This is a genomic window from Amycolatopsis sp. lyj-23 (genome assembly GCF_046549135.1).
Lineage (GTDB): Bacteria > Actinomycetota > Actinomycetes > Mycobacteriales > Pseudonocardiaceae > Amycolatopsis.
Genome location: NZ_JAJPWN010000002.1, coordinates 287,781 through 708,558, shown reverse-complemented (window position 1 = coordinate 708,558; position 420,778 = coordinate 287,781). Strand labels below are relative to the sequence as shown.

Annotated in this window: 338 protein-coding genes and 5 pseudogenes (1 of these 343 running past the window's edge); 186 read left to right on the top strand and 157 right to left on the bottom strand. The window is 72.9% G+C overall.

Annotated features, from left to right (window positions below):
* Positions 1-305: transposase (locus tag ACLJPY_RS05935; protein ID WP_410586995.1), on the top strand; the 305-nt coding region annotated here is incomplete at its 5' end.
* Entirely contained in the window at positions 188-760 is a 573-nt protein-coding gene (locus tag ACLJPY_RS05930) for a LysE/ArgO family amino acid transporter (RefSeq protein ID WP_410586994.1), read from the top strand. The genes ACLJPY_RS05935 and ACLJPY_RS05930, both read left to right, overlap by 118 nt.
* 15 nt (positions 761-775) lie before the next feature.
* On the opposite strand, the gene ACLJPY_RS05925 is transcribed toward ACLJPY_RS05930, so the two are convergent.
* The 8 genes from ACLJPY_RS05925 to ACLJPY_RS05890 form a co-directional block, all read right to left on the bottom strand.
* A complete protein-coding gene (locus ACLJPY_RS05925; RefSeq protein ID WP_410586993.1) occupies positions 776-1,255 on the bottom strand; it encodes a methylated-DNA--[protein]-cysteine S-methyltransferase in 480 nt (159 codons plus the stop codon).
* Positions 1,252-1,626, bottom strand: a complete 375-nt coding sequence (locus ACLJPY_RS05920; RefSeq protein ID WP_410586992.1) for a hypothetical protein — start codon at positions 1,624-1,626, stop codon at positions 1,252-1,254. The genes ACLJPY_RS05925 and ACLJPY_RS05920 overlap by 4 nt, the downstream gene beginning before the upstream one ends.
* Complete coding sequence (locus ACLJPY_RS05915; RefSeq protein WP_410586991.1) at positions 1,623-2,336, bottom strand: 2OG-Fe(II) oxygenase; 714 nt, start codon at positions 2,334-2,336, stop codon at positions 1,623-1,625. Before ACLJPY_RS05915 ends, ACLJPY_RS05920 begins: the two co-directional genes overlap by 4 nt.
* 99 nt (positions 2,337-2,435) lie before the next feature.
* Positions 2,436-3,032 carry a methylated-DNA--[protein]-cysteine S-methyltransferase gene (locus tag ACLJPY_RS05910; RefSeq protein WP_410586990.1) on the bottom strand — a complete coding sequence of 199 codons (597 nt, stop codon included), beginning with the start codon at positions 3,030-3,032 and terminating at the stop codon, positions 2,436-2,438.
* Positions 3,029-3,505 (bottom strand): RNA polymerase sigma factor, encoded by a 477-nt coding sequence (locus tag ACLJPY_RS05905; RefSeq protein WP_410586989.1) that lies wholly within the window; start codon positions 3,503-3,505, stop codon positions 3,029-3,031. Before ACLJPY_RS05905 ends, ACLJPY_RS05910 begins: the two co-directional genes overlap by 4 nt.
* 35 nt (positions 3,506-3,540) lie before the next feature.
* Positions 3,541-4,305 (bottom strand): putative protein N(5)-glutamine methyltransferase, encoded by a 765-nt coding sequence (locus tag ACLJPY_RS05900; protein WP_410586988.1) that lies wholly within the window; start codon positions 4,303-4,305, stop codon positions 3,541-3,543.
* 13 nt (positions 4,306-4,318) lie between these two features.
* On the bottom strand, positions 4,319-4,825 hold the full coding sequence (locus ACLJPY_RS05895) for a L,D-transpeptidase (protein WP_410586987.1): 507 nt from the start codon (positions 4,823-4,825) through the stop codon (positions 4,319-4,321).
* A 101-nt stretch (positions 4,826-4,926) separates the two neighbouring features.
* A complete protein-coding gene (locus ACLJPY_RS05890) occupies positions 4,927-6,291 on the bottom strand; it encodes an APC family permease (RefSeq protein WP_410586986.1) in 1,365 nt (454 codons plus the stop codon).
* A gap of 169 nt (positions 6,292-6,460) precedes the next feature.
* Here ACLJPY_RS05890 and ACLJPY_RS05885 point away from each other — a divergent pair, with 169 nt between their 5' ends.
* From ACLJPY_RS05885 to ACLJPY_RS05865, 5 genes are all read left to right on the top strand, one after another.
* Positions 6,461-6,955: an Lrp/AsnC family transcriptional regulator gene (locus tag ACLJPY_RS05885; protein ID WP_410587013.1), complete on the top strand. Its 495-nt coding sequence runs from the start codon at positions 6,461-6,463 to the stop codon at positions 6,953-6,955.
* 117 nt (positions 6,956-7,072) lie between these two features.
* Positions 7,073-8,422 carry an aspartate aminotransferase family protein gene (locus ACLJPY_RS05880; RefSeq protein ID WP_410586985.1) on the top strand — a complete coding sequence of 450 codons (1,350 nt, stop codon included), beginning with the start codon at positions 7,073-7,075 and terminating at the stop codon, positions 8,420-8,422.
* Positions 8,423-8,816: 394 nt separating this feature from the next.
* On the top strand, positions 8,817-10,022 hold the full coding sequence (locus ACLJPY_RS05875; RefSeq protein WP_410586984.1) for a cytochrome P450: 1,206 nt from the start codon (positions 8,817-8,819) through the stop codon (positions 10,020-10,022).
* Positions 10,023-10,053: 31 nt separating this feature from the next.
* Positions 10,054-10,443, top strand: coding sequence for a hypothetical protein (locus ACLJPY_RS05870; RefSeq protein ID WP_410586983.1), 390 nt, complete (start codon positions 10,054-10,056; stop codon positions 10,441-10,443).
* Positions 10,444-10,447: 4 nt separating this feature from the next.
* The gene (locus ACLJPY_RS05865) at positions 10,448-11,101 is read left to right on the top strand and encodes a LuxR C-terminal-related transcriptional regulator (RefSeq protein WP_410586982.1); all 654 of its coding nucleotides are present in this window, start codon (positions 10,448-10,450) and stop codon (positions 11,099-11,101) included.
* A gap of 23 nt (positions 11,102-11,124) precedes the next feature.
* On the opposite strand, the gene ACLJPY_RS05860 is transcribed toward ACLJPY_RS05865, so the two are convergent.
* From ACLJPY_RS05860 to ACLJPY_RS05845, 4 genes are all read right to left on the bottom strand, one after another.
* A complete protein-coding gene (locus tag ACLJPY_RS05860) occupies positions 11,125-11,460 on the bottom strand; it encodes a hypothetical protein (protein ID WP_410586981.1) in 336 nt (111 codons plus the stop codon).
* Between the two features lie 15 nt (positions 11,461-11,475).
* Positions 11,476-12,834 carry a protein kinase domain-containing protein gene (locus ACLJPY_RS05855; protein WP_410586980.1) on the bottom strand — a complete coding sequence of 453 codons (1,359 nt, stop codon included), beginning with the start codon at positions 12,832-12,834 and terminating at the stop codon, positions 11,476-11,478.
* A 137-nt stretch (positions 12,835-12,971) separates the two neighbouring features.
* Positions 12,972-13,427 (bottom strand): HNH endonuclease, encoded by a 456-nt coding sequence (locus tag ACLJPY_RS05850; RefSeq protein WP_410586979.1) that lies wholly within the window; start codon positions 13,425-13,427, stop codon positions 12,972-12,974.
* Between the two features lie 94 nt (positions 13,428-13,521).
* A complete protein-coding gene (locus ACLJPY_RS05845) occupies positions 13,522-14,460 on the bottom strand; it encodes an alpha/beta hydrolase family esterase (protein ID WP_410586978.1) in 939 nt (312 codons plus the stop codon).
* A 154-nt stretch (positions 14,461-14,614) separates the two neighbouring features.
* Between ACLJPY_RS05845 and htpG the strand changes: the two genes are divergently transcribed.
* On the top strand, positions 14,615-16,510 hold the full coding sequence (gene htpG / locus ACLJPY_RS05840) for a molecular chaperone HtpG (protein WP_410586977.1): 1,896 nt from the start codon (positions 14,615-14,617) through the stop codon (positions 16,508-16,510).
* 123 nt (positions 16,511-16,633) lie between these two features.
* Here the strand turns inward: htpG and ACLJPY_RS05835 are convergent, their stop codons facing one another.
* From ACLJPY_RS05835 to ACLJPY_RS05810, 6 genes are all read right to left on the bottom strand, one after another.
* Positions 16,634-18,067: a glycoside hydrolase family 76 protein gene (locus ACLJPY_RS05835; RefSeq protein WP_410586976.1), complete on the bottom strand. Its 1,434-nt coding sequence runs from the start codon at positions 18,065-18,067 to the stop codon at positions 16,634-16,636.
* 93 nt (positions 18,068-18,160) lie between these two features.
* Positions 18,161-18,790: a cupredoxin family copper-binding protein gene (locus ACLJPY_RS05830; RefSeq protein ID WP_410586975.1), complete on the bottom strand. Its 630-nt coding sequence runs from the start codon at positions 18,788-18,790 to the stop codon at positions 18,161-18,163.
* A complete protein-coding gene (locus tag ACLJPY_RS05825) occupies positions 18,787-19,239 on the bottom strand; it encodes a hypothetical protein (protein ID WP_410586974.1) in 453 nt (150 codons plus the stop codon). Before ACLJPY_RS05825 ends, ACLJPY_RS05830 begins: the two co-directional genes overlap by 4 nt.
* A 55-nt stretch (positions 19,240-19,294) precedes the next feature.
* Positions 19,295-20,263 carry a plastocyanin/azurin family copper-binding protein gene (locus tag ACLJPY_RS05820; protein WP_410586973.1) on the bottom strand — a complete coding sequence of 323 codons (969 nt, stop codon included), beginning with the start codon at positions 20,261-20,263 and terminating at the stop codon, positions 19,295-19,297.
* Between the two features lie 23 nt (positions 20,264-20,286).
* Entirely contained in the window at positions 20,287-21,195 is a 909-nt protein-coding gene (locus ACLJPY_RS05815) for a CopD family protein (protein WP_410586972.1), read from the bottom strand.
* 4 nt (positions 21,196-21,199) lie between these two features.
* Positions 21,200-21,811, bottom strand: a complete 612-nt coding sequence (locus ACLJPY_RS05810) for a hypothetical protein (RefSeq protein ID WP_410586971.1) — start codon at positions 21,809-21,811, stop codon at positions 21,200-21,202.
* Positions 21,812-22,194: 383 nt separating this feature from the next.
* On the opposite strand from ACLJPY_RS05810, the gene ACLJPY_RS05805 reads away from it, so the two are divergent.
* The 4 genes from ACLJPY_RS05805 to ACLJPY_RS05790 all read left to right on the top strand — a co-directional run bounded on the left by ACLJPY_RS05805 (position 22,195) and on the right by ACLJPY_RS05790 (position 24,295).
* Entirely contained in the window at positions 22,195-22,728 is a 534-nt protein-coding gene (locus ACLJPY_RS05805; RefSeq protein WP_410586970.1) for a copper resistance protein CopC, read from the top strand.
* Positions 22,729-22,757: 29 nt separating this feature from the next.
* Positions 22,758-23,096, top strand: coding sequence for a hypothetical protein (locus ACLJPY_RS05800; RefSeq protein ID WP_410586969.1), 339 nt, complete (start codon positions 22,758-22,760; stop codon positions 23,094-23,096).
* Positions 23,097-23,100: 4 nt separating this feature from the next.
* Positions 23,101-23,751: a phosphoribosyltransferase gene (locus tag ACLJPY_RS05795; protein ID WP_410586968.1), complete on the top strand. Its 651-nt coding sequence runs from the start codon at positions 23,101-23,103 to the stop codon at positions 23,749-23,751.
* Positions 23,752-23,872: 121 nt separating this feature from the next.
* On the top strand, positions 23,873-24,295 hold the full coding sequence (locus tag ACLJPY_RS05790; RefSeq protein WP_410586967.1) for a DUF6292 family protein: 423 nt from the start codon (positions 23,873-23,875) through the stop codon (positions 24,293-24,295).
* Position 24,296: 1 nt separating this feature from the next.
* On the opposite strand, the gene ACLJPY_RS05785 is transcribed toward ACLJPY_RS05790, so the two are convergent.
* From ACLJPY_RS05785 to ACLJPY_RS05765, 5 genes are all read right to left on the bottom strand, one after another.
* Positions 24,297-24,659, bottom strand: a complete 363-nt coding sequence (locus ACLJPY_RS05785) for a VOC family protein (protein ID WP_410586966.1) — start codon at positions 24,657-24,659, stop codon at positions 24,297-24,299.
* Complete coding sequence (locus ACLJPY_RS05780) at positions 24,656-25,087, bottom strand: hypothetical protein (protein ID WP_410586965.1); 432 nt, start codon at positions 25,085-25,087, stop codon at positions 24,656-24,658. Before ACLJPY_RS05780 ends, ACLJPY_RS05785 begins: the two co-directional genes overlap by 4 nt.
* Positions 25,084-25,251: a hypothetical protein gene (locus ACLJPY_RS05775; protein ID WP_410586964.1), complete on the bottom strand. Its 168-nt coding sequence runs from the start codon at positions 25,249-25,251 to the stop codon at positions 25,084-25,086. The genes ACLJPY_RS05780 and ACLJPY_RS05775 overlap by 4 nt, the downstream gene beginning before the upstream one ends.
* A gap of 53 nt (positions 25,252-25,304) precedes the next feature.
* Entirely contained in the window at positions 25,305-25,748 is a 444-nt protein-coding gene (locus ACLJPY_RS05770; protein ID WP_410586963.1) for a DUF4383 domain-containing protein, read from the bottom strand.
* Positions 25,749-25,899: 151 nt separating this feature from the next.
* Positions 25,900-26,724, bottom strand: coding sequence for an SDR family oxidoreductase (locus ACLJPY_RS05765; RefSeq protein WP_410586962.1), 825 nt, complete (start codon positions 26,722-26,724; stop codon positions 25,900-25,902).
* Between the two features lie 264 nt (positions 26,725-26,988).
* Between ACLJPY_RS05765 and ACLJPY_RS05760 the strand changes: the two genes are divergently transcribed.
* Positions 26,989-27,177: a DUF2795 domain-containing protein gene (locus ACLJPY_RS05760; protein ID WP_410586961.1), complete on the top strand. Its 189-nt coding sequence runs from the start codon at positions 26,989-26,991 to the stop codon at positions 27,175-27,177.
* Between the two features lie 34 nt (positions 27,178-27,211).
* Here the strand turns inward: ACLJPY_RS05760 and ACLJPY_RS05755 are convergent, their stop codons facing one another.
* The gene (locus ACLJPY_RS05755; protein WP_410586960.1) at positions 27,212-28,252 is read right to left on the bottom strand and encodes a glycosyltransferase family 9 protein; all 1,041 of its coding nucleotides are present in this window, start codon (positions 28,250-28,252) and stop codon (positions 27,212-27,214) included.
* The gene (locus tag ACLJPY_RS05750) at positions 28,249-29,727 is read right to left on the bottom strand and encodes an HAD-IIIA family hydrolase (RefSeq protein ID WP_410586959.1); all 1,479 of its coding nucleotides are present in this window, start codon (positions 29,725-29,727) and stop codon (positions 28,249-28,251) included. Before ACLJPY_RS05750 ends, ACLJPY_RS05755 begins: the two co-directional genes overlap by 4 nt.
* A gap of 90 nt (positions 29,728-29,817) precedes the next feature.
* Between ACLJPY_RS05750 and ACLJPY_RS05745 the strand changes: the two genes are divergently transcribed.
* Both ACLJPY_RS05745 and ACLJPY_RS05740 read left to right on the top strand, forming a co-directional pair.
* Positions 29,818-31,167, top strand: a complete 1,350-nt coding sequence (locus ACLJPY_RS05745) for an aldehyde dehydrogenase family protein (RefSeq protein ID WP_410586958.1) — start codon at positions 29,818-29,820, stop codon at positions 31,165-31,167.
* Positions 31,164-32,471 carry an FUSC family protein gene (locus ACLJPY_RS05740; protein WP_410586957.1) on the top strand — a complete coding sequence of 436 codons (1,308 nt, stop codon included), beginning with the start codon at positions 31,164-31,166 and terminating at the stop codon, positions 32,469-32,471. Before ACLJPY_RS05745 ends, ACLJPY_RS05740 begins: the two co-directional genes overlap by 4 nt.
* 3 nt (positions 32,472-32,474) lie before the next feature.
* Here ACLJPY_RS05740 and ACLJPY_RS05735 read toward each other — a convergent pair whose 3' ends face one another.
* From ACLJPY_RS05735 to ACLJPY_RS05695, 9 genes are all read right to left on the bottom strand, one after another.
* Entirely contained in the window at positions 32,475-32,654 is a 180-nt protein-coding gene (locus ACLJPY_RS05735) for a hypothetical protein (protein ID WP_410586956.1), read from the bottom strand.
* A gap of 94 nt (positions 32,655-32,748) precedes the next feature.
* Entirely contained in the window at positions 32,749-33,354 is a 606-nt protein-coding gene (locus ACLJPY_RS05730) for a flavodoxin family protein (RefSeq protein ID WP_410586955.1), read from the bottom strand.
* Positions 33,351-34,661: a UDP-glucose dehydrogenase family protein gene (locus ACLJPY_RS05725; protein WP_410586954.1), complete on the bottom strand. Its 1,311-nt coding sequence runs from the start codon at positions 34,659-34,661 to the stop codon at positions 33,351-33,353. Before ACLJPY_RS05725 ends, ACLJPY_RS05730 begins: the two co-directional genes overlap by 4 nt.
* Positions 34,654-35,604, bottom strand: coding sequence for a glycosyltransferase family 9 protein (locus ACLJPY_RS05720; RefSeq protein ID WP_410586953.1), 951 nt, complete (start codon positions 35,602-35,604; stop codon positions 34,654-34,656). The genes ACLJPY_RS05725 and ACLJPY_RS05720 overlap by 8 nt, the downstream gene beginning before the upstream one ends.
* Positions 35,595-36,281, bottom strand: a complete 687-nt coding sequence (locus ACLJPY_RS05715; RefSeq protein WP_410586952.1) for an SDR family oxidoreductase — start codon at positions 36,279-36,281, stop codon at positions 35,595-35,597. The genes ACLJPY_RS05720 and ACLJPY_RS05715 overlap by 10 nt, the downstream gene beginning before the upstream one ends.
* A gap of 26 nt (positions 36,282-36,307) precedes the next feature.
* Positions 36,308-37,675: a PfkB family carbohydrate kinase gene (locus tag ACLJPY_RS05710; protein ID WP_410586951.1), complete on the bottom strand. Its 1,368-nt coding sequence runs from the start codon at positions 37,673-37,675 to the stop codon at positions 36,308-36,310.
* Entirely contained in the window at positions 37,672-38,232 is a 561-nt protein-coding gene (locus ACLJPY_RS05705; RefSeq protein WP_410587012.1) for an SIS domain-containing protein, read from the bottom strand. The genes ACLJPY_RS05710 and ACLJPY_RS05705 overlap by 4 nt, the downstream gene beginning before the upstream one ends.
* Positions 38,232-39,905, bottom strand: coding sequence for a carbamoyltransferase (locus ACLJPY_RS05700; RefSeq protein ID WP_410586950.1), 1,674 nt, complete (start codon positions 39,903-39,905; stop codon positions 38,232-38,234). The genes ACLJPY_RS05705 and ACLJPY_RS05700 overlap by 1 nt, the downstream gene beginning before the upstream one ends.
* A gap of 112 nt (positions 39,906-40,017) precedes the next feature.
* Positions 40,018-40,983, bottom strand: a complete 966-nt coding sequence (locus ACLJPY_RS05695; RefSeq protein WP_410586949.1) for a UDP-glucuronic acid decarboxylase family protein — start codon at positions 40,981-40,983, stop codon at positions 40,018-40,020.
* 73 nt (positions 40,984-41,056) lie between these two features.
* Between ACLJPY_RS05695 and ACLJPY_RS05690 the strand changes: the two genes are divergently transcribed.
* Genes ACLJPY_RS05690 through ACLJPY_RS05680 form a run of 3 tightly spaced genes read left to right on the top strand, consistent with a single transcriptional unit; the run spans position 41,057 to position 43,646 of the window.
* Complete coding sequence (locus tag ACLJPY_RS05690; protein WP_410586948.1) at positions 41,057-41,914, top strand: polysaccharide pyruvyl transferase family protein; 858 nt, start codon at positions 41,057-41,059, stop codon at positions 41,912-41,914.
* A complete protein-coding gene (locus ACLJPY_RS05685) occupies positions 41,911-42,777 on the top strand; it encodes a glycosyltransferase family 2 protein (RefSeq protein WP_410586947.1) in 867 nt (288 codons plus the stop codon). The genes ACLJPY_RS05690 and ACLJPY_RS05685 overlap by 4 nt, the downstream gene beginning before the upstream one ends.
* Positions 42,756-43,646, top strand: a complete 891-nt coding sequence (locus ACLJPY_RS05680; RefSeq protein ID WP_410586946.1) for a glycosyltransferase family 2 protein — start codon at positions 42,756-42,758, stop codon at positions 43,644-43,646. Before ACLJPY_RS05685 ends, ACLJPY_RS05680 begins: the two co-directional genes overlap by 22 nt.
* 224 nt (positions 43,647-43,870) lie before the next feature.
* On the opposite strand, the gene ACLJPY_RS05675 is transcribed toward ACLJPY_RS05680, so the two are convergent.
* Together ACLJPY_RS05675 and ACLJPY_RS05670 are read right to left on the bottom strand one after the other, a co-directional pair.
* The gene (locus ACLJPY_RS05675; protein WP_410586945.1) at positions 43,871-45,079 is read right to left on the bottom strand and encodes a glycosyltransferase family 4 protein; all 1,209 of its coding nucleotides are present in this window, start codon (positions 45,077-45,079) and stop codon (positions 43,871-43,873) included.
* A gap of 23 nt (positions 45,080-45,102) precedes the next feature.
* Positions 45,103-46,044 (bottom strand): glycosyltransferase, encoded by a 942-nt coding sequence (locus tag ACLJPY_RS05670; protein ID WP_410586944.1) that lies wholly within the window; start codon positions 46,042-46,044, stop codon positions 45,103-45,105.
* A gap of 93 nt (positions 46,045-46,137) precedes the next feature.
* Between ACLJPY_RS05670 and ACLJPY_RS05665 the strand changes: the two genes are divergently transcribed.
* The 6 genes from ACLJPY_RS05665 (at position 46,138) to ACLJPY_RS05640 (ending at position 53,770) form a co-directional block, all read left to right on the top strand.
* Positions 46,138-46,752 carry a DUF47 domain-containing protein gene (locus tag ACLJPY_RS05665; protein ID WP_410586943.1) on the top strand — a complete coding sequence of 205 codons (615 nt, stop codon included), beginning with the start codon at positions 46,138-46,140 and terminating at the stop codon, positions 46,750-46,752.
* Positions 46,753-47,748, top strand: coding sequence for an anion permease (locus ACLJPY_RS05660; RefSeq protein WP_410586942.1), 996 nt, complete (start codon positions 46,753-46,755; stop codon positions 47,746-47,748).
* A gap of 73 nt (positions 47,749-47,821) precedes the next feature.
* Positions 47,822-49,006 (top strand): zinc-dependent alcohol dehydrogenase, encoded by a 1,185-nt coding sequence (locus tag ACLJPY_RS05655; protein WP_410586941.1) that lies wholly within the window; start codon positions 47,822-47,824, stop codon positions 49,004-49,006.
* Positions 49,007-49,027: 21 nt separating this feature from the next.
* Positions 49,028-51,052, top strand: a complete 2,025-nt coding sequence (locus ACLJPY_RS05650; RefSeq protein WP_410586940.1) for a CocE/NonD family hydrolase — start codon at positions 49,028-49,030, stop codon at positions 51,050-51,052.
* A gap of 34 nt (positions 51,053-51,086) precedes the next feature.
* Positions 51,087-52,160, top strand: coding sequence for an NAD-dependent epimerase/dehydratase family protein (locus tag ACLJPY_RS05645; RefSeq protein WP_410586939.1), 1,074 nt, complete (start codon positions 51,087-51,089; stop codon positions 52,158-52,160).
* Positions 52,161-52,177: 17 nt separating this feature from the next.
* Positions 52,178-53,770: a phytoene desaturase family protein gene (locus ACLJPY_RS05640; RefSeq protein WP_410586938.1), complete on the top strand. Its 1,593-nt coding sequence runs from the start codon at positions 52,178-52,180 to the stop codon at positions 53,768-53,770.
* 183 nt (positions 53,771-53,953) lie between these two features.
* Here the strand turns inward: ACLJPY_RS05640 and ACLJPY_RS05635 are convergent, their stop codons facing one another.
* Positions 53,954-54,421 carry an SRPBCC family protein gene (locus ACLJPY_RS05635; RefSeq protein ID WP_410586937.1) on the bottom strand — a complete coding sequence of 156 codons (468 nt, stop codon included), beginning with the start codon at positions 54,419-54,421 and terminating at the stop codon, positions 53,954-53,956.
* An 83-nt stretch (positions 54,422-54,504) separates the two neighbouring features.
* Between ACLJPY_RS05635 and ACLJPY_RS05630 the strand changes: the two genes are divergently transcribed.
* Positions 54,505-55,488: a YihY/virulence factor BrkB family protein gene (locus ACLJPY_RS05630; RefSeq protein WP_410586936.1), complete on the top strand. Its 984-nt coding sequence runs from the start codon at positions 54,505-54,507 to the stop codon at positions 55,486-55,488.
* Positions 55,489-55,492: 4 nt separating this feature from the next.
* Positions 55,493-55,873 carry a VOC family protein gene (locus ACLJPY_RS05625; RefSeq protein WP_410586935.1) on the top strand — a complete coding sequence of 127 codons (381 nt, stop codon included), beginning with the start codon at positions 55,493-55,495 and terminating at the stop codon, positions 55,871-55,873.
* A gap of 286 nt (positions 55,874-56,159) precedes the next feature.
* On the opposite strand, the gene ACLJPY_RS05620 is transcribed toward ACLJPY_RS05625, so the two are convergent.
* Together ACLJPY_RS05620 and ACLJPY_RS05615 are read right to left on the bottom strand one after the other, a co-directional pair.
* Entirely contained in the window at positions 56,160-56,495 is a 336-nt protein-coding gene (locus tag ACLJPY_RS05620; RefSeq protein ID WP_410586934.1) for a hypothetical protein, read from the bottom strand.
* Between the two features lie 83 nt (positions 56,496-56,578).
* A complete protein-coding gene (locus ACLJPY_RS05615; RefSeq protein WP_410586933.1) occupies positions 56,579-57,592 on the bottom strand; it encodes a DNA topoisomerase IB in 1,014 nt (337 codons plus the stop codon).
* A 92-nt stretch (positions 57,593-57,684) separates the two neighbouring features.
* Between ACLJPY_RS05615 and ACLJPY_RS05610 the strand changes: the two genes are divergently transcribed.
* Entirely contained in the window at positions 57,685-58,479 is a 795-nt protein-coding gene (locus ACLJPY_RS05610; protein ID WP_410586932.1) for an SDR family NAD(P)-dependent oxidoreductase, read from the top strand.
* The gene (locus ACLJPY_RS05605) at positions 58,476-59,000 is read left to right on the top strand and encodes a DUF1360 domain-containing protein (protein WP_410586931.1); all 525 of its coding nucleotides are present in this window, start codon (positions 58,476-58,478) and stop codon (positions 58,998-59,000) included. The genes ACLJPY_RS05610 and ACLJPY_RS05605 overlap by 4 nt, the downstream gene beginning before the upstream one ends.
* Positions 59,001-59,034: 34 nt before the next feature.
* On the opposite strand, the gene ACLJPY_RS05600 is transcribed toward ACLJPY_RS05605, so the two are convergent.
* Entirely contained in the window at positions 59,035-60,537 is a 1,503-nt protein-coding gene (locus ACLJPY_RS05600; RefSeq protein ID WP_410586930.1) for an FAD-dependent oxidoreductase, read from the bottom strand.
* An 84-nt stretch (positions 60,538-60,621) separates the two neighbouring features.
* Between ACLJPY_RS05600 and ACLJPY_RS05595 the strand changes: the two genes are divergently transcribed.
* Positions 60,622-61,896 (top strand): acetyl-CoA carboxylase biotin carboxylase subunit family protein, encoded by a 1,275-nt coding sequence (locus ACLJPY_RS05595; protein WP_410586929.1) that lies wholly within the window; start codon positions 60,622-60,624, stop codon positions 61,894-61,896.
* Positions 61,897-61,951: 55 nt separating this feature from the next.
* On the opposite strand, the gene ACLJPY_RS05590 is transcribed toward ACLJPY_RS05595, so the two are convergent.
* Complete coding sequence (locus ACLJPY_RS05590) at positions 61,952-62,116, bottom strand: hypothetical protein (RefSeq protein ID WP_014467084.1); 165 nt, start codon at positions 62,114-62,116, stop codon at positions 61,952-61,954.
* Positions 62,117-62,271: 155 nt separating this feature from the next.
* Here ACLJPY_RS05590 and ACLJPY_RS05585 point away from each other — a divergent pair, with 155 nt between their 5' ends.
* Entirely contained in the window at positions 62,272-62,991 is a 720-nt protein-coding gene (locus ACLJPY_RS05585) for a methyltransferase (protein WP_410586928.1), read from the top strand.
* Positions 62,978-63,190 carry a CDGSH iron-sulfur domain-containing protein gene (locus ACLJPY_RS05580; RefSeq protein ID WP_410586927.1) on the top strand — a complete coding sequence of 71 codons (213 nt, stop codon included), beginning with the start codon at positions 62,978-62,980 and terminating at the stop codon, positions 63,188-63,190. The genes ACLJPY_RS05585 and ACLJPY_RS05580 overlap by 14 nt, the downstream gene beginning before the upstream one ends.
* Positions 63,191-63,236: 46 nt before the next feature.
* Here the strand turns inward: ACLJPY_RS05580 and ACLJPY_RS05575 are convergent, their stop codons facing one another.
* On the bottom strand, positions 63,237-64,232 hold the full coding sequence (locus ACLJPY_RS05575; protein ID WP_410586926.1) for an iron-containing redox enzyme family protein: 996 nt from the start codon (positions 64,230-64,232) through the stop codon (positions 63,237-63,239).
* 8 nt (positions 64,233-64,240) lie between these two features.
* Positions 64,241-65,374: a glutamate--cysteine ligase gene (locus tag ACLJPY_RS05570; protein WP_410586925.1), complete on the bottom strand. Its 1,134-nt coding sequence runs from the start codon at positions 65,372-65,374 to the stop codon at positions 64,241-64,243.
* Positions 65,375-65,480: 106 nt separating this feature from the next.
* On the opposite strand from ACLJPY_RS05570, the gene ACLJPY_RS05565 reads away from it, so the two are divergent.
* The gene (locus ACLJPY_RS05565) at positions 65,481-65,876 is read left to right on the top strand and encodes an STAS domain-containing protein (RefSeq protein ID WP_410586924.1); all 396 of its coding nucleotides are present in this window, start codon (positions 65,481-65,483) and stop codon (positions 65,874-65,876) included.
* Here the strand turns inward: ACLJPY_RS05565 and ACLJPY_RS05560 are convergent.
* The gene (locus tag ACLJPY_RS05560) at positions 65,873-66,967 is read right to left on the bottom strand and encodes a glutamate--cysteine ligase (RefSeq protein WP_410586923.1); all 1,095 of its coding nucleotides are present in this window, start codon (positions 66,965-66,967) and stop codon (positions 65,873-65,875) included. The genes ACLJPY_RS05565 and ACLJPY_RS05560 overlap by 4 nt on opposite strands.
* Positions 66,968-67,116: 149 nt before the next feature.
* Here ACLJPY_RS05560 and ACLJPY_RS05555 point away from each other — a divergent pair, with 149 nt between their 5' ends.
* The gene (locus ACLJPY_RS05555; protein WP_364247404.1) at positions 67,117-67,596 is read left to right on the top strand and encodes a hemerythrin domain-containing protein; all 480 of its coding nucleotides are present in this window, start codon (positions 67,117-67,119) and stop codon (positions 67,594-67,596) included.
* Positions 67,597-67,649: 53 nt separating this feature from the next.
* On the opposite strand, the gene ACLJPY_RS05550 is transcribed toward ACLJPY_RS05555, so the two are convergent.
* The gene (locus tag ACLJPY_RS05550; RefSeq protein WP_410586922.1) at positions 67,650-69,110 is read right to left on the bottom strand and encodes an aminotransferase class I/II-fold pyridoxal phosphate-dependent enzyme; all 1,461 of its coding nucleotides are present in this window, start codon (positions 69,108-69,110) and stop codon (positions 67,650-67,652) included.
* Between the two features lie 46 nt (positions 69,111-69,156).
* Between ACLJPY_RS05550 and ACLJPY_RS05545 the strand changes: the two genes are divergently transcribed.
* On the top strand, positions 69,157-70,377 hold the full coding sequence (locus ACLJPY_RS05545; RefSeq protein ID WP_410586921.1) for an amidohydrolase: 1,221 nt from the start codon (positions 69,157-69,159) through the stop codon (positions 70,375-70,377).
* Positions 70,378-70,419: 42 nt separating this feature from the next.
* Here ACLJPY_RS05545 and ACLJPY_RS05540 read toward each other — a convergent pair whose 3' ends face one another.
* The 7 genes from ACLJPY_RS05540 to ACLJPY_RS05510 form a co-directional block, all read right to left on the bottom strand.
* Complete coding sequence (locus ACLJPY_RS05540; RefSeq protein WP_410586920.1) at positions 70,420-71,316, bottom strand: TauD/TfdA dioxygenase family protein; 897 nt, start codon at positions 71,314-71,316, stop codon at positions 70,420-70,422.
* Positions 71,313-72,626, bottom strand: coding sequence for an LLM class flavin-dependent oxidoreductase (locus ACLJPY_RS05535; protein ID WP_410586919.1), 1,314 nt, complete (start codon positions 72,624-72,626; stop codon positions 71,313-71,315). Before ACLJPY_RS05535 ends, ACLJPY_RS05540 begins: the two co-directional genes overlap by 4 nt.
* Positions 72,623-73,465, bottom strand: coding sequence for an ABC transporter permease (locus ACLJPY_RS05530; protein ID WP_410586918.1), 843 nt, complete (start codon positions 73,463-73,465; stop codon positions 72,623-72,625). The genes ACLJPY_RS05535 and ACLJPY_RS05530 overlap by 4 nt, the downstream gene beginning before the upstream one ends.
* Positions 73,462-74,235: an ABC transporter ATP-binding protein gene (locus tag ACLJPY_RS05525; protein WP_410586917.1), complete on the bottom strand. Its 774-nt coding sequence runs from the start codon at positions 74,233-74,235 to the stop codon at positions 73,462-73,464. Before ACLJPY_RS05525 ends, ACLJPY_RS05530 begins: the two co-directional genes overlap by 4 nt.
* Positions 74,232-75,251 (bottom strand): ABC transporter substrate-binding protein, encoded by a 1,020-nt coding sequence (locus tag ACLJPY_RS05520; protein ID WP_410586916.1) that lies wholly within the window; start codon positions 75,249-75,251, stop codon positions 74,232-74,234. Before ACLJPY_RS05520 ends, ACLJPY_RS05525 begins: the two co-directional genes overlap by 4 nt.
* Positions 75,252-75,353: 102 nt before the next feature.
* Positions 75,354-76,571, bottom strand: a complete 1,218-nt coding sequence (locus ACLJPY_RS05515; RefSeq protein WP_410587011.1) for an ROK family transcriptional regulator — start codon at positions 76,569-76,571, stop codon at positions 75,354-75,356.
* A gap of 98 nt (positions 76,572-76,669) precedes the next feature.
* Positions 76,670-77,638 carry a helix-turn-helix transcriptional regulator gene (locus ACLJPY_RS05510; protein WP_410586915.1) on the bottom strand — a complete coding sequence of 323 codons (969 nt, stop codon included), beginning with the start codon at positions 77,636-77,638 and terminating at the stop codon, positions 76,670-76,672.
* 53 nt (positions 77,639-77,691) lie between these two features.
* Between ACLJPY_RS05510 and ACLJPY_RS05505 the strand changes: the two genes are divergently transcribed.
* The 3 genes from ACLJPY_RS05505 to ACLJPY_RS05495 are packed head-to-tail and all read left to right on the top strand — an operon-like array spanning position 77,692 to position 83,143.
* A complete protein-coding gene (locus ACLJPY_RS05505) occupies positions 77,692-78,828 on the top strand; it encodes an epoxide hydrolase family protein (protein ID WP_410587010.1) in 1,137 nt (378 codons plus the stop codon).
* A 60-nt stretch (positions 78,829-78,888) separates the two neighbouring features.
* Positions 78,889-81,888: an ATP-binding protein gene (locus ACLJPY_RS05500; RefSeq protein ID WP_410586914.1), complete on the top strand. Its 3,000-nt coding sequence runs from the start codon at positions 78,889-78,891 to the stop codon at positions 81,886-81,888.
* A gap of 31 nt (positions 81,889-81,919) precedes the next feature.
* Complete coding sequence (locus ACLJPY_RS05495; protein WP_410586913.1) at positions 81,920-83,143, top strand: FAD-dependent monooxygenase; 1,224 nt, start codon at positions 81,920-81,922, stop codon at positions 83,141-83,143.
* Here ACLJPY_RS05495 and ACLJPY_RS05490 read toward each other — a convergent pair.
* Entirely contained in the window at positions 83,112-83,432 is a 321-nt protein-coding gene (locus tag ACLJPY_RS05490) for a DUF3140 domain-containing protein (protein WP_410587009.1), read from the bottom strand. The two genes, ACLJPY_RS05495 and ACLJPY_RS05490, sit on opposite strands and share 32 nt — an antisense overlap.
* Before the next feature lie 432 nt (positions 83,433-83,864).
* Positions 83,865-84,032, bottom strand: a pseudogene (locus ACLJPY_RS05485) (class I SAM-dependent methyltransferase); the annotation flags it as partial.
* 246 nt (positions 84,033-84,278) lie between these two features.
* On the opposite strand from ACLJPY_RS05485, the gene ACLJPY_RS05480 reads away from it, so the two are divergent.
* From ACLJPY_RS05480 to ACLJPY_RS05465, 4 genes are all read left to right on the top strand, one after another.
* Positions 84,279-84,488, top strand: coding sequence for a DUF2945 domain-containing protein (locus ACLJPY_RS05480; protein WP_410586912.1), 210 nt, complete (start codon positions 84,279-84,281; stop codon positions 84,486-84,488).
* Between the two features lie 309 nt (positions 84,489-84,797).
* Entirely contained in the window at positions 84,798-85,232 is a 435-nt protein-coding gene (locus ACLJPY_RS05475; protein WP_410586911.1) for an XRE family transcriptional regulator, read from the top strand.
* Between the two features lie 32 nt (positions 85,233-85,264).
* Positions 85,265-85,843 carry a hypothetical protein gene (locus ACLJPY_RS05470; protein ID WP_410586910.1) on the top strand — a complete coding sequence of 193 codons (579 nt, stop codon included), beginning with the start codon at positions 85,265-85,267 and terminating at the stop codon, positions 85,841-85,843.
* A gap of 9 nt (positions 85,844-85,852) precedes the next feature.
* The gene (locus ACLJPY_RS05465; protein WP_410586909.1) at positions 85,853-86,932 is read left to right on the top strand and encodes a hypothetical protein; all 1,080 of its coding nucleotides are present in this window, start codon (positions 85,853-85,855) and stop codon (positions 86,930-86,932) included.
* Positions 86,933-87,230: 298 nt separating this feature from the next.
* On the opposite strand, the gene ACLJPY_RS05460 is transcribed toward ACLJPY_RS05465, so the two are convergent.
* Positions 87,231-87,743: a 2'-5' RNA ligase family protein gene (locus tag ACLJPY_RS05460; RefSeq protein WP_410586908.1), complete on the bottom strand. Its 513-nt coding sequence runs from the start codon at positions 87,741-87,743 to the stop codon at positions 87,231-87,233.
* 16 nt (positions 87,744-87,759) lie between these two features.
* The gene (locus ACLJPY_RS05455) at positions 87,760-88,179 is read right to left on the bottom strand and encodes a hypothetical protein (protein ID WP_410586907.1); all 420 of its coding nucleotides are present in this window, start codon (positions 88,177-88,179) and stop codon (positions 87,760-87,762) included.
* Positions 88,180-88,333: 154 nt separating this feature from the next.
* On the opposite strand from ACLJPY_RS05455, the pseudogene dinB reads away from it, so the two are divergent.
* Positions 88,334-89,523: pseudogene (gene dinB, locus ACLJPY_RS05450) on the top strand (DNA polymerase IV).
* Positions 89,524-89,526: 3 nt separating this feature from the next.
* On the opposite strand, the gene ACLJPY_RS05445 reads toward dinB, so the two are convergent.
* Complete coding sequence (locus tag ACLJPY_RS05445) at positions 89,527-90,408, bottom strand: class I SAM-dependent methyltransferase (RefSeq protein ID WP_410586906.1); 882 nt, start codon at positions 90,406-90,408, stop codon at positions 89,527-89,529.
* A 217-nt stretch (positions 90,409-90,625) separates the two neighbouring features.
* On the opposite strand from ACLJPY_RS05445, the gene ACLJPY_RS05440 reads away from it, so the two are divergent.
* Complete coding sequence (locus ACLJPY_RS05440; RefSeq protein ID WP_410586905.1) at positions 90,626-91,036, top strand: histone-like nucleoid-structuring protein Lsr2; 411 nt, start codon at positions 90,626-90,628, stop codon at positions 91,034-91,036.
* Positions 91,037-91,434: 398 nt separating this feature from the next.
* On the opposite strand, the gene ACLJPY_RS05435 is transcribed toward ACLJPY_RS05440, so the two are convergent.
* The 3 genes from ACLJPY_RS05435 to ACLJPY_RS05425 all read right to left on the bottom strand — a co-directional run bounded on the left by ACLJPY_RS05435 (position 91,435) and on the right by ACLJPY_RS05425 (position 96,935).
* The gene (locus ACLJPY_RS05435; RefSeq protein ID WP_410586904.1) at positions 91,435-92,154 is read right to left on the bottom strand and encodes a GntR family transcriptional regulator; all 720 of its coding nucleotides are present in this window, start codon (positions 92,152-92,154) and stop codon (positions 91,435-91,437) included.
* Positions 92,155-92,355: 201 nt separating this feature from the next.
* Positions 92,356-92,646, bottom strand: coding sequence for a barstar family protein (locus ACLJPY_RS05430; protein ID WP_410586903.1), 291 nt, complete (start codon positions 92,644-92,646; stop codon positions 92,356-92,358).
* 2 nt (positions 92,647-92,648) lie between these two features.
* The gene (locus ACLJPY_RS05425) at positions 92,649-96,935 is read right to left on the bottom strand and encodes a polymorphic toxin-type HINT domain-containing protein (RefSeq protein WP_410586902.1); all 4,287 of its coding nucleotides are present in this window, start codon (positions 96,933-96,935) and stop codon (positions 92,649-92,651) included.
* A gap of 196 nt (positions 96,936-97,131) precedes the next feature.
* On the opposite strand from ACLJPY_RS05425, the gene ACLJPY_RS05420 reads away from it, so the two are divergent.
* From ACLJPY_RS05420 to ACLJPY_RS05375, 10 genes are all read left to right on the top strand, one after another.
* The gene (locus ACLJPY_RS05420) at positions 97,132-97,944 is read left to right on the top strand and encodes a hydroxypyruvate isomerase family protein (protein ID WP_410586901.1); all 813 of its coding nucleotides are present in this window, start codon (positions 97,132-97,134) and stop codon (positions 97,942-97,944) included.
* On the top strand, positions 97,941-98,828 hold the full coding sequence (locus ACLJPY_RS05415; RefSeq protein WP_410586900.1) for a 2-hydroxy-3-oxopropionate reductase: 888 nt from the start codon (positions 97,941-97,943) through the stop codon (positions 98,826-98,828). Before ACLJPY_RS05420 ends, ACLJPY_RS05415 begins: the two co-directional genes overlap by 4 nt.
* A 1-nt stretch (position 98,829) precedes the next feature.
* On the top strand, positions 98,830-100,518 hold the full coding sequence (gcl, locus tag ACLJPY_RS05410; RefSeq protein WP_410586899.1) for a glyoxylate carboligase: 1,689 nt from the start codon (positions 98,830-98,832) through the stop codon (positions 100,516-100,518).
* Between the two features lie 196 nt (positions 100,519-100,714).
* Positions 100,715-101,584: an FAD binding domain-containing protein gene (locus ACLJPY_RS05405; protein ID WP_410586898.1), complete on the top strand. Its 870-nt coding sequence runs from the start codon at positions 100,715-100,717 to the stop codon at positions 101,582-101,584.
* Positions 101,575-102,045 (top strand): (2Fe-2S)-binding protein, encoded by a 471-nt coding sequence (locus tag ACLJPY_RS05400; RefSeq protein ID WP_410586897.1) that lies wholly within the window; start codon positions 101,575-101,577, stop codon positions 102,043-102,045. The genes ACLJPY_RS05405 and ACLJPY_RS05400 overlap by 10 nt, the downstream gene beginning before the upstream one ends.
* The gene (gene pucD / locus ACLJPY_RS05395) at positions 102,042-104,333 is read left to right on the top strand and encodes a xanthine dehydrogenase subunit D (protein ID WP_410586896.1); all 2,292 of its coding nucleotides are present in this window, start codon (positions 102,042-102,044) and stop codon (positions 104,331-104,333) included. The genes ACLJPY_RS05400 and pucD overlap by 4 nt, the downstream gene beginning before the upstream one ends.
* Before the next feature lies 1 nt (position 104,334).
* Positions 104,335-104,880: a nucleoside deaminase gene (locus ACLJPY_RS05390; RefSeq protein ID WP_410586895.1), complete on the top strand. Its 546-nt coding sequence runs from the start codon at positions 104,335-104,337 to the stop codon at positions 104,878-104,880.
* 110 nt (positions 104,881-104,990) lie between these two features.
* On the top strand, positions 104,991-106,436 hold the full coding sequence (locus ACLJPY_RS05385; protein ID WP_410586894.1) for an NCS2 family permease: 1,446 nt from the start codon (positions 104,991-104,993) through the stop codon (positions 106,434-106,436).
* Between the two features lie 10 nt (positions 106,437-106,446).
* Positions 106,447-106,824 carry a gamma-glutamylcyclotransferase gene (locus ACLJPY_RS05380; RefSeq protein ID WP_360270310.1) on the top strand — a complete coding sequence of 126 codons (378 nt, stop codon included), beginning with the start codon at positions 106,447-106,449 and terminating at the stop codon, positions 106,822-106,824.
* Complete coding sequence (locus ACLJPY_RS05375) at positions 106,821-107,921, top strand: glycerate kinase (protein WP_410586893.1); 1,101 nt, start codon at positions 106,821-106,823, stop codon at positions 107,919-107,921. The genes ACLJPY_RS05380 and ACLJPY_RS05375 overlap by 4 nt, the downstream gene beginning before the upstream one ends.
* On the opposite strand, the gene ACLJPY_RS05370 is transcribed toward ACLJPY_RS05375, so the two are convergent.
* Positions 107,900-108,895, bottom strand: a complete 996-nt coding sequence (locus ACLJPY_RS05370) for an aldo/keto reductase (RefSeq protein WP_410586892.1) — start codon at positions 108,893-108,895, stop codon at positions 107,900-107,902. The genes ACLJPY_RS05375 and ACLJPY_RS05370 overlap by 22 nt on opposite strands.
* 88 nt (positions 108,896-108,983) lie before the next feature.
* Here ACLJPY_RS05370 and ACLJPY_RS05365 point away from each other — a divergent pair, with 88 nt between their 5' ends.
* Together ACLJPY_RS05365 and ACLJPY_RS05360 are read left to right on the top strand one after the other, a co-directional pair.
* Positions 108,984-109,679, top strand: a complete 696-nt coding sequence (locus tag ACLJPY_RS05365; RefSeq protein WP_410587008.1) for a TetR/AcrR family transcriptional regulator — start codon at positions 108,984-108,986, stop codon at positions 109,677-109,679.
* A 414-nt stretch (positions 109,680-110,093) separates the two neighbouring features.
* Entirely contained in the window at positions 110,094-112,307 is a 2,214-nt protein-coding gene (locus ACLJPY_RS05360; protein WP_410586891.1) for a glycoside hydrolase family 15 protein, read from the top strand.
* Positions 112,308-112,353: 46 nt separating this feature from the next.
* Here the strand turns inward: ACLJPY_RS05360 and ACLJPY_RS05355 are convergent, their stop codons facing one another.
* Together ACLJPY_RS05355 and ACLJPY_RS05350 are read right to left on the bottom strand one after the other, a co-directional pair.
* Entirely contained in the window at positions 112,354-113,223 is an 870-nt protein-coding gene (locus ACLJPY_RS05355; protein WP_410586890.1) for a hypothetical protein, read from the bottom strand.
* The gene (locus ACLJPY_RS05350; protein WP_410586889.1) at positions 113,220-114,221 is read right to left on the bottom strand and encodes an SPFH domain-containing protein; all 1,002 of its coding nucleotides are present in this window, start codon (positions 114,219-114,221) and stop codon (positions 113,220-113,222) included. Before ACLJPY_RS05350 ends, ACLJPY_RS05355 begins: the two co-directional genes overlap by 4 nt.
* A gap of 78 nt (positions 114,222-114,299) precedes the next feature.
* On the opposite strand from ACLJPY_RS05350, the gene ACLJPY_RS05345 reads away from it, so the two are divergent.
* Entirely contained in the window at positions 114,300-114,977 is a 678-nt protein-coding gene (locus ACLJPY_RS05345) for an NUDIX hydrolase (RefSeq protein ID WP_410586888.1), read from the top strand.
* A gap of 271 nt (positions 114,978-115,248) precedes the next feature.
* Here the strand turns inward: ACLJPY_RS05345 and ACLJPY_RS05340 are convergent, their stop codons facing one another.
* Positions 115,249-116,394, bottom strand: coding sequence for an FAD-dependent monooxygenase (locus tag ACLJPY_RS05340; RefSeq protein ID WP_410586887.1), 1,146 nt, complete (start codon positions 116,392-116,394; stop codon positions 115,249-115,251).
* Between the two features lie 88 nt (positions 116,395-116,482).
* Between ACLJPY_RS05340 and ACLJPY_RS05335 the strand changes: the two genes are divergently transcribed.
* Positions 116,483-117,235 (top strand): TetR family transcriptional regulator, encoded by a 753-nt coding sequence (locus tag ACLJPY_RS05335; RefSeq protein WP_410586886.1) that lies wholly within the window; start codon positions 116,483-116,485, stop codon positions 117,233-117,235.
* A gap of 9 nt (positions 117,236-117,244) precedes the next feature.
* On the opposite strand, the gene ACLJPY_RS05330 is transcribed toward ACLJPY_RS05335, so the two are convergent.
* The 3 genes from ACLJPY_RS05330 to ACLJPY_RS05320 all read right to left on the bottom strand — a co-directional run bounded on the left by ACLJPY_RS05330 (position 117,245) and on the right by ACLJPY_RS05320 (position 122,257).
* Positions 117,245-119,572, bottom strand: a complete 2,328-nt coding sequence (locus ACLJPY_RS05330) for a glycoside hydrolase family 2 TIM barrel-domain containing protein (protein WP_410586885.1) — start codon at positions 119,570-119,572, stop codon at positions 117,245-117,247.
* 97 nt (positions 119,573-119,669) lie between these two features.
* Positions 119,670-120,671 carry a LacI family DNA-binding transcriptional regulator gene (locus tag ACLJPY_RS05325; RefSeq protein WP_410586884.1) on the bottom strand — a complete coding sequence of 334 codons (1,002 nt, stop codon included), beginning with the start codon at positions 120,669-120,671 and terminating at the stop codon, positions 119,670-119,672.
* A gap of 194 nt (positions 120,672-120,865) precedes the next feature.
* Entirely contained in the window at positions 120,866-122,257 is a 1,392-nt protein-coding gene (locus tag ACLJPY_RS05320) for an amino acid permease (RefSeq protein ID WP_410586883.1), read from the bottom strand.
* Positions 122,258-122,382: 125 nt separating this feature from the next.
* Here ACLJPY_RS05320 and ACLJPY_RS05315 point away from each other — a divergent pair, with 125 nt between their 5' ends.
* Positions 122,383-123,288, top strand: coding sequence for a glutaminase (locus tag ACLJPY_RS05315; RefSeq protein ID WP_410586882.1), 906 nt, complete (start codon positions 122,383-122,385; stop codon positions 123,286-123,288).
* Position 123,289: 1 nt separating this feature from the next.
* Here the strand turns inward: ACLJPY_RS05315 and ACLJPY_RS05310 are convergent, their stop codons facing one another.
* Both ACLJPY_RS05310 and ACLJPY_RS05305 read right to left on the bottom strand, forming a co-directional pair.
* A complete protein-coding gene (locus tag ACLJPY_RS05310; protein ID WP_410586881.1) occupies positions 123,290-123,916 on the bottom strand; it encodes a transcriptional regulator in 627 nt (208 codons plus the stop codon).
* Positions 123,913-125,022, bottom strand: coding sequence for a threonine synthase (locus ACLJPY_RS05305; RefSeq protein WP_410586880.1), 1,110 nt, complete (start codon positions 125,020-125,022; stop codon positions 123,913-123,915). The genes ACLJPY_RS05310 and ACLJPY_RS05305 overlap by 4 nt, the downstream gene beginning before the upstream one ends.
* A gap of 763 nt (positions 125,023-125,785) precedes the next feature.
* On the opposite strand from ACLJPY_RS05305, the gene ACLJPY_RS05300 reads away from it, so the two are divergent.
* The 8 genes and pseudogenes from ACLJPY_RS05300 (at position 125,786) to ACLJPY_RS05265 (ending at position 142,501) form a co-directional block, all read left to right on the top strand.
* Positions 125,786-132,583, top strand: a complete 6,798-nt coding sequence (locus ACLJPY_RS05300) for an SDR family NAD(P)-dependent oxidoreductase (RefSeq protein ID WP_410586879.1) — start codon at positions 125,786-125,788, stop codon at positions 132,581-132,583.
* 5 nt (positions 132,584-132,588) lie between these two features.
* Complete coding sequence (locus ACLJPY_RS05295) at positions 132,589-136,872, top strand: beta-ketoacyl synthase N-terminal-like domain-containing protein (protein ID WP_410586878.1); 4,284 nt, start codon at positions 132,589-132,591, stop codon at positions 136,870-136,872.
* Positions 136,869-137,174, top strand: a complete 306-nt coding sequence (locus tag ACLJPY_RS05290) for an acyl carrier protein (RefSeq protein WP_410586877.1) — start codon at positions 136,869-136,871, stop codon at positions 137,172-137,174. Before ACLJPY_RS05295 ends, ACLJPY_RS05290 begins: the two co-directional genes overlap by 4 nt.
* Positions 137,171-137,977, top strand: a complete 807-nt coding sequence (locus tag ACLJPY_RS05285) for an alpha/beta fold hydrolase (RefSeq protein ID WP_410586876.1) — start codon at positions 137,171-137,173, stop codon at positions 137,975-137,977. Before ACLJPY_RS05290 ends, ACLJPY_RS05285 begins: the two co-directional genes overlap by 4 nt.
* A complete protein-coding gene (locus ACLJPY_RS05280; RefSeq protein WP_410586875.1) occupies positions 137,977-139,143 on the top strand; it encodes a glycosyltransferase in 1,167 nt (388 codons plus the stop codon). Before ACLJPY_RS05285 ends, ACLJPY_RS05280 begins: the two co-directional genes overlap by 1 nt.
* A gap of 44 nt (positions 139,144-139,187) precedes the next feature.
* Entirely contained in the window at positions 139,188-139,640 is a 453-nt protein-coding gene (locus tag ACLJPY_RS05275) for a GNAT family N-acetyltransferase (protein ID WP_410586874.1), read from the top strand.
* Between the two features lie 26 nt (positions 139,641-139,666).
* Positions 139,667-140,408, top strand: a pseudogene (locus ACLJPY_RS05270) (SDR family NAD(P)-dependent oxidoreductase).
* Between the two features lie 62 nt (positions 140,409-140,470).
* Positions 140,471-142,501, top strand: coding sequence for a DHA2 family efflux MFS transporter permease subunit (locus ACLJPY_RS05265; protein ID WP_410586873.1), 2,031 nt, complete (start codon positions 140,471-140,473; stop codon positions 142,499-142,501).
* Positions 142,502-142,614: 113 nt separating this feature from the next.
* On the opposite strand, the gene ACLJPY_RS05260 is transcribed toward ACLJPY_RS05265, so the two are convergent.
* Positions 142,615-143,451: a PHP domain-containing protein gene (locus tag ACLJPY_RS05260; protein ID WP_410586872.1), complete on the bottom strand. Its 837-nt coding sequence runs from the start codon at positions 143,449-143,451 to the stop codon at positions 142,615-142,617.
* Between the two features lie 40 nt (positions 143,452-143,491).
* On the opposite strand from ACLJPY_RS05260, the gene ligD reads away from it, so the two are divergent.
* Entirely contained in the window at positions 143,492-144,436 is a 945-nt protein-coding gene (ligD, locus tag ACLJPY_RS05255; protein WP_410586871.1) for a non-homologous end-joining DNA ligase, read from the top strand.
* A gap of 154 nt (positions 144,437-144,590) precedes the next feature.
* On the opposite strand, the gene ACLJPY_RS05250 is transcribed toward ligD, so the two are convergent.
* Positions 144,591-145,787, bottom strand: a complete 1,197-nt coding sequence (locus ACLJPY_RS05250; protein ID WP_410586870.1) for a thiolase family protein — start codon at positions 145,785-145,787, stop codon at positions 144,591-144,593.
* Positions 145,788-145,918: 131 nt separating this feature from the next.
* Here ACLJPY_RS05250 and ACLJPY_RS05245 point away from each other — a divergent pair, with 131 nt between their 5' ends.
* From ACLJPY_RS05245 to ACLJPY_RS05230, 4 genes are all read left to right on the top strand, one after another.
* Entirely contained in the window at positions 145,919-146,359 is a 441-nt protein-coding gene (locus ACLJPY_RS05245) for a winged helix-turn-helix transcriptional regulator (RefSeq protein ID WP_410586869.1), read from the top strand.
* A 204-nt stretch (positions 146,360-146,563) separates the two neighbouring features.
* The gene (locus ACLJPY_RS05240) at positions 146,564-150,154 is read left to right on the top strand and encodes a discoidin domain-containing protein (protein ID WP_410586868.1); all 3,591 of its coding nucleotides are present in this window, start codon (positions 146,564-146,566) and stop codon (positions 150,152-150,154) included.
* A gap of 58 nt (positions 150,155-150,212) precedes the next feature.
* Entirely contained in the window at positions 150,213-150,977 is a 765-nt protein-coding gene (locus ACLJPY_RS05235) for an SDR family oxidoreductase (RefSeq protein WP_410586867.1), read from the top strand.
* Positions 150,978-151,153: 176 nt separating this feature from the next.
* Positions 151,154-151,822 (top strand): HAD family hydrolase, encoded by a 669-nt coding sequence (locus ACLJPY_RS05230; RefSeq protein ID WP_410586866.1) that lies wholly within the window; start codon positions 151,154-151,156, stop codon positions 151,820-151,822.
* Between the two features lie 6 nt (positions 151,823-151,828).
* On the opposite strand, the gene ACLJPY_RS05225 is transcribed toward ACLJPY_RS05230, so the two are convergent.
* Complete coding sequence (locus ACLJPY_RS05225; protein WP_410586865.1) at positions 151,829-151,993, bottom strand: hypothetical protein; 165 nt, start codon at positions 151,991-151,993, stop codon at positions 151,829-151,831.
* Between the two features lie 242 nt (positions 151,994-152,235).
* Here ACLJPY_RS05225 and ACLJPY_RS05220 point away from each other — a divergent pair, with 242 nt between their 5' ends.
* On the top strand, positions 152,236-152,685 hold the full coding sequence (locus ACLJPY_RS05220; RefSeq protein WP_410586864.1) for a GNAT family N-acetyltransferase: 450 nt from the start codon (positions 152,236-152,238) through the stop codon (positions 152,683-152,685).
* A gap of 13 nt (positions 152,686-152,698) precedes the next feature.
* Here the strand turns inward: ACLJPY_RS05220 and ACLJPY_RS05215 are convergent, their stop codons facing one another.
* Positions 152,699-153,874, bottom strand: coding sequence for a CaiB/BaiF CoA transferase family protein (locus ACLJPY_RS05215; protein WP_410586863.1), 1,176 nt, complete (start codon positions 153,872-153,874; stop codon positions 152,699-152,701).
* Positions 153,875-154,263: 389 nt separating this feature from the next.
* On the opposite strand from ACLJPY_RS05215, the gene ACLJPY_RS05210 reads away from it, so the two are divergent.
* The 6 genes from ACLJPY_RS05210 (at position 154,264) to ACLJPY_RS05185 (ending at position 159,265) form a co-directional block, all read left to right on the top strand.
* A complete protein-coding gene (locus ACLJPY_RS05210; protein ID WP_410586862.1) occupies positions 154,264-154,671 on the top strand; it encodes a pyridoxamine 5'-phosphate oxidase family protein in 408 nt (135 codons plus the stop codon).
* A 94-nt stretch (positions 154,672-154,765) separates the two neighbouring features.
* Positions 154,766-155,905, top strand: a complete 1,140-nt coding sequence (locus tag ACLJPY_RS05205) for a serine hydrolase domain-containing protein (protein WP_410586861.1) — start codon at positions 154,766-154,768, stop codon at positions 155,903-155,905.
* A 98-nt stretch (positions 155,906-156,003) separates the two neighbouring features.
* Positions 156,004-156,483 (top strand): carboxymuconolactone decarboxylase family protein, encoded by a 480-nt coding sequence (locus ACLJPY_RS05200; protein WP_410586860.1) that lies wholly within the window; start codon positions 156,004-156,006, stop codon positions 156,481-156,483.
* Positions 156,484-156,515: 32 nt separating this feature from the next.
* On the top strand, positions 156,516-156,953 hold the full coding sequence (locus ACLJPY_RS05195) for a DoxX family protein (protein ID WP_410586859.1): 438 nt from the start codon (positions 156,516-156,518) through the stop codon (positions 156,951-156,953).
* A 108-nt stretch (positions 156,954-157,061) separates the two neighbouring features.
* Positions 157,062-158,384 carry a M20/M25/M40 family metallo-hydrolase gene (locus tag ACLJPY_RS05190; RefSeq protein ID WP_410586858.1) on the top strand — a complete coding sequence of 441 codons (1,323 nt, stop codon included), beginning with the start codon at positions 157,062-157,064 and terminating at the stop codon, positions 158,382-158,384.
* Positions 158,384-159,265, top strand: a complete 882-nt coding sequence (locus ACLJPY_RS05185) for an alpha/beta fold hydrolase (RefSeq protein WP_410586857.1) — start codon at positions 158,384-158,386, stop codon at positions 159,263-159,265. Before ACLJPY_RS05190 ends, ACLJPY_RS05185 begins: the two co-directional genes overlap by 1 nt.
* Before the next feature lies 1 nt (position 159,266).
* On the opposite strand, the gene ACLJPY_RS05180 is transcribed toward ACLJPY_RS05185, so the two are convergent.
* Positions 159,267-159,950, bottom strand: a complete 684-nt coding sequence (locus ACLJPY_RS05180; protein ID WP_410586856.1) for a methyltransferase domain-containing protein — start codon at positions 159,948-159,950, stop codon at positions 159,267-159,269.
* A gap of 28 nt (positions 159,951-159,978) precedes the next feature.
* Here ACLJPY_RS05180 and ACLJPY_RS05175 point away from each other — a divergent pair, with 28 nt between their 5' ends.
* From ACLJPY_RS05175 to ACLJPY_RS05165, 3 genes are read left to right on the top strand one after another with little or no spacing between them, the layout of a single operon-like run.
* On the top strand, positions 159,979-160,356 hold the full coding sequence (locus ACLJPY_RS05175; protein ID WP_410586855.1) for a MerR family transcriptional regulator: 378 nt from the start codon (positions 159,979-159,981) through the stop codon (positions 160,354-160,356).
* A 31-nt stretch (positions 160,357-160,387) separates the two neighbouring features.
* A complete protein-coding gene (locus ACLJPY_RS05170; protein WP_410586854.1) occupies positions 160,388-160,975 on the top strand; it encodes an ArsR/SmtB family transcription factor in 588 nt (195 codons plus the stop codon).
* Between the two features lies 1 nt (position 160,976).
* Positions 160,977-161,705: an SRPBCC family protein gene (locus ACLJPY_RS05165; RefSeq protein ID WP_410586853.1), complete on the top strand. Its 729-nt coding sequence runs from the start codon at positions 160,977-160,979 to the stop codon at positions 161,703-161,705.
* On the opposite strand, the gene ACLJPY_RS05160 is transcribed toward ACLJPY_RS05165, so the two are convergent.
* The 3 genes from ACLJPY_RS05160 to ACLJPY_RS05150 all read right to left on the bottom strand — a co-directional run bounded on the left by ACLJPY_RS05160 (position 161,702) and on the right by ACLJPY_RS05150 (position 164,003).
* Positions 161,702-161,926, bottom strand: coding sequence for a DUF5703 family protein (locus tag ACLJPY_RS05160; RefSeq protein ID WP_354826159.1), 225 nt, complete (start codon positions 161,924-161,926; stop codon positions 161,702-161,704). The two genes, ACLJPY_RS05165 and ACLJPY_RS05160, sit on opposite strands and share 4 nt — an antisense overlap.
* Positions 161,923-162,936 carry a YncE family protein gene (locus ACLJPY_RS05155; protein WP_410587007.1) on the bottom strand — a complete coding sequence of 338 codons (1,014 nt, stop codon included), beginning with the start codon at positions 162,934-162,936 and terminating at the stop codon, positions 161,923-161,925. Before ACLJPY_RS05155 ends, ACLJPY_RS05160 begins: the two co-directional genes overlap by 4 nt.
* A 98-nt stretch (positions 162,937-163,034) precedes the next feature.
* On the bottom strand, positions 163,035-164,003 hold the full coding sequence (locus ACLJPY_RS05150) for an aldo/keto reductase (RefSeq protein WP_410586852.1): 969 nt from the start codon (positions 164,001-164,003) through the stop codon (positions 163,035-163,037).
* Positions 164,004-164,089: 86 nt separating this feature from the next.
* Here ACLJPY_RS05150 and ACLJPY_RS05145 point away from each other — a divergent pair, with 86 nt between their 5' ends.
* From ACLJPY_RS05145 to ACLJPY_RS05130, 4 genes are all read left to right on the top strand, one after another.
* Positions 164,090-165,127, top strand: a complete 1,038-nt coding sequence (locus ACLJPY_RS05145; protein WP_410586851.1) for an LLM class F420-dependent oxidoreductase — start codon at positions 164,090-164,092, stop codon at positions 165,125-165,127.
* A gap of 1 nt (position 165,128) precedes the next feature.
* Positions 165,129-165,971: an undecaprenyl-diphosphate phosphatase gene (locus ACLJPY_RS05140; RefSeq protein ID WP_410586850.1), complete on the top strand. Its 843-nt coding sequence runs from the start codon at positions 165,129-165,131 to the stop codon at positions 165,969-165,971.
* Between the two features lie 48 nt (positions 165,972-166,019).
* Positions 166,020-166,736 (top strand): histidine phosphatase family protein, encoded by a 717-nt coding sequence (locus ACLJPY_RS05135; protein ID WP_410586849.1) that lies wholly within the window; start codon positions 166,020-166,022, stop codon positions 166,734-166,736.
* 97 nt (positions 166,737-166,833) lie between these two features.
* Positions 166,834-168,888 carry a M3 family metallopeptidase gene (locus ACLJPY_RS05130; protein WP_410586848.1) on the top strand — a complete coding sequence of 685 codons (2,055 nt, stop codon included), beginning with the start codon at positions 166,834-166,836 and terminating at the stop codon, positions 168,886-168,888.
* Between the two features lie 99 nt (positions 168,889-168,987).
* Here ACLJPY_RS05130 and ACLJPY_RS05125 read toward each other — a convergent pair whose 3' ends face one another.
* The 3 genes from ACLJPY_RS05125 to ACLJPY_RS05115 form a co-directional block, all read right to left on the bottom strand.
* Positions 168,988-169,668 carry an SGNH/GDSL hydrolase family protein gene (locus tag ACLJPY_RS05125; RefSeq protein ID WP_410586847.1) on the bottom strand — a complete coding sequence of 227 codons (681 nt, stop codon included), beginning with the start codon at positions 169,666-169,668 and terminating at the stop codon, positions 168,988-168,990.
* A 79-nt stretch (positions 169,669-169,747) separates the two neighbouring features.
* Positions 169,748-170,347 carry a ClpP family protease gene (locus tag ACLJPY_RS05120; protein WP_410586846.1) on the bottom strand — a complete coding sequence of 200 codons (600 nt, stop codon included), beginning with the start codon at positions 170,345-170,347 and terminating at the stop codon, positions 169,748-169,750.
* Between the two features lie 129 nt (positions 170,348-170,476).
* Positions 170,477-171,463 carry a malate dehydrogenase gene (locus tag ACLJPY_RS05115; protein WP_410586845.1) on the bottom strand — a complete coding sequence of 329 codons (987 nt, stop codon included), beginning with the start codon at positions 171,461-171,463 and terminating at the stop codon, positions 170,477-170,479.
* A gap of 432 nt (positions 171,464-171,895) precedes the next feature.
* On the opposite strand from ACLJPY_RS05115, the gene ACLJPY_RS05110 reads away from it, so the two are divergent.
* Positions 171,896-172,525: a DUF4360 domain-containing protein gene (locus tag ACLJPY_RS05110; RefSeq protein ID WP_410586844.1), complete on the top strand. Its 630-nt coding sequence runs from the start codon at positions 171,896-171,898 to the stop codon at positions 172,523-172,525.
* A gap of 62 nt (positions 172,526-172,587) precedes the next feature.
* Here the strand turns inward: ACLJPY_RS05110 and ACLJPY_RS05105 are convergent, their stop codons facing one another.
* The 4 genes from ACLJPY_RS05105 to ACLJPY_RS05090 all read right to left on the bottom strand — a co-directional run bounded on the left by ACLJPY_RS05105 (position 172,588) and on the right by ACLJPY_RS05090 (position 183,138).
* Positions 172,588-174,672: an FUSC family protein gene (locus ACLJPY_RS05105; protein ID WP_410586843.1), complete on the bottom strand. Its 2,085-nt coding sequence runs from the start codon at positions 174,670-174,672 to the stop codon at positions 172,588-172,590.
* Positions 174,669-177,794, bottom strand: coding sequence for a GH92 family glycosyl hydrolase (locus ACLJPY_RS05100; protein WP_410586842.1), 3,126 nt, complete (start codon positions 177,792-177,794; stop codon positions 174,669-174,671). Before ACLJPY_RS05100 ends, ACLJPY_RS05105 begins: the two co-directional genes overlap by 4 nt.
* A 226-nt stretch (positions 177,795-178,020) precedes the next feature.
* Positions 178,021-182,331 carry a GH92 family glycosyl hydrolase gene (locus tag ACLJPY_RS05095; protein WP_410586841.1) on the bottom strand — a complete coding sequence of 1,437 codons (4,311 nt, stop codon included), beginning with the start codon at positions 182,329-182,331 and terminating at the stop codon, positions 178,021-178,023.
* Positions 182,332-182,676: 345 nt separating this feature from the next.
* On the bottom strand, positions 182,677-183,138 hold the full coding sequence (locus tag ACLJPY_RS05090) for an ester cyclase (RefSeq protein WP_410586840.1): 462 nt from the start codon (positions 183,136-183,138) through the stop codon (positions 182,677-182,679).
* 180 nt (positions 183,139-183,318) lie between these two features.
* Here ACLJPY_RS05090 and ACLJPY_RS05085 point away from each other — a divergent pair, with 180 nt between their 5' ends.
* A complete protein-coding gene (locus ACLJPY_RS05085; protein ID WP_410586839.1) occupies positions 183,319-183,906 on the top strand; it encodes a TetR/AcrR family transcriptional regulator in 588 nt (195 codons plus the stop codon).
* A gap of 32 nt (positions 183,907-183,938) precedes the next feature.
* Complete coding sequence (locus ACLJPY_RS05080; protein WP_410586838.1) at positions 183,939-184,751, top strand: class I SAM-dependent methyltransferase; 813 nt, start codon at positions 183,939-183,941, stop codon at positions 184,749-184,751.
* Here ACLJPY_RS05080 and ACLJPY_RS05075 read toward each other — a convergent pair.
* Positions 184,741-185,424 carry a helix-turn-helix domain-containing protein gene (locus ACLJPY_RS05075; protein ID WP_410586837.1) on the bottom strand — a complete coding sequence of 228 codons (684 nt, stop codon included), beginning with the start codon at positions 185,422-185,424 and terminating at the stop codon, positions 184,741-184,743. The genes ACLJPY_RS05080 and ACLJPY_RS05075 overlap by 11 nt on opposite strands.
* A 133-nt stretch (positions 185,425-185,557) precedes the next feature.
* Here ACLJPY_RS05075 and ACLJPY_RS05070 point away from each other — a divergent pair, with 133 nt between their 5' ends.
* Together ACLJPY_RS05070 and ACLJPY_RS05065 are read left to right on the top strand one after the other, a co-directional pair.
* Positions 185,558-186,523 carry a zinc-binding dehydrogenase gene (locus ACLJPY_RS05070; RefSeq protein WP_410586836.1) on the top strand — a complete coding sequence of 322 codons (966 nt, stop codon included), beginning with the start codon at positions 185,558-185,560 and terminating at the stop codon, positions 186,521-186,523.
* Between the two features lie 24 nt (positions 186,524-186,547).
* A complete protein-coding gene (locus tag ACLJPY_RS05065; RefSeq protein WP_410586835.1) occupies positions 186,548-187,267 on the top strand; it encodes a dienelactone hydrolase family protein in 720 nt (239 codons plus the stop codon).
* Here the strand turns inward: ACLJPY_RS05065 and ACLJPY_RS05060 are convergent.
* Together ACLJPY_RS05060 and ACLJPY_RS05055 are read right to left on the bottom strand one after the other, a co-directional pair.
* Positions 187,264-188,571: a M20/M25/M40 family metallo-hydrolase gene (locus ACLJPY_RS05060; protein WP_410586834.1), complete on the bottom strand. Its 1,308-nt coding sequence runs from the start codon at positions 188,569-188,571 to the stop codon at positions 187,264-187,266. The genes ACLJPY_RS05065 and ACLJPY_RS05060 overlap by 4 nt on opposite strands.
* Positions 188,564-189,391 carry a M55 family metallopeptidase gene (locus ACLJPY_RS05055; RefSeq protein WP_410586833.1) on the bottom strand — a complete coding sequence of 276 codons (828 nt, stop codon included), beginning with the start codon at positions 189,389-189,391 and terminating at the stop codon, positions 188,564-188,566. Before ACLJPY_RS05055 ends, ACLJPY_RS05060 begins: the two co-directional genes overlap by 8 nt.
* Positions 189,392-189,572: 181 nt before the next feature.
* Here ACLJPY_RS05055 and ACLJPY_RS05050 point away from each other — a divergent pair, with 181 nt between their 5' ends.
* Genes ACLJPY_RS05050 through mptB form a run of 5 tightly spaced genes read left to right on the top strand, consistent with a single transcriptional unit; the run spans position 189,573 to position 196,556 of the window.
* On the top strand, positions 189,573-191,405 hold the full coding sequence (locus ACLJPY_RS05050) for an ABC transporter substrate-binding protein (RefSeq protein ID WP_410586832.1): 1,833 nt from the start codon (positions 189,573-189,575) through the stop codon (positions 191,403-191,405).
* A gap of 3 nt (positions 191,406-191,408) precedes the next feature.
* Positions 191,409-192,434 carry an ABC transporter permease gene (locus ACLJPY_RS05045; RefSeq protein ID WP_410586831.1) on the top strand — a complete coding sequence of 342 codons (1,026 nt, stop codon included), beginning with the start codon at positions 191,409-191,411 and terminating at the stop codon, positions 192,432-192,434.
* Complete coding sequence (locus ACLJPY_RS05040) at positions 192,431-193,327, top strand: ABC transporter permease (RefSeq protein WP_410586830.1); 897 nt, start codon at positions 192,431-192,433, stop codon at positions 193,325-193,327. The genes ACLJPY_RS05045 and ACLJPY_RS05040 overlap by 4 nt, the downstream gene beginning before the upstream one ends.
* Entirely contained in the window at positions 193,324-194,973 is a 1,650-nt protein-coding gene (gene nikE, locus ACLJPY_RS05035; protein ID WP_410586829.1) for a nickel ABC transporter ATP-binding protein NikE, read from the top strand. The genes ACLJPY_RS05040 and nikE overlap by 4 nt, the downstream gene beginning before the upstream one ends.
* Before the next feature lie 47 nt (positions 194,974-195,020).
* Positions 195,021-196,556 (top strand): polyprenol phosphomannose-dependent alpha 1,6 mannosyltransferase MptB, encoded by a 1,536-nt coding sequence (gene mptB / locus ACLJPY_RS05030; protein WP_410586828.1) that lies wholly within the window; start codon positions 195,021-195,023, stop codon positions 196,554-196,556.
* A gap of 174 nt (positions 196,557-196,730) precedes the next feature.
* On the opposite strand, the gene ACLJPY_RS05025 is transcribed toward mptB, so the two are convergent.
* The 4 genes from ACLJPY_RS05025 to ACLJPY_RS05010 form a co-directional block, all read right to left on the bottom strand.
* Entirely contained in the window at positions 196,731-197,009 is a 279-nt protein-coding gene (locus ACLJPY_RS05025) for a hypothetical protein (RefSeq protein WP_410586827.1), read from the bottom strand.
* Positions 197,010-197,174: 165 nt separating this feature from the next.
* The gene (locus tag ACLJPY_RS05020) at positions 197,175-197,594 is read right to left on the bottom strand and encodes a TIGR03668 family PPOX class F420-dependent oxidoreductase (protein ID WP_410586826.1); all 420 of its coding nucleotides are present in this window, start codon (positions 197,592-197,594) and stop codon (positions 197,175-197,177) included.
* Positions 197,591-198,490 (bottom strand): LD-carboxypeptidase, encoded by a 900-nt coding sequence (locus tag ACLJPY_RS05015; RefSeq protein ID WP_410586825.1) that lies wholly within the window; start codon positions 198,488-198,490, stop codon positions 197,591-197,593. The genes ACLJPY_RS05020 and ACLJPY_RS05015 overlap by 4 nt, the downstream gene beginning before the upstream one ends.
* Positions 198,487-200,406 carry a prolyl oligopeptidase family serine peptidase gene (locus ACLJPY_RS05010; protein WP_410586824.1) on the bottom strand — a complete coding sequence of 640 codons (1,920 nt, stop codon included), beginning with the start codon at positions 200,404-200,406 and terminating at the stop codon, positions 198,487-198,489. Before ACLJPY_RS05010 ends, ACLJPY_RS05015 begins: the two co-directional genes overlap by 4 nt.
* Before the next feature lie 77 nt (positions 200,407-200,483).
* Here ACLJPY_RS05010 and ACLJPY_RS05005 point away from each other — a divergent pair, with 77 nt between their 5' ends.
* The 7 genes from ACLJPY_RS05005 (at position 200,484) to ACLJPY_RS04975 (ending at position 206,052) form a co-directional block, all read left to right on the top strand.
* Complete coding sequence (locus tag ACLJPY_RS05005; RefSeq protein WP_410586823.1) at positions 200,484-201,059, top strand: DUF3090 domain-containing protein; 576 nt, start codon at positions 200,484-200,486, stop codon at positions 201,057-201,059.
* Between the two features lie 2 nt (positions 201,060-201,061).
* The gene (locus ACLJPY_RS05000; protein ID WP_410586822.1) at positions 201,062-201,859 is read left to right on the top strand and encodes an SCO1664 family protein; all 798 of its coding nucleotides are present in this window, start codon (positions 201,062-201,064) and stop codon (positions 201,857-201,859) included.
* A complete protein-coding gene (locus ACLJPY_RS04995) occupies positions 201,844-202,731 on the top strand; it encodes an aminoglycoside phosphotransferase family protein (protein WP_410586821.1) in 888 nt (295 codons plus the stop codon). The genes ACLJPY_RS05000 and ACLJPY_RS04995 overlap by 16 nt, the downstream gene beginning before the upstream one ends.
* Positions 202,732-202,782: 51 nt before the next feature.
* Positions 202,783-203,598, top strand: a complete 816-nt coding sequence (locus tag ACLJPY_RS04990; protein ID WP_410586820.1) for a DUF3097 domain-containing protein — start codon at positions 202,783-202,785, stop codon at positions 203,596-203,598.
* 84 nt (positions 203,599-203,682) lie between these two features.
* On the top strand, positions 203,683-204,117 hold the full coding sequence (locus ACLJPY_RS04985) for an NfeD family protein (protein WP_410586819.1): 435 nt from the start codon (positions 203,683-203,685) through the stop codon (positions 204,115-204,117).
* Complete coding sequence (locus ACLJPY_RS04980) at positions 204,114-204,602, top strand: SPFH domain-containing protein (protein ID WP_410586818.1); 489 nt, start codon at positions 204,114-204,116, stop codon at positions 204,600-204,602. Before ACLJPY_RS04985 ends, ACLJPY_RS04980 begins: the two co-directional genes overlap by 4 nt.
* 88 nt (positions 204,603-204,690) lie before the next feature.
* On the top strand, positions 204,691-206,052 hold the full coding sequence (locus tag ACLJPY_RS04975) for an SPFH domain-containing protein (protein ID WP_410587006.1): 1,362 nt from the start codon (positions 204,691-204,693) through the stop codon (positions 206,050-206,052).
* A gap of 51 nt (positions 206,053-206,103) precedes the next feature.
* On the opposite strand, the gene ACLJPY_RS04970 is transcribed toward ACLJPY_RS04975, so the two are convergent.
* Complete coding sequence (locus ACLJPY_RS04970; protein WP_410586817.1) at positions 206,104-207,441, bottom strand: MFS transporter; 1,338 nt, start codon at positions 207,439-207,441, stop codon at positions 206,104-206,106.
* A 150-nt stretch (positions 207,442-207,591) separates the two neighbouring features.
* On the opposite strand from ACLJPY_RS04970, the gene ACLJPY_RS04965 reads away from it, so the two are divergent.
* The 7 genes from ACLJPY_RS04965 to ACLJPY_RS04935 all read left to right on the top strand — a co-directional run bounded on the left by ACLJPY_RS04965 (position 207,592) and on the right by ACLJPY_RS04935 (position 212,047).
* A complete protein-coding gene (locus ACLJPY_RS04965; protein ID WP_410586816.1) occupies positions 207,592-207,909 on the top strand; it encodes a hypothetical protein in 318 nt (105 codons plus the stop codon).
* 40 nt (positions 207,910-207,949) lie between these two features.
* Positions 207,950-208,573, top strand: coding sequence for a TetR family transcriptional regulator (locus ACLJPY_RS04960; protein WP_410586815.1), 624 nt, complete (start codon positions 207,950-207,952; stop codon positions 208,571-208,573).
* Between the two features lie 68 nt (positions 208,574-208,641).
* The gene (locus ACLJPY_RS04955; protein ID WP_410586814.1) at positions 208,642-210,177 is read left to right on the top strand and encodes an FAD-dependent monooxygenase; all 1,536 of its coding nucleotides are present in this window, start codon (positions 208,642-208,644) and stop codon (positions 210,175-210,177) included.
* A 26-nt stretch (positions 210,178-210,203) separates the two neighbouring features.
* Entirely contained in the window at positions 210,204-210,590 is a 387-nt protein-coding gene (locus ACLJPY_RS04950; protein WP_410586813.1) for a VOC family protein, read from the top strand.
* Entirely contained in the window at positions 210,590-210,910 is a 321-nt protein-coding gene (locus ACLJPY_RS04945; protein ID WP_410586812.1) for a metalloregulator ArsR/SmtB family transcription factor, read from the top strand. The genes ACLJPY_RS04950 and ACLJPY_RS04945 overlap by 1 nt, the downstream gene beginning before the upstream one ends.
* Positions 210,907-211,353 carry an SRPBCC family protein gene (locus ACLJPY_RS04940; protein ID WP_410586811.1) on the top strand — a complete coding sequence of 149 codons (447 nt, stop codon included), beginning with the start codon at positions 210,907-210,909 and terminating at the stop codon, positions 211,351-211,353. The genes ACLJPY_RS04945 and ACLJPY_RS04940 overlap by 4 nt, the downstream gene beginning before the upstream one ends.
* An 85-nt stretch (positions 211,354-211,438) precedes the next feature.
* Positions 211,439-212,047: a TetR/AcrR family transcriptional regulator gene (locus tag ACLJPY_RS04935; protein WP_410586810.1), complete on the top strand. Its 609-nt coding sequence runs from the start codon at positions 211,439-211,441 to the stop codon at positions 212,045-212,047.
* Here the strand turns inward: ACLJPY_RS04935 and ACLJPY_RS04930 are convergent.
* Entirely contained in the window at positions 212,027-212,803 is a 777-nt protein-coding gene (locus ACLJPY_RS04930) for an SGNH/GDSL hydrolase family protein (protein WP_410586809.1), read from the bottom strand. The two genes, ACLJPY_RS04935 and ACLJPY_RS04930, sit on opposite strands and share 21 nt — an antisense overlap.
* A gap of 136 nt (positions 212,804-212,939) precedes the next feature.
* Here ACLJPY_RS04930 and ACLJPY_RS04925 point away from each other — a divergent pair, with 136 nt between their 5' ends.
* The 6 genes from ACLJPY_RS04925 (at position 212,940) to ACLJPY_RS04900 (ending at position 217,214) form a co-directional block, all read left to right on the top strand.
* A complete protein-coding gene (locus ACLJPY_RS04925) occupies positions 212,940-214,850 on the top strand; it encodes a S8 family serine peptidase (protein WP_410586808.1) in 1,911 nt (636 codons plus the stop codon).
* Between the two features lie 8 nt (positions 214,851-214,858).
* Positions 214,859-215,038, top strand: a complete 180-nt coding sequence (locus ACLJPY_RS04920; protein WP_410586807.1) for a hypothetical protein — start codon at positions 214,859-214,861, stop codon at positions 215,036-215,038.
* The gene (locus ACLJPY_RS04915) at positions 215,035-215,220 is read left to right on the top strand and encodes a hypothetical protein (RefSeq protein WP_410586806.1); all 186 of its coding nucleotides are present in this window, start codon (positions 215,035-215,037) and stop codon (positions 215,218-215,220) included. Before ACLJPY_RS04920 ends, ACLJPY_RS04915 begins: the two co-directional genes overlap by 4 nt.
* A gap of 17 nt (positions 215,221-215,237) precedes the next feature.
* A complete protein-coding gene (locus ACLJPY_RS04910; protein WP_410586805.1) occupies positions 215,238-215,477 on the top strand; it encodes a hypothetical protein in 240 nt (79 codons plus the stop codon).
* Between the two features lie 266 nt (positions 215,478-215,743).
* On the top strand, positions 215,744-216,478 hold the full coding sequence (locus ACLJPY_RS04905; RefSeq protein WP_410586804.1) for a glycoside hydrolase domain-containing protein: 735 nt from the start codon (positions 215,744-215,746) through the stop codon (positions 216,476-216,478).
* A 76-nt stretch (positions 216,479-216,554) separates the two neighbouring features.
* On the top strand, positions 216,555-217,214 hold the full coding sequence (locus tag ACLJPY_RS04900; protein ID WP_410586803.1) for a class I SAM-dependent methyltransferase: 660 nt from the start codon (positions 216,555-216,557) through the stop codon (positions 217,212-217,214).
* Here the strand turns inward: ACLJPY_RS04900 and ACLJPY_RS04895 are convergent.
* Complete coding sequence (locus tag ACLJPY_RS04895; protein WP_410586802.1) at positions 217,204-217,713, bottom strand: CGNR zinc finger domain-containing protein; 510 nt, start codon at positions 217,711-217,713, stop codon at positions 217,204-217,206. The two genes, ACLJPY_RS04900 and ACLJPY_RS04895, sit on opposite strands and share 11 nt — an antisense overlap.
* A gap of 25 nt (positions 217,714-217,738) precedes the next feature.
* Between ACLJPY_RS04895 and ACLJPY_RS04890 the strand changes: the two genes are divergently transcribed.
* Positions 217,739-217,903, top strand: a complete 165-nt coding sequence (locus tag ACLJPY_RS04890) for a hypothetical protein (protein ID WP_410586801.1) — start codon at positions 217,739-217,741, stop codon at positions 217,901-217,903.
* Positions 217,904-217,912: 9 nt separating this feature from the next.
* Here ACLJPY_RS04890 and ACLJPY_RS04885 read toward each other — a convergent pair whose 3' ends face one another.
* The gene (locus ACLJPY_RS04885; protein ID WP_410586800.1) at positions 217,913-218,947 is read right to left on the bottom strand and encodes a site-specific integrase; all 1,035 of its coding nucleotides are present in this window, start codon (positions 218,945-218,947) and stop codon (positions 217,913-217,915) included.
* 98 nt (positions 218,948-219,045) lie between these two features.
* Between ACLJPY_RS04885 and ACLJPY_RS04880 the strand changes: the two genes are divergently transcribed.
* The 5 genes from ACLJPY_RS04880 (at position 219,046) to ACLJPY_RS04860 (ending at position 222,615) form a co-directional block, all read left to right on the top strand.
* Positions 219,046-219,390 carry a YciI family protein gene (locus tag ACLJPY_RS04880; protein WP_410586799.1) on the top strand — a complete coding sequence of 115 codons (345 nt, stop codon included), beginning with the start codon at positions 219,046-219,048 and terminating at the stop codon, positions 219,388-219,390.
* Entirely contained in the window at positions 219,387-220,577 is a 1,191-nt protein-coding gene (locus tag ACLJPY_RS04875; protein ID WP_410586798.1) for an RNA polymerase sigma factor, read from the top strand. The genes ACLJPY_RS04880 and ACLJPY_RS04875 overlap by 4 nt, the downstream gene beginning before the upstream one ends.
* Before the next feature lie 179 nt (positions 220,578-220,756).
* A complete protein-coding gene (locus ACLJPY_RS04870; RefSeq protein WP_410586797.1) occupies positions 220,757-221,830 on the top strand; it encodes a hypothetical protein in 1,074 nt (357 codons plus the stop codon).
* Positions 221,831-221,839: 9 nt separating this feature from the next.
* Positions 221,840-222,187: an ArsR/SmtB family transcription factor gene (locus ACLJPY_RS04865; RefSeq protein ID WP_410586796.1), complete on the top strand. Its 348-nt coding sequence runs from the start codon at positions 221,840-221,842 to the stop codon at positions 222,185-222,187.
* Entirely contained in the window at positions 222,184-222,615 is a 432-nt protein-coding gene (locus ACLJPY_RS04860) for an SRPBCC family protein (RefSeq protein WP_410586795.1), read from the top strand. The genes ACLJPY_RS04865 and ACLJPY_RS04860 overlap by 4 nt, the downstream gene beginning before the upstream one ends.
* A 3-nt stretch (positions 222,616-222,618) precedes the next feature.
* On the opposite strand, the gene ACLJPY_RS04855 is transcribed toward ACLJPY_RS04860, so the two are convergent.
* Positions 222,619-223,551 carry an AraC family transcriptional regulator gene (locus tag ACLJPY_RS04855; protein ID WP_410586794.1) on the bottom strand — a complete coding sequence of 311 codons (933 nt, stop codon included), beginning with the start codon at positions 223,549-223,551 and terminating at the stop codon, positions 222,619-222,621.
* 134 nt (positions 223,552-223,685) lie between these two features.
* Here ACLJPY_RS04855 and ACLJPY_RS04850 point away from each other — a divergent pair, with 134 nt between their 5' ends.
* Positions 223,686-224,138: a DUF1772 domain-containing protein gene (locus ACLJPY_RS04850; RefSeq protein WP_410586793.1), complete on the top strand. Its 453-nt coding sequence runs from the start codon at positions 223,686-223,688 to the stop codon at positions 224,136-224,138.
* Here ACLJPY_RS04850 and ACLJPY_RS04845 read toward each other — a convergent pair.
* The 5 genes from ACLJPY_RS04845 to ACLJPY_RS04825 are packed head-to-tail and all read right to left on the bottom strand — an operon-like array spanning position 224,135 to position 228,083.
* A complete protein-coding gene (locus tag ACLJPY_RS04845) occupies positions 224,135-224,620 on the bottom strand; it encodes an AraC family transcriptional regulator (protein ID WP_410586792.1) in 486 nt (161 codons plus the stop codon). The two genes, ACLJPY_RS04850 and ACLJPY_RS04845, sit on opposite strands and share 4 nt — an antisense overlap.
* The gene (locus ACLJPY_RS04840) at positions 224,620-224,955 is read right to left on the bottom strand and encodes a YciI family protein (protein ID WP_410586791.1); all 336 of its coding nucleotides are present in this window, start codon (positions 224,953-224,955) and stop codon (positions 224,620-224,622) included. The genes ACLJPY_RS04845 and ACLJPY_RS04840 overlap by 1 nt, the downstream gene beginning before the upstream one ends.
* Before the next feature lies 1 nt (position 224,956).
* Positions 224,957-225,721 (bottom strand): alpha/beta fold hydrolase, encoded by a 765-nt coding sequence (locus tag ACLJPY_RS04835; RefSeq protein ID WP_410586790.1) that lies wholly within the window; start codon positions 225,719-225,721, stop codon positions 224,957-224,959.
* A complete protein-coding gene (locus ACLJPY_RS04830; protein ID WP_410586789.1) occupies positions 225,718-226,992 on the bottom strand; it encodes an RNA polymerase sigma factor in 1,275 nt (424 codons plus the stop codon). Before ACLJPY_RS04830 ends, ACLJPY_RS04835 begins: the two co-directional genes overlap by 4 nt.
* Before the next feature lie 20 nt (positions 226,993-227,012).
* Positions 227,013-228,083: a TetR/AcrR family transcriptional regulator gene (locus ACLJPY_RS04825; protein ID WP_410586788.1), complete on the bottom strand. Its 1,071-nt coding sequence runs from the start codon at positions 228,081-228,083 to the stop codon at positions 227,013-227,015.
* Positions 228,084-228,169: 86 nt separating this feature from the next.
* Between ACLJPY_RS04825 and ACLJPY_RS04820 the strand changes: the two genes are divergently transcribed.
* Positions 228,170-229,345 (top strand): cytochrome P450 family protein, encoded by a 1,176-nt coding sequence (locus ACLJPY_RS04820; protein ID WP_410586787.1) that lies wholly within the window; start codon positions 228,170-228,172, stop codon positions 229,343-229,345.
* On the opposite strand, the gene ACLJPY_RS04815 is transcribed toward ACLJPY_RS04820, so the two are convergent.
* A complete protein-coding gene (locus ACLJPY_RS04815) occupies positions 229,328-230,104 on the bottom strand; it encodes a TetR/AcrR family transcriptional regulator (RefSeq protein WP_410586786.1) in 777 nt (258 codons plus the stop codon). The two genes, ACLJPY_RS04820 and ACLJPY_RS04815, sit on opposite strands and share 18 nt — an antisense overlap.
* Positions 230,105-230,181: 77 nt before the next feature.
* On the opposite strand from ACLJPY_RS04815, the gene ACLJPY_RS04810 reads away from it, so the two are divergent.
* From ACLJPY_RS04810 to ACLJPY_RS04795, 4 genes are read left to right on the top strand one after another with little or no spacing between them, the layout of a single operon-like run.
* A complete protein-coding gene (locus tag ACLJPY_RS04810) occupies positions 230,182-231,123 on the top strand; it encodes an ATP-binding cassette domain-containing protein (RefSeq protein WP_410586785.1) in 942 nt (313 codons plus the stop codon).
* Positions 231,120-231,902: an ABC transporter permease gene (locus ACLJPY_RS04805; protein WP_410586784.1), complete on the top strand. Its 783-nt coding sequence runs from the start codon at positions 231,120-231,122 to the stop codon at positions 231,900-231,902. The genes ACLJPY_RS04810 and ACLJPY_RS04805 overlap by 4 nt, the downstream gene beginning before the upstream one ends.
* Positions 231,903-231,946: 44 nt before the next feature.
* On the top strand, positions 231,947-234,448 hold the full coding sequence (locus tag ACLJPY_RS04800; RefSeq protein ID WP_410586783.1) for a DEAD/DEAH box helicase: 2,502 nt from the start codon (positions 231,947-231,949) through the stop codon (positions 234,446-234,448).
* Positions 234,445-235,512: an SWIM zinc finger family protein gene (locus ACLJPY_RS04795; RefSeq protein WP_410586782.1), complete on the top strand. Its 1,068-nt coding sequence runs from the start codon at positions 234,445-234,447 to the stop codon at positions 235,510-235,512. Before ACLJPY_RS04800 ends, ACLJPY_RS04795 begins: the two co-directional genes overlap by 4 nt.
* A gap of 383 nt (positions 235,513-235,895) precedes the next feature.
* Here ACLJPY_RS04795 and ACLJPY_RS04790 read toward each other — a convergent pair whose 3' ends face one another.
* Positions 235,896-237,107, bottom strand: coding sequence for an FAD-dependent monooxygenase (locus ACLJPY_RS04790; protein WP_410586781.1), 1,212 nt, complete (start codon positions 237,105-237,107; stop codon positions 235,896-235,898).
* A 77-nt stretch (positions 237,108-237,184) separates the two neighbouring features.
* Between ACLJPY_RS04790 and ACLJPY_RS04785 the strand changes: the two genes are divergently transcribed.
* Both ACLJPY_RS04785 and ACLJPY_RS04780 read left to right on the top strand, forming a co-directional pair.
* Positions 237,185-237,718: a TetR/AcrR family transcriptional regulator gene (locus ACLJPY_RS04785; protein ID WP_410586780.1), complete on the top strand. Its 534-nt coding sequence runs from the start codon at positions 237,185-237,187 to the stop codon at positions 237,716-237,718.
* A gap of 84 nt (positions 237,719-237,802) precedes the next feature.
* Positions 237,803-238,297: a pyridoxamine 5'-phosphate oxidase family protein gene (locus tag ACLJPY_RS04780; protein WP_410586779.1), complete on the top strand. Its 495-nt coding sequence runs from the start codon at positions 237,803-237,805 to the stop codon at positions 238,295-238,297.
* Positions 238,298-238,723: 426 nt separating this feature from the next.
* Here ACLJPY_RS04780 and ACLJPY_RS04775 read toward each other — a convergent pair whose 3' ends face one another.
* The 3 genes from ACLJPY_RS04775 to ACLJPY_RS04765 are packed head-to-tail and all read right to left on the bottom strand — an operon-like array spanning position 238,724 to position 241,526.
* Positions 238,724-240,346: an acyl-CoA dehydrogenase family protein gene (locus ACLJPY_RS04775; protein ID WP_410586778.1), complete on the bottom strand. Its 1,623-nt coding sequence runs from the start codon at positions 240,344-240,346 to the stop codon at positions 238,724-238,726.
* Positions 240,330-240,935, bottom strand: a complete 606-nt coding sequence (locus ACLJPY_RS04770; protein ID WP_410586777.1) for a TetR/AcrR family transcriptional regulator — start codon at positions 240,933-240,935, stop codon at positions 240,330-240,332. The genes ACLJPY_RS04775 and ACLJPY_RS04770 overlap by 17 nt, the downstream gene beginning before the upstream one ends.
* A 33-nt stretch (positions 240,936-240,968) precedes the next feature.
* Complete coding sequence (locus tag ACLJPY_RS04765; RefSeq protein ID WP_410586776.1) at positions 240,969-241,526, bottom strand: helix-turn-helix domain-containing protein; 558 nt, start codon at positions 241,524-241,526, stop codon at positions 240,969-240,971.
* A gap of 43 nt (positions 241,527-241,569) precedes the next feature.
* Between ACLJPY_RS04765 and ACLJPY_RS04760 the strand changes: the two genes are divergently transcribed.
* From ACLJPY_RS04760 to ACLJPY_RS04740, 5 genes are all read left to right on the top strand, one after another.
* Entirely contained in the window at positions 241,570-242,085 is a 516-nt protein-coding gene (locus ACLJPY_RS04760) for a GNAT family N-acetyltransferase (RefSeq protein WP_410586775.1), read from the top strand.
* A gap of 32 nt (positions 242,086-242,117) precedes the next feature.
* Positions 242,118-242,564 carry an SRPBCC domain-containing protein gene (locus ACLJPY_RS04755; RefSeq protein WP_410586774.1) on the top strand — a complete coding sequence of 149 codons (447 nt, stop codon included), beginning with the start codon at positions 242,118-242,120 and terminating at the stop codon, positions 242,562-242,564.
* Positions 242,561-242,929 carry an ArsR/SmtB family transcription factor gene (locus ACLJPY_RS04750; protein ID WP_410586773.1) on the top strand — a complete coding sequence of 123 codons (369 nt, stop codon included), beginning with the start codon at positions 242,561-242,563 and terminating at the stop codon, positions 242,927-242,929. The genes ACLJPY_RS04755 and ACLJPY_RS04750 overlap by 4 nt, the downstream gene beginning before the upstream one ends.
* Before the next feature lie 2 nt (positions 242,930-242,931).
* On the top strand, positions 242,932-243,372 hold the full coding sequence (locus tag ACLJPY_RS04745; protein ID WP_410586772.1) for an SRPBCC family protein: 441 nt from the start codon (positions 242,932-242,934) through the stop codon (positions 243,370-243,372).
* A 545-nt stretch (positions 243,373-243,917) separates the two neighbouring features.
* Positions 243,918-244,898, top strand: coding sequence for a tyrosine-type recombinase/integrase (locus ACLJPY_RS04740; RefSeq protein ID WP_410586771.1), 981 nt, complete (start codon positions 243,918-243,920; stop codon positions 244,896-244,898).
* A 236-nt stretch (positions 244,899-245,134) separates the two neighbouring features.
* Here the strand turns inward: ACLJPY_RS04740 and ACLJPY_RS04735 are convergent, their stop codons facing one another.
* Entirely contained in the window at positions 245,135-245,506 is a 372-nt protein-coding gene (locus tag ACLJPY_RS04735) for a hypothetical protein (RefSeq protein WP_410586770.1), read from the bottom strand.
* 66 nt (positions 245,507-245,572) lie between these two features.
* On the opposite strand from ACLJPY_RS04735, the gene ACLJPY_RS04730 reads away from it, so the two are divergent.
* Positions 245,573-246,364, top strand: a complete 792-nt coding sequence (locus tag ACLJPY_RS04730; RefSeq protein ID WP_410586769.1) for a glycerophosphodiester phosphodiesterase — start codon at positions 245,573-245,575, stop codon at positions 246,362-246,364.
* A gap of 3 nt (positions 246,365-246,367) precedes the next feature.
* Here the strand turns inward: ACLJPY_RS04730 and ACLJPY_RS04725 are convergent, their stop codons facing one another.
* Complete coding sequence (locus tag ACLJPY_RS04725; RefSeq protein WP_410586768.1) at positions 246,368-247,036, bottom strand: transglycosylase family protein; 669 nt, start codon at positions 247,034-247,036, stop codon at positions 246,368-246,370.
* A gap of 245 nt (positions 247,037-247,281) precedes the next feature.
* Here ACLJPY_RS04725 and ACLJPY_RS04720 point away from each other — a divergent pair, with 245 nt between their 5' ends.
* From ACLJPY_RS04720 to ACLJPY_RS04710, 3 genes are all read left to right on the top strand, one after another.
* The gene (locus ACLJPY_RS04720) at positions 247,282-248,682 is read left to right on the top strand and encodes an MFS transporter (RefSeq protein WP_410586767.1); all 1,401 of its coding nucleotides are present in this window, start codon (positions 247,282-247,284) and stop codon (positions 248,680-248,682) included.
* A gap of 21 nt (positions 248,683-248,703) precedes the next feature.
* Positions 248,704-249,465 carry a thymidine kinase gene (locus ACLJPY_RS04715; RefSeq protein ID WP_410586766.1) on the top strand — a complete coding sequence of 254 codons (762 nt, stop codon included), beginning with the start codon at positions 248,704-248,706 and terminating at the stop codon, positions 249,463-249,465.
* Positions 249,466-249,691: 226 nt separating this feature from the next.
* A complete protein-coding gene (locus ACLJPY_RS04710; protein ID WP_003081521.1) occupies positions 249,692-250,039 on the top strand; it encodes an RNA polymerase-binding protein RbpA in 348 nt (115 codons plus the stop codon).
* Positions 250,040-250,339: 300 nt separating this feature from the next.
* On the opposite strand, the gene ACLJPY_RS04705 is transcribed toward ACLJPY_RS04710, so the two are convergent.
* Positions 250,340-250,948 (bottom strand): NUDIX domain-containing protein, encoded by a 609-nt coding sequence (locus ACLJPY_RS04705; RefSeq protein ID WP_410586765.1) that lies wholly within the window; start codon positions 250,946-250,948, stop codon positions 250,340-250,342.
* A gap of 48 nt (positions 250,949-250,996) precedes the next feature.
* On the opposite strand from ACLJPY_RS04705, the gene ACLJPY_RS04700 reads away from it, so the two are divergent.
* Complete coding sequence (locus ACLJPY_RS04700; RefSeq protein WP_410586764.1) at positions 250,997-251,746, top strand: DeoR/GlpR family DNA-binding transcription regulator; 750 nt, start codon at positions 250,997-250,999, stop codon at positions 251,744-251,746.
* Here ACLJPY_RS04700 and ACLJPY_RS04695 read toward each other — a convergent pair.
* Positions 251,679-252,482, bottom strand: a complete 804-nt coding sequence (locus ACLJPY_RS04695) for a PIG-L deacetylase family protein (protein WP_410586763.1) — start codon at positions 252,480-252,482, stop codon at positions 251,679-251,681. The genes ACLJPY_RS04700 and ACLJPY_RS04695 overlap by 68 nt on opposite strands.
* A 26-nt stretch (positions 252,483-252,508) precedes the next feature.
* On the opposite strand from ACLJPY_RS04695, the gene ACLJPY_RS04690 reads away from it, so the two are divergent.
* Positions 252,509-253,261, top strand: a complete 753-nt coding sequence (locus ACLJPY_RS04690; protein ID WP_410586762.1) for a class I SAM-dependent methyltransferase — start codon at positions 252,509-252,511, stop codon at positions 253,259-253,261.
* On the opposite strand, the gene ACLJPY_RS04685 is transcribed toward ACLJPY_RS04690, so the two are convergent.
* From ACLJPY_RS04685 to ACLJPY_RS04675, 3 genes are read right to left on the bottom strand one after another with little or no spacing between them, the layout of a single operon-like run.
* Positions 253,248-254,015, bottom strand: coding sequence for a polyprenol monophosphomannose synthase (locus ACLJPY_RS04685; RefSeq protein WP_410586761.1), 768 nt, complete (start codon positions 254,013-254,015; stop codon positions 253,248-253,250). The two genes, ACLJPY_RS04690 and ACLJPY_RS04685, sit on opposite strands and share 14 nt — an antisense overlap.
* A 26-nt stretch (positions 254,016-254,041) precedes the next feature.
* Entirely contained in the window at positions 254,042-255,652 is a 1,611-nt protein-coding gene (gene lnt, locus ACLJPY_RS04680; RefSeq protein WP_410586760.1) for an apolipoprotein N-acyltransferase, read from the bottom strand.
* Between the two features lie 11 nt (positions 255,653-255,663).
* On the bottom strand, positions 255,664-257,259 hold the full coding sequence (locus tag ACLJPY_RS04675) for an amidohydrolase (RefSeq protein WP_410586759.1): 1,596 nt from the start codon (positions 257,257-257,259) through the stop codon (positions 255,664-255,666).
* 119 nt (positions 257,260-257,378) lie between these two features.
* Here ACLJPY_RS04675 and ACLJPY_RS04670 point away from each other — a divergent pair, with 119 nt between their 5' ends.
* On the top strand, positions 257,379-258,767 hold the full coding sequence (locus ACLJPY_RS04670; RefSeq protein WP_410586758.1) for a KamA family radical SAM protein: 1,389 nt from the start codon (positions 257,379-257,381) through the stop codon (positions 258,765-258,767).
* A gap of 207 nt (positions 258,768-258,974) precedes the next feature.
* Here ACLJPY_RS04670 and ACLJPY_RS04665 read toward each other — a convergent pair whose 3' ends face one another.
* On the bottom strand, positions 258,975-260,225 hold the full coding sequence (locus ACLJPY_RS04665) for an MFS transporter (protein WP_410586757.1): 1,251 nt from the start codon (positions 260,223-260,225) through the stop codon (positions 258,975-258,977).
* A 150-nt stretch (positions 260,226-260,375) separates the two neighbouring features.
* On the opposite strand from ACLJPY_RS04665, the gene ACLJPY_RS04660 reads away from it, so the two are divergent.
* From ACLJPY_RS04660 to ACLJPY_RS04650, 3 genes are read left to right on the top strand one after another with little or no spacing between them, the layout of a single operon-like run.
* Positions 260,376-261,368 carry a TauD/TfdA family dioxygenase gene (locus ACLJPY_RS04660; RefSeq protein ID WP_410586756.1) on the top strand — a complete coding sequence of 331 codons (993 nt, stop codon included), beginning with the start codon at positions 260,376-260,378 and terminating at the stop codon, positions 261,366-261,368.
* 43 nt (positions 261,369-261,411) lie between these two features.
* Positions 261,412-263,322, top strand: a complete 1,911-nt coding sequence (locus ACLJPY_RS04655) for an amino acid adenylation domain-containing protein (protein ID WP_410586755.1) — start codon at positions 261,412-261,414, stop codon at positions 263,320-263,322.
* Positions 263,319-263,567, top strand: coding sequence for an acyl carrier protein (locus ACLJPY_RS04650; protein ID WP_410586754.1), 249 nt, complete (start codon positions 263,319-263,321; stop codon positions 263,565-263,567). The genes ACLJPY_RS04655 and ACLJPY_RS04650 overlap by 4 nt, the downstream gene beginning before the upstream one ends.
* A gap of 39 nt (positions 263,568-263,606) precedes the next feature.
* On the opposite strand, the pseudogene ACLJPY_RS04645 reads toward ACLJPY_RS04650, so the two are convergent.
* The 10 genes and pseudogenes from ACLJPY_RS04645 to ACLJPY_RS04600 all read right to left on the bottom strand — a co-directional run.
* A pseudogene (locus ACLJPY_RS04645) lies at positions 263,607-263,735 on the bottom strand (IS630 family transposase); the annotation flags it as partial.
* Positions 263,736-263,849: 114 nt separating this feature from the next.
* Positions 263,850-263,945: pseudogene (locus tag ACLJPY_RS04640) on the bottom strand (hypothetical protein); the annotation flags it as partial.
* Positions 263,946-264,018: 73 nt separating this feature from the next.
* Positions 264,019-265,728, bottom strand: a complete 1,710-nt coding sequence (locus ACLJPY_RS04635) for a beta-ketoacyl synthase N-terminal-like domain-containing protein (protein WP_410586753.1) — start codon at positions 265,726-265,728, stop codon at positions 264,019-264,021.
* A complete protein-coding gene (locus tag ACLJPY_RS04630; RefSeq protein WP_410586752.1) occupies positions 265,725-266,483 on the bottom strand; it encodes an enoyl-CoA hydratase-related protein in 759 nt (252 codons plus the stop codon). Before ACLJPY_RS04630 ends, ACLJPY_RS04635 begins: the two co-directional genes overlap by 4 nt.
* Complete coding sequence (locus tag ACLJPY_RS04625; protein ID WP_410586751.1) at positions 266,480-267,256, bottom strand: enoyl-CoA hydratase/isomerase family protein; 777 nt, start codon at positions 267,254-267,256, stop codon at positions 266,480-266,482. Before ACLJPY_RS04625 ends, ACLJPY_RS04630 begins: the two co-directional genes overlap by 4 nt.
* The gene (locus ACLJPY_RS04620) at positions 267,247-268,485 is read right to left on the bottom strand and encodes a hydroxymethylglutaryl-CoA synthase family protein (protein WP_410586750.1); all 1,239 of its coding nucleotides are present in this window, start codon (positions 268,483-268,485) and stop codon (positions 267,247-267,249) included. The genes ACLJPY_RS04625 and ACLJPY_RS04620 overlap by 10 nt, the downstream gene beginning before the upstream one ends.
* On the bottom strand, positions 268,482-268,727 hold the full coding sequence (locus tag ACLJPY_RS04615) for an acyl carrier protein (protein WP_410586749.1): 246 nt from the start codon (positions 268,725-268,727) through the stop codon (positions 268,482-268,484). The genes ACLJPY_RS04620 and ACLJPY_RS04615 overlap by 4 nt, the downstream gene beginning before the upstream one ends.
* Positions 268,724-269,668: an LnmK family bifunctional acyltransferase/decarboxylase gene (locus ACLJPY_RS04610; RefSeq protein WP_410586748.1), complete on the bottom strand. Its 945-nt coding sequence runs from the start codon at positions 269,666-269,668 to the stop codon at positions 268,724-268,726. Before ACLJPY_RS04610 ends, ACLJPY_RS04615 begins: the two co-directional genes overlap by 4 nt.
* On the bottom strand, positions 269,665-269,937 hold the full coding sequence (locus tag ACLJPY_RS04605) for an acyl carrier protein (protein ID WP_410586747.1): 273 nt from the start codon (positions 269,935-269,937) through the stop codon (positions 269,665-269,667). Before ACLJPY_RS04605 ends, ACLJPY_RS04610 begins: the two co-directional genes overlap by 4 nt.
* Before the next feature lie 16 nt (positions 269,938-269,953).
* Entirely contained in the window at positions 269,954-270,805 is an 852-nt protein-coding gene (locus ACLJPY_RS04600; protein ID WP_410586746.1) for a phytanoyl-CoA dioxygenase family protein, read from the bottom strand.
* Positions 270,806-271,031: 226 nt separating this feature from the next.
* Between ACLJPY_RS04600 and ACLJPY_RS04595 the strand changes: the two genes are divergently transcribed.
* The 8 genes from ACLJPY_RS04595 to ACLJPY_RS04560 all read left to right on the top strand — a co-directional run bounded on the left by ACLJPY_RS04595 (position 271,032) and on the right by ACLJPY_RS04560 (position 285,662).
* The gene (locus ACLJPY_RS04595) at positions 271,032-272,951 is read left to right on the top strand and encodes a methylaspartate mutase subunit E (RefSeq protein WP_410586745.1); all 1,920 of its coding nucleotides are present in this window, start codon (positions 271,032-271,034) and stop codon (positions 272,949-272,951) included.
* Between the two features lie 122 nt (positions 272,952-273,073).
* On the top strand, positions 273,074-279,337 hold the full coding sequence (locus ACLJPY_RS04590) for an amino acid adenylation domain-containing protein (protein WP_410586744.1): 6,264 nt from the start codon (positions 273,074-273,076) through the stop codon (positions 279,335-279,337).
* Positions 279,334-280,704: a condensation domain-containing protein gene (locus tag ACLJPY_RS04585; protein WP_410586743.1), complete on the top strand. Its 1,371-nt coding sequence runs from the start codon at positions 279,334-279,336 to the stop codon at positions 280,702-280,704. Before ACLJPY_RS04590 ends, ACLJPY_RS04585 begins: the two co-directional genes overlap by 4 nt.
* A 17-nt stretch (positions 280,705-280,721) precedes the next feature.
* Positions 280,722-281,738: a class I SAM-dependent methyltransferase gene (locus tag ACLJPY_RS04580; RefSeq protein ID WP_410586742.1), complete on the top strand. Its 1,017-nt coding sequence runs from the start codon at positions 280,722-280,724 to the stop codon at positions 281,736-281,738.
* A 21-nt stretch (positions 281,739-281,759) separates the two neighbouring features.
* Entirely contained in the window at positions 281,760-282,527 is a 768-nt protein-coding gene (locus ACLJPY_RS04575) for a thioesterase II family protein (protein WP_410586741.1), read from the top strand.
* Positions 282,524-283,651: a branched-chain amino acid aminotransferase gene (locus tag ACLJPY_RS04570; protein WP_410586740.1), complete on the top strand. Its 1,128-nt coding sequence runs from the start codon at positions 282,524-282,526 to the stop codon at positions 283,649-283,651. Before ACLJPY_RS04575 ends, ACLJPY_RS04570 begins: the two co-directional genes overlap by 4 nt.
* Positions 283,648-284,883 carry a cytochrome P450 gene (locus ACLJPY_RS04565; RefSeq protein WP_410586739.1) on the top strand — a complete coding sequence of 412 codons (1,236 nt, stop codon included), beginning with the start codon at positions 283,648-283,650 and terminating at the stop codon, positions 284,881-284,883. Before ACLJPY_RS04570 ends, ACLJPY_RS04565 begins: the two co-directional genes overlap by 4 nt.
* Positions 284,880-285,662, top strand: coding sequence for an enoyl-CoA hydratase/isomerase family protein (locus ACLJPY_RS04560; RefSeq protein WP_410586738.1), 783 nt, complete (start codon positions 284,880-284,882; stop codon positions 285,660-285,662). Before ACLJPY_RS04565 ends, ACLJPY_RS04560 begins: the two co-directional genes overlap by 4 nt.
* Positions 285,663-285,670: 8 nt before the next feature.
* On the opposite strand, the gene ACLJPY_RS04555 is transcribed toward ACLJPY_RS04560, so the two are convergent.
* From ACLJPY_RS04555 to ACLJPY_RS04540, 4 genes are all read right to left on the bottom strand, one after another.
* On the bottom strand, positions 285,671-286,636 hold the full coding sequence (locus ACLJPY_RS04555; RefSeq protein WP_410586737.1) for a beta-ketoacyl-ACP synthase 3: 966 nt from the start codon (positions 286,634-286,636) through the stop codon (positions 285,671-285,673).
* Entirely contained in the window at positions 286,633-286,911 is a 279-nt protein-coding gene (locus ACLJPY_RS04550; protein ID WP_410586736.1) for a DUF977 family protein, read from the bottom strand. The genes ACLJPY_RS04555 and ACLJPY_RS04550 overlap by 4 nt, the downstream gene beginning before the upstream one ends.
* 73 nt (positions 286,912-286,984) lie before the next feature.
* Complete coding sequence (locus ACLJPY_RS04545; RefSeq protein WP_410586735.1) at positions 286,985-287,800, bottom strand: AfsR/SARP family transcriptional regulator; 816 nt, start codon at positions 287,798-287,800, stop codon at positions 286,985-286,987.
* A complete protein-coding gene (locus tag ACLJPY_RS04540) occupies positions 287,797-289,365 on the bottom strand; it encodes a phenylalanine aminomutase (D-beta-phenylalanine forming) (protein ID WP_410586734.1) in 1,569 nt (522 codons plus the stop codon). Before ACLJPY_RS04540 ends, ACLJPY_RS04545 begins: the two co-directional genes overlap by 4 nt.
* A 352-nt stretch (positions 289,366-289,717) precedes the next feature.
* Between ACLJPY_RS04540 and uppS the strand changes: the two genes are divergently transcribed.
* The gene (uppS, locus tag ACLJPY_RS04535; protein WP_410587005.1) at positions 289,718-290,503 is read left to right on the top strand and encodes a polyprenyl diphosphate synthase; all 786 of its coding nucleotides are present in this window, start codon (positions 289,718-289,720) and stop codon (positions 290,501-290,503) included.
* Positions 290,504-290,584: 81 nt separating this feature from the next.
* Here the strand turns inward: uppS and ACLJPY_RS04530 are convergent, their stop codons facing one another.
* Positions 290,585-293,053, bottom strand: coding sequence for an ABC transporter permease (locus ACLJPY_RS04530; protein WP_410586733.1), 2,469 nt, complete (start codon positions 293,051-293,053; stop codon positions 290,585-290,587).
* Positions 293,054-293,058: 5 nt separating this feature from the next.
* Entirely contained in the window at positions 293,059-293,817 is a 759-nt protein-coding gene (locus ACLJPY_RS04525) for an ABC transporter ATP-binding protein (protein WP_410586732.1), read from the bottom strand.
* Positions 293,818-294,032: 215 nt separating this feature from the next.
* Between ACLJPY_RS04525 and ACLJPY_RS04520 the strand changes: the two genes are divergently transcribed.
* From ACLJPY_RS04520 to ACLJPY_RS04505, 4 genes are all read left to right on the top strand, one after another.
* Complete coding sequence (locus ACLJPY_RS04520; protein WP_410586731.1) at positions 294,033-294,203, top strand: hypothetical protein; 171 nt, start codon at positions 294,033-294,035, stop codon at positions 294,201-294,203.
* A gap of 94 nt (positions 294,204-294,297) precedes the next feature.
* Entirely contained in the window at positions 294,298-297,501 is a 3,204-nt protein-coding gene (locus ACLJPY_RS04515) for a type 2 lanthipeptide synthetase LanM family protein (protein WP_410586730.1), read from the top strand.
* Positions 297,498-298,118 (top strand): flavoprotein, encoded by a 621-nt coding sequence (locus ACLJPY_RS04510; RefSeq protein WP_410586729.1) that lies wholly within the window; start codon positions 297,498-297,500, stop codon positions 298,116-298,118. Before ACLJPY_RS04515 ends, ACLJPY_RS04510 begins: the two co-directional genes overlap by 4 nt.
* Complete coding sequence (locus ACLJPY_RS04505; RefSeq protein ID WP_410586728.1) at positions 298,115-299,158, top strand: sulfotransferase family protein; 1,044 nt, start codon at positions 298,115-298,117, stop codon at positions 299,156-299,158. Before ACLJPY_RS04510 ends, ACLJPY_RS04505 begins: the two co-directional genes overlap by 4 nt.
* A 700-nt stretch (positions 299,159-299,858) precedes the next feature.
* Here the strand turns inward: ACLJPY_RS04505 and ACLJPY_RS04500 are convergent.
* Entirely contained in the window at positions 299,859-300,698 is an 840-nt protein-coding gene (locus ACLJPY_RS04500; RefSeq protein WP_410586727.1) for an AfsR/SARP family transcriptional regulator, read from the bottom strand.
* Between the two features lie 144 nt (positions 300,699-300,842).
* The gene (locus tag ACLJPY_RS04495; RefSeq protein ID WP_410586726.1) at positions 300,843-301,880 is read right to left on the bottom strand and encodes a ParB N-terminal domain-containing protein; all 1,038 of its coding nucleotides are present in this window, start codon (positions 301,878-301,880) and stop codon (positions 300,843-300,845) included.
* A 512-nt stretch (positions 301,881-302,392) separates the two neighbouring features.
* Here ACLJPY_RS04495 and ACLJPY_RS04490 point away from each other — a divergent pair.
* Positions 302,393-303,760 carry a hypothetical protein gene (locus ACLJPY_RS04490; protein ID WP_410586725.1) on the top strand — a complete coding sequence of 456 codons (1,368 nt, stop codon included), beginning with the start codon at positions 302,393-302,395 and terminating at the stop codon, positions 303,758-303,760.
* Between the two features lie 11 nt (positions 303,761-303,771).
* Here ACLJPY_RS04490 and cysC read toward each other — a convergent pair whose 3' ends face one another.
* Positions 303,772-304,371: an adenylyl-sulfate kinase gene (gene cysC, locus ACLJPY_RS04485; RefSeq protein ID WP_410586724.1), complete on the bottom strand. Its 600-nt coding sequence runs from the start codon at positions 304,369-304,371 to the stop codon at positions 303,772-303,774.
* 151 nt (positions 304,372-304,522) lie between these two features.
* Between cysC and ACLJPY_RS04480 the strand changes: the two genes are divergently transcribed.
* Positions 304,523-305,359, top strand: a complete 837-nt coding sequence (locus ACLJPY_RS04480; RefSeq protein ID WP_410586723.1) for an alpha/beta hydrolase family protein — start codon at positions 304,523-304,525, stop codon at positions 305,357-305,359.
* Here the strand turns inward: ACLJPY_RS04480 and ACLJPY_RS04475 are convergent.
* The 3 genes from ACLJPY_RS04475 to ACLJPY_RS04465 are packed head-to-tail and all read right to left on the bottom strand — an operon-like array spanning position 305,323 to position 307,244.
* Positions 305,323-306,174 carry a hypothetical protein gene (locus ACLJPY_RS04475; protein ID WP_410586722.1) on the bottom strand — a complete coding sequence of 284 codons (852 nt, stop codon included), beginning with the start codon at positions 306,172-306,174 and terminating at the stop codon, positions 305,323-305,325. The two genes, ACLJPY_RS04480 and ACLJPY_RS04475, sit on opposite strands and share 37 nt — an antisense overlap.
* A gap of 3 nt (positions 306,175-306,177) precedes the next feature.
* Positions 306,178-306,948 carry a hypothetical protein gene (locus ACLJPY_RS04470; protein ID WP_410586721.1) on the bottom strand — a complete coding sequence of 257 codons (771 nt, stop codon included), beginning with the start codon at positions 306,946-306,948 and terminating at the stop codon, positions 306,178-306,180.
* Complete coding sequence (locus tag ACLJPY_RS04465) at positions 306,945-307,244, bottom strand: PadR family transcriptional regulator (protein WP_410586720.1); 300 nt, start codon at positions 307,242-307,244, stop codon at positions 306,945-306,947. The genes ACLJPY_RS04470 and ACLJPY_RS04465 overlap by 4 nt, the downstream gene beginning before the upstream one ends.
* 71 nt (positions 307,245-307,315) lie before the next feature.
* Between ACLJPY_RS04465 and ACLJPY_RS04460 the strand changes: the two genes are divergently transcribed.
* Genes ACLJPY_RS04460 through ACLJPY_RS04450 form a run of 3 tightly spaced genes read left to right on the top strand, consistent with a single transcriptional unit; the run spans position 307,316 to position 309,978 of the window.
* Positions 307,316-308,227 carry an ABC transporter ATP-binding protein gene (locus ACLJPY_RS04460; protein ID WP_410586719.1) on the top strand — a complete coding sequence of 304 codons (912 nt, stop codon included), beginning with the start codon at positions 307,316-307,318 and terminating at the stop codon, positions 308,225-308,227.
* Entirely contained in the window at positions 308,224-308,916 is a 693-nt protein-coding gene (locus ACLJPY_RS04455) for a hypothetical protein (RefSeq protein ID WP_410586718.1), read from the top strand. The genes ACLJPY_RS04460 and ACLJPY_RS04455 overlap by 4 nt, the downstream gene beginning before the upstream one ends.
* Positions 308,917-308,928: 12 nt before the next feature.
* A complete protein-coding gene (locus tag ACLJPY_RS04450; protein ID WP_410586717.1) occupies positions 308,929-309,978 on the top strand; it encodes a hypothetical protein in 1,050 nt (349 codons plus the stop codon).
* On the opposite strand, the gene ACLJPY_RS04445 is transcribed toward ACLJPY_RS04450, so the two are convergent.
* Positions 309,970-310,842: an oxygenase MpaB family protein gene (locus ACLJPY_RS04445; RefSeq protein WP_410586716.1), complete on the bottom strand. Its 873-nt coding sequence runs from the start codon at positions 310,840-310,842 to the stop codon at positions 309,970-309,972. The two genes, ACLJPY_RS04450 and ACLJPY_RS04445, sit on opposite strands and share 9 nt — an antisense overlap.
* Before the next feature lie 185 nt (positions 310,843-311,027).
* Between ACLJPY_RS04445 and ACLJPY_RS04440 the strand changes: the two genes are divergently transcribed.
* Positions 311,028-312,017, top strand: coding sequence for an aspartyl/asparaginyl beta-hydroxylase domain-containing protein (locus tag ACLJPY_RS04440; RefSeq protein ID WP_410586715.1), 990 nt, complete (start codon positions 311,028-311,030; stop codon positions 312,015-312,017).
* Positions 312,018-312,094: 77 nt separating this feature from the next.
* Here the strand turns inward: ACLJPY_RS04440 and ACLJPY_RS04435 are convergent, their stop codons facing one another.
* The 12 genes from ACLJPY_RS04435 to ACLJPY_RS04380 are packed head-to-tail and all read right to left on the bottom strand — an operon-like array spanning position 312,095 to position 341,363.
* Positions 312,095-312,883, bottom strand: a complete 789-nt coding sequence (locus ACLJPY_RS04435) for an ABC transporter permease (protein ID WP_410586714.1) — start codon at positions 312,881-312,883, stop codon at positions 312,095-312,097.
* Positions 312,880-313,842: an ATP-binding cassette domain-containing protein gene (locus ACLJPY_RS04430; protein WP_410586713.1), complete on the bottom strand. Its 963-nt coding sequence runs from the start codon at positions 313,840-313,842 to the stop codon at positions 312,880-312,882. Before ACLJPY_RS04430 ends, ACLJPY_RS04435 begins: the two co-directional genes overlap by 4 nt.
* Positions 313,839-322,469 (bottom strand): amino acid adenylation domain-containing protein, encoded by an 8,631-nt coding sequence (locus ACLJPY_RS04425; protein WP_410586712.1) that lies wholly within the window; start codon positions 322,467-322,469, stop codon positions 313,839-313,841. Before ACLJPY_RS04425 ends, ACLJPY_RS04430 begins: the two co-directional genes overlap by 4 nt.
* 3 nt (positions 322,470-322,472) lie before the next feature.
* Positions 322,473-325,730 carry a non-ribosomal peptide synthetase gene (locus ACLJPY_RS04420; RefSeq protein ID WP_410586711.1) on the bottom strand — a complete coding sequence of 1,086 codons (3,258 nt, stop codon included), beginning with the start codon at positions 325,728-325,730 and terminating at the stop codon, positions 322,473-322,475.
* Positions 325,727-326,737, bottom strand: coding sequence for a 2,3-diaminopropionate biosynthesis protein SbnB (sbnB, locus tag ACLJPY_RS04415; protein ID WP_410586710.1), 1,011 nt, complete (start codon positions 326,735-326,737; stop codon positions 325,727-325,729). The genes ACLJPY_RS04420 and sbnB overlap by 4 nt, the downstream gene beginning before the upstream one ends.
* Before the next feature lie 12 nt (positions 326,738-326,749).
* Positions 326,750-327,724 carry a 2,3-diaminopropionate biosynthesis protein SbnA gene (gene sbnA / locus ACLJPY_RS04410; protein WP_410586709.1) on the bottom strand — a complete coding sequence of 325 codons (975 nt, stop codon included), beginning with the start codon at positions 327,722-327,724 and terminating at the stop codon, positions 326,750-326,752.
* Complete coding sequence (locus tag ACLJPY_RS04405) at positions 327,721-328,056, bottom strand: hypothetical protein (RefSeq protein WP_410586708.1); 336 nt, start codon at positions 328,054-328,056, stop codon at positions 327,721-327,723. The genes sbnA and ACLJPY_RS04405 overlap by 4 nt, the downstream gene beginning before the upstream one ends.
* Positions 328,049-328,357 carry a hypothetical protein gene (locus tag ACLJPY_RS04400; RefSeq protein ID WP_410586707.1) on the bottom strand — a complete coding sequence of 103 codons (309 nt, stop codon included), beginning with the start codon at positions 328,355-328,357 and terminating at the stop codon, positions 328,049-328,051. Before ACLJPY_RS04400 ends, ACLJPY_RS04405 begins: the two co-directional genes overlap by 8 nt.
* Positions 328,354-328,581: an MbtH family protein gene (locus ACLJPY_RS04395; protein ID WP_410586706.1), complete on the bottom strand. Its 228-nt coding sequence runs from the start codon at positions 328,579-328,581 to the stop codon at positions 328,354-328,356. The genes ACLJPY_RS04400 and ACLJPY_RS04395 overlap by 4 nt, the downstream gene beginning before the upstream one ends.
* A gap of 19 nt (positions 328,582-328,600) precedes the next feature.
* Positions 328,601-329,383, bottom strand: a complete 783-nt coding sequence (locus ACLJPY_RS04390; protein WP_410586705.1) for a tryptophan 2,3-dioxygenase family protein — start codon at positions 329,381-329,383, stop codon at positions 328,601-328,603.
* Positions 329,380-340,272, bottom strand: coding sequence for an amino acid adenylation domain-containing protein (locus tag ACLJPY_RS04385; protein ID WP_410586704.1), 10,893 nt, complete (start codon positions 340,270-340,272; stop codon positions 329,380-329,382). The genes ACLJPY_RS04390 and ACLJPY_RS04385 overlap by 4 nt, the downstream gene beginning before the upstream one ends.
* On the bottom strand, positions 340,269-341,363 hold the full coding sequence (locus ACLJPY_RS04380; RefSeq protein ID WP_410586703.1) for a cytochrome P450: 1,095 nt from the start codon (positions 341,361-341,363) through the stop codon (positions 340,269-340,271). Before ACLJPY_RS04380 ends, ACLJPY_RS04385 begins: the two co-directional genes overlap by 4 nt.
* 494 nt (positions 341,364-341,857) lie before the next feature.
* Between ACLJPY_RS04380 and ACLJPY_RS04375 the strand changes: the two genes are divergently transcribed.
* The 6 genes from ACLJPY_RS04375 to ACLJPY_RS04350 are packed head-to-tail and all read left to right on the top strand — an operon-like array spanning position 341,858 to position 379,138.
* Complete coding sequence (locus ACLJPY_RS04375; protein ID WP_410586702.1) at positions 341,858-352,480, top strand: amino acid adenylation domain-containing protein; 10,623 nt, start codon at positions 341,858-341,860, stop codon at positions 352,478-352,480.
* The gene (locus ACLJPY_RS04370; protein ID WP_410586701.1) at positions 352,477-353,514 is read left to right on the top strand and encodes a TauD/TfdA family dioxygenase; all 1,038 of its coding nucleotides are present in this window, start codon (positions 352,477-352,479) and stop codon (positions 353,512-353,514) included. Before ACLJPY_RS04375 ends, ACLJPY_RS04370 begins: the two co-directional genes overlap by 4 nt.
* 7 nt (positions 353,515-353,521) lie before the next feature.
* Positions 353,522-357,871 (top strand): amino acid adenylation domain-containing protein, encoded by a 4,350-nt coding sequence (locus ACLJPY_RS04365; protein WP_410586700.1) that lies wholly within the window; start codon positions 353,522-353,524, stop codon positions 357,869-357,871.
* Positions 357,868-370,119, top strand: a complete 12,252-nt coding sequence (locus ACLJPY_RS04360) for an amino acid adenylation domain-containing protein (RefSeq protein WP_410586699.1) — start codon at positions 357,868-357,870, stop codon at positions 370,117-370,119. The genes ACLJPY_RS04365 and ACLJPY_RS04360 overlap by 4 nt, the downstream gene beginning before the upstream one ends.
* Before the next feature lie 26 nt (positions 370,120-370,145).
* Positions 370,146-374,747: an amino acid adenylation domain-containing protein gene (locus ACLJPY_RS04355; RefSeq protein ID WP_410586698.1), complete on the top strand. Its 4,602-nt coding sequence runs from the start codon at positions 370,146-370,148 to the stop codon at positions 374,745-374,747.
* Entirely contained in the window at positions 374,744-379,138 is a 4,395-nt protein-coding gene (locus tag ACLJPY_RS04350) for an amino acid adenylation domain-containing protein (protein ID WP_410586697.1), read from the top strand. The genes ACLJPY_RS04355 and ACLJPY_RS04350 overlap by 4 nt, the downstream gene beginning before the upstream one ends.
* A 45-nt stretch (positions 379,139-379,183) precedes the next feature.
* Here ACLJPY_RS04350 and ACLJPY_RS04345 read toward each other — a convergent pair whose 3' ends face one another.
* Both ACLJPY_RS04345 and ACLJPY_RS04340 read right to left on the bottom strand, forming a co-directional pair.
* A complete protein-coding gene (locus ACLJPY_RS04345) occupies positions 379,184-379,468 on the bottom strand; it encodes a hypothetical protein (protein ID WP_410586696.1) in 285 nt (94 codons plus the stop codon).
* 565 nt (positions 379,469-380,033) lie between these two features.
* Positions 380,034-384,299 (bottom strand): amino acid adenylation domain-containing protein, encoded by a 4,266-nt coding sequence (locus tag ACLJPY_RS04340; RefSeq protein WP_410587004.1) that lies wholly within the window; start codon positions 384,297-384,299, stop codon positions 380,034-380,036.
* Between the two features lie 127 nt (positions 384,300-384,426).
* Here ACLJPY_RS04340 and ACLJPY_RS04335 point away from each other — a divergent pair, with 127 nt between their 5' ends.
* The 13 genes from ACLJPY_RS04335 to ACLJPY_RS04275 all read left to right on the top strand — a co-directional run bounded on the left by ACLJPY_RS04335 (position 384,427) and on the right by ACLJPY_RS04275 (position 408,479).
* Complete coding sequence (locus ACLJPY_RS04335) at positions 384,427-388,989, top strand: amino acid adenylation domain-containing protein (protein WP_410586695.1); 4,563 nt, start codon at positions 384,427-384,429, stop codon at positions 388,987-388,989.
* The gene (locus ACLJPY_RS04330; RefSeq protein ID WP_410586694.1) at positions 388,986-395,261 is read left to right on the top strand and encodes an amino acid adenylation domain-containing protein; all 6,276 of its coding nucleotides are present in this window, start codon (positions 388,986-388,988) and stop codon (positions 395,259-395,261) included. Before ACLJPY_RS04335 ends, ACLJPY_RS04330 begins: the two co-directional genes overlap by 4 nt.
* A gap of 30 nt (positions 395,262-395,291) precedes the next feature.
* Entirely contained in the window at positions 395,292-395,519 is a 228-nt protein-coding gene (locus ACLJPY_RS04325; protein WP_410586693.1) for an MbtH family protein, read from the top strand.
* Positions 395,520-395,534: 15 nt separating this feature from the next.
* Complete coding sequence (locus tag ACLJPY_RS04320; protein ID WP_410586692.1) at positions 395,535-396,524, top strand: TauD/TfdA family dioxygenase; 990 nt, start codon at positions 395,535-395,537, stop codon at positions 396,522-396,524.
* Positions 396,521-397,519: a class I SAM-dependent methyltransferase gene (locus tag ACLJPY_RS04315; RefSeq protein WP_410586691.1), complete on the top strand. Its 999-nt coding sequence runs from the start codon at positions 396,521-396,523 to the stop codon at positions 397,517-397,519. Before ACLJPY_RS04320 ends, ACLJPY_RS04315 begins: the two co-directional genes overlap by 4 nt.
* Complete coding sequence (locus ACLJPY_RS04310) at positions 397,516-398,799, top strand: MFS transporter (protein WP_410586690.1); 1,284 nt, start codon at positions 397,516-397,518, stop codon at positions 398,797-398,799. Before ACLJPY_RS04315 ends, ACLJPY_RS04310 begins: the two co-directional genes overlap by 4 nt.
* Positions 398,792-400,582 (top strand): non-ribosomal peptide synthetase, encoded by a 1,791-nt coding sequence (locus tag ACLJPY_RS04305; protein WP_410586689.1) that lies wholly within the window; start codon positions 398,792-398,794, stop codon positions 400,580-400,582. The genes ACLJPY_RS04310 and ACLJPY_RS04305 overlap by 8 nt, the downstream gene beginning before the upstream one ends.
* Positions 400,579-402,492 (top strand): B12-binding domain-containing radical SAM protein, encoded by a 1,914-nt coding sequence (locus ACLJPY_RS04300; protein WP_410586688.1) that lies wholly within the window; start codon positions 400,579-400,581, stop codon positions 402,490-402,492. The genes ACLJPY_RS04305 and ACLJPY_RS04300 overlap by 4 nt, the downstream gene beginning before the upstream one ends.
* A complete protein-coding gene (locus tag ACLJPY_RS04295; RefSeq protein WP_410586687.1) occupies positions 402,482-403,615 on the top strand; it encodes an acyl-CoA dehydrogenase family protein in 1,134 nt (377 codons plus the stop codon). Before ACLJPY_RS04300 ends, ACLJPY_RS04295 begins: the two co-directional genes overlap by 11 nt.
* A 31-nt stretch (positions 403,616-403,646) precedes the next feature.
* Positions 403,647-404,432, top strand: a complete 786-nt coding sequence (locus ACLJPY_RS04290; RefSeq protein ID WP_410586686.1) for a thioesterase II family protein — start codon at positions 403,647-403,649, stop codon at positions 404,430-404,432.
* Positions 404,429-405,421 carry an ornithine cyclodeaminase family protein gene (locus ACLJPY_RS04285; protein ID WP_410586685.1) on the top strand — a complete coding sequence of 331 codons (993 nt, stop codon included), beginning with the start codon at positions 404,429-404,431 and terminating at the stop codon, positions 405,419-405,421. Before ACLJPY_RS04290 ends, ACLJPY_RS04285 begins: the two co-directional genes overlap by 4 nt.
* Positions 405,418-407,775 carry a condensation domain-containing protein gene (locus ACLJPY_RS04280; protein ID WP_410586684.1) on the top strand — a complete coding sequence of 786 codons (2,358 nt, stop codon included), beginning with the start codon at positions 405,418-405,420 and terminating at the stop codon, positions 407,773-407,775. Before ACLJPY_RS04285 ends, ACLJPY_RS04280 begins: the two co-directional genes overlap by 4 nt.
* 404 nt (positions 407,776-408,179) lie before the next feature.
* On the top strand, positions 408,180-408,479 hold the full coding sequence (locus ACLJPY_RS04275) for a hypothetical protein (RefSeq protein WP_410586683.1): 300 nt from the start codon (positions 408,180-408,182) through the stop codon (positions 408,477-408,479).
* 384 nt (positions 408,480-408,863) lie between these two features.
* Here the strand turns inward: ACLJPY_RS04275 and ACLJPY_RS04270 are convergent, their stop codons facing one another.
* Positions 408,864-409,559 (bottom strand): hypothetical protein, encoded by a 696-nt coding sequence (locus tag ACLJPY_RS04270; protein WP_410586682.1) that lies wholly within the window; start codon positions 409,557-409,559, stop codon positions 408,864-408,866.
* The gene (locus ACLJPY_RS04265) at positions 409,556-409,708 is read right to left on the bottom strand and encodes a hypothetical protein (RefSeq protein WP_410586681.1); all 153 of its coding nucleotides are present in this window, start codon (positions 409,706-409,708) and stop codon (positions 409,556-409,558) included. Before ACLJPY_RS04265 ends, ACLJPY_RS04270 begins: the two co-directional genes overlap by 4 nt.
* Before the next feature lie 301 nt (positions 409,709-410,009).
* On the opposite strand from ACLJPY_RS04265, the gene ACLJPY_RS04260 reads away from it, so the two are divergent.
* Complete coding sequence (locus tag ACLJPY_RS04260) at positions 410,010-411,107, top strand: sodium:calcium antiporter (protein ID WP_410586680.1); 1,098 nt, start codon at positions 410,010-410,012, stop codon at positions 411,105-411,107.
* A 223-nt stretch (positions 411,108-411,330) separates the two neighbouring features.
* Here ACLJPY_RS04260 and ACLJPY_RS04255 read toward each other — a convergent pair whose 3' ends face one another.
* Positions 411,331-411,639: a S26 family signal peptidase gene (locus ACLJPY_RS04255; RefSeq protein WP_410586679.1), complete on the bottom strand. Its 309-nt coding sequence runs from the start codon at positions 411,637-411,639 to the stop codon at positions 411,331-411,333.
* Between the two features lie 286 nt (positions 411,640-411,925).
* Between ACLJPY_RS04255 and ACLJPY_RS04250 the strand changes: the two genes are divergently transcribed.
* The 3 genes from ACLJPY_RS04250 to ACLJPY_RS04240 all read left to right on the top strand — a co-directional run bounded on the left by ACLJPY_RS04250 (position 411,926) and on the right by ACLJPY_RS04240 (position 415,953).
* Complete coding sequence (locus ACLJPY_RS04250; RefSeq protein ID WP_410586678.1) at positions 411,926-413,560, top strand: LuxR C-terminal-related transcriptional regulator; 1,635 nt, start codon at positions 411,926-411,928, stop codon at positions 413,558-413,560.
* Between the two features lie 85 nt (positions 413,561-413,645).
* Positions 413,646-414,281 (top strand): class I SAM-dependent methyltransferase, encoded by a 636-nt coding sequence (locus tag ACLJPY_RS04245; protein ID WP_410586677.1) that lies wholly within the window; start codon positions 413,646-413,648, stop codon positions 414,279-414,281.
* 103 nt (positions 414,282-414,384) lie between these two features.
* Complete coding sequence (locus ACLJPY_RS04240; protein WP_410586676.1) at positions 414,385-415,953, top strand: amidase; 1,569 nt, start codon at positions 414,385-414,387, stop codon at positions 415,951-415,953.
* 10 nt (positions 415,954-415,963) lie between these two features.
* Here the strand turns inward: ACLJPY_RS04240 and ACLJPY_RS04235 are convergent, their stop codons facing one another.
* The 3 genes from ACLJPY_RS04235 to ACLJPY_RS04225 all read right to left on the bottom strand — a co-directional run.
* Positions 415,964-418,624, bottom strand: coding sequence for a lectin (locus ACLJPY_RS04235; protein ID WP_410586675.1), 2,661 nt, complete (start codon positions 418,622-418,624; stop codon positions 415,964-415,966).
* A gap of 232 nt (positions 418,625-418,856) precedes the next feature.
* Positions 418,857-420,011 carry a S1 family peptidase gene (locus tag ACLJPY_RS04230; RefSeq protein ID WP_410586674.1) on the bottom strand — a complete coding sequence of 385 codons (1,155 nt, stop codon included), beginning with the start codon at positions 420,009-420,011 and terminating at the stop codon, positions 418,857-418,859.
* A 508-nt stretch (positions 420,012-420,519) separates the two neighbouring features.
* Positions 420,520-420,778: the 3' portion of an SAM-dependent methyltransferase gene (locus tag ACLJPY_RS04225; RefSeq protein WP_410586673.1), read on the bottom strand. Its footprint extends 554 nt past the window's final position; 259 of the gene's 813 nt are visible here — the last part of the coding sequence; its start codon lies off the right edge, out of view — the gene reads right to left on this strand; it ends in the stop codon at positions 420,520-420,522.

Sequence of the window (420,778 nt, the reverse complement as noted above, 5' to 3'; positions counted from 1 at the left end):
CAGATCGTGTCTTGGCGGACAAGGCCTACAGTTCCCGCGCCAACCGGGCCTACCTGCGGCGGCGCGGGATCGCCTGCACGATTCCCCAGCCTTCTGATCAGATCCGGCATCGCCGCAACCGCGGCCAGGCTGGGGGTCGGCCACCCGCCTTCGACCCGCAGATCTACAAGCAACGGCACGCGGTCGAGTGCGGCATCAACAGGCTCAAACGCAACCGCGCCGTCGCCACACGGTTCGACAAACTCGCGGTCCGCTACGAGGCCACCGTGCACATCGCAGCGATCAACGAGTGGCTACGCCATTGAAACAGGCTCTAGGGGTCAGCGGGATCGGGGCCGTGCTGCAGCGGTGGCCGACCGCCATCGCGGTCATCGCCGTCGGCGGTGGGCTGTTCCTGCTCGGCTACGGCGTGCTCGCCGCCTGGCGCGCGTTCCGGCCGTCGGTCATGATCATCGGCGAGGACCGCACGCCGCTGCGGAAGGCCGTGCTCGCCTGCGTGGCCTTCACCTGGCTGAACCCGCACGTGTACCTCGACACGGTCTTGTTGCTCGGCTCGGTCGCGGTCGCCCACGGCGACGGGCGCTGGCTCTTCGGCCTCGGCGCCGCGATCGCCAGCGCCGTCTGGTTCAGCGCGCTCGGGTTCGGCGCCAAGCGCCTCGCCGGGCTGTTCGCGAAGCCGATGGCGTGGCGCGTCCTGGACGTCGTGATCGCCGTGACGATGGCCGGGCTCGGCACGGCCCTGCTGCTCGGCCGGGTCTGATCCACATTGGCCTGATCACCACAGGGTCGAGTCGCGCGGCCGCTCCAGGTCCAGGAGGAACTCCTTCCGTTTCAGGCCGCCGGCGTAGCCGGTCAGCTTGCCGTTCTTGCCGACGACGCGGTGGCACGCCACCAGGATGCTGAGCGGGTTCCGGCCGACCGCCGCCCCGACCTCGTGCGGCAGGCCGCCGACCGCCCGGGCCAACTCGCCGTACGTCGCCGTGGCGCCATAGGGGATCTTCGCGATCTCAGTCCACACGGCGCGGTCGAAATCGGGACCGGCCGCCTGCGTCGGGACGTCGAACTCGGTGCGTTGGCCGGCGAAGTACTCCGCCAGCTGCCGGACGGCCTCCGGGAACGCCGTGTCGTCGCGCTCGCCGAACGCCGTACGGTCCGGCCGGGTCCAGTGGTTCGGGAAGTACAGCCCGGTCACGAAGGCGTCGGCGCCGACCACGGTCAGCGGGCCGATCGGGGAATCCAGTACGGCGTGTTTCATCGGTTCTCCCAAGTGGTGCCGTCCGCGCGGGCGCCGCGCAGGCCGGGGAGCGGGAAGCCGGCCAGCGCCGCGGTCGCGAACGTCCGATGCGGACTCCACGACGTCGACAGCTGCAGCCGCCGGGCCATGCCCGCCCAGCCCGCCGGAGTGGCGCTGACGACCCACGCGTCCGGCTCCGGCGCGGCGAAGCGACGGGCCTGGCGCAGCCACGACGCCGCTGTCTCGGGCCAGGTCACCGTCGCCAGCACCAGGCCGCCCCACGCCGCGGCGATCTGCTCGCCGTCCGCCCGCGAGGACGCATCCGTGCCGATCACGATGTGCCGCGCCCGGTCCAGCAAACCGAGCAGCGCCCGCAGTTCGAGGCCGGTCATGTCGCGTCGTGGAACACGAGGCCGAGCGTGTGCCGCCGGCCCGAACGGACCGCCGAGACGCCGTGGCGCACCGGGGCCGCCGACCAGCCGCGGGCCGAGCGGACCGGCCTGTCCCGGGTGGTGAACACCAGGCCGTGGCCCCGCGGGATGAGCGTCGCGGTGCCGCGGGACTGGGCGCGCGGCCGCTGCTCCACCAGGAGGAACTCCCCGCCGGTGTGGTCGGTGCCCGGCTCGTTGAGGTTGATCACGACCTGCAGCGGGAACACCTTGTCGCCGTAGAGGTCGCGGTGCAGTGCGTTCCAGCCGCCCGGTTCGTAGCGCAGCAGGATCGGGGTGGGCCGCCGCTGCCCCGCGGCGTGGCAGACCGCCAGCCACTCGTCCAAAGTGGACGGCCACTCCGCCGCGCGGCCCAGCCGGGCGGACCAGTCCCGCGCGATCGGCAGCAGCCGCGGGTAGAGCGCCTGCCGCAACCGCTGCACCGGTTCCGGGAACGGCGAAGCGAAGTAGTGGTAGTCACCGTGGTCCCCGAACCGGTGCCGGCGCAGGTTGACCGTCGCCCGGAAGTGCGACGGCTCGTCCCACAACGCGACCAGCTGTGCGCACTCCGCCGGGGTGAGCAACTGCGGCAGGAGCGCGCAGCCGTAGTCGTCGACCTCCGCGGCCACCGCGGCCCAGTCGGCCGCGGCGACGCGCTCTTCGAACGTGGTCATGCCGCCCTGCCTTTCGGGGTGCGCCCGGTTTCCGGGACGATCGGGGTGTGCAGGCGGGATCGACCACCGCGCCTGCGCTACGGCTGCTTGACGACAACATCAGGCCGCCTCCATCGTCAGCAGGACCCGCTTGGCTTCTTCCCCGCCGGCGTACTGCCCGTACGACCCGTCGGACCGGACGACCCGGTGGCACGGCACCACCACCGGCAAGGGGTTGAGCGCGCACGCGGTGCCGACCGCGCGGACCGCCTTCGGGCTGCCGGCCGCCGCCGCGACCTGCGCGTAGCTTTCGGTGCGGCCGTAGGCGATCTCGGGCAGGTGGTCCAGCACCGCCCGGCGGAACCCCCGCGCCAGCCGGAAGTCCAGCGGAACGTCGAAGGTGTGCCGCTCGCCGCCGAAGTACTCGCCGAGCTGCCGGGCCACCGGCTCCAGGCGGGCCGGGGCGCGCAGGATCCGCGGGCTGATGGCCGCCGCCAGCTCGGCCAGCACGGCGTCGTGGTCCTGGCGGTCGAAGGCCACCTTCACCAGGCCCTCCTCGGTGGCCGCCAGCAGCAACGGCCCGACCGGGGAGTCGACCGTGTCGTAGGCGACGTCCAGCAGCCCCTCGCGGGAAGCGTCGGCGACGAGCCGCTCGTGCATCACGCGCGGGTCGAGCAGGACCTCGTTCGCCAACTGGCTGAAGATGATGTCCGTCATGAGTGCGCTCCTTCCAGCGGGTAGAGGGCTCGCAGCGCTTTGACGCCGTCGGCGGCCGCCCGGCGCGCGGCGTCGGCGGTGCCGCCGGTGATGTCGGCGATCTCGCGGTACGGCAGCCCGGCCAGGTAGTGGTAGGCGACGGCGAGGCGTTGCTTGTCCGGCAACCTCGCCAGCGCGTCCCACAGGTCGCCGTGCCACGCCTCCGCGCGGCCGGGCCGGTCCGGGAGCTCGCCGACCGGGACCGGGCGGCGAGCCTGCGCCCGGGTGACGTCGACGGCCTTGCGGTGCGCGATCGTGACGAGCCACGCCTGGACGTTGGCGTCGGCGGGCAGCTCCGGGTAGGCCTTCAACGCCGCCAGGAAGGTTTCCGACCAGGCGTCTTCGGCGTCGGCCGGCCCGAGCACGGCCCGGCAGACCCGGAGGACCATCGGCCCGTGCTCGGCGACGACTTGCTCGAACGGTGTCACGATCACACTGGGAAGACGTCCGGGAGGCCCGGAACGTGAGGTCATGTTTTCGCGGTGCCGGTGACGACCGTCGCGCCCAGGTCGTCGCACGAGTGCACCCGCGCCGACAACCCCGCCGTGGCAAGGACTTCCGCGAGCGCCGGCGCCTGCCGTTCGCTCGATTCGATCAGCAGGGTCCCGCCCGGCGCGAGCCAGCCGGGCGCGCCCGCGGCGACGCGGCGGGCGAGGTCCAGGCCGTCCGCGCCGCCGTCGAGCGCCACCAGCGGCTCGTGCAGGCGCGCCTCCGGCGGCATCGTCGCAACGGCGTCCGAAGGGACGTACGGCACGTTGGCCAGCAGGACGTCGACGCGGCCGCGCAGGGACGCCGGCAGCGCGTCGTAAAGATCACCCTGGTGGACGTGGGCGTCCGGGAGGTTCAGCCGGGCGCACTCGACGGCGGCCGGTTCGACGTCGGCGGCGTGCAGCTCACGCGGCGGTGAGGCGGCGGCGAACGCGGCACCCAGCGCCCCCGAGCCGCAGCACAGGTCGACCACCACCGGGTCCGGGGGAGCGAGCGACACGGCCACGTCGACCAGGAAACCCGTGCGGTGGCGCGGCACGAAGACGCCCGGCCGCACGGTGACGCGCAGGCCGTGGAACTCCGCCCAGCCCAGCAGGTGTTCCAGCGGCAGCCCGGCGACCCGGCGTTCGACGAGCGCGTCGAGCTCCGCGGGGGTCGTGGCCGCCGCGACGAGGAGATCGGCCTCGTCTTCGGCGAACACGCAGCCCGCGGCGCGCAGCCGGGAGACGACGGTGGGAGTGTCCAACAGGGAACGAAGCCTACAAGACCTGCACCGCGTCACCGACGTTCAGCCCGTCGAAGAACGCCGCCGAGTCGGCTTCGCTCAGGTGGACGCAGCCGTGCGACGGCGCGTCGAGCGGCCCGGCGTGGAAAGCGATGCCGCCGGCGGCGAAGAACACCGAGTTGGGCATGTCGGTGCCGTACTGGCTGCTGCGGTGCTCGCGGTCCTTCCACACGACGTGGAACGCCCCGGCCGGCGTCGCCTGGTCGGGTGGCCCGAACCCCGCCGGGACCGGACCGTGGACCACCCGGCCGTCGCGGAGCAGCCAGGCCAGCCGCTGCGCCAGGCTCACGCAAGCCCCGGTCGTGACGGCGCACGGTGGCGCGGGCGGGGGCGTGGTGGTCGCCGACGTGGCCGGGCTCGCCGAGGTGGTGGTCAGCGGCACCGGCTCGGCGAGCGGACTCGGTGTCGTCGTTCGCGGCGCCGAGCAAGCCGCCGTGACCAGCACCGCACCCAACAGGGTGACCACCCCGGTTCTGTGCATCCGCCATCCCCTCGCCCGAGTTCCTGCCGGGGGTCGATACGGGTGAACGGCCCCGGGGGTTGAGCGCGCGAGGGTTACCCCGGACGGGCGACGCCGAACCGTTATTCCGGCACCGTCACGACCCAGCGTCCGGGGCGGCGGCGCAGGTAGGCCCACCAGTACAGCGCCGACACGACGAGGACACCGGCGGTGATGGCGAGGTCGAGTGCGCTCTGCTCGACCAGCACGTAGGCCAGCGCGGCGACGGCCACCGCGGGCACGAGCGGCCAGGCCGGCATCCGCCAGACGTGCGGCTTGCGGTGCGCGGCCCGGCGCGCGGCCAGGGCTGCGGCCGCGACGCTGAGGTAGAGCGCGACGACGGCGACCCCGGTGACGCCGCTGAGCGTGTCCACGGGCACGAAGCAGAGGACGGCCTCGGACGACCCGGTCACCAGCGTCGCGACCCACGGCGAGCCGAACCGCTCGCTCACCACGCTCATCGCGTGGTTGACCGGCGTCGGCCAGGCCTGGTCGCGGGCCGAAGCGAACAGCACCCGCGAGTTCTGGATGACCATGACGATCACCGCGTTGACGATCGCCGCCGCGATGCACAGGCTGATCGCGGCCCCGGCGGCGCTGCCGCTCCAGCCGGTGACCAGCGCGGTCAGGTCGACGCCGGCGAGCGCGGCGGTGTCGGGCACGGCCAAGGTGATCGCCACGACCGGCACGAGGATGACGACGGCGCTGATCCCGAGCGTCCAGAACACCGTCCGCGCGACGGTCCGCCGCGGCTCGCGCATCTCCTCGGCGAGGTAGACCGCGGTGCTGAAGCCCTGCACCACGAACAACGCGACGGCGAGCCCGGCGACGACGGCGATCAGCCCGATCCCGCCGGTGCCGAGGCTCGGCTTGACGAGCACGGCCGGGCTCTGCGTCGCGTGCGTGAACCCTAGCAAGGAGACGACGAAGATCGCGACCAGCTCGATGACCAGGAAGATCCCGGTGATCCAGGCGTTCGAGCGCAGGTTCAGCAGCCCCATCACGGTGCCGGCGAGCATGACGAGCGCCCCGGCGACCGACGGGCTGACGTGGACGACCGCGGCGAGGTAGTCCGCGACCCCGATCGCGATGATCGGGGGCACCACGAGGATGACGACGAACGACAGCACGAACGTCAGCCAGCCGGCGAACCGGTTCGCCACCGTCGTCACCATCGCGTACTCGCCGCCCGCGCTCGGCACCAGCGTGCCGAGTTCCGAGTAGCAGAAGGCGATCCCGACGCAGAGCAGCACCGCGAGGGCGATGGCGAGCGCGGTGCCGGTGCCGAGGTCGGCGAACAGCGGGGGCACCAGGACGAACAGCGACGACGCCGGGGTCACGCAGCTGAGCGTGAGCAGGGTGCCGCCGCCGACACCGATGGAGCGCGTGAGGGTCTTCTTCGCCGGGGCGGGCGTGGCGGCGTCGGGCGGGGCGGGAGTGCGGGGCATGGGCGTTCCCTCCGGCCGGGAGCAAGGTGCGACGGATGGAACAGCACCGATTAGGTGTTGTCAACGCCGTGGAGACGACCGATTTCGTTGTCTGAAGGCGATAGATGATTCGGATTTAGTCACTCATCGTCACGGCGTGGGCGGTTGCCTGCGCCGGTTCGCGTCGGGGATGATCCGGGGCGTGAGCAGCCAGGACACGACCGGCCGGCCCGCCCCGCCGGTGCTCGACGACATCTCGCGGCAGATCATCGCGCAGCTGCAGGAGGACGGGCGGCGCGCGTACGCGACCATCGGCAAGGCGGTCGGCCTGTCCGAGGCGGCGGTCCGGCAGCGGGTGCAGCGGCTGTCCGACTCCGGCGTCATCCAGATCGTCGCCGTCTCGGATCCCTTGCAGGTCGGGCTGTTCCGGCAGGCGATGATCGCGATCACCGTCGACGGCCCGCTGGAGCCGGTCGGCGACGCACTGGCCGAAATGGACGAAATCGCGTACGTCATCCTCTGCGCCGGGCGCTACGACCTGCTCTGCGAGGCCGTCTGCGCCGACGACGAGGCACTGCTCCAGCTGATCTCGACGCGGATCCGCGCGCTGCCGGGTGTCCGGCACGCGGAGGCGATGGTCTACCTCAAGCTGCGGAAACAGACGTACCAGTGGGGCACTCGCTGACCGTGACGACTAAATCCGAAGCTGTCGGCGCCTTCGAGATCATGAAATAGTCGTCGAAGTTCGTCTGGACGACTGAAACGCTTGCGTTCGGGCTTCGGCACGTGCGATAACCGGGGTATGACCACCACCGCGCCCCGCCACCTGTGGATGCACTTCACCCGCCACTCCGCTTACGACGAGACCGACGTCCCGGTGATCGTGCGCGGCGAAGGCCCGTACATCTGGGACTCCCGCGGGAAGCGCTACTTGGACGGGCTCGCCGGGCTGTTCGCGGTGCAGGTCGGCCACGGCCGCGAGGAACTCGCCGAGGCCGCGGCGCGGCAGACGAAGCAGCTGGCGTACTTCCCGCTGTGGGGGCACGCGCACCCGACGGCGATCGAGCTGGCCTCGCGGCTCGCGGCCGCGGCTCCGGGCGACCTCGACCGCGTGTTCTTCACGGTGAGCGGCGGCGAGTCGGTCGAGACGGCGTGGAAGCTGGCGAAACAGTACTTCAAGCTCGTCGGAAAACCGGGCAAGCACAAGGTGATCAGCCGCGCGCTGGCCTACCACGGGACGTCGCAGGGCGCACTGTCGATCACCGGCATCCCGGGCGCGAAGGCGGACTTCGAGCCGCTGGTGCCGAGCACCCTGCGGGTGCCGAACACGAACTTCTACCGCGCGCCCGTGCACGCCAGCGACTACGAGGCGTACGGCCGGTGGGCCGCCGACCAGATCGAGCAGGCGATCGAGTTCGAGGGCGCGGACACGGTCGCGGCGGTGTTCCTCGAGCCGGTGCAGAACACCGGCGGCTGCTTCGTGCCGCCGCCCGGCTACTTCGCGCGGGTCCGCGAGATCTGCGACCGGCACGACGTGCTGCTCGTGTCCGACGAGGTGATCTGCGCGTTCGGCCGGTTGGGGTACGACTTCGCGGCCAAGCGGTACGGCTACCAGCCGGACATCATCACGACGGCGAAGGGCTTGACGTCCGGTTATGCGCCGTTGGGTGCGGTGCTGGCTTCGGAGCGGCTGATGGAGCCGTTCAAGCACGGCGCGACGACGTTCATGCACGGGTCGACCTACGGCGGGCACCCGGTGTCGTGCGCGGTGGCGCTGGCGAACCTCGATCTGATGGCCCGCGAGGACCTGTACGGGCACGTGCTGGCGCGGGAAACGGCGTTCCGGTCCACTTTGGACCGTCTGCTGGACCTGCCGATCGTGGGGGACGTGCGCGGAGCGGGGTTCTTCTACGGCATCGAGCTGGTGAAGGACAAGGCGACCAAGGAAACCTTCACGGCGGAGGAGTCGGAGCGGGTGCTGCGGGGATTCCTGTCGGATGCGCTTTTCGAGGCCGGGTTGTACTGCCGGGCCGATGATCGGGCCGAGCCGGTTGTCCAGCTGTCGCCGCCGTTGGTTTGTGACCAGGCTCAGTTCGACGAGATGGAGGGGATTCTGCGGGACACGCTGACGCAGGCTTGGAAGCTGTTGTAGGGGGCGCGGGTTTGCGGCGTGGTCGGCCCGCGGACGCTCGGGTCCGCGGCGAGGTCGGCCGGCGCGGCTTGGGTTCGCGGCGAAATCCCCGCAGGCGCGCGGTTCGCGGGGTGCTCGGCTCGGAGTCAGCTCCGATTCAGCCGCTGATTCCGTCCGGGCGGCGAACCCGGTCGCCGTGGCGGGGCCGGCCTCCGGCCCCCGGTTTCCACGATACCGGCAGGCACCGACGATTCCGGTGCTTCGGGCGGCGGTGCTGGCCCGATCGGGCGGGGAATTCCGGATTCCCGGCCCGGGGGCGGGGTTCCTGAGTACCGTGGATCGCGGGGGACCGGGGGAGCGGCCGTGACCGGCCCGCCGTGTCCGCGCCTGTCGGCCGCGCCCGGGAGGAGTACCCATGACCGCCAGTACCGCCCCGCGTCTGCCCTTCGACCGGCCGAACGTCCTGGAGATCGCGCCGCTCTTCGAAGTGCTGCGGCGGGAGGGGCCCGTTGTCGCCGTGACCACCCCGGTCGGGGATCCGGCCTGGCTCGTCACCGGGTTCGAGCAGGTGCGCGCCGCCTTCACCGATCCGCGGTTCGGGCGCTCGCACCCCGCGCCGGAGGAGGCGTCGGCGCTCTCGGACGCCGCCCTGCTCAGCCGTCCGCAGGGTGACCACGAGACCGAGCACGCCGAGCACGCGCGGATGCGGCGGCTGCTCGTGCCCGCGTTCTCCGCCAACCGGATCCGCCGGCTGGCCGGCCGCGTGCAGGAGTTCGCCGACCGCTGCTTCGACGACATGGAGCGCGCCGGTCGCGGTGGCGGTCCGGTGGACCTGCACGAACACCTGTCGTTCCCGCTGCCGGTGCTGGTAATCTGCGAGCTGCTGGGCGTCCCGTTCGAAGACCACGAGACGTTCCGGGTGCTGTCGGACCGGATGGGCCGGATGGACATCGGCGCCGGTGCCGACGCCGCGCTCGAGGAGTTCGCCGCCTACATGAGCCGGCTCGCCGACCGGAAGCGGCGCGAGCCCGGGCAGGACGTCGTCTCGGACCTCGTGCGCGCGCAGGCCGACGACCCGGCCTTCGGCGACGACGACGTCGCCCGGCTCGCCGCCGGCCTGCTGTTCGCCGGGCACGAGACGACCTCCAACCGGATCGACCTCGGCGCCCTCTACCTGCTCACCGACCTCGCCCGCCGGGACGCGCTGGCCGCGGACCCGGAACGCCGGATCCACGGCTTCGTCGAGGAGATCCTGCGGCTGTCCGCGCCGGGCGGGCTCGGCATCCTGCGGTACGCCCACGACGACGTCGAGCTCGGCGGCGTGCGGATCGCGCGGGGTGACGCGGTCGTCCTGTCGCTCGCCGCGGCCAACCGGGACGAGACCGTGTTCCCCGCCCCGGACGCGTTCGACCCCGACCGGAAGCCGAACTCGCACGTCGCGTTCGCCTACGGCGGCTTCTTCTGCATCGGCGCCAGCCTGGCCCGCACCGAGCTGCGCGTGGTCTTCGGGTCGCTGTTCCGGCGGTTCCCCGGGATGCGCTTGGCCGTCGGCGTGGATGAACTCGAAATCCGGACCAACCGTGTCACCGGGGGAGTGGACCGCGTGCCGGTCCTCTGGTAGACCATCGGCGGTCGGGAGCGGAGGAAAAGACGTGACGTTGTGGGACAAGCTCGGGATGGACGACAAGCTCATCAAGGTGCTGAAGGAGATCCCGCCGGGCCCCGACGCCGAGGAGTTCGGCCGGGCCTACGTCACGATCCACCAGCTGGCGGTCGAGCTCGACCAGCGGTTCCCCGAGGTGCGCAAGCAGCTGGACGTGCCGCTGGGCGGCGGCGCGACCCGGCACGCCGGTCTGGTCGAGCTGCTCGGCAAGGAGCTGGTCGACAAGATCAAGCGCTACGGCGACGTCTACCCGATCGAAGCCGCGCAGCTGTCTTCGGTGCGGTTCCGCGAGGTGCGGCTCCGCGGCCCGGGCGGGCGGGACCTGGTCGGCGCGTCGAAGACCGACCTGCCGTTGATCCGCCTGCGACCCCGGGACTGAGGCGGTGCTCGCGCCGTCGCCGGTCCGGGTGCTGGTGGCCGAGCGTGATCCGGCGGTGCGCGCCCGCCTGAGCACGTTCCTCGACGAGGCGGACGGCATCGAGCTCGTCGGCGCGGCGCCCGACGCGACGGCGGCCCGGGTCACCCTGCGCCGGCGGCTGCCGGACGTCCTGCTCCTCGACCTGCGCCTGAACTGGCCGGACGCACTGACCCGCCGCCCGGCGGTGGTGGCACTGGCGACGTTCGACTCGGACGCAGGCATCCTCCGCGCCCTCCGCGACGGCGCCGCCGGGTTCCTGCTGCGGTCGGCCCGCCGGCAGGACCTGGTCAAGGTGGTCCGCTTGGCCGCGGACGGCCACGTGGTCCTGTCCCCGGACGCCTCCCGCCGCCTGGTCTCGGCCGCGACCCGCCTGTCGGGCCCGCGAGATGAGCACTTGGCGGCGGTGGACCGCCTTTCGGCCCGGGAGACCGAGGTGCTGACGGCGGTGGGCGCCGCGCTGACGAACGCGGAGATCGCCGCGCGGCTGGACCTGCCGGAGCCCGTGGTGCGGGAGCACGTCGCCCGGGTGGTGCGGAAGCTCGGGTGTGCACACCGGACCGCGGCGGGACTGCTGGCGTACGAGCGCGGGTTGTGCCGCCCGGGACAAGGCGGAGGCTGAGACCGCTCGTTCGGAGCGGGCACCTACTTCTTGCGAGCCGCCTCGACGGCTTCGAGGAATTCCTTGACGCGGGCACGCTTGCCGTATTCGTACCGGAAGACGTTGCCCGGCAGCTTGTCGGCGAACAGCGGCACGTTCTCGACGACGGCGGTGGGTGCGTCCGGGGCTTCGAACACGACCTCACCCAGCTTCCACGCGGTCGCCTCCCGGTGCCGGACGGCCGTGATCTTCGCGACCGGGAACTTGTGGTCGGCCCGGTCGGGGACGATCGCCAGGCTCTTGGTGTCGATCCTGAGCGTGACGGTCCGGCCGTCGAAGCGGATCGATCTGCGCCTGGCGTCCACGCGCGCGGTGCTCACGGAGCCTCCCGGTGGTCACAGCGTCCGGCAGGTGAGCGCCGGACGGGCGTCGGCACTTCCGTTCTGCGTCAAGGCGATCAGGCCGAACGTCGTCGTCGCGTCCGCGTCGAGCTTCGCGTTCCAGGCGGCGTTTTCGACCGTCACCGTGGAACCATCGACCGTGAAGGTGCCGTTCCACAAGCCGCTGATGCGGTGACCGGCGGGCAGCTGCCAGCGGACGCGCCAGCCGGACAGGCCCGCGCGGCGGTCGTTGCGCACCGTCACCTGGACCTGGTAGCCGCCGGGCCAGGAGTTCGTCACCTCGTAGCGGGCGGCGCAGCCCAGGTCGGCCGGGGTCGTCGGCGTCGGGCTCGGGCTCGTCGGCGCCGCGGGAACGGTCGAGACGGGGGCAGCCACGGGCGTGCCGTCCGGGACGATCACCGTGCCGATCACGACGCCGACGGCCAGCAGGAGCGCGCCCGCGGCGGCCGCCAGGACGAGCCGGCGCCGCGGACGGCGGACGCGCAGCAGCCGGGTCCCGGCCCGGGGCCGCGGGCGGGGTGGTGGCAACGGGCGGCCGCCGGCGACCGCTTCGAACAGCTCCTGGACCTCCGCCATGGCCGGGCGCGCTTCGGGATCCCGCTGCAGCATGCGGGTGAGCACCTCGGTGAGCGGTCCCTCGTGCCGCGGCGGGACGATCTCCCCCTTCGCGATGCGCAGCAGGAGCGTGATCGCGTTGTCGTCGTTGCCGAACGGCGGAGCGCCTTCGAGCGCGCGGTAGAGCGTCGCCCCGAGGGAGAAGACGTCGGCCGGGAAACCCGCTTCGCGGCCGCCCGCGACTTCGGGCGCCAGGTAGGCCGGCGTGCCCGCGATGAACCCGCCGCCGGTCACGGTGCCTTCGCCGGTGGCCCGGGAAATGCCGAAGTCGGCGATCTTGGCGACGCCGGATTCGCCGATCAGGACGTTGGCGGGGGTGACGTCGCGGTGCACGACGCCTTCGGCGTGCGCGGCGGCCAGGGCCGACGCGATCGGCGCGCCGATGCGCGCGACCTCCTCGGCCGGGAGGGCTTCCCGGTCCAGCAGGATCTCGGCGAGACTGCGCGAGGGCAGGTACTCCATGACGAGGTAGGGGCCGCCGGGCGCGTCGACGACGTCGTGCACGGTGATCGCGTGCGGGTGCCGCAGACGCGCGGTCAGCCGCGCTTCGCGCAGCGCGCGCCGGCTCGCCTGCTCACCGGCGGCCGGCCCGATGGCGGCGTCGTCGTCCAGCTGCTTCACCGCGACGACCCGGTCGAGCCGCTCGTCACGCGCGCGCCAGACGACGCCCATCGACCCCTGGCCGATCCGCTCGGCCAGCCGGTAGCGCCCGGCGATCAGCTCTCCTGCGTCGGTCACGGCGACCTCCCCGGCCTTCCCCAGAGCGCCGTTCCCCAGCGCAGCCTTCCGCAGAGCACACGGATCACACGGATGGGGGTGGCGATCGGTTCGAGCCTAACGGCCTGCCCGCCGGCGTGCCGACGGACAGGCCGGGTTCAGGCGCCGAGCCGGTGCAGCTGGTCCCACGCCGGGACGTACGGCGTGAAGCGCAGCTTCATCCCCGCCTCGCCCGGCAGCTTGCGCGCGTTGCAGCTGCGGGCCGTGCCCCCGCACGCGGCGACCGTGTTGAGCCAATCGGTCCGGGCGCCGCCGCGGCTCAGCGGTGTCACGTGGTCGATCGTGGTCGCGCGCTGCCCGCAGTAGGCGCAGCGGTACCCGTCACGGACCAGCACACCGCGCCGGGACCAGCGCGGTGGCTGCGTATATCGCCACTTCATGACGACGTACCGCAGCAACCGCACGATCTTCGGGCGCGGGAACAGCCCGTAGGCGAGGCCCTCCTCGGCCTCGTGGATCTCCGCGACGTGGCGCACGAGCATGCGGATCGCGTGCGGGACCGAAACGGTCTGCAGCGGCTCGTAGCCGGCGTTCAGGACGAGCACCTTCACCATTCACTCCGATTCGACGACGGGAACGCGGGAAGCGCGGCTTCCCGCTTTGCCGCGAATCATCGTCGCCGAGCGTCCTGACCTGCGTCAATCTGTTTCACCGCAGGGGATGCGCGCGGAAGAACCGCCAGATGACCGGCGTCGCGTCGATCACCGTGGGTGTCGCGGAATCGTTGTTCGGCCGGGTGCTCGGCCAGACGTGCCCGGCGCCTTCGACGCGGTAGTGCTCGAGGGCGCCCCGCCGGTCGCAGCCGAGCCACTTCTCGGCGACGACCCCGGCGACCGGCGTCCACGACACCGGGTCGGGGCGGCAACCATCCCTTGTGGACCAGGCCGCCAGCCAGTCCGGGATGGCGGGCAGCCCCTTCGCCGGGTTGCCCTCGTAGGGGATCGTCGTGTCGGCCGTGCCGTGGAAGTCGAGGACCGGCACCGGACGGCTCGGCCGGCAGGCGCCGCCCTGCGGGTAGAAGGCGCCGGACACGGGCGCGAACGCGGCGATCCGGCCGGCCAGGCGGCAGGCCAGCACACCGACGAAGCCGCCGCCGTTGGACTTCCCGGCGGCGAAGATCCGGCCGGCGTCGACGCACAGCGTGCGCTGCAGGGCGGTCAGCAGGTCGCTGGTGAACAGGACGTCGTCCGCGGCGGCCGAGTAGGGCGCCCCGGTCCACGCGGACTCGCCGTCGGTCCCGATCAGGCCCTGCGGGTAGACCGCGATCGCGTCGAACGCCGAGAAGCCGGAGAGCTCCTCCTGGTACTGGGACGTCCGCTTGTGCCCGGGGAAGGACAGGACGAGCGGGTACGGCCGGTGCGGGTCGTAGCGCGCGGGCAGGTGGACGGTGTACTCGCGGTCGAGGCCGCCCGACGTGACGTGCCGGGTGGTCGTCACGCCGGCCGGGAAGCCCGCGGGACGGCCGCAGCCGGTGGTGCGGACGGGGTGGTCGGCGACGCCGTCCGCGGCGGCGGGCGCGGCGAAAGCGGTGGTCAGGGCGCCGGCCGCGGCGAACGCGGCCGCCAGCCGGGTGAAGCGTCCGGGCACTCGATCCTCCTTGATCGGCAGCGGGGCGTGGCCAGCATCACACCGGGAGCCGGGCGACCCCAGATTGCGTTCATAAAGTGCGCGGTGAGAACTGTCGGACCCGCTCGGTAGGATCGACCCAACGACGGCCGCCGGACACGCGAAAGGAATGGAAGTGACTGCCCCGATCGAGACGCTGGAGTTCCAGTCGGAAGCGCGTCAGCTGCTCCAGCTGATGATCCATTCGATCTATTCGAACAAGGACACGTTCCTGCGGGAACTCGTGTCCAACGCCTCCGACGCCCTCGACAAGCTGCGGCTGGAGTCGTACCGCGACAAGGACCTCGAGGCGGACACCTCCGACCTGCACATCACGATCGAGACCGATCCCGAGGCGCGGACCCTGACCGTGCGGGACAACGGCATCGGGATGACGCGTGACGAGGTCGTCGCCCTGATCGGGACGATCGCCAAGTCCGGCACCGCCGACTTCCTGACCAAGCTGAAGGAAGCGAAGGACGCGGCGGCGTCGCAGGACCTGATCGGGCAGTTCGGCGTCGGGTTCTACGCGAGCTTCATGGTCGCGGACAAGGTCACCCTCGTGACGCGCCGCGCGGGCACCGCCGAGGGCGTCCGCTGGGAGTCCACCGGCGAAGGCACGTACACGATCCAGCCGGTCGAGGACGCGCCGCAGGGCACCGCGGTCACGCTGCACCTCAAGCCCGAGGACACCGAAGACCACCTCTACGACTACACGTCCGCGGCGAAGATCCGCGAAATCGTCAAGCGGTACTCCGACTTCATCACCTGGCCCATCCGGATGAAGAGCGAGGGCGAGGGCGCGGAGGCCGAGACCGTCAACTCGATGAAGGCGCTGTGGGCGCGGTCGTCGAGCGAGGTCAGCGAGGACGAGTACCACGAGTTCTACAAGCACGTCAGCCACGACTGGCAGGACCCGCTGGAAACGATCCGGCTGCAGGCCGAGGGGACGTTCGAGTACCAGGCGCTGCTGTTCCTGCCCTCGCACGCGCCGATGGACCTGTTCCTGCGGGAGCGCAAGCGCGGCGTGCAGCTGTACGTCAAGCGCGTCTTCATCATGGACGACTGCGAGTCGCTGGTCCCCGAGTACCTGCGGTTCGTCAAGGGCGTCGTCGATGCGCAGGACCTCTCCCTGAACGTCTCGCGGGAGATCCTGCAGCAGGACCGGCAGATCCAGCTGATCCGCCGTCGCTTGGTGAAGAAGGTGCTCTCGACGGTCAAGACCATGATGACCGCCGACGCCGAGAAGTACGCGACGTTCTGGCGCGAGTTCGGCCGGGCGGTCAAGGAAGGCCTGCTCGACGACTTCGAGAACCGCGAAGCGATCCTCGAGATCTCGTCGTTCGCTTCGACGCACGACGCCGAGAAGCCGACGTCGCTGCGCGAGTACGTCGAGCGGATGAAGGACGGCCAGCAGCACATCTACTACATGACCGGCGAATCCCGCTCGGCGATCGAGAACTCGCCGCACATGGAAGCCTTCCGCGCCAAGGGCTTCGAGGTGCTGGTGCTGACCGACCCGATCGACGAGATGTGGGTCGACGCGGTGCCCGGCTTCGACGGGAAGCAGTTCCAGTCCATCGCCAAGGGCCAGGTCGACCTGGAGTCGGAAGAGGACAAGAAGGCCACCGAGGTCGCCCGCGAGCAGCAGAACAAGGACTTCGAGGGCCTGCTGACGTGGATGGGCACCGCGCTGGGCGAGACGGTCAAGGAGGTACGCCTCTCGTCGCGGCTGACGACGTCGCCGGCCTGCATCGTCGGGGACACCCACGACCTGACCCCGACGCTGGAGAAGATGTACCGCGCGATGGGGCAGGAGCTGCCGCCGATCAAGCGCATCCTCGAGCTCAACCCGGAGCACGCGCTGGTGACCGGGCTGCGCGAGGCGCACGGTTCGCGGCCGGACGACCAGGGTCTGGCCGAGACAGCCGAGCTGCTCTACGGCATGGCGCTGCTGGCGGAGGGCGGCGAACTGGCCGACCCGTCGCGGTTCATCAAGCTGCTGGCCGGCCGGCTGGAGAAGACGCTCTGACGCGTGACTGAGCCCGGACCTCGCGTGCTCGGGCCCGTGACTCGCGTGATCGAAGCCGGAACTCGCCGGTTCCGGCTTCGATCACGCGAGATCCGGCGCTGATCACGCGGGATCCGGCTTCCGTCACGGGGCCGCGTTCATCAGGTCCAGGGCGCTTTGCTGGCGGGCCGCATCGGCCTGGTCGAACGGGCCGGCCCAGAGCAGGCCGTAGGCCTCCGCGCTGTTCCGGTCGTTTGCGTACGCCGAGTTCGCCTGTCGCTGCAGGTACGCCGTGTACGGGCGGTCCGACAGTGCCGCGTTCAGCACGGCCAGGTCCCGCGCGTACACGCCCTTGAACGTCGGGCCGTCCGCGCCGCCGCCGCCGGCCGCCTCGCCCGAGTCGCGGAGGATGCCGCCGGGGTTCAGCGACCCGTTCGTCGTCGACGCGTTCGCCATCGCGCGGGCCTTCGTCAGCAGGCTCGCGTCGCCCGTGGCGCGGTAGAGCTCGGTCAGGGCCGCCAAGGGAACGCCCTGGTTGTACGACCAGACCGCCTGGCCGTTGTTCGCGCACGTCGAGGTGGTCAGGCCGTCGTTGACGAGGTTCGAGCCGTTGATCATCCCGCTTCCGGCGAACCAGGTCCAGCCCGCCCGGGCCCGCGCCAGGTACGCGGTGTCACCCGCGATCCGGTTGTGCAGGGCCGCGTTCAGCTGGACGTACAGCGAGTTCGGGATGGCGTTCTTGTAGGTCCGGCTCGTGCTCCACCAGACCCCGCCGCCGCAGACGCCGTCCCAGTAGGCGTACATGTGGTCGGCGTCGGCGCGGGCGGTGTTCAGGTAGCGGCTGTCACCGGTCAGGTCGTACGCGTCCACCCACGCCAGACCCCACCAGCCGGTGTCGTCGAGGTAGTCGTTGCGGAAGCTGCCGCCCTGGGCCGCCAGGTTCTTCGTGTACATCGTGTCGATCGCGTAGCGGTAGCTGCCCATGCCGCTGATGCGGACGTTGTCGATGATCGCGGTCAGGGCGTTGGCCGAATTCCACCACCCGGTCGTGTCGAAGAGGCCGGTGTTGAGGTTGTAGCGCTCCATCAGCGCCGTGGCGGCCGCGGTCCGGCGGTCCCAGGCGTTCCACGTCGGGCGGGCCCAGCCGGTGCACGCGATGGTGCCCGACCCCGCCGGCTGCCCGCACGCGCGCAGGAGCCCGACGCCCTCGTTCGCCCAGTCGTCGGCGTTGTACATCAGGGTGCGCCAGCCGGTCGCGCCCGACGGCGTCACCGTGTCGCCGAGTTTGCTGCCCGACGCCCACGTGCGCCCGGCGTCGAACGAGCGGTCCAGCCAGACGTGGTCGCCGGCCGCACCGCCGGTGATCGACGCCCAGCCCATGTCGTCGCCGTCGTCGAGGTGCAGGGAAATCCGGCGGCCGCCGACGCCGGCCGAGGCGCCTTCGCGATCGCCGGGCGACGACGCGGGATCCCGCGCGTCGCAGTACTTGTCGCAGATCGTCGCCACCGGCGTGGCGGCCGAGGCCGGGGTGGGGGTGGCCGCCAGGACGACGGTCAGCAGGGGAGCCAGGAAGTTCATCCGTCACCTTCCGCGCTGAAGGGCGATGCTCCCATTCTGCGGTGCCGATGTTATTGGTCCAGTCCTTTTCCGGACAGGTTCCCGGACAGGAATTCACACGCGGCGCGAGCTCAGCAGGAGCAGGCACAGCACCGCAATCCCGGTCACGAGGCCGGCCACCAGCAGCATCGGGTCCAGGGTCGCCGGGGTGACCGCCGCGGTCGCCTGCGGGACCGCGGGCTGCGGTGCGGGAACGGGCGCGCCGGAGGTGACGGCCGGCGCGGACGTGGCCGGAGATGTGGTGGCGGGGCTGGTGTTGGTCGCCGGCACCGCCGCGGCCGCCGTCCGCGACGCCGTGGCCCGAGCGGCCGTGCTCGCCGGCGCCGGGGGCGCCTGGGGCGCTGTCGTGGGCGCGGGCAGCACCGTCACGGCGGCCCGCATGTCCGGGTGCACCGAGCAGTAGTACTGGTACGTGCCCGGCTGCCGGAACGTGTAGCTCCAGCTCTGCCCGGCCGACAGCTGCGGGCTGCGGAACGCGACCGGGGCGCTCGTCGTGACGACGTCGTGCGGTGCTTCGTCGTGCTGCACCCAGGTGACCGTGTCGCCGACGCGCACGGTCAGCGCGGCGGGGGAGAACGCGTAACCTTGCATCATGACCTGCTGCGTCGCCGCGGCCGCCGGGCCCGCGAACGGCAGGCTCAGCACCAGCAGCGCACCGGCGACGGCCAGGGCGGCGCGCCTCATCGGACGAACTCGATCGCGACCTCGACGCGCAGCCGTCGCCGGGCCAGCAGCCGCGCCGGCCACCTTCCGCCCGCCGGTTTCCGGCGGCTCGGGAGGACGACTCCGGCGGCCCAGACGACGACACCGCCGGGGTCCCGGTGCCGGACGTCGCCGCGCAGGCGCACGGCCCGCCCCGCCACGTGGCCTTCGACGACGAACGGATCCTCCTCGACGTGGTCGGCGGTGAAGGTGAGTTCCTCGCCGCGGAACGCCCGGCCGAGGAACGGGAGCGAGGTCCGCACCGAGCCGGGGTCCAGGGTGATCGTCAGCCCGGAGCCGGGCGTCCAGTGCCCGCCGGTCGCGGTCAGGCGGCCGCGGACCAGCGGCGGGCGTGGGGAAACCTCGATGACGCAGCGGTCGCGGCGCAGGGCGTAGCCGGCCGGGGCGGGCTGCAGGGCGGTGTCGGGCATGGGGATGGCCTCCGGGGAAGGGGGCGGGTGACCCGGCCGGGTCACCCGCCCCGGATCAGCAGCTCGCCTGGTTCAGCAGCGGCGTGAGCACGTTCTCGAGCCACACCGTGTGCGTCTTGATGTACTGGTCGAGGTTCAGCAGGTCGGTCACCTGCTGCCCGAGCGACTCCTCCAGGTGCGCGCTCTTGATGTGCGCGACGATCGGCGCGAGCGTGTCGGTGACGACCTGGCTCGCCGATCCGTCGAACGCCGGGGCGAGCACGGTCTCCAGCCACACCGTGTGGGTCTTGACGTACTGGTCCAGGTTGAGGATGTCCTGCACCTGCTGAGCGGGCGAAGTCTCCAGGTGCGCGGTCCTGATGTGGTCGAGGATCGGCTGCAGGACCGCCTTCGGCACGCAGGAGCCACCCGCCGGAGTGGACGGCGCCGGCATCGAGTGGCTCGGTGCCGAGGTCGGCGCGGACGTAGGGGTCGACGACGGCGGGGCGCTGGTCGGTGCCGTGCCGGTCACGGTCACCGCGGCCTTCATGTCCGGGTGGATCGAGCAGTAGTACGAGTACTTGCCCGCCTTGGTGAAGGTGTGGCTGAACGTCTGGCCGGTCTGCAGGGTCGGCGAGGTGAACTTCTCCGGGCCGTCGGTGACCACGATGTTGTGCGGCGCGGTGTCGTGGTTGGTCCACGTCACCGTGTCGCCGACGGTGATCGTCAGGTCGGCCGGCGAGAACTTGTACCCCATGGCCTCGACCGATTTGCCGGACGGCGCCGCGGCCGGAGCGGCCCCGCCGGCCTGTTGCTGCACGAGTCCCTGGTACAGCGGGACGGCGAGCGGGCTCTGCCGGGCCAGCGCGGTGAGGTCGACGTTCGCGGCCTGGCTCGGCGCCGCCTGCTCGGTCCGGCCGCCGCGCAGCGTGGCGAGGCTGAACAACGCCGTCGCCAGTGCGAGGATCGCCACGGCGACCGGCCAGCCGCGCCGTCGCCGCACCACCTCCGGCTGCTCGGGGGCGGTGGGGGTGGGGTTGTCCATCGAGGACTCCTTTCGCAGTGCGATCAGCGGCCGGGGCTGGCCGTGACGAGGAAGCTCGCCGCGAGGAGGACCACGAGCACGAGCGTGGTCTCGGCGGCGACGGAATGGACGAAGGGGCGGACGGTGCCGGCGTCGCCGCGCAGGACGACGGCGAAGTCGAGGCGGCGGCCCACCCAGCGGCGGCTGAACTGCGCGGCCAGCAGCACGACGGCGAGCACGGCCAGCTTGACCAGCAGCGTCCGCCCGTAGGCCGTGCCGAACACCCGGCCGACGCTGCCGGCGGTCTGCCAGGCCAGCACCACGCCCGCGGCGACCACGACGGCCACCGACGTCATCGCCAGCTTGGAGTAGCGGGGGATGACCGAGGCGAGCTCCGCCGGATCACGGCGGGCCAGGACGCCGAACAACAGCACGGCCAGACCGCCGATCCACGCCGAAGCGCCCGCGAGGTGCGCGAAGTCGGCCAGCTGCGTCAGCCACGGCCGGGTGCTCTCCACCGCGTGTCCGGTGAGGCCGGTCGTGCGGAGCAGGCCGAGCAGGACCGCCCCGGCACCGGCCCGCCAGGGCAGCGCGGTGGCCGCGTCCCGGCCGCGTTGCAGCAGCCACGCCAGCACCACCCCGCCGAGCAGCCACAACAGCGCCCTGGCGAACCAGATCCGGCCGAACTGGCTGTCCAGCGCCTGGCTGAGCAGATCCCAGGCCAGGAAGTCGGCCGCGGGGCGTTGCGCGGCCCACGCCGCTTGCAGGCCGAGCCCGGCGAGCGTGCCGAGCAGGCCGAGGACCCAGCCGGTCACCAGCACCGACCGTGCACCGCGGTGGCCGGCGCCCGCGGGCCAGAGCACGGCCAGGAACAGCAGGCCGCCGGCGAACAACGTGAGACCGGCGTAGTCGGTGGTGCGGGCCAGGACGTATAACGCCTTGACGGGTTCCACGGCCTCACCGTCCACTGGGGACAGTCGTGGCCGGCACCATCGCGGGTTCGAGATCGCCGCTGGTGGTGCGGCAGTAGCCGAGGACGAGCGCGCCGGCCCCGCCCGGCCCGGTCACGCCGAGCCCGGTGGTGACGGCGCCGAGCAGGGGAAGGCCGCCGACGGTGTCCAGGACCTGCTGGGGCAGACCGGGTCGGCACGCCGGCACGTCGGTTCCGGGCGGCGGTGGCACCGGCGTCGACCCGGGCGGCGACGGGGACGGCGGAGGCGAAGTGCCGGGGTCCGGGAACGCCGGGCCCGGCATCGCCGGTACGCCGACGTCGCCGGGTATGGACGGCACCGAAGGCATCGCCGCCACCGGGGCGGCCGGCTGGTCGCCCACCGGCAGCGCGGGCAGCGGGGACGCCGGACCGCCCGTGGGCGGCTGGCCGGCCGGAAGCGGTTGCACACCCGTGGTTTCCGGTGTCGCGGGGTGCCCGCCGTCCGCGACCGCGGGCGGGGTCGCCGCGGCGGTGCCCGGGCGCAGGCCGATGCCGGACGCGTAGCCGACGACGATCACGACCGCGCCGGCCAGGCTCGCGGCGATGACGTGGTCACGGCGCAGGACGGGGTCTCGCACGGTTTCGTCCTCCAAAGAACGGGAATGTGCTCCGGCGAAGGGTTTCGCGGGCAATTCCGGGGAGAGCGGGAAAGAACGGGATGTGGGAGCAATAAACCAGCCGGCGCGTTACGTGGAGTGATGTTCACGTGAAGGCCGGGTAAAGTCCGGCGGCTATTTGGCGGCGCGATCCGGTGAGGAGCTCGACCGAAAAGCCCGATCTGCTGGGCCGTTCGGGTGACTGGACGCGCGGACCATCGGAGCAGTGGTCCGATTTGCCGGATTGTCCGGGTGGGGCGGTGAGAATTGGTTAACACAGCCGTTTCACGGTCTTCCGTGGTGGCGCCGGAATCCGTCGTTACGGTTCGCGGGATCGCTCCGAATTCCCGAGAAGGCGAGGAACCATGACTTCCCGCTGGTCTTTCCCGGTCCGGATCGCCGCCGCGCTGGCGGCCGCCGCCGGCACGGTCCTGCTCGGTGCGCCGCCGGCGGCCGCGCACAGCGTTCTGGTGTCCAGTTCGCCGGCCGCCGGCGCGTCGGTCGCCGCGGGCCCGGCCGAAGCGGTGCTCGAGTTCAACGAGCCGGTGGAGAACCGGTTCACCGAACTTTCGGTGCTCGGCCCCGACGGCGCTTCGCACTGGGAAGCCGGTCCGGTGTCCGTTGTGGACGCCCGGGTTTCCGCACCGCTGCGTCCACTCGGGCCGGCCGGCACCTACGCCATCCGCTACCGCGTCACGTCGGCCGACGGCCACCCGGTGTCCGGGACCGTGGTGTTCCGGCTCACCGTGGCGGGTCCGGGTGCGGCGCTGCCGGCCGTGGCGGCGGTGGCGCCCCCGGGTGACGAGCCGGTGCCCCTGTGGCCGTGGATCACCGGGGGTGCCGTCCTGCTCGGCACCGGCTTCGCGGTGGCCCGGCGCCTGAGCCGCGTGGATGCTTGAGGCCGCGGCCGCGCGGGTATCCCGCGCCCATGACGAATCTCGACGACACCACGACCGCGAAGCTCGACGAATTCGTGCTCGCCCGGCTCGCGGAGGACGAAGAGCGCGTCCGGGCGGGGGAGCTGCCGCTGATCGACGAGGCCGAACGGCGCGGGCGGCTGCGCATCATGTACGCCGATGACGGCGACGGGCTGATCCTCGCCGGCGGGCCGGTCGAGGCGATGGAGGACCGGCACCCGGTGCCGTTCGCCGAAAAGGCCGAGTTCCTGCGCCGGGAAATCCGCGACGCCCACGACGACCTCTCCGTCAAGCTCATCGCGTCCGTGTACGAAGCCCACCCCGACTGGCGCGACGAGTGGCGCCCGTGACCTGATGCCCGCGCGGGACGTCCGTCCGCGGATCTTCGCCGACCGCGAGGACGGCGGCCGGCGGCTCGCGCGCGAGCTGCGGCGCCGGGCCTGGGCCGACCCCGTCGTGCTCGGGCTCGCCCGCGGCGGGGTGCCGGTGGCCGCCGTCGTCGCGCGGTGGCTCAGTGCCGAACTGGACGTCGCCGTCGCCCGCAAGATCGGCGCACCCGCCCAGCGCGAGTACGGCGTCGGTGCGGTCACGCCGGAAGGGCCGGCGATCTACGACCAGGCCGGCCTGCGGGCGCTGAAGCTGACGCCCGCTCAGCTGGCGCGCGCCGAGACGCGGGAGCGGGCCGAAGCCCGCCGCCGGGTCGAGCGCTACCGCGCCGGGCGGGTCCCCTCGAACCTCACCGGCCGTGACGTCGTCCTGGTGGACGACGGGCTCGCGACCGGCGTCACCGCGACGGCGGCGTTGCGCGACCTGCGCGCGGCCCGTCCGCGGACGCTCGTCTTCGCGGCACCGGTCGCCGCGCCGGGCGCCGCCGTCCGGCTGCGCCGGGAAGCCGACGACGTGGTGTGTGTGGCGGAACCGCCGGAGTTCCGCGCGGTCGGCCAGTGGTACGCCGATTTCCGCCAGTTGGGTGACGAGGACGTCTTGGCCCTGCTCACGCCGTGACCGTGGGGAATCCACACCGGACCGCTGGTGACGCGCTGCTCCACCCGGGGTGCCCCGGGTTGACCGGGTGGGTGACGGGGTATCACCCGATGGTGGCACCGACCGAAGAGGCGGTAGCGGGATGAGCGAACGGGACGGGCTCGGCGCGGCGGCGCGCGGCCTGCGGCAGTACCTGCTGGCGGTCGCGGCGAAGCTGAACGCTCCCGCGTGGTTCTGCGAGGTGGACGTCCCCGCCGGCGCGTACGTCGCACTGGAGCGGCGGCTCGCGCGGTTCCCCGGCCACGAAACGGCCCTGCTGTGGGACGAACGCGACGGCTGGGCGGCCGCGGTCGAGTCGGCGGGCGGCGACGACGTGATCGTGCTGGCTTACCTGGGGGAGGACGTCCTGCCCCCGCCGGAAACGGTGGTGGCCTTCGTGACCGCCCTGTACGGCGAGAAGTACCCCGGCCGCCCGGACCCCCCGGACTTCCGCAGACCCGGCACGGCGGACGGCTTCGACGAACGCTTGGCCGCCTACGCCGGCGACCCCGTCGGCCAGCCGTGATTCACCGGGGCGGCAGGACGCAGAATTCGTTGCCCTCCGGGTCGGCGAGGACGATCCACGGGTCGTCTTCCGGGTCGTCGAGGACCTTCGCCCCCAGCACCACCAGGCGTTCCACCTCCGACCGCTGATCCCGGCCCACCGGCGTCAGATCCAGGTGCAGCCGGTTCTTGCCGGACTTCTCCTCCGGCACCGGCTGGAACAACAACGCCGGGCCGGTCGCGAAGTCGAGCTGGTGGTACGTGAGCCCGTGGGAGTCGGTCCACGTGCGGGTTTCCGCCGCTCCCATGGCGGCGGCCCAGAACTCGGCCAGCAGCCGGGGCCGGTGGCAGTCCACCGCCACGGCCAGGATGCGGGCCGCCGTCATGCGGCCGCCACGAGGCGGTTGACGGCTTCGGCGACCAGGTCCGGCTCGGACACCGTCACCGTCAGCCCGGGGTGGCGGACCAATCCCCACGGGTCCAGGCCGCGAACCGGTTCGTGGAACCGCAAGCACACCCCGCCCTGCGTCGTCGTGCCGAACGTCAAGCCGTGGTCGGCGAGGGAGAGCCGGACGCCGAAGACCCGCCACGCGCGGTACGGGCCCGTCGCTTCCGCTCCGGCCAGGTTGCTCACCGGAGTCTCGACGAGCCACGGCCCGAAGCGCACGCGCAGGCCGGTGGCGTCCAGTTCCAGGCCCGCCCGCGGGCCCAACGCCTTCCGCAGCCACGGGGAACCGACGGCGAAGTCCGCGTGCAGCCGGTAGTGCACGACGACGGCGGGTTCACCCGCCGCCGCCGCTTCACTCGTGGTCATGCGCCGCCGCCCAGTGGCGGGACTTCGGGTTCGTCGTCGGCCGGGAGCTCGGGGTCCCGCCAGTCCTCGGCGTGGGACGGGCCGTTGCCCTGCAGGGCCCCGCGCAGCTCGGCCTTCTGCGCGTCGTCTTCGCGTGGTGAGTGCTGATCGCTTCCGCGTTGCATGAGAACCTCCTCGGCACCGGCTACCCGGTGTCCCGGCGGCGAAACGGCCGGGCTCAGCGGGCGCGCGCGGCCCGGCGGTTGACCGCTCGGGCCCCGGCGATCCCGAGCGCCAGCGCGGCCGCCGCGGTCAGGCCGTGCAGCCAGTTGTCCGCCCAGTTCAGGTTGATCGGGTCCTCGGGGTTGACGATCGCGGTGGCGAGGATGCCGTAGGCGGTCATCCCGGTGAAGCCGACGAAGACCACCCAGCAGTAGATGATCGCGCCCGCGCGGCGGGTCGCGGCGAGCAGCCCGAGCACCCCGACGGCGGTGTGGACGAGGTTGAGCAGCGGGGTCACGCTGAAGATCCAGACGGCCCGGCTCGTCTCGTGGCCGACCGCGGCGGTCTCCGGTGTCAGGAACCCGGCGATGCCCAGGACGAGGTACAGCAGCCCGAGGACGGCGACGACCGGCCGGAGCCAGGACGCTCCCGCCCGGGGGCGGTTTTCGGCGGACGACATGGGGGTCTCCTTCCCTCCGCGGCCGGATACCCCGCCACGCGTGCGGAAAACGGACAAGTGGAAGGGGCCGGACGACGGGCTGGGGGTTCCGCCGTCCGGCCCACGGCCGGGGTCCGCGCCGGTCCCTGCAGCCGGACGCGGGCCCCTGGTCTCAAGGGGAACGCCAGTCGTGCTCGCGGTAGGCGGTCCCGTGTTGCGCGCCCATCAGCAGGAGCCCGCCGTCGACGACGAGCGACGTGCCGGTGATGTAGCCCGCCGCCGGGGTCGCCAGGAAAGCGACCGCGGCCGCTACTTCGGCGGCGTGGCCGGGGCGGCCGAGCGGGATGCCGGGCCGGTCCTGCTCGCGCGGGTCGGCGTCGGCCTGGCCCGTCATCGGCGTCGAAATCTCCCCGGGCGCGACCGAGTTGACGGTGATGCCGTGCTGGGCCAGTTCCAGGGCGAGCACCTGGGTCAGCGCGCCCGCGCCGGCCTTCGCGGCGCAGTAGGGCGCGGCACCGACCCGCGGGACGTGCTCGTGGACGCTGGTGATGGTGATGATCCGGCCGCCGCGCCCGGCGTCGATCATGTATCGCGCGGCCCGTTGCGAAAGCAGGAAGACGCCGTCGAGGTCGACGTCGATGACCTGGCGCCACTTCTGGTAGTCCAGGTCTACGGCGAGCTCGCTGCTGCCGGTGCCGGAGCAGTTGACCAGGACGTCGATCCCGCCGAGGTCTTCGGCGAACGCGTCGATGACGTCGGCGGCGCCGGGCAGCTCGGTCAGGTCGAGCTGCCGGACGTGCGCGGTGACCCCGTGCGACCGGGCCTCGGCGGCGGTTTCCGCCGCGCCTTCGGCGTCGGAGTGGTAGGTGATGCCGACGTCGAGACCGCCGCCGGCGAGGGCGGCCGCGACCGCGCGGCCGATGCCGGAGTCGGCGCCGGTGACGACGGCGCGCCGCGGCGAAGCGGCTTCGGCGGGCAAAGGCGCCGGGAGCGACACGGGCTTCTCCTTTCGTTCCGGGGCGGCTACCACCCGCTCCGGGGACTAAACGCGACCGCCGCCGCTGCCGGTCCACGCGGTGAAGAAACGACGCTGCCCGCCGAAGAGCTGCTGCCCGACGGCACGCTGAGCGCCACCGGGATCTGCCAGGACGCCGCGGTCCGCCGGCTTCACCCGGCGGGGGAGGAGCCCGTGCCGTCCTGAGCGTGTGCCGGCGGCCGGGCCGGGTAACCGCGGCGTTCCCCGAACGGAAGGAGCACTCCCGTGAGCAAGCCGAACCCGATCGAACTGCAGAAGTACCTCTCCGGTGTCGACTACCCGGCGAGCCGTGACGATCTGGTGCAGGCGGCCGAAAAGAACGGCGCCGACTCGGACACTTTGGACGTCGTGCGCGGCCTGCCGGACCGCACCTACGAGGGCCCGAGCGGCGTCAGCAAGGAGATCGGCGGCTGACCTGCGCGGTGGCCCGGGCGGCTTCCGCCCGGGCCTAACGCGCCGTCGCGCTCTCGGGTGCCACCGCGAGGGGCTGCGCGAGGGCCGTCACCGCGCGGCAGACGTCGGCCGGGTCGATCGTGTCGAGGCACGGGTGGCCCGGAACCGGGCAGACCCGCGCGCGCGTGGCGCGGCAGGGCGCCTGCTGGTCGCCGAGCACCACCGTGGGGACGCCGTAGGGCGCCCACCGCTCCTGGGGCACGACCGGTGCGAACAGCGACACCACCGGCGTGCCCGCGGCCGCCGCCAGGTGGGCCGGGCCCGTGTTGGGCGCCACCACGACCTGCGCGCCGGACAGCACCGCCGCCAGTTCCGCCAGTGACGTCCGGCCGCCGAGGTCGACCGCGGTCGTCCCGGCCACCTCCTGGGTCAGCGCGCGTTCCGCGGGCGCGCCGGTCACGAGCACCCGGTGCCCGTCCGCGGCGAGTGCCCGTACCGTCTCGCGGGTCCACGCGGCCGACGGCTGACGGGCCGGCACCGACGCCGCGGGGTGCACCACGACGTAGGCGCCGCCGCCGGTCAGCCGGCCGACGTCCGGCAATGGGCGCCGCAGCGCCAGGGCGCCGTGGTCGTCCGGCGGCAGCGGGAACCCGGCCGCCTCGGCGAGCGACAGCATGCGGACCGGCTCCGGCGGATCGCCGTCGACGCGGTGGCGCAGGTCGAGCAGGCTGCCCGGGTAGTCCTCCGAGATCGCCCCGATCCACGGCACGCCGGCTTGGCGCAGCAGCAGGGCCAGCGGCAACGGGGACTGGTGGAACGACGTCAGGATCAACGCCCGGTCGAACGCCTGCGAACGGATCCGCGCCACGAATTCGCCGGTGTCCTCGGCGGTCACCGGCGGCGGCTCGGGGTCGATCCAGGGCGCGGTCCAGGTGAGCAGGCCGCTCACGCCCGGCAGGAGCTCGCCCGCGGCCCGGCCGTGCGGCCCGGTCAGCAGCGTCACCTCCGCCCCGGACGCGGCGACCGCGCGGACGCAGGGTCCGGCGAGCAGGACGTCGCCGAGGTTGTCCTGGCGGGCGACGAGCACCCGGGTCATCCGGCGACCCCGGCGAGGCGCAGGGCTTCGGACAGGTCCCGGGCGACGGCGGCGTGCCGGCGGGCCCGCGCGATCTCCGGCTCGAGGGTGCGGTGCGTCGGCACCAGCACCGCGCGTGCGCCGGCCGCGAGCGCGGCGTCGACGTCGGCGCCGGTGTCGCCGATGACCACGCAGGACGCGGGATCGACGCCGAGTTCCCCGGCGGCCCTGAGCACCATGCCCGGGGCCGGTTTGCGGCACGCGCAGCCGTCGCCGTCGTCGTGGACGCAGACCTGCCAGGTGCCGAACGGGCCGAAGAGCTCTTGGACGCGGGCGTTGACCGCGTCGAGCTGCTCCGGCGTGATCAGTCCTTTCGCGACACCGGACTGGTTGCTCACCACGCCGACCGGGATCCCGCGCTCCCGCAGCCCGCGGACGAGCTCGACCGCGCCGGGCACCGGGCGGACGCCGTCCGGGTCGTTCAGGTACGGGACGTCGACGATCAGCGTGTCGTCGCGGTCGAACAGCACCGCCACCGGCGGGCGGGGCCGGCGGGCCGCGATCTCCCCGCGCAGCCGGTGGTAGCAGGCGGCCGGCGGGATCAGGGCGCTGGTGACGACCATGCGCGCCACCTCGCCGGGCGTCCGTGGGCCCGGCACGATCCGGCGGGTGGCGAACTCCGCCGTCAGCCCGGCCCACACGCCGGCCGCGAGCAGCGCCTTGCCGCGCCGGCGCAGCAGCGGCAGCGCGAGCGCGGCCAGACCGGCCACTGTGGACAGTGCGTGCAGGCCGAGCCTGCCGGGCCCGGCGCCGGTGCGCTGCCGCCAGAGCACGCCGTGCTTGGCGCGCATCAACGCGTTGTCGGCGTTGCCGCGCTGGGCCTTGAGGCTGTAGAAGAACCCGGCCCGCCGGGCGGGGTGGGTGGTCAGCCGTTCGCCCTGGTCGATCCGGTGGCCGGCTTCGGCGACGCGCAGCGCGAGGTCGGAGTCTTCGCGGAAGGCACGGGGGAACCGTTCGTCGAAGCCGCCCGCTTCGACGAGCGCGCTGCGGCGGTACGCCATGTCGGCGGTGATCCACCGCGCGTTTTCGAGGCCCGCCGTGCCGCGCTCGTCGTCCGCGGGCCGCCGGTCGCCAGGCAGCGGGACGGTGATCCGGCCCTGGGAGGCAGCCACTTCCGGCGGCAGCGAGCCGAGATCGCGCTCGAGCTGCCGCGCCCAGTCGGGGGCCAGCACGACGTCGTCGTCGACGAAGGCGATCCACTCGCTCTTCGCGGTGCGCCAGCCGAGGTTCCGCGCCGCCGCGGGGCCGCGCCCGCCGGAGCGGAGGACGCGGACGCCATCGGGGACGTCCAGATCGGACCCGCCGGGGCGGTCGTCGACGACGAGGACCTCCGCCGGCCGCGGGTCCGGCCCGCGGAGCAGGGTGTCGAGCAGTGGCCGAAGCGTCTCCCGGCCCGTCGTGGGGATCACCACGGTGTAGTCGAGCGAAGCAGTCACCGGAACCGGGTACCCGGGGCGGTGGCGGGCAAACGGCGTGTCGAAGCGGCCGCACCCGGGTAACCGCCGGGCGACGAGAAGGAGGTGCGGATGACCGCGGGGACGATCGAAATCCGGAACCCGGCCGACGGCAGCGTGGTGGGCACTGTGCCGACCGCGGGCGAAGACGAGATCGACGCCGCGCTCGCGCTGGCCCGCCGGACCCGGACGCAGTGGGCCCGGACCCCGGCCGCCGAACGCGGAGCGCTGTTGCACACCGCCGCCGAACGGCTGCGGGCTAACGCCGACGAGCTGGCGAAGGCGAACGAAGCGGAAACGGGCAAGCCGCGGGAGGAAGCCCTCGGCGGTGTCCTCGCCGGGGCCGGCACGCTGGCCCAGTACGCCGAACTCGGGCCGGTCCACCGCGGCCGCAGCCTGCTCGGGAACGTCGGCGCGACGGACCTGATGGTGCCCGAACCGCACGGTGTCGTCGTGGCGCTCACGCCGTGGAACGACCCGGTTGCGGTCGCCTGCGGTCTGTTGGGGGCCGCACTGGCGACCGGCAACACGGTGGTGCACAAGCCGAGCGAGCGCGCGCCGCACACCGGCCAGTTGCTCGGTGAACTGCTCGGCGACGTCTTCCCGGAGGGGGTGCTGCAGACCCTGCACGGCGACGGCGGCGTCGGCGCGATCCTCGCGATGCACTCGGGCGTCGACGTCATCGCCCACGTCGGCAGCACGGCCACCGGCCGGTCGATCGCCGCGAGCGCCGCCGCGACCGGGGCGAAGACGTTGCTGGAGAACGGCGGCAACGACCCGCTGGTGGTCGACGAGGACGTCGACCCGGCGTGGGCGGCCGGCCAGGCGGCGCTGGGTGCGTTCGCCAACTCGGGGCAGATCTGCGTGGCCGTCGAACGGATCTACGTGTGTTCCGCGGTCGCCGAGCCGTTCCTGGCCGCGCTGGTGAAGGAGGCCGAGTCGCGGACGCTGGCCCCGCTGGTGGACCGGCGGCACCGCGAGCACGTGCACGCCCACGTGGCGGACGCGCTCTCCCGCGGGGCCCGGCTGTTGACGGGCGGCGCCATCCCGGACGGCCCGGGCGCGCACTACCCGGCGACGGTGCTCACCGACTGCGCGCCCGACCTGCGGGTGATGACCGAGGAGACGTTCGGCCCGGTGGCGCCGGTCCGGGTGGTGGAGAGCTTCGACGAGGGGCTCGCCGAAGCGGCGAAGGGCGAATACGGGCTGGCCGCGACGGTGCTGACGGCTTCGATGGCGCACGCCCAGCGGGCGTGGCGCGAGCTGCCGGCGGGCACGGTGAAGGTGAACAACGTGTTCGGCGGCGCCCCAGGCGGGGCGGCGCACCCCCGCGGCCGCAGCGGCAACGGGTACGGCTACGGGCCGGAGCTGCTCGACGAGATGACGCAGACGAAGCTCGTGCACATCGCCCCGCCCGCATGAGTGAAGGGCAGCGGAGACGGGGTGAGCCCCGGCCGGGTGCGCCGGGGGAAGCCGATCGGCGCTCCGGGGCGCTCTCCGAGGAGAGTGCGCCGGAGCGCCGGGCCGAAAGCGAGACCGCGCGGTCCGGCGGCGGGTCGGCGGCGGGGGATGGGCAGGACGGTGCTTCGGCAGGTCGGTTCGCCCGCCTGCTGCGGCCGCGGCCTCTCGACCCTTCCTCCACCGAAGAAGAACGCAGCGACCGCACCCCGTTCGGCTGGATCGCGCGCGCCGTCCGCGTGCCCGGGCGGGAACGGCGGGTTCTCGTCCAGAGCGCCAAAGCCACCCTCGCCGCGACCGTCGCCTGGTTGCTCGCCACCCTCGTCCTCCGGCTCCCGCAACCCTTCCTCGCTCCCTACGCCGCCGTCTTCCTCGTCGAAGCCACCGTCTACCGGTCGCTGCGGGGGTGGCTCCAGCAGGTCGGCTCGGTGGCTTCGGGGGTGCTGCTCGCCGCCGTTGCCGGGCAGCTCATCCCGTGGCAGGCCGTCGCGCTGGCCGGTGTCGTCTTCGTGGGCCTGCTCGCCGGCAGCTGGCGGCGCTTCGGCGAGGCCGGCGTCTGGGTCGGTGTCACCGGCATGCTCGTGATCTCCTACGGCACCGCCCGCGAACCGGTCCTGCTCGGTGACCGCCTCCTGGAAACGGCGCTGGGTGCGGCGATCGGTGTCGCGGTCAACACGCTGATCTTCCCGCCGCTCTACGGCGAACGGCTCGCCGCGGCCGCCGGGCGGCTCGGGAAGGCGTTGGCCGAGCTCCTCGAGTCGCTGTCCGACGTGATCCGGCGCGACGAGCCGCCGGACGACCTCGACGACCTGCTGTCCCAGGAACAGGACACCCGCAGCCAGGTGCTGGCCGCCGAGGAGGCCGTCGGCCTGACGCGGGAAGGGCGGATGCTGAACCTCCGCCGCGGGCGCCCGGCCGCCGGGGCCCACCACGAACGTCCGCTTCGGACGCTCATCGGGCTCTGGCCCGCCGTCTCGCCGCTGATCGCGGCGGTGCGGACGACGGCCCGCGGCCGCGAGCACCCGTTCGAGTACCCCTGGCCGGACGCGCGCGAGGCGCTGGCCGACCTGGTGCACCACCTGGCCGGGGCCGTGCAGGCGGTGGCGGTGGCCGGCGAGCCCGTCGAACTGGACGAGTGCCGGGCCCTGCTGGAAAAGCTCGAAACGCGGCTGGTGACCGCCGAGGAGGACGGCGTCCCGGCCCGGCTCGGCCTCGGCACGATGACGCTGCCCGCCCGGCTGCTGCTGGAGCAGCTGGAAAAGCGGTGAGGACTACGGCACCGCGATCGCTGCGGCTTCCGAACGGTGCCGGCGGCACGCGGTGCACACCAGCGTCTGGCCCAGCAGAGCGCCGTCGCCGGACACCAGCCGCGCGACGTGCAACGCCGGCAGGCCGCACTCCTCGCACGGGATGGGCTTGCTGTCGCGGCTGATCACGACTCGGTTCGGCATGGGAGCCCCCTGACGAGGTTCGAAGGTGCCGACCGACTACCCCGTGGCGTGGGCCACACTCGTCTGGCGCAGTGATGTCACTCGAACGGACTAGTCACTGGGCCGGGTACTGCTGCTCCCGGAGCAGGTTGGCCAGGTGGACGGCGTTGCGGACCAGGGTCGCGTTCGTCGAGGCCACGGCCTCGGGCGTCTCGTCGAGGTCCTGGTAGTCGCCACCTTGCATCGCTTCGCCGTTCCAGTAGGTCGCGCCCTGCGCCGGCACCGTGAAGCCGACGTCGTTCAGCGCCTGGAACAGGTCCGCGATGATCTTGTGGGCGCCGTCTTCGTTGCCGACGACCGCGGCCACGCCGACCTTGCCGAACATCGCCGGGCGGCCTTCGGAGTCGGTTTCGGACAGCTCGGCGTCGAGTCGTTCCAGGACGCGCTGGGCGACGCTCGACATGTGGCCGACCCAGGTCGGGGTGGCGATCAGCAGCACGTCGGCGGCGGCGATCTTCCGCCGGATGTCCGGCCACGCGTCCCCGTTGCCCATGTCGGCCTCGACGCCCGGGCGGACGTCGTGGTCGACCACCCGCACCAGCTCGGCGGTCGCGCCGCGTTCGGCGAAGAGGTCGAGCAGCTGACGCGCGATCAGGTCGCTGCTCGACTTCGCCGGCGAGGGCTTGAGCGTGCAGGTCAGCGCGAGGACGCGCAGGGTCATGACTGCCTCCGGGATTGGGTGCCGACGCCGATGTGGGCGAACCCCGCTTCGGCGAGGGCGTCGGGATCGAGCAGGTTGCGCGTGTCGACGACGACCGCCCGGTCGGCGGACGCGGCCAGCCGGGCCCAGTCGAGGTCGCGGAACTCGGGCCACTCGGTCAGCACGACGATCGCGGCGGCGTCCTTGGCCACCAGGTACGGGTCGTCGACGACCTGGACCGGGCTCGTCCCGGGCACGCACGCGACGGCGGGGTCGTGCGCGGTCAGCTCGGCACCCGCGCGGGCGAGCTCCGCCGCCACGGCGAGCGCGGGGGAGTCGCGCAGGTCGCCGGTCCCCGCCTTGAAGGCCAGGCCCAGCAGGCCGATGCGGGCCCCGGCCAGCGACCCGGCGGGCGAGCCGGTGACGGCCTGCCGCACGGCCCGCACCACGCGGGCGCGCTGGCGGGCGTTGACCCGGACCGCGTCGCGCAGGATGCCGAAGTCGACGCCCGCCGACTCGGCCGCGTGCAGCAGGGCCGAGGTGTCCTTCGGCAGGCACGAACCGCCCCAGCCGGGGCCGGGCGCGAGGAACTCCGGCCCGATCCGCGCGTCGAGGCCCATCGTGCGCGAGACCTCGCGGACGTCCGCACCGAACCGCTCGCACAGTTCGGCGAGGACGTTCACGTAGGACAGTTTCACGGCGAGGAACGCGTTGCTCGCGTACTTCGCCAGTTCGGCGCTGGCCGAGTCGGTCGCCACCACCGGGGCGCCGGTCGGCTCGTACAGCCGCGCGACCCGCTGCGCCGCCGGCGAATCCGCCGGGTCGGTGCCGACGACCACCCGGTCCGGGTGCAGGAAGTCCTCGACGGCGTGGCTTTCGCGGAGGAACTCCGGGTTGGCCACCACCGGCAGGTCGTCGCGGCCGAGCAGGCGGGGCAGCCGCGCCGCGGTGCCGACCGGCACCGTGGACTTGGTGACCACCACGCAGCCGGGCCGCAGCAGCCGCCCGAGCTGCGGCACGACCTGCTCGAGCACGCCGAGGTCGGGGCGCCCGTCCTCGCCGGGCGGCGTGGGCAGGCACAGGAAGACGAGGTCCGCGCCGTAGAGCTCCGCCTGGGCGGTGGTGAAGGTGAGCGTCCGGTCGCCGAGGGCCTGGCCGACGAGGTCGGCCAGCGCGGGTTCGGCGATGGCCACCACCCCCCGGTTCAGCTCGTCCACTTTGGACTCGTCGGCGTCCACGCAGGTGACCCGGTGCCCGAGCCGGGCGAAGCAGGCGGCACTGGTCAGCCCGACGTAGCCCGCGCCGACGATCCCGATGTGCTCAGCCATGCGCCACCCGCATTTCGAAGGCCGATCGCGTCGCGGCGAGCACGCGCTCTTCGCCGAGCAGCAGGAGCCCGCCGTCGGGCTCTTCGCCGTGCGGGTCGCCGACGTTGCCGGCCCACAGCACCACGTGCTGCCGCGCCGACGGCGGCGGGCCCCACAGCCGGGGCGGCGTCGGGCCGAACAGCAGCACCGACGGCGTGCCGAACGCCGTCGCGAGGTGCCCGACGCCGGTGTCGCCGCAGACGACGAGCGCCGCCCCGGCCACCAGCGCGGCCAGTTCCGCCAATCCGGTGCGCCCGGCCAGCACGGCGTCCTCGCCGAGCCCGGCCGCTTCGGCGATCGAGGCCGCCAGATCCCGTTCGGCGGCGCTGCCGGTGAGCACGACGCGGTGCCCGGACGCGGCCAGGTCCCGCACCACGGTCGCGAACCGCTCGGGCGGCCAGCGCCGGGCCGGGAACGCCGCGCCCGGGTGCACCACGACGGCGTCCGGCGCCGGGCTCGGGCCGGGCGGCACGGGCAGGTGCAGGTCCGAGCGGTCGGCCTCCAGGTGGTGGTACTCGACGAGCCGGCACCAGCGGTCGACCTCGTGCACGTCGTCGCGCCACTCGAGCCCGGCCACGTCGGGGAAGTCAGGGTGGCGGTGGGTCAGCAGCTCGGCGGGGTCGGTGGCCAGCAGGTCGTGGACGCTCTCCGGGCCGCGGCCGTGCAGGTTCACCGCGAGCCGCGGCGGCGCGCCCGGCCAGGTGAGCTCCCCGAGCGCGGGCGTCGGCAGGAGCTCGTCGACGGCGTCGATGAGCTCCACCAGATCGCGCAGCTGCTCGGGCGCGGCCAGCACCAGCCGGTCGCCCGGGTACGCCGTCCGCAGGGCGCGCAGCGCGGGGACGGCCGTCAGCAGGTCCCCGACGCCGAGCGCGCGCAGCACGAGGATCGCGGCACTCACGGCCACGACCCCTCCTCGGAGGCGCACACGACCAGTTCGCGGACCTCGGCGCCCGGCGGCTGCTGCAGCGCGAACACCACGGTGTTCGCGACGTGCTCGGGCTGGTTGAGCTTCGCGTCCGGCGGCGGCTTGTACTGGTCGGTGCGGTCGTCGAAGAAGTGCGTCCACATCCCGCCGGGGATGAGCAGCGTGACACCGACGCGCCCGGCCAGCTCGGCGGCGAGCGCCCGGGTGAAGCCGACGACGCCGAACTTCGAGGCGCAGTAGGCGGTCGCGTCGCTGACCGCCTTGATGCCGAGGGTGGAGGCCACGGTGACGACGGTGCCGTGCGAGCGTTCCAGGTAGGGGAGCGCGGCGCGGATCACCGCGGCCGTGCCGAACAGGTTCACCTTCACCACCCGTTCCCAGTCCTGTGTGGACACTTCGCCGAGTGGCCCGCAGGCGTCGGTGCCGGCGGCGGTGAAGACGCCGTCCAGGCCGCCCGCGCGGTCGGCGAGTTCGCGCACCGCCGCCTCGGTGGCGGCGGTGTCGGTCAGGTCGGCTTCCACGTATTCGGCCGGGTCCTGCGGCCGGACGCGGTCGAGGACGTACGGGGTACCGCCCGCTTTGCGGACGGCGTCGACGGTGGCGGCGCCGAGTCCGGACGCGCCACCGGTGATCAGGACGTTGCCGAGGGGTCGCATCGCACTCCTTCGAAAGTTCGGAGGGGTCAAGCACTGGCCGCCGCGGCGACCAGGCGGGACGTCGAGTAGCCGGGCACGGTCGGGACGAGCACGACTTCACCGCCGTGCCGCTCGACCACCTCCCGTTCGGGCAGGTCCGCTTCCGCGTAGTCGCCGCCCTTGACCCAGACGTCCGGGCGCAGCTTCGCCAGGACGGCGGTGGGTGACGGCTCGTCGAAGACGGCGACGGCGTCCACGAAGGACAGAGCGGTGAGGAGCCGGGCGCGGTCGCGGTCCCGGACGAGCGGTCGGCCGGGCCCCTTGAGGGCCCGCACCGAAGCGTCGGAATTGAGGCAGACGACGAGGGCGTCGCCGAGGGCGCGGGCCTGCCGCAGCAGGCTGACGTGCCCGGGGTGCAGCAGGTCGAAGCAGCCGCCGGTGGCGATCAGGCGGCCGCCGGTCTCGCGGATCCGGTCGGCCAGGCCGAAGGCATCGGTCGCCGGCTGCGGATCGGGCACCGGGCCGTCGTTCGTGGACAACGCGGTCGCACCGCCCGCGGCGACGAACCGGGCGGCCGCCTCGACCGCCGTCACCACGGCTTCGGTGGTGTCCGCGCCGCCGAGCAGGGCGGCGGTCGCCGCGGCGGCGAACCGGTCGCCCGCACCGCAGGTGTCGGGCGCGGTGTGGCCCGGCGTCCGGGCCGCCGCGGGGATCGGGACGGTCGTCTCGCCGAGGCCGTCGGAAAGCACGGCGCCCCGGGCGCCGACGGTCACCGCGACCGCGTCGGCGTGCCAGTGCCCGCGCAGCAGCTTGGCGAGCTCGGCCGGTTCGTCGTGCCCGGCCAGTACCGCGCGCGCTTCGGCGAGGTTCGGGGTGACGAGCCGGGTGCCGGGCACCGGCTGCGCGCCGCGGGGGTGCGGGTCCCACACGACCGGGATCCGCTCGGCCACCTCCCGCAGCAGCCGCCGGACGTCGGCGTTGCGCGTCAGGCCGCGCCCGTAGTCGGCCACGAGGATCGCGCCGGCCTCTTCCAGCACTTCGTGCACCCGGGCGGGCAGCGGGTCGGCGGTCGCCGTGCCGTCGCCGGAATCCAGGCGCAGCAAGGACTGCCCGCCCGCGCGGACGCGGGTCTTGCACACCGTGGTGCCGCGCAGGGGCAGCGGCAGCACGGTGACGTCCGGCTCCAGCAAGCCGGTGAGCGCGTGGCCGCCCTCGTCGTCGCCGATCGGCGTGACCAGGACGACTTCGGCTGCCGATCGCGCCGCCAGCAGCGCGGCCAGGCCGGCCCCGCCGGGGCGTCGCCGCCGGGTCGTCAGGTCGACCACCGGCACCGGCGCCTCGGGGCACAGCCGTTCGGCGGTGCCTTCGGCGTCGACGTCCAGCAGCGTGTCGCCCAGGACGACCAGCGGCTTCACGCGGTCACCCCGAGCGCGTCGTCGAGCGCCGCGCAGAGGCCGTGCACCAGCGCCAGGTGCATCTCCTGCACGGTCGCGACGGTGGGCGCTTCGACCGTCACGGCGTCGTCGCACAGGGCGGCGAGCGGGTTGGGAGCGGGGCCGGTCAGCGCCCACGTCGTCACGCCCAGCTCGTGCGCGGCCTTGGCCGCGGCGACGACGTTCTGGCTGGACCCGCTGGTGGACAGGCAGACGAGGACGTCGCCCGGACGCCCGTGCGCACGCACCTGGCGGGCGAAGACCTCGTGGTCGCCGTAGTCGTTGACGATGGCCGTGGTCGCGGAGGTGTCCGCGTGCAGGGCGATGGCCGAAAGCGGCTGCCGTTCGTGGCGGTAGCGGCCGACGAGCTCGCCGGTCAGGTGCTGCGCTTCGGCGGCGCTGCCGCCGTTGCCGCAGGCGAGCAATCGGCCGCCGGCCTCGAACACCCCGGCGAGGTGCCGGCCCCACGCGGTTATCTTGGGGGCGGATTCGCGGGTCCGGCTGGCGGCTTCGGCCAACGCGGCGAGATGGGCTTCCATCACGGCACCTCCTTCTCCTCCGGCGACGCCGCGCCGGTCCGGGTGGGGCGGGCACGCCGGAGCACGAACGGTCCCAGCGCGAGCAGGTCGATCGGGGCCGAGCCGAAGCACTCCAACGCGTCTCGGGGCGAGTCGACCATCGGGCGGCCCGCGGTGTTGAGGCTGGTGTTGATGACGACGGGCAGGCCGGTCCGCCGCTCGAAGGCGGCGAGCATCCGGGCCAGCACCGGGTTTTCGCGCTCCTCGACGGTCTGCACGCGGGCGGTGCCGTCGACGTGCGTGACGGCCGGGATGCGGTCACGCCAGGCTTCGGCGACGTCGTGCACGAACAGCATGTACGGGCTGGGCAGCGGGCCGCGGGTGAAGATCTCGGCCGCCCGCTCGGCCCGCACCATCGGCGCCACCGGGCGGAACTGCTCGCGGCCCTTGACGTCGTTGAGGCGCTCGAGGTTCGCCTTGCGGCCGGGGTGGGCCAGCAGCGACCGGTGCCCGAGGGCCCGCGGCCCGAACTCGGCCCGGCCTTGGAACCACGCGATGACTTCGTCGTTCGCCAGCGCTTCGGCGACGGTCTCGGCGAGGTCGTCGGGTCGTTCGTACGGCAGCTTCGCCTTGTCGAGGATTTCTTCGAGTTCGTCGTCGGTCCACCCGCGACCGAGACCGGCGTCGCCCATCGGCGCACCGCGTTCCCCGGCTTCGGCGGCCAGCTGCAGCGCCGCGCCGAGCGCGGTGCCCGCGTCGCCGGCGGCCGGTTGCACCCAGATCCGGTCGAACGGGCCTTCGGCGTGCAGCCGCGTGTTGGCCACGCAGTTGAGCGCGATCCCGCCCGCGAGCGCCAGGTCGCGCTGGCCGGTGGCGTCGTGCAGCCAGTCCGTCAGCTCCAGCAGGATGTCTTCGAGGACTTTCTGGACACTGGCCGCGAGATCCGCGTGACGCCGGGTGAGCTCCTCGCCGGCTTCGCGCCGCGGGGCCAGCGAAGCCAGGTCGACACCGGCGGCGCGGAACCCGCCGTCCCCGGTGACGTGCACGTGTTCGCAGAGTTCGTCGAGGAACTCCGGCTTGCCGTAGGAGGCCAGCGCCATGACCTTGTACTCGTCGCTGGACCGGGCGAAGCCGAGGTGCTCGGTGAGGTCTTCGTAGAGCAGGCCGAGCGAGTGCGGCAGCTTCTGGGCCGCCAGCTCCTTGAACCGCCCGTCGCGGTACTCCCCGGCCAGGTAGGACGTGCTTTCGCCGCGGCCGTCGGCGACGAGCGCGGCGCAGTCGCCGAACGGCGCGGCGAGCGCGGCCGACGCGGCGTGCGCGACGTGGTGGCGGACGAACTTGACGATCCCCGGGTCGAGCCCGGGCAAGGCGGACTTCAGGAACAGCGGCGCTCGCTTCGCGAACTCCGTCCGCAGCTCCTCACCGCTCGGGTCGTGGCCGGCCAGCCCGGGCTCGACCAGCGCGGGGTCGTAGGAATACCCGACGGCGTCGAGGTCTTCGGCGGACAATCCCGCCTGGGCCAGGCACCAGGCGGCGGCCTGGGCGGGCTGTTCCCACGTGGAGAACGGCACGGCCTGCTTGCCGTGCTTGCGGCGGCTGAACCGTTCTTCTTCCGCCGCGGCGACGATCTCTCCGTCCACCACCAGCGCTGCGGCCGGGTCGTGGAAGACGGCGTTGATCCCGAGTATGCGCATCGACCTGCCTCTGGCGTTTCGGTGCGGACTCGTGAGGCCCGCTCTCGCCTATAGCGCTACCCGGCGAAGTCGTTGATAAACGATTGCGCGCAAAAGCCCTGGGCGTCGCTACTCAGCGCGACGGCGCTCGCCGGAACCACGCCGCTGTGCGACGGAGACCGTCGTCGGCGTCGACCTTCGGTTCCCAGCCGAGGACGTCACGGGCGAGGGAGATGTCCGGGCAGCGGCGCTGCGGGTCGTCGACCACCGCGTCGACGAGTTCGATCGGGGAGCGGGAGCCGGTGATGTCCTTGATCCGCTGGGCCACTTGGCGCACGGTGAGTTCGTACGGGTTGCCGATGTTGACCGGCCCCGGGTGGCCGGACCGCGCCAGGGCCAGCAGGCCGCGCACGGTGTCCTCCACGTAGCAGATGGACCGCGTCTGCGCACCGGTGCCGGTGACGGTGATCGGCTCGTTCTTGAGCGCCTGGTCCAGGAAGGCCGGGATCATCCGGCCGTCGTGGGCGCGCATGCCGGGGCCGTAGGTGTTGAAGATCCGCGCGATGCCCGTGTCCACGCCGTGTTCGCGCCGGTAGGCCGAGGTCAGCGCTTCGGCGTAGCGCTTGGCTTCGTCGTACACGCTGCGCGGCCCGATCGGGTTGACGTTGCCCCAGTACCCTTCCCGCTGCGGGTGTTCCAGGGGATCGCCGTAGACCTCGCTGGTCGAGGCGAGCACGAACCGGGCGCCGTCGCGGCGGGCCAGCTCGAGGGCGTTCTCGGTGCCGTACGAGCCCGCACGCAGCGTTTCCAGCGGCAGCGCCAGGTAGTCGCGCGGCGATGCGGCCGACGCGAGGTGGAAGACGACGCCGGCTTCGCAGTTCAGCGGCATCGGCTGGGTGACGTCGTGGCGCACGAACCGGAACCGCTCGTGGCGGCGCAGGTGCTCCAGGGTGTCCGCCGAGGACGTCGCGAGGTTGTCCACGGCGATCACTTCGATGTCCTCTTCGAGCAGCAGCTCGCACAGGTGCGCGCCGACGAAGCCGGCACCGCCGGTCACCACCGCACGCTCGAACTGCCTGGTCACTCCCGGATCCGTCATGTCGTGGCGGCTACCCGGCCCCGGTGGCCGCAAAACCGTGTAATGGGCGGGAGAGCGGGTAAGCGCTCGTACCATGCGAGTTCTGCTCACCGGTTGGGCCAGTTTTCTGCACGGGGAAGCAACGGCGGGTGACGTCCTGAGCCTGCGCGCGGCCGAAACGGCGCTGGCGGAGGCGGGGATCGACCACCGGGTCGCGTGGAGCCCCGGCTTCCGCCCCGGCACCCTGCACCTGCCCGACGCGCCCCCCGGCGACTACACGCACGTGGTGTTCGTCTGCGGCCCGGTCCACGGACCGCAGGTGCGTTCGCTGCACGAGCGGTACGCCTCCTGCCGCCGGATCGCGGTGGGAGTGTCCGTTCCGGACGCCGAAGACCCGGCGGTCACCGGCTTCCACCGCGTCTTCCCGCGCGACGACGGCGCCACCGCCGAACTCGACCTGGCCCTCGGCGCCTCGGTGTCACCCACACCGGTGCTCGGCGTGGTCCTGGCGCCGCATCAGCCGGAATACGGCGGCGCGGGCCGGCACGGCGACGTCCACGAGGCACTGACGTCCTGGCTCGCCGGGCTGGACTGCGCGCGAGTGCCGCTGGACACGCGGCTCGCGCACGAGGACTGGCAGCGGTGCGCGACGCCGGACCAGTTCGCCGCGCTGGTGTCCAAAATGGACTTGGTGGTGACGACCCGCCTGCACGGGCTGGTGTTCGGGCTCAAGGCCGGGGTGCCGGTGCTCGCCGTGGACCCGGTGGCGGGCGGCGGGAAGGTGAGTGCGCAGGGCGAAGCGCTGGGCTGGCCGGTGGTGGCCGCCGAGGAAGCGGCCGACACCGCGCTGCTGGACGCCCGCCTGAAGTGGTGCCTGACGGCGCCGGTGCGCCCGCCCGCGCACCCGGCCTCCCTAAACGCGCTGGTGGACGAACTCGTGGGGGCGCGGTGAGCGCGCGCACGACCGTCGTCATCGCGACCCGCAACCGGGCCGGCGAGCTGGCGCGCACCCTCCGTCAACTGTCCTCTTTGGACCCGCAGCCGCCGGTCGTCGTGCTGGACAACGCGTCCGAGGACGACACGGCCGCGGTCGCCGGGCAGCACGCGAACGTGCGCGTGATCCGCCTGCCGCAGAACCTCGGCGCCGCCGCCCGCACCCTCGGCGTCATCGCGGCCGACACGCCGTACATCGCCTTCAGCGACGACGATTCGTGGTGGGCGCCGGACGCGCTGGCCGAGGCGGAGCGGATCTTCGACGAGCACCCGCGGACCGGCCTGCTGGCCGCGCGGACCCTCGTCGGCCCGGAGTGCCGGGACGACCCGGTGACCCCCGAAATGGAGCGCAGCCCGCTCGGCCACCCGGCCGGCGCGCCGGGGCCGCTGGTGCTCGGCTTCCTGGCCTGCTCCGCGATCGTGCGCCGAACGGCATACCTACAGGTGGGCGGGTTCAGCCCGCTGCTCCACTTCGGAGCGGAAGAGCAGCTGCTCGCCTACGACCTGGCCGCCCGCGACTGGGAGGTCTGCTACGTCGGGCACCTGCGGGCCCACCACCACCCGTCCCGGTCGCGGCCGCCGTCGTCGTGGCGCCGCCGGGCCGAACTGCGCAACCGGCTGCTCATCGCCGTGCTGCGCCGCCCGCCCCGCGTGTGCCGGCGCGAGGTGGCCCGGACGCTCGTGCAGGCGCCCGGCGCCGTCCTCGGTGCGGTCCCGCGCCTGCCGCGGGCGCTGAGCTCGCGGCGCGTCCTCCCCGCCCACGTCGAACACCAGGCCCGGACTTTGGAAAGGACCGCCGAATGGCGCGAATCTCGGTCGTGATCATCACCTGCAACCGCCGCGAGCAGTTGCGGGAAACCCTGGCGCACATGACGTCGCTGCCGGACGCCGCGCCGGTCTTCGTCGCGGACAACGGGTCCGCGGACGGCACGGCCGACATGGTCGCCCGGGAGTTCCCCGGCGTCCGGTTGTTCCGGCTGGCGGAAAACCTCGGTGCAGTGGCGCGCAACGTCGCCGTCGAAGAGGTGACGACCCCGTACGTGGCCTTCTGCGACGACGACACGACGTGGCAGCCCGGCGCGCTGACCCGCGCCGCCGACCTGCTGGACGCCCACCCGGGGCTCGGCTCGGTGACCGGACGCTGCCTGGTCGAGCCGGGCCTGGCCGAGGACCCGATCACGCCGGAGCTGCGCGACTCGCCGGTGCCCGGGCCGGACTGGCTCCCGGGGCCGGCGCTCCTGGGCATCATGGCGGGCCTGACGGCGGTGCGGGTCAGCGCGTTCCGCGAGGTCGGCGGCTTTTCGACGCGGATGTGGCTCGGGGGCGAGGAGGAGCTGTTCGCCCTCGACCTCGCCGCGCGCGGCTGGTGGATGTGCTGGGCCGAGGACGTGGTGATCCACCACGCCCCGTCGAAGCTGCGCGACCCGCGCCACCGCCGCCGGCTGGGCATCCGCAACACGATGTGGACGCTCCTGCTGCGCCGCCCCTGGCCGGCGGTCTTCCGCCGCGGCCGTGACGTCCTGCGCACGGCCCCGCGCGACGCCGCCACCGCGGCGGCCCTGCTGGACGTGGCCCGCGGCCTCCCGTGGGTGCTCCGGGACCGCCGGGTGGTCCCGGACCACGTCGAGCACGGCTTGCGCCTGCTGGAAGCACCCCAGCGCGCCTCGAAAGCCCGCCGCTACGTGGGCTGACCCCCAAGGGTCGGCCTGCGTACCTGAAGGGTCGGCCTGCGTACCTGAAGGGTCGGCCTGCGTACCTGAAGGGTCGGCCTGCGTACCTGAAGGGTCGGCCTGCGTACCTGAAGGGTTGGCCTGCGTACCTGGAGGGTCGGTTGGTTAACCGACCCTCTGGGTACGCAAGCCGACCCTCTGGGTACGCGGGCCGACTGCCCAGGTACGCGGACCGACCCCTGCGGTCAGCGGGCCTCGGCGGTGACCGCGGCCTCCGGGACCAGCTTGTGGTAGGCGCGCAGCGTGTCGGCGGCGACGCGGTCCCACGAGTAGCGGGCCACCGCGCGGTCGCGACCCGCGGTGCCGTAGGCGTGGCACAGGGCCGGGTCGTCGATCAGCCGCCGCGCCCGGGACGCCAGCTCCTTGGGCTGGTGCGGGCGGACCAGCAGCCCGGTGACGCCGTCGACGACGGTGTCGGTCAGGCCGCCCACCGCGGCCGCCACCACCGGCACGCCGCACGCCATCGCCTCCAGCGGCACGATGCCGAACGGCTCGTACCACGGCGTGCACACCACGGCGTCGGCCGAGCGCAGCAGGGCCGGCATGGCCTCGCGGGACACCTGGCCGGGCCAGCGGACGCGGTCGCCGACGCCGAGGCGCTCGGCCAGCTGCCGGAGCCGGCCGGCCTCCGGGTCCTGCGACAGCCTGCCGCGCTCCGGGCCACCGGCGATGACGAGCTCGGTGTCCGGCAGCTGGGCGAGGGCGGTGATCGCGATGTCGAAGCCCTTGCGCGGGACCAGCCGGCCGACGGTGACCAGCCGGTGCGGCAGCCGGCGGCGGGCGACCGGCCCGTCGGGGGAGAAGCGGCCGAGGTCGACACCGCACGGCACGATCGAGATCCGCGACCGCGGCACGCCGAGGCGGGACAGCTCGAAGACCTCGTCGGAGCAGGTGGCGATCACGCGCCCGGCCTGGCGGCCGATGATCCGCTCCAGCCGGGTGCGGTCGGCCGGGCTGGTGTCCTTGTCGCCCTGGTAGCGCTTCTTGACGACCCCCAGCGCGTGGAACGTCTGGGCGACCGGGGTGCCGGTCGCGCTCGCCGCGAGCGAGGTGGCGAGGCCGGACATCCAGAAGTGCGCGTGCGCCACGTCCGGCCGCTCCATCGCCCACTGGTCGCGCAGGAAGCTGCCGAAGTCGCCCATGTAGGGCAGGAGGTTGTCCTTCGGCTCCTTGCGCGCCGGCCCGGCCGGCACGTGCACGACGCGGTAACCCTGCGGCGTCCGCACCTCCCTCGGCTCGTCGCGGCTTTCCCGGCGCGTGTAGACGGTGACGTCGTGGCCGGCGCGCACCATGGCGGCCGACAGCTCGGCGACGTGCACGTTCTGGCCGCCGGCGTCGGCTTCGCCCAGCGCGGCGAGGGGGTTGGCGTGCTCGGACACCATCGCGATCTTCATCGGTGAGGCGTTCCCTTCACAGGTCAGCGGGCCGTCTCGGCGAGGAGGTGGTCCCAAGCGGTCAGGAAGGCGTCCAGCCCGTAGTGCTTCAGGGCGTGTTCGCGGGCGTTCTTGCCGGCGAGCGCGGCGAAGTCCGGCTCGTGCAGCAGCTCGCGGAAGCCCCGCGCCAGGACGGAGACGTCGGTGGAGAGCACGCCCGCGTCGTCCGGCACCGCCTCGACCGCCTCGGTCGAGGCGAAGACGACGACCGGCATCGCCAGGTGCATGGCCTCCAAAAGGGACAGTCCCAGCGACGTCCACCGGGCCGTGTGCAGGTAGACGCGGCGGCGGGCGATCTCGTCGTGCAGCTTCGGCGCCGGGACGTCGCCCAGGCCCCGCAGGGGCTCGGTGAGCTCTTCGGTCCCCATGCCGAACACGTCGACGGGGGCCGCCTCGGCGAGCGTGCCGAGCAGGTCGGAGCCGGTGACGCGGCGGCGCCGCACCGGTTCGTTGATCATCGACACGCCGGCGGCGAGCTCGCCGGTGTACCGCGGTCCGGGGTCCGGGATGCCGTGCGGCACCACGGTCACCGGGGCGCGGCCGCAGTCCCACATCGCCGCGTTGAAGTGCGTCACGTGCGCGACGGTGATGTCGGACCGGCCGGCGAGCGGGTGCTCGCTGGCCGCGGCGTACGGCCGGGGCGCGTTGTGTTCCACGTAGACGGCCGGCACGCCGAGGCGGGCGGCCAGGTCCAGCTCCTCCGGGCGTTGCAGCACGACGACGTCGGGCTCGGCCTCGGCCAGCCGGTCGAGCGGGACCTCGGTGACGGAGGGCCAGTCCCGCCCCGCCTTGCCGAGCCCCCAGGGCGCACCCTCGGGTGACACCGGCAGGAAGTAGTCGTGCCGCCCGCGGACGAAAGCCTCGGTCCACGAGCCGTGCACGTGCCAGAGCAGTACTCTCAGGCGCCGGGATCCGGGATCGGTCATGACTCCTGGTTTCCCGGAGATCGGCTGTTAAACGTACGGCCGGACGGGGTACTCGGCCCCGGACGGGCGTGCGCGACGAAGGGACGTCCACCCATGCGGTTCACCCCCCGCGGCACCAGGTTCTTCGACCTGCTCGCCGACGCGGCGAAGAACCTGGTCACCGCGACCGCACTGCTCAGGGAGCTCGTGGCCGCCGAGCCGGCCGAGCGCGAGCCGCTCGCGAAGCGCCTGCACGAAGTCGAGCACCAGGGCGACGAGCTGACGCACACGATCATGGTGGAGCTCAACAGTTCGTTCGTGACACCGTTCGACCGCGAAGACATCCAGGCCCTCGCGGCCAAGATCGACGACGTACTGGACTTCATGGACACCGCGGCGGACCTGGCCGTCCTCTACCGGATCGGCGCGTTCCCGCCGGGGACCGACGTCCTGGTCCGCGTGCTCTGCCGGTGCGCCGAGCTGACGGCCTCGTCGATGCCGGGACTGGCCAAGGTCGGCGACCTGGAGCCGTTCTGGATCGAGATCAACGAGCTGGAGAACGAGGCCGACCGCGTCTACCGGCGGGTACTGGCCCACCTGTTCGAGCCGGGCGGGGACGCCCTCGAGGTGCTGAAGACCAAGGAGGTTGTCGAGCAGTTCGAGCTGGCGGCCGACGCGTTCGAGCACCTGGCCGACGTGGTGCAGACCATCGCCGTCAAGGAGTCCTGAGTGACGGGCACCGCCGCCCTGGTCACCGTGATCGTGCTGACGCTCGTCTTCGACTACACCAACGGCTTCCACGACGCGGCCAACGCCATCGCCAGCGCGGTGTCGACCCGGGCGCTGACCCTGCGCGCCGCCCTCGTGCTGGCGGCGGTGATGAACCTGGCGGGCGCGCTGCTGTCCACCGGCATCGCCGCGACGGTGGCCAAGGGGATCATCGACGTCCCGGCCGGCCCGGACGCGCTCACCGTGGTCTTCGCGGCGCTGTTCGGCGCGATCACCTGGAACCTGATCACCTGGTACTTCGGGCTCCCGTCGTCGTCTTCGCACTCGCTGATCGGCGGGATGGTCGGCGCCGCGCTGGCCGCCGCGAGCACCGTGCACTGGGCCGGGATCGCCGAGAAGGTGCTGATCCCGATGGTGGCCTCGCCCCTGCTCGGCCTCGGCCTCGGCTACCTCGCGATGGTCGCCGCGCTCTGGTTGCTGCGCCGGGCGAACCCGCACCGCAGCGGCCGGGTGTTCCGCCGGTTCCAGCTCCTCTCCGCCTCGGCGCTCGCGCTCGGCCACGGCCTGCAGGACGCCCAGAAGGGCATGGGCGTGATCGTGCTGGCGCTGGTGGCGGCCGGGCAGCAGTCGACGTTCGCCGTGCCGTTGTGGGTGACCCTGCTGTGCGCCGCGGCCTTGTCGCTGGGCACCTATTCGGGTGGTCTGCGGATCATGCGCACGCTCGGCAGGCGCGTCTTCCCGCTCGACCCGCCGCACGGGTTCGTCGCGGAATCGGTCGCCTCCTCGGTGTTGTACGTGACGGCGTTCGCGGTGAAAGCGCCGATCTCGACGACGCACGTGATCACGGCGGCGATCATGGGCGTCGGCGCGACCCGGCGGCTGTCGGCGGTGCGGTGGGGCATTGCGCGCGACATCGTGCTCGGCTGGGTGCTGACGTTCCCGGCCGCGGCGATCGTGGCGGCGGCCGTGTACCTGGTGGCCGATCTGCTCACCTGACCCGGGCGGGTTTGCCCGTCGCCGCCCGCGGGAAGCCGAGGCGCAGACCCAGCCCGCGCGGAGAAGGAGAGTCATGAAGGCAGTGACCTGGCACGGCAAGCGCGACGTCCGCGTCGAGGAGGTGCCGGATCCGAAGATCGAGGAAGCCACGGACGCGGTGGTGCGGATCACCTCGACCGGGATCTGCGGCTCCGACCTGCACCTCTACGAGGTGCTCGGCGCGTTCATGACCGAGGGCGACATCCTCGGTCACGAGCCGATGGGTGTGGTCGAGGAGGTCGGCCCGGAGGTCACGAACCTCAAGCCGGGCGACCGCGTGGTGATCCCGTTCAACATCTCCTGCGGCCACTGCTGGATGTGCGAGCGCGGCCTGCAGTCGCAGTGCGAGACGACCCAGGTCCGCGAGCAGGGCAAGGGCGCGGCGCTGTTGGGCTACACGAAGCTCTACGGCCAGGTCCCCGGCGGCCAGGCCGAGTTCCTGCGCGTGCCGCAGGCGCACTACGGCCCGATCAAGGTCCCGGACGGCCCGCCGGACGAGCGGTTCGTCTACCTCTCCGACGTCGTCCCGACCGCCTGGCAGGCCGTCGAGTACGCGAACGTCCCGGACGGCGGCACGGTCGTCGTCTTCGGCCTCGGGCCGATCGGGCAGATGTGCTGCCGGATCGCGCGGCACCGCGGTGCCGGCCAGGTGATCGGCGTCGACCTGGTGCCCGAGCGCCTCGCCCGGGCCCGCGAACACGGCGCCACCGCGCTCGACACGCGTGACCACAAGGAAATCGGCGAGTCCATCCGCCAGCTGACGAACGGCCGCGGTGCGGACTCGGTGATCGACGCCGTCGGCATGGAGGCGCACGGCGCCCCGGTCGGCAAGCTCGCGCACACCCTCGTCGGGCTGCTGCCGCAGCCGCTGGGCGAGAAGATCACCGAGAAGGCCGGGATCGACCGGCTCAGCGTGCTCTACGCCGCCATCGACAGCGTCCGCCGCGGCGGCACGATCTCGCTGTCGGGCGTCTACGGCGGGATGGTCGACCCGATCCCGATGATGGAGCTGTTCGACAAGCAGGTCCAGCTGCGGATGGGCCAGGCGAACGTCCGGCACTGGCTCGACGACATCATGCCGGTGCTCAGCGCCGACGGCGACCCGCTCGGTGTCGAGGGCTTCGCCACCCACAAGCTGCCGCTGGAAGACGCGCCGCGCGCGTACGAGATCTTCCAGAAGAAGCTGGACGGCGCCCAGAAGATCCTGCTGCAGCCGTAACCCCGGGGAGGGAACCGACTCTTGCGAGCCGTCACCTCGCTGCCGCACGAAATCACCGAGGAAGACCACGTCCGGATCCCGGTGTCCGACGGGACCGTGCTGTCCGCCCGCATCTGGCGGCCGGTCTCGTCGGACACCGGCCCGGTGCCGGCGATCCTCGAGTACATCCCCTACCGCAAGCGGGACCTCACGGCGCCGCGCGACTCCATCCACCACCCCTACCTCGCCGGGCACGGGTACGCCTGCGTGCGCGTGGACATCCGTGGCACCGGCGAGTCCGAAGGCGTCCTGGAAGACGAGTACCTCGAACGCGAGCAGCTCGACGCCGAGGAAGTCCTCGAATGGATCGCGGCTCAGCCGTGGTGCACCGGCGACACGGGGATGATGGGGATCTCCTGGGGTGCGTTCGCCGCGCTGCAGGTCGCGGCGCGGAAACCGCCGAGCCTGCGTGCGATCGTGATCTCGTCCTTCACCGACGACCGCTTCGCCGACGACATGCACTACATGGGCGGCTGCCTGCTGTCGGACAACGTCGCCGAATCCGGCACGATGTTCTCCTACGCGACACTGCCGCCGGACCCGGCCGTCGTCGGCGAGCGGTGGCGCGAAATGTGGCGGGAGCGTCTGGACGGCTGCAGCCTGTGGATCGGCAACTGGCTCGGTCACCAGCGCCGCGACGGCTACTGGCGGCACGCTTCGGTGTCCGAGAACTACAGCGACGTCCAGGTTCCCGTGTTCGCCTCCAGCGGCTGGGCGGACGGCTACTCCAACGCCGTGACCCGGCTGCTGGCCCACCTCGACGTGCCGCGGCGGGGGCTGATCGGACCGTGGTCGCACAAGTACCCGCACCTCGGCGAGCCGGGGCCGGCCGTCGGCTACCTGCAGGAAGTCGTCAAGTGGTGGGACCACTGGCTGCGCGGGGACGAGAACGGCGTCATGGACGGGCCGATGCTGTGCACGTGGATGCAGGAGAGCGTACCGCCGTCGACGTCCTACGAAGACCGGCCGGGCCGCTGGGTCGGGGAGGCCACCTGGCCCTCGCCGCACGTCGAGCCGGCCGTCCTGCCGCTCGCCCGGCACCGCCTCGGCCGGCCGGGGGAGAGCTTCGGCGACGAGGCGCTGACGTGGTCGTCGCCGTTGTCCGTCGGGCAGTTCGCCGGGAAGTGGGCGTCCTACAGCGCCCCGCCGGACCTGCCCTACGACCAGCGCGAGGAGGACGGCGGATCGCTCGTGTTCGACTCCGACGTGCTCACCGAACGCTGCGAGATCCTCGGCGCACCGAAGGTGCGGCTCGAGGTTTCGGCCGACCGGCCGGTGGCGATGGTCGCGGTGCGCCTCTCCGACGTCGCGCCGGACGGGCGGGCCACCCGCGTCACGTACGGGCTGTTGAACCTGACCCACCGCGACGGCCACGACGAGCCGGCGCCGATGGTGCCCTGTGAGCGCTGCGGCGTCGAGATCGAAATGAACACCGCGGCCCAGGCTTTCCCGGCGGGGCACCGGATCCGGCTGTCGATCTCCACTTCGTACTGGCCGCTGGCGTGGCCGCCGCCGGAGCCCGTGCTGCTGACTGTCCACACCGGACACAGTGCGCTGGAGCTCCCGGTGCGCCCGGTCGCCGAGCCGGACGAGCTGCCGCGGGAGCCGTTCGGCGAACCCGAAGGGGCACCGCCGACCCCGGTCACCCAGGTCGTGCCGGGAGAGCAGCGCTGGCGCGTGTCGCGTGACCTCGTCGGGTACGAGTCCGAGCTGGAGGTCGTGAAGGACGACGGCACCCGGCGCTTCGAGGAAGCGGACCTGGAGATCAGCCGGGACGTCCGCGAGCGCTACCGCTGGGTCGCCGACGACTTCTGCTCACCGGTCGCGGAGACCGAGTGGGTGGTGACCTTCGCCCGCGGTGACTGGGTGGCGCGCAGCGAGACCCGGACCCGGGTGTCGTGCACCGGAACGGAGTTCGTCGTCGACGCCCAGCTCGACGCCTACGAGGGGGCGCGGCGGATCGTGTCCCGCAACTGGCACGAGCGGATTCCGCGTGACCTGGTCTGAGTTTCACTTTCGCGACCCGGGGTAAGCCTTCCGGGTGCGGATCGTGATCACCGGGGCCACCGGCAACGTCGGAACGGCGCTGCTGGCCGCCCTCGACCCCGTCCACGACGTCGTCGGCCTGGCGCGCCGGCTGCCCGACACGACCGTCGAGCCGTACCGCCGGGCGGGCTGGCGCGCCGTAGATGTTGGTCTGCCCGGGGCGGAGGAGGAGCTGGCGGAGGTGTTCGCCGGCGCGGACGCCGTCGTGCACCTGGCGTGGGCGATTTCGCCGGTGCGGGGCGACCCGCCGATGTGGCGCACCAACGACCACGGCACCCGGCACGTGCTCGCCGCGGCCGCGGCCGCGGCCGTGTCGCACGTGGTCGTCGCTTCGTCGGTGGCCGCCTACGGGCCGGCGCCCCGCTGGGAGAAGGTGCCCGAGGACTGGCCGTGCGACGGCATCGCGGGCAGCGCCTACAGCCGCGGCAAGGCCGCCCTGGAGAGCCTGCTGGACCGGTTCGAGGCGAAGTACCCGCAGGTCAGGCTGGCGCGGGTCCGGCCGTGCGCGATCGTGCACCGCGCCGCGGCGGGGGAGTTCGCGCGGTGGCTGCTGGGTCCGGCGGTGCCCGCCCACCTCGTCGGCGGGAGCCGGCTGCCGGTTCCGCTGTGGACGGATCTGCGGGCGCAGGTGGTGCACACCACCGACGTCGCCGACGCGATCCGGCTCATCCTCGACCAGGGTTTCACCGGGGCGGTCAACCTGGCGGCCCCGGAGGTGCTCGACGCCGACGCGCTGGCCGGCGTCCTCGGGGGCGCCCGCGTCCCGGTGCCGAAGCCGGTGGTGCAGCTGGCGGCCCGGGCGGCGTGGCTGGGCGGCGTGCTGCCGCTGCACCCGGGCTGGCTGGAGCTGGCCGACCGCGCGGCGCTGGGGGACACGACCCTGGCGGAGACCGCGCTGGGCTGGCAACCTCGGTATGACGCCGCGGCCGCACTCGCCGACCTGGTTACCGGGTTCCGGGCGGGCGCGGGCGCGGCGAGCCCGCCCCTGGCCCCGCCGCGCCGCGACGGGGTCCTGGCCCGGCTCCGCTCCCTCACCCGGATCGGGCCGAGCCACCAGTCCCAAGCCTGACCAGCCGGGAGGCCCGAGTGAGTACGGAAGCCGTCGACGCGGTGGTGATCGGCGCCGGGCACAACGGCCTGGTGGCAGCGAACCTCCTGGCCGACGCGGGCTGGTCGGTGCTGGTCCTGGAGGCGACCGACCACGTCGGTGGCGCGGTGCGGACCGCCGAGGTCACCGAGCCGGGCTTCCGCAACGACCTGTTCAGCGCCTTCTACCCGATGAGCGCGGTGTCCCCGGTGATCCGCGGGCTGCGGCTCGAGGAGCACGGCCTGCGCTGGCGGCACGCGCCGGAAGTGCTGGCGCACGTGTTGCCCGACGACCGCTGCGCGGTGCTTTCCCGTGACATCGACCGCACGGCGGCCTCGGCCGACGAGTTCGCCCCGGGCGACGGCGACGCGTGGCGGCAGCTGTTCGAGCAGTGGCGTGAAATCCGGGAGCCGCTGCTGAACGCGCTGTTCACGCCGTTCCCGCCGGTCCGCCCGGCGCTCAAGCTGCTGCGCCGCACGGGAACCGCAGACGCCTTGCGGCTGGCGCGCATGCTGACGCTGCCGGCGCGCCGCTTCGGCGACGAGCTGTTCACCGGCGAAGGCGCGAAGCTGCTGCTGGCCGGGAACGCCGCGCACAGCGACCTTTCCGTGGACAACGCCGGCAGCGCGGTGTTCGGCTGGCTGCTCGCGATGATCGGCCAGGACGAGGGGTTCCCGGTGCCCGAAGGCGGAGCGGGCGAACTGGCTGCGGCGCTCGTCCGGCGGCTGGAGTCCCGCGGCGGCCGCGTCCACTGTGGACGTCCGGTGCGTTCGGTGCTCGTCGGCGGCGGCCGGGCGCTCGGCGTCCGGGACGCGGCCGGCGACCCGGTGCGGGCGCGCAAGGCCGTGCTCGCCGACGTTCCCGCGCCCGTGCTGTACCGCGACCTGGTGGGGGAGGAGTGGCTGCCGTCCCGGCTGGTCTCCGACCTCGCGAAGTTCGAATGGGACAGCGCGACGGTGAAGGTGGACTGGGCGCTGTCGGGCCCGATCCCGTGGACGGCCGAGGCCGCGCGCGGCGCCGGCACGATCCACCTCGGCGCGGACCTCGACGGGCTCTCGGCGTTCGGCGGCGAGCTGGCCCGCGGGCGCACCCCGCGCCGTCCGTTCCTGCTGCTGGGCCAGATGACGACGAGCGACCCGACCCGGTCCCCGGCGGGCACGGAAGCGGCGTGGGCGTACACGCACGTCCCGCGCGGCACGACGGACAACCGGGCGGCGCTGGAGCGGCGGGTCAAGCGGATCGAGGAGACGGTCGAGGCGAACGCGCCGGGGTTCACGGGCTTGATCAAGGCCCGGTACGTCCAGGGGCCGGTGGAGCTGGAGGGCCACAACCCGGGCCTGGTGGGCGGCGCGATCAACGCGGGCACGACGGCCATCCACCAGCAGCTGTTCTTCCGCCCGGTGCCCAGCACGGGCCGCGCGGACACCCCGGTGGACCGCCTCTACCTGGCGGGCGCATCGGCCCACCCGGGCGGAGCGGTCCACGGCGGCCCGGGAGCCAACGCGGCCCGCGCGGCGATGGCCCGAGCGGGAGCGCTGGGTGGCGGTTACGCGGCGGTGATCAAGGCGGCCCACCGGGCGATCTACGGCTGAGGCCCGCACCGCGGTTCGGCTTTGCGTGGTCGTTCGGCGCCCGCATCGGACGGTGCGGGGGAGGCCGGGCGCTGCTGAGCGGCGATGCTCGCGCCTCGGGATGGCTCACCGGAGGCTGGATCTGCGATCGCCTCTCCTGGTCGGGTCGTGCGATCTGAGCCTGCCTCCCCGCCACGCGAGCTGCTACGGGCGAGGGCGGCCCTGCTCGCTGCGGGCGTGCTTCCCGGTCGCGAGGTCGGCCAGCCGGGCCAGGGACTCGTTGTTGCGCGGCTTGACGATGAGCGCCAGCAGCGACTCCGGGAGCACCTTGCCCGGGCCGCGGACGACGTGCTCGGTCATCCGGACGAGCGTCTGCCCCTCGCCGTGGGGGACCAGCGTCAAGCCGACCGCCGCCGCGCCCAGGGGCCAGCCGTGGGCCTCCAGGGACAGGGACAGGCCCGGCTCGACCGCCCGGACCACCGTCACGTCCTGGATGTGGATCGGCCACGGGCCCACGCTGTGGTGGATCCGCGACCCGACGGCGGGCCAGTCGCCGTCGACGTCTCGGATGTGCGAACTGCCCACCACCCAGCCGGCGTACAGCCAGCCGTCGGCGAGCACCGCGAACACGGCCTCGGGTGGTACGTCGATCACGCGGCTGACCTCGGGCACGGTTTCCTCCTGCTTCGGGTGACGAACCAGGCATACCCACTCCCGGACCGGGGTATGCCCGCCGGAACCGAGCAGGAGGTGCGATGGTGGCCAGAGGCGGAAAAGAACCCGAAGGACCGGGCGAGCTGTCGAAGCAGTCGTGGGGTGCGGCGCTCAAACGAACATTCAAGCAATTCAACCGGGACAACCTGACCGACTGGGCGGCCGCGCTCACCTACTACGGCGTCCTGTCGCTGTTCCCGGGCATCATCGTGCTCACCGCGATCCTGGGCCTGCTCGGCCCGGACAAGATCCAGACGGTGATCGACAACGTCAACCAGCTCGTCCCGGGCCAGGGCAAGGACATCATCGTCGGCGCGATCAAGGAGCTGGCGGGCTCGCGGAGCCTGGCCGGCCCACTGGCGATCGTGGGCCTGCTGGGCGCGCTGTGGTCGGCGTCGGGCTACATCGGCGCGTTCATGCGGGCGTCGAACGCGATCTACGGCATGCCGGAGGGGCGGCCGGTGTGGAAGACGATCCCGCTGCGGATCGCGCTGACGATCGGGATCGTGGTGCTGCTGGCGGCGTGCGCGCTGGGCGTCGTGGCGACGGGTTCGGTGGCGCACAAGCTCGGCGACCTGATCGGCCTCGGCTCGACGGGCGTGCTGGTGTGGGAGATCGCGAAGTGGCCGGTGATCGCGCTGCTCGTCAGCTTGGCGTTCGCGTTGCTGTACTGGGTGGGCCCGAACGTGCGGCTGCCGGGGTTCAAGTGGCTGACGCCGGGCGGGCTGCTGGCCGTGGTGCTGTGGGTGCTGGCGTCGGCCGGGTTCGCGCTGTACGTGGCGAACTTCGGTTCGTACAACAAGACCTACGGTTCGCTGGCCGGGGTGATCGCGTTCCTTGTATGGTTGTGGATCTCCAACCTCGCGATCCTGCTGGGGGCCGAGCTGGACGCGGAGCTGGCCCGCGGTCGCACGATCGAGGCGGGCCACGCGGACGACCAGGAAGAGCCGTTCCTGCCGCCGCGGGACACGAAGGCGATGGACAAGGACGAGGCCGCGGCGGTGACCGAGGCGGAACGGAAGTGAGCGGATGGCCTGCCGGATCACCGAACTGGTGCTGGACTGCCACGACCCCGACCGGCTGGCGGAGTTCTGGTGCGCGGTCCTCGGCTACGAGGTGGTCGGCCACGAGCCGGACGGCCTGGCCCTCGGCCCGGCGGGCGCGGCCTTCGGCGAGGGAGCGGTGACGCTGATCCTGGCCCGCACGGACCACCCCCGCCGCGGCAAGCTCCCGCTGCACATCGACGTGAGCCCGGCGGGAACGGACCAGGAGACCGAACTGGCCCGCTTGACGGAACTGGGCGCCCGCCCGGCGGACGTGGGCCAGACGGGCGAGGAGTCCTGGGTGGTCCTGCAGGACCCGGAGGGCAACGAGTTCTGCCTGCTGCGCAAGGACGTGGGCGCGGCTTGAGGGAGATCCGCGCGCCAGGGGAGGGGCGCGCGGATCGGGTGGGTGCGCTTGGGGGCGAGGTGCGGCCGGTCGGGTCGTAGTGCCTGGGGCGGTGGAATCGCACGGGGTTCGGCCGACCTCGGCCTGAAGTTGGTTGCCTTCGCGCTGCTCGGGGCCGCGGCTGCACCGGGGCTCGGTTCGCCACCTTGGCTTGGGTTCGCTGCTCCAGCCCACGGCTCCCAGCTCCGCCCGCTGCTTCGTTCTGCCGTACCCCGGCCCCCGCCCCGGAGAGAGCCCCGAACCCGCCTCAGCCGTCCCCAGCCGCGCAGCGCCGCCACTGCACCCGGCCCTCGGCCCGGTCAGCGTGCCAAACCGGCGTCGCCTCCGTTTCCCACGTCGGCACCAACCGGTCCGTCGCCACGCGCCCCCGGGCCACCCGGCCGAACAACTCCACGCCGTCCGTCCGCCGGGCCGCGGGGATCCACGCCGGGAACCGCGCGGCCGGCAGCTTCCGTTCGATCCACTCCCGCGCCGAGCCCTCGCTCCCGTGGTCGGACTCGACGATGCTCGACACCACGCCGTCGCCGCCCACCGTGAGGGCGATCGACGCGCGCCAGCGCACCGGGGCTGCTTCGGATGTCATCCTCCCCAGGTTCCCCGAAGTACGCGGCCGCGGGCCAGTACACGTTCGGATGGATCCGCGCTCACTCACCGTGCCTCCCAACGTCACGACGCGTTCAACAGCCGCGCGCACGCCCGCTCCAGCACCGCCCGGGCGTCGTCGCCGTCCAGCCGTGCGGCGCGCTTCAGGGCCGGGGCGATCGTGCGCTCGTTGCGGTACGCCTCCACCAGCCGGGGGTCCACATAGGACGACCGGCAGACCGCCGGGGTGTTGCCCAGCGCCGTCGAGACCTCCTTCATCACCGCCGCCTCCGCGCGCTTGCGGGCCGTTTCCGACGTCGGGGGGTCCGCCGCGGCGAACGCGGCCGCCGCGAGCACCGTCGCGTTCCACGTCCGCATGTCCTTCGCCGTGCAGTCCTCGCCCGCCAGCTCCTTGAACCGCTCGTTGATGTCGGCCGCGTGCACCTCGTGCCACGTGTCGCCCTCGCGGTAGACGAGCAGCCGGTCGCTGCCGGACCGGCTGCGCAGGAGCGCCTTCATCACCGCCGCGAGCTCCGCGTCGCAGATGGCCACCTCGCGGTTCAGGCCACCCTTGGCGATGTAGCAGAACCGGCACTCGTCGCCGCGGACGGCCACGTGCTCACGCAGCAGCGTCGCGGCGCCGTGGGTGCCGTTCTCCTCTGCGTACTCCTCGCCGCCGGTGCGGAAGATGCCCCGGTCGAGCATGCGCAGGGCCGCCGCCAGGACCCGCTTGCGCGTGAGGCCGCGACCGGCCAGGTCCGCCGCGACCGAGTCGCGCCACTGCGGCAGCCGGCGGGCCATCTGCAGGACGCGGTCGTGCTTCTCCTCGTCGCGGTCCCGCCGCCACTGCTCGTGGTAGAGGTACTGGCGCCGCCCGGCGTCGTCGGTCCCGACCGCCTGGACGTGCCCGTTCGGGTACGGGGAGATCCACACCTTCTTCCAGGCCGGCGGGATGACCAGCCCCTTGATCCGGTCGAGGAGCTCGGGGTCGGTCACGGGCGAGCCGTCGGGCATGGCATAGGAGAACCCGCGGCCGCGGCGGATCCGCCTGATGCCCGGGCCGCGCAGGTCACTGCGCCGGAGTCTGGTGCGTCCCACCGCCGCGAAATACCCACCCGGCGTACCGGGAAACCATGATTGCCGTCCGCGGCGGCGGGTAGCCGACGGCACAAGCACCGGAAGGAGTACGGATGACCACCGCAACCAGGCCGCTGGCCGTCGTCACCGGCGCGTCGAGCGGGATCGGGCTGGAGCTGGCCAAGCAGTTCGCCCGGCACGACTTCGACGTCCTGCTGGCCGCCGAGGACGCCGAACTCGCCGCGGCCGCCGACGAGGTCCGCGCGTGCGGCGCGCAGGTCGAGGCGGTCCGCACCGACCTCGCCGCCCCGGAGGGGGTCGAAGAGCTGGTCCGCCACCTCGCCGACCGGCCGGTGGAGGCACTGGCGGTCAACGCCGGGGTCGGCATCAACGGCGAGTTCGCCGGGGACACCCGGCTGGAGGACCAGCTGACGGTCGTCGACCTCAACGTCCGCTCGGCCGTGCACCTGACCAAGCGCGTCGTGCCCGGCATGGTCGGCCGCGGCCGCGGCCGGGTGCTGTTCACCTCGTCGATCGCCGGCACCTCGCCCGCGCCCTACCAGGCCGTTTACGCCGCTTCGAAGGCGTTCCTGACGTCGTTCTCCGAGGGTCTGCGGGCCGAGGTGAAGGACAAGGGCGTCACCGTGACCGCGATGCTGCCCGGCCCGGTCGACACGGAGTTCTTCGAGCGCGCCGACATGACCGACACCAAGCTCGCCGCCGGCGACAAGGACACGCCGGCCGAGATCGCGGAGGCCGGCTTCGAAGCCCTGATGGCCGGGAAGGACAAGATCGTCCCCGGCGCGGCGAAGAGCAAGCTCCAGGCGGCCGGCTCCCGCTTCCTCCCGGACGAGGTCAAGGCGAAACAACAGGGCAAGATGATGAAGCCCGGATCGGCGGATGGATGAGCGTCATCGAGGACGTCACCGAGAAGGCGAAGCACGTTCAACGCAGCTACGCCGGTGACGAGGACCGGCCGCTGGCCGGCTACCTCGGCGCGATGGGCGCCTACGGGGCGCTGGTGGGCGGCCTCACCGTGCTCGGCCGCGCGCTCGGGGCACGGCTGCCGGACCGGTTCGGTGCCGGCGACACGGCCCTGCTGGGTGCGGCGACGTTCAAGGCCAGCCGCATGCTGGGGAAGGCGGCCGTCACCAGCCCCCTGCGGGCCCCGTTCACCCGCTACGAGGAGTCCGCGGGCGCGACCGAGCTGAACGAGTCCGTCCCGGGCAAGGGGCACGTCGAACACGCGGTCGGCGAGCTGCTGTCTTGCCCGTTCTGCCTGAACGTCTGGGTCGGCACCGGCCTGACCGCCGGTCTGATGATGGCACCGCGGGCGACCCGGCTGGCGGCCACCGTGCTGACCGCCGTGGGCCTGGCGGACGCCCTGCACCTGCTCTACGACGCCGGCAAGAAGCTGGCCTCGGGTTAGCCGGGCGGGCCGGCGGGGGAGGTCCTCCGCCGGCTCACTCCGGGCCGCGGCGCAGCGGCCGGACCGCCGGGCCCTGCACCACTTCGCCGTCGACGCCGAACCGCGAGCCGTGGCACGGGCAGTCCCACGTCTTTTCGGCGTCGTTGAACGAAACCAGGCACCCCAGGTGCGTGCAGTGCGCGCCGACGGTGTGCAGTTTCCCGGCTTCGTCGCGGTGGGCGGCGACCAGCTCGCCGCCGACGCGCACCACCTCGGCTTGGCCGGGCCGCAGGTCGTCGAGCTTCTCCGACCGCCACAGCGCGGCCACGTGGTCGCCGACGAGGTACTTCGCCACGGTCAGGTTGTCCTGGGCCACTTCGAGCACGGACCGCGCGTCGAAGCGGTTGGGGTCGAACAGGTCCGCGGCCGGGTGCGGCTCGCCGAGGATCCGCGCGGCCAGCACGTGGCCCGCGGCGGTGCCGCCGGTCATGCCCCACTGGCCGAACCCGGTCGCCACCCACAGGTTCTTCGTCCCGGGCAGGTAACGGCCGACGTAGGGCAGCAGGTCGGGCGTGGACATGTCGTGCGCGGACCACCGGTGGGTCACGCGGTGCAGGCCCGCGTGCGCGTCCGCCCACTCCGCGAGCCGCCGGTAGCGGCGCTCGACGTTGACGTGCGCGCCCACCCGGTAGTGCTCGCCGCCGGCGATCACCATCGGGGTGCCGCCTTCGGTGTACCCGCGCACGGAGTGGTGCGTGTCGGCGTCGAGGAACATGCCCGCCGGCGCGGTGTTCCCGGCGGCCGGGCCCGCGACGACGAGGTCGCGCACCGGGTCCAGCCGGGCGAAGTACAGGCCGCGGTCGAGCACGGGGTAGTGGGTCGCGACGACGATCTCGTCCGCCACGAGGTCGCCGCGGGACGTGCGCACGGTCTGCCCGTTGACCGCGGTCGCCCGGGCGTGCTCGACGATGGTGCCGCCCGCCCGCTCGAGTTCGGCGGCCAGGCCGAGCAGCCACCGGCGCGGGTGGAAGTGCGCCTGCCCGGTGGTCAGCACGGCGCCGAGCGCGGGCACGGTCAGGGGGACGTCTTCGGTGAAGGACGCCGGCAGGCCGGCCGCGGCGGCGGCGTCGGCCTCCTGCCTGAGGGAATCGACGGTGCTTTCCTGCGTCGTGTAGACGTAGCTGTCCGCGCGGGTGAACCCGCAGTCGATGCCGAGTTCGGCCGCGGTGGCGGCGATCCACTCACCGGCCGCCGCCTGGGCACCGGCGTAGACCCTCGCGGCGTCTTCGCCGTGCCGCGAGGTCATATCCGCGTACTTCGCCCCGTGCTGGGCGCTGACCTTCGCGGTCGTGTGGCCGGACACCCCGGCCGCGACCCGCTCCGCTTCCAGCACCACGACCGAACGGCCGGCGCGGGCGAGCAGCAGGGCGGTGGTGAGCCCCGCGATGCCCGCGCCGAGCACCGCGACGTCGGCGGACTCCGGCACCGGCACGCCGGTGCGGTCCGGCGCGGGGGCGGTCTCGACCCACAGGGAAAGCGGTTCGGGCAGAGCTGTCATGCCTGAGGATGCCCGCCGACCGCCGGGTCAAACGGGCCATCCGGCCCCGTTTCGGCTGTTCGGGGCGTCGGGTAGCCCACCGGTATGAGTACCGACATCTTCGTGATCGGCTTGGACGAGGAGAACCACCGGGTCCTGGACCGCCTCCCGTGGGCCGCCGGCTACCGGTTCCACGGCGTGCTGACCCCCGAAGAGCTGCAACACGGCGAAATCGACTTCGAAGCGCTCTTGGAGACGGCCCAGCAGGAACTGGACGCCTTCGACGGCGAAATCGGCGCGATCGTCAGCTACTGGGACTTCCCCGCCGCGACCCTGGTGCCCATGCTGTGCGCCCGCTACGGGCTGCCCAGCGTGTCGCTGGAGGCGGTGCTGAAGTGCGAGCACAAGTACTGGAGCCGGCTGGAGCAGAGAAAGGCGATCGACGAGCTGCCGAACTTCGGCGTCGTCGACCTCGAGGCCCGCCACCCCGCGCCGCCGGCGGGCGTCGGGTACCCGATGTGGCTCAAGCCGGTCAAGTCGTTCTCTTCGGAACTCGCCTTCAAGGCCGAGAACGACGCCCAGTTCGCCCACGCCGTCGCGAAGATCCGCGCCGGCGTGGGCCGGGTGGGCGAGCCGTTCGGTTACGTGCTGGACCAGGTCGAGCTCCCGCCGGAGATCGCCCGCGTGGGCGGCGCCGCGTGCCTGGCCGAAGAGGCGCTGCACGGCGTCCAGGCGGCCATCGAGGGGTACGTGTACCAGGGCGAGGTCACCGTCTACGGCGCCCTCGACTCGGTCGACTACCCGGACAGCTCGTCGTTCCTGCGCCACCAGTACCCCTCGCAGCTGGGGGAGGAGCCCGTCCGGCGCATGCGGGACGTCGCCGAACGGGTGATGAAGCAGATCGAGTTCGACAACGGCACCTTCAGCATCGAGTTCTTCTGCGACCCCGAATCCGGCCAGGTGTGCCTGCTGGAGATCAACCCGCGGCACTCGCAGTCGCACGCCGAGCTGTTCGAGTTCGTCGACGGTGTCGCCAACCACGAGATCATGGTGCGCCTCGGGCTGGGCCAGGACCCCACCCGCCGTCCCCGCAAAGGCACCTACCAGATCGCCGGCAAGTGGTACCTGCGCCGCTTCGAGGACGGCGTCGTGACGCGGGTGCCGACGCCGGAGGAGATCGCTGCGGTGGAGAAGCGCGTCGACGGCACGCAGATCAAGGTCGTTCCGGAGGCCGGGCAGCGGCTTTCGGACCTGCCGGAGCAGGACAGCTACAGCTTCGAACTGGCTCAGCTGTTCGTGGCGGGCCACACCGAGCACGAGATGGTGCAGAAGTACCAGGCGTGCGTGGACGCGCTGTCGTTCGAATTCGCCGAGGCGTGACGAAGCGGGGGTCGCGTTCGGACAGTCCGGACGCGACCCCCGCTCGCGGTTCCGCTCAGCCCGACTGCGGGTCGCTGTCGTCGTGCTCGTCGCCGCTCGACGTGCCCTGCTCGCCGCGGAGGGTCTCGCGCTGGGCCTCCGGCGTGTCGCCGTGCGGGTCGTCGCCGCGGGGGCCCTCGGCGGGGTCGGTCGGGTGCTGCGTGCGCTCTTCGGATGTCATACTCGTCCCTCCTTCACGGTCCTTCTACGACGGTTACCCCGCCGCGCGCGGCTCAACCGCGGGGGTTTGCCGCGGTGATCGCCGGGTAAGCCCGATTTCGACGCGGTTGTCACCGGCGATGGTCCCGGAACCGCGGCGAGGTGAAGGAGACCCAGATGACCACGTCGGCGGAACCCGTCCGCCCGGGCCCCTTGGCCGCCCGGTCCGTCGTCCACGAGCCCGTGCCCGCCGCCCCGCGGATGCTGCGGCTGCCCGGCGTCTACCGCCCGCAGGAGGACACCGCCCTGCTCGCGTCGGCGATCGCCGAGCTGGCGATCCCGCCCGGGGCGCGCGCCCTCGACCTGTGCACCGGCACCGGCGCGCAGGCGATCACGCTGGCCCGGCGCGGCGCGGGAACCGTGGTGGCGGTGGACCTTTCGCGCCGGGCGCTGGCCTCGGCGCGGCTGAACGCGCTGGTCCGGCAGCTCGCCGTGCGCCCGTGCCGCGGCGGTCTCGCCCGTGCGCTGCGCGAAGGCCCGTTCGACGTCGTCGTCGCCAATCCGCCGTACGTGCCGTCCCCGGCACCGACGGTCCGCACCACCCGGGGCTGGGACGCGGGCCCGGACGGCCGGGCCCTGCTGGACCCGCTGTGCGTCGCCGCCGGCACGCTGCTTCGCCCGGGGGGCACGATGCTGCTCGTCCAGTCGGCACTGGCCGATGTGGACAAGTCGCGGGAACTGCTGGCGGACCGGGGACTGCGGGTTTCGGTGGTCCGCCGCGCCCGGATCCCGTTCGGACCGGTCCTATCCGGACGGACGGAGTTCCTGGAGTCGGCGGGGCTGATCGAGCCGGGTCAGCGGGTGGAAGAGCTGGTGGTGCTCCGTGCCGACCGCTGAGCGTGGTCCCCGCCGGGTGACGGTGGTCCCCGGCGGCCCGGTCCTGGTGGAGGGGCCGGTCGAACTGTGCACGCCCGACGGCGAGCTCGTGCGGTCGGACCGGTTCGTGGTGGCGGTGTGCGCGTGCCGGCGGAGCAAGCGGTTCCCGTTCTGCGACACCAGCCACCGCAAGCGCGTCCGCACGCAGGCGAACGACTGACTGAACGCCGATCGGCCTCCCGGTGCGCCGGGAGGCCGTCCGCACGTCAGGGCCGCAGTGAGGACTTCCCGGCCTGCCAGCTGCTCAGCAGCTGCTCGCCGAAGCGGCCCTCCAGGAATTCGGTCGCCTGGATGCCGAACACGACGTCGGCGGCCAGCTCGGGCTCCTGGTCCAGCAGATCACCCAGCACGTCGTGGCGCATGATCTGCTCGTGGACCGCGTCCGCCTCGATGTGTTCGGTGTAGAAGAACCGGCACGCTTCCGGCGCGTCCAGGCGCTGCAGGGCCTGGTCCATCCGCTGGGCCGACGGTGCCGTGGTGATCTCCGCGGCCGCGAAGTGCCCGCACAGCGCGCCGCGCAGCGAACGGTGCAGGCCGAACAGCGACATCATGTTGACCACGGCCAGCATCGCGGCCGGGACCCGGTCGATGAGTTCGAGGTAGCCGTCGGGCAACCCGGCCGCCCGCAGCAGGTCCGCGTACAGACGCGCGTGCACCAGCTCCGCGCGGCCGCCGCCGAACTCGTCGAACTCCACGGCCACCAGCGCGGCCTTGGCGCGCCCGCGCAGCCGGGGGATCACCCACGCGTGTGGATCGGCCTCCTTGTGGTGGTAGACCGAACGGTGCGTGAAGTACTCGCGCACGTGCGTCCAGTCGCCGTGGTCGCGCAGGAAGTGCGAAACCCCTTCGACGTCGATCGGCTCGACGAGCAGGGCGTCGAGTTCGGTCGTGACGTCGTCGCCGCCGGCCACGTTCTCGCGCAGGGCGGCCAGGAACCGCGCCTCCAGCGCGCCGCGCAGGCGCAGCAGCTCCGGGTCCCACTCCCAGTCGGGGGACACGCCCGGCAGGCCCTGGTAGTGCAGTTCGTAGCACAGGTGCAGGGCCAGCTGGAGGTCGTCGCCGAGCGGGTCGGCGTCCGCGAGGCCGTCGAAGTCCAGGTCCGCCTTCGGGTGCGCACGCAGCAGCGTGGACAGCACCGACTCCGAGAGCGGGCCCCGGGCGGCCGGCAGGGTGGCCACCCGGGCAGTGGTGGAAGTCGTCATGATCCCGGCTACCCGGTCAGCAGCGTTCCATGCGCCGCGGGCACCGTCGCCGCCGTGAGCCACCGCACCGCGGCGGCCGTCTCGTGGTCGGCGACCGCCCGCTGCTGCGCCGCCCCGGTCCCGCCGGTCCGCACCGCCTCGACGAGCTTCCGCACCTCCGCCAGGTCACCGCTGTCCTCCAATGGATCTCTCACGTGCGCCACCAGCTCGTCGACGAGGGTCCACGCGGGCCGCCGCGCCTCGGCGGCGGCGTCCACCAGCTGCCCGCCGAGGCCGTGGCGCGCCGCGGACCACACGGCCGCCGCCGCCACCTGCGGGGACAGCGGCGCGGCCTCCCGGCCTTCGGCGAGGTCGGCCAGCGCCCGCTGCACCAGCGCCCGGCTCAGCAGGGCCTGCAGCACGGCGTGGTCGACGGTCAGTGCGGTGTCGGCGACCCGGAACTCGACCGTCGGGAAGCGGCCGGACGGCCGGGCCAGCCAGAACGTCTGGTCCGGGTCGACCAGCGCACCGCAGTCGACGAGCGTTTCGATCGCGCGGCGGTACTCGGCGTGCCCGCGCAGGTGGGGTGCGACGCCGGAGCCGGGGAAGCGGGACTGCAGGACCATCCGCCAGCTGTCGTAACCGGTGTCCCGCCCGTGGTCGAACGGCGAATTGGCCGACAGCGCCAGCAGCGTGGGCAGCCACCGGCCGAGGTGGTTGACGACGGCGACCGCCGTGTCGGGATCGGGCACCGCGACGTGGACGTGGCACCCGCAGGCTTCGTAGTCGGCGACGATCGCGCCGTAGGCGGCGTCGATTTCGGCGTAGCGGCCGGTGCTCGCGGGCGGCGGCGCGGCCGGGCCGGGCCCGACCGGTGTGCCGGTGGCCAGCAGCGCACAGTCTTCGGCCGCGGCGGCCCCGGCCAGCACCCGGCGCGCGGCGGTCAGCTGGTGGCGGAGCTCGCCGGCCGTGGTGCAGACGCCGGTGACGGCCTCGACCTGCGTGAGGCGCAGTTCGCGGGTCGCCCGGACGCCGTCGGGCAGGGGACCGTGGTGGCGGTACCGGGCGAGCACCGGTTCCGCGCACGGCGACACGTGCCCGGTGCGGGGGTTCACGAGGAGGAACTCCTCTTCGACACCCATCGTGGGCGGGCCGTCGGACATGGGCGGGCTCCTTCCGGACCGGCTGGGGTTACCCGCTCTCGCCGCGAAAATGCCCCCGGGGCCGGGGCTTGTTTCGCCGTGCGCCCGCTGCGGGTACTTCGGGCAGATGACAACTCACGAGCCGGTGCGGGTCACCGAGGTCGTTCCCCCGGCCACGCGACGGCTGCCCGCACCGCGTGCCCCGGCCGACGGCGAACTGCGGAGCCAGATCCGTTGCCAGAGCCCGGACGCGGTGGTGGTGGAGGTCGCCGGCGAAGTGGACCTGTGCACGGTGGCCCGGCTGGCGTCCATCATGGACGAACACGTCCGTGCCCGCCCCGGCGTCCTGCGGATCGACCTCGGCCAGGTCCGGTTCTTCGGTGCCGCGGGCATCCGCGTGCTGCTGCGGGCCCGGCGGCACGCCGCGGCCGCCGGCGTCCACCTGGTCGTCGACCCCGGCGGTTCGCGGGCGGCGGTCCGGGCGCTCGACCTGCTCGAGCGCCTCGACGGCTCCGCGCGTTAGTCGCCGGTCAGCAGGTCGACGACGTCCTCGGCCCGGTTCCGTTCCGCGAACCGGGCGCGTTGCCGGTCGGCGCCGCCGCCTTCGGCCGCCAGCCGGGCCGTCCGCTCGCGCGCGAACTCCAGGTCGCCGGCCGCTTCCAGCGCGGAGGCCGTCAGGTCGACCAGGTCGTCCAGAACCGCCTTCGTCGGCTCCGGGTCCCCGGTCTTCGGGTGCGGGCAGGAGCCGGTCACGCCTTCCTTCGACGCCCGCCAGAGCTGCCCACGCAGCACCTCGTTCGACAGCTGGGGTGCGGGCGAGCCGTCGGCCAGTGCGGTGGCGACCAGGCCGCGAGCCAGCACGCCCAGCAACACCGCGTCCTCCGGCGTCGCGGCGACGTCGGCGATGCGGAACTCCAGCGTCGGCTGGTTGTCCGACAGCCGGACGTCCCAGTAGATCATCCCGCGGTCGAGGATCGAGCCCGCGCGCAGCCAGCCGTCGACGATGCTTTCGTACTCGTCGAGCGACGCGAACCGCGGCGGCGGCCCGGCCGACGGCCACCGGCTCCACTGCTGGTAGCGCCAGCTGCAGTAGCCGGTGTCGTAGCCGTCGGAGACGGCCGAGTTCGCGGTGATCGTGAGCAGCGCGGGCAGCCACGGCCGGATCCAGTTCAGCACCTGGACGCCGGTTTCCTTGTCCGGGATCGCGACGTGCACGTGGCAGCCGCACGTCAGCGACGTCCGCGCGGTGGCGCCGAAGTGCTCGGCCATCCGCTCGTAGCGCGGGTTCGGCGTGATGACGGGCGGGTTCTCCTCGAACAGCAGCGGGGACGCGGCGGGCAGCACGCGGAACCCGCGCCGCCGGGCGGCCGCGTCGAGGTCTCCGCGCAGGCCGCGCAGCTGGCGCAGGGCTTCGGTGTGGGTGCGGCAGACATCGGTGGCCGCCTCGGCCTGGTGGCGCGTGAGTTCGTGCTGCAGCTCGCCTTGCTCGTCGCCGGCGGCTTCCGCCGCGTCGACGACGTCGTCGCCGGCCTGGGACAGGTGGCCGCGGCGGTCGACGACGAAGAACTCCTCTTCGATGCCGAACGTCAGCACGTCGCCCGTGGGTTGGTTCACCGGTGTTCTCCTGGGGGTCGGGAACCGCATGGATACCCGTGCGGCGGTGCGGGCAAACGCGTTTCTCCGCGCGCGGAGCGGGTATCCGGAGTGTCATCGAGCTACGTCCAGGTCGCCCTGCGAGACCTGGCCACCCCCGGAGGACATGGATGTCGACCGACGCGATCGTGCTGCTGAAGAACGACCACAAGACCGTGGAGAAGCTGTTCAAGCAATTCGAGAAGGCGGGGGAGGACGCGTACGACGAGAAGCGCCGGATCGCCGATTCGATCATCGAAGAGCTGACCGTCCACGCCTACATCGAAGAAGAGATCTTCTACCCGGCGGCGCGGGAAGCCGTGCCCGAGACCAAGGACCACGTCCTGGAAAGCGTGGAGGAGCACCACGTCGTCGTGTGGATGCTCTCGGAGCTGCTCGGCATGGACCCGAAGGAGGAGACCTTCGACGCGAAGGTCACCGTCCTCACCGAGAACGTCCGCCACCACGTCGAAGAGGAAGAGGACGAGTGGTTCCCCGAGGTCCGCTCGGCGATGGGCCGCAAGCAGCTGCAGGAACTGGGGCAGCGGATGATCGACGCCCGCTCGAAGGCGCCCAAGAACCCGCTCGAACTCAAGAGCGCCAAGGCCTGAGCACCCGGACTCCGCGAAGGGGGCACTTTCACGTGAAAGTGCCCCCTTCGGCGTCACTGCTTCGCGACGACCCGGATGGACTCGAGCTCGGAGTCGGCCGGGTCCGGCAGCAGCATGCCGGCCTCGAGGCCGCTGCGCAGGTAGTCGAGCATCGGCCGGGTGAGCACCTCGCCGGGCAGCACGCCGGGCGCGCCCGGCGGGTACGGCGTGATCATCTCCGCCGCGATCCGGCCCGCCGCCTCGGCGACCGGGACCTGTTCGACCGGGCCGAAGAACGCGTCGCGCGGCAGCATCGCCGTCTCCAGCTCCATGTCCTGCGGCGACGGCAGGTCCACCCTCGGCGGCTTTTCGAACGAGGGCGCGGCCTTCACGAGTGCGTCGATCGCGTCGACCAGCGTGCCCGCCGTCTCCTCGTCGTCGGAGTGGGTGAACTGGGCCACGATCCGGCGGTGGTCGGCCAGGCCGACGGTGACGCGCTGGTGCTCGCGCAGCCAGTCGGCCGCCTGGTAGCCGCTGATGCCCAGCGCGTCGAGGTCGAGCACGACCTTCAGCGGGTCGACCGAATCGGCGAGCTCCGGGCCGAGGAACTCGTCGTGCATAACCGTCACGCCCAGCTCGCCCAGCCGGCCGCGCACCGACTTCACGAGCGTCAGCGCACCTTCCAGGAGTTCCTTGCCCTGTTCGGCCATCTGGCGGCGCCAGCCGTCGAGGGCCGCGTAGACCAGGCAGCTCGCGCTGGTCGTGCCCAGCAGGTCCTCGCGTGCTTTGAGGACCTTCGGGTCGACGCGGTCGCCCTGCAGGTGGAAGACCGAGCTCTGCTCGACCGCGGCCCCCATCTTGTGCACGCTCGTGACGCAGACGTCGGCGCCGACGTTCATGCCCCACGGCGGCAGGCCGTCGTGGAACGGCAGGTGCGCGCCCCACGCCTCGTCGACGATCAGCGGGAGGTCGTGCTGGTGGCACCACTCGGTGATCGCCGCCAGGTCACCGCCCGTGCCGTAGTCGGTCGGGGTCACCACGAGGGCGCCCTTGACGTCGGGGTCCCGCTCGTAGGCCTCGGCGAACTCGCGGACGCCCGGCGGGTGGCTCAGGTGCCGCTCGGCGTCCCAGTGCGGCCGCACCCAGACCGGCCGGACGCCGCTGACGATCAGCCCGGAGATGACCGACTTGTGGACGTGCCGCGGCACCAGCAGCTTCTCGTGCGGCCCGGCGACGGCCAGCATCGCGCTCTTCACCGACAGGGAGCTGCCGCACGTGGAGAAGAACGTGTGCTCGGCGCCGACGGCGTCGGCCATCAGCTCCTGGGCGCTGGAGAGCACCCCGTGGCGCATCAGCCGGTCGTCGAGGCCGTTGAGGGAAATCACGTCGGACTCGAACACGCCAGCGCCGACGACTTCGAGCACCCGCGGATCCACGCCGCGGCCCTGCTTGTGGCCGGGCGCGTTGTACGGGACGTAACCGGTGCGGTGGTAGTCGCGCAGCGCCTCGAGTACTGGTGCTTTGCTGTGGTCCATGGCGCCGGAGTAGCCGGAGCGCGCCCGCGGGAAACACCTCGGTGGCATGACCGTCCGCGGTTGGGGTATCCCGGAGGGCATGGAGTGGCACGAGGAGCTGCACGAGCGGGCCGACGAGCGCATCGAGCACCTGGACGAGCGGCTGTGGGCCGTCGCGACCGCGCTGCACGAGCGGCCGGAACTGTCCTATGAGGAGCACGCGGCCGCCGAACGGCTCACCGGGGAACTGGCCGCGGACGGCTTCGAGGTCGAGACCGGGGTCGCCGGGCTCCCCACGGCGTTCGTCGCGCGGGCCGGGCGGGGCCGGCCCTGCGTCGCGCTGCTGCTGGAGTACGACGCCCTGCCGGGCCTGGGGCACGCCTGCGGGCACAACCTGATCGCCGCGGCGGGCCTGGGCGCCGCGCTGGCCGCCAAGGAAGTCCTGGGCGAGGAGCGGGGCTCGCTGCTCGCCGTGGGCACGCCGGCCGAGGAGCGCGGCGGCGGGAAGGTCGCGATGGCGGAGGCGGGCGTGTTCGACGACGTCGACGCGGCCCTGATGATCCACCCCGGCGTCCACTCGTGGTCGTGGGCGCCGCTGACCGCGCAGGTGGAGGTGAAGGTGACGGTCCACGGCCGGGCGGCGCACCCGACCGGCGACCCGGAACACGGCATCGACGCCCTCGCCGGCCTGATCCAGGCGTTCGGCGCGGTCTCCGCCCTGCGCCAGCGGCTGGCGCCCGGCTCGCACGTCCAGGGCATCATCACCCACGGCGGCGAGGCGACGAACATCGTCCCGGACCGGGCCGAAGGCCGCTTCGGGCTCCGCGCGCTGACGACGGACGCACTGGACCGCCTGGTCGAGGACGTGACGACGTGCGCGCAGGGGGCGGCGCTGGCGACCGGGGCGAAGGTCGACGTCGAACGCCTCGGCCGGGGGTACGCGCACTTCCGCGACAACCCGGTGCTGTCGGAGCGGTTCACCGAGCACCTGGCGGCGTGCGGCATCCACGCGACACCGCCGGCGCCCGGGGTCTTCCTGGGGTCGTCGGACATCGGTGACGTCAGCGTCCGCGTCCCGGCGATCCACCCGTTCGTGGCCATCACGGCGGAGGAGATGTCGGACCACACACCGGAGTTCGCCGAGGCGGCGGCCGGCCCGCGGGGCCGGGCGGCCATGCTGGCTTCGGCGGCGGCACTGGCGCGGACGGTGATCGACCTGCGGACGCACCCGGCGCTGGTCAGCCGCGCGTGGGACTGCTTCCGGGACCAGGCGCGGAACCGGCGGTGAGCCGGTGCGGGTGCCGGAGCGGTCTCCGGCACCCGCGTCACCTCAGGCGACCGGCGTGTAGTGCGACGCGTCCCCTTCGAGCGACTCGCTCGGCCGCCCGTCGATGCCAGCGGGGATGTCGCCGGCGACGGTGACGCGGTTGAGGCGCCGGGGCAGGCCGTCGTAGTTGTCGATCGCGTAGTGCTGGGTGATCCGGTTGTCGAACAGCACCAGCTGGTCCGGCTCCCAGGCCACCCGCACGATGTTCTCCGGCCGCGTGACGTAGGACTGCAGCAGCCGCAGCAGATCGCGGGACTCGCTCACCGAAAGACCCTCGATCCGCTGGGCGAACCCGCCGATGAACAGGCCGCGCTCACCGGTCACCGGGTGCACCCGCACGACCGGGTGCACGGTCCGGTACTTCCGCGAGACGAACTGCGCGCGCCGCGCCTGCTCCTTCTCGTCCACCGTCTCCGGCGGCTGGACGTAGTCGTAGTCGTTGGTGTGCACCGCGCGCAGCGTGTCGGCGAACGCCCGCAGCGGTTCCGGCAGGTCGCGGTAGGCCGCGGCGGCGTTGGCGATCAGCGTCTCCCCGCCGTAGGGCGGCACCACGAGGCTGCGCAGCGTGCTGGCCTTCGGCGGGTTGAGGACGAAGGTGACGTCGGTGTGCCAGTGGTTGGCGCGGCCCTGCTCGCTGTCGACGGGCAGGATCGTCGGCGCGCCTTCGACCGCAGGCACGGTCGGGTGGGCCTTGGTCAGCTCGCCGAAGTGCGCCGCGAACCGCTGCTGGCCCTCGTCGTCGAGCCGGACGTTCCGGAACACCAGTGCCTTGTGCTCGTGCAGGGCGTCGGTCAGGAACGCCACCTGCGTCGCGTCGAGGTCCCCGGCCGGGTCGAAGCCGACGATCTCGGCGCCGATCCTCCCGGTGAGCTTGCGGACGTCGGTGCCGATGGTGGTCATGCGGGCTCCTTCACTCGGTTGCGGTTCACGGGCCGCGCGAGGCCGTAGTGCTCGCGCAAGGTGGGGCCGGAGTACTCGGTGCGGAACAGCCCGCGCCGCTGCAGCTCCGGGACGACGAGGTCGACGAAGTCGTCGAGCCCGCCGGGCAGGGTCGGCGGCATGACGTTGAAGCCGTCGGCGGCGCCGCCGCGGAACCACGCCTCCAGTTCGTCGGCGACCTGGACCGGCGTCCCGGCGAAGACGCGGTGCCCGCGGCCGCCGGCCAGCCGTTCGAGCAGCTGCCGGATGGTCAGGTCCTCCCGCCGGGCCAGGCCGACGACCAGGTCGAACCGGCTCTGGCCGCCCTCGGTGAAGCTGCCGACGTCGGGCAGTGGCCCGTCCAGCGGGTAGCCGGTGACGTCGTGGTCGAGCATCTTCGACAGCTGCCGCAGCCCGTAGTCCGGCGTGATCAGCGCGTTCAGCTCGGCCTCGCGTTCGCGCGCCTCGGCTTCGGTGCGGCCGAGGATCGGCGAGATCCCCGGCAGGATCTTGAGTTCGTCCGGCGTGCGGCCGTACTTGGTGAGCCGGCCCTTGACGTCGTCGTAGAACGCCTTGCCTTCGGCATAGGTCTGCTGCGCGGTGAACACGGCCTCGGCGTGCCGGGCCGCGTACTCCTTGCCGGTTTCGGACGACCCGGCCTGCACGAGCAGCGGGTAGCCCTGCACCGGGCGTTCGATGTTGAGCGGTCCCTGCACCCGGAAGTGGGGCCCGTCGTGCTCGACCGCGCGGATCCGGCCAGTGTCGGCGTAGACCCCGGTGGCCCGGTCGACGACCGCGGCGTCGTCGTCCCAGCTGTCCCAGAGCTTCTTGACGACGTCGACGAACTCCTCGGCCCGGTCGTAGCGCGCGTCGTGCGACGGGCGCTTGGCCAGGTTGAAGTTGCGGGCCTCGTCGATGCCGGCGGAGGTGACGATGTTCCAGCCCGCGCGGCCGCCGGAGAGGTGGTCGAGCGAGGCGAACTTGCGGGCCAGGTGGTAGGGCTCGTTGTAGGTCGTCGACGCCGTCGCGATCAGTCCGATGTGGACTGTGGACGCGGCGAGCGCGGACAACAGCGTCAGCGGTTCGAAGTGGCTGTGGGAGTTGTGCCTGACGTTGCCCCACAGCGCGACGCCGTCGGCGAGGAAGATCGAGTCGAGCTTGCCGCGCTCGGCGGTCCGCGCGACGTCGACGTAGTGCTGCAGCGTCCGCGCCCGGTGCGGGTCGGTCGACGGGTGCCGCCACGCGGCTTCGTGGTGGCCGTTCGGCATCACGAACGCGTTGAGGTGCATCATGGTTTCTCCTTGGGCCGCCAGGTCGAAAACCGCCGTTCGAGGCCGACGAAGCCGGCGTTGACGAGCACGCCGAGCAGCGAGACCGCGATGATCCCGGCGTACATCTGCTGGATCTGGAAGTTCACCTGGCTCGTGTTGATGAGGTAGCCGAGCCCGGCTTTCGCGCCGACCATCTCCGCGGCCACCAGCACCAGGATCGAATAGGACGCCGCCATCCGGATGCCGGTGAACACCGTCGGCACCGCCGAGGGCAGGATCACCTTCCGGAACAGCCGCGGGCTGGACAGCCCCAGCGAGCGGGCCGCCTTGACCAGGAGCGGGTCCACGGTGTTGACCCCGGCGATCGTGTTGAGCAGCACCGGCCACACGCAGGCGTAGACCACGAGGCTGACCTTCGACAGCTCGCCGATGCCCAGCAGCAGCGTGAACACCGGCAGCAGGGCCAGCGCGGCGGTGTTGCGGGCGAGCTCCAGCAGCGGCTGCAGGAACCGCGCGACCGGCCGGTACCAGCCGATCAGCAATCCGAGCGGCACCGCCACGGCCACGGCCACGGCGAACCCGGCGGCGGAGCGCCCGACGCTGGCCAGCAGGTGGTCGGCGAGCTCGCCGTCGAGCACCAGCTGCCACAGCGCCTGCAGGTCTTCCGAGAGCGGCGGCAGGAACGTCCGCGTGCCCTCGTCGAGCACGAACCGGGGGACCAGCTCCCAGAGCAGCGCGAACAGCACGACCGCGGCGGACGCGTGCACCGCGCGGGTGAGCCGCTTCCGCCAGCGCGGCGGGCGGGCCGGCGGGGTCGTGGGTCCGATGTGGACGGTCGGTGCGTCGAGGGTGGTGGTCATCGGGCCGCGCTCCGTTCGTGTTCGGCCGCCTTGCGAACCTCGTCGTGCAGCAGTTCCCACAGCTGGTGGCGCTGCCGCCCGAACGCCGCGCCGGAGCGCACGTCACCGGCGCGGTCGCCGAGGTCGACGTCGACGACGGCCTTGAGCCGCCCGGGCCGGGACGTCAGCACCGCGACCTGCTGTCCCAGGTAGACGGCCTCGTCGATGCCGTGGGTGATGAACACGATCGTCTTGCCGGTGCGGCGCCAGATCCGCAGCAGCTCCTCCTGCAGCTGCTCGCGGGTCTGCGCGTCGAGCGCGGCGAACGGCTCGTCCATCAGCAGCACGGCCGGGTCGTAGGCGAGGCTGCGGGCGATCGCCACGCGCTGCTTCATCCCGCCGGACAGCTCGTGCGGGTAGCGGTCCTCGAAGCCGGACAGCCCGACCAGGGCGAGGTATTCGCGGGCCCGGTCGGCGCGCTGCCGCTTCCCGAGCGGGCCGCCTTCGAGCCCGAACTCGACGTTGGCGCGCGCGGTGCGCCACGGGAACAGCGCGTATTGCTGGAAGACGACCCCGCGGTCCAGGCCGGGGCCGCGCACCGGCGTGCCGTCGATGAGCACTTCGCCCGACGTCGGCGTGGTCAGCCCGCCCAGCAGGTCGAGCAGCGTCGACTTGCCCGAGCCGCTCGGGCCGACCAGGGACAGGAACGTGCCGTCGGTGATGTCGAGGGAGACGTCGTCGAGCGCGGTCAGTTCGCCGAACGTCTTGGTCACCGAGCGGATGGCGATCACTTGGTCACCGCCGGCGCGCCGTCGCGGTAGGGGTTGAACTCGTTGGTGTAGAGCTTGGCCGTGTCGATCCGGTCGTGCTTGAGGTAGCCCTCCTGCTTCAGCCACGGCTCCCACCGCGTGTAGTCCGCGTCGGAGATGAGGCCGCCGCGGGTGATGCCGACGCTCTTCCAGTACTTGAGCGTGTCGGTGTTTTCGTTGCGCCCGCGGGCTTTGATGATCTTCGTGAAGCGCGCGATCACTTCGTCGCGCGGAGTCGTGCGCTCCCACTCGACCGCCCGCGCCACGGCGGAGACGAAGACCTTGGTGGTCTCCGGGTACTTCTTGATGAAGTCCGTGCGCAGGACGTACGGCCCGCCGTTGTAGGGGCCGAACGCGCCGACGTCGGTGAACAGCGGGCGGACACCACCGGCGGCGACGGCGTGGTCCTGCAGGATGCCCTGCAGCGCGGCGACGTCGAGCTGGCCGTTGCGCAGCGCCTGTTCGGCGTTCACCGGCGGGATCACGACGAGCTGCACCTGCTTGATCTCGTCGTCGGACAGGCCCTGGCCCTTCAGCCACGTGTCGAGTGCGGCCTCGAGGTTCGCGCCGGCGGTGTTGACGCCGACCTTCTTGCCGATCAGGTCGCGGGCGGTCCGGATCGGGCTGTCCTGCCTGGTGTAGTAGCCGATGAAGGACTTGTCGTCGGACCCGTAGTAGTTGACGACCGCCTTGACCGGGGCGCCGGCCTCGACCAGTTTGACGACCGCGCCGGTGAAGGCGCCGCCGAAGTCGGTCTGGTCGGTGGCCGCCGACTGGATGTCCTGCGGGCCGCTGATCGTGTTGCCGACCCACTTGAGCTTGATCGGGCCGAAGTAGCCCAGGTCTTCGGCGAGTTCGGGCAGCGTGACGGCGTTGGCGCTGCCCTGGTAGCGCAGTTCCAGCTTCTCCGGTTGCCCGGGCGCACCGGTGGCCGTCGCCGAAGCGCAGCCGGCCAGCAGGACGAGGGCGGCGGCGAACAGGGGCAGGGTTTTCTTCACGGTGGTTTCGTCCGTTCCGGGAGTCGGTGGGGATGGCAGCAATTCTTCGCAGCACCCGGACGGACGGTCAATTTTGCGAGTTCGTGAAATAACTCCGCCGCTTCACGAAGCGTGCGGCCACCGCGTGAGGAGCGGACCGAGCGGGTCTTCGTAGAGGACGTCCAGGAGCACCGCGCCGCCGGCGGTGGCCAGCTCGGTGCCCGGGAAGCTCGTGCCCACAACGCTTTCCGCCGCGTCGGGGCACCGGGACCGGTCGCGGACCTCGTCCCGGATGATGGGAAGGCAGCCGGGCACCCCGGCTACACTGCGGTCGACCACCACGAGCACGGCCGGGTTGAGGACGTCGAGCAGAAGGGCCGCCGCCTGGCCGATGAGCCGGGCGCGCTCGTGGCACATCGCCACGGCCGCGGAATTGCCGCGGGTGGCGAGCGCGAGCAATTCCGGAAAATCCGGCTGCGCGATGAGCCCGTTTTCCGCGGCTTTCCGTGCGAGCGTTGCTTCGGAGACGGCCGCTTCCAGGCAGCCGGTGCGCCCGCACCGGCACGGTTCGGTGCTGCCGTCGACCCGCAGGTGCGCGACGGTCCCCGCGGCCGAGCGCGGCCCGTGGTGCACTCCTTCGCCGGTGGCGAACGCGGCGTCGACGACGTTGCCGGTGAACAGCTGCACGACGCTGTCGCGGGCCCGCCGGTGCCCGAAGAGCCGTTCGGCGTGCACCAGCGCCCGTGCGTGCCCGTCGACTTCCACGGCCAGCCCGGTGCTGCCGGCCAGCAGGTCGCGGACGCCGACGTTCCGCCAGTCCAGCAGCGGGTGTTCGACCACGGTGCCGGACTCCCGGTCGACCCAGCCGCCGGTGGCGACGCCGAGGCCGAGCGGCTCGCGGTCCGGCGCGTGCCCGAGCAGGAGGTCGTCGAAGATTTCGGCGGCGCGGGCCAGCAGGTCCTCCGCGGCCAGCCCGTCGTGCGGTTCTTCGTGCTGCACCAGCACTTTCCCGCGCAGGTCGAGCAGAGCGACGGTGGCGTGGTGCACGGCGATGTGCAGGGCGCCGGCGACGTACCGCCCGGTGTCGAGGTCGACCGGCACGTGTGGCCGTCCGACACTCTTGCGTGGCTCCGCTTCGGGGAGCTCGCGCAGCAGCCCGAGCCGGCTCAGTTCGGCGGTGTGGCCGGTGACCGCGGCGGCGGACAGGCCGGTCCGCCGCGCGATGGTGCTGCGCGCGATCGGGCCGTCGTCGAGCACCGCCCGCAGGACGGCGCTGGCACTGGCGCTGCGCCGGAACCCGCGCGCGTCCGTCCTCTGTGGACTTCCCGCCCGGCTGGTCACCGCCCGATCGTGGCAGACGAACCGGCGTGGGCCCAGCGTGCCCAGGATGCGGGCTCGGCGCATCCCCACAGGGGAACAAGAAGACGTCGCCGGGGCGATCATCCGGGAGCCGGTGGACTCCCGGCGTTGGCGGCCCGCAGGAACCGTTCGCCCTGCTTCGCCAGCGCGTCGGCGAGCTCCGGCGCGTCGAGCACCTCGAAGTCCACGTCGAGCAGGCCGAGGTACAGCGCGAGCGCCGGCGCGTGGTCGGACCCGACCTCGGCGACGCAGCGGTCCGGGCCCTCGGGGGTCACGCCGACCGCGACCGGCAGCCGGGCCCGCACGTGCTCGACCGGCGCGTGCAGCCGCACCCGGGCGTGGAACCGCCACGTCGCCGCACCCGCACTGCGCTGGACGTACTGCACGACGTCACCCTCCGGCGGCTCACGCGGGGTGAAGCGCGGGCCGTTGGGCACCTTCGGCGTCAGCCGGTCGACGCGGAAGGTGCGCCAGTCGTCCCGGGCGGTGTCCCAGGCGACCAGGTACCAGCGCCGTCCCCAGCTGACCAGCCGGTGCGGCTCCACGTCCCGGCGGCTCGGTGTGCCCTGGTGGCTCGTGTAGCCGAACCGCAGCCGTTCGCTCGCCCGGATGGCCGTCGCGATGGCGGTGAGCACGTCCGCGTCGACGGCGGGACCGGCGCCGGGGACCGTGACCGTCGCCGCCTGCAGCGCCCGCACCCGGTGCCGCAGCCGCGACGGCAGCACCTGCTCCAGTTTGGCCAGCGCACGCACCGACGTCTCGCCGATACCGGGGACGCCCGCCGCCGTGCGCAGCCCGACCGCGACGGCCACGGCTTCGTCGTCGTCCAGCAGCAGCGGCGGGAGCTGGGCGCCCGCGCCGAGCCGGTAGCCGCCCAGGACGCCGGGCGCGGCTTCGACGGGGTAGCCGAGTTCCCGCAGCTTGCCGACGTCGCTGCGGACGGTGCGCGCGGTGACGCCGAGCCGGCCGGCCAGGTCGGCGCCGGTCCAGTCACGCCGCGTTTCGAGCAGCGACAGCAGCCGCAGGAGGCGGGCGGAGGTCTGCAACACCGTCGAAGGGTCGCACGGAACGCGGAAGAAAGTCTTCCGCAATGGCTCTTAGCGTGCTGCCCATGACGAACGAGATCCATCCCTTCCGCATCGACATCCCGCAGGCCGAGCTGGCCGACTTGCACCAGCGCCTGGCCTCGGCCCGGTTCGCCGACCCGGTGCCCGGCGACGAGCCGGACCGGTCCCGCGGCATCCCGGCGGCCGAGGTCCGAGCGCTGGCCGAGTACTGGCGCGACGGCTTCGACTGGCGCCCCCACGAGGCAGCGCTCAACGCGTTTCCGCAGTTCACGACCGTGATCGACGGCCAGACCGTCCACTTCCTGCACGTCCGCTCCGCGCAGGCCGACGCGGTGCCGCTGCTGCTCACCCACGGCTACCCGAGCTCGGTCGTCGAGTTCCTCGACGTCATCGGCCCGCTGACCGAGCCGGGCCCGGACGCGTTCCACGTCGTCGTCCCGTCGGTGCCCGGGTTCGGGTTCTCGACGCCGTTGAGCGGCCCGGGCTGGGAGCTGGCCCGCACGGCCGGCGCGTTCGCCGAGCTGATGACCCGGCTCGGCTACGACCGGTTCGCCGCCCAGGGCGGCGACCTCGGCGCGGGCGTCACCGGGCGCCTCGGGGCGGTGTACCCGGACCGGGTGCTCGGCACCCACGTCAACAGCGACCGCGGCACCATCGCGCTGGCCGGGGAACAGCTGCCGCTGCCGGAGGGCCTGTCCGCGGCGGAACAGTCCGAACTGGACGCCGCCCGCGAGGCGTGGCGGGCCGGCCGCGGCTACCTGGACCTCCAGTCGCACACGCCCGAGACGATCGCGGCCGCGCTCACCGACTCGCCGGTGGGGCAGCTGGCCTGGATCGCGGAGAAGTTCGAGGCGTGGTCCGGCGCGGGCGGCATCGACCGCGACCGGCTGCTGACCACCGCGAGCCTGTACTGGTTCACCCGCAGCGGCGCGACCGCGGCCCGGTTCCTGTACGAGGCCGCCCACTCCGCCCACGGCTGGCTGGCGTCGTCGGACGTCCCGGCGGGCTGGGCGGTGTTCAACACCTCGCCGCTGGTCCGGCGGATCATGGACCCGGAGGAGAAGATCGCGCACTGGTCGGACTTCGCTTCCGGCGGCCACTTCGCGGCGATGGAGGAACCGGGGCTGCTCGTGGCCGACATCCGCGCGTTCTTCCGCGGGCTGCGGTCGTAACCCTCGGCGCTGACCCCGTTTGCCCCTCACGACCCGGGCGCGTGGGCCAGAATCGGCGGCGTGCAGTTCGCCATCCTCGGGCCGGTCGAAGCCCGCCGTCCCGACGGGACCCCGGTCGCCGTCGGCGGCCCCCAGCTGCGGGGTCTGCTCGCCTTGCTCGCCCTCGACGCCGGGCGCTTCGTCGGCGCCGAACGGCTCATCGACGGCCTGCACGGCGAGCAGCCGCCCGAGGGCGCCGCCGAAGCCCTGCAGTCGCAGGTCTCGCGGTTGCGGCGGCGGCTGCGGGACGGCGGCGCGCCCGACGGTCTCGTCGAATTCACCCCGGCCGGGTACCGGCTGGCCGTCGACCCCCAGGACGTCGACGTCCACCGCTTCGAACGGCTCACCGCGCAAGCGCGGGAAACCCCCGATCCGGCGGCGAAACTGGCGCTGTTCACCGAAGCGCTCGCGCTGTGGCGGGGGCCCGCGCTCGACGGGCTCGCCGACCCGCCGCGCGCGGCCCGGCTGGCGGAACTGCGGCTCGCCGCGACCGAGGACCGCGTCGAAGCCGCGCTCGCGCTCGGCCACCACGAGCGGCTCGTCGCCGGACTGCGGGAGCTCGCGGCCGAGCACCCGCTCCGCGAACGCCTCACCGCCCAGCTCGTCCGGGCCCTGCACGGCAGCGGCCGGTCCGCCGAAGCCCTCGCGGTGTTCGCCGGGATCCGGGCCCGTCTGGCCGACGAACTCGGCGCCGACCCGTCGCCGGAGCTCGCGGCCGCCCACCTCGCCGTCCTCCAGGCCGCGGCGCCCGCGCCGGCGCGCTGGGTGCCCGTGCCGCTCACCGCGTTCGTCGGCCGCGCCGAACTCGACCGGCTCACCGCGGCACTGGACGGCGCCCGGCTCGTCACGCTCACCGGGCCGGGCGGCGCCGGCAAGACGCGCCTCGCCGTCGAAGCCGCGGCCCGGGCGGCGGGTGAGGTCTGCTTCGTCGAGCTCGCGACGACCACCGACGTTCCGCGTGCCGTCCTGGCCGCACTGGGCCTGCGGGAACAGGGGGTGCTGGCCCCGGGCGCGGCCGCGGATCCGGCCGACCGCCTCGCGGCCGGACTGGCCGACCGGCCGCTGCTGTTGGTCCTCGACAACTGCGAACACGTCGTCGCCGAGGCCGCGCGGCTGACGCGGCGCCTGCTGGGGGAGTGCCCCGGCCTGCGCGTGCTGGCCACCAGCCGGGAGGCGCTCGGCCTGACCGGCGAGACGCTGGTGCCGGTCGGCGCGTTGCCCGCCGACGCCGCGGAGCGCCTGTTCACCGACCGGGCCGCGGCCGTCGCTCCCGGCGAAGCACCCGCTCCGGGCGCGGTCACCCGCATCTGCGCCGCCCTCGACGGCCTCCCGCTGGCCATCGAGCTCGCCGCCGCCCGGCTGCGGTCGCTGTCGGCGGACGACGTCGCCGCCCGCCTGGGCGACCGGTTCGCGCTGCTTTCGCGGGGCGACCGGACCGCGGAGCCGCGGCACCGGACGCTGCGCGGCGTCGTCGAGTGGAGCTGGGACCTCCTCGACCCCGGCGAACAGCTGCTGGCGGGCCGGTTCGCGGTGTTCGCCGGTGGTGCGCGGCCGGCCGCGGTCGAACGCGTCTGCGGGGTCCCCGAAGCCGGGCTCACCGGGCTGGTCGAGAAGTCCTTCGTCGAGTTCACCGGCGGCCGGTACCGGATGCTGGAAACGATCCGCGCGTTCTGCGCCGGGCAGGGCGACGACCGGCGGGCGGCGCACGCGCGGTACTTCCTGGACTTCGCCTCGGCCCTCGAGCCGAAGCTGCGCGGCGCCGACCAGCTGACGGCACTGGCCGAGCTGACCGCCGAACACGCCGAACTGCAGGCGGCCCTGCGCTGGAGCGCCACCGAAGACCCCGCGACCGCGTTGCGGCTCATCGCCGCGCTGTCCTGGTACTGGTGGCTGCGCGGCCTGCGCAGCGAGGCGACGCCGGTCGCGGACACCGTGCTCGCCGCCGTCGGCCCCGAGCCGCCGCCTGGACTGGCCGAGGAGTACGTCCTGTGCGTGATCCAGGCGTCGGCCACCGACGTCGAGATCGAGCCCATCCTGCGGCGGCTCGACGGGCCGCTGCGGTACCCGTACCTCTTCCTGCTGTGGGCGTTTTCCCCGCGCACCAAGGCCAAGGAAGGCGAGCGGCTGGCCGCGCTGATCGGTCCCGACGCGTGGTCCCGGGCGTTCGCGCGCATCGGCGACGGCCTCGGCGCGCAGTACGGCGGCCGGATCGCCGAAGCCGAAGCGCACTTCTCGGCGGCCCTCGAGGCGTTCCGCGCCCTGGGCGACCGCTGGGGCGAGGCGAGCGCGCTGGAGAAGCTCGCGGAGTTCGCCGACTGGCGCGGCGACCACGCGCGGTTCCGCGAGCTGATGGACGAGGCCGTGCGGCTGGCCGGGGAGCTCGGCGCGGTCGAAGACGCCGCCGACCTGCTCTGCCGCCGCGCCGACGGCGTCCTTCGGCAAGGAGACGCCGAAGCCGCGAAAGCCGACTACGAAGCCGCCGCCGAGCAGGCGCGCGCGGCCGGGACCCCGGTGACGCTCGCCCGGGCCCGCGGCGGGCTGGGGGAGATCGCCCGGCGCGCGGGCGATCTGACCGCGGCCCGGCGCTGGTACGCCTCGGCCCTGAGCCTGGCCGCCGACCCGGTTACCGGCGGCGAGACGCGGATCCGCGTCCACACCGGGTTCGGCTGGACCGCGGCCGCCGAGGGCCGCCTGGCCGAGGCGACCGAGCTGCACCAGGAGGCGCTCGCCACGGCGCTGGAACACACGAACCTGCCCGGCGCGGCGCAGGCCGTCGAAGGGCTGGCCGGGGTGCTCGCCGCGCGGGAGGAGCACGAGCGGGCGGCGTTCCTCCTCGGCGTCGCGGTCGGGCTGCGCGGTGCGCCGGTGACCGGGGACGCCGACATCGACGGCGTGGCGGACCTCATCCGGGCGCGCCTCGGCGCCGAGGCCTACCGCACGGCGTTCGAGCGCGGCCGGGAGGCGCCGCCCGAGCAGGCGGTCCGGGAGGCCGGTCAGCGGCGGTTCGCGCTCGGTTCGTGAACGGTCAGCGGCAGCGCCGATCGTTCACGGCATGACGAAGCACATCCTGATCTCCGGCGCCAGCATCGCCGGCCCCGCCCTCGCCTGGTGGCTGCACCACCACGGCTTCCACACGACCGTCGTCGAGCGCGCCCCGAGCCTGCGCGAAGGCGGGTACAAGGTCGACATCCGCGGGGTCGCGGTCGACGTCGTCCGCCGGATGGGCCTGCTGGAGCAGGTGCACGCGTCGAGCACCGACATGCGCGGCGCGGCGTTCGTCGACAAGCGCGGCAAGGAGCTGGCCACCCTCGACGCGGACACGTTCGGCTTCCGCCACGGCGACGAAACGGAGATCCTGCGCGGCGACCTGGCCCGGATCCTCTACGACGCCACACGTTCGACCACCGAGTACGTGTTCGGCGACTGGATCACCGGGCTCGACCAGCGTCCCGACGGCGTCGAGGTGACGTTCGCCCACGGCGAGCCCCGCCGGTTCGACCTGGTGGTCGGCGCCGACGGCCTGCACTCCGGCGTCCGCGCACTGGCGTTCGGCCCGGAGGAGGACTACCTGCGCCGGTTCGACGCCTACATCTCGATTTCGACGGTGCCGAACAAGTTCGAGCTGGACCGCTGGGAACTGCTGCACTCGGCGGCGCCCGGCCGGATGGTGAACGTCTACAGCACCGCGCGGGCGGCCGACGCGAAGGCGGCGTTCTGGTTCACCGCACCTCCGCTGACCTACGACCGCCGGGACGTCGACGGCCAGAAGGACCTGGTGGCGGACCGGTTCGCGGATCTGGGCTGGGAGGTCCCGGAACTGCTGGCGGCGATGCGCGAGGCGGACGACTTCTACTTCGACCCGGTGTGCCAGATCGTCATGGACCGCCTGTCGACCGGCCGCGTGGTCCTGCTCGGCGACGCGGGCTACTGCGCGTCGCCGGCGTCGGGCCAGGGAACCAGCCTGGCCTTGGCGGGTGCGTACGTCCTGGCCGGCGAGCTGGCGTCGAGCTTCCCGGAGGCGCTGCCCCGGTACGAAGCGGCGATGCGGCCGTTCATCGAGAAGAACCAGGCGCTGGCGAAGACGGCGTTGCGCGGCATCATCCCGCAGTCCCGGGCGTTCGCGTGGTTCAACACCCGGATGATCCGCCTGATGCCGTACCTCCCGGGCCGCAACCGCGTGCTGGAGCAGATGTCCCGCCCGATCCGCGAAGCGGCGAACGCGTTGGAACTGCGGGAGTACGGCGTCAGTGCAGGGGATCGTGCCCCCAGTTCATGAGCGAGTGCCGCCAGGTGGTGTCCTTTACGTCCCCCGACGGCCGCTGGGCGAGGTGCCGGTGCACGTACCCGACGACCTTGCGCATGTGGGCCAGGTCGTCGCCGGACAGGTCGTCCTTCTTCTTCCCGAGGATCTCGACGATGCGCCGGCCGGACTGGTGCCCGATGGATTCGCTGTCCTTGTGCTGCCCGGCGGCCTTCGACTCGTCGGTCTTGAGCCAGTCGTCGAGCTGCTTGGCGGTCATGTTGACGCTGGTTCCGAATTCGCGGCGGGTCTCTTCGTCGTCCATCCGGGACGAGTACCCGCCGCGGCTGCGCAGCACGCAGGTCAGCATCGGAAGGGTGAACTCGCCGTCCGCGGTCGCGGGCTCGGCGGCGAGGAAGGCCCGGATCCGGCCGAGCGTGTCCGCTCGCTCCCGCGGCGGCATGACCAGCACGCCCGCCCGGGTGGCGAGGGCCGCCACCAGGGAGTCGGCGGTGCGGCGCTGCTCGTGCGGGAATTCGGCCCGCTCCGGTGCCGCGAGCCGGGTGGCCCAGGGCGCCCGGGCCGTTTCGGCGCGCCAGCCGGCGGGCGTGTCCCGCGGGCCGATCACCGCGCTTCCCGCGGCGCGCGCCAGCCCGGCCACCCAGCCGGCCCGGTCGTCCACGACGTTCCACAGCCCGGCCAGGATGCCGCCGGCGGCCAGGACCCGGGCGATCTCGGGCCCCGCGACGGCCGGGGCGAACCAGTGCAGAGCGTTGCCGGCCAGCACCGCGTCGACCGACGCGTCCGGCAGCGGGATCGCCTCGGCGCTGCCCGCTCGCGCCCGGACCTGCGGCAGCGTCCGGCGCAGCTCGGCCAGCATGGCCGGATCGGGTTCGACCGCGGTCACGTCGAACCCGAGGGCCACCAGCGTGGCGGTGAGCTTGCCGGTGCCGGCGCCGAGGTCGAGCACCCGCGGGCCGGGTGCCGGGTCCAGCGCCCAGCGCACCGCGGCGGGCGCGTAGCCCGGGCGGTGTTCGGCGTAGGCGGCCGCCGCCCCGCCGAACGACGAAGCGTGCCGGAGCCGCTCGGTCCGCTCCACGCCGTCACCCTATCGGCCGGGATGCTGCTCGAGCACGGTGCTGAGCCGACGGATCCGGGGTACCCCGGTGCCATGACCAAAGAATTCAAGAAGGGCGACCGCGTCCGGTGGGACGCCGGCAACCAGAGCTCCGTCGGCACGGTCGAGGAGAAGATCACCAAGGACACCCACGCGGGCAAGCGGGACGTCAAGGCGTCCCCCGAGGAGCCCCAGTACCTCGTCCGCAGCGAGAAGTCCGGCAAGACCGCCGTTCACCACCCGGACAAGCTGCACAAGGCCTGACGCTCGTCCTCGGCCGGCTCCTCGCGCGATCGCCCCGCCGGCGGTGCGGCGTTTTGGCCGGCCGTTCCTGCGCGAACCGTTGCTGCCGCGGCAAAGAGCTCGAACGGGGCGGCGCGGCGGGAGGATGGGCGCGTGGCCACCCCCAGCGGCCACGTGAGTCACCCGCGGCCGCAGCGCCACCCCGGGCCGGTGTCACGTTTCCGAAACACCGGACGAGCGTATCGTAGTCTTTCCGGCACAGGATGTGTCAAGTTTTCGGAACGGCTACGCTGACCGGTGTCACGTTTCCATGGCTGCGGGTGGTGTGTGGTGAGCGAAGAGCGCAGTTTCGCCGAACGGCTGGCGCACCTGATCGCGACCGTGCACCCGCCGGACCGCAAGCCGTACTCCTACCGGGAGATCGCGCACGGCGTCGCCGAGCACACCGGCGTGACCATGTCGGCGACCCACGTGCAGCAGCTCGCCGTCGGCGCGCGCAAGGACCCGAAGCGGTCGCACATCCAGGCGCTCGCCCAGTTCTTCGGCGTTCCGGTCACCTACTTCTTCGACGACGAGGTCGCCGGCCAGGTCGACCGGCAGGTCGAAGACGTCATCGCGTGGCGGGACAGCGAGGCGCGGACCCTGGCCCAGCGGGCGATGCGGCTCTCGCCGCGCGACCGGGAAACCGTCACGGCGCTGCTGGACCAGCTCGGCAGCTACGACGACGCCCGCCGCCGTGCGGGCCGCCGCCGGAAACCGGAGTGACCGCCGCCGGCTCGGCTACGATGAGCTGGTCCGTGAGCGCGCCCCGGTGCACCCGGCTGGCGCCCGGTGAGCGGGGAGGACCCATCGACGAGCGCGACCTGCCGGCCCTCCGCGACCGGGCGCGCGAGCGCGTGCGCACGGTGCTCGCCGCCGTCCCGGTGCCGCGGCCGTGGTCGATGAACGCCTGGGTCGACGGCCTCGAAGCCTGGCGCGGCCGCGAGATCGACCTCGTCCCGATCGCGTACCGGCCCGGTCAGCCGTCGGGCGCGTGGCAGGCGCGCGCCGGCTACGACCTGATCGCCTTCACCGAGCACACGTCGGCGCTGCACCAGGACCACATCATCGCCCACGAGCTGGCCCACATGCTGTGCGCGCACACCGGCACCTGTCTGGTGTCGGACGCCGAGGCCGCCGAGCTCGCCCCGGACCTGACCCCGCGGGCGTTGTCGCACCTGCTGACCCGGATCACGACGGACACCGACGAGTACGAGGCGGAACTGATCGCCGTCCTGCTGATGAGCGCGGCGACGAGCGAGCCGCCCGCCGTTCAGCCGGGTGCATCCGGCCGTGCGGCGGAGCAGGCTAGGCGGCTCGCGGCGCTCCTGGGATAGTCGCGTTCCGTGATCGACATACTTTTCGTCGGCGTCGGGCTCTTCGCGCTGTTCGCCGGGATCTGGCGGGCGGTCCGCGCACGCCGCACCGGCGCGGGCGCGGGCCTGGCTGTGTCGCTGATCGCGCTCGGCGCGGCGTTCTGCTTCCTGGCCAACCGGGCGCAGCAGGTGGAGAGCGAGCTGTACCCGAGCCTCGGCCGGCTCCTGTCGAACCTGGCGACGATGGTCGCGGCCTACGGCATCGGCCTGACGGTCGCGGAGATCAGCGGCACCCGCGACCGCGGCCGCCGCACCCGCCTGGTCGCGCTCGGCGTGGCGCTGGCGGTGCTGGTGGTGACGTTCTTCAGCACGTCGGACCTGCCCCGCGGCGTCGGCGTGTTCGACGAGCTGTACCGCACCCACCCGACGCTGGTGGTCTACGTGTTCACGTACACGGTGTACCTCGGCTTCGCGGTCCTGGACATCGGAATCGTGGCGGCGGTGACGATCCGCGCGAGCGGCGGCGCGTTGCGCGCGGGGCTCGCGCTGTTGCTGCTGGCGTCGGCGTTCGCGCTCGCTTACCTGGCCGGGAAGGTCGTCGGAACGCTCCACGCGCTGCAGGCCGACCAGCCGGTCAAGACGTTGTGCCGGGGGCCGTTCTCGACGTTGTCCTGCACACTGGACGTCGGTTTTCCGGCGGTGTCGGTGCTGCTGATCGTGGTCGGTCTGACAATTCCGGCGGTCCCGGGCATGGTGGCCGCCCGCCGCGACGCCCGGACGTTGCGCCTGCTGCGGCCGTTGCGCGCCGACCTGACGCGCCGGTTCCCGGAGATCGCCCGCATCGACGCGGCGGGCTCGTCTCGCCGTGAGCGCCTGCTGGCGGCGATGAGCGAGACCAACGACGGGTTGATCCTCGCGGGCGTGACTCCGGAATTGGCGCCCCCGGCGGCGGCGCGGCTGGTTCGCGACCTTCCGGACGAGCCGGCGGAGACGGAGCCGCCCACCGCGGCAGCGGAGCCGTTCGCCGCGGACGTGGCCCGGCTTCGAGCGATCGCCCGCGCGTACCGGGATCTGGAGGGCGCCACGGCGGCCGAAGCCACCGGCCTCTGAGCAACGGTGAAGCCCCTCCGCTTCTTGAGTCGAACCAAAAGTGTAGTGACTACGGAGATGGAGTGAGGCCAGAGCTTTAGCGGCACCACCCTTGTAGCCGCCTCAAGAGTGTAGCCACTACAAAAGTTGTGTGGCGTCAAAGCCGCAACTGCACCAACTTGTAGCCGCCGCGAAGGTGTAGTCACTTCAGGGGTTGCGTGGGTGCGGACCTGCAGCCGCACCAGTCCTGCAACCCCTCGAAGGTGGATCGGCTGCGAAAGTGTAGCGACTACGCAACTGCACCCAATCCACCGACCGCTCACCCGCCGAACGGTGCCTCGAGCCGCCGTTCCCAGCCGCGGTCGGTGAGCGCCACCAACTGCAGTGCCGTCGCGCGATCGGTGAGCGGCAACAGCGGCCGCACCTCCTGGGCCACTCGCTGGAGCGTCTCCTCGGCCCCACCCATCGCAACCGTCAGGTGCGCAACCGGCCGCGGCCCGAACCGCCCCCCGTACGGCAGCACCTCCGGCCACCGCGCACAGACCGCATCGGCCACCGCCTGCAGGCCCGGAGTCGCGAGCGCCACGAAACCGGGCGTCACCAGCAACTCCGTCAGCCGAACCTCCGGAGCGGAAAACCCCGCCGCCAACGAACGAACCTCCGCCAGAACCTCCTCGGTCAGGGAGCTGTCCGGCAGGAACGGGTACAACGCCGTCACGTGCGCAGGCAAACCGGGACGGACGAGAGCGGGATCGACCCGCCGCGCCGCAGTCAACACCGGCTCGGCGGCGGGCAGCAGGATCAGCAGCGCGGTCGTTCCGGGTGCGGGCACCCCGGCATCATCCCAGTCAGGCGACGGCGGCCTCCGGGAACCGCCCCGAGCGGGCCAGGGCCAGGCTCCGCCGGCACAGCTCCACCAGCTCCAGGTTGGCCCGGCTCCGCGGCATCGTCCCGCACAGCCCGCACCGGATGGTCACCTCGCCGGCCAGCTCGTCCACCGCGACCAGCGCCTGGTGATCGCAGCGACGGCACCACCGGTACCCGACCGCCGGGTTCGTGTGCACCGGCGATGCGACGCAGTCGTGCAGCCAGCGGCGGTGCGTCCGGCAGGTGACGCGGTCGGTCGGATCCAGTCCGCCGGCGTCCTCGATGCGGTCTTCTCGCGCCAGCGTCGCCGCCAGGAGCGGCTGCCGCGGCGCCGCGGGCTGGTCCCGCGGGCTTGGTGCGGCCCACGCGTGGTGGTCGCCGCATCGGCACTTCTCCGTCATGTCGCCCCCAGGGGTCGGGTCGTTCGTCGCCCGAGTGTGAGCTCGGCAACAGAACGCCGACAACCGGAAAAGGGCGCACTTTCGACCGGCGGGCGGTCACCCGCGGTAGGCGGATGGGCGGACTTCGGCGCACCGGTATGCGAACATGTGTTCTATGACCGATGAGGGGCCCATCCTGCACGCCGACCTCGATTCGTTCTACGCCTCGGTCGAACAGCGCGACGATCCGGCGCTGAAGGGACGGCCCGTGATCGTCGGCGGCGGGGTGGTCCTAGCGGCGAGTTACGAGGCCAAGGCCTACGGCGTGCGCACGGCGATGGGCGGCGCGCAGGCTCGGCGACTCTGCCCGGACGCGGTCGTCGTGCGGCCGCGGATGTCGGCGTACCTGGCCGCCAGCCGCGCGGTCTTCGAGGTCTTCCACGACACGACACCGTGGGTGGAAGGCATCTCGATCGACGAAGCGTTCCTGGACGTCGGGGGGTTGACCAGGATCGGCGGGCGGCCGAGCCGGATCGCCGAACGGCTGCGCGCCGCCGTCGCCGAGCGGGCGGGGCTGCCGATCACCGTCGGGGTGGCGCGGACGAAGTTCCTGGCGAAGGTGGCCAGCCGCGTCGCCAAGCCCGACGGCCTGCTCGTCGTCCCGCACGACGGCGAGCTCGAGTTCCTGCACCCGCTGCCGGTTTCGGCGCTCTGGGGCGTCGGCAAGGTCACCGGGAAAAGCTGCGGGCGCGCGGGATCACCACCGTGGGCCAGCTGGCCGCGTCCGAGCACGTCGACCTGGTCGGCATGCTCGGCCGCGCCGCCGGCGCGCACCTGCACGACCTGGCGCACAACGAAGACCCGCGCCGCGTCGAAGTCGGGCGGCGACGGCGCTCGATCGGCGCCCAGCGGGCCCTCGGGCGCAGCAGGCGGACCCCGGCCGAACTCGACGTCGTGCTGGTGGCCCTGATCGACCGGATCGCCCGCCGGTTGCGAGCCGCCCGCCGCGTCTGCCGGACCGTGACGATCCGCCTGCGCTTCGCGGACTTCTCCCGCGCCACCCGCTCGCACACGCTGTCCGACCCGACCGCCGGCACCGGCGTGCTGCTCGCCGCGGCGCGGGACCTGCTCGTCGCCGCGCTGCCGCTGATCGCCGACCGCGGCATCACCCTGCTGGGTGCCGCGCTGTCCAACCTGGCGGACGACAACCCCTTCCAGCCGGCCCTGCCGTTCGAGACGCAGCGGGCGACCGAGCTCGACACCGCCCTGGACGCCGTGCGGGACCGGTTCGGGAAGGCCGCGGTCACCCGGGCGGTGCTGCTCGGCCGGCCGGACGACCTGGAAATGCCGATGTTGCCGGACTGACGATCAGCCTGTCCGGTGCGGAAGGCGCGCGTGCGCCAGCGCCGAGAGCGCGGCCGGTCGCAGCGCGTCTGTGCGTTGCCAGAGCTCCGCAGCGATGCTGTGCTGCTGCCCGGCCTGCTCGACGACCTCGAAACCCGCGTCGCGCAGGAGCGTGGCGAGCGCCGCGGGGGAGAGGAACGTGTGCCACGGCTCACCCTGCCCGGCGACGACCGGCCCGACGGCTTCGGCGTAGGCGTTGCCGGCCGCGTCCCGCAGTTCCGGGGGCAGCAGGTGATCGGTCACGATTTCCGATCCCGGCGCCAATCCGCCCAGATCCCGCAATGTGGCGGCAATCGCCGCCGGCGTCAGGTACACGGTGACACCGAGCCAGCTGACGAACACGGGGCGAACCGGGTCCAGTCCACACTGGACGAGCCGTTCCCGCGGCTGTTCGGCTTCGAAGTCGACCGGGACGAAGGTGACCGAAGGGGGTTCGGCGACGCCGGCGCGGGCCAGCAGTTCCCGTTTGGCCGCCTGAGTCGCCGGGTGGTCGACCTCGAACACGCGGAATCGTCCGGGCGGAGTCCGATACGCGAACGAATCGAGCCCGGCGCCCAGAATCACATACTGGTCTATACCGGAATTGCGGCGCAGCAGGCGCGCCTCGGTGAACCGGCTCCGGCACACTGCTTCGGCGCGGGCGCCGGCCAGGACGGGATGCTCGCCGTGGAGCCGGTGATAAGCCAGGAGTTCCTCGGCGCGCTCGCCGAGGAAGCGCTCTGCGAGGGGATCGGAGAAGATGACCGGCGCGGCGTCGACCAGCAAATGTGCCGCTCGCGCGGCTGCGGCCGTGAAGGCCGTGCGGCTGACGCCGGGAGCATTAGCAGGAAAGTCGGCGGAGTTCATGGCGTCACGGTACCGATTCGATTTCGAGCATATCACAAAATAGAATATTCGACAAGGCGGCGAGCATTTCGGCTCGGTTGCGGTCACCCTGGACGCGGGCGAGCCGCTCGCCCGAGCGGCCATTGTGGACGCTTGTGGGTGTCGCGCGTGCCGGGCATGATTCGACAGGTTAGGGTCTGTCCGACCGTGTTCTGGAGAAGATGAGGAACGACGAATCATGGCGCAACGGGTACAGGTCCAGATGGTGGACGACCTCGACGGCAGCGAGGCTTCGCAGACCGTCCCCTTCAGCCTCGACGGGGTGACGTACGAGATCGACCTGTCCGAGGAGAACGCCTCCGCGCTCCGGGACGAACTGGCTCGCTACGTCGCCGCCGCGCGGCGCATCGGCGGCCGCAAGGTCCGCCTCGCGACCGGCCAGTCGCTGTCCGGGCCGTCCGGCTCGGGCACCGACCGCGAGCGCAACCGGCAGATCCGCGAGTGGGCGCAGGCGAACGGCTACGAGGTCGCCGAGCGCGGCCGCCTGTCCAGCGAGATCATCGCCGGCTTCGAGGCCGACCAGGCCGCGGCGGCCGAACCGGCCGACGCCAAGCCGGCCCGCAAGCGAGCGACCCGCAAGAAGTCTTGAAAGCTGTGCCGGTGCCGGCGGAGCCACGGCTTCGCCGGCCGGCCGCTTGAGCGTTTCGAGGTGGCTTTCGGTATCTCTCCGGTGTCTCACCGTCACGCATCCGGTTCGATGTGGACGGCCGGGGCGGTCCCAGTGCCGCCGAACGGGCCGCGCGCCATCCCGTGGGCGGCGAAAGCTTGTCCGAGGACGGCCCGGATGGCCAGACTGTCAGTGCTCCGCGCGGCCGGTACCGCGGTGGAGCACCGGTCCGGTGGCCGCCTCCTCCCTCGATGGCCACCGGGCCGCCTCCCATCGTCCGCGTGAGGGCCGTTTCGGCGCGTTGTACGCACAGCGGGAACCCCACGCCGGTGTTCATCGGGTACTCGGCCGTCGACGGCACATCGACTCCGGCGGCGGTTCTAGCCGTTGGTTTCGTGGTAGGCCTGGCGAGTCCGCTCGGTGTGTTTGGCCATGATCCGCTCCGCCGCCTCGGCGTCGCCGTCGGAGATCGCGTGGATCAGCTCGTCGTGCTCGTCCCACGCGTCCCGCCCGCGGGGCCGGGCGACCGGCGTGTAGTACCAGCGGACCCGGCGGTCGACCAGGCCGATCAGCTCCGCCAGCACGGCGTTGCCTGACAGCTCGGTGAGGAACCCGTGGAGCGCGGCGTTGGCCGCGATCAGGCTCTCGGTGTCCTCCGCGTGCAGGGCCTGAACCCCGGCCTGCTGCAGCTCCCAGAGCCGCCGGACATCCTCCGCTTTCGCGTTGCCGGCGGCGAGCTTGGCCGCGTGCGTCTCCAGCACGCTGCGGACGCTCAGCAGCTGGTCGGCTTCCTCGTCGCTCGGCAGGTGGACGAACGCGCCCTGCGCCGGACGGAGGTCGACCCAGCCTTCGCTCTGCAGCCGTTGCAGGGCTTCGCGGACGGGTTGCCGGCTCACGCCGAGGTACTCGGCGAGGTCCGCCTCGACCAGGTGCTGGCCGGGCTCGAGGGTGCGGTTGACGATCAGCTCGGCGAGGGCCTCGTAGACGACCTGGCGCAGGGGAGCGGGCCGTTCGACGCGCTTGCCGGGAGTCGAGCTGAGCGAGCTCTTGGCGGTGCGGCGGCCGGTCGGGCCGCGGCCGGGCAGCGGGGAAGCGGGCACGGGGCACCTCGAAGAGCAGTGGAAGCGGCAGATCGATCTTCAGGATACAGGTTTGGTATACAGAATCCCGAGGGCTCACCCGGTCGGGCGTCTGGACATCAAGATTGCGCCTCGGCCGAGAAGTCTACTGTGGACGTTCAGACCGTTCGCTATCACTCCAAGTGAGAAGCCCCCGCCGACTCAGGTCGGCGGGGGCTCGTTTCACTCGAACCGCACGGTGAAGCGTTCGTCCGGCGGGTTCTTCGCATCATCGTCCATGACGTCTGTCAGCAGCTTCTTGATCTGCCCGTACAGCTCGGCGCCGAGGTGCTCCCGGCTGGCTCCCGAGTTCTCCCAGACCAGCTCGACCGGGCGCTCGACGTCCCGGTAGAGCCGATCCCACAGAGCGTTCAGGTTGTTCCGGTAGTACGGCCCGAAGTCCAGCTGCCGCTTCAGCTGATCATGAACGTCCTTTTCGGACTTGACGGCCTTCCCGTCGATGACGACCCGCATGATCACTTCCAGTTCGGCAGCCGGTAGAAGGAACCCAGCTCGTAGTGGTCGAACGTAACATAGGCCAGCCCGTCGTTGGAGTACAGCAGCCGGTAGCCCGGCTGCTTGGCCCGGGTCATGGCGGAATCGAGGCCCACGTCGGCTTCGTACCAGATCCGGCCCGGGGCCTCCGGCACGAGGGCGGGCACGTTCCGGAACACGTCTCCGCCGATCTGCGCGCCGGGGATGAAGTTGTTGAGCGCCTTGCCCGCCTTCCATCCGGCCGCTTCCGCCACCGCCTTGGTGACGTAGTTGGACGGCAGCTTCCCGCTCAGCTTGAGGCTGTCGACCAGCGGGTTGGCCAGCTCCGCGACGCCAAGGCTCGTCCCGAGCGCGATGCACGTCGAGTTGTGCACCAGTACCGGCACGCCGTCGACCACGACGTAGTACGAGTGCAGCTCGTCCACCGTCAGGTTCCGGACCCGCTGCTCCTCGGTGCGCTCCGAAACCCCGTCCACGGCGACCGTGCTGCCGTCCGGCTGCCGCAGCAGGTCACCCGTGGCGAGGCTGTCCGCGTTCACCCAGGCGTGCCGGTTGGTGACCCAGAACGGGTGATGGCCCGTCGCGGTCAGGACCGTCCCGTGCAGGCGGATGTCGACCAGGTGCTTGAGCCCGCCACTGGCGATCCGGTCGGTGACCGGCTCCGGGTGGGTGGTTCCGGTGTCCGGGTCGGTCGCGACGACCGTTTCGCCGACGGCCACGTCCTCGATCGCCCGGCGTGATCCGTCTCCCATCAGCACCTGCGTGCCGGGTAGGAAACTGTTGCAGTCGGCCAGTTCCTTCGCGACCTTCTGCTCCAGGTTGGCCAGCCCGTTGCGGATCGCCGTGGAGCTCAGGAACTCCTCGGTGCTCAGAGCCCCGAGGCGGGAGGCCAGGAACGAGTCGGAGGCGATGCCGGCGAGGAAGTCCGCACCGATCGTCAGCCCGATCCCCGCGCCCGCGGCTTCGGCCAGGAACCCGGCCTCCGCACCGACGAGCGCGCCGATCAGCGGGGCGGCGCAGACCTCGGCGCAGAAGATGCCCGCTCCGACGACCACCGCGCCCGCCACGACGGTGCCCGCGATGGACCACCAGCGCTCCGAGTCGGCTTCGTCCTGCGCCTTCTGCTTGGCCTCCGCGATCGCCGAGTTGATCTTGTAGGTCAGGCTCGGGTCGTAGGCGCCCTTGAGGCAGTCGCCGAAGACCTGCTCGCTGTACTGCTTGAGCTGGTTGCAGACCGCGACGTTCCGCTCGGACTCGCCCTTCGGGTCGGCGATCATCCGCTGGGCGCGCGCCACGCAGTCGTCGCGGTCCGGCCCGGCGGGCACGCTCTCGCACGTCTTGTTGACGTCGTCGGAGAACTTCTTCTTCGCGGCGTCGATCTCCTGGGTGGCCCGGCTGATCGCCGCGTCCCGCGCGCTGTTGGCCGCGTCGACGGCGGCCTGGGCGTCCTTGCCGGCGTCGACGGCGTCCTGGTACGCCTCGTGCGCCGCGACCATGGCGCTCTGCGCGTAGCTGTTCGCCAGGTTGGCCGAGTGCCGCGCCGCGGTCGCCGACCGGGTGGCCTTGACCGCCGACTGCGACGCCCGTGCTGCCGCCTGCTTGGCCGCATCAGCCGAGCGGGCCGCTTCCCGGGCCGAGTCCTGCGCCTGCTGCGCCGACTGCCGGGCCTGCTCCGCGTAGGTGCCCGCGTCGGTGGCGAACCCCTTGGCACGGTTGGCGTAGTCGGCGGCCTCCGCGGCGGCCTTGCGGGCCGTCGCGGCCACGGACTGGGCCGTCGCCGCGTTTTCCGACGCCTTCGCCGCGACCGAGGTGGCCTGCGCGACCAGCCCGGCGACGACCGCGTTGTGCACGGCCGACTCCCGGTCGTGGCGGGCCGCCACGTACTGCCCGTTCAGCCGGTACTGGCGGACGATGTCGGGCGAACCGGCCAGCGCGGCCTGGGCGAGCAGCCGCGCCTCCGGTCCGGTCGCGGTGTTGGCGATCAGCTGGTTGAGCGCGATCCGGTCGTCCTTCTCCCGGGCGATGTTCTGCCCGGTGTCGAGGAACTGCCGGTACGCGGCCACGGTGCCGGCGTCGAGGGCCTTCTGCGCCTCGGCGACGACGACGGCGTTGCTTTCGGCGCGCGCGGCGGCTTGCACCTGGTTGACCTGCAGCCGCAGGTCATTGCCCTCGCTCGGGTAGTCCGGCGAGGCGAGGAACCGCTTGACGTCGGCGTCGCTGCCCGCCAGGGCCCGCTCGCCGGCGGCCTTCTTGTCCGGGACGGCGTCGTCGATCTGCTCGCGCACCGTCTCCCGGTCGTCCAGCGACGCCGCCTGGCCGACGCCGGCCTTGGCGAACTCGCGGGCCTCGGCGTCGGAGCCGGTCAGCGCGGTCTGGGCCGCGGCCTGCGTCCAGGGACCGCCGGTGGTCAGCAGGCGCAGGGCCACCTTGCGGCCGTCGACGGCGGCCAGCGCCGGGTCGGTGCCCGGCGCGGCCGCCTCGGCCAGCAGCCGGTTCGTCTCGGCGTCGCGCTGCACCTCCTGCGCCGCGTTCCACTTCCGGGTCAGGCCCAGGTGGTCCTGGACGTCGAGGGCCTGCTGGGCGGCTTCGGTGGCCTGGTCCGCCTGCAGGCTCGTGCGGTCGGCGTCCGCCTTGCGCGCGGCGGTGTAGATCCGCTGGGCCTGGTTGGCGGAGTCGACCGCGATCTGCGCGGCCGCGCTCGCCGAGTTGGCGTGCTGGGTGGCGAGTTCGGCGGCTCGCGCGGAATCCACCGCGTGCTGGGCCGCGTCGTCGGCCGCCGCGGCGGCGAGGGCGGCGTCGGTCGCCGCCCGCTGGGCGAGCGTGCGGGCCTGGTCCGCCGCGCTGGCGGCCTCGTCGGCGTAGGCGCGGGCGGACGCGGCCGCCCGGTTCGCGAGGTTGGCCTGCCGCCGCGACGCCGCAGCGGCGGCTTCGGCCTTGCTCGCGTCGATCCCGGCCGCCTTGGCCCACTTCACCGACTGCTGCGCCGCGTCCGCCGACTTCGTCGCGTTCTGCCCGGCCGAGTCGGCCGCGTTGATGGCGTCGCGCGCGTGCCCCAGCGAGGTCTTCGCCAGGTCGATGGCGGTGACGGCGTCCTGGGCGCTCTTGGACGCGGCCGAGGCGTCGATGGCGGCTTTCGCGGCGTCGCCGGCCTTTCCGCGGTCGACACGCGCAGCGGCCGCAAAACCCCAGGCGGTGCTGGAGGCGCGTCCGGCCTTGGCGGCGGCCGCGGCGGCGCGGGTGGCGGCACTCGCGGCGACCCGGGCGGCGGCCGAGGCCGCGTTGGCGGCGCCGATCGCCGTCACCGCGGCGCTCGCGGCCCGGTTCGCGGCGTCGGCGGCCCGGTTGGCCGCGTCCGCCGCGCCCTGGGCGTTGTCCTTGGCCGCCTCGGCGGCGGCCGCGGCGAGCTCGCTCGCCTGCCGGGCCAGGTCGGCTTCCTTGAGCGCGGTGTCGGCGGAGTCCTTGGCGGCCTGGGTTTCCTCGGCGGCCTGCTGCCCGGCGATCTTCGCCGCGTCGGCCAGCTGCTGGACCGACGACGTCTCCTGGTCGCGCGCTTCGGCGACTTCCCATTCGCGGGCGATGAACAGCCGGAGCGCTTCGGTCGTCTCCGCGTCGAGCGCGGTCTGTGCGGCGGCCTTCACTTCGGGGCCGCCCGCGGCCATGATCTGGTTGACCCGGATCCGCAGGTCGGTGGCTTCCGCCCGCACCGACGTCGTGGTCAGGAACGTCTTGAGCGCCTGCGGTGTCTGGGCGTCCAGTGCCTTCTGCGCGGCGGCCCGGACCTGCGGTCCGCCCGCGGCCATGATCTGGTCGACCCGGATCCGCAGGTCGGTGTCCGACGCGGAACTCCAGCCCGTGTCGAGGAAAGCCCGCAGCGACCCGGTGTCGGTGGCGTCGAGCGCGCGCTGGGCGGCGGCCTTCACCGTCGGGCCGCCGGCGGCCAGGATCTGGTTCACCGCCAAGCGGTCGTCCACCCCGGCGAGCCGGCCCACCTGCTGCGTCAGGAACGCGTCGACGTCGGCGTCCGTGCCGGTCAGGGCCTGCTCGGCCGCCAGCTTGACCTGCGACCCGGCGCTGCGCCAGATCATCAGCACCTTGGCCCGCGGGCTCAGGCTCACGTCGGCGGGCTCGTCCGGATCGGTGTCGGCCAGTGCGGCGGCCGACTGCATCGTCAAAGCGGCCACCAGCGTCAGGACGAGCCCGCCGCGCAGCAGCCTTCGTTGTTTCCTCAGTGGAATCCCCCCACTCGTCGCGGTCCGCGAATCGGACATCGCCGCCTGAATATCGCCGGACGTCGCCGGGGGTTACCGCGTTCGGTCGTGGGAAGGATCACCGCGGCCCCCGCCCTTCGGGGGTAGCGGACGGACCGGGCGCCCGGTTGGCCCGCGGCCGTTGACCTCGCCGCAGCTCAGCAGCTATTCTCGATATGCGAAAGAAAAATTCCGTATAGCGAAATTCGAGGTCGCGATGCCTGAAGAGGGGCACTCCCTGCCGTACGTCGCCAACCTGTCGATCCTGTTCAAGGAGGTGCCGCTGCTCGAGCGGGCCGCCGCCGCGCGGGAGGCCGGGTTCACCGACGTCGAGTACTGGTGGCCGTTCGACACCGCGGTTCCTCCGCGCGACGAAGTCGACGCCTTCGTGCGGAGCCTCGACGGGGTTCGGTTGCGGGGGCTGAACTTCTACGCCGGGGACATGGCCGCGGGGGAGCGGGGCCTGGTGAGCTGGCTCGGCCGCGAGACCGAGTTCGCCGACAGCCTCGTCGTCGCGCTCGGGATCGCCGAACGCACCGGCTGCCGCAGCTTCAACGCGTTGTACGGCAACCGGCTCGACGGCGAGGACCCCGCCAAGCAGGACGACCTGGCCCGGGCGCACCTGGACAAGGCCGCCGACGCCGCCGCGCGGATCGGCGCGCAGCTGGTCCTCGAGCCGCTTTCCGGAGCCGAGCGCTATCCGCTCAAGACCGCCGCGGACGCCGTGTCCGTGCTCGACGACCTCGGGCGCGACAACGTGCGGCTGCTGGCCGACCTCTACCACCTGGCAGTCAACGGGGACGACCTGGACGCACTCGCGACGACGCACCTCGCCCGGATCGGGCACGTGCAGATCGCCGACGCGCCCGGCCGGCACCAGCCCGGCACCGGCTCCCTGGACATCGACGGGCACCTCGCGCGGCTGCAGCACGCGGGGTACGCGGGGTTCGTCGGGATCGAGTACGTCCCGGAACCCGACACCGCCACGTCGCTGGACTGGCTGCCGATCACCCGAAGGGGACGAGCATGAAACTGGGATTCATCGGACTGGGCGTGATGGGCGCCCCGATGGCCGCGCACCTGGTCGCGGCCGGGCACGACGTCAGCGGCTACGACGTCAGCCGAGTCGCGGGCGAGAAGCTCGAGGCCGCCGGCGGGCGGGCCGCGGACGGCGTCGCCGACGCAGTGGCCGGTGCGGACGTCGTGATCACGATGCTGCCGAACCACCCGCAGGTCGAGGCGGTCGTGCTGGCCGCGGGCGGGGTCCTGGACACCGCCGGGCCGGGGACGCTGCTGATCGACATGAGCACCATCCGGCCGGAGACGTCGATCGCCGTCGCGGAAGCCGCGCGGGACAAGGGGATCCGCGTGCTCGACGCGCCCGTCTCGGGTGGGCAGGCCGGCGCGGAACAGGCGTCACTGTCCATCATGGTCGGTGGGGCCGACGACGACTTCGAGGCGGCCAGGCCGATCCTCGACGCGCTCGGCAAGACCATCGTGCACGTGGGCCCGCACGGTGCCGGCCAGGTCGTCAAGGCCGCCAACCAGCTCGTCGTCGGCGGCACCTACGGCCTGATCGCGGAAGCGGTCGTGCTGCTCGAAGCGTCCGGAGTGGACGCGGCCACCGGCCTCGACGTGCTCGCCGGCGGCCTGGCGGGCAGCCGGATCCTCGAGCTCAAGCGCAAGTCCATGGTGGACCGGCAGTTCGCGCCCGGCTTCCGGATCGACCTGCACCACAAGGACATGGGGATCGCGCTCGCCGCCGCCCGGCAGGCCGACGTCGCGCTCCCGCTCACCGGGCTGGTCGCCCAGCTCGTCGCCGCCGGCCGTGCCATGGGGTACGGCTCCCTGGACCACTCGGCCTTGCTCAAGGTCGTCGAACAGTTGTCGGGCCGCGTCCCGGCGGAGGTGTGACATGCCCAGAATCCCCGCGATGCAGGCGGTCGTCGACGTCCTGGAGAGCGAAGGCGTCGACACCGTCTTCGGCTGCCCCGGCGCCGCGATCCTCCCGCTGTATAACGCCCTACAAGGCCGGGCGATCGAGCACCTGATCGTCCGCCACGAAGAGGGCGCGACGCACATGGCCGACGGCTGGGCCAGGACGAACGGCAACGTCGGCGTGGCCATCGGCACGTCCGGGCCGGCCGGGACGAACATGATCACCGGGCTCTACACCGCGCACGCGGACTCGATCCCGATCATCTGCATCACCGGCCAGGCGGCGACGGACAAACTGCACCAGGAGGCGTTCCAAGCGGTCGACATCGTCGAGATCGCCAAACCGGTGACGAAGTGGGCGGTGCAGGTCAAGGAGGCCGCGCAGCTGCCGTGGATCTTGCGCGAGGCGTTCCGGGTCGCCCGGTCCGGCCGGCCCGGCCCGGTGCTGATCGACCTGCCGATCGACGTCCAGAAGCAGGACATCGAATGGGACTCGTCGATCGACTCACCGCTGCCGGTCACCGCGGTGAAGCCCGCGCCCGCGCGGGTCGAACGGGCCCTGGACATGCTGCTGGCCGCCGAACGCCCGCTCATCCTCGCCGGCGGCGGGGTCGTCCTCGGCGAGGCGAGCGAGCGGCTGCGGGCCGCGGCCGAACGGCTCGACGTCGCGGTCCAGGTCACGCTGATGGGCAAGGGCAGCTTCCCCGAAGACCACGAGCTGTTCGCCGGGATGGCCGGCATCCAGACGTCCCAGCGCTGGGCCAACGCCGCCTTCCTGGAGGCCGATCTGGTGCTGGCGCTGGGCGCCCGGTTCGGTGACCGCCACACCGGCGAGCTGTCGGTGTACCGCGGGGACCGCAAGTTCGTCCACGTCGACATCGAGCCGACGCAGCTGGGCAAGGTGTTCGGCCCCGACCTCGGCATCGTCTCCGACACCGGGGAGTTCCTCGACGCGCTGCTCGCCGCACTCGAGCGGCGCGAACCGAAGCCGCGGCGGGAGTGGGTCGCCCGGATCGGGGAGCTCAAGACGGCGCTGCCGCGGCGGGACGACTTCGACAGCCTGCCGATCAAGGCGCCGCGGGTGTTCAGGGAGATCAACGAAACCTTCGGCGAGGACACCTACTTCGTCACCGCGATCGGGCTGTACCAGATCTGGTCGGGCCAGTTCCAGCGGGCGCACAAGCCGCGGCACTACCAGGTGTGCGGCCAGGCCGGCCCGCTCGGCTGGGAGATCCCGGCCGCGATCGGCGTCAAGAAGGCCCGGCCGGACGCCGAGGTCGTCGGCGTGGTCGGCGACTACTCGTTCCAGTTCCTGGTCGAGGAGCTGGCGGTGGCCGCCCAGTACGACGTCGGGTTCGTGCTGATCATGCTCAACAACGAGTACCTCGGCCTGATCCGCCAGGCCGAGACCGGGTACGACATGAACTTCGAGGTCGACATCCACTACGACGCGAACGGCACGGACAACGTCAAGATCATGGAGGCCTACGGCTGCTCGGGCACGCGCGTGCACGAGCCGGGCGAGATCCGCACGTCCCTGGAGTGGGCGCGCAAGGAGGCCGAGCGCACCAGCCGGCCGGTCCTGGTGGAGATCATGATCGAGCGTGAGGGCAACGCCGCCATGGGGGCGGCCCTGGACGCCGTCAAGGAGTTCGAGCCCGCGTAACACCCCGCGTCCGACCAAGGCCGCCGCACGAAATCCGGCCTCGTGCGGCGGCCTTGGCGTGCCCGCGGCGCGGTCGTTGGAGAAAAGTACAAACGCGGGCCGGAAATTCACCCGGTTTTCGGGGGTTCAGCCGTGGTCCGGGCCACACGGCAGCGTGTGTACTTCTTGCCGAAGCAGCCCCGAAAGGACGTCCACAGTGGAATTCCTCCGACCCGCCTCGCTGGCCGACGCGCTCGCCGCGAAGGCCGCGAACCCCGGTGCGGTCCCGATCGCCGGCGGCACGGACGTGATGGTCGAGCTCAACTTCGACCACCGCCGCCCGGAGTCGCTCCTCGACCTCGGGCGCGTGCCCGAGCTGCACGGACACGGCACCGACGGCGGCCGGATCCGGATCGGCGCGGCCGTGTCCTACGCCCGGATCATCGCCGAGCTCGGTACGCAGCTACCCGGCCTGGCGATGGCCGCGCGGACCGTGGGGTCACCGCAGATCCGCAACCGCGGTTCCGTCGGCGGCAATCTGGGCGCGGCGTCGCCCGCGGGCGATTCGCACCCGGCGTTGCTCGCGGCCGGCGCCGAGGTCGAGATCGCCTCGGTCCGCGGTACCCGGGTCGTCGCCGCGGAGGACTTCTACACCGGCGTCAAGCGGAACGTCCTGGCGCCGGACGAGCTGATCACGGCCGTGCTGCTGAAGCCGGCCACCGGACCGCAGCAGTTCAGCAAGATCGGCACGCGCAACGCGATGGTGATCGCCGTCGCCGCCTTCGGGCTGGCGCTGCACCCCGCCGAAAAACGCGTCGGTACCGGCATCGGCTCGGCCGCGCCCACCCCGCGGCGGGCCGTCGAGGCCGAGGAGTTCCTGGCCGGCGAGTTGGACTGGGAGTCGCGCCGGCCGGTGACCGACTCGGTCAAACGCCGCTTCGGCGACCTGGTCGCCGCGGCCGCCGCGCCGATCGACGACGTCCGCGGCAGCGCCGCCTATCGACGTCATGCCCTGGGGGTCATGGCGCGCCGGACGCTGACCTGGGCGTGGACCGAATACTCCGAAGGGAGCGCGAAGTGCGCGTGAACGTCACTGTCAACGGCGAACACCGCCGCGCGGACAACGTCTGGGAAGGCGAAAGCCTCCTGTACGTCCTGCGCGAGCGGCTCGGCCTGCCGGGCTCGAAGAACGCCTGTGAGCAGGGTGAATGCGGCTCGTGCACGGTCTACCTCGACGGCGTCCCGGCGTGCGCGTGCCTGGTCGCGGCGGGACAGGCCGAGGGCCGCGAGGTCGTCACGGTCGAAGGACTGGCCGATGGCGAGGTCCTCGATCCGGTGCAGGAGGCGTTCGTCGAGCGCGGCGCCGTCCAGTGCGGGTTCTGCACGCCCGGCCTGCTGGTCGCCGCGCACGACCTGATCGAGCGCGTCCCGGACCCCAGCGACGTCGAGATCCGCGAGGCGCTGGCCGGGAACCTCTGCCGCTGCACCGGCTACGAGAAGATCCTCGGCGCCGTCCGCGACGCCGCCGCGAAGAAGGCCGTCCGATGAGCGCGCCGGCCCGTTCCCCGCAGGAGCTGCACGACACGATCGCCGGCGGCATCGGCGAAAGCCCGCTGCGCCCGGACGGCACGCTCAAGGTCCGCGGCGAGTTCGCCTACTCCTCGGACCTGTGGCACGAGGACATGCTGTGGGGCGCCACCCTGCGCAGCCCGCACCCGCACGCGCGGATCGTGCGCCTCGACGTCTCCCGCGCGCTGGCCCGGCCGGGGGTGCACGCGGTGCTGACGCACGAGGACGTGCCGGGGGAGAACGTCTACGGCCTCAAGTACCAGGACACGCCGGCGCTGGCCGCGGACCTGGTCCGCTACCAGGGCGAACCGGTCGCGATCCTGGCCGCCGACCACCCGGAGACCGCCCGGCAGGCGCTCAAGGAGATCGTCGTCGAGTACGACGTCCTCGAGCCGGTCACCGACCCCGAGCGCGCCGCGCACGACGACACGCTGCCGAAGCTGCACCCGGGCGGGAACCTGGTCCGCCACCAGCGGATCGTCAAGGGCGATCCGGCGGCCACGGCGGACGTGGTCGTGTCCGGTGTGTACGAGATCGGCATGCAGGACCAGGCGTTCCTCGGTCCCGAATCGGGGCTCGCGGTCCCGGCGGAGGACGGCGGCGTCGACCTCTACCTGGCGACCCAGTGGCTGCACGTCGACCAGCGGCAGACGGCGAAGGCGCTCGGCCTGCCGCTGGAGAAGGTGCGCCTGACGCTGTCCGGGGTCGGCGGGGCGTTCGGCGGCCGCGAGGACCTGTCCATGCAGATCCACTCGTGCATGCTGGCCCTGCGCACCGGGCGGCCGGTGAAGATGAGCTACAACCGCCTGGAGTCGTTCTTCGGACACGTGCACCGCCACCCGGCGAAGATGTACTACGAGCACGGGGCGACGAAGGACGGCAAGCTCGTCTACGTCCGCGCGAAGCTGTACTTCGACGGCGGCGCGTACGCGTCGAAGACCCCGGTCGTGGTCGGCAACGGCACCACGCTCAGCGTCGGCCCGTACGACGTCCCGAACGCCCACATCGAGGGCTGGGGTGTCTACACCAACAACCCGACCTGCGGCGCGATGCGCGGTCTCGGCGCGGTGCAGCCGACCTACGCCTACGAGTCCCAAATGGACAAGCTGGCGTCCGCTTTGGACATGGACCCGGCGGAACTGCGCATCCGCAACGCGTTGAGCGAAGGGTCCACTGTGGTCACCGGTCAGGTGGTCGACTTCCCGGCGCCGGTGGCCGAGCTGGTGCAGCGGGTCCGCGACCTGCCGCTGCCACCCTCGCGCGGCGAGCACGTCGACATCCGCGAGCTGCCCGGCGGCGCGTCCAACACCACGCACGGTGAAGGTGTCGTGCGCGGTGTCGGCTACGGCGTCACGATCAAGAACATCTCCTACGCCGAAGGGCTCGACGACTACTCGACCGCCCGGGTCCGCCTGGAGGTGCTCGGTGGTGAGCCGGTGGCGATGGTCCACACGGCCGCCGCGGAAGTCGGACAGGGCCTGGTGACGTTGCAGCAGCAGATCGCCCGCACGGAGCTGGGCGTGCCGCGGGTGACCGTGCACCCGGCCGACACGAGCGTCGGCGACGCGGGCTCCAGTTCGGCGTCCCGCCAGACCTATGTCACCGGCGGGGCGGTCCGCAACGCGTGCCGTGCGGTCGCGGAGGCCGTCTACGCGCGGCTCGGGGTGCCTGCCGAGGGCATGTCCCTGGTGGGCGGCAAGGTCGTCGCGGCCGACGGCGAAGTCGTCGCCGACCTGGCCGAGCTGCTGGGGGAGACCGCGATCGAGGAGACCCGCGAGTTCCACCACCGCCCCACCTACCCGCTCCACCCGGAGACCGGCCAGGGGGACGCCCACGTCCAGTACGGGTTCTCCGCCCACCGCGCGGTGGTCGACGTCGACCTGGACCTCGGCCTGGTCAAGGTCGTCCAGCTCGACTGCGCCCAGGACGTCGGCAAGGCGATGAACCCCGACGCCGTCGTCGCCCAGATCCAGGGCGGCTCGGCGCAGGGCCTCGGCCTCGCCGTCATGGAGGAGATCCTGGTCCAGGACGGCAAGGTGCGGAACCCGTCGTTCACCGACTACCTCATCCCGACCATCCTCGACGTGCCGCCGATGCGCCTCGAGGTCCTCGAACGACCCGACCCGCACGCGCCCTACGGCGTCCGCGGCGTCGGCGAACCGCCCACGATCTCCGCCACGCCGGCGATCGCCAACGCCATCCGCGCGGCCACCGGCCTCGAGCTGCCGCGCGTCCCGATCCGCCCCGAACACATCACAGGAGCCTGAGATGACCACCGCGACACCCCGGGGCTCCGCCCCGGGCCGGGGGCTCCGTCACCCGGACCCCCGCAAAGACACGGGGATTTCCGCCGAGACCGAATGGCTCGACCAGGCCGTCCGCATCGCGGAGACCAACGTCGCGAACGGCGGCGGCCCGTTCGGCGCACTGATCATGAAGGACGGCGAGGTCGTCGCGACCGGCGTCAACCGCGTCACCGCCAACCTCGACCCGACCGCGCACGCCGAGGTCGTCGCTATCCGCGCGGCCTGCCAGGCGCTCGGCACGTTCAAACTGGACGGCTGCGTGCTCGTCTCCAGCTGCGAGCCGTGCCCGATGTGCCTGTCCTCGGCGCTCTGGGCGCGGGTGGCCAAGGTCGTCTACGCCGCGGACCGCGACGACGCGGCCAAGGCCGGTTTCGACGACCGCGCCTTTTACGAACTGTTCGACCGTCCCCGCGACACCTGGACGGTCCCCGTCACGAGACTGTCCGCAAAGGACGGTTTCGCGCCCTTCGCGGCTTGGCTCGACAAGGCCGACCGCACCGACTACTGACCCACAAGGCCAGCTGACCGGAGCACAACCCCATCGAACGTCCCGCTCGCCCAGGCACGGCGCTGTGCCTCGGCCTGGCCGAGCGCCCCCCACCGGCAAGGGCAGGACGCATGACCCAGACCGAAGTCCCCACCACCGTAGTCGACGACGTACCCGGACAACGCCGATCGCTGCTCGACAGGCTGTTCGAGCTGCGGGCCCGGCAGAGCACGATAGGCCGTGAAGTCCGCGGCGGCGTCACGACGTTCGTCGCGATGGCCTACATCGTTCTGCTCAACCCGCTCATCCTCGGCGCCTCCGCCGACATCACCGGCGCGCGGCTCTCCGCCGCGCAGGTGACCACCGCGACCGCGCTGGCCGCTGCCGTGATGACCGTCCTCATGGGACTCGTCGGCAACGCGCCCCTCGCGCTGGCCGCCGGGCTCGGCATCAACGGCATCGTCGCCTTCCAGATGGCGCCGTCGATGACCTGGGCGCAGGCGTTCGGGCTGGTCGTGCTCGAAGGCGTCTGCATCGTGCTGATGGCCGTCAGCGGCGTCCGCGAGCGGATCATGAACGCCATCCCGCGGCCGCTCAAGACGGCGATCACCGTCGGGATCGGGCTCTACATCGCGCTCGTCGGCCTGGTCAGCGCCGGGTTCGTGACCCGGGTGCCGGACTCCGCGCAGACGACGGTCCCGGTGCGCCTCGGGGCGGGCGGGCACCTGCACGGGTGGCCGATCGTCGTGTTCTGCGTCGGTCTGCTGCTGATGATCGTGCTGGTGGCCCGCAAGGTGCCGGGCGCGGTGCTGATCAGCATCGGCGTGGCCACCGCGTTCGCCGTCGTGCTGCACCAGGTGTTCGGCGTCGGCGGCTGGGGGCTCACCACGCCCGCGCTGCCGGACCACGTCGTCGCGGCGCCGGACTTCGGCCTCTTCGGGCACATCGATCTGTTCGGCGGCTTCGCCTCGGCGGGCGCGCTCGCGGCCACGGTCTTCCTGTTCACGCTCGTGCTGTCCGGCTTCTTCGACGCCATGGGCACGATCACCAGCGTCTCCGACGAAGCGGGGCTGTCGAAGAACGGCAAGGTCCCGCGGATGGGCCGCATCCTGCTGGTCGACGGCGCGGGGGCGATCGCCGGCGGCGTCGCGGGCTCGTCGCCGAACACGGTGTTCCTCGAGTCCGCGGCCGGCGTCGGCGAAGGGGCGCGGACCGGGCTGGCCAGCGTCGTCACCGGGCTGCTGTTCGCCGGGACGCTGCTGTTCACGCCGCTCGCCGGGGTTGTCCCGGCCCAGGCCGCCGCGCCCGCCCTGGTCGTCATCGGCGGCATGATGGTGGCGCAGTGCCGGACCATCCCGTGGCACGACCCGGACTACACGATCCCGGTGTTCCTGACCGCCGCGCTGATCCCGTTCACCTACTCGATCACCAACGGCGTCGGCGCCGGCCTGATCGCCTTCGTGCTGATCAAGGTCGGCCGCGGCAAGTGGCGCGAGGCCGGCTGGCTGCTTTCGCTGCTGGCGCTGGTGTTCGCGGTGTACTTCGCCATCGACGGTGTCGAAACCCTCTTCCGGTAAGGAGATCCCCGTGGCCCTGATGTTCTTCAACGGCGGCGCCATGCGCGGCGAACCGCTGCACCACCTCCTGGACGGCTCGCCGTTCGTGGCCGTGACCGACACCGCGCCGAAGTACCGGTTCTACGCCGTCGGGGACCAGTGCCCGGCGCTGTACCCGGTGTCGCACGGCGGCGCGGCGGTGACCGGCGAGGTCTACGACGTCTCGCTGGACGCACTGCGGGACAAGGTGCTCCCGGCCGAGCCGCACGAGCTGGAGCTCGGCGTGGTGGAGCTGGCCGACGGCAGTTCGGCGTTCGCGATGCTGCTGCGCCGGCCGTACACCTCGCACGTCGCCCTGCGGGACATCACCGAGATCGGCGACTGGCGGGCCTTCAAGGCGAGCGCGTGAAGGTCCTGGTCGCGCCGGACAAGTTCAAGGGGTCGCTGACCGCGGCGGAGGTGGCGTCGGCGGTGGCTGCCGGCCTCGCCGACGCCCACCCCGGCCTCGTGGTGCGGGAACTCCCGGTGGCCGACGGCGGCGACGGCACGGTCGCCGCCGCCGTCGCCGCCGGGTTCCGCCGCGTCGAGGTCCCGGCCCGCGGCCCGACGGGCGTTCCGGTGACGGCGTCCTACGCGGTCCGCGGCGACACCGCGGTCGTCGAGCTGGCCGAGGCATCCGGGCTGCACCGCCTGCCCGGGCCGCCGCAGCCGCTCACCGCGACCAGCGCCGGCACCGGCGACGTCATCGCGGCCGCGGTGCGGGCGGGCTGCCGCCGGATCGTGCTCGGCGTGGGCGGCAGCGCGGGCACGGACGGCGGCGCCGGCATGCTGGCCGCGCTGGGCGCCCGGCTGCTGGACGACACCGGACGCGAGCTGCCCTTCGGCGGTGCGGCTCTCGCGCGGCTCGCTTCACTGGACTTGTCCGGCCTGTCCGAGGTGGACATCGAGCTGGCGAGTGATGTGGACAATCCGCTGTACGGCCCGTGCGGAGCCGCCGCCGTCTACGGCCCGCAGAAAGGCGCGACAGCCGCCGACGTCGAGACGCTGGACGCCGCCCTGCGGCACTGGGCGTCGATCGCCGGACCGGAGTTCGCTTCCCGGCCGGGTGCCGGGGCGGCCGGGGGAGTGGGCTTCGCGGCGATGGCCGTGCTCGGTGCCCGGCTGCGCCCCGGCATCGAGCTGCTGCTGGAGTTGCTCGGGTTCGACGCGGCCCTGGCCGGGGCGTCGCTGGTCATCACCGGCGAGGGCTCACTCGACGAGCAGACCTTGTCGGGCAAGGCCCCGGCCGGAGTGGCCCGCGCCGCGGCGGCCCGGGGCATCCCGTGCATCGCGGTGTCCGGGCGCTGCCGGCTCACCTCCGGTCAGCTGGCGGAGGCGGGGATTTCGGCGGCGTACGCGTTGACGGACCTGGAGCCGGACCCGGCGCGGTGCATGGCGGAGGCGGCGCCGCTGCTGCGCCGCCTCGCCCGCCGCGTCGCGCTGGACTACTTCTCGCTGTCCAGGTGATCGAGCTGGGCGGCGGCATACCGGCCACCCGCCGCCGCGCCGGCGGGTACGGCCGCCTCGATCTCCGCCAGGTCGGCGTCGGTGAGCTCGACGTCCGCGGTCCCGAGTGACTCGGCCAGCCGGGTCCGGGTGCGCGCGCCGACGAGCGGGACGATGTCGTCGCCCTGGGCGGCGACCCAGGCGATGGCGAGCTGCGCGGTGGTGACGCCCTTGGCGGCGGCGATCTTGCCCAGCGCTTCGGTCAGCGCGAGGTTGCGGTCGAGGTTGTCGCCTTGGAACCGCGGGCTGTGGCCGCGGAAATCACCGGCGGCCAGCTCGCGCGACGGCGTCCAGTGACCGCTGAGGAGACCGCGCGAGAGGACGCCGTAGGCGGTGACACCGATGCCGAGCGCGCGGGCCGTCGGCAGGATGTCCGTTTCGATGCCGCGCGAGAGCAGCGAATACTCGATCTGCAGGTCCGAGATCGGGTGGACGGCGGCGGCCCGGCGCAGGGTCCCGGCTCCGACCTCGGACAGCCCGATGTGCCGGACGTACCCCGCGCGCACGAGCTCGGCCAGCGCGCCGACCTGGTCTTCGATCGGCACGGCCGGGTCGAGCCGGGCGGGCCGGTAGATGTCGACGTGGTCGGTGCCGAGCCGGCGCAGGCTGTAGGCGAGGAAGTTCTTGACGGCCTCGGGACGGCTGTCGTAGCCGAGCCAGCTGCCGTCCGGCCCGCGCAGGGCGCCGAACTTGACGCTGATGACGACCTGCTCCCGCGCCCGGCCGCGCAGCGCATCGCGCAGCAGCAGTTCGTTGTGCCCCATGCCGTAGAAGTCCCCGGTGTCGAGCAGGGTGACCCCTTCGTCCAGGGCGGCGTGGATGGTGGCGACGGACTCGGTCTCGTCGGCGGGGCCGTAGAGATCGGACATGCCCATCAGCCCGAGACCGAGGGCGCTGACGGCCGGACCGGTCCGGCCGAGGGTGCGGGTACGCATGAAACTCTCCCGTGTTTCCGTTGATACTACGATCAAGATATCATCGATACCGAACACACGCTACCGGCAAGTTGTTATCATCGAAACCATGGCAACGAAGACGGCAGAGGACACTCGCGCGCGAATCCTCGAAGCGGCGGCAGCGCTGCTGGCGGCCGAGGGCCGCGACGGCCTCTCGACGCGCGCGGTGAGCGCGGCGGCGGGCGTCCAGCCGCCGGCGTTGTACCGCCTCTTCGGCGACAAGGACGGCCTCCTCGACGCGGTGGCGGCGTACGGCTTCGACGAGTACCTGAAGAGCAAGCGCGCACTGGGATCGACGGGCGACGCGGTGGAGGACCTCCGCCGAGGCTGGGACCTGCACATCGAGTTCGGCTTGTCCCGCCCGGAGTTCTACGTACTGATGTACGGCGACGCCCGCCCCGGCCACACGTCCCCGGCGGCACGCGAAGCGGAGACGATGTTGCGAAGCATCGTCGAGCGAGTGGCGGCGGCGGGCAGGCTGCGGGTGGGCGTCGAGCGAGCGGCCCGCTTGGTGCACGCAACGGGCGTGGGCGTGGTGCTGGCCCTGATCGCAACACCGGAGCAGGACCGAGACCCGCAGTTGTCGCCAACAGCCCGCGAGACGGTGTTGACCCGAATCCTGACGGAAAGCGAAAAGGCAGGGGGATCGGACCTGCCGCAGCGGGCAATCGCCCTACGAGCAGGCCTGCGGGAGGCCACAGCGCTCACCGAGGCCGAGCGAGTCCTGCTGGCAGAGTGGCTGGACCGAATCGCCAACGCGTAGACAGGCAAGCGCCCCGCCAACGGCAAGCCGGGCCTCCCGGCAGCCCGCCAACGGGAAGCCGAACCTCCGGCAGAAGCACCAACTGAAAGCCGAACCGCCCCGGCAGAGCACGAACCAGAAGCCGAACACTCCGGCAGCCTCCTAACCAGACTGCAACCCAGACCCCCCGCAACCCCGATCCGAAGCCAGAACACGGCCGGCGGCACCGGGTCAAGGCACGCTTTCCCGCCTTGACGCGGTGCCGTCGGCCGTAGTCACAATCCGGGCTTCGGGGTTGCGAAGACGCAAACCCACCACGCCATCCGGTAGAAGACTGAATCGATCCAGCCCAACCGGACATTGCGTGTCACCCCAACACGACTCAATATGTTGCGACCAACAACATATCCACGACAACGCCGTCGGAGGGTCCGAATGATCAGGTGGAAACCCTGCACAGCAGCAGCAATCCTCCTAGCCGCACTCTTCCCCCAACCAGCCCAGGCCACTGGAACGGCAACGGACTGCTGCGGCAGCGGAGCCTCCTGGACGACGGGCAACAAATCAGCCCTCGGCACCTCCACGACCACAACCAGCCCGGTCTGGTTCACCGTCGCCAACGGAGTCACCTCGGAAGTCTTCTACCCGAGAGCCGACGTCCCGAACATGCAGGACATGCAGTACGTGATCACGGACGGCGCAACGTTCGTGGACCTGGAACGAGACGCCACCACCCACGTCGTGACGATGCCCGACGAGAAGGCCCTCCAGTACACGATCACCAACACGGCGAAGAGCGGCAAGTACCGGATCACCACCGACTACGTCACCGACCCCGGCCGCCCGACTCTCGTCACGAACTCCCGCTTCCAGTCCCTCGACGGCGGCACCTACCGCCTGTACCTCCTGGCCAACCCCTCGATGGCCGGCGGCGGAGCGAACGACAACGCCTGGTGGGACGGCACCGGACTCCTCGCCAGTGGCACCGAAACGCTCTTCGGCGGCACGAGCACCACGGTCGTCTCCGCACTGCGCGTCTCCACCGGCTTCACCGCCCACGACAACGGCTACTCGGGCGCGGCCAGCGACTGCCTGACCGACCTCCGCGCCGACAAGGTGCTCAACAACCAGTTCGACACGATCTCCGGCACCGGCAACGTGGTCCAGTGCGGCCAGATCCCGGTCGGCACGGACACGACGTTCACCGTGGCACTCGGCTACGGAACCACCGCGTCGGCGGCCACGGCGAACGCGAGCGGCTCGCTGAGCAGCGGCTTTTCGTCGATCGCCACGTCCTACCGCAGCGGCTGGAACTCCTACGTGGGCAGCCTGAAGCCCGCGCCCGCCAGCGTTTCCGGCGACACGCAACGCCGGCGCGCCTACTACGTCGCCGCCATGGCGCTGAAGACCGCCGAAGACAAGCAGCACCCGGGGGCGAGCGTCGCGGGGCTCGCGACCCCCTGGGGTGACTACACCAACGGCGACCACCTCAACGACGGCTACCACCGCGTCTGGGGCCGTGACCTCTACCAGCAGGCGACCGGTCTCCTCGCCGCGGGCGACAGCGCACAGGCCAAGCGGATGGCCCAGTTCCTCTGGAGCGCCCAGTGGATCGGCAGCCCCACGGCCGGCGACGGCACGACGTACCCGGCGGGGTCGTTCCCGCGCTACAGCCCGGTTTCCGGGGTCGCGGGCGCGAGCGCCCAGCAGCTCGGCTGCTGCGAACAGCTCGACCAGGACGCCGACGCGATCCTGCTGGCCTGGCTGACCGGCGTCACCGACGCCTCGACCTACGCCAAGGTCAAGACGACGGCGAACCACATCGTCGCGACGGGTCCGGACACCACCGAGCGGTGGGAGGAGCAGTACGGCAAGTCGCCGTCCTCGGTGGCCGCGGAGATCGCCGGGCTGATCGCGGCGGGCGCGATCGCGCGGGCCAACGGCGACACCGGGAGCGCGGCGTCGTGGGAGTCGACCGCGGACTCCTGGCGCAACTCCCTGGCCGGCTGGACCGTGACGACGTCCGGCTACTGGGGCGGCCACACCTACTACGAACGCCTCGACCGGTCCGGCAACCCGAACGACACCGCGACGATCTGCTTCGACGAAGGCTGCTTCTACGAGCACGACGTCACCGACTTCGGGTTCCTCGACCTGGTGCGGCTCGGCATCCGCCCGGCGGGCGACCCGACTATCGCCGGCTCGGTCGCGCCGACGGCCGCGGCGTCGGACGGCAACTCGGCGGTGCAGGTGACGCTGCCGAACGGCGACGTCTACTTCCACCGCTACCCGCACGACAACTACGGCGAAAGCACCGCGAGCTGCAGCGGCTGGCCCGCCGGTGGCAGTCAGCGGTTCGGGCGGCTGTGGCCGGTGCTGTCCGGGGAACGCGGCGAGTACGAGCTGGCCAACGGCCGCTCGGCGGCGGTCTACCTGAAGTCCATGGCGGACTCGGCCAACGACGGGTACTTCGTGCCCGAACAGGTCTGGGACCGCGCCGACGCCGGCTGCTTCGGCCTCGGCCGCCCGACCGGGAGCGCCGGGCCGCTGATGTGGGCCGAGGGCCAGTACCTGCGGCTCGCGCAGAGCATGGACGCCGGCTACGACCTCGACACGCCGTCGATCGTCAAAACCCGCTACGGCAGCTGAAGAAACCGCCGGCCCGGCACGCCCCCTCGGTGTGCCGGACCGGTGGTCAGCGCACCAGGCGGACGGTTTTCGCCGCGGGGGCGAAGGTCGCCGTCTGGCCGCGGGTGAGGGCGACCGTGTCGGCTTCGAGGCCGTCGCCGAAGGCGACCAGTCGGTCGGACTCGACCTCGACGGTCAGCGGCGCCTGCGTCAAATCCCCTTCGGTGCAGGTGGTTCCGGTCGTCGGCGACGGCCACGCTTCGCGCACGAACCAGACCAGCCGGGCCTCGCCGGGCGCGGGCAGACGCAGCGCGCTGCCGCGTTCGCGCCACACCGACCCGCACCAGCCCGTGGCGCCGGTGCCCGTCCCGACGAGGATCCCCGACGACGCCTGGCGTTCGGCCCGCCCGCCACCGACCCCCAGCCGGTAGCGGGCCGTCTGGTGCCCGGGGTGCCCGAGATAGATCTCGTTGAGCGCGAACAGCCGCTGGCCGTCGTCCGCGGTGAGCTCGGCCATCGTGCGGTGCTCGACGTTGCCGGTGGCGCGCACCAGGTCCGCGGCCGCCGCCGGCGGGTGGCGCACGAGCACCCCGGGTGCGCCCGGCGCGATCCCGATCACCGGCTGGCCGTCGAGGTACTTGGCCACGTTGGCGATCAGGCCGTCCTGCCCGACCACCACGACGACGTCCTCGGGCGTGAAGAGGAACCGGTCGAGGTCCGCGCGTTCGACCTCGCCGCGGCGCCAGTCGAGCGGGATCGCCGCCGACACCGCGGCCAGCGCCGCGCGCACGGCGGCGTCGGCCGCGGTCACCTCGGCCAGGTCGCGGCCGCGGGTGCGGAGGAAGAACTCGGCCTGGCCGCGGGTGCCGTGGCGGGCGACGAGTTCGGCCAGCTCGGTGCGGCGGTGGACGAGCACGACCCGCGGCGCCAGGCTCACGAGCGCACCCCCAGCTTCGTCAGCAGCGGCGTGAGCAGATCCGGCGTCAGGACCAGGCTCTCGATCTGCGGCAGGTTCCCCGCCAGCTCCTTGAGCGCCAGCCCGGTCAGCACGCTCTCGGGCAGGTCGCGGTAGGCCGCAAGCCGGGCCGCCTCGCCCGCCGCTTCCGCTTCGCCGAGTGCCCGCTTGCCCTCGGCCTTCACCTGCGTCAGCCGCTCCTCGCGCGAAGCCTGCGCCTCCGTCTCGATGCGGTTCGCCGCCGCCGCCTCTTCGGCCTGGCGGCGGGCGTTCGCGCCGCGCTGGGCGAGCAGCTGCTCCTCGCGGCGGGCCAGCTCGATCTGGTTCTGCAGCTCGTTTTCGCTGATCGCGCGTTCGCGTTCAACGGCGAGCGCCCGGCGCTCGAAGGTCGCGCGGTCGGCCTCCTGCTGCACCTTCTCCCGCGCGGTCGTCTGGAGTGCCTTCTCGACCTCCGGCTCGGCCCGGATCGCGACGACGCGGACGTCGATCACCGCGGAACCGGTCTGCGCGAGCCGCGTGTCCTCCTCGGCCAGGCCCGCGCGGATCCGGTCGCGGACCGCCCGGACGCCGTCGACGAGCGCGGTGGCCAGGGGAGTGCGGGTCAGCACCTCGACCGCGTACTGCTGGACGTTTTCGGTGAGCAGCCCGCTGATCTGCGCCAGTGGGTCGCTTCTCCAGCGGCCGGTGTCCGGGTCGATGGAGAAGTCGATGCGCTGCGCGGCCAGTGCCGGGTCCTCGATCCGGAAGGTCAGGGCGAGCTGGACGGTGACGTCCTGGAAGTCGGCCGTGCGGGCGTGGAACAGCAGCGGCAGCTCGCGGTCGTCGACCGGGACTTCCGAGACGACCGCGGTGAGCGGCCGGTACCAGAACGACAGCCCGACGCCGTCGTGCGCGAGCTTGCCGCGGCGGTAGTGGCGGATGTGGACGGTCGGGGCGCCGCGCAGGTGCCGGAACCCGAAGCGGCGGTCGATGTCGGCCATGGAGTCCTCCTCTTATCGTCGGCGTGACGATATGGGGTGGACTGGTTAATCGTCAAGCTGACGATTAGGGTGGGTGGCATGGGTCACCCACCGTTCGCCGTCACCGTGGACCTCGTCGTGCTCACCCTGACCGGCGACGAGCTGTGCGCGCTGCTGGTGCGCCGCGGCGTCGAGCCGTACCTGGGGGAGTGGGCGCTGCCGGGCGGGTTCGTCCGGGAGGACGAGGACCTGGCGGACGCGGCGCGCCGCGAACTGGCGGAGGAGACGGGCCTGGCGCCGGGGGCCGTCCACATCGAACAGCTGGCGGGCTACGGCGCCCCGGACCGCGACCCGCGGATGCGGGTGGTGACGGTGGCGTACCTGGCGCTGGCCCCGGACCTCCCGGTGCCCCGCGCGGGCACGGACGCGGCGGAGGCCCGCTGGGCACCGGTCCGGGCGTTGCGGACCGAGCGCCTGGCGTTCGACCACGACCGCATCCTCGCCGACGGCGTCGAGCGCGCCCGCGCGAAACTGGAGTATTCCCCGCTGGCGACGGCGTTCTGCGCCCCGGAGTTCACCGTGGCGGAGCTGCGCCGGGTGTACGAACTGGTGTGGGACACGCGGCTGGACCCGCGCAATTTCCACCGCAAGGTGACGGGCGCGGAGGGTCTTTTGGAGCCCACGGGCCGGACAACCACCCGAGACGGCGGCCGCCCGGCCCGCTTGTACCGGCGCGGCACGGCGGAGGTGTTGTACCCACCGATGCTGCGCAGCTGACGGCTCTGGCTGGTGGCGGGTACCTGGGTTGCGGCCGGTCGGGCTGACCGGCTCGGCCGGTGGTGCCGGTCTTGGCTGCGGGGTCGGCTCGCCGCCCAGGCGCAGTCGTTGCGGCGCCGGTGATGCCGGGCGTTTCCGTTCGACGCCGGCCCGGCCCGGCCCGGCCCGGCTCGCGCCGCCGCGGCACAGCTATTGCGGCGCCGCCGCTGCCCGGCGTTCCTCACCAGCTCGATCCGGGCCGAACGCCGCCGGTGAGCGGCCCGGCCTCCGCCTACGCCGCTCGGGCCGGAACCCACCGCCGGGCCGCCGAGACCAGTGGCAGCAGGCGCGTGCCGAAGTTGCGGGCCGCCAGGCCGCCCCGGGTGGCCGGGATCAGGAGCGCCGCCGCCGTCGGGACCGCTCGCTGTTTCGGCTCCACCAGCTTCCGGTGCGCCGTCTCGTACCGGAGGAACGCCGCGGCCGGGTCGTCCGGGGTCCGGCCGAGCTCCTCCGCCAGCGTGTACGCGCCCGCCATCGCCAGCGACGAGCCGTCGCCGAAGAGGGACACGCACGAGGCCGCGTCGCCCGTCAGTGCGATGCGGCCCGTGCTCCAGCGGTCCATGCGGACCCGGCTCACCGAGTCGAAGTACAGGTCGTCCGCCGTGCGCACCTGGTCCAGCAACGGCGGAACCAGCCAGCCCGCGCCCGCGTAGGTCTCGGTCAGCAGGCGCCGGTGCAGTGCCGTGTCGCGGTGGTCGAAGCCCGGCAGCGCGGCGCCGCGGAACATGAACGCCGCGATGCCGTGCCCGCGCGACGGGTGCACCGCCACCGCGCGGCCGGGCGAGTTGTACATCTCGATCGCCGCCGGGTCGGGCGGCGGCCCGGTCAGCGGCAGCGTCGCGATGTAGACGCCCATGTGCTCGACGAACGCCTGCTCCGGGCCGAACGCGAGCCGCCGTACCGCCGAATGCAGCCCGTCCGCGCCCAGCACCAGGTCGAACCGCCGCGGGGCACCCCGCTCGAACGTGACGTCGACGCCGCCGGCGTCTTCGCGCAGCTCGGTGACGGAGTCTCCGAACACGAACTCGGCGTGCTCGTGCGCCGCGTCGTGAAGGATCGCCGCAAGGTCGGTGCGGGGGAGTTCGATGTCGCCGTCCGCGCCGAACAGCCGCATCGGGATCCGGCCGGTGCGCCGGCCCGCGTCGTCGACGAAGATCAGCGCCTCGGCGCTCGTGCTCGCTTCACGCAGCTTCGCGGTGACGCCCATCCGCTCCGCGACGCGCGCCGCCGGCCCGCGGACGTCCACCGGGCTCCCGCTCGAGCGCAGCCCGGCGGCGCGTTCGACGACGGTGGGCCGGAAGCCGGCGCGGCCCAGCCAGTACGCCAGAGTCGGCCCGGCTACGCCGGCACCGGAGATCAATACGGTTCGTTCGGTCATCAAATGCCCCCATCTCGGTCCTGACCATCGGTCAGTCGCGACGGTACGCTCCTGTCCGTCGGTCAGGCAACCGGGCTACGCTCGGAAGATGACGGACGACACCCGGGCGAAGATCCTGCGCGCGGCGCTGGCGGAGTTTTCGGCGCGCGGCTTCCACGAGACGTCGGTGCGGGAGCTGGCCGAACGCGTCGGCGTGACGAAGACGGCGGTGCTGTACCACTTCCCGGGCAAGGCGGACATCGTCGCGGCGCTGGCCGAGCCGATGCTGGCCGACTTCGAAGCCGCGCTGGCCGCGGCGGCGAAGGCGGCCGACGTCCGCCGGGCGGCCCTCGAAGGACTCCTGGAAGTGTGGTTGACCCACCGGTACCTGCTCCGGATGAACCTGCGCGACCTGGGCCTGACCGCGTCGGCGGCGGTGTTCGAGCGGTTCCGCAACGGGATGCTGAAGGCGAACGCGCTGGTCGCGGGCCCGGACGCGGATTTCGCGGCGCGGGTCCGCGCAGCGCAGGCGATCGCGATGCTCAGCGACCCGGTGGTCCTGTTCGCGGAGGCGCCGGAAACCGAGTTGCGAGCAGCGATCCTCGACGGCGTGCAGCGGCTGGTCACGGCAACGAGCGAAGAGCCGGCCAACACTCAGCGGCCGCCCGACGCGTCGAGCGAAGAGCGGCGCAAAGGCCGTCGAGGGCGGCCGCCCGCCATGAGCGCCGAGACCGTCTCGGCCGCCCGGCGTCTCTACGAAGCCGGGCGTGCTCCCGCCGACATCGCGGCCGAGCTCGGTGTCTCCCGGGCCACCGTCTACCGCCACCTCTCCATTAATGAGACGACTTCTGAGACTTTTTGAGACACGAGGTCAAATCAAGGCCCGGAACCACAGCGTGAACTCCGTCTTCTGCGGCACCAGCCGGTACTGCGGCAGCACGCCGGGCCCGCACGACGCCGTTCCCAGCCCGTGCTGGGCGACGTCCAGCGTCAGGTGCACCACCTCGTCCGGCACCAGCTCATCCGGGTGCCGCGCCGCCTCCAGTGCCGCCGCGGTCCAGCGGCGGGCCGTGAAGTCGAAGACCGGCTCGCCGTCCACGCGGATGCCCGCACCGTCCGGGGCCGTCAGGCGCGCCCAGCGGACCGCCGTGCGGTTGCCGTTCTCCTGCGGGAACACGTATGGCGTCTGCAGTCCGTCGACGCTGCGGGAGAACCGGCCGATCCGCGCCGCCTGGCGGCTGTCCGGGTACGCCTCGCCGGGGCCGCCGCCGAACCACTCGGCCGAGCCGAGCGCGCCCGGGACCGCCATCGTCAGGCCGAGCCGGGGGAGCGTGCCGGGGAACTCGCCGTCCGGGGTCACCGAAACCCGCAGCCGGAGGCGGTCCCCGAACGCCGTCCACGTGTAGTCGGCGAACAGCCCGAACGGCTGCGCCGGCGGGGCGACGCGCGTGCGCACCACCAGTTCCTCGCCGTCCGCGTCGACCGTGATCACCCGGTGCTGCAGCCGGTGCAGCCCGGCCTCCCGCCACTGCTCGGCGGCCGGTGGTCCCGCGAACGTGCCGCGGTCGTTGTCGGTCGTCGCCCGCCAGACGTCGAGGCGCGGCCCGCGCACCGCGTGGCCGCCGAGCGCGGTCAGGACACCCGTCGCCGGGTCGAACTCGCCGGCGCCGAGCACCAATCGTCCGCCGGTGCGGAACACCGGGCCGCGGGGTGGCAGCGGTGCCGCGGCCGGCGCGGCCGACACCGCCAGCTGCCCCCAGCCGACGACGTGCCCGGCCGGCGCCCAGGCGGTCGCCGACGTCAGCGACGCCGACACGGTCAGCCACGACTCGCCGCTCGTCGTGGGCAGATCGGGGAGCGGGACCGTGGTGCTCTGTCCTGATTGGACCCTGGGAACGGCGAGAAGACCTTGAGCGACCGCGATTCCTTCGTCCTCCAGGGTCCAGGTGAACGTCAGGTGCGCCGTGCTCACGAAGTCGTAGTGGTTGCTGACCCGGATCCCGGCCGGATCGGCGGCGATCCGGACCGGTTCGGCGACCTTCGCGAACTCCAGCAGCCCCGGCGACGGCGTCCGGTCGGGGAAGACCAGGCCGTCGATGACGAAGTTGCCGTCGTGGATCGGCTCGCCGAAGTCCCCGCCGTAGGCGAAGTGCCCGCCGTCGGCGATGCCGTGGTCGATCCACTCCCAGAGGAACCCGCCCTGGCAGTTCGGGTAGCGCTCGAACAGCTCCCGGTACTCCAGCAGCCCGCCCGGGCCGTTGCCCATCGCGTGCCCGTACTCGCACAGCAGGAACGGCAGGTCGCGACGCCGCGTGTTGTCGTCCTCCCGGCGGCCGATGCGCTCGACGTCCTCGTGCGAGGCGTACATCCGGCTGTGCACGTCGACGTAGGCGCAGTCGTGGTCGCCTTCGTAGTGCACCGGCCGCGTCGGGTCGCGGTGGTGCACCCACTCCGCCATCCGCGCGAGGTTCTCGCCGGTGTGGCTTTCGTTGCCCAGCGACCAGAGGATGACGCTGGGCCGGTTCTTGTCGCGCTCGACCGTGCGCCGCATCCGGTCGAGGTAGGCCTCGGCCCACCTCGGGTCGCCGCTCGGGTTGCCGGCCCAGCCCAGCGGCTCGAAGCCGTGGGTCTCCAGGTCGCACTCGTCGATCACCCAGAGGCCGTGGGTGTCGCACAGCTCGAGGAACGCCGGATCGGGCGGGTAGTGGCTGGTCCGGACGGCGTTGACGTTGTGCCGCTTCATCAGCAGGACGTCGGCCAGCGCCGTCTCCGGCGACACCACGCGCCCGGTGCGCGGGTCGTGCTCGTGGCGGTTCACCCCGCGCAGCATCAGCGGACGGCCGTTGACCTTCAGCTGCCCGCCTTCGACGGTCACCGTCCGGAACCCGAACCGCAGCCGGTGGTCCCCGGCCGGGTTCTCCGACGGCACGTGCGGCGGGTCGACCGGGAACGGGTACCGCACGTTCGTGTAGGCGGGCCGGCCGTGGCCGTGCAGCTGCCACAGCGACGGCACCGGCAGCTCGTCCCACGCCGAGTCGTCGAACCGCTCGGCCTCGATCCCCGCCGGGGCGGCCGCGAGGCTCGGTGACAGCCGGAAGCGCCAGGTGCCGTTCAACGACAGTGCGGGTGCGTCGGAGGTGAAGGCCGCGCGCGGCGGGAGCGAGCCCCGGCCGGGGCCGGGGTCTTCCAGGTACGACATCGGGTCCCTTCCGCGCTCGCCACGTCCGAGAACGTTCCCGTGAACGTTCACGGACTGCTCCGCAGTCTGCGGCGCGGCGGAACCGGGTGTCAAGCGATCAGGCGGATTCGCGCAGGTGGAGGCGGGCGCGGACGATCAGCTCGGCGGGCTCGAGCGGCGTCTCGCCGGTGACCAGCCGGGCCGCCTGCTCGACGGCCAGTGCGCCGACCGCCCGCGTGTCGATCGCGACGCTCGAGAGCTCCGGCTCGACGAGGGTGCCGAGGGCGAGCCCGTCGAACCCGACCACGGCGAGGTCGGCGGGCACGCGCAGGCCGAACCGGCGGGCCTCGCGCAGGGCGCCGATGGCCATCACGTCGTTGAAGGCGAACAGGGCGGTGACGTCCGGGTGGGCGGTGAACAGGGCGGCCAGCGCCGCGCTCCCGCCGTCGACGCTCTGCGCGCCCGCTCCGATCCAGCCGGGCTGCACGGAGACCCCGCACTCGGCGGCGGCCCGCAGGAACCACCGGCGGCGGACGCTCGGGACGGGGTGGCCGTCGAGCATGCCGATCCGCCGGTGCCCGCGCGAGACGAGGTGGGCGACGGCCTCGCGCACGCCGTCCTCGCCGTCGATCCCGATGCCGCTGAAGCGCGGGGTGCGCGGCTCGCGGCCGATCAGCACCACCGGGATGCCCGCGGTGAGGCGCTCGAGGTCGTCCTCGGACCGGCCGAAGTAGCCGGTGACCGCGTCGACCTGGGTGCCGATCACCCGCAGGGTGGCGAGTTCCTGCTCGGGGTCGTCGGCGGTGTCGTGGACGACGACGTGCCAGCCGCGGGCCCGGGCCGCCGCCAGCGCACCGGAGGCGACCTCGGTGAAGAAGGGGTTGAGCAGGTCCGGCACGACCAGGCCGATCGTGGTGGTGTCCGGCCGCACCAAGCCCCGGGCGAAGCGGCTGGGCCGGTACCCGAGCGTCCGTGCGGCGTCGAGGACGCGCTGTTTGGTCGAGCCGTCGATCTCGCCCTTGTCGTTCAGCGCCCGCGACACCGTCTGCCGGGAGACCCCGGCCGAGCGGGCGACGTCGTGGATCGTCACCCGCCGGGGTTCGGTGCTGCTCGGAGACACCCGTCGAGTATGCCCGCCCCCGCCCACCCCGCTACCCGACACCTCCACAGGCCGTGACGGAAGGCCCAACTCGCGTGATCAAGACCGAGACTCGCGTGATTGGAGCCGTAACTCGCGTGATTGGAGGCGGGACTCGCGAGTTACGGGCTCAATCACGCGAGTTCCGGGCTGGGACACGCGAGATACGAGTTTCGTTACGCGGCCGGGGTGCGTTCGCGGCGCTTGGCGATGAACCGCCAGCCCACCGCCAGGACCACCGCCAGCACCGGGATCGAGTAGAACGCGATCTTCTCGGCGCCGTCGGAGAAGCCCATCAGGACCACCACCAGGGCCAGGAACGCCAGCGTCGCCCAGCCGCTGTAGGGCGCCCACGGCATCCGGTACGACGGGCGCTCCAGCTCGCCGCGCAGGGCCGCCTGGCGCAGGCGCAGCTGGCAGAAGATCAGCGTCGCCCACGTGCTGATCACGCCCAGGGACGCGATCGCGATGGCGATGTCGAACGCCTCCTTCGGCACCAGGTAGTTCAGCACCACGCCCAGCACGTACGCGACCGACGTGAACAGGATGCCGCCGTAGGGGACCTGGCGGCGGCTCATCCGGCTGACGAACGACGGCGCTTCGCCCTCCTCGGCCAGCGAACGCAGGATCCGGCCCGTCGAATACAGCCCGGAGTTGACGCTGGACAGCGCCGCGGTCAGCACCACCGCGTTCATCACGTCGCCGATGCCCGGGATGCCGAGCCGGCTGAACACCGTGACGAACGGGCTCTCGTCGCCGCTGTAGAACGGCCACGGCAGCAGCATCGCCAGCAGCAGCACGGACCCGACGTAGAACACGCCGATCCGCCAGACCACGCCGTTGATCGCCTTCGGCAGCACCTTGCGGGCGTCCTTCGTCTCGCCCGCCGCGATGCCGACGACCTCGATGGCCGAGTAGGCGAAGATGACCGCCTGCAACGTCATCAGCGCCACGCCGACGCCCGCCGGGAACAGTCCACTGTGGCCGGTCAGGTTGTGCGGACCGGCGGGTGCGCCACCGATGTTCGCGCTCGTCAGCACCAAACCGGCGCCGACGACCAGGAAGACGACGATGGCCAGCACCTTGACCACCGAGAACCAGAACTCCAGCTCGCCGAACACCTTGACCGACAGCAGGTTCACCGCCAGCAGCACGCCCAGTGCGACCAGCGCGGTGAGCCACTGCGGCAGGTCCGGCAGCCACTTGTGGACGTAGATGGCGACCGCGGTGATCTCCGCGATCCCGGTCATCGCCCAGTTGACCCAGTACATCCAGCCGGAGGCGAAGCCGGCCCACGGCCCGATGAACTTCCGCGCGTAGGTGACGAAACTGCCGGAACTGGGCTCGTGCAGGACGAGTTCGCCGAGCGCGCGCATCACGAAGTAGGCGGCGATCCCGCAGATCGCGTAGGAGAAGACCAGCGACGGGCCGACCTGGTGGAGCTTGCCGCCGGCGCCGAGGAACAGCCCGACGCCGATCGCGCCGCCGATGGCGATCATCTGCACTTGGCGGTTGCCCAGTGCTTTCGAGTAGCTTTCACCTTTTTCGGTGCGCAGCGAGGAATCCATGGTTACCGGACGCTAGAGCGTGTGCGGGACGTCACCAAGCGGACTAAGGAAGACTTAAGGTGTGCCGGAGGTCACGGCGCACCCCGGGGTGCGCCCCGGTCCGGCCCGCCTTCTACGCTACGGCCGTGGATCTCGCGGCGCTGCTGGACCGGATAGCCGACGACGTCGCGCCGGAGGTCGGCCGCGGCGCCGTCGCGGACTACATCCCCGCGCTGGCCAGGGTCGAGCCGGGGCGGTTCGGCATGGCGGTGGCCGAAGTGGACGGTGCGGTGCACGGCGTCGGCGACTGGGAGCGGCCGTTCTCGGTGCAGAGCATGTCCAAAGTGTTCACACTGGCGCTGACCCTGTCCCGCGGTGACGGGGTGTGGGCGCGGGTCGGCCGCGAGCCGTCGGGTGACCCGTTCAATTCGCTGGTGCAGCTCGAACACGAGGACGGCATTCCGCGCAACCCGTTCATCAACGCCGGCGCCCTGGTGGTGACCGACGAACTCGCCCGGCACGGCGACGCGGCGGAGGCGCTGCTGACGTTCCTCCGCGAGGAAAGCGGCCGGCCGGAAATCGCCGTGGACGCCGAGGTGGCGGCCTCGGAGGCCGGGCACGCGGACCGCAACCGCGCGCTCGCGTACTTCATGGCCTCCTACGGCAACATGCGCCACCCGGTGCCGTCGGTGCTCGACCAGTACGTCCGCCAGTGCTCGATCGCGATGAGCTGCGGCGACGTCGCCCGGTCGGCGTTGTTCCTGGCCCGCCACGGCCTCCGCAACGACGGCTCGCGCCTGCTCGGTTCGAGCGCGGCGAAGCGGATCAACGCGGTGATGCTGACGTGCGGCACGTACGACGCGGCGGGCGAGTTCGCCTACCGCGTCGGCCTGCCGGGCAAGAGCGGCGTGGGCGGCGGCGTCGTCGCGATCGTCCCGGGCCGGTGCGCGGTCTGCGTGTGGAGCCCGGGTCTGGACGCGCGCGGCAACTCCGTCGCCGGGGTTGCCGCGCTCGACCGGTTCACGACGCTGACCGGCTGGTCGATCTTCTGACTCAGCGCAGGTAGTTGTAGACGCTGGCCCGCGAGATCCCGAGCAGGTCGGTCAGGGCCGGCACCGCGTTCTTCAGCTCGAGGAACCCCCGCTCCTTCAGCGACCGCACCAGGTCCTTCTTCGCGGCCGCCGGGAGGCTGCGGGGCGTGTGGCCGCGCTCGGTCGCGTAGTCCTCGACCAACGCGCGCAGCTCCGCACCCGTGCGGGCCCGCAGGGACTCGGTGAGCGGAGCCGGTTCGTCGGTGCGGGCGAGGCGGGTCAGGGCGTGGGCCGCGGAGCCGAGCAGCGAGACGTCGAGGTTCAGGCACAGCGCCGCGACGTACTCGCCGCGTGCGTTGCGGATGCCGATCGACGTGCTCTTCGCCGGGCGGCCGTCCGGGAAGCGGTTCGGGTAGTTCTGCAGGACGTCGGGGAACCGCGGGTCGGCGATGCGGGCCAGGCCGAGCTCGGTGGCGGGGTCGCCGACCGCGCGCCCGGACAGGCCGCCTTCGACCGCGCGCACCGCGTGGGCCGGGTCGCGCAGGTCGTGCAGCACCACCTCGCACAGGCCGGGGAACATCCGGCCGACGGCGTGGGCGATCTTCTCCGCTTCACGCAGCAGCAGCTCGTCCTCGGACGGCGACGTCATCCGATCAGCTCCCGCAGCTTGTCCGCCGCCTTCAGGCCGGAGCCGGTGAGCACGACGACGGTGGTTTCGCCCGGCCGGATGGCGCCGCGGGCGCGGAAGACGTCGATGGCCGCCGCGGCGGTCGCGCTGGTCGGTTCCGCGTACAGCCCGAGGGACGCCAGGCGGCGGGCGGCCGCGGCGATGGCGGCTTCCTCGATCGCCGCGGTGTCCCCGCCCGAACGCCGGATCGCCGCGACGACCTCCGGCAGCCGCACCGGACGGCGGATCGCCGTGCCCTCGGCGACGGTCGGGGCGAACGGCGGTGGCTCCCGGTCGTGGACGGCGGCGTCGATCGGGGAGCAGTTCCGCGGCTGCGCGACCAGCAGGCGCGGGCGGTGTTCGATCGACCCGGCGGCCAGCAGCTCCCCGAACCCGAGGTCGCAGCCCAGCACGATGCTGCCCGCGCCGGCCACGGTGACGACGGCGTCGGGCGCGCGGAAGCCGAGGTCCTCCCACAGCTCGTAGGCGAGGGTCTTGGTGCCCTGCAGGAAGAACGGGTGCCAGTTGTGGCTGGCGTAGGTCGTGCGGTCCGCGCGGCGGACGGCTTCGGCGGCGGTGTCGTCGCGGGTGCCCGGCACCAGCTCGACGGCCGCACCGTACGCGCGGGTCTGCTGGACCTTCGCCGGCGACGTCCCCTCGGGGGCGAGGACGGTCGCCGCGATCCCGGCCGCGGCGCTGTAGGCGGCCACCGACGAGCCGCCGTTGCCGGAGCTGTCCTCCAGCAGCTCACGCACCCCGGCGCCGGCGAGTGCGGACACCATGACGCTGGAGCCGCGGTCCTTGAAGCTGCCCGTCGGGCTGAACCACTCGAGCTTGAACTCCACGTCGGTGCCGTCCCACGTCTGCGGGACGAGCGGCGTGCAGCCCTCGCCCAGCGACACCGGGCGGAGGCCGCCGGGCAGCGCGGCCCGGTACCGCCAGAGCGACCGGACACCGGTGTCGACGTCGTCCGGGCGCAGACCGGGCAGCGGGGCGACGGTCAGCGGGGCGCCGTCGTCGCCGCGCCAGCGCAGCGGGTCGCCGGGGTACCGCGCTCCCGTCCGCTCGTCGGTGTACCAGTACTCCACCGCCACCTCCAGGTCTGGACGAACGGTCCAAGTGTAGACGTACCGTCCAGCGCTACTGCCGAGTACGCGAAATGTCTTCAGCTTCTTCTCAGGAAAACTTTGTAACGCGCAGGTGGGGAATTTCGATCACGCCGGTCCGGCGGCGCACCGGTGGTGGTCGATCGAATACCCGCCGTCGTACCGCGTGGGCCTGCCGCGGCCGCCCGCGTCCTCGTTCGTGGTCTTGTGAGCACCGAGAATCCCGAAGCGTGACCAATCCACTGTGGACCCGGGATGGGCCGGCGGAATGTTCCGTGCTTTCGCCGCTCAATTCCTCCTGCGCTCCGGACAATGCCTCGGAAATTGCCGCAGATCATCGGTGCGGAGGGGTTTACCGGTTCGGCTGAGCGAACGTTTCCCTACGCCTGCTTTACCGGCGGGATAAGCTCCGGTGGTCACCGGGAAACGCCGGACCCGACGGTCGGCGTGGTCCGGAACGGTCAAAGTTCCGGCGTCCACCAGGCGGGATGGCTTGCGCCGTCCGGCGGTGCGCGCCGGGTGGACCACGCCGCGGAACCGGTCCACCGCCGCGCGGCGCGGCCAATGGTGTTCCACGTCCAGGCGCCGAACGTGACCGTGACGTTAAATTCTTGCGCCGCCGGCCTGGTCGCTCCCGAATTTTCTGAACACCGGCGATGAAATCGCGGTGGGTTGTTGACGGCGCGGAAGGAACCCGCTTAAGTACTCCCCGTTACCCTTCACCCTTTCGTGTGCGGGAGTTCCCATGCGTCTCTCGAAAGACGACTCCGTGCCGGCCGGGCCGGTCGTCGCCGTGTCGCCTCTGCGATGGCCGTCGGCGCGCGCGGTCGCGGCCGCCGCGCGCGGGGGCGCGCTCGGCGTGCTCGACCTGACGGCCGGGGGCACCGCGGCCGCGGAGGAACTCGCGCTGCTGGGCGAATGGGGCGTCCCGGCCTTCGGCGTCCGGCTGGCGCAGTCGGCGGACCTGCCCGAGGCCGTCACCACCGTGCTGCTGACCGAAGACGCCGAGTGCACCCCGGCGGACTTCCCTGGCCGGCGGGTGCTGGCCGAGGTCGGCTCCCGGGCCGCGGCCGGCCGGGCGGTCGCCGCGGGCGCCCACGGCTTGGTCGCGCGCGGGCACGAATGCGGCGGCCCGGTCGGCGAACTGAGCACGTTCGTGCTGCTCCAGGCCCTCCTCGCCGACGACGGCCCCGGCGTCCCGGTGTGGGCGGCGGGCGGCATCGGGCCGCACACCGCCGCCGCCGCGGTCGCGGGTGGCGCGGCCGGCGTCGTCGTCGACACCCAGCTCGCCCTGCTCCCGGAAGCCGAACTGCCCTCGGCGCTCACCACGCCGCTGCTCGGGCTCGACGGCTCGGAAACGAGCGTCGCCGACGGCGTCCGCGTCCTGGCCCGGCGCGGCGCCGGGCCGGTCGAAGCCGGCCAGGACGTCTTCCTCGCCACCCGGTTCCGCGACCGCTGGGGCACGGTGACCGCCGCGGTGCGCGGGTTGGCCGACGCCGTCGGGGAGGCCCTGCGCCTGCCGGACGCGGTGCTGGGCCCCGGCAGCGCGGGCAGCCGGGTGTTCGGCACGGCGCTGCCGGTCGCGCAGGGACCGATGACGCGGGTCAGCGACCAGCCCGCGTTCGCGGCCGAGGTCGCCGCAGGCGGCGCGCTGCCGTTCATCGCGCTGGCGCTCTCCGGCCCCGAACAGACCCGGGAGGTGCTGGAACGCACCCGCGCCGCCGTCGGCGGCGCACCCTGGGGCGTCGGCGTCCTCGGGTTCGCCGCGGACGACGTCAAATCCGCGCAGCTGGCGGTCATCCGCGAGCTGCGGCCCACGCACGCCATCATCGCGGGCGGCCGTCCCGCCCAGGCCGCGGCCCTGGAAGACGCCGGCATCGCCACCTTCCTCCACGTGCCGTCGCCGGGCCTGCTGAAGCAGTTCCTCGAAGCGGGCGCCCGCAAGTTCGTCTTCGAAGGCTCGGAGTGCGGCGGCCACGTCGGCCCGCGCACCAGCTTCCCGCTGTGGGAGGCGCAGCTCGGCGTCCTGGCCGACTTCCTCGCCACCACGCCGGACGCGGCCGCGGACCTGCAGCTGCTGTTCGCCGGCGGCATCCACGACGAACGCTCGGCCGCGATGGTGGCCGCCCTCGCCGGCCCGGTCGCCGCGCGGGGCGCCGCGATCGGCGTGCTGATGGGCACCGCCTACCTCTTCACCCGCGAAGCCGTCGACGCGGGCGCGGTGCTGCCGCTCTTCCAGCGCCGGCTCCTGGAGGCCGAGCAGACCGACCTCCTGGAAACCGCGCCGGGCCACGCCACCCGCTGCGTGCGCAGCCCGTTCACCGAGGAGTACGCGGCGATCAAGGCGGACCTCGCCGAGCGCGGCGTGCCGAGCCGGGACGCCTGGGAACGGCTGGAGACGCTCAACGTCGGGCGGCTGCGCCTGGCGAGCAAGGGCATCGAGCGCGTCGGCGCCGAACTGCGGGACGTCGGCGAAGACCGGCAGCTGGCCGAAGGCATGTTCATGGCGGGCGAGGTCGCCGTCCTGCGTTCGGCGGTCACCACGATCGCCGGCCTGCACCACTCGGTCGGAGCAGGCGCGAACGCGTTCCTGCGCGCGCGGGCCGCCGAGTTCGGCGCCACCGAGACCGAACCGCCCGCTCCCGCGCCGCTGGAGATCGCGATCGTCGGCATGGCCTGCATGTTCCCGCAGGCGCCCGACCTGGCCGCGTTCTGGGCGAACGTCCTGGCCGGCGCCGACGCGGTCACCGAGGTGCCGCCGCAGCGGTGGGACGCCTCGCTCTACTACGACCCCGACGGCCAGGGGGAGCGGACGCCGTCGCGCTGGGGCGGGTTCCTGCCGGAGATCGGCTTCGACCCGCTGAAGTACGGCATCCCGCCGTCGTCGCTGGCCAGCATCGAACCCGTGCAGCTGCTGGCCTTGGAAGCCGCCCACCGCGCGCTGGCCGACGCGGGGTACGCCGACCGCGCGTTCGACCGCGCCCGCACGTCGGTGGTGTTCGGCGCCGAGGCGGGCAGCGACCTGTCGAACGCGATGACCCTGCGGAGCGTGCTGCCGTCCTACGTGGGCGAACTGCCGTCCGAACTGGACGAACGGCTGCCGCGGATCACCGAGGACTCGTTCCCCGGCGTGCTGGCCAACGTCATCGCCGGCCGGATCGCGAACCGGCTCGACCTCGGTGGCGCGAACTACACCGTCGACGCCGCGTGCGCGTCCTCGCTGACCGCCGTCGACGTCGCCTGCAAGGAGCTGACCGCCGGCACCAGCGACCTCGTCCTCTGCGGCGGCGCGGACCTGCACAACGGCATCAACGACTACCTGCTGTTCGCCTCGGCGCACGCCCTTTCGCCGACCGGGCGGTCGGCGACCTTCGACAGCGCCGCCGACGGCATCGCGCTCGGCGAAGGCGTCGCCTGCATCGCCCTGAAGCGGCTCGCCGACGCCGAACGCGACGGCGACCGGGTCTACGCGGTGATCAAGGGCGTCGGCGCGGCCTCGGACGGCCGCGCGCTGGGGCTGACGGCACCGCGTCCCGAGGGCCAGCACACCGCACTGACCCGCGCGTACCGCAACGCCGGCGTCTCGCCCGCCCGCGTCGGGCTCGTCGAGGCGCACGGCACCGGCACGGTCGTCGGCGACCGGACCGAACTGGGCACGCTGACGAAGGTGTTCACCGAGGCCGGGGCCACGCCGGGCGCCTGCACGATCGGCTCGGTCAAGTCGCAGATCGGGCACACCAAGTGCGCCGCGGGCCTGGCCGGGCTGATCAAGGCCGCACTGGCCGTGCACACCGGCGTCAAACCGCCGACGCTGCACCTCTCGGCGCCGAACCCGGCGTGGGACGCTGCGACGAGCCCGTTCGTGTTCCAGTCGGCGGCGCAGCCGTGGACCGCGCCGCCGTCCGAGCGGCTCGCCGGGGTCAGCGCGTTCGGCTTCGGCGGCACGAACTTCCACGTGGTGCTCGGCGCGCACGACGGCGTCCCGCCCGCGCAGACCGCGGACGAGTGGCCCGCTGAGCTGTTCACCTTCACTACGGAGTCGGCCGCGAAGGCCCTGCTGGAGCAGGCCACCGACGTCCCGGCGGGGCGGGAACCGTGGCGGCTGCGCGACCTCGCCCTCGCCGCGTCCCGGCGGGCGGAAGCGGCGGGCGGGCGGAGCCGGATCGCGGTCGTCGCGTCCAGTGTGGACGAACTGGTCCGGTTGCTGCGGCAGGCAGTGGCCGGTCGTGCGGCGCCGGGCGTCTTCCTGGCCGGGCCGGCCGAACCGGGCGAGGTCGCGGTCCTGTTCCCCGGCCAGGGCAGCCAGCGGCCGGGCATGTTCGCCGAGCTGTTCGTCACCTTCCCGGAACTGCAGCGGTACCTGCGCCTGGACTCCGCGACGGCGGACGTCGTCTTCGCCCCGGCGGCCTTCGGGGAGGCGGCGCGGCAGGCGGTGGCCGAGCGCGTCACGGACACCCGCGTCGCCCAGCCCGCGCTCGGGGTCACCGGGCTGGCGGCGTTCCGGCTGCTGCGCCGCGCCGGCGTGCGGCCCGCCGTGCTCGGCGGCCACAGCTACGGCGAACTGACGGCGCTGGCCGCGGCCGGTGCGCTCACGCCGGAAGCGCTGATGCACGCCAGCCACGCCCGGGCCGAGGCGATCCTCGGCGCGGTGCCCGCGGACGACCCGGGTGCGATGGCCGCGGTCTCGGCGGGAGCGGCCGAGACCGGGAAGGTCCTGGCCGACGCCGGGCTCGGGTCCGTCGTCCTCGCGAACCACAATTCGCCGAAGCAGACGGTGATCTCCGGGCCCACCGCCGACGTCGAGGCCGCCGTCGGCCACCTGCGGGCCGCCGGGCTCGGCGCGAAGCGGATCCAGGTCGCGTGCGCGTTCCACAGCTCGCTCGTGGCACCGGCGGGAGCGGCGTTCGGCCGGGCCCTCGACGCGATCGGCGTCGTCCGGCCCGCGGTCCCGGTGTACGGCAACCGGACGGCGGGGCCGTACCCGGCCGACCCGGACGCGATCCGCGGTGAACTGGCCGCCCAGCTGGGCGCGCCGGTCCGGTTCGTCGAGCAGGTCGAGGCGATGTACGCGGCCGGAGCGCGGGTGTTCGTCGAAGCCGGGCCCGGAGCCGTCCTGGCCAAGCAGGTCGCCGCCATCCTCGGCGACCGGCCGCACCGGACGGTCGGGTTCGAGCAGCCGGGCCGGCGCGGCCTGCCGGGCTTCCTCGGTGCGCTGGCGCAGCTGGCGGTGTCCGGGGTGGCGGTCGAGACGGGCTGGCTGTTCCGCGGCCGTGACGCGGTCGACGCGTTCGCGGCACCGCGGCCGAAGCGTCCCGGGTGGACGGTCGACGGCCACCTCCTCCGGGCGGCCGACGGCACCATCCCGGCCGGTGCCCTCCGCCCGGCGGAACGCATCCGGCTCGCGTCGGCCCCGGTGGCCGCGGCGACGTCGGAAACGATGGTCGCCGACTTCCTGCGCACGAGCCGCGAAATGATCGCCGCCCAGCGCGACGTGCTCCTCGGCTTCCTCGGCACCGATGCTCCTTCAGTGGTTCGCACGCCGGTTCCGGTGCCGGTCATCGAGCAGCCGGTCATCGAACAGCCAGTGGTCGTGCCGGTCGTGGCTCCGCAGGTGCGGTCGGTGCTGGAGACCGTGGTCGAGGTGATCGGGGAGCGGACGGGGTATCCGGTGGAGATGATCGAGCCGGACCTCGATCTGGAAGCCGATCTCAGTGTGGATTCGATCAAGCGCGCGGAGATCGCGGGTGAGCTGGCGTCCCGGTTGGGACTGGCCGGCGGCGACGTGGAGGAGTTCGCGAAAGCCCGCACGGCGGCGGCGATCGCAGCGCTGATCGGCGACGAACCCGCCGAGGTCACCTCGGTTCTCGAGACCGTGGTCGAGGTGATCGGGGAGCGGACGGGGTATCCGGTGGAGATGATCGAGCCGGATCTCGACCTCGAAGCCGATCTCAGTGTGGATTCGATCAAGCGCGCGGAGATCGCCGGTGAGCTGGCGACCCGCCTGAACCTCGACACCGGCGGTGACGTCGAGGAACTGGCCAAGGCCCGCACGGCCGCAGCGATCGCGCGCCTGATCGACGGCGAGCGCCCCAAGGCGGACGCACCGAAGGCCACCTTGGGGCGCTCGGGACCGGCCGAACCCGCGCCGCTCGTCGTGGCGCCGAAACGCCTGGTCATGACCGAAACCGAGCTCGCCGCCGCCGGGACTCCGGAGATCACCGGGAAAGCCTTCCTCCTCATCGGGCGCGGGTCGCTCGCCGCGGCGGTCCGAGCCCACCTGACCGGCTTGGGCGCGACCGCCGAAGTCGCCGACGACGTCCGCCCCGGGTTCGACGGCGTCCTGTTCCTCCCGGACACCCGGACCGTGCTGCCCGCCGCCTTCCCGCAGTACCAGGCCGCCCTCGCGACCGGGCCCGGCTGGCTGCTCACCGCCGGACCGGGGGAGGGCCTGCGCGGCTTCCACCGCAGCCTCGCCCGCGAGTACCCCGGCACGCTCACCCGCGTGGTCGAGCTGAACCCGGACGAAACCCCCGGCGAGCAAGCCGCGGCCTTCGTCGCCGAATTGTCCACAGTGGACCGGGAACCCGTCGTCGTGCGGACCGGAGCCCACCGGAGCGGGTTCCGGATGACCGAACAGGACCTGGGCCCGCTCGGCAGCAGCGGTGCGGGCCCGGCCAGCGACGGGGCGGCCGAAGCCGCCGCCATCGGCCTGGACCGCGACTCCGTCGTCCTGCTCGTCGGCGGCGCCAAGGGCATCACCGCCCGGTTCGCCGCCACCCTCGCCGCGGCCGCCCGCTGCCGGATCGAGCTGCTGGGCCGGACGCCGGTGCCCGCGAACCGCGACGAACACCCGCAGGCCGGAACGGCCAAGGACCTCCGCGCCGCCCTCATCGCCACCGGCCTGAAGAACCCCGCCGAAATCGAACGAGCCGTCCGCCGGATCCAGGGCGAACGCGAGGTGCGGCAGACCCTGGCGAAGCTCGAAGCCCTCGGCAGCCCGGCGCGCTACCAGTCGGTCGACATGCTCGACGCCGAAGCCGTGCACCGCGCGGTCAAAGAGATCCACGCCGAGCACGGCCGCCTCGACGGCATCGTCTACGCGGCCGGCGTCATCGAGGACAAGCTCGTCGCCGAGAAGACGCCGGAGTCATTCGAGCGCGTGTACAGCACTAAGGCCGACGGCGCCCGCACCCTGCTCGAGGCCACCGCCGACCTGCCCGACGAACCGAAGTTCGTGGTCCTGTTCGGCAGCATCGCCGCGGCGCTGGGCAACCGCGGCCAGTCCGACTACGCCGCCGCCAACGACGCACTGGAGACGCTGGGCCACCGCTGGCCCGCCGGGCGCGCGGTGACCGTCCACTGGGGACCGTGGGCGCCGACCGGCGAACACGACGGCATGGTGACCCCCGAGCTCATGCGCGACTACGCCCGCCGCGGCATCGCCCTGATCGACCCGGAGGAAGGCACCCTCGGCCTGTTGCGCGAGCTGGCGTGGGGCTGTCCGGACACCGGGGCCGTCGTCCACACCGCCTCGGGCTGGTGAGCCCGGTGCCCCAGCCCGTCGCCATCGTCGGGATGTCCGTGCTGCTGCCCGGCGCTCCCGACCTGGCGAGCTACTGGCGCAACCTGGCCGGCGGCGTCGACGCGATCACCGAGGTGCCGCCCGGCAAGTGGGACCACGCGCACTACGCACCGGACGAACAGCGCCGGGCCGACCGCGTCTACTGCCGCCGCGGGGGGTTCGTCGACGAACTGGCCGAAGTGGACGTCACCGGCTTCGGGATCATGCCGAACTCCGTGCCCGCCACCGAGCCCGACCAGCTGATCGCGCTGCGCGTCGCGGCGCAGGCCGTGGCGGACGCGGGCGGCCCGGACCGCCTGCCCGCCGACCGCGCGAAGGTCGGCGTCGTGCTCGGCCGCGGCGGCTACCTGACCCCCGGCCTGGTCCGCCTCGACCAGCGCGTCCGGACCGCGAGCCAGCTCGTCCGCACCCTCGGCGAGCTGCTGCCGGACCTGGATGCCGACCGCCTCGACGCCGTCCGCCAGGCGTTCACCGACCAGCTCGGCCCGGAGGCACCCGAGTCCGCGATCGGGCTGGTGCCCAACCTGGCCGCGTCGCGGCTGGCCAACCGCCTCGACCTGCGCGGCCCGGCGTACACGGTGGACGCCGCGTGCGCGTCCTCGCTGATCGCCGTCGACCACGCCGTGCGCGAGCTGGCCACCGGCCGGTGCGACGTCGTCCTCGCCGGCGGCGTGCACCACTGCCACGACATCACCTTCTGGAGCGTGTTCACCCAGCTCGGCGCGCTGTCGCCGTCCGAGCGGATCCGGCCGTTCCACCGCGGCGCCGACGGCGTGCTGATCGGCGAAGGCACCGGTGTCGTCGTCCTCAAGCGGCTCGACGACGCCCAGCGCGACGGCGACCGCGTCTACGCCGTGATCACCGGCACCGGGGTCGCCTCCGACGGGCGGACCGCGAGCCTGGCCAGTCCCGACTCCGGCGGCCAGGTCCGGGCCGTCCGCCAGGCGTGGGCCGCGGCGGGCCTCGACCCGGCCGCGCCGGATTCGATCGGCCTGCTGGAGGCGCACGGCACCGCCACCCCGGCCGGCGACGCGGCGGAACTCGCCACCCTCGCGGAGGTGTTCGGCAGCGCGGGCTCCGCCGTGCTGGGCTCGGTCAAGTCGATGATCGGCCACACGATGCCCGCGGCCGGGATCGCCGGGCTCGTCAAGGCGGCCTTGGCCGTGCACCACGGCGTCCTGCTGCCCACGCTGCACTGCGACGACCCGCACCCCGCGCTGGCCGGGACCCGGTTCCGCCCGCTGGGCGCGGCCGAGCCGTGGGACGCGCCGGTGCGCCGGGCCGGCGTCAACGCGTTCGGCTTCGGCGGGATCAACGCCCACGTCGTGCTGGAACAGGCGCCGGGCCGCGCGAAGCCGGTGGCGGTGCGCGAGCCCGAACGCGTGCTGCGGCTCGCCGCGCCGACCCTCGAGGCGCTGCGCGAGGCGTTCGACCGGGGCGACCACCAGGAGCCCGGGACCGGCCCGGTCCGGCTCGGCATCGTCGACCCGACGGAGAAGCGGCTGGCCCTGGCCAGGAAGGTCCTCACCCGGGGCCGGGCCTGGCGGGGCCGCAACGACGTCTGGTTCGCCGACCGCCCGCTGCTCGGGCCGGGCGGTGGCAAGATCGCCTTCGTCTTCCCCGGCCTGGAAGCGGAGCTCACCCTGAACTGCGGTGACGTCGCCCGGCACTTCGGCCTGCCCTGGAAGCACGCCGACGTCGAGGTCGGCGACGTCGGACGGCAGGGCGCCGCGGTGTTCGAGCTGGGCAGGCTGCTGCACGCCGCCCTCGGCCGGCTCGGCGTCACCCCGGACGCCGTCGCCGGGCACAGCCTGGGCGAATGGACGGCGATGGCGGTCGCGGGTGTCCACGCCGAAGCCGAGGTCGACGCCTTCCTCGCCGGGTTCGACCCGGACGCGCTCGTCGTCCCCGGGCTCACGTTCGCCGCGATCGGCGCGCCCGCACCGCGGGTCCTCGAGCAGCTGGCCGGCCGCGCGGACGTCGTCCTGTCCCACGACAACTCCCCGAACCAGGCCATGATCTGCGGGCCGGAAGCCGCGGTCGGCGCGCTCGTGCGCCGGTTCCGCGACGCCGGGATCGTGGCGCAGGTGCTGCCCTTCCGGTCCGGCTTCCACACCCCGATGCTGCGGCCGTACCTGGACCCGATCCGCGCCGCGGCCGAACGCTTCACGCTGCACCCGCCGTCCCTGCCGCTCTGGTCGGCGACCACGGTGGCGGAGTACCCGGCGGGCGAAGCCGAGGTCCGCGACCTGTTCGTGCGCCACCTGGTGGAGCCGGTCCGGTTCCGCCCGCTCGTGCGGGCACTGCACGCGGCCGGGTTCCGCGCGTTCGTCCAGGTCGGCGCCGGGCAGCTCGGCTCCCTGGTCGGCGACACCCTGCACGGCGAGGAGCACCTGGTCGTGGCCGCGCACTCGGGGCAGCGCCCGGGCCTGGCGCAGCTGCGCCGGGTCGCGACCGCGCTGTGGGCCGACGGCCTCGACGTCGACTTCGCCCGCCTGCCCGGCGAGCGTCCGGCCGCTCCCAAGGCGGTCAAGCTCGACCTCGGCGGCCGCCTGATCTCCCTGGACGAGCAGGTCCGCGCGCGGATCGCGCTGCCGGCCGCCCGTCGCTCCACTGTGGACGACCTGGCCGCGCAGGGCCCGCTCGCCGCGGAGTTCGCCGCGCTGCTGGCGGACACGGCCGAGCTGGCGTCCACCGTCCTCACCGGGCCGGCGCGCCGCCTCCCGCCGCCACGAGCGCTGGACACGACGCTGACGGTGTCGCTCGAATCGATGCCGTACCTGCTCGACCACTGCTTCTTCAAGCAGCCGCCCCACGCCGACCCGGGTGACCGCTGGCCGGTCGTCCCGGCCACCACGGTGATCGACCACCTGATGCGGTTCGCCGAACAGGCCGCGCCGGGACGGCACGCGGTCGCCGTGCACGACGTCCGGCTCAGCCAGTGGATCACCGCCGTCCCGGCGGTCACCGTGCCGGTGCGGGTGCGGCCGCAGGGCACCGACCGGGTGCACGCGGCCTTCGCCGGCTACTCGCAGGCCGTGGTGGAACTCGCGCCGGAGCACCCGGCAGGCGCACCCGCGCCGTGGCGGTTCCCCGCGTCGGCCGAACAGGTGCCCGAGACCACCGCGGCGCAGCTGTACGACGAACGCTGGATGTTCCACGGCCCGCGGTTCCAGGGCGTCACCGAGCTGACGGCCGTCGGCGAACGCCACGTGCGGGCGGTGCTGACGACGCCGCCCGCGCCGGGTGCCCTGCTCGACAACGTCGGCCAGGTCCTCGGCTACTGGATCATGTCGCGGCTGCCCGAGCGGACCACCGTCTTCCCGGTCGCCATGCGCGAAATCCGGTTCCACGGCCCGCACCCCGCGCCGGGGGAGCGCCTGGAGTGCCTGGTCCGGATCACCGGGCTGACGGAGGAGTTCCTCGACGCCGACATGCAGCTCGTCCGCGACGGCCGGGTGTGGGCCGAGTTCACCGGCTGGCGCGACCGCCGGTTCGACAGCACGGCGCACATCCGCCAGGCCGACCGCACGCCCGAGCGCTCGACGCTGTCGGTCGGGCAGCCGGGCGGCTGGGCGCTGGTGCACGAGCAGTGGCCGGACCTGGCCACCCGCGAACTGATCATGCGCAACTACCTCGCCGGGCCCGAGCGCGACGCCTACGACCGGCGCCCGCCGCGCGGGCGGCGCCAGTGGCTGCTCGGCCGGATCGCGGCCAAGGACGCCGTCCGCCAGTTCCTCTGGGCCGGCGGCGAAGCCGAGATGTACCCCGCGGAGCTGCGCATCGGCAACGACGAGGCCAGTCGTCCGTTCGCGACCGGCGCCTACGGCCGGGCCCTGCCGCCGCTGACGATCTCCGTGGCGCACCGCGCCGAGGCGGGGGTGGCGATCGCCCGCCACGGGCCGTGCGGCATCGACGTCGAAGAGGTCGTGCCCCGCTCGCAGTCCACTGTGGAGGCCGCACTCGGCGCGGGCGAGCTGGCGCTGTTCGCGAGCCTGTCCGGCGACCCGGAGCGGTGGTTCGCCCGGTTCTGGACGGCGAAGGAGGCCGTGGCGAAACTGCGCGGCACCGGCTTGCGCGGTGAGCCGCACGACTTCGCGGTCGTCGCGGCGACGCCGGACGAACTGACTGTCCGCGTCGCGGGCCGCGAGTACCGCGTGTGCTGTGCCGACGTCGAGAACCCGCCCGGTGCGCCGCCACGCCGTTACGTCGTCGCCTGGACCGAAGAGACGAAGGAGACTGCCGGATGAGCATCGAGACGACGGCCGCGAACGAGGCGGCCGTGCTCGCCCAGCTCGGCGAGATGCTGCGCGAGCTGCTCGAGGAGTACGGGCTGGACGACGCCGAAATCACCATGGACACGACGTTCCACGACGACCTGGAGCTGGAGAGCGTCGACCTGGTGGCGCTGTCCGGGCAGCTGCGCGAGCACTACGGCGACCGCGTCAACTTCGCGACCTTCATCGCCGAGCGCGACCTCGACGAGATCATCGCGCTGACCGTCGGCGAGCTCGTCCGGTACATCGTCGCCTCCCTGCGGGCGACGGCGTGAGCCGGATCCGCGCGGGCGAGCTGGACGTGCACGTCCAGCGCCTCACCCCGGACGTCCCGCTCGACGGCGACGCCCCGATCGTGGTGTGCGTCCACGGCCTGCTCACCGACAGCCTGGCCAGCTACTACTTCACCCTCGGCCCGGCCTTCGCCCAGCGGGGGCTCGACGTGCTGATGTACGACCTGCGCGGGCACGGCCGCACGACCCGGCCGCCGTCCGGCTACCAGCTGGAACGGTTCGTCGACGACCTCGTCGCGGTCCTCGACGCCTGCGACATCACCCGGCCGGTGCACGTCGTCGGCAACTCCTTCGGCGCCTCGGTGGCCTTGGGGCTGGCCGCCGCCCGCCCCGACCGGGTGGCCAGCGTGGTCGTGATCGAGGGCGAACCGCCGACCGAGGAGTGGACGCGGCACATGGCCGACGGGCTGGCCGACGCCAAGACCCGGCTGGCGATCGACGAGGTCATCGGCTGGATCGCCGAGCACCACGGTGCCCACACCGCCCGGTTGTCCAAGGCCGCGAACCGGATCCTGCAGACGACCACGATCGCCGAGGACATCCCGCGCAGCGCGACGATCGCGGCGGACCTGTCGGCCGTGCGCTGCCCGGTGTTCGCCGTCTTCGGCGGCGATTCCGGCCTGGCGGCGCAGGTGCCGCACTTCGAGGCGCACCTGACGGCGTGCCGCACGGTCGTGCTGCCCGACCAGGGGCATTCGGTGCTGGTCGAGCGGACCGCGGAGGTCACCGAGCTGATCTCCGGGTGGGTCCGCGACACCGCGCGCACGCAGGCGCGGGTGCGGTAGTGGCCCGGTTCCTCTTCGTCGTCCCGCCGCTCGTCGGGCACGTCAACCCGGCCGTCGGCGTGGCGGCCGAGCTCAGCGCGCGCGGGCACGAGGTGGCCTGGGCGGGCCACGACGAACTGCTGTGGCAGCTGGCCGGCCCGGCGGCGCTCGTGTTCTCCTGCGCCGCGGGCGACCTGCCCACGCGCCCGGCCGAGCTGACGGGCCCGGCCGCGCTGCGGTTCCTCTGGCAGGACTTCCTCGTCCCGCTGGCCGAGGCGATGGCCCCCGGCGTGGCCGCGGCCCTCGACGCCTTCGAGCCGCACGTCGTGGTCGCCGACCAGCAGGCACTGGCCGGTGGCCTGCTCGCCGAGGCGGCGGGCCTGCCGTGGGTCACCTCCGCGACGACGTCGGCCGAGCTCGTCGACCCCCTGGCCGGGATGCCGAAGGTCGGGGAGTGGGTCGCCGCGCTGCTCGACGGGCTGCGCGCGCGCCTCGCCGGCGGCCGCGGCGAGGCGGACCCGCGGTTTTCGCCGCACGGCGTCCTCGCCTTCACCACCCGCGAACTGCTCGGCCCGGCCACCGTGGCGCCCTCGGTCCGGCTCGTCGGACCGGCCCTCGGCCCGCGGCCGTCCACCGCGGACTTCCCGTGGGAGTGGCTCGACCCGCCGCGGCCGACGGTCCTGGTGTCCCTCGGCACGGCGAACACCTCGGCGGGCGCGCGGTTCCTGACGGCGACGGCGGAGGCGTTCGCCGGACGGCCCGCGCGGGCGGTGATCGCCGACCCGGGCGGCGTGCTCGGCGACGTCCCGCCGAACGTCCTGGTGCGGCCGCACCTCCCGCAGCTGGCGCTGCTGTCCGAGGTCGACGCGGTGCTGTGCCACGCGGGCCACAACACCGTCTGCGAAGCGCTGTGGCACGGGCTCCCGCTGGTGGTGGCCCCGATCCGCGACGACCAGCCGATCGTGGCGGCCCAGGTGGTCGCGGCGGGGGCGGGCGTCCGCCTGCGGTTCGGCCGCGCGGACGCCCTTCGCATCGCGACGGCGGTCGAAGAGGTCCTGACCGAGCCGTCGTACCGCCGTGCGGCCGAAGTGGTGGCGGCCTCGTTCCGCGCGGCGGGCGGCAGCGGTGCGGCCGCGGGAGCCCTGGAGCAGCTGGCGCTGGAGAGCCTGGCACACCTTTCGCTCTGAAGTTGTTGTTTACACAGAAAAATGGACCCGTTACCGTCGGCCGGGTGACCGTTTCCGAGTGTCGTTCCGAGGACCTTCCCGAACTCCTGGCGTCGGTCGCGGCATTGTTCGCCGAGGACGGTGGCCGACGCGATCCGTTCATGGACACCGGCTGGCCCGCCCGCGAAGGCGCGGGTTACTACGCGGACCTCGTCCGAGATCCGGACTGCCTGTGCCTGCTGGCCGGCGCCGGCGGGGGTCACCTGGTCGGGCGGTTGCGCCGGCCGGATCCGTTGCGGCCGGGGGCCGTGACGGCCGAGCTCGAAAGCATGCGTGTCGCCCCGGAGCGCCGTCGCGAAGGAATCGGCGGGTCGCTCGTGGACGCGTTTCTGAGCTGGGCCCGCGCGCGCGGCGCGAACGAAATGACTGTGCAGGCGTACGCGCAGAACGCCGGTGCACTCGATTTCTACGCCGCGCGCGGATTCCGCCCGTTCCTGGTGACTCTGACGCGCAGCTGAGCCCTTCCCGCGCCACACTGGGAGTCATGGGCTTCCTGGACGGGCGGGCCGTGGTGATCACCGGTGCCGGACGCGGGCTCGGGCGGGCGTTCGCCCGGCACGCGGCGGCGAGCGGCGCCGCGGTCGTCGTCAACGACGTCGACGCGGAACCGGCCTGCGAGACCGTGGCGGCGATCGTCGCCGACGGTGGCGCCGCCGTCGCGAGCGTCGGCTCGGTGGCCGATCCGGCGTACGCCCGGTCGCTGATCAGCCGGTGCGCCACGGAGTTCGGCGCGCTGGACGGGCTGGTCAACAACGCCGCCGTCGGCTACCACGCGCCGCCGTGGGAGGACGACGACGCCGAGCGGGCCCGGGCGCTGGTCGAGACCAACGTGCTCGGGCAGCGCCGCGGCGTACTCGGCGTCGAAGGGCGCGGTGGGCGTCGATGACCTACTCCTGGGCCGCGGACCTGGCCGAGCACGGGGTCCGGGTCAACGCCGTCAGCCGATCGCCTGGACCCGGCTGATGGCCGCCGACCCCCGCGGCAACCGCGACGCGCCGCCGCCCGAACGGGTGGCGCCGCTGGTGACCTACCTGCTCAGCGACTTCGCGGCCGGGGTCACCGGGCAGGTGCTGCGGCTGGCCGACGGGCACCTGCACGCCGTACGCCAGCCCGCGATCATCCGGCCGGTCCTGCACCGGGAAACCTGGACGGTGGAGCAGATCGCCGCCGCCGTCGGCGGCGAGCTCGTCCTCGAATCGCCGCCGCGGGAGCGCTGGACCCGTTGAGCGGCAGGGATCACCGGAACGGGTGGCTATCCACAGTGGACACCGGCCACTAGCTTGGAGAGATGACGGCCACCGCGGAGGTCACCCCCGGCGCGGCGGTGCCGCCCGCACTCGGCCGCGGCCGGGTCAACGCCGTGTTCGGGGCCGTGCTGCTCGGGATGCTGCTGGCCGCGCTGGACCAGACCATCGTCGGCACCGCCCTGCCCACCATCGTCGGCGACCTCGGCGGCGCCGGGCACCTGTCCTGGGTGGTGACGTCCTACCTGCTGGCCGAGACGATCATGACCGTGGTCGTCGGCAAGCTCGGCGACCTGTTCGGCCGCAAGCTGATGTTCCAGCTGTCGGTGATCGTGTTCGGCATCGGCTCGTTCTGCGCCGGGTTCGCCGGCAGCATGGTGTGGCTGATCGTCTGGCGCGCGGTCCAGGGCCTGGGCGGCGGCGGGCTGATGGTCACCTCGACCGCGCTCATCGCCGACGTCGTCCCGCTGCGCGAACGCGGCAAGTACCAGGGTGTGCTCGGCTCGGTGTTCGGCGTGGTGACCGTGGCCGGCCCGATGCTCGGCGGCTTCTTCGTCGACCACCTGTCGTGGCGGTGGGCCTTCTACGTCAACATCCCGCTCGTCGTCGTGGTGCTGGTGGTGGCGTCCTCGGCGATGCCGAACGCCCGCGCCGCGGTCAAGCCGGTCATCGACTACCTCGGCATCCTGCTCATCGGCCTCGCCGCGACCGGGCTGACGCTGGTCACGAGCTGGGGCGGCACGCAGTACGCGTGGGGTTCCCCGGTGATCATCGGGATGGCGGCCGGCTCGCTGGTGCTGCTGGCGGCGTTCGTCTTCGCCGAACTCCGGGCGAAGGAGCCGATGTTGCCGATGCGGCTGTTCCGCAACCCCGTGTTCACCGTCGGCGGGATCATGAGCTTCGTCGTCGGCTTCGCGATGCTCGGCGCGCTGTCGTACCTGCCGACGTACATGCAGTACGTCCAGGGCACGTCGGCGACGACGTCCGGCGTGCGGCTGCTGCCGATGGTGCTGGCGCTGCTCGTCGCGTCGATCGCCGCGGGCAACGCGGTGAGCCGCACCGGGCGGTACAAGGTGTTCCCGCTGGCCGGGGCCGCGGGCATGACGATCGGCCTCTACCTGCTGTCGCGGCTGGGCCCCGGTACCGGGTTCTGGGAGGCTTCGGCGTACATGGCGGTGCTCGGGCTCGGCATCGGCCTCGGCATGCAGGTGCTGACCATCGCCGTCCAGAACACCGTCGACTACGCCGACCTGGGGGTGGCGACGTCCGGGGTGACGTTCCTGCGCTCGATCGGCAGTTCGTTCGGCGCGGCGATCTTCGGCACGGTGTACGCCAACCAGCTGACCCCGAAGCTGGCCGCGCTGCCGGTGCCGCCGGGGGTCGACCCGCGGGCGCTGCAGGTCCCCACGGCGTTGCACGCGCTGCCGCCGTCGGTGTCGGCCCCGGTGATCAAGGCGTACAGCGACTCCCTCCACGTCGTGTTCCTCGCCGCGGCGCCGGTCGGCCTGGTGGCCCTGGTCCTGGCGTTCTTCCTCAAGGAGGTCCCGCTGCGCGACACGGCCCGCGCGGCGGCCCCGGACCTCGGCGACGGCTTCGCGATGCCGGAGGCCCGCACGGACGACCGCGAACTCGAGCGCGCGGTCGCGACGCTGTTCTTCCGCGAACGCCGCAAGGTGGCGCCGTCGATCATCGAGCGCGCGGGCAGCGACCTCGACGAGGGCGGGATCTGGTGCCTGCTGCAGGTCCACCTGCGACAGCGCCGCAGTTCGCCGGCGACGCTGCGGGCGATCGGCGAGGACTTCGGCGTGCCGGCGCCGGTGCTGGAACCGGCGTTCAACCGCCTGGAGCTGACGGGTCACCTGCGCTACACGCGCGACGGCTGGCAGCTGACCGCGTCGGGCCGCGAGGAGTTCGGCAAGGCGGTCCAGGCCTGGCACGACTGGCTGGCCGAGCGCCTCGGTGACTGGGGCACGACCGACCGCGCCGAACTGGACGCGGCGATCGGGCGCGTCGCCGCCCGGCTGATGGACCAGAGCGCGGAGTCCCGAGGCCACGGCCGCCACGCCCTCGCCTGACGCACCGGTCCGGCCCGAGCGCCCCAATGCGGCCTTCGGTGCGTGAGACGCACCCAAGGCGGCCTTCGGTGCGTGAGACGCACCGAATGTGGCCTTGGGGCGCTTGCGGGGGGTCAGCGGCGCCAGAAGTCGTGCGGGGCGCGGCCCGGCCGGAAGCCGCACGCTTCTACCAGCGCCGTCGCCTCGCGGAAGCCGTGGCCGACCAGGCCGGGCTCGTGGGCGTCGCTGCCGAACGCCACCGCCTCGCCACCCACCTCGAACCACCACCGCACCACCTCGCCGGGCAGCGGGACCTTCGTGTTGACCTCCAGGGCGCGGCCGCTCGCCCGCAGCGCCCGCAGCACCGTCCGGAACTCCTCCTCGAACTCCGCCGCCACGAACGGGGGGCCCTCGGCCGGCCACGAGCGCAGGGCGTAGTCGATGTGGGCGAGCACCGCGAAGTCCGCCGTCGACTCGACCAGGCCCAGCACCTCGCCGAGGTACGCCCGCAGGAGCTCACCCGGCGGCCGGTCCGTGATGACCGTCAGCTCTCGGTGGTGCTCGCCGTCCGGGAGGGAGTGCACCGAGCCGAGCACGCGGTCGAAGTCGTGGGCCGCCAGCAGCGCGTCGGCGCGCGGCCGGTGCCAGTGCGGCTCGCTCAGCTCGACGCCCGACAGGATCCGCAGGCCGTGAAACCTCTCTCGGCACTCCTCGACGCACGCCAGGTACCCGGCGACGTCCAGCTCCGGCGGCTCCAGGACGCCGTCGGTGCGCAGCCGCACCCGGAAGTGGTCCGGCAGCAGCGGCCGGACCGGCTCCGGCACCAGCCACGGCGTCAGATCGGCGTGCTCGGTGAAGGCCACCGACGGCAGGCCCAGCTCGATCGCCCGCTCGCAGGAGCCGGTCATCGAGCCGGTGACGGTGTCCCAGGACCATTCGGTGTGGACGTGACCGTCCGTCGGCAGGCTCACCGGCCCACCGTAGCGACGATTTTGGACTAGCGTCTGTGCCATGGCGGACAAGGCTGTCGAGCTCGAGGTCGGCCCGCACACCGTGCGGATCTCCAACCCGGACCGGGTCTACTTCCCGGCCCGCGGCGAGACGAAGCTCGACCTGGTCAACTACTACCTCTCGGTGGGCGACGGCATCGTCAACGCCCTCCGCGAACGCCCCTGCATGCTGCACCGCTTCCCGTCCGGCGTGGCGGGGGAGAAGGTGCACCAGAAGCGGGTGCCGAACGGCGCACCGCCGTGGCTGGAAACCGTCCGGGTGACGTTCCCGCGCTACAACCGGCACGCCGACGAGCTGTGCGTCACCGAGCTCGCGCACGTCGCCTGGGCCGTGCAGATGTCCACAGTGGAGTTCCACCCGTGGAACTCCCGGCGCGCCGACACCGAAAAGCCCGACGAATGGCGCATCGACCTCGACCCGATGCCCGACTGCGGGTACGACCGGGTCCGCCGGGTGGCGCACGTCGCCCACGAGGTGCTCGACGAGCTCGGTGCGGTCGGGTGGCCGAAGACCTCGGGCGGGCGCGGGCTGCACATCTACGTCCGGATCGAACCGCGGTGGGGGTTCTCCGACGTCCGCCGGGCCGCGTTGGCCTTCGCGCACGAGGTCGAGCGGCGGGCTCCGGATGACGTCACCACCACCTGGTGGCGGAAGGATCGGGACCCGCGGATGCTCTTCGTGGACTACAACCAGAACGCGCGTGATCACACGATCGCCAGTGCTTACTCGGTGCGGGGGAATCCGGAAGGGACGGTGTCGGCGCCGGTCCGGTGGGAGGAGATCGATGACGCCGAGCCGGGGGACTTCACGATTGCCACTGTTCCGGGGCGGTTCGCCGAGGTGGGGGATCTTCACGCGGGGATCGATGATGCGGTTTTTTCGTTGGAGCCGCTGTTGGAGTGGGCGGATCGGGATGGGGTCGAGGAGCCGCCTGAGGCTGAGTGATGTCTTCGGCTGTGAGCCGAGAATGGTGGGTCGCAACCCCGAAGCCTGATTGTGACGACGGCCGGCGACCCCTTGTCAAGGCGGGAAAGCATCCTTGACAAGGGGTCGTCGGCCGTGTTCTGGCTTCGGATCGGGGTGCCGCGGTGCCGTGCTCTCAGTCCAGGCGCTCGATGATCGTTGCGTTGGCCAGGCCGCCTGCCTCGCACATCGTCTGCAGGCCGTAGCGGCCGCCCGTCTGCTCCAGCACCGACAGCAGCGTTGTCGCCAGGCGGGCGCCGCTGGCTCCGAGGGGGTGGCCCAGTGCTATTGCGCCGCCGTTGACGTTGACCTTGGCCGGGTCCGCGCCGGTCTCCTGCTGCCAGGCCAGGACCACGCTGGCGAAGGCCTCGTTCACCTCGAACGCGTCGATGTCCGATATCTCCAGGCCCGCGCGGGCCAGGACCTTGCGGGTGGCCGGGATGATGCCCGTCAGCATCAGCAGGGGGTCGTCGCCGGTCACGGCGAAGCTGTGGATCCGGGCCCTTGGCTTCAGGCCCAGTGCCGCCGCCGTCTCGGTGCTGGTGATCAGGAGCGCGGCCGCGCCGTCGTTGATCGGTGACGAGTTGCCCGCCGTGATGTGCCACGCCAGGTCGGGGAAGCGCTGTTCCCAGACGTCCGCGCGGAACGCCGGCTTCAGCCCGGCGAGGATCTCCGGTGTCGTGGCGGGCCGGACCGTCTCGTCCGTCGTCACCTCGCGCAGGGTGCCGTCGGCGCCCGGTGCCTTCAGCGGTGCCACCTCACCCGCGAACTTCCCGTCCGCCCACGCCTGCGCCGCCCGCTGGTGGCTTTGGGCGGAGAACTCGTCCAGCTGCGCCCGGCTGAAGCCCCACTTCGCCGCGATGAGCTCCGCGCTGATGCCCTGCGGGACCAGACCGTCGGGGTAGCGCGCGGCGACCTGCGGGCCGAACGGGTCGCGGCCGGCCACCTGGCTGCCCATCGGCACCCGGCTCATCGACTCGACGCCGGAGGCGAGCACCACGTCGTACGCGCCGGCGATGACGCCTTGGGCCGCGAAGTGGATCGCCTGCTGGCTGCTGCCGCACTGGCGGTCGACCGTCACCGCGGGCACCGACTCCGGCAGCCCGGCCGCGAGCGCCGCCCAGCGGGCGGTGTTCATGCTCTGCTCGCCGATCTGGCCGACCGCGCCGCTGATCACGTCGTCGATGCGGGCCGGGTCGAGGCCGGTGCGCTCGACGAGCGAACGCAGTGCGTGGGCGTGCAGGTCGACCGGGTGCACCCCGGCCAGCGAACCGTTCGGCTTGCCCTTGCCGATCGGGGTCCGTACCGCGTCGACGACCACCGCGTCCGTCATGGCGTCTGCCTCCTCGCAGATCGGGGATGCTTTCGGTATACGCCGGGTGAGTTGGATTCCACAACTCGACTGTTCGGCACGTCACATGCGGTTGACGTGCTAGGTTGGATTTTCAATCCGGTGGAGGTGGCATGGTTCGGCGTGGTCGCGAATGCTCGGTCGCCGAGGCGCTCGAAGTCGTCGGCGAACGGTGGAGCCTGCTCGCGCTGCGCGAGATCATGCTCGGGGAGCGGCGGTTCAACCAGATCGCCGAGAACACCGGTGCGAGCCGGGACATCCTGGCCGCCCGGCTGCGCAAGCTCGTCGACGCCGGTGTCCTGGAGAAGGTCCAGTACGAGGCCCACCCGCCGCGCCACGAGTACCACCCGACCGAAGCCGGCCGCGCGCTGCAGCCCGTCCTGCTCGCCCTGATGGCATGGGGTGACAAGTACGTCCACCAGGGCGAACCGCCGACGCTGTGGCGCCACGCCTGCGGCGAGGTGCTGGCGCCGGCCACCGTCTGCGCGCACTGCGGCGAGCCGGTGAACGCTCCGGGCACCCACGCGATCCGGCTCGGCGCCGTGCACGCCTGACCGCGGCCGGCCAGGCCTCCTCGCCTCCGTGGCGAGGAGGCCTTTTTGCTGCGCGGACGTTGACTTGAGACGCGCGTCACTGTAAGCCTTGAACGAATCAACGCAAGAAGCTGACAGCAAGCCGAGAAATCAAGGCAGCTGTCAGGAAGATCCCGGTTTCGCTCCGAGTCGTCTCCCTTCCCTCCCCGGACCCAGAGGAACCGCATGAGAACGAAGCGAGTGTTGTCACCCGCGGCCGCCTTCGCCGCCTTGTCCCTGCTCCTGGCCACGCCGGCCGCGCCGGCGAGCGCGGCCCCGGCCGCCGCACCGGCCGTCCGGCCCGCCGCGCAGGCGGCCTCCGCCACCTACACCGCCGGCAGCCAGCTCGCCGGCTACCCCGTCTCGAACGTCGGCGACGGCAACCAGGACACCTACTGGGAAAGCGCGAGCAACCAGTTCCCGCAGTGGGTCCAGGCCGACCTCGGCGCACCGACCGACGTCGCCCAGCTCGTCCTCAAGCTCCCGGCCGCGAACTGGGGCACCCGCACCGAGACCCTCGGCGTCCAGGGCAGCACGGACGGGACCACCTTCACCGACCTGAAGCCCTCGGCCGGGTACGTGTTCGACCCGGCCAAAGCCAACACGGTCACCGTGGACGTCTCCGGCAAGCCCCGGTACGTCCGGCTGAACGTCACCGCGAACACCGGCTGGCCCGCCGCGCAGCTGTCGGAGTTCGAGGTGCACGGACCCGCCGGCGGGGACACCCAGCCGCCGTCCGCGCCCGGCAACCTCGCCTACACCCAGCCCGCCAGTGGCCAGATCCGGCTCACCTGGTCGGCGTCCACCGACAACACCGGCGTCACCGGCTACGACGTCTACGCGAACAACCAGCTGCGGGGCAGCGTCGCCGGGAACGTCCTGACCTACACCGACGCCCAGCCCGACAACGCCACGGTCTCCTACTTCGTCCGGGCCAGGGACGCGGCGGGCAACCAGTCCGCGAACAGCGGCACCGTGACCCGCACCGGCACCCAGTCCGGCACCAACCTGGCGCTGGGCAAGGCGATCACGGCCTCCTCGACCGAGTGGACGTACGTCGCGGCCAACGCCAACGACGACTCCCTGGCCACGTACTGGGAGGGCGGCGGCGGAACGTACCCGAACCTGCTGACCGTCGCCCTCGGCGCGAACGCCGACCTCGACCACGTCGTCGTCAAGCTCAACCCCGACCCGGCGTGGGGCCCGCGGACCCAGACGATCGCCGTCGAAGGCCGTGAGCAGAGCTCGTCCGCCTTCACCACCCTGGCCGCCGCGCGGACCTACAGCTTCGACCCCGCGACCGGCAACACCGTGACCATCCCGCTCGGCGGCCGCGCCGCGGACGTCCGCCTGCGCGTCACGGCGAACTCGGGCGCCGGCGGCGGGCAGGCCGCGGAGTTCCAGGTCTTCGGCGTCCCGGCCCCCAACCCGGACCTGACGATCTCGGGCGTGTCCTGGTCGCCGCAGAACCCGGTGGAGACCGACGCGATCACGACGTCGGCGACCGTCCGCAACGCCGGGACGGCGGCTTCCGGTGCCACGAACGTGAACTTCTACCTCGGCACGACCAAGGTCGGCACCGCGAACGTCGGCGCGCTGGCCGCCGGCGCGTCGGCCACGGTGTCGGCGAACATCGGCACCCGCGACGCGGGCAGCTACCAGCAGCTGACCGCGAAGGTCGACGAGGCGAACGCCGTCATCGAGCAGAACGAGGCCAACAACTCCTTCACGAGCTCGACGGCCCTGGTCGTCAGCCCGGTGCAGAGCTCCGACCTCGTCGCGGCCACGGCGTGGTCGCCGGGCAACCCGGCCGCGGGCAACACGGTCACCTTCACCACGACCCTGCGCAACCAGGGAACCGTCGCGAGCGCGGGCGGCGCCCACGGCGTCACGGTGACCGTCACCGACCAGAACGGCACCGTCGTCAAGACGCTGACCGGCAGCTACACCGGGGTCATCGCGGCCGGTGCGACCGCCGCACCGGTCACCGTCGGCACCTGGACCGCGGCCAACGGCCGGTACACGGTGAAGACGGTCGTCGCGAACGACGCCAACGAGCTGCCGGTCAAGCAGGGCAACAACACGAGCACGCAGGCGCTGTTCGTCGGCCGCGGCGCGAACATGCCCTACGACATGTACGAAGCCGAAGACGGTGTCCTCGCGGGCGGCGCGGCCGTGGTCGGCCCGAACCGCACGATCGGGGACCTGGCGGGCGAGGCGTCCGGCCGCAAGGCCGTGACGCTGAACTCGACCGGCTCCTCGGTGGAGTTCACCACCCGCGCGTCGACCAACACCCTCGTCACGCGGTTCTCCATCCCGGACTCCGCCGGCGGTGGCGGCATCGACGCGACGCTGAACGTCTACGTCGACGGCACCTTCCTCAAGGCCATCGACCTGACCTCGCACTACGCCTGGCTCTACGGCGCCGAAACCGGCCCGGGCAACTCGCCGGGCGCCGGTCCGCGGCACATCTACGACGAGGCCAGCGCGCTGCTCGGCACCACCGTGCCCGCCGGGCACCGGATCAAGCTGCAGAAGGACGCGGCGAACACGACGAACTACGCGATCGACTTCGTCAACTTCGAGCAGGCGACCGCGGTCGCCAACCCGGACCCGGCGCACTTCGCCGTGCCCGCCGGGTTCACGCAGCAGGACGTCCAGAACGCCCTCGACAAGGTCCGGCAGGACGCCACCCTCACCGGGGTCTACCTGCCGGCCGGGAACTACTCGCTGTCGAGCAAGCTGAACGTCTACGGCAAGGCCATCACGGTCACCGGCGCCGGTCCGTGGTTCACGAAGTTCTCCGCGCCTGCCGGCCAGGAGAACACCGACATCGGCATCGACGTCCAGTCGAGCGCCAACGGCTCGACGTTCAGCGGGTTCGCGGTGTTCGGCAACTACACCTCCCGCATCGACGGCCCCGGCAAGGTGTTCAACTTGACCAACGTGGCCAACCTGACGATCGACAACATCTGGGTCGAGCACCAGGTCGTCATGGTCTGGGGCACGAACGTGGACAACACGACGATCAAGAACTCCCGGATCCGCGACACCTTCGCCGACGGCGTCAACCTGACGAACGGGAGCACCGGCAACCACGTCACGAACAACGAGGCCCGGTCCACCGGCGACGACAGCTTCGCGCTGTTCGCCGCCACGGACATCAACCAGGGCAACCAGTACGACAACGTGTTCGAGAACCTGACCGCGCTCACCCCGTGGCGCGCGGCGGGGCTGGCGGTGTACGGCGGGTACAGCAACACCTTCCGCAACCTCTACATCGCGGACACGCTGACGTACTCGGCGATCACGATCAGCTCGCTCGACTTCGGCTACCCGTTCCTCGGGTTCGGGCCGCAGCCGACGACGGTCCAGAACGCCTCGCTCGTGCGCGACGGCGGCCACTTCTGGGGCCAGCAGGTCTTCCCGGCGATCTGGCTGTTCTCCGCCTCGAAGGAGTTCCGCGGCATCCGGGTGTCCGATGTGGACATCCAGAGCCCGACCTACAGCGGCGTCATGTTCCAGACCAAGTACGACGGCACCACGCCGGAGCACCCGGTCGAGGACACCGTGCTGACGAACGTGTCGATCACCGGCGCCCACCGCAGCGGGGACGCCTTCGACGCGAAGTCCGGGATCGGGATCTGGGCCAACGAGCTGCCGGAACCGGGCCAGGGCCCGGCCGTCGGCTCGGCGACCTTCACCGGCCTCACCCTGGCCGACAACGCCGAGGACATCCGCAACCGCACCACCACGTTCACCATCAACCGCACCTGAGAGGGGCCGCGCGGGCCCGCCGGGAAGCCGTTCCCCGGCGGGCCCCCGCCGTGCCAGGATGGCGCCGGAGGTGGTCGACGTGCGGATCCTGGTCACCGGCGGCACCGGGCAGCTCGGCAGCGCGGTGGTGACGCGCCTGCGATCGGCGGGCGAAGAGGTCCGCGTGCTCAGCCGCCGCGCCGGCCCCGACGTCGTCCGCGGCGATCTGCGGACCGGCCGCGGCATCGACAGCGCGGTGGCCGGGGTGGACGTGGTCGTCCACTGCGCCACCGACTACTTCGGCCGGGAGGCGCAGCTCGCCCGGACGCTGATCGAGGCGGCTCGGTGGGCGGGTGGCCCGCACCTGGTCTACGTCTCGATCGTCGGCGTCGACCGCGTCCCGCTCGGCTACTACCGGGCCAAGGAGGAGACCGAGCGGCTGGTCGCGGCCTCGGGCCTGCCGGTGACGATCCAGCGGGCCACCCAGTTCCACGGCCTGGTCCGCACCCTGCTCGGCGGCGCGTCGCGGCTGCCGGTGGTGCCGGTGCCGCGGGTCTCCTTCCAGCCCGTCGACGTGCGGGACGTGGCGAAGCGGCTCGCGGACCTCGCCCTGGACGAGCCGGCCGGGCGCGCACCGGACTTCGGCGGCCCGGAGGTGCTTTCCGCGGCGGAGCTGGCGCAGGCGGTCGGCGCGGCGAGCGGACGGCCGCGGCGGATCGTGCCGGTGCGGGTGCCGGGGGAGACGTTCCGGGCTTACGCCGCCGGGGAGCACCTGGCCCCCGGGCACCGGGACGGGGTGATCACCTTCGGTGAGTACCTGGCCGAGCGAGCCGACCACCGATAACCGGCGCTTCCCGGGTTTCGCTGCCCTGGCCGATTACTGCCTCACGCAGCTTCCCGGGTGGGCAGCCGCTTCGGGATCACTGCGCCTGCGGCCGGGTCGAGCCCGGACGACTCGCCGGGCGGCCCGAGGTTCGCGAAGATCGACCCAGACCTGACCGACCGGGAGGAGACCGCGCCATGATCCGCTGGGCCACGTTCGACTGCTTCGGCACGCTGGTGGACTGGCGCCACGGCATCGCCACCGGGCTCGAGCTGCTGTTCCCGGGCCGCGGCGCGGAGCTGCTGGAGGTCTACAACCGGCTCGAACCGCAGGTGCAGGCCGAAGCGCCGGTGCGGCGGTACCGGGAGGTGCTCGCCGAATCCGTGCGCCGGACCGCGGCCCAAGCGGGGCTGGAGCTGGTGGCCGACGACGCGTCCGTGCTCGGGACCGGGCTGCCGTACTGGCCCGTCTTCCCCGACACCCGGGCGGCCCTGGCCGAGCTGCGGGCGGCGGGCTGGCGGCTGGCGCTGCTGACCAACTGCGACCGCGACCTCATCGGCGAGACCCAGCGGCGGCTCGCGGTGCCGATCGACGCCGTCGTGACCGCGGAGGACGTCGGGGAGTACAAGCCGGGGCACGGGCACTTCCGCCGGTTCGCCGCGTCCTTCGACGCCACGGCCGTCAACTGGGTGCACGTGGCCCAGAGCCACTTCCACGACATGGTGCCGGCGCGGGCGCTGGGCATCCCGCGCGTGTGGGTCGACCGGCACGCCGACCAGCACGACCCGGCGGTGGCGGACGCGGTCCTGCCCGGCCTCGCGGGGCTGGCCGAGACGGTCGAGCGGGTGCACGCCGCGGCCCGCTGACCGCGGTCACGGGTGCCGCACCTCGACCCTTCGGGCCGGGAACACGGCCGCCCACAACGCCCTCCACGGTGCCGAAGACGGCCGCTCCTTCGGCAGTCGCACCGCCGGGCGCGTGCCGGCCCGGTAGTCCATCTCCACCTGTACCCAGTCGTGGATCCAGTCGCCTCGCATGAGGAACTCCTTCCGTAGTGGAGTCCCACGGTCGTACTGAGGGGTCGGCGGCCGCATCGGGTGATCGCGCAGTTCCGGGGCGGCCGACCCCTTACCCGCTATCGTGGCCGGGTGGCCGCGACGACGTTCCTGTTCGTGCCCGGCGACCGCCCCGGCCGGCGTTCAGCTGCGTGACCTTGGCGGCCGAGCTCGGCGTCGACCCGGAGGACCGCGCCCGGGCACATCGTGGGGGGAGTGAGCGCGTGCCGCACCGGATCGAACTGCGGCCGCTCCGGCCGGGCGACGAGGAGTTCTGCTTCCGGCTGCACCGCCGGGCGCTCGGCGAGTACGTCGACGCGATCTGGGGCTGGGACGACCCGGCGCAGCGCGCCTACCACGAGAAGCACTTCGACCGGACGAACACGCAGGTCATCACCGTCGACGGCCGGGACGCCGGCGCGCTGACCGTCCTGGACGGCGGCACCGAAGTCGTCCTCGGCCTGATCGAGCTCGACCCGGCGTACCAGGGCCGCGGGATCGGGGCGCACGTCGTCCGGACGCTGGTTGCCGACGCGGTGTCGCGCGGGCGGGACGTGGTGCTCGAAGTCCTGGCCGTGAACACGCGGGCGAAGGCGTTCTACGAGCGGCTGGGGTTCGTCGAGTCCGGTCGTCCGCGCGAACACAAGATCGCCCTGCGCTACCCCGCACGCTGATACTGCCCGGCGGCTACACCGCACCCCGGCGCCGCAGCGCCGCCGCGTCGAAGCCGAATTCCGCCAGCACCGCGTCCGTGTGCTCGCCCAGTGCCGGTACCGGGTCCATCCGGGGCGCCCGCCCCGGCAGCGTGATCGGCGGCAGCGTCGCGCGGACCGGGCCCGCCGGGGTCGAGACGTCGGCGAACCGGTCGCGGGCCGTGAGCTGGGGGTGCGCCAGCACGTCCGGCAGGTCGCGACGGCGGGCGTGCGCGATGCGGCCCGCCGTCAGCCTGGCTTCCAGCTCGGGCCCGGTGAGCCCGGCGAAAACGGCGACGATCCCGGCTTCCAGCTCGGCCCGGTTCGCCACGCGCGCGCTGCCCGTGGCGAACCGCGTGTCGGTGATCCAGTCCGGCCGCGCGACGGCGTGCTCGCAGAACGCCGCCCATTCGCGGTCGTTCTGCACCGCCAGCACCAGTTCCGTCCCGTCACCCGCGGCGAAGGTGCCGTAGGGCTCGATCGCGGCGTGGCTGGTGCCGGTCCGCGGCGGCGGTGTCCCGCCGTACCCGGCGTAGTACAACGGGAAGCCCATCCATTCGACCAGCGAGTCGAAGAGGCTGACCTCGAGCTCGGTGCCCCGTCCGGTGCGCTCGCGGTCGTAGAGGGCCGAGAGGATGCCGGAAAAGGCGTACATCCCGGCGCCGATGTCCGCGGCCGGGATCCCGCTCTTGGCCGGCTCCGCCGCGGACCCGGTGACCGACACCAGGCCGGCCTCGGACTGGATGAGCAGGTCATAGGCCTTCGCGTCGCGGTACGGCCCGCTCGAGCCGTAGCCCGACACCGAGCACGTGATCAGCCGCGGCCGCGTGGCGCGCAGGGCGGCCGCGCCGAGACCCAGCCGCTCCGCGACACCGGGCGCGAAGTTCTGCACGAAGACATCGGCGCGGTCCAGCAACGCGGCCATCACGCTCGCGGCGGCGTCGCTCTTGAGGTCGAGCGTGACGCTTTCCTTCGACCGGTTGAGCCAGACGAAGTGGCTGGACTGGCCGTGCACGGTTTCGTCGTAGGCGCGGGCGAAGTCGCCGCTGCCCGGCCGTTCGACCTTGAGCACCCGGGCCCCCAGATCGGCGAGGTGCCGAGTGGCCAGCGGCGCGGCAACCGCCTGTTCGCACGACACGACGGTGACGCCGTCGAGGGGCAAGGAGCGCATGGCCGCATCCTGCCACCCGGGGCGGAGGGCCCGCGGCACGACCGGATTTCCTGAAGTTTCGGGCAAATCGTTGACCCGCCCCGAGCGGCTTGCGACCTGAAACGATCAGCCGACCCCGGCGAGCGAGGTGCCCGATGAGCAGGGGTCGGCAGCGCGCGGGTGGCCGGGGTATCCCAGGCGACGGTGTCGGTGGTAACCGCACCGGCGGATCCGCTGCCTACGCGACCCGGCGAACCCCGGCGGCGCGGGGGCGCGGGGCCTGCCATGCTGCTCGCGCCGGTCTGCTTGCCGATCCGAAGGCGCGCGTGACGGCGAACGGAAGGGACCTCGTGGACCGAGCTGCCGAACTGACCGCTGTCGCGAAGGAAGTCGCCGACACGAACCTGTAAATGACGCTGGGCACGGCGGACGAGTCGGGCGCGCCGTGGGTGTCGCCGGTGTACTTCGTCGCGGCCGCCGGCTACCGCGAGTTCTACTGGGCGTCGAAGACGGACACCGCGCACTCGCGGAACCTGGCGGTGCGGTCCGGGCTGAGCATCGTGATCTTCGATTCCCGGGTGCCGGTGTACCAGGGCCGCGCGGTGTTCCTGAAGGCGGTCGGCGAGGAGCTCTCGGGCGCGGACCTGACCACGGGGCTGGAGGTCTACAACGGCCCGTCGGTATCGCGCGGGATTTCCCGGCTGGAGCGCGAGGACGTCGAAGGCTCGGCGGCGTACCGGCTGTACCGGGCCACGGTTTCCGAGCACTTCACCCTCGACCCCGCCGGGCACGACCTGCGGGTGCCGGTCACGTTCTGACCGCTCGCGGTGGCGGCGGGTGGTCACAACGCCGCCGTCTCCTGCGTCATGTCTTCGACGAATCGACGACACGATGATCGGAGCGGCTCGGACAATGAGCGATATCGACGTCCACGGCACGGTGACCAGCGGTTTCGAGGCGGTGCGCGAGGAATTCGCGGCCGCGGTCACCGCGAAGGCCGGGGCGCAGCTGGCCGTCTACGTGCGCGGCCGCCAGGTGGTCGACCTGTGGGCCGGCGACGAGGTCACGGGGGAGACCCTCACCGGCGTCTACTCCTCGACCAAGGGCGCCGCGACGCTGGTGGTCGCCCTGCTGGTGCAGGACGGCGTGCTGGAGCTGGACCGCCCGGTCGCCCGCTACTGGCCGGAGTTCGCCGCGGCGGGCAAGGACCGGATCACCCTGCGGGACGTGCTCAGCCACCGCTCCGGCGTGATCGGGGTCGACGGCGGGTTCACCGCCGCCGAACTCGCCGACGACCAGGTGATCGCGGGGCGGCTGGCCGGGCAGCGGCCGTACTGGCGGCCGGGTTCGGCCTACGGCTACGGCGGGTTCGTGACGTTCGCGATGGTCGGCGAAGTGGTCCGCCGGGCCACCGGCCGGTCGCTGGGGGAGCACTTCGAACAGCGGGTGCGCGCGCCCCACGGCCTGGACCTGTACCTGGGGCTGCCGGAGGCGCTGGAGGACCGGTACCGCGACGTCCTGCCGGGCCTGGCCGACCCGGACCGGCTCGCGGCGTTCTGGGCGAACGTCCCGGGGCCGCACAGCCTCACCGGGATCGGCTACGGCCTCAACTCGACCCCGCCGCTGGACCAGGTGGCCTTCCTCAACACCCGCCGGGTGCGCGCGCTGGGCCAGGCCTCCGCCGGCGCTGTGGGCAACGCCCGCGCGCTGGCCGGGATGTACGCGGCCCTGGCCTTCGGCCTGGGCGGCCGGGCTCCCCTGCTCGAACCCGCCACCCTGGGCGAGTTCGCCATGCTCCACTCGACCGGTCGCGACCTGGTCACCGGTGACGCGGGCCAGTGCGCCCTGGGCTTCCAAGCCAAAGGTGCGCGCTACCCGTTCCTGAGCGCGAACGCCGTCGGGCACAACGGTTCCGCGGGTTCGGAGGCGTTCGCCGACCCGGCCAGCGGGATCGCCTTCGGCTACACCCGCCGTCGCTTTTCGTTCGACTGGTCCTACCCCGAACACGACCGCCTGGCCGCCGCGGTCCACCACGCGGCCACGGCTTCCTGAAGCGCTCCGAAAGCCGCTCGCCCGGAACCTGTTACCTCCCCGGGCCGCCAACCGTCAGAGCAGTGAAAGCACCTAAGTCCGGAAAGGACACCCGCACCATGACCACCCTCCAGTCGCGGCTTCCCGACCCCGCCGAGCTCGTTCCCGAACTGAAGCAGATCGGCGCGGCCCTGTTCCAGGCCACCGGGAACGGCTCGGTCCCGCCGGCCACCATCAGCCTGCTGCAGCTGCGCGCCGGGCAGATCGTCGGGAACACGTACCTGACCGCCCTGCACACGGGCAACCTCCGCGGGGCAGGGGAAACCGACGAGCGCGTCGCCGCCGTGGCTTCGTGGTGGGACGCGCCGCACTTCACCGAAGCCGAACGGATCGCACTGGCGCTCGTCGAGGCCGTGCTGATCCCCAGCCCTCACGGCGAACGTGTGCCCGACGAGCTGTACGCCGAGGCGGCGGCCCACTACGACGACAAGGCGCTCGCCACCCTCGTCATCGCGATCGGCCAGGTGGGCTTCTTCATCCCCCTGGCGCTCATCGGCAAGCCGCTCGCCGGTGTGTCACCCGCTGAGCAGTGGCGGTAGCGCGAGTCCTGCCCTGGCAAAAGGAGAAACTCATGCCCACCCGAGTGTGGTCGCGCCGGCTGCGCACCGCGTTCTACTGGTTCCTCGCCACCGAATTCGCCGTGGGTGCCGTGACCAAGTTCTGGTCCGGCCCCACTTTCGCCGGACCCGCGTACTCGGTCAAGTTCGCCGAATGGGGCTACCCGACGTGGTTCCGGTTCGTCGTCGGCGCGCTCGAAGGGGTCTGCGCGGTGCTCCTCGTCGTGCCGGATCGACGGCCCCGGTTCCTCGCGGCGGCGACGCTGGTCCTGGTGCTCACCGGCGCGGTCACCACCCACATCGTCAACCACGACGAGCTCTACCAGAGCGTCGCGGCCCCGACCCACCTGGTGATCATGGCGATCGTCGCCCTGGCGAACTGGCCGGCGGACTGGCGGGACCTGCTGCGGAGATCACCGCGGCTTCCCTCGACGACCGGGGATGCGCGGTAATCCTTCTCCGTCTCCCCGGGCCGGAGCCGTCGCGTGGCGGCGGCCTCCGGCCGGTCTCACCAGGTGCGTGCACGGCGCACACGGCCGTCCGGGTGATAGGAATGGCCGGTGACCGAACCGAACACCATCGAAGCCGCCGCGGCCGAGGCCGTCACGCTGACCAGTGAACTCATCCGCATCGACACGACCAACACCGGCGATCCCGACACGCTGGTCGGCGAGCGGGCGGCGGCCGAGTACGTCGCGGAGAAGCTGACCGACGCCGGCTACGAGATCACCTACGTCGAGTCGGGTGGGAAGAACCGGCACAACGTCATCGTCCGGCTCGAAGGGGCCGACCCGAGCAGGGGTGCCCTGCTGATCCACGGTCACCTCGACGCCGTGCCCGCCGATCCCTCGGAGTGGTCGGTGCACCCCTTCTCCGGCGCGATCCAGGACGACTACGTCTGGGGTCGCGGGGCCGTCGACATGAAGGACATGTGCGGGATGGCGCTCGCGCTGGCCCGGCACTACAAGCTGAACGACGTCGTGCCCCCTCGCGACCTCGTCTTCGCCTTCCTGGCCGACGAGGAGGCCGGCGGCAAGTACGGCGCCCAGTGGCTGGTCGAGAACCGCCCCGAGCTGTTCGAAGGCGTCACCGAGGCGATCAGCGAGGTCGGCGGGTTCTCGATCACGCTCAAGGACGACGTCCGGGCCTACCTCATCGAGACGGCGGAAAAGGGCATCCGCTGGATGAAGCTGCGCGTGCGGGGCACCGCCGGGCACGGCTCGATGATCCACCGCGACAACGCCGTCACGAAGCTGTCGGAGGCCGTCGCGAAGCTCGGCAACCACCGGTTCCCGCTCGTGCTCACCGACTCGGTCAAGGAGTTCCTCGCCGGCGTCACCGAGATCACCGGCTGGGACTTCCCCGAGGACGACCTCGAAGGCTCGGTGGCCAAGCTCGGCAACATCTCGCGGATGATCGGCGCGACCCTGCGCGACACCGCCAACCCGACCATGCTCACCGCCGGCTACAAGTCGAACGTCATCCCGTCGGTCGCCGAGGCCGCCGTCGACTGCCGGATCCTGCCGGGGCGCCTCGAGGCGTTCGACCGCGAGCTCGACGAGCTGCTCGGCCCGGACATCGAGAAGGAGTGGATGGAGCTGCCGCCGGTCGAGACGACCTTCGACGGCGCGCTCGTGGACGCGATGACCGCCGCCGTGCTGGCCGAAGACCCGGGCGCGAAGACGCTGCCGTACATGCTCTCCGGCGGTACCGATGCGAAGTCGTTCCAGCAGCTCGGCATCCGCAACTTCGGCTTCGCGCCGCTCAAGCTGCCCGCCGACCTCGACTTCTCGGCGCTGTTCCACGGGGTCGACGAGCGGGTCCCGGTCGAGGCGCTGAAGTTCGGCACCCGGGTGCTGGACCGGTTCCTGCGCACGTCCTGATGACCGGGTTCGCGCTCGCCGACGGCACGCCCCTGCAGGTGATCCGCAGGGGCGACCCGGCCGCGCCGGTGACCGTGGTGTTCGTCCACGGCTACGCGCTCGACCAGCGCAGCTGGGGCCGGATCGCGCCGCTGGTGCCGGACGCCGCCGACGGCCCGGTGGCCGTGCTGACCTACGACCAGCGCGGCCACGGCGGCTCGGGGCGGGCGCGGCGCGGCACCGCGACCATGGCGCAGCTCGGCGACGACCTCGCCGAGCTGCTCGAGCGCGAGGTGCCGCAGGGCCGGGTGGTGCTCGTCGGCCACGACATGGGCGGCCTGGCGATCATGTCGCTGTCGCAGCGGCACGCCCCGCTGTTCGCCGAGCGGGTGGCCGGCCTGGTGCTGCTGGCGACGTCGTCGGGCACCCTGGCCGCCGAGGTGTCGGCGACCTGGCCGAACGCGCTGGGCCGGCTGGCCCGCGACCTCGAAGCGGTGCTCGGCTCGAAGCTGTTCGGCGTCGTGCGCGAGCACACCAGCCGGGCGGTGAGCGCGGGTCTGCGCTGGTGGCTGTTCGGCGACGACCCGGACCCGGAGCTGGTCGAGCTGACGGTGAAGATGATCCGCGGCAACTGGCCCCACACGGTAGCGCTGTTCCGCCCGGCCATGGACGCCTACGCGCGGGAAGCGGCGCTGACCCAGGTCGCCGGCCTGCCGGTGACGGCCATCGTGGGGGAGCGGGACCGGATCGTCCGGTCGTCCGATGTGGAGCAGTGGGTCCGCGGCCTCGGGGGCGGGACGGCGGTGGTGCTGCCCGGGATCGGGCACGTCGTGCCGCTGGAGGCCGCGGCCCAGGTGCTGCCGCGGGTCGTCGCCATGGTCAACGCGAGCCACCGGGCCTGAGTCAGCGGGTGCCCGCGGCGAGGAAGATCGGCACCGCGACGAACAGCCGGTCCTCGCGCGCCCGCGAAGCCTGCTCGTCCAGCCAGGCGCCGTCGCCGCCGAGGTTCGCCAGCACCGGCAGGGCCGCCGCGTCCGTCCACACCAGCGCGCGGACCTCGACCGTGACGTCGGTGAACCCGTTGTCCAGCAGCAGGTTCCGGTACCGGCGGGCGATCCGCGGGTGCTGCATGCCGTCCGCTCGCGCGTGGACGATCGACCGGGTGCGCACGGGGTCGTCGGAGTCGATCACGATGGTGTCCCAGTCCTGTCCGGTGAGCACCGCGCGGCCGCCCGGGGCCAGGACGCGGCGGGCCTCGGCGACCGCGAGCGCCGGTTCGGGCAGCACGTGCAGGACCTTGTCGGCGCGGTAACCGGTGACCGAGCCGTCGGCGAGGGGCAGCGCGGCCGCGTCGGCGACGTGGAACTCGCCGTCCGGCCAGCGCGCGCCGGCGACCTCGATCATGGCCGGATCGGCGTCGACGCCGATCGCCCGGACCCCGCGGGCGGCCAGCTCGCCGACGGCCCGCCCGGGGCCGCAGCCGACGTCGACCACGACGTCACCGAGGCCTTCGTAACTGAGTTTTCGCAGGTCGGCAGCTTGCGGGCGGTCGTCGAGGGCGTCGAGGAGGGGAAGCAGCGTGGACATGGCGCCCATCCTGCGACTTAATGCCGGGATGAAGTCAATCGGCGAAGTGGCGGCCCGGTTCGGGTTGCCGGCGCACGTGCTGCGCTACTGGGAGGCGGAAGGGCTGCTGAGCCCGGCCCGCGCCGGTGCCCGGCGCCGCTACACCGACGCGGACCTGCAGCGGGTGGCCGCCATCCTGGTCGCGAAGGAGGCCGGGTTCGAGCTCGCGGACATCCGCACGATGCTGTCCGGGCGGTCCGCGGCCGACCGCGCGGCGATGGCGGCCCGCCAGCGGGACCGGTTGCGGGCCCGGATCGCCCGGGCCCAAGCGGCCCTGGAGCTGCTGGAAGGCGACTGCCCGCACGAAGACCTCATGGCGTGCCCGAACTTCCGGGCCCTCCTCGACCGACAGCTTGAGCGTTCTTGACAACTTCTCTTTTCGGCAAGACACTGGGCGCATGTTCCCCGTGGCGGTGATCGAAGACGCGGCGGCAGCCGAAGTGTCGCTGGACCCGGTCCGGGCCCGGCTGCTGGCCGAACTGGCCGAGCCGGCGTCGGCGACCATGCTCGCCGGGCGCGTCGGCCTGCCGCGCCAGAAGGTCAACTACCACCTGCGCGCGCTGGAAAGCCACGGCCTGGTGGAGCTGGTCGAGGAGCGGCGCAAGGGCAACGTCACCGAGCGGATGATGCGGGCCACCGCGGCCTCCTACGTCATCTCGCCGACGGCGCTGGCCGCCGTCCAGCCGGATCCGGCCCGCTCACCGGACCGGCTCTCGGCCCGCTGGCTGCTCGCCGTCGCCGGACGGCTGGTGCGGGACGTCGGCCTGCTGATCACCGGCGCGGCGAAGGCCCAGCAGCGCGTCGCGACCTTCGCCCTCGACGGCGAGGTGCGGTTCGCCTCCGCCGCCGACCGGGCCGCGTTCGCCGAGGAACTCACGACCGCCGTCACCACCCTGGTGGGCAAGTACCACGACGAGACGGCCGAGAAGGGCCGCTCGCACCGGGTGGTCGTCGCCGTGCACCCGAGCGTCCCCGAGGAGTCCTGACGTGGGCCACGAGTTCGAACTGACCGACACCGCCGAAGTCGGGGCGACGCCGGAGCAGGTGTGGGACGCGATCGCCACCGGACCCGGCATCGACTCGTGGTTCATGGGCCGCAACGAGGTCGAAGGCGGCACCGGCGGCACGGTCCGCGGCGCCTTCGGCGGGTACGAGCCGGAGTACGGCATCCGCTCCTGGGAACCGCCCGGCCGGCTGGCCTACGGCAGCGCGACCGGGCCGGACGGGCGGCGGATCGGGTACGAGTTCCTCGTCGAGGGCCGTGCCTCCGGCAGCACGGTGATCCGCTGCGTGACCAGCGGCTTCCTGCCCGGCGACGACTGGGAGGACGAGTTCGAGGCGATGACCGCGGGCGGCGCGCTGTTCTTCCGCACACTGGTCGAGTACGTCACGCACTTCGCGGGCCGCACGGCGGTGCCGGTGACGGCGTTCGGGCCGCCGGTGGGGGACTGGGACCGGGCCTGGACGCAGCTGGGCGTCGCGCTCGGCCTGGCCGGGCGGCCCGCCGAGGGCGAGCGCGTCCGGCTCGGGCGGGAAGGCGTCGTCTACGCCGTGAACGACCAGGCCGTGGGCGTCCGGACCCCGGACGCGATGTACCGCTTCCTGCGCGGCTTCCACGGGCCGATGGTGGCGTCCCACCACCTCTTCGCACCGGGAACCGACCCCGTGACCGAGGAGAAGGCCTGGGGCGAGTGGCTCGACCGGGTGTTCGGCTAGGTCGGCAGCGCGCCGGGGAGGCTCTGGGCCGTCTTCTTGCGGCGCAGCCACACCCGGCGCGTCCCGTCGGCGTACAGCCGCACGGTGCGCAGTTCCCAGCCCGCGAACTCCGCGTGGATGGAGAGCTGGGTCGCCGCCGCACGCCGGGACACGCCCGGGGGGAGGTGCAGGCGGCGGTACTCCCAATCCCCTTCGACCACCGCCTCGCTGACCGTCGTCATGGCTGGATCACCTGGGTCCCTTCTCCGGCGGCCGAGCCGACGATCACCCGGCCGCTCTTCTCGTCCACTCCCACCGAGTCCGGCTGGCGCACGGTGGGGAACCGGTACTTCTCCACGGGCTCGCCGCCGCGGACGTCGAACCCGACGACCTCGTTGCGTCCGGTGAGCGTCACCCACGCCAGGCTGCGCGTCGCGTCGTAGGCGATCCCGTACGCCCCGCCGGGCACCGGGTACCGCTGCTTCAGGATCAGCGGACCGGCCGAAAACGCCAGCAACGCCCCCGCCCGCGCGTCGGTCACCAGCACCCGGCCGTAGGAGTCCGCCACCGCGTTCGCGGCGCCGTCCCCGGCGCGCAGGCCCTCGTTGACCTTCCCCGCCGCCACGTCGACCGAGAACACCGCCGTCCGCAACCGGTCCAGCACCACCACGCCGTGCCCGGTGTCGACGACGTCGTCGGCGCTGTAGAGCTGCCCGCCGATCGTCCGCGCCGGCCCCGCCGCGGGCAGCACCCGGATGTCCTTGCCCGCCCCCATCGCGACCAGCCGATCAGCCCCGTAGACGATGCTCGACGCGGGCTGCCCGCCGGTCTTCGTCTCGGTCAGCTTCCGGTCCGGCAACGTCAGCTGCTGCACCACACCCGACCCGGGCTCGGCGATCTCGACCCGCCCCGGCGCCACCGACAGCCGGGACGCCGTACTGTATAACGGCATATTCACCGGGGGTGACGCGAGCGCATTCAGGTCGTAGAGCCGCAGTGCAGGGGGTGAAGAAAGCGCAACGACCAGGGTCGAGGTCTTCGGGTCCACGGCGACGGCCGAGACCGCGCCGTCGCCGAGCACCTGACCGGCGGGCTTCACGGTCACGGCGGGGGAGTCGGCCGGGCGGGCGGCGGTCGGGTTCGCCACGATCTGCAGCTCGTCGGACGTCGACTTGGCCGAGGAACAGCCGGAGAGCACCAGTGCACCGGCGAGCGGGAGCGCGATCCACGACACGGCGGCGAGCCGACGCACGTTGCGGCCTCCAGTTGTCCCTCGGTGGGCGGTCTTCACCAGCATGCTCCTTGATCCCCGTGCCGTCACGTGCGTGTCACCGAACAGACACCTGGCGCTCACCGCGGCCAGCGTTCGGGGTAGCCGACCTCGATCGCGCTGACGTCGTCGAGCGCGGACCGGATGGCGGGCGGGAGGGTGATGTCCTCCGCCGCGAGCGAGCCGGTGAGCTGGCCGGTGTCCCGGGCGCCGACGACCGGGGCGACCACGCCGGGCCGGTCGCGGACCCAGGCCAGGGCCACCGCGAGCGGCGACGTGCCGAGCCCGTCGGCGGCGGTCGCGACCGCCTGCACGATCCGGGCGGCGCGGTCGGTGCGGTGGTGTTCGACGTAGCCGGCGTACGCGCTGTTCGCGCCCCGGGAGTCCGCGGGGGTGCCGGTGCGGTACTTGCCGGTCAGCACGCCGCGGCCGAGCGGCGCCCACGGCAGCACCCCGATGCCGTGGTGCTCGGCGGCGGGGACGACCTCGCGGTCCACCCCGCGTTCGAGCAGGGAGTACTCGACCTGGGTGGAGACGAGCGGGGCGACGGCCGGCGCGCCGGCGGCGGCCGTGGCCAGCTGCCAACCCGCGTAGTTCGAAACGCCGACGTACCGGACCTTTCCGCTGGTCACGGCGTACTCGAGCGCGGAGAGCGTCTCGGCGAGGGGCACGCAGTCGTCCCAGGCGTGCAGCTGCCAGAGGTCGATGTGGTCGGTGCCGAGCCGCTTGAGGGAGCCGTCGAGCGCGCTGAGCAGCGCGCCGCGGGAGGCGCCGCCGCCGAACGGGCCTTCGGTGCGCCGGGCGACCGCCTTCGTGGCGACGACGACGTCGTCGCGAGGCACGAGGTCGCCGAGCAGCGAGCCGAGGACCCGTTCGCTCTCGCCCTCGCCGTAGATGTCGGCCGTGTCCACCAGGGTGCCGCCGGCGTCGACGAAGGCGACCAGCTGGCTGGCGGCCTCCTCCGCGTCGGTGTCGCCACCCCAGGTCATGGTGCCGAGCGCCATACGGGAGACGCGCAGTCCCGAGCGGCCGAGCAGTCGCTTTTCCACGACCGCCGAGCCTAGTGGCCTGGCCCGTCCGGAGGAGACCAAGGTGAGTCGTGTCGCGATCAAGGCCCCCGTTAGGGTCGGGCCCCGTGCGACTCGGACTGAATCTCGGCTACTGGGGAACGGGGACGGACCCCGCGAACCTGGCGTTGGTGAAACACGCGGAGGAGCTGGGGTACGCGGTCGTGTGGGCGGCGGAGGCCTACGGCTCGGACGCGGTCACCGTGCTGACGTGGATCGCCGCGCAGACCTCGCGGATCGACGTCGGGGCCGCCGTGCTGCAGATCCCGGCGCGCACGCCGGCGATGACCGCGATGACGGCCGCGACCCTCGACACGCTCTCGGGTGGCCGGTTCCGGCTGGGTCTCGGCGTGTCGGGCCCGCAGGTGTCCGAGGGCTGGCACGGCGTGCGGTTCACCTCGCCGGTGGGCCGCACGCGCGAGTACGCCTCGATCGTGCGTTCGGCGTTGCGGCGGGAGCGGGTGCGGTTCGACGGCGAGCACTTCACGCTGCCGCTGCCGGACGGTCCTGGCAAGGCGCTGCGGATGACCGTCCGGCCGGCCCGCAAGCACCTCCCGCTGTACCTGGCGGCGATCGGGCCGAAGAACCTGGAGCTGGCCGGGGAGATCGCCGACGGCTGGCTGCCGGTGTTCTTCTCGCCGGCGCACGCGGGGGAGCAGCTGGCCCACGTGCGGGCCGGTGCCGAGCGGGCGGGCCGCGGCCTGGCCGGCTTCGACGTCGCGCCGTCCGTGCCGCTGGTGCCCGGGGACGACTGGCGGACCTGCGCGGACGCCGTCCGCGGCTACGCGGCCCTCTACCTGGGCGGGATGGGGAGCAGGGAGAAGAACTTCTACAACCGGCTGGCGTGCCGGATGGGATTCGCGGCCGAGGCCGCCGAAGTGCAGGAGAAGTACCTGGACGGCGACCGGGCGGGGGCGATGGCGGCGGTGCCGCCGGAGTTCCTCGACGCGACGTCGCTGCTGGGTCCGAAGGAACGGATCGCGGAGAAGATGAAGGAATACGCCGAAGCCGGCGTGACGACCCTGTCGGTGTCGCCGTACACGCCGGAGCCGGCCGCGGCGCTGCGCACCGCCGTCGAGGCGCTCGAACTGGCGGGGGTGGCCTGACGTGGGGTGGTTCGAAGCCCTGGTCCTGGGCCTGGTCCAGGGCCTGACCGAGTTCCTGCCGATCTCGTCGAGCGCGCACCTGCGGATCGTCGCGGCGCTGGCCGGCTGGGACGACCCGGGTGCGGCGTTCACCGCCGTCACCCAGATCGGCACCGAGCTGGCGGTGATCATCTACTTCGGGCCGAAGATCGGGAAGATCCTGCGGGCCTGGTTCTTTTCGCTGTACAAGGCGGAGTGGCGCCGGGACCCGGACGCCCGGCTGGGCTGGCTGATCATCGTCGGTTCGCTGCCGATCGTGGTGCTCGGGCTGCTGCTGCAGGACCAGATCGACAGCGCGTTCCGCGACCTGCGGATCACCGCGACCGTGCTCATCGTGTTCGGCGTGATCCTGCTGGTCGCCGACCGGATCGGGAAGCAGGACCGTACGCTCGACGACCTGACCGTGCCGCACGGCCTCGGGTTCGGGTTCGCGCAGGCGCTGGCCCTGATCCCGGGCGTGTCCCGCTCGGGCGGCACCACGAGCGCGGGCCTGCTGCTGGGGTACACCCGCGCCGAGGCGGCGGAGTACTCGTTCCTGCTGGCCCTGCCGGCGGTGTTCGGCTCGGGCGTGTACAAGCTCAAGGACATCGGCGCCGGCGGCGTGCCCGCGCAGTGGGGCCCGACGATCCTGGCCACGCTGGTCGCCTTCGGCGTCGGGTACGCGGTGATCGCCTGGCTGATGGCCTACATCAAGAAGCGCAGCTTCGTGCCGTTCGTGATCTACCGGCTGGTGCTCGGGGTGCTGCTGTACGTGCTGATCTTCAGCGGTGTCCTGGACCCGAACGCGGGTCCGGTCGGGCACTGAGCGCCCCGCGTGGGGACCGCATGATCGGTCCCCACGTAGGGTGGGGCCGTGAGTACGGTCATTCTGCTCCGGCACGGCAAGTCCACGGCCAACGGTTCGGGCGTCCTCGCCGGGCGGTCCCCGAAGGTCAACCTCGACGACACCGGGCGCGCCCAGGCGGAGAAGCTCGTCGAACGCCTCGACGGCGTGCCCCTCGCGGGTCTCGTGGTTTCGCCGATGCTGCGGTGCAAGCAGACCGTCGGCCCCCTGGCGTCGGCCCGCGGGCTCGAGAAGGTCGTCGAGCCCGGGCTGTCCGAAGTGGACTACGGCGACTGGACCGGCCGGGAGCTCAAGCACCTCGCCAAGGAACCGCTCTGGCGGGTCGTGCAGGCGCACGCGTCGGCCGCGGTGTTCCCGGGCGGCGAAGGGCTGGCGGCGATGCAGGCGCGGTCGGTGGCGGCCGTCCGCGCGCACGACCGGCGGATCTCGGCCGAGCACGGCGACCACGCCGTCTGGCTCCTGTGCAGCCACGGCGACGTGATCAAGTCCATCCTCGCCGACGCCCTCGGCCAGCACCTGGACGCCTTCCAGCGGATCGTCGTCGACCCGGCGTCGATCTCGGTGGTGCGGTACACCGAGACGCGGCCGTTCGTCATGCGGGTCAACGACCACGGCGGCGACCTCCGCGGGATCGTGCCGCCGGAGCCCAAGCCCAAGCGCGGGAAGAAGACCGGTAAAGACGGTGTGAGCAGCGACGCCGTGGTCGGCGGTACCACGGGGCGGTGACCCCCGGCCACCTCCGGAGAGCGCTGACATCGATGGCGGAGGAGCACGTAGGGTGGCGGGACCGAGTGTGTCTGTCCCCGACCAGGAGCCTGCCCCGATGATTTCGCCGGACAACCCGTTCGCCGCACCCAGCGAGCTGCCCTACGCCCTGCCGCCCTTCGACCGGATCTCCGACGAGCACTACCGGCCCGCGTTCGAGGCCGGGCTGGCCGAGCACGCGGCGGAGATCGAGCAGATCGCGGCGCAGGACGCCGAGCCGACGTTCGAGAACACCATCGTGGCCCTCGAACGCGCCGGCGAGCTGCTGGGCCGGGTGGCGAGCGTGTTCTACAACCTGTCCGGCTCCAACAGCACCGACGAGATCCAGGCCATCCAGGCGGAGTTCGCGCCGAAGCTGGCCGCCCACTACGACGCCATCCACCTGAACCCGCAGCTGTTCGCCCGGATCGACGCCCTGCACGCGCGCCGCGGCGAGCTCGGCCTGGACGAGGAGTCGCTGCGGCTGCTGGAACGGCGGCACACCGACTTCAGCCGGGCCGGTGCCGGGCTCGGCGAGGCCGAGCAGGCCCGCCTGCGCGAACTGAACGGGCAGCTCTCCACGCTGCAGACGAAGTTCCAGCAGAACCTGCTGAAGGACACCAACGAGCTGGCGGTCGTCATCGCCGACCGCGCCGAGCTCGACGGCTTCGGCGAAGGCGCGATCGCCACCGCGGCCGAAGCGGCGGCCGCCCGGGGTGAGGACGGCAAGTACGTGCTCACGCTGAGCCTGCCGACCAGCCAGGCCTCCCCGCTGGAGACCCTGCGCAACCGCGACGTCCGCGAGCGCATCCACGCCGCCTCGATGGCGCGGGGCAACCGCGGCAACGACTACGACAACAACGCCGTCGTCGCCGAGGTCGTGCGGCTGCGCGCGGAACGGGCCGCCCTGCTGGGCTACCCGAACCACGCCGCCTACGTCATCGCGGACGAGACCGCGAAGACGGCCGAAGCCGCCGCCGGGCTGCTGGAGCGGCTGGCGCCCGCCGCCGTGGCGAACGCCCGCGCCGAAGCCGCCGAGCTGCAGCGGCTGCTGGAGGCCGACGTGCCGGGTGCGAAGCTGCGGCCGTCGGACTGGCCGTTCTACGCCGCCCAGGTCCGCCGCGAGCGCTTCGACGTCGACACCGAGGCCCTGCGGCCGTACTTCGAAGCCGACCGGGTGTACCTCGACGGCGTCTTCTTCGCCGCGACGAAGCTGTACGGGCTGACCTTCACCGAGCGCGAAGACCTGCCCAAGTACCACCCGGAGGTCCGCACCTTCGAGGTCTTCGACGCCGACGGCACCCCGCTGGGCCTGTACCTGCTCGACCTGTACACCCGCGACGCCAAGCGCGGCGGCGCCTGGATGAACACCTTCGTCGACCAGTCCGAGCTGCTCGGGCGCAAGACGGTGGTGGTCAACGTGCTCAACGTGAACAAGCCGCCGGCGGGGGAGCCGACCCTGCTGACCTTCGACGAGGTCGTCACCGCGTTCCACGAGTTCGGCCACGCGCTCCACGCGCTGGTCTCCTCGGTCCGCTACCCGACCTTCTCCGGCACCAACGTGCCGCGCGACTTCGTCGAATACCCCTCGCAGGTCAACGAGATGTGGATGCTGTGGCCGGAAGTGCTGGCCCACTACGCCAAGCACCACGAGACCGGCGAGGCCCTGCCGCCGGAGCAGGTCGAGAAGCTGCTCGCCGCCCAGCAGTACGGCGAAGGGTTCTCCACCACCGAGTACCTCGCGGCGTCCCTGCTCGACCAGGCCTGGCACGGCCTCGGCGTCGACGACAACGTGGGGGAGGTGCAGCCGTTCGAGGCGGCGGCGCTGGTGAAGGCGGGTGTGGCCGTCGACGCGATCCCGCCGCGCTACCGCACGACGTACTTCGCCCACATCTTCAGCGGCGGCTACAGCGCCGGGTACTACTCCTACATCTGGAGCGAAGTCCTCGACGCCGACACCGTCCAGTGGTTCCGCGAAAACGGGGGACTGACCCGCGAGAACGGTGACCACTTCCGCCGCACCCTGCTCGGCCGGGGCGGCAGCATCGACCCGATGGACGCCTTCCGCGCCTTCCGGGGCCGCGACCCCGAGATCGACCCCCTGCTGGCCCGCCGAGGCCTCGGCGGAGTCTGACTCACTACTGTATAACGACCTATACTGTGGGGCTGATTTCTAAAAAACCAGCCCCACAGTAGTACCTGCCCAAAACCAGCAAGGACACCGGCAACGCGCTCAGGTCACCAGGTCGAGCCAGGCTTCCGCGAGCGCGCGGTGGCCGGCCGGAGTCGGGTGCACGCCGTCCTCCGACCAGCGTTCCGGCCGGTCCGACGTGGACAGCGCGGCGAAGAGGGCGTCGGCGGCGAGCAGTTCGGCGTGGTACTCGGCCGCGAGGTCCCGCACGGCGCGGATCTTCGGGTCGAGGCCGGTGCGCCAGGCCTGCCGGGTGTCTTCGCCGACGACGACTTCGGCGGCATCGCCGTCTCGGTGGATGCCGGCCGTGATGTCGCCGCGGACCGGCACGAGGAACGGTTCGATGAGGATGAGTGCCGTGCCCGCTTCGGCGAGGGGGGCCAGCAGGCGGTGGTAGTTCGCGGTGAACTCGGCTGCGGACATCTCGCGGGCCGTGGGGTCGAAGGTGTGCCGTCCGTTGTCGTTGACGCCGACGAGGACGGACACGACGTCGGGGTGGGCGTCGAGGACGTCGGTTCGCCAGCGGGCCTCGAGGTCTTCGGTGGTGTCTCCGGCGTGGGCGGCGTTGATCCAGGTCAGCGGCCGTGCGGGGTGGCGGAAGCACCATTCGCCCGCGACGAGCAGGGGGTAGCCGCAGCGGTCCTCGCCGTCGGGGCGCCAGAGGTCGGTGATGGAGTCGCCGGTGAACAGCACCGTGCTGTGGGGCTCGAGGGTGATCGTCATGGGGCCGAGCCTGGTGGGTGCGGCTGGCGGGGAACGCACGCCGGGCTGGCAGCCGGCTGGCATTCCCCGCCGCGGGGTGTCAGGCCGTGGCGGCTCGCTCGCGGGCGACGATGCGGTCGACGAAGCCGTAGGAGAGGGCTTCGTCGGCGTCGAACCAGCGGTCCCGGTCGGCGTCGGCGGTGATGCGCTCGACGGTTTGGCCGGTCTGCCGGGCGGTGATTTCGGCGATGCGGCGCTTCATCCGGCCGAAGACCTCGGCCTGGATGGCGATGTCGGTGGCGGCGCCGCCGATGCCGGCCGAGGGCTGGTGCATGACGATCCGGGTGTTGGGCAGCAGGTAGCGCTTGCCGGGGGTGCCGGAGGAGAGCAGGAACTGGCCCATGGAGGCGACGAAGCCGAGGCCGTACGTGGCGACGTCGGGCTGGACGAGCTGCATGGTGTCGTAGATGGCCATGCCGGCGGTAACCGAGCCGCCGGGTGAGTTGATGTAGAAGGTGATGTCCTTCGCCGGGTCGTCGGCGGCGAGCAGGAGCAGCTGCGCGACGATGCGGTTGGCGACTTCGTCGTTCACCTCGGAGCCGAGGAAGACGATCCGGTCGCGCAGGAGCTGGTGGTACACCGATTCGTCGGGGTTCTGGGCGGCGGTGGCCTGCATGTCGGGCACGGCGAGAAGGGTCATGGCCTGACCGTAGGGCGCAAGATCGGGTTGGCGGTGGCGGTTTCGCTGTGAGCGTGCGGTGTTCGCCGGACGCGAAAGGGGGCCGCCGTCCATTCCGGACGACGGCCCCCTTTCGCGGGTGCGGGTGGCTCAGATGAGGCCGAGCTTCTGCACGGTGTCGCGTTCCTCGACGAGCTCGTTGACGGAGGCGTCGATGCGGGCGCGGGAGAAGTCGTCGATCTCGAGGCCCTGGACGATCTTGTACTGGCCGTTCTCGGCGGTGACCGGGAAGGAGGAGATGAGGCCTTCGGGAACGCCGTAGGAGCCGTCGGAGGCGACGGCGGCGGAGGTCCAGTCGCCGGCCGGGGTGCCGTTGACCCAGGTGTAGACGTGGTCGATGGCGGCGGAGGCGGCCGAGGCGGCGGAGGAGAGGCCGCGGGCTTCGATGATGGCCGCGCCGCGCTTGGCGACGGTGGGGATGAAGTCGCTTTCGAGCCAGGCCTGGTCGACGGCGTCGGCGATGCTCTTGCCGCCGAATTCGGCGTGCTGGACCGAGGGGTACTGGGTGGCGGAGTGGTTGCCCCAGATGGCGACCTTCTTGAGGTCGGTGACCGGGACGCCGAGCTTCTTGGCGAGCTGGGCGAGGGCGCGGTTGTGGTCGAGGCGGGTCATCGCGGTGAAGCGGTCGGCGGGCACGTCGGGGGCGTGCGAGCGGGCGATGAGGGCGTTGGTGTTGGCGGGGTTGCCGACGACGAGGACCTTGATGTCGTCGGCGGCGCCGGCGTTGATGGCTTCGCCCTGTGGCTTGAAGATGCCGCCGTTGGCCTCGAGGAGGTCGCCGCGCTCCATGCCCTTGCTGCGGGGGCGGGCGCCGACGAGGAGGGCGATGTTGGTGCCTTCGAAGGCCTGCTTGGGGTCGTCGAAGATGTCGGTGCCGGCGAGGAGGGGGAACGCGCCGTCTTCGAGTTCCATCGCGGTGCCTTCGGCCGCCTTGACCGCCTGCGGGATCTCGAGGAGCCGCAGCTTCACGGGGACGTCCTGGCCCAGGAGCTGACCGGACGCGATGCGGAAGAGCAGCGCGTAGCCGATCTGGCCGGCGGCGCCGGTGACGGTCACGTTGACTGGGGCTTGGGTCATTGCGGTTCTCCAGCTTGAGACGACTTTGGCTAGTGGTGTGGAGCCTATCCCTCCCGGGCGTCGCTGGTCGGGTGCGTCCAGTCACTGTTGCCGAGATCGCTTTTCGGGGGTCCGGGTGGCGAAGCCCCGGCCCGGGAGCCTGGACAGCAGCTGTGGCGGGTTGTGCGCCGGTGGCGGAGATCGGTTGTGCCGGACGTCGCGTGGGTGATCGCGGGTGGGCGCCGGGGGAGCGGGGGTGCGAAATCGTTTTCCCTCCGCATTTATCCGCGTACGCCGGAATGGGCTTCGCGAAAATTGTCGAAAGGTGAGCAATGTCGCTTGGTGGGACGTCTGTGCAGCGTTGCTCCGTTCAGCGGGGTTTGCTTCCATGATCCTTTCGCTACCATGGTCGGCGCCCCCGTCCCCAATTTGAATGTATTGGGAAGGATTCCGATGCTGTCTGCGGTCGTTGCTGCCGTAATGGCGCTGTCCTCAGTGGTCGCCCCGCATTCGTGGAACACTCCTCCGCCGCCCGACAAGATCGTCATCGACGTCGTCAACGCCATCGGTACCGGCTGTCCGCCCAACACGTCCGCGGTCGCGGTTTCGCAGGACAACACGGCGTTCACGGTGACCTACAGCGCCTACACGGCGTTGGTCGGGGTCGGTGCCGGGCCGCTGGACGCCAGGAAGAACTGCCAGATCGGCCTGCGGGTGCACGTGCCGCAGGGGTTCACCTACGGAATCGCGCAGGCCGACTACCGCGGGTTCGCGCACCTGGAAAAGGGTGCGACCGGCCTGGAAAGAGCGAATTACTATTTCCAGGGCAATTCTCCGACGGCTTACATCCAGCATCCGCTGACGGGTGCGTTCGAGGACGACTGGCATTTCACCGATTCGACTGAGGTCGGGGCCATCGTGTTCAAGCCGTGTGGCGAGGAACGCAACCTGAACATCAACACGGAATTGCGGGCCGCGGCCGGGACGTCGGATCCGAAGAAGACGACGAGCTACGTCACCATGGACTCGACCGACGGCAGCATCACCACGGTGTACCACTTCGCGTGGCTGACCTGCCCGTGATCGGCTCCGGGTGACCGGAGGTCCAGAGGGGCGGCGCGGGCGGAACGCCGCGCCGCCCCGGGTCAGGGCCTCGCGGGGGCTCGTGGGTCGGTGGCTTCGACGCCGAAGACGCCGCCGAGGGAGACGAGGGCTTCGTCGAGGTGGCTGAGGCTGGAGAGGACGGCGCGGGTTTCGGCCGCTTCGACGCGGTCGGAGACGGGGGTGCCGTCGTCGCGCACGAGCGTGCCGGGTGTGGGGCCACCCGGGGCGCCGAGCGCGGTGCGGAGGACGTCGATGTTGGTCAGCAGCCGTCCGGTGAACTGCCGGAGCCGGTCGGTGTCGGCGCCGGCGAGCAGGCCGGGCTGGGCGCGGGCGGCGACGTGGCGGGCGCGGAAGGCGATGGTTTCGAGGGTGGTGAGCACGTGCCAGCCGTAGTCGCGGCGGGCGCTGCGGAGGTTCACCGGGTGGGTGAGCGGTTCGATGGTGGTGCGGACCTGGTCGACGCTGCGGTCGAGGTCGCGGGAGAGTTCGATGACGTTGACGTTCTCTTCGCCGGCGAGGAGGCCGCAGGTGTGTTCGAGGAATTCTTCGAGGTCGGCGAGCACCTCGTTGACGTCGTCGAGCATGACCGAGCGGGTGCGGACGGGGACGATGACGACGGCGGCGAGGATGCCGGCGGCGGCGCCGACGGCGGTTTCGGCGACGCGGATCCAGAGCACTTCGAGGCTGAAGGTGCCGAGGAGGCTGTAGAGCAGGCCGAGCATGCTGGTGACGAAGAAGGCCATCACGACCTGGGAGACGCGGGCGGTGTAGACCATCCCGAACACGCAGACGAGGATGAGGCCGAGGGTGGCGGGGGTGTTGCCGCCGACCAGCAGGGCGAGCAGGACGCCGCCGACGATGCCGATGAGGGTGCCGCCGAGGCGGCGGACGCCTTTGACGAAGGTGGCGCCGGCGCTGGAGGCGCCGATGAAGACGACGAACACGGTGAGCACGGCCCAGTACCAGCGCTGGTGGGAGACGAGGGTGCCGCCGAGGACGGCGAGCCCGCCGCCGACGACGGCTTGGATGGCGCTGCGGGTGCGGTTGTCGTAGGCGAACGCCGGGGTGGGCTCGTCGTCGTCTTCCTCGAGCGGGTCGGGGGTGGCTTCGGGGGTGGCGGCGCGCTGGGCCCGGTCGTCGGCGAGTGCGAGTTCGGCGAGGGCTTTGCGGACGCCGTCGCCGGGCGCGGCGTGTTCGTCGATGCGGCTGCCTTCGACGAGCATCCGGCTGTACTCGCCGGTTTCGCTGATCAGGGGCAGTTCGCGGGGGTCGCGTTCCATGAGGGCGCGGAAGCGGGCGAGGCGGGCGATGAGGTCGTCGCGGACTTCGGTGGTGAGTTCGTCGGAGCAGGTGCGCTGGACGGTGCTGGCCAGCCAGCCGACGGCGAGTTCGACTTCGATGGCGCGGCGGCGCAGGCGGTCGGCGGCGCGGGCGTCGACGACGTCGGGGGCGGCGTCTTCGATGAGCAGCACGCATTCGTGCAGCCGGGCCAGCGCGGAGCGCAGTTGCTTGCGGGTGCGTTCGCTGCCGTTGACCGCGAGGTAGGCCTCGGTGGCGCGGACGACGGCGCCGAGGCGGGCGCGGAAGGCCCGGCGGACGCGGAGGAATTCGGCCTCGGGGTTGTGCCGGAGCAGGACGAACCGGACGACGGCGTTGGCGAGGACACCGACGCCGAGGGCCATCAGCAGCTGCGGTACCTGCTTGACGTGGGCCTGCAGGAACATCGGGAAGAAGAACAGGAAGAAGGCGATCGAGCCGAGCGCGGTGCCGCGGGGGCCGAAGCGCTGGGCGTAGACGGCGACGAAGATCAGCAGGACGAACACGACGCTGTCCAGCGGTGGCCGAGCCGATCCGAGGCTGGCGACGGTGATCGAGGCGCCGCCGGTGAGGAAGGCCAGGACGAGGGTGACGGCCTGGCTGCCCGGGGTGGGGTCGTTGACGGTGAACGCCGTCATCATCGCGGCGATGGCGCCGACGAGGGTGACGGTGAGCGGGACGTGCGCGGGCAGCAGCGCGACGACGGCGAGGACGATGCCGAGCACGGCGGAGCCGGCCAGGCGCAGCCGGACCAGGCCGGGGTCGGCCGCCGCGAGCCGGTCCAGTGCGGCGGTGCGGAACTGGTTCATCGGGCGAGGAGCTCCCACTGGGCGAGGGTGGTGCGGCGGCCGCGGGTGGCGGTGATCCGCAGCCGGTAGCGGGCGTGCGCGGCCGGGGTGGCGAGGAGGAACGGGCGGGTCTGGCGGCGCCAGCGGAACAGCTCGTCCGAGCGTTCGTCGAGCGTGGTCCAGGAGGTGCCGTCGTCGGAGCCTTCCAGCACCCACGCGCCGGCGTCGCCGCCGCGGGCGCCGGAGGTCAGGGTGTACATCGTGACTTCGCGGGGTTCGCCGGTGACGGTGAACTCGATCGCCGGGGTGGCGCTCGAGAAGGTGACCTGGGTGCGGGTGGTGTCGTCGAAGAGCGCGGCGACCTTGGTGCCGTCGGAGCTGGTCGCGGTGCCGGTGAGGTCGGTGACCGGGACCGGTTGCTCGGGCGGTGGCGGCGGGGTGCCCCAGCCGGTGGGTTCGGTGGTCAGGTCGAAGACGAGTTCGGCGCCGCCGGCGAGGGTGGCGTGGGCGATGGACGTGCTTTCGTGCGGTTCGCCGTCGACGGTGAGCCCGCGGACGTAGACGGTCTCGTCGGTGTTGCCGGGGGCGTGCACGACGAGCTTCCGGCCGCCGCCCAGGTGCACGGTGGCCTTTTCGAACAGCGGTGAGCCGATGGCGTAGCGCGGGCTGCCGACGGCGAGGGGGTAGAAGCCCAGGGCGCTGAAGACGTACCAGGCGGACATTTCGCCGTTGTCCTCGTCGCCGGGGTAGCCCTGGCCGATCTCGCTGCCGAGGTAGAGCCGCCGCAGCACCTCGCGCACGACGGCCTGGGTCTTCGCGGGCGCGCCGGCGTGGTTGTAGACGTAGGGGATGTGGTGGGAGGGCTGGTTGGAGTGGCCGTACTGGCCCATCCGCACGTCGCGGGCCTCGGTCATCTCGTGGATGAGGCCGCCGTAGGCGCCGGGGCGGCGGCCGGTCTCGGGGGTGGCGAAGAAGGTGTCGAGCTTGGCTTCCAGTCCGGCGGTGCCGCCGTGGAGGGCGGCGAGGCCGGGGCCGTCGTGCGGCGCGGTGAAGGCGGTGTTCCAGGCGTTGGTTTCGACGAAGTCGCCGCCCCAGGCGGCCGGGTCGTAGCCGTGCGCGGCGAACTTGCGGCGGCCGTCGCGGTGGCGGCCCTGGAAGAAGCCGATCGCGGGGTCGAAGTGGTGGACGTAGTGCTTCGCGCGTTCGCGGAAGTAGGCCGCGTAGTCGGCGTAGTGCCGGGCCCGCCGGCCGTCGCTTTCGCGGGACAGCGTGTCGGCGAGGTTGGCGAGGCCGAAGTCGTTGATGCAGCCTTCCAGCGCCCAGGACAGTCCTTCGTGGACCGTCACCGGGGTGTAGTGCAGGAAGATCGACTCTTCGAGGCCCTTGCGGCCGACCGCCCCGCGCGGCGGGGTGACGGTGGCGTTCTTGAGCGCGGCGTCGAAGGCGGCCTCGACGTCGAAGTCGCGGACGCCCTTGAGGTAGGCGTCGGCGAAGGCGACGTCGGAACTGGTGCCGGTCATCAGGTCCGCGTAGCCGGGGGAGGACCAGCGGGCGATCCAGCCGCCTTCGCGGTACTGCTGGACGAACCCGTCGATCATCCGGGCGCAGCGCTGCGGGGTGAGCAGCGCGTAGGCGGGCCAGGTGGTGCGGTAGGTGTCCCAGAAGCCGTTGTTGACGTACAGCTCGCCGTCGACGACCTTCGCGCCGGTCCGCCGCCGGGTGCTCGGCCACCAGCGGCGCACGACCGGGCTGGCGTGGCGGATGCCGTTCGGCGTGTTTTCGTGGGCGACGTTCGGGTAGAGGAACAGCCGGTAGAGGTTGGAGTACAGCGTGGTGCGCTGGTCTTCGGTGGCGCCTTCGACTTCGACGCGGCCGAGCTCCTCCTGCCACAGGCGCCTGGCCTGGGCCGCGACCTGCTCGAACGTCGTCCCGTCGGGGATTTCCAGTTCCAGGTTGCGCTTGGCCTGGGCGAGGCTGATCAGCGAGGTCGCGATCCGCAGGGTGACCTCGGGGCCGTCGAACTCGAAGTAGCCCGAGACCCGCCGCCACGGCGGGAGGCGGACCTTGGCGCCGCGGGTGGCGGGGGCGTCGGTGACGCCGTAGACGAACATCCGGCGGGCGCCGGCGGAGAGCCGGCTGCGGACCCGGGTGTACCCGGTGACCACGCCGGTGTCGGGGTAGATCTTGAGGCGGCCGCGGTTGCGGACGTTGTCGAACAGCAGCCAGCCGTGCTTGTCCGGGAAGGTGAACCGCATGATCGCCGCGTGCGAGGTCGGGGCGAGGTCGGCGGTCATCCCGTTGGCGAACCGGACCCCGTAGTGGTGCGGTGAGCCGGTTTCGTCGGCGTGGGAAAAGGCCAGGGCGCGCTTGCGGCGGTCGGGCTCGACCGGGCCGGTGCCGGGCATGACGTGGAAGGTGTGCCGGTCCCCCATCCACGGGCTGGGCTGGTGCGACAGCGCGAGCGCCTGCAGCGCCGGGCGGTTCTGCTCGTCGTTGTGGCGGTGGTAGGAGTAGAGCCAGTTGGTGACGCCGGCGTCGGTGACCGGGGTCCAGAAGTTGAACCCGTGCGGCACCGCCGTCGCGGGGAAGTTGTTGCCGCGGGAGAACTCGCCGCTGGAGTGGGTGCCGCGGGTCGTGCGCACGCAGTCGACGGGGTCGCGCGGCGGCTCGGGGCGCTCGGCGATCCGGACGTCGTCGAGCCAGCCGTCGATGTCGTCGGCGGGGGAGGCGGTGCGCAGCACGAGCCGGCTGATCCGGCGCCCGGCGAACGCCCCCAGCGGCCGGCGGACGAGGTTCCACTGGTCCACCCACAGCGTCTTGTCGTCGACCGGGGCGAAGCCGGCGGAGGTGCCGTCGGCGAACTCGACGTCCAGGCTGACGCGGGTGGCGTGGTAGGCCGGGATGTCGCCGTCGGCGACGGGGAAGACCACATAGGACAGCTCGGTCCGCGCGGTGACGGGTGCGTCGAGTTCGAACAGGACGGCGTGCGGCCGGGCGGTGTAGCGCAGGGCACGCGTGCCGGTGAAGCCGGCGCCGGTCTTGGCCGTGGGGGAGCGGTCCGGGCCGCTGCCGACGTGCAGGCCGGGGTCCGCCGGCTGCGGGTCACCGGTTTCGAAGGACGAGAAGAACACGGCGTCGGACATGCGCACACCGTATCCGCCGGATGGCGCAGCCCGCGCGCTCTGCGGGCGTTCCTCCGGCTGACCACGGGCGCCGGGTGAGCGGGACCACCCGGGCCGCGCCTCCGGGTGGTCCGTGGCGCGGGAGCAGCCGGTCGACTGCACCCGGGCATGCTCCGCGAGAACCCCCGAACGCCGTGAAGGCCACCTCGAGCGGCTCGAGGTGGCCTTCACGGGGCTTGCCGCGGAACTACATCTTCGTGCACTGCCCGGCGACCGGGCCGCGGACCGTGTTTGGCAGGTCGTGGTCCGTCGGTGCCGGGTCGTTCACCGCGCAGGCCAGCGGGCCGCCGACGGTGCTGGACGTCAGCACCGGCCCGTGGTTGCCGGTCAGGGCCACCGGGCCGCCGATTTCGGTCAGCTCGATCGACACCGGGCCGGTCGCCCCGGTGATCGCCACCGGGCCGCCCACCTTCGTGCGGTTCAGCACGACCTGGCCGGCGCCGGTCGCCGCCAGCGGGCCCTTGATGGACCCGCCGCGGACGACCAGCGACGCTCCGCCGGTCACCGTCACCGGGCCCGACACGGTCGCGTCCTGCAGGCAGACCGTGCCCGAGGTGATCGACAGCGGGCCGTTGGCGGCGCCTGTGATCGTCTTCGTGCAGGAAGCGTCCGGCTTGCCCAGCAGCTCGAACTCGGCCAGCTGCGCCGGGGCGCCGGTGCTGGTCGCGGTCACTTCGAGCCGGTAGTAGGCGTAGTGCGCCGGGTTGGCCACCTTGAACGCGCGGGTCTGCTGCCGCCAGCTGAACGCCTGGTCGGTCTGCTGGTCGGCCACGGCCCAGGTCTTGCCGTCGTAGGAGCCCTTCAGCACCCAGCTCTTGGGGTCGCCCGCACCGGTCTGGGACGTCAGCGTGTAGTGCGTGACGGCTTCGTCGGTCGAGTCGAGCTGGTACTGCAGGGCGCCGGTGACGGCGGCCTGGGTGCGCGAGGTGTTGTCGATCAGCGCCGCCGCGTTCGAGCCGTCCGAAGTGGACAGGGTGCCCTTGCCGGGGCCGGTCTCGTCGTGCAGCGGCGTCGGCACGGCGTCACCCGTGGTGATCGACTTCGGTGCGTCGTTCGGGCCGGTGCCCCAGTTGGAGGGGTTCGGGCCCATATCGAAGTCGATCGTGCCGCCGCGGGCGATGACGTCCTGCGGCAGCGACGTCGAGGAGTACGCCTTGCCGTTGACCTTCACGCCCTGGACGTAGACGTTCTTCGCGCTGTTCTTCGGCGCGTTGATCACCAGGTCCTTGCCGCCGGCCAGGTGGATGGTGGCCTTCTTGAACAGCGGCGACCCGATCGCGTAGTTCGGGCTGCCCATCTGCAGCGGGTAGAAGCCCAGCGCGCTGAAGATGTACCACGCGGACATCTCGCCGTTGTCCTCGTCGCCCGCGTAGCCCTGGCCGATCTCGCTGCCGTTGTACAGCCGCGACAGCGCTTCACGGACCTTCGCCTGGGTCTTGGCGGGCTGACCGGCGTAGTCGTACATGTAGAGCAGGTGGTGCGCCGGCTGGTTGGAGTGGCCGTACTGGCCCATCCGCACGTCCCGCGCCTCCCGCATCTCGTGGATCACGCCCCCGTACGAGCCGGGGAAGGTGGCGGTCTCCTGGTCGGCGAAGAACTGGTCCAGCTTGTTCGCCAGCCCGGCCTTGCCGCCGTAGAGGTTGGCCAGGCCCTGGCCGTCCTGCGGCACGGTGAACGCCATGCCCCAGCCGTCGGTCTCGGTGTAGTCCCCGCCCCACGAGCGCGGGTCGTACTGGTCCTTGGTCTTGGTGAACTTCCCGTTCGCGTCCTTGCCCTGGAAGAACCCGACGCTCGGGTCGAACAGGTTGACGTACTGCTGGGCGCGGCTGGTGAAGTACTCGTAGTTCTCCTGGTACTCCGCCTTGCGCGGGTCGTTCGGCGCGGCTTCGTCGGCCAGCTTCTTCGACAGGTTGGCGATGCCGAAGTCGTTGACGTAGCCCTCGATCGCCCACGAGAAGCCCTCGCTGGCGGTGTTGGGCGTGTAGCCGAGGAAGATGCCCTGGTCCAGGCCCTTGCGGCCGACCGCGGAGTTCGGCGGCGTCACCGTGGCGTTCTTGATCGCCGCGTCGTAGGCCGACTTCACGTCGAAGTTGCGGACGCCCTTGAGGTAGGCGTCGGCGAACGCGACGTCCGAGCTCGTGCCGGTCATCAGGTCCGCATAACCGGGGGAGGACCAGCGCGCGATCCACCCGCCGTCGCGGTACTGCTGCACGAACCCGTCGACCATCTTCCCGGCCATGTCCGGCGTGAGCAGCGAGTACGCCGGCCACGTCGTCCGGTAGGTGTCCCAGAAGCCGTTGTTGACGTACATCTGCCCGTCGACCACCTTCGACCCGGTCTGGGTCGCGGTGTCCGCACCGGCCTTCGGCGACACCGGGCTCGCGTACTTGTACGCGGGCTTGCCGGCGGTGCCGGTGTTCTCGTAGGCCGAGTTCGGGTACAGGAACAGCCGGTAGAGGTTCGAGTACAGCGTCGTGAGCTGGTCCTTCGACGCGCCCTCGACCTCGATCACCTTCAGCTGGTCGTCCCACGCCTTCTGCGCCGCGTCGCGCACGGAGTCGAACGTCGCCGCCGGGGCGATCTCCTGGGCGAGGTTCTTCTTCGCCTGCTCGACGCTGATCAGCGACGTCGCGATCCGCATGTTGACGGTCTTGTCGGCGCCGGCGTCGAAGCGCAGGTAGCCGGTGACGTTGTCGCGGCCCTGCCCGGTGAGCTTGCCGCCCGCGGTGACCGGCTTGTCGAACTGCGCGTAGACGAACATCCGGCCCGCCCCGGCGTACACGTTGGTCTCGGTGTAGCCCGAGAGCGTGCCGGACGCGGTGTCGAGCGTGAGCCCGGCGGAGTTGTTGACGCTATCGAAGATCAGGCTGGAGTCCGTGCCCGGGAAGGAGAACCGGAACATCGCCGCGTGGTCGGTCGGCGCGATCTCGGTCTTGATCCCGTTCTGGAACTGCACCCCGTAGTAGTGCGCCCGCGCGACCTCGTCGGTGTGCTTGAACGGCAGCGCCCGTGCGTCGCGGTTGGCGCTGGGCACCCCGGCGGCCGCGGACGGCATCACCTGGAAGCTCTCGCGGTCGCCCATCCACGGGCTCGGCTCGTGGCTCACGGCGAAGGCCTGCAGCTGCGGGAGGTTCTGCGCGTTGTTCTGGGTGCTGTAGTTGTAGAGCCAGCTGCTCGACCCGGCGTCGGTGACCGGGGTCCAGAAGTTGAACCCGTGCGGCACCGCCGTGGCCGGGAAGTTGTTGCCCCGGGAGAACGTGCCGTTGGCCATCGTGCCCCGCGTGGTGAGCACGTTGTCGCTCGGACGCAGGCTCGCCGGCGGCGTCGGGGTCGCCGACACCTTCACGTCGTCCAGCCAGCCCTGCAGCGTGCCCGGCCCGTTCGGGTTGTCGTAGCCGACCAGGATCCGGTCGATCGTCTTGCCCTTGGCCACCTGCCCGATCGCCGAACGCACCAGGTTCCACTGGTTGGCGTAGAGCACCTTCGAGGCGCCCTGGCCCTCCGGGGTCAGCGGGAAGCCGTACTGGTCGGTCGCGCCCAGGTTGCGCAGGTAGGTGCCGTCGGTGAAGGCCAGGTCGATCGCGACGTTCGTGCTCGGGTACTTCAGGTCGCCGGTGATGAACTGCGGCTGCACCTTGTACGACAGCTCGGTCGAGGCGACGACCGGGATGTTGACGTCGAAGATCTTGTTGTAGGACCAGCCGTGCCCGGCCGCGGTCTGGCTGCCGGAGTAGCGGAACGCCTTGAGCCCGGTGAAGCCGACGCGGTTCTTGTTCGTGTAGCCGCTGGTCGGGCCGGAATCGACGAAGCTGCGCATGTTCGGCAGCGGTGGCGGCGCCGGGTCGTCGTTGGCCAGCAGCAGCTCCGACAGCTGCAGGATCGGGCCGCCGTTGTTGGCGGTGACGTCGAGGCGGTAGTACTTGAACGCCGCGCTCGGGGCGGCCAGCTTGTAGTCCTTCTGCTGGAACCGCGCGCTGAACGTCTGGCCGGTCTGCTTGTCGAGGTCGGTCCAGCTGCTCGCGTCGTTGGAGCCCTGCAGCGTCCAGTCCTTCGGGTCGCGCTCGTCGAAGTCGTTGGCCGAGGAGAGCGCGTAGTGCGTGATCGACGTCGGCTCCGACAGCGTGATCTGCGCCCACGCCGTCGGGTCCCACGACAGCCACTTCGTGTCCGTCGTGCCGTCGACGAGGTTCGACACCACCTCGCCGCCGTCGGTGTTCTCACTGCTGGCGCTGGTCTCGGTGACCTTGCCGCGGATGTCACCGGGGATCGCGGTGCCGTTCGCTCCGTTGACGCCGTAGGCGCGCGGCTTGCCGGCCGCGTCGGTGTCGACGGTGTCGGTCCACGTCGGCTGGACGTCACCGGGCTCGAAGGAGGAGGAGAAATCGGCGGGCAGGGCGTCTTCGGCGGCGGACGCCGCGGCGGGGAGGGCGACCAGGCCGGCGGCGACCACGGCGGCGGTCACCAGGAAAGCGACCGGCGGTCTGGCGCTTCGGGGCATCGTTGCTCCAAGCTCGGAGGGCGGATTTCAGCAGCGCCGCGCAGGCGGGGACCGGCGGCGCCCACGAAGGGAAACTCGCGGGTGACATCGATGTCAAGACCGCCCGGCAAACCTGGCCAGAATCAGACAACGCCGAAAACGGGGACCGCCGAGACGACTCGAGATCTTCGCCGCCACCACCGCACCGACCCTCGCCACCACCACGTCTGACGCCGCCGACCGGCTCCGTGACCACCTGCGCCGGCTGGTCCGCGGGTTCGACATCGACGGCGAACTCGCTCGACCCCGACGGCTACCGCCTGCGCCCGCCGAGCGACAGCCCTCGGCTGCCCTTCGCCGGCGGGCTTACCTCCAGGCGCCAGGGGTGGGTGCTTCGGCCGGTGCGGTGAGCTGGGCCATCAGTCCGGCGAAGTCTTCGAGGTGCCAGGTGGTGACGATGCGGTTGTCACGAACCTGGTGGATGTCCATGGTGCGCATCTCGATGCGCCGGCCGGTCGGCTGGTGCCCCATGAAAGCGCCCTGGTGGGTGCCGCTGACGGTGTTCCGGACCGCAACCCGGTCTCCTCCGGCGACGAGGTCCTCGTGCTTGACGTCGTAATCGGGCATGGCGTGGCGGAACAACGCGATCTGGGCAGCCATTCCTCCCGGTCCCTGCTCCTGCCCCGGCGCCAACGGGACGTCGATCCAGTCCTCCGCGAGGATCTCGCCGTAGATCGCGGTGTCGCCGGTGCGGAACGGTTCGTAGAAGGCGCGGACGATCCCGGTGATGTGCTGGTCGTTCCGGGTCCCGGGGACGGAGTTGCTCATGAGACGGGGTCCTTTCGAGGGGGTGAGGAGCGCAAATGGAGATGCGGTGACGAGATCGGTACCGCAAAGTGAGGTGCGCGCTCACCTCACTTTGCGGCGATGGGGCTACTATGGTGCGCACTCACCTCACTTGTCAACCACGAGTCGACCGAGACCCCGGTCACGAAACGGAGACCTCCGATGGCTGCACCCGCCCGGCAGCGGATCCTCGACGCCGCCGCGCGGCTCCTGCGAGAGAAGGGCATCGCGCGGCTGACCACCCGCGAAATCGCCCAAGCCGCGGACGCCGCCGAAGGCTCGATCACCAAGAACTTCGGCGGCAAGCTCGGCCTGCTCACCACACTGCTCTCCACCGACCTGCCCGAACTCAAGGCCTGGCGCGACGCCCTCACCCCGCCCACGCCACACGCCGAGGACCTGAAGACCGCGCTGACCGGCGCCGCCCACGCGGCCATCCACTACTACGCGGCTTCACTGCCCTTGATCGCCGGAGCCGTCTCCGACGCCACCCTCTTCGAGGCCTACCGCGCGACCAACACCGCCAACGGCACCGGCCCCCAGATCGCCGTCCAGCAGATGACCGCATACCTCGCCGCCTGGCAGCGGCACGGAGCCCTCGACCCCGCCGCCGACCCCGGCACCCTCGCCCTGCTCTTCTGCGGCGCCGCCCAACTGCAAGCGTGGACCGACTACCTCGCCGGCCCCGACCTCCTGCCCGGATCGCGCGCCGACCGCATCGACCACGTCGTGGACCTCCTGCTCCGCTGACCACTGCCGAGACCTGCGCCCGCGCCGAGGAAATGCTCGGCTCGAACGTGCCCGACCTCGACGTGGAGCGCCGCCGCGCCCTGATCGTCGAGAAGGGCGGCGACCGCGCCTACTGGGCGGGGGAGCCGCTCCACACCGATTCCGGGGCCGGACGCGCCGTGAAAACCGGTCCCGTGGGCTCCGGTGCCGTCGCTAAGGTCGCGATCATGACGACACCGGAACCCGCCGACCGCGTCCTCGCCCGCGCCTCCCTCGCCGAGGGCGACCCGACCGGCTGGTTCGACCGGCTCTACACCGCCGCCGCCCGCGGCGAAGCCGAAGTCCCCTGGACCCGCGGCCGGCCCCACCCCGACCTGGCCGCCTGGGCCCGCCCCGGCGAGGGCCGCCGGGCCCTGGTCGTGGGCAGTGCGCTGGGCGACGACTCGGAACTGCTGTCGGCCCACGGCTGGGCGGTGACGGGCTTCGACGTCGCCCCCACCGCGGTGGCCGCGGCCCGCGACCGCTTCCCGCGGTCCACAGTGGACTACGTGGTCGCGGACCTGCTGAACCCGCCGTCCGCGTGGCACCGCGCGTTCGACCTCGTCGTGGAGATCATGAACATCCAGGCCATGCCCCGCGACTTCCGGCCCGCCGCCCTGACGTCGCTGGCCTCGTTCCTCGCCCCGGGCGGCACGGCGATCGTGTCCGAGGTCGCCGAAGAGAACCAGGACATGGCGAACTGGCAGAGCCCGCCCTGGCCGTTCAGCCGCTCCGAGGTCGAATCCGTCGCCCAGGACGGCGTCCGGCTGGTCGGCCTCGACACCGTCCGCGACGGCGCGCGCTACTGGGCCACCTTCACCCGTTAGCCCGGTGGCGGCCCGGTGTCGTCCCGACGACGGCGGTGAAGGCCGCGATGAAGTGGCTCGGGTTCGCCCACCCGCACGCCCGGGCCGTGGCGGCGGTGTCGTGCCCGCCGGCGAGCAGGACCAGCGCGTGCCCGACGCGCACCTGGGTGCGCCACTCGTGGAACGTCATGCCGAGCTCGTCGCGGAACAGCCGGCTCAGCGTGCGCGGACTGGCGCCGATCGCCCGCCCGAGCTCGGCCAGCGGCGTGTTGTCCCCGGGGTGCTCGTACAGCCGCCGCGCCACGGCCCGCAACCGGTCGTCGCGGGGTTCGGGCAGGTGCAGCGGCTGCTCGGGCGCTTCGCGCAGCTCCTCGACCAGCACCCGGCGCAGGCGCGCGCTCGCGGCCCGGTCGTACTCGCGCGGGCCGGTCAGGGCCAGCAGCACCTCGCGGGCCAGGCCCGAAGCGATGAACACGGCAGGCCGGGCGGGCACCAACCGGGCCAGGGTCGCCGGGAGGAACACGATCCGCATGTCGGTGTGGCCGTGGGCGCGGTGCCGGTGGACGAACCCGGCGGGCGTCCAGGCCACCCGGTTGGCGGGCACGATCGACGTCCCCCGTTCGGTGTGCACCGACAGCACGCCCCGCGCCGCGTAGACCAGGTGCCCGCGATCGTGGGAGTCCGCGTCGCTCATTCCCCCCGGTGGCCACAGGTGGACTCCGCCGGACGGCCAGATCCGCGACGTGGGCTCGACTTGGCGGCCAATGGGCATGACTTGGCATTCTACCGGTGGTCGGCCACCGCTCCCGCCGGTGACAGTGGGACGCATGACGACGATGCGAGCGGCGGTGTGCGTCCGGGCCGGCGGCCCGGAGGTGCTGGAGGTCCGGGAACTGCCGGTCCCGGCGGTGCGGGCGGGCTGGAGCCTGGTGCGGGTCCGGGGGACCGGCCTCAACCGGTCGGAGCTGCGGACCCGGCAGGGACACTCCCCGGGCGTGCGGTTCCCGCGCGTGCTCGGGATCGAATGCGTGGGCACCGTGGCCGCCTCGACCGACCCCCGCCTGCCCGAGGGAACGACAGTCGCGGCGGTGATGGGGGAGATGGGCCGGGCCTTCGACGGCGGCTACGCCGAATACGCCCTGCTGCCCAACGCGCTGCTGATGCCGCTGACGACCACGCTGCCCTGGGACGTCCTGGCCGCGCTGCCCGAGACGTACCTGACCGCCCACGGCGCCCTCGACGCGCTCGGCATCGGCCCGGGCAGCCACGGACGGCTGCTCATCCGCGGCGGCACGTCCTCGGTCGGCCTCGCCGCCGCGTCGATCGCGGCCGGCCACGGCCTGGAGGTCGCCGCCACCACCCGGCGCCCCGAAAAGGCGGCCGCACTGACCGCCCACGCCCTCATCGACGACGGCGGCCCCCTGACCGCCCTGACCCGGCTGTGGCCCGAAGGCCCGGACTGGGTCCTCGACCTCGTCGGCGCCCGCACGGCGGTGGAGTCCCTGCACCTGGTCCGCCGCGGCGGCACGGTCTGCGTCGCGGGCTCGCTCAGCGGCTGGCTCGTCCCGGACTTCGAACCGATCGCGCAGATGCCTTCCGGCACGAAGCTGACGGCGTTCCACAGCGACAACCTCAAGGGCGCCACCGGCGTGCTGCAGCGGATCGTCACCGAAGTGGAAGCCGGCACCTACCGCCCGCACGTCGACCGGGTCTTCGCCCTCGACGACATCGCCGCCGCCCACCGGTACATGGAGGAGGACCGCGCCGCCGGGAAACTCGTTGTCCTGCCGTGACCGGGTCGCCTAGGCTCGGCGATCATGCCCACCCGGTCACTGCAGATCCCCACCGCCGACGGCCGAGCCGACGCCTTCGCCGCATTCCCCGCCGAAGGCGGCCCGCACCCCGGGGTGCTGATGTACCCGGACGGCTTCGGCATCCGGCCCGTGCTCCGCGAGATGGCCGAGGAGCTGGCCGGCCACGGCTACTCCGTGCTCGTCCCCAACCCCTTCTACCGGCACGGCCCCGCACCGGTGCTCGACCTGCCCGAGCACATCGGCGAGGAAGCCCGGCCCGCGATCTTCGCCCGGCTGATGCCGATGATCCAGGCGCACACCACCGACCGGATCCTGCGCGACGCCGACGCCTACATCCCGTTCCTCACCGCCCAGCCCGAGGTCGAACCCGGACCGGTCGCGGTGACCGGGTACTGCATCGGCGGCCTCCTCGCCACGCACACCGCCGCGGCCCACCCGGACCGGGTGGGCGCCCTCGCCGCGTTCCACGCCCCCGTGGCCGCGGCCGGGCCCGGCACCCTCCGCCGCCTCACCGCCCGGGCCCACTTCGGCCACGCCGAAACCGACCTGACACCCGAGGCGCTCGCCGAGCTCAACCAGACCCTGGACACCGCCGGGATCGACTACAGCTCCGAGATCTACCCCGGCACCGTCCACGGCTTCACCATGGCCGACACCGACGCCTTCGACGCCACCGCACTCCAGCGGCACTGGGAGAGCCTGCTCGCGCTGCTGGGCCGCTAACAGCTCTCGAGGAACCGGGCCAGGACGCGGGTGCCGAAGTGCAGCCCCGCCACCGGCACCCGCTCGTCCACCCCGTGGGCCATCGCCCGGTACGGGAACCCCTTGGGCAGCCACAGCGGCGCGAAGCCGTAGCAGTCGATCCCCAGCTGTGCGAACGCCTTCGCGTCCGTCCCGCCGCCCAGGCAGTACGGCACCACGACCGCCTCGGAGTCCTCCGCCCGCAACGCCGACGCCATCGCGTCGAACCACGGGGACCCCACCGGCGCCTGCACCGGCGGCTGGTGCGCGACGAACTCCCGCGTCACGCCCTCGCCGAGCAGCTCGTCCAGCGTGGCCAGCAGCGACTCCTCCGTGCCCGGCAGCACCCGCACGTCGACCTGCGCCGTTGCCGTCGACGGGATCACGTTCACCTTGTAGCCCGCGTCCAGCATGGTCGGGGTCGTGCTGTTGCGCACCGTCGGCACCACCAGCGAGCCCGCCGGGCCCAGCGCCGCCACCGCCGCGTCCACACCGTCCGAAGTGGACAGATCCACCGGCACGCCCAGCGCCGCGCCGGTCCGCTCCAGGAACGCCCGCACCGCCGGCGTCAGCGACACCGGCCAGCGGTGCGCGCCGATCCGGTGCAACGCGCCCACCAGCCGCGTCACGGCGTTCTCGGCGTTCGGGCGCGACCCGTGCCCGGCCCGGCCGCGCGCGGTCAGCCGCAGGTGCGCCGTCCCGCGCTCGGCCGTCCCGACCGGGTAGAGGTGCACGTCCCGGCCGTCGGCGGCGGGCACGTGGTAGGTGTAGCCGCCCGACTCGCCGATCGCCGCCGCGCACCCTTCGAACAACGCCGGGTGCCGGTCGACCAGCCAGTGCGCGCCCCACTCACCGCGGTCCTCCTCGTCGGCGACGAACGCCAGCACCAGCTCCCGCCGCGGCCGCACCCCGCCCGCCAGCGCGGCCAGCACCATCGCGACGAAGTCCTTCATGTCGGTCGCGCCCCGGCCCCACAGGTAGCCGTCGCGCACCTCGCCGGCGAACGGCGGCACCGACCAGTCCGCGGCGTCCGCCGGGACGACGTCCAGGTGCCCCTGCACCAGCAGCGCCGGCAGCGACGGGTCCCTGCCGGGCACGCGGGCGATCACGCTCGCCCGCCCCGGCGCCGCCTCGAGGATCCGCGACGGGATGCCGAGGCCGTCGAGGAACGCGGCCACGTACTCCGCGGCGAGCCGCTCGGGGTTGGCGTCGTTGTCGCCGCGGTTGGTCGTGTCGAACCGGATCAGGTCCGCGCACAGCTCGACAACGTCCGCCACGTCAGCCATAGATGCCCTGCACCGCCCCCGCCGCGATCGCCGTGACGACCTTGAAGCACTTCATCGCCTCGGTCATGTCCGGCGCGTCGAACCCGACGCGGCGCGTCCCGATCTGCTCGACCGTCGGGATCACCGCCGTCGACTGCGCCAGGTGGCTCGCGTCGAACTCGACCTCGATCCGGTGCGGCCGGACCTGCCGCTCCTCCCGGCCGGCCCGCGCCGGCGCCTCGGCCGCCGCGGCGGTCAGCAGCTCCGCCGTGCGCGACGGCGGCAGGCAGATCGCCGCGTACCGGCTCACGCACTCCTTCACCTGGACCAGCTCCGCCTCCGGAGCGTAATCACGGGCGTCGTCGCACGTTTTGTCGTCACCCGAAACGAGCAGGACAGGGACGCCGTACTCGGCCGCCATGCCCGCGTTCAGCCGCCCCTCGCTCGCCGGGACGTCGTCCAGCCACACCCCGGTGATCTGGTTCTCCAGGTAGGTGTGGGACAGCACCCCGTCGAAGCCGGCACCGGCGTGGTAGCCGAGGAACACCACCCCGTCCACCCCGGAATCGATGCCCTGCATCATCGACAGCGGTTTGTGCCGCCCGGTGAGCATCCGCGCCCGCGGGTCGAGGTCCTCCAGCAGCAGGTTCCGTTGCGAAGAATGGGCTTCGTTGACCAGGACGTCACTCGCCCCGGCCTCGAACAGGCCGGCCAGCACCGCGTTGACGTCGCCGGTGAACAACCGCCGGAAGCGGTCCCACTGCGGCGAACCGGGCACGACGTCGTCGGTCCACGTGACGCCGGTGGCGCCCTCCATGTCCGCCGAGATCAGGATGCGCATGCCGGGCACTCTAGCCAGCGCGTCCCGCACCCGGACGCGGAACACCGCGAACCCCGGATGTCACTCAGCGTGACGGCCGGTGGATCGATAACGATCGGGCACCTGCCGAGGTGGCAACATATTGCGCGATTGTCCCGGTATGTGGTTACTTCTCGTCCTTGGGGAGGCTCACAAGCGAACGATGGGGTGGTTTTCGGTGCAGTTCCAACGCAGATCCGGGCGGCTCGCCCGCGTGGGCGCGGTTGTCGCGGCCGCGACGCTGACGGCGATCCCGCTCGCCGTCCCCGCCCAGGCCCAGCAGGCCAAGGTGCTGCGGGTCGCGCTCACCACCGGCATCGACCACCTCAACCCCTTCACCGCCGTGCTCTCGGCGTCCACCCAGATCGGCCGGTTCACCTTCGAGTTCCTCACCGTCCCGGACGCGGCGAAGGCCGAAGCGTCACCCGCGCTCGCCGAGTCCTGGACCCCGTCGCCGGACAAGCTGACCTGGACCTTCAAGATCCGCAGCGGCGTCAAGTGGAGCGACGGGCAGCCGGTCACCGCCAAGGACGCGGCGTACACGTTCAACCGGATGCTCACCGACGAGAACGCCCGCACGGCCAACGGCAACTACGTGGCCAACTTCGAGACGGTCACCGCACCCGACGACACCACGCTCGTCATCAAGACCAAGACCGTGCAGGTCAACATGAACCTGCTCGACGTCCCGATCGTGCCGCAGCACATCTGGGAGCCGGTCAAGGACCTCAAGTCCCCCCAGACCGACACCCTCGCCGTCGCCGGCGTCTCCGACGGCCCCTTCCAGCTCACCGAGTACAAGCCCAACGAGTACGTCAAGTTCAAGGCCAACAAGGACTACTGGCGCGGCGCCCCCAAGATCGACGAACTGCAGCTGCTGCAGTTCAAGGACACCGAAGCCGCGGTCAACGCGCTCAAGCAGGGCGAAGTCGACGTCATCAACCGGCTCAACCCCAACCAGTTCGCCGCGCTGCAGGGCCAGCAGGGCATCACCACCAACGCCGCCCCCGGCCGCCGCTACGACGAACTGACGCTCAACTTCGGCGTCACCGACAACGCCGACCACCCCATCGGCGACGGCAACCCGGTCCTCAAGGACCTCAACCTCCGCAAGGCCATCGCCCAGGCCGTCGACACCAAGACCATCGTCGACAAGGTCCTCAAGGGCCTCGGCCAGGTCGGCGGCGGGGTCGTGCCCGCCGTCTACGCCGCCTACCACTGGGACCCCAGCGACGCCGAGCGCATCAAGTTCGACCTCGCCGCCGCCAACGCCACCCTCGAGCAGGCCGGCTACAAGAAGGGCCCCGACGGCGTCCGCACCGCCCCCGGCGGCGCCAAGCTGGAACTGCGCCTGACCGGCCACGCCAACCGCAGCTACGACCAGGGCGTCGCCCAGTACGTCACCGGCTGGCTCAAGGACATCGGCATCACCGTCAAGCAGGACCTCGTCTCCGACGACGAGCTGTCCGACCGCACCGAGACCGGCAAGTACGACCTCGCCATCGGTGGCTACGGCACCAACCCCGACCCGGACTACGCGCTGTCGCTGCACACCTGCGCCGCCCGCCCCACCGCCGACGGCAAGGGCGGCAGCACCGACACCTTCTTCTGCGACGCCGCCTACGACGAGCTGTACAAGAAGCAGCTCACCGAAACCGACGACGCCAAGCGCGCCGAATACGTCAAGCAGGCACAGGCCCGGCTCTACAGCCAGGTCCCGACCATCGTCCTGGACTACCAGAACGCCCTCGAGGCCTACCGCTCGGACAAGTTCTCCGGCTTCACCACCCAGCCGCAGCCCCAGGGCGCCATCCTCGAGCAGACCGGCTACTGGGGCGTCTACGGCGCCACCCCGGCCGGCACCACGAACACCGACGGTTCCGGCAGCGGCAACACCGTGCTGTGGATCGTCATCGGCGCGGTCGTCGTCCTCGTCCTCGTCGGCGGCGGCATCGCACTGAGCCGCCGCACCAAGACCTCCGAAGACCGCGAGTAGGACATGACCGCCCCCGAACAAGCCGCGGTGCTCGCCGGCCCCGACGAGCACCGCGGCGGGACCGGCACGGCCCGGTTCGTGCTCACGAAGCTCATCGAAGCCGTCATCAGCATCCTGCTGGTGATCGTGCTGTTCTTCTTCCTCTTCCGGATGCTGCCCGGCGACCCGGCCGCGGCGATGACCCGCGAGCGCGTCACCAGCCCCCAGCAGCTCGCCGAACTGCGCGAAAAGATGGGCCTCGACAAGCCCGTGCTCGTCCAGTTCGGCAACTACCTGTGGGACCTGCTGCACGGCGACCTCGGCGAATCCCGGCTGCTCAACAACGGCCGCCCGGTCGCCGACATGATCGGCGAACGCCTCTGGCCGACCATCCTGCTCGTCGGCAGCGCCACCCTCCTGGCCGTGGTCCTCGGCCTGTGGCTGGGCATCCGCGCCGCCTGGCGCCGCGACAGCTTCTTCGACCGCAGCCAGACCGGGATCGCGCTGACGCTGTGGTCGGTCCCGCAGTTCTGGCTCGGCCTGATGCTGCTCGTGGTCACCGGCGGCCTGTTCCCCAGCCGCGGCATGCACTCACCCGACGCCGCCCCCGACGTCCTGTCCCAGACCCTCGACGTCCTGCACCACCTGGTGCTGCCGTGCGTGACGCTGCTGGCGGTGTTCTACGCCCAGTACATGCTCATCATGCGGTCGTCGCTGCTGGGGGAGATGAACGCCGACTACCTCACCACCGCCCGCGCCAAGGGCCTGCGCGACGACCTCGTCCGCCGCCGCCACGCCGTCCCCAACGCCCTGCTGCCCACCACCACGCTGGTGTTCATGCAGTTCGGCCAGGTCCTCGCCGGCGCGGTCACCGTCGAAGCCGTGTTCAGCTGGCCCGGCCTCGGCCAGCTGACCTACGACGCCCTCCACGGCCCCGACCTGCCGGTGCTCCAAGGCGTGTTCACCGTGCTGGCCAGCGCCGTGGTGCTGATGAACCTGCTCGCGGAACTGCTCTACCGCGTGCTCGACCCCAGGGTGCGTACCTCATGACCACCGCCGAGACACCCCGGCAGATCGCCTGGGCCCGCCGCCGCGCGTCGCTCAAGGGGACCTGGCGCGAATTCGCCGCCCAGCGCGCCGCCCTCGCCGGGCTCGTCCTGCTCGGCGCCACCGTGCTCGTCGCCCTGCTGCTGCCGCTGATCAGCGACCAGACCGGCCTCGACGTCACCAAGGCCACCGGGGCACCGCTGTCCCCGCCGAACGCCGAGTTCTGGCTCGGCACCGAGAACTTCGGCCGCTCGGTGCTGCTGATGACCGTCTGGGGCACCCGGATCTCCCTGCTCGTCGGGTTCTCCGCCGCGCTGCTGTCGGTCGTCATCGGCACCCTGATCGGCATCACCGCCGCCCACTTCGGCGGCTGGGTGTCGGCGACGCTGCTGCGCTTCACCGACTTCTTCCTGGTCCTGCCTTCGCTGATCCTCGCCATCGCGCTCTCGGCGGTGCTGCCCAAGGGCGTCGGCACGATCATCGTCGCCATCGGCCTCACCGCCTGGCCCAGCACCGCCCGGCTGGTCCGCGCCCAGACCCTCACCATCGAAAGCCGCCCCTACATCGAGCGCGCCCACGCCCTCGGCGGCGGTCACCTGCACATCATCGGACGGCACGTCCTGCCCGGGGTGATGCCGCTGGTCCTGGCCAACACCACCCTCGTCGTCGGCAACGCCGTCATCGCCGACGCGACCCTGTCCTTCCTCGGCGTCGGCGACCCCAACTCCATCACCTGGGGCCTGGTGCTGGAAAACGCGCTCAACAACGGCGCCATCAGCCGCGGCGCCTGGTGGAACGTGCTCCCGCCCGGCATCGCCATCGTCCTCGTCGTCCTCTTCTTCACCCTGGTCGGCCGGGGCCTGGAGACCGTGTTCAACCCGAGGTTGAAGAAGTGACCACCCCGCTGCTGCAGCTCACCGGCCTCGACGTCACCTACGCGGTGGGGGACACCGACGTCCCCGCCGTCCGCGGCGTCGACCTCACCCTCGACCCCGGCGGCACCCTCGGCGTCGCCGGCGAATCCGGCTCCGGCAAGTCCACCGTCGCCATGAGCGTGCTGCGCCTGCTGCCGCGCACGGCGAAGATCACCGGCGAAATCCTGCTCGACGGCGAAGACGTCACGGCCATGAAGTGGGGCCGCCTGCGCGCGGTCCGCTGGGCGGAAGCGTCGGTGGTGTTCCAGGGCGCCATGCACGCGCTCAACCCGGTCCGCAGGATCGGCGAGCAGATCGCCGAACCGCTGCGGCTGCACCCCCCGGCCGGCAAAGCCCTGTCCGACGCCGAGGTCAGCGCCCGCGTCGCCGACCTGCTCACCCAGGTCGACCTGCCCCCGAGCCGGGCCGGCGCCTACCCCCACGAACTGTCCGGCGGGCAGAAGCAGCGCGTCATGATCGCCATGGCCCTGGCCTGCTCACCGCGGCTGATCATCGCCGACGAACCGACCACCGCCCTCGACGTCATCGTCCAGGCCCAGGTCCTCGCCCTGCTCTCGCGCCTGGTCGCCGAACAGCGGATCGGGCTGATCATGATCAGCCACGACCTGTCCGTGCTCGCCGCCACCTGCGAACGCATCGCCGTGATGTACGACGGGCAGATCGTCGAAGAAGGCCCCAGCGCCGAGGTGATGGGCGCGCCCCGCCACGAGCACACGCGGGCGCTGGCCGCCGCGTTCCCGACCGTCGGCGACCCGGTGTCCCGCTTCGCCCCGGCCACCAGCAACCCGCTGCCGCCCGAACCCGCCGAACGGGTGGCGGGCGAGCCGCTGCTGGCCGCGGAGAACCTGCGCGTGTCCTTCCGCGACCGCACCGGCAAGCGCATCGACGCCGTCGCCGGGGTCGACCTGACCGTGGCGCGCGACGAGATCGTCGCGCTGGTCGGCCAGTCCGGCTCCGGCAAGACCACCCTCGCCCGGACGCTGCTCGGCCTGCAGAAACCCGACTCCGGCGTGGTCCGCTACGCGGGCGACCCGGTGCCGACCGGCGGGGCCGGCCTCAAGGCCTACCGCCGCCAGGTCCAGCTCGTCCTGCAGGACCCGACGAGCGCGCTCAACCCGAGCCACACGGTGTACGAGGCCGTCGCCGAGGGGCCGCGGATCCACCGGCTCGCCGACGAGCGCGCGGTCGTCCACCGGGCCCTGGAAGCGGCCGAGCTGCGCCCGGCGGAGAAGTACGCCGACCGGCTCCCGCACCAGCTCTCCGGCGGCCAGCGCCAGCGCGTCGTCATCGCCGGCGCACTGGCGCTCGAACCGTCGGTGGTGGTGGCCGACGAACCGGTCGCGTCGCTCGACGCGTCCGTCCGCGGCGAAATCCTCGCCCTGCTGCTGCGGCTGCGCCGCGAACTCGGCCTCGCCGCCCTGGTGATCACCCACGACCTGGGCCTGGCCTGGAACATCGCCGACCGCGTCGCCGTGATGTACCGCGGCGAGCTCGTGGAAACCGGGACCGTCGAACAGGTCCTGCTCGACCCGCAGCACGAGTACACGAAGTCGCTCCTGGCCGCCCTCCCCGGCGGCACCGCCCAGCGCCGCCCGGTCGAAACCTGATACTGCGGGAACTCCGCACGAGCGCGGTGTGTAATCTCCGAACGGAAATGGCGACCACCACCGACCCCGCACAGACGCCCTCGACCGGACTGGCCGAGCGGCTCCGCGTGCCCTCGCGATTCCCCTACCGCACGATCGCGATGGGCACCGTCGGCAGCACCCTGCTGATGGTCGCCGCGCTCGGTGCGGGCGGCATCCTGATCTCCGACCCCGTGCTCGGCCACGGCCCGCTGTCGTGGGTCCGCTACGGCCACGGCCGCATGCTCGCCAACGCCGTCCTCTACACCGGCTTCGGCCTGGTCGTCTGGGCCTGGGTCCGGCTCGGCCGCTACGTGCTCGCCGGCCGCATCGGCAGCCGCCCGATCCTCGTCGCCGCCGGCTGCTGGATGGCGCCGCTGCTGGTGTCGCCGCCGCTGTTCACCCGCGACGTCTTCTCCTACCTCGGCCAGGGCGCCCAGCTGCTCTACGGGCTCGACCCGTACGCCAACGGCCCCGCCGAGCTCGACGTGCTGCCGAACGTGGTGCAGAACGTCCACCCGCTCTGGCAGACCACCCCGGCGCCGTACGGGCCGCTGTTCCTGCTCATCTCCAAGGGCGTGGTCGCCACCACCGGCGACAACATGATCCTCGGCGTCATCCTCATGCGCGTCGTGCTGCTCGTCGGACTGGCCGGGACGCTGTGGGCACTCCCGCGGCTGGTCAAGCACCTCGGCGGCAAGCTCCCGGTCGCGCTGTGGCTGGCGGTGGCCAGCCCGATGATGGTCATCCACCTCTTCGGCGGCCCGCACAACGACCTGATGATGCTCGCGTTCCTCACCATCGGCGTCCTCGCCGCCCTGGAACGCAAGCACGTCGCCGCGGTCGTCCTGGTCACCATCGGCATGCTGATCAAGCCCACCGCGGCGATCGCCCTGCCGTTCATCGTCTGGATGTGGGCCAACCACCTGCCCGGCGAGTCCAAGGTCCGCAACTTCCTGCGCGCCGGCGCCGCCTCGGTCGGCCTGTTCCTCCCGGTGTTCGTCGCCGGCACCTGGATTTCGCTCGGCTCGCTCAACCTGGGCTGGTGGTCCGGGCTCAAGGCCCCCCAGCTCATCGCCAACTGGCTCAACATCCCGACGGGCATCGGCGAGGTGTTCTACAACCTGGTCCACCTGATCGTGGACGTCCAGGTATCGCCGTTCGTGACGGTCGCCCGCGCGGCCGGCATGCTCCTGCTGGTCGCGTTCGGCATCCGCCAGTGGTGGCTCGCCCGCGGCGGCGGCACGGAAGCGGTCTACCGGGCCGGCATTTCGCTCCTGGCGGTCGCGATCCTGATGCCCCCGACGCTGCCGTGGTACCTGACCTGGGGTTTCGTGCTCCTGTCGGCGTTCAAGTGGCAACCGCGCCACCTGGCCCTGGTGGTGGCGGTGTCGGTGTTCGTGACCCTGGTGTACTACCCGACGGGCGAGCAGGCCCTCTACGACTGGTGGTTCATCGCCGGAGTCGTGGTGGCCAGCCTGTACTCGGCGGCGTCCCTGCTGCGCCCGGACCCCCTGGGCGTCATCGACGCCTGGCGCCGCCCGGAGAAGTTCCTCCGCGACTAGGGCGGGTCCTGTAAGCGGCTGAGCGGTGGCGGGATCACCGCCAGGTGATCAACGCGATCTTGTGGAAGCGGAATCGAAGCCCTCGCCCGCGACGGGGAAGAGCTCGGCCGGTCCCGCGGCGGACAACGCCTTTGGTCCCGGTGACCAGACCGGGCTGGGGATCGACACCACCAGTCACCCCGGCGCGTTCGGAGCCGGGCGGCTGCGCGCGATCTCTTCCGCGATCTTCTCCATGAACCACGCCATGACCTCGAACGGAACGCAGTGCCCCGCCGGCGCGCAGACGCGCACGGCCGGCTCCACCGTCAGGTTCTCGTCAGGCACGACCCCAATCATGATCACCGAGCCGGACGTGACGTCACTCAGCTCGACGAACCACGCGTCGTCCGGCACGGCATACATGAACTGCACGCCGTAGTACCGGCCGGCGTGCTTCCGCTCCTCGTACGTCACGCCGGAACGATGCCAGGCCGACCCGGCCGGCGACAGCGGATTAACGGGCGCTGGTACGGGCGCGAGTGGCGGAAACTCCCGGTCTCCGGCACCCGATCGCCCGTCTTTGCGGCACCGGGATTGCCGCCACCGGCGAGAATACCCACTCAACCGAAGCAACGGCCTTCAGGACCCCGGTGCCGAGCCCGTCCAGCCGCTCCACCGACGCACCTCGGTAACCACCACCGCGTGCTCCGGCGGCCGCGCCGCGTACTGCGAGTACTTCGCCACCAGCCACGACACCGGCTCGGCCCCCGGCGGCTCCACCCGCGCAACCCCGTCCGCCCGCGCCCACCACAGCCGTGACCAGTCCTCGTCGTAGCCATCGGCCAGGAAGCACACCGCCGGGTTCGCCGCGATGTTCGCCAGCCGCCGCAACGCCGTCGAAGACTTCGGCTTGTGGTCCACCGCGAACACCACCGTGTCACCCCGCACCGCGAACGTCACCGGCACCAGGTGCGGTACCCCGGAACCCGACACCGTCGCCAGCCGGGCCACCCGCGCCGCGGCGAACCGCTCCCGGGCCTCCTCCGACGAAAGCCTCACGTCAGCGCCGGGCTGTCGAACGTCAACGTGCCCAGGTCCGCGTCCAGCGTCACCGGCACCCCCAGCGGCAACGTCGGCGACGACGCCACGTGCCCGAACCCGAACTCCTCCACCAGCGGCACCCCCAGCGGCACCAGCCGGTCGACCACCAGCGCCCGGATGTCCGCCGCCTCGCCGCACGCCGCCCACGAACCCAGCACGATCCCGCGCACCCCGGAAAACCAGCCGCTGCGCAGCAGCTGCGTCAGCATCCGGTCCAGCCGGTACACGCTCTCCGTCACGTCTTCCAGCAGCACGATCGCCTCCCGCGCCGACCCGTGCTCCGGCGTGCCGATCCCGGCCGCCAGCAGGGACAGGTTGCCGCCCACCAGCAGCCCCGACGCCCGGCCCGGCACCAGCGCCGACCCGCCCCGCACCACCAGGTTCCGCTCCGGCTCGAACAGCGACCGCCGCAGGTGCTCCTGCGCGAAGTCGTCGAACAGCACGCTCGCCGGCATCGGCGAGAACACTGTGGACAGTCCGAGGTGGACGTCCACCGCCCGGTGCAACGCCGTGATGTCCGACGACCCGGCCAGCACCTTCGGGCCCGCCGCGCGCAGCGCCGCCCAGTCCACCAGGTCCAGCATCCGCTGCACGCCGTAGCCGCCGCGAGCCGCCAGCACGCACCGGACCCCGGGATCCAGCCACGCCTCGGTGAACTCCGCCGCGCGCGCCGCGTCCGGAGCTGACAGGTACGGCGGAGACCCCGGCGACGCACGCACGCACGGCCCGACCCGCACCTCCACGCCCCAGCCGCGCAGCACCGGCAGCGCCTTCTCCAGCAGGTCCGCCGGCACCGGCCCGGCCGGCGCCACCAGCGCCAGCGTGTCGCCGGCCCGCAACCGCGGCGGCCTCACCGCGACAGCTCCAGCCGCGCCACGCCCGGCGTCTCGAACCCGAACACCTGACCGTAGAAGGACAGCTCCGCCTCCAGCGCCGCCACGATCGTCGCCGCCTGCCGGAACCCGTGCTGCTCCCCGGCGAACCGCTGGTAGGCGTAGGGGATCCCGCCCCCGGCCAGCTGCGCCACGAACCGGTCGGCCTGCTCCGGCGGGCAGACCCGGTCCTCCAGGCCCTGCTGGAACAGCACCGGCCCGGCCAGCTTCCCGACGTTCGCCAGCGGCGAACGCGCCATATACCGCGACCGCGTCTGCGGCAGCGGGCCGACCAGCCCGTCCAGGTACCGCGACTCGAAGTCGTGCGTGTCGCCCTCGGTGCCGGTCCACCCGGCCAGGTCCAGCACCGGGTACATCACCGTCCCGGCCCGGTAGGTCTTCGTCGTCGTCAGCGACGCAGCCGCGGTGAACCCGCCCGCGCTGCCCCCGCGGATGCCCAGCCGGTCCCCGTCGGCCAGCCCGGCCGCCACCAGCGCCTCGGCCACCGCGACGCAGTCGGCCACGTCCACCACGCCCCACTGCTCCCGCAGCCGCTCCCGGTAAGCGCGCCCGAACCCCGTCGACCCGCCGTAGTTGACCGCCGCCACGCCGATGCCGCGGCTGGTGAAGTACGCGACCTCCAGATCCAGCTGCGGCAGGTGCTGCCCGGTCGGGCCGCCGTGGACGTAGACCAGCAGCGGCGGACGCTCACCCTCGGGCGCGGTGAACTCCGGGTTCCGCGGCGGGTACAGGACCACGGGCACGGCCTCGCCGTCCGCCGTGCTGAACACCCGCTCCTGCGGCACCGGTAGGTACGCGTGCGGCAGGGACGGCTGCGGCGTCAGGTCCGCCACCGCGCCGCCGGGGGACACCCGCACGACAGCGGCCTCCCGCTCCGGGCCGCCGGCCACGCCCACCACGTCCGGCCCGTCGACCGTGAAGGCGGTCGAAGACCACGCCGTGAGCTCGCCGGCCACCGGCGTCACCGAACCGTCGGCCTCGTCGAGCACCACCAGCCGTCCCGAGGACAGCGCCGCGTACCGCCCGCCGCCCAGCGCCGCGAACCACCGCGACCCCGGCTTCCACAGCGGCCCGCCGAGCTCCCGCTCCACCGGCGCCAGGTTCACCGCCGAACCGTCGAGGCCGATCCGGTGCAGGTTCCACCAGCCGTCCGGGTCCAGCACCGCCAGCAGCGACGCCGGCGTCTCCCACTCGACCTGGCACACCGAGACGTCCGGGCCGCCGGCCAGCACCCGGTGCGGCCCGAACGAGCCGTCCCCGGCGACGGGCGCCACGCACAGCTCGGTGCCGTCCCACGGCATCAGCGGGTGGTCCCAGCCGAACCAGGCCGCGTGCCGCCCGTCCGGGGACAGCTTCGGCACCGTCAGGAACCGGTGGCTCGCGGCCAGCACCCGCTCACCGCCGCCGTCCACCGCGATCGCCACCAGCTCCCGTTCGACGTCCGCCGGGCGCGGCCCGGTGCTGCGCTCCCGGACCGCCCACACCTCACCCGGCCGCCCGGCCCGCAGGTCGCCGTAGCGGACGCCCTGCGGCTCCGCGGGCTCCGGAGTGATCGCCACCACGCCGGTTTCGCTCTGCGCGTACACGCGCTGATCGGCCCAGTGCGTGAACACCGGGACACCTCCGGCGACCGCCCACGGCCGTCCGCCGTATTCGTGCAGCCGGTTGCGGACGTTCCACGGCGGCGGCAGCACGTCCTCCGTCCCGCCGGGAACGGCCTTCACCAGCGCGACTCTGCCCTGCTCACCGGGCCGCGCCTCGGCCCACCACACCTCGCCGCCGACCACGTCGAGCCACTGCGGGCCGCCGCCGGCGGCGGCCACCTCGGCGGCGGTGATGGGCGACGACCACGATCCGTACGGGGAGATCCGAGACACCCCCCGAGGCTAGCGGGCCGCCAACGGTGGGGCGGCGGATGCCGATCATGCGCCGGTGGCCTAGGGTCGTCAGTGCTATGTCTCGCGTAATCCACGTCTTCCGCCAGCCGGATCGGTTCGTCGCCGGCACCGTCGGCGAGCCCGGCGATCGCACGTTCTACCTCCAGGCTTCGGAGGACGTGCGCACGATCAGCGTCACCATCGAGAAACAACAGGTGGTCGTGCTCGCCGAACGCCTGAGCTCCCTGCTGGAGGAGGTCGCCAGCCGGTTCGGTGCCGAAGTGCCCGACGACGCTCCCGACGACCTCGTCGACCTCGACCCGCTCACGGTGCCGGTCGAGGAGGAGTTCCGCGTCGGCACCATGGGCCTCGGCTGGGACGCCGACAGCAGCGCGGTCGTCATCGAGCTGCTCGCCATCACCGAGGGCGAGGTCGACGAAACGGTCGTGCTCGACGACACCGAGGAAGGCCCGGACGCCGTCCGCGTGTTCCTCAGCCCGGCCGCCGCCCGCGCTTTCGCCGAGCGCGCCGACCGCGTCGTCAACGCCGGCCGCAAACCCTGCCCGCTGTGCGGGGAGCCGCTCGACCCCGCCGGCCACATCTGCCCGCGGCAGAACGGCTACCGGCGCGAAACCGACGCGGACGAAGACTGACCATGACGCCTGCCCCGGCCGATCCCGCTGCCCGCGAACTCGTCACCCACGGCCGCATCGACGTCGAAGGCCGGCTGGTCGACGCCTCCAACGTCACGCTCTTCTGCGCCATCGAGCTCGACGGCGTCACCGGCCGGGTCGTCTACAAGCCGGTGTCGGGGGAGCGGCCGCTGTGGGACTTCCCGGACGGCACCCTGGCCGGGCGCGAGGTCGCCACCGCGATCATCGCCGACGCCACCGGCATCGGCGCGATCCCGCCGACCGTGCTGCGCGAGGGCCCCTTCGGCCCCGGCATGGTCCAGCTGTGGATCGAAACCACCGAAGACGACCTGGTGGAAGTCCTGCCGCCGGACGAGGTCCCCGACGGCTGGCGCCCGGTGCTGCACGCCCAAGACCGGCTCGGCGAGCCGGCGGTGCTCGCCCACGCCGACCACCCCGGGCTGCGCGACCTGGCCGTCCTCGACGTCGTCGCCAACAACACCGACCGCAAGGGCGGGCACCTCCTGCCCGGCGTCGACGGCCACGTCTACGGCGTCGACCACGGCATCTGCCTGCACACCGACCCGAAGCTGCGGACCGTCCTGTGGGGCTGGATCGGCGAGCCGCTGCCGCCGGACACCGTCGAGAAGCTGCGCAAGCTGCGTTCGGAGATCGACGGCGGCCTCGGCAAGACCCTCGCCGAACACATCACCAAGTTCGAGATCCGCGCCCTGGCCGACCGCACCGACGTGCTCCTCGCCGAAGGCATCTTCCCCGAACCCGGCGACGACTGGCGCGCCATCCCGTGGCCCCTGTTCTGATCAACCCCGAGACACGGGCCCGGCTGATCGACCGCTTCGGCGCGGAACTGGCCGGACCCTGGTGCGACGCGCTGCCGGACCTGGTCGCCCGCCTGAGCGCGAAGTGGGGACTGACGGTCCGCGAAGCGCGCCCCGGCAACACCGGCCGCACCCTGCTCTGCACCGGCCCCGGCGGTGACCTGCAGGTCCTGAAGCTCACGCCGGACCCCGAGGTGGCCCGGCTGGAGTTCGCCGGGCTGCAGGCCTGGCGAGGCTGCCCGCGGGCCGTGCAGGTCCTCGACGCCGACCTGCAAGCGGGCGCGATCCTGCTCGAAGGGCTGGTCCCCGGCACCGAACTGCGCGGCCGCGCGGTCCCGTGGCGGGAAATCGGCCCCCTGCTCACCGAGCTGCACAGCGTGGCGCCGCCGCCCGGCCTGCCGCCGCTGACCGAGCGCGTGACCTTCATGTTCGACATCACCGAGCGCACCGTCGCCGGCTCGGCCGCCGAGCGGCACCTGACTCCGGAGCTCCTGGCGCGCGCCCGGAGCCGGGCGCTCGCCCTGGCCGAAGGCGGCCCGGCCGCGGTCGTGCACGGCGACCTGCACCCGGGCAACGTCCTCGACGCCGGTCCCCGCCGCGGCCTCGTCGCCATCGACCCCCGCCCGAGCGTGGGCGACCCGGCCTTCGACCTCGCCGACTGGCTCTACCTGCCGCTCGCCGCGGGCGGCACGCTCGACGACGGCATCGAGGCGCTCCGGCCGCACCTGCCCGGCCTGGACGCCGCCCGCGCCCGCGCGTGGTGCGCCGCCCTGGCTCCGCTGGCCGCCCACCCGCCGCTGCGGCGCGGGGAACACGGGCCGTTCACCGACGCGCTCCTGGAGATGGCGCGCTGACCGGCGTGGCATGACCCGCCCCGGCGTCCCGGAGCACTAGGTTCCGGGGTCGTGCGCCCCCATTCCTATGACGACGTGCTCGCCGGCCCGCGCCGCAAGAAGGTGCCGGAGGTCCCCGCCGAACCCGGCCTGGTCGTCGAGGACCCGGCCAGCGGCTACTGCGGCGCGGTGGTGAAGATCGAGTACGGGAACGTCGTGCTCGAAGACGCCAAGGGCCGCCACCGCGTCTTCCCGCTCGCCCCCGCCGGGTTCCTCCTCGAAGGCAAGCCGGTCACGCTCGTGCCGTTCAAAGCCCCGGCGAAGGCGCCCGCGCGGCGGATCTCGGCCTCCGGATCCGTGCGCGTCGAAGGCCTGAAGGCCCGCGTCGCCCGCGACTCGCGCATCTGGGTCGAGGGCAAGCACGACGCCGAACTCGTCGAACGCGTCTGGGGCCACGACCTGCGCGTGGAAGGGGTCGTCGTCGAACCCCTCGACGGCGTCGACGTCCTCGCCGACCGGATCGCCGGATTCGGCACCGGCACCGGTCGCCGCCTGGGCGTGCTCGTCGACCACCTCGTGCCCGGCAGCAAGGAATCGCGGCTGGTCGAAGCGATCCGCGACGAGAACGTGCTCGTCACCGGCCACCCGTACATCGACGTCTGGGAGGCCGTGCGCCCGGAGGCCGTCGGGATCAAGGCGTGGCCGAAGGTCCCGCGCGGGACCGAGTGGAAGCAGGGGATCTGCGACGCGCTCGGCTGGGGGCAACCTTTCGAAGGCTGGCAGCGTGTCCTGAGCGGGGTGAGCAGTTTCCGCGACCTCGAGACCCCGCTCATCGGGGCCGTGGAACGGCTCATCGACTTCGTCACCGAGCCGACGGAAGAGGACTGAATGTCTGATTTGTCCAAGGTCACGCGAAGGTTACGGCCCGTCACTGCGCCGGTGCGAACCGGCGCGATCTGAGAGCATGAAGCCATGGCTTGGGCACTGGTCTGGTTGATCGTCGGCATCGCCCTGATGATCGCCGAAGTCGTCTCCGGCGACTTCGTGCTGATCATGCTGGGCGTCGCCGCGCTGTTCGGCGCCGGCGCCGAGGTCCTCACCGGCAACCTGGTCATCGACGTCGCCGTGTTCGCCGTCGCCTCGGTCGGCATGCTCATGCTGGTCCGGCCCGCGCTCAAGCGGCGCTTCCTGTCCGGGCCGGTCCACCACACCGGCATCGACGCGCTGATCGGCGCCCGCGCCGTCGTGGTGTCCACAGTGGATGCCGAAGCCGGACAGGTGAAGCTGGCCGGGGACGTCTGGTCCGCGCGCAGCCTCGGCGAGCACCTCCCGCCGATCGCGCCCGGCACCGCGGTCACCGTCGTCGAGATCTCCGGCGCCACCGCCGTCGTGTCGGCCGAGCCGTGAGCCTCGGACTCGTCACCGTCGGCGAAGGCCACGCCGCGGTGGTCGAACGCGGCGGCCGCTTCCGCACCGTGCTCGGCCCCGGCCGCCACTTCGTGGTCCCGTTCGCCGACCGGGTCCGCGCCCGCGTCGACCTCGGCCCGCAGGTCCTGTCCGCCCCGCCCCGCCCGGTCGAGGCCGGCGACGGGCAGGAGGTCCTCATCGGGTTCGAGGTCGTCTTCGCCGTCACCGACCCGCGCCTGGCCACCTACGAGATCGGCAACCCGGCCCTCGCGATCGAACAGCTGACCCGCACCGCGCTGCGGCAGGAAGCCGGCCTGACCACCGCCGAGCGCGCCGTCACCGCGCCCGGGGAGCTGCACCGTACAGTGTGGACGGTCCTGCACGACACCACCGGCCGCTGGGGCATCACCACGAAGGACCTGCAGCTCGCGGTGCACCCGCCCGTGGCACCCGCAACGCCGTCAACCGCGCAAGAATGGTACTAGGTAAGGGGAAATTGTCTTGACCGGATTCGCGATCGGCCTGGTCATAGCCTTGGTCCTGCTCGTGATCATCACGATAGCCAAGGCGGTCATGGTGGTGCCGCAGGCGCAGTCGGCCGTGATCGAGCGGCTCGGCCGGTTCCGCACGGTCGCCTCGCCCGGCCTCAACATCCTCGTGCCGTTCCTGGACAAGGTGCGCGCCCGGATCGACCTGCGCGAGCAGGTCGTCTCGTTCCCGCCGCAGCCGGTGATCACCGAGGACAACCTGACGGTGTCGATCGACACGGTCGTGTACTTCCAGGTCACCGACTCCCGCGCCGCGGTGTACGAGATCTCCAACTACATCGTCGGTGTCGAGCAGCTGACCACGACGACGCTGCGCAACGTGGTCGGTGGCATGAGCCTCGAGCAGACCCTGACCTCCCGCGACTCGATCAACACCCAGCTGCGCGGGGTGCTCGACGAGGCGACCGGCCGGTGGGGCATCCGCGTGAGCCGGGTCGAGCTCAAGGCGATCGACCCGCCGCCCTCCATCCAGGACTCGATGGAGAAGCAGATGCGCGCCGACCGCGAGAAGCGCGCCATGATCCTCACCGCCGAAGGCCAGCGGGAATCGGCGATCAAGACCGCGGAAGGCCAGAAGCAGAGCCAGATCCTCTCCGCCGAAGGTGCCCGCCAGGCCACCATCCTCGCCGCCGAAGCCGAGCGGCAGTCCCGCATCCTGCGCGCCCAGGGTGAACGCGCCGCGCGCTACCTGCAGGCCCAAGGCCAGGCGAAGGCGATCGAGAAGGTGTTCGCCGCGATCAAGGCCGGCCGCCCGACCCCGGAGGTGCTGGCCTACCAGTACCTGCAGACGCTGCCGCAGATGGCGCAGGGCGACGCGAACAAGGTCTGGATGATCCCCAGCGACTACGGCAAGGCCCTCGAAGGCTTCGCCCGCGCGCTCGGCGCCCCGGGCGACGACGGCGTCTTCCGGTACGAGCCGCCGAAGGAGGACGACGTCCCGGACAAGCCCGACCTCGAAGACGACGAGGTCTCCAGCTGGTTCGAGACCAAGAGCGACCCGAAGGTCGCCGAAGCCGTCGCGGCCGCCGAAGCGGTGGCGCGCAAGGAGGTCCCGGCGATCGGGGCGCCGTCCTCGCCGCCCGCGCGGCCGTCGATCCCGCGCCCGGCCCAGCAGCAGCCCGAGCCGGAAGCCGACGAAGACCGCGGCACCGAAGCCACGCCGGCCCCGCAGCAGCCGCCGACGCCCCAGAGCGGCCAGCCCGCGCTGCCGCAGCCGCAGCCGCAGGTTCCGGCCGGCCCGCCCCCGGCAGGCCCGCCCCCGGGCGCTCAGTACCAGGGCCCGCCGCCGCAGGCCCCGCCGCCGGGCCAGTTCGGCGGCCCGCAGCAGCAGAACCCGGGCAGCGGCCCGTTCCCGCAGCAGCCCCCGTTCGGCGGCCCGCGCCGCTGATCAGTCCGACCGTGTAGGCCGCCTCGAACTTCGAGGCGGCCTACACGGTTTTCAGGTGCGCTGGTACACGCTGACGTCGTCGATGTCCGCCTTGGACCGGTCCTTCAGGAAGATCACGCACAACACCGTGACCACCGCGGACAGGACGATGTAACCGGAGATCGAGTACGGCGTCCCGGTCGTGTGCAGCAGCCACGTCGCCAGCAGCGGCGCCGGCCCGCCCGCGAACACCGACGCCAGCTGGTAGCCGAGCCCGGCGCCGCCGTAGCGCAGGTGCGTCGGGAAGCTCTCGCCGATCAACGCCGCCTGCGGGCCGTACTGCAGCGCGTGCGGGATGAACGACACGACGACCGCCACGAACACCAGCGCGTGGCTGCCGTGCGCGAGGATCGTGAAGTACGGGAACGCGATCACCCCGGTCAGCACGGCCCCGCTCAGGTAGACCCGTTTGCGGCCGAAGGTGTCCGACAGCGCCGAGAACAGCGGGATCAGCGCCAGCTCGCACGCGGCACCGACGAGGACCGCGTTGAGCACGAACGTCTTGCTGAACTCGTGCCGCGCCACGACGTAGATCAGCACGTAGCTGGTGAACAGGTAGAACGGCATCTGCTCGCTGAACCGGACCCCGGCCGACAGCAGGATCTCCCGCCAGTGGTGGCGGATGGCGTCGAGCACCGGCGTGCGGGCCGTCTGCCGGTTCTCGACGAGCTTGGCGAACATCGGCGTCTCGAGGATCTTCAGCCGGATCACCAGGCCGACCGCGACCAGCACCAGGCTGAGCAGGAACGGGATCCGCCAGCCCCAGGAGTCGAAGGCGTCGGGGGAGAGGGTCGCCGACAGCAGCGTCATCCCGCCGGTGCCCAGCACCAGTCCCACGGGGACGCCGATCTGCGCGAAACTGCCGAGCAGCCCGCGTTTGCGCTGGTCACCCCACTCCATGGCGAGCAGGACCGAGCCGCTCCACTCCCCGCCGATGGCGATGCCCTGCACCAGCCGCAGCAGCACGAGGACCAGCGGGGCCGCGATGCCGACCGCCGAGGTCCCGGGCAGCAGCCCGACGACCCCGGAGGAGATGCCCATCAGCAGCAGCGTGACGATCAGCGTCGCCTTCCGCCCGATCCGGTCACCCCAGTGCCCGAAGATCGCGGCCCCGACCGGCCGAGCGGCGAACCCGACCGCGTAGGTGGCGAAGGACTGCATCGCGCCGGCGTAGGCGCTGGAAGCGGGGAAGAACAGGTGCGGGAAGACCAAGGCCGCCGCGGTGTTGTAGAGGAAGAAGTCGTACCACTCGATGGTCGTGCCGATCGCGCTCGCCAGCGCGGCCCGCCGTACTTGCACTCTGCTGTCCGCCGCCACCTGGTGAGTGACGCCGTTGTCTCCCAGAACCATCTCGCAACACCTCCGGTGACCGATGTCACACAACAGTGTGACGCCCGAAGCCGTTTTCTGCGATCAATGACCCGGTTGTCGTCCGGTGCGTGACGGCGTCCCGGGAAAAATCGGGCGCGCGCTCCGCGCCGCCGCCTCTACGCTCGGCCCATGCCGCGCCGGATCATGTACCTCCAGCTCAAGACGGGGCACGACACCGACCGCGGCCCGTCGTGGATCGCCTGGGTGCGGTTCACCAGGACGTGGCGGACCGCGTACGTGCACGGCCGCACCCTGCGCCGGTGGCCGGGGCTGTACGACGCCAACTTCGTCGACGTCGAAACCGGCGAGGAGTTCTGGCTGTCCGGACCGAAGCGGGATCGGACCGACGGCCGCTACGGCAACGCCCAGCCCGTCGTCGAAGGCGACGCGGCCGCGCGCTACGCCGCCTTCCTCGCCGGCGGACCCGCCACCAAACTTGCCGACTAGGCAACTTTGCAGATTCGGCAAAGTTCGGTACGGTGGAGCCATGGACACCGACCGCGCCGGCCTTCGCGACCGCAAGAAACAGCAGACACGGATCGCGCTGAGCTGGGCGGCGATCCGGCTGACCGTCGAACGCGGGTACGACAACGTGCGGATCGAAGACATCGCCGCCGAAGCCGGGGTGTCCACCCGGACCTTCAGCAACTACTTCGGCAGCAAGGGCGAAGCCATCGTCGCCCGGCACCACGACCGGGCCCGGGCCATCGCCGCCGCCCTGCAGGAACGGCCGGAGGACGAGCCGATCTGGGAGGCCATCACCCAGGCCGCGCTCGCCGGGTACGCCCTCGGTGAACCGGTGCCCGAGGGGTCCGGCGCCACCCCGGCGTGGGTCGAAGGGCTGCGGCTGATGGTCGCCGAACCCGCCCTGCAAGGCGAGTTCCAGAAGGCCGGCGCGGCCGCCGAAGCGGAATTCGCGCTCGCCATCGCCGAACGCACCGGCACCGACGTCACCCGGGACGTCTACCCGCGGCTCGTCGCGGGCGTCGTCGGCGCCGCGCTCAACGTCGTCACCCAGCAGTGGCTCGTCGCCGAGCCGCGGCCATCCGTGGAAGACGTCCTGCGGGACGTCTTCGGCCGGCTCGCCGCCGGCCTGCCCGAACCCCGCTAGCCCACCTCACCCCGAAGCGCCCGCACGACGGGCTGCTTCGCCGTGCCCGAAAAAAGGGAGTCTCCACCATGGAAGACGTCGTCATCGCCGGAGCTGGACCCAACGGCCTCATGCTCGCCTGCGAGCTCGCCCTCGCCGGGATCCGCCCGCTGGTCCTGGAGCGGCTGCCTGAGCCCACCACCGAAAACCGCGCCAACGGCCTCGTCGGGCAGGTCGTCCGCCTCCTCGACCGCCGCGGCCTGCACGAACGGCTCGCCGGCCCGATCGCGCCACCCGTGCCGGGCTTCGTCTTCGGCGCGCTGCGCCTGGACCTGACCCTCGTCGACCGCAATTCGCTGACCGTCCTCGGCGTGCCGCAACGCCGCATCGCCGCGATGCTGGAGGAACGCGCCACCGAACTCGGCGTCGAGATCCGCCGCGGCCACGAGCTCACCGCACTCACCCAGGACACCGACGCGGTCACCCTCGACGTCACCGGCCCCGACGGGCCTTACCGGCTGCAGACCCGCTACCACGTCGGCGCCGACGGCGGCCGCAGCGTCACCCGCAAGCTCGCCGGCATCGGCTTCCCCGGTGTCACCGAGGACCGCACCGTGTCCCACTCCGCGAACGTGACCGTGCCCGCGGAGTTCACCGATCCGGCATCGGGCGGCCTGCGGGTGCCCGGGCACGGCGTCATCCCGCCGTTCTTCCACTACCGCACCGGAACCGGCCTGTTCGCCTACGCGCCGTTCCCCACGGGCACCCTCGTCACCGCGATGGAGTGGACCGACGACGAAGAGGCCGAAGACGAACCGCCGATGACCCTCGACGACCAGCGCGCGAGCATCCGGCGCGTCCTCGGCTTCGACCTGCCGCTCGGGGAACCCGAGGGCGACGGCCCGCACCTGCTGCGTCGGCTGCGCGGCCGCAACACCCGGCTGGCCGAGAAGTTCCGCGAGGGCCGTGTTCTGCTGGTCGGCGACGCCGCCCACGTCCACTCGGCGATCGGCGGCCCCGGACTGAACCTCGGCCTGCAGGACGCCGTCGCCCTCGGCTGGAAACTGGCCGCCACGCTGCACGGCTGGGCGCCCGACGGCCTGCTCGACACCTACGAAAGCGAACGCCGCCCGGTCGCCGAACGCGTCGTCATGCACACCCAGGCACAGTCCGCGCTGATCAGTCCGGGCGGGGACGTCACGGCGCTGCGTGAGCTGTTCGGCGAGCTGCTGCGGCTGCCCAGCGCCGTCCAGCACATCGCCGACCTGATGTCCGGCGCCGACGTCCGCTACGAACCGGGCACCGACCACCCGCTCGACGGCCGCTGGGCTCCCGACCTGGTGCTGGCCGACGGCACCCGGCTCGCCGAGCTGACGACGACGGCCCGGCCGCTGCTGCTGGACTTCACCGGTTCCCTCGGCGACGAGCGGCACGGCTGGCGCGACCGCGTCGACCTGGTGTCCGGCCACACGAACGGCGACGCCGACGGCGACGCAACCGCCTTGCTGATCCGGCCCGACGGCTACGTCGCCTGGGCGAGCAGTTCCGCCCGGCCGGACGACACCGAACGCAAGGCGCTGCACGCGGCCCTAGAACGGTGGTTCGGCCGGCCGCTTGACGCGTAGGAGATTTCCTACGTATGGTCGGCGGCATGACGATCACCCACGTGCAGTTCCTGACCCTGCCCGTCGCCGACCACGCCCGGGCGCGGGACTTCTACGTCGGCAAGCTCGGCTTCGAAGCGCTCGTCGACCGCCGCACGCCCGAAGGCGGCCGGTTCGTGCTGGTCGCGCCGAAGGGGGCGAAGACCGGCGTCGTCCTGACCGACCAGCCGGTCACCGGGGTCGTACCGGGCCCGCGGCACTTCCAGTTGCAGACCACCGACCTCGACGCCGACGTCGCCGCGCTGCGGGCGGCCGGTGTCGAGGTGGCCGAACCCCGGGAGCAGCCGTGGGGCCGGGCGACCTCCTTCACCGACCTCGACGGCCACGTCCTCGGCCTGCTCCAGCCGTCGGACTTCGGCAACGTGCCGGCCTGATGCCGGTCAACGACGACGTCTTCGCCGCGCTCGCCAGCCCGGCGCGCCGGGAGGTGCTGCGGCTGCTGCTGGACGGCCCGATGCCGGCCGGCGCGATCGCCGAACGCTTCGCCATGGCCCGGCCGAGCCTGTCGGAACACCTGCGGGTGCTCCGGCAGGCGGGCCTGGTCACCGAACAGCGTCAGGGCCGCAACCGCGTCTACCGCCTCGACGGGGCTCCGCTGGCGGAGGTCGCGGACTGGCTCACCCCGTACGAGCGCTTCTGGCGCACCAAGCTCGCCAACCTGCGCGACCTGCTGGACGAAGAGGAAGACCTGTGAGCGAGGACGACCCGACCGCGATCCACGTCGACCAGTTCCTCGCCCACCCGGCCCGCAAGGTGTGGCGCGCGCTGACCGAACCGGACCTGCTCGAACGCTGGATCAACATGCCCAACGACATCAAACCCGTCGTCGGGCACCGGTTCGAGCTGCTGGCCGAGCCGGTGCCCGCGGCCGGGTTCGCCGGCGGCCCCGTGGCGTGCGAGGTCCTGGCGGTCGAGCCCGAACGCCGCCTCAGCATCCGCTGGGGTCCGCAGTGGACGGTGACGTGGCGGCTGGAACCGGAGGGCACCGGCACGCGGTTGTTCCTCAGCCACGAAGGGTTCGACCCCGACGACGAATTCCAGCGCATCTCCCGCCGCATCATGGGTGGCGGCTGGCGTTCGCACGTGCCGCGGGCACTGGCCCGGTTGCTGGACACGCTGCCCGATCCGACTCCGTGACCGAGCCCGGCCCGGCAGGAACCGTGGTCGCGGAGCCGTCCGGCCGTGGCCGGGCCGGTCACCGGCCGCGCAGTACCATCGGCTGGTGAGCCCCGCCGCCGTCGATCCCGCCGAGTCGAAACCGCTGCGCGCCGACGCCCGGCGCAACCGGGCGCGCGTGCTCGAGGCGGCCGAGGACGTGTTCGCGGCCAAGGGCATCGGGGCGCCGACCGAGGAGGTCGCCCGGGTGGCCGGGGTCGGCATCGGCACCGTGTTCCGGCACTTCCCGACGAAGGAGGCGCTGCTCGAAGCGGTGCTCCACGTCCGGCTGAGCCGGTTCGCCGACGAAGCCGAGTCGGCCGTCGCCGCGGAGTCCACCGACCCGGGTGGCGCGTTCTTCGCGTTCCTCACCAGCTGGATCGAGATGTCGAGCGCGAAGACCGCCTACTTCGAGGCCCTCGCCGCGGCCGGTGTCACGCTGCCGGTGGCGAAGTCCGAGATCGGCGGACGCCTGCTGGCGGCCCTCGGCGTGCTGCTTTCGCGCGCGCAGGAGGCGGGCGCGGTCCGGCCGGACCTCGTCGTCGGCGAGCTGATCCCGGTGATCATCGGCGTCGCGCGGGCGGCCGAGTACGCCGGCCCGGACGCGACCCTGCGCGACCGGGCCGTGTCGATCCTCTTCGACGGCCTCCGCCCGTCAGCGGGCGACCGGGGCTGAGGCGACCGGCGCGAGCACCGGGCGCTTCGCGGTGAGCGTGTCGCCGGAGGACTCGCCCCGCAGGCGGCGGCGCACCCACGGCAGCGCGTGCTCCTGCGCCCACTTGAGGTTCTGGCTGCGGCGCGCGGCCGGGCTGAGCACCTCGCGCGGGCCCAGTTCGGTGCCGGTCAGCGGGTGTTCGACGCCGAGGGCCGCCAGCACGGCGATGGCCACTTCGGTGTGGCCGTAGGCGTTGAGGTGCAGGCGGTCGGGCGCCCACAGCCGCCGGTCGCGCAGCTGCCGCATGGCCCACATGTCCACGAGCAGGGCGTCGTGGCGGGCGGCGATGGCGCGGACGAACTCGTTGTAGATGGCGACCCGGCCGCGCATCTTGCGGAACAGCGCGTCCTCGACGCCGTCGACCCCGGTGAACAGCACCAGCCGGGCCCCGGTCGCGCGGATCTTCGCCACGGCGGCTTCGTAGCCGACCATCAGCGCGTCGATGTCGACCTTGGGCCGCATCAGGTCGTTGCCGCCGGCGTAGAGGGTGACGAGGTCGGGCGCCATGGCCAGCGCCGGCTCGAGCTGCTCGTCCAGGACCTGCGCCATCAGCTTGCCGCGGATGGCGAGGTTCGCGTACCGGAAGTCCGGCTCGCCCTCGGCGAGCTGCTCGGCGACGCGGTCGGCCCAGCCGCGCACACCGTGGGGAGCGGCGGGGTCGTCGTCGCCGACGCCTTCGGTGAACGAGTCCCCCAGAGTCACTAAGCGCTTGCTCATGTGTCCAGTGTAGGCAGCCCCGGCCCCGCCGCCCGCCCGTGCCCGGCGAACCGCCCGCAACCCGCCGGAAATCCGACGTATCAGCGTCCACCGTGGACGGCTCTGCCCGGTGAGACCCCAGCGGAAGGAGTGGCGGATGGACGTGCGGAACGCCGTGGGCCCGCTGCCCGCGATGCCCCCCGGCTCGGCGGGGAGCGTCTGCATCGCCGTCCTCGACGGCCCGGTCGACCTGTCCCACCCCTGTTTCGACGGCGCCGACCTCGACGTGCTCGACACGCTCGTCACCGACCCCGCGAGCCAGGGCGCGATGTCGCTGCACGGCACCCACGTCGCCAGCCTCGTCTTCGGGCAGCCGGGCTCGCCGGTGACGGGGATCGCCCCGGAGTGCCGCGGGCTGATCGTGCCGGTGTTCCGCGACGACGGCCACCGCCTGTCCCAGCTCGACCTCGCACGGGCGATCGAAGCGGCCGTCGCCGCGGGCGCCGACATCATCACCATCAGCGGCGGCGAACGCACCCCCGACGGCGAGCCCGACGCGCTGCTGGCGAACGCGTTGCGGTTGTGCGACGCCCACGACGTGCTCGTGGTCGCCGCCGTCGGCAACGACGGTGACGACTCCGTGCAGGTCCCCGCCGCCGACGCCGGCGTGCTCGCGGTCGGCGCCTGCACGGACGCCGGCGTCCCGCTCCCGACGAACAACTGGGGTGCCCCGTACCGGCTGACCGGCGTCCTGGCGCCCGGCCACGACATCGAAGGCGCCCGGCCGGGCGGCGGCACCGTGCGGCTGTCGGGCAGCAGCTTCGCCACGCCGATCGTGGCCGGGATCGCGGGTCTGCTGCGCACGCAGGCCCGGAGCCGGGGCGAAGACCTCACCCCGGCCGCCATCCGCGACCTGATCGTGCGCACCGCCGCCGGCGGCGGCACGCCCCGGCACTTCGCCGGCGTCATCGACGTCCCGGCGGCCTTCACCCCTCCGATGGAAAGCGAGACGACCGTGGAACAGCCCGAAGCAACCCCGCCACCGCACGACGGCGGCGTAGTCGCCGCCTGCGCCGACACCCCGGGCGGACCGGACGCCTGTGACTGCCGTTCCGGCCCGGCCCACGTCTACGCCATCGGCACGATCGGCTGGGACTTCGGTTCCGAAGCCCGGCGCGACGGCTTCATCCAGCAGATGGACGTCACCCCGATCGGCGACCACCTGGCCCCCGGCAACCCCTACGACCCGGCGCAGCTGTTCCGCTACCTGGCGGAGAACCCGTGGGCGTCGGACAAGCTGATCTGGACGTGCAACCTCGACGGCCGGATGCCGATCTACGCGCTGGAGGCCGAAACGCCGTTCGGCATGGCCTGGGGCGGCCCGCGGGCCGAAGGCGGCGACGGCACCGGCTACCCGCCCGTTTCCGTGGTGCACAAGACGTTCCGCGAGGCGATCGTCGGCCAGTCGCTGGGCCCGGACGACCCGAGCTACGTCGCGCGGGTGTCGGTGCCGGGCACGCTGACCGGCCGCACGGTCCGGCTGTTCTCCGGGCAGGTCGTGCCGGTCGTCGAGGTGCACGCCCAGGGCCTCTACACGTGGAACGAAGCCGTGCTGCTGGACAACCTGATCGACACGATCAACCACGACTACGACGCCCGCAACGCGGGCCGGCCGGACGAGCAGACCGTCCGCCTGCTCGTGCGGGCGTTCCTCGACAAGGTCTACTACCAGTTCCGCAACCTCGGCCAGAGCTCACCCGACCGGGCGCTCAACTACGCCGCGACCAACGCCTTCGAGCTCACGCGCGAGCTGGCCAACGGCTTCCTGTCCGGCAGGCTCACGCCGCGCCGGGCGGACGAGCCCGAGGTGCTCTACGCCCTCGACGACATCACGGTCACCAAGAGCCGGTACGCGCGGCCGGACGCCGACGCCTGGGACGTCAGGATCACCTACTTCGACCCGGAGAACGACCGCCGGTCCCGGGTGGCCTACCTGCAGACCTTCGACGTCAGCACCAGTCCTCCGGTGAGCCTGGCGCCTTCGCACCAGTTCCTCGTCGGGAGTTAGGAGAACAGATGCACCCCACCCTGGCCCTGCCCAGAATCGCGCGCGGGATCGACCGCGACGGCACCGCGGCCCCGGCGAGCCTGCGCGACGGCCCCGGCCTCGACGCCGCCCGCGCCGACTGCCGCAAGCTGCGCGGTCCCGCGAGGGACATGTGCTACAAGGCCCTCGCCGCGGCGAAGCGGCCGTGAAACCGCCACCGGAACTCCGGCTGCCGCGGCCCGCCGGCGGAGTCCACCGCACCCGGCCGCCGGGCCACGCCGCGGACCCGCCGGGCGTCCGCCCGGCGATCACCGATCCCTGCGGCGACGCCGAGACGTTCGAGGACTGGCTCGCCTGCCAGTCCTCGAAGGACCCGTTCGTGCTCTATTGACCAGAAAGGGAAAACCCATGTCGCACCCCACACTCCCGTCCACCCCGGCGTTGCGGATGCCGCGCCAGTCGGCGGGGATCGACCGCCACGGCCGGGCCACCGCCGCACTCGCCGGCGACAGCGGGGTGGAACCCGCGATCCTCCCGCTCCTGCTCGGCGGCCTGCTGTCCTCGCTGCTGACCACCCAGCCGGTGCAGGACACCATCGGCGACGTCGTCGGCGGCATCGGCGACTTCGTCAGCGGTCTGTTCAGCTAGTCCGCACCCGTTTCGGTGGAAAGGATCGGGACAATGCCGCTGAGACTGCCCGTACAGGCATCGGTGAACCGTTCGCTGCCGATCAGCCCGTTCACGATCCCGGATCCCGACGGCAGCCCCGTCGACCTCGTCTACGGGGCTCACCCGGGAGATCCGGCCCCCCTTCTCCGCCCGATCCGCGACGGTCGGGCCTGCCCTGCACGATTGTGAGGACTTCCATGTCTTTCGCCGGTATCGATCGTCTCCAGTACCCGGGAAACGATTTCATGAGCGGCCTGATGCAGAACACCAACCTGCTGTGGACCGGGTTCTACCTCGCCCCGGCGCCGTCACAGGGCAACCGCAGCTGGATGACCCACCTCGCCGACCTGCGTGCGATGGCGCCGGGGTGGGGCATCGCGCCGATCTTCGTCGGCCAGCAGCACCCCAGCATCACCACGCCCGGGGTGTCGCACGTCCGGACCGCCGAACAGGGCCGCCTGGACGCCCTGCTGGCGGCGCAGCTCGCCGACCAGGCGGGCTTCACCAGCGGCGCGGAGGCCGACCTGAGCGGGGCGCCCCGGATCTACCTCGACATCGAGATCGGCGGCACCCTGCCGCCGGAGGACCTGGCCTACGTCAACGCCTGGTGCGCGACCATCCGGTCCGACGAGACGTCGTACCTGCCCGGGGTCTACTGCTCGTTCAAGGACACCGCCGCGCAGCTGCAGCGGGACAACCCGGACCTGGTCTGCTGGGTGTTCAACATCAACCAGTTCCTGCACCACCACGACCAGGCCCTGACGGACCCGGGGGTGTTCCGGAAACCGGACATCGGCCAGTCCGGCTTCCCGGCCGCGACGGCCTGGCAGTGGATCCAGGGGCTGGCGTCGATCAGCGTGCAGCTGCCCGGCGGCGGCACCCAGTCGCTGCCGAGCTGGGACCTGGACGTCTCGGTGGTCCCGGACCCTTCGCACCCCGACCGCAAGTTCGACGCCGACGCCGGCACCTGGCTCGACTGAGCCGCCGGGCCGGGGCGCGTCCGCCCGCCGCGAAAACCCGTGGACCGGACCGTGACCGGCCGGTACCACGGGAAGCGTGAGCTCCTACGACGCGATCGCCGACTGGTACGAAACCACGCTCGTCCCCGGCTGGCGGGCGGACCCACTGGAGTTCGGCCCGGTGCTGCGGGACCTGCTCGGGCCGGGCACCGGAGCGTGCCTCGAGCTCGGCGTGGGCACCGGGGCCCACGCCGAGCGGATCCGGCGGCTGGGCCGGACCCCGCTCGGCGTCGACGTCTCCGCCGGGATGCTCCGGCACGCCGCGACGCGGCTGCCGGTCGTGCTCGGCGACGCCACCGCGCTGCCGATCGCGACCGGTGCGGTGCCCGCCGTCGTCGCGATCATGGTGCACACCGACATGCCCGCCTACCCGGCCGTGCTGCGGGAAGCGGCCCGGGTCCTGGCGCCCGGCGGGGTGTTCGTGCACGTCGGGGTGCACCCGTGCTTCTGCGGCGGGTTCGCCGACCGGAGCGACAGCCGCGCCGTCGTCATCCGGCCCGGCTACCGGGAGACCGGCTGGACGACGGAGTCGTGGACCGATCAGGGCCTGCGCGACAAGGTCGGCGCCACCCACCGGCCGCTGCCCGCGTTGCTGGGTGCGGTGCTCGAAGCGGGGCTGGTGTTCGAGCGGTTCGCCGAAGGGGGCGCCCCGACGCCGACGGTCTTCGCCTGGCGGGCCCGGAAGCTCAGGCGCTGACCTGCCGCGCCCGGTGCTCGGCGACGTGGACGCGCGTCGCGCACCGGGTCGAGCAGAAGCGGCGACGGCCGTTGCGCGAGGTGTCGACGTACGCGGTTTCGCAGCCTTCGCGGCTGCAGATGCCCAGGCGGTCCGGTGCTTCGCAGACCAGGTGGGCCAGCCCGCCCGCGGTGTAGGCGCGGACCCGGCCGACCGGACCGGCGTCCTCCGCCGAGTAGTGCAGGTGGGGCGGCTTGCCGTCGTGGGTGGTGATGTGCGGGCGGCACGCCGCTTCGGTCAGCAGTTCGTTGACCAGGTCCGGGCGGGCCGTGGCGCCGGCGGCGAACACCGGCCGCAGCCGGGCGGCCCACGCGCCGATCAGGGCCGCTTCGCCGTCGGTCAGGGCCTTGATGGCCATGCCGTTGCGGACCATCCCGTCCAGGAGCTCGCTCGCGGAGCCGGCGTTGACCAGGTCGGCGGCCACCAGCGCGGCCGGCCCGCCGTAAGGGTTGAAGTGCACTGACTCATTACAGCACGATCGGGGCATGGACCGGAACCGTTGCCCCCGCTGCGGCTGGCCGCTCGCCGAACTCCCGGCGGCCGCGGCGCAGCCCGTCAACCACCGCCTCGACTACGTGCGCTGCGTCTGCGGCAGCTGGCTGGCCCGGCTGGACGGCGAAGTCGTCGGCGCCACCCGATCGGCGCGGTGAACCGGTGGCTCACAGGTCGAGGGCGCCCGCCGCGTTGTCGTTCCACTGGTCGACGCGGCGGATGTACTCGTAAAGCGCCCGGCTGCCGCGCACCCAGCGGCCCTGGTCGGCGATCGCGAGGTCGTCGGCGCCGGCGCGGCGGGCTTCGGTGGCGAACCCGGACCGCAGGGAGTGTCCGGTCACCGGGTAGGGCAGGCCTGCGCGGACGCCCGCCCGGGTGAGGATCTGGTTGACGCCGGTCGTGCTCAGCGCGGGCTCGCCGACGTTGCCGTGCCGGTCGACCCGGCGGAACGCCGGCCCGTCGGTGATCCCCGCACCGGAGCGCCAGGTGTGCCAGGCGCGCACCGGGTCGGTGTCGGAGCTTTCGCGCCGCGGGACGACCATGTCCCCGGTGCTCTTGCCGTGCCGCACGGTCACCGCGAGCCCCCGGTCGTCGACCGGCTGCACGTCGGTGACCAGCAGGTTCGCCAGGTCGGAGCAGCGGGCGGCGATCGGGAAGCCGATCAGCAGCATCGCCCGGTCCCGGGCACCGGCGAGGGTGTCCGGACACGCCCGCGACATCGCCCGCAGGTCGGCGAGGGTGACCATGGTGGCCTTGCCGCGGCCGCGCTGGATCCCCTCGCGGGCCAGCCGCTGCCGGTAGCCCTTCAGCGCCCGCCAGGCGGCGCGGCTGGCTTCGGGGTCGACGATCACCTTGTGGTGCCGCAGCCCGGCGAGCGCGCCGGTGAGCCGCCGTTCGATCGTCGAGGGCGCCGCCGGCGCGGCCCGTTCGGGGACTTCGGGCACGGCCCGTTCGTCCGGCCGCAGCGTGCGGCCGCGTTCCAGCCACACCACGAACCCGGTCAGCGCGCCGATCGTCGCCGACAGCGGCGGGATCCCGGCTTCGGCGGTGTAGTCCTGCCAGACCTGCCAGTCCTGGGCGTAGGCCTTGAGCGTGTTGGGCGGCCGCTGCTCGTCGACGTGCCGGGCGGCGGCCTCGTCCAGCAGGGCCAGCCGTTCACGGGCGCTCAGTGCGGCGTCGGTCACCGGTTCCAGCTCGGGCACGCGCCGAGGGTACGGGAAACTCTGTCCGGAGACGGTGTCGATCCGCGCCGGGCCCGTTCGTATCAGCGGTGAAGAGCACCGATCCGAGGAGGACCACCGTGAAGCAGTACCTGCTCAGCGTCTACCAGCCCGACGGCCCGACCCCGCCGCCGGAGGTGCTGGCGGGCATCGCGCGCAAGCTCGACGCGGTGAACGCCGACCTGCAGGCGGCCGGGGCGTGGGTGTTCGCCGGCGGGCTGCACCCGCCGTCGAGCGCCACCGTGCTGCGGGCCGGCGACGGCGACACCCTCGTCACCGACGGGCCCTACACCGAAGGCAAGGAACACCTCGGCGGGTTCACGATCATCACCGCACCCGACCTGGACGCCGCCCTCGTCTGGGGTGGCCGGCTCGCCGACGCCGTCGCTCCGCTGCCGGTCGAGGTGCGGCCGTTCCGCGAATGAGGGTCGAGGAGGTCTTCGCCGCGGAGTACGGCCGGGCGGTCTCGGTGCTGGTGCGGGTGTTCGGCGACATCGACATCGCCGAGGAAGCCGTGCAGGACGCGTTCGCCGAGGCCGTCCGGCGGTGGCCGTCGGCCGGGCTCCCGCCGAGCCCGGCCGGCTGGATCATCACCACCGCCCGCAACCGGGCGATCGACCGCCTGCGCCGCGAGGCCACGCGGGCGGGCAAACACGCCGAAGCGGCGTTGCTGCACGCGGAGACCGAGCTCGTGGAGGAGGGCGCCGTGCCCGACGACCGGCTCCGGCTGATCTTCACCTGCTGCCACCCGGCGCTGGCCCGGCCCGCCCAGGTCGCGTTGACGTTGCGCCTGCTCGGCGGCCTGACCACCGCCCAGATCGCGGCCGCGTTCCTGGTCGCCGAGCCGACGATGGCCCAGCGGATCGTGCGGGCGAAGAACAAGATCCGCGACGCGGGCATCCCGTACCGCGTCCCGCGCGACGCCGACCTGCCCGCTCGGCTGACTGCGGTGCTCGCCGTGCTGTACCTGATCTTCAACGAGGGTTACGCGGCCAGCGCGGGGGAGGAGCTGATCCGCGCCGAGCTCTGCCGCGAGGGGATCCGGCTGACCCGCGTGCTGACGGGGCTGATGCCCGACGAGCCGGAGGTGTGGGGCCTGCTCGCGCTGATGCTGCTGATCGACGCCCGCCGCGAGACCCGCACGACGCCCACCGGCGACGTGGTGCTGCTCGCGGATCAGGACCGGTCGCGCTGGGACGCGGACCTGATCGCCGAGGGGCAGGAGATCGTCCGCCGCTGCCTGCGCCGCAACCAGCCGGGCCCGTACCAGATCCAGGCGGCGATCCAGGCGGTCCACAGTGACCCGCCGACGGACTGGGCGCAGGTCAAAGCGCTGTACGACCAGCTGCTGACGGTCACGCCGACGCCGGTGGTGGCGCTGAACCGGGCGGTGGCGGTGGCGGAGGTCGACGGCCCCGGCGTCGCGCTGGCCCTGGTGGAGGACCTCGATCTGGACCGGTTCCCGCTGTTCCACGCGATCCGGGCGGACCTGTTGCAGCGGCTGGGCCGATCGGGGGAGGCGGCCGCGGCCTACACGGCGGCCATCGAGCTCACCGGCAATGCCGCGGAGCGAGCGCTGCTGAAGCGGAAGCGATCGTCAACTCTCGGTTGACATTCCCAGGGGTCCTAGTTTTCGGGACCCCAATCCGGCCCTGCTCGCGACCTCGATCGCCTGTCTTGTTCTGAGTTCGGATATGTAACCTTATCCTAACTCAAGCGTCCTGAGGTTATCTTTTAGATTTAAAACAGCTGTATTTAGTTCTAATTAGAAGCTTTGATAGGCTCCCGATCATGACGGAAGACGCTGGTCAAGTGCGGGTGTGCGAGTACCGGAGGTGCGGGGCGCCGTTACCGCCGGCGGTGGGGCGCGGGAGCCGGGCTCGGTTCTGCCAGGACGGGAAGACCTGGGGCCGCCGAAACCTCAGCTGCCGTGACGCCGAGGCCGTGCTCTCGGACGCCGAGACGCTGCGGGAGAGCGACACCGAGCTCGACGACACCGCCGTCACCGCCCTCGCGGGCCAGATCGACCGGGTGCTCGAACCGGCCCGCGGGCTCGTGGAGACCCTCACAACCCTGCGCCACCAGCTGGAGGCGACTACGGCCACAGCGCTGGCCGAACGGGACACTGCCCTAGCCGAAGCCGACGAACACCGCCTCCAACGCGGCCGCGCGGAAGCCGAAGCCACCCAGGCCCGAGAGACCGCCGAGGCGGCCACGGTTGCGGCTGCCTCGGCGGAGAAGGAGAAGGCAGCCGCCCTGCGGGAGCGCGATGAGGAGGGTGCCGCCCGGCGTGCGGCGGTGCAGGAGCAGCAGCGGGCCGAGGGGCAGCTGGCCGCGGTCCGCGACGAACTCGCCCGCCTCGCCGATCGTGCCGATGCCGCGGCGGCGCTCGCCGGCGAACGGGCCGCGGTGATCGCCACCGTGACCGCCGAACTGGCCGCCACCCGCAGTGCGCTCGAGGACGAGCGCGGCCGCGGGCAAGCCGCCACCACGCGCGCGGAGGCGGCCGAAACCCGCGCCGACGCCGCCCGGGAGCGGCTCGAGGCGGTACGTGCGGAGCACGCCGAGGCGATGACGGCGCGCGACGCGGCGCTCGACGCCGTCCGTGCCGACCACGCCAGGGCCATGGAGGCGGCGCGCGCCGGGTTCGACCGGCGGCTCGCCGAGCTGCAGTCCGCGCACGAGCAGACCGTCCGGTCGATGCACGAAACCGCGACGACACTCGGCGCGGAACTGCGCGGCGCGCAGGGCCGGGCCGACGTCGCCGAGCGGGAGCTGACCCGGGTGCTGACCGTCGTGCGTCAACTGCCGGAGCCGCCCGAGATACTTAAGCAACTACTTGACCGTCTGCCGGAGCGGAGTTAACTTAAGTACATGCTTAACCATGAAGAGTCGCTGGACCTGGTGTTCCGCGCCCTGGGTGACCGGACGCGGCGGGCCCTGGTGGAGCGGCTCGTGCGCGGCCCGGCGTCGGTCAGTGAGCTGGCCGAGCCGCTGACCATGTCGCTCGCCGCCGTCGTGCAGCACCTGCAGGTGCTGGAGACCGCCGGGATCGTGCGGTCGGAGAAGGTCGGCCGCGTGCGCACCTGCCGGATCGAGCCGGCGGTGCTGCGCGCGGGCGAGCAGTGGCTGGGACGTCAGCGCACCACGTGGGAGAGCAGGCTCGACCGGCTCGGCGACTTCCTCGCCGGGCCGGACACTCCGGAAGGGAGCACGTCGTGACCGTCTTGCACAGCACGTTCAGCCTGGAACGCACCTACCCGGTGCCGCCGGCGCGGGTCTTCGCCGCCTGGGCGGACCCGGAGGCGAAGAAGCGCTGGTTCGTCTCCGCGGGTTCGCACGAACTGGACTTCCGCGCCGGTGGCCGGGAAGCCGTCGAAGGCCGCACCCCGGGCGGCGGTGCGCTGACCTTCGCCGCCACCTACCACGACATCGTGCCCGAGCAGCGGATCGTCTTCTCCGGCACGCTCACCGGCGACGGCGCGCTCGCGACCGTCTCGACCACGACCGTCGAGCTGTTCGCCGAAGGCGATGGCACGCGGCTGGTGCTCACCGAGCAGGACACCTTCCTCGACGGCGCCGAGAAGCCGGAGTGGCGCGAGCAGGGCACCGGCGACTGGCTCGACCGGTTGGGCGAAGAGCTGAAGTGAGGCCTACCGGGCGCGGTAGTGCTGCGGGCTGAGGCCGAACTCGCGCTTGAACGCCGCGCTGAGGGCGAACGCGCTGCCGTAGCCGACCTGCCTGGCGATCGCGGCGATCGTCGCGTCCGGGTGCCGGCGCAGCAGGTCCGCGGCCAGCGCGAGCCGCCACCCGGTGAGGTAGGCCATCGGGGTCTCGCCCACCGCGGCCGCGAACCGGCGCGCCAGTGCCGCGCGGGACACCCCGACGTCGGCGGCGAGCTTGGCGACCGTCCACGGCTCGCCCGGCTGGTGCTGCAGCAACCGCAGCGCCTGCCCGGCGACGGGGTCTTCGTGGGCCCGGTACCAGGCTGGTGCGCTGGTGTCCGGCCGGTCGAACCAGGCGCGCAGGGCGGCGATCAGCAGCAGGTCCAGCAGCCGGTCGAGGACGGCTTCCTGACCGGGGACGTCCTTGCCGATCTCGGCGGCCAGCAGCCCGATCAGCGGCGTCGGCCAGTCGGCCGCGCGCAGGACGAGCACCGGCGGCAGCGCGGCCAGCAGCCGCCGGCTCAGCTCGCCCGCCATGCCGTAGGTGCCGGTGAGCAGCACGACCGGGCCGTCGGTGCCGTGGCCCCACGTGCGGACCCCGACGTCGGCGAGCTCGGTCAGGTGGCCGCCGTCGGGGGTGCGGCACTCCTGGCCGGGCAGGATCAGTGCCTGCGGCGGGGTCGCGGGGTGGTCGGCCACCACATACGGGTCCGGGCCGCGCACGATCGCGACGTCGCCTTCGCCCATCGGGACGCCTTCGCCGCCGTCGGGCACGATCCACGCGTCGCCGCGCACCACCGACACCACGGTCAGCGGCGCCCGGTCTTCGATCCGCAGCGACCACGGCGGCGTGAGCACCGAACGCAGCAGGAACGCACCGTGGGCACGCGGACCGTCGAGCAGCGCAGCAAGCGGGTCCATGCGCTCGATCGTAGACGCTGGAACATGCGATCGACGCTTCGAACCATGGAGAGTCTCACCTCCACCCGGTTGACTGGCCGCATGACGACTACCTTCCCGGCGACCGCGGTCGGGGCGAAGTGAAGGGAAAACCGATGCCGACGGTGGTGCTGGTGGCCGCGCTGATCGCGGCCGGGCTGCTCGCGGGCCTGTTCTACGCCTACGCGTGTTCGGTGCTGCCGGGGCTGGCGCGCGCGGACGACCGGACGTTCGTCGCGGCGATGCGCGGGATCAACGTGGCGATCGTGAACCCGGTGTTCCTGCTGACGTTCCTGGGTGCGCCGCTGCTGGCGGGGGTGGCGGTGTTCGTCGTCCCGGGGCCGCGGCCGTGGGTGCTCGCGGGGTTCGGGTGCCTGGTGGCGGTGGTGGTGATCACCGGGGTGGTCAACGTTCCGCTGAACAACACCCTCGACGGCGCCGGCGACGACTACGCGGCGGCGCGGGCGGCGTTCGAGGTGGTGTGGGTGCGGTGGAACGGGGTGCGCGCGGTGGTGAGCACGGCGGGCTTCGGCTGCCTGGTCGCGGCCGTGCTCACCCGGCGCGGTTAGTCCCGGAGGCGGAAGAGCAGGTCGGTGACCCAGCCCGCGGGGTCGGGGACCTCGCGGGGGTCGGTGCGCAGCACTTCCAGGCGGCAGCCCCATTCCTCGCCGTCCGGCCCGGCGGTGCGGTCCCAGGTGAGGCCTTCGGCGGCGCCCCAGGCGAGGACGGCTTCGGTCGCGGCGGCCAGGCCGGCGGGTGGGCCGGTGTAGGTGTCGAGGACGTACCGGCCGGCCGGGAGTTCGCCGAGGAAGGCGGGCTCGGCCGGGGTGTGTTCGCCGTCGACGGGGACGCCGGCTTCGACGGTGAACCGCGGGCCGGGGTGCAGGACGCGGTAGCGGAAGAACGGGGCTCCGGCCGGGGCGACGCCGCCGGCGGCGAGGGTGCCGATCAGGGGTGGCAGCCGGTCGGCGATCCGCGGGAACTCCGGGATCGCGACGGTGGCGCGTTCGGCGACGTAGCGCTGGGCCGGCCGCTGGACGACGACGGGCATCAGGCGAAGTCCTCCGGTCCGAGCATGGGCCGGACTTCGATGCTGCCGTAGGTCGCGGCCGGGTGGCGGGCGGCGAGTTCGAGGGCTTCGTCGAGGTCGGCGCAGTCGAGGACGACGAACCCGCCGATCTGTTCCTTGGCCTCGGTGAACGGCCCGTCGGTGAGCAGGACCTCGCCGTCGCGGACGCGGATGGTGGTGGCTTCCGTCGGTGGGCGCAGACCGCCGCCGCCGCGGATCTTGCCGCGGCGGGCCATGTCTTCGCTCCAGCCGCCGCAGCCGTCGTGGCGGTGTTCCGCGGCGGTTTCGTCTCCGGCGATCATCAGCAGGTACTGCATGTCAGCATCCTTCCAGGACTTCGCGCAGGCGCTGGGCGAAGGCGGGTGCGTCGGTGGCGAACCCGCCGTGGCCGCCGGGGAACGTCTCGGCGGCCACGCCGAGCGCCGCGGCCAGCCCAAGGGCGGCTTGGTGGACCGGCAGCCGGGCGGACTGCTCGCCGACGGCGACCACCAGCCGGGCCGGGCTCTCGCGCAGGGCGCCGAGGTCGGGGTCGTAGGCGCCGACGGCGGGCATGAGGTGGCCGAAGAAGTAGGCGAAGTTGCCTGCCGCGCCCGGGTCGAGCGGCGGGGCGGGGTCGACGCCGACGACTTTCATGAACGCGGTGTAGGCGGCGGCGAGACCTTCGTCGCGGAAGAGGGCGGGGATGTCGGGTCCGTCGAGCGCGCCCTCGGGCAGGTAACGGGTGACCGGCGGCTCGTGCAGCACGGCGGTGCGCACGTCGCCGGGGTGGCGGCGCAGGTGCTCGAGCAGGGTGAGCGCGCCGCCGCTGCTGGCCAGGACGTCGGCGGGGCCGACCTCGGCGAGCAGCCGGTGGACGTCGTCGGCGTGGTCGCCGACCGGGTCGTGGCCCGGGGCGCCGTCGAGGGGGCTGCGCGACAGGCCGCGCGGGTCGTAGGTGACGACGGTGTGGTCTTCGGCCAGCAGCGGCCGGATGGGAGCGAACACCGCGGCGTCGGCGGGGCCGCCGGGGATCAGCAGCAGCACCGGGCCGTGGCCGTGGACGTCGTAGGTGAGGGTGGCGCCGGGGACGGCGAGGGTGGTCATGGGTGTTCCTCCGGTGGTCGGGCTTCTCCTGCCCGACGAACGGGCTCGCCCGGGACCGACACGACTTCGGAGATCCTTCGGGTGAGGTAGGTGCGTTCGGCGTCGGTGCCGGCGAGGTCGCGGGCCGTGGCGTACCAGTGGGCGGCTTCGGTGTGGCGGCCGAGGCGGCGGAGGAAGTCGGCGCGGGTGGCGGCCAGCAGGTGGTAGCCGGCCAGCGGCAGGGCGTCGAGCAGGGCGAGCCCGGCGGCCGGGCCGTCGGCCATGCCGACCGCGATGGCCCGGTTGAGGTCGACGACGGCGCTGGGCACGTGCTTGCGCAGCTGGTCGTAGAGGCCGGCGATCTGGGGCCAGTCGGTGTCGGCGGGGTGGGCGGCGGTGGCGTGGCAGGCGGCGATGGCGGCCTGGATCTGGTACGGCCCGGGACGGCGGCGGCGCAGTGCGGCCTCCAGGACGGCGGTGCCTTCGGTGATCGCGGCGGTGTCCCAGCGGGTGCGGTCCTGCTCTTCGAGCGGGACGAGGACACCGTCGGCGTCGACGCGGGTGGCGCGGCGGGCGTGCTGGAGCAGCATCAGGGCGAGCAGGCCGAGGGCTTCGGGTTCGTCGGGCATCAGCCGGGTGAGGACGCGGGTGAGCCGGAGCGCTTCGGCGGCGAGGTCCGGGCGGAGCAGGTCGGGGCCGGTGCTGGCGGAGTAGCCCTCGTTGAACATCAGGTAGAGCACGCCGAGCACGGCGTTGGTGCGTTCGGGCAGCAGGTGCGCGGGTGGGACGCGGTAGGGGATGCGGGCGTGGCGGATCTTGCGCTTCACCCGCACGAGCCGCTGGGACATGGTGGCTTCCGGGACGAGGAAGGCGCGGGCGATCTCGGCGGTGGACAGGCCGGCGAGGGTGCGCAGGGCGAGCGCGACCTGGGCTTCGGTGGCCAGCGCGGGGTGGCAGCAGGTGAAGATGAGCCGCAGCCGGTCGTCGGTGACGCCGCTGTCGTCGGGTTCGGGTTCGTCGGGGACGGGCACGCGGGCGGCCTCCCGGAGTTTGGCGGCGCCGAGGGCGTCGCGGCGGAGCCGGTCGGTGGCGCGGTGGCGGGCGGCGGTGGTCAGCCAGGCGCCGGGGCGGTCGGGGACGCCGTCGCGGGGCCAGGTGCGCAGGGCGAGGGCGAAGGCCTCCTGCGCGCACTCCTCGGCGAGGTCCCAGTCGCCGGTGATCCGGATGAGCGTGGCCACGACCTGGCCCCACTCCTCCCGGAACGCCTCGGCGACCGCGGTCTCGACGTCCACTCCTGCTCCTCCCGCCGGTGTCACCCTCCCGACGAACGGCCGGGTCCGGGACCGACAGCCGCCGCGTGGCAGGCGCCGAACCCGTCGGCGCGCGCGACGATCCGGCCGGCTTCGACGCGGACGGCCGTTTCGGTGGCGTCGCTGACGGCGGTGACGCCGGCGGCGGCCGCGAGTGCGCCGCCGTCGTCGCAGACCAGCCGCAGCCGGGGCCGGGCCGGGGCCGCGATCGCCTGGTCGAGGCAGCCACGCAGGTCGGCGACGGCGAGCCGGGCCAGCGGGGCCAGTTCGCCGGGATCGCTGGTGACGAGCACGGCGGTGACGTCGGCGCCGGCGCGCACGGCTTCTTCGAAGGCGGCGGCGCGGTGCAGGCCGAGGACGGCGACCACGCCGTCGCCGGGCCGGACGGCCGCGCCGGTCAGCAGGTCGGTCGCGGGGGGCGGGTCCCACGGCTCGCTCACCGGCCGGGCCTGGGTGGTGAGGGGCGGCTCGGCCGGCCAGTCGTCGGTCAGGTCGAGGTCGAGCAGGGCGGCGCAGGCGGTGACGAGGTGGAACGGCTCGCCGAAGCCGGGTGCGGCGGCGGCGAGCTGGCTCGCGCCGTGCAGGGTCGTGAGCGCGGCTTCGGCGACCCGGACCAGGCGGCGGCCGGGGCGGACGCGTTCGAGGGCGAGCCCGAGCAGGATCGCTTCGACGCGCATGAGCTGGGCGAACGGCCGGCGGGTGTGCTCGTCGGCGAGGACTTCGGGCACCAGGTCGCGGGCGAGCCGGGCGTCTTCGCCGTCGCTGTCGGTGGCCAGCGGGAGCCGGGCGATCCAGGCGCGGGCGAAGGCGGCCAGGACGTCGGCCGCGGCGGGGTCGGACGGCGGAGCGGCCGGGCGGGGGGCGCGTTCGGCGAGGTCGGCCAGGACGGCGAAGTACAGGGCGCGTTTGCCGGGGAAGTTGGAGTAGACCGCGCCGCGGGTGAGTTCGGCGCGTTCGGCGATGACGTCGACCTTCGCCTCGCGGAAGCCGCGGCGGGCGAACTCGTCGCGGGCGGCGGCGAGCACCTTGGCGCGGTTGCGCTCCTGGGTTTCCGCCCTGCTGAGCCTGACCATCGTCCTCCTTGCCGCGGTGTCGCGAGTCAAGATACCGTGACCACTGAGATGATAAGAACATCTGATTTGAACATCTGGAGTGGTGGATGACCCCCGAGATCGATCTGACCGACCCGGCCGTGCTGACCGACCCGTTCACCGCCTACGACCGGGCGCGCGAGGTGAGCGCGGTGGCCAAGCTGGTCATCCCCGGCTTCGGCCCGTTCTGGGCCGTGACCCGCTACGCCGAAGCACGCGCGATGCTCGGCGACCCGCGGTTCGAGGTGAACTCCGGCAGCTTCCTGCGCCCGCCCGGCGTCCCCGACCACTGCCTGCGGTACATGGAGACGATGGCGGAGAAGGACGGTCCGGAGCACCGGCGGCTGCGGCGGCTGGTGGCCCCGGCGTTCACCCCGAAGCGGGCCGCGCAGCTGCGGCCGCGGCTGGCCGCGATCACCGGGCGGCTTCTCGACGAGCTGCCCGGGCACGCCGAGGACGGCGTCGTCGACCTCGTGCCGCACTTCGCGCGGCCGCTGCCGATCGACGTCATCTGCGAGCTGGTCGGCATCCCGCAGGCCGACCGGGCGCGCTGGCGCGGCTACGGGGCCGCGGTGGCCGGCGGGTTGGGCCCGGACTTCGCCGAGGCGATCCCGGCGATCGTCGAAGGCGCTCAGGAGGCGGTGGCGCGGAGCCGGGCCGAGCCGGGCGACGACCTGATCGGCGACCTGGTGCGCGCGCAGGCCGAGGACGGTGACCGGCTCACCGACACCGAGCTGGTCACCCTGGTCTGGCACCTGATCCTGGGCGGGCAGACGCCGGTGAACCTCATCGCCAACGCCGTCGAAGCGCTGCTGCGGCACCCGGACCAGCTGGCTCTGCTGCGGGCCGAGCCGGGGCGGTGGCCGGGGGCGGTCGAGGAGCTGATGCGCTGGTGCAGCCCGCAGCTGCTGACCACGCCGCGGTTCGCGCGCGAGGACGTCGAGATCGGCGGGGAGGTGATCGGCAAGGGCGAGCGGGTGACGGCGGCGGTGGTGGCCGCCGACCGCGACCCGCGGGCGTTCGAGGCCGCGGACCGCTTCGACATCACCCGTTCGGGTCCGGCGCAGCTGGGCTTTTCGCACGGCCCGCACTTCTGCCTGGGCGCCTCGATCTCGCGGGTGCAGACCGAAGTGGCGTTGTCGGCGCTGTTCGCGCGCTTCCCGGACCTGGCGCTCACCGAGGACGTCCCGCGGGCGCCCGACGGCGGGACCTGGCGGCCCGCGCGGCTACTGCTGGCGTTGTGACACCAGCACTTCGATCCCGTCGAGGACGCGGGCGAGACCGAAGCGGAAGGTGTGGGCCGGGTTCTCGGCCGCGTTGTGGGCCGCACCGGCCGCCTGGCCGACCCGCGAGGAGATCGGGTAGTGCGCCGCGCCGGCAGCCGGGATCCCCGCCAGCACCGGCCAGGCGCGCTCCCACCACTGGGCGTCGGTCAGCCCGGTGGTGCGGACCAGGCGGGCCTGCTCGAGCGAGCTGCGGGCGGTGGTGCGGACCAGGCCGGTGACGAGGCTGACCACGGCGTCCATTTCGACGTCGTCGAGGCCGATCCCCTCCACCGCGCGCAGTTCGTTCTCGTACTTGGCGAAGCTGTGGGGGCCCAGGGCCGGGCGGCTGGTGGTGATCTCCAGCAGCCAGGGGTGGCGGTGCGCCAGTGCCCACTGGTCTTCGGCGACGGCGGTCAGCGCGGCCCGCCAATGGAGTCCTTCGGCGGAGGCCGTCAGCTCGCCGTGGGCGTGGTCGACCATCAGGTCCAGCAGCTCGGCCCGGCCGGGGACGTAGGTGTAGAGGGACATGGGGGAGACGCCGAGCTGTTCGGCGACCCGGCGGATGGTGACGGCCTCGATCCCGTCGGCGTCGGCGAGCGCCACGGCCGCGCGCACGACGTCGGCGGGGGCGAGCTTGGGTTTCGGGCCGCGGCGCGGGGGCGCCGAGACGCCCCAGAGCAGCTCGATCGCCCGCCGCGGGTCGCCGTCACCGTTCTCCTGCGTGCGCACGCCGGTCATTCTGTACCCCTGATCTCCGTACGACGTACAGAATTGTGCTAACCTTCTTCGTACACTGTACAGAGTTAAGGGGCTTGATGACTCCGCAGATCCACACCGAGGGACTCCGCAAGCGCTACGGCGACGCGGACGCCCTCGCTGGTTTCGATCTCTCCGTCCCGGCTGGCACCCTGTGCGGCCTGCTGGGACCCAACGGCGCGGGCAAGACGACGGCGGTCCGCGTGCTCTCGACGCTGCTGCGCCACGACGGCGGCGTCGCCCGGGTCGCCGGGTTCGACGTCGCCACCGAACCGGCGAAAGTGCGTTCGGCGATCGGGCTGGTCGGCCAGCAGGCCGCCGTCGACGAGGTCCTGTCCGGGCGGCAGAACCTGATCCTGTTCGGACGGCTGCACCACCTGGGCCGCCGCGAGGCCGTCCGCCGGGCCGGCGACCTGCTCGAACGGTTCGGCCTGGCCGGCACCGGCTCGAAGCCGGTGTCGGCCTACTCGGGCGGGATGCGGCGGCGCCTCGACCTGGCCGCCTCGCTGCTGGCGGCCCCGCGGGTGCTGTTCCTGGACGAGCCGACGACCGGGCTGGACCCGCGCAGCCGCACCGAGGTCTGGCGGGCGGTGCGGTCGCTGGTCGCGGACGGGACGACGGTGCTGCTCACCACGCAGTACCTGGAGGAAGCCGACCGGCTGGCCGACCGCATTTCCCTGGTCGAGCACGGCCGGGTGATCGCCGAAGGCACCCCGGCGGAACTCAAGGACTCGCTCGGGGCGACCCGGATCGAGCTGGTCCTCACCGATCCCGGCACCGTCGGCGCGGCGGCGGGGCTGCTGGCCCGGGTGACCGGGGCCGAGCCGGTCACCGACGAGCTGCGGGTGAGCGCGGCCGCGCCGGACGAGGCTTCCGTGCTCACCGACGTCGTGCGCGAGCTGGGTGCGGCCGGGCTCGCGGTCGCCGACGTGGCGCTGCGGCGCCCGACGCTGGACGAGGTGTTCCTGCAGCTGACCGGCGGGGCGGAGGTGCCGCGATGAGGTGGGCGGTCGAAGACGGCTGGACGCTGACCCTGCGGTACCTCGCGCAGCTGGCGCGGCGCCCGGCCCGGCTGGCCACGGTGGTGGCGTTCCCGATCCTGATGGTGCTGATCTTCGCCTACCTGCTCGGCGGCGGGATGAGCGTGCCCGGCGGGGGCTCCTACCGCGAGTTCCTGATGCCGGGGATGTTCGCGATGACGATGGCGTTCGGGCTGTCCGGGACGATGACCGCGGTGCTGGACGACGCCGCCAAGGGGGTCACCGACCGGTTCCGGTCGCTGCCGATGGCGCCATCAGCGGTGCTGACCGGGCGGGTGGCGGCGGACCTGGTGAACGCCGTGCTCGCGCTGGCGGTGCTGCTGGGCTGCGGGTTCGCCGTCGGCTGGCGCCCGCACGGCAGCCTGGGCGAAACCCTCGCCGCGCTGGGCCTGCTGCTCCTGCTGCGGACGGCGCTGGTCTGGGCCGGGATCTACCTGGGCCTGCTGACGTCGGATCCGTCGATGGTGACGCTGGCGCAGACGGCCGAGTTCCCGTTCGGGTTCCTCTCCAGCGCGTTCGTGGCGACGTCGACGATGCCGGCGTGGCTGGGCACCGTGGCGGAGTGGAATCCGTTGTCCTCGACGGTGACGGCCGCGCGGGTGCTGTTCGGCAACCCGGGCGCGGCCGGGACGTCCTGGGTGAGTTCGCACGCGGTGGCGATGGCGGTGGGGTGGCCGCTGGTGCTGCTGGCGGTGTTCGTCCCGTTGTCGGTGCGCAGGTACAGGAGGCTGGGGAACTGAACGTCCACTTCGAACCGGGCGAACCACCGCGGGCGGGCCGCCTGGTGGTCGACGGCCGGGAGCTGTCCGTCGTCGAGGCCCTGCCGGAGCTGCTGGAGGAGACCGCGGGGTTCTGGCCGACGGCCGCGCGGGCCGCGCTGCGGCTGGTCGCGGCCGGCCGGCTGCTGCCGGGGGTCACCGAAGCCGGGTACGACGCCTGGCGCGCCGGGCCGCTGGACCCGGGGGAAGCGGCGTGGCTGCGGGACCTGGCGGCCGCGATGCCGGCGGACGAGCGGGCGCCGGGGCCGCTGCTGCGGGCGTTCCTCGACGCCGTGGCCGACACCCTGCCCCGCACCCCGGCCGCGGCGAAGGCCGCCGGGACGCGCTTGTTCGCCGCGGCCGGGGTGCAGCGGGCGGAGTCCCTGCGCGACTGGGCCGACGAGCTGGCGGCGGGGCTGGATTCGGGGATCCGGGTGTCGCTGCGGGTGCACGCGCCGGACGGGTTCGCCGCCGGCCGGTTCCACGCCGTGGTCCAGGTGCACAGCCTGGCCGATCCCGGGCAGGTCACCGACGCGGCGCAGCTGTGGGCGACCGGGCGGTTCGGGCCGCGGGCCCGCATCGACGTCCTGCTCGCGCTGCGCCGCGGTGCGCGGGTCTGGCCCGCGCTGGGCCCGCTGCTGACCTCGGCGGTGCCGGCCGAGCTGGACCTCGGCGAGGACGACGTCACCGAGCTGGTCGCGACCGCGGCACCGCGGCTGGCGGCGGCCGGGATCGACGTGCATTGGCCGGCCGAGCTCGCGGGGTCGCTGACCGCGCGGGCAGTCGTGCGGGCCGGCGACGCTCCGGGTGACCTGCCGTCGTTCTTCGGCGGCGGGCGGGCGCTGGCGTTCGACTGGCAGCTCGCGCTGGGCGATGCCGTGCTGACCGAGGTGGAGCTCGACGCGCTCGCCGAGACCCGCCGCCCGGTGGTGCGGCTGCGCGACCAGTGGGTGCTGGTCGACCCGGCGCTGGCGGCGAAGGCCCGCGACCGGGCGCTCAAGCCGCTGACGCCGGTTGACGCGCTCGGCGCGGTGCTGTCCGGGACCACCGAGGTCGAGGGCGAAGTGGTCGAGGTCGTTACCGACGGCTGGCTGGCGCGGCTGCGGGAACGGCTGTCCGGGCCACCGCAACCGCAGGCCCCGCCGCCGGGGCTGGCCGCGTCGCTGCGGGACTACCAGCTGCGCGGGCTGCAGTGGCTGGCCACCGTGACCGGGCTCGGTCTCGGCGGGTGCCTGGCCGACGACATGGGCCTGGGCAAGACGGTCACGCTGATCGCCCTGCACCTGCACCGAGCCGCGGGACCCACGTTGGTCGTGTGCCCGGCGTCGCTGCTGGGCAACTGGGAACGGGAGATCCGCCGGTTCGCCCCCGGCGTGCCGGTGCGGCGCTTCCACGGCGGTGCCCGGTCGCTCGAGGACCTCGAGGGTTTCGTGCTGACCACCTACGGGACGCTGCGCACCGATCCGGCGCCGCTGGCCGCGGTGCGGTGGGACCTGCTGGTGGCGGACGAGGCCCAGCACGTCAAGAACCACCGCTCGGGCACCGCGAAAGCGCTGCGGCTGGTGCCGGCGGCGGCGCGGGTGGCGCTGACCGGAACGCCGGTGGAGAACGCGCTTTCGGAGCTGTGGGCGATCCTCGACTGGACCGCGCCCGGTCTCCTGGGCTCGCTGAGCGAGTTCCGCACGCGCTGGGCGAAGCCGATCGAGGCGGGTGACCCGGCCGCGGCCGAACGGCTGGCCCGGTTGCTGCGGCCGTTCCTGCTCCGGCGCCGCAAGTCCGACCCGGGGATCGCACCCGAGCTGCCGTCGAAGACCGAGACCGACCGGCCGGTGGCGCTGAGCGCCGAGCAGGTGGCCCTGTACGAGGCGGTCGTGCGGGAGATGATGGCCGACATCGCCACGAGCGACGGGATGGCCCGGCGCGGCCGGATCGTGAAGCTGCTGACCGCGCTCAAGCAGATCTGCAACCACCCGGCCCAGTACCTCAAGCAGCCCGGCGGCCGGTCGGGCAAGGTGGAGCTGCTCGACGAACTGCTCGACACGATCCTCGCCGAGGGCGGCGCGGTGCTGGTGTTCACCCAGTACGTCGCCATGGCGCGGCTGCTGGAGAAGCACCTGGCCGGACGCGGGATCGCGACGCAGCTGCTGCACGGCGGCACCCCGGTGGCGCGTCGCGAAGAGCTGGTCGCGCGGTTCCAGGCCGGCGAGGTGCCGGTGTTCCTGCTGTCGCTCAAAGCGGCGGGCACCGGGCTGAACCTGACCCGCGCCGACCACGTCGTGCACTTCGACCGCTGGTGGAACCCGGCGGTGGAGGACCAGGCGACCGACCGGGCGTACCGGATCGGGCAGACCCGGCCGGTCCAGGTGCACCGGCTGGTGGCCGAGGGGACGGTCGAAGACCGGATCGCGGCGATGCTGCGGGAGAAGCGGGCGCTGGCCGAGGCGGTGCTGGCCGGCGGCGAGGCCGCGTTGACGGAACTGTCGGACACCGAGCTGGCCGAGCTCGTCGAACTGAGGAGCCGCGGATGAACGACGACCGGGTGCGCGGGTTCCCCGCGTTCGGTCCGGGCGGGCGCGTCGCTCGCTCGTGGTGGGGGCGGGCGTGGGTGCAGGCGATGGAGGACACCGCGCTGGACCTGCGTCAGCTGAAGAAGGGCCGCAAGTACGCCGCCGCCGGGCTGGTCGGCCCGATCACGATCAGCCCGGGCCGCATCGCGGCGGTGGTCGAGGACGCCGACGGCGGCCCGTACCGGACGCAGCTGCGGCTGGCGGAGCTCCCGGAAGCGGACTGGACGCGGTTGCTCGACCGGGTCGCCTCCCGCGCCGGGCACCTGGCGGCGCTGCTGGACCGCGACCTGCCACCGGATCTGGCCGAGGCGGCCGGCGTGGACCTGCTGCCGGGGATCGCCGACCTGGACCCCGACTGCGACTGCCCGGGCTGGGAGCTGCCGTGCCGCCACGCGGCGGCGTTGTCGTTCCAGACGTCGTGGCTGCTGGACGCGGACCCGTTCCTGGTGCTGCTGCTGCGCGGCAAGGGGGAGCGGGAGATCCGCGCGGAGCTGGCCGCCCGCACCGCGCCGGCCCCGGTGGCCGACCGGGTCCCGGGTGAGGTGCCCGACCTGGCGGCGTTCCGGCCATCGGGTGCGCCGTCGATCCCGGCGGCGCCCGGGGTGCCGGCGGAGACGTTCGCGCTGCTGGCGGCCAACGCGGTCGGGCAGGCCCGAGCGCTGCTGAACGGACAGCCGTGGCCGGGACGGCGCCACGACGCGGTCCGGCTGGCCGCAGAATTCCCCACGGCGGCCGAGCGGCTGGACGTGGGCGCGCGGGCGATCGCGGCGTGGCGTTACGGCGGTCCGGACGGGCTGGAGGTGCTGGAATCCTCCTGGACGCCACCCAAAGCGGCGATCGGCGCGGCACGGGCGGCGCTCGCGGACGTCGAGGCGGAGCCGGTGTTCGAGCGCAACCACTGCACGGTGGGTGCGGTACAGCTGCGGCTGGACCGCCGAGGCCGCTGGCACCCGTACCGCCTGGAGGGGCAGGAGTGGTGGCCGGCGGGCCCGCCGGAGACCGACCCGGCGCTGTTGGTGGGCTGATTTCGGGGCTGCGCGGAGGTTTCAGCTGCTGGTGGCCACGCTCATCGAGGTGATGCGGGGGAACCCATATCACGGGTCGCCGTGGCCCATTTGCCGCGGCTCGCGGTGGGCAACTCGCGTTGAAGCGGGCGGTCAGCGGACAGCTCTCCGCAGGGTCGGGTGACCTGTCGCCGCGATCGGGGTCGCCGGGCGGAAATCCGCCAGATTTCCCGGTATCCAGCGCGGTACTCGTTGTCTCCTGTCCCTCGACGGCGGGTTCCGCCGGGCCACTGGGGGTGCGGGCGCGCGGGTTCTTCCCGCGCGCCCGCCCGGTTTCCGCCGGTGACCGAATACCCGCTGTCGAAAGCTGGAGGGGACCGTCGCCACGGCGGTTCCCTCCAGCGTCAGGCCGCCGTGGTCACCGCGTAATCCTTGACCTGCATCGAGTCGTGCATGCGGACGCCGCCGGTGTTGAGCTTCGCGATCGCCCGCGTCAGCCCGGCCGGCAGCGCCGAGACCAGCTGGCCGCCGCGGGCCAGCGCCCACACGCCCGCGGGGGAGTCCGGGATCAGGCTGCGGGCCGCGCCGATCGCGAAGGCGCGGCTGCGGCGCACCAGCTCGCCCATTTCCCGCTCGTAGGCGGCGAAGGCGCGCTCGTGGTCCCCGCCGGCCGCGGCCAGCTCGCCGGCCAGGACGTACGCGCCGAGCACCGCGAGGCTCGTGCTGCCGCCGACGGCCGGGCCGGGGCAGTAGCCGGCGTCGCCGACGAGCGTCACGCGGCCGCGGGACCACGTGTCCAGCCGCAGCTGGGTGATCGAGTCGAAGTAGAACGGGCCCGGGCCGTCGAGTGCGGCCAGCCAGCCGTCGACCTGCGGGTGCATTCCGGAGAACGCGGCCCGGAGCAGCTGCTTCTGCCGCGGGACGTCCCGGTGGTGGTAGTCCAGCGGCTCGGCGCGGCGGAACAGGAACACCGCGCGGGCGTCGTCGAGGTGGCGGGCGCTGTAGAGGGAGGCGGTGCGGCCGGGGCCGAGGTGGGTGACGGCTTCCCCGTCGAGGCCGAGGGTGTCCGGCAGCGACAGCACGGCCAGGTACGCGCCGATGAACGTCGTCAGCCCGGCTTCTTCGCCGAACACCAGCCGCCGGACGTTCGAGTGCAGCCCGTCGGCGCCGACGACGACGTCGAACCGGCGCGGCCGGGCGTGCTCGAAGGTGACTTCGCCGTCGGGGGACAGGGCGGTGATCGAGTCGCCGAAGAGGTACTCGACGTCGTCGCGGCCGGCGTCGTAGTAGATCTCGGACAGGTCGTCGCGCATGATCTCGACGTGCCGGTCGGAGGTGGCCTGGAAGATCTTCCGCAGGTCCACGCGCAGCGGCCGGCGGGCGCCTTCGCGGTGCAGCGTCATCCGGGTCGTGCCGGTGGCGACGGCCTCGACGCGGGGCAGCACGCCCATCCGTTCGGTGATGTCCATGGCCGGCCGGAAGAGGTCGACGGCGTGGCCGCCGGTCTTGCGCAGCGCCGGCGCGCGCTCGACCACGGTGACGTCGAAGCCGTGCCGGGTGAGCCAGTACGCCAGCACCGGCCCGGCGATGCTGGCGCCGGAGATGAGGATCCGCATGAGTACCTCCCTGACTTAACGGTAGGTAAGTTGTACCACGTCTCCTTACCTATCGTTAAGTCAGCTATGCTGGGGCGGTGCCGAAACCGTCCGACACCAAGCAGCGCATCCTCGACGTCGCCCGCGCCCTGTTCGCCAGCCAAGGGGTGCAGCGCACCAGCCTGCAGGACATCGCCGACCGGCTCGGCATCACCAAACCCGCGCTGTACTACCACTTCCCCTCCCGCGAGGACCTGGTCCGCAGCATCGTCCAGCCGCTGCTCGACGACGGCGAGAACTTCCTGCTCGAGCAGGAAGCCCGCGGCGACGCCCCGGTGCGCGAACTGATCGAAGGCTTCTTCGACTTCAACTACCGCCACCGCGCCGACGTCGTCATGCTGCTGGCCGAGCTGCCCACCCTGGCCGACCTCGGGCTCATCGACCGGGCCCTGGGCTGGCGGACCCGGCTCACCCAGCTGATCTGCGGGCCGTCACCCACGCTCGAACAGCAAGCCCGGGCCATCCTGGCGCTGGGCGGCCTGCAGGACGTCTGCATGCAGTTCCCCGACGCACCCGTCGCCGACCTGAAGGCCGCCGCGGTCGCCGGCGCCCTCGGCGCACTCGGCTGCTGAAAAATTCTTCCGCGGCGCGTGTCGAGAACGCGCCGGCGGCTCCGTCCCCGGGACGACAGCGACAACCCGGAGAAGGAGACCACCATGCAGCAGCACGAGATCGCCGAAGTCCTCGCCCGCCCGCTCAGCCGCGAACTGCTCACCCGCGACCTGACCCGGCTGGCCTACGTCGCCAAGGACGGCACCCCGCGCAGCATCCCGATCGCCTTCACCTGGAACGGCTCGCAGATCGTCCTGTGCACCGCGAAGAACGCCCCGAAGCTGCCCTCGCTGCGCGCCAACCCGGCCGTCGCCCTGACCATCGACACCGAGGTGCACCCGCCCAAGATCCTCCTCATCCGCGGCCGCGCCGAACTCGACGTCGTCGACGGCATCCCGGAGGAGTACCTGCAGATGAACGGCAGCTACGAAATGACCCCCGAGCAGCGGATCGAATGGGAACGCGAAGTGCGCTCCCTCTACGACGGCATGGTCCGGATCGTCATCACCCCGACCTGGGCGAAGCTGATCGACTTCGAGACCACCCTGCCCACCGCGGTCGAGGAACTGGCCCGGCAGCGCGCCGAGCGCCTCGGCTAGCGCACCGCGGCCCGCGGATGGTGGTCTTGCGGGGTGCGGTGTGGCTGCGGTGGCGATCGCAGGTGCGGCCGGCCGGGTAGTGATCGTCGACGGCGCTGTGCAGTCAGCTGGAACCGAAGTTCGGACGTCCGTGGACCGTGTGAGACCGGGCGGGGTCGCGGTGGGCCGAATTGTTGCGCCCGCCGGCCGCGCGGCCGTGCACGCGGTGGCCGCCGCCGGCGGGGATGTGGCCCGGCTTTCCGATGCCTACGTCCACCAGATCTCCGTCTGCGGGTGCTCGTAGCGGCGGACTGGGCGGGCGGCGGCCCGGTCAAGGTGCCAGCCGGGCGAACCGGTAGCGGGGCCAGTATCCGACGGTCGAGGGTTGAGCCCGGGCAGGTATCCGATCACGTGCCACCACGCTCGCAACCTCCCCGGGCAGTACACCTAGCGCACCGCGGCCCGCTCGATGATCGCTCCCGTGTCGACGCCGGCCGGGAGCGTGCCGAACGCCACGCCCCAGTCGCCGCCGAAGCGGGAGGCGCAGAACGCGTCGGCGACCGCCGGGTGGCCGTGGCGGACCAGCAGCGAGCCCTGCAGCACCAGCGCCATCGCCTCCACCAGCCGCCGCGCCCGGTACTCGATGCCGTCGAGGTCCGTCAGCTCCTTGCGGACGCGGTCCACGGCGTCGTCCAGCCGCGTGTCGCCGCCCGCGGCCTGCTCGACCTCGGCGAAGAACGCCGCCACCGACTCCGGCTGCCGGCCCATCGCGCGCAACGCGTCCAGCGCGGCGACGTTGCCCGAGCCCTCCCAGATCGAGGACAGCGGCGCCTCCCGGTACAACCGCGGCATCCCGGACTCCTCGACGTACCCGTTGCCGCCGAAGCACTCCAAGGCCTCCGCCGCGTGCGCCGGCGCCCGCTTGCACACCCAGTACTTCGACACCGCCAGCCCCAACCGGCGGAACGCCTGCTCCTGCTCGTCGTCCCGGCGGTCGCCCGCCGCGGCCAGCCGCATCGCCACCGTCGTCGCCGCCTCGGACTCGAGCACCAGGTCGGCCAGGACGTTGGCCATCAGCGGCTGGTCTACCAGCGCCTTGCCGAACGCGCGCCGGTGCGTGGCGTGGTGCACCGCCCGGACCGCACCCAGCCGCATGCCCGACGCGCTGCCCAGCGTGCAGTCCAGCCGGGTGTTGTTCACCATCTCGATGATCGTGCGGACCCCGCGGCCCTCCTCGCCGACCAGCCAGCCCACCGCGCCGTCGTACTCGATCTCCGAGGACGCGTTCGACCGGTTGCCCAGCTTGTCCTTCAGCCGCTGCAGCAGGATCCGGTTGCGCGAGCCGTCCGGCAGGACCCGGGGGAGCAGGAAGCACGACAGCCCGCCCGGCGCCTGCGCCAGCGTCAGGAACACGTCGCACATCGGCGCCGAGGTGAACCACTTGTGCCCGACCAGGGTGTAGCTGCCGTCGCCGGCCGGGGTCGCGGTCGTCGTGTTCGCCCGGACGTCGGAGCCGCCCTGCTTCTCCGTCATCGACATGCCCGCGAGCAAACCGCGCTTGGTGCTGGGCTCACGCAACCCGAAGTCGTACTCGGTCGTCGCCAGCAGTGGCTCGTAGCGCGCCGCCAGCTCCGGGTTCGCGCGCAACGCCGGAACCGCCGCGTAGGTCATCGAGATCGGGCAGCTGTGCCCGGCCTCGACCTGGCCCCAGACGTAGAACTTCGCCGCCCGCGCCGCGTGCGCCCCCTCACGCGGGTCCCGCCACGGCGTGCCGTGCAGGCCGTGGGCCGTCGCGACCGTCATCAGCTCGTGCCAGTACGGGTGGAACTCGACCTCGTCGACCCGGTGGCCGTACCGGTCGTGCGTGCGCAGCACCGGCTCGTTCTCGTTGACCAGCCGCCCCCACTCCTGCGCCTGCTCGGTCCCGGCCAGCCGGCCCAGCTCGTGCAGCTCACCGGCCGCCCAGCCGGCGCCGGCCCGCTCGAGCCCGGCCAGCAGCGCCGGGTCGTCGGCGACGTCGTGGCCCACCAGCGGCGGAACCTGGTTGGCGACCTCATGCGTGGCGGGCATCGGGACCTCCTAGAGCGCGAAGGATGAACGTGCGGAGCTCGGCGACGTCACCAGCGTTCCCGCTGGTCAACGGCCCGATCAGGACTTCCGCGGCGGCGCCGACGAGCGCGGCGGCGGTGAGCAGGCCGTCCTGGGGCGGCAGGACACCGTCCCGGACCCCGGCGGCGACGTGCTCGGCGATCACCGCGGTGTAAGCCCGCCGGAACTCCAGCCGCTCGGCGTCGATGAGCGCGTCGACCGGCTCGGCCAGCAGCGCGTACGCCTGCTTCGGCGCCTTCAAGGCTCGCTGGGCAAAGGTGTCGACCGCCGCCAGGACCCGTTCGGCGGGGTCACCCGCCGCGGCCGCCGCGACCCGGACCGCCTCGACCTCCCGCGTCACGACCTGCCGGAAGACGTGCACGACCAGCTCGGCCTTGGTGGGGAAGTGCCGGTAGACGCTCCCGACGGCCACCCCCGCACGTTCGGCGACGGCGGCGACGGAGCAGCCGCTGTAGCCGTGCTCGGCCAGCTGCCGCGTGGCGGCGGCGACGATCGTCTCCCGCTGGGCGTCGAGGCGTTCCTGCACCTTCGGGGTGCGGCGGTAGGGCACGCCAAGAAGTGAAGCACTGATTCATTGCTTCAGTCAACGCTTGACCAGCGCCACCAGGTACCGACACGGCACCGGCCCCGGGTTCACGAACACGCAGTTCGCAGCCGGCCCCAGCTGCAGGCAGTCCCCGGCGGCCAGCTCGTGCACCTGCGCCCCCTCGTGGAACCGCAGGTGCCCGGCCAGCACCCAGATCTGCTGGTGCAGGATCGCATACGTCCCCGCCACCAGCGGCACCTCCACCCCCGGCGGCAGCTCCACCTCCACCAGCTCCAGCGGACGCCCGGCCGCGGGGGAGACCGACCGCCGCCGGTAGCCCGTCTCCGGGTCCGTCCACACCGGCTGCTCCGCCGCCCGCGCCAGGCGCCGCTCGTCGCCCTCCGCGCGCGCGATCAGCTCCGACAGCGTCAGGCCCAGCGCAGCCGACAGCTTCGCCAGCAACGCCGCCGTCGGCTGGACGTCGCCGCGCTCGATCTTGCCGATCATCGCCCGCGACACCCCCGACGTCTCGGCGAGCGCGGCCGCCGACAGGCCTCGCGACGTGCGGGCGGCGTGCACGGTGGCGGCCAAGCGAGCGGTCAGGGGATCGGTCATGACTCGGGATACTATACGAGCCACTGCCGCTACCATATGAGCCATGATCCGAGCCGCCACCACCGAGGACGCCGCCGCCTGCGCCGCCCTCTACGCGCCCTACGTCACCGACACCGCCGTCTCCTTCGAAACCGAACCACCCGGCACCGCCGAGATGGCCCGGCGCATCGACAGCGCCCACGCCTGGTTCGTTTTCGAAGACCACGGCCACGTCGCCGGCTACGCCTACGCCACCCGCTTCGCCGACCGCGCCGCCTACCGCTGGTCCTGCGAGACGAGCATCTACCTCGAGCAAGGCCGCCGCCGCACCGGCGCCGGGCGCGCGCTTTACGAAACCCTCTTCGACCGGCTGCGTGCCCGCGGGTTCTGCCGCGCCTTCGCCGGCATGACCCTGCCCAACGACGCCAGCGCCGGGCTCCACCGCGCCCTCGGGTTCGAACCCGCCGGCGTCTACCGCCGGGTCGGCTGGAAACACGGCGCCTGGCACGACGTCGCCTGGGTCCAGAAAGACCTTCGCGCAACCGAAAGTTGCACATCGGCACCCGCCGAGCTAACGTGACACGCAACCAAACGTTGCGCGAGGAGCACCACATGGAACACGGCACCATCGAACGCGAAGTCCACATCGACGCCCGCCCCGACGTCGTCTTCGACGTCGTCAGCAGCCCCCAACACCTCCGCGAATGGTGGCCCGACGAAGCCGAATACCCCGTCGAACCCGGGGGAGCGGGCCGCATCGCCTTCGGCGGCTCCTGGGTCCAGTTCACCGTCGTCGACGCCGTCCCACCCAAGCACTTCTCCTTCCGCTGGACTCACGCCGAAGACGAGACCGCCGCACCCGGCAACTCCTTCCTCGTCGTCTTCGAACTCGAACCCGACGGCACCGGCACCCGCCTCCGGATGACCGAAACCGGCTTCCGCGAACGCGGCTGGGACGAAGCCAAGATCGCCGCCGAATACACCGACCACGAAACCGGCTGGGACCACTTCCTGCCCCGCCTGCACGCCTACGCCCCCCAAGCCGGAGCCACCCCGTGAGCACCGCCGTGGACGACGACCTCTGGTCCGCCGTCGGCGACCCCACCCGCCGCCGCCTGCTCGACCTGCTGCTCGAACAGGGGAGCGGCACCGCGACCAGCCTCAGCGACCACCTCCCGGTCACCCGCCAAGCCGTCGCCAAGCACCTCGCCGTCCTCGACCGCGCCGGCCTAGTCCACGCCCACAGCGCCGGCCGCGAAAAGCAGTTCCGCGTCGACGAAACCCAGCTCGCCCGCGCCGTCGCCCAGCTCACCGACGTCGGCAACACCTGGGACGCCCGGCTCCGCCGCATCAAGCGCATCGCCGAGACCATCGAGAAGACCGTCGAAAAAACTGTTGAGAAAACCAACGAGAGGAACCCGTAGAAATGGACATCCTGCACCGCATCGGCGTCCACAACGCCACACCGGACCAGGTGTACACCGCACTCACCACGATCGACGGCCTCGCCGGCTGGTGGACCGAAAAGACCGAAGGGGAGACCGGCACCGGCGGCGTCATCGCGTTCCGCTTCATCCCGGGCGGCTTCGACATGAAGGTGCTCGAACTCGACCCGGGCAAGCTCGTCCGCTGGGAGGTCGTCGACGGACCGCCGGAGTGGATCGGCACGACCATCCGCTGGGACATCGAGCAGCGCGACGACTACACGATCGTCCTGTTCAAGCACGAAGGCTGGCGTGAGGCGGGCGAGTTCATGCACCACTGCAGCACGAAGTGGGCGAGCTACCTGCTGAGTCTGAAGCAGCTCGTGGAGACCGGGGAGGGCGCCCCGAGCCCGCGGGACGTGCAGATCAGCGACTGGCACTGACGTTACTTGACATAATGTACATTATCGGCACTTGGTGACGTCCTGGGACGACGGGCCGGGAGGGGCGCAGAACCGACGGTCGGGCCGGTGCCGGGTTCGCGAGAGCGTTCGGTTCGCCAGGACGGCTCCTGCGGGGATTTCGAGGGGGCTGCAACTCGGCCGCGGGTGGAGATGAGCCCTCAGAGGGCCGAGAGCATCCCCTGGGAGTCGCTGACTCAAGGTCCGGTTACCCGACCTCAAAACGTCACGGTGACGAAATCGACCGGAGTTCGGCAGCCCGGGACGGCGTGCAGTGCGCTCGCCACAGCTGGTTTCCACCAGGAACTCCGCCAATCCCCGGATCCCGGGCCTTCGAAGCGAAGTCGAACATATGTGCGCATCGCTCGGAATCGAGCCGCGACGGCGTCTCAAGGGCTCGAATCAGGCCTCCGGAGAGAACCGTGTCCCCCGAGGGGAAGATCCTGGGTCATTCCGGTATTTCATGCATAATTGCGGTTATGCATGAAATACCGGGTCCGGGCCCGGGCGCGGAAACTGTCGGTGGTGTGCGGTACAAGATCCACATGAAGGTTTCCGAGGCCCAGCAAGCCTTCTTCGCTGCCCGTCGTCCCCGCAAGGACTCCCCGCACACCACCGACGCCTACCGCCGCGACCTCGCCGGCCTCACCACTCTCCTGGTTTCCGAGCTCGGCCGGCCCGCCGAGGAGCTGGAGGTCGCCGACCTCACCGGGCCGGCGTTGCGGGCGGCGTTCGGTGCGTTCGCGGACGGGCACGCGAAGAGCTCGGTGCTGCGGGCGTGGTCGACGTGGAACCAGTTCCTGACGTTCTGCGTGGCGGACGGGCTGCTGGCCGGCAACCCGATGGGTGCGGTGGCGCGGCCGCGGACGCCGGCGTTGACACCGAAACCGTTGCGGGGCGAGGAAGCTCCGGAGCAGCTGCTGTCGGCAGCGGCCGCGGGGTCGCGGCGCGCGCGGGATCCGTGGCCGGAGCGGGACGTGCTGGTGATCGCGCTGGGGTTGGTGGCGGGGTTGCGGGCGGCGGAGATGCGGGCGCTGACGTCGCGGTCGCTGGTGGGGCGCGCGGGTGAGCTGCGGTTGCACGTGAAGGGCAAGGGCAGCCGGGATCGGTCGATCCCGGTGCAGCCGGTGCTGGCGGAGTTGATCGAGCGGTACCGGGAGTCGTGCCGGGTGCGGTTCCCGAACGTGCGGTTCTCCCCCGGTTCGCCGTTGCTGCTGGATCGGGCGGGCGAGCCGATCGGGCGGGGTGCGCTGGAGTACCTGGTGAAGTCGTGTTACCGGGGTGCGGGGTTGCACGACCGGGTGCCGGTGGGGGCGAACCTGCACGCGTTGCGGCACACGTTCGCGACGCGGTTGGCGGAGGACGGGGCGACGGCGTCGGAGATCATGGCGTTGCTGGGGCACGCGAGCTTGGCGACGAGCCAGAACTACATCGAGGCGACGGGCCGGGAGCAGCGCGCGGCGGCGGCGAGCAACCGGACGTACCGGGCGTTGGACGGCTTGGGCTGAGGCTGTCGGACCACAGTGTCCTGCTTATGTACGAACCGGTACGTTCGCGGCAGCTTGCAATGAACGAACCGGTACGTTCGCAACCACCCCGCAATGGACGAACCAGTACGTCCCAGATCGCTCATAATGAACGAACCGGTGCGTCCGAGGGGCCCGGCAATGAACTAAACGGTACGTTCAGCGCCCCGGCGGCGTGGACGAAACGGTTCGTTCACGCCCTCTCCCCCGTGCGGGAGTCAGCGGAGCTGTTCGAGGTCCTTGGCCGCGCGGGCGATCTCGGCGGCGAGGCCGCGCAGCTCTCGGGGGTCAGCGCCGTCGTCGGCGGCGGTGACGATGTCTTCGGCCGCGCAGCGGAGCTGGAACAGGCGGTCCTGGAGGGCGGCGATTTCGGTGTCGGAGAGCACGACGGCGTCTTCGGGGAGGCCGCTGCGCTGGAGGGCGGTGCGGCGTTCGTAGGCGCGCTGGCGGCAGGATTGGCCGCAGTAGCGGCGTCGGCGGCCGACGTTGCCGGCTTCGGGGAGGCGGCGGCCGCACCAGCCGCAGTGCTTCGGGGCGCCGCGGCGGGCGGGGGCGGGTTCGAGCTGGGTCAGTTCGGCGGCTTCCCTCACCCGGGAGACCCTAGCTGGCCACTGTTTGCTCATGCCGGGGTCATGGCGGAAGGGCACACTTGGGGGATGCAGGCGTCGTTTCCGTACCTGGCCGATCCGGTCCCCCGTGCTTTTGCGCACCGGGGGTGGCACCTCGATGAGCTCGAGGGTTTGGAGAATTCGCTGCCGGCGTTCCGGCGGGCGTGCGCGGAGGGGTACCGGTACCTCGAGACGGATGTGCACGCGACGGCGGACGGGGTGGTGGTGGTCCACCACGACGCGAACCTGGATCGGACGACGGATGGTTCCGGGCCGATCGCGGCGCAGACGTGGGCGCAGCTGAAGGACGTGAAGGTGGGTGGGAAGGCGCCGTTGTCGCGGCTGGAGGACGTGCTCGAGGAGCTGCCGGATGCGCGGTTCAACGTCGATGTGAAGGTCGATCGGGCGGTGGAGCCGTTCGTCGAGGTGCTGGAGCGGACGAAGGCGTTCGACCGGGTGGCGGGGGCGGCGTTTTCGGATGCGCGCCTGGTGCGGTTGCGGAAGCTGGCGGGGCCACGGCTGGTGACGGCGATGGGGCCGCGGTCGGCGTTCGCGTTGTGGGTGCGGGGGAAGTTGCCGCTGCTCCCCCTGGGCCGGCTGGTGCTGGGGGCGATGGCGCAGGTGCCGGTGCGGCAGGGTGCGTTGCGGGTGGTGGACAAGGCGTTCCTGGCGATGGCGGGCCGGTCGGGTGTCGAGGTGCACACGTGGACGATCGATGATCCGGCGGAGATGCGGATGCTGCTGGACCTGGGGGTGCACGGGATCGTGACGGACCGGCCGGACCTGCTGCGTGAGGTGCTGATCGAGCGGGGTGCGTGGCGGCAGTCGCAGGAGCCGTGAGGGTCAGCGAGGTGGTTTGCCGGTCCAGGCGGCTTCCCAGGTCTTGGGGCCGAGGAGGCCGCTGTCCTTGATGCCGTTGGCGCGTTGGAGGTCGAGGACGGCGGTGCGGGTCTTGTCGAGGTAGCAGCCGGTGCCGGTGAAGCCGTAGCCGAAGGCGTTCATGCGGAGCTGGAAGGTTTTGAGGGGGTCGGCGCAGTCGCCGTAGCGGTAGACGACGCCGGGCCACGGGGGTTTGGCGCTGCCGGGGCCGGGTGGCGGGGCGGGTTTTCCGCCGCCGCCGATGTAGGCGGATTCGGTGTAGGTGGGGACGCGTTTGCTGCGGGCGTCGGCGTCGGCGGGGAGTTTGAGCATGCCGGCGCACTGCCAGGGTTGCCAGCCGCGCATGCGGTAGAGGTAGAGGGCGCGGTAGTCCTGTTCGGCGGGGGCGGCTTGGTCGGGGCGGCCCTGTCCGCCGACGCTGCGCCAGGTGGGCAGGTCGAACTGGTAGGCGCCGTAGTAGCCGTTGCCGGTGTTGGTGGTGTAGCGGTCGCTGGACTCGCACATGCGGAGCTTGGCCCAGGTGCTCGACGCGGGGTCCGCGCCGGCGGCGGTGGGGGCGATCAGCGGCAGACCCATGGCGGCGAGGGCGAGGAGCAGCAGTCTCGCCACGGTGCGTCGACGGTTATGGATCATGGGTGCACAGTAGGAGTGTGTCCCACTGACCACAACAGACACGATGGGCGCTCCAGTCTCACATGCACCGCTGTTCACAGTGGCCGTCGACACGCCGTGAAGGACGGACGGGGGTGTCGTGGGAGGCCGATGGATGAGCACGAAGCGACAAACCGGACACGGTTTGGATGGTGCGGTCACCCGGGTGGCGGTGTGCCCGTAGTCTCCGCGCTGACCTGGAAGTTCTTGGATCGAAGGAGCCGTGGATGACGCTGGCCGGGACGCGCTCGACCAGGCGCGAGCGCTGGGGCTGGTACTTCTACGACTGGGCGAATTCGCCGTTCTATTCGTCGACGACGACGGTGTTCGGTGCGCTGTCGATGAGCTCGATCGCGGCTGCGGACGCGAAGGCGAACATCACCCTTAACGGGGACCGCGCGTGTCTGAACGCGGCGGGTGGGACGGACACGTTGCACCACTGCGACGTGACGTTGTTCGGGCTGCACTTCCCGGCCGGTTCGGTGTGGGGGTACCTGCTGTCGGTGGCGACGGTGGTGCAGGTGCTGGTGCTGCCGATCGCCGGTGCGGTGGCCGACCGCAGTCACAACAAGCGGCGGATCCTGGGCGGGTTCGCGTTCCTGGGTGCGGCGGCCGCGGCGGCGATGTTCTTCTTGACGGGTTCGGACTGGCAGCTGGGTGCGGCGCTGTTCATCGTGGCGAACATCGGGTACGGGGGTTCGCTGGTCGTCTACTACTCGTTCCTGGTCGACATCGGCGGGCCGGACGAGCGGGACGGCATTTCGGCGAAGGGCTGGGCGTTCGGGTACCTGGGCGGTGGGCTGGCGCTGGCGTTGCAGCTGGGGTTCTACCTCGGTCACGACGCCTTCGGGGTCGGCCAGGACCTCGCGGTGCAGATCTGCTTCCTGACGTCGGGGTTGTGGTGGGCGGCGTTCACGTTCCCGGCGGTGCGGGCGCTCCCCCGCCGGCACACGCCGGTCGAGGTCGCGCCGGGGCGTTCGGTGCTGCGGGCGGGGTTCACGGAGCTGCGGCAGACGCTGGTGGCGGCGAAGGCGTTCCCGTTGACGCTGGCGTTCCTGGGCAGCTACCTGGTCTTCACCGACGGGATCAACACGGTGGTGACGGTGTCGGCGCAGTACGGCAAGGACGAGCTGGGGTTCGGGAACGAGGTGTTGATCGTCACGATCCTGGTGATCCAGTTCGTGGCGTACCTGGGTGGGACGCTGCACGGGCTGGTGGCGCGGCGGGCCGGGGCGAAGCGGACGATCCTGGGCAGTCTGGTGGTGTGGGTCGTCGTGCTGGCCGGGGCGTACTTCGTGCAGCCGAAGCAGATGCTGCAGTTCCTGGCGGTGGCGGTGGGGATCGGGCTGGTGCTGGGCGGGACGAACGCGTTGTCGCGGTCGCTGTTCAGCCAGATGATCCCGGCGGGCAAGGACGCGCAGTACTACTCGCTCTACGTCGTGGGTGAGCGCGGGACGTCGTGGCTGGGGCCGTTGGTGTTCGCGGGTGTGGGGCAGGCGACGGGCTCGTTCCGGCTGGCCATCGTGGCGCTGGTGGTGTTCTTCGCGGCCGGGTTGGTGCTGGTGTGGCTGGTGCCGGTGCGGCGGGCGATCGTGGCCGCGGGCAACACCCCGCCGGAGGTTCTGTAGCCACCGATAGGGTCGGGCGTCGTGACCTTGCTCAACGACGCCGCCGGCGCTGATCCCACCGATGCCCTGTCGTCGGTTCCCGCGGCCGGTTCGCGCCGCGGGACGCCGCCGGTGGGCAGGCTGAAGTTCTGCTACGGGCCGATGGACTGCGGGAAGTCGACCCTGGCGCTGCAGATCGACCACAACCACGCGCGGCAGGGCCGCCGGGGGCTGGTGCTGGTGCGCCACGACCGGTCGGGGGCGCCGCAGATCTCGAGCCGGATCGGGCTGACCCGGCAGGCGGTGGAGGTCGGTGAGGACACCGACGTGCGGGATCTGGTGCGGCAGGAGTGGGCGCAGGGCCGGCACGTGGACTACGTCGTGGTGGACGAGGCGCAGTTCCTCTCCCCCGGTCAGGTCGACCAGCTGGCGGAGCTGGCCGACGAGGTCGAGATCGACGTCTACTGCTTCGGGATCGCGACGGACTTCCGGAGCCGGTTGTTCCCGGGGGCCGCTCGTCTGTTCGAACTGGCGGACGAGCTGCAGCCGGTTCAGGTGGAGGTGCTGTGCTGGTGCGGGCTGCCCGGGCGGTTCAACGCGCGGGTGGTCGACGGCGAGGTGGTGCGTGAGGGTGACACCGTCGTGGTGGCAGATACCGAACAATCCATAGTCGAAACTTCAGCTTCAGCACGTTTTGAGGCTGAATTTGCTACTGTGCGTTATCAGGTATTGTGTCGCCGCCACTTTCGATCGGGTGACTTGGGGCCGGTTACCGCTCATCACGGTCAGTTACGGTTGACCTGACCGAGACGCGAGTAGCCCATCCGGGGGATATCAGCACTAAGAGGCCGTATTGACGTCACGCCAGAGCGCGAAACGCCTCCTACTAGGAGAAGCTGATGCAGGCGGGTGACGCAGCTCATCGTGAGCAACGACATGGTGGTCCGGGAATCCTCCGGGGCCCCGGGTCGTTGCATAGGGTGAGCAACACCCTGGCTCCACCCCGGAGCTGACTGAAAGGACCCCCATCATGGCCGACCGTGTTCTTCGTGGAAGCCGGCTGGGAGCGGTCAGCTACGAGACCGACCGCAACCACGACCTCGCTCCACGCCGCACCGTGCGCTACGCCTGCCCGAAGAACCACGAGTTCGAGGTGCCGTTCTCCGACGACGCCGAGATCCCGACGGTCTGGGAGTGCCGCCTGCACGGCAGCGAATCGGAGATCGTCGATGGCGGGCAGCCCGAGCAGAAGAAGGTCAAGCCGCCGCGCACCCACTGGGACATGCTGCTCGAGCGGCGCACGATCCCCGAGCTCGAGGACCTGCTGAACGAACGTCTCGCCGAGCTGAAGGGCCGCCGGACCTCCCGGTCGGCGTGACCTTCTGGAACTCGGCCCAGTAGCCAAGCTCCCACCACAACGGAAAGGCCCCCGCGACCTCCCCCCGCGGGGGCCTTTCGCATGCCCGGGACCCCGGAACAGTCGGCCTGCGTCCCTGGAGGGTCGGCCTGCGTACCGGAAGGGTCGGTTGGCGTACCTGGACGGTCGGACACCAGCCGACCCGTCCGGTGCACGATCCGACTCCCCCGGTACGCAAGCCGACCCCTCAGGTACGCGGGCCGACTGTCCAGGTACGCAGGCCGACCCTCCGGGTACGCGGGCCGACTGTTTGGGTGCGGGTCAGGTGGTGCGGAACGGGCCGTGGAGGGCGGCCCACTGCAGGAGCATGATCGTCTTCGCGTCCGCGATCTCGCTGGTGCCGATCATCTCGAGCGCCTTGGCGAACGGGAGCTCGAGGACCTCGATGTCTTCGCCCTCTTCCGCTAGGCCGCCGCCGGTGCCGCGGTCGGCGGGGTCGTAGGGTGCCGCGTAGCAGTGCAGGCGTTCGGTGACCGAGCCCGGGCTCGTGTAGACGTCGAACACGTGCTCCAGCGAGCCGATCCGCACCCCCGTCTCCTCCTCCGCCTCCCGCCGGATCGCCGTCTCCGGGTCGTCGGCGTCCAGCAGGCCGGCGGCGGTTTCGACGAACATGCCGTCCGGGTGGTCGTTGACGTAGACCGGGTAGCGGAACTGGCGGGTGAGCAGGACCGTGCCGCCTTCGAGGTCGTAGAGCAGCACCGTCGCGCCGTTGCCGCGGTCGTAGGTCTCGCGCTGCTCGGTCGTCCAGCGGCCGTCGGCGTGCTGGTAGTCGAACGTCGTGCGGCGCAGCACGTACCAGGCCGACGACAGCAGCTCCACGTTGGTGACCCGGACGCGGGGGTTGCGGGACAGGCTTGTCGAAGAGGTCATGCCGCGACCATAATGTGCACGACTCGGAAGAAACAAGGAGGATCGTGCATGCTGGCCGGGGAACGCCGTGAACTGCTGCTGGTCCGGCTCGCCGCCGACGGCAAGGTGCTGGCCAAGGACGTCGCGGCCGAGCTCGGCGTGTCGGAGGACAGCATCCGCCGTGACCTGCGCGACCTCGCCGCCGCTGGGCTCTGCCAGCGCGTCTACGGCGGTGCGCTGCCGGTCTCCCCCGCCGTCGCCGACTACGCCGGCCGCACCACCATCGCCGTCGACGGCAAGGACCGGGTCGCCGCGGTCGCGGCCGGGCTGGTCCAGCCCGGCTCCACGGTCATCCTCGACGGCGGCACGACCACCCTCGCCGTCGCGAAGGCGCTGCCCGAAGACCTCGAGGCCACCGTCGTCACCCACAGCCCGACCGTCGCGGTCGCCCTGCTGGACCACCACGGCGTCGAGGTGTTCCTGCTCGGCGGGCGGCTGTTCCGGCACTCCGCCGTGACCTGCGGCGCGGCCGCCGCCGAAGCCGCCCAGGCCATCAGCGCCGACGTCTTCCTCCTCGGCGTCACCGGCGTGCACCCCGACGCCGGCTTGACCACCGGCGACGCCGAGGAAGCCGCGATGAAGCGCACCCTGGCCCGGCGCGCGGCCGACACCTACGTGCTGGCCAGCGCCGAGAAGCTGGGCGCGGCGTCGCGGTTCGGCGTGCTGCCCTTGGCCGACGTCGCCGGGATCGTCACCGACGCCGAAGAGAAGAACGTGCAGGAACTTGCAAGCCGGGGCGTGCCGATTCTCCGGGCGTGACCTCGACGAACCACTCGCGGCCCGCCACCACGCCGAACAGCGGCGCCGGCAGCCACACCAGCAGCCGCAGCACCGCCGAGAGCCGGCCGGGGCCGCGGACGTCGGACACGTGCGCGGCCAGCGCCGCCTGCTTGCGCGCGGCGAACCGCCGCACGTCGAAGCGGTGGGTGACGGCCGCGGCCGGGCTGTAGGCGTGCTCGAGGGTCTCGGCGTCGTAGTCGAACGGGATCCGCAGCGCCCGGACCACCCGCACGAACCGCACCGCGAAGTCCCGCGGCAGGGTCGCCTCCAGCAGCCGCGTGCCGGTCAGCCGGGCCGCCCGGCGGGCGACTTCGTGCACCTTCACGTGGTCGCGGTGCCCGTAGCCGCCGCTGCCGTCGTAGCCCAGCAGCAGGTCGGCGCGCTCCTCGTGCAGCAGCGCCGCTAGCCGGTGCGCGGCCTCCTCGGTGTCAGTACGGGCGAAGCGCTGCCGCCCGGGCGGGTCGGCGTACAGCACGGGACCGTGACCGCTGTCGGCGTAACCCAGGTGCACGACGCGCCGGACGCCGAGGATCGCCGCAGCGGCCTCCAGCTCGGCCCAGCGCGGAGTCGGGTGCTCGGCCGCCATGCCGTCGGTGGCCACCACGACCACCACCCGGTGCCCGTCGGCCGCGGCGCGGGCCAGGGTGCCGCCGCTGAGCAGGACCGGGTCGTCGGCGTGGGCGTGGAAGGCCACGATGGTCGTCACCGGCCCCATGATGGCCGAGAACGGGAGAAAACGGCGTGAGCGAACACCGGGTCAGGTTCGCGGCGGTCTTCGACGAAGAGGTCCGCCGCCAGAACGAGCGGTTCCGCGCGGCGGCTGCGGTGCACCCCGGCGAGCAGGTCCTCGACGTCGGCTGCGGCACCGGCGAATCCACCCGCCAGGCCGCCGAGGACGGCGGGACCGCGTTGGGCATCGACCTCTCCGCCGCAGCCATCGCGCGGGCCCGCGAACTCGGCGGAGCGGACTTCGCCGTGGCCGACGCGCAGACGCACCCCTTTCCCGCGGCCGCGTTCGACGTCGTCCTCAGCAGGTTCGGCGCGATGTTCTTCCCGGACCCGCCCGCGGCGTTCGCCAACCTCGCCCGCGCGCTGCGGCCCGGCGGGCGCCTGGTCCTGCTGGTGTGGCAGGAGCGTGACCGCAACGAGTGGTACTCGGTGCTCCACGACGCCATCGCACCCGGCACCCCCGCGCCGCCCGCCGGCCCGCACTTCTCCCTCGGTGACCCCGGCCACACGCGAACCCTGCTGGAGGGCGCCGGCTTCACCGACGTCCGGTGCACCGAGCTGCGCGACCCCGTCTGCTACGGTCCGGACCCCGTGACGGCGTGCGGGTTCGCCCTCGGCCTGCTGGACGTCCGGCAGCTGCTCGCCGCCGGGGACGAGCAGGCGGTGCCGCGGCTGCGCGAGGCGTTCGCCGCGCACCAGACGGCCGAGGGAGTGCTCCTCGGTGCCCGGGCCTGGCTCGTGACCGCGCGGCTCAGGCGCGCTTGAGGAGCTTGCGCAGCTGGTGCCAGCGGCGCTCGGCGCCCCACTTGGCCACCCGCAGGAACGCCTCGCCGATGATCGAGCCGTCCATCTTCGACTCGCCGATCTCGCGCTCGGTGAAGGTGATCGGCACCTCGACGATCTCGAACCCGGCGTCGGCCGTGCGGATCGTCAGGTCGATCTGGAAGCAGTAGCCGTGCGAGTTGACCTCGTCCAGCGCCAGCTTCTCCAGCACCGGACGGCGGTAGGCGCGGAACCCGGCGGTGATGTCGCGGGTGCGCATGCCCAGCGCGACCTGCGAGTACACGTTCGCGCCGCGGGAGAGGACCTGGCGCTTGAGCGGCCAGTTCACCACCGCGCCGCCCGGCACGTACCGGGAGCCGATGGCCAGGTCGGCGTCGCCGACCGCGTCCAGCAGCCGGGGCAGGTCCTCCGGGGCGTGCGAGCCGTCGGCGTCCATCTCGACGATCGTGTTGTACTCCCGGGCCAGGCCCCAGCGGAACCCGGCGATGTAGGCGGCGCCGAGGCCGGCCTTCTCGGTGCGGTGCAGCACGTGGACGTGGTCGTTGGCCGCCGCGCGCTCGTCGGCGAGCTCGCCGGTGCCGTCGGGGCTGCCGTCGTCCACCACGAGCACGTGCACCTCCGGGAGTGCCTTGTGCAGGCGATCCAGGATCGGGCCGAGGTTCTCCCGCTCGTTGTAGGTCGGGATCACCACCAGCACCGGCTCGATTTCCCGGGCCCCCCGCGGCGCCTGCGACATCCGTGCTCCTCCGATATCCGCGGCGGTCAGTCCGCCGCTTCCCCTGCCGTGCCGGCGCTGCTGCGCCGGGTGCGAAAACGGAGTACGAGCCCACCGGCCACCCCGGCGATCGCCAGAGCCAGCAGCCCGTACTCCGTCCACGCACCTAGTCGATCCGACAGCGTAGTCTGCGTCCGCAACGGCACGCGCCCGACCAGGGAATCCGCCGTGAAAAGGCCCGTTGAGCTGGTCACCGTTCCGTCCGGGGCGATGATCGCGCTGACGCCGGAGACCGCCGACACCACGACGGCGCGGCTGTGCTCGACCGCCCGCAACCGGGACATCGCCAGCTGCTGCACGCTCATCTCGCTTTCGCCGTACCAGGCGTTGTTGGTCGGGACGACGAGCAGCTCGGCGCCGTCGCGCACGGCGTCGCGGGCCGGGTAGTCGAACGCCGTTTCGTAGCAGATGAACACCCCGACCCTGGTGCCGGCGACGGCCATGGCCTGGTTGGCGCCGTCGCCGGGGACCATGTCGACGGTCTCGTTGTCGAGGAACGGGGTGACCAGCTCGGCGACCTTGCGGGCCGGGACGTACTCGCCGAAGGGCACCAGCTGCTGCTTGGCGTAGCGCCGGCCGGGCCCGGTGCGCGGGTCCCAGGCGATGACGGAGTTCTGCAGGTGGCCGTCGGGCAGCCGGTAGATCGCCCCGATCAGGGCGGGCGCGCCGAAGTTCGCGACGAGCTGGTCGACCTGCAGGTCCGGGCCGGTGACGGTGGTGGCGCTCTCCGGCCACACGACCAGGTCCGGTGCGGGCACCTGCCCGGCCCGGACGGCGGCGAGGAGCCGCCGGCTTTCGGCGATGGTGTTGTCGCGCAGCACGGCCCGCTCCCCCTGCAGGGCGAGCCCGATGTCCGGGGCGTTGCCCTGGACGGTGGCGACGGTGCGCTCGCCGTCCTGCGGGCCGGTGCCGATCGACGGCCACAGCGCCAGGCCCGCGACGACGGGCAGCAGCGTGCCGAGGGCGGCGAACGCCACCGGCCGGGCGAGCTTGCGCACCTCCCGCAGCCGGGCGGCCAGTGCGGCGAAGCAGAACCCGGTCAGGACGACGGCCAGGCCGACCAGCGGGGCACCCCCGATCGAGGCGAGCGGCAGGAACGCGCCCTCGGGCTGGCTGAAGGCCACGCGACCCCACGGGAACCCGCCGAAGGGGAACCACGCGCGCGGGGTTTCCAGCGCGACGAACACCAGCGCGCCCCACAGCGGCGCGGCCGGCAGCCGCGACACCAGGGTGATCAGCCCGCCGGCGAGACCGTGGTAGAGCGCCAGCGCGAACGACAGGCCCAGCCACGGCCACGGGCCGAAGTCGGGGCCCAGGAAGTCCAGCAGCCAGGTCAGCAGCGGGAGGAAGAACACGATCCCGAACGCGAAGCCGTAGCCGAAGCCGGCCCGGAACCGGCGTCCCCGCAGCACCAGCGCGAACCCCGCGAAGGCCAGGGGCGCCAGCCACCACAGCGGGCGCGGGGCGAAGCTGAGGTAGAAGGCGAATCCGGAGACAAGGGCCACGAGGGTGCGCAGGAGCCCGGGCCGGAGGAACCGCCGCGTGCGGGCGGGCTGGTGCGGGGCGCCCGGTTCGGGGTCCGCCACGGTGACTGCCACAGGCCCGAACTCTAGGTGATGGCGTCGTGGATGACCGCACCCGCGCGGACCGTGCGCAGGCACCGCGGGAGGGCGGCGTCCGGTTCGAGCCTCGGCAGCGGCGGCACGCCGGCCCGCGGGTCGGTGGACCAGCGCTGCACGCGGCTGTCCGGGGTGGCCACGACGAGGTCGGTGGCGTCCCAGATCGCGTAGTGGGCGGGCGCGCCCGGGACGAGGCTGCCGGTGACGCCGTCGTTGACCCCCGCGGCGCGGTGCCCGGCCCGGGTGTGGGCGGTGAACGCCGCCCGCGGGGACAGGCCCGCGCCGGGTGTGCGGTGGTAGGCCGCGGCGCGGACGCTCGCCCACGGGTCCAGCGGGGTCACCGGCGCGTCGGAGCCGAAGGCGAGCAGGACGCCTTCGGCGGCCAGGGTCGCGAAGGGGTTGAGCCCGGCCGCGCGGTCCGCGCCGAGGCGTTCGGCGTACATGCCGTCCGGGCCGCCCCAGAGCGCGTCGAACAGCGGCTGTGCGGAGGCGACCGCGCCCCAGCCGGCCAGCTGTTTCGCCTGTTCGGGGGTGATCATTTCCAGGTGCTCGAGCCGGTGGTGGCGGGCGGCCAGTGCGCGCTGCCCGACTTCCTTCTCGGCCAGCCGGAAGCCTTCGACGACCTCGGCGGCCGCGGCGTCGCCGATGACGTGGAAGCCGGCCTGCAGCCCCGCTTCGGTGCAGGCGGTGAGGTGGTCGGCGATGCGGTGGGCGTCGAGGTAGAGGGTGCCTTCGCCGGGGTGGTCGGCGTAGGGCCGGGTGAGGGCGGCGGTGTGGGAGCCGAGGGCGCCGTCGACGAACAGGTCGCCGGCCAGGCCGCGGGCGCCGAGCTCGCGGGCGGTTTCGACGGCGCCGAGCTCGCCCCAGTAGCCGACGACCTCGGGCGTGTCCGGTCCGGCGAGGGCGAGCAGGGCGGCGAGGTCGTCGCGGCCGGAGATGTCGGGGCCGGCGCATTCGTGGACGCTGACGATCCCCCGCTGCGCGGCCTCGGCGAGGAACGCCCGCTGGGCGCGCTCGCGCTGCTGCGGGGTGACGGCGGCGCGCACGGCCGCGCGGACGGCGTGGTGGGCGGCGCGGGTCAGCGGGCCGTCGGGCGACCAGCCTTCGGCGGCGCGGGCGGCCGGGGCCAGCTCGACCAGCGCCGTGGAGACCAGCGCGGAGTGGACGTCGACGCGGCTGAGGTAGACGGGCGCACCCCCGGCGGCGGCGTCGAGTTCGGCGCGGCTGGGCAGGCGCGGGTCGGCCCAGGTCGTCTCGTCCCAGCCGTGGGCGAGCAGGACCTGGCCGTCCCCGGCGGATTCGCGGACGCGGGCGAGCAGGTCGGCGCCGCTGCGGACGCCGGTGAGGTCGAGACCGGTCAGGTGCAGGCCGGTGGCGGTGGCGTGGACGTGGGCGTCGACGAACGCGGGGGCGACGAAGGCGCCCTGGAGGTCGACGACCTCGGCGTCCGGGTGCAGGGCGCGGGCCGGGGCGTCCTGCCCGACCCAGACCACGGTGCCGCCGGTGACCGCCATCGCCGTCGCGTCGGGACCGGCGGGGGTGTAGATGCGCCCGCCGAGCAGGAGCGTCGTGTGTTCGTCCGTCACACCTTGAGTCTCCCCCCTGCGTCCACGTGGGGGACAACGACCCGACACACAGGAAGATTTACTCCGTGACGACGATATGACAGGATAATTTAACGCGTTCCCGACGACTAGGAGTACAAGTGACTGCGATCCAGGAACCTGTGACGCCTGCCGCCGCCTTCGACCAGCCCTACGAGTACGCCCGCGCCGAGCTGGTGGAACCCGACTGGCGCCGCTTCCCCGGCTGGCACGACGTCACCGAGGCCGAGTGGCGGGACGCGCAGTGGCAGCGGGTGCACTGCGTCCGCAACGCCAAGCAGCTGCGCGCGCTGATGGGCGACCTGCTGGAGGAGCGCTTCTACGACGACCTGCTCGCCGACCAGCGCGAGCTGGCGACGATGTCGATGCTGCTGCCCCCGCAGATGCTCAACACGATGGCCCCGACGGCCGGCACCGACCCGGCGAAGGTCACCGAGGCGTTCTACGCCGACCCGATCCGCCGCTACATGCTGCCGGTCCGCAGCGATCGCGATCCGGTCTGGCCGAGCCACCCGCACTCCGAGCGCGACTCCCTGCACGAGGCCGAGATGTGGGTGGTGGAGGGCCTCACGCACCGCTACCCGACGAAGGTGCTGGCCGAGATGATCTCGACCTGCCCCCAGTACTGCGGCCACTGCACCCGCATGGACCTGGTCGGCAACTCGACGGAGACGGTCGAGAAGCACAAGCTGACGCTCAAGCCGGTCGACCGCCAGGACGCGATGATCGCCTACCTGAAGAAGACCCCGGGCGTGCGCGACGTGGTGGTCTCCGGCGGCGACGTGGCCAACGTGCCGTGGCCGCAGCTGGAGTCGTTCCTGATGCGCCTGATGGACATCGAGACGGTCCGCGACATCCGCCTGGCGACGAAGGCCCTGGCGGCGCTCCCCCAGCACTGGATCCAGCCGAAGGTGGTCGAAGGCCTCGAGCGCGTCGCGGTGACGGCCCAGCGCCGCGGCGTCAACCTGGCGATCCACACCCACGTCAACCACGCCCAGTCGGTGACGCCCCTGGTGGCCGAAGCGGCCCAGACGGCGCTGAACGTGGGTGTCCGCGACGTCCGCAACCAGGGCGTGCTGATGCGCGGCGTGAACGCGACCCCGGCCGCGCTGCTGGACCTGTGCTTTGCGCTGCAAGGGGAAGCGAACATCCTGCCGTACTACTTCTACATGTGCGACATGATCCCGAACGCGGAGCACTGGCGGGTTTCGGTGTGGGAGGCCCAGGAGCTGCAGCACGCGATCATGGGGTACCTGCCTGGGTACGCGACGCCGCGGATCGTGTGCGACGTGCCGTATGTCGGGAAGCGGTGGGTGCACCAGCTGGCCGAGTACGACCGGGAGCTGGGGATTTCGTACTGGACCAAGAACTACCGGACCGGGATCGAGCTGGAGGACCCGGAGGCGTTGCAGCGGCGGTACCCGTACTACGACCCGATCTCGACGTTGCCGGAGGCCGGGCAGACCTGGTGGGCGAACCGGTCGAGCTGACGCCGACACGACAACGTCGAAGAGGTACCGACGGCCCACACGTCGTTCGCGCCCAGGACGGTCGCCGGTCAGGGTGTTCTGCGAAGACGGGATCGGCACCTCCGCCACCGGCTCCCACCCGCCAACACGCCACCCGGTCACCGGGGTGTGAACGGCACCGGCTGGAGAGTCCTCCGTGGACGGTGGCGCCCGACCGGCCACCCGCCGTCAGCCGACCGGCTGGTGGCGGGTGGCTCGCAGCGGGGACACCCAGAGCGCCACCGCGCACAACGGGAGCAGACAGGCGAAGACCAGCACCGTCTGCCGGAGGCCCAGCCAGGTGCCCAGGCCGCCGGCCGCCAGGCCTGCCAGCGGGCGCAAACCCCACTGCAGCCAGTTCACCGCCGCGTTCATCCGGCCGATCCGGTCGGGCGGGCACGACTGGAGCCGGTACGACCGCTGGGCGATGTTGTAGACCAGGACCGCGCCCAGGGTCAGCGAAAAACCCGCCGCGACCGCGATCATCCCGGCGAGGCCGGGGCGGACCAGGCCGGCGACGATCTGGCCCGGCGCGAAGGCGATCGGCCCGTACAGCAGGACCGGAACGAGACCGAACCGCTCGATCAGCGTCTTCGCCAGCAGGCTGCCGACCAGCCCGCCCACCGCGCCGACACCCATCACCGTCCCCACCGCCTGGGCCGGCCAGCCCAGCCCGCGTACCGCGTAGGGCACCCAGATCGTCGTGATGCCCACGACGAGGAACCCGCCGAAGCTGTTGGCGAACGTGATGAACACCAGCGACCGGTCGGCGACGACGAGCCGCAGGCCGGCCGTCAGCTGCCGCCAGAACCCGTGCCCCTCCTCCGCGTGCGCCGCCGGAGGCGGCTCCCGGTGCCGCACGAGCAGCAGGGACACCGCACTCACCACGTACGACACCGCGTCGACGGTCACCGCGGCCGCCGCGCCGAGCAGGCCGATCAGGAAACCGGCCGCGCCGGGGCCGACGACGTTCGCCGCCGCCGAAGCGGTGCTGATCTTGCTGTTGGCGTCGACGAGCTGGCCGCGTTCGAGCAGGGTGGGCGGAAAACTCAGGTACGCCGCGTTGAAGAACACCGCGCAGGCCCCGGACAGCAGGGACACCGCGTACAGCTGCCAGATCGTCACGACGCCGAAGAGCTGGGCCAGCGGCACGGAAGCCAGGATCAGCGCGCGGGCCACGTCGCACCACAGCATCAGCGAGCGCTTGCGCGTGCGGTCGACGACCACGCCCGCCGGCAGCGAGACGATCAACCAGGGCAGCGTGCCGAACGTGGTCAGCAGCCCGACCTGGAACGCCGAGGCGTCGAGCACGCCGACGGCGAGCAACGGCAGGGCGAGCACGGTGACCTGCGAACCGATCAGGCTGAGCGACTGACCCGCCCAGAGCACCATGAAATCGCGGTGCCGCCACAACGACCGGGTTTTCGTTTCTCCCCTCACCGAACCGATCCTAGCGGCAGGGACGGTTACGGCCGCGACCCGGCCACAACCGCACGTCGAGCGCAATATCACCAATTTTCGCAATATTGCCCGCGGTGGGCCGCCGACCTAGTGTCCGAATGGCATTCCGGTGTCCGCCAAGGAGATGACGTGAGAGTCGAAGGCTTCCGCTGTTCGCTCACCGAAGCGGAGAGTTCCGCCGTCCGCGCCGCCGCCAGCGCGGCCGCCGCCGTGCTCCCCGATCTGCCGAACACATTCCCCGAGCGGCTGCCGGGCACTTTCCGGAACCAGCTCCGGGCGGTGGCTTCGCCCGCCGACGAATTCGGTTTCCGGGTGTTCGACGTGTTCCCCGCGGGCTCACTCGGTCCCCTGCCCGACAGCCCCACGGGCGAACGCCCGACACTGCCCGAAACGGACTGGACCGCGGCCATGCTGTTCCTGGTGGCCGACTACCTCGGCGGGCTCGTCGGCTACGAGGACGAGAAGGGCGGCGCCCTCGTGCACGACGTGTGTCCCGTTCCGGGCAAGGAAACCTTCATCGAGAACGTCGGCGCGGACCACCTCGGGCTCCACACCGAGAACGTCCACCACCCCCTGCGCCCCGACCACGTCGCGCTCTTCTGCCTCCGTGCCGACCACGACGGCGTGGCCGCCCTTCGGGTGGCACCCGTCCGCCCGGCCCTGGACGGGATTCCGGCGGACCTGGTTCCCGTGCTGCGGGAACCCCGGTTCCACAGCCTCTACCCGACGTCCTTCGGCCTGGACGGCACCGGACGGCGTCCGTGTTCGGCACCCCACCCGGTGCTCGGCGGCCCCGCCGCCACCCCGACGATCCGGTTCAATACGCACAACACGACCGGGCTCGACGAGGCGGCGGAGTCGGCACGGCGGCTGCTCGACCGGCGGCTCGACGAAACGAGTGTCCGGCTGAAGCTGCGGCCGGGGCAGCTCGCGGTGCTCAACAACAATTTCGTCGTTCACGGGCGGACTCCGTTCCGGCCGCGCTACGACGGCCGGGACCGCTGGCTCCGGCGGTGCTACGCGATCCGCGCGGTGCCCGACGTGGTCCGCGCCGCCATGCCGCGCCCGCGCGTGCTGCCCCGGACGGCGCGGCTGCTCGGGCTCACCCCGGCGCAGCGCTGAACGCCCACCGGAAAGTCCTGTTCCCGACGGCGGTTGGAGAGGCATGCCCGAATCCCGAACCCGGGACGCCGAGCGTCCCGGGCACCCCGCGGCGCTCGCCGGCGCAGGCCGCGCCCCGGGCCGTCCGGTCTCCGTGCCCGGCGCCGGAGACCCGGTCGCCGACGGAGGCCCGCCCGCCGAGCCCGCGCGGTCGATACCCGAACTGGTCGCCGACCACGTCTCGGCCGCGCCGGACGCGCCGGCCGTCACCTGCGGGGACACCACGCTGACCTACCGCCAACTCGACGACCGCGCCGAAGCCGTCGCCGCGACCCTGCGGCAGCGAGGCGTGCGGCCCGGCGCCGTCGTCGGCGTGCTGCGGCACCGCGGTACCGAACTCGCCGCCGCGCTCCTGGGCGTCCTGAAAGCCGGGGCCGCCTACCTCGCCCTCGATCCGGAAGACCCACCTGGGCGCCGGCTCGAGCTGCTCGCAGATGCGCACGTGAAGCACGTTCTGGTCGAAGACGTCTCCGCGGCCGGGCTGCCGGACGACGTGACCGTCGTCGAGGTCTCCGCCGACGCTGTCACCGAGCCGGCCGCTCCTCGCCCGCTGCCGCCCGACTCGCTCGCCTACGTCAGCTACACGTCCGGCTCGACCGGCCGGGCGAAGGGAGTCGCGGTCACCCACCGCGGCGTCGCCCGCCTCGTCCGCGGGCCGGATTGGGCGCGGTTCGGTCCCTCGGACGTCTTCCTCCAGCTCGCCCCGGTGATGTTCGACGCGTCGACCATCGAGCTCTGGGCACCGCTGGCGAACGGCGCCCGGCTGATCGTCCTGCCCGGCCCGCCCACCCGGCTCGACGAGATCGGGCCGGCGGTGCACCGGCACGGCGTGACGGTCCTGCTGCTGGCGACCGGCCTGTTCAACCAGCTCGTCACCCGGGAACCGGACCTTTTCGGGCCGGTGCGTCACCTGCTCACCGGCGGCGAGGCCGCGTCGGCCCCGCACGTCCGCGAAGTCCTGGCGAAGCACCCCGGGCTGTGGTTCACCAACGGCTACGGACCGACCGAGAACACGTCGTTCACGACCTGCTGGACCACCCGCGAGGCGCCGGTGGGCGACCGGGTCCCGATCGGCGCGCCCATCCGCGGCACGTCGGTCGCCGTCCTGGACGAGCAGCTCCGTCCGGTGCCCCGCGGCGCGGTCGGCGAGCTCTACACCGGCGGCGCCGGGCTGGCCCGGGGATACGCCGGGCGGCCGTCGGCCACGGCCGAACGGTTCGTCGCCAGCCCGCTGCCGGGGCAGGCCGGGCAGCGGGTGTACCGGACGGGTGACCTGGTCCGGCAGCTTCCCGACGGCGGTTTCGAGTTCGTCGGACGCGCGGACCGCCAGGTCAAGATCCGCGGCTACCGCGTCGAACCGGGCCACGTCGAGGCGGTGCTCGCCCGCCACCCCGAAGTGGGTCTCGCCGCCGCGGTCGCCCAGCGCGGCCCGGACGGCGACCGGCTGCTGGCCTACGTGACCCCGGCGCCGGGCGTCGCCGCCGACCTCGCCGACCTCGGGCTGCGGCTGCGGGCCCACCTCCGGGAGCGGCTGCCGCAGCACCTGGTCCCGGCGGCCGTCGGTGTCCGCGCGGACCTCCCGCTCACCCGCAACGGCAAGGTCGACCACGGGGCGCTGCCGCACCTGTCGCGGGCGCCCCGCGCCATCGCCGCCGACCTGGTCCCGCCGCGGACCGCCCTGCAGTACCGGCTCACCCAGCTCTGGGCGGACGTGCTCGAGGTGGAGCCGGTCGGCATCGACGACGACTTCTTCGAGCTGGGCGGGCATTCGCTGCTGGCGGCGCGGCTGCTCGCCGCCGTGGAAAGCGAGCTGGGTGCGACGGTCCCCGCCCGTGACCTCTACCTGAACCCGACTGTGGCCAAGCTGGCCGACGCGCTGGCGAGCGAGCACTTCCCGAAGGAGCACCCCGCATGAGTTCCCCCTCCCTGGCGTCGATCGAGGAGTTCGTCCGCACCTGGCTGCGGACCCTCGACACGGTGAGCGAGCAGGCGCCGGACGACCTGATGCTCGTCGACATCGGGCTGGACTCCCTCGACGTCGTCGAGCTCAGCCGTTCGCTGCGTCAGGCCGGCATCCAGGTCAAGCCGACCGACCTCGACTCCTACGACACCCTCGCCGAGACGATCGTGAAGATCCACCAGCTCGCCCAGCCCGGCTAGGGTCGCGCCTCCGAAGTTCCTCGACGGCGGCCTGGGGTGCTTGAGGAATTTCAGGAACTCCTGATGCCGATGCCGGCGGTGGTGCTGGGCAATCACCGACCCGGTGGCCAGGTTCAGCGCGGCGAACAAGCTCGTCGTGCCGTGGCGCACGTAGTCGTGGGTCATTCGCGCCGGTGTGGTGGGCATGATCGACAGTGTGGGTGCGGGTCCGGTCGATGGCTCCGGGGTCTTCACGATCACCGCTTCCACGCGCTCGTCGGTGACCGTGCGCGGCGCGCCCGGCCGCGGCTCGGCCGACAGGCCCTCCAGCCCGTCGGAGACGAACCGCGACCGCCACTTCGCCACGGTGTGACACTTCACCCCGAACTCCGCGGCCACTTCCGAGTTCGAGCCGCCGTCCGCGCAGCGCAACACAATCCGCGACACAGCATCCTCGACACTGGCCACGGAATTAAGACTCACGACACCAGCCGTGCTCGGCCGGTCCCGGGAGATCTCGGTCGAACCAGTGGGAGCGTCCTTCGAAGGGTGCGCTCGGCAACGCGATCCGGCCCGGTTCCGGCCCGGTCCAGCGCCAGTCGTACGGGCGGCCGGACAGCCAGTCGCCGAGGTTCTCCTGGCTCGTACCGGGGCGCGGCTTGTCGTCCTGGCCGCGGGCGAGTCGGTCGAGCCCGGCCATCAGCTCGGGGATGCTGCCGGCCACCACGACGCGGCGGACCGGGCGTGGCGGACGGCCTTGCTGCAACGTCCAGGCCACGGAGGCCAGGCTCGGCGTGGGGTGGGCCGCCAGCGCGCGGCGGAGGCGCCCGGCGAACGTCTGCAGTCCCGCGGTACTGCCGGCCGACAACGGCACCACGTACGTCCCGGCTTCCTTCGCCGTCGCGCGGGCGGGCGGCTCCTCGAGGATCGCGTGGGCCAGCGCGCCACCGAGCCCGAACGAGCTGACGGCCGCCAGCCGGGGCACCGGCCCCGGCGGCCAGGCCACGTCGCGGACGGCGATCGCCAGCGCCGGATCGGCGGGGAGGTCCGGATCCGCGGCCGCCAGGCCGGCGATCCGCGGGATGACGCCGTGCCGGAGGACCAGTGCGCACTTGACCAGTCCCAGCAGGCCGGAGGCCGCTTCCAGGTGGCCGATGTTGGCCTTGAGCGAACCGACCCAGAGGCGGCGCCCGGGACCGGCGGGCGGCGGCGCGGTGCGCAGCAGCTCGGCCACGGCGGCCAGCTCGGCCCGGTCCCCGGCGGGGGTGCCGGTGCCGTGGGCCTCCAGGTAGCCCAGATCGGCGAAGGTGCATCCGGCAGCCCCGGCCGTGCGGCGGAGCAGGCGCACCTGCGATGCCGCGTCCGTCCCGGTGAGACCGCCGCCGCGGCCGTTGTGCGCCACCCCGGCTCCGCGGAGGACGGCGTGGACGGGATCGCCGTCGGCGAGGGCCGCGTCGAGCCGCTTGAGCACCACGCACGCCCCGCCCTCGCCGCGGACGTACCCGTCGCGGGTGGCGCTGAACGGCGTCGAGTCGCCGCCGGAGGACAACGCCCCGCCGAGGACCGCGCCGTTGCCGTAGAACCCGGCCGAGCCGATGCTCGGGGCGGCGACCACGGCCATCGGGCATTCGCCGCCGCGCACCGAAGCGGCCGCCGCGGCGAGCGCGGTGAGACCCGACGAACACGCCGTGTCGACCACCATGCTCGGCCCGGTCAACCCGAGCTGGTGAGAGACGCGGTTCGCGGCGAACGCGCCCAGCGTGCCGGGGAACGCGGCCGCGTCCGCACGGCCCGCCGCGGCGATGCGCTCACGGTAGTCGGAGAGGAACGCCCCCACCCAGACGCCGACCGGCTCGCCGTCGAACGACTCCGGATCGTGGCCGGCGTTCTCGAGTGCCTCCCAGGCCAGCTCCAGCACCATCCGGTGCTGCGGGTCCAGCCAGGCCGCCATGCGCGGCGCGATGCCGAAGAACGCCGCGTCGAACCGGTCGGCCCGGTCGAGCAGGGACGCACGGGGCCGGGGCCAGCGGGTGGTGTCGAGCCCGGCCCACCGGCCCTCGGGCACCGGCCCGAACCGCCGCTCGGCCGCCGCGAACACCTGCCACAGCTCCTCGAGCGTCGCCACGCCGGCCGCGCGGCAGGACATCCCGATGATCGCGACCGGTTCCGCCGGGCCGCTCACGCCGGATCTCCTTCGGCGCCGGCGAGCTCCCGGATGCGCGCCCGTGCCACGGCCGCGCCGATAGTCAGCTCGTGCGCGGGCAGTTCCCGCTCGAACGCCGCCGCCGCGGCCCGGCGGACCGGTCCGGCCAGCTCCGCCTTCAGCAGCTCCACGGTGCGGCGCGGGGCCCCGGCCACGAGCCGCGCCGCGCGCAACGCCGCCGGCTCGACCTCGTCGTGGCGGGTCACCTGCACGCCGGCTCCGCGGGCGGCGAGTTCGCGGCCGCTGTAGCCGCGGCCGGTGTAGAGCATCTCCGTGCCCAGCGCGCGGCCGAGCACGGCAGGCACCAGGTAGGTCGCGCCGAGGGTGGGGGTGAACCCGAACCGCGTGAACGAAGTCGCGTACCGGGACCGTTCGCTCAGCACCGCGATGTCGGCGTAGAGCGCCAGCAGCAGGCCGCCGCCGAGCGCGTGTCCCCGTGCGGCCGCCACGACCGGCACCGGGCAGTCCACGACCGCGCGAACCAGCTCGACCATCGCCACCACGCGCTCCTCGTGGCCGGCGAGCATGCGCGACGCCGGCGCGCCGGCGCAGAACACGTCCGCTCGCCCGGCCAGGACCACGGCGTGGACCCGCTGGTCGGCCCCGGCCCGGCGCACGGCCCCGACCAGCGCGGCACGCGGCCGTTCCGCCAGCCGGTTGCGTCCGGGGCCGTCGTCGAAGCGGACGACGGCCAGCGGCGGATCCACGGAGACTTCGACGGGTTCGGCGGTCACGAGCTCCTCCCGGTGCCACCGAACCGGGCCAATCGCGTCCGGGTGCCCGGATCCGCGAACCGCTCGGCGAGCAGCGCCATGACGACCGGCTCCGGAGCGGGTCCCCGCTCCGTCAAAGCGGCGTGGTAGCTCTTCACCGCCCTCGTCGCGCGCGGGTCCGTGGCCCGCAGCCGGGCCAGCAGCGCGTTCAGCGCGCGCTCCGCGTCGTCGGCCAGCTGATCGGCCAGGCCGCACGCCAGCGCATCCGGCGCAAGCAGCTCGGGAGCCGTCAAGGCCAGGGAAAGGGCTTTCGCCGGACCGGCGCGCTGGACCACCAGCGGGAGCACCAGCGCAGGTACGAGACCGAGCACCACCTCGGTCAGCCGGAACCGGGCCCGCCGCCCGGCGATCACCTGGTCACAGGCCGCGGCCAGGCCGACCCCACCGCCGATCGCGGCGCCGTCCACCACGGCGACGGTGACCAGCGGCGACCGCACGAGCCGGGAGAGCAGCCGGTGCACCGCCGCGATGACGGGCCGCCACGCGTCGCCGGCCAGCTCGTCGAGCGCGAGACCGGCGCAGAAGGTCTCCCCGGCCGCGTCGAGCACGAGCACCCGCGCTCCCGGCGTGGCTTCCGCCTGATCCACCGCGGCGAGCAGCGCGGACACGGTGTCCCGGTCGAGCCGGTGGCCGCCGTGACCGGCGAGCGTCACGCGGATGACGGATGGCCGCGGGTGCGCAACCACGACCGCGTCCGTCCGGCCGGGCGCCGCCTCGTTCGCCGTCACCGCCATGTGTACTTCCGGTGGTAGCCCTCGACGGATTCGAGCACGAGCACCGGCCCGCCGGCCGCGCCCGCGAAGCCGTCGACGTCCGACAGGTCCACCTCGCGGTCGGCGACCGGCACCAGGCAGGCCCGGTTCCGCGGAACGAGCTCTTCGTACTCCTCGAACGAAAGCGTCCGGCGGGCGGCCAGCCGGTCACCGATGCGCCGGGCCGCCAGCTTGCCGGCCGCGTCCGGACCGACGACGCCGCCGAAGAACTCCGACGCGCACCCCGAGCCGTAGGAGTACAGCCCGAGCCGGGCCCCGGCGGAGGCGGACGGCGGCGCGGAACCGAGGAGGCCGGCCAGAGCGAGGTACAGCGAACCGGAGAACATGTTGCCCACCTCGGCGACGTAGGTGAGCGAAGGCGCCACCCGCCGGGCGAAGTCGTCGGCAATCGCGGCGGTCGTCGTCGCCTCGCAGGTCTCGCGCATCAGCTTGCGGTGCGCCGCCTTGACCATGCCGCCGAACGGGCTGTGCAGCACGAGGTAGTCGAACGACCGGGCGAACTCCGTGGACGGCACCTTGCGGACGAACTCGCGGTAGCTGCCGGTGAGGCATTCGAGGTAGGTCAGCAGGGACCGGTCGGCGTGGTAGACGTCCAGGTCCGGGCGCGGGCGGGAGGTGTCCATCGTCTCGAAGCCCCACAGCCCGACGGCGTCTCCGTCGAGGGCGAGCACCTCCGGTGCACCCACCAGCACGGCCGCGGCGCCGTGGCCGGTGGTCGCCTCCGCGTACCGCGCGTGTTCGTCCATCGGGTTCACGTCGGTCGCGATCACCAGTGCCTTCGCCCCGTCGCCGCGCCGGGCCAGGTAGCCCGCGGCCAGCTGGATCATCCCGGTCGCGCCGTAGCAGGCCTGCTTGACCTCCAGCATCCGGCACCGGGGCGGCAGCTCGAGGTGGCGGTGGACGTACGAAGCGACCGACTTGCTGTAGTCGAGCCCGGATTCCGTGGAGACAGCCAGCAGCTCGATCCGGTCACGCCCGGCCGGGCCCAGGGCCTCGACCACCGGGCGGGCCGCGTTCACGGCGTTGGTGACCGGATCCTCCCATGGCAGCTGCACCGACCGGGCGGACATCATCAGGTTCGCGAACCTGCGCAGGTCCAGTCCCCGCCGCTCGGCCACCAGCCGGGAGGGAATCCGCGCCAGTCCGCAGTACACGTTGAGGTCTTCGATCCCGGTCGCCCTCGCCGTCACCCGGCACTCCCCTCGCTCAGGCGCGCGATCAGGCGGCCGATGTCGGGTTCGTCCGCGAGCGCGGCGATCGAGCGGTCCTGGCCCAGCCGGTGCACCAGTCCGGTGACGATCTCCACCCGGTCCACCGAATCCGCGCCGAGCTCGTCCAGTGTCTTGTCGTCGGTGACTTCCGCCGGTGACAGGCCGGGGAGGATCTCCGCGAGCACGGCCAGCAGTGCGCTGCGCACGGGTGCCTCGGTCATTCCGGCACCGTCCGGAGCCGGACGGACGCGACGGCGAGCAGCCGGTCCGAGCCTGCCTCGCGGACCGCGACGTCCGCGAGCTCCACGTCCGGGGCCGTGTCGCTGCGCCAGACCCGCAGGCTGATCGCCAGGGTCGCCCCGACGTCGGCGTTCCCGAAGTAGCCGAGGCGGTGCTCCAGCAGGCCGCGGCCGAGGAACTGCCGATCGGTCCGGCCCGCCCGCCGCCACCAGTCGAGCAACGCGGTGTCGACGAGGGAAAAGTACGCCGCGAAGTAGGTCAGCCCGACGCCGTTGATGTCCCGGACGGGGTCGAGCCGGTACGTCGTGACGGCGACCGGGCCGGCCGGGCTGAAGCCGGGGACGCCGTCCGGGTGGAAGCTTCCGGTGCGACGCGCGATGCCGCACAGCTCCCGGGGCGAATGCACGCTGGGCAGCCGCGGCAGGTGCGTGTGCTCGAACCCGGCGGGCGTGGCTTCGACGAGCCCGTGGTTGCTTCCCGTGCGGCCCCGGCTGATCCACCGGTTGAAGTTCTGGACGTAGGCGCACCCCGGCCGCCGCCGCTCGAAGAGCTCCTCGACCGCCAGCTCGCCCGGGACGACGCCGGCGTCCGGGCGGGCCAGCCGGTGCAGGGTCAGCACCGAGCTGCGGCCGAAGTCGAACACGCGGGACGTCACCTCCAGCTCGTCGCCGAAGGTGAGCCGATAGGGGTCGAGCCCGCGGTCGCCGAGGATGTGGAAGTAGTAGAACGACAGGTACGTGGGTGCGCCCGACGCGGTGCGCGCCTGGAAGACGTTCGTCCGGCAGGCCTCCCGCACGGCTTCCCAGGTCCAGTCCCCCAGCCGCCCGAACAGCAGCGCACCGCTGCCGCACATGCCGGGCGTCACCGTCACCCGGCGCGTCGAACAGCCGGGCGCGGTCCGCACCGCGTTGTCCGTGCTCACGGCCCGGTGCTCCCCTCGTGCCCGACCCGGGCCGACACGTGCTCGGCGAGCAGGTTCAGGGTCGGGTGCTCGTAGAGCGAATCGACCGATTCGCCGACCGGGTACCGGGAGTTGAGCTCCGCGACGAACTCCACGATGAGCACCGAGTCCAAGCCGAGGTCCGCGAACGGCGTGTCCCCGCCGACCTCCGCCACCTCGCAGTAGAGGACTTCGGCGATCAGCGCGCGCAGCTGTTCGCGGATCACTTCGGCGTCTGCCGTGACAGCCATGGCAAGACCTCCGTGCTCAGCGCTCGGCGGCGACCGGCTGCGTCCGCTCCAGCTCCTCGGCGAGCAGCTGGGCGAGCTTCGGCCGGTCGTTGAAGTGCGGCGGCTCGAAGATGGCCCGCTGCAGGGGGGTCAGCTCGTCGGCGTACGTCTCGTAGTCCGCGGGCATCGGCTCGTACCGGAACATCAGCGCGCCCGGCGAGTAGCGGACGAACAGGGTGCGCCGGTCCGCTTCGCCGGTCCACGGCAGCGTGCCGTGGATCAGTGCCTCGCTGAAGATCACCGCCGAACCGGCCCGCAGCGGCACCTGCCGCACGTGCTCGGCCCCGTGGGTCAGCTCGAGGATCTCCGCGGCCGGCTCGAAGTTCGCCTTGTGGCTGCCCGGGATGCAGCAGAACCCGCCGTCGCCGGGGTGCACGTCGGTGACGGCGTAGGCGATGTTCATCAGCCCGTTGCGGATCCGGCCGTTCAGCACCTGGTAGAACCGCAGGTCGCCGGGCCGCCCGCCACCGCCGTGCAGCCGGAATCCCTCGGTGCCGGGCGTCATGATCGTGCCCTTCATCGAGTCGTAGCGGAAACCGTCGCCGACGGTCTCCAGCATCAGCTCGACCGTCCGGGGCAGGGCGACGAGGCGGCGGAACATCGGGCCCCACGGCTCGGGCCAGTTGAACGGCGCGTCGAACTCGGTGCGGCGGTGCTGCGCCTCGAACCGGCCCGCGTTCTGCGCGAGCGAGAAGCCGAGCTCCCCGATGCGCTCACCGCCGTGGTCGAACGCGTCGTTCAGCTCGGCGAGCAGCTCGGGTTCGAGGACGTCCTCGATCACCAGGTATCCGTTCACGTCGAAGAAAAACTTGTCGGCATCGGAAAGCACGGTAAACCCCTCTCAGAAGAACGGACAATGCGCGAACCGGCGGCCGCCCGGCCGGGATGAACCGATTCCACACTAGCGGCAGGACCCTGCGGTTCCAACGGGAAACGCACGTTCCGAATAATCATGATGAACGCAATTCGATGCAATTTTCGCGGTATTGACCCCGGTGCGCGGACGTCCTTAGCGTTTCTGGCACCGTCCGGCCATCCCGTCGCTAGGAGGTCGCGTGCCCGACGAGGTCACCGGCCGACGCCACCGGATCGCTCTGGGCGGTGTCGGCGCGGACTCCCATTCGATCGGCCTGTTCCTCCTCCGGCACGCGCTGGCCGAACACGGCTACGAAGTGGTCGACCTCCGCACGCAGAACGACCTGCGCGCGTTCTTCGACGCCGGCCCGGCGGTCGACGTCGTCATGATGTCCACTCTGGACGGCCACGGCCGGTTCTACACCCGGGATTTCCCGGAGCTCCGCAAGGAGTACGGGGACGACGGTGCACTGTGGTACATCGGCGGCAACCTCGCCGTCTCGACGCCGGCCGACGAGCTCGTCCGCCACTTCCGCGAACTCGGGTTCCACCGCGTGTTCCCGCAGTACGTGGGCTTCGGCGAAGTCCTGCGCTGCCTGGAGGCCGACCTCGCCGGGGTCGAACCGCGGCGGGCCCCGCCCCAGGTGGCGCGACCCACGACCCGCCGTCCGCTCGCCCCGCCCGACGACCGGAAGCTCGACGACCGGGACCTGCTGCGCACCCGGCGGGAGGTCCTCACGCACTGGCGGACCGGCGCCGGCGCTGCGGACCTCGACGACAACGCGAGCTTCCTCGCCCGGCGGCCGTCGCTGGCCGCGCTCCAGGCCGCGCGGGCGGGCGGGCTTCCCCTGCTGCAGCCCCGATGCGGCGTCGCCACCGAAGCGGGGCAGCGGCGGTTGTTCGGCCGGCTGCGTGCCGCCGGCGCCGACGTGCTGTCCTACCAGGTCGACTCGCTCACCCGGCTCAACGACTACCCGGGCGCCGCGGAGGGCATCCTCGGCAGCAGCGCGACGCGATCGGTGCTCAACGGCTTCCCGATGGTGAACCACGGTGTGCCCACGCTGCGGCGGATCGCCACCGGGGTGCCGGTCCCGCTGCAGGCCCGGCACAGCACCCGCGATCCGCGGCTGCTCGCCGAGATCTCCTACGCCGGCGGCGTCACCGCCTTCGAAGGCGGCGCGATCACCTACAACATCCCGTATTACAAGGACTACCCGCTCGCCGAGTCGGTGCCGGCCTGGCAGTACGTCGACCGGCTCACCGGCTGGTACGCCGAGCGCTACGGCATCGTGCTCGACCGCGAGTTCTTCGGCGTGCTCACCGCGACACTGCTCCCGCCCTGCCTCGCGATCGTGACGGTACTGCTCGAGATGCTCCTGGCGGTCACCCAGGGCGTCCGGTCCGTGAGCCTCGGCTACGCCGAGCAGGGATACCGCCCGCAGGACGTCGCGGCGATCCAGGTGCTGGCCGAGCTGGCGCACGACCTGCTCGACGGCAGCGGGCACCGGAACGTCCAGGTGACCACGGTGTTCCACCAGTACATGGGTGCCTTCCCGGCCGAACCGGCCAAAGCCCGCGCGCTCCTGCACGGGTCGGCGGTCACCGCCCGCCTCGCCGGGTGCGGGCGGGTGATGCTGAAGACTACGGCGGAGGCGTGGGGCATTCCCGGCGCGGGCGAAAACGCCGCGGCCATCGGGATCGCCCGGCGGGCGATCCGCGCGGCCAGCCCGCTGGAGCTCGACCACGCGGCCGTGGAGTTCGAAAAACGGGTCCTCCGCGAGGAATGCCGTCAGCTGCTCGACGCGGTGCTCACGTGCGCGGACAGCGTGGCCGCGAGCGTCGTGAAGGCCTTCGAGCTGGGCCTGCTCGACATCCCCTTCGCCCCTAACACGGACAACCGGGGCGAAGTGCTGGGACTGCGGGACAGCCGCGGCGCCGTCCGCCTGCTCGTCCCCGGCAGGCTGCCCCTCTCCGCCGAGCTGAAACGGTTCCACCGCGAGCGGGTGCGGGAACGCATCGGCCGCGAGCCGTCCGGACGGCGGGCTGGTCCCGTGGAACTGGTGTCCGCCGACATCCGGCGGATCGCGGACGGCGAGTTCGACGACTGGCCACTGCGGTGAACCGCATTTCCGCGATCGAAAAGTTCGCTTCTTTCCCGCTCTTGAGTCTCGCCGGACGAAGGAAATAGTCTCATCCCATTCTTCCCCCACCACCGGAGCACCATTCCGCCGGGAGTAACCGCATGCTCGAAACGGATCACGGGACGCTCGAACTGCCCGCCGCGCAACGCGAGGTCTGGCTGGCCCAGAAACTGGCACCGGACAGCCCGGCGTTCACCATCGCGTGCTACTTCCGGCTCACCGGAAGCCTGGACCGGGCCCGGTTCGAGGCCGCGCTGCGCACGGCGACGGCGGAAGCGGAGACCCTGCACGTCCGGATCGCCGAAGACGACGACGGGGAGCCCCGCCAGATTCCGGTGGCCGCCGACTGGCCCCTCCACGAGCTCGACCTGGCGTACGAGACCGATCCGGCGGCGTCCGCCCTGTCCTGGATGACGGCCGACGCCGAACGCCCGCTCGACCCCGGCACCGGCCCCCTGTTCGGCCACGCGCTGCTGCGGCTCGGCGACAGCGAACACCTCTGGTACGTCAAAGCACACCACGCGGTGGTCGACGGTTACGGTATCTTCCTCATCGGCCGCCGCACCGCCGAGCTCTACAGTGCCCTGCACCGCGGGGAACCGGAACCGCCGGCCACGGCCCGGCCCCTGCGCGACATCGTCGAGGAGGACCTGGCCTACCGCGGCTCGGCCGACCACGCCCAGGACCGCGAATACTGGACCAGCCGCTTCGCCCGGCGGCCCGCGGTGGTCACCCCGGCGCGGCGCTCGGCGAAGGCGGCCCGGTCGTTCCTGCACCGGAGCCACGTGCTCGGCCGGGACGAGTTCGCCAAGCTCGAGCGCCTCGCCGCCGCGTCCCGCAGCCGCTGGACCGCGCTGCTGACCGCGGCGGTGGCCACCTACCTCGGCAAGGCGATGGCCACCGAGGACGTCGTGCTGGGCCTGACCCTCAGCGGCCGGACCGGGCCGGCCGCCCGGACCACCCCCGGGCAGTTCGCCAACGTCGTCCCGGTACGGCTGAGCATCCGGCCCGGCACGCCGTTCGCGGCACTGGCCCGCCACGCCGCCGCCGAGATGGCCAAGGCGCTGCAGGCCCAGCGCTTCCGCGGCGAGGAGCTGGCCCGCGAGCTCGGCCTCCGCGGCGACGAAGAACTGCTGGGCTGGCACGTCAACTTCGTGCCCTTCGACTACGTCCTGCCCTTCGGCGCCGGGACGGCCGAGCTGACCACGCTCACCCTCGGGCCGATCCACGACCTGCACCTCTACTTCCACGACGCACCCGGCGGCGGGCTCCAGATCGACTTCCTGGCCAACCCGGACCGCTACACCCCGTGGGAGCTCGACCGGCACCAGCGCCGCTTCCTGACCCTGCTCACCCACCTGCTCGACGACGGTGACCCCGCCCGGCCGGCAGGCCGGCTCGAATGCGCCTCACCCGCCGAACGGTCCCAGCTGAGCGCCACCGATCCGGCCGGGGACGCGGCCCGGCCGGAGCTGCTCGTGCTCGACCTGCTCCGCGACCGGGCACGGTCGGCTCCCGCGGCCCCGGCGGTCTCGTGCGACGGCGAAACGATCGGCTACGCGGACCTCGACGAGGCGTCGAACCGGCTCGCGCGGCTGCTGATCGGCCACGGCGTGCGGACGGACCAGACCGTCGGGGTCGCGGTTCCCCGGTCGGCGGACATGGTGGTCGCCGTGCTCGCCGTGCTGAAGGCCGGCGCCGGATACGTCCCGGTGGACCTCGACTACCCGCCGGCCCGCATCGCGCACATGGTGCAGCACGCCCGCGTGCCGTTGCTGCTGACGATCGCCGCCGGGATGGCCTCCGGCCACCTCGACGACGTGGCCGGGGTGCTGGTGCTCGACGCGCCCGAGGTCCGGGCGCGGGTCCGCGCGCTGCCCGGCGGCGAAGTCCGGGACGCCGAACGCAGTGCGCCGCTTCGCCCCGGGAACCTCGCGTACGTCATCTACACGTCCGGGTCGACGGGACTGCCGAAGGGCGTCGCGGTGACCCACCGGTCGGTCACGAACTACGTCGTCCGCGCGGCGACGGCGTATCCCTCGCTCGCCGGACGAGTGCTGCTGTACTCGTCGCTGTCCTTCGACATCACGCTCACCGCGCTCTTCGGCGCGCTCGCCGCCGGAGGCGAGCTGATCATCTCGAGCGTCGAGGACTACGCCGAGCACGCCACGCGGCAGACCTACGACTTCCTCAAGGCCACCCCCACCCACCTCGCCCTGCTCGACGCCCTGCCGGATCTCTGCTCGCCGGCCCGCGAGTTCATCGTGGCCGGTGAACCGCTGGTCGGCGAGGCACTGCTGCCGTGGCGCCGTCAGCACCCCGGTACCCGGATCATCAACCACTACGGGCCGTCCGAGGCGACGTGCGGCTGCGTGGACCACCACATCCCGCCGGCCACCCCGATCAGCCCCGGGCCGGTGCCGATCGGCCGCCCGTTCGCCGGCACCCGCCTGCACGTCCTCGACGCCGGGCTCGTGCCCGTCCCGCAGGGGGTCGTCGGCGAGCTGTACATCTCCGGCGAATGCCTCGCCCGCGGTTACCTCCGCGCCCCGGCGGAGACCGCCGCCCGGTTCGTCGCGAACCCCTTCGGCGACGAACCGGGCGGCGGCCGGATGTACCGCACCGGCGACCTGGTGCGGCTGCGCGAGGACGGCGCACTGGAGTTCGCCGGGCGCGCCGACCACCAGGTCAAGCTGCGCGGCTTCCGCGTCGAGCCGGGCGAGGTGCTCGCCGCGCTCTCGGCGCACCCGGCGGTCGCGCAGGCCGTCGTGGTGGTGCGCGAGGACCGGCCCGGCGACCGCCTCTTGACGGCCTACGTCCAGCCGGCGCCGGGCCGCCGTCCCACCGGTGCCGAACTGCGCGACGAGCTGGCCAGGACCCTGCCGTCGTTCATGGTGCCGAGCCGCTTCGTGCTGCTGGACGAGCTACCCCTGACCCCGAACGGCAAGATCGACCGGGCCGCGCTGCCGTCGCCCGGCGACAGCGGGACGGCACCCGGCCGGGAGCCCGCGTCGGAGCGGGAAGCCCTGCTGTGCCGGCTGATGGCCGGCGTCCTCGGGGTGCCCGCCGTCGGCCCGGCCGACGACTTCTTCGACCTCGGCGGCCACTCGCTGTCGGCGGTCAAGCTGAGCAGCAGGATCCGGGGCGCCACCGGAACGAGCGTGGCGATCCGCGAGATCTTCGAAGCCCCCACGCCGGAGAAGCTGGCGGCCCGGCTGTTCCCGGCCGAAACCGGCCCGGCCCCGGTGCCCGGCTTCCCGCTGTCACTCATGCAGCGGCGGCTGTGGTTCCTCAACCAGTCCGATCTCCCGCGCGCCGTCTACAACATCCCCTACCTGGTCGCCCTCGGCCCCGGCATCGACGCGGGTGCCCTGGCCGCGGCGCTCGACGACGTCGTGGATCGGCACCGGATCCTGCGCACGGTGTTCCCGCGCACGCCCGCCGGACCACGGCAGCGGGTGCTCGCCACCATTGCACCCGAAAGCCGCCTGCACGTCAGCGACGTCGCCGCGGGCGACGCCGACCGGCTCGTCGACGACGCCGCCCGCGCCGGCTTCGACCTGACCTGCCAGGCACCGCTGCGGACCCGGTTGTTCCGCACGCCGTCCCGGTCCCTGCTCCTGATCGTGCTGCACCACATCGCCGGCGACGGCTGGTCGTTCGCGCCGTTCGGCCGGGACCTCGAAACGGCGTACGCGGCCCGCGCGGCCGGGCGGGCGCCCGACTGGCCACCGCTGCCCGCCCAGTACACCGACTACGCCGAGCAGCAGGTGCGAGCGCTCGACGAGACGTCGCCCGAGCACGCGGGCTACGCCGAAGAAATCCGTTACTGGACGGCGAAACTCGCCGGACTGCCGGAGGAGCTGCGGCTGCCGGCCGACCGCCGGCGGCCCGCGGTGGCCAGCTACCTCGGTGACACCGCGGCCGTCGAGATCGCGCCCGCCCTCCACGACCGCCTGGCCGCCGTCGCGGCCGGCGCCGGCGCGACCGTGTTCATGGTCCTGCAGTCCGCGCTCGCCGTGCTGCTGATGAAACTGGGCGCGGGCACCGACATCCCCATCGGCACCGGCGTGGCCGGGCGCACCGAGGACGCGTGGGACGAGCTGGTCGGGTTCTTCGTCAACACCCTCGTCCTGCGCACCGATCTGACGGGCGACCCCACCTTCGCCGAGCTGCTCGCCCGCGTGCGCGCGACCGACCTGGAGGCACTGGACCACCAGCGGGTTCCGTTCGAGCGCGTGGTCGAGGCCGTCAACCCCGTCCGCTCGCCCGCGCGGCACCCGCTCTTCCAGGTGCTGCTCATGCTGCGCAACACGCCCCGCGCAGACATGCGGCTGCGGCTCGGCGGCACCGAGGCGGACGGGGAAGAGATCCCGATCGGGCACGCCAAGTTCGACCTGACGCTGAACCTCCGGGAGACGTTCGGTCCCGACGGCGGCCGCGCGGGCATCGACGGGTTCTTCGAATACGCCTCCGACCTTTTCGACGCCGACACCGCCGAACGGCTGGCCTCCCGGTTCGTCACCGTGCTCTCCCGGCTCGTCTCCCACCCCGGGGCGCCGATCGGACAGGTCGACGTGCGGGACGGCCGGGACCACCTCCTGGCCCCGGGCCGGGTCCGCCGTGATCCACGGCCCCGGCCGCTGCTGCCTGACCTCTTCGCCGCGCAGGTGGCCGCCCGGCCCGGAGCCACCGCGCTCGTCACGCCGTCGGGCGAGCTGAGCTACGCGGAACTCGATGCCCGGTCGGCCCGGCTCGCGGGGTTTCTCGCGGCTCGCGGCGCCGGCCCCGAAACCCGGGTCGCGCTGGCCCTGCCCCGCTCGGAGCACCTCGTCACCGCGGTGCTCGCCGTCCTCAGGGCCGGTGCCGCCTACCTGCCGATCGACCTCGGGTACCCCGAGGCGCGGATCGCCGCGATGGTGGCGGACGCGGATCCGCAGCTGCTGCTCACCGCCGGTGGGCACGACGTGCCCACCGGCCGGGCGGCGATGGTGCGCCTCGACGAACCCGCGACCGCGGCCGCGCTCGCCGCGGCACCGGCGGCCGCGCCGCGCCCGTCCACAAGGGACCCCCAGCTGGCGGCGTGCGTGCTGTTCACCTCCGGCTCGACCGGCCGCCCGAAGGGCGTCGTGCTCACCCACACCGGGATCGCCGACCTCGTCGCCGCGCAGCCGGAGATCTTCGCCGTCACGCCCCGCGCCCGCGTGCTGCAGTGCGGTTCGCCGAGCTTCGACGCCTTCCTGCTCGAGATCTGCATGTCGCTGCTGTCGGGCGCGACGCTGGTCATGGCGGACCCCGGTGACCTGCTGCCGGGTGAACCGCTCGCGACCACCATCCGGGACCTCGAGGTCACGCACGTGACGATGCCCCCGTCCGCGCTGGCCGCCGTACCGGAACCCGTCGTGCCTTCCGGGGTGACCGTGATCGCGGCCGGCGAGGCCGTCCCCGCCTCGCTGGTGCGCACCTGGGCGCCGGAGCACCGGATGCTCAACCTGTACGGGCCCACGGAGGGTTCGGTGATCGCGACCTGGGCCGGCCCGCTGCGGCCGGGTGGGACACCCCCGATCGGCCGTCCGCGCACCGGCGTCGGGCTGCACGTGCTCGACCCGTGGCTCACCCCGGTGCCCGCCGGGGTCGTCGGCGAGCTGTACCTCGCCGGCGACTGCCTGGCCCGCGGGTACCAGAACCGGCCCGGGCTCACCGCCGAACGGTTCGTCGCCGACCCCTTCGCCGCGGACGGCTCCCGGCTCTACCGCACCGGTGACCTGGTGACCTGGCGGGTGGACGGCACGCTCGACTTCGTCGGCCGGACCGACCACCAGGTCAAGGTGCGCGGGTTCCGGGTGGAACCGGCCGAGGTGGAAGCCGCGCTCGCGGAGCTCGCGGGCGTGGCCCAGGCCGCGGTCGTCGCCCAGCCGGACCAGGCGGGCGGGCGGCGGCTGGTCGGGTACGTCACGGCGGCGGACGGTCACCACCTCGACCCCGCCGAGGTCCGCGCCCACGCCGCGAGCAGGCTGCCCGCGTACCTCGTGCCCGCGAGCATCGTCGTCGCCGACGCCTTGCCGAGGAACCCCAACGGGAAGCTCGACCGCGCCGCGCTGCCCGCGCTCACGGCAGGCGACCGGCGGGTCGTCGTCACCGGTTCCCCCCTCGAACAGCGGATCGCGGCGGTGTGGGCCGAAGTGCTCGACGTCCCGGAAGTCGGCCCCGCCGACGACTTCTTCGACCTCGGCGGCCATTCCCTGCTCGCCGGCCAGGTCGTCACCCGGCTGCGCGAAGACCTCGGCCTCGACGTGACGATCCGGCACCTGTTCGCCACGCCGACCGTCGCCGGACTCGCGGTGGCCGCCGGGGAGCAGCGATGACGGCCGGCGGCCTCTACCCGAGCCAGCTCGCGATGTGGCGGCTGGAACAGGAGCAGCCCGGGCGCCGGGACTGCGTGGTCGCCGCGCTCGTCCGGCTGACCGGCGCCGTCGACGTGCCCGCTCTCGACGCGGCCCTCACTGCCGTGATCGCCCGGCACGAAGCACTCCGCACGGGCTTCACCGACCGCGACGGACAGCCCCGTACCTTCGTGGTGCCACCCCCGCCCGGTGCGCTCGTGGTCGTCGACCTGCGGGGCCGGGACGTGCCACGCGGCGAAACCGAGCGGCTGGCCAGGGAGCACAGCGCGACGCCGTTCGACCTGACCGCGCCGCCGCTGGTCCGCGCCGCGCTCGTCCGCCACAGCGACCGGGAAGCGGTCCTCTCGCTGGCGATGCACCACCTGGTCACCGACGGCTGGTCCACCGCCGTCGTCGTGCGCGAACTGGCCGAGCTGTACAGCGCGCGGGTGCTCGGCCGCACTCCCGCGCTCGCCGGCCCGGTGCGTCCGTACTCCGAGTTCGCCGCCGAGCGGGCCGCGTGGTTCGCCACCCCCGACGCGGCCGCCCAGCTCTCCGCCTGCCTGCGCGACCTGCGCGGTCAACGGCCCCTGCCCGTTCCGGTCGCCGGAGACGCCGGGACGGCCGCCGAACCCGGCGACGCGGTCGTCACCTGGTTCGGCGAGGAGCTCTCCGGCCGGGTCCGCCGGGCCGCCCGGGCGGCCCGGACCACACCGTTCGTCTTCCTGCTGGCGACGGCCTACGTGTGGCTGGCGGGGCTCACCGGCGAAACCGACATCACGCTCGCCTCCGCGATGGCCAACCGGACCCGGCGGGCCGACGAGCACGTCGTCGGCTTCCTCACCAACATCGTCCTGCTGCGGGCGCGGGTGCCGCCATCCCTGCCGCTCGTCGAACTGCTCGCCACGGCGGGCGAACTGGTGCTGACGGCCTACGAACGCCAGGCCGTGCCGATCGAGCACGTCACCGACCGGCTGGCCGCCGAAAACCCCGCCGCGGACGTGAAGCCGAGCGTGCTCTTCTGCGCCGACAACGCGGCCGGCGTCGGCTGGGAGTTCGCCGGGCTCACCGCCGAACCCCTGGACCGCGGGTGGATCGTGCCGAAACGGCCGCTGAGCCTGTTCCTCCAGGAGCAGCACGGCCGGCTCGGCGTCCGGCTGGTGTACCGCACCGACGTCCTCGGCCGGGGCACCGCCCGGGCGCTGGGCGCCGCCTACCGGACGCTCGCCGAGCGCGCGGCCGACCGGCCCGCCGCCACCGTCGGCAGCCTGCTCGACGGCGTCCCCCTCGTCGGAACCGGTCCACATCGGACATTCACACCCCGGCCTGCGCACCCGGCAAGGCCGTGAACGGGAAGGAAACCACGATGACCGTCACCCAGGAGACCGCGCGGCGGCTCTCGACGGAGATCGAGCACAGCGGGGAAGCCCCGGACATCGCGGCCGCGGCCGCGTTCCTGGAGATGGGCGACCGGCTGGGCGTGCTGGACGTCATCACACCCGGCCGCACCTTCGACGCGGCCGCCGTGGCCCGCCACGCCGACCTCCCGGTCGACGCGGCGGCCCGCTACCTCGAGGCGATCGAGTCGGCCGGGCTGATCGAGCAGGCAGGCGCGGAGTTCCGCACCGTTCCCGGCTTCGACGTCATCCTGCACCGCGCCGGCTACGTGTCCTGGACGATGAACGCCAACCGGCCGTTCATCGAGCACGCCAGGGAGTTCTTCACCGATCCGGTGTCGGCCGGGCGCCGGTACCTGCGCGACGGCCGCGAAGTGGCGGTGAGCTCGCAGTGGATGGGCTCCCTCGCCTTCTACCCGGCCGCGCTCGAACGCATCCTCGCCGCCGAGCCCGGGCACATCGCGGACCTCGGTGCCGGCACCTGCCGGCTGCTGATCGAGGTGCTCGGCCACTTCCCGGAAGCCACCGCAGTCGGCCTCGACATCGACGGTCCGGCCTGCCGGGCCGCGGAGCACGCGGCGGAACAGGCGGGCGTCGGCGACCGGCTGACCGTCGTCGAGCGGCCCATCCAGTCCGTGGCCGACGACCCGGGGCCGGTGGCCGGGACCGACGTCATCCACGCCGGCTTCGTCTTCCACGACATGCTCCCGGAGGAGGAAGCCGTCGCCGACCGCGTGCTCGCCAACTGCCGCGACGCCCTGCGTCCCGGCGGCATCATGGCGATCACGGACGCGGTGCCGTACCTGCGCAACGAACGCGAACGCCGGTTCAGCGCGATGGTCACCTACTACCACCGCCAGTTCATGCGGCGCCGGCTGCTCACCGAGCAGGAGTGGACCGAGAAGCTCGCCAAGGCCGGCTTCGGCGACGTCGACGTCGTGACGCTCGGCTTCCCGACCGGCCGCCTGTTCGTCGCCACCCGCTGACCCGGAGGGGAGACCGCACCGATGACGACCACGACGTCGCCCTGGTTCACCACACCCGGGCCGGGCATCCGGGCAGCACCGGCGCTGCCCCTGTTCTGCCTGCCCCACGCGGGCGCGGGGCCCGCGGTGTTCCGCGCCTGGCCCGCCGGGCTGGACGAACGCGTCGAAGTCGTCGCGGTGCAGTACCCCGGCCGGGCCGCCCGGATCGCCGAACCCGCCGAGGAGTCGATCCGGCGGCTGGCCGAGCGCGTCGCGGGCCCGGTCGCCGAGCGCACCGGCACCGCCCCGTACGCGCTGTTCGGGCACAGCATGGGGGCGCTGGCCGCCTTCGAGCTGGCCCGGGTGCTGTCGGGACTGGGCAGGCCACCCCGGCACCTCGTCGTCTCCGGCCAGACACCGCCGCACCACTACCGGCCCACCGGCGTGCACGCGCTCCCGGACGAGGAGTTCCGGGAAGCCGTGGTGGCGCTGGCGGGGACCGAACCCGGCGTCCTGGCCAGCCCGACGCTCTGGGAGATGCTGCTGCCGATCCTGCGGGCGGACTTCCGCGCCTGCGAAACGTACGAGTACGCGGCAGGTGCCCTGCTCACCACCGACCTGACCGTGGTCTCGGGCGACGACGACCCGACCGTGGACACCGCGACGCTCGACCGCTGGGCCGAGCTCACCGAAGGCCGGACGTCCGTGCACGTCCTGCCCGGCGGTCACTTCTACCTCACCGAACGCCCGGCCGCCGTTCTCGACGTCATCGGCGCCGCCCTCGGCCCCCTCCTCCTGGAGTCACCATGACACTCGCCCCCGGGCTCACCGAGCCACTACGGCTGCCCTTCGCCGGAGACGTCGCCCTCGCGCCCGGCGCGCCGGCGCCCGCGTTCGGCGCGGCGTTCACCGCGCACATGGTGACGGCCGCGTGGTCGGAAGCCACCGGCTGGCAGGCGCTCGAGCTCGGCCCGCGCCGCCCCCTGGCCGTCGACCCGGCAATGGCCGCGCTCCACTACGGGCAGGCGATCATCGAAGGGCTCAAGGCCTACCGCCGCGACGACGGCTCCCTCGTCGTCTTCCGCCCCGGCGCGTACGCCAGGAGGCTGATCGCCTCGGCCCGGCGGATGGCCCTCCCGGAGCTGCCGGAAGAGGTCTTCCTCAGCGCCGTCGAGCAACTGGTCGAAGCGGACGGGCCACGCCTGCCCAGCCGTCCCGGATTCGGGCTCTACCTGCGGCCCGCGCAGTTCGCGACCGAGCCCAGCCTCGCGCTGCGGCCGGCCCGCGACTGCCTGTTCCTGCTCGTGGCCTTCGTGACCGGTGGCTTCTTCGGGGATCGGCCGGAGCCGATCGCGGTGACGGCGAACGAGGAGTACGTCCGCGCCGCGCCCGGCGGGACCGGCGCCGCGAAATGCGCAGGCAACTACGCGCCCACGTACCCGGCCCAGCTCGCCGCGGCCGCCGACGGCTACCAGCAGGTGCTCTGGCTCGACGCGATCGAACGCACCTACGTCGAAGAACTGGGCGGGATGAACGTCTTCTTCGTCCACCGGGACCGGCGCGGCGGCCGCGCCGTCGTGAGCACCCCGCCGCTCACCGGAACGCTGCTGCCGGGCGTCACCCGGGCGTCGCTGCTGGACCTGGCCGCCGACCACGGGTTCGCGGTGCGGGAGGAGCCGATGAGCATCGACGGCTGGCGCTCGGGCTGCCTCGACGGGACGATCGCCGAGGCGTTCGCGTGCGGCACGGCCGCCGGCGTCACCCCGATCGGCCGGGTGCGCGCGGGCGGGCGCGAGTGGACGGTCGGGAACGGCGCCGCGGGCCCGGTCACGCTCACCCTGCACCGCGCCCTCCACGACGTGCACCGCGGCGTCCGGCCGGACCGCTTCGGCTGGCTGCACGAGGTGGGCGTGCACCGGAGCGCGGCGCGATGACCACCGGGAACCTCGGCGCCGACCGTGCCCTCGATCTGTCCGATCCGGGGCTGTACGAAAGCGGCGAAGCACTCGGCATCTGGCGCGAACTGCGCCGGACCGACCCGGTCCACCACGTCGTGCGGTCGCCGCACGGCCCGTTCTGGGCGGTCCTCACGCACGACCTGGTGACCAGGGCACTGGCCGACCCGGCGCGGTTCTCCTCGACCGGCGGCATGCGCATCGACGCCGACGCCACCGCGACCGCGGCCGCGACCGGCCACATGATGGTGATCACCGACCCGCCGCGGCACGGCAAGATCCGCCGCATCATGGCCTCGGCGTTCACCCCGAAGACCGTGGCCCGGCTGCGGGAAACCATGCGCGGGATCGTGACCGGCCTCGTCGAGGACGCCCTCGAGAAGGGCCACTGCGACTTCGTCGACGTCGCCGCGCGGCTGCCGCTCGCGGTGATCTGCGACCTGCTCGGCGTGCCGCGGCCGGACTGGGACTTCATGCTCAGCCGGACGATGACCGCGTTCGGAGTCGGCGCCGACGCCGGCCCGGCCGACGCGGCCCGCGCCGCCGTCGCGCACACGGAGATGTTCCGGTACTACCAGGAGCTGATGGAGCGCCGCCGCCGCGAACCGCGTGACGACATCGTCAGCGCGCTCGTGCACGGCCGCATCGACGGCCGCCCGCTCACCGAGACCGAGGTCGTGCTGAACTGCAACGGGCTGATCTCCGGCGGCAACGAGACGACGCGGCACGCCACGCTGGGCGGCGTGCTCGCCTTCATCCGGCAGCCCGATCAATGGACGCTGCTGCGGGAACGGCCGGAGCTGCTGGCGGACGCGATCCAGGAGGTGCTCCGCTACACCTCCCCGGCGATGCACCTGCTGCGGACCGCGACCCGGGACACCACGCTGGGCGGCAAGCCCATCGCGGCCGGCGACAAGGTGACGCTCTGGCTGGCTTCGGCCAACCGCGACGAGCGGGTGTTCCCCGACCCCGACCGGTTCGACATCACCCGCGCCCCGCGGCGGCACCTGACGTTCGCCCACGGGCCGCACCACTGCATCGGCGCGGTGCTCGCGACCACCGAGCTGACCGTGATGTTCGGGGAGCTGATCGACCGCGTGGAGCGGCTGGAGCCGGCCGGCCCGGTCCGGCGGATGCGCTCCAACCTGATCGGCGGGATCGAGGCACTCCCCGTCTCGCTCACCCGCCGGGCCGGCGCGGGGTCGTCGTGACCGCCGATCCGCGCCCGCCCGTCCGGTGCGAGGAACTCGGGGACGTCACGCTGGTCACGCTCGACCGGCCGGACGACGGGAACGCGCTCGGCGCGGACATGGTGACCGAGCTCAGCCGCACCACGGCGGCCCTGCGGGCCACGGGCCGGGCGCGTGCCGTCGTCCTCACCGGTGCCGGCCGGACCTTCTGCACCGGCGCCGACCTCGCCGAGCTGGCAGCCCTCGGCCGCCGCCGGGCCACCGGTGAGCTGATCGAGCTGACCGACGCACTCGCCTCCGTCGTGCGGGACCTGCGCGCGCTGGCGTGCCCGGTCATCGCCGCCGTCAACGGCGTCGCGGCGGGCGCCGGCTTCTCCCTCGCCCTGGCCTGCGACCTGCGGCTCGCTTCGGACCGCAGCGCGTTCCACTTCGCGTACGGCGCGCTCGGTTCGTCCACCGACGGCGGGATGAGCTGGTTCCTGCCCCGGATCGTCGGCACGGCCCGCGCGCTCACGCTCCTGCTGGAGCAGCCGGTGCTGCGTGCGCCGGCGGCCCGCGAGCTCGAGCTGGTCTCCGAAGTCGTGCCCGCCGCCGACCTCCTCGACGTGGCCCTGCGCCGCGGTCGTGCGCTCGCCCAGCAGGCCACGCACACCGTCCGCGCCGCCAAGAGCCTCCTCGACCTCAGTGCGTGCCTGTCGCTGGAAAGCCACCTCCGCGCCGAACACGACGAAGTGGTGAAGGGACTGATGGGCGCCGACGTCCGCCGGGAGCTCGAAGCCCGGCGGCACCGGACGCGGTGATCCCCGGCTCAGCCGGCGGCGTGCCGGCACCCCTTCCAGTCGAGAACGGCGGCGCCCCAGGTCAGGCCGGCGCCGAAGGCCGCCATGCCGACCCGTGTCCCGGCGGGCAGGCGGCCCTCCCGCTGCGCCCGCTCGAGCGCGACGGGGATGGAGGCGGACGAGGTGTTCCCGGTGTCCCCGACGTACACGACGGTTCGCTCGCGCGGGAAACCCAGCTCGCGCAGCACCGCGCGGATGATCCGCGCGTTGGCCTGGTGCGGGACGAACAGGTCGATGTCGGCCGGCGTGACGCCGCGGGCGGCGCACGCCTTGCGGGTGCCGCCCGCCATGGCGATCACGGCCTGCTCGTACACCTCCGCGCCGCGCATCCGCACCCAGCCGGTGTCGCGGTCGATGTAGAGGATCTCCTGCCGGGCGCCGTCGGTGCCGAGGACGACGGCCGGCGCGCACGCGGCGCAGCAGCGCGCGCCCGCCGCCTCGACGACGACCGCGCCCGCCGCGTCCCCGAACAGCGGCGCGGTGAACCGGTCGCCGGGATCGGCGATCCGGGACGCGGCTTCGGCGGCGACCACGAGCACGCACGACGACCGGCCCGACTCGACCACCGCACACGCGTGGTCGAGCGCGTACAGGAATCCCGCGCAGGCCGCGCTCAGGTCGAGTGCGGCGGTCCCGGGCACGCCGAGCCGGAAAGCCAGCCCGGGCGCCAGTCCCGGCGAGCGCAGGTCCGCGGTCACGGTCGCCACCACCACGTGGTCCACATCGGACGGACGACGGCCCGCGTCCGCCAGCGCGGCCGCACCGGCCCGTTCGGCGAGCTCGCCCAGCGGCTCGTCCGGCTCCAGCCGGCGACGTTCCCTGATCCCGGTCCTCGTCGTGATCCACTCGTCGGTGACGCCCAGCCGCCCGAAGTCGGCGTTCGGCACGACCCGTCCCGGAAGTGCCGCCCCGACCCCGGTCACCACCGGCGTCACCGCGTTTCCACCTCGTTCTTCAGCCGCTGCGGCCGGGGTGCGCGCAGCCGGTAGAGCCGCTCCGGCGCACCGACGCGCCCGTACCGGCACGACACGCTCGCCCGTCCCGATGCGGCCAGGAAACGCAGGTACCGCCGGGCGGTCACCGCGCTCATCCCGGTCGACGCGGCGACGTCCGCCGCCGTGACCGCGTCCCCCGCCGACTGCTCCACCACACCGATCACCCGGTTCAGCGTGATCACCGAGATGCCCTTCGGTGGCGCTCCGGAATTCATGCGTCCCGCCCTTCCCTCCGGTGACAGATCGATTCCAGTGTCGGGGCCCCGCGCCGACACGACGGTGACAAGATCATCCGCCCAGGACGCCGGGCAGCGTGGCGGCAGCGAACCGGGTCTCCCGCTCGTCGAGCAGGATCCGGCGGTGGAACCGCTGGAGCTCGGCCGACGGCTCGACGCCGTGTTCGTCGACGAGGCGCCGCCGGAACGCCCGGTAGACCGAGAGCGCCTCGACTCTCCGGCCGACCTGGCACAGCGCGCTGATCAGGAGCGCGGTCACCCCCTCGTCGGTGGACTCGTGCAGCCCGCCGGCGTGGAACCGGGCGACGACCGGCTGCGGCCTGCCCAGCCGCAGGTGTGCCGCCGCCCAGGAGCGCAGGGCGAGCATCCGCACCTCTCCCCAGTAGCGCACGGCGCTGCGGTGCTCGGGCCCGTCGGCGAGGCCGCCGAACGGTTCGCCCGTCCACATCGCCAGCGCCCGCTGCAGGACGGGGATGGCCTCGCCGGCGTGGTCCGCCGCGATCCGGGTGGCCGCTTCGACCATGGCGACCATGTGCAGGGCGTCCACCTCCGCCGCGGGCACGTCGAGCACCAAACCGCCACCGGTCAGCAGGACCGGCAGCGTCCGCGGCGGCACGCCCGCGGCGGCCAGCGTCCGGCGCAGCCGCCGGACGTGGGCCTGCACGGCCTGGACCGGTCGCTCGGGCGGGGCGCCGGCCCACAGCTCCTCGACAACGGGTCCGATCGGGACCGTTTCCCCGGCCCGCACGGCGAGTAGTTCGAGCAGGCTCAGGCGCAGCGACGGCCGCAGGGTCGTCTCCCCGGCCACCGTCCGGACGCGGGTCGGCCCCAGCAGGCAGATCGCGTGGGCCGGGCGCCCACCGGTCACGCCCTCAGCCCTTCGGCCAGGCTCTCCCGGCTCACCAGGTCCGCCGCCAGGTCCTCGACGTAGGGCGTGAGAGTCTCGTCGTGGTCCAGGAACGGGACGATGCGGCGGACCCGTTCGTAGAGGGGCCTGGTCCGCGACGACAGCCCGTCCGCACCACGGATGTCCACGGCCTGGCACGCGCACAGCAGCTCGAACGCGACCACGTAGGCCGCATTGGCGAGGACCTCGCGGGCCCGGCGCGCGGCCACGAACCCGAAGGAGACGATGTCCTGGAAGTCCGCTGTGGTCGTCAGCGACTGGATCGACAGGGGGGCCGAGAGGGTCCGGGTTTCGGCAGTGACCGACGCCGTCATGAACTGGCCGCCCATCAGCCCGAGCCGGGTGCCCGGATCCTCCCGGCAGAGGAAGGCGGGCAGCCCGTTGCTGTTGCTCTTGTCGAGGAACCTGTCCACCCGCCGGTTCGCGAGGTTGGTCACCGTCGCCAGCGCGAGCACGAGGTGGTCCATCGCCATGGCCACGTACTGCCCGTGGAAGTGTCCATTGTGGAATACCTCGTCCTGCTCGGGCAGGACGATCGGGTTGTCGTTGGAGGAGTTCAGCTCCGCTTCCAGCACCTCGCCGACGCGCTCGACGCTGTCCACCACCGGGCCCAGCACCTGAGGTGTGCACCGGATCGAATAGGCGTCCTCGATGGGCATCGAGCCGGCTTTCGCCGCCGGTCCCATCTCGGCGGCGAGCACCCGCTCGGTTTCCAGCTCGTTGACCGCGAGCGCGGAGTCCGCCAGCGCCTCCCAGAGCAGCCGGGCGACCCGCTGCTGGCCGCGGTGGGGCTTCACCGCGTGCACCCGGGGGTCGAAGGGCTTGGTCATCCCCGCCAGCCCCTCCACCGAGAGCGCGGAAACCAGCTGGTACACCGAGATCAGCCGGTTCGCCGCCTGGTGGACCAGGGTGCCGAGGCCGACCATCCCGGAGGTGCCGTTGATCAGCGCGAGCCCCTCCTTGTACCCGAGTTCCATCGGCTCGAGGCCGGCCGCCGCGAGCGCCTCGGCGCCGGTCATGGACTTGCCGTCGAGGCGGGCCTTCCACCGGCCGGTGCACACCAGCGCGATCGCGGCCAGCGGGCCGAGGTCGCCGCTCGTGCCCAGCGAGCCCTTTTCCGGGACCACCGGGACGATCCCGGAGTTGTACACGGCCAGCAGCTTGTCGAGGTTTGCCGTCGCGATGGCCGAGTTGCCGCGGGCCAGCGAGACGATCCGCGCGAGCATGATCGCGCGGACGACGTCGTCACCGACGTGCTCGCCCACGTTGGTGGCCACCGCCGCGAGCAGGTTCTCCTGCAGCCGCCGGGCCTCGGAGATCGGGACGAGGTGGTCGACGAACCCGCCCATGCTCGTGTTGACGCCGTAGATCACCCGGCCGTCGTCGACGAACCGGTCCAGTGTCCGCCGGGACGCCCCCACCCGGACCCGGACCGCGGCGGCCAAGGCCACCGGGACCCGTTCGTGGACGAGGTGATCGAGCTGCTCGATGCCGACGGTTTCCCCGAGTTGCAGCGTGAACGTCACAATTCTCCCCCATTCGCGGAAACAGTGGATTTCGTGCGCACGACACGAACGCGGAAGCGGACGGGCTCCGGACGCGCCGGCTGATTCGCCGCGCGGTGAAGGAATGGACCGGCCCGGCTTCCCGCAGCGTAACAGCGGCATCATGCAGCGACAAGGCGGCGACAGGCTGCCTTTCGAACATTTCCTGAGAATCCGGTGGCCGCGGCGAGCGAGCCTGTCGGACGGTCGAAAACCGACATCAACCGGCGATTCCGACATTGCTCCCACGGCGGGGAACCGTGCCCGCCGAGGGGAAACGTGGTCGGATACGATGGGCGGGAACCCGCGCGACACAACGGCGAACGGAGTGCGCATCGTGCTGCCTGGTCTGGTCCAGCGAATCGTTTACGGAATTTATACGCACCGGCTGCGAAAGCAGCTCGTGGGCGCCGAATTGCCGGGACACATCGGGATCATCATGGACGGCAACCGCCGCTGGGCCCGCCAGATGGGCATGGCCGACCCCAGCATCGGCCACAAATACGGCGCCGAACACGTCGAAACCGTGCTCTCCTGGTGCGAACGCGCGGGCGTCAAGCACGTGACGGTCTACCTGTGCTCGACCGAAAACCTCGCCCGCCGCGACGACGCCGAAGTGTCCTACCTGATGCAGCTGATCGAGCAGGTCGTCACCGACAAGCTCGCCCAGCCCGACGCCGGCTGGCAGGTCCACGTCGCCGGTACCCTCGACGCCCTGCCGGACACCACCGCGCACGCCCTGAAGAACGCCGTCGAGGTCACCCGCGACTGCGACACCGGCCACCACATCACCCTGGCCATCGGCTACGGCGGCCGCCAGGAGGTTGTCGACGCGCTGCGTGCCCTGCTGACCGAACACGCCGCCGCCGGGACACTCGACGAACTCGCCGACACCATCACCATGGAAGACGTCTCACGGCACCTCTACACCGCCGGGCAGCCCGACCCCGACCTGGTCATCCGCACCAGCGGCGAACAACGCCTGTCCAACTTCCTGGTCTGGCAGAGCGCCTACTCGGAGCTGTACTTCTGCGACACCTTCTGGCCCGCGTTCCGCGAAGTCGACTTCCTCCGCGCCCTGCGCAGCTACGCACGACGGAACCGGCGCTACGGCGGCTGAGCGTCGAGTGCGGAATCTCCGCACTCGACGCTCAGCGGGCGGGATCCGGGTGACCGCCGGGTGCGCTCCCGGCGGTCACCCTCACTGCGCGGCCAGCGCCTCGACCACCGAGGTCTTCGCGGCCTGCCGCAGCGGCAGGAGGGCGGCCACGACACCCGCGACCGCCGCGCCGGCGAAGATCAGCGCGATCCGCCCGTAGGGCAGGCTCAGCACGACGTCGTCGTTGATGACGCGGGCCGCGGCCAAGCCGAAGCCGCACCCGAGCAGCACACCGACCAGCCCGCCGACGATCCCGAAGATGACCGCCTCGGTCGTCAGCATCAGCCGCAGGTGCCGCTTGGTGAGACCGAACGCCCGCAGCATGGCCGACTCGCGGGAGCGTTCCAGCACCGACAGCGTCATGGTGTTCGCGATGCCGATCAGCGAGATCAGCACGGCCAGCGCCAGCAGGGCCGTGATCAGCGCGGTCACCTGGTTCAGCGAGGCTTCGAGCCGGTCCTTGGCGTCGGTGGTCGCCACGATCTTCGCGGTCGGCACCACGGCCGTCGCTTCGTCGACCACCGCACGGGATGCCTCCGGCGCGGTCCCCGGGGCGAACCCCACGAGCAGGCTGGTGTCGCCCCGCCCGGGGAACAACCGGTCGAACCAGCCCGGCGCGGCCAGCGTCCGCGGCACGACGTTGCCGGTCACGATCGCGACCACCTTCGCCGTCACCGGGCGGCCCGCCACCGTCATCGACACCGTCCCGCCGACCCCGACGCCGAGCTCAGCGGCCCGTTCGGGACGCAGCGCCAGCTGCCCCGGGCCGAAGCCGTCCAGCGAGCCCTGCACCACGCCCGGGGCGATGGTGCCCTCCATCGTGCTCAGCATCGACGTGGCGCCCCCGATGGTGACCGGGGCTTCACGGACCCTGGTGAGCTCCGTGACCCCGTCGTGGCCGCGCAGCCCGTCGCCGATCGACCGCGGCAGGGTCACCGAGGAGTCGCTGCCCGGCGGCGTGATGACGTAGTCGGCGGGGAGGGCCTCGCCGACCCCCACCCCGACCGACGACTCGAGCGAGCTGGTGATCACCGAGACCCCGGTGGTCAGGGTGATCCCGATGATGAGGGCGAGCACCGTCGTGGCCGCGCGTTTCGGGTTCCGCATCGCGTTCGCGACGGCGAGCCGCCCAGGCACGCCGAGCACGCGTCGGATCGGAAGGCCGACCACGCCCGCGAAGACACGGACGAGCACCGGGCCGAGGAGGATGACGCCCACGAAGAACAGCAGCCCGCCGAACGCGACGAGCATGAGCGGGTAGGTTTTGCCGTTGCTCGCCAGCGCGCCCGCCGTGCCGGCGACACCGGCGGCGCAGAAGAACGCCGCCACCACCGCGCGGGCCCGGTTGAGCCGCTCGGCACGCGGTTCCGCCTGGATCCGCAGCGCGGCGACCGGCGCGACGCGCGTCGCCGCGGCCGCCGGAAGCAGCGCCGCCGCCACGGTCGCGAGCAGCCCCGCCAGCACGCTGAGCACCACGGTCACCGGCGTCACGGTGAACGACTCCGGCGAAATCGGCGTCCCGAACGCACTCATCACCGGCAACGCGAGGTAGCCTGCCCCGATCCCGGCCAGTAGCCCGGCCACCGCCGCGCCGAGCCCGACGACGGCGGACTCCGCGAGCACGCCGCCGAACACCTGACGACGCGAAGCACCGACACACCGCGCCAGCGCCAGCTCCCGGGTGCGCTGGGCGACCAGGATGCTGAACGTGTTGTAGATGACGAACATCGCCACGAACAACGCGACCAAGGCGAACATCACCAGGCCGCTGCGCAGGACCACCGGGTCGATGCCGCTGCCCGCGGCCTGCCGCTCGGCGAACTCCTGCCCCGAGAACACCTCGTACGGGCCGCTGCCGACGGCCGCGGCCACCTTCGCCTTGAGGCCCTGCGGGTCGTCGCCCTTGACGTACATCTCGGAGAAACCGGTCTGGCCCGTCAGCTCCCGCGCGACGGGCGTGGTGAAGCCGATCCCGCCGCGCAGGGCGAGGATTCCCTGTCCCGTGACGCTGCTGAACCCGCTGACCCGCAACGGGTGCGGCTCGCCGGTGGCGTGGTCGACGAGGGTGATCGTGTCCCCGATGCCGTACCCGAGCGCCTTGGCGGTCTGCTCGGCCAGCACGGCCTCGCCGTCGCCGGCGGGCAACCGGCCCTGCACCGCCGTGGTCCGCATGGTGACCGAGAAGCCCATCGGCTGGTCCCGGATGGGGCGGCCGTTGTGGTCGAGCACGGTGATGTCGCCGATGACCAGGCCTTGCACCTGCCGGACGCCGGCGATCGCGGCGACCCGGTCGACCGCGGCCTGGTCCAGCTTCCGCAGCTGGTTGTCGGCCACCACGGCGACGTCGGCCTTGTCCGCGTTGCCGGCGACGGTGCGGTCGGTGTTGGTGCGCAGGGTGTCGCTGAGCACCAGGGTGCCCGCGACGAAGGCGGTCCCCAGCAGCGTCGCGAGCGCGGCCAGCAGCAGCCTTCGCCGGTGGGCGCGCAGCCCGGCGAGGGTGAGCTTCAGCATCCGGCTCAGCCCTCCAGCTTCTTCATCGTGTCGAGGACGGTGTCCGCGCTCGGCCGGTCCAGCTCGTGGACGAACTGCCCGTCCCGCACGAACACGACCCGGTCCGCGTACGAGGCCGCGTGCGGGTCGTGGGTGACCATGATGATCGTCTGGCCGAACTCGTCGACCGAGACCCGCAGGAACTCCAGCAGGTCGGTTCCCGAGTTCGAATCGAGGTTGCCGGTCGGTTCGTCGGCGAAGATCACCTCGGGCCGGCTCACCAGGGCGCGGGCCACGGCGACGCGCTGCTGCTGCCCGCCGGACAGCTCGCTCGGCCGGTGCCCCAGCCGGTCGGCGAGCCGCAAGCGCTCCACGACCCGTTCGACGAGCCGCGGGTCGGGACGGCGGCCCGCGATCTCCAGCGGCAGGAGGATGTTCTCGCGCGCGGTCAGCGTCGGCAGCAGGTTGAAGCTCTGGAAGATGAAACCGATGCGGTCGCGCCGGAGCTTGGTCAGCTCCCGGTCGGTCAGCGCGGTGATCTCGGTGTCGCCCAGCCAGACCGACCCCGAAGTCACCGTGTCCAGACCGGCGAGGCAGTGCAGCAACGTGGATTTCCCGGAACCCGACGGCCCCATGATCGCGGTGAACTCGCCGGCGCCGAACCCGACGTCGACCCCCCTCAGCGCATGTACTTCCGCTCCTCCCTGACCGTAGACCTTGGTCACCCCGGCCGTGCGCACCGTGTCCCGGCGCAGCGACCGATTCCGCGAGAAAGACTCCTCCATGCGCGGAAACGTAGCGATCCGCAGCTGAGAATTCCCTCAGCGCGATCATCATCGTCGTCCCCGGCCGCTTCACCAGCAGATATACGGCGCCTATACGAGCCGCCAACGCCGGCCACACCGGCCGGGCACACCCCCGTTGTTAGCTTCGATCCGTGCGACGGAATGTACTCGCCGCACGGAATCGGGAAAAACCATTCCACATGGAGGGAGTCGGCATGCCGACGCAGAGCACCAATGACTGGAAGTCCGCCGCCCACGAAAGCGGCGCGCACCCGGCCGGCCTGGGCTTCGGCGAGCTGCGCCAGGAGGACCTGACCGAGGCGCGCGCCGCGGCGCTGCCCAGCAGCGGCTACATCTGCACCCTGACCTGGGAGTGCAACTGCTGACGTAGTCGCAGGGCGACCCGCGAGGGTGTTCGACGAGTGCGGGCGGGCCGGAACACGGCCCGCCCGCACGTCACGGCCGAAAGGACCCGGAGAAATGGGCACGACCCGCTACCGCGCGGACCACGCGGCATTCCTGCGAGAGCGGCACGTCGCCGGGACCGGCGCGCCGACCGCCGCCGACCTGGCCGCGGTCGACGAATGGCGTGGATCCGCCTACCTCGACGATGCGACGATGTCCCGGCGCCTCGCCGTCGCCGGGATTTCTCGTGACACCTTCGCCGCGCTCGTCACCGGCAAACCGTTTTCGGCCGCGGGCGCGGCCACCGCGTGGGTCCCGGAACTCGACACCATTCTGTCGACCGAGCGGCCACCAGCGGGCGGGCGCGAGCCCACGACGACGCTTTACGGCGAAACCTACGAAAAACTTCTCTTCTCCGGCCTGCTCGACGCATTCGTCTCCCATTACGCCGCCCGGCTACGGGAATGGGAGAGCCAAGCTTCACTCGATCGGGTAACGCTCACCGAGCCCGCCCACGAAACCCTCGTCGACGGCCTGGCGACCGGCTTCCTCGAGATCGCCCACCGGACGCTGATCCTCGAGCTCAACGTCGCCCGGGACGGTGGCCTGCTGGCCGGGGAGACACCCGAGGAGCGCTACGCCTGCTACGACGACGTGCTGCTCCGGCAGGACAGCTACCGCACGCGGCTGTTCACCGAATACCCGGTCCTCGCGCGCGCGATGGTCCAGCACGGCACCGACTGGCTGGCGAACACCACCGAAACGCTGACGCGGCTGGCCGCCGACCTCCCGGAGCTGCGGCGCCGGGGCCTGCAGCCGGCGGACCGCGTCGTGGTGACCGGGATCCGCGGCGGTCTCGGCGACCCGCACAACCACGGCCGGTCCGTGACCTGCTTCGAGTTCGAGAACGGCCCGGCGTTGATCCACAAGCCCCGGCCGGTCGACCCGGAGCGGACCTATGCGGAGGCGCTCGACCTGCTCAACGAGCTGACCGGCCTGACCGTCAAGAGCATGCGGGTCCTCACCCGGCCCGGCTACGGCTGGTGCGAGTTCCTCGAACACGAGCCGTGCGACGGCGAGCCGGACGTACGCCGCTTCTACGTCCACATCGGCGCGATGCTGGCCGTCCTGCACGTGCTGGGCGCGGTCGACATCCACATGACCAACATCATCGCCGTCGGCGACTCGCCCGTGCCCGTCGACCTCGAGACGATCCTGCAGCACACCTCCGTCCGGCACCTCTCGTCCGCGAAGGCCAACGAACGCGCCCTCGACTTCCTCGCCCAGAGCGTGCTCGCGACCCTCGTGGTGCCGCTGCGGACCTTCGGGGACGGCGTCACGCCGGGCATCGACGTCAGCGCGATCGGCGGTGGCGCTCCCCAGCTGACCCCGCGGCCCATCCCGGCCGTCGCGGCACCGTTCACCGACGGGATGCACATCGTCGGCGTGCGCAAGGAGACGAAGCCCGCCCGGAACCGGCCGGTGCTCGACGGGCGCGCGGCCGATCCGGCGCGGTACACCGGCGAAGTCGTCCGCGGCTTCCTCGACGGATACGACGCCATCGCCGCGTCCCGCGAGCGGTTCGCCGCGCTCCTGCGCTCGGCCGACGACATCGAGGTCCGCTTCCTGGCCAGGGCGACCCGGCGCTACGACCTGTTCCGCACCGAGCGGTTCCACCCCGACTACCTGCGCGACGGCCTGGCGACCGAGCAGCTGCTGGAGAAACTCTGGACCGCCGCGACCACGCGCGACGACCTGGTCCCGGTGATCGAGGCCGAGCGCCGCCAGCTGCTGCGGGCCGACATCCCCGCCTTCCACACCAAACCCGGGTCGACCGCGTTGTTCCACGGCACCGAGGTCGTGGCCGACGACTTCTTCACCGAACCGAGCGGCCGGACGCTGCAGCGGAAACTGGCGATGCTGGGCCCGGACCACCGGGCCACGCAGCTGGCGATCCTGCGGGACGCACTCGACACGCTGGGTGGTGCCGCGCCGGTGACGGCGCCGTCGTCCGGATCGGCGGACCCCGCCCCCGAACCCGGCTTGGACGCGCTGACCCGGCGCATTCTCGACCAGCTCGCCGACGAGGCCATCCTCGGCGACGACGACTGCGCGTGGGTCGGCATCGGCACGGACGGCATCCGCGACGGCTCGCTGAGCTTCCAGCCGCTCAACACCAGCTTCTACGACGGCCTGGCCGGGCTCGCGCTGACCTTCGGGTACGCGGCCGAGCTCTACCAGGACGAGCGGTTCGCCGACCTGAGCCGCCGGAGCATGCGGCCGGTGGTCGAAGAACTCCGCCGCCGCGCGGCCGGAAGCGACGTCTTCCGCGTCGGCGCCTACGCCGGCCTCGCCGGGACGTTCTACGCGGTCTCCCACCTGCACCACTTGACCGGCGACGCGGAGTACCTCGAACTGCTCGAGTCGGCCTTGCCCCACCTGCGCGACTGCGCCCGGCGAGAAGACGCGGCCGACCTCGTCGCGGGCCTCGCCGGCTGCGCCGTCGTCGCCGCCGGCCTGCACGACCGCTACCGCATGCCGATGCTCGCCGACATCGTCGCGATCTGCGCGGAACGGCTGGCCGCGACCGCGGTGGACACCGGCACCGGACGCGGCTGGAGCCGGGACGACGGGCCACCGCTGGGCGGGCTGTCCCACGGCTCGGCGGGGATCGGCTGGGCGCTGCTCGAAGCGGCCCGCGTGCTGGACGACGACGACCGCGTGCGCCGGCTCGGCATCGAGGCGCTCGAGCACGACATGAGCCTGCGCATCCCCGGCAAGAACGCGTGGCAGGACCTGCGGGGCTTCACGGACCTCACGGGCATCGTGCAGGAGCACCCCACGCTGTGGTGCCACGGCTCGACGGGGATCGGCATGGCGCGCCTGCTGGCCCATCGGCGGGTGCCGGACCCGCGCTACCTGGCCGAAGCGGAGGCGGCGCTCGCCGCGACCGCGGAAGCGGGCCCGCTGGGCAACCACTGCCTCTGCCACGGCGAATCGGGGAGCCTCGAACTGTTCACCCTCGCGGAGCCGGTGCTTTCCGCGCTCGGTCCCGCCGCCGAGAACTGGCGGCCGCAGCGGAAGCAGCGGGCCGAGGCGCTGGTGAAGTCGCTGGCCTCGGGCGGCCCCCTGTTCGGGCGCATCACCGGCGGCACCATTCCCGGCCTGTTGCTGGGCCGGGCCGGGGTCTGCCTCACCCTGATGCGGCTGCTCGACACCGCGAACGCCCCGTCGGTGCTCTGGCTGGAGCCCGCCGGCGCCCCGGAGCGTGCGGCATGAGCGGCTACGCCCGCGTCGACGGCAAGCGGGTGCTGCTGGCCGGCACGGGCGCACCCGCCGTCACCGCGCTGCCCGAAGCGGTGCTGCGCCTGCGCCACCACTGCCCGAACGCCCGGGCACGGGTCCTGCTGACCCGGCAGGCGCTGCGGTTCGTCACCCCGACCACCGTCAACCTCGTCACCGGCGAGGAATCCGGGCTCGACGAGTGGTCCGACGAGCCGTACACCGCCGCGCCGCACGTGGAGCTGGGCCGGTGGGCCGAAGCGGTGATCGTCTACCCGGCGACCCTGCACTTCACCGGACGGCTGGCCCTCGGCCTGTCCGACACCCCGCTGCTGCTCACGCTGCAGTGCACGACGGCACCGATCGTGCTCGTCCCCTCGCTGCCGCCCGGCGGAGCCGGCGGGCGCGCCTACCGGAAGCACGTCGAGGCGCTTCACGACCGGCCGAACGTCGCCGTCGTGCCGCCCGTGGCGGGATACAGCATGACGACCGGCGAGCTGAACGTCGGCGCGCCTGCACCGTTCACGGACGCGCTCGGCCGGCTCGACGAGCTGATGCGGGAGCTCGCCGCCACCGCGGCCGTCGACTCCCGCCCGGTGCAGGAGGTGCGGTGAACCGGCCCGTCGCGTTCGTGGTGGGCACCGGCCGGACCGGGTCCACGGTGCTCTCCCGCATCCTCAACCGGCACCCGGACGTCCTCAGCCTCAACGAGCTGTTCGTCTCCCTCGGCGGGCTCGACGCCCTGCCCGCCGGGGAGCTGTCCGGTGCGGAGTACTGGCGGCTGCTTGCGGCGCCCCATCCGGTGTTCGACGAGATGATCCGGCGGGACGCGCCACTGCCGGAGTTCCTCTACCCCCGCCGTCCCGGCCGGTTCTCCGCGCACGACGGTGGCATCCCCGCGATCGCCCTGATGGCCCTGCCGCACCTGGCCGCGGACGCCGACGGCCTGTTCGACGAGCTCGCGGACATCGTCCCCGGCTGGCCCGCGCGAACGGCCGCCGGCCACCACAGGGCGCTGTTCGACCTGCTCGCCACCCGCCTCGGACGGCGGGTCGTCGTCGAGCGGTCGGGGCACTCGCTCGAGTGGGCCGGAGCCCTGCGCGCGGCGTTTCCGGAGGCGAAGTTCGTCCACATGTACCGGTACGGGCCGGATTGCGCGCTTTCGATGAGCAGGCACGGCGGTTATCGCACCGCGGCATTCGCCACGGAAATCCTCGACCGCACGGGGGTTTCCCATTTTCGCGAACTCACCCGGGCCCACGTCGAACGACTGCCGCCGGATTTGGCGCTCCTGTGCACCGCCGGCTTTGAAAACGCTTTCGGGCTGGACCGCGCCGTTCCGGTCGAGGTGTTCGGGCGGATGTGGTCGGCCATGGTTTCGGCGGGGCTGCCCGCGCTGGCGGATCTCCCGCCGGACCGGCTCGCGACGCTGCGCTACGAGGACCTGATCGCCCGGCCGCGCGGCGAACTGGCCCGGCTGAGCGGCTTCCTCGGCATCGAGGTGGATCCCGCCTGGCTCGACGCCGCCGACGACGTTCTCGACGGCGCTCGCACGGGCGCCGCCGGCCGCCTTCCCCCGGACCGGCGGGCCGCGCTGAACGCCGCCTGCGCACCCGGGATGCGGCTGCTCGGCGAGCCGGTTCCCGCGGGGTGAGCGGTGCCGGTGGCGTGCCCTGTGAGTGGTTGAGCTGAGCCTCTGCGTGGCGTGACCTGCCCGGCCGCTTACGCCCCCCGGAAACCACACACGAACGGCTGCGGTTGCGGGCCGCCGGGCTGAGCCGGCCATCGCCGCCCTCGTCCTCGGCTCCGATGACTTGCAGGACGGTTCCTAGAGCCTGTTTCGATGTGCTGACCAGCGGAACTTGTGGCTGACGTTGCAGGTGCGGAGCGCCAGGCGGTATCGGCGAGCCCGAACCGGCCGACCACGCACTGGGCCGGTCGCGGGGAGGCTGGACGACCAAGCTGCACCTGGCTACCGAGCAAGGCCAGAAGCCATTGTCGTTGCTGGTGACCGCTGGGCAGCGGGGCGATTCACCGCAGTTCGAAGCGGTGCTGGCCAGGGTCCGGGTCGCTCCGGATTGGGGGTGGGCGTGCCCGGACCCGGCCGGATCGTGTCCTGGCGGACAAGGCCTGCAGCGGACAAGGCCGGCAGTTCCCGCGCCAACCGGGCGGTGGCCGGCCACCGGCATTCGACCCGGAGATCCACAAGCAACGACACGCGGTCGAGTGCGGCATCAACCGGCTCAAACGCAACCGAGGCGTCGCCACACGGTTCGACAAACTTGCCGTTCGCTACGAGAGGCAACCGTGCACATCGCGGCGATCAACGAGGGGCTACGCCATTGAAACGGGCTCTAAGCCTGCAGGACGCTGTTGCGCACCCCGTCCTCGTCCCGGTTCAGGATCGACGCGTGCAGTTCGCGGAAACTGTCCGACGGATCCAGCCCGAACTCCTCCGCGAGCGCCTCGGTGGCGTGCCGCCAGGTCGTCAGCGTGCCGGCGATGTCACCGGCGAGGTAACACGCCCGCATCAGCAACGCCCACGACGTTTCCCGGTAGGGCGCCGTGCCGACCAGGCCGCGCAGCTCGGGGATCACCTCGGCGGACGCCCCCTGCAGCAGCTTCACGTGCACCAGCCGCTCGCGGACGGTCAGCTGGAGCTGTTCGAGGGCGTGGAACCGGGCCTGCAGCACGCGGGAGGCGGCGCAGCCCTGCCCGACGGGCCCCCGCCAGAGCTCCAGCGCACGGGCGAACCCGGCTCCCGCTTCGCCGATGTCACCGGCCCTGAGCCGAACGCCCGCCTCCTCCGCCAGCTCGGTGAACCGCAGCACGTCGACCTGGCCGGGGCACACCGCCAGTGCGTAGCCGCCCCGGCTGCCGGCGATGGTGGTCAGCCTGCCCGCCACGGCGGGGTCGACGGACGCCAGCACCCGGCGCAGCCGCCACACGCACCCCCGCAGGTTGTCCAGCGCCGAGCGGGGCGGGTCGTCCCACAGCGACTCGACCAGCCGCTCCTTCGCCACGTACTGGCCCCGCTCCAGCAGGAGCGCAGCGAAGAGCCCCCGCACCATCGCCGAGTCGACCGGCGTGGTGCGCCCGCCCCGCGACAGCGCCACTCTTCCCGAAAGCCGGAACAGCGTCTCGCCTCCCGAATGGTCACACACGGACAGCTGGCCGGACACGATCTGCCTCACGCGAAATTCCCCCCAGACGCGTTTTCCTGACGGCTGAACCAAACCCGGTTTCCGATCCGCCGATCCGGATCCCCACCCCCACAATCGGCTAAACGTGCCGATAATTCACCTTCTTCGTTCTAGCACAAACCGGCCGCCTCGTCCTCAAGGCCGTTCGGCGGCGCGATGGCCTTCGAGCCGCCGGGCCACGGCGTCCCAAGTGCGGGCGCAGTGCCGGGCCAGCCGCGCCACCGCCGTCCGCGAATGAGGCGGCAGCCGGACGATCAGCCGCTCCCAGTGGTCCAAGGTCTGGGTGTGCAGGCTAAGCAGCCGGAGCACGGCCCGGCCCTCCACCGTCGCGCGCAGCGCCGGGTCCCGCGCCAGCTCACGGAGGGCCGGGAGGACGTCGCCGGGGCCCGTCTGCACCGGCACGGAGACCGGCGTGGCCTCGTGGCCGGCGGGTCCGGGCCCGGCCACGGGCGTGCGCGGTCTCGCGACCCGCGGCCGCTTCGGCGGGATCGGCCCTTCGCCGGCACTCAGCCGGCGGCGAACGTCCCGGGCCGTGCTCAACGCGATTCCCGCCTGGGCCGCGACTTCGCGTAACGGGGCGTCGGGACGACGCGCCAGCAGTTCCCCGGCCCGGAGGCGGCCGGCCCGCGCGCTGACCGGGCGCGCCCGGCCGTCGCGGCCGATCCGCTGGCCGGAGACGTTCACGGGCAGCCGGCGGCGGATCGCCCCGACCGTCTTGTCGGAGAGACCCGCGATCTCCGCGATCCGCCGGTCCGACCACTGCGGGTGCGACCGGAGGATGCGCCCGGCGGCGGCCGTGCGATCGGCGTTCGACAACGGCAGGCCGTGCACCGCGTTCTGGTGCACGGCCACGACGAAGGCCTCCTCCGCGGAACCGTCGAAGAAGCGGGCCGCGATCCGGTCGCCGCCTCGCATGATGACGGCCCGGAGCCGGTGCATCCCGTCGATGACCCGCATCGTGGCCCGGTGCACGATGATCGGCGGCAGCTCGGTCGCCGATTCGGCCATGTTCCGGACGTGCGCCAGGTCGTCGCCGCCGGTCCGCGGCGAATCGGCGGCGAGGAGGTCGGTCACCGCCACCATGACCACGCCCGCGTCCGGTCTCGCGGACAGCGCCCGCCCGGACGGAAAACCGGATGTCCCACTCACCGGCGCGTGCTCCTGCCCCGTCATGCAATCCCCTCCCGATCGCAGCGCGGCCGCCGTCCGGGAACCGGTACGCCCGCGGTCGTGTTCGCGTCCCGGCGCGGTGGAACCCCGCGCGGCACGGAGCGGAGCCACTCCCGATCCCGTGGATTTCGCAGCACGAAAGAGCCTTTTCCGCTTTCGTGCGCCGTCCCGTCCCCCGATACGACAACCATTCCCCAACGAGCCGCCCAGTTCACCGGCCGACGCGCCCGCAGGACGGACGACGGCAACCGTACGTCTATTACACTGGCCACGCCGCGGCCGCAGAACCCCCGACCGGGTAAGGATGGTCAGCCGGAAGTCAGGCTTCGTCAAGAAGTAACACCTCCGATCCCCGCGTCACGCTCCCGCCCGCCGGAACGGCCATTGCCGGATATCGCGGCTCCGCGTGCCGGAACTGGCATCGGGGAGCGGGCCTGTGCCACGCTGGATCACACCCCGGCGCGGTGCCGTCCGGACGGCGCGGGCGATGCCGGGGGCCTGGGGGAGGCACACCGATGACGACAGGCCCGCAGCTGGGCACATACCTGGCCGAATTGCGCTGGTCGCCCGAGCGGCTGGCCCGTGAACTGAACCGGGAATACGGCCAGGGAACCGTCAGCCCGAAAGCCCCGTACGGCTGGTTGAAAGGCTCCTTTCCCCGGGGACGCATCCCCGGTTTCGTCGCCGAAGTCCTTTCCGGCCGGCTCGGCAAGCCCGTCGAAATCGGTCAGATCTGGCCCGGCCGCGCCGACAGCGGAACGGCCGCCGACGATCACATCGAGCGCGCGTGGTCGGTCGAGTCGGCCACCCGCTCGCTCCGGCGGCTGACCGCCGCGCCACGCCGGCTTCCGGCGGAGTCCGTGGCGCCGCACCCCGGCACCACGCTCCTGTCCGTCGCGGTCGACTGGCTGACCGCGACGAGGCAGCCGGTGCCGTCCGGCCGCGAACCGGGCGGGTTCTTCCGCGAACTGCCGGACGTGCTCGCCGAGCGGCTCGACCAGCTGCGGCGGATGGACGACCGGCACGGCGGGCTGCCGGTCGCGGACTGGTGCGTCCACGACCTCCGGTGGATCGTGAAGCTCCTCGACGAAGGCAGCCACGACGCCTCGACCGGACGGCAGCTGTACCTGGTGGCGGCCGAGCTCGCGCAGGCCGGCGGCTGGTTGCTCGCCGACCTCGGCCGGTACGGGGAAAGCCAGCGCCACCACCTCGCGGCACTGCGGGCCGCGAGCGTCGCCGGTGACCGCGAGTTCGGTGCCTACGTCCTGTCCTGCCTCGCCTACCACCTCACCTGGCGCGGCCGTCCGCGTGACGCGGTTCGTGTGCTGACCGTCGCGCGCCAGGGCGTCGAAAGCTCCCCGATGCACGAGCTGCACGCCCTGCTCGCGACCCGGCTCGCACGCGGACACGCGGGCGCCGGGGACGAGACCGCGTGCGAAGCGGCGCTGGCCGAGGCCGCGGAGCGGCTCGACGAGGCGGGTCCGGTGGCCGACCGGCCGGCGTGGATCCGGTGGCTCACGCCGGCGCTGCTCGCCGCGGACGCCGGCCGCGCACAGCTGGAGCTCGGGCGGCCCCGCCGCGCCGAACCGTTGCTGTCGACCGGACTCGCGCAACTGGACGAGACCCAGCGGCGCAACCGTCTCCTGCACTCGCTGTCCCTCGCGGAGGCCCGGCTCGCCACCGGCGAACTCGAAGGCGCCAGCCAAGCCGCGCTCGCGGCACTGCCCGACGCCGCGGCCGTGGACTCGGGCCGGGCACGCCAGCGGCTGCGCCTGCTCCGGCAATCGTTCGCCCGCCACGACAGCGTCCTCGCCCGCCAGACGGCCGACCGCTTCGACGAGGTGACGAGCCGGCCGACGCGCCGGACTCCGGCCACCGAGTGACCGGCTCCCGGTCAGCCGGGGCTTCCCGCCGTCACCGGCAGCCAGGCCAGGATCGTGTCGGCGGCCTCTTCTGCCGAAAGCACGCTCGTGTCGACGTGGACGTCGGGATTCCGCGGTCGTTCGTACGGCGAATCGATGCCGGTGAAGTTCCTCAGCTCGCCGCGCCGGGCTTTCCGGTACAGGCCCTTGGGATCACGGGCCTCCGCGACCGGCAGCGGGGCGTCGACGAACACCTCGCAGAACTCGCCGTCGCCGACCAGCCCGCGGGCCAGCGCCCGATCCGCGGCGAACGGCGAAATGAGCGAAACGACCACGACCAGACCCGCGTCCACCATCAACGCCGCGACCTCCGCGACGCGCCGGACGTTTTCCCGCCGGTCGGCGTCACCGAACCCGAGGTCACCGTTCAGCCCGGTACGCACATTGTCCCCGTCCAGCAGGTAGGTATGCGCTCCCGATTCGTGCAGCCGTTCCTCGACCAGGTTGGCAATCGTCGACTTGCCCGCGCCGGAAAGGCCGGTCAGCCAGATCACCAGCGGCTCGTGCCCGTTCAACCTCGTTCGCGCCGCCTTTCCGACGGCGGTGGCCTGCCGATGGACGTTCGCGGTCATTTCCCGCCCCCTCGGATATTCCGCTGGGTGCCAGGATATCGGCGCCGCCGGGCCGGCGGTCAAGTTCCCGGCACCTCGGCCTGTTGTCCGCCCCGCCGCACCTTGCTAGGGTCGCCACCGGGATTCCTGTGGGGAAAAGGAGATCAGCGGCATGAGCCTGGCCAACGTCCTGGCCCTGCGGGCCCGCCCGGCCGACCGGACGGAGCAATACGGCTCCGGCCCCGAACGCGTGGCCGAAATATGGCAGGGCGGTGAAAAGGTCGCCGTTGTCGTGCACGGCGGATTCTGGGCCGCCGAATACGATCGCGCGCACATCCGGCCGTTCTGCGCGGCGCTCGCCGACCACGGCTACACGACCGTCGCCGTCGAATACCACCGGGTCGGGCAGCGGGCAGGCGGCTGGCCCGGCACGTTCACCGACGTCGCCGCGGCGGTCGACGCGCTCCCCCGGCTCACCGGCGGCCTGGCCCGCCGCGAAACGACCGTCCTCGTCGGGCACTCCGCGGGTGGCCACCTCGCGCTGTGGACCGCGTTGCGGGACCGGCTGCCCGACGGCGGTCCGGGGATCCCGGGGAGCAGGCTCGAAGTCGGTGGCGTCGTCTCCCTGGCGGGGGTCTGCGACCTCGTCGACGGCCATCGGCGCAACCTCGACGACGGTGCCGTGCACCGGCTGCTCGGCGGGCCGCCGGACGATCTCTCCGCCCGGTACCGGGTGGCCGACCCGATCCGGCTCGTGCCGTCGGCCGCGCGGTGCGTGCTCGTCCACGGCGACCAGGACGACCGCGTGCCGGTGAGCCAGAGCGTGCGGTTCCACGCGGCCGCGCTCGCCCAAGGGGGCGACGTCCGGCTGACGATCCTGCCGGGCACCGGGCACTTCGAGCTGATCGATCCGACCTCGGCGGCGTTCGACGCGGTTCTCGACGCGATCCGGACCGCGTTCGCCGCGCCGGACTACCTCGCCCCGACCGGTTCGGACTCGGTGAAGTAGCGCCCGAAAACCCTCTCGACGACCGGGACCGGGCGCAGTGCGTACAGCATCAGCGCGTAGCAGCTGCCGCGCAGGAACAAGGACGGGACGAGCAGACCCGCGCCGACGGCCGCCGTGGCGAGCGGCTTGCTGTGCACGACGTCGAGCATGGCCAGCGGCGCCACGCCCAGCAGGACCGTTTCCAGGATGACCCGGACCGCGAACAGGCCGTAGAGCCGCCCGAACACCCGCCGTCCGCGCAGCGACGTGAGCACCGACGTCCGCTCGCGCGCGGACGCCGGCAGCGGGGCGGCGACGATCGCGGTGGAGACCGCCGCATAGGCGGCCGGGAAGGCGAGCACGGCGACGACGAGCAACGGAACCGTCAGGTCGACCCCGGCAGTGCGCCAGATCAGCAACGCGGGCAGGTACCCGATCAGGGCAGCCAGCGCGCAGAGGGCGTAGATCGCCAGTTCGGCGACGAACAACCAGTGGACGGTGCCGAGGCTGATCGACCGCAGTGTCGCCGGCAAGGTCGTGCGGCCGTCCCGGAAGACCAGCAGCAGCTGCTGGGAAGCGGCCGAACTGATCAAGATCTTGCCCGTATACCCGGCCGCGGCCACCGCCAGGACGGCCGGCGAGCGCACCAGCGACCACACTTCCGCCGGTCCCGCGTCGAAGATCCAGCCGGGGCGGAACACGTCCGCCGCGATGCCCTGGTCGGGGACCAGCAGGGAGAACGCCAGCACCACGGCCGCGACGACGAGGACCCCCGGATTGCGCACGAGCAGCACGAACGGGCGGACGACCGCTTGCCGCGCGAGATCCCGGCGCACGGGTCAGTCGGCGGCGATGGTGGACAGGTCGCGCAGCGTCCAGCCGCACAGGACGGTCAGCACGAGCAACGCTCCACCCAGCAGCGTCGGCAGCAGTCCGGTGACGCCGTCCACCACGGTGGGCCAGAGCACGACGCCGCTCCCGACCGCCAGTGCCGTGGCCACCACGCCGATCCCCCACCACAGCCGCCCGGGCTGCGGCGCCACGACGTCGTCCGGGTCGAGGCCGGCGATGACGCCGCACACCTGCACCGCGCCCAGCACGAGCGCGAGCCACCACCCGATCAGCAAGGTGGTGCGCAGGGCGGGGGAAAGCTCCGCGGACAGGTTCGCGGTGACGAACACCGCGCCGCCGATGAGGAGGGGTACCGCGAGCCGGCGGAGCGCCTGCGCGCCGAGGCGGACCACCGCCCTGACGGATAGCCGCGGCAACGGGACCACCAGCACGAGGCCTGCCAGCACGAGGACATCGCTGAGGTTCGCCGCCCAAGAGTGCACCACGTCCGCCGGGAGCAGTGCGTCTTCGACCGCGACGTGCCCGAGCAGCCAGCCGCTCAGCCCGACGACGAACACCAGTGCGGCGGCCCGGCTGCGCCGCTGCGCGCCCGAGTCGGCGGGCCACACCACCGGGTGCACCCACATGTCCAGGGCGCCGACCAACAGGTTCGGCAGCCGTCGCCAGCCGGCGGCGCCCGCCTCGTCCTCGAGCCCGGCGCCCCAGTGGCTGCGCAGGGACGCCGGGTACAGCCGAACGAGCCGCGCCGCCCAGCTCATGCCGGGTTCACCCCCAACCGGCGCAGTCCCGCGTCGGCGACACGGGCCATCGCGCGCAGTTCGCGTTCGAGGACCTCGCGGCCGCGGTCGGTCAGCCGCACCGGCCGCTGCCTGCCCTGTTCCGCCAGCGACTCGACCAGCCCCTTGGCCTCCAGCCGGGCCAGTGCGCCGTAAAGGCTGCCGACGCCGAGGCGCTCACCGGTCAGCTGCTCGATCGCGCTGTTGATGGCGTAGCCGTGCAACTGGCCGTCGGCCAGTGCACACAGCACCAAGGTCTGCGCGTCGTTGGCTTGCATCCGTTCTCCCTCGCTCTGCTCCCAGCATAGTAGTACGCGACGCGTGGTACGCGCCGTGTACTATCCGAGCCATGGTGGAAAACGACACACCAGTGGTCCTGGACAACGTCGCCAAGACGTTCGGATCCACTGTCGCGGTGCAATCGGTCTCCTGGGCCCCGCAGCGCGGGCAGGTGACCGCGCTGGTCGGGCTCAACGGGGCGGGCAAGTCCACGCTGATGCGCATCATCACCGGGCTGATCCGGCCGACCGAAGGCTCGGTGACCGTCACCCCGGGCCGCGACGGCAGCCGCGCGCTTTCGGCGATGATCGAAGCCCCCGCGCTGTTCAACGGGCTGACCGTCCGGCGCAACCTGGAGATGCACCGGGTGCTCACCGGCGCCGGCACCGCGGACGTCGCCCGGGTGGTCGAGCTCGCACAGGTCGGCGACGTGCTCAAGCGCCGGGCCGGCACGCTGTCCCAGGGCTACCGGCAGCGGGTCGCGATGGCGCAGGCGCTGTTGCGCTCGCCCGACATGCTCCTGCTCGACGAGCCGACCAACGCGCTCGACCCGGAGGCCATCGTGCACCTGCGCACGATGATCAGGACGGTCGCCGACGCCGGGACGGCGGTGGTGGTCTCGAGCCACCAGCTGCGCGAGCTGGAAGGGACCGCCGACGCACTGGCCCTGCTGCACGGCGGCCGCATCCTCTACGACGGCCCGTTCGACTCCTTCATCGGACCGCCGACGTTGCGGGTGCGGGCCGCAGGGGCCGGCGACAGCGCACGGCTGACCGAGCTGCTGCGGGCGAAGCACGTCGACGCCGTGCACACCGGCGACGGCATCCGGGCGACCGCCGGAACCGCGGCCGACGCCGACGCCGTCGCGCAGCAGATCTTCAGCACCGCGGTCAAGGCCGACATCGAGCTGATCGAACTGTCCCACCTCGCACCGACCCTCGAAGAAGCCTTCCACATCGCGATCGCCGGAGCCCGCTCATGACCACCTTCCGCGCCGAACTGCTGCGCGCCCGCAGCCGGACCACCCTCGTGTTCCTGCTGCTGTGCATCGTGTTCACCCTGTTTTCGATGAGCAACGCCGGCCCGCAGGGCCATCCGCCGCTGTGGGGCTTCCGGGAGGTGGCCATCCTGACCGCGACCCTGCTGATGGGCCGCGGCGCCGTGGTCGCCGCGAACGACTTCTCGACCGGGACGATCCGGCCGTGGCTGATCTCCCGGCCGTCCCGGATCTCGGTGTTCACCGGCAAGCTCGCCGCCTCGGTCACCGTCGCGCTCGGCAGCGCGGTGATCATCGGGCTGGTTTCGTTCGCCGCCGGCGGCGTCTTCGGGGAGACCGCGACCGCGCGCGACATGGCCGTCGCGACCGGGCAGTTCGCGCTCGCCTGCGTGGCGCTCACCATTTTCGGCCACGCCGTCGGGGTGCTCACCAGGTCCGTGCCCGCGGCGCTGGCCATCACCATCGCCTGGGTACTGCCCGCCGAGAAGGTGCTCCAGGGCCGTTCGTCCACTTTGGACCAGTGGCTGCCGGGAAACCTGCTGCAGGACTTCACGCTCGGCGTGATCGGGTACCACACCAGCCCGGCCGCGGCGGTGCTGCACGCGACGGTGCCGTTCATCCTGCTGGACGTCGTGGCGCTGGTCCTGTTCGCCCGGCGTGACATCAACAGCTGACGAGGTGCTTCGATGAAAACCGACCTCCCCGGCCCGCGGGACGTCCTGGAGATCCCGGCCGGGCATCCGGCCCGCCGACCCGCTGCGTGGGCGTTGTGGTGCAGCGTGCTCACCGGGGCCGTGTTCACCGCTTGGGCGTACGCGACCACGCAGTTCGCCGGCATCAGCCGCAGCACGCCGTGGCAGGACGACCCGTACCACGGGATGATCTCGTTCACCGAATTCCTCGTGCCGGCGGTGACCGCGCTGATGGTGGTGCGGGCTTCGCTGTGGCGGCGCGGGCGGCCGCAGCCGGTGTTCCGGGTCAACCAGATCGCGCGGGCCTGCCTGGTCAGTGCGGCGCTGGTGGCGCTGACCGTCCTGACCGACGTGGTCGCCGTGCTGCTGGCGGCCGACCGCGACCGGTGGGACACCAGGACGCCGTGGCTCGTCGCGAGCCTGCTCCCGCTGGCACTCCTGGCCGGCGCCTGCTTCGCGCTGCACCGGACGGCGCTGCGCCGGCTGCCGCACACCGCGTCCGGCCGGCCGGACGGCGACTGGCTCGACGACCTGGCCGAACTGGTCCGCCGCACCACCGGTGGGCGGCTCGACCGCCCGATCGGCTTCGTCCGCGACCACATCGTGGCCTTTGCCGTGCTGCTCAGCGCGCTCGCGGGCTTCGGCGTCGCCTCGATGCAGGCCCTCGGCGAGGGCGGGGAAAGCCCGCTGCTGTTCGGCATGAGCGTGCTGGTCGGATTCGGCGGATTCCTCGCGTTCTGCCTGATTGCCAACGCGGTCCTGCACATCGCCGAACCGCGCGGCCAGACTGGGCAGCCGGCCGGCCGGCTCCGGAAGGCGACTCGCGTCGCGGTGATCGCCGGCGCGCTGGCCCTTCCGGCGGCCGCGGTCCTGCGCGACCGAATCTGGCAGCTGCTCGGCCACCACGCGGAAGTCGATTCCGTCGGAACCTACGCGGGCATCACGGTGATCACCGCCGCGGCGACGGGGCTGCTCGTGTTCGGCGCGGCCGCCGCCCTGCCGAGCCGGGGCGGCGCGCGGCCCGGCTCGGCCGTGTCACCCTGATCCCGCCCCACCGGCCACGCGGGCGGTCCGGAGTCCCCCAGCCCGGGCCGCCCGCCTTCTCACCCTCAGCACCGCGGGGACATAGCGCAGCCGTTCCGGCAACCACGGCACGCAGGTGCGCACGCCGGCCGCGAAGCGGTCGAAGCGCCGCTGGTCGGCGGGCGTCCACCGCAGCCCCAGCAAGTCGCGTACTTCCGGGGACAGCGTCCCGGTGGTGAGGAACCCCGCGGCGCGGCCGAGGGCCACGCCGGGCAGCCGCCACACCACGGCCGGCAGTGCGGGTGGCGGTGGCGGGTCGCGCAGGTCCGACAGCACCGCCAGCGCCGCGTCCGTGCGTTCGAGCCGTTCGCGGACCATGGTCGCGAAGTAGCCGCGGAACTCGGTCAACGTCGCCGGCATCTCGCGGCCGGGGACGCCCAGGACGTGGCCCAGCTGGACGGAATCGGCGTACAGCCGCTCCTGTTGCCGCGCCGACAGCTCGGGCCCGAACAGCGAACACGAGGCCAGGTACCGCTCGACGAGCGTCGCGTTCACCCAGGCGTACGCCGCTCCGTTCAGCGCGTGGTAGGGACGGCCTTGCGCGTCCACGCCGTGGAACGGCTCGTGCAGCTCCCGCAGCCGTCGTGCTTCGGCGAGAGCCAGCTCGCCGCCGTAGATGTAGCGCAGCATCGAGTCCGACGTCCGGCTCGCCCGGCCCCACTGGTCCGTCCGGAACACCGAGTGCGCGCCGACCGCCGCCGCGACGACCGGGTGCATCACCTGGAGGAGCAGCGTCGACGGAATGACGAGGAACGCGCGCAGCTCCCCGGCCACGTCCCACATCACGCTGTCCGCGCCCAGCGGTTCAGCTGCCCGTTCCGTCATGAACCTCTCCGATCACCGTGAGTTTACCCGCGTCATTCAAGCGCATCCAATGAGCGCAATAGTCGTAATTCACCGCAATCGAGAAGGCGCCCCGCACGCCATTTATCCGTAGTACGATGCCCGCATATTACGCACCTCCACCGACGAAACCCGATATCCGGTATGCACCGGCGAAAGGCGAGCACATGGGAACATCCACGACAGCCGGTCCGCCGGATGCGGTCAAGCTGCTGCCGGTCATCGACCCGGACCGGCTGCGCGCGGATCTGGCGGCGGTGGAAAAGCACTTCCTCGTCCACGCCAACCCGACCGCCGACCACGCCGAGCGCGCGGAGGACGAGCAGACCGGCTGGGACGTCCTCGTCCTGCGCTGCCCCGGCGGCGACCTGGACAAGATCGGCCGGAACGCCGGTGGCCTGGCGGACTTCGCCGACACCGCCTACCTCGAGCTGACCCCGTACGTGCGGGAGATCCTCGACGGCATGAACGTGCCGATCCGCGGCGTGCGGTTCAGTTCGCTGGCCGCGGGCGCCGAGGTCCAGGAACACACCGACAGCCCCTACGGCCTGCCGGTCGGCTGGGTACGGCTGCACATTCCGGTGGAAACCAGCGACGACGCCGTCCTCATCATCAACGGCGCCGACCAACGGTGGAAGCCCGGCGAGTTCTGGTATGCGAACTTCGGGTTGCCCCATTCGCTCTACAACCGGGGTTCCGCGGCCAGGGTCCACCTCATCATCGATTGTTACGTCGCGCCCGGGCTCTTCGAGCTTTTCCCCTCGGACGTGCGCGCGCGGATTGCCGACGACGACGTCATGCTCTTCCGGGAAGAATTCGGGTTGCCCGAACAGCTGCGCACCGTGCGCGGCACGATCCGAATGCCCGCCGCGTTCCTGAAGCCGCACCCGGAACTGCCCACCGCCGCCGAGTGGAACGGCGGCGAGGACACCGAGGGCGAGCTGCGCGTGCAGGATGACCGGCTGGTGCTGCGGCTGGGCGAGCACGAGACCGCCCTCGCACACATCGGGGACGGCGAATTCCGCCCGCTGTGCTGGACGCACGAACAGACCATGGTGCTCGACACCGCGGACGCCACGCCGCGGGTCGTCTTCCGGTATCGCCGCGGCAGCCAGGTGATCGAGACGAGCCGCGAGCAGCCCGCGCTGGCCGGCTGAACCGGCAGTACCGCGAGTGCGCCGCACCGGGCCGGTGCGGCGCACTTTCGCGCGCCGACCCGCGCGATACCCAGCCGTCAGTACTGGCCGAGCGACCCGCGGACCCGGGCCCGGCGGATCCCCACCTCGAACACCAGCACGCCGACTCCCAGGTAGATCCCGGTGTTCAGGAGCAGGCCGGGGAGCCCGCCGTCGGACCACAGCGCACCCAGCGACCGGCCGTCCAGCACGGACGCGCGGAGCATCGTGACGCCTTGCGTACTGGGCAGGCTGTTCGCGATCGTCGTGAGCCAGCGCGGGAACTGGTCCACCGAGAGCAGCGTCCCGTTGGTGAAGATGATCATGTTGATCATCAGGTTCGCGAGCGCCCCGACGTGCTTGAACACCAGCATCGCGCCGCCGATCACCAGGCCGAAGCCGAACAGGCCGGTCAGCGTCAGGGCGAACATCAGCAGGCCACCGCCGGAGACGGGGACCGACACGTGGAAGCTCACCAGGAGCACCAGGTCGAGCACGGCGACCAGGCCGGTGGTCGTGACCAGCGCCGCCACCGCCCGCCCCACCAGCAGCAGCTCCGGCGGGCACACCGACATGCACATCTGCTCGAGGGTGCCGGTCTGCGCCTCGCTGACCAGGTCGATGCCCACCCAGCTGACGAGGTTCACGGCGTAGAACCACACCACGTAACCCAGCAGCGCGGAGGTGAGCTGGCCGCGGTCCATCGAGCCGTGGCCGAGGAAGAACACGAGGAACAGGAAGATGGCGGTCAGCGTGACCAGCTGCATCACCATGTTGAACTTGTAGTACCAGTTGACGCGCAGGCCCTTGCGCGCTTCGGCCAGCACCACCTGCACCGCCGCGGTCATCGCCGCTGCTCCTGCTCGTCCTGGACCACTCGCAAGAAGACTTCCTCCAGCGTCGGCTCGAGGCGGTTGACCCCGAGCACGGTCAGCGACCGGCTGCGTGCCTGCGCCAGGAGTTCGTGCAGCTCCTCCTGGTCGTTGATCTCCCCGGTGAGGGTGCTCTCCCCGGCCCGCGCGGTCACCTCGAAGTTCCGCCAGGCCGGTTCCCGGCCGTCGACGTGGCCGCCGAGCCGGATCTGGTAGCTGTCCTTGCCGAACAGCGCCAGCAGGTCCTTGACCGGCTTGTCGATCAGCATCCGGCCCTGGTGGATGACCGCGACCCGGTCGCACAGGTCCTGGACGACCTCGAGCTGGTGCGAGGTGAGCAGCACCGTGCGGCCCTCCTCGCGGGCCAGCCGGTCCACCCAGAACCGGACGGTGCGCGAGGCCTGCGCGTCCAGGCCCAGCGTCGGCTCGTCGAGCAGGATCACCGGCGGGTCGCCGATCAGCGCGCAGGCGATCGCCACTTTCTGCTGCATGCCCCGGGAGAACCGGGTGACCGGCTCGTGCCTGCGGTCCCACAGCTCCAGGTCCCGCAGCAGCTGCTCGCCCCGGGCCGGCCAGGACTTGCCACGAGCCGCCTTGAGACGGGCGAAATAGCGCAGGTTCTCCCACGCCGAGAGCTGCCAGTAGATGTTGCGCGTGCCTTCCAGCACCGCGCCGATCCGCGCCATCGCCCGGCGTCGCGAACGACGCACGTCGCAGCCGTTGACCCGCAGCTCGCCCGCCGAGGGCGTGACCAGCCCGCAGATCATCTTGATCGTGGTCGTCTTGCCCGCTCCGTTCACCCCGAGCAGGCCGAGGACCTGGCCGTGCTCGATGGCCAGGTCGAGGTCGTCGACGACCCGCCAGGTTCCCGAGCCGGTGCGGTACACCTTGGTCAGCCCGGTCACCTCGACGGCCTTGCCGCTTTCGGAAGTCATGTCTGCATCGCCTGTCCGTTCTCGCCGGGGCGTCGGTCGTCGGTACGGGCCGCCGGGGTCCGCAGGTACTCGGCCAGCGCGGTCACGTGCGGCGGATCGAGCATGGTCAGGTGGTTGCCCGGCACCAGCCGGACGTCGAGGCCGCCGCGGACCAGCGCGCCCCAGCCCCACGCGGGGTCGCTGCCCGCCGGTTCGTCCGGATCGGCGCAGCGCAGCAGCAACGCCGGTCCGGCGTAGGGTTCCGGCCGGTACGCCAGCGCGGCCCGGGTGTGCGCGCGGGCGATGTCCACGTACTGGCGCATCGTGCGCAGGTCCATGTGCTCGGCCAGCAGGCCCGCCCGGTCGGCCAGCGCGACCACGTGCGGCAGGCGTTCGCCTTCGGGCAGCGCGCGCAGCTCCGCCTCGGTCACCGCCAGGTGCTCGGCGAACTCGGCGGCCAGGAACCGCACGTCGTCCATCGCCTCGAACTCGGCGAGCGAGGGGAAGTCCGGCCTGAGGTCCGGGCTGCTGTCGAGGAGCACCAAGCGGGCCACCTCGTGCCCGGCGGCGTGCAGTTGCCGGGCCATCTCGTAGGCGATGAGGCCGCCGAGCGAGTATCCGCACAAGTGGTACGGACCGGACGGCTGCACCTGCCGGATGTCCGCCACGTACGCGGCCGCCATCGCCTCGATGGATTCGTGCGGCGAGCACGCCAGTTCGAGGGAGTGCGCCTGCACGCCGTGGACCGGGCTGTCCCCGGGCAGGACCCGGGCCAGCGAAGTGAAGCAGAAAACCGTGCCGTTCTTCGGGTGGATGCAGAACAGTGGTGGCCGGGCGTTCCCGGCGCGCAACGTGATGACCGAACGCGGCCAGCCGGCGCGGGGCTGCTCCAGCGCTTCGGCGAGTCCGGCCGGTGTCGGGTTGCCGTAGAGGTCGGCCAGCGACACGACGCGGCCGAGCACCCGGCGCAGTTCCCCCACCAGCCGCAAGGCCACCATCGAATGGCCGCCCGCGTCGAAGAAGTTGTCGTGCGCGCCGATCCGCGGCACGTTCAGCACGTCCTGCCAGACCGCGGCGATCACGGCCTGTACCGGCGTCTGCGGCGGGACGTACTCGGCCTCGGCCGTGGGACCGGCGGGCGCGGGCAGCGCGTCCCGGTCGACCTTTCCGTTGCGGGTCAACGGGATTTCGCCGACCGGGACGACGGCCGCGGGCACCATGTAGTCCGGCAGCGCCGACCGGCAGTGCGCGCGCAGGTCTTCGCCCGTGCCTTCGCCGACGACGTAGGCGACGAGGCTCCGGCCGGCGTTGTCGTCCCGGTGCGCGACGACGATCGCCTCCCGCACCGCCGGGTGCGCCCGTAGCACCGCTTCGATCTCGCCGGTCTCGACCCGGAAGCCCCGGATCTTGACCTGGTCGTCGGCGCGGCCGGCGAACTCCAGGACGCCGTCGCCGGTCCAGCGCACGAGATCGCCGGTCCGGTACATCCGGGTTCCCCGGTCGCCGAACGGGTCCGGCAGGAACCGGTCGGCGGTCAGCCCCGGCCGGCCGAGGTAGCCGCGGGCCACGCCGGCACCGGCGACGAACAGCTCGCCGACCGTGCCGGCGGGCACCAGCCGCAGCTGCGCGTCGAGAACGCGGACGGCCATGCCGTCCAGCGGCCGGCCGATCGGGACGGCCGAGGGCACGTCCGCGGCGTCGGTCATCCGGAACCGGGTGGCGAACGTGGTGGTTTCGGTCGGCCCGTAGACGTCGGTCACCGCGAGGCCGGGGCAAGCGGCCAGCACCCGCCGCACGGCGTCCGCGGGCACCGCGTCGCCGCCGGTCCACAGCTCGCGAAGGCCGCTCGGCGCGGACGGCGCGGCGTCGGCCAGCACCCGGAACAGTCCGGACGTGAGGAAAGCCGAGGTCACCTGGTAGCGGGCGAGGAGTTCCCCCAGCTCGTCGATCGTGAGCTCGCCTGCCGGGGCCACGACTGCCTGGCCGCCGGACAGCAGCGGCGCCCAAAGTTCGTACGTGACCGCGTCGAACGCGTGCGGTGAGTGCAGCAGGACCCGTCGATGGCCGTCGGTCCAGGCCGAGTCGGCGGCCAGGGCGACCACGTCCGCGTGCGTGACGGCGACGCCCTTCGGAGTGCCGGTCGAACCGGACGTGTGCATCACGTAGGCCAGCCCGGCCGGACGCACCACGCACTCCGGTGCGGCGGCCGGAAAATCCGCCAGATCCGCCGTGTCGTCGACAACGCGCACGACCGCCGGTCCGGCGACGTCCCGCGCCGCCGAGGCCCGGTCGGTCAGGACGACCTTCGCGACACAGCCGCGGACGATCGCCGCCAGCCGGTCGTCCGGGCTGCGGGCGTCCAGCGGAACGTACGCGCCGCCGGCCTTGAGCACGGCCAGCGTCGAAACGACCAGCTCCACCCCGCGTTGCTGGAGCAGGGCGACCCGGTCTTCGGGACCGACCCCGGCCGCACGCAGCCAGTGCGCCAGGCGGTTCGCCCGCTCGTCCAGCTCACGGTAGGTGACCACTCCCCCGGCGTGCAGCAGCGCGGGCGCATCGGGGATGCGGGTGGCCTGTTCGCCGAACGCCTCGTGCACGCACCGGTCGGACGGCGGCCCACCCGGCGTGCGGCCCCACTTTTCCAGGATCGTCCGGCGCTGGCCGTCCGGGAGGGTCGCCAGGTCCCGTACCGGTTCGCCGGGCGCGGCGGCCATCCGGCCGAGGATCAGGACGAACTGCTCCAGCAGCGCGCGGGCCGAGGCGTCGTCGAAGCGGCCGCGGTCGTGCCACAGCTGCAGGGTCAGCTCTTCGCCCGGCGCGGCAGCTAGGGTCAGCGGGTAGCCGGCCTGCGCGTCGGTCCGCACTTCGCGAACCTGCAACCCGGTCTCGTCGGCGCTGCCGGTCCGGGACGCGGGATAGTTCTCGAACACGACCACGCTGTCGAACAACGGCAGGTCGTGCGGCACGCCGCTGAGGCCGTGGATACGGGTCAGCGGTGTGTGGTCGTGCTGGCGCGACTCGGTGAGCTGCTGCTGCACGTCGGCGAGCCACTCGCCGACCGGCTGCGCGGGCCGGAGCACAGCCCGGACCGGCACCGTGTTGATGAGCAGGCCGACGATGTCGTCCGCGCCGGGCAGCTCCGCCGGACGGCCGGAGACCGTCATACCGAACACGACGTCGTCCGTGCCGAGCCGGCGCGCGACGAGGACCGCCCACGCGGCCTGGACCACGGTGTTCAGCGTGACGTGGCAACGCTTCGCGAGGACGGCGAGCTGCCGGGTCGAAGCCGCGGGCAGCTCGGCTTCCTGGCAGCCCGGCTCGCCGGTGCTTTCGCGGCCGGGCACGACCGGCGGGTGGTACCCGGCCATCAGGTCGCGCCAGTACGCCTCCGCGCGTCGCGGATCCTGCTCGCCGAGCCAGGCCACGTAGTCCCGGAACGGCCGGGCGGGCGCCAGTTCCGCCGGCACCCCGCCGACCCCGGCCTCGTACCGCTGGAACGCCTCACCCGTCACGCGGGGGAAGGACCAGCCGTCGAGCAGCAGGTGGTGATGGCTGAAGACGAAGCGGTGGTCGTCGGCGGCGAGCCGGATCAGGGTGAACCGCAGCAGCGGCGGGCGGTCCAGCTCGAAGCCCCGCGCACGGTCGGCGGCGAGGAACCGGTCGAACCGGCCCTGCTGTTCCGCGGCCGGCGTGTCGCGCCAGTCCAGCTCGGCCCATTCCGGGCTGACCGCGTCGTGCACCACCTGGACCGGCGTGGGCACGCCCGCCCAGTGCACCGACGTACGCAGGACCGGGTGCCGCTGCACCACCGCGTCCCACGCGGCGCGCAGCGCGCCGGGGTCGAGCGGGCCTTCGAGGCGGCAGGTGAACTGTTCGACGTACAGCCCGCCGCCTTGCTCGCTGTGGAAGACCATACCTTCCTGCATCGGCGTGAGCGGGTAGACGTCGGCGACGTCCCGGAGACCGCCGAGCACCCGGTCGAGCGCGTCCTGGTCCAAAGTGGACAGCGGGAAGTCGGAGGGCGTCCACCCGCCGGTCCCCGGCGCGCAGCAGTGCGCGACGAGCGCGCGCAGCCGGTCGGCGAACGACGCCGCGAGCGCTTCGATCGTCGCTTGCCGGTGCACCGTGGTGCTGTAGCCCCAGGCGACTTCGAGCCGGCCGCCGCTGACCGCCGCCGTGACGTCCAGCAGGTTCTCCCGCGGCTCGCCCGGGTCGTGCATCGGCCCGGCGGGCTCCGGCGCGGGCTCCCACAACGACTCGGCCTGGAAGGAACCGTCGAACTGGCCGAGGTAGTTGAACGCCACGTGCGGGCGGTGCGTGGCTCGCGCGTCCGGAGTGCCGCCGAGGTAGCGCAGCAGGCCGTACCCGATGCCTTCCCGCGGCATCGCGCGCTGCTCTTCCTTGACGCGCTTGAGGATCGTGCCCGGATCACCGTCCGCGCCCGCCGGCCCCAAATCGAGCAGCACCGGGTGGAAGCTGGTGAACCAGCCGACGGTGCGCGACAGGTCGAAGCCGTCGGGGGCGGCTCCCCGGCCGTGGCTCTCCAGCTCGACCACCACCCGCGACGTGCCGAGCCAGCCGCCCAGCGCCTGCCCCAGCGCGGTGAGCAGGACGTCGTTGACCCGCGTCCGGTACGCCCGGGGCACCTCGCGCAGCAGAGCGGCTGTCTCGCCGGCGTCGAACACCGTGCGCACGATGTCCACTTCGGACACGGTGGGCGGTTCGGCGGGCGGCGTGTCCAGCGGAACCGCGTTGGCACCGGTCAGTCCGGCCCAATAGGCCGCTTCCCCGCGCACCTCGTCGCTCCGCGCGTATCGGTGCAGGTGCTGAGCCCAGTCGCGGAACGGGGTGGTTTTCGGCGGGAGCGCGGACGGCCCGCGTTCCAGTACCGATTCGAGGTCTTCCAGCAGGATGCGCCACGACACGCCGTCCACGGCCAGGTGGTGCACCACCAGCAGCAGGCGGCAGCCGTCCGGGCCGAGGTCGAACCAGACGGCGGCGACCAGACGGCCGGCCGCGAGATCGAGCCCGGTCTGCGCGCGTTCCGCCGCCGCGGCGATCCGGGCGGCCCGGTCCGCCTCCGGCACGGCCCGGAGGTCCTCCACGGTGAGGATGCGCTCGGGGATGCCGGCGAGCCCGGTCTGCTCCTGCCGCCAGCCTGAGGCAGTCCGCTCGACCCGCAGCCGCAGGGCGTCGTGGTGCCGCAGCAGTTCACGCACCGCCTGCTCCACCGCAGACGGCCGCACCGGACGGCGCGCCCGCAGCATGACGGCCTGGTTGTAGTGGTCCGGAACGGGCGGGCGCTGCTCGGTCAGCATGGCGAGCTGGATCGGGGTCAGCGGCACCGGGCCGGTCACCGGGCCCTGTTCCGCCGGCGGCACGTCGGTCGCGGCGATCGCCCGCGCGGCGGCGGCGAGACTCCGCACGGTCTGGTGCTCGAACACCTGTTTCGGCGTCACGGTCCAGCCCGCCGCGCGGATCCGGGCCACCACCTGCAAGCTCACGATCGAGTCGCCGCCGAGGGCGAAGAAGTTGTCCTCGGCACCGACCGCGTCGAGGCCGAGCACCTCGGCCCAGGCCTGCGCGATCACCCGCTCGGCAGGCGTCGAGGGGACGGCACGCACAGTGGCGGGCGCGGGCGCCGGTGGCGCGGGCAACGCCTTGCGGTCCACCTTTCCGTTGGCGCTCAACGGTATCCGGTCCAGCGGCACGATCGCCGACGGCACCAGGTAGGGCGGCAGGCTCCGGGCCGCGTGGGCCCGCAGTGCCTCCGGCAAGCCGGTGCGGTCCACTCCGGGCGCGAGCACGGCGTAGCCGACCAGGCGGGCGTCGGTCCCCGCGTCGGCGCGCGCCACGACGACCGACGCGGTCACCGCCGGGTGCGCGTCGAGCACCGCTTCCACCTCGCCCGGCTCGACCCGATGGCCCCGGATCTTGACCTGGTGGTCGGCCCGGCCCAGGAACTCGAGGTCGCCGCGGGCGTTCAGGCGGGCGAGGTCGCCGGTGCGGTACAGCCGGGCGCCGGGTTCGCCGAACGGGTCGGGAACGAACCGGGCGGCGGTGAGACCGGGCCGGCCGAGGTAGCCGCGGGCCACCGCGTCGCCGCCGAGGAACAGTTCGCCGGGCACGCCGAGCGGTGCCGGGGCGCCGTGCCGGTCCAGCACGTGCGTCCGGCTGTGCCCGAACGGGCGGCCGACCGGGGTGAGGCCGCCGCCCACGTCGCCCTCATCGGGGCCGGCCTCGAACCAGGTGTTGTCGACGGTCGCCTCGGTGACCCCGTAGGAGTTCACCACGCGACCGCCTGGCCCGACGACGCCGCGGGCGCGCACGTACTCCTGCGCCGGCCACCCGTCGGCACCGGAGATCAGCAGGCGCAGGGCGGCGAGCCGGCGGCCGCGCAGGGCCGTGACGACGTGCCGGAGCACGACCGGGACGAATTCGGCGCAGGTGATCCCCTGCGCGTCCGCCAGCTCGGCCAGCGCGGCCGGTTCGAGTAACAGGTCCCGCGGGCAGAGGACGAGTGCCGCGCCCGAGGCGAGCGCGCGGGCCAGGTCGCCGGTGAACACGTCGAAGGTGGCACTGGCCATCTGCAGGTGCCGGTCGTCCGGTCGCAGGGCATAGGCGACGCGCCAGGCCTCGACGGCGGCGGCGAGGTTGCGGTGGCTCACCTGCACGCCCTTCGGGCGCCCGGTGGATCCGGAGGTGTAGATGACGTAGGCGAGGTTGTCCGCTGCGGCGAGCTTCGGCAGGTTGTCCGCGGCGTGCGCCGTCGTCCGCGGCGGAACCGCCGGAAGGCCGGCCGGAGTGTTCTCTGTGGACTCGGCGACCAGCAGCGCCGCACCCGCGTCGGAGAGCACCGTCGCCTGCCGTTCGCGTGGGTGGTCCGGGTCCACCGGGACGTAGGCGGCACCTGCCTTGAGCACGGCGAGCACAGCGACGACGAGGTCCGGGGAACGGCGCAGCAGCACGCCGACCCGGGTTTCCGGGCCGGCACCGCGCTCGCGCAAGACACGCGCCAGCCGGTTCGCCGCGGCGTTGAGGGCGCCGTAGGTCACGGTACGGCCGTCGCCACCGGTCACCGCGACGGCGTCCGGCCGGGTCTCGGCGTGCTGCTCGACGAGTTCGTGCAGCGACCGGCCGGGGCGGGCGACGCGGCCGGGGCGTCCGGCGGCCAAGACGCGCCCCCGCTCGCCGGGGCCCAGCATCGACAGGTTCCGCAGCGGTTCCGCCGGGTGTGCCACCGCCTCGGCCAGCACCGTCCGGCAGTGCCCGGCCAGCCGCCGCACGGTGTCGGCGGCGAACAGATCCGTGTTGTACTCGAGCGTGCCTTCGAGGCCGTCCGGCGTCTCCCGCAGCGACATGCCGAGGTCGAACTTCGCGGTGGTGCCGAGCAGCGCCTCCCCGCCGGTGAACGGCCGGAGCCGCAGCCGCGGCCACGCGACCTCGCCCGTGGGTGTGTTCTGCAGGTCGAAGAACACCTGCACCAGCGGGTTGTGGCTGAGGGAGCGGTCCGGGCGCAGCGCCTCCACCAGGCGTTCGAACGGCAGGTCCTGGTGGGAGAAGGCGTCCAGGCAGGTGCGGCGCACCCGCGCGACCAGCGATCGGAAGTCCGCGGAGCCGGCGCACGACGTCCGCAGCGCCAGCGTGTTGACGAACAGGCCGATCAGCCCGGTGAGCTCGGGCCGGGTGCGCCCGGCGACCGGCGTGCCCACCACGACGTCGTCGTGGCGGGTGTAGCGCGCCATGGTGGCCGCGAAACCGGCCAGCAGCACCATGAACAGCGTCGCGTCCTGGGCGCGGGCGAGCTCCCGAAGCCGCTCGACCAGGTCGGCGGGCCAGGCGAACACGACCGTCGCGCCGCGGAAGCTCCGCACCGGGGGCCGCGGGAAGTCGGTGGGCAGGTCGGCCAGGTCCGGTGCCCCGGCGAGCTCGTTCCGCCACCAGCCGACCTCACCGGCGAGCCAGTCGCCGGCCAGCCGGTCGCGTTGCCAGGCCGCGTAGTCCTGGTACTGCACCGGCAGCGCGGGCAGCGCCGCCGGACGGCCCTGCGTCCGCGCCAGGTAAACCTCGCCGAGCTCGCGGACCAGGACGCCGAGCGACCAGCCGTCGCTGACGATGTGGTGGGTCACCAGGACCATGACGTGGTCTTGGGCGGAGATCCGGAAGAGGGTCAGCCGCAGCAGCGGCGGGCGGGTCAGGTCGAACGGCAACCGGGCGGCCCGCGCGGCCAGGCCGGACAGCAGTTCCTCGTCCGCCGGTGCCTGGCCGGAGAGGTCCACCACCGACATCGGCGTCGGCACGACCGGCTCGACCGACTGGTGCACACGGCCTTCGCTGCTGTGGAACGCCGACCGCAGGGCGTCGTGGCGGGCCAGGACGGACCGCAGGCCGGCGCGCAGCGAATCCACCCGCAACGGTCCTTCGATCCGGGCGCTCATCGCGATGTGGTAGGTGGGCTGCCCGGGATCCACCTGGTCCAGGAACCACATGCGCAGCTGGGCGAACGAAAGCGGCAGGTCGGCGGCGCGGCCGACCGGGGCGATCCGGTCCGGCTCGGGCGGTGTGATGCCCCGCTTCCGCAGCAGCTGCGCCAGCAACCGCTGCTTCGCGTCCGCGGCCCGGGTGTCGGAGGCGTGCTGGTCGGTCATCGGCTATTCGCCGTCGTCCAGCTGCGCGAGGATCTCCTCGGGCGACAGCGCGTCGATCTGGCTGCGGAGTTCGGCCACCGCGGCGACTTGCCCCGGCTGGGGTTCGGCCGCCACGAGAGCACGCGCCATGCGGGCGGGGGTGGGCGCGTCGAACAGTGCCCGCAACGGCAAGTCCACCGCGAAGGCCGCGCGCAACCGGGCCGCGGCCTGCGTCGCAAGGAGTGAATGGCCGCCGAGGGCGAAGAAGCTGTCGTGCACGCCGACGGGCGCGACGCCGAGGACGTCCTCCCACACGCCGACGACCGCGGCCTCGACCGCGTCGGCGGGCGGCTGCACCTCGGCCGCCGCCCGGGCCCGGTCCCCCGGCGGGGGCAAGGCGGCGCGATCGAGCTTTCCGTTGGGGTTCAGCGGAAAGCGGTCGAGGAGCTGCACCGCGGCGGGCACCATGAAGGCGGGCAGCCGGTCGGCGCAGTGCGTCCGCAGCTCGGCCTCGGTCACCCGGTCGGCGGCCACCGCGTAGGCGACGAGCCGCCGGTCGCCGGGGACGTCCTCGCGGACCAGCGCGGCGGCCTCGGCCACGGCCGGGTGAGCCCGCAGCACCGCCTCGACCTCGCCGGGCTCGATCCGGAACCCGCGCAGCTTGACCTGGTGATCACGCCGGCCCAGGAAGGCCAGCTCCCCGTCGGCCCGCCGGCGGGTGAGGTCGCCCGTGCGGTACAGCCGGGCCCCCGGTGCGGCGGAGAACGGGTCGGGCACGAACCGGTCCGCCGTCAGCCCCGGCCGGCGGAAGTAGCCGCGGGCCACCCCGGCGCCGCCGAGGTACAGCTCGCCGGCGACGCCTCGTGGCACCGGCTGCAGCCACCGGTCCAGCACGTACGCGCGGGTTCCGGCGATCGGCGTTCCGACCGGCGGCGGCAGCTCGGCGCCGTCAGGCACCGTCGCCGCGGTCGAGTAGGTGGTGGCTTCGCTGGGGCCGTAGAGGTTGTGCACCGCCTCGACGGTCGCCTGCCGGCGTGCGGCGTCGGCCAGCGATCCCGGCAGCGGCTCGCCGGCGAGGCAGACCGTGCGTACCCCGGGTGGCAGTGCCCCGTCGCGCAGCACCTCCGCGAGCACCGAGGGCACCGTGTTCACCAGCGTGACGTCCGGGAGCTCCGTGTCCAGCACGGCCAGCGCGCTGTCGACGAGCACGACGCGCGCGCCCAGGCTCAGCGGCAGGAAGATCTCGAACACCGACAGGTCGAAGCACACGGACGTGGCGGCCAGCACGCCGTCGTTCCCGCCGAGCGGGAACGCGGAACAGGCCCAGCCCAGCAACGCCGCCACGTTGGCGTGGGTGATCTGCACGCCCTTCGGCGTGCCGGTCGATCCGGAGGTGTACAGGACGTATGCCGTCTGCTCGTCCGCCACCGCACTGTCCGGAGCGTGCGCCGGCTGCGCGGAGGTGGCCGCGGCGTCACCGTCGACGGTGACCAGGTGCCGGCCGCCACCGGGCAGCCGATCCGCCAGCGGCCGGCTGGTGATGACGATCCCGGCGCCGCTGTCGGCGAGCATCGCGGTGAGCCGGCCGGCCGGGTACGCCGGATCCAGCGGCAGGTACCCGCCGCCGGCCTTGAGCACGGCGAGCAGTGCGACCACCAGGTCCGGCGTGCGGTCCAGGCAGACCCCCACCAGGGTCTCGGCGCGGACGCCGAGGCCACGCAGCTGCCAGGCCAGCCGGTTGGAGCGCGAGTCCAGCTCCCGGTAGGTCACCTCGGTCGCGCCGCACCGCACGGCGATCGCGTCCGGAGTGCGGGCCACCTGCGCGCGGAACAGTTCGTGGGCCCGTGTCCGGCCGGCCGCCGGGCCGCCGTCGGCCCAGCGCGTCGCGTCCTCCAGCTCGGCCGCGCTCAGCATCGGCAACGTGCTCACCGGCGCGGCGGGATCCGCGACGGCCGCGGCCAGCAGCGAACGCAGGTGCCCGGTGAGGCGTTCGACGGTGGCGCGGTCGAACAACGCGGCGTCGTACTCGGCCACGACGTCCAACCCGGCCTCCCCGGGCGCGCCGACCTCGGTGACGAACAGGCTGAGGTCGAACTTCGCGGTGCCGCCGCGATGCTCGCGGCGGAAGGGCACCGACCGCAGCCCCGGCCAGTCCGCGTCCGCGGCCGGCGTGTTCTGCAGCGCGAGAAACACTTGCACCACCGGGTTGTGCCGCAGGCTCCGCTCGGGTTGCAACGCTTCGACCAGCTGCTCGAAGGGCAGGTCCTGGTGGCTGTAGGCGTCCAGGCAGTCCTCGCGCACCCGGTCGAGCAGGGCGCCGAAACCCGGGTCGTCGGCCACGTCCGTGCGCAGCGCCAGGGTGTTGACCAGCAGGCCGATCATGCCGTCCAGCTCCGGACGGCCCCGCCCGGCGACCGGAGTGCCGACGACCACGTCCGGCGAGCCGCTGTGCCGGGCCAGCACCACGCTGAAACCGGCCAGCAGCACCATGAACAGCGTGGCGCCGTGCTGGTGACCGAGCCGCGCGAGCCCGTCACGCAACTCCGCCGGCCACCGCACGGCGACCTGCGCGGAACGCGATGCCTGCACCACCGGGCGCGGGTGGTCCAGCGGGAGGTCGAGCAGCGCGGGTGCGCCCGCCAGCCGGTCGCGCCAGTAGCCCAGTTCGCGCTCCAGACCGGGCCCGGAGAGCTGCTCTCGCTGCCACAGCGCGTAATCCGCGTACTGGATCGGCAGCTCCGGCAGGTCTGGCGGGTTGCCGGACAGGGCGGCGCGGTAGCAGACGCCGAGTTCGCGGGCGAAGTTGCCGAGCGACCACCCGTCGGTGATCGCGTGGTGCATGGTCGTCAGCAGAACGTGGTCCGCGGGCTCGAGGCGGAGCAGGCGCACCCGCAGCAGCGGACCGGTCGCCAGGTCGAACGGCGCGGCGGCCTCGACGGCGGCGAGCCGCGCCGCGACATCGGGCCGGTCCGCCGCGGGCAGCCCGGACAGGTCGACCACCGGGAGGGCGGTGTCGACGGCCGGGGCGACCAGCTGGCTCGGCGTTCCGGTCCGGTCGACGTCGGCCAGCGTGGTGCGCAGGGTCTCGTGCCGCTCCACCACCGTGCGCAGGGCTCGGCGCAGGGCCGCGGCACTGAGCTCGCCGTCCAGCCGCACGGCCATCGGGATCGTGTACGCCGCGCTGCCCGGCTCGAGCTGGTCGAGGAACCAAAGACGTTGCTGGGCGTAGGAAGCGGGCAGGACGAAGACGTCCTGCTCCAGGCCGGGGTCGATGCCGGTCACCGGCCCACCTCCGCGTAGAAGTCCGCCACCGGCAGGGCCGTGCCCGCCGCGCGCACCCGCTCGGCGAGCCACGAGCCGACCGCGAGGTCCAGCACACCCAGCCCGAACGGCGAGAACACCGCCGCCCGCCCGGGATCGCGGGACACCGTGCCGGTCAAGACGTCCGCGAGGGTGCCGGCGACGAAGCCGCGGTGCCCCACCCGCTGCTCGGCCAGGTGCAGCGAGGTGCGCTCGCGCATCACGTGGTCGATGTCGTCGGTGAAGTTCTGTGCGCCCAGCACCAGGTCCTCGCCCAGGTCACGCAGCGAGAGGTGCAGCACGACCGGCCGGTGCGCCAGCAGCGCGGGATCGTGCAGGTGCGGCGTACCCGCGACCGTCGCGAGCACGACGACGTCGCAGTCTTCGAACGCACCCGAGACGTCGTCCGCGACCACGACGTCGGCACCGGTCAGCCGGCCCGCGAACCGGTGCGCGGCGGCCGGATCGGTGTCGAACAACCGGTAGCCGCCCACTTCCCAGGACAGGTCGGCGAAGAACCGGCGCACGTGGTCGGCGATCAGGCCGGTGCCGACGAAACCGATCCGGCGTGCGGTCCGCCCGCCGGTCAGCGCCTCGGCCGCGAGAACCGCCGAGCCGGCCGTCCGGGTGGCCGAGATCAGCGACGATTCCATGCAGGCGTAGGCGAACCCGGTGGCGGGGTCGTTCAGCAGCAGCACCGCCGACGCGCGCGGCAGGCCGTGGCCGGTGTTGCCCGGGACGCTGGCGATCCACTTGATCCCGGCGACGTCGAACTCCCCGCCGAGGTACCCGGGCAGCGCGATGATCCGGTCCCGCTCGCGGGCCGGGAACCGCAGGAAACTGCTGTGCGGCAACGCGGAGTCCCCCGCGGCGTGGGTGAGGTAGGCGCGGCGGACCACGTCGGCGCACTCCGGGCGCGCGGCTTCCAGGTGCTTGCGCGCGTCGCTGCCGGTGATCACGATGAGCTCGGGCGGCGCCAGCTCGGGCATGGGGAATCCCTTTCAGATGCTCAGCAACGGTTCGGACCTGCGCTCGCCGAGCCAGCCCGGGCGGTAGACGGTGTCCGCGTAGGCGGTACCCCGGTCCGCGCACAGCATGGCGACCACGGGAGCGCGCCCGCGGTGCCCGGCGAAGTACCGCTCTATCGCCGCGTAGACGCTGCCGGTCGAACCGCCCGCGTAGATGCCGTGCCTGCGCACCAGGTCGTGGCAGGCGGCCACGGTCTCGGTCTCGGTCACGATCACGACGTCGTCGATCTCGGCCCGGTCCACCATCGGCGGCCGGATCGCCGAGCCCAGCCCCGGGATGTGCCGGGTGCGCGGCGGGCTGCCGAAGATCGCCGATCCCTCGGCGTCGACCGCGACCACCTTGGCCCCGGGCCGCAGCCGTTTGACGCAGCGCGAAACACCCGCGATCGTCGCGCCGGTGCCGACCCCGACGAACACGTAGTCGATCCGCTCCAGCGCCGCGCACAGCTCGGCGCCGGTCATCAGGTCGTGCGCGTCCGCGGCGTCGGTGTTCTCGTACTGGTTGGGCCAGTACCCGTTGGGCAGGCTCGCCCGCAGCCGGCGCACCGCGGCCAGCCTGCTGAGCAGGAAGCCGCCGCTTTCGTCGCGTTCGGTCACCTTTTCCACCCGCTCGCAGGCCGCGCGCAGGAACCGTTCGGTGGCCGGGTTCGTGTTCGGGTCGATCACCGGCACGAAGGACAGGCCGGCCGCCCGGCAGAACGACGCCAGCGAGGTCGCGAAGTTCCCCGACGAGGACTCCACGACCAGGCTGCCCGACGTCAGCTCGCCCCGTTCGGCCGCGCGCCGCAGGATCAGGTACGCCGAGCGGTCCTTCACGCTGCCGGTCGGGTTCTGGAACTCGAGCTTCGCGTGCAGCCGCAGCCGGTCGTGTGCCAGCCGCGTCACCGGAGTGCGCGTGAAGCCGGTGCCGATCCCGTCCAGCCGCACGAGCAGCCCGTGGTCGATCACGCGTCCGAGCCGGCCATCGCCACCAGCCGGCCGGTGCCGCTCAGCGTGGCCAGGTTGAGGTCGGCGACGCAGCGGACCGGTTCGTCGTTGAGCACCAGGGTGCCCTCCAGGTGCACCGTGCCGGTGGCCTCCGTGAAGTCCGCGCCGTCCACCACGCAGCTGTCGCGGTCCAGCCGCACGCCGAGGTCCGTGCCGCCGGACGTCCCGGTGAACTTCACGAACACGAGGCCCAGCTCCTGGACCCGGCGGTGCAGTTCGGCCAGTGTCGCCACCGGCCCGCCGACGGCCACCGGGTGCGTGCCCTCCGCAAGCCGCCGCACCAGCTCATCCATGGCGTTGTCCTCCTTCGTGTTCGGGGTCGGCCGGATCGGCCACCAGGTCGGCGGGCACCGCGAAGCCCAGCTCGGCGGTGCAGAACTCGCGCCACCCCGCGGCATCGCCGCCGAAGAGCAGCGGCTGCCCGGTCACCGGGTCGGCGCGCACCGCGAAGTCGTCGCCGAGGTAGCCGAGGTCGTCGTCACCGAGCCCGGCCTGCGCGGGCCCGGCCGCCTCGGCCCACCCGGGGAACCGGCGGAACTCGGACAGCGGGTAGGCCTTGCAGTACCCGATCGGCGCCGGCGTCGCCGTGCTCACTTCGCCGTCGCCGCGGCGTCGGCGGCCATCTGCTTGCGCAGGCTCAGCGGGCGCATGTCGGTCCACACCTCGTCCACGTGGGCCAAGCACTCCTTCTTGGTGCCCGACATGCCTTCGTTCGTCCAGCCCGCGGGGTTCTCCCGGTCCGCCGGCCAGATGGAGTACTGCTCCTCGTGGTTGACCACCACGTTGTAGATGGTGGTTTCGTCGTCGTCTTCGAACACAGCTCCTCCTTCGGTGCGCTCAGCAGCGCGGTGCTTTTTCGGTGGACAAGGTCAGCTGCCGGCGCAGGTCCCACAGGAACGGGAAGACCCGCTGGGCGGCCCGGCCTTCGAGGTAGCCGGACGATCCACCCCCGGTGCCGCGCACCAGCCGGCCGATGACCCGCTCGACCAGGCACAGGTGCTCGTGCCGCCAGCGCAGCCACATCCGGTCGTGGTCCAGCAGCTCCTCGCCGAGCAGCACCAGCGCGGCATGCCGGTCCGGCTCGGCGTACACCGCCTCCCAGTCGTCGGCGCCCGCGGCGCTCGGCACCCCGACGGCCACTTCGGCGAGGCTCGGCACCGCGAGCGCGGCGGTCACGTCGGCAGGCAGCACGCCGCTGCCTGCCGACGCCAGTTCGTCGAGGTAGCCGGGCTCGCGCAGGCCGACCAGCACCTCGAGCACCCGGAACTGGACGGACTGGAAGCCGCTCGCCGTGCCGAGCGCGTGCCGGAACTGGAGGAACGCGCTCGGTTCCAGCGTGTTCAGCGTCGTCATCTGCGCGATCTGGGCGGTGAAGATCTCGTTGACCCGCCGCATCCGGGTGACCGCGCGCGCCCACTGCCGGTCGGCGAGGCAGGGCAGGACCCGGCGAAGCTCGTGGATCATCACCTTGAACCACAGCTCCATCGCCTGGTGGGTCACGATGAAGTGCAGCTCGTCCGGGTGTTCGGGTTCGCTCACCAGGCGCTGCAGCCGCAGGAGGGTGTCCAGCTCGAGGTAGCTCCCGTAGGTCAGTCCGGCGGTGTCGGACACGTCGGTCATCCCGCATCTCCCCCTTTGGACGGCGCTGCCGGGGTGGTCGCGCGTGGTGTTCGGAGTTCGGACTTCCGGCGGCGGTAGCCGTCGCGGCCCACCGCGCGGATGGCGTGCGCGCTCGCGACGGGGCCGTCCGCGGACCGGCGGTCGAGCTCGGCGGCCAGCCCGGCGACGGTCGGCAGCTCGAACAGCGCCCGCAACGGCAGGTCGGCCCGGAACTCGGCGCGAAGCCGGGCGTGCACGCGGGTCGCCAGCAGCGAATGGCCTCCCAGCGCGAAGAAGTCGTCGTCCGCGCCGACCTCGGGTACGCCGAGCACGACCTGCCACACCTTCGCGACCCGCTCCTCGGACGGCGTCGCCGGAGCCCGGTACGGGACCCCGCCGAGCTCGTCGCCGTCCGATGGCCGCAACGCCTTCCGGTCGATCTTCCCGTTGGGCGACAACGGCAGCTCCGCGAGCCGCACGAACGAAGCGGGCACCACGTACGCGGGCAGCGTGCGGCCGCAGTGCGCGCGCAGCGCCGCATCGTCCACTTCGGCGTCCGCGACGACGTACCCGACCAGGCGCGCCGAGTCGCCGGTTCCGTGCACGACGGTGACCGCGGCCCGCACGTCCGGGTGCGCCACGAGCACCGCGTCCACCTCCCCCGGCTCGATGCGCAGCCCGCGGATCTTGACCTGGTGGTCGAGCCGGCCGAGGAACTCGAGCACGCCGCCGGCGCGCAGGCGGACCTGGTCGCCGGTGCGGTAGAGACGCGCACCCGGCGCTCCGGCCGGGTCGGGCACGAAGCGTTCCGCGGTCAGGCCCGGCAGGCCGTGGTAACCACGACCGACCTGAATGCCGCCGATGCACAGTTCGCCGGCCACCCCGGCGGGCACCGGCCGCAGGAGGTGGTCCAGCACGTGGATCCGGGTGTTGGCCACCGGTTCACCCAACGGCACCTCCGCCGGATCCGGCGGGCACCGCCAGTGCGTCACGTCGACCGCGGCTTCGGTCGGCCCGTAGAGGTTGTGCAGCGGCACGCCCGGCAGTCTCGCCGCGACCGCACGGACGACGTCCGCGGCCAGTGCCTCGCCGCTGGCGATCAGCCTGCGCAGGGAACTCGCGCGGGCGGACTCCGGAGCGTCGACGAAGGCAGAGAGCATGGCCGGGACGAAATGCGCGGTGGTGACGGCCTGCTCGTCGGCGAGCTCCGCGAGATAGCGCGGGTCGCGGTGACCGCCCGGGTCGGCGAGGACCAGGCGCGCGCCGGTGAGCAGCGGCCAGAAGAACTCCCACACCGAGACGTCGAAGGTGACCGGCGTCTTCTGCAGCACCCGGTCGGCGCCGTCCAGGCGGTAGGTGTCCTGCATCCACCGCAACCGGTTGACGATCGCGCGGTGGGTGTTCATCGCCGCCTTGGGCCGTCCGGTCGAGCCGGAGGTGTAGATGACGTAGGCGAGGTTGTCCGGCGCCACTTCGGGCAGCGGCCCGCGTTCCGCGGCGGCGCCGTCGCTCGGGTGCACCACCTCGATGTCCGACGGGGGCGGCCGGTCGGTGACCAGCACCGCGACATCGCCGTCCGCCAGCAAGGACGCAAGCCGTCCGGCCGGGTGCTCCGGATCGAGCGGCAGGTAGGCGGCACCGGCGATCAGGACGCCGAGCAGCGCGACGACCAGCTCCGGCGACCGGTCCAGGCAGACGCCGACCCGGTCCTCCGGGCCGGTTCCGCAGGCGCGCAACCGGTGGGCCAGCCGCTCTGCCTTGGCCCACAAGGCCCGGTAGGTCAGCTCTCGCCCGGCCGAAGCCACCGCCACCGAGTCGGGCGTCAGCCGCGCTTGCGCGCGCACCAGCGCGGCCAGGCCGGCTTCGGGCAGTTCGGCCCGGGGGCCGGTGAGCGTGGCCTGCGCCGCGAGTTCCGGTGCGGGCAGCAGCGGCAGATCCGGCACACGCCGGTCCGGGTCCCCGGCCATCGCGCCGAGCACGCTCTCGTACGAGCGCACCAGCCGGACGATCGTCTCTTCGTCGAACAGGTCGGTGGCGTACTCGACGTTGGCGTGCAGCCCTTCGGCGGATTCGCGCACCGAAAGCGTGAGGTCGAAGCGCGCGGTGTCGCCGGCCGGCTCATCGTGCAGCGCGCTGATTTCCAGCCCCGGCCACGGCGCGCCGCCCGCCGGCGCGTTCTGCAGCACGAACAGCACCTGCACCAACGGGCTGTGGCTCGGGGAGCGCTCCGGCTGCACCGCGTCGACCAGCAACTCGAACGGCACGTCCTGGTGGGTGTAGGCGTCCACGGTCGTGTCGCGCACCCGGGCGAGCAGTTCGCGACCGGTCGGCGCGCCGCTCAGGTCGGCCCGCAGGACCAGCGTGTTGGCGAAGAACCCGATCAGCGGCTCCAGTTCGGGCCGGGACCGGTTGGCGATCGGGGTGCCGACCAGCAGGTCCCGCTGACCGCTGTAGCCCGACAGCACGGCCGCGAAGGCGGCGAACAGGACCATGAAGACGGTCGCGCCTTCCTCGCCGGCCAGTTCCCGCGCGGCGGCCGCCACCTTCGCGGGCAGGTCGACGGCGAGGTTCGCACCCCGGTGGGTCTGCACCGCCGGCCGTGGCCGGTCGGCGGGAAGCGCCAGCAGGCCCGGCGCGCCGGCCAGCTTCTCCCGCCAGTGGGCGAGCTCGCGCTCCAGCCGGTCGCCGCTGAGCAGATCACGTTGCCACACCGCGAAGTCCGCATACTGCACCGGAAGGTCGGCCAGCACCGCGGGCCGTTCTTCGACGGCCGCGGTGTAGGTCTCGGTCAGCTCCGCGACGAGCACGCCCGACGACCAGCCGTCGCTGACTATGTGGTGCAGGTTCAGCAGCAGGACGTGGTCGTCTCCGGCCAGGCGCACCAACGCCGCCCGCAGCAGCGGGCCCGTTTCGAGATCGAACGGCGTACGCGCGTCCTGCTCCGCCAGCGAACGAGCGCGCACGACCGCCGCTGCCCGGTCGAGCCCGCTCAAGTCGACCATCGGCAGCCGGACGTCCGGCGTCGCGGCGATCACCTGGTACGGCGCTCCGTCGTCGCAGGCGATGGTGGTGCGCAACGACTCGTGGCGGCGCACGACGGTCCGCAGGCCGTCCGCCAGCGCGGCGACGTTCAGCTCGCCGGTGAGGCGCACGGCCATCGGCAGGTTGTACGCCGAGCTGCCGGGTGCCCAGCGGTCGAGGAACCAAAGACGTTGCTGTGCGAAGGAAAGGGGGATGTTCCCGGTGCGCGGCGCCGGGGCCGGCGCCGGCGCGCCGTCGTCGGCCGCCCCCGCTCGTTCGACGAACCGGGCGAAGTCGGCCAGTGCCGGGTGGTCGAACAGCGCGCGCAGCGGGAGTTCTGCGTGCACCAAGGCGGACAGGCGGGCGATGACGCGCATCGCCGAGAGCGAATGTCCGCCCAGCGCGAAGAAGACCGACTGCCGGCCCACCGGCGTCCCGCCGAGGACGCTCGACCAGACGGTCGCGACCAGTTCTTCCATGCCCGGCCGTGGCCGGTCCGTTTCGGCCGCCGTCGCGAATCCGGTCACCGCCGGGAGCGCCCGCCGGTCCAGCTTGCCGTTGGGCGTCAGCGGCAGCTCGTCCAGCCGGACGAACGCCGACGGCACCATGTGTCCGGGCAGCCGTTCGGCGCAGTGCGCCCGCAGGTCCGCGTCACCGGATCCCGTCACCACGTACCCGACGAGCTGCTGGTTGCCGGGCACGTCCTCGCGGAGCAGGACGACGGCGTCGCGGACGGCCGGGTGCCGGTGCAGGACCGCCTCGATCTCGCCGAGCTCGATCCGGAACCCGCGTAGCTTCACCTGGTGGTCGATGCGGCCGAGGAACTCCAGCGTGCCGTCGGCCGCGGCGCGCACGAGATCGCCGGTGCGGTAAAGCCGCGCGCCGGGCGGTCCGAACGGATCCGGGACGAAGGCCGACGCGGTGCGGCCGGGACGGCCGGCGTAACCGCGGCCGACCCCGCTGCCGCCCACGCACAGCTCGCCGGGCGCGCCGACGGGAGCCGGCCGCTGCCGGTCGTCCAGCACGTACAGCCGGGTGTTGGGCAACGGCGTGCCGATCGGCACCCCCGAGGCGTCCGCCGCGGGCGGGGCCGCGATCACGTGGTGCGTGACGTCGTCGGAGCACTCTGTCGGGCCGTACGCGTTGAGCAGCGGGATCCGCGGATACCGGGTGAGCCACGTCCGGCAGAGGTCGGCGGGCAGCGCCTCGCCCGTGAGCAGCAGCCACCGCAGGGCGGGCAGGTCCGGCCCGGTCGGCGACGCCTCGATCGCGCGGAGCATCGAGGGCACGACTTCCAGGATCGTCACGTGCCGGCGCGCGGTCTCCGCGATCAGCCGCACCGGGTCGTGGGCCACCCGGTCCGCGAACACCCGGACGGTGCCGCCGGCGAGCACGGCCGAGAAGAACTGCCACACCGAGATGTCGAAGGACGGCGATGCGGTGGCGGCCACCGTGTCGTCAGGCGAAAGGCCGAGGGCGCGGACCTTGGCGAGCAGGTGGTTCACCATCCCGCGCTGCTCGACCATCGCGCCCTTGGGCACGCCGGTCGAGCCGGAAGTGTAGATGACGTAGGCGAGGTGGCCGGGCCCGGTCCGCGGGTCCGGCGGCTCGGCCGGATGGGCCGCGATGACGGCGTCGTCGCTGTCGACGCAGACGATGTGGGCGTCGGTCGGCGGAAGGACGGCGCGGGTCGCACTCGTCGTGACGACGACCGCCGCACGGGCGTCGGTGAGCATGAAGGCGATACGCTCGGCCGAAAGCGCGCTGTCCACCGGGAGATAGGCACCGCCTGCCTGCCACACCGCGAGAATCGCGATGATCAGGTCGATCGAGCGGTCGAGGCAGAGCGCGACCTTCGTCTCCGGCCCGACGCCGAGTCCGCGCAGGTGGTGCGCGAGGCGGGCGGCGGCCGCGGCCAGCTCGGCGTAGGTCAGCTCGCGGTCGTCGTCCACCACCGCGAGCGCGTCCGGGGTTCGCGTCACCTGCGCCTGGAACAGCTGGGGGAACGTCCGGTCCAGCGGGAACGGCACGGCGGTGTCGTTCCACTCGGCGAGCACCTGCCGGACCTCGTCCTCGGCCAGCACCGGCAGGTCCGCGACCACGCGCCGCGGATCGTCCGCCAGCGCACCCAGCACGGTCCGGACCTGCTCGAGCAGCCGGTGCGCCGTCTGCGCGCAGAAGCGGTCGCCGTCGTAGAGCAGCTGAAGCCGGACCTGCTCACCGGGTGCCGCGATCAGCGTCAGCGGATAGCCGGTCTGCTCGAGCCCGCGGAGCCGGTCCACCGCCGGCATCCCGGCCGGTCGCGCCGCCGTGGCTTCGGGCAGCTGCTCGACCAGGTAGTTCTCGAACACCAGCACCGATTCGAACAGCGGCTGGTCCCGGGACACCGCGCTGCAGCCGTGGATCTCCACCAGCGGGGTGAACTCGAACTGGCGGGCATCGGCGAGGGCGCACTGCACGTCGCGCAGCCAGTCCAGCGCCGGCCGGTCCGGCTCGACCACCAGCCGCACCGGCTGGGTGTTGATGAACTGGCCGACCATGCCTTCGACGCCGGGCAGGTCCGCGGGCCGGCCGGCCACCACGGTGCCGAACACCACCCCGGTCTCCATGCTGTGCCGGTGCAGCACCAGCGCCCACGCGGCGTGGACCAGGGTGCCGAGCGTGACCTGGTTGCGCCGGCCGCACTCCTGCACGGCGGCGGTCTGGCCGGCCGTCAGGTGCACGATCTCGGTGGCCGCCCCGGTGCCCGGCACGGGTTCGCCCGGTTCGGCAGGCAACGGTGTCGGCGCCGTGAAGTCGCCGAACTCCTTGCGCCAGAAGGCTTCCGCCTGCGCCGGATCCCGATCGGCGAGCCAGCCGAGGTAGTCGCGGTAGGGCCGGGCCGGTGCCGGGGTGAACTCGACGCCGGTCAGCGCGGCCCGCTGGAACGCGAGCACCTCCTGGAACACGCGGGCCAGCGACCAGCCGTCCAGCAGGAGGTGGTGGTGGGTCCAGATCAGCTCACGGGTGTCCTCGCCGGTGCGGACCAGCGTCAGCCGCATCAGCGGCGCGCTCTCGGTCCGGAACCGCTCGGCCCGGTCCGCGCGCAGCAGTTCGGTCAGCGCGTCGCGCTGCGCGGCCGCGGTCCGGTCGCGCCAGTCCAGCTCCCGCCACGGCAGCTCCACCTTGCGGTGCACCGCCTGCAGCGGAGTGTCGCCGTCGCGCCAGTGGAAGGACGTGCGCAGCACCGGGTGCCGCGCGACCACCGCCGCCCACGCCGAGCGCAGCGACGGCACGTCGAGGTCGCCGGTGAGCCGGCACGTCACCTGCTCGACGTTCACGCCGCCCTCCGGCGCGTACAGGAGGTGGAACAACATCCCCTGCTGCGTGGGCGACAACGGGTAGAGGTCTTCCAGACCGCCTGGCAGAGCGGCGAATCGGTCGACGGCGTCCTGGCCGGCCGCCGCGAGCGGGAAGTCCTCCGGAGTCGCCAGTGCGGCGTCTTCCGCGGCCGCGGCGAACTCGGTGACGCGGTCGAGGAAGCGGGACGCCAGCCGGGCCACCGTCACCTCGCGGTGCCTGCCGGGGCTGTAGGTCCAGCGGACCTGGAGCTTGCCGTTCGCCACGGCGGCGCTCACTTCCAGCGCGTACCGGCGCGGGGCGGCGTCGTCCTGCGGCTTCCCGGCCGGCTCGCCGGACAGCCGCCAGCCGGAGCCGTTCTCGGGTGTGTCGTCGAATTGGCCGAGGTAGTTGAACAGGACCTCGCGGTCGGCCGCCCCGAAGCGGACTCCGCGGCCGTACACCAGCAGCTGGTACCCGATGCCGCCGTCCGGGACCGACCGCAGCCGGGCCTTCGCGTGCCGCAGGGCCGGAACCGCGTCTCCCGCGGCCAGCTCGAGCGGGTGGAGGCTGGTGAACCACCCGACGGTGCCGGTGAGGTCGACGCCGGTCCACCGCGGTTCGCGGCCGTGCCCCTCGGTGTCCACCACCACGCGGTCGTGGCCGGACCACTCCCCCAGCGTCCGGCCGAGGGCGGCGAGCATGACCTCCACCGGGCGCACCCGGGCCGGGCCCGCGTGCAGGAGGTCCCGGGTCCGCCGCCGGCTCAGGGACCGGGTGACGGTGGCGGTGCCGCCGGCCGTCAGCGGTCCGGTGCCGGGGAAATCGACGGGCAGCCGGGCGCTCGCCGAGCGGACCATCTCCCGCCAGTACGGGATCTCGGCAGCGGCTTCGTCCGACTCGGCGTACTCGGCCAGCCGGGTCGCCCAGGCGGCGAACGAGGTGCCGGACGTGCTCGCCGGCACCGGCCCGCCGTGGGCGAGTGCGGCACAAGCCGCGGCCAGGTCGGCCAGCAGGATGCGCCACGAGACGCCGTCGACGCCGAGGTGGTGGACGACCAGCAGCAGCCGCTCGCCGTCGTCGCCCAGGCGGACGTGCACCGCGCGCAGGAGCAGGCCGCCGTCCAGGTCCATCGAAGCCTGCGCCCGGGTGGCGATCTCCTCGAACGATCCGGCCGGATCGGCGCTCGCGGAGAGGTCGACGCAGCGCAGCAACTCGGGGTGATCCGCGGGCTCGGCGATCCGCTGCTGCCATCGGCCGTCGGGGCGCTGCTCGAACCGGAGCCGCAGCGCGGGATGCTTCGCCGTCAGGTGCGCGAGCGCGGCCCGGAGGACGGCCGGGTCCGCGGGCTGGTCGAGCCGGACCACGAAGGCCTGGTTGAAGTGGTGCGGCGCGGGCCGTTCCGCGGCGAAGAACCACGACTGGACGGGCGTCAGCGGGAACGGGCCCACCGGGTCGGGCTCGACCGGAGCCGCGGGCTCCGTGCCGGCGGCGCCGGCTGCCGCCGCCAGTTCGGCCACCGTCTCGTGTTCGAACAGCTGCCGCGGGTTGATCCGCAGGCCGGCCTGCATCGCCCGGGCCGCGATCCGCATGCTCAGGATCGAATCGCCGCCGAGGGCGAAGAAGTTGTCGTGCACGCCGACCGCGTCGACGCCGAGGATGTCCTGCCAGATTTCGGCGAGGACGCGTTCGGCGGCGGTGCCGGGCTCGGCGTACTCTGCCCCCGACCGGGCGCGGTCCGTGGACGGCGCCGGCAGCGCGGCGATGTCGATCTTGCCGTGCGCGGTCAACGGGAACGCGTCGACGACCACGTAGTGCGCGGGGTGCAGGTAGCTGGGCAGCGAAGCGGCCAGGTGTTCGCGGACGTCGGGGACGTCGCCGGTGGTGACCAGGTACGCGACCAGCCGGTGGTCCCGCAGCAGCACGTGGGCGGCGGTCACCCGCGGGTGCGTGCGCAGCGCGGCTTCGACCTCGCCGGGCTCGACGCGGTGGCCGCGCACCTGCACCTGGCCGTCGCTGCGCCCGAGGTAGACGAACGTGCCGTCGGGCAGCGCCCGGGCCCGGTCGCCGGTGCGGTACACGCGGGTGCCCGGCCCGCCGTGCGGGTCCGGCACGAACCGCTGGGCGGTGAGCCCCGGCCGGCCGAGGTAGCCGCGGGCGGGTCCGGCGCCGCCGACGTAGAGCTCGCCCGCCATGCCCGGCGGCACCGGCCGCAGGTCGGCGTCGAGCAGGTAGACGCGCAGATCCGCGATCGGCCTGCCGATCACCGAACCGGCACCGGGCCGCAGGTCGGCGTCCGTCACCCGGTGGTGGGTCACGTGCACGGTGGTTTCGGTGATGCCGTACATGTTCACCAGCCGCGGCCGGCGCAGCCCGGTACGGCTCGCCCAGCCGGCGAGCTGGTCGGCGGGCAGTGCCTCGCCGCCGAAGACCACCGTGCGCAAGGCGGGCAGCTCGTCGGCGACGGCGGCAAGCGGAAGGAACGCCGACGGCGTCTGGTTCAGCACAGTGACCGCCTGCTCGGCGAGCAGTTCCGCGAACTCCTCCGGCGACCGCCGCGTCATGTCGCCGACCAGCACGAGGCGGCCGCCGTGGGCCAGCGCGCCCCACAGCTCCCACACCGAGAAGTCGAACGCGATCGAGTGGAACAGGCTCCAGGTGTCGCGGGTGTCGAAACCGGACCACCGCCGGGTGGCGTCGAACAACCGGGCCGCGTTGCCGTGCGGCACGAGCACGCCCTTGGGTCGGCCGGTGGAACCCGACGTGTAGATCACGTACGCGAGCTGGGCCGGGTCGACCCGCGCGTCCACCGGCTCGGCCTCGCGTTCGTCCAGGACGACGACCGCGGGGCCGGCGGGCACCCGCGCGACCAGGTCCGCGGTGGTCACGACGATCGGCGTCCGGCTGTCGGCCACCAGGTACCCGATCCGCTCGGCCGGGTAGGCCGGGTCCAGCGGCAGGTACGCCCCGCCGGCCAGGTGGCAGGCCAGCACCGCGACCACCTGCCGGGGTCCGCGCTCCGACAGCACGCCGACCAGCGTCTCCGGCCCGACGCCCGCCGCCCGCAGCCGACCGGCGAGGCCGGCGGCGCGCCGCAGCACGGCACCGTAGGTCAGCTGCTCCTGCCCCCACACCACGGCGACGGCGTCCGGCCGCGTCCGTGCCTGCGCCAGAAAGCGGGTCACCAGTGGCGCCGGGGCGGCGGCCGGCTCGGCGGCGTCGGGGTTCCACCGCCGCAGCAGTTCCTGCTCGTCCGCCGCGGACAGCAGGCGCAACCGGTGGACCGGTTGCGCCGGATCGGCGGCCATGGCCGCGAGCAGCCGCGTCAGCCGGCCGAGCAGCCCGGCGGCGGCCGGCTCGTCGTAGCGGTCCGTGGCATAGAGCAGGCGAAGGCTCAGCCGGTCGCCCGGGGCCGCGACGAGGGTCAACGCCACCTCGGTCCGCTCGGCCACCCGGACGTCGCGCACGACCGTGTCCGGCTCGCCGCGCACGGAGCCGTCGCCTGCCGGATAGTTCTCGAAGACCACCAGGCTGTCGAACAACGCGACCCCACCGGGGACGTCGCTCACCGCCCGGATCGACGCCAGCGGGGTGTGTTCGTACTGCCGCAGCCCGGCGACCGTGCGCTGCAGCTCCTGCAGCCACTCGCCGACCGGTTGTCCGGCCGACCAGCGCACGCGCACCGGAACCGTGTTGATGAACAGCCCGACCATGTCCTCGGCGCCGGTCAGCTCCGGCGGGCGCCCGGCCACCGTCACGCCGAACACGACGTCGTCGGTGCCGCTGTGCTTGCCCAGCAACGCGCCCCAGGCGGCCTGCACGACGGTGCTCGTCGTGAGCCCGTGCGCACGGCACATCCGCCGCAGGGCCGCCGTAGCTTCCTCGTCCAGCTCGACGGCCACGCCGGCCGAACCGGCCGCACCGGGTTCCGCTGTCCCGAACGGCAGCGTCGTCGGCGTCGTGAACCCGCTCAGCGCCGCTCGCCAGGTCTGCCCGGCGGCCTCGTCGTCGCGGGTCTGCAACCACGCGACGTAGTCCCGGAACGGCCGCACGGCCGGCAGCTCGACATCGGTGCCCGGCGCAGCCGTGTAGTACGCCATCACCTCGCGCAGCAAGGTCGCGCGGGACCAGCCGTCGAAGATCAGGTGGTGGTTGCTGCAGACGATCTCCCAGGCGTCCTCGGCGAGCCGGATCAACGTGATGCGCAGCAGCGGAGCCCGCGCCGGATCGAACCCGCGGACATGGTCCGCGCGCAGGAACGCCGCCAGCCGCCGCTCGCGCTCGGCGTCGCTCGCACCGCGCCAGTCCTCGACCACGACGTCCAGCCGCACCTCACGGTGCACCACCTGGACCGGCTGGGCCAGCTTCTGCCACAGGAACGAAGTCCGCAGCGCCGGGTGCCGGTCGACGACGCGCTGCCAGGCGCGGGCGAAGGCGCCCGGGTCGAACCGGCCCTCGACCCGGAACGCGACCTGCTCCACGTACATCCCGCCGCGGTCGTCGGCGACGGTGTGGAACAGCAGGCCCTGCTGCAGCGGGGAAAGCGGGTAGATGTCCGCGACGTCTCTCACGGCACCAGGTCCAGCTCGTGGACGGCGGCGGTCGGGACGACCGCGACCGGCAGCCGGCTCGGACCGCTCAGGAAGTTGGACCGGACCCGGGTGACCGGCCCGGACGGCTCGATGTCGGCGGCGAACTCCGCGAGCGCGGCCAGCAGGGCCGCCATCTCCACCCGCGCCAGGTACGAGCCGAGGCAGAAGTGCGGGCCGAAGCCGAACGTGACGTGCTTGTTGGGCCGACGGCCCAGATCGAAGACACCGGGCTGGTCGAAGACCCGCTCGTCCCGGTTCGCCGAGCAGTTCCACACGGTCACGATGTCGCCCGCGGCGATCGTGCGGTCGTGCAGCACCACGTCTTCGAGGGCGACCCGGCCGAAGTGCATCGCCGGTGTCGCCCAGCGGAGGACCTCTTCGACGGCGGTCTCCATCGCGACCTCGCCGTCGCGCAGGGCGCGCCACTGGTCCTTGTGCTCGCTCAGCGCGTGCACCGCGGTGCACATGGACAGGCGCGCGGTTTCGTCGCCGCCGATGACCAGGCTGTAGCAGTTGAAGATGATCTCGTGCACGGTCAGCGCGCGATCGCCGATGCTGCCCGTGGCCAGCGCGCTGATCACGTCGTCCTCGGGGTGCGCCCGGCGCTGCTCGGCCAGTTCGGCGAAGTACATCAGGATCTCGTTGCGCGCCGCCCACGCGTCGCTGAAGGTTTCGCCGTCGTCGTCGGAACTCAGCGCCGACTTGTTCAGCCGCAGCAGCTGCGGCCGGTCGGCCTCGGGCACCCCGAGCAGGTCGCAGATGGTCGTCATCGGGATCCGGTCGGCCACTTCGCCCGCGAAATCGAATTCACCGCGCCGCACCGCGGCCTGCACGGCCCGGCGGGTGGACTGGCGCACCCGCTCGGCGACCCGCTGGAGGACCCGCGGTGAGAACGCCTTGAGCAGCACCGCGCGCAGTTCCCGCTGACGCGGCCCGTCGGTCACCGCGATCATTTTCCCGGCCGCCGTGTCGCCACCGCGCAGCAAAGTGGTGAGGAGGTTGCCGCGTTCCGACGTGAATCGCGCGTTGTCCTTATAGACCGCCTGCACGTCGACATGCCGCGATATCACCCAGAATTCTGGTCCGTGCACGGTTTCGGAATGCCGGTAAACCGGTTCGTTGTCACGCAGACAACGCCACAGCCCGGACAGCTCGAGATCGGCGTGGGTAGCCGGGTCGGCCAGATCGAACGCCTCCGGGTTTTCGACCGGAACAGCCGTTTCGGCACTCAAGAAGTCGCCCCCCCGTCTTCCGCCGTCGGACCGGCGAGCCCGACAGTAGAGGCTCGACCGGAACACGTGCAAGACCCTTCCGGGCAATGCGCTCGACGCACCGGTTCAATCGCAATGATCGTAATTGGACTCAATGCTTCGCTACCTTTCGCAGCGCATTGTTTCCGCCGTGGAACCCGGTTGGCGGGGTACCGTTGCCGTGCTAGCGTGCGAGAGTCCGCAAGGGCGAATTGATCAGCAGCCACGCCATTCTGGGGGCGTTTCAGCGTGTTATCCAGCAAGTCACGAACGACGGCCATCGTGGGTTTCCGGCGCGCTGCCGCTACGGCCGCATGACGGCACCGAAGACACCGGACGGCGCCACGACGCCCGCCGGCGGCCCGTCCGGCCGCGCCACGCTGCCCGAACTGTTCGCCGCGCACGCGGGCGCGACACCCGACGCGATCGCGCTCGTCCAGGGCGAGAACCAGCTCACCTACCGGGCGCTGGACACGCGTACCACTGCCCTGGCGCGCCGCTTGCGCGCGCTCGGCGTCGGCCCGGACGTGCGCGTCGGTGTCTGCCTCCCGCCCACCGCGGACCTGGTGACGGCGCTGCTCGCGGTGCTCAAGGCCGGCGCGGCCTACCTGCCGCTGGACCCGGCGTACCCGGCCCGGCGGCTGGGGTTCCTGCTCGAGGACAGCGACGTGCCCCTCCTGCTCACGCACTCCGCGCTCGCCTTGCCCCGCCACGGCGCCCGGGTGCTGCCGCTCGACCGGCCGTGGCCCGCGGAGACCGCGGCCGGGCTCCCTGCCACGCGCGTCGACGACCTGGCTTACGTCATCTACACCTCCGGCTCGACCGGACGCCCGAAAGGCACCTTGCTCACCCACCGGGGCATCGCCGGTCTGGCCCGCGCGCAGCAGCGGATCCTCGGTGCCGGCCCCGGACGGCGAGTGCTGCAGTTCGCGTCCGCCGGCTTCGACGCTTCGGTCTTCGAGATCGTCATGGCGTTGTGCTCCGGCGCCACGCTGGTCCTCCCCGGCGAACGGCTGATGCCCGGCGCGGACCTGGTGGCGACGCTGGACCGGCGAGCGGTGACGACGGTGACCCTGCCGCCGTCCGCGCTGATGGTCACGTCGCCCGCTCCGCTGCCGGCGCTCCGGACGATCTCGGTCGCCGGCGAGGCGTGCCCGCCGGAGATCGTCCGCCGGTGGGCCCCCGGCCGCCGCTTCTACAACCTGTACGGCCCCACCGAGGCGACGGTCTGGTCCACGGCGGCGACCTGCGTGGCGGACGAGCCGGTCACCATCGGCGTCCCGGTCGCGGACACCGTCGCGCACGTCCTCGACGCCGATCTCCGGCCGGTGCCGCCGGGCTCGTCGGGCGAGCTCTTCCTCGGCGGGCCCGGCTTGGCCCGCGGCTACTGGCGGCGCCCGGGGACCACCGCGGAACGCTTCGTGCCCGACCCGTTCGGCGGACCGGGCGAACGCCTCTACCGGACCGGCGACCGCGTGGTCCGCCGTCCGGACGGCGAACTGGACTTCGTGGGCCGGCTCGATCTGCAGGCGAAGGTCCGCGGCCACCGGATCGAGCCCGGCGAGGTCGAGGCCGCACTGCGCGAGCACGCCTCGGTGCACGACTGCGTCGTCGTGCCGGCGGCCGACACGCTGAACGCCTACGTGGTGGCCCCGGGAACGGCTGCCGAAGACCTCCGGTCGCACTGTGCCGACGTGCTGCCGGCACACCTCGTGCCCGACGCGTTCGTGGTCCTCGACGCGCTGCCGACCACACCGAACGGCAAGGTCGACCGGGCGGCCCTGCCTGCCGTCCGGCGAGATCCGGGCCTGCCGTACGAAGAACCGATCGGTGAGATCGAAAGGCGCCTCGCGGCGATCTGGGCCGACGTCCTCGCCGTCCCGCAGGTGGGCCGGCGCGACCGGTTCCTCGCACTGGGCGGCCATTCCCTGCTCGCCACCATGGTGCAGGGCCGGGTCCGCGCGTCGTTCGGCGTCGACCTGCCGGTGCGCGCGGTGTTCGAGGCCGCCGACCTCGCGGCGCTCGCCCGCGAGGTCGCCGGGCAGGACCGCACGGACGCCGGTGCCGTGCTCCCGCCGGCCGGCTCCCCCGCCCCGCTCTCGTCCGGTCAGCGCCAGCTTTGGTTCCTGGAAGAGCTTCTGCCCGGCACGGCCGCGTATGTGTCACACGTGGCGGTGCGGCTGACCGGACCGCTGTCGGTGCCGGCCGCGGAACGCGCGCTCAACGCCGTCGTCGCCCGGCACGCCGCGCTGCGCACCACGATCGCGGTCGAAGACGGGCAGCCGGTCCAGGTGGTCGCCGACGAGCTGCACGTCGGTATCGAGCTGGTCGATGCCGAGGCGACGCCGGACGCGGCGCCGGAACTGGCCGCGCGGGTCGCGCGGCGCCCGTTCGACCTCCGGCGCGCCCCGCTGCTGCGGGCCGCCCTGGTGCGCGTCGCCGACGAGGACCACGTGCTGGTGCTGGCCGGGCACCACGCCGTGGTCGACGGCTGGTCGTTTTCCGTGCTGCTGCGCGACTTCGCCAACGCGTACCGGGGTATCCCGCTGCCGCCGCCGACGGCCCAGTACGCCCAGTTCGCCCGTTGGCAGCAGGACCGCCCGGAGCTGACCGCGCGGCTGGACCACTGGCGTGACCGGCTCGCCGGCGCACCCGCGCTGCACGAGCTGCCGCTGGACCGGCCGCGTCCGTCCGTGCAGACCTTCGCCGGCGCCGTGCACACCTTCGCCGTTCCCGCGGACCTGCACCAGCGCCTGGTCGCGCTGAGCCGCGCCGAAGGCGTCACCCTGTTCATGACCCTGTTCACCGCGTACGCCGTCCTGCTCGCCCGGCACAGCGGGCAGGACGACGTCGTCGTCGGAACGCCGGTCGCGAACCGGGAACGGCCGGAGTTCGAAGACGTCGTCGGCTTCTTCGCCAACACCATCGCGTTGCGCGCACGGACGAACGGCGACCCCACCTTCCGCGCCCTGCTGCACCAGGTCCGGGAGACCTGTCTGGCGGCCTACGCCCGGAACGTGCCGTTCGAACTGGTCACCGAGGCGCTGCGGCCCGAGCGCGACCTCAGCCACAACCCGGTCTACCAGGTGCTGTTCGCGCTGCAGAACGCTTCCGCGTTCGACGTCGACCTGCCGGGCGTGACCGCCCGCCCGCTCGATCTCGACCCCGGTACCAGCCGGTTCGACCTGGCGTTCGCGCTGACCGAGACCACCGGCGGGCTCCACGGCGTCATCGAGTACAGCACCGGCTTGTTCGCCTCGGGCACCGTCGAGCGGCTCGCCGAGCACTACTGCCTGCTGCTGGCGGCGATGGCCGCCGATCCCGGCGGACGGGCGAGCGCGGTACCGCTGCTCACCCGCGCCGAAACGCGGCAACTCGCCGAGTGGAACGACACCGCGGTGCCGACCGCCGCCGACCGGTGCCTGCACCACCTCGTCGCGGACCAGGCCGCCCGGACCCCGGACGCGGTCGCGGTCGTCTGCGGCGACCGGCAGCTCACCTACTCCGCCCTGGTGCGGTCCGCGAACCGGCTCGCCCACGTGCTGCGCGCGCGGGGCGTGCGCACCGAGACGCCGGTCGGCGTGTTCCTCGAGCGCTCCTGCGAGTCGATCGTCAGCCTGCTGGCGGTGCTCGTCGCCGGCGGGGCCTACCTGCCGCTCGACCCGACCTACCCGGCGGACCGGCTCGCGTTCATGGCCGCCGACAGCGGGCTGCGCGTCGTCGTCACCACCAGCGGCCTCGCGGAGGCGGTGCCCGCCGGGGCCGGCACGGTCGTGTGCCTCGACGACGACCGGGCCGAGATCGCCGCGGCGAGCGAATCCGCACCGGCGGCCGGGGCCGGCCCGGACCACCTCGCCTACGCCATCTACACCTCCGGCTCCTCCGGCCGGCCCAAGGGCGCCCTGATGGCGCACCGGGGACTCACGAACCTGGTGGCCACCGAGGCCACCGTCATCGCCCCGACGGCGGCGTCCCGCGTGCTGGCCGTCGCCTCGTTCGGGTTCGACGCCTCGCTCTGGGACATCGTGATGGCGCTCTGCTTCGGCGGCGCGCTTTGCGTCGCGACCGGCGAGGAGCGGCTGCCCGGCCCGGAACTCGCCGGGCTGATGGTCCGGCAGGCGATCACCCACGCGACCTTGGCGCCGTCCGCGCTGGCGTCGCTGCCCGCCACCCCGCCCGACCTCGCGGTGCTGACCTCGACCGGCGAAGCCGTCACCACGGAAGTGGTGCGCCGCTGGGCACCGGGCCGGCGGTTCCTCAACGGCTACGGGCCGACCGAGTGCACCGTCGGCGCGACCATCGGCGAGTGCCGCGCCGAAGACGCCGAGCCCACCCTGGGCCGGCCCTTCGCCAACACCCGGGTCCACCTGCTCGACGCGCACCTGCGGCCGGTCCCGCCCGGCGTCGCCGGCGAGGTGTACGTGAGCGGGCCCGGACTGTCGCGCGGCTACCTCGGCCGGCCGGGGCTGACCGCCCACCGGTTCCTGCCGGATCCCTTCGGGTCTCCGGGCGACCGGCTCTACCGGACCGGCGACCGGGCCCGGTTCGGCCACGACGGCGGGCTGGTCTTCCTCGGCCGCGCGGACGACCAGGTCCAGCTGCGCGGGTTCCGCGTCGAACCCGGCGAGATCGAGTCCGTGCTGCTCGAACACCCCGCGGTTCGCGAAGCCGCCGTGCTGGTCCGCACCGGCTCGCCCGGCACGACGCGGCTCGCCGCCTACGTCGTGACCGGCCCCGGCCCGACCGCGGCCGCGCTCCGCGAGCATTGCGCCCGCCGCCTGCCGGAGTTCATGGTCCCCGCCGCGGTCGTGCTGCTCGACCGGATGCCGTTGACCGCCAACGGAAAAGTGGACCGGGACGCGCTGCCGGCGCCCGACTTCACCGCGAACGCGGAACACCGGCCGCCGCGCACCGCGGCCGAACGCGCCCTCGCCGCGGTCTGGGCGCAGGTGCTCGGGGTCGCCCGCGTGGGCCGGGACGACAACTTCTTCGCGCTCGGCGGCGACTCGATCCTGAGCATCCAGGTCGTGTCCCGCGCGGCACAGGCCGGTCTCGCCGTGACCGCGCAACAGCTGTTCCAGCACCAGACCGTCGCCGGACTGGCCGCGGTCGCCGGCGCGGCACCCGCCGTCGCCGCCGAGCAAGGACCGGTCACCGGACCGGTCCCGCCGACGCCGATCCAGCGCTGGTTCCTCGACCGGGACCTGCCCGCCCCGCACCACTTCAACCAGGCACTCGAGCTCCGGTCCGCCCGCCCGCTCGACCCGGTGGCGCTGGAGGCGGCACTGCAAGCGCTGCAGGCGCACCACGACGCACTGCGCCTGCGCTTGCGCGAGGACGGCGGCGGAACGCTGGACAATGCCCCGGTCCCGGCGGAACCACCGACGCTGCTCGAGGTCGCGGACCTGTCCGCGTTGCCCGCGGACCACCGGCTCTCCGCCCTCGCCCCCCTGACCGCGACGGCACAACGCTCGCTCGACCTGGCCGGCGGCGTGCTGCTGCGCGCGCTGTACGCCGTCGTCGCCGAAGACGACCACCGCGTGCTCCTGGTGGCGCACCACCTCGGCGTGGACGGGGTCTCCTGGCGGATCCTGCTCGACGACCTCGCCGCCGCCTACCGGCAGGCGCTGCGGGGCGAGCCGGTCACGCTGCCGCCGAAGACCACCTCGTTCCGCCAGTGGGCCCGGTCGGCCGCCGGACGCGCGGGCGATCCGGGCCGGTGCCGGTCGCTGCTGGAGCAGTACGACGGCCGTGTCCCCGCCGACTTCCCCCACGCCGGTGCCGGCACCTGCGGCGACGCCTGCACGGTGACCGTCGCCCTCGGCGAGCCCGAGACCTCGGCACTGCTGCGGCCGGTCGGCGCGCGGTCGGCGAAGGCCATCCTGCACGCCGCCTTGGGCCGGGTGCTGACCGAGTGGACCGGCCGCGACCGGGTGCTGGTCGACGTCGAAGGCCACGGCCGGGACACCGGGCCGGAAGCCGATCTCACCCGCACCGTCGGCTGGTTCACCGTCATCGAGCCGGTCGTCCTCGGCGCGGACGGCGCCGAAGCAGCAGGCACCGGCTGCCTGGCACTGCGGCACGGGCCGGATGCTCCGCTGCGCTCCCTTCCCGTGCCGGAGGTGTGCTTCAACTACCTCGGCCGGCTCGACGGCGGCCTGGCCGACGCACCGTGGGAACTCGCCGCCGAACTGCCCGCCGGCACGCAGGACCCGCGCCAGCCCCGGCCGTACCCGGTGGAGATCACCGCGTTCGTCGTGGCCGGACGGCTGCACGTCCGCTGGACCTACGCGCCCGCGAGGCACGCGGAGAGCACCATCGCCCGGCTCGCCGGGCAGTTCCTCCGGCACGCCGGCACGCTCGCCGGCACCACCGGCGACTCCGGCGTCGAAGCCACCTACGAGCTGTCGCCCTTGCAGCAGGGCATGCACTTCCACGCCCTGCTGTCACCGGACAGCGGCGTGTACGTCGTGCAGCTTTCCTTCGCGCTCGAAGGCGAACTCGACGTCGAGGTCTTCCGGAGTGCCTGGCACGACGTCGTTTCCCGCCACCCGGCGCTGCGCACGACGTTCCACCAGGCCGACGGCGAAGATCCCGTGCAGGTCGTGCACCGCGAGGTGCCCGAGCCCTGGCGGGTGCCCGACTGGCGTGGCCGGGACGACGTGGCCGCGCTGGTGGCGGACCTGCTGGAGAGCGAACGCGCCGCCTCCTTCGACCTGACGGAGCCGCCGCTGTTCCGCTTCGCCCTCGCCCGGGTCGCCGAACGGACCCACCGGTTCGTGTGGACGCACCACCATCTGCTGATGGACGGCTGGTCGTTGCCGGTCGTCCTGACCGACGTCTTCACCTGCTACGAAGCCCGTCGCGCCGGACGACGGCCACGGCTGCCCGCCGTTCCGCCGTACCAGGAGTACGTCGCGTGGCTGCGCGAGCAGGACACCGCCGCGGCCGACGCGGTGTGGCGCGAGGCGCTCGCCGGGTTCACCGCGCCGACTCCGCTTCCCCTGGACCAGCCGGGTTGCGGGCCGGCCGGTGCCGCCACCGCCGAGGTCGCGTTGTCCGCGCAGCGCACCCGCGAACTCCGGCAGCTGTGCCGAACCCACGGGTTGACGCTCAGCACCGCGGTCCAGGGGGCGTGGGGCCTGGTTCTCGCCCGCCACGCCGAGACCGACGACGTCGTGTTCGGGGTGACCGTGTCCGGCCGTTCGCCGGAACTGCCGGGTGTCGAGGGCATGGTCGGGCTGTTCATCAACAGCCTTCCCCTGCGCCTGCGGGCCGACCCGGCCGCCGCTGTGACGCCTTGGCTGCGTGCGGTGCAGTCATCGTTCGCCGAGGTGCGTCAGTACGAGCACACGCCGCTGGTGCGCGTCCAGGGGCACAGTGCCGTGCCGCGCGGCACGCGGCTGTTCGACAGCCTGGTGGTCTTCGAGAACTACCCGCTCGGCGAGCAAGCCGTCCGGCCGCGTGGCGGGTTGCGGGCGCACGACGTGCGCGCCACCGAGCAGACCGATGCCGCCCTGACCCTCGTCGCGGCACCGGGCGAACGGCTCTCGCTCCGCTTGCTGTACGCCACCGATCGCTACACCGAGGACTGCGCGGCGGAACTGGCCGGTCAGGTGACCCGCGTCCTGGAGTCCTTCGTGGCCGACCCGGCGCAGTGCGTGGGCACCGTCTCGGCGGCTCCGGCGGACGACGAACTGGTGCGGGCCTGGAACCCCGCGCCGGCCGCGGTCCACGGCCCGGCGCTGATCGAGCGGTTCGTCGCGGCCGCCCGACGGCAGCCCGACGCGGTGGCCCTGGTGTGGGACGAGGAGCAGCTCACCTACCGCGCCGTGCTGCGCCGTGCCGGGGCCCTGGCCGGCCGGTTGCGCGCCGCCGGCGTGGGTCCGGAGGTGCTGACCGGCGTCCTGCTGGACCGGGGGCCGCTCCAGGTGATCGCGGTGCTCGCCTGCCACCTGGCCGGCGGGGCGTACCTGCCGCTCGACCCGGCGTACCCGCAGGAACGGCTCGGCTACCTGGTGTCCGACAGCGGCGCGTCCGTGGTGGTCACCGCGCCGGACCTGGCCGCCCGGGTCCCGGCCGGCCCGCGCGTGATCACGGCCGCCGCCGGGGCGGCCGAGCCCGTGCCGGCGCCGGTCGATCCCGCGCAGCTGGCGTACGTGATCTACACGTCCGGATCGACCGGGCAGCCGAAGGGCGTCCTGGTCCCCCACGGCAACGCGGCCCGGCTGTTCGACGCCACCCGGCACTGGTTCGGGTTCGGCCCGCACGACGTGTGGAGCCTGTTCCACTCCGTCTCGTTCGACTTTTCCGTGTGGGAGATGTGGGGCGCGCTCGCGCACGGTGGTCGCCTCGTCCTCGTCGACGACACCACGCGCCGCGCACCCGCCGACTTCGCCCGGGTTCTCCGCGACCAGGCCGTCACCGTGCTGAACCAGACGCCGTCGGCCTTCCTGCCGCTGGCCGGGACGGCCGGCGAACTGCCCGCGCTGCGCACGGTCGTCTTCGGCGGCGAGGCGCTGCCCGCGGACCGGCTCGCCGGCTGGGCCGCGCGGTGCGGGCTGGACCGGCCGCGGCTGGTGAACATGTACGGCATCACCGAAACCACCGTCCACGTCACCCACCACGAGGTCGGCCGCCCGGACCTCACCCGCGTCTCCGGCAGCGTCATCGGACGCCCGATCCCGGACCTGCGCGTGTACCTGCTCGACGACGACCTCCGGCCGGTGCCCGCCGGGGTCGCGGGGCACCTCCACGTCGGCGGCGCCGGGCCGGCGCGCGGCTATCTCGGCCGGCCCGGGCTGACCGCCGAGCGGTTCGTGCCGGACCCGCACGGGGAACCCGGCTCCCGCGTGTACCGCACCGGCGACCGCGCGCACGCCCGGCCGGACGGCGCCTTCGTCTACCTCGGCCGGTCCGACGACCAGGTGCAGCTGCGCGGCCACCGCGTCGAGCCGAGCGAAATCGAAGCGGTGCTGCGCCGCCATCCCCGGGTCACCGGCGCGCGCGTCGTCCTGCGCGAAGACGAGCCCGGCGACCAGCGCCTCGTGGCCTACCTCACCGCGGACGGCGACATCGGCGATCTCCGCGCCCGCGTCGGGGAAACCCTTCCGGCACACCTGCGTCCGGCTCACTACGTCACGCTCGAGGCGTTCCCGCTGACCACGCACGGCAAGGTCGACGTCGCCGCGCTGCCCGACCCGGGCACCGGCGGCGGCGAACCGGCGACCGGGCACGTTGCGCCGCGGACGCCCACCGAGCTGGCGCTGGCCGGGCTCTGGTGCGCCGTGCTGCGGGTGCCGGAAGCCGGGCTGCACGACAACTTCTTCGCGCTCGGCGGGCATTCCCTGATCGCCACCCGGCTGCAGGGCCGGATCCGCGCCGAGTTCGGCGTCGACCTGCCGCTGCGCACCGTCTTCGACGCGCCCGACCTCGTCGCGATGGCGAAGGAGATCGACGGCGCCCAGCCCGGCGAAGCCCCGATCGCCCCCCGGGAGCGGACCGGTCCCGCACCGCTTTCGTCGGCGCAGCTGCGGCTCTGGTTCCTGGAGCGGTGGCGGCCGGGCACGCCGCTCCACCACATCGCGGGTGCCGTCCGGCTGACCGGCGAACTGGACCCTCGGGCCCTGCGCACGGCGCTGCAAGCAGTCGTCGACCGGCACGAAAGCCTCCGCACCCACCTGACCGTCACCGGCGACGACGTGGGTCAGCTCGCCCGGGACCGGCTCGCCGCCGACCTCCCGCTGGTCGACATGACCGGCCGGCCGGACCGCGCCGACCGCGTCGTGCGGGCGGTCGCGCAGACCCCCTTCGACCTCACCGGGGGCCCGCTGTGGCGGATCGTGCTGGTCCGGTCCGGCCCGGCGGACCACCGGCTCGCGCTGTGCCTGCACCACCTCATCGCCGACGGCCACTCGCTCGACCTCTTGCTGCGCGAGCTGGGGGCGAACTACCAGGCGGCGGTCGCCGGCGAACCGATCGCCCGTGCGCCGCTGCCGATCCAGTTCGCCGACTACGCCGCCTGGCAGCGGGAACGGTCGGCGGGCAAGCAGGTCGCGGCCGATCTCGCGTACTGGCGGGCGCGGCTGGCCGGGCTGTCCCCGGCCCCGCTGCCGACCGACCTGCCCCGGCCGGACGTGCAGACCCACGCCGGCGCGGTGCACCAGGCCGGCCTGCCCGCCGCGGTCGCGGCCGGCGTGCCCGACGTCGCCGACCGGACCGGCACGACCCCGTTCATGGTGCTCTTCGCCGCCACCGCGCTCGCCCTGCACCAGGCGAGGGACCTGCCCGAGGTGGTGGCCGGGACCCCGGTCGCGAACCGGTCCCGGCCCGAGCTCGAGGAGCTGATCGGCTGCCTGGTCAACACCGTCGTGCTGCGGGCGGTCCCGGGCCGCGAACCCACCTTCGCCGGCCTGCTCGAGCAGGTCCGGTCCTCGTGCCTGGACGCCTACGCACACTCCGAGGCACCGTTCGAACGGGTCGTGCAAGAGGTGCGGCCGGAGCGTTCGGCCGGCCACCTGCCGCTGTTCCAGACCTGGTTCGTCGTCCAGGACGAGCCCGCCGCCGCCACGTTCGGCGGCCTCGGCGCACAGCCGGCCGGCACGCCACCCGGCATGGCCCGCTACGACCTTCGCCTGGAGTTCCACCGCACGACCGCCGGCCTGGCGCTGGTCTGCGAGTACAAGACCGACCTGTTCCGGCCCGCCGGGATCGTCCGGCTGGCCGGCCACGTCGGGCGCGTGCTGCGCGCGGTCACGGCCGATCCGGGGATCCCGATCGCGGTCCTGGCCGGCGAACTCGCCGCTGCCGACCGGGCGGAACGGACGGCGGACGCCGCGGGCGCCGCCGCCTACAGCCAAGGCGCACTGCGACGGCGCAGGCGGGCCGTCGCGGCAGAACCCGACCACGCACACGCACGACAGGAAGCGGGAAGATGAGCATTCGGGAAAGCGGATCAGCCCCGTTCCGGCCCCGGCGGCGGACCGCGGTGAGCCTCGCGCCGGAGACGCTGGTCTCGGCCCGCCCGCTGTCGGCCGACGGCCCGACGCCGCTGCTGTTCACCCCGGCGGTGGACGGCGTCAACGCGCTGTCCTGGGTCGAGGCCCACCGCGACCAGGTCCGCGAGCAGACCGTACGGCACAAAGCCGTGCTGCTGCGTGGTTTCACCGTCGGCGACGTCGCCGAGTTCGAGCAGGTGGTCCGGCTGGTCGGCGGCGACATGCTCGAGTACGCCTACGGCTCGACGCCGCGCAGTCACGTCGCGGGAAACGTGTACACCTCTACCGAATACCCGGCCGCGCAGGAGATCCCGCAGCACAACGAGATGGCCTACAGCCGGTCGTGGCCGCTGAAGCTCGGGTTCTATTCGGTGCGGGCCGCGCCCGAAGGCGGCCAGACCCCGCTCGCGGACAGCACCCGCGTCTTCGACCGCATCCCCGCCGCGATCCGCGACCGGTTCACCGAGCACGGGGTGCTGTACGTCCGCAACTACGGGCAGGGCCTGGACCTGCCGTGGCAGGACGTGTTCCGGACCGAGGAGCGCGCCGAGGTCGAGGAATTCTGCCGGCGCGCCGGGATCGAGTACGACTGGCTCGCCGACGACGGCCTGCGGACCCGCCAGGTGTGCCAGGCGGTGGTGACGCACCCGGAGACCGGCGAGACCGCCTGGTTCAACCAGGCGCACCTGTTCCACGTCTCCGCACAGGCGCCCGAGATCCGCGAGACGCTGCTGGCCACCTTCGGCGAGCACGGCCTGCCGCGCAACAGCTACTACGGCGACGGCAGCCCCATCGACGAAGCCGACCTCGACGAGATCCGCCGCGTCTACCGGGAAGAGGCGATCGTGTTCCCGTGGCAGGGTGGCGACATCGCCATCCTGGAGAACATGCTCGTCTCCCACGGGCGCATGCCGTACTCGGGACCGCGCAAGCTGGTGGTCGCGATGGCCGGCGCGGGCGGACAGGGCCAGTAGCGCGGCCATGGAAGGCTACCGGCTCTCCCCACAGCAGAAGCGCGCCTGGCTGGTGCGGCAGGCCGACCGCAGCGGTGTCCACCCGGCTCAGGCGCTCGCCGAGATCGACGGGCACCCGGACCCGGAACGCCTGCGCCTCGCGGTCGACAGCGTGTGCCTGCGGCACGAAGCACTCCGGACGGTGCTGCACCGGCCGCCGGGGATGGACTTGCCCGTTCAGGTCATCCGGCCGACACCTCGCGTGGCGTACGCGGTCCACGACGGCACCGACGCGGGCGGCCTCGCGCGGGCGCGCGCCGGCACGGTGTTCGACCTCGCGGGCGATCCGCTCGTCCTGGCCGATCTGGTGCTGCTGCCGGGTTCCCGGGCCGCGCTGCTGCTGACCATGCCCGGCGTGCCGGCCGACGCGATGTCGCTGCACGTCCTGCTGACCGAGATCCGCGAGCGCTACGACGGCCGGCCGCCCCGGGACGAACCGTTGCAGTACGCCGACGCCGCCGAGTGGCAGCACGACGTCTTGACCGCGCCGGAGACCTCCGGCGGCCGGGAGTTCTGGCGGACGCACCTCGCCGCGCTGCCGCCCGCCGAAGCGCTGCCCGTGGAACGAACCGGCGCGCCGGGCGGCTTCCGCCCGGCCACCGTGCCGGTCGATCTCGCACCTGACGTCACCGCGCTGGTCCTGCAGTGCGCGGAGGAACGGAACTGGCCGGTCGACGCCGTGTTCGCCGCGGCGTGGCAGGCGTTGCTGACGCGCGTGGCCGGCGGCGTCGTCCGGATCGCCACGGCGGCGGCGAACCGGCCGCACGCGGAGATGCGCGACGCGGTCGGCCCGTACGCCCAGTGGCTGCCGCACGCGACGGCGGTAGCCGCGACCCAGACGTTCGCCGAGTCCGTCGCCGCGGTCGCCGGCCAGGCGCGGGACCTGGTGGCGAACCAGGAGTTCTTCGACGCGTCGGCGTTCGAGGAGGTGCCGGTCGCGCGGGCCGCGTTCGCCTGGACGCGGCGGCCGGCCCAGCCGGGTTGGCCGGTGACCTCGGCGGTCGCCCACCGCGAGCCGTTCCCGATCCTGCTGGACGGCACACTCGGCGGCTCGGTGCTTCGGCTGTCGCTGCACTACGACACTGCCCGGCTGACGACGGACGACGCGGGCCGGTTGGCGGCGATGTACCGGTGCCTGCTCGCCGCCGCGGTGGCGGATCCCGAGTCGCTCGTCGGGTCGCTGCCGATGTCCCCGGACGAAGAATCGCGCCGGGCCTCGGCCGACGGTCTGCCCGCTTCTCCCGTCGAGGCCCCGGATCGCTGCGTGCACACGCTGTTCGAGGAGCAGGCAGCGCTGCGGCCGGACCAGGCGGCGGTCGTCGCGGGTGACGACCGGCTCACCTACCGCGAGCTCGACGAGCGGGCGAACCGGATCGCGCACCGCCTGCGCCGGGCCGGCGTGCGGCCGGAAGATCGGGTCGGGCTGGTGGCGGGGCGGGGCATCGGTTCCGTCGCCGGGCTGCTCGGCGTGCTGAAGTCCGGCGCGGCGTACGTGCCCGTCGACGCCGATCTTCCGGTGGCGCGCCGCCGGTCCCTGTTCGAACAGGCCGGGGTGCGCCACGTCCTGACCGAGGACGGCGAGGACACGACCGCTTTCGGCCAAGCCGGCCCGCGGCCGGCGGACGAGGACGCGACCGGCCCGGACGGCGGGGCACGCCTCGCCAACCTCGCCTACGTCGTCTTCACGTCCGGCTCCACCGGCGAGCCGAAGGGCGTCGCGGTCACCCACGACAGCCTGGCCCGCTACACGCGCGGCATCGCGGACGTGCTGGACCTGCCCGCCGGTGCCGGGTACGGCATCGTCTCGACCTTCGCCGCCGACCTCGGGCACACCGTCGTCTACCCGTCGCTGTGCACCGGCGGCACGCTGCACGTGCTGTCCCGCGAAGCCGCCAACAGCCCGGCGATGCTGGCCGGCTACCTGGACCGGAATCCGGTGGACTGCCTGAAGATCGTGCCTTCACACCTGCGTGCGCTGCTGGACGGCGACCGGCCCGCGGCGGTCCTGCCGAAGCGGCGTCTGGTCCTCGGCGGCGAGGCGCTGCCCGCCGACCTGGTCCGTGCGGTGCGCGAGCTGGCGCCGGACTGCCGGCTGCTCAACCACTACGGCCCGACCGAGACGACCGTCGGCGTGCTCAGCCACGAGGTCACCGCGGCGGACGGCCTGGTGCCGCTCGGGCGGCCGCTCCCCCACGCCCGGGTGCACGTGCTGGACGACCGGCTCGCCTTCGCTCCACTGTGGACAAGCGGCGAATTGTGCGTCGGCGGTCCGGCGGTGGCTCGCGGCTACCTCGGCAAGCCCGGGGCGACCGCCGAACGGTTCGTGCCGGACCCGCACGCGCGGCAACCGGGCGAACGGCTCTACCGCACCGGTGATCTGGCGCGCCGGCTCGGCGACGGCACCCTGGTGTTCCTGGGCCGCAACGACGAACAGGTGAAGCTGCGCGGCTACCGGGTCGAACCGGCCGAGGTCGCCGCGGTGCTCCGGCGGCACCCCGGCGTCCAGGACGCGACGGTCGTCGTCCGCGACGGCAACGGCGCGCCGCAGCTGGTGGGGTACGTCGTCGCCGACGCGGCCCCCGACGTCCTGCGGGCGCACTGCACCGCGCACCTGCCGTCCTACCTGGTGCCGTCGGCGCTGGTGTCTCTCGAGGCGATCCCGTTGACTGCCAACGGGAAACTCGACCGGGCGGCCCTACCGGCACCGGCCGGCGCCACGGCGTACGCGCCGCCGCAGTCGCCCGTGGAGGAGACGCTCGCCGCCATCTGGGCCGAGCTGCTGCGTGTCGACCGGGTCGGCCGCCACGACAGCTTCTTCGCCCTGGGCGGCGACTCGATCCTGGGCATCCAGGTGGTCTCGCGCGCGAACCAGGCCGGCATCGCGGTGACGCCGCCGCTGTTGTTCCAGCACCCGACGATCGCCGCGCTCGCCGCCGCGAGCGCGACCGAGGCCGCTCCGGTCGAGGCCGAGCAGGGACCGGTGACCGGGCCGGTCCCGGCGACGCCGATCCACCGCTGGTTCCTCGGCCTGGGCCTGCCCGACCCGTCGCACTACAACCAGACGATCTGCTTGCGGCCACGGCAAACCCTGCGTGCCGAGCCGCTGCGGACCGCGTTGGACGCGCTGGTCGCCCATCACGACGCACTACGCCTGCGCCTCACCCTCGGTGCCGACGGCTGGACGGTGGACAACGCGCCGGCTGCCGGCCACGACTTGCTGAGCATCGCCGACGACCTCGAACCTGCTGTCGTTCGGGCGCAGCAGGACATCGACATCGCATCCGGCTGCCTGCTTCACGGCGTTCTCGCCGGGGGCGGCGACGCTCAGCGGCTGGTCCTGGTGGCCCACCACCTCGGTGTGGACGGTGTGTCGTGGCGAATCCTGCTCGAAGACCTCGCGACCGCGTACCGACAGGCAGCTGCCGGTCAGCCCGTCCGGCTGCCCGCCAAAACGACTTCGTACCGGCAGTGGGCAATGCGAATGGCCGAACGGGCGCACGCCCACGACGGCGAAATCCCGTACTGGACAGACCTGCTGACGGCGGCCCGCACCACCCGGATCCCGCGGGACGAGTACCGCGCGGCCGGAGCGGCCACCTACGGCGACAGCCGGGCTGTCACGGTGGAACTCGACGCCGCGGCCACCGAAGCCCTCCTCGGGCGTTCGGTGCGAGCTTCGGTGCACGCCGCCGTGCTCGGCGCGCTCGGCCGGGTGCTGGGCAAGTGGACCGGGCAGCAGCAGGTCGTCGTGGACGTCGAGGGCCACGGCCGGGACGTCCGCTGGCCGGACGTCGATCTGAGCCGCACCGTCGGCTGGTTCACCACCATGCACCCGGTACGGCTGAGTGCGGACGGAACCGCCCCGGCTCCGTCCGACGGCACGGGCTACGGCGTCTTGCGCCACCTCCGCTCGGACACCGCCACGGCGCGGCTGCGGGCGCTGCCCAGCCCGGCCATCCGGGTCAACTACCTGGGCCGCGGCACCGGTGCCGCCGACGGCGACGGGCTGCTGGAGCTGGTGCCCGACCGGCTCGGCACCACCGCGGACCCGGCAGGCCGGCGGCCGTACCTGCTCGACATCACGGCCGTCGAGCTCGGCGGCCGGCTGCGGATGACCTGGGTCTACAGCCCGGCGGTGCACCGCGCGCCGACCATCGAGGCGCTGGCAGGGGACTGCCTGACCGAGCTCGCCGCCGGCACCGGAACGAACGCCCGGGCGGAACCGGAGGACAGCTTCGCCGAGTCCGGCCTCACGGAGGAGGACCTGGCCGAGCTCATGGACGAACTCGAGACGCTGCCCGCCGAGGGGGACGCATGACCGGACAGCACCACCGCATCGAGCGCATCTACCCGCTCTCGCCGCTGCAGCAGGGCATGGTGTTCCACGCCCTGTACGAACCGGACGCCGACCCCTACGTGGAACAGGTGTCCTGCGCGCTGGTGGGTGCGCTCGACGCGGCGGCGTTCCGTGCCGCCTGGGCGGAGGTCGTCGACCGGCATGCCGCCCTGCGCACCGCGATCCGCTGGACCGGGCAGGCGCAGGCCCGGCAGGTCGTGCACCGGCAGGTGACACTGCCGTGGACCGAAGCCGACCTCACCGGGCTCGACCCGGCCGAGCAGACCGCCGCCGTCGCCGAGCTCGCCGGACAGGACTGGGCCCGCGGCTTCGACCTGGCCCGGGCGCCGCTGTTCCGGCTGACCCTGGCACGGCTCGGCGACCGGGCACACCGGTTGATCTGGACCAACCACCACGCGGTGCTGGACGGCTGGTCGCGGTCCCGGGTGTTCGGCGAAGTGATGACGCTCTACCGGGCCGCGGTCACCGGCCGGGACGCCGGGCTCGCCCCGGCACCCGCCTTCGGCGACTACATCGCCTGGTACCGGGGACTCGACCTCGCGCAGGCGGAGGAGTTTTGGCGGACCACGCTGGCCGCCTTCGCCGCACCCACCCCGCTGCCGAGCGGAACCGCCGAGGCGAGCGAGGGCACCGGCTCGGCGCGGCTGGACCTGTCCGAACCCGCCACTGCCGCGCTGCGCGAACTCGGCCGCGGCCACGGGCTCACCGTCAACACGCTCGTCCAGGCCGCGTGGGCGCTCTTGCTGGCGCGGCACAGCGGGCAGTCCGACGTCCTGTTCGGCGCGACCGTCGCCGGGCGGCCGCCCGGGCTCGCCGGTGCCGAGCACATGGTGGGGTTGTTCATCAACACCGTCCCGGTCCGGGTGCGGGTGACCGGCGAGCGCGCCGTCGCCGGGTGGCTGGCGGATCTCCAGCAGGCGTTCGTCGAACTCCGCCAATACGAGCACACCCCGCTGGCGGACGCGCAGCGCTGGAGTGAAGCGCCCCGGGACAGCCCGCTCTTCGAGAGCCTGGTGGTCTTCGAGAACTACCCGCTCGACGAACACGCCGAAGCCGACGGCAGTCCGCGAGTGGAAGACGTCAGCTTCCGCGAACAGACCCACTACCCGCTCACCCTGGTCTCGGTACCGGCCGAGCGGCTGGCTCTGCGGCTCGTGTACGCGCGGAACCAGTACGACGAACCGGGTGCCGGCGCACTGCTGGCCGAGCTGGAACACCTGCTGGCCGCGCTCGTCGCGAACCCGGACGCCCCCGTCGCCGCACTCACGGCACTCCCGCCCGAGCAGGAAGCGAGGCTGCTCGCGAGCTGGAACCCGCCGGCCGCGGAGGTTTCGCCCGCCGAGGGGTCACTGGTCGAGCGCTTCCTCGATCAGGCGCGCGAGCGGCCGGACGCGGTCGCCCTCGTGTGGGGCGGGGAGCAGCTCACCTACCGCGCCGTGGCCCGCCGGGCCGCCGGGCTGGCACAGCGGCTGCGGTCGGCCGGAGTCGGCCGCGAGGTGCTCGCCGGGGTGCTGCTGGACCGCGGCCCGCAGCAGGTGATCGCCGTGCTGGCGTGTCACCTCGCCGGCGGCGCTTACCTGCCGCTGGACCCGGCGTATCCGCGGGAGCGGCTGGACTACCTGGTCTCCGACAGCCGGATCCCGGTCCTCGTCACCACCGGCGGGCCGGCGGACCGGGTGCCGGCCGGGCCGGCGGTGGTCGTCGCGGACGGCACCGAAGCCGAGCCGGTGCGGCCGCGGATCGACCCGGCGGACCTCGCGTACGTCATCTACACCTCCGGCTCGACCGGGCAGCCCAAGGGCGTGCTGGTCCCGCACGGCAACGCGACGCGGTTGTTCGACGCCACCCGCCCGTGGTTCGGCTTCGGCGAGCACGACGTGTGGAGCCTGTTCCACTCGGCGGCGTTCGACTTCTCGGTGTGGGAGCTGTGGGGCGCGCTGGCGCACGGCGGCCGCCTGGTGCTCGTCGACGACGTGACCCGGCGCACCCCGGCCGAGTTCGCCGTCCTGGCCGACCGCCAGGCGGTCACGGTGCTCAACCAGACGCCGTCGGCGTTCCTGCCGCTGGCCGAGGCCGCCGGCGAGCTGCCCAGCCTGCGCACGGTCGTCTTCGGCGGCGAAGCCCTGCCCGCGGACCGGCTGTCCGACTGGGCCGGACGGCACGGCCTGTCCCGGCCGCGGCTGGTGAACATGTACGGCATCACCGAAACCACCGTGCACGTCACCCGCCACGTGGTCGGCGCGGCCGACCTCGACCCGGCCACGGGCAGCGTCATCGGCCGCCCCATCCCCGACCTGCGCCTCTACCTGCTCGACGACAACCTCCGGCCGGTGTCCGCCGGCCGCACCGGCGAGATCCACGTCGGCGGCGCCGGCCCCGCCCGCGGCTACCTCCGGCGCCCCGGCCTGACCGCCCAGCGCTTCGTGCCGGATCCCCACGGGACGGCCGGCGCCCGCATGTACCGCACCGGCGACCTCGCTCGCGCACTGCCCGACGGCACGTTCGTCTACCTCGGCCGCGCCGACGACCAGATCCAGCTCCGCGGCCACCGCGTCGAACCGGCCGAGATCGAGGCCGCACTGCGGGCCCACCCGCGGGTGACCGACGCCCACGTCCGGCTCCGGGACGGCCGGCTCGTCGCCCATCTCACCACGACCGGCGAGGCCGGCGACCTGCGCGACCACCTGGCGCGGCGGCTCCCCGGCCACCTGGTTCCCGCCCACTTCGTCGTCGTGGACGAGTTCCCGCTGACCGCGCACGGCAAGATCGACACCGCCGCGCTGCCCGCGCCCGGCCGCGAGTGCGCGAACGGCGAACCCGCCGCGCCGAGGACACCGGTGCAGGAGGTGGTCGCCGGGGTCTGGCAACAGCTCCTCGGCGTCGAGAACGTCGGCGTGCACGACAACTTCTTCGCGCTCGGCGGCCATTCCTTGATCGCGGCGCAGGTCCACGCCCGGCTCCGGGCGGTGTTCGGCGTCGACGTGCCGCTCCGGGTGCTGTTCGAGCATCCCACCGTCGCGGAGCTCGCCGAGCACGTCGAAGCGCGCCGCGACACCACCGCGGACCAGCGGCCGCCACTGGGCCCCCGGGACCGTCCGGCGGAAGTGCCGTTGTCGTTCGCGCAGCAGCGGGCGTGGTTCTTCGAGCAATGGGCACCGGACAGCCCGCTCAACACCATCATCGCCGGCCTGCGGCTGACCGGCACCCTCGACGTGGCCGCCGTCGCCGCCGGGCTGAGCGCCATCGCCGCGCGGCACGAACCGCTGCGCACCGCCTTCGGCACCGGCACCCCGCGGCAGGTGATCGCCCCGCCCGCGGCGGTGCCGCTGCCGGTCGTGGATCTCGGCGGCCTCGGCGCCGGCCGAAGCGAGGCGGTGGTGCGCCGGCTCGCCGCGGCCGAAGCCCGGCTGCGGTTCGACCTCCAGGCCGGGCCGCTGGTCCGAGCGCGTCTGCTGCGGCTGGCCGGCGACGACCACGTGCTGCTGCTCGGCCTGCACCACACGATCGCCGACGGCCACTCGCTCGAAGTGCTGCTGGCCGAGCTGACCGAGCTCTACACCGCGCACCGTGAACACCGCGAGCCGGCCCTGCCGCGGCTTCCGTTCCAGTACGCGGACTACACGCTCTGGCAACGGTCCTGGTTGGACAGTCAGACGCTGGACCGGCAGCTCGGGTACTGGCGCGGCACCCTGGCCGGCGCGCCGGCCCTGCTCGAGCTGCCCACCGACCGCCCGCGCCCGCCGGAGCTGGGATTCGACGGCGCGAGCCACGCGTTCACCGTCCCCGGACCGGTCCGCCAGCTGCTGCACCAGGTGAGCCGGGAAATCGGCGCCACCCCGTTCATGACCCTGCTGGCCGCGTTCTCGCTGGTGCTGTCCCGCTACAGCGGCCAGGACGACATCGTCGTCGGCGCGCCGATCGGCCAGCGCCCCACCGAAGAAGCCGAGCGGCTGATCGGGTTCTTCACCAACACCTTGGTCCTGCGCACCGATCTCGGCGGCGACCCGACCTTCGCCCAGCTGGTGGCCCGGGTTCGCGAGACGTGCCTGGATGCCTACGCCAACCAGGACGTGCCGTTCGAGCAGCTGGTGGAGGAACTGCGCCCGGCGCGGGACGCCAGCTACGCGCCGCTGGCGCAGGTCGGCTGTGACTACCAGCGGGTGTCTTCGGCCGAGATCGACTGGCCCGGTGTCCGGGTGCGGCCGCTTGAACCCGCGCCCGGCAACGGAACGGCGAAGTTCGACCTGGCGCTGGCCCTGGTCGAAGGCCCGCACTCGCTGACCGGCACCCTGATCTACAACACCGCCCTGTTCGAACCGGACACCGTCGAGCGCATCGCCGTCGTGCTGCTCGACGCGCTCGCCGCGCTGACCACCGAGCCGAACCGCCGGCTGCGCGAAGTGCCGCTGCTGCCCGATGCCGACCACGACCTGCTGACCCGCCGGTGGAACCACACTCCGGCCCCCGCCGCCCCGGCCCTCGGATTCGCGGAGCTGGTCGCGGCGCAGGCCGGGCGAACGCCGGACGTGGTGGCGGTCGCGATGGGCGAGCACCAGCTCACCTACGCCGCGCTCGACGCCCGCGCCACCCGGCTCGCACAGCACCTGCGGGCCGCGGGCGTCGGCCCGGACGTCCGCGTGGCCGTCTGCCTGGACCGGTGTCCCGAGCTCGTGATCAGCCTGCTGGGCATCATGAAGGCCGGCGGCACCTACCTCCCGCTGGACCCGACGTACCCGGCCGACCGGCTGGCGTACATGATCGACGACAGCCGGGCGCGCCTGCTGCTTTCCCGGCGCGACCTGCTCGACCGGCTGCCCGGGCAGCGGAACGTCCTCCTGCTCGACGAGCGGTGGCCGGCCATCCGCGCCGAACGCGACGACAGCCCGCTGCCGCCGGTCGCGCCGGACACCCTCGCGTACGTCATCTACACCTCCGGCTCGACCGGCCGGCCGAAAGGCACGATGGTCCCCCACCGCGGCATCGCCGCACTCGCCCGCGCACAGGCGAGCGAGCTGGGCGTCGGCCACGGGAGCCGGGTGCTGCAGTACGCGTCGCTGAGCTTCGACGCGTCGCTGCTGGAAGTCGTCATGGCGCTGCCGTCGGGGGCCACGCTGTGCCTCGCGCCGCGCGAGCGCCCGCTGCCCGGCCCCGACCTGCTCCGGCTGCTCGACGAGCAAGCGGTGACGACGGTGCTGCTGCCGCCCTCCGCATTGGCGGTGACGCCCGACGCCGCACTGCCCGCGCTGACCACCGTGACGGTCGGCGGCGAAGCGTGCTCGGCGGACCTGGTGCGCCGCTGGGCGCCCGGCCGCCGGTTCCACAACCTCTACGGGCCGACCGAGGCGACGATCTGCACCGTCATGGCCGAGTGCCGGCCCGGGGCACCCGTCGGGATCGGCCGGCCGATCCCGGGCAGCACCGCGTATGTGCTCGACGCAGACCTGCGCCCCTCGCCGATCGGTGTTCCCGGCGAGCTTTGCCTCGGCGGTACCGGCCTGGCCCGCGGCTACCTCGGCCGGCCGGGGCTGACCGCCGGCCGGTTCGTGCCGGATCCGTTCGGCCCGCCCGGCGCACGGCTCTACCGCACCGGCGACCGGGTGCGGTTCCGCGCCGACGGGTCGCTCGCGTTCCTGGGCCGGCTCGACGACCAGGTGAAACTACGCGGATTCCGGATCGAGCCCGGCGAGGTCGAAGCTGCGCTGCGCAGTGTGCCGGACGTGGCGGACGCTGTGGTCGTCCTGCGCGAAGACCAGCCGGGCACCCCGCGGCTGGTCGGCTACGCGGTGGCGCGCACCGGGGTCACCACCGACGAGCTGCGCGAGGCGTGCGCCCGCGCCCTGCCGGACTACATGGTGCCCGCCGCGTTCGTGGTCCTCGACGAGTTCCCGTCGCTGCCCAGCGGCAAGCTCGACCGCGCCGCGTTGCCGCCGCCCGGCGCGGACCGTCCGGACCTGGCCGTGTCCTACGCCGCGCCGTCGACGCCGGCCGAGCGCACGATCGCCGGTATCTGGGCGACCGCGCTCGGGCTGGACCGCGTCGGCCGCGACGACGACTTCTTCGCCCTGGGCGGCGACTCGATCCTCAGCATCCAGGTGATCACCCAGGCCGCCAAGGCGGGCCTGCGGATCAGCCACAAGATGCTGTTCCAGAACCGGACCGTGCGCGGGCTCGCGGCCGCCGTCGAGGCGGCGGCCCCCGCGGCGACCGGGCCCGGCGACCGGAACGCCGGCACCGGCCCGGTCCGGCCGACTCCCATCCAGCAGTGGTTCCTGGACCAGCACCTGCCGACACCCGCGCACTACAACCAGGCGCTGCTCGTCCGGCCGCGCCGTCCGCTGCACACCGAAGCCCTCCGGGCGGCGGTCCGGGAAGTGGTCGCGCACCACGACGCCCTGCGGCTGCGCGTCGGGTCCGGTGCCACGCTGGACATCGCCGCAGTGTCCAGTGCCGCGCGGGCCGAGGTGGCCGTCGCCGACCTGACCGGCGCGGAAGCCGAAGACGAAGCGATCGCGTCGGTGGCTGCCCAGACGCACGCCGGCATCGACCTGTCCGCGGGTTGCCTGCTCTGCGCCGTCCACATCAGACTGGCCGGCAGCGAACGGCTGCTGCTGGTCGCCCACCACCTCGCCGTCGACGGCGTCTCGTGGCGGATCCTGCTGGAGGACCTGGCCACCGCCTACCACCAGGCGCTGCGCGGCGCGCCGCTCGCGCTCCCGGCGAAGACCACCGCGTTCCGGGACTGGGCGGCGGACTCGGCCGAGCAGGCAGGCCACGCCGAAACCGAAGCCCAGCTTCCTTACTGGACGGACGTCCTGGTCGACGCGCAGAACCAGAAGGTGCCGACGGACGTCGACGTCGACCCGGCAGCCGACACCTATGCGGCCGCCGGGTCCGTGACCGCCGCGCTGGACCCCGCCACCACCGAGGAGGTGCTCCGGTCCGCCGGTCCGGCCAGCGCGCACGAGCTGCTGCTGACCGCACTCGGCCGCGCGCTCTGCGACTGGACCGGAAGCGACCGGGCGGTCGTGGACGTGGAAAGCCACGGCCGGGATTCCCGGTCCGCCGACCTGACCCGGACGGTCGGCTGGTTCACCGCGATCCACCCGCTCGTCCTGCCGGTCGCCGGTCCGCCGCGGACCGCGTTGCGCAACGTCCGGGCAGCGATCCGCGCGCTGCCCGACGGCGGCCTCGGTTACGGGCTGCTGCGTTTCGGGCGCACCGACGCCGCGACCGAGCGGTTGCGGGGCTTGCCGGGCCCGGCGGTGTGCTTCAACTACCTCGGGCAGGTGGACCAGTCCTTCGCGGGCGACTCGCCGTGGCTGCCCGCCGAAGAGGACACCGGGCGCGGCCAGGCACCGGACACGCCGCGGCCGTACCTGATCGACGTGGTCGCGCTGGTCGCCGGCGGCCGGCTCCGGATCACCGTGACGCACGGCGCCCGGCATCGGCGCGAGACCGTGGCCGGCTTGCTCGACGCGCTCCGCGCGCACCTGCTCGCGCTGCTCGCGGCGGCCCGGTCCGGGTCCGGCGACGCGCTCGCGCCCGCCGACTTCCCGCTGGCCGGACTGGATCAGGCCGCGCTCGACCGGGTCGCCGCCGCGGCCGGCGGCCCGGTGGAGGACATCTACCCGCTTTCGCCGATGCAGGAAGGCATGCTGTTCCACACGGTCCGCGAGCAAGGCGCCGGATCCTACGTGGTGCAGATGGCCGCCCGGCTGACCGGCAGGTTCGACCCCCGCCGGTTCCGCGCGGCCTGGCAACGCGTGCTGAACCGGCACGCGGCGCTGCGCACGTCTTTCCACTGGGACCGGCTGGACCGCCCGCTCCAGGTCGTGCACCACGGCGTGACGGCGGCCGTCGACACCGCCGACTGGCGGTCGCTCGACCACGCGGAGCAGGCCGAGCGCATGGCCGGATTCCTGGCCGCCGACCGGGAACGCGGGTTCTCCCTCAGCCGTCCGCCGCTGGTTCGCCTCACCCTCGTCCGGGTGGCCGACGCGGAGTGGGAACTGGTCTGGACCCACCACCACCTGCTCCTGGACGGCTGGTCGATGCCGCTGGTCGTGCGCGAGCTGTTCGGCTGGTACGAAGCGCTGGGCAAGGACGGCTCGCACCCGGCCCCGGCCCCGCCGGCCCGGCCCTACCGCGACTACATCGCGTGGTTGCGGGACCAGGACCCGGCGGAGGACTTCTGGCGCGCGCGGCTGGGCGGCTTCGCCGCCGCGACTCCGCTGCCGGCGCGAACGACCGGCCGTCCTGGTGCCTCCGACGGGTACGGCACGGCGGAAATCCGGCTCCCCGAAGCGACGACCGAGGAGCTGACGCGATTCGCCCGCGGCCTCGGCGTGACGACCAGCACGCTGGTGAACGCCGCCTGGGCGGTGCTGCTGAGCCGGCACAGCGGCGAGGACGACGTCGTCTTCGGGGTGACCGTCGCCGGCCGTCCGCCGGAGCTGCCCGGCGTCGAGTCGATCGTCGGCCTCTTCATCAACACGCTGCCCGCTCGAGTACGGCTGCCCCGGACGCGGTCTGTCGGCGAGTGGCTGCGCGAAGTGCACCAGGACCTGCTGGAGATGCAGGGCAACGCCTACAGCTCGCTGGTGCGGATGAAGGCGTGCAGTGCCGTGCCGCGCGGCAGCAGCTTGTTCGACAGCATCGTCGTGTTCGAGAACTACCCCGTCGACGAGGCGGCGGGCCGGGCCCTCACCGGTGTCGAGGCGCGTCAGGTGCACGCCGCCGAGCAGACCGACTACCCGCTGACGCTCAGCTCCGCGCCCGGGCCGCGGCTGCTGCTGTCGTTGCTGTACGACAACGGCCGCTACACCGCGGAGACGGCCGGGCAGCTGCTCGCCCAGCTGCGGCACCTGCTGGCCGGGTTCGCCGCCGACCCCGAGCGCCCGGTCGCCGCAGTGTCCATTCTGGACGAAGAGGCGCGACGCGCCGTGCTCACCCGGTGGAATCCGCCGGTCTCGCCGGCACCCGGGCACCGTCCGGTGCACCGGCTGGTCGAGGACCACGCCGAACGCACGCCGGACGCCGTCGCCGTGGTGGCCGGCGACCGGCAGCTCACCTACGGTGCGCTGAACGCGCGCGCGAACCGGCTGGCCCGGGTGCTGCGGCGGCACGGCGTCGGACCGGAGGCGCGGGTCGGGCTGCTGCTCGACCGCTCCCCCGAGCTGCTGGTCGGGATGCTGGCGGTGCTCAAGGCGGGCGGGGCGTACGTGCCGCTCGACCCGGCCGCGCCGGCGGACCGGAACCACCGGCTGATCGGCGACGCCGGGATCCGCCTGCTCGTGTCCGGCCGGCCACCGGAGGGCGCGCCGGTGCCGGTCGTGCACCCCGGCTCCGGCCGCGGCGAGGACGCCGGGAACCTGCCCGGGCGGACCTCGCCCGACACCCTGGCCTACGTGGTCCACACGTCCGGGTCGACCGGCCGGCCGAAAGGCGTGCAGGTCAGCCACCGGAACCTGAGCGCCGCCGCGGCCGCCTGGCGCGGGGCCTACGCGTTGTCCGCCGAGGACCGGCACCTGCAGATGGCGGGCGTGACCTTCGACGTGTTCACCGGCGACGTCACCCGGGCGCTGGGTTCGGGCGCGGCTCTCGTCCTGTGCCCGCGGGAACTGCTGCTCGACCCGCCCGCGCTCGCCCGCCTCCTGGACGAGCAGGAGATCACCGCGGCCGAGTTCGTGCCGGTGGTGCTGCGTCACGTGGCCGAGTCCGTGCGGCAGGCCGGCGGCCGGTTGCCCGCGCTGCGCTTGCTGGTTTCCGGCGCGGACGCGTGGCCCGGCCGAGACCGGGCGGCCGCCGCCCGGATCGGCAGCGAACGCACCCGCGTCGTCAACTCCTACGGCGTCACCGAAGCCACCATCGACAGCACGTGTTTCGAGGGCGACCTCGCCGAGGCGGACGACACCCTCGTCCCCGTCGGGCGTCCGCTCGGTGCCACCCGGGTCTACGTGCTGGACCGGTCCGGCGCGCCGGTGCCGCCCGGAGCGCCCGGTGAGCTGTACCTCGGCGGGCCGCAGGTGGCCCGCGGGTATTCGGGCCGGCCCGGGCTGACGGCCGAACGGTTCCTGCCGGATCCGTGGGGCGCCCCGGGTGATCGGCTCTACCGCACCGGCGACCGGGCGCGCCTGCGCGCCGACGGCGAACTGGAGTTCCTCGGCCGCCTCGACGACCAGGTGAAGCTGCGCGGGGTGCGGATCGAGCCCGGCGAAGTCGAGTCGGCGCTCGCCGCCCACCCCGCGGTGCGTGCCGCGGCGGTCGCCGTCCGCGCCGATGGCCGGAACGAACCGCGGCTGGCCGGCTACGTCGTCACGGAGGAAGACGGCGACGTCGTGGCGGAGATCCGCGCGACGGCGGCGCGGCTGCTGCCCGCGTCGATGATGCCGGCCGTCATCGTCACGCTGCCTGCCTTGCCGCTGACGGCGAACGGGAAGCTCGACCGGTCCGCGTTGCCCGTGCCCGAGGCGCCGGACGTCGCCGAGGACGCGGACCACGAGCCGCCGCGGACGGCCGCCGAGCGCGCGCTGGCCGAGGTCTGGGCCGAGCTGCTCGGCGTGTCCCGTGTCGCGGCGACGGACGACTTCTTCGCGCTGGGCGGCGATTCGATCGTCAGTCTCCAGGTCGTCGCCCGGATGCGGGCCGCGGGCTGGGCGGTGACCCCGAAGCAGGTGTTCGACCACCGGACCGTCCGGGCGCTGGCGGCGGCCGCCGTCCCGGCCACGCCCGCGGCGCACGCTCGCGCCGAGCAAGGCGTGGTGACCGGCCCGGTGCCGCTCACCCCGGTCCAGGCGACGTTCTTCGCCGAACAGCACCCGGCACCGCACCACTACAACCAGGCGGTGTTCCTCCGCGCTCGCGGGCCGATCGACACCGGAGCCCTCGACCGGGCACTGCACCACGTCGTCCGGCACCACGACGCCCTGCGCCTGCGGTTCCGGCGCACCGAAGACGGCTGGGCACAGGAGCAGGCCGGCCTGGCCGGGCTGCCGTCGCAGCTGCTCGTGGTCGAAGACCTCGGCGCCGTCGCGGTGGAGGAGCAGACCGCGGCGGTCGAAGCCCGCGCAGCCGCCGCGCAGCGCACCCTCGACCTCGATGCCGGGCTGCTGCTGCGCGCCGTGTGGTTCGATCTCGGTGCCGGGCGTCCGGGCAGGCTGCTGCTGGCGGTGCACCACCTCGCGGTCGACGGGGTGTCGTGGCGCATCCTGCTGGAGGACCTGGCCCACGCGTACACCCGCGAACGCGACGGCGCCCCGGTCGAGCTGCCGCCCAAGACCGCGGCGTTCCGGGACTGGGCGCAGGCGCTCGCCCAGCACGCGCACAGCGACGAGGTCGGCGCGCAGACCGGACATTGGCTCTCCGTCGCGCGGGCCGGGGCCGGTTCCGGGCTCCCCCTGGACCTGCTGCCCGGCGCGGACGAGGGGCTCGACGACGTCAACACCCGCGCGCAGCTCGCCGCGGTGACCCGTGAACTGGACGAAGACACGACCCGGCTCCTGCTGCGAGAGGTGCCCGCGGCGTACCGGGCGCGCATCGACGAAGTGCTGCTGACCGCGGTCGGCTGCGCGATCGTGGGCTGGGCGGGCGAGCCCTCGGTGCTGGTGGACCTGGAAGGTCACGGGCGCGAGGACTTCGGGGCCGCACTGGACGTCTCGCGCACCGTCGGCTGGTTCACCAGCGTGTACCCGGTCCTGCTCGCCCCCGATCCGCACGACACGGCGGCTGCCTTGCGGCACGTCAAGCAGCGCCTGCGCGAGACGCCGGAGGGCGGCCTCGGCCACGGCCTGATCCGCCACCTGCGCACCGGCGACCCGGCGGCCGCGCGGCTGGCGGACCTGCCGTCCGCGGCGATCTGCTTCAACTACCTCGGCCGGCTGGACGCCGGGTTCGGCGGGGCCGGACCCTGGGAGCCGGCCACCGAGTCGGAAGGGCCGGGCCAGGACGCCCGCGCTCCGCGGCCGTACCTGCTGGAGGTCGACGCCATGGTGCTGGCAGGCCGGCTGCGGTTCACCTGGTCCTACAGCGACCGGCTGCACACCCGGGCGACCGCCGCCGCGCTCGCCGACCGGTGCGTCGCCCTGGTGCGGACGCTCGTCGAGCGCCGCCGTGAACCGGAGGCGGCCGGCTGGCCGTCCGCCGACGTGACCGGGGTGGACCTGGCCCAAGGCGAGCTGGCCGATCTGCTCGCCGGTTTCCGGACGCCATGACGATCTCTCCAGGAGCGCCGCCCGCCATGCCCGAGCAGACCACCACCGTCGAGAGCATCCACCCGCTGTCCCCGCTGCAGCAGGGCATGTTGTTCCACGCCCTCTACTGCCCCGAGGACGACGTCTACGTCGAGCAGTTCAGCTGCCGGTTCGACGGTCCGCTGGACGTGCCGGCGTTCCGCGCGGCCTGGGCGGCTGTCGTGGCGCGGCACCCCGCGCTCCGCACGTCGTTCCACGCCCTCGAAAGCGAGCAGCCGGTGCAGGTGGTGCACCGGGGGTTCGAGCTGCCCTGGGCCGACCACGACTGGCGGTCCGCGGCACCCGATCCGGACCGCCTGCCGAAGTTCCTCGCGGCCGACCGCGCGGACGGCATCGACCCGGCGACGCCGCCCCTGCACCGCTTCGCGCTGCTGCGCGTGGCCGACGACGCGTACGTGTTCGTGTGGACGCACCACCACCTGCTCCTGGACGGCTGGTCCATGCCGCTGGTGCTGAACGAGGTGACCGCCCGGTACGCGGCGCTGCGGCGCGGCCGGGAAGCGGACCTCCCGCCGGTGCGGCCCTACCAGGACTACCTGACCTGGCTCGGCGCGCAGGACCAAGCGAAAGCCGAGGAGTTCTGGCGTACGCGCCTCGGCGGGTTCACCGCCGCCACCCCGCTGCCGCTGCGTGCCGGGACACCGGCCGCGGCTCCGGGGTTCCTCTCCGTCGAGGCCGCGTTGCCCGAGGGGCCGACCGCCGAGCTGACCGCGACCGCCCAAGCCAACGGCCTCACCACCGGGACCGTCGTGCACGCCGCGTGGTCGCTGGTGCTGGCCCGGTTCAGCGGCATCCCGGACGTCGTGCACGGCGCCACGACCTCGGGCCGCCCGCCGGAGCTGCCCGGCGTGGAAGACATCGTGGGCATGTTCATCAACACGCTCGCCGTTCGCACCCGGATCGACGGCCGCCGGCCGGTCGTGGAGTGGCTGCGCGGGCTACAGGCGGACTTCGCCACCGCCCGCGGGCACGAACACCTCCCGCTCGTGCGCGCGCAGGGCTGCAGCGACGTGCCGCGTGGCAAGCCGCTGTTCGAGAGCCTCGTGGTGGTCGAGAACTTCCCGGTCACCGCCGCGGCGGACAACGGCTTCGACGGGGTCGCCGTCACCGCCGTCCAGGCCACCGAACAGACCGGCTACCCGCTGACGGTCGTCGCGCTGCCCGGACGTTCGTTGCGGTTGCGGCTGCTCTGCGACCGGCGCTGGTACTCCGAGGAGACCGCCCGGGCGGTGACCGACGCGCTGCGTGCCGCGGTGACGGGCCTGCTCGAGAACCTCGGCCGGCGCGTGGACGACGTGCCGATCGTGTCCGACGCCGCGGCCGCGGCGCTGGTGCGGCGCTGGAACGCCACACGCGGCGACTACCCGCGCGAGCACTCGGTGCACGCGCTGGTCGACGGGCAAGCGGCGTGCACACCCGACGCCGTCGCGGTCGTGTCCGGCGAACGGCAGCTCACCTACGGTGCGCTCGCCGCGTGCGCCGCCCGGGTGACGGCGGCACTGCGCGCGCTCGACGTGACACCCGGTTCGTGCGTGGGCGTCTGCCTGGAGCGCTCGCCCGAACTGGTCGCCGCGCTGCTCGGCACGCTGCGCGCAGGCGCCGCGTACGTACCGCTCGACCCGTCCTACCCGGCACAGCGGCTGGAGTTCATGGCGCGGGACAGCGGGATCTCCGTCGTGCTCACGGTCAAGTCGTTGCGCCACAACGTTCCCCGCGGGGTGCGCACCCTGCTCCTGGACGACCCCGGCTCGTGGCCGGCCGGCGACGGCTCGGCGGTCGCGGTCGGCGCCGACGCGCCCGCGTACGTCATGTACACGTCCGGTTCCACTGGAACTCCCAAGGGAGTCACGGTGCCGCACCGGGCGATCGTGCGCCTGGTCCGCGACACCGATTACGTCACGCTCCGCACCGACGACCGGATCGCGTTCGCCGCGACCACGGCCTTCGACGCGGCGACCTTCGAACTGTGGGGTGGCCTGCTGTCCGGTGCCGCCGCGGTGGTCGTGGCCAAGCAGCAGGCGCTGGACCCGGCCGGCTACGCGGCACTGATCCGGGAGCAGGCGATCACGACGCTGTTCATGACCACGGCCCTGTTCAACCAGTTCGCGGCGGGCGCACCGGCCGCGTTCGCGCCCACGCGCCAAGTGCTCTTCGGCGGCGAGGCGGTCGACCCGGGCGCCGTGCGCACCGTGCTGGCCGCGGGCGCACCGCAGCGCCTGCTGCACGTCTACGGGCCGACCGAGAGCACCACCTTCGCCACCTGGCACCTGGTCGACGCGGTGGCCGAGCACGACCGTACGGTGCCGATCGGCACCGCGATCGCCAACACCACGGCCTTCGTGCTCGACCACGGCGCGCGGCCGGTACCGCCCGGCGCGGCCGGCGAGCTGTTCCTCGGCGGAGACGGCTTGGCGCACGGCTACCACGGTCACCCGGGCCGGACCGCGGAGCGGTTCGTGCCGGATCCGTTCGGGCCGCCGGGAAGCCGGCTCTACCGCACCGGCGATCTGGTGCGCACTCGCGCCGACGGCACCATCGTGTTCCTCCGCCGCACCGACCACCAGGTCAAGCTGCGCGGCTTCCGGATCGAACTCGACGAAGTGGCGGCGGTCCTCCGCGCCGCGGACTCCGTCGGCGACGCCGTGGTCCTGCTCCGGGAAGACACCCCCGGCCACCCCCAGCTCGTCGCATACGTGACCGGCGCGCCGTCGCCGGCCGAGCTGCGCGCCCACTGCGCACGCACGATGCCCGGGCACATGATCCCCGCCGTGTTCGTGCCGCTGCCGCACCTCCCCATGACGGCCAACGGGAAACTGGACCGCCAGGCCCTCCCCGCGCCGCGGTACGGCGCCGACGACAGTGCGTCCGGCTACCTCGCGCCACGGCCCGGCACCGAAGAACTGGTCGCCGAACTGTGGGCCCACGTGCTGCACGTCGACCGGGTCAGCCGGGACGCGAACTTCTTCGACCTCGGCGGTCACTCGCTGACCGCGACCCAGTTGCAGACCCGGCTCCGCCGCGCGTTCGCGGTGGACGTGCCGCTGCGCGCGATCTTCACCGCCGTCGACCTCGCCGGTCTCGCCGCCGAGCTCGACGCCCTGCGCCGGGACGCGAGCGGCGATGTGCCTGCACCGCCACGCCCGGTCGATCGGGCCACCCCACCGCCGCTTTCCTTCCCGCAACGGCGGCTGTGGTTCCTGGAACAGTGGGAACCGGGCACCGCGCTGTACCACATCTCGGGCGCGCTGCGGCTGCGCGGCCAACTCGACGTGCCGGCGTTGCGCGCCGCCTGGCAAGCCGTGGTCGACCGGCACGAAGTGCTGCGCACCCACGTGTCCGCGGTGCCGGCCGACGACCCTCGGCAGGCCGAGACCGAGCGGCTGCCTGCCACCATCCCGGTGGTCGACCTGACCGCACTGGCCGACCCCGCGAAGGACGCGCGGGAGACCGTGCGGGCGGTCCTGGAGACGCCGTTCCGGCTGACCGAGGGGCCGCTGTGGCGGCTCGTGCTGGTCCGCACCGGCCCCCGCGACCACATCCTCGGGATCTGCCTGCACCACCTGATCGCGGACGGCGAGTCCGTGGGCCTGCTCCTGCGTGAGCTCGGCCTGCAGTACCGGGCACGCGGCCGAGCCGCCCTGCCCGCGCTGCCCGTGCAGTACGGCGACTACGCCGTCTGGCAGCACGGCAACCTCACCGGCGAGCGGATGGCCACCGACCTCGCCTACTGGCGCAGGACCCTCGGTGGGCTCCCGCCGACCACCCTGCCGACCGACCGGCCGCGCTCGGCGAGCACCGGCTCCGAGGCGGCCCGCTGCGCCGTCACACTGCCGTCCGAAGTGGACGAACAGCTCGGTGCGCTCTGCCGCCGGGCCGGGGTGACCCGGTTCATGGCGCTGTACGCCGCTTTCGCCACCGCACTGGGCCAGACCCGCGACCTCGCCGAGGTGGTGGTGGGCACCCCGACCGCCCACCGGGACCACCAGGAACTCGAGGGCCTCATCGGGTTCTTCGTGAACACCCTGGTGCTGCGGCTGGACCTCGGTGGCGACCCGGCGTTCCGGGAAGTGCTCGGCCGCGCCCGGGAAACCTGCCTCGGCGCCTACGCGCACCAGGCCGTTCCGTTCGAGCGCCTGGTGACCGAGCTCGCGCCGGACCGCACCGTCGAGCACCTGCCGCTGTTCCAGGCGTGGTTCGTCGCGCAGGACGCGCCGCCCGCGACCGAAACGTTCCCCGGCATGGACGTCTCGCCCGCCGGCGAGCCGGACCGCCTCGCGCGGTACGACCTCCGGCTGGACGTGCAGCGCTCCGGCGGCGAAACCCGCGCGGTGTTCGAGTACAAGGCCGCGTTGTTCGAGCAGCCGTCGATCGCCCGGCTGGCCCGCCGGTTCGCCGGGGTGCTCGAAGCGGTGACCGCGGATCCGGAGATCCGGCTGTCGTCACTGGCCCGCCGCCTGGCCGAGGCCGACGATCGGCTGCGCCGCGAGCGCAAGGCCGGGATGAGCCTCGCCGGGCTGCACCGGCTCAAGACCCGGCGCCGCGAAACCGTCCACGACACCGCCGGCCCCGACCGAGGAGACCGCGCATGACCACCACCGAGGGTTACCCGCTCTCCCCGCAGCAACGCCGGCTGTGGGAGCTCCGGCGCGGCGGCGCTTCGCCGTATCGCAGCTGGTGCGTGCTCCGGCTGGCGGCCGGCACGACCGCGGACCGGACCGGCGCGGCACTGGCCGCGGTCGCGGCCCGCCACGAGATCCTGCGCACCACGTTCCGGTCCCCGGCCGGGGCGTCGATCCCGTTGCAGGTCATCGCGGACGCCGCGGACCGCACGGCCGTGGCGGTGCACGACCTGCGCCCGCTGCCCGACGGCGAACGGGCGGCAGCCTACGCCGCGGTGAAGGCGTCGTTCCTGCGCGACGCGGACGACTCGCCCCTGAGCGCCGCCTTCGTCGTCCTCGAGGACAGTCCGCTCGGCGCCCGGCTGCTGCTGCGCCAGCCCGCCCTGTGCGCCGACGAGGCATCGGTGCGGCTGCTGGCCCAGGAAGTCGGCGACCGGCTCGCCGGCACCGTTCCGGCAACGGAACCACTGCAGTACGCGGACTTCGCCCCGTGGCAGGCCGAGCTGCTCACCTCGGCGGAGTTCGACCTCGAACGGGAGTACTGGCAACAGCGCGACGCCGGCCGGCTCGCCGGCGCGGAGCTGCCCTTCGCCCGGCGCTCCGGTGCCGGGTTCGCGCCGGCGGCGGTGTCCGTCGACTTCGACGAGCCGTTGGGCGACGACGGGCCGGCGGTGGCACTGGCCTGCTGGCACTTGCTGGTGCGCAGGCTGACCGGCCGGGACGAGGCGGCGATCGGCGTCCGGCTGCCGAACCGGGTCGCGGACGAGATGGCCGGTGCCCTCGGCCTGTACGAGAAGTACGTGCCGTCGCTCGCCCAGCCCCGGAGCGGTGAAACAGCGGCAGCGTTCGTCGCGAAGGTGACCGCCGAGCTGGCCGAGATGGCGGACTGGCAGAGCTACTTCGACCAGAACCGGTGGACGGCCGGGCCGGCCGCGAGCGAACGGCCCGGCCCGATCGCGGCCGGCTTCGACTGGTACCGCGGCGATTTCGGCGTCCTGGAAGAGGCCGAGGCGATCACCGAGCAGTTCACCGTCCGCCTGTCCGGCCGCGAACACGGCGACCGGCTCCGGCTGTCCTTCTGGTTCGACTCGGCCGTCGTCGACGCCGCCGACGCACGCGTGCTCGCCGGGCAATACGTCGCGGTCCTGCGCTCGGTCCGGGCCGACGGCGGACAGCCGGCGCTCGCCGTCGCGGTGCCCGCCGCCGCGGCGCCCGCGCCGGCCCGCCGCCCCGGTCCGGTTCACCCGATCCACCGCCGGTTCGAGGCACACGCCCGGCGCGATCCCGGCGGCGTCGCCGTGCGCTGCCTGGACGAATCGGTCACCCGGGCGGAGCTCGACGCGCGTGCCGACCGGCTGGCCCGGCGGCTGCTCGCGGCCGGCGCCCGGCCCGACACGCCCGTGGGACTGTGCCTGGACCGGTCGATCGAGCTGGTCGTCGCGGTGCTGGCCATCCTGAAGAGCGGCGCCGCATATCTGCCGCTCGACCCGGACACGCCGCCGGCCCGCCGACGCGCCGTGCTGGACCAGGCCGGGGCCCGGCTCGTCGTCGCCTCCGCCGAGCACGCCGACGTCGCCGGTCCGGACCGCGCCCTCGTCACCCCGGACGGCGCCGGCGCCCCGTCCGTCTCCGTGCCCGCCGCCGGCGAAGCCGATGCCCGCCTCGCCTACGTGATCTTCACGTCCGGGTCGACCGGCACCCCCAAGGGCGTCGCGGTGAGCCACGCCAACCTCGCCGCCTACGTCGACGACGTCACGGCCCGCCTGGACCTGCCCGACGACGCGAGCTACGCCATGCTGTCGACACCGGCGGCCGACCTGGGCCACACCACGCTGTTCGCCGCCCTGGCCACCGGCGGCACGCTGGACCTGCTGCCCGCCGGGCACACCACCGACCCGGCGCTGCTCGTCGCGCACCTGCGCGAGCACCCGGCCGACTGCCTGAAGATCGTGCCCTCGCACCTGCGAGCGCTCCTCGGCGCACCGGACGCGGCCGCCGTGCTGCCCGCGCAGTGCCTGGTGCTCGGCGGCGAGGCCGCCGACTGGGCGCTCATCGCCGAGGTGAACCGTCTGGCGCCGGACTGCCGGGTCGTCAACCACTACGGCCCGACCGAGACCACGGTCGGCGTGCTGACCCACGAGGTGCGGACGGACGACCCGAGGTCGTTCCGGACCGTCCCGCTGGGCACCGCCCTGCCGCACAGCCGGGTCGAGGTTCTCGACAGCGGGCTCCAGCGGACGCCCACCTGGGTCGCCGGAGAGATCCACGTCGGCGGCGCGGGCGTGGCCCGCGGCTACCTCGGCCGCCCGGGCCTGACCGCGGACCGCTTCGTGCCCGACCCCTTCGGGCCTCCCGGCTCGCGTGTGTACCGCACCGGCGACCGCGCCCGCCGGCTCCGCGACGGAACCGTGGCGTTCCTCGGGCGCACCGACGACCAGCTGAAGCTGCGCGGCTATCGCGTGGAACCGGCGGAGGTCCAGGCCGTGCTGCGCACGCACCCCGCCGTCCGCCAAGCTGTCGTGACGCTTCGCGAGAACGACTCCGGCGGCCGGACGCTCGTCGCGTACGTCGTGGCCCCGGGCACCGACCCGGCCGAACTGCGCGCCCGGTGCGCCGAGCACCTGCCCGAGTACATGGTGCCCGGCGCAGTACTGCTGATCGAGCGGATTCCGCTGACCGCCAACGGGAAGCTCGACCACCGGGCCCTGCCCGCTCCGGGTCGCGCAACCGCCGCCTACCAGGCGCCTCGCACGCCGGTCGAGGAAACGCTGGCGAGCATCTGGCAGCAGGTCCTCCGCGTCGGACGAGTCGGCCGCGACGACAACTTCTTCGCCTTGGGCGGCGACTCGATCCTGGGCATCCAGGTCATGTCCCGAGCCGCCGAGGCCGGCCTCGCCCTCACCCCGAAACTGCTGTTCCAGCACCCGACCGTCGGCGAGCTGGCGGCCGTGACCACCGCGGTGGACGCCGTCGCGAACGGCGCGGAGCAGGGCCCGGTCACCGGCGCGCTGAGGGCCACCCCGATCCAGCGGCGGTTCCTCGCTCACGGCCCGCGCGCCCGGCACCACTACAACCAGGAAGTACTGGTGGCGCTGAAACGGCCACTCGCCCCGGAACCGCTGCGGATCGCGCTCCGCGCCCTGATCGACCACCACGACGCCCTGCGTATCCGGGTCCGCGGCGACGAGCTCGGCATCGCCGGCCCACTGCCGGCTTCGATCGACCCGCTCGCCACCGCCGACCTGGCCGGGCTCCCCGCCGCCGACCGGCGTACCGCGTTCGAGAAGCTCACCGAGCAAACCCAGAGCGCGCTCGACCTCGGCACCGGCTGCGTCTTCCGAGCGCTGCTCGCCGACCTCGGCGACGACGGGCAGCGGCTGCTGCTCGTCGCGCACCACCTCGGCGTCGACGGGGTCTCCTGGCGAATCCTGCTCGGCGACCTGGTCACCGCGTACCAGCAGGCGGCAGCCGGCACCGCGGTGCGGCTGCCGCCCAAGACGGTCTCGTACCGGGCTTGGGCCGAACGCCTCGCCGAGCGGGAATCCCGCCACATCGACGAAATCCCGTTCTGGACGGAGATGCTGGCCGGCCCGTCCGCGCCGTCACCGCGGTCCGCCGCCAACACCTACGGCGCCGCCGCGACGGTCACCGTGACCGCCGACGAGGCGACCACCGGCGATCTCGTGCGCTCGACGGGGGCCACCTCGGCGCAGGCACTCATCCTGGCCGCTCTGGGCCAGGCACTCACCGAGTGGACCGGCGAACCGCGCGTCGTCGTGGACATCGAAGGCCACGGCCGCGATGCGCTGGCCGACGACCTCGACGTGTCGCGTACCGTCGGCTGGTTCACCACCATCCATCCGCTGGCGCTCGATGCCGGGAGGGCCGCCGCGACCGCGCAGTCGGTCAAGCAGCGCCTGGCCGAGGTGCCCGCCGGCGGCGTCGGCTACGGGTTGCTCCGCTACGGAACCGACCCGGCCGCCGCCGCACTGCGCGCCCTGCCCGAACCGTGGGTCCGGTTCAACTACCACGGCCGGCTCGTCGCCGACCCCGCCGCCGACGCCCTGTTCGGCACCGCGCCCGAAGACCCCGGGCCCTCCGCCGATCCCGCCGGCACCCGGCCTTACCTGCTCGACCTCACCGCCGTCGTCGCCGGCGGCCGGCTCCGGGTGAGCTGGACGTACTGCCCCGCTGTGCACGACCAGGAAACCGTCCAGGCCCTCGCCGACGGCTTCCTGGTCCACCTGCGCGACGCCGTCTCCCACGGCAGCACCGGCTGGACCCCGGCCGACTTCCCGCTGGCACAGCTGGATCAGGGTTCGCTGGACACCATCGCCGGCCTGCTGGACGAGATGGGCTGACCCCGCGGATGCCCGCACCTCGACGGCGTCCGCGGCCGGCGCCGTTCACCGCAGCTCGAGCCGGCTTCGGCGCCCCATCCGGTCCTCGCCGATCTCGACCGCCAGCCGGTACACGCGCTCCGGCGCGCCCACTTTCCCGTAGCGGCAGGACACCAGCAACGAGCCGACCTGCGCCAGGTACCGCACGTAGCGCCGAGCCGTGACCACGCTCATCCCGGTCGAATCCGCGATGTCCGCGGCCGACACCTCGCCGTCGGGCGCACTGCGCGCCACGTCGATGACCCGATCTACCGTGATCGCCGATATGCCGTTCGGCGGATCGATCCCCATGTCCCCAGCTCCTCGTCGCTCGCGCCGCGAGGTCGATCGAATGGCGCCGGCGTGTCATTCCGGCCGGTCGCCGACCATCGATTGGCTGCACCCCACCGAATCCGACGGACCGCACGGGTTCCACCGGAGCGGGTGCCGCACCCCAGACCCCTGATTGATCACATTCAATCTTACGCTGCAAATATGAACGGACGTCAACCCTGCACAAGGACTATTCCCATGCACAATGCGCGAAGTTCTTCTGGCCGGCAGCCGGAAAGAGCGCCTGCCACCGCATTTGCGCAGATCCCGGGCGAAGCGCGCCGCCGCGTTTTTCGGCGGCCCGGTTCACACATCAGAACAAAAGCAAGAGGACGGTAAACCGGCGTCTCGGCACCCGAGCCGGATCGGCCGCGAGTGGTCCAAAAAGTTGAAATGCGAACTACCGGAAGCCGGTTGCTTTGTCGCGCCTATCCTATTTGCCGGATAATCCGGGGACGGCACGGTCGACAGAGCTTCTGACGGAATTCGTGCGTGGTGCACGAGAAGAAGGCGAAGCTCCGCGCGGACGTCGGGGCGCCGTCCGCTACCGGCGGGCGCGGCGGCGCAGCGCGGGACGCGGCGCCTCGATCGGCCTCAGCCGGGTGGCCAGCCCCGCCGGGGTCGGCCGGTCGAAGAGGTCACCCAGTGACACCTCCGCGCCGAGCCGGTCCCGGATCCGCGTGATGAGCATCGTTCCGGTGAGGGAGTGCCCGCCGAGGGCGAAGAAGTCGTCGTCCGCCGCCACCTCGTCAAGCCCCAGCACGTCGACGAAGAGCTCGCACAATGCGGTTTCCGCCTCGCCGCGCGGCGCGCGGCCCACCGGGCGTGACTCGGCCACCGCGGCCAGCGCGCGATGGTCCAGCTTGCCGCTGGAGGTCAACGGCAAGCGGGGAAGCGGGACGATCTCCGCCGGCACCATGTAGGCAGGCAGTGCCGCGGTGAGCCGGTCCCGGAGCTCCCTGACGAGACCCCGCACGGTGCGCGGCGCGCTCGGCGGCTCCGGTGGGGTGCCGGCCGGCCGGACCCGCGCCGGGTGGACCGCGTGCACCAGCCGCAGCCCCGAGCCGGCGAGCGCGCGGTCCTCGGTGACCTCGACCGCGAAGCCGTGGCGACGGAGCAACGCGGCGGCCTGCCCGGCCTCCGCCGCGCCCGACACTTCCGCGACCACCTGGTCGATGCGCGCCCAGTCGGCGTCCTCGACCCCGGCGAGGACCTCCAGTTCGCTCTTCTCGACGTCGATCTTCAGCAGGTCGACCCGTTCGATCCGTTCCGCGCGCAGCATCTGCGAGATCGTCACGACCGGCGCGGTCACGGTCACCGACTCGAGGCGGTCCGCGCGCACCTCCGCCTCGACGTCGTCGACGCCGGCCCGCCGCAGGACGTTCGCGACGTAGGTCCGCATCAGCGCGCGTTCGGTCTCGGCGTCGCCGTGGCGCCCGGAGAGGATCGACGCGTGCGGGTAGTACGTGAACTCCGCCTCCTCCTCCGGCTTTTCGCCGAGCGCCGAGCGGAACAGGCGCGCATCGAGGCCGTGCAGCCGGACGTTGGCCTCGAGCGCGGCGAACACCTCGGGCATCGGTTCGAACGCGTACACCGTCGGCCGACGGCACCGCGTGGCCACGTGGACGGCGAACGTCCCGATGTTCGCTCCCGCGTCGAGCACCACGGCGTCGTCCGGCAGCCGGACGCCGTGCCGGAGGTAGCCACCGTCGTCCAGCGTCTCGCGGTGCAGGAACTCGGCCTCCGCGGCGCTGGGACCGACCAGCGCGACGTCTTCGCCGGGTTCCCACAGGCCGAGCCCGGCGGGCAGCTGCCCGGCCCGCAGCGCGACCACCCGCGCCGGCAACGGCGCCCGTGCGGCGTCTACCGTGACGTACGCGACCAGCCGCTCTCGCGGTCCTCCGGCGCCGGCCACCGTGGCGACCGCGCGCGCCACCGCGGGGTGGGCGGCCAGCACCGCCTCGATCTCGCCGGGCTCGACGCGGAACCCGCGCAGCTTCACCTGCCGGTCGGCCCGGCCGAGGAAGTCGAGCTCGCCGTCCGGCAGGAACCGCGCCAGGTCACCGGTCCGGTACATCCGCGTGCCCGGCGGCCCGAACGGGCAGCCGACGAACCGCTCCGCGGTCAGGCCGGGCCGCGCGTGATAACCCTGCGCCAGGCAGTCGCCGGCGAGGTACAGCTCCCCCGGCACGCCCGCCGGCACCGGCTGCAGGTACCGGTCCAGCACGAAGGTGCGGGTGTTGTCGATGGCCCGGCCGATCGGGACGGACCGGGTGTCCGACGCCGGCCGGTGCTCGTGGAAAGTGACGTCGACCGCCGCTTCGGTGGGCCCGTACAGGTTGTGCAGGGCGGCACCGGGCAGCAACCGCCGGGTTCGCGCGGCGAGCGCGGGGTCCAAGGCCTCGCCACTGCAGATCACCAGCCGCAGGGACGTGCAGCGGGCCGCGCCGGCGCCCGCCACGAAGGCGTCCAACATGGACGGTACGAAGTGGGCCACGGTGACCCGGCGCCGGGTGATCACCTCGGCCAGCGCCACCGGGTCCCGGTGCCCTTCCGGAGTGGTCAGGACCAGGGTCGCGCCGGCGATCAGCGGCCAGAAGAACTCCCACACCGACACGTCGAACGTGACCGGGGTCTTCTGCAGCACGCGGTCTTCGCGGGTGAGCCGGTACTGCCGCTGTGTCCACAAAAGACGGTTCACCACCGCGCGGTGGGACACGGCGACCCCCTTGGGGAGACCGGTCGAACCGGACGTGTAGAGGACGTAGGCGGGCTGTCCGGGCGGCACCGCGATCGCGGGCGGACCGGCGGGTCCGGTCCCGGCCGTCTCGCCGGACACGACGAGCTCGGCTACGCCGGGCACAATCCCGGCCGTCTCCGCGGTCACGAGCGCGACCCGCGCGCCGGTCTCCGCGACCATGTGGCGCAGCCGGTCCGCGGGCAGCTCCGGGTCGAGCGGCAGGTACGCGGCGCCGGCCCGCATGACCGCGAGCAGCGCGACCACCAGCCGCGCCGAGCGGGGCACGGCGACCGCGACGACCTCGCCCACGCGCACCCCTTCGGCGAGCAGGCGCCGGGCCAGCCGCCCGGACTCCGCGACCAGCTGGGCGTAGCCGACTTCCCGGCCGTCCTCGTCGGCGAGCGCGAGCGCGCCCGGGGTGCGCGCGGCCTGGGCGTCGATCAGGCCGGTGACCGTGGTTTCGGGGATCCGGTGCGCCGGGCCGGCGCCTGTGGCCAGCAGGGCCGCGCGGTCTTCCCCGGTCAGCACCGAAAGCCCGGCCAGCAGTGCCGACGGACGCGACGCGACCGAGGCCAGGATGCGCCGCAGCCCCGCGGCGAGCCGCCGGGCCGTCTCCTCGTCGAACAACGCGACGTCGTACCCGATCCGGCCTTCGACGCCGGCCGGGTCACCATTCGGCCCGCGCCGGTCGGCGAACGAGAACAGGAGGTCGAACTTCGCGACGCCCTGGTCGACCGGCTCGTCCGCGACGGTCGTACCGGGGAGCGCCCAGCCGCCGCCTGCCCGGCCGGTTCCCGTGTCGAGGGTCAGCATCACCTGGAACAGCGGGTGCCGGGCCGCCGAGCGCGGCGGGTTGACCCGTTCGACGACCAGCTCGAACGGGACGTCCTGGTGGTCGAACGCGGCGAGGTCGGCGGAAGCCACGGAGCGCAGCAGGTCCGCGAAGGTGCCGGCGTGCGGGAGCTTCGCCCGCAGCACCAGCGTGTTGACGAAGAAGCCGATGGAGTCCGCGAGCTGCTCGTCCGGCCGGTTCGCGACCGGGACGCCGATGACGACGTCCGCACCGGCGCCGAACCGGTGGAGCAGCCAGGCGACCGCGCTGTGCAGCACCATGAACAGCCCCGCGCGGTTCTCGGAACCCACCCGCACCAGCCCGGCGTGCACGTCGGCGGGCAGCGAAAAGGTCGTGCTCGCACCGCGGAACGACGAAATCCGCGGCCGCGGCCGGTCGAACGGCAACGGCAGTTCCGCGGGCGCGTCCCGGAGGAAGTCCGCCCAGAACGCGAGCTGCGCACCGGCGAGCGACTCCGGATCGGCGGGGTCGCCGAGCAGTTCCCGCTGCCACCGGGCGTAGTCCGGATAATGCACCGGCAGCGGCGTCCAGGCCGGCTCGTCCCCGTTCCGCCTGGCCGCGTACGCGCGCGAAAAATCGCGGGCGAACGGCGTCATCGACCCGCCGTCCGCGGCGATGTGATGAAACACGACGACGAAGACGTGCTCGGTTGCAGAGAGGCGGAATAGCCGGGCACGAACCGGCATTTCGGAATCAAGATCGAATGGGCGGGAGACGAACTCCTGCACCGCCTCCTCGAGCGAGGATCCCGGTTTTGGGGCGTGGACCTCGAAAGTCCCGTATGTTCGGTTTCGCGCCGCGTCGGCGGCGAGCAGGACGGGCTCGGGACCGTCACCGGTATGGCGGTACAAGGTACGCAGAACCTGGTGCCGCACAACGACATCGTGCAGAGCGGCCGGGAAAGCGCCGACGTCGACGGCACCGGTGAGCCGGATCGCGAGCGGGATGTTGTAGCCGGCGGAACGCCTGTCGAGCAGGTGGTGCACCCACAATTGCTGCTGTCCGAAAGACAACAGAGCCACCGAGATCCCCCCTACCCGGCGCGACCGTGACTCTCCCCTGAACGCGGCGCCGGTGAACCGACCATAGACACAGGCGGGAACGGCCGTCAAGGAACGCCGGTGCCGCACCGGCGACCGTAATTGCGTCGCGCGCGACGCGCGAATCGGGTTGTCGCCCACGGATGCCGTTGCTATGGTGGAGGAGCAGTGGATCATCGACCACGACGATTTTGCGGTCGTACTGCGCGTCGGCACCCGGGTCTCCGTCTTCTCCGGCGGACCGGGTTCAGGGGAGTTCCGCGAACAAAGCGACGCACAGAACCGCTTGGGGGGTTTTCGAGCAATGCGCACGCGCGGGCCGGACCACACCGAAGCCATGCCGTTGCTGGCCGGCCAGATCGGCGTGTTCCGCGCGCAGCAGCTGGAGCCCGGTGACCCGTTCTACAACTGCGCCGAGTACGCCGACATCCGCGGCGAACTCGACCACGCCGCGTTCGTCCGGGCGCTGCGCACCATGGTCGGCGAAGCCGAGTGCCTGCGCCTGGCGTTCACGCCGGACAGCACCCGCCAGATCGTCACCGAACTGGCGGACTGGGCGCCGGAGACGGCCGACCTGTCCGGCGCCCCCGACCCGGAAGCCTCCGCGCACGAGTGGATGCGGCGCGACCTGCACCGCCCGGTCGACTGGGCACCGGGGCGCCTCTTCACCGAGGCCCTGCTCAAGCTGGGGCCACGCCGGCACTTCTGGTACCAGCGCATCAACCACGCGCTGGCCGACGGCCTGAGCTTCGCGCTGCTCGCGCAGCGCACCGCCCGGATCTACCGCGGCCTGCGCGCGGGTGCGGACACCGGGACCCCTTTGCCACCCCTCGGAGGCCTCCTCGCGGCCCAGCAGGCTTACGACGGTTCGCCCGCCGCCGAACGGGATCGCCGCTACTGGCTCGACCGCTACGCCGACCTGCCGGCCCCGGTCGACCTCGGGCGGCGGCCGTCGGCGGTGCGGGCGGACTTCCACCGCGCCGAACGCACCGTGCCCGCAGCCGGCTTCGCCGAGCTACGGGAGTTCGCCGCCGAGCACGGCTCCCGCTGGCCGGTCGTGCTCACCGCGGCCGTGGCCACGTGGTTCGCCACGCTGGGCGGGACCGGGGAGGCCGTGCTCGGGCTTCCCGTCTCCGGGCGCCCGGCCAAGGCGCTGCGCGAAACCCCCGGGATGATGTCGAACATCCTGCCGTTGCGGGTGGCCGTCGACCCGCGGCAGCCCGCCGCCGCGGTGCTGGCGAGCACCTCGGCCGAACTGAACGGCGTCCTGCGCCACCAGCGTTTCCGCGGCGAGAACCTCTACGCGGAGCTCGGCTGGCCCGCCGACCGCCGCCGGTTCTTCGGCCCGCTGCTCAACATCATCCCGTTCCCGTGGAACGTCGACTTCGGCCATGGGCCCGTCCAGATGCGGAACCTGGCCACCGGCGCCGTGGACGACCTGTCGATCACGGTGTTCCACCGCGGCGACGACGCCGGGCTGGAGCTCTACTTCGACGCCCACCCCGAGGTGCTCGACCCCGCCGCACTGGACGAGCACGCCGACCGCATCGTCCGCTTCCTCGGCGAGTTCGCCCGCCCGGGCGCCGGGCGGCCGGTCGCCCGCCTGCCGGTGACCGGCGAGGCGGAAGCACGCACGCTGCTCGAGCTGGGGGCCGGACCGCGGCGCCCGGCGGGCCGCACGCTTCTGCCCGCCATGGTGGCGGCGGCCGCCGCGCGTCACCCGGAAGCTGCGGCGGTGCGCTGCGCCGGCCGGGTCCTCTCCCACGCCCGGCTCGATCAGGAGGCGAACCGGCTCGCGCGGCTCCTGGCCGCCCACGGTGCCGGACCGGAGTCCTTCGTGGGCATCCGCCTCGACCGCGACGAGTCCCTGGTGACCGCGGCACTGGCCGCGCTGAAGTGCGGCGCGGCCTACCTGTCGCTCGATCCCGCCTACCCCGCGGCCCGGACCGCGTTCATCATCGAGGACGCCCGGCCGGCGATCGTGGTCACGACCACCGGGCTGGCCACGACGGTCCCGGCCGGGACACCCGTTCTGGCGCTGGACGACCCCGCCACGAGGGCCCGGCTGGCGGACGTGGCCGGCACCGGCCTGACCGACGCCGACCGGGTCACCGCGCTGCGGCCCGGCCACCCCGCCTACGTCATCTACACCTCGGGCTCGACCGGCCGCCCGAAGTGCGTCGTGGTCCCGCACGGGGCGGCCGCCGATCTCGTGGAGTCCGCGATCGAGGAGTTCGGGACCGCCGCGTGGCAGCGGTCCTTGGCGGCCACGTCGCTCAACTTCGACCTGTCGGTCTTCGAGGTGTTCCCGGCGCTGGCCGCCGGCGGTTCGGTCGAGGTCGTCCCGAACATGCTCGCGATGACCGAGCGCGAGCACGCCGGCTGGGCCGGTTCGATCCTGGCCGGGGTGCCCTCTTCGCTGGCGGGCGTGCTCGCCGACCCGTCCGGGCCCCGGCCGGGCACGATCGTGTTCGGCGGCGAGGCCCTGCCGGCGCGGGCGGTGGCGGAAGTCCGCGAACGCACCCCGGGCGTGCGGATCGGGAACATCTACGGCCCGACCGAGGTGACCGTCTACTCTACGCGCTGGCGGGACGACGGCGCGGAAGGCGACCCGCCGATCGGCAGGCCGATCGCCAACCGCCGTGGCTACGTGCTCGACTCCTGCCTGCGGCTCGCGCCGCGCGGCGCGGCCGGCGAGCTGTACCTGGGCGGCGGCGGGCTCGCCCGCGGCTACCTCGCGCGGCCGGGGCTCACCGCGAGCCGGTTCGTGGCGGACCCGTTCGGGCCGCCGGGCGCGCGGATGTACCGCACCGGCGATCTGGTCCGGTGGGACTCCGCGGGACGGCTGGTCTTCCTCGGCCGCGGCGACGACCAGGTCAAGATCCGCGGTTTCCGCGTCGAGCTCGGCGAGATCGAGGCGGTCCTCGCGGCCTGCCCCGGCGTGGCCAGGGCCGCGGTCGCGGCCCGGCAGGACGGCGGAGCGGAACCCCGGTTGGTCGCGTACGTCGTGTTCGAAGACGGCGCGGACCGCACGGCCGACCAGCTGCGCGCCCACCTCGCCGCGCAGCTCCCCGACTACCTGGTGCCCGCGGTGTACGTGCCGCTCGACGCGATGCCGCTCAACCGCAACGGCAAGCTCGATCGCGGTGCCCTGCCCGCGCCCGACGCGGCCGGTACCGGCGGTGCGAGTCCCCGTACCCCGCGCGAGAAGATCCTGGCCGAGATCGCCGCCGACGTGCTCGGTGTCCCGGAGATCGGCGTGGACGAGGACTTCTTCCGCGCCGGCGGGGACAGCGTCCTCGCCATCCAGGTCAGCTCACGGGCCCGGGCGGCGGGCATCGCCTGCACTCCCACCGACCTGTTCCGGCACCGCACGGTCGCCGCGCTCGCCGACGCCCTCCCGGCGGTCACCGATCCCGGGGCGGCCCCGTCGGGCGGCGTCGGCCCGGTCGCGCCGTGGCCCATCCTGTGCTGGCTCCGCGAACGCGGCGACCGGATCGACGGGTTCGCGCAGTCCGCCGTGCTGCGGGCACCGGCCGGGCTGACCACCCGGCGGCTCACCGCGGTACTCGACGCCCTCGTGCGCCACCACGACGCGCTGCGCCTGCGCCTGGACGGCCAGGACGTGGTCGTCACCGCGCCCGGGGAGCTCCCGGCGGACACGGTCCGCCGGGTCGTCGTGCCGGACGGCTCCGACGCGCGGGCATTCGCGTCGCTCGTCGACGAGGCGACCGCGGCCGCCCGCGCGGAGCTTTCCCCGGCCAAGGGGGTGCTGCTCCGGGCCGTGTGGTTCGACACCGGTTCCGGTCGTGACGCGGTGCTCCTGGTGGTGCACCACCTCGCCGTCGACGGCGTGTCGTGGCGGATCCTGCGGGACGACCTCGAGTCGGCGTGGGCAGCGGCCGGCACGGACCGCGAGCCGGTCCTCGCCCCGGTCGGGACGTCGTTGCGGGAGTGGACGAACCGGGTGGCGGCCGATGCCACTTCGGCCGCGCGGGCACGCGAACTGCCGCGGTGGCGGGAAATGCTGGGCACCGCGGGCCCACCACTCGACCCCCGCCGCGACACCACCGCCACCGCCGGGCGGCTGACCCGGCTCCTGCCCCGGGAGCGCACCGTTCCGCTCCTCACCACCGTCCCGGCCCGGCTGGCCGCGGACGTCACCGACGTCCTCGTGGCCGCGTTCGCGCTCGCCGTCCTCCACACCTCCGACGACGACACCGTGACCCTCGACCTGGAACACCACGGGAGGGACGGGGACGGCGCCGACCTGAGCCGCACCCTGGGGTGGTTCACCACGCTCCACCCCGTCCGGCTGGCGCTGCCCGGTGCCGATCCCGGCGGCGCGCTCGCCGGCGGCCCGGCCGCCCTCGACGTCGTGCGCCGGGTCAAGCGGCAGCTGCGGGAGATCCCTGGCCACGGCGAAGGTTTCGGCAGGCTGAAGTACCTCGGCGGCCCGGCCGCGGCGGACCTGACCGGGCGCCCGGCGCCCCGGTTCGCGGTCAATTACCTCGGCCGGTTCCCGGTCCGCGACGGGACTTGGCAGCCGCTGCCGGAGTTCGGCGCGCTGCGCGCCCACGCCGACGCGGACCTGCCGCTGGCCCACGCCATCGAGCTCGACTGCTACGTCACCGACGGGCCAGGAGGCAGCGAACTGCACGCGCACTGGCAGTGGGCGGCCCAAGCGGTGCCCGAGGAGACGGTCGGCGAGCTGGCCACCCGGTGGTTCGACGCCCTCGGCGGCCTGTGCGCCGCCGCCGAAGCCGGCGACGGCGCCGACGCCCGCACTCCCGCGGACTTCACGCACGGCGCGCTCACCCAGAACGAACTCGACCGCGTCCGCGAGCTGTGGGGGGCCACCGAATGACGACGGCACGGGTCGCCGACATCCTGCCGCTCACCCCGACGCAGCAGGGCATGCTGTTCCACAGCCTGTACGACACGTCCGGACCGGACCTGTACGCGTTCCAGATCGTCCTCCGTCTCGACGGGCCGCTGGACGCGAACCAGCTGCGCGCGGCGGGCCAGGCCCTGCTCGACCGGCACGACGCGCTGCGCGCGGGTTTCGTGCACGAAGCCGTCCGCGAGCCCGTGCAGGTCATCGCGGCCGGAGTGCCGCTGCCGTGGGCGGAACACGACCTGCGCGAGCTGGACGCGGACACCCGGGAGGCCGCGATCCGGCGGGTGCTCGCCGAGGACCGCGCGCGGCGCTTCGACCTCGCCCGGCCACCGCTGTTGCGGCTGACCCTCGTCCGGTGCTCCGGCGGCCACCACGTGGTCGTGCTGACCAACCACCACCTGCTCTACGACGGCTGGTCTCTCGCGATCCTGCTGCGGGAGCTGTTCCGGCTGTACGCCGGCGAGCAGGCCGCGCAACTGCCGCGGCTCGCTCCCTACCGCGAGTACTTCGCGTGGCTCGGGCGGCAGGACGCCGCCGCCGCCCGGGACGCCTGGAGCGAGGTCGTCAGCGATCTCGAGCCGACCTTGCTGGCGCCCGCGGCCCGTCCGGGTGCCGTGCCCGAAGTCCGCGAACACGAGCTCACCCTCGACGAGCCGGCCACCGAGGCGCTGACGCGGCTGGCCCGGTCGGCCGGGGTCACGCTGGGCACCGTGTGCCGGGGCTCGTGGGGCATCCTGCTGGCCCGGCTGACCGGCCGCACCGACGTCGTGTTCGGCACGACGTCGGCGGACCGCCCGGCCGACCTCACCGGATCGGCGGACATGGTGGGGCTGTTCATCACCACGCTGCCGACCCGGATCCGCGCCGCACCGGCGGCGACCGCGCCGGAGCTGTTCGCCGACCTCCAGCGCGCCCAGGCCGAACTGCTGCCCCACCAGCACCTCGGCCTCCCCGAGATCCACCGCCTGGCCGGTCACCGCGACCTGTTCGACACGCTGGTGGTCTTCCAGAACTACCCGCTCGACGAGGCCGGCCTGACCGCCGGGTCCGGGTTGCGCCTCCGCTCGCTGGCCGGCCAGACGAGCACGCACTACCCGATGAGCCTGACCGTGTTCCCCGGACGGCGCCTGCGCCTGCAGGCCAAGTACCGCACCGACCACTTCACCGGAACCGAGGCCGAGACCCTGCTCGCGCGCTGGGCCCGGCTCCTCGGGTCGCTCGGCGCCGACCCGGACGTCCCGCTGGCGCGCCACGACCTCCTGCTGCCCGGCGAGCGGGAGCAGGCACTGGAAAAGGTCAACGACACCGGTGAACCGCGGCCGCGGCCCAGCGTCCCGGAGCTGTTCGCCCGGGCCGCGCGCGAACGCCCGGAGCACGCCGCGCTCGTCACCGGTGGCCGCACCACCACCTACGGCGAACTGGCGTCCGAGGTCGACGCGCTGGCCGCGCAGCTGATCCGCGACCACGGGGCCGGGCCGGAGACGGTCGTGGCGGTGCTGATGCCGCGCTCACCGGAGTTCGTCACCGCGGTGCTGGCGGTGCTGCGCGCCGGGGCCGCGTACCTCCCCCTCGACCCCGCCTACCCGCGACGTCGGCTCGCGCACATGCTCGGCGACGCCGGAGCGCGGGTGCTGCTCACCACCGGGGAAGCCGAGGTGCCGGAGACCGGTGTCCCGGTCGTCGTTCCCGGGCGACCGGCGCCCGCGGCCGCTCCCGGAGGCGGTTTCCGGCCACCGCACCCGGACCACGCCGCGTTGCTGATCTACACCAGCGGGACGACCGGGGTGCCGAAGGCGGCCGTGCTCACCCACGGCGCGCTGGCCAACCGCTTGCGGGGCATGCAGGAGGAGGACCCGCTCACACCCGCGGACCGCGTGCTGCACAAGGCCGCGCTCGGGTTCGACGCCGCGGCGTGGGAGATCCTCTGGCCGCTGACCCACGGCGCGACGGTGGTGCCGGCCGAACCGGGCGACGAGCGCGACCCGGTGCGGCTGGCCGAAACCATCGAGCGCGAATCGGTGACGGTGAGCCACTTCGTCCCTTCGATGCTCCGGGAGTTCCTCGACTCCGTCGGGGGCGGCCGGTGCCCGTCACTGCGCAGGGTGCTCTGCGGCGGCGAAGTGCTGTCGGCGACGCTGCGCGACCAGCTGTTCGAGAAGTTAGACGTCGCGCTGCACAACCGGTACGGGCCGACCGAAACCACCATCCACGCGACGCACCACGCAGTGGACCGGACCGAGCGGGCGGTCCCGATCGGCACGCCGGTGCGGGCCATGCGGGCCTTCGTGCTGGACGAGTACCTGCAGCCGGTCCCGCCCGGAACCACCGGAGAACTCCACCTCGCCGGCCCCCAACTCGCCCGCGGCTACCACAACCACCCCACCCTCACCGCCACCCACTTCACCGCCAACCCCTACGGCCCACCCGGCACCCGCATGTACCGCACCGGCGACCTCGTCCACCAAGACCACCACGGCCACCTCCACTTCCACAGCCGCACCGACACCCAAACCAAACTCCGCGGCCACCGCATCGACCCCACCGAAATCGACACCACCCTCACCACCCACCCCCACATCACCACCACCCACACCACCCTCCGCACCGACAACCCCCACAACCCCCAACTCACCACCTACCTCACCACCACCCAGCCGGTCGACACCCGCGAACTCCGCCGCTACGCCGCCGACCGGCTCCCCGCCCACCTGGTGCCGTCGGCGTTCGTGGTCCTGGACTCGGTTCCGCTGAGCCCCAACGGCAAGCTCGACGTCGCCGCGCTGCCCGCGCCCACTCCGGCGGAGCCGGGCCGTCCGGCGCGAACGTTCCAGGAGGACATCCTCACCGGCCTGTTCGCCGAGGTGCTCGGCCTGCCGCGGGTCGGCGTCGACGACGACTTCTTCGAACTGGGCGGGCATTCCCTGCTCGCTACCCGGCTCGTCAGCCGGGTGCGCAGCGTCTTCGGCGCCGAGGTCCCGGTTCGCGCCCTCTTCGAGGCGCCGACAGTGGCCGCGTTCGGCCGGGTGCTGACCGGCGCGGGCCCGAGCCGCGCACGGCTCACCCCCCGCCCGCGTCCGGAAGTGCTTCCGCTGTCGTTCGCGCAGCAGCGGCTGTGGTTCCTCAACCGGATGGACAACGCGACGCCGGCCTACAACGTGTCGTTCTCCTTGCGGCTGCTGGGCCCCCTCGAAGCCGGGACGATCGAGGCCGCCCTGAACGACCTGGTCGCGCGGCACGAGAGTCTCCGCACCGTCTTTCCGGAAGTGGACGGCGAACCGCGGCAACGGGTCCTGTCCGCGTCCGAGGTCCGTTCGGTGCTCACCCTGGACGCGGTGGCCGGGAGCGAGCTCGCGGCCTACACCGCCGAACGCAGCCAGTACTCCTTCGACCTCACCGGCGAAGTCCCGTTCCGGGCCCACCTCGCCGCCCTCGGGCCCGAGGAGCACGTGCTGCTGCTCGTGTTCCACCACATCGCCAGCGACGGCTGGTCGATGACCCCGCTGCTGCGCGACCTGGCGACCGCGTACCGCGCCCGCCGCGACGGCTCGGCCCCCGGCTGGGCCCCGCTGCCGGTCCAGTACGCCGACTACACGCTGTGGCACCGCGAACTGCTGGGCGACCCGGCGGTGCCGGGCACGCTCGGCGCGGCCCAGCTGGACTTCTGGCGCGAAACGCTCGCCGGCCTGCCCGCCACCCTGCGGCTCCCGTTCGACCGGCCGCGGCCCGCGGTCACCAGTGGCCGCGGCGGAGTCGCCGGATTCCGGTTCGACGCCGCCCTGCACGCCGGGATGGTCGACCTGGCCCGCACCAGCGGGGCCAGCCTCTTCATGGTCGTCCAGGCCTCCCTCGCCGCCTTGCTCACCAAGCTCGGGGCGGGTACCGACATCCCCATCGGCGCGCCGGTGGCCGGGCGTACCGACGACGCGCTGGACGACCTCGTCGGCTTCTTCGTCAACACCCTCGTGCTGCGCACCGACACGAGCGGAGACCCGTCACCGCGCCGCCTGCTGGCCCGCGTGCGCACCACCGACCTCGCCGCGTTCAGCCACCAGGACTTGCCGTTCGAGCAGCTGGTCGCCGCGCTGAACCCGGAACGGTCGCTGGCGTGGCACCCCTTGTTCCAGGTCATCCTCACCCTCGACAACACCCCCGACGCCGAACTGGACCTCGACGGCCTGCGCACGACGATGGCCCCGGCGCTGGCGGACGTCGCGAAGTTCGACCTTTCGGTGCACCTGGTGGAAGAACACGACAGCGCCGTGCCCGCCGGCATCGCCGGGATGATGGAGTTCAACGCGGACGTCTTCGACCGCGCCACGGCGGAGACGATCGTGACGCGGTGGCAACGGCTGCTCACCTCGATGCTGGCCGATCCCGACCGCCCGCTCAGCCGGCACGACGTGCTCTCTCCCGGCGAGCGACGTCAACTGCTGGTCGAAGCCAACGACAACGCCACCGAGGTGCCGGCCGTCACGGTCGTCGACCTGTTCGAACGTCAGGCCGCCGCGACACCCGACCGGCCCGCGATCGTCACGGCGGCCGGGGAAACCGTCGCCTACCGGACTTTGGCGGCGCGGGCGAACCGGCTGGCCCGCCACCTCACCGGCGCGTACGGCGCCGGACCGGGCACCGTCGTCGCGCTCGCCCTGCGGCACAGCGCGGAGGTGCTGGTCGCGGTCTTCGCCGTGCTGAAGACCGGCGCGGCCTACCTGCCGCTCGACCCGGAGTCGCCGGCCGCCCGGGTTCGGCACATGATCGAGGATGCCCGGCCGCATCTCGTCGTCAGTGCGGGAGACGTCCGCCTGCCGGATACCGGCGTCGCAGTCCTCCGGCTCGACGACGCGGCGGCGGCCGCGGAAGTGGCGGCGCGAAGCGACGCGCCGCTTGCCGTGCCGATTCACCGGGAAAGCCTCGCTTACCTCATCTTCACCAGCGGAACCACCGGCCGGCCGAAGGCCGCCGCCATCACCCACCGCGGGCTGACGACCTACCTGCACTGGTGCGGACGGCGGTATCCGTCGCTGGCGGTCGCGGCGCCGCTGTACTCCTCACTGGCGTTCGACCTCACCGTCACCAGCCTGTTCGGGCCGCTGGTGGCCGGCGGCAGCGTGTACGTCGCCGACGTGCTGCACGGCGAGGCCGTCTCCGCTGCCGGACCCCGGTTCCTCAAGGCGACGCCGAGCCACCTGCCGCTGCTGATCGAGCACGGCGACGCGTGGCCGGTGACCGGTGAGCTCGTGCTCGGTGGAGAGCCGTTGCGCGGCGCCGAGCTGGACCGCTGGCGGGCGGGCAACCCCGGCGCCACCGTGGTCAACGAGTACGGGCCCACCGAAACCACGGTCGGGTGCATGGAGTACCGGATCCCGCCGGGCGCGCCGGTCGACCGCGGGGTGCTGACCCTCGGCAGGCTCGCCGACAACGTCCAGGGCTACGTGCTGGACCAGTACCTGCAGCCGGTCCCGCCCGGAACCACCGGAGAACTCCACCTCGCCGGCCCCCAACTCGCCCGCGGCTACCACAACCACCCCACCCTCACCGCCACCCACTTCACCGCCAACCCCTACGGCCCACCCGGCACCCGCATGTACCGCACCGGCGACCTCGTCCACCAAGACCACCACGGCCACCTCCACTTCCACAGCCGCACCGACACCCAAACCAAACTCCGCGGCCACCGCATCGACCCCACCGAAATCGACACCACCCTCACCACCCACCCCCACATCACCACCACCCACACCACCCTCCGCACCGACAACCCCCACAACCCCCAACTCACCACCTACCTCACCACCACCCAGCCGGTCGACACCCGCGAACTCCGCGCGCTGCTGGCGGAATCGCTGCCGGACTACCTGGTGCCCACCCACCTCGTCGTCCTCCCCCGGATGCCGCTCACGCCCACCGGCAAGATCGACGTCGCGGCCCTGCCCGCCCCGGCCGCCGTGCGGGGTACCGGATCGGGACCGGCGGGTGACGAGCGGGAGCGGGTTCTGTGCCGGCTGGTCGGCGAAGTCCTCGGGGTGGCTCACGTGGGCACGGAGGACAGCTTCTTCGACCTGGGCGGGCACTCCCTGCTCGCCACCCGGCTGATCGGCCGGATCCGCGCCGAGCTCGGGGCCGAGCTGAAGCTGCGCACGCTGTTCGAACACCCCACGGTCGCCGGTTTCGCCGGACGGCTCACCGCCGCCCGGGCCCGGCCGCGGCTGCGCCGCGAGAACGAACCGGAAAACCGCTGACGCACGGCGAAATCGGAGAAAGGACCGCAGATGGCCGACTCGACCAACCCGTTCGACGACCCGGACGGCACCTTCCTGGTGCTGATCAACGACGAAGAGCAGTACTCGCTGTGGCCGCAGTTCGCGACCGTGCCCGACGGCTGGCGGACCGTGCACGGTCCCGGCCCGCGGCAGGACTGCCTCGACTACATCGAAACCCACTGGACCGACATGCGCCCGGCCAGCCTCGTCCGCGCGATGGCCGAGCAAGAGAGCTGAACGACGGGGGGCCCTATGGAGCTGGAGCGCACGACCATGCTCGTCGACGGCCGGGTGGTGGACCTGGCCGCGGAGGAAGCCGAGGCGGTGGCCGGCCTGGCCGGCGAGCTCGCCGACGGCACCGAGCTGGCGAGTCCACTGTGGATGAACCGCGCGCGGACCGCCTCGTGCGCCCTGCCTCCCCGGGTCGGCGGGGCCCTGCGCCGGTTCCGGCACGACGCCGGCGAGGACGGGGTGCTGCTGCTCAAGGGGCTCCCCCTCGGTCCCCTTCCCCCCACCCCCGGCAGCTACGACAGCCTGCAGCTGTACGCGACGCGGCCCGCGGCGCTCCTGGTGTCGCTCGCGCTCTGCATCGGCGAGCCGGTCGGCTTCGCGGACGAAAAGCAGGGCAGCCTGGTCCACGACGTCGTGCCGGTTCCCGGCATGGCCGACTTCCCGGGCAACGCCGGCTCCGCGCCGCTGACCATGCACGTGGAGAACGCGTTCCACCCGCACCGGCCGGACGTCATCGGCCTGCTGTGCCTGCGCAACGACCACGACGACGCGGCCGCGCTGCGGATCGCCTCGATCCGGCGGGCGGTCCGGCTGCTCAGTGGCACCGCGGTCGAGGTGCTGCGGGAACCGCGGTTCGTCACCGAGGCGCCGGCGTCGTTCGGGCCCGGCGGAACGGCCGCGGAGCCGCACGCCGTGCTGTACGGCAGTGTCGAAGACCCCAGCATCCGCGTCGACTTCACCAGTACCCACGCGATCGGCGACGCGGCGGCCGGCGCACTCGCCGAGCTGTCCGGCGCGTTGGCGGAGGTCCGCACCGACGTGGTGCTCGCCCCCGGCGATCTCGCCGTGGTGGACAACCGGGTCGCGCTCCACGGCCGGTCGCGGTTCACCCCGCGCCACGACGGGACCGACCGGTGGCTGCACCGGATCTTCGTCCACGTCGACTTCCGCGCCTCGCGCGCCTGGCGGCCGCGGGGCGGCCACGTGGTCTCCAGGCAGGCGGTTTCGTGACCGCGCAGGCGATGATCGTCGACGGCACCGACCTGGACGCCCAGGCCTCGGCGCTGCGGACCGTCTCCCCGCGGCTGCACCGCTGCCTGGACCCGGTCCGGCTCACCACCACCGCGTCCGCGGCCCTGGACCGCAGCGTGCGCGACTTCGGGCCGGAAACCACCGGTGGCCGCGGTGGCGCCTACGTCCGGGCCCAGACGACCCAGCTCGCCGCCCGCGCGGACGGCATCCGGGCGCTGCTCGGGCTCTTCGGACCCGCCGTGCGCCACCCGGACGCGGTGGTGCTGGACCTCCTGGGCGGCAACGGCCTGGTCCGGCAGGTCAACGACCTGTTCGGCCTGATCGACGCCGAGATCCTCACCTGCGACGGCGCACCCCACATGGTGTCGGCGGCGTGGGCGCAGGGCAGCCCCGCCGTCCTGCAGCAGGCCCAGCACCTCGTCGTGCGGGACTGTTCGGTCGACGGCGTCCTGCTCGCGTACGGCACCCACCACATCCCCGCGGCCGAGCGGGCCGGAGTCGCGCGCGAAGCGCGGCGCGTGCTCCGGGCCGGCGGCGTCTTCGTCCTGCACGACTTCGACGTCGGCTCACCGATGGACACCTGGTTCGCCGAGGTCGTCGACCCGTATTCGGCGACCGGCCACCGCTACCCGCACCTGACCCGGACGGTGATCGGGGACCACCTGGCCGCGGCCGGGTTCCGCGGGTACCGCGTCACGGAGATCGTCGACCCCTACGTGACCACCGCGCCGACCCGCGAGGAAGCCCGGCTCCGGCTCGGCCGCTACCTCACCGACATGTACGGCCTCGTCAGGGCCGAGGCGGAACTGGGCCCGGACGGCGCGTCGGCCTGGGCCGCCCGGCGGGCCGAGGAGATCTTCCGCTTCACCACGCAGGACGGCGTCCCGGCCCGGCCGCGGTTCGAGCGCACCTCCGACGGGCAGTGGGCCTACCTGGTCCCCCGGCCCGCGCTGGTCGGAACGGCGGTCAAGTGAACGCCCCCAGGCCCGCCGTGGCCGCCGCGGACCGCCGCGGCTCACTGCGCGCGCTGTTCCGCCGGCGGAACTACCGGCTGTTCGCCTTCGGCCAGGTCGTCTCGATCACCGGTACCTGGATCCAGCGCATCGCGCAGGACTGGCTCGTCCTGCACCTGTCCGGTGGCAACGCGGTCGCCCTCGGCGCGGCCGCGGCGATGCAGTGGGGCCCGACGCTGGTGCTCTCGCTCTGGGCCGGGGACATCGCCGACCGCGTCACCCGGCGGCGCTTCCTGGTGTGGTCGGGGTCGGTCCTGGGCGGGCTGAGCCTCCTGTGCGGCGTGCTGGTGCTGACCGGAGTCGTCCAGCTGTGGCACGTGCTCGTGCTGTGCCTGCTGGCCGGTGCCGTGTCGGCAGTGGAAACGCCGGTGCGGGCGGCTTTCACGTCGGAGATGGTCGAGCCGGGGCAGATCGCGACGGCGGTGGCGGTGAACTCGGTGGTGTTCAACGTGGCGCGCGTGACCGGGCCTGCCGTGGCCGGCGCGCTGATCAGCGTGGCCGGCACCGGGCCCCTGTTCGTCGCGGACGCCGTCAGCTTCGGTGCGGTCGTCCTGGCGCTGCTGCGGATGAACCCCGGCGAGCTGCACCTCTCGGCGGTCCCCTCCCGGCGGACCAGGTCGCTGCGGGACAGCTACCGGGAAGTGCTGCGGCACCCGGGCCTCGGCGCTTTGATCACGCTGGTGTTCTGCCTGTCGGCGCTGGGCACGAGCTTCGTGACGATCCTCGCGGTGGTCGCGACGCAGGTGTTCCAGCGCGGCGCGGGCGGGTTCGGCCTGCTGTCGTCGGTCCTCGCGGCGGGCGCGCTCGGCGGGGCCGTGGCCGCCACCCGCTACACCCTGCGGCACCGGCCGGGCACGCGCCTGCTCGCCGTGATCGCCTGCCTGCTCGGGCTCGGGGAAGTGGTGCTGGGCCGGCTGCCGACCTTCTGGACGTTCACCGCGATGCTGCTGTGCTGCGGTTTCGTCGCGCAGATGTTCCTGCCGCTGGCCAACAGCACCGTGCAGCTGTCCGTACCGGCCGGTCAGCGAGGGCGCGTGATGGCCCTGTACGGGATCGCCGTGGTGGGTGCCTACCCGGTCGGCGGCCTCGCCATGGGCTGGCTGGCCGAAGCCGCGGGCCCGCGGCTCGCGATCGTCGCGGGCGGCGCGGCGCTGGCCGTGGCTGCCGCGGTGTACGGCCTGGTGACGAGGGGCGCGGAGATACCGCGAGGGAACGAAGGGCTGGAGGAGACCGATGGGTGACAACCGGAACATCGACGCGCCGGCGTCCCGCGCGGCCCCGCCGCCGGTGCCGAGGGCCGTCCTGCGCCAGGCCGGACGGCGTCCGGACCGGGCCGCCGTCGAGTACGGAGGTGGCAGCTGGACCTACGCCGAGCTGGTGCGCCAGGCCGACGCAGTCCGGACGCGGCTCGTCGCGAGCGGGCTTCGGCCGGGTGAGCGCGTCGCGCTGATGCTGGACCGGTCGCCGGACCTCGTCGCCGCGGCGCTCGGCGTGCTGCTGGCCGGCGGCACCTACGTCGGCCTCGACGTGCGCGAACCGCCCGCGCGGCTGGCCACGATGCTGGCCGACGCCGACGCGCGGGCCGTCCTCACCGACGAAGCGGGCGCGGCACGGTTGCCGCCCGGCCGGCCGGTGTTCCTGGTCGCGGCGGAGCCGGGGAATGGCGCCACGACGGCCGTAGCGCCGGACGAGCCGTCGCCCGCGCAACCCTGTTACGTCACTTACACGTCCGGCTCGACCGGTACCCCGAAGGGCGTCGAAGTGACCCACGGCGGGGCGGCGAACCTCGTTCGCTGGTACGGCGAACGGTTCGCCGTCGGCGAGGGCGACCGGATGCCCCAGCTCGCGAGGCCGTCGTTCGACGGCTGGTCGCTCGAGGTCTGGCCGTGCCTGGCGCACGGCGCCACGCTCTGCATCCCCCCGGACGGCGTCTTGCGCTCGGCCGAGGGACTGACCCGGTGGCTGACCGACGAGCGCATCACCGTCTGCTTCCTGACCACCGCGCTCGGCACCGAGGTCCTCGCCCAGCCGTGGGACGCCTCGCGTTCCCGGCTGCGGGCCTTCCTCGTCGGCGGCGAGCAGCTGCGCGCCGATCCCCCGGCGCACCTGCCGTTCGCCGTGTACAACGTCTACGGTCCCACTGAAACCGCGATGCTGGCCACCTGCCACGACTTCGCGACCGCCGGGGCCTCCACCGGGCCGCCGCCGATCGGTGTCCCGCTCACCGGCGTCACGGCGCACGTCCTCGACGAACGGCTGCGGCCGGTCGCCGCCGGCGGAACCGGCGAGCTCTACCTCGGCGGCAGCGGGGTCGCCCAGGGCTACCTGAGCCGGCCGGGACTGACCGCGGCCCGCTTCGTCGCCGACCCGTTCGCCGGCGGGCCGGCCCGGCTCTACCGCACCGGGGACGTGGTCCGGCCGTTGCCCGGTGGCGCGCTGGAATTCGTCGGCCGCGCCGACAGCCAGGTCAAGCTGCGCGGGTTCCGGATCGAACCCGGCGAGGTGGAGTCGGCGGCCCGTGCCCTGCCTTCGGTGGGTGACGCCGTAGCCGTCGTGCACGAACCCGCTTCCGGCAGCGCGCTGCTCGTGCTGCACGTCATTCCGGCCGACTCGGCCGCGCCTCCAGAGCCCAACGCGCTTCGCAAGGAGCTCGCCGCGGTCCTGCCCGACTACCTGACCCCGGCCGGCGTGCGCGTGCTGGCCGCCTTCCCGACGAACGGGCACGGCAAGATCGACCGCGCCGCCCTGGCCGCGCTCCGCCCGCACGACGAGTCGCCGTCCGATGCCGGGCCGCTCACCGGCCTCGAAGGCCTGCTGGCCGAACTGTGGTGCGAAGTGCTGCCCATCACCGCCGCCGGCCGCGACGACAGCTTCTTCGACCTCGGCGGCGACTCGCTGACGGCGATGCGGGTGGCGGCGAAAGCCCGCCGGCGCGGACTTCGCCTGGGGGCCGAGGACCTGTTCGAGCACGAGGTGCTGAGCGAGCTCGCCGCCGCTCTCGAAGAAGCGGGAGCGCAGGCATGAACACCGGCACCACGCGGGTCACCTTCGTCGAGCTCCCGTTGTACCCCAACACCCTTCCACTGGCTTCCGGCTACCTGCAGGCCTACGCGCAGCAGGACCCGGCCGTGGCGGCCGCGTACCGCTTCACCATCGTCTCGCAGCCGGCCCGCACCCCGGTGGAGGACGTCCTGGCGGCACTGCTCGCCGAAGACTCCGCCGTCTACGCGCTCAGCTGCTACCTGTGGAACATGCGCGCGATGAAGCGCCTGCTGGACGGGCTGCTCGAACGCCGTCCGGACGCCTACGTCGTCCTCGGCGGACCCCAGGTGATGAACCACGCCGCCACGTACGTGCCGTCCGGCCGCGAACGGGTCGTGGTGTGCAACGGGGAAGGCGAGCAGACGTTCTCGGCGTTCCTCGCCGCACTGCTCGCCGAAAAGCCGGACTTCACGGCCGTGCCCGGAATCAGCTTCTACGACGGAGACACCCTCCGGACCACCGAAGCACCCGCCCGGCTCCGCGACCTCGACGAAATCCCGTCGCCGTTCGCCGCGGGCGTCTTCGACGGCGGCGACTACACGTTCGCGGTGGTCGAGACCAACCGCGGCTGCCCCTTCAAGTGCTCGTACTGCTACTGGGGTGCGGCGACCAACGACAAGGTGTACCGCTGGGACCAGGACCGGGTGCTCGACGATCTCACGTGGATCAGCGAGCACGGCGTGGAGAGCGTGTTCCTCGCCGACGCGAACTGGGGCGCGCTGCCGCGGGACGTCGAGCTGACCCGGCACCTCGTCGCGTGCAAGCAGCGCAACGGCTACCCGATGATGATCTCCATGCAGGCGGCCAAGAACCGGCCGGACCGGGTCACCGAAATCACCGAGATCCTGGTCGATGGCGGGCTCCTGGCCAGCCAGCCGGTGTCGCTGCAGACCATGAGCGGCGAGACGCTCGAGATCGTCCAGCGGGCCAACATCAGGGAGAGCACCTACGTCACCCTGCAGGCGAAGCTCAAGGAAAAGCGGATCAGCTCCTACACCGAGCTGATCTGGCCCCTGCCGGGCGAGACACTCGGGTCGTTCCGCGACGGCGTCGACCGGCTCTGCCGCTCCGGCGCCGACGCCATCGTCACCTACCCCCAGCTCCTGCTGCACAACACCCCCATGCACGCCCAGCAGGAAGTGCTCGGTATCCGGACCGTCCGGGTCGACGACGCGGTGGCCGAAGCCGACGTCGTGGTGGGCACCCGGTGGGTCGACCGGGCCGACTACGACTCGGGGGTCTGGTTCACCTACGCGGTGATCAGCCTCTACAACGCCCGTGCGGCGCAGTTCACCGCGCGGGAGCTCGATCGCGACGGCACCTGCTCCTACGGGGAGTTCCTCACCGCCGCCGCCGAGTTCTTCCGCGGCCGCGGCGACGACCCGGTCTGCGCGTTCTTCGCCGACTCGGTGTCCGGGCTGCGCAACTACGACATCAACAACACCGGCAAGGTCCTGCACTACGTGCTGCACTCCCACCGCGCCGAGCTCGACCGGTTGCTGCGGGACTTCCTGCGCGAGCACGGCTGGCTGGACACCGCGCGCCGCCAGGCGGCCTTCGAGCTGGACCTGCTCGCCCGGCCCTACGTCTACCGCGAGCCCTTCGTCCCGCCGTCCCTTCCCCTGCGGCACCTCGAAATCACGTCCGCGTCGCGCTACGCCGTCGAACTGGAAGCGTCGGCGGAGGCACTCGACCTGCTGGGGGCGCCTGCGGGTGCCGGCCGCGTCCGGGCCGACCACACCGGCCGCCGCAAGATGCCCTACCCGCGCCACCGCAGCCTGGACCACAACGCGGCCTACTGCCAGGCGATGATGAACCGGCTCCGCGACATCATGCCGTCCTGGTCCGTGCTGGCGCCCGACGGCCGGGTGGAGGTGTTCGATGCGGCGTGAGCTGTTCACCGTGGCGCACGAGGACTTCCGCGCTGTGGTGCGGACGTTCCTCGAGCGGGAGGTGCTGCCCCGCTACCCGGACTGGGAACGCGCCGGGACGGTCGGCCGGGACGTCTGGCGGGCGGCGGGCGAGCAGGGCCTGCTCGGCATGGACATGCCCGCCGAGCACGGCGGTGGCGGCGCCGACGACTACCGGTACCACGTCGTGCTGGCCGAAGAGTTCGCCGCGGCCGGGGTGCATGCGCCCGCCCTGTCGCTGCACAACGAAGTCGTCGGCGCCTACCTGAAGGAACTGGCGACGCCCGGACAGCGAGCGCGGTGGCTGCCCGGGTTCTGCTCGGGCGAGCTGATCACCGCGATCGCCATCACCGAACCCGACGCGGGCAGCGACCTCACGCGGCTGCGCACCGCGGCCCGGCCCGACGGGGAAGGATTCCGGCTCACCGGCCGCAAGACGTTCATCTCGCACGGCGAGCTGGCCGACCTCGTCCTGGTGCTGGCCCGCACCGGCGAGCGCGGCACGGACCTCGGGCTGCTCGCCGTCGAGCGCACCGCCACCGGCTTCGCCACCGGAAGGCGGATCGACAAGCTGGGGATGCGCGCGCTCGACACCGTGGAACTGGTCTTCGACGACGTCGCCGTGCCGGCCGCGAACGTCGTCGGCCGTCCGGGCCGCGCGATGGGTTACCTGCTGCGGCACCTCAAGCAGGAACGGCTGTGGATCGCGGTGTCCGCGCTCGCCGGTGCGGAACGCGTGTTCGCCGACACCGTGGCCTACTGCCGGGTCCGTGAAGTCTCCGGCGGCCCGCTGACCGCGTTCCAGAACACCCGTTTCGTGCTCGCCGAACTCGCCACGGAACTCGCGGTGGCCCGGACGTTCACCGACCGCTGTGTCGCTGCGCACGCCGACGGCGCGCTCGCGGCCGACGAAGCCGCGATGGTGAAGTGGTGGAACACCGAGCTGGCCCAGCGCACCACCGACCGCTGCCTGCAGCTGCACGGCGGTTACGGCTACACGCACGAGCTCGCGGTGGGCCGGGCCTTCGTCGACAGCCGGGTCCGGACGATCTACGGCGGCACGACCGAAGTGATGAAAGAGACCATCGCGCAGTCGCTGATCTGACGAGCGGACGCGCCCGCGGAAGGGGCCATGGATGAGCACCAACCCGTTGTGGTACCAGGTATTCGAGCCGCGCCCCGCGGCGCGGGTCCGGCTGTACGGCCTGCCCTGCGCCGGCGGCGGCGCGTCGTCGTACCGGCCGTGGACGCCGTTCGTCCCCGAGTGGGCCGAGCTGCGCGCGATCCGCCTGCCGGGACGGCAGGCCCGCCACCGCGAGCCCTCGTTCGACGACTGCGACACCGCGGCCCGCGCCATCGCCGGCTGGCTGTCCGAAGAGGACACTCCCTATGCGCTCTTCGGGCACAGCATGGGCGCCATGCTCGCCTACCGCGCCACCAGGTTCCTGCTGGCGGACGGTGCCCGGCCGCCGGTGTTCGTCGCGTCCGCGTGCTGGCCGGTCCAGGGCGTCCCGCCGGCGACGATGCCCGCCACGACCGACGACGACGAGACGTTCTGCGCGAAGGTCGCCGGAATGGGCGGGTCGGCCTCCGAGCTGCTGGCCGACCCGGACGTCCGCGAGCTGGTGCTCCCGGTGCTGCGCGCCGACTTCGCGCTGTGCCACAGCTACCGGCTCCGAGACGAGCCGCCGCTACCCGTGCCGGTCTCCGTGTACGGCGGCGTGGACGACCCGGTCACCGTGGCCGAAAGCCTCGGGACCTGGCAGGCCTACGCCGACCGGCTGACCGGTCCCCGGCTGTTCCCGGGCGGCCACTTCTTCCTGCAGGAGCGTCCCGCCGAGCTGGCCGAGGTCGTCTTCGACGACCTCGCGGCCGCACTGCGCACCGTTCCCGTTCCCGCCGACCGAGGAGACCACCCGTGATCGTGCTCGACCCCGCCCAGGTCCGTGCACTGCTTCCCATGGCGGACGCGGTGGACCTGATCCGGACCGCCTTCCGCGCGTTCAGCGGCGGTGCCGTCGAACAACCGGTCCGGCACATGGTGCGCTCCCCGTCGGGCGACGTCCTCGCCGTCATGCCCGCCCATGTCGGCGAAGGCGAGCACGGGTTCGGGCTCAAGGCCGTGTCGATCGTCCCGGCGAACGCCGAGCGAGGGCTTCCGGTGCACGCCGGGCTGGTGCTGGTCTTCGACCCCGCGACCGGCCAGCCGTGCGCGCTGGCGAGCGGGGCCGCGATCACCGCCATCCGAACCGCCGCCGCGTCCGCGGCCGCCACCGACGCGCTCGCCCGCCCGGACGCGAGCACGCTCGCGATCCTCGGATCCGGGGTCCAGGCCCGGTCGCACCTGGAAGCGATGGCGATCGTCCGGCCGCCGAAGGCGGTGTTCGTGTGGAACCACCGCCGCGAGAACGCCGAACGGTTCGCGGAGTGGGCCGCCGAGCGGATCACCTGCCCCGTCGAGGTCTGCGCGACCGCGGCCGAAGCGGCCTCCGGCGCGGACGTCGTGTGCACCGTGACCGCCGGCGCCGAACCCGTGCTGGCCGCCGCCGACGTCGCCGCCGGCGCCCACCTGAACGCGGTCGGCTCCTCCTTCCCCGGCGCGCGGGAGCTGACCGGGGAGCTGGTCGGCCGCTGCCGCGTCTTCGCCGACAGCCGCGAATCCGCGGCACGGGAGGCGGGTGATCTCCTCACCGCCGTCGCCGAGGGCCACTTCGCGATGGACCGCATCCAGGCGGAGATCGGCGAGGTGCTCGCCGGACGGCACCCGGGGCGCGGCTCCGCGGACGAGGTGACGCTGTTCAAGTCCCTTGGGCTGGCGGCCCAGGACGTCTACTCGGGACTGGTGCTGCACCGCCGTGCCGTGGCGACCGGGATCGGCACCCGGCTGGACTTCTCCGACGCTCCGGAATGAGCGGCGCCGAAGCGATCCCGCTGTCCTACGGCCAGGAGGGGCTGTGGTTCCTGCACCGGCTCGGCCGGGCCGGGGCGACCTACCACGTGCCGCTGCAGCTCGCGCTGTCCGGCGTCCCCGCCGAGGAGCCGCTGCGCGCGGCGCTCGGCGACGTCCTCGATCGTCACGAGATCCTCCGCACGGTCTTCCGCGAGCAGGAAGGCACGCCGGTCCAGCACATCCTCGAACCCCGCCCCCCGGACTGGCCGCCGCTGCGCGTCGTCCCCGCCGGTGCCGGGGTGGTCGACAGCGAGGACAGCGTCGACAGCCTGGTCACCGCCGCCGTCCGCGGTGGATTCGACCTCGCGGCCGGGCCGCTGCTGCGGGCCTGGCTGTTCGTGCTCACCGACGGCACCAGCCGGCTGTTGCTGGTGCTGCACCACGCGGTGGCCGACGGCTGGTCCATCGCGCCGCTGCTGGCCGACCTCGCCACGGCCTACCGTGCCCGGTCACGGGGTCATCCTCCGGTCTGGCCCGCCGAACTGCCCGTGCAGTATGCGGACTACACGCTGTGGCAGCGGGAGCTGCTCGGCGATCCCGCCGATCCGGCCGGCCTGGCCGGGCGCCAGCTGGCCTTCTGGCGCCGCCGGCTGAGCGGCGTGCCCGCCGAGGTGCCGCTGCCGATCACCGGACGGCGTCCCGAACGGCCCGTCCCGGACGGGGCGGTGGTGCCGTTCCACGTCGGACCGGCGAGCGCCGTCCGGCTGGCCGACCTGGCCCGCGAGCATCGCACGTCGCTGTTCATGGTGCTCTACGCGGGCCTGGCCGCGGTGTTGCACGTCGCCGGCGGTGGCCGGGACATCGTGATCGGCGCACCGGTGGCCGGCCGGACCGACACCGCGCTGGAGCCGCTGGTCGGCTACTTCGTCAACACGCTCGTCCTGCGCGTCGACGTGACCGGCGAAGACCCGTTCACCGCACTGCTCGACCGAGCCCGCGCGGTCGTCCTCGCCGCGCAGGCGCACCAGGACGTCCCGTTCGAGAAGGTCGTCGAGGCGGTCAACCCGCCTCGCGCGCCCGGCAGGCACCCGCTGTTCCAGATCGCCCTGCTCCTGCGGAACGACACCACCGCCCCGGTGGAGTTCGGGGACTGCGTCGGCAGTCTGCTACCCGCGCGGACCGGAACCGCCAAGTTCGACCTGACCTTCGCGGTCGAGGCCGGCGACCCCGCCGCCGGGTTCGCCGGAACGCTGGAGTACGCCATCCCGCTGGTCGACGCCGACGGCGCGGGGTGGCTGGCGCGCTCGTTCGAGGCCGTTCTCGACCAGGTCGCGGCGGTTCCGGGCCTGCCGCTGGGCACGCTCGTGCTGCCGGATCGCCCGGCCCCCGGCCGGGCTCCCAGCTCGGTCCCCAGTTCGGCTCCGCGCCCGGCTCCGGTGGTCCGCGACGAAACGCTCGAGCGGCGGCTCAGCGCGTTGTTCGGCGAGGTCCTGGGCGTGGACGGCTTCGATCCGGCGAGCAGCTTCTTCGACGCGGGCGGGCACTCGTTGCTCGCCGCGAAACTGGCCCGCCACGTCGAGCGATCGCTGGACCACCGGATCGACCTGTGGACGCTCGTGGCCGCGCCGAGCCCGCGAGAGCTGGCCGCGCGGCTTTCCGCCGGGGAAGCCACCACGGGCGCGCCTGCCGTGACGCCGTTGCGCAGCGGTGGCGACGCGCCGCCGCTGTTCTGCGTGCCCCCGGCCGCCGGCGTCAGCTCGGTCTACCTCGACCTGGCCCGGCACCTGCCTCCGGAGGTCCCGGTCCTCGGGCTGGATTCGCCGCTGCTGACCACCGGGAGGCACGGGCGGTGGACGTTCGGCGACCTGGCGGCCGACCTCGTTTCCCGCATCGGCGAGGTCTCCTCGCCCGGTGGTTACCGGCTGCTCGGCTGGTCGTTCGGGGGCAACCTCGCCCACGCGGCCGCCGCCGGGCTGCGGGAGGCCGGCGAACGGGTCGGCTTGCTCACGCTTCTGGACGCGCACCCGTATCCCCCGAAGGTCGGCGGCGTGCCGGACGAGGCCGTCCTGCGCCGATCGCTCGGTCTGTCCACAACGGACGAACTCCCGGCGGAGCCCGGCACGCTGGTGGCCACCTTCGCGGCCTCCTTGGCCGCGCTGCCGCCACGGCCGTCCGCAGTGTTCGACGGCGACCTGCTGTTCTTCCGCGCCTCCCGGAACCCGGAGCCCGCGGACCCGGCCCGGTGGCAGCCGTACGTCGGCGGCCGCATCACCACCCATGACGTCGACTGCGCCCACGGCGAACTCACCGGGCCGGCGGCTCTGCGCCGCCTCGGCCCGCTGCTGGCCCACGCGCTCAGCACTTCGGGCCGGTGAACCGCTCCCGCGCACCTCGGCGCAGCCGGCTCCGCATGCGGCGCCCTCCCAGCAGGCGTGCGGCCCCCGCGACGACCACGAGACCGGCGACCGTCATCACCGCACCGAGCGATGACGGCGGCTCCGGCGCGGGAGCCCCGGCACTCGGAACGACCGGCGGAGCCGGCACCGCGTCGCCGCCGTCCGGGGGGACGATGAGCTGAACGACCGGTGACCCCGCCGGTGTCGAGCGAAGGCATGCCACGAACCAAAGACTGATCATGAATGACCCGACCGTGAGACGGTCAAGAACGCCCAGGTGGGCGAAGATCGACCTGTCATCGGCGACGAGACCCTACACAGCGGTTCGGTCACTTTGCGTATCGCAGCGCGTCCCGCCTTCGAGTCGCTGTAGTGTCGCTAACGTGACGGCGCTCGTGATGTGCTTTCAGTTGAAGCGTCCGGTCGACGGGAAGCTCAGGGCCGCGTTGGAACGGTGGCTTGAGGTTGCGAGGACTGTGCCGGGATTCATCCGGTTCGCGTTCGACGCTTCGGAGACCGAGGCGATCGCAACGCTGGTCGTCGAGGATCTCACGGTGGTGGACGCCATCAACGACGCGGTTGGTACGGTCACATGGGTTCCCGACAACGTCGGACCGTACTTTGCACGCGAGCCCCACGTCGTCCAGGGTGAAACTATCGTCGACTCGACCGCCGTAGGCTGAACACTCACGACGGCGGAGCGCGCGGGTACCCAAGACGGTGTCAATGAAGGGATCTTGCGAGCCACGACGTCCCGTCAACCCTCGTACCCGGCACTGACCGTCCACCTCACGCGTGAGGCTGCCACGGTCGTCCATCTACCTAGTCGTAGAGAAGGACGGACGATACGGCAATGTGGGACACGCCTACAGCGAGGGAAATGCTGTCTGGTGCTCCCGACAGCACCGGTAGACGACAACCTCGGCCACGCTAAACGACTTGACCAGACACGAAGCAAGAGCGCTTGAACGATGCCGGTCAACCAAATGAAGTGCGCTGGACTGCTCGACGGCTCGCCCGCCGACCGGCGAGGATCGGGCACGACCCCGAAGGCCTTGAGTGCGTTTTCAAGAGCGGATCCATCGATTAGCGCACAGTGAATCTCCGGCAGTATGCGGATGCCGACCAGCGCAGAAGGAGAGAACCGTCCATCTTGCCAACTGGGCGCCTGATAGATTGTGCAACCGTCCGAGCTCGGCCGCTCCTGCGGCGGTCGCGACGAGGAACTGCTCGGCCTTCGGGTAGGGCGCTGTGTCGTGATGAGGCCGCAGCCACACCCGTCCGTCCTCGTCGATCGGGTGGTCGCCGCCTACGGCGGCCAGCCGGGCGCGGGCGGCGTCGCGGTGCAGGTGAACAGCGGTTTCACCCACCGCCACGCCGTGCCCTTGCGGGCGGGGTCCTGTTTGGCCGCGAAGTGCATGCGGCGGACGTCGTAGACGGCCCAGGGCCCGGTTTTTCAGCCGGTGGCGGAACAGTTCGACGGAGCGTGTGTTGCCGTCCTCGATCAGCAGGGCGAGCGCGGCTTCCTCGGGGTGGTCCCGCATTCGCTTCAACGTCGAGGTCAGCGACCGGCCGCCGGAGTAACAGCAGAAGGTGCAGGCCGGCTTCTGCCAGGTGATCCCGAATTCAGCCAGCAGCCGGGCGGAGCACGCGGCACGGGTCCAGCCCCACTCGATCAGCGGGTGCACCGGCGTGCGGGTGTCGGTGGCGTAGACCAGGTCCCGCTTCGCGCGTGTGCACTCCTCGGCCGAGTAGCCGATCACGTGCTCGAACGGGCGACCGTGCCGGTGGTGTGGATCGCGTCCACCGACATGACCTGGACCGCACCGCAGCGCAGGCCCGCGTCGAACCGCCAGGCCGTCCGCAACTGCCCTTCGAGGAAGCTCCGGTTGCCGGGGGCGACGTGGAGCACCTGCTCGCCGCGGCCGGCCCCTCGGCGAGGAACTCCAGCGTCCGGGCCGCGAACTTCGCCGGCCGCCGGTAGCCCCGGCACACGTGGTCGTGTGCCGTCGGGAATGGCGTGCCGGCCCGCTTGGTCGGTGTCCGCATATCCGGATAGCACGTGCCGGCTGTCCGGGCGTTGCGGATCAACCGCGGGAGGACCGTCCCGCTGTTCGGCTTTCCCCCGGCCACCCGGTTCGGCGGGAACTTCTGCGTTCGCTCTCACGCCATCCGGGTATGCACCGGACAACGGTGCCCATCATGGAGGTCCAGTGTCCGGATTGTCTCTTCCGTTGCTGTTGCTCATCTTCGCCGCAGCGGCCGCCGCGATCTGGGTCGCGGGCATCCAGCTGTCGAACCAGACCGACGTGTTGTCGGTCCGCCTGCACCTGGGCTCCGCACTCGGCGGCCTGATCCTGCTGGCGGTCGCCACCAACCTGCCGGAGATCGCCATCGTCGTCACGGCCTCCCTGTCCGGCAACGTGGGGGTCGCCGTCGGCAACATCCTCGGTGGTATCGCCATCCAGACGGTCGTCCTCGTCGTCCTCGACGCCGCCGGCGTCCGGGGGAAACGTCCGCTGACCTACCAGGCGGCGTCGCTGGTCCTGGTTCTGGAGGCCGCCCTCGTCGTCGCCGTGCTCGCCGTCGTCGTCGCCGGCAGCCAGCTGCCGGCGAACCTCATCTTCCTCCGCCTGACGCCCGGCCCCGTCCTGATCACGATCCTCTGGGTGGCCGGGCTGTTCCTGCTGCGCCGCGCCGGCCGATCACTCCCCTGGCACGAATCCGGGCAGGCACCCGACGGCCAGGACCGGCCCCGCGGCCACAAAACCCGCCACACCGAACACGTCGCCACCACCAAGGGCACGAGCACCACCAAGGCGGCACTCGTCTTCGCCGGCGCCGCGGTGGTGACGCTGATCGCCGGGGTCGTCCTGGAGCGCAGCGGTGACGCCATCGCCGACCACATCGGACTGTCGGGTGTCCTGTTCGGATCCACCGTCCTGGCCGCCGCGACCTCCCTGCCCGAGGTGTCCACGGGCATCACGTCCGTCCGCAACGGCGACTACCAGCTCGCGGTCAGCGACATCTTCGGCGGCAACGCCTTCCTGCCCGTGCTGTTCCTGGCCGCCACCCTGCTCTCCGGCAAAGCCGTCCTCGCCCAGGCCCAGAACACCGACATCTACCTCACCGCCCTGGCCATGCTCCTCACCCTCGTCTACGCCGCCGGGCTCCTCTTCCGCCCCCGCCGGCGGACCTTGCGACCTCGACGGCGACGACCGGGTCGACCAGGCCGAGTTCTTCTACGGCGAAGACCCGAACGCCCCTGCGGCGCACCTGTTCGGCAAGATCCGCAGCTGACCTGTCCATAGCCATAGATGGGATCGCCGGCCGCCGCGTACGGCGAATACTGAACCGCCCGGAAATCGTCCTCGGGCCGGGAGAGGCCATTCGGAACTCCCCCGTCACCGCTTCTCCCTCATCGGACGTTCACGGCCAGAAGGCGCTTTTTCCCGTTGCCCAGCCGGAGACACCACCCGAGGAACTGACTGGTCCCCGCCGTCCCCGCGAACGGCGTCGCGGCGCACGGGGTGGTCAGCGCGCTGGTGTTGCTGCGGCTGTTTTCGTCGTCTTCCGGCGCGGTGCCGGGAAAGCCGGAGTCGGTGAACGCGGTGGCCGGTGCGAGCGGCCGGAACGAGAACAGGGTGCCGTACCGGCCACGACACCGTCCACCCGGGACCGCGGGATGGCCCCCAGGTGCCCGTTGTCGCTGTGGACACGCGAATCGTTCGAGTTGTTGCGCAGGTCTCCGGCGACCAAGACCGTGCCGGTGGGCACCAGGGCCCGGAACGGGTACGGGTGGTCGGGGACCGTGGGATCGGCCTGGACGTAAGGCTCGGGCACCGGTTTGTCGCCGCGGCACCCGGCCGGGTCCGCCCGGCGGCCGTTCTTCGATCAGCCGATCGCGCACGTTCTCACCGCCGAACGCTCCCTGGGCGCAGCCCGGCGGTGAGGGCGCGGGGCGGCCCGCGCACCGGACTTCAACCTGGAGTTGCCCGAAGCGCGCCGGCCTGCAGTGCTCGCACGCCCGGGACCACCTCGCGCTCCACCGCGCCCCTGCTCGGACACCGCAGGACACGACCGGGGCTGGTTGCTGGCTGTCGGGGTCACGAGCTGCGATGGTGTCGTGATGGTCGAAGACGTGCTGCTGATGGCGCGTTCGGCATACGCCGGACGCCGCTGGCGCGTCGCCTGCGACCTGTTCGACCAGGCCGACGGGAGCGGCGACGTCCCGGCCGAGGATCTCGAAAGCTGGGGTCTCGCCGCATTGCTGACCGGACGTGACGACGAGTCCGACGCCGCCCGGGAGCGGGCACACCACGCTCATCTGCGTGCCGGCCGCGTCGAGGACGCGTGTCGGGCCGCGTTCTGGCTCGGCCTGGCGGTCACCCTCCGCGGCGAGCCGGCGCGCGGCGCGGGCTGGTTCGCGCGGGCGCGAACCGTGCTCGACGAGCATCGCGTCACGGACTCGGTCTGGCGTGGCTTCCTGCTGGTACCGCAGGGCATGGCCGCGTTCTTCGGCGGTGACCTCACCTCGGCGCTGGCCATCGCGGAGCGGGTCAAGGCCCTCAGCGGTCGCTACGGCGATCAGGATCTCGCGGTGCTCGCCCACAACGCGCACGGACAGGTGCTCATCGGCAGCGGAGAGGTGGAAGCGGGCCTGGCGGAGCTCGACGAGATGATGGTCCTCGTCACGACAGCCCAGGACGTCTCACCGCAATTGGCCGGCCTGGTCTACTGCGCCGTCATCGACACCTGCCGCGACGTGTTCGACGTGCGCCGTGGTCGTGAATGGACGGCGGCGCTGAGCCGGTGGTGCGCGGCGCAGCCCGATCTGGTGCCGTATCGGGGGCAGTGCACGGTGCACCGCGCGGAGATCCTCCAGCTGACCGGTTCCTGGGCCGAGGCGGCCAGGGAGATCGACCGCGCGAGTGAACGGGCCGGCGCTCGTGATCCGGCGATCGGCATGGCGTGCTACCAGCGCGGCGAGCTGCACCGGCTGCGGGGCGACTACGCGGCCTCGGAGGCCGCCTACCGGGATGCGCTGCTCGTCGGCCACGATCCACAGCCGGGGCTGGCGCTGCTTCGCCTCGCGCAGCACCGTACCGACGTGGCGCTGGCCGCGGTGCGCCGCGCGCTCGACGAGGTCTCCCGCCCGGCTCTCCGCCTGCGGTTGCTGCCCGGTTACGTCGAGATCGCGCTCGCCGCCGGCGATGTCGCCGGAGCACGCACAGCCGCAGACGAACTCGGCGCGGAAGCCGGCCGGCGGCCGGCGCCGCTGCTGCGCGCCGCGGCCTTGCAGGCCCGCGGGGCGGTCGACATCAGCCGTGACGCGGCGGGCGCCCTCGGCGCCCTGCGCGCCGCACGGTCGGCTTGGCAGGACATTCCCGCGCCCTACCACGCCGCCCGCTGCCGCGTGCTGATCGCGCTCGCCTGCCGCGCACTCGGCGATACGGACACCGCCGAGCTGGAACTGCACGCCGCCCGCTGGGCGTTCGACGAGCTCGGCGCGGCTCCGGACGTCGCCACCGTCGACCAGCTGGTCCGCCGGTCGGCGAAGGGTTCGCGCCCCGGCGGCCTCACCCTCCGCGAAGTGGAGGTGCTGCGCGCGGTCGCCACCGGAGCCACCAACCGCTCGATCGCCGCGACCCTGTTCCTCTCCGAGAAGACCGTGGCCCGCCACGTCGCCAACATCTTCACCAAGCTCGGCGTCACGTCGCGCTCGGCCGCCACCGCCTTCGCCTACCGGCACCACCTGATCTGAGATCTGCATAGTTCTGCCGACGCGGACCCGCGCCCCAGGCTCCTACGGTCGCTCGCACAACCCGAGCATCGGAACAGGAGCCGCCATGAGCACCGGATACGCCCTCGCCTACGCATTGGGCCTGACCCCGTGGGAGCGCGCCGGCGAGGCCGGCCAAGACGCGCTGGACAAGCGGGTGGCCAGCGTGGAGGCCGAGTTCGGCGGGGCCGGCCGGGCGCTGGACCTCGGCTGCGGAAGCGGCCTGCACCTGGTGCGGCTCGCCCGTCGCGGCTGGCAGGCCACCGGTGTGGACGCCGTCGGCCGGGCGGTTCGCCGCGCTCGAGCCCGTGCGCAGGAGGCGGGTGTCACCGCGACCGTCGTCCAGGGCGACGTGACCGAGCTGGACCCCGGCCGGGTCGGCACCGGGCACCGGCTGCTGCTGGACGTCGGCTGCTTCCACGGCCTGGGCGACGACCAGCGCGTCCGCATGAGTCACTCGATGAACGCTGTCGCGGCGCCGGACGCGGCCATGATCATGCTGGCTTTCCGGCCCGGCGCCGCACGCCGGCCCTTGCCACGAGGCGCGGACCAGCCGACCATCGAGGCGGCCTTCCGCGGCTGGGCCGTCATCGACGTGGAACCCGCGCCGACGGACGGCATGCCCAAACCGCTGCGCGCGACGGCCCCGCTTTCTACCTGCTCCGGCGCGTCAGCTGACCGACGTCGACAGCTCACTCGATGATCGCCCCCGGCCGGCTGACCGTCTCCTGCGGTTCAGCCCCCTGGGCGCGGCGGAGGCGCGCCAAACCAATGACGGGTTGACCGGCGCCGCGTTCAGGAGTGCCATGGACGCCGTGAATCGTCTGCGCTCGGCCGCCGTGCTCGTCGTCCTCGCCGGTTCCCTCCTGGCGCCGGTCCCCGCCGCCGCCGACACCGGCCTGGGCTTCGACCTCGACGCCGCCACCATCCCCGAACTGCAGCACCGCATGGACCACGGCGGCCTGACCGCCATCCGGCTCACCGCGGCCTACCTGCACCGCATCGACGTCCTCGACGGCAAGGTCCACTCGGTGGTCGCCGTCGACCCGGGCGCGCTCCGGGCGGCCGCCGCCAGCGATGCCCGCCGCCGCGCGGGCCGGACGCTCGGGCCGCTGGACGGCATTCCCGTGCTGCTCAAGGACAACATCGACACCCGCGCGCAGCCGGCGACCGCGGGTTCGCGGGCCCTGCCGCGCAGCCGCCCGGCCGCCGACGCGGCCCTGGTGAACCGGCTCCGGCGCGGCGGTGCGGTGATCCTCGGCAAGACCAACCTCAGCGAATGGGCCAACTTCCGCTCCACCCACTCGACGTCGGGCTGGTCCGCGGTCGGCGGCCAGACGAACAACCCCTACGTCCTCGACCGCAACCCGTGCGGCTCGTCCTCCGGCTCCGGCGCCGCCGTGGCCGCCACGCTGGCCCAGATCGCGATCGGCACGGAGACCGACGGCTCGATCGTGTGCCCGGCCGGCGCCAACGACGTCGTCGGCGAAAAGCCGACGCTCGGGCTCGTCAGCCGGACCGGCGTCGTGCCGATCTCCGCGGAGCAGGACACCGCCGGGCCGATGGCGCGCCACGTCGTCGACGCGGCCGTCGCGCTGTCCGTGCTGCAGGGCGGTGACCCGGCCGATCCCGCGACGGCGGCGATCCCCGCCGGTCAGCCCCGGGACTACGCGACGCTGCTGCACCCGGGTGCCCTGCGCGGGGCCCGGATCGGCGTCTGGCGCCTGGCGGGCTCCGACGCCGACGTCGACCGGGTCGTCCAGGACGCGGTGCGCACGCTGACCGCCCGCGGAGCCACGGTCGTCGACGTCGACCTGCCGTACCAGGACCGGATCGGCGCCGCCGAAACCCCGGCGCTGCTCACCGAGTTCAAGCGCGACCTGAACGCGTACCTGAAGCACCGGCCGGGCCACCCCGCCACGCTCGACGAGCTCATCGCCTTCAACCGGAAGGACCCGGTCGAGCTGTCGAAGTTCGGCCAGGAGCTGTTCGAACAGGCCGCCGCCGCGCCGGGCCCGGACGACCCGGGCTACCGCGCGCAGCGCGAGACGGCCACCACGCTGGCGCGCCGGTCGATCGACGAGACCCTCGCCCGGGACCACCTGGACGCGATCGTCGCGCCGACCAACAGCCCCGCGTGGAAGACCGACTACACGACCGGCGACGCCTACGTCCTCGGCTCGTCGACCCCGGCGGCCGTCGCGGGCTACCCCAACGTGTCGGTCCCCGCCGGGTTCGCCGGCCCGCTGCCCATCGGCGTCTCGTTCTTCGCCGGACGCTGGGCCGACGCCCGCGTCCTCGCCCTGGCGGCGGCGTTCGAACGCGCGGCTCCGGCCCGCCGGGCCCCGGCCTTCCTCCCGGCCATCGGCTCCTGACCCGCCCCGCTCAGCCGTGGGTCCAGCGCTGGGCCGCGCTCTGGTTGCAGTCGTAGATCTGCAGCTGGGTCCCGTCCGTCGTCGTGCTGCCCGGGTCGTCCAGGCACCGGCCCGACTGCGGGTTCACCAGCGCCCCGCCCGGGCCCGCCTGCCACGTCTGCGCACCGGAGGAGTTGCACTGCCACAGCTGGACCTTCGTGCCGTTCGCCGTGCCGCTGTTGCTCACGTCCAGACAGCCGCCTTGGGCCTGGAACGTTCCGCCGGGACCGGCGAACCACTTCTGGGCGCCGCTCGAGTTGCACGTGTACAGCTGCACGTGCGTCCCGTCGGCCGTGCCGCTGGTGGCGACGTCCGCGCACTTGCCCGCGATGCCCGAGGTCAGCGGGCCCAGGTGCGGCAGCGTCCCGTCGTAGGACGGCGGCGGGTTCGACGCCGCCCAGGAGGTGTTCGCCGACGTCCCCAGAGCGAAGGCGAGAGTTCCGCCTGAGGTGAGAGCCGACGTCGGCGCGTACGCGTTGTTCCACGCCGTGCCGTTCCACGACGCGCTCTGGACGTACGGCGCGTTGTCCGCGGCCGCGGGAGCGTTCACGGTCAGGGTGTTCCCGCTCGGCAGCGTCACCAGCGCCTGCGTGAACAGCGGGCTGCCCAGCGCGAGGTCCGCGGTGCCCGGTGTCATCGGGTAGAAGCCGAGCGCGGAGAACACGTACCACGCGCTCATCGCGCCGAGGTCGTCGTTGCCGGCCAGCCCACCGGGTGCGTCGGTCCAGATCTGGTCCTGCACCTGGCGCACGACCTTCTGCGTTTTGTACGGCTGCCCGACGTAGTCGTACTCCCACGGCAGCTCCAGGCTCGGCTCGTTGCCGAGGTCGGCCTGCGTGCCGCCGCTGCCGTGGAACCCGGCCAGGACGCTGTCGAGGTAGCTGATCAGCGACGCGTTGCCGCCGCGCGCCGCGGCGAGGCCCGCGACGTTGAACGGCACCATGCCCGTGTACTGCCATGACGTGCCCTCGACGAAGTTCGACCCGCTCGCCGGGTTGAAGCCGCCGGTCCAGGACCCGTTGGCGTCCTTGGGCTGCATGAAGCCACTCGAGGCGTTGAAGGTGTTCTTCCAGTTCTGCGCGCGGCCGGCGTAGAACGCCTGGTCCGCACTGTCCCCCAGCGCACCGGCGAACGCCGAGAGCGCGAAGTCCGCCGTGTCGTACTCCAGCTGCGTCGAGACCGGGCCGTAGAAGTTGCAGCACTGGTAGGTACCGTTCGCCGGGAGGTACCCCGGTGCGTTCGTCGCGTTCAGGCCCGGCCGGACGTTGTTCGGCACGTTCGCCTCGTGCAGCATCGCCTGCAGCGCCGCCGAGGTGTCGAAGTTCCGGGCGCCGAAGGCGTAGTAGCCCGCCAGGATCGCGGTGCCCGGATCACCGACCATGACGTAGGTTTCGCCGTTGTTGTGCGACCACTTGGGCAGCCTGCCGCCCTGGGTGTAGTCGGCGAGCATCGACTGCGCGATGTCGCTCGTCTGCGCCGGAGCGAGCAGCGCGGACAGCTGCGCCTGCGTGCGGTAGATGTCCCAGCCGGAGAAGTTGGCGTAGTGCGCCGAGTGTCCGCTCGCGACGGTGTGGACCTGGTTGTCGAACCCGATGTACTGGCCGTTGCGGTCGGAGAAGACGTTGGGGTGCAACAGCGAGTGGTACAGCGCGGTGTAGAAGACGCGCTGCTGCGACGCGGTGCCGCCGGCGACCTGGATCCGGCCGAGCAGGGAGTTCCAGCTGTCGTGCGCGGCCTGCTTGGTAGCGGCGAAGTCGAACGCGGGGATGTCGGCCGCGCGGTTGTCGATCGCGTTGGCGACCGAAACGTAGGAGATGCCGACCTTGGCCTGCACCGTGGGGTTGGCGGTCGCGTCGAACCGGACGTACGCGCTGCCCGGTCCGGCCGCGGGAGCCGCGGGGGCCGCCGAAGCCGTGCTGCCGTGCAGCTTGCCGGGCACCGCCTCCGGGGTGACCGCGGTCGCGGCGGCGGTGCCGCTGGTGCTGAACGGCCGGTCGAAGACGACGTCGAAGTAGAGCGTGTAGGTGAACCCGGCGCCGCAGAAGTGCCCGGAGGTGATCGAACCGGACACCTCGGTCGGGCTGACCACCGTCCACGTCTGGTTCGACGTGCCGTTCTGGCTGCCGTTGAGCTTGAACTGCAAGTTCGCCTGGGACGTCGCCGGGAACGTGAACCGGCCGATCCCGGACCGCAGTGCCGTGGTCAGCTCGGTTTTCACGCCGTTGCCGAGGCCGACGGAGTAGTACCCGGGGTTCGCGGATTCGTTGCTGTGGCTGAAGGGCACGGTCGCGCCGGTGTTCACCGCGCCGACCGTGGGCAGGATCGGGACGTCGCCGTCGGCGCCGCAGCCCGGGCCGGACAGGTGCGTCAGGCTGAACCCGGTGGTGGACGAGTCGTTGTACTCGTAGCCGCCGCCGTCGGGGCGGCTGGGCGTGTCGGGACTCCACTGGACCATCCCGAACGGGACGTCCGCGCCGGGGAAGTCGTCGGCGGCGTTGGAAGTGCCGATGAAGGGGTTGACCAGCGACGCCGGATCGGTGACCAGCTGCGCCGCGGACGCGGAACCGGGGATCAGCCCGGCCGAAGCCAGGACGGTGGCGGCCGAAAGCCGCACGAGGGTACGCAAGACCATGTCACTTGTCCTTCGCCGTTGAGCACAAGCAGTTCAGGCTGCGTTCCGGAACGGTCCTCGCGCGCTGACACCGTTGTCAACGGTCCGTGCTGATCCTGTCGTGTTCCGGACACGGCCGGGTGAACCCGACGACGGACGCGGCGCCGGCACACCGAGAGGGTGTGCCGGCGCCGCGTTGGACCTGTCTTCGGGTCCGTGCTTCGTCCTTTCCGGAGGAGGACGGCACGAGTGCTCAGGGAGCGGTGGTGACCAGGGTGAGGCCGTACGCCGCCAGGATCGGGTTGACCGGCTGGAAGAAGGTCGTGCCGCCCGAAGTGCAGTTGCCGGAGCCACCGGAGGTGACGCCCTGCGCCTGGTTGGCGGACAGCCACGAGCCACCGGAGTCGCCCGGCTCGGCGCACACGTTGGTCTGGGTGAGGCCGTACACGGTGCCCTGCGGGTAGTTCACGGTCTGGTTCTTGACCTGCAGCGTGCCGCAGTGCATGCCGCTGGTGGAGCCGGAACGGCAGATCGACGAGCCTTCGGGCATCTCGGTCGAGCCGGAGACGTAATAGTAGTAGCCGTCGTAGCCGTACATGTAGCCGTACAGGTTCACGCCGCTCGCGGCCGCGACGTAGGAATAGTCGTTGCCGGGGAAGGTCGATGCCTGGAACGTGCCGAGCAGCGCGCCCGAGGAGTCGGTCGCGACCGAGCCGGGGGTGCCGCAGTGCCCGGCCGAGATAAATCCACTGTAGACGGTGAACCCGATCGAGCAGCGGGCGGCGTTGTTGATGTAGTACGGATACGCGCCGACGATGTCGGCCTTGGTGCGCGGCGATTCGCTGACGAGCTCGGTGCGCACGACGCCGGGGGCCAGCGCGGAAGCCTTGGCCACGAATGATTGCACCGCTGCGGTTTCGGCGTTGCGGTTGACCGTGACGACGACACTGTTGCTGCGGCTGTCGACGTACCAGCCGGTGACGCCCGCCGGCGCGGCTTTGCCGGCCAGCGCGTCGATCTTCGTCTTGACGCCGTCGAGTTCGGCACCGCTGTGAGCCACGGTGATCGTCTTGACGCCGTCCAGCGAGGAGGTCTTCGCGGCGTCGGTGCCGGCGACCACCAAGGTGCCGCTCGCGGCGTCGAACCACGAACCGGCGTAGGCCGCGCCGAGGGTCTTGCGCGCGGTGCGCTCCACCTTGCTCGCGTCCGCTTCCTGCGCCAGCCGCTTGTTCACCTGAGCGGCGGTCAGGTGCAGGTCGCGTTGCATGGCCGCCATCTCCGAAGCGCTTACTTTGGGCGCGGCCACCACGTCCGGCATCGGGGAGGAAGCGCTCGCCGTCGCCGGGATGGCGAGCGCGGCCGCGACGGCAAGCACGCCGGTGAGGGCGCTGGAGATTCTCTTGCTCATCGGTCGATTCCTTTCCTTGGTTGATTCCGTCGATCGAGATCCCGTTGCTCGAAGAAGGCGCGCCGACATGATGTCGAGACACCGGATGCGGCAATGGTCGAAGAAAAGCTGACAGCCTGCTGATGAGGTTAGTTTCCGGCTTAACACAAGCGCTACCGCCGGACGGACCACTTCCGCAAAGCGTTCGGGCGCGGGTAATCCGCTGCCGATCGGAACGTGAGTGCACCAGGGCGCACCCGGTGATCGGCTATTCCTCCGTCGTCCGTGACCACGGCCGGCGCTTCCAGCGGCCGCCCGCGTGAGATTACCGCCGGCCGTGATCGTGGGTCAGTCCTTTCGACCCGTCCGAAACGGAAAGCACGGGGGATGTCTCCGAGCAATCGCCGTGGTCCTTTTCCGAACGGCGTGGCATTGCCGCACGATCTCGGGAGTTCGATGCCGGATTCGTCCTGACCGCACCGGCGGCGATCGGACCGGTCCCCCACGCGGGCCCGAGCGGAGCTGCGAGTCAGGAGCGTACGCCGACGCCGGCATACAGGCCGTCGTCGTGCGGATCGACCACCGGGCTCAACCGGTCCGGCCGCCAGTTGGCGCTCGTCGTGAGCCCGGGCTCGACCAACGTGAACCCGTCGAACAGGGCCAGAACCTCGTCGCGGGTGCGTGGGTAGATGTGGTCCTGGGTGGAGCGCATGGTTTCGGCGACCCGCGGGTCGGAAAGCACGGCGAAGTCGTTGGTCAGGTGGGTCAACGCCAAGTGGCTGCCCGGA

Coding starts and splice junctions, on each gene's coding strand:
- ACLJPY_RS05495 (WP_410586913.1), top strand. CDS start 81,920: ATGACGAAGCACATCCTGATCTCCGGCGCCAGCATCGCCGGCCCCGCC.
- ACLJPY_RS04370 (WP_410586701.1), top strand. CDS start 352,477: ATGAGCATTCGGGAAAGCGGATCAGCCCCGTTCCGGCCCCGGCGGCGG.
- ACLJPY_RS04590 (WP_410586744.1), top strand. CDS start 273,074: ATGCTCGAAACGGATCACGGGACGCTCGAACTGCCCGCCGCGCAACGC.
- ACLJPY_RS05670 (WP_410586944.1), bottom strand. CDS start 46,044: ATGACCGATCCCGGATCCCGGCGCCTGAGAGTACTGCTCTGGCACGTG.
- ACLJPY_RS05045 (WP_410586831.1), top strand. CDS start 191,409: ATGACCGCCCCCGAACAAGCCGCGGTGCTCGCCGGCCCCGACGAGCAC.
- ACLJPY_RS05005 (WP_410586823.1), top strand. CDS start 200,484: ATGTCTCGCGTAATCCACGTCTTCCGCCAGCCGGATCGGTTCGTCGCC.
- ACLJPY_RS04515 (WP_410586730.1), top strand. CDS start 294,298: ATGGGCACGACCCGCTACCGCGCGGACCACGCGGCATTCCTGCGAGAG.
- ACLJPY_RS04870 (WP_410586797.1), top strand. CDS start 220,757: ATGACGGAAGACGCTGGTCAAGTGCGGGTGTGCGAGTACCGGAGGTGC.
- ACLJPY_RS05385 (WP_410586894.1), top strand. CDS start 104,991: ATGACCCAGACCGAAGTCCCCACCACCGTAGTCGACGACGTACCCGGA.
- ACLJPY_RS04705 (WP_410586765.1), bottom strand. CDS start 250,948: ATGACCTCTTCGACAAGCCTGTCCCGCAACCCCCGCGTCCGGGTCACC.
- ACLJPY_RS04710 (WP_003081521.1), top strand. CDS start 249,692: ATGGCCGACCGTGTTCTTCGTGGAAGCCGGCTGGGAGCGGTCAGCTAC.
- ACLJPY_RS04720 (WP_410586767.1), top strand. CDS start 247,282: ATGACGCTGGCCGGGACGCGCTCGACCAGGCGCGAGCGCTGGGGCTGG.
- ACLJPY_RS04970 (WP_410586817.1), bottom strand. CDS start 207,441: ATGGTTCTGGGAGACAACGGCGTCACTCACCAGGTGGCGGCGGACAGC.
- ACLJPY_RS05850 (WP_410586979.1), bottom strand. CDS start 13,427: ATGGTGAAGGTGCTCGTCCTGAACGCCGGCTACGAGCCGCTGCAGACC.
- ACLJPY_RS04730 (WP_410586769.1), top strand. CDS start 245,573: ATGCAGGCGTCGTTTCCGTACCTGGCCGATCCGGTCCCCCGTGCTTTT.
- sbnB (WP_410586710.1), bottom strand. CDS start 326,737: ATGCCCGAGCTGGCGCCGCCCGAGCTCATCGTGATCACCGGCAGCGAC.
- ACLJPY_RS04355 (WP_410586698.1), top strand. CDS start 370,146: ATGCCCGAGCAGACCACCACCGTCGAGAGCATCCACCCGCTGTCCCCG.
- ACLJPY_RS04825 (WP_410586788.1), bottom strand. CDS start 228,083: ATGGTCAGGCTCAGCAGGGCGGAAACCCAGGAGCGCAACCGCGCCAAG.
- ACLJPY_RS05625 (WP_410586935.1), top strand. CDS start 55,493: ATGGCCTGCCGGATCACCGAACTGGTGCTGGACTGCCACGACCCCGAC.
- ACLJPY_RS04580 (WP_410586742.1), top strand. CDS start 280,722: ATGACCGTCACCCAGGAGACCGCGCGGCGGCTCTCGACGGAGATCGAG.
- ACLJPY_RS05790 (WP_410586967.1), top strand. CDS start 23,873: ATGAGCGAACGGGACGGGCTCGGCGCGGCGGCGCGCGGCCTGCGGCAG.
- pucD (WP_410586896.1), top strand. CDS start 102,042: ATGAGCGCGCCGGCCCGTTCCCCGCAGGAGCTGCACGACACGATCGCC.
- ACLJPY_RS04655 (WP_410586755.1), top strand. CDS start 261,412: ATGCCCGAATCCCGAACCCGGGACGCCGAGCGTCCCGGGCACCCCGCG.
- ACLJPY_RS04615 (WP_410586749.1), bottom strand. CDS start 268,727: ATGACCGAGGCACCCGTGCGCAGCGCACTGCTGGCCGTGCTCGCGGAG.
- ACLJPY_RS04295 (WP_410586687.1), top strand. CDS start 402,482: ATGCGGCGTGAGCTGTTCACCGTGGCGCACGAGGACTTCCGCGCTGTG.
- ACLJPY_RS05735 (WP_410586956.1), bottom strand. CDS start 32,654: ATGCCGAACCGAGTCGTGATCAGCCGCGACAGCAAGCCCATCCCGTGC.
- ACLJPY_RS05550 (WP_410586922.1), bottom strand. CDS start 69,110: ATGGACCACAGCAAAGCACCAGTACTCGAGGCGCTGCGCGACTACCAC.
- ACLJPY_RS05820 (WP_410586973.1), bottom strand. CDS start 20,263: ATGGACAACCCCACCCCCACCGCCCCCGAGCAGCCGGAGGTGGTGCGG.
- ACLJPY_RS05875 (WP_410586984.1), top strand. CDS start 8,817: ATGACCGCCAGTACCGCCCCGCGTCTGCCCTTCGACCGGCCGAACGTC.
- ACLJPY_RS04450 (WP_410586717.1), top strand. CDS start 308,929: ATGAAAACCGACCTCCCCGGCCCGCGGGACGTCCTGGAGATCCCGGCC.
- ACLJPY_RS05125 (WP_410586847.1), bottom strand. CDS start 169,668: ATGACGATCACCCTCGAGCCCCACAGCACGGTGCTGTTCACCGGCGAC.
- ACLJPY_RS04440 (WP_410586715.1), top strand. CDS start 311,028: ATGGGAACATCCACGACAGCCGGTCCGCCGGATGCGGTCAAGCTGCTG.
- ACLJPY_RS05370 (WP_410586892.1), bottom strand. CDS start 108,895: ATGCGTACCCGCACCCTCGGCCGGACCGGTCCGGCCGTCAGCGCCCTC.
- ACLJPY_RS04835 (WP_410586790.1), bottom strand. CDS start 225,721: ATGACCACCCTCGCCGTCCCCGGCGCCACCCTCACCTACGACGTCCAC.
- ACLJPY_RS05340 (WP_410586887.1), bottom strand. CDS start 116,394: ATGACCGAACGAACCGTATTGATCTCCGGTGCCGGCGTAGCCGGGCCG.
- ACLJPY_RS05565 (WP_410586924.1), top strand. CDS start 65,481: ATGACAACTCACGAGCCGGTGCGGGTCACCGAGGTCGTTCCCCCGGCC.
- ACLJPY_RS05610 (WP_410586932.1), top strand. CDS start 57,685: ATGACCACCGCAACCAGGCCGCTGGCCGTCGTCACCGGCGCGTCGAGC.
- ACLJPY_RS05775 (WP_410586964.1), bottom strand. CDS start 25,251: ATGCAACGCGGAAGCGATCAGCACTCACCACGCGAAGACGACGCGCAG.
- ACLJPY_RS05420 (WP_410586901.1), top strand. CDS start 97,132: ATGCCTGAAGAGGGGCACTCCCTGCCGTACGTCGCCAACCTGTCGATC.
- ACLJPY_RS05730 (WP_410586955.1), bottom strand. CDS start 33,354: ATGACCCTGCGCGTCCTCGCGCTGACCTGCACGCTCAAGCCCTCGCCG.
- ACLJPY_RS04985 (WP_410586819.1), top strand. CDS start 203,683: ATGGCTTGGGCACTGGTCTGGTTGATCGTCGGCATCGCCCTGATGATC.
- ACLJPY_RS04525 (WP_410586732.1), bottom strand. CDS start 293,817: ATGGAGGAGTCTTTCTCGCGGAATCGGTCGCTGCGCCGGGACACGGTG.
- ACLJPY_RS05605 (WP_410586931.1), top strand. CDS start 58,476: ATGAGCGTCATCGAGGACGTCACCGAGAAGGCGAAGCACGTTCAACGC.
- ACLJPY_RS05290 (WP_410586877.1), top strand. CDS start 136,869: ATGAGCATCGAGACGACGGCCGCGAACGAGGCGGCCGTGCTCGCCCAG.
- ACLJPY_RS05630 (WP_410586936.1), top strand. CDS start 54,505: ATGGTGGCCAGAGGCGGAAAAGAACCCGAAGGACCGGGCGAGCTGTCG.
- ACLJPY_RS04905 (WP_410586804.1), top strand. CDS start 215,744: ATGAGCGGCCTGATGCAGAACACCAACCTGCTGTGGACCGGGTTCTAC.
- ACLJPY_RS04495 (WP_410586726.1), bottom strand. CDS start 301,880: ATGACGGGGCAGGAGCACGCGCCGGTGAGTGGGACATCCGGTTTTCCG.
- ACLJPY_RS04810 (WP_410586785.1), top strand. CDS start 230,182: ATGACTCCGCAGATCCACACCGAGGGACTCCGCAAGCGCTACGGCGAC.
- ACLJPY_RS04390 (WP_410586705.1), bottom strand. CDS start 329,383: ATGACCGACGTGTCCGACACCGCCGGACTGACCTACGGGAGCTACCTC.
- ACLJPY_RS05725 (WP_410586954.1), bottom strand. CDS start 34,661: ATGGCTGAGCACATCGGGATCGTCGGCGCGGGCTACGTCGGGCTGACC.
- ACLJPY_RS04910 (WP_410586805.1), top strand. CDS start 215,238: ATGTCGCACCCCACACTCCCGTCCACCCCGGCGTTGCGGATGCCGCGC.
- ACLJPY_RS05545 (WP_410586921.1), top strand. CDS start 69,157: ATGACCGTCCGCGGTTGGGGTATCCCGGAGGGCATGGAGTGGCACGAG.
- ACLJPY_RS05345 (WP_410586888.1), top strand. CDS start 114,300: ATGGGTCACCCACCGTTCGCCGTCACCGTGGACCTCGTCGTGCTCACC.
- ACLJPY_RS04375 (WP_410586702.1), top strand. CDS start 341,858: ATGACGGCACCGAAGACACCGGACGGCGCCACGACGCCCGCCGGCGGC.
- gcl (WP_410586899.1), top strand. CDS start 98,830: ATGCCCAGAATCCCCGCGATGCAGGCGGTCGTCGACGTCCTGGAGAGC.
- ACLJPY_RS05200 (WP_410586860.1), top strand. CDS start 156,004: ATGACCACCCTCCAGTCGCGGCTTCCCGACCCCGCCGAGCTCGTTCCC.
- ACLJPY_RS05780 (WP_410586965.1), bottom strand. CDS start 25,087: ATGACCACGAGTGAAGCGGCGGCGGCGGGTGAACCCGCCGTCGTCGTG.
- mptB (WP_410586828.1), top strand. CDS start 195,021: ATGGCGACCACCACCGACCCCGCACAGACGCCCTCGACCGGACTGGCC.
- ACLJPY_RS05455 (WP_410586907.1), bottom strand. CDS start 88,179: ATGACGGAGAAGTGCCGATGCGGCGACCACCACGCGTGGGCCGCACCA.
- ACLJPY_RS05530 (WP_410586918.1), bottom strand. CDS start 73,465: ATGACCACCACCCTCGACGCACCGACCGTCCACATCGGACCCACGACC.
- ACLJPY_RS04945 (WP_410586812.1), top strand. CDS start 210,590: ATGCCGGTCAACGACGACGTCTTCGCCGCGCTCGCCAGCCCGGCGCGC.
- ACLJPY_RS04365 (WP_410586700.1), top strand. CDS start 353,522: ATGGAAGGCTACCGGCTCTCCCCACAGCAGAAGCGCGCCTGGCTGGTG.
- ACLJPY_RS05585 (WP_410586928.1), top strand. CDS start 62,272: ATGACCACGTCGGCGGAACCCGTCCGCCCGGGCCCCTTGGCCGCCCGG.
- ACLJPY_RS05880 (WP_410586985.1), top strand. CDS start 7,073: ATGACCACCACCGCGCCCCGCCACCTGTGGATGCACTTCACCCGCCAC.
- ACLJPY_RS04460 (WP_410586719.1), top strand. CDS start 307,316: ATGGTGGAAAACGACACACCAGTGGTCCTGGACAACGTCGCCAAGACG.
- ACLJPY_RS04820 (WP_410586787.1), top strand. CDS start 228,170: ATGACCCCCGAGATCGATCTGACCGACCCGGCCGTGCTGACCGACCCG.
- ACLJPY_RS05245 (WP_410586869.1), top strand. CDS start 145,919: ATGGTTCGGCGTGGTCGCGAATGCTCGGTCGCCGAGGCGCTCGAAGTC.
- ACLJPY_RS05890 (WP_410586986.1), bottom strand. CDS start 6,291: ATGCCCCGCACTCCCGCCCCGCCCGACGCCGCCACGCCCGCCCCGGCG.
- ACLJPY_RS05665 (WP_410586943.1), top strand. CDS start 46,138: ATGCGGTTCACCCCCCGCGGCACCAGGTTCTTCGACCTGCTCGCCGAC.
- ACLJPY_RS04300 (WP_410586688.1), top strand. CDS start 400,579: ATGAACACCGGCACCACGCGGGTCACCTTCGTCGAGCTCCCGTTGTAC.
- ACLJPY_RS05600 (WP_410586930.1), bottom strand. CDS start 60,537: ATGACAGCTCTGCCCGAACCGCTTTCCCTGTGGGTCGAGACCGCCCCC.
- ACLJPY_RS05705 (WP_410587012.1), bottom strand. CDS start 38,232: ATGGAAGCCCATCTCGCCGCGTTGGCCGAAGCCGCCAGCCGGACCCGC.
- ACLJPY_RS04550 (WP_410586736.1), bottom strand. CDS start 286,911: ATGAATTCCGGAGCGCCACCGAAGGGCATCTCGGTGATCACGCTGAAC.
- ACLJPY_RS05365 (WP_410587008.1), top strand. CDS start 108,984: ATGGCAACGAAGACGGCAGAGGACACTCGCGCGCGAATCCTCGAAGCG.
- ACLJPY_RS04575 (WP_410586741.1), top strand. CDS start 281,760: ATGACGACCACGACGTCGCCCTGGTTCACCACACCCGGGCCGGGCATC.
- ACLJPY_RS04250 (WP_410586678.1), top strand. CDS start 411,926: ATGGTCGAAGACGTGCTGCTGATGGCGCGTTCGGCATACGCCGGACGC.
- ACLJPY_RS05920 (WP_410586992.1), bottom strand. CDS start 1,626: ATGACCGGCCTCGAACTGCGGGCGCTGCTCGGTTTGCTGGACCGGGCG.
- ACLJPY_RS05830 (WP_410586975.1), bottom strand. CDS start 18,790: ATGAGGCGCGCCGCCCTGGCCGTCGCCGGTGCGCTGCTGGTGCTGAGC.
- ACLJPY_RS04240 (WP_410586676.1), top strand. CDS start 414,385: ATGGACGCCGTGAATCGTCTGCGCTCGGCCGCCGTGCTCGTCGTCCTC.
- ACLJPY_RS05800 (WP_410586969.1), top strand. CDS start 22,758: ATGACGAATCTCGACGACACCACGACCGCGAAGCTCGACGAATTCGTG.
- ACLJPY_RS04755 (WP_410586774.1), top strand. CDS start 242,118: ATGGAACACGGCACCATCGAACGCGAAGTCCACATCGACGCCCGCCCC.
- ACLJPY_RS04360 (WP_410586699.1), top strand. CDS start 357,868: ATGACCGGACAGCACCACCGCATCGAGCGCATCTACCCGCTCTCGCCG.
- ACLJPY_RS05700 (WP_410586950.1), bottom strand. CDS start 39,905: ATGCGCATACTCGGGATCAACGCCGTCTTCCACGACCCGGCCGCAGCG.
- ACLJPY_RS05690 (WP_410586948.1), top strand. CDS start 41,057: ATGCGAGTTCTGCTCACCGGTTGGGCCAGTTTTCTGCACGGGGAAGCA.
- ACLJPY_RS04570 (WP_410586740.1), top strand. CDS start 282,524: ATGACACTCGCCCCCGGGCTCACCGAGCCACTACGGCTGCCCTTCGCC.
- ACLJPY_RS05090 (WP_410586840.1), bottom strand. CDS start 183,138: ATGAGCAACTCCGTCCCCGGGACCCGGAACGACCAGCACATCACCGGG.
- ACLJPY_RS04960 (WP_410586815.1), top strand. CDS start 207,950: ATGGACACCGACCGCGCCGGCCTTCGCGACCGCAAGAAACAGCAGACA.
- ACLJPY_RS05680 (WP_410586946.1), top strand. CDS start 42,756: ATGGCGCGAATCTCGGTCGTGATCATCACCTGCAACCGCCGCGAGCAG.
- ACLJPY_RS04430 (WP_410586713.1), bottom strand. CDS start 313,842: ATGACTTCCGAAAGCGGCAAGGCCGTCGAGGTGACCGGGCTGACCAAG.
- ACLJPY_RS04605 (WP_410586747.1), bottom strand. CDS start 269,937: ATGGCTGTCACGGCAGACGCCGAAGTGATCCGCGAACAGCTGCGCGCG.
- ACLJPY_RS04340 (WP_410587004.1), bottom strand. CDS start 384,299: ATGATCCACTGCTCCTCCACCATAGCAACGGCATCCGTGGGCGACAAC.
- cysC (WP_410586724.1), bottom strand. CDS start 304,371: ATGACCGCGAACGTCCATCGGCAGGCCACCGCCGTCGGAAAGGCGGCG.
- ACLJPY_RS04685 (WP_410586761.1), bottom strand. CDS start 254,015: ATGTCGCAGGCGCCGCGGGGGGCCCGGGAAATCGAGCCGGTGCTGGTG.
- ACLJPY_RS05755 (WP_410586960.1), bottom strand. CDS start 28,252: ATGACCCGGGTGCTCGTCGCCCGCCAGGACAACCTCGGCGACGTCCTG.
- ACLJPY_RS04700 (WP_410586764.1), top strand. CDS start 250,997: ATGCTGGCCGGGGAACGCCGTGAACTGCTGCTGGTCCGGCTCGCCGCC.
- ACLJPY_RS05210 (WP_410586862.1), top strand. CDS start 154,264: ATGACGCTGGGCACGGCGGACGAGTCGGGCGCGCCGTGGGTGTCGCCG.
- ACLJPY_RS05570 (WP_410586925.1), bottom strand. CDS start 65,374: ATGTCCGACGGCCCGCCCACGATGGGTGTCGAAGAGGAGTTCCTCCTC.
- ACLJPY_RS04865 (WP_410586796.1), top strand. CDS start 221,840: ATGCTTAACCATGAAGAGTCGCTGGACCTGGTGTTCCGCGCCCTGGGT.
- ACLJPY_RS04510 (WP_410586729.1), top strand. CDS start 297,498: ATGAGCGGCTACGCCCGCGTCGACGGCAAGCGGGTGCTGCTGGCCGGC.
- ACLJPY_RS05330 (WP_410586885.1), bottom strand. CDS start 119,572: ATGTCGTACCTGGAAGACCCCGGCCCCGGCCGGGGCTCGCTCCCGCCG.
- ACLJPY_RS05080 (WP_410586838.1), top strand. CDS start 183,939: ATGCTCGGCTCGAACGTGCCCGACCTCGACGTGGAGCGCCGCCGCGCC.
- ACLJPY_RS05480 (WP_410586912.1), top strand. CDS start 84,279: ATGACCAAAGAATTCAAGAAGGGCGACCGCGTCCGGTGGGACGCCGGC.
- ACLJPY_RS05440 (WP_410586905.1), top strand. CDS start 90,626: ATGGCGCAACGGGTACAGGTCCAGATGGTGGACGACCTCGACGGCAGC.
- ACLJPY_RS05300 (WP_410586879.1), top strand. CDS start 125,786: ATGCGTCTCTCGAAAGACGACTCCGTGCCGGCCGGGCCGGTCGTCGCC.
- ACLJPY_RS05225 (WP_410586865.1), bottom strand. CDS start 151,993: ATGCGAGGCGACTGGATCCACGACTGGGTACAGGTGGAGATGGACTAC.
- ACLJPY_RS05490 (WP_410587009.1), bottom strand. CDS start 83,432: ATGGACGACGAAGAGACCCGCCGCGAATTCGGAACCAGCGTCAACATG.
- ACLJPY_RS04305 (WP_410586689.1), top strand. CDS start 398,792: ATGGGTGACAACCGGAACATCGACGCGCCGGCGTCCCGCGCGGCCCCG.
- ACLJPY_RS05240 (WP_410586868.1), top strand. CDS start 146,564: ATGAGAACGAAGCGAGTGTTGTCACCCGCGGCCGCCTTCGCCGCCTTG.
- ACLJPY_RS04520 (WP_410586731.1), top strand. CDS start 294,033: ATGCCGACGCAGAGCACCAATGACTGGAAGTCCGCCGCCCACGAAAGC.
- ACLJPY_RS04725 (WP_410586768.1), bottom strand. CDS start 247,036: ATGATCCATAACCGTCGACGCACCGTGGCGAGACTGCTGCTCCTCGCC.
- ACLJPY_RS05770 (WP_410586963.1), bottom strand. CDS start 25,748: ATGTCGTCCGCCGAAAACCGCCCCCGGGCGGGAGCGTCCTGGCTCCGG.
- ACLJPY_RS05120 (WP_410586846.1), bottom strand. CDS start 170,347: ATGACCCTTCTCGCCGTGCCCGACATGCAGGCCACCGCCGCCCAGAAC.
- ACLJPY_RS05250 (WP_410586870.1), bottom strand. CDS start 145,787: ATGACGGACGCGGTGGTCGTCGACGCGGTACGGACCCCGATCGGCAAG.
- ACLJPY_RS04955 (WP_410586814.1), top strand. CDS start 208,642: ATGGAAGACGTCGTCATCGCCGGAGCTGGACCCAACGGCCTCATGCTC.
- ACLJPY_RS05310 (WP_410586881.1), bottom strand. CDS start 123,916: ATGACGTCGCCGTCCGAGGACGAGCTGCTGCTGCGTGAAGCGGAGAAG.
- ACLJPY_RS04695 (WP_410586763.1), bottom strand. CDS start 252,482: ATGGGGCCGGTGACGACCATCGTGGCCTTCCACGCCCACGCCGACGAC.
- ACLJPY_RS05060 (WP_410586834.1), bottom strand. CDS start 188,571: ATGGCTGACGTGGCGGACGTTGTCGAGCTGTGCGCGGACCTGATCCGG.
- ACLJPY_RS05110 (WP_410586844.1), top strand. CDS start 171,896: ATGCTGTCTGCGGTCGTTGCTGCCGTAATGGCGCTGTCCTCAGTGGTC.
- ACLJPY_RS05095 (WP_410586841.1), bottom strand. CDS start 182,331: ATGCCCCGAAGCGCCAGACCGCCGGTCGCTTTCCTGGTGACCGCCGCC.
- ACLJPY_RS04815 (WP_410586786.1), bottom strand. CDS start 230,104: ATGACCGGCGTGCGCACGCAGGAGAACGGTGACGGCGACCCGCGGCGG.
- ACLJPY_RS04435 (WP_410586714.1), bottom strand. CDS start 312,883: ATGACCGCGGCGGTGCAGGTGGTGCTGGCCGAAGCGCGCAAGGGCCTG.
- ACLJPY_RS04920 (WP_410586807.1), top strand. CDS start 214,859: ATGCACCCCACCCTGGCCCTGCCCAGAATCGCGCGCGGGATCGACCGC.
- ACLJPY_RS05235 (WP_410586867.1), top strand. CDS start 150,213: ATGGCGCCGGAGGTGGTCGACGTGCGGATCCTGGTCACCGGCGGCACC.
- ACLJPY_RS05675 (WP_410586945.1), bottom strand. CDS start 45,079: ATGAAGATCGCGATGGTGTCCGAGCACGCCAACCCCCTCGCCGCGCTG.
- ACLJPY_RS04425 (WP_410586712.1), bottom strand. CDS start 322,469: ATGACCGACCAGCACGCCTCCGACACCCGGGCCGCGGACGCGAAGCAG.
- ACLJPY_RS05795 (WP_410586968.1), top strand. CDS start 23,101: ATGCCCGCGCGGGACGTCCGTCCGCGGATCTTCGCCGACCGCGAGGAC.
- ACLJPY_RS04470 (WP_410586721.1), bottom strand. CDS start 306,948: ATGAGCTGGGCGGCGCGGCTCGTTCGGCTGTACCCGGCGTCCCTGCGC.
- ACLJPY_RS04930 (WP_410586809.1), bottom strand. CDS start 212,803: ATGAGCAAGCGCTTAGTGACTCTGGGGGACTCGTTCACCGAAGGCGTC.
- ACLJPY_RS04230 (WP_410586674.1), bottom strand. CDS start 420,011: ATGAGCAAGAGAATCTCCAGCGCCCTCACCGGCGTGCTTGCCGTCGCG.
- ACLJPY_RS04790 (WP_410586781.1), bottom strand. CDS start 237,107: ATGCGGATCCTCATCTCCGGCGCCAGCATCGCCGGGCCGGTGCTGGCG.
- ACLJPY_RS05050 (WP_410586832.1), top strand. CDS start 189,573: ATGGGGTGGTTTTCGGTGCAGTTCCAACGCAGATCCGGGCGGCTCGCC.
- ACLJPY_RS05065 (WP_410586835.1), top strand. CDS start 186,548: ATGCCCACCCGGTCACTGCAGATCCCCACCGCCGACGGCCGAGCCGAC.
- ACLJPY_RS05915 (WP_410586991.1), bottom strand. CDS start 2,336: ATGACCACGTTCGAAGAGCGCGTCGCCGCGGCCGACTGGGCCGCGGTG.
- ACLJPY_RS04950 (WP_410586813.1), top strand. CDS start 210,204: ATGACGATCACCCACGTGCAGTTCCTGACCCTGCCCGTCGCCGACCAC.
- ACLJPY_RS04925 (WP_410586808.1), top strand. CDS start 212,940: ATGGACGTGCGGAACGCCGTGGGCCCGCTGCCCGCGATGCCCCCCGGC.
- ACLJPY_RS04775 (WP_410586778.1), bottom strand. CDS start 240,346: ATGCCCGCCACGCATGAGGTCGCCAACCAGGTTCCGCCGCTGGTGGGC.
- ACLJPY_RS04890 (WP_410586801.1), top strand. CDS start 217,739: ATGGACCGGAACCGTTGCCCCCGCTGCGGCTGGCCGCTCGCCGAACTC.
- ACLJPY_RS05115 (WP_410586845.1), bottom strand. CDS start 171,463: ATGACCCAAGCCCCAGTCAACGTGACCGTCACCGGCGCCGCCGGCCAG.
- ACLJPY_RS04245 (WP_410586677.1), top strand. CDS start 413,646: ATGAGCACCGGATACGCCCTCGCCTACGCATTGGGCCTGACCCCGTGG.
- ACLJPY_RS05555 (WP_364247404.1), top strand. CDS start 67,117: ATGTCGACCGACGCGATCGTGCTGCTGAAGAACGACCACAAGACCGTG.
- ACLJPY_RS04765 (WP_410586776.1), bottom strand. CDS start 241,526: ATGACCGATCCCCTGACCGCTCGCTTGGCCGCCACCGTGCACGCCGCC.
- ACLJPY_RS04320 (WP_410586692.1), top strand. CDS start 395,535: ATGGAGCTGGAGCGCACGACCATGCTCGTCGACGGCCGGGTGGTGGAC.
- ACLJPY_RS05390 (WP_410586895.1), top strand. CDS start 104,335: ATGACCACCGCGACACCCCGGGGCTCCGCCCCGGGCCGGGGGCTCCGT.
- ACLJPY_RS04280 (WP_410586684.1), top strand. CDS start 405,418: ATGAGCGGCGCCGAAGCGATCCCGCTGTCCTACGGCCAGGAGGGGCTG.
- ACLJPY_RS04235 (WP_410586675.1), bottom strand. CDS start 418,624: ATGGTCTTGCGTACCCTCGTGCGGCTTTCGGCCGCCACCGTCCTGGCT.
- ACLJPY_RS05265 (WP_410586873.1), top strand. CDS start 140,471: ATGACGGCCACCGCGGAGGTCACCCCCGGCGCGGCGGTGCCGCCCGCA.
- ACLJPY_RS05715 (WP_410586952.1), bottom strand. CDS start 36,281: ATGCGACCCCTCGGCAACGTCCTGATCACCGGTGGCGCGTCCGGACTC.
- ACLJPY_RS05415 (WP_410586900.1), top strand. CDS start 97,941: ATGAAACTGGGATTCATCGGACTGGGCGTGATGGGCGCCCCGATGGCC.
- ACLJPY_RS05655 (WP_410586941.1), top strand. CDS start 47,822: ATGAAGGCAGTGACCTGGCACGGCAAGCGCGACGTCCGCGTCGAGGAG.
- ACLJPY_RS05350 (WP_410586889.1), bottom strand. CDS start 114,221: ATGGCCGACATCGACCGCCGCTTCGGGTTCCGGCACCTGCGCGGCGCC.
- ACLJPY_RS04840 (WP_410586791.1), bottom strand. CDS start 224,955: ATGCAGTACCTGCTGATGATCGCCGGAGACGAAACCGCCGCGGAACAC.
- ACLJPY_RS05745 (WP_410586958.1), top strand. CDS start 29,818: ATGACCGCGGGGACGATCGAAATCCGGAACCCGGCCGACGGCAGCGTG.
- ACLJPY_RS04405 (WP_410586708.1), bottom strand. CDS start 328,056: ATGGATGAGCTGGTGCGGCGGCTTGCGGAGGGCACGCACCCGGTGGCC.
- ACLJPY_RS05160 (WP_354826159.1), bottom strand. CDS start 161,926: ATGACGACGGTCAGCGAGGCGGTGGTCGAAGGGGATTGGGAGTACCGC.
- ACLJPY_RS05205 (WP_410586861.1), top strand. CDS start 154,766: ATGAGCGATATCGACGTCCACGGCACGGTGACCAGCGGTTTCGAGGCG.
- ACLJPY_RS05825 (WP_410586974.1), bottom strand. CDS start 19,239: ATGCCCGACACCGCCCTGCAGCCCGCCCCGGCCGGCTACGCCCTGCGC.
- ACLJPY_RS05740 (WP_410586957.1), top strand. CDS start 31,164: ATGAGTGAAGGGCAGCGGAGACGGGGTGAGCCCCGGCCGGGTGCGCCG.
- ACLJPY_RS05085 (WP_410586839.1), top strand. CDS start 183,319: ATGGCTGCACCCGCCCGGCAGCGGATCCTCGACGCCGCCGCGCGGCTC.
- ACLJPY_RS04585 (WP_410586743.1), top strand. CDS start 279,334: ATGACGGCCGGCGGCCTCTACCCGAGCCAGCTCGCGATGTGGCGGCTG.
- ACLJPY_RS05360 (WP_410586891.1), top strand. CDS start 110,094: ATGATCAGGTGGAAACCCTGCACAGCAGCAGCAATCCTCCTAGCCGCA.
- ACLJPY_RS04465 (WP_410586720.1), bottom strand. CDS start 307,244: ATGCAAGCCAACGACGCGCAGACCTTGGTGCTGTGTGCACTGGCCGAC.
- ACLJPY_RS04875 (WP_410586798.1), top strand. CDS start 219,387: ATGAGGGTCGAGGAGGTCTTCGCCGCGGAGTACGGCCGGGCGGTCTCG.
- ACLJPY_RS05835 (WP_410586976.1), bottom strand. CDS start 18,067: ATGAACTTCCTGGCTCCCCTGCTGACCGTCGTCCTGGCGGCCACCCCC.
- ACLJPY_RS04850 (WP_410586793.1), top strand. CDS start 223,686: ATGCCGACGGTGGTGCTGGTGGCCGCGCTGATCGCGGCCGGGCTGCTC.
- ACLJPY_RS05180 (WP_410586856.1), bottom strand. CDS start 159,950: ATGTCCACGCTGCTTCCCCTCCTCGACGCCCTCGACGACCGCCCGCAA.
- ACLJPY_RS05540 (WP_410586920.1), bottom strand. CDS start 71,316: ATGACCACCATCGGCACCGACGTCCGCAAGCTCACCGGGAGGATCGGC.
- ACLJPY_RS05425 (WP_410586902.1), bottom strand. CDS start 96,935: ATGTCCGATTCGCGGACCGCGACGAGTGGGGGGATTCCACTGAGGAAA.
- ACLJPY_RS05070 (WP_410586836.1), top strand. CDS start 185,558: ATGACGACGATGCGAGCGGCGGTGTGCGTCCGGGCCGGCGGCCCGGAG.
- ACLJPY_RS05575 (WP_410586926.1), bottom strand. CDS start 64,232: ATGACGACTTCCACCACTGCCCGGGTGGCCACCCTGCCGGCCGCCCGG.
- ACLJPY_RS04455 (WP_410586718.1), top strand. CDS start 308,224: ATGACCACCTTCCGCGCCGAACTGCTGCGCGCCCGCAGCCGGACCACC.
- ACLJPY_RS05105 (WP_410586843.1), bottom strand. CDS start 174,672: ATGAACCAGTTCCGCACCGCCGCACTGGACCGGCTCGCGGCGGCCGAC.
- ACLJPY_RS04795 (WP_410586782.1), top strand. CDS start 234,445: ATGAACGACGACCGGGTGCGCGGGTTCCCCGCGTTCGGTCCGGGCGGG.
- ACLJPY_RS05185 (WP_410586857.1), top strand. CDS start 158,384: ATGACCGGGTTCGCGCTCGCCGACGGCACGCCCCTGCAGGTGATCCGC.
- ACLJPY_RS04335 (WP_410586695.1), top strand. CDS start 384,427: ATGCGCACGCGCGGGCCGGACCACACCGAAGCCATGCCGTTGCTGGCC.
- ACLJPY_RS05595 (WP_410586929.1), top strand. CDS start 60,622: ATGAGTACCGACATCTTCGTGATCGGCTTGGACGAGGAGAACCACCGG.
- ligD (WP_410586871.1), top strand. CDS start 143,492: ATGGCGGACAAGGCTGTCGAGCTCGAGGTCGGCCCGCACACCGTGCGG.
- ACLJPY_RS05430 (WP_410586903.1), bottom strand. CDS start 92,646: ATGCGGGTCGTCATCGACGGGAAGGCCGTCAAGTCCGAAAAGGACGTT.
- ACLJPY_RS05785 (WP_410586966.1), bottom strand. CDS start 24,659: ATGACGGCGGCCCGCATCCTGGCCGTGGCGGTGGACTGCCACCGGCCC.
- ACLJPY_RS05230 (WP_410586866.1), top strand. CDS start 151,154: ATGATCCGCTGGGCCACGTTCGACTGCTTCGGCACGCTGGTGGACTGG.
- ACLJPY_RS04780 (WP_410586779.1), top strand. CDS start 237,803: ATGCAGCAGCACGAGATCGCCGAAGTCCTCGCCCGCCCGCTCAGCCGC.
- ACLJPY_RS05175 (WP_410586855.1), top strand. CDS start 159,979: ATGAAGTCAATCGGCGAAGTGGCGGCCCGGTTCGGGTTGCCGGCGCAC.
- ACLJPY_RS05075 (WP_410586837.1), bottom strand. CDS start 185,424: ATGAGCGACGCGGACTCCCACGATCGCGGGCACCTGGTCTACGCGGCG.
- ACLJPY_RS04325 (WP_410586693.1), top strand. CDS start 395,292: ATGGCCGACTCGACCAACCCGTTCGACGACCCGGACGGCACCTTCCTG.
- ACLJPY_RS04745 (WP_410586772.1), top strand. CDS start 242,932: ATGGACATCCTGCACCGCATCGGCGTCCACAACGCCACACCGGACCAG.
- ACLJPY_RS04650 (WP_410586754.1), top strand. CDS start 263,319: ATGAGTTCCCCCTCCCTGGCGTCGATCGAGGAGTTCGTCCGCACCTGG.
- ACLJPY_RS04350 (WP_410586697.1), top strand. CDS start 374,744: ATGACCACCACCGAGGGTTACCCGCTCTCCCCGCAGCAACGCCGGCTG.
- ACLJPY_RS05895 (WP_410586987.1), bottom strand. CDS start 4,825: ATGCACAGAACCGGGGTGGTCACCCTGTTGGGTGCGGTGCTGGTCACG.
- ACLJPY_RS05590 (WP_014467084.1), bottom strand. CDS start 62,116: ATGACATCCGAAGAGCGCACGCAGCACCCGACCGACCCCGCCGAGGGC.
- ACLJPY_RS04965 (WP_410586816.1), top strand. CDS start 207,592: ATGCCGCGCCGGATCATGTACCTCCAGCTCAAGACGGGGCACGACACC.
- ACLJPY_RS05000 (WP_410586822.1), top strand. CDS start 201,062: ATGACGCCTGCCCCGGCCGATCCCGCTGCCCGCGAACTCGTCACCCAC.
- ACLJPY_RS05335 (WP_410586886.1), top strand. CDS start 116,483: ATGACGGACGACACCCGGGCGAAGATCCTGCGCGCGGCGCTGGCGGAG.
- ACLJPY_RS04330 (WP_410586694.1), top strand. CDS start 388,986: ATGACGACGGCACGGGTCGCCGACATCCTGCCGCTCACCCCGACGCAG.
- ACLJPY_RS04530 (WP_410586733.1), bottom strand. CDS start 293,053: ATGCTGAAGCTCACCCTCGCCGGGCTGCGCGCCCACCGGCGAAGGCTG.
- ACLJPY_RS05320 (WP_410586883.1), bottom strand. CDS start 122,257: ATGGATTCCTCGCTGCGCACCGAAAAAGGTGAAAGCTACTCGAAAGCA.
- ACLJPY_RS05130 (WP_410586848.1), top strand. CDS start 166,834: ATGATTTCGCCGGACAACCCGTTCGCCGCACCCAGCGAGCTGCCCTAC.
- ACLJPY_RS04565 (WP_410586739.1), top strand. CDS start 283,648: ATGACCACCGGGAACCTCGGCGCCGACCGTGCCCTCGATCTGTCCGAT.
- ACLJPY_RS04845 (WP_410586792.1), bottom strand. CDS start 224,620: ATGCCCGTCGTCGTCCAGCGGCCGGCCCAGCGCTACGTCGCCGAACGC.
- ACLJPY_RS04445 (WP_410586716.1), bottom strand. CDS start 310,842: ATGACGGAACGGGCAGCTGAACCGCTGGGCGCGGACAGCGTGATGTGG.
- ACLJPY_RS04760 (WP_410586775.1), top strand. CDS start 241,570: ATGATCCGAGCCGCCACCACCGAGGACGCCGCCGCCTGCGCCGCCCTC.
- ACLJPY_RS05055 (WP_410586833.1), bottom strand. CDS start 189,391: ATGCGCATCCTGATCTCGGCGGACATGGAGGGCGCCACCGGCGTCACG.
- ACLJPY_RS05215 (WP_410586863.1), bottom strand. CDS start 153,874: ATGCGCTCCTTGCCCCTCGACGGCGTCACCGTCGTGTCGTGCGAACAG.
- ACLJPY_RS05195 (WP_410586859.1), top strand. CDS start 156,516: ATGCCCACCCGAGTGTGGTCGCGCCGGCTGCGCACCGCGTTCTACTGG.
- ACLJPY_RS05040 (WP_410586830.1), top strand. CDS start 192,431: ATGACCACCGCCGAGACACCCCGGCAGATCGCCTGGGCCCGCCGCCGC.
- ACLJPY_RS04805 (WP_410586784.1), top strand. CDS start 231,120: ATGAGGTGGGCGGTCGAAGACGGCTGGACGCTGACCCTGCGGTACCTC.
- ACLJPY_RS05170 (WP_410586854.1), top strand. CDS start 160,388: ATGTTCCCCGTGGCGGTGATCGAAGACGCGGCGGCAGCCGAAGTGTCG.
- ACLJPY_RS05620 (WP_410586934.1), bottom strand. CDS start 56,495: ATGACATCCGAAGCAGCCCCGGTGCGCTGGCGCGCGTCGATCGCCCTC.
- ACLJPY_RS05695 (WP_410586949.1), bottom strand. CDS start 40,983: ATGACGGATCCGGGAGTGACCAGGCAGTTCGAGCGTGCGGTGGTGACC.
- ACLJPY_RS04345 (WP_410586696.1), bottom strand. CDS start 379,468: ATGGGGATCGATCCGCCGAACGGCATATCGGCGATCACGGTAGATCGG.
- ACLJPY_RS04290 (WP_410586686.1), top strand. CDS start 403,647: ATGAGCACCAACCCGTTGTGGTACCAGGTATTCGAGCCGCGCCCCGCG.
- ACLJPY_RS05535 (WP_410586919.1), bottom strand. CDS start 72,626: ATGATGCACCTCAACGCGTTCGTGATGCCGAACGGCCACCACGAAGCC.
- ACLJPY_RS05805 (WP_410586970.1), top strand. CDS start 22,195: ATGACTTCCCGCTGGTCTTTCCCGGTCCGGATCGCCGCCGCGCTGGCG.
- ACLJPY_RS05925 (WP_410586993.1), bottom strand. CDS start 1,255: ATGAAACACGCCGTACTGGATTCCCCGATCGGCCCGCTGACCGTGGTC.
- ACLJPY_RS04975 (WP_410587006.1), top strand. CDS start 204,691: ATGGTGGTGCCGCAGGCGCAGTCGGCCGTGATCGAGCGGCTCGGCCGG.
- ACLJPY_RS05910 (WP_410586990.1), bottom strand. CDS start 3,032: ATGACGGACATCATCTTCAGCCAGTTGGCGAACGAGGTCCTGCTCGAC.
- ACLJPY_RS05100 (WP_410586842.1), bottom strand. CDS start 177,794: ATGTCCGACGCCGTGTTCTTCTCGTCCTTCGAAACCGGTGACCCGCAG.
- ACLJPY_RS04480 (WP_410586723.1), top strand. CDS start 304,523: ATGAGCCTGGCCAACGTCCTGGCCCTGCGGGCCCGCCCGGCCGACCGG.
- ACLJPY_RS05885 (WP_410587013.1), top strand. CDS start 6,461: ATGATCCGGGGCGTGAGCAGCCAGGACACGACCGGCCGGCCCGCCCCG.
- ACLJPY_RS04625 (WP_410586751.1), bottom strand. CDS start 267,256: ATGGCGGTGACGGCGAACGAGGCGGCGCCCGGCCGGACGGACGCGGTC.
- ACLJPY_RS04855 (WP_410586794.1), bottom strand. CDS start 223,551: ATGGACCCGCTTGCTGCGCTGCTCGACGGTCCGCGTGCCCACGGTGCG.
- ACLJPY_RS04490 (WP_410586725.1), top strand. CDS start 302,393: ATGACGACAGGCCCGCAGCTGGGCACATACCTGGCCGAATTGCGCTGG.
- ACLJPY_RS05445 (WP_410586906.1), bottom strand. CDS start 90,408: ATGAACTCCGCCGACTTTCCTGCTAATGCTCCCGGCGTCAGCCGCACG.